Genomic DNA, 447,495 nt, shown 5'->3' on the forward strand with positions numbered 1-447,495 from the left:
GGGAGCCGCGGTGGGGGGGGGGCCCGTGGGGTGGAGTTGGAGATTTCGCGCGAAATCGCCAACCGCTCCCCATGGGAAGCGACGCTTTCGCGCGAAATCGCCGAACAGCCGCTCCGCGGAATCCGCCTAGTGCAGCTCGGTACGGACGAAGTCGCGGAACATCCGGGGCGGACGCCCGGTGAGGTCCTGGACGGTCGAGGTGGTGCGATCCTCGGCACCCGCCCGGATGTTCTCGTCCGCTGCCGCCAATGCGGCGGCGAAATCGGCGGGTAGCACTGTGGACAGCCGCTCGGCAAGCTCCGCCACGGTGACGTCGCGGTGCCGGACCGGTCGCCCGGTGACCTCCTCGACGATGACCGCCGCTTCGCCGTAGCTCAGCGCTTCCGGGCCGGTCAGCACGTGTTCGCCGGTCGCGCCGTCCGAGGTGAGCAGGTGCGCGGCGACGGCGGCGATGTCGGCCGCGTCGATCCAGCCGAGCCGCCCCGACCCGGTGGCGGTAACGATCTCGCCGCGTTCCCGGATGCCCTCGGCCACCGGATGCTGGCCGGTGAAGTTCTGCATGAACCAGGAAGGTCGCAGCACGGCGGAGTCCGGCATCGCCGCGACGCGGTCGCGGAGTTCGGCCAGGCCCGGTGCGTTCGGCACCACCACCGACGATCCGAGCAGCACGACACCGCCGAACCCGACACCGCTGCCCACTGCGCCCTCGAAGAACTCCGAACCAGGTCGTGTGGGCGAAAACCGGGTGGTGCAGTTTCGCACTCACGACCGTTGGGGGCCCGGCAGGGGCGGAGTTCGGGAGGGGGCGTTCCGCCCCTGCCGGGAGACCTCGCCGCGCCGTGCCGGGGGATTGACGGGCGGCGAGGTCGGCTTCGGGGATTCGGCGCTGGGAGCTCAGAAATCCCAGACCGTGGATGGGGAGTCGCGACGTCGATATTCCGTGACGCAGTCAGGACACTGGGTCGTGATGCTGGCGCTGCGCGGGGTCGCGGGATACGGCGTGGGCTGCGGGATCTTCACGTCGTTCCCGCACAGCGCGGCGACTTCCGTGCCAGCGGGCCACTTGCCGGGCTTGTCGGTGATGCCGTGCCGAACCTTCCCACCGGGCGGGACGACCCAGTACACGACCCCTTCCCGCCGAGCAGCCAACGAAGCAGCATCAAACTCCACCCACCAAGCCCTTGTGCTCATGAGCACCCCCGCCAGACGGTCTGCGTGCTGATTTGCGTCTTTCAGATGTCAAGTAATTTTGCTCGCCACATGCAAATTTGCAAGATCTCGTTCGTGTGATCGTCTGAAGTGGTCACTTCGCTTTAGGCTGATCGCATGGCGAACTCCCCACGAGCGCGAGCTCTGGCTGCGGAACTCCGCGCCGCTCGCAAGTCGCGGCGGCTGTCCCAAGGACAGATCGCCGATCAGATCGGATGGAGCATCGCCAAGGTCAGCCGAGTCGAGACTGCGAAGACTGGCATTACCGAAGCCGATGTCTCAGCCCTCCTCGCCGTGCTCGGGGTGCGCGGCAAGGATCGAGATCACCTGCTCAAAATGGCTCGGGAGCTGGATCAACCCGCATGGTGGGAACTGCACAGCGGACTGCCAGCGCAGATGCGCGCGCTGATCGATGCCGAGCAGCGGGCAAAGCGGATTACCTACGTGTCAACGAGCTATCTACCCGGCTTGCTGCAAACCCGCAGCTACTCGCGCGCGATCTTTGAAGTGGGCGAGCAAACCGAGCGAGAGATAGAAGAAGCCGTGGCGGTGCGGCAAAGTCGTCAAGGCGTACTGGACAAGCCGAATCCTGCAGAGTTGCTTTCATTCCTTGACGAAACCGTGCTCATGCGGCCGGTCGGGGGTCCGGCTGTCGCCGCCGATCAGCTGCGGTACGTGCTGAAAGCGGTTGAACAGGCCAATATCGTTGTACGTGTGCTCCCGTTGAGCCTCGGTGCGCACATGGGGTTGGACGGTGTGTTCTCGATCATCGAGTTCGTCCGAGGCACCCCGAATGTCTACGTGGAGGCGCCGAACGCCGGTCTCATGGTTTCAGTTCCGGCAGATGTAGATCCGTTCCGTCGTGCGGTGGATAGGCTGGCTCAAGTTGCTTTGGGCGAGGTCGAATCCGCACAGGTGATCGCTGAGCACGCGGAACGGATGGAAGGCGAAGCGGGATGACACCGCAGTTCACTCACTGGCGTAAGAGCAGCCGGAGCGGGAACCAGAGTGCATGCGTCGAGGTCGGCTCGGGCCGGGGTCTGATCGGCGTTCGGGACACGAAGGATCGCGACGGCGGCACGTTGGCGCTGTCGCGCGCGGCGTGGGTGCGGTTCGTCGGCGCCGTGAAGTCGGATCGCTTCGGCTCCTGAGCACCCGGATGGGTGGTGAGTGAAGGGCACCTTTGACCGAGTAAGCCGGTCAAAGGTGCCCTTCACCTCGAAAAATTCACCCCTGTCGGTCAAGCGGGGCGCGGGATCAGGTGTCGATCTCGGCGTGCGTGCGGTCGCCGACCTCGGCCGCCGCGACACCGCCGGTGGCTTCCGCCAGCCAGGCCCGGAAGTCGTCCACCCCGGATTCCGGGACGTTGACGCGCAACCGGACCAGGTCCTGGTAAGAGGTATCGACCACCTGGTAACCGGCCGAGCGCAGGTCGTTCTCCAGCTTCCCGGCCAACAGGTAGTCCACTGTGGTCGTCATGGTCCGGACCGGGCGCCGCTCGACCAGCCCGACCTGCTCCAAGGCCGCCGACACCGCGCCGCCATAGGCGCGCACCAAGCCGCCCGCGCCGAGCAGCACCCCGCCGAAATACCTGGTCACCACGGCCACGGTGTTGGTGATCTCGTTGCGACGCAGCACCTCCAGCATCGGCACGCCCGCGGTGCCCGCCGGCTCGCCGTCGTCGCTGGACTTCTGGATCTCGCCGGAATCGCCGAGGACGAACGCCGAGCAGTGGTGCCTCGCGTCGTGGTGCAGCCTGCGGCGTTGCTGGATGAACTCCCGTGCCTCCGCCTCGCTGGTGACGCGAGCGAGCGCGCAGCGGAAGCGGGACTTCTTCACCTCCAGCTCGTGCTCGCCCGGCTGCTTGATCGTGCGCATCGGTTCCCCTCGACAGGTGACGCCGATCACGTTCACGCGGCGTCGCTGTCCGCGATCCTCCCATTTCGGCGGTGGCGCAGGTCGGTGCAACGATCCGAGCACGGCGGGGCGGCGATTTCCGTTGTGGCGCGTGGCCACGTAACGTCCCCCCTCATGGAGCAATCATCGAGCCCGTTTGAACCAGGCGTGCGGGTCCGCGCCACGTTCGGCCGGTTCCGTGATCAGGTCGGCACGGTGGTGGAGGCTGCCACCGGACTCCCTGAAGTCTTCGACGGTCCCGTTCTGTGGGTGCGGTTCGACGGAGCCGAGGAACCCGGCCTGGTGGCCGGGCGGTTCCTGGAAGCTGCCTGAGCCGTTCGGGCTCAGTGCGCGGTTCCGGTCGGGGACAGCGCACCGACGGTGCACGGCTGAGAAGGCGTGGTCGTGAGTGAAATCCTGGTTCTCACCAGCAAGACCACTCACGACCACGCGACCACCAAGACCCGGGGCGTCAGCCCCACACCTCGGCGGCGGTCTCCACGACCAGCCGTAACTTCGCCACTTCCTGTTCGAAGGTCAGCGCGTTGCCGTCCTTGGTGGAGGCGAATCCGCACTGCGGCGACAGGCAGAGCTGGTCGAGGTCGACGTACTTGCTGGCTTCCTCGATCCGGCGCTTGAGGTCGTCCTTCGACTCCAGCTCACCGCGCTTGGTGGTGACCAGGCCGAGCACCACGACCTTGCCCTTCGGCACGAACCGCAGCGGGGCGAAGGTGCCGGAGCGCTCGTCGTCGAACTCCAGGAAGAAGCCGTTCACGTCGAGCTCGTTGAACAGCGCCTCGGCGACGAAGTCGTAGCCGCCCTCGGCGACCCACGAGGAGCGGAAGTTGCCCCGGCACATGTGGGTGGTGACCGACATCGTGTCCGGTCGTCCCCGCAGCGAGTCGTTGATCAGCTCGATGGTCTGCAGGTGGGCGTTCTCGGCGTCGTCGCCGCGCGCGGTCAGTTGCGCGCGCTGCTTCGGGTCGTTGAGGTAGGCCAGGCTCGTGTCGTCCAGCTGCAGGTAGTGGCAGCCGAGATCGGCCAGCGCGCGGACCTCGGCGCGGTACGCCGCGGCCAGGTCGGCGCGGAACTCGGCCAGGTCGGGGTAGACGGTCTCGTCGATGGCGGCCCGGCCGCCTCGGTAGTGCAGCATGCCCGGCGACGGGATGGTCAGCTTCGGCGTCGCGGTCTTGACGCGTTCGGAGAGGGCGGTGAACGCGTCGGCGAAGATCGTCTTGCTCAGCCCGATCCGGCCGTGCACCCGGAGGTCCGGGGTGACGAACTCGATGTCGCCGTCGGTGTTGTGGAACTGAACTTTGAGGTTGGCGTCCTCGACCTTGTCGACCCCGTCGAGCTGGTAGAGGAAGTCCATGTGCCAGGAACTGCGGCGGAATTCGCCGTCGGTGGCACTGCTGAGGCCGACTTCTTCCTGCATGGCCACGACTTCGGAGATGGCCTCGTCCTCTATCTTGCGCAGCTCGACGTCGTCGATGCGGCCCGTGGCGTGTTCATCACGGGCGTCGAGCAGACGTTGCGGGCGCAGCAGACTGCCGACGTGGTCGGCGCGAAACGGTGGTGCAACACGTGGGGTCATGCTCGCAACATAGTTTGCGAATGTGAGCATGCCTAGTCTTGATTTCAACTATCGGTGCGGCCATTCGTCGGCTCGTTCACCGCGTGTGACCAAGGACAATTCGGTACATCCGGTCGAGCAGATAAAATTGCCGGGGAAAACTGGCGTCGGGGATGACGGATGGAGACGATGCGGGTTCTCGTGATCGGGGCCGGAGTCGGGGGACTCGCCATCGCCAACGGATTGCTGGACAAGGGCCATGACGTGCGGGTTTTCGAGCACGCCGACGCCCTGCGCACCTCCGGCGCCGGGATCACGGTGTGGAGCAACGGCACCGCCGCGCTGCGTGAGTTGGGGATCGACATCGAGCAGATCGGCCGACCGCTGCACAGCCTCCGGTCGATGACCGAGACCGGACGACTGCTCTGGGAAGCCGATCTCGACGAGGTCACCGAGCGCCTGGGTTCACCGACCGTGCAGATCCCCCGCCGCACGCTGATCGCGCAGATGGCCGCCGCGCTGCCGCCGGGTGTGCTGCAATTCGGCCGCTGCTGCACCGGGGTGACCGAACACCCGGACCACGTGGTCGTCGAGTTCGCCGACGGCACCTCGGCCACCGGAGACGTGCTGATCGGCGCCGACGGGCAGCGGTCGGTGGTGCGCCGCGAGGTGCTCGGCGGCGCCCCCGCGAAACCCACCGGCTGGGCGAGCTGGCAGGGGTTGACCACCAGTGATCTCCCGATCGCGCAGGGTCATCAGACGCTCAACATCGCCGGTCGCTACGCGCACTGCGGGCTGATCCCGACCGGTGACGGCCTGCTGCACTGGTGGTTCGACATGCCGTGGAAGGACGGCGATCCGGTGCAGTCGGTCGCCGAGCTGCGGCGCGTCTTCCGGGGTTGGCCGGATCCGGTCGAGCACCTGTTGGCCTCGGTCACCGACGACGATCTCGGGTTCTTCCCGCACATCCGGCACAAGGTGCCGGTGGTGTGGGGCGGTCCGCGCAGCACGCTGCTTGGCGATGCGGTGCACGCGATGCCGCCCGCGGTGGCGCAGGCCGCCAACCAGACGTTGGAGGACGCCTGGCTGCTCACCCAATATCTGTCCGATGTGGACGGAAGTCCGGAGGTGCTGCTGCGGGCCTACGAGCAGGAACGACGGCCGCGCGCCCTGAAGGTCTCGCGCACCGCGGCGCTGACCTCGGCGCAGCGCAGCACACCGTTGCAGCGCCTGGCGATGTTCCCGAAGTGGCTGGCGACCCGCAGCCAGGTGGCGACCCTGCGCTCCGGCAGCAACGTCCTCCGTGGCTTCGCCCGACCCCCTCGCGTCCAGGTCGCGTGACCCGCTCGTTGTTCCGGTGAGAACCGGGGATTTCCACCCACGAGCACGACGAGGCCCGCCCGCAAGCCCCCTGGGGTGTGGCGGGGGCAGCGGGCGGGCCTATGCGGCTGGGCTCAGGCGCCGAAGACGTCCGGGTCGGGACCGATGCGCTGGCCGGTCTCCAGCGCGGTGATCGCCGCCACATCGTCTTCGGCCAGCTCGAAGTCGAAGACCTCGATGTTCTCCTTGATCCGCGACGGCGTCGCCGACTTCGGGATCGTCACGTTGCCGAGTTGGATGTGCCAGCGCAGCACGATCTGCGCCGCCGTCTTGCCGTACTTCTCGGCCAGCGCGGACAGCGCGGCGTCGTTCAACAGCCCCTTGTTGCGGCCCAACGGGCTCCACGCCTCGGTCGCGATGCCGTGCTCGGCGTGGAAGGCGCGCAGCTGCGGCTGGGGCAGGTTCGGGTGCAGTTCGATCTGGTTGACCGCGGGCACCACGTCGGTCTCCTCGAACAACCGGCGAAGGTGCGGGATCTGGAAGTTGGACACCCCGATGGCCTTGGCGCGGCCGTCGGCGTGCAACTCCTGGAATGCCCGCCAGGTCTCCACGTAGCGGTCCTTGGCCGGGATCGGCCAGTGGATCAGGTACAGGTCGACGTAGTCCAGCCCGAGCTTGCCGAGGCTCTCGTCGAACGCCTTCAGCGTGCTGTCGTAGCCCTGGTTGTCGTTCCCGAGCTTGGTGGTGATGAACAGTTCCGCACGCTTGATGCCGGACTCGGCGATGGCCTTGCCCACGCCCTCCTCGTTGCCGTAGACCGCGGCGGTGTCGATGCTGCGGTACCCGGCCCGCAGCGCCGCGCTCACCGGCTCGACGACTTCTTCGTTGGGGACCAGGAAGACGCCGTAACCCAGCTGCGGCATCGGTGCGCCGGTGTTCAGCGTGATGTTCGGAACCAGTGTCATGTGGGTGTTTTCCTCCGCCGATGTCGGATCTGGATGCCCGCGGGCGCCGTGCCGCGGGCCGATCGCGGCGGGCTGGCCCGCCGCTTGCGCTACCGCCACCGTATTCGGTGCGGCCCACCTCGGCTAGCTGATGTCGGCCGCCTCGGTGGGCTGTGTCGCGCGGTGCGAGACGACGATCTCGTCGCGCTGCGGTCGCCGGTCCAGCCAGCCGGAGACCAGCGCGAAGCCCAGGCCGACCAGCGCAAGCAGCGCGCCGACCCAGCTCGGCGCGGTCAGCCCGAACCCGGCCGCGAGCACCACGCCGCCGAGGTAGGCGCCCAGCGAGTTGGCGATGTTGAAGGTCGACTGGATGCTCGCCGAACCCAGCGCCGGGGCTTCCTTGGCCTGGTCGAGGATCCGCGCCTGGATGCTCGGGATGGCGGCGAACCCGGTGGCCCCGATCAGGAACACCGTGATCGGCGCCAGCACCATGCTGTGCGAGGTCGCCACGAACAGCAGCAGGCTGCCCGCCAGGGCGGCGAGGAAGATGTACAGGGTCTTCATCGGGGCCCGGTCGGCCAGCCGCCCACCGACCGCGGTGCCAACGGTCATCCCGACGCCGAACAGCGCCAGCAGCGCGGTGACCGCGGTCGGGGTGTAGCCGGTGACGTCGGTCAGCACCGGTTTGATGTAGCTGTAGAAGGAGAAGGTCGCGGCGAAGCCGAACACCACGATGGCGAAGGCCAGCCACACCTGCGGGCGGCGGAAGGCGCGCAGCTCGCCGCGCACGCTGACGTCGGCGGGCTTGGGCTGATTGGGCACCAGCGCCGCGACCGCGGCGAGCGCGATCACGCCGATCACCGCGACCAGGCCGAAGGCCCAGCGCCAGCCGAGCGCCTGGCCGAGCATGGTGCCGACCGGCACGCCGACGATGTTGGCGATGGTCAACCCGATGAACATCATCGAGATGGCCTGCGCCCGCTTGTCGGCAGCGACCAGGCTCGCGGCGACCACCGCGCCGATGCCGAAGAACACGCCGTGCGGCAGTCCGGCGACGAACCGGGCGGTGAGCAGCAGTTCGTGGGTGGGGGCGAACGCCGAGCACAGGTTGCCGACGGTGAACAGCACCAGCATGCCCAGCAGCATCGCCTTGCGCCGAGTCCGCATCCCCAACATGGTCAACAGCGGTGCGCCGATCACCACGCCCAGGGCGTAAAGCGAGATGTAGCCGCCCGCGTCCGGGATGGACACCTGCAGGTCGGTGGCGACATCGGGCAGCAGGCCCATCATCACGAACTCGGTCGTTCCAATCCCGAATGCGGCGATGGCCAGGGCCAACAGGGCAATGGGCAAGGAAGTCTCCCCTGAAACGAACGATTGGTCTGTTTCGGTTCTCGCGTCCTCGCAGACTGGGCGCGCAGCGGTGCCCGTCGCATTTCAGTGTTCGAGGAAGCGATTGCAGGAAGGCGGCTGTCAGTGGCGCTCCCCAGACGCCTTCAACAGTAGCTCGCGCGGCACTGTTCCTGAAACGATTATGAAGCGCGCCACGTCGGAGAACGCCCGTTCGGCCCAGCGGGCAAGGGAAACATCAAATCCACAGTGGACATACAGGGTGCATTGCGCACATCCGCCGGGCGGTTTCGTTGGGCACTCTGGCAAACGGCAACGGTGGAAACTTTCCGCAACTGACTACCGGCGATCAGTTGATCAGTGATAGCTCTCGGACTCGACCTACCCACGGGTGGATGGAGGGTCCGATGCGACAGGTGCGCTCGAACGGCCTCGCGGTCGTGCTGGCGGTGCTGGCACTGCTGGTGGCCGCGCCACCGGGGCTGGCCGCGCCGCCGCAACCGCACCACTTCATCACCAGGCCGGACCTCAGCCCGCCGGTCGTGCGCATCGAAACTCCAGCGAACGGGACCGAACCCGGCTACATCTTCCTGGCACCGCACGGCACCGCCACCCAGAGCGGCCCGATGATCATCGACGACACCGGCCAGCCGGTCTGGTTCCAGCCGGTCAGTGACGGCGCCGGACTGTTCACAATGGACTTCAAAGCCCAGACCTACCAGGGGAAACCGGTGCTCACCTGGTGGCAAGGCGCCCCGCAACCGGGTTACGGGCAGGGCGAGTACGTCATCTACGACCAGTCCTACCGCCAGGTGGCGAAGGTCGCGGCGGGCAACGGCCTGCGCGCCGACCTGCACGAGATGGTCATCACGCCGCGGGACACCGCGCTGCTCATCGCCTACCGCACGGTGCAGCTGGACCGGCCGGTCGTGGAAGGCGTGGTCCAGGAGATCGACATCGCCACCGGCGCGGTGCTTTTCGAGTGGCACAGCCTCGACCACATCGAGCTGGCGGAATCCACGGTGGCGCCGCCCGAGGATCCCGCCGCGCCCTACGACTACATCCACCTCAACGCGGTCACCGAAGACGCGGCGGGCAACCTGCTGATCTCGGCCCGGCACACCGACGCGCTGTACCAGCTGGACCGCGCGACCGGCGCGGTGCAGTGGCGGCTGGGCGGCAACCGCGGCGATTTCGCGGTCGCCCCCGAAGCGGTGTTCGCTCGCCAGCACGATGCGCGCTGGCTGCCCGACGGGACGATGAGCCTGTTCGACAACGCGGCCAGCGAGCCCGGCCCGGCGTCGCGGGCGCTGGTGCTCAGCGTCGACCAGCAGGCCCGCACCGTCGCACTGGTGCGGGCGGCCAGCCACCCCGGCGGCACCACCAGCGTCAGCCAGGGCAGCCACCGGGTGTTGCCGGGCGGCCACAGCTTCGTCGGCTGGGGAGCGCAGCCGCAGTTCACCGAGTTCGACCAGCGCGGAGCGGTGCTGCTGCACGGCTCGTTCGGTGACGGCATGCCGTCCTACCGGGCGTTCCGGCTGCCCTGGACCGGTGCGCCCACCGACCTGCCGGTGGCGGCGCTGAACGCGGGGACGGTGTACGCGAGCTGGAACGGCGCGACCGAGGTTCGCGGCTGGCGCATCCTGGCGGGCGCGGCGCCGGACCAGCTCCGCCCGATCACCGACGTCCCGAGATCCGGCTTCGAAACCGCCGTCCAACTACCGGCTGCCGAAGCCTTCGCGGCCGTTGAAGCACTCGACGCCGGTGGTCGGGTTCTCGCCCGCTCCGAACCCGTCCCGGCAGGCTGACCAGCGCCGACGGTCGATCGTCAGCGGGTGGGGTGGATACCCGGCGGGAGTTCGTGGCTGGCGGCGAGGCGGCGCAGCAGGCCCAGCAGTTGGGCGCGCTCGTCGGAGCCCAGGGCCTGGCAGAAGTCCGCTTCGTGTTCGACGACCATCGAATGGATCTTGCCCAGCAGTTCGCTGCCCTCGTCGGTGAGGTTCAGTTCGTAGACCCGGCGGTCCCGGCCGCTGCGGGTGCGGGTGACCAGGCCGCGCCCCTCCAAGCCGTCGACGAACGAGACGATCTTGCTGGGCAGCATCCCGAGGCGACCCGCCAGCGCCTGCTGGCTCAGTCCGGGCTGCGCGGCGATCATGCGCAGCATCCCCACCTGCGGCGGCGTCAGGTCGAGCGCACCGACGCGGGCACCGAACCGCATCGCCGCGTGCTTGCCCAGCTGGGTGAGCAGGAACGCGACGCCGGTCTCGGGGGTCTCCGCTGCCACGGGCGCACCATACCAACCGCGAATCGTTGCTGCCCTGAATGATTCACGCCCACGCCGTCGATCACGACTCGCTGTACGGCCGGGTGTTGCGGCGCAGGCTCGCGTGCGCCTCGATGTCCAGCCGCTCGACCATGTGCGGGTAGTGCAGCTCGAACGCCGGACGGCTCGACCGGATGCGCGGCAGCGCGGTGAAGTTGTGCCGCGGCGGCGGGCAGGACGTGGCCCACTCCAGCGAGTTCCCGTGCCCCCACGGATCGTCCACGGTGACCAGGGTGCCGAAGCGGTAACTGGTGAAGACGTTGTACAGGAACGGCAGCATCGAAGCGCCCAGGATGAACGCGCCGATGGTGGACACGATGTTCAGCGCGGTGAAGCCGTCCGAGGCCAGGTAGTCGGCGTAGCGGCGCGGCATCCCTTCGCCGCCAACCCAGTGCTGCACCAGGAACGTCAGGTGGAAGCCGACGAAGGTCAGCCAGAAGTGCAGCCTGCCCAGCCGGTCGTCCATCATCCGGCCGGTCATCTTCGGGAACCAGAAGTACACCCCGGCGAACACCGCGAACACGATGGTGCCGAACAGCACGTAGTGGAAGTGCGCCACCACGAAGTAGGTGTCGGTGACGTGGAAGTCCAGCGGCGGCGCCGCGAGCAGGATGCCGGTCAACCCGCCCAGCAGGAACGTCACCAGGAACCCCACCGAGAACAGCATCGGCGCCTCGAACGTCAGCTGACCGCGCCACATGGTGCCGATCCAGTTGAAGAACTTGATCCCGGTCGGTATCGCGATCAGGAACGTGGCGAAGGAGAAGAACGGCAGCAGCACCGCACCGGTGGCGAACATGTGGTGCGCCCACACCAGGACGCTGAGCCCGCCGATCATCAGCGTGGCGAACACCAGCCCGGTGTAGCCGAACAGCGGTTTGCGGCTGAACACCGGGAAGATCTCGGTGACGATGCCGAAGAACGGCAGCGCCACGATGTAGACCTCCGGGTGGCCGAAGAACCAGAACAGGTGCTGGTAGAGGATCAGCCCGCCGTTGGCCGGGTCGAACGCGTGCCCGCCCAGGTGCCGGTCGATCAGCAGCCCGAACAGCGCGGCGGTCAGGATCGGGAACGCCACCAGGATCAGCAGGCTGGTGACCAGGATGTTCCAGCAGAAGATCGGCATCCGCCACATCGTCATGCCCGGGCAGCGCAGGCAGACCAGGGTGGTGATCATGTTGACCGCGCCCAGGATCGTGCCCAGCCCGCTGACGATCAGCCCGGCCGCCCACAGGTCGCCGCCGGGACCCTGGCTGAAGAGCGTGCGGGACAGCGGCGCGTAGGCGGTCCAGCCGAAGTCGGCCGCGCCACTGGGCAGCAGGAATCCGCTGAGCACGATCAGCCCGCCGAAGAGGAACAGCCAGAAGGACAGCGCGTTCAGCCGGGGGAACGCCACGTCCGGAGCGCCGATCTGCAGCGGCAGCACCACGTTGGCGAAGCCGAACACGATCGGCGTGGCGAACAGCAGGAGCATGATCGTGCCGTGCATGGTGAACAGCTGGTTGTACTGCTCCTGGGAGAGGAACTGCAGGCCCGGCAGCGCCAGCTCGCCGCGGATCAGCAGCGCCATCGCGCCGCCGGTGATGAAGAACCCGAACGAGGCGATCAGGTAGAGGATGCCGATGTCCTTGGGATCCGTGGTGTGCAGCCACGGCATCAGGCGCTTCCCCTTGGGCGGCTGCCTCGTGGTGCGGGCCCGAGTCGGAACCTGCGTCGGCTCAACCTTGACGGTGGCCATCGCCACCTCCTGCGGTCGCGGGAGCATCCTTGCTGGCCGTAGCTCCGTCCAGTCTTGACCCGGCACCCAAGACCCGCAATCGGCCGCCCGGCGAAACCGATCAGGGCGAGGTGAAGGGCACCTTTCACCCAGTAACTTGGCGAAAGGTGCCCATCACTGCTCCCCCGAACGTGGCGAAAGCGGGGCTTCGCATTGTGGAAGGGTGCTGTCAGGTGGGGATGGTGGCCTGGTCGATCGCGCCCAGGGTCATCTGGTGCAGCAGCCGCGACATGGCATCGGCGTCCAGGTGGGCGCTGTAGGGCGTCGAGTTGATCAGGCCGAACACCGCGTGCGCGGTGGCGCGGGCGGTCGGGCGGGCCAGCTCCGGCCGGATCCGGCACAGCACGTCCACCCACACCTCCACGTAACTGCGCTGCAGCTCGCGGACCTTGTGCCGGTCCGCTTCGGTGAGGCTGTCCAGATCGCGCATCTGCACGGTGATCAACGCCGGATTGGCCAGCGCGAACTCGACGTGCCAGCGCACCAGCCGGTCCAGCGCGTCATGCGGGTCCGAGGCGGCGCCGACCCGGTCCTGGCCGCCACGCAGCAGCCGGTCGCTGATCCCGGTGAGCAACTCCGCGAGCATCGCGTCCTTGCTGCGGAAATGCCGGTAGAGCGCGGGTCCGGAGATGCCCACCGCGGCGCCGATGTCGTCGATGCCGACGCCGTGGAAGCCGAAGCGCGCGAACTTCTCCGCCGCGGCGGCCAGGATCTGCTCGCGGCGGGACGGCTTCGCTGCTCCGGTGGACATCGACGTCGATACTAGACGAAATACGTTAGTCATCGTTAACATCGGTCACGTTAACGGTGACTAACTCCGGTGGAAGGTGTGCCCCCATGGATGCGCCCGCCCTGCGCACGGCCGTGGACCCGGACTCGGCGGAGTTCGCCCGCAACACCGAGCAGCACGCGAAACTCGTCGACGACCTGAACGCCCAGCTCAGCCGCGCCCGGCTGGGCGGGCCGGAGAAGGCCCGCATCCGGCACGTCGAACGCGGCAAGCTGCTGCCCCGCGACCGGGTGGACGCGCTGCTCGACCGGGGCTCGCCGTTCCTGGAGCTCTCCCCGCTCGCCGCGCACGGCATGTACGACGACGAAGCGCCGTCGGCGGGCATCATCACCGGCATCGGCCGGGTGGCCGGGCGGGAATGCGTGGTGGTGGCCAACGACGCCACGGTCAAGGGCGGCACCTACTACCCGATCACCGTGAAGAAGCACCTGCGCGCCCAGGAAGTCGCGCTGCACAACAACCTGCCGTGCCTGTACCTGGTCGACTCCGGCGGCGCGTTCCTGCCCAGGCAGGACGAGGTGTTCCCGGACCGCGAGCACTTCGGGCGGATCTTCTACAACCAGGCCACGATGTCCGCCCGCGGCATCCCGCAGATCGCCGCCGTGCTCGGCTCGTGCACCGCGGGTGGCGCCTACGTCCCGGCGATGAGCGACGAGGCGGTGATCGTCCGCGACCAGGGCACCATCTTCCTGGGCGGTCCGCCGCTGGTGAAGGCCGCGACCGGGGCCGAGGTGAGCGCCGAGGAACTCGGCGGCGGCGAGCTGCACGCCCGCACCTCCGGCGTCACCGACCACCTGGCCGTCGACGACGCGGACGCGCTGCGGATCGTCCGCTCCATCGTCAGCACGCTCGGCCCCCGCGCGCCCCGGCCGTGGGAGGTCGCGCCGGTCGAGCCCCCGGCCGTCGACCCCGACCAGCTCTACGGCGCGGTGCCGACCGACAGCCGCACCCCGTACGACGTGCGCGAAGTGATCGCGCGGATCGTCGACGGCAGCCGGTTCGCCGAGTTCAAGCACGACTACGGCACGACCCTGGTGACCGGGTTCGCCCGGATCCACGGGCATCCGGTCGGGATCATCGCCAACAACGGGATCCTGTTCAGCGAGTCGGCGCTCAAGGGCGCGCACTTCATCGAGCTGTGCGACAAGCGGTCCATCCCGCTGGTGTTCCTGCAGAACATCTCCGGCTTCATGGTCGGCAAGGAGTACGAGGCGGGCGGCATCGCCAAGCACGGCGCGAAGATGGTCACCGCGGTGGCCTGCGCCCGAGTCCCCAAGTTCACCGTCGTCATCGGCGGCTCGTTCGGGGCGGGCAACTATTCGATGTGCGGCCGGGCGTACTCGCCGCGGTTGCTGTGGATGTGGCCGAACGCGCGGATCTCGGTGATGGGCGGCGAGCAGGCGGCCTCGGTGCTGGCGACGGTGCGCCGCGACCAGTTCGACGCCCGCGGCGAGCACTGGTCGGTCGAGGACGAAGAGGCGTTCAAGCAGCCGATCCGCGACCAGTACGAGCACCAGGGCCACCCGTACTACGCCACCGCTCGGCTGTGGGACGACGGGGTCATCGACCCGAGGCAGACCCGCACCGTCCTCGGCCTGGCCATCTCGGCAGCGGCGAACGCGCCCTTGGAACCGGTCTCCTACGGCGTCTTCCGGATGTGATGCGGATGTTGGTCAGGGTCGACAACCGCCTGCGAGGTGAAGGGATGACGATGCGGCACTTCGACACGGTCCTGGTGGCGAACCGGGGCGAGATCGCGGTGCGCGTGATCCGCACGCTGCGGCGGCTGGGCATCCGCTCCGTCGCGGTGTTCAGCGACGCCGATCGGGGTGCGCGGCACGTCGTCGAGGCCGATACGTCCGTCCACATCGGACCGAGCTCGGCGGCCGAGAGCTACCTCGACGGCAAGCGCATCCTGGACGCCGCGCGCACCACCGGTGCCCAGGCGATCCACCCCGGCTACGGATTCCTCGCCGAGAACGCGGGCTTCGCCGAGGCGTGCGCGCAGGCGGGCATCGTGTTCATCGGTCCGCCCGCCACCGCGATCGAGTCGATGGGCGACAAGATCCGCGCCAAGCAGACCGTGTCCGCGGCCGGGGTCCCGGTGGTGCCCGGCCGCGGCGAGCCGGACATGACCGACGGCGACCTCCGCGAGGCCGCCGTCGAGATCGGTTTCCCGGTCCTGCTGAAGCCCTCCGCGGGTGGTGGCGGCAAGGGCATGCGGCTGATCCACGACGAGTCCACTCTGGACGATCAGATCGCGTCGGCCCGCCGCGAAGCGCGGGCGGCCTTCGGCGACGACGCGCTGTTCGTCGAGCGGTTCGTCACCAACCCCCGGCACGTCGAGGTCCAGGTGCTGGCGGATTCGCACGGCAACGTCGTGCACCTCGGTGAACGCGAGTGCAGCCTGCAACGGCGGCACCAGAAGATCATCGAAGAGGCACCATCGCCGCTGCTCGACGCCACTACCAGGGCCGATATCGGGGCCGCCGCGGTCGAGGCGGCCCGCTCGGTCGGCTACACCGGAGCGGGCACGGTCGAGTTCATCGTCTCCGCGGACCGCCCGGGCGAGTTCTTCTTCATGGAGATGAACACCCGGCTGCAGGTCGAGCACCCGGTCACCGAGCTGGTCACCGCGGTCGCCGGGCAGCGCGGCGTCGACCTCGTCGAACAGCAGGTGCGAGTCGCCGCGGGCGAGCCGCTGCGGTGGGCGCAGCAGGACCTGGCGATCGACGGCCACGCCGTGGAGGCCCGCGTCTACGCCGAGGACCCGACCCGCAACTTCCTGCCGACCGGCGGCGATGTGCTGGCCGTGCACGAGCCCACCGGCCCCGGTGTGCGGGTGGACTCCGGGGTGCGCGCGGGCGGGCGCGTGGGATCGGACTACGACCCGATGCTGGCCAAGGTCATCGCCTGGGCCCCGACCCGAGCCGATGCGCTGCGCCGCCTGGACGCCGCGCTCGCCGACACCGCGGTGTTGGGCCTGCACACCAACGTCGCATTCCTGCGCGCGCTGCTGCGCCACGACGACGTGCTGGCGGGGCGCCTGGACACCGGGCTCGTCGAACGCGAGCTGGACTCGCTCATCGCCGAGAGCGGCGCGACCCCGGAAGACGTCTACGTCGCCGCGGCGCTGCAACGGCTGCTCGCCGCCGAGCCGACCGGCTCGGTCGTCGACCCGTGGGACGTGCCCGACGGCTGGCGGCTGGGCGAACCAGCCTGGAGCACCTGGCGCTTCGCGGGGACCGGCGGTGAGGTGCGCGTGAGCCTGCGCGGGCGCGCCCACGACGCCGCGGTTTCGGTTGAAACCGCAACCGCGACTGGAGCCGCAGCTCCGGTTGCGGCCCCGGTCCACCGGGCCTCGGTCGAAGCGCGCGGTGACGCGTTGACCGTCACCCACCAGGGCCGGACCCGCCGCTACCGCTACGCGCACGTCGATGGCACCACCTGGCTCGCCGCCGACGGCCACGCCTGGGCGCTCACCGAGCACCGGCTGCTCGCCGACCGGGGCGGCAGCACCGGCCGATCGGACGGCGTGGTGACCAGCCCGATGCCCGGCACCGTGCTGGTCGCCGACGTCGCACCCGGCCAAGAAGTCCACAGTGGACAAAGGTTGTTCGTCGTCGAGGCGATGAAGATGGAGCACACCGTCACCGCGCCCATCGACGGCGTCGTCGCAGAAGTGCACGCCAGGAAGGGGCAGTCGGTCGGGCTCGACCAGCCGCTGGCTGTCCTCGCCGCCCAACAGGAGGCCTAGCGATGGTGGATCACCGGCTCAGCGAAGAGCACGAAGCCCTGCGCGAGAGCGTGCAGACCTTCGCCCGCAAAGAAGTCGCCCCGGTCATCGGCGACTACTACGAACGCGCCGAATTCCCGTACCCGCTGGTGCAGGCGATGGGCCGGATGGGCCTGTTCGGGCTACCGGTCCCGGAGGAGCACGGCGGAATGGGCGGCGACTACTTCGCGCTGTGCCTGGCCCTGGAGGAGCTCGCGCGGGTCGACTCCTCGGTCGCCATCACCCTGGAAGCCGGTGTCTCGCTGGGCGTCATGCCGCTGTTCCGGTACGGCACCGACGAGCAGCGCCGCACCTGGCTGCCCCGGCTGGCCGCCGGCGAGATCCTCGGCGCGTTCGGCCTGACCGAGCCCGGCGGCGGCTCCGACGCGGGCGCCACCCGCACCACGGCGGTGCTCGACGAGGGGGGTACCTCCCACGCGAGCGGAGCCGAGAGTGGGGGACAGTGGGTGATCAACGGTTCGAAGGCGTTCATCACCAACTCCGGGACCGACCTCACCGGTTTCGTCACGGTCACCGCCGTCACCGGCCAGAAGTCCGACGGCGGCAAGGAGATCTCCACGATCATCGTGCCCTCCGGCACACCGGGCTTCACCGTCGCGAAGAAGTACTCGAAGGTCGGCTGGAACGCCTCCGACACCCACGAGCTGGCCTTCGACGATTGCCGGGTACCCGCCGCGAACCTGCTCGGCGAGCGCGGCCGGGGCTACGCGCAGTTCCTCGCCACGCTCACCGAAGGACGGGTGGCGATCGCCTCGATCGGCGTCGGGCTGGCCCAGGGCTGCGTGGACGAGTGCCTGCGCTACGTCGAGGAACGCGAGGCCTTCGGCCGCCGGATCGGCGAATACCAGGCGATTCAGTTCAAGCTCGCCGACATGGAGCTGCGGGCGCACACCGCGCGGCTGGCCTACTACGACGCGGCGTCGCGGATGCTGCGCGGCGAGCCGTACAAGAAGCAGGCCGCGATCGCCAAGCTCGCCTCGTCGAACGCGGCGATGGACAACGCCCGCGAAGCCACGCAGATCTTCGGCGGCTACGGGTTCATGAACGAGACCCCGGTCGGCCGCTTCTACCGGGACGCCAAGATCCTGGAGATCGGCGAAGGCACCAGCGAGGTGCAACGCATGCTCATCGCCCGCGAACTGGGCTTGAGAGCGTCCCTTTGAACTAGTTTTGCGTAGCGGACTGGGCAATTTCGCCCAGGAAGACCGAGAGCTGGATGCGCGAAGTCGGCGCCGGGCTTCAGGGCCTGACGCCGACTGGCGGTCATCGGTCGGGGGTTTTGTCGGGATCTCGGGGTCAGCGTCGGAATCGGTTCTGCGGCACGGTGATCTCGTCGGTCTGCTCGACGTCGGAGACCCCGGCGTGCGCGCCGCGTTCCCGAGTCGGCCGAGACGCCTGCTGCGCGTCCTGGTCGGGCCACACCGGCGGTTGGCCGCCGCTCGGCGCCGAATCCTCCTCCGAGAGGTGCAGCAACACCCAGTCGCGGGCCAGCGCCGCTGGCGACGTGCCCTGCTTGGCCGCGAGCTCCCGGAGGCGCTCGTTGGCCATCAGCGGCAGTCGCAGCTGGTAGACCTGGGAATTTCCGAAGCGGCGTCCGGCTCCGGTGGATTCGAGGTCTTCCTCCGGGGCCAGCGCAGCCAGGTACGACTCGAACTCGGGATCCGGTTCAGCCTCCTCTGCGGGCTTTTGCTGTCGGCCGGTCTTGGTTCGTCCTAGAGCCACGCGCACACGATAACGGTTGGGTTGCGACCCGCGAGTGGCTGTGAGCTCTATCACTGCCAGTAGCGATACGGGCGTCGTCCCAGCTGGGGATCCGACAACTGTGGTTGCGCTGAGTGACCAACCGGGCGAAAAAAATCCCCTGAACAGCGGAGGACCCCCGCGCCAGGGGGAGGAACGCGGGGGCCGGAGGGGATCTCCACAGGTGCTGACCGGGGGTGTGTCAGCGCCCCGATTGTGGCATGCGGTAGCCCCCTTTGGGGAGGTTTCGCCGCACGATTCGTGCGTCCGGCAGTTTCGCGGCGGGACCGGTCGGCGGTCTCGCTCGCTGGCCGGGAGTGCTATGCGGCCGAGTTGTCGCTGGCCCAGGCGGTGATGGTGTACCCGGCCTCGGTGATGGCCGTGCTCACGGCGTCCCGGCTGAGCTCCTGGTCGCTGGTCACCGACACCTGACCGCTTTCCACCGCGACCTGCACGTCGTTGACGCCCGGAAGGTCGGAAAGCTCCTCGGTGACCGATTTTGCACAGTGGCCGCAGGTCATACCACTGACGGTGAACGTCTGACTGATCATGCGAGTTCCCTTCTGGCAGGTTTTGGTCAGGACTTGATGCGGGTATCCCACAACCACGCCAAGCGTCCAGTGTGGACGATCGCATCGGGGGGTCGAGTGGCGGGTGTGACGAGGGCAATATCCGAAGTGGATCGAGGTACCCCAGCTGATTACTCTGAGTCGACGGCAAATCACTCTCTGGGGGGCTGCGGGTGTTGACAACCTGTGGATAGCCTGCGGCGAAACCTGAGGCCGGGGAGGCGTCATGTACGGGTCGCTGGACGTACGAAAGTTCTTGTGGCAACAGGAAGACGGGAACCCGCGGCAGTCCGCTGCGGTACCCATCCCGCGCGCTGGTGAGCCATCGCGGATCTCGTCGGAGCAGGTGCACCGGGCCAGGATGGCGGTCGCCCGCAGCGCGGAGAACGCCGAGGACTGCAAACTCCTGCTGGACATGTTGGGATTGGCGCCTGACGAGGACGGTCAGCCGCCGGTAACCCGCTGACCGGGTGCGTTGCCCGCCGCGCGCTGCCCAGCGGCGGCGGAAGCTTCGCACCGAGGTGAGCCCGCTGGGCACGGTGGCCGGATTCGCGGTAACTTCCGGTGGCATAGTTGATCATCCGTTCGTGGACCGCGTCGCTCGGGCGGGCGGATCACGGAAGACTGCCACGTGCCGGAGTCGCACCATGCCCCAGCAACATCGGGCCAAACTCACCCGCCGCGCCATCCTGGCCGCCGCGGCGGAGGAGTTCGACCTGATCGGCTACGAAGCCACCACGCTGAGTGCGATCCTGCGGCGCAGCGGCATCACCAAGGGCGCCTTCTACTTCCACTTCACGGCCAAGGAAGCGGTGGCCGAGGCGCTGGTCCGGCAGTACCTGCAAAGCCTCGCCGAGATGCGGCAACGATGGCTGGGCCGAGGTCTCGACCCGCTGTCGACGGTGATCGGGCTGACCGGCGAGGCCGCCCGCAAGCTGGAGCGCGACGTCGTCCTGCGGGCCGGGCTGCTGCTGGCCTGCCGCCGGATCGGCACGGCGACCGGAGACGGCTGGGACGAAGTGCTCGACGAACTGATGCACAAGTCAGCCGCGGAAGGCCAGCTGCGCGCCGGCGTCGACCCGGCTGAGGCGTCGCGGGTGGTCTTCGCGGCCCTGGTGGGTGCGCACCGCGTCGGCGCGGAGCCGATCGGGCTGGCCGAGCGCTTCGCCGAGGTCTGGCGCGTGGTACTCAGCGGGCTCGCCCGGGACGAGTGGCAGCCGACTCCGATCGGACGATCTTGAGTCGCGGATCACATTGTCATCTTCTGCCGCACTTCGCGGCTCGTACGCGCCTCGGCTGGCCTCGTCACCGTGCCGACGAGCCTCGAACGGTGTTGGCCAAGATCTGTGAATCGGCAGGTCAACCGGTTAGCATGGGCGCTGAGCATGCGCTTAGACGGGCGATGCCCAGCGGTGTGGCACGCTTTTCGACCCCGGCTTTGGGGGCCGTGAGGGTGTGTCGTAAGCTTTCATCACTGCCAACGGGGCGCTCTGAAAAGGGAAAGCCGGTTGGAGGCAAGGCCGGGTCGGTTTCGAATCGGCCAAGCCCCCATCGTCTAGCGGCCTAGGACGCCGCCCTTTCAAGGCGGTAGCGCGGGTTCGAATCCCGTTGGGGGTACGACAACTGAAGATCGAGCATGGCCCAGTGGCGCAGTTGGTTAGCGCGCCGCCCTGTCACGGCGGAGGTCGCGGGTTCGAGTCCCGTCTGGGTCGCCAAGGCGAACGGCAGGCACGCCGGACGCTATCGGCCAGGTAGCTCAGTTGGTACGAGCGTCCGCCTGAAAAGCGGAAGGTCGGCGGTTCGACCCCGCCCCTGGCCACCGCCACCCCTGACCTGCGGAAACGCTACCGGTCGGGGGTTTCGTCGTTTAGCACGGTGCTCAGAGACACTACAAGTGGAGTATCTGAGCATGGCGCTTTCCCGATCTTGGTCCAGCCTGATCACGGACTGGACCCGTGCCAAGAACCCGGTAGTGTTCCTCACCAGAAAGGTGCTCCTGAACTCGCTGCGATACGGCCCTCAGCAAGCCATATCCTTGCAGCTCAGAGCACCTTTCCCCTTGATCGACACCCATTACGCCGAAACGTCATGAATGCGGCGGGTTAGGTTGTTGAGATTATTGGCCTTTTGTTGGCAACCGGCGCCCGGCGCAGCGGCTGAGCTGCCCTGGCGTGGGGGCTTCAGCCCCTAGCGGCTCCCTAGGTTCATGTTGGGGAGGCGGTTCCAGTTCCTTCCGCGTGCGGGTGTTCGCGCCGTTCGGCCTGTGCCTGACGGAGCAGGACTTTCAGGGCGGCGGCGATGGGCAGGGCGATGACCGCGCCGAGGACGCCTGCCAGGGCAGTGCCGAGCAGGATCGCGAGGAACGCGCCGAGGGGGCTGAGTTCGACGGCTTTGGCGAAGACCCTGGGAGCGATCAGGTAGTTCTCAACCTGCTGGTAAATGATGAAGAAGATCAGTGTGATCACGCCGAGCGTGATGCTCTGGCTGAGCGCCACGAGGATTCCGGCCAATGATGCCAGGGTCGCGCCGACCTGGGGGACGGCGTCGAGCAAGGCGACGACGAGGGCGAGCAGCGCGGGATAGGGCACGCCCGCAATGAGGAAGAACAGGTAGGACGCGACTCCGGCACACGTGCACACCAGGGCCTGTCCGGTGACGTAGCCGCCTACACGTCCCATCGCTGTCCGGATGGCCTTCGCGCGGTCGGCGCGTCCGGCGGCGCGGTGGGCTGCGGCTTGAATCCGGGGCATGGCCAGGGAGAAATACACCATCAGCGCGCCGACGGTGCAGGCGGCGAGCACGCTGCCGAAGAAGGCACCGGCGGCGGCGAAACCGGCGGCCAGGGCGCTGCCTGCCACCCGCGCGAGGGTGGTGGCGGCGGTTTTCACCTGGTCGTGCACGCTCGGGTCAGCGAGCTGGCCCTGCACCGGGGTACCGGTGCCGAACTGCGCGCCAAGCCGGGAAAGCAGTTGCGGCACCTGGACCGCGAACTCGTTGAGCTGCCGCACCGCGGGAACGACCGCGAGCAGCGCGAGCCCTCCCACAATGAGCAGAACCGCGAGGATGATCGCGGCGACGGCCAGGCCACGCCGCCACCGGTGCCGGTGCAGCCAGGCCACCAGCGGTTCCACCCCGAGCGCGATAAAGAACCCGAGGAAGATCAACAAGAGCATCTCGCGGGCGGTGTACGCCAGCGCGGCCAGCGCGCCGACCAGCAGGTACACGCCCGCGATGCGGGCGTGGTCGAACAAGGACAAGCGAGGCGCAGGCTCCCGTGGCGGGCCCGACCTCCACGTGCTCTCCGTGACCTCAGGTGTCTGATTGATGCTCATGACCGACTCTTCATTGTGGTGCGGGCTCATCCGCGGGCGATGATCGCGACGAAGACGAGGCAGACGATGATGTTGATCAGCCAGCTGTGGGAGTTCATCCAGTCGCGCATCGCGGGCATGGCTGAGACGGCGCGTTTGTGGAACAGCAGGTAGCCCAGCAGCGGCAGGGCCGCGATCAGCACGGTCGCGGCGATGAACGGAATCGCTGCGGTGATGTCGGCGTTGTGGTATTCGAGGTTCATGCCGACGGTCAGCATGATCACGATGTCCGACGGCATCGCCAGGATGACCAGCAACCCGGTCTTTGCAGCGGTGGCTGGTGAGGCCCTCGTCAGTGTTCCGAGCCACTTCGGCGGCTCGGCGGCGGCTCGTCCCCGATAGTTCTTCAACGCCAAAAGCAGCAGAATGATGATCAGTGCGACCTGAATGACGGTGCTGAGCGTTCTCGCGCCGCCGGATTCGCCGTCGACCGCAACGGCGGTGCCGAGCAACGCCGCTACGCCCCGCGTGGCGATGACGCCCGCCGTCGTGGCCACGAGGACGCCGAGGAGGAACGCCACCGAGACTCGCACTGCCCTGGAGGTGGTGACGAACAGAATCGCCGACATGATCTGCGGACCGGCCATCATCGTGATGGCCAACGGCACAACTTGAAGGTTCACGGCTCGGTTCCCCTCGGCCCGTTCCGCGAGCGTCGCAGGAACGGCGCGCCTGTGCGCTCCGCGACGCTGCTACCTCGGCTACCTCGGAATGGGCCGCGCTTCCCGCCCGTGCGCGGCCAGGGCGTAGATCACGACCACGTCGAGCACGATGACCAGTGCTGACCAGACGGGGTAGGCGGTGAAGAACGCGAGGTTGGCCAGCACGCTCAGCCCCGCGAGGAGGATCCCCACGACGCGCGCCCACGTCCGGCCCGACATCACCCCGAAACCCGCTGCGGCGACGAGGATCCCCAGCAGCAGGTAGCTCCAGCCGACGCTCCGGAAATCAAATGCCACGACGGTGCCGGTCGGCGTCATGTACATGCCCGACCGCGCGAGCGCGGCGATACCAAAGACGATCTGAGTGACGCCGATTGCGATCATCATGATCCCGGCGAAAATCACCAAGCCCAGCCACCGGGTGCGCAACTGCCCGTGTGGCACCTCGTGGGAAGTCATGACGCCCTCTCTTGTTGTCGAGGGCGCGAGAATCTCCGCCGGGCGCGGGTCGTGCACCACGCCGTGTCCTGTCTGCGCCCTCAGCTCAGCCTCGTGACACCCCAAACCCGCCCATAGAGGCTTTAGTCCGATGCCATGAAGTTGGGAGCGTCAGATCAACTGTGTAGGGCCGTGGCCTACTTGTTGATGTCCACTCGCCTTCGGGTTCCTCACCGGCAAGCACCGCAAGGACCAGCCCATCGAACTGTCAACCGGCCGTGCCTCACTCCGACCGGCACAATTCGATCCCGCGATCGCTGACCGACATCGCCTTGCGGCGCCGCCCGCTCGCCGAACGCGTCGCAGCCTGAATGAGCTGATCTTGATCTACGTGCCGATGCGCCCCTGGCGCGGCCCGCACCTGACTTCGTGGGGATCGGACGCGTGGTGGATCAGGACGCTGACGGCTGGTGGAAGACCTGGCGCGTGTTGCCGGAACCGTTGCCGGTAAGGGTCTATCTCCCCTGGGTGTTTACCAGCCGTGATGTTCCGCTCCGGGTGCGGGTTGCAGGGCTGACCAGCCGCACCGTGCCCGGCGAGGTGCTCGGCTGGCAACAGACCTTAACCGGCGAGTGGTGGGCACTGACCCGTTTCGAGGTGAGCAACCGATCCGGCCGCGCTCATCTAACACTGACTCAGCTCGTCTCTGAGGGCGCCGTGCGGAAGCGCTGAGGGTCTCATTTTGGGTCTCGTTCGTCATCGTTCAATGCCGTTCACCGGCATCTGAGGAGGGCCGCCTGACCAGCGCATACGGCGAGGATCAACTCCGTCGAACACGCGGTCGTAGACCTGCAAAGCGGAAGGTCGGCGGTTCGACCCCGCCCCTGGCCACCGCTCAAGAGCTGCGAAAAGGTCTCCACCGAATTCGGTGGGGACCTTTTTGGTCTCAGTTTTGGTTGTAGTTGGCTTCCTGGAAGTAGATGTTGAGCCGGTCGGGACGTTCTATCGGAGAGCCCCGGTCAGGTGCGCGCGGTTGCGTGATCATCGGCTTGTCGATCGTCGTGCCGAGCCTCGTGGACCCGGAGGGGTAGATTCGCGGCATCATCATCGCCGCGGCCGCGATCCTGGCGTTCGTCTTCGCCAGCCGTGCCGCCAACGGCAATCCGCGGGCGCTGCTCCGGCTCCGCATCGGTGTGGTCATCCGCATCGCCGTCGTCGGCGTGCTTTTCTTGCTGCCACTGCCGCTCTGGATGATCGTCGAGCAAGCAGCCTGCGGAGTGCTGCTGCTCGCGGCAGCCATCATCGTCTTCCGCAAGAGCGTTGGCAGTTGAACCACCTCGTCCCAGGATCGGTCGGGGCTTGGCGGGTTTGGCTCGTGGCTGAGGATCCGGTTCTGACCGGAACAATCACACGCGAGCGGTGGCTGGCTGGGACATGGCAGGATCGAGGCATGTCGGACAACGACGAGCCCGACCTGGTTGGTGGCCCCAACGCGCTGTGCGTCACCTGTGGTGGGCTTCGAAAGCTCAGCGAACCCCGGCTCTACGTCGTGCTGGCGACGGAGGACCTGCAGACCGGCATGACGATGGCCGAATGGCGAACCTGCCCGCAGTGCGAGGGCAAAGGCCATCTGATCGGACTCCGCCCACCGATCTGAGCCTCGCTCGGCGCCGCACCACAGGTGGCGGCTCCCTTGCCGCTGGCATAGGGACGCCCCCGCGCTCAACCGGCCTGGGGGTTACCGGGAGTGCGGGGGCGCCAAGGTCCACCCCTGGGGGTCAGGTGGACGGCCCCCATGCTACTGCGTGGTATCCAAGATGTCTCTAGGGGCAGAGATCTTTTTTCTCGCGGACAGTTGCGAACCGCAAGAAGAACTGGGTCAGTGGTCCGATGGCGAGTGCGTAGAGCACGGTGCCGACGCCGACCGTGCCACCGAGCAGCCAACCGGTGGTGAGCACGCAGAGTTCGATCACGGTGCGGACCACCCGCACCGACCAGCCGGTACGGGCGTGCAGGCCGGTCATCAGGCCGTCCCTCGGTCCTGGTCCCAGCCGCGCACCGACGTACACGGCGGTGGCGATCCCGTTGAGCACGATGGCGGCGATCATCAGAGAGATCTGTCCCAGCAGTGCATCGACCGGCGGAGTCAGCGCCAGCGTGGCGTCCACCGCGACGGCGATGACGACCACGTTGGCGACCGTGCCGATGCCGGGGCGCTGTCGAAGCGGCAGCCAGGCCAGCAGGACCGCGACACCGGTCAGCGCGGTGATCGTCCCGAAGCTCCAGCCCAGTCGTTGCGCCAACCCCTGGTGCAGGACGTCCCACGGGTCGAGGCCCAGTTGGGCGCGCACCATGAAGCCCATGCTGGCGCCGTAGAGCACGAGGCCGCCGAGGAGTTGTCCGAGTCTGGGCAGCGGGCGGGTTCGGATCGAGAGCGGTGAGAGGTCCACGAGTGCTGAGATCGACGCCATGAAGCATTTCTAGGCCTGGATTGGACTTCAAGTCGAGTACCAATTTCGCTAAATTGGATTCATGGTGCTCACTCCGTCGGCACACGTCCACGCTCGGAAGCTCGTCGAGCTGCTCGGCTCCTGGAACGGCGCGGCACGACCGTCCTCCCGGTCGCTGTCCGCCGCGGTTCGGCAGCTGGTGTTGGACGGTCGACTGCCCCCAGGAACCCGGCTGCCCGCCGAACGAGAACTCGCCGATGCTCTCGGGGTCAGCCGAACCCTGGTCGCCCGGATGCTGGAAGGGCTCAGAGCGGAGGGCTTCGTGGCCAGTCGGCGCGGCGCCGGGTCGTGGGTGAAGCTGCCGGACGGCGAGCGCGGCAACGACGCGCACGGCGGTTGGTTCCCGACCGAGGACACCGAGATGCTGAACCTCGCCCACGCCACGCCCAACGGCCCACCGGAGCTGTGCGCGGCGACGGATCGGGCGCGATTGCGGTTCCCCGAGCAGCTGTCCGGCCACGGCTACCAGCCGCACGGACTGCGGGTGCTGCGCGAGCGCATCGCCGAGCGCTACACGAAGCGGGGCCTGCCGACCGGACCGGAGCAGATCCTCGTCACCAACGGTGCGCAGCACGGCTTCGCCCTCGTGCTGCGGATGCTGGTGTCGCCGGGTGAGCGAGTTCTCGTCGAGCACCCCACGTACCCGAACGCGATCGAGGCGATCCGCGGGCTCAACACGACCCCGGTGGCGGTGCCGATGGTCGACGGCGGTTGGGATCTGGAACTGCTCACCGCGAACCTGCGTCAGACGTCGCCGCGGCTGGCCTACCTCATCCCCGATTTTCACAACCCGACCGGCGTCCGGCTGGATGCCGACGGTCGGGCTCGGCTGGGGAGAGCCCTGGCGCGCACCTGCACCACGGCGGTCATCGACGAGACGCTCGTCGACATCGACCTCACCGACGACGAGCCGCCGCCACCGATGGCCGTGTTCACCGACCGGGCGATCCTCGTCGGGTCGGCCAGCAAGTCGTTCTGGGGTGGTCTGCGGTTGGGCTGGATCCGCGCGTCGGAGGAGTTCGTGCAGCGCGCGGTGGTCGGCCGCGCCGCGTTGGACCTGGGCAGCCCGATCCTGGACCAGCTCGTGCTGGCGGAGCTGCTCTGCGTGGCCGACCAGGTGCTGGCGCGTCGGCGGGCCGAGACGATCGAGCGTCGCGCCTGCCTCGTCGCGGCCCTGCGCGAGCACCTGCCGCACTGGAGCTTCCGCGTCCCGGATGGCGGCCTGTCGCTGTGGTGCGACATCGGGGCACCGGTGAGCAGCCGACTCGCGGTGGCCGCCGAGCAGCACGGCGTCCGGGTGGCGCCGGGCGCGCGCTTCTCGGTGCACGGGTCGCTGGAACGCTGGGTGCGACTGCCCTACACGCTGCCGGGCGACCAGTTGGTGGAAGCGATCCGCCGCCTTGCTGCGGCCGCGGCAGCGGTGCATGAAGCCCCTGGTCCCAGTCTCCTCACCGCACCGATCGCCTGAGCGGTCGACCGTCCGTCGGCACGGCCCCTCGTCGTGCCGACGGACGATTCGACCAAGGCGCCGCCCCGGTGCCGCGGGGCATTGCGGCACCGGGGCTCCGGGGAGCCCAGTCCTTGGCGTTCCGGCAGGTCACCGATGTCGCCTTGAACAGGCTGGTGGCGCCCCGATTCCGAGCCGGCCGGGCGCAGACGGCCGGGTCGGAGCTGGTGGGTGCGGATGTCGTCACCAGGGTTACCGCTGGAGCGGTTCGGCGCAGCGTCAGTCGGGCGACGCCGATGGTTCGAAGGCCAGGATGCCGGTCGTCGGCAAGGTTTCCGGATTGGCGGCGCCGACTGCCGCCCGATCGGACAGGTTCGGGCTGCTCGGCAGGATCACCAGCAGGCCGCGCAGTCCGTTGAGCCCGGTGGCCGTCGCGGCGGACAGCGATGTGGCCGGCGGCGAAGGATCCTGCGGTGCCGGGTTCGAACTGTTCAGCGGGGCGGCTTGCGAAGGCGCTGGCGCGTCCGGGGCGCGCGGCTGCGGGATGGTTCGGATGTTCGCCTTGGGGACCGCGGGCGGCTTCGGCAGCGGGGCGGCGCGGCCGAAGCCGAGTGGCTCGACGGCGCGTTGCCGGGCTGGTGGTGGCGTCGTCGATGGCACCGGCGGGGTGCTCTCGGGCTCGTCGACGATGGCCGCGGCCTGATCGGTTTCGTCGATCGGCGTCGGGACCTCGATCTGCGCCGGATCGGGCTGATCGACTTCGGGTGCCGGGGCCGGGTCGAGGACCAGCTGCTCGACCTCGATCTGCGGTTGGTCGATCTCGGGAAGCTCGGTGGCGGCGGCGATCGCCGTCCCGCCGAGCCATCCACCGACGCACAGGCCGCCGACGAAAGCGACCCGAGCCGCGAGCGCGCCGAGCCGCGACCGGGGTCCGCGCAGTGCGCAGATTCCCGTCACGGTCACCACCGCCTGTCGTCGGTCGGGTCCGCGCCGTCGGGCGCGGCATCAGCCTCGGGTTGCGCCGGGATGGTCGGCGCCGTCTGTGGCATTCAACCACCTGCGGTGGCGGTTTCGGGCCATCGACCGCGATGGGCACGGCGGTCGGTCCCGCATTCTCCACGCAATCGGGCGACGAGGAAAGATGCCGGAGCTCGTCGGACGGGTGAGGCGGTGGCCGGTGGCGGCGTGTCCGCTGTGGACGGACCGGTTGCCCGGCACAGTGTCCGGTGTGGATCAGGAACCTGAAATCCGGCTCAGCATCGGCGAACTCCAGCAGATCTGGGCTTCCTACGGGCACGATCTACTGCTGCACGACCCGGGCGGGCGAAGCGAATGCCTGGTCCGGCGCGGCGAGCTCATCGCGTCGGCGAGCGTCCTGGAGCCGGTCCTGGACCGGTACCGCCGGTGGGTCGACGACGTGCAGCACGACGATGACCTGCTGTTGGCCAGGTTGCGGTTGCGCGGCGCGGAGCGGGACCGGTGCGTCGATCTCGCGCGCGAAACCACCGGTGTCGCCGCAAACCACGTGCATTTCGGTTGTCCGGTCATGTTCGGCACACCGGTGATGTTCGGCACCGGAGCGGATCCGCAGGCCGCACGGGTAGTTCCGGAACCACCCGCGCAGCACTGGGATCCGCCGGTCGTGGTGGCGGTGCTGGACACCGGTTGCGATCGGCATCCCTGGTTCCGGGACCGGCCGTGGTTCGAGGCCCTGCCCGAGGTGCTGGACGCTGACGACGATGCCGGTCAGGACCGCCAGGCTGGCCACGGCACGTTCGTCTGCGGTGTGGTGCTGCAACACGCGCCGGGCGCGGTGATCCGCCCGCAGCGGGTGCTTTCGTCGCTCGGGTTCACCGACGACTACACCGTCGCGGCGGGATTGCGTTCGGCGCGGCGTGCCGCCGAGGCGCGCGGCGAACGCATCGATGTCGTCGTCCTGTCGGCCGGATGCCACACCGCCGACGACGAATGTCCGCCGATCCTGTGGGATGAACTGCGCAACTGGCCGGACGCCGTGGTCGTCGCCGCAGCCGGGAACCACGCGTTGAGCAGGCCGTTCTGGCCCGCTGCGGTGCCGTCGGTGGTCGCGGTGGCGGCGACCGGGAGCGACGGCGGCCTGGCCGGGTTCTCCAATTCCGGGCCGTGGGTCGATGCCGCCGCGCCGGGGGTGGACGTGACCAGCAGCTTCGTCCGGATGGGGGCGGACGGCGGGCGCAGTTTCGGTTGTGCGCGTTGGAGCGGAACGTCTTTCGCCGCGCCGCAGGTGGCCGCCGCCGCTGCGAATGCGTTGCGGTCGGGGCGGGGTCCGCGGGAAGCACGCGATCTTGTGAGTCGGCGTTACCCGTTCGAGCGGTAATCGGCGCGAAGTGAATCTGTGAGCACCCCTCGTTCCTCTTATTACGCGGGACGAAAAAAGATCGGAACGGGGAGGTGCGTGATCGTGCACGAGGTCGGGGAGGCCGAGGCCAGCGCGGTGCTGCTGCGCCGCGCGGCGTCCGGCGATCAGCAGGCGTGGCGGGAGCTGGTGGACCGCAATGCGTCGGTGGTGTGGGGAGTGTCGCGCGCGTTCACCACGAACACCGCTGATGCCGAGGACATCTACCAGGCGACTTGGTTGTTGCTGGCGGAGAACCTGGGACGGCTGCGAGAGCCGGAGTCGCTGTCCGGATGGTTGGTGACCACCGCGCGCCGGGAGTCGATGCGGTTGCGCCGGGCGCGGCAACGGGAATCGCCGGTCGGTTTGGACACCGGTGACTTCGGGCCGCCGGATCACGCCGAGAACCCGGAGCACAAGGTGCTGCGCGCGATGACGAGTTCGCGTCTGGCGCAGTCGTTCGCCCAGTTGCCGCAGCGCTGCCAGCAGTTGCTGCGAGTGCTCGCCGTCGCGCCGGAGGCGAGTTATTCCCAGGTCAGCCAGGCCTTGGGAGTGCCAAGGGGCACGATCGGTCCGAAGAAGAGCCGCTGTTTGGCGGAATTGCGGCGACGCATGCTCGCCGCCGAGGTGCCGGAGGAGGTGGCGGGATGAACCAGAGGATGCCAGCGGAACTGCGACGGTTGCGGGAACTTTTCCAGTCCTGCGATCCGATTCCCGAGCATGCCCTGACGGGCGCGTACGCGGCCGTGCGGCAGCGATCGGCGGACCGCGATTCGGAGGTGCTGAAGCTGGTCGGCGATTCGGCGGAGTCGATGGCCAGCGTGCGCGCGTCCGGACGGCCGGAGCCGCGGGTGCTGACGTTCGCGATGCCGGGCCGGGTGCTGGAGATGGATCTGATCCCGACCGTGGGCGGCCAGTACCGGGCGTCTGGAATGGTGCTGAACCGGGCCGGGCAGGCGCCACCCGTCGGTGAGGTCGTGCTCCGCCATCCGGGTGGGGAGTGCTCGGGTTCGTTGGACGAGCACGGTGCGTTCCGGGTGGCCGATGTGCCGCGCGGTCCGCTGAGCGTGGTGTTCCGGCCGGTTCGGTCGGCGCCCGCCGTCGCGGATTGGCTGGTCTGTTGAGCGCCGGGACGGCGGTGGCGCCGCCAGATGCGATCGAGGCCGCGCTGTGGTGGCGGGACAACGTCAGCGCGGCCCCGGAATCCGCCATGCGCAAGGCGGAGGAGCTGCTCGCGGGCACTGGCGACGTCGAGTTGCGGGTGCTGGCCCGGCACATCGCGGCGCTGGCCGCCGTGGAGCGGGGTCGGGTCAAGCAGGCGCACCGGCACGCCCGGCTCGGGTTGGCCGCCGCGCACCGGGCTGGGCAGCCGCAGCGGGCCGCGCAGCTGCGGCTCACGCTCGCGTGGATCGAGCTGGAACGCGGCGCGACCAGTGGCAGCTGGGCGCACTTGGTGGCTGCGGAGCCGCACCTGCCTGCGGCCGACCGGGCCCGGGAGGTTTGCCTGCGTGGTCTGCTGCACTGCCAGGCCGGCCAGCACCGCGAAGCGCGGGCGGAGTTGACCCGGGCGTTGCGGAGCCTGTCGGCCGACGACGATCGCCGCTGGATGGCGAACGCACTGCTGGGGCGCGGGCTGGCGAACCTGTACACCAACAGGTTGGTCGCCGCGGAGGCTGATTTGGCCGCTGCGGAAGGGGTTTTCGCCTCGGACGGCCGAGCGGCTCGGGCGGCGGCGTGTCGGCACAACCGGGGTTGCGTCGCGTTCCGGGCCGGGGACCTGCCGCTGGCGCTGCGGTTGTTCGAGGAGGCGCTGGCCGCCGGGTTGGACGTCAAGTCGAATCCGGAGGCGCTGGTGGACCGGGCGGAAGCGCTGGCGGCGGCCGGGTTGGCCGATGAAGCCCGCGCCGCTATGCAGCAGGCGGCAAACCGGTTGGCGGCCTGCGGCCGGGCTGGTCAGCTCGCCGAAACCAGGCTCGCGCTGGCCGACTGCGCGCTGCGCGACGGCGACCCGGCTGCCGCCGCAGAGGCCGCCAGCGGCGCTCGCCGGTTGTTCCGCGCCCAGCGCCGGCCTGCCTGGGCGGCGCTGGCGACGGCCACCGGGTGGCAGGCGAGGTTGCGCGGTGGACACTGCTCCCGCTACGCGCTCGCGGCGGCGCGGCGAGCCGCTGCGGCGTGCGAGGAGTTCGGCTGGATCGGACCTGCGGCCGAACTCCGGCTCACTGCGGGACGATGTGCGGCGCAAGCCGGAATGCGCACCTTGTCCCGCAAGTTCTTCGCGCTGTGCACGCCGCTGCGGGACGCGGCTGCGGCGGCTCCGCAGCACCGGGCCCTGGGCTGGTTGGCCGATGCCTTGTTGGCCGACCAGGACGCGGATCCGGACCGGCTGTTCGACGCGTGCCGGGGTGGTCTGCAGGCGGTGGACAGCCAAGCGGTCGGCATGGCGGCCTTCGAGCTGCGGGTGCATGCCTGCGGTTTGGCGGGCGAACTGGGCGATACCGCAGTGGGTGCCGCGCTGCGCACTGGTGATCCGCGGTTGGTGTTGCGCTGGACCGAGCGGTCGCGGGCCAGTGCACTGCACCGCCGGGCGCTGCGGCCACCAACGGATCCGAGGCTGAATTCGGCGTTGGTGCGGCTTCGCACCGCGGTGCTGGCGGCGCAGCGCAGCCGCGATCCGAAGCAGACCTTGACCACCATCGCGGAGTTGGAAGAGCAGGTCCGCCATCGCGCGGTGCTGGTGGAAGGCCGCACCAGCGGCCTGCGCACGCCGGGCGGGATCGACGAGGTCATCGCGGAACTCGGTGATTCGGTGCTGCTCAGCCTCTTCACCCATGACGGCCGGTTGTTCGCGGTGTCCATTGTGGATGGATATGTCGGGTTGCACGTGCTGGGTCCGGAGGTGAGTGCGGAAAGCCACGCGGCGCGGCTCCGGCACCTGCTCGCGCGGCAGGCGACGGGGACCGCACCGCGCGCGGCGCCCACCTTCGAGATGGGCGCGCGTCACGCGGCCGAGGAACTGCAAGCGCAGTTGCTGGCTCCGGTGCTTCCCGCATTGGAGCAGGGCCGCTCGCTGGTGGTGATCCCGACCGGGCGCCTGCATGCGCTGCCGTGGGCGGCACTGCCCGCGTGCCGTGGTCGCAGCGTGACCGCGAGTCCGTCGCTGCGGTGCTGGTTGCGGGGTGCGCTGGACGCCCGAGCCGCTGACCGGGCCGGTGCGTCGGTGTGGGTCGCGGGCCCCGGTCTGCGACACGCCGAGCGGGAGGTTCGGGGACTGCACGGGATCGCGGGCGGGCGACTGCTGGTCGGGGCGGACGCCACCACGGAACGAGTGCTATCCACAGTGGATGGAGCTGCGACGGTGCACATCGCCGCGCACGGCTGGTTCCGGGATGACCAGCCGCTGTTGTCCTGCGTGGATCTCGCCGACGGTCCGCTGTACGCGTACGACCTGGACCGGCTGCACCGCGGCCCCACCACTGTGGTGCTGTCGGCGTGCGATGTGGGCAGATCGGTGGTCAGCCGAGGCGATCAGGTCAGCGGGCTGGCGGCCACCCTGCTCGGTCGCGGCACCGCGACGGTGATCGCCAGCGTGGTGCCGGTACCGGACGAGCGAACGGCCAGCGTGATGGTGTCGCTGCACCGGGCGCTGCGCGAGGGTTGTCCCCCGGCGGCCGCACTCGCCACGGCGCAGGCGGAGCACGGCGAGACCGGATTCGTCTGCCTCGGATACGGGGGTGATCGATGAGCAGAGACACCCGGCTGAGAGACACCTGACTGCCGTAGCAGGCCCCGCGCGGCCCTGCGGGCGGCGCGGAACCCGCAACGAGATCTGCGAACCTGCCGCACGCGGAAAGCGGCCAGGAGCAACGTCTGAATGGGGACGTCCACGCGAGGCGCGAAGGCGATCGCAGCTGCGCGGCGTGCGCCCACCGGGCCGCACGCCCGTGCTGACCTGCTCGGCTGCGCTAGCGGAGCTTGTGCAGGCGGCGGATCGCTTCGTCGAGGACCTCGTCGCGCTTGCAGAAGGCGAAGCGCACCAGGTGCTTGGTGTCGTGGGGGTTGTCGCAGAAGACCTGCACCGGGATCGCGGCGAGCCCGATGCGCTCCGGCAGCGAGCGGCACAGCTCGGCACCATCTTCGAAGCCCAGCGGCCGGACGTCGGTGCAGATGAAGTAGGTGCCCTCGCTGGCCAGCACGCCGAAGCCGGCCTCGGCCAGTCCCTCGGCGAGGCGGTCCCGCTTGCGCTGGAGGTTCCGGCACAGCTGCTCGACCCAGTCGAGCTCGTTGCGCAGCGCGTGCGCGGCGGCGGGCTGGAACGGCGCACCGCCGACGAAGGTCATGAACTGCTTGGCGGCGCGCACGGCGGCGACCAGTTCGGCCGGACCGCAAGCCCATCCGATCTTCCAGCCGGTGGCGCTGAAGCTCTTGCCGATGCTGGAGATCGACAGGGTCCGCTCCGCCATGCCGGGCAGGGTGGCCAGCGGGTGGTGTTCACGACCGTCGAAGATCAGGTGCTCGTAGACCTCGTCGGTGATGGCGATCACGTCGTTGTCGCGGCAGACCTCGGCGATCGCGGCCAGCTCGGCGTCGGTGAACACGGTGCCGGTCGGGTTGTGCGGCGAGTTCAGCACCAGGGCGCGGGTCTGCGGGCCGACGGCGGCGCGCAGCGCGGCCAGGTCCAGCCCGAAGCGGTGGTCGGCGCCCTGTCGCAGCGGGACCGTCCGGCGCACCCCGCCAGCCATCGCGACGGCGACCGGGTAGGAGTCGTAGTAGGGCTCGATGAGCGCGACCTCGTCGCCGGGCTCGACCAGGGCGAGCATCGCGGCGGTCAGCGCCTCGGTCGCGCCGACGGTGACCAGCACCTCGTCCTCCGGGCGGTGCTCGATGCCGTAGCGCGCCCGGCGGTGCTCGGAGATCGCGGCGCGCAGGTCTGGTTCGCCAGCGCCCGGCGGGTACTGGTTCACGCCGCCCGCGATCGCCTCCTGCGCGACCCGGAGCATGCCCTCGGGGCCATCGGTGTCCGGGAAGCCCTGGCCGAGGTTGACCGCACCGGTCCGCCGGGCCAGCTCGGTGATCTCGGCGAAGATCGTGGACGTGAACGGCTGCAACCGGCTGGTGAGAGCAGGAGTACGCACGCCTGCGCAGCGTAGTCGAAATCGCGGGCTGGTTTTGCCTTGGCGGTCACCTGGTGGAACACCACTTCGACCGGGATCTCCGACCGGCGGGACCGTCGGCCGGGTGTGCTGGGCGTTGATCGGCAGCCGCTCGGTCCGGTATCGGCGCGGGTACTCGGTGAACGCTGCCACAATCGTGATGTGCAGCCGACAGCGGTTTCCGACAGTGACAAGCGCCGTGGCCTGCGGCGGATGAAGGCGGTGGCGGGCGGTTTCCTGCTGCTGGCCACCCTGATCTACGTGGTGGCCCGCTGGCAGGAGAACGACGGCGCCGCCTGGGCGGGATATGTGCGGGCCGCCGCCGAGGCGGGCATGGTCGGTGCGTTGGCGGACTGGTTCGCGGTCACCGCGCTGTTCCGGCGGCCGCTGGGGCTGCCGATCCCGCACACCGCGATCATCCCGACCCGCAAGGACGTGATCGGCCGCAGCCTGGGCGACTTCGTCGGCTCCAACTTCCTGTCCGAGCAGGTCGTGCGGGACAAGCTGCGCCGCGCGGCGATCAGCCGTCGGCTCGGCGGCTGGCTCGACGACGCCGACCACGCCGAGCGCGTCACCTCGGAGTTGGCCACCGCGGTCCGCGGGGCCGTGCAGGTGCTGCGGGACGAGGACGTGCAGGCCGTGCTGGAGCAGGCGGTGGTGCGCAAGGTGCTCGCCCAGCCGTGGGGACCGCCGCTGGGCCGGATCCTCGGCCAGGTCTTCGCCGACGGTTCGCACCACAAGCTGGTCGACCTGATCTGCGACCGGGCCTACGACTGGGTGCGGGACAACCACGACACCGTGCTGCGCGTGGTCAGCCAGCGCGCGCCGTCGTGGTCGCCGAAGTTCTTCGACGCCATCGTGGCGGACAAGATCTACGCCGAGGTGCTGTCCTTCGCCTGGGCGGTCAAGACCGACCCGGAGCACCAGATGCGCAAGGCCGTCGACCGGTTCCTGGTCGAGTTCGCGCACGACCTGCAGCACGATCCGAAGACGATGGCCAAGGCCGAGCAGATCCAGCAGCAGGTGCTGGAGCACCCGGAGGTGCAGAACCTGGTCTCCTCGGCGTGGGGCACCGCGAAGAAGATGCTGCTGGATGCCGCCGAGGACCCGTCCAGCGAACTGCGGGTGCGGGTGCGCGACGGGCTGCGTTCGCTGGGGCGCCGGTTGGTCGACGAACCCGAACTGCAGTCCAAGGTGGACGGTTGGCTGGAGGGTGCCACGGTGTACGTGGTGTCCAACTACCGCGACGAGCTGACCACCCTGATCACCGACACGGTGGAGCGCTGGGACGCCCAGGAGACGTCGCGCAAGATCGAGCTCCAGGTCGGCCGCGACTTGCAGTTCATCCGCATCAACGGCACGGTCGTCGGTGCCCTCGCCGGGCTGCTGATCTACACCGTGACCCAGCTGTTCATCTGAGCGCCTGCCGTTGACGTCCGCTGTGCGCCGACCCGGCGCGCGATTCGCTCAGGCGGTGGTGTGGCGCTCGCGCCAGGAGCGGGCCTTCTCGCGGTTCCCGCACACCCGCATCGAGCACCAGGTGCGGGAGCGGTTGCGGGAGCGGTCGTAGAACGCCCACAGGCAGTCTTCGGCCGGGCAGATCTTGATCCGATCCCAGTGCCCGGTGTGCACCAGGCGGGCCGCCGCGACCAGCACGCTGCCGAGCGCGTCGACCCCGGTCAGCGTCGGGATCCCGTTGTGCAACCGGACTTGCACCGGCCAGGCCGTTTCGAGTGCCGCCGGTGGTCGGACGCCGTAGGACACCGAGGTGCGCATGGTGTCGCGGATATCGCGCGCCGCATCAACGCCGGGTGCCTTGCCCAGGTCCTGATCGATGCACCACTGCTGCCACTGCCCGGGATCGGCCAGGATCTCGGTGCCCTTCTCGGCGTCGCAGGTGTTCAGGAAAGCCAGGACTAGCTCGATGTCGTGGTCGAAGTCGTGTTCGACCACCTCCAGGGACGACGGGCGGTCCACCTCCGGAGCGACAGCTCTGCTGTTCACGAACACCATCGTAAGCCAATAGGGGGTTGCGCCGAACTGATCTAACCTGCATAGTTCTGATACTGGTTACTAACCATTAAAACGGATTAGCGGGTTAAGGGGCTTGGTGATGAATCCGTTCCAGATGGATCCGCTCGAACCGGGTCGGACCGGTCGCGAGTTGACCGCGGCCGCCGCCAAGAGGGCGGAGATCGAGCAGGCCCTGCGGGAAGGGGGTCGGCTCCGGCCCGGCTGGCTCGACCGGTTCGCCAACTGGTGGGCCGGGGCGACCGAGGAACTGCGGCCGGGTGCGGCGCTGGACCCCGGTCCGGCCCCGCGAGGTTGCGTCAACTGACCACCGGGTGCTTGCTTCGCGGCGACCGAACTTCGCGCAACTCGGAACACGAGTCCGAGGACAGCCACTGAAACCAGCCATTGCGAGGAGTGACGATGACTGCGCTGCGACTGACGGCTTTCGCGATCGACTGCCCGGACCCGCGGGCGCTGGCCGAGTTCTACGGGCGACTGCTGGGCTGGGCGGTGGATGAGGCCGAGTCCGACGACGACTGGGTCGAGCTGGTGGATCCTGCCGGTGGCGCGCCGCTGGCCTTCCAGCGCGATTCGGGCTACCGGCCGCCGACCTGGCCCAGCCGCGAGGTGCCGCAGATGATGCACCTGGACATCCGGGTGTCGACCCTTGCCGAGGGGCACGAACGGGCGCTCGCGGCGGGCGCGACCCCGTTGCCGCAGCCCGCTGACCAGCGGGACGCGCGATTCCGGGTGTACGCCGATCCGGTCGGCCACCCCTTCTGCATGTGCGCCTGCCGGGAGTGATGCGCTTCGACCTGACGCGCGGTGTTCTTCCCCGATCGAGTGCAAGCAGGGTGCTTGCAATAGCTAGCACGCGTGGCTATCGTGGTTGGTGACCGGAAAGGTGCTCGCCCGATGGAGCGTGTGGACAAAGCCGTCAACAAGGCCGTGAACCAAGCGGTCAGCGACCTCGGGGGCTACATCCGGACGCAACGCAACAACGCCCAGATCTCGTTGCGGCAGCTGGCGAAACTCGCCGGTGTGTCGAACCCGTACCTGAGCCAGGTCGAACGCGGGTTGCGCAAGCCGAGCGCGGAGATCCTGCAGCAGATCGCCAAAGGTCTGCGGATCTCCGCCGAAGCGCTCTACGTGCAGGCCGGGATCTTGGAGCGCCGCGAGAGCGGGCCGGTGGTGGACGCGATCCTCGCCGACCCGGAGCTGAACGAGCGGCAGAAACAAGTGCTTCTGGACATCTACGCCTCGTTCCGGCGGGAGCAGGACACCGCGACCGGCGGGGACACCGAGCAATCCGAGGAGTAATCGCAATGTCGGCTTTCCCGAAGACCGAAGACATGACCAAGGTGCGCGAGCAGGCCGCGCACGCCCTGGGCGAGGCCGTCGAGCAGGCCCGCACCCCGCTGCTCGCCGCGCTCGGCGCTGGCGACGTCGCCGCCAAGACGCTGGCGGAAGCGGTCAGCAAGATCCGCACCGAGCTGGGTGAGCGTGCCGAGTCCGCGCGCCACGACCTGCCCGCCGACCTGGGCGAACTGCGCGACAAGTTCGACCCGGCCGAGCTGCGCAAGCGCATCGATGCCTACAGCGAGTCGGCCAAGCAGCTCTACGACTACCTGGCGGAGCGCGGCGAGGAGACGCTGCACCGGTTGCAGTCCCAGCCGCAGGTCAAGAAGGTCTGGGACCAGGTGGGCACCGCGCAGGGCAAGGTTGAGGAGACCGTCGACGAGGTCCGCGATTTGGCCGACGACGTGCTCGGCAAGGTCAGCCGCCCATTCACGACCGCGGAGAAGCCCGCCGAGAAGCCCGCCGAGAAGCCTGCTGAGGAGCCCGCCAAGGCCGAGGCGCCAGCAGCCGAGCCCGCCGCGAAGACCAGCACGGCAACCCGGACCGCGGCGCGCAAGACGACCGCCAAGTCGAGCGCCCCGAAGACCAACTCGAAGAAGCCTTCGACCAGCAAGCCCAACGAGAACTGACGCCAGACCGGTGCCCTCGCCTGCTGCGAGCACGTAGGGTGGGCGCGTGGGAATTTCCGGCGACATGGCGTTGTACCAGTGGATCCTGACGGTCATCTGGCTTGCAGGCATCCCGGTCGGTGTCTTCGCGTTCGTGCATGCGGCGTTGCAACGAGCTGACGCCTTCACCGCTGTGGACAAGCTGAACAAGCTGGCCTGGGTGGGCATCACCGGCGCTGCCGCGCTGCTGCTCATCGTCAGCTACCAGGGGCCGTACGGGATCATCTGGATCGCCGGGCTGGTCGCCGCCCTGGTCTACATCGTCGACGTCCGGCCCAGGTTGAAGGAAATCCAGCGACGGTCCTGGTAGTGGACGTCCGCTGGCGGGCACACGGTCGCGGCGCCCCGGTAACCCTGGTCGTGCCCGGGCTGGGCGCCACCGAGGGCGAAGCCCGCATTCCGGCATCCGGGCTGCGCGGGACTCGTGTCGTCCTCACATTGCCCGGTCACGGCGATGCCGCCGATGCGCCGCCGCACTACTGGAACTACGCCGCGGTCGCGGCGGATGTCCTCGCGGTGGCCGATGAAGTCGGGGCACGGCGCGCGGTCGGCGTTTCGCTCGGCGCGGGCGCGTTGACCCGCATCGCCGCCGATCATCCGGACCGGTTCGACCGGCTCGCACTGCTGCTGCCCGCCGCGTTGGACCGGTCTCGCGGGACGGCTGCGAGGAAGTCTTTCCAGCGGCTGGCCACCGCCGTCGCGGCTGGTGACGGCGGTGTGGCCGTGCGGGAGGTCCTGGCCGCGGAGGTTCCGGCTGGCATCGACGTCGGCGACTACGTCGACCGCCGCGCCGAGGCGTTGCTGCGGCTGGCGGATGCGCTCCGCGAACTGCCGGAGCAGGTCCCGGTGCCGGATGCCACGGCCCTCGCCGCGGTCCGGTCGGACGTGCTGGTCGTCGGCGCGACCGACGACCCGCTGCACCCGGTCGAGGCGGCGACGGCGACGGCCGTGGCGTTTTCCCGCGCCAGGTTGGAGATCCTGCCGTCGTCCGCGCCGATGCTCACGCACCGCCAGGAGTTGCGTCGGCTGCTGGTGGACTTCCTGAACTGAACCTGCTTTCGGTGCGTTCGAACCGGTTCGTATTGTCGAGGGCATGGGTGTTGATTGGTCGGTGGCGGCCGGAACTTTGGACGTGACCTCGGCGCTGGAGCGCCTCGAACTGCTCGCCGAACCCGTTGCGGCGGTGGTTCGCGAACTCGACGACGAGCGGATCGGGGTCACCGAGATCGACCCGGAACTGGCGGACACCGCCGCGTTCTGCGAGCGGTACGGCTCGCCGCTGGAGTTGTCGGCGAACTGCGTGGTGGTCGCGGGCAAGCGGGGCGGTGCGGTGCGCTACGCCGGGTGCGTGGTGCTGGCCACCACCCGCGCCGACGTCAACGGCGTGGTCAAGCGGCGGCTGGACGTGCGCAAGGCGTCGTTCGCGCCGATGGACGACGCGGTGCGGCTCAGCGGTATGGAATACGGCGGGATCACGCCGTTCGGGCTGCCAGCAGACTGGCCGATCCTGCTGGCCCCGGAGGTGGCCGAGGCCCCAGCCGTGGTCGTCGGCAGCGGGGTGCGCCGCAGCAAGATCATCACGCCGGGCGAGGTCCTGGCCTGGTTGCCCGGCGCCGAGGTCCTGGAGGGCCTGGGCCGCTGAGTCGCGGGTGCGGGCTCCAGCGGATTCACCCGGCTGGCGTCCGGTGAGTGGAGCTCTGGTCGGGTGGAAGTGCCGTTCACCCGGGGCTTTTCACCCCGCTCGCGATGGTCAGAAGACGACGGTGCGGCGGCCGTGCACCAGGACGCGGTCTTCGAGGTGCGCGCGCAGGCCGCGGGCCAGCACGATCTTCTCGATGTCCCGGCCCTTGCGGACCATGTCGGCGACGTCGTCGGTGTGGTCCACGCGGATCACGTCCTGCTCGACGATCGGCCCGGCATCCAGCTCCGCGGTCACGTAGTGGCAGGTCGCGCCGATCAGCTTCACGCCGCGCTCGTACGCCTGGTGGTACGGGCGGGCCCCGGCGAACGACGGCAGGAAGCTGTGGTGGATGTTCAGCGCCCGACCGGTCCACGCCTCGCACAGCTCGGGCGGCAGTACCTGCATGAAGCGGGCCAGCACGATCGCGTTCGGGTCCTGCTTCTCGACGAGCTCGCGGACCTGCTGGAACGCCGCGGCTTTCGCGTCCGGGCCGGTGCCGAAGGGCACGTGGTGGAACGGGATGCCGTGCGCCTCGGTGATCGGACCGAGATTCGGGTGGTTGCCGATGACCGCGCGCAGTTCGACGTCGAGCTCCCCGGACCCGATGCGGCCGAGCAGGTCGTGCAGGCAGTGGCTCTCCTTCGACACCAGGATCACCACGCGCCGCCGCTGCCCGGTGTCCGACACCCGCCAGTCGGTGCGGCTGCCCAGCTCATCGGCGACCGCGGCGAACCGGCGCCGCAGCTCGTCGATGCCGAACGGCAGCGAATCGGCGCGGACCTCCTGCCGGGTGAAGAACCATCCGGTGTTGGGGTCGGTGTGGTAACCGGCCTCGACGATCCAGCCGCCGTGCTCGGCGAGGAAGGTGCCGATGCGGGCGACGATCCCGGTGCGGTCCGGGCAACCCAGGCGGATGACGAAGCGGCGTTCCGAAGGACTCACAGTCGACCATTGTCCCAGGTAGCAAGGGCTGCGCAGCGCATCGCCCTCGCCTCGGCGCGGCCGACCAGCCCTGGTGGGTGGGCGATTTCGCGTGAAATCGCCCACCCACACGCAAGGTGGGGCCAGCCAGAACTGCTGTCAGCGACCGGAGACGAGGTTGGCGAGGGCGGTGTTGCCGGTGATCAGGGCGGTGCTCGGGCGGCCCCAGACCCGGCGGTACACCGCGTCGGCGGTCCCGGCCACCGTCGCGTCGACCTCCAACGCGGCATCGGTCGGCGCCCCGGCCACCGGCGGCTTGCCCGGTTGGTACTCGACCAACCACGCGCGACCCGCGTCCGGAGCGTGGTAGAGCACCTTCCCCGCCAGCTCCTGCTCCGCCCACTTGCCGGCCACCGGCATGATCACGGTGAGCATCTCGTCGATGCCGTCGGCGGCCAGCTCCGGATCGAAGATCAGGTCGTGCACGTGGTCCGGGCCGAGCCCGGCGAGCGCGTGCTCGGCGTCGAGGCGGTGGATCGCCGTCTCGTGCGCCATCCGCCGGGTCCAGCTCGCCGCCGTGCCATCGGGGAAGAACGACCACACCGGACGTGTCGGGTCCGATGTGGACAGTTTGTGCAGCAGGTTCGCCAGGCGGTCGTCCCACCAGGTCAGCGCATCGTCGAAGTCCGCGGGCGGGCGCTCCGGTCGCGGCCGTTCGGCGCCCGGTTCCAGCTCCAGGGCGAGCGCCACGCTGGCGTACACCCGAGCCAGGTGCTGCACCAGCCTTCGGACGTCCCATTCGGGACATGTCAATACCTTGGCGTCGGGACCGGCCTGGACCACGGCCCCGCGGAACGCCGCAGCCTGTGCGCGGAATGCGCGGTGGTGGAAGTCACTCTCCATGCCCCCACCGTAGGAGTTCTGGCCGTGATCAGATCAATGAAATTTCGGTGCGACCGCCGACCAGTCGACGGTGAGTTCCCCCAGCCGCCACCGCTGGCGTCGATCCAGCACCGGCCAGCCCAACTCGGCGAACAATTGCGCGGTGTGCGCCCACCGGGCGCGCGGCCCGAACGGCGCCATCGGCGCGGCTTTCGCCCAGCAGGCATCGAGTTCGGCGAGCAGCGCGTGCACCTTCTCGCCCGCTGCGTTGCGGTGGATCAGGGTCTTGGGCAGTCGCTCGGCGAGATCCGACGGCCGTTGCAGGTCGGCGGGCAGGCAGGCCAGCGTCAGCGTTCGCGGCCCGCTGCGGTCCAACGTCACCCAGCAGCAGCGCCGCCCGATCTCGTCGCAGGTCCCCTCCACCAGCAGCCCGTCCGGCGCCAGCCGGGAACACAGCTCATCCCAGGCCCGCCACGCCTCCGGCTCGGTGTACTGGCGCAGCACGTTCAACGCCCGCACCAGCGCGGGTCCGTCGAAATCGCGCACCCCGGCGGCCAGTCCGGCCAACTCGAACCCGCCGCGGCGGAACTCCAGCGCGGGCGGATCGGCGACGAGCTTCCCGGCCGCGACCCGGTCCGCGTCGATCTCCAGCCCGACCACCCGCGCGTCCGGCCGCAGCGGGCGCAGCCGCGCCGCCAGTTCCACCGTGGTCACCGGGGTCGCGCCGTAGCCGAGGTCGATGACCACCGGTTCCGCGGCGTCGCGCAGCGCGCGAGCCACCCACGGCGTGCCGACGATCCAGCGGTCGATGCGCCGCAGCCGGTTCGGGTTGGTGGTGCCGCGAGTGGGCATGCCCAGGGCGCGAGCCCGACCAGCGGCGAGCCGAGGCGCCCGTTTCCCGGGGCGTGTTCCCGACGTCATTTCGCGCAGGTGCCCCCGAAACCGCAGCGCAGGTGCCGTCGCGGTGCGCCGATCGTCGGCATCATCCCCGGCGGGCCAGCCACTCGGTGGTGAAGCGCTCCTCGTCGGCGAGCAGCTTCTGCACCCGGTCGGCGACCAGGTCCTCCAGCTTGCCGCCCAGGAACGGGACGTTCACCCGCACGCTGCCGGACACCACGAACTCGCTGATCGCGGACCCGGCGGGTTCGGCCAGGTCGCGCAGCCACATCGAGCCGGTGATCGAGCACGGCGCACCGGCGATCTCGGCGGCGATCTCACCGGTGTAGTGACCGTCCTCCTCCCGCCGCCACGACTCGCTGCGGTCGATCGTCAGGTCGCCGCCCACCACGGTGCGGGCCACCGACGGCAGCGAGTCGGCTGACACGCCGTGGCGCATCTGGAACCGCGCGCCATCCTCGGTCGCCACGTGCTGCACCAGCGCGGCGTGCGAGCCGCCGAGCTCCTGCAGCCGGTCGGTGAGGTAGTCGATGTCGATCAGCGCCTCGTACACCCGGGCGGCGGGCCACTCGGAGGTGCTTCGGTGCTCGATGCGGCGTGCCATGCAGCGGAGGTTACCTTTGGCAACCGTGAACCCATCCATGTCCGGTGCCGAAGAGGTGCGCGAAGACACTTCGTCGCCCGGCGCATCCGCAAACGGGTTGCCCAGCGAATCCGCTGTCGGCGACCTGCCGCTGGCTGGCTACACCACACTGCGGCTGGGCGGACCGGCGACCGGTCTGGTCCTCGCCCGCCAGCCCGACGAGCTGACGGCGGCGGTGCGGGCCGCCGATGCCGGTGGACACCGGCTGCTGGTGCTCGGCGGTGGTTCGAACGTGGTGGTCGCGGACCAGGGCTTCGCCGGTCACGTCGTGCGGATCGCCACCAAGGGCCGCCGCTACGACAGCGTCGGCGACGGGCTTGTCCAGCTCACCGCGGAGGCGGGCGAGGACTGGGACGAACTGGTGGCCGACACGGTCCGCCAAGGCCTGGGCGGGTTGGAATGCCTGTCCGGTATCCCCGGCCTGACCGGGGCCACTCCGGTGCAGAACGTCGGTGCCTACGGCGTCGAGGTGTCCGAGCTGCTGGTCTCGGTCGATCTGCTGGACCGCCGCAACGGGCGGGTGCGGACGATCCCGGCCGGTGACCTGGGGCTGACCTACCGCAACAGCGTGCTCAAGCACAGCGACGACGCGGTGGTGCTGCGGGCCCGGTTCCTGCTGCGCGACGGCGGTCTGTCCGCCCCGATCAAGTACGCCGAACTCGCCCGCACGCTGGACGCGGAACCGGGCACGCGGGTCGACGTGGCCAGCGCCCGCGAGGCGGTGCTGGCGCTGCGCCGCGGCAAGGGAATGGTGCTCGACGCGGGCGACCACGACACCTGGAGCGCGGGCTCGTTCTTCACCAATCCGGTCGTCGACCCCGCTGACCTGCCCGAAGTGCTGGCCCGCATCGCCGCCGAAGTCGGCTCGGACCAGCGGGTGCCGCAGTACCCGGCGGAGGGTGGCGGGACCAAGCTGTCCGCGGCGTGGCTCATCGAACGCGCCGGGTTCGCCAAGGGTCATCCCGGCCCTGGCGGGCGGGTGCGGCTGTCCACCAAGCACACCCTCGCGCTGACCAACCGCGGCGCCGCCACGACCCGCGACCTGCTAATTCTTGCGCGTGAAGTTCGGGACGGAGTACGCGTGGCCTTCGGCGTTTCGCTGGCACCGGAGCCGGTGTTGGTGGACTGTTCGCTGTAGCAGCCGAAGAGCCGAACGGCCGTAAGAGTGACTCTTCGTGACTGATGCGTAACCCTGAGTGTTAAATGGGGTAGGTGGAGGGGGCCACCATGCTGAGCATCAGGGAGCTAAGGGACCGGGCGGTGATACGCCCGATCAAGCGGGCAGTGGAGGACCAGCTACTGGATCTGCCCGGCGTGACCGGTGTGGACATCGGTGCGAAACACCGTGCCGGGCAGAGCACCGGCCAGCAAGTCATCGTCGTTTCGGTAGTCCGGAAGAAGCCGCGCGAGCAGCTGGTGCCGGGCACCTGCATCCCCGGTGATGTGTTCGGCATCCCGACCGACGTCATCGAGGAGCAGCCGGTGCTGCAGCACATCCACTGCGCCCGGGACGAACCGATGACGCCCAGGCAACGGCGCGGCGAGCGCACCGGTGTGGTGCGCGGCGGCAGCGGGATCGCGCCCTGCCGGGCCGTCTTCCTGGCACCGCCCACCGTGGCCGAGGCGGGCGAATACCGCCGGATCGGCACGCTCGGGGCAGTCGTCACCGGCACCGCGCCGACGGTGGTCCCGATGGGCCTGACCACCTTCGACGTGGGCTGCCTGGACGACGCGTGGGCGGTCGGTGATCGGATGCTCGATCCGGAGGGCGGCCGGGTGCACGCCGAGTTGGTGCGGGCGGCGCTGTCCGGGCGGGTCGACGCGGCCGCGGTCACGATCGCGCCGGGGTTGGAGACCTCGTGCACGGTCGACGGCATCGGGCCGGTCACCGGGCACGCCACGGCCTATCCGGGTGAGTTGGTCCGCAAGAACGGCTTCGGAACCGGGCTGACCCCCGGCGTCGTCGTCTCGGTCGACGCCACCGTGCGGATCGACCACGGCGAAGCCCTCGGCGTCCGGGTGCTGCGGGAGCAGATCCGCGTCGCCGCTGCGGAACTGCGGTTCTGCGGGCCGGGGGACGCCGGGGCTGCCGTGCTCGATCCGGGTGGCCGGATCATCGGCCTGCACGTCGCGGGCAGTCGAGGCGGTGCGGTCGGCTTCGCCAGCCCGATCGCCGACGTGCTGGCCGAACTCGACGTGGAACTGTGCACCGAGTCCCAGCGGATCGGGGTATGACCGGCCGACCGCCCGGGATCACTGCGTCCGGTGCATCCGGCCGGCGGAGTGCTGGTCGCGGGGCTTGACGACGACGTAGTCCACGTTGACGTGAGCCGGGCGGGTCACCACGAAGGTGATGATGTCCGCAACGTCGTCGCCGGTCAGCGGCGTGATGCCGTGGTACACCGCCGCCGCTCGGTCCTTGTCGCCGCCGAAGCGCACCTCGGAGAACTCGGTCTCCACCGCACCCGGCGCGATCTCGGTGAACCGCACCGGCTCGCCCAGGTGCTCGCCGCGCAGCGTGCGGTGCAACGCGCCCTGCGCGTGCTTGGCCGAGGTGTAGCCAGCGCCGTTGTCGTAGACCTCGGAGGCGGCCACCGAGGTCACCGTCACCACGTGCCCGTCGCCGGAGGCGATCAGCTTGGGCAGCAGCGCCTTGGTGACCCGCATCGTGCCGAGCACGTTGGTCTCCCACATCCAGCGCCAGTCGTCCTCCACGGCATCGGCGACCTTGGCCAGCCCCTTCGCGCCACCGGCGTTGTTGATCAGCACGTGGCATTGCGGCACCTGCGCGGCGAACGCCGCGACCGAATCCGGGTCGGTGATGTCCAACTGCAGCGCGGTGCCGCCGATCTCCTCGGCGAGTTCGGTCAGCCGGTCGAGCCGCCGGGCACCCAGCACCACGTGGAAACCCGCGGCGGCGAGTTGGCGCGCGGTGGCCGCGCCGATGCCGGAACTCGCCCCGGTGACCACGGCCCAGCGGCCTGCGGAACTTGTGCTCACGTCCTTTTCCTCCCGGAAGATGGTCAGTTGCACCGATGCCCATCCGACCACGTCCAACGAGTGGGACCTCCCCGCCGCCCGATCGATGTGACAGGACACACTAGGGCTACAAGACATCTTTTCCGGCCCCCGCACGTCTTAAACATGGGTCGCATTTCGGCGGACGTCCGGCCATTTTCCGGCGAAAAGGCCAGGCAAAAGGGATTGTTCCGCCGTAAGTTCTCAGAAGGGATCGAGGTCAGAAAGTGAGCGGTTCGAAGCTTCGGCTGCTGTGGGCTGCGCTGGCGGGAACGTTGGCGGCCGTGCTGCTGATTTCGGGCTGCGGCTCGCCCGCACCCGAAGCGCAGAAACCCGTCGCCCCGGTCGCCAAGGTGACCTTCGAACCCGGAGCCGGTGCGGGTGATGTCAATCCCGCCGCCCCGATCAAAGCCGATGTGGATCACGGCAAGTTCGACACGATCGCGTTGACCAACAGCGACGGCAAGCAGGTCGCCGGGGAGCTGTCACCGGACGGCAAGAGCTGGCACACCACCGCGGCGCTGGGCTACGGCAAGAGCTACACGTGGTCCGGTCAGGTCACCGGCGAGGACGGCAAGCAGGTGCCGGTCCAGGGGCAGTTCACCACGCTGAAGCCGCAGCGCACGATCCGCGCCACGATCAACCCGACCGACGACGCCGAGGTCGGCATCGCGATGCCGATCAGCGTGAAGTTCGACAAGCCCGTCAAGGACAAGGCGGCCATCCAGCGGGCGCTGAACGTGCAGACCTCGGTTCCGGTCGAGGGCGCCTGGGCTTGGCTGTCGGACCAGCAGGTCGACTGGCGGCCGAAGGAGTACTGGCCGGCGCGCACCCACGTCAGCGTCAACGCGACGCTCTACGGCGTGTCCTACGGCGACGGCTCCTACGGGTTGGCCGACCTGAGCACCGAGTTCGACATCGGCCGGTCGCAGATCGTGAAGGGCGCGGTGGGGACCCACCGGATGGTCGTGATCCGCGACGGCGTGCAGGTGGCCAGCTACGCGGCGAGCTACGGCGAGGAGTACGACCCCGGCCGCAACACCCCCAACGGCACCTACATCGTCATGGAGAAGAACCCGGTCGAGATCATGGACAACCCCAGGTACGGCTACCACGACGTGCGCAAGACCTGGGCGGCCCGGTTCTCCAACCACGGCGAGTTCATCCACGAGAACCAGGAGAACGTCGCGGCCCTCGGCAAGGTCAACAACTCGCACGGCTGCATCAACCTCAGCGCGGCGGACGCGAAGGCGTACTACGACAGCGCGCTGATCGGCGACCCGGTCGAGGTGACCGGTTCGGCCAGCAGCATGCCGCCGCAGTACGACGTCTACGACTGGCTGCTCAGCTGGGACCAGTGGGCCCAGAAGTCCGCGGTCTGATCACCTGTCCGGCTGCCCGGTTCGAAACCGGGCAGCCGAGCGGATGGGGGTCTCAGGCGCCCTCGGCGGCGAACGGGCCACCGGGCCCGAAGGCCAGGGCGGCGAAGCGTTCGCCGATGCGGCGGTGCGTGGCGGCGTCCGGGTGGAGCTGGTCGGGTAGCGGCAGTTCGGCGAAGTCCGCTTCGCCGTAGAGGTCGCGGCCGTCGAGGTAGTGCAGGTTCGGGTCGTCGACCGCTCGCTGCTTCACGATGCGGGCGAGCTCGTCCCGGATGACGCCCAGCGTCAGCTTCCCGGCGGCGCGCTCGGCGGGGTCGCCGGTAGCCCGGAACCGCACCTTCCCGGCTCGAAGAGCGCTGAGGTCAAAAGCACCGGGGCCCGGGGTGTCCTCGTGGATGGGGCAATGGATGGGTGCGACGACCAGCAGCGGGATCGTGGGGTGCCCCTCGCGGATCGTGTCGAGGAAGCCGTGCACCGCCGGGGTGAAGGCGCGCAGCCGCATCAGATCGGCGTTGACCAGGTTGATACCGATCTTGATGCTGATCAGGTCTGCGGGAGTGTCGCGCACGACGCGGGCGGTGAACGGATCGAGCAGGGCACTGCCGCTCAGCCCGAGGTTGATCAGCTCCGCCCCACCTCGGGCGGCGGCCAGTGCGGGCCAAGTGGTGGTCGGAGTCTCGGCGTTGGAGCCATGGCTGATCGAACTGCCGTGGTGCAGCCACACCTTTCGGTGCCCAGCCGGTACGGGCTCGACGAGGGCGTCGGTGCGCAGGGCGACCAGCTGGGTGATCTCGTTGTGCGGCAACCAGATCTCGACGTCCTTGACGCTGTCGGGCAGGTCGGCGAAGCGGACGGTGCCGACCGGGCCGGGCCGGGTCTCGGCGGAGCCGGTGGTCATGTCCACGGTCCGGACGTTTCCGCCGGGCACGCTCGCATGGTCCGCCAGGCGGCCGTCGACGAGCAGGTCGTACACGCCGTCCGGACGGGGCGGGGCGCCCTGGTAGGTCACCTTGGTGGGCAGTGCGTCCAGCTCGATGGCGGTGGCCCGGGTGCGCAAGACCAGCCGCACGCCCGACGGCTGGGCCTCCGCCATGGCCAACTGCCCGTCGGCGCACTGCGCGCGGGCCCACGCGGGCAGCCGGTGCGGCAGCACCCCGCGCTCGGTGTGCTCCAGGTCGAGCGCACCGCGCAGGAGGTCCGCGGTGATGGGCGTGCTGATCCAGTTCGCCGCCGGGCTGCCGGGGACGTCGTCGAGCCGGTCGTTCATGGTTGCATCCTGCCGGTCGGATGCCCGGTACACCCGTGATTTTTCGGCCCACGCCCCCGGCTCGTGGCCGACGACGACCGCAGGTTCTGGCTGGTCCGTTCGAGGTGTGAGTAGGGCCACCTGGCGCGGCCGGATCGGGCGGCTGCGCAGCACCGGGGCGGTAGCGTCGAGGGTTGGTCCCGACAGCAGTGTTAAGGAAGTGCGGCGGGAATGTTTCCGCCCCGCTGGATGTCGGGATTGACGTGCGTCCGAAAACCTCGGGCCGACCGGCTTGCGATGGGCAGCAGATGACCTCCAGAACGTTACGCATGCGGCCGCGCCGCGCCGCCGTCTTCTCGTTGCACACCTCACCGTTGGAACAGCCCGGCACCGGCGACGCCGGGGGCATGAACGTCTACATCGCGCAGACCGCCAAGCGGCTCGCCGAGTACGGCACCGAGGTCGAGATCTTCACCAGGGCCACCTCCTCGGACATCCCGCCGATCGCCGAGCTCGCCCCAGGAGTCCTGGTCCGGAACGTGGTCGCCGGACCCTTCGAAGGGCTCGACAAGAACGACCTGCCCTCGCAGCTGTGCGCCTTCGCCGCCGGAGCCCTGCGGGTCGAAGCCCGCCACGAGCCCGGCTACTACGACATCGTGCATTCGCACTACTGGTTGTCCGGGCAGGTCGGCTGGCTCGCGCGGGAACGCTGGGGCGTCCCGCTGGTGCACACCGCCCACACCCTCGCCAAGGTCAAGAACGCCAACCTCGCCGCAGGTGACTCCCCCGAGCCGCGGGTGCGGGTGCTCGGCGAGGAGCAGGTGGTCGCCGAGGCCGACATGCTGGTGGCCAACACCGAGTTCGAGGCCGCCGACCTGATCAACCGCTACGACGCCGATCCGGCGGCGGTCGCGACGATCCCGCCCGGTGTTGATCTCGACTGCTTCACCCCCGGCGAGCGCGCCGCCGCCCGCGCCGCGCTCGATCTGCCCTCCGACGCTCTCGTGCTCGCCTTCGTCGGTCGGATCCAGCCGCTGAAGGCCCCGGACGTGCTGCTGCGGGCGACCGCGGAGCTGCTCGCGCGGCGCCCGGAGATCCGCGACCGGTTGGTGGTGCTGGTGGTCGGCGGGCCTTCCGGCAGCGGACTGGAACGTCCCCAGGCGCTGCAAGAGCTCGCCGTGCGACTGGGCATCACCGATGTGGTGCGGTTCCTCCCGCCGCGCAGCGGTGCCTCGCTGGCCAGCGTCTATCGCGCCGCGGACGTCGTGGCGGTACCGAGCTACAACGAGTCCTTCGGGCTGGTCGCGCTCGAAGCCCAGGCCTGCGGCACGCCGGTGGTGGCCGCCGCGGTCGGCGGCCTGCCGGTCGCGGTCCGCGACGGGGTGTCCGGGCTGCTGGTGGACGGCCACGGCACCGAGCAGTGGGCGCAGGCGCTGGGATCGGTCGTGCTGGACCGGGCGTTGCGGGCTCGGCTGGCCTCGGGAACCACCACGCACGCCGCGCGCTTTTCTTGGGAACGCACCACCGGGGCACTGCTGGACGCCTATGCGCAGGCGAAGATGGCCTTCCACGCGCAACTGCGCATCCAGGAGGTAACCGCGTGAGCCTCGACGAGGTCATCAGGTCCGCACTGGACGCAGCCGGGCTGGCGCACGTCGACGAGGGCGAGGGGCGGTTCTTCGTCACACTGCCCGGAAGCAAGAAGCTGCAGACCAACTGCTGGCTCATCGTCGCCGAACACGCCCTGGTCGTCGAGGCCTTCGTGTGTCGGCAGCCGGACGAGGCGCACGAGCAGGTGTACCGGTTCCTGCTGCGCCGCAACGCCCGGCTCTACGGCGTGCACTACACGATCGATCGCAACGGCGACATCTACCTGGTCGGCCGGATCGGCCTGCACGCGGTGACCGCCGATGAGCTCGACCGGGTGCTCGGCCAAGTGCTGGAAGCCGCCGACGGCGACTTCAACACGCTGCTGGAGCTGGGGTTCGCCACCGCCATCCGGCGCGAGTGGGGCTGGCGCGAGTCGCGCGGCGAACCGCTGACCAACCTCCAGCCCTTCCAGCAACTCGTGCAGCGGGACGGCCCACTCCGACCGCTGAGCGACTGAGCACGCCTCGCCGCCATGGCGGTTTTCGGGCCGCGCGAGGACTCGGGCGCGGTGGGCGATTTCGCGCGAAATCGCCCAGCTCTGCCCGCATCGGTGCGTGGACACCCTGCGGAAAGGCACTCGTGCTACAGGCTGCTGCGCAATGCACGTCGGCGGCGCAGCAGCAGCCGGATCGCCGTGCCCGGCACGGCCAGCACCACGGCGAACGGGAGGACGGCCCCGAAGGCCGTCAGCAGGAAGGCGCCGACCGTGGAAAGCGCCCGCCAGCCGCCGAAGAGCCCGGCCAAGAAGCCGGTGTCGTCGTCGGCGACCGCGCCCGGGCGGTCCAGGCGGACCGTGACGGTGGCCAGCTCGACCTGACCGGTCAGCGCGGCGGCCCGCCGCTGCAGCGCCTCCAGTTCGGTTTCGCGCGACGTCAACTCGCTTTCGATCGACACGATCTCCTCGACGGTCGCGGCGCGTTCCATCAGCGTCCGCAACCGCTGCACGCTGGCGCGCTGGGAGTCGATCCGGCTCCGGGTGTCGACGAGCTGGTCGGTGACGTCCTGGGTCTGCTGGCTGCGCGAGGTGACCCGCCCCAGACCGGACAGCTCGCCCAGCACCTGGTCCAGCTTGGCGGCCGGGACCCGCACCGTCATCGTGGTGCCCGCGCTGCGGGCGTTCTCCTGTTCGAGGTATCCGCCGACGGCCTCGCTGCGCCGCCGCACCTCGGCACCGGCCTGCTCGACCTCGTTGACCTCGATTTCCAGCTCGGCCGTGCGGATCACCTCGCGCGGGCCGACCGTCGGGCTCGAAGTCGTGCCGGTCGTGGAGCTGTTGCGCTCCTGCGGCGCCATCGGCGTCGCGGCGTGCGAGTCGCCGATCGAGATCGCTGCCTTTTCGGCTCCCGAGGAACAGCCCCCGATCAGACCGATCGCGACCACCGCCGCGATCGGCCAACGTAATCGCCCCTTGCCCATGCCGTTCTCCTCTGCTGCGTCTTCGCGAACACGGCGAAGACGGAGGCCGACGATCTTCCGGTTGCACCGGGATCATGGTTGGAGTGGGACGACGAGGAGAGACCGCGCGGGGCGGCTTGGGAGAGAGGGGGAGTCACGAGCTCAAGCCGCCCCGCGTGGGGGTCCCGCCTGACGGGCCGGTGGGCGGGGGGCACCCTGGGCCCGGCGGGGCGCGGCCAGATGGGGGATCCGAACCGCGCTCGTGCTCTCCCGAGATCGGGGAGTGCGTGGGAGCCGATCAAGGAGAGCGTTGTCAACTTCGCAGAGTCCTGCAGCTGCCACAAGCCCGCCACATTACTCCATTAGTGTGATGTTTGGCGAGGAAAGTAACGCATTGGAATCAAACTGTCTTCGTTTCATCAACGGAAGTGATCATCACCACTTTCGTGTCACGGCATCGCGATGATCACATAACTGTCGGGTGACGCCGACAACCAAATCCGCGGGTCACTGCGCACGACGTGAAGGCGCATTCGGCCCGGGCGAACGCCTTTCCGATGCCCTCTCCGCAATGCGGAACTCCGCTTTCCGGTGGCGCTTTTCCGATGTGCGGTTCCGCCCAAATCGCGGGCGTTATGTCTGTTTTCGAATAGCCGGGTTTAGCAGCACCGACACCTCGTTGCGCGAGTGGTGGGGCGGAATAGCGGTCCCGGGGGCCTGCCGGGCGAGGAAACGCGGACGGCTCTATAGCCTGGGCTTTATGACTGCGACCCTGGTGCTGCTGCGGCACGGTGAGAGCACGTGGAACGCCGAGAACCTGTTCACCGGATGGGTGGACGTACCGCTGTCGGACAAGGGCGAGGTCGAGGCGAAGCGCGGCGGTGAACTGCTGCGCGAGTCCGGGATGCTGCCGGACGTGCTGCACACCTCGCTGCTGCGGCGAGCGATCGCCACCGCGAACATCGCCCTCGACGTCGCGGACCGGCACTGGATCCCGGTCCGGCGCGACTGGCGGCTCAACGAGCGCCACTACGGCGCGCTGCAGGGCAAGAACAAGAAGCAGACCCTCGAAGCCTACGGCGAGGAGCAGTTCATGCTCTGGCGCCGCTCGTACGACACCCCGCCACCGGAGATCGAGCTCGGCAGCGAGTTCAGCCAGGACGCCGACCCGCGCTACGCCGACCTCGGCGGCGAGATCCCGCGCACCGAGTGCCTGAAGGACGTGGTGGCCCGGCTGCTGCCGTACTGGGAGTCCGCGATCGTGCCGGACCTGCGGGCCGGTCGCACGGTGCTGGTCGCCGCGCACGGCAACTCGCTGCGCGCGCTGGTCAAGCACCTGGACGGGATCTCCGACAGCGACATCGCGGGCCTGAACATCCCCACCGGGATCCCGCTGTGCTACGACCTCGACGACGACCTCAAGCCCACCAACCCCGGCGGCACCTACCTCGACCCCGAGGCCGCCGCCACCGCCGCCGCAGCGGTCGCCAACCAAGGTCGCTGACACCCGATCGTTTCGAGGTGAAGGTCGGGGTGAGGGGCACCCGTGACCCAGTTACTTGGTCACGGGTGCCCCTCACCTGTCACTCAGGTGGGTTACGGGTGCCGGGGAGTCGCCCAGGTGGCGAACGGAGTGCGACGGCCGACCGGGCGGTACGTGAACTGGGTCCCAGCGCTGGGTGAAGCCAAGGTGAAGAAGCCCCCTTTTCGTGTCACGGGTATCACGGAACGCCCTCGTAGACTGGCCTTTCCCCACCCCGGCTTGCTTACGATGCAGATGTGACCGCATTGGGCTACACCGCCCTGATCATCGCCGCGCTTCTGGTAGGCGCGGTCGGCGGCTTCGTCATCGCCCGGGCATCCCGCAACGGCGCCAGGCCCCAAGGTCCCACCGTCGCCGAACTGCTCCAGCGGCTGGTGCACACCAGCTACAACGGCGTGGTGGTGCTCAACAAGTTCGGCGATGTGGTGCTGCACAACCCACGGGCCGACGAACTCGGCCTCATCCGCGACCACCAGGCCGACGCGCGCGCCCGCAAAGCCGCGGAGCAGGCGCTGGTCACCGGCGAACCGGTGCCCGTGGACCTCACCCCGCTCAACCGCGTCGCACCCCTGCGCGGCCGCGGCCCGGCCGCGGTGCTCGGCGAGGTCCGCCCGCTCGGCGACGGCTTCGCGGTCGTCGATGCCGCGGACGAGTCCGACTCGGTCCGGCTGGAAGCCACCCGCCGCGACTTCGTCGCCAACGTCAGCCACGAGCTCAAGACCCCGGTCGGGGCGCTCGCACTGCTCGCCGAAGCCGTGCTGGACGCCGCCGACGACGCCGAAGAGGTCCGGCGGTTCTCCACCAAGATCCTGCACGAGTCGACCCGGCTGGGGACGCTGGTCTCCGAGTTGATCGCGTTGTCCCGCTTGCAGGGCGCCGAGCGGCTGCCCGAGCTGACCACGGTCGACGTCGACGCGGTCGTGGAGGAGGCGCTCGGCCGGTGTCGGCTGGCCGCCGAGTCGGCCGGGATCGAGATCGCCGTCGACGAGCCCACCGGCTTCTTGCTGAACGGCGACCGAACCCTCCTGGTCACCGCGCTGACCAACCTGATCGACAACGCGGTGTCCTACTCGCCGCTGGGCAGCCCGGTGTCGATAAGCCGTCGGCTCTCCGGAGACTTCGTGGAGATCGCGGTCACCGACCGAGGCATCGGAATCGAGTCCCAATACCACGAACGGGTGTTCGAACGATTCTTCCGGGTGGATCCGGCGAGATCGCGGGCCACCGGTGGTACGGGGCTGGGGCTGGCCATCGTCAAACACGTCGCCGCCAACCACGGTGGCGAGGTCAAGTTGTGGAGCCGCACCGGGACCGGCTCCACCTTCACGCTTCGAGTCCCCAGGCACGGTACGACCGACGGCCAACCGGCCGCAGAGCCGGACCGGGCGGCTAAGCCCGCGCGGTCCATTACCGAGAGTGCGGACGGGGTCACAACCGTCGAAACGGGAGGAGTCCGGTGACCAGGGTGCTGATCGTGGAGGACGAGGAGTCCTTCGCCGACCCGCTTGCCTTCCTGCTGCGCAAGGAGGGCTTCACGGCGGCAGTCGCCGCCAACGGTCCGGAGGCGTTGGACGAGTTCGACCGAAACGGCGCGGACATCGTGCTGCTCGACCTGATGCTGCCGGGCATGAGCGGCACCGATGTGTGCAAGCAGCTGCGCCAACGCTCCTCGGTCCCGGTGATCATGGTGACCGCCCGGGACAGCGAGATCGACAAGGTGGTGGGCCTGGAGCTCGGCGCGGACGACTACGTCACCAAGCCGTACTCGGCGCGGGAGCTGATCGCGCGGGTGCGCGCGGTGCTGCGCCGCCGCGGCGAGGCCGAGGAACTGCAACCGCAGGTGCTGGCCGCCGGTCCGGTGCGGATGGACGTCGAGCGGCACGTGGTGACCGTTGACGGCGCGGACGTCAACCTGCCGCTGAAGGAGTTCGACCTGCTGGAGTACCTGCTGCGCAACGTCGGCCGGGTGCTCACCCGCGGTCAGCTCATCGACCGGGTGTGGGGCGCGGACTACGTCGGCGACACCAAGACGCTGGACGTGCACGTCAAGCGGCTGCGTTCGAAGGTCGAGCCCAACCCGGCGGATCCGCGCTACCTCATCACGGTCCGTGGCCTCGGGTACAAGTTCGAAGCATGATCCGAACGTGACGTGCAGCACTGCTGCGGCAGTGGGCCTGGTCTGCGGCATGCGCGGGGCGGTCGGGTAGCCCGTTTGCTGCCCCACCTCGCCCCCGATGACATGCGCAGCCGGTAATTTGTCGAACATGCGCCTAGGGGTGCTCGACGTCGGATCCAACACGGTCCACCTGCTGCTGGTGGACGCACATCGTGGTGCCCATCCGACCCCGATGACATCGGAGAAGACCGTGCTGCGGCTGGCCGAGCGGATCGGCGCGCACGGTGGCCGACTCGCCGAGGAGGACGCCGCGGAGCTGATCCGCACCGTCGCCGACGCGCAGGAATCGGCCGTCGCGGCTGGTTGCGAGGAGCTGATGGCCTTCGCCACGTCGGCGATCCGCGACGCGGACAACGCCGCCGAGGTGTTGGACCGGGTGCTCGCCGAGACCGGCATCGAACTGGAGGTGTTGCCCGGCGCGGACGAGGCCCGGTTCACCTTCCTCGCGGCCCGCCGCTGGTACGGCTGGTCGGCGGGCAACCTGCTGATGCTCGACATCGGCGGCGGTTCGCTGGAGCTCGCGGTGGGCATCGACGAGCAGCCCGACCTGGCGGTGTCGCTGCCGCTGGGCGCGGGGCGACTGGCCCGCACGATGCTGCACGACCCGCCGCGCCAGGACGAGGTGAAGAAGCTGCGCGAATGGCTGCAGGGTCAGCTGGCGCCCACCGCCAAGCGCTTCCGCAAGATGTCCAGGCCCGACCGGGCGGTGGCCAGCTCGAAGACGTTCCGGTCGCTGGCCCGGCTGACCGGCGCGGCACCGTCGTCGGCGGGACCGCGGGTGGCGCGCACCCTCACCGAGACCGGTCTGCGGCAGTTGCTGGCGTTCATCACCCGGATGTCGTCCGCCGACCTGGCCACCCTCGACGGGGTGAGCAGCGCCCGAGCGCACCAGCTGGTGGGCGGGGCGCTGGTGGCCGAGGCGACCATGCACGCGCTGGAACTGGAGGAGCTCGACATCTGCCCGTGGGCGCTGCGTGAAGGTGTCATCCTACGGCGGCTGGACCACACGAATGGAGACAGTCACACTGCCATTCAGGCTCGGGCCACGCTGGACCGCGCGGAGACGGGGCCCGCAGAAGGAACTGGACGGCAGACCCAGCACGGGGCACGGTGGGAGCGATGAGTCGGGAAAGCGGGGCCGATCAGCCCACCCAGCGCACCGTGGCGGAGTTGCTCGCCGAATACGGTGGCGGCAACACCCAGAAGGGTTCCCGGCGACGGCGCAGACGAGCCGAGGATCCCACCGAGACCGCACCGCAGGCGATCATCGACCGGGTGCTGTCGGACAGCGGTCAGATGCGCGCCGTGCAGCCCGACACCGAGCCACCGCAGCGCCGCAGCCACCGCCCGGCTCCGCAGCCCCCAACGCCGCAGCCCCCAGCGCCGCAGGCCCCGGTTGCTCCCCAACCGCCAGCCGCGCCGCCGCCTGCGCCGCAGGCCGCGATGGCACCGGCGCCGCCCGCGCCGGAACCAGCGGCGCCGGAACCACCCGCCGAGTCCGCCGCGCCAGCGGTCGGTAGCGCGAGCTACTGGGCGCAGCGTTTCTCCAGCGCGGGGCAGGACAAGCCGGTGGGCCCACCGGCCGGACCGCAAGGCGATGTCGAGGCGACGATCCAGCAGCCCGCGCTGCGCCGCCCGGCGCCGCAGCAGGACCTGCCGCCAGCACCGCCGCTCCCACCAGCCCCACCAGCCCCACCGAAGCGCACCCCGCCGGAGGGGGTCACCGAGCAGCTGCCGCGCGTGCCAGCCTCGTCGGAGCCCGGCCCGGCAGGCACCGCGATGCTGGCGTACCCGTCAGCGCTGGAGGCCGATGACGAGGTCGAACCCGACGACCCGTACGACTTCGAGTCCTTCGACGAGCCCGAGGTGGAGTACGCCGAGGACGACTACGACCCCGAGCTGCCCGCCGGGTTGGACGCCGAGGACTACCAACCCGAGGAGGACGAGGAGGACGAGCCCGCCTCCACCGGCAAGGAGTGGGGCAGGCTCGTGGTGCAGGGCGTCGTCGGCCTGGTCGGCGGTGGTGCGCTCTGGATCGGGTTCCAGTGGTTGTGGATCAACTACGCGGTGGCCGCCCTCGTCGCCGCGCTGGTGATCACCGGTTGTCTGGTGCTCATCGCGTGGAAGTTCTTGCGCACCAACGATCTGCAGACGATCCTGCTTTCGGTGTTGGTCGGCTTGTTCTGCACGGTGTCCCCAGCGGCGCTGGTGTTGATCAACCACTAGTTGGACTCCGCAACAACACCCACCGATCGTCGGTCATGCTTGGCAGGACATGACAGTGCAACCGCCACCGCGCGAGGACCCCACCGGACGTGTCCCGGTCGGGCTGTCCACCGCATCGGTGTGGCCGCAACCGGCGCCGACGGCCTTCGAGATGGCCGCCGACCTCGGCTTCGACGGCGTCGAGGTGATGGTCTGGGCGGACGCGGTCAGCCAGGACGTCGGCGCGCTGCACCGGCTGTCCGAGCAGCACAGCGTGCCGATCCTGGCGGTCCACGCGCCCTGCCTGCTGATCACGCAGCGGGTGTGGTCGCCGGAACCGGAGGAGCGGTTGCGGCGCGCCGTGGTGGTCGCCAGCGAGTTGGGCGCGTCGACCGTGGTGGTGCATCCGCCGTTTCGCTGGCAGCGCCGCTACGCCGAGCGGTTCGGCGAGCTGGTGGCGGAGCTGGAGGAGACCAGCGGGATCGCGGTCGCGGTGGAGAACATGTTCCCGCTGCGCCCGCCGAGCACGCTGAACCGGTTGCGCGGCGGCAAGACCAGCGGGCTGTCGGCGTTCAAACCGTCGCCGGATCCGACCGAGGTCGGCTTCCGCAACTACACCCTCGACCTGTCGCACGCCGCAGCCGCGCACATGGACGCCATCGAGCTGCTGAAGCGGATGAAGGACGGCCTGGCCCACGTGCACCTGGCGGACGGGACAGGAGCGCCGCGGGACGAGCACCTGGTGCCGGGGCAGGGCACCCAGCCCTGCGCGGAGGTGTGCGAGGCGCTGGCCGCCGACGGGTACCAGGGCGCGGTCGTGCTGGAGGTCAACACCCGCAAGGCGCGCGGCCCCCAGCAGCGCGCGGGTTTGCTGGCCGAAGCCCTGCTGTTCGCCCGGCTGCACCTGGAGCCGCTGCGCGCGACCTGACGCGGCTGGTCCGGCGGAGCTGGCGGGGTCGCCGCCACGGTTGGGCCGGTTCGGCGAACCGCGGGCGCCTGTTGGCTTGTGGCGCTGAGGTTTCCGCGAGGCGATCTTCCCGGGGATCAAGGCGGCAAACCGGTGGCCTAGTGATCAACTTCTCTGAAGGACACTAGAATCAGCGACCATGAACCCGTTGCGCGCATTGGCCGCCGAATGCTTCGGCCCGCTGGACCCCGAGTGACCGAGGTCCTGGATCCCTTCGCGGCGGCCACTACGGTGCGCTCGCTCGGCGACGGCAGCTTCGTCGCCAACCTCCATCCCGAATGGGCCGTCGGTGAACGCCCGCACGGTGGTTACCTGCTGGCGCTGCTGTCCCGGGCCCTCGGCGACGTCACCGGGCTCGCGCCGCTGTCGGTCAGCGCGCAGTTCCTCCGCCCGCCGCGGGTCGGACCGGTGCTGATCCGGACCGAACTGCTCAAGGCGGGCAAGACGGTGACGGCGGCCCGCGCGGTGTTGGAGCAGAGCGGGCAGACCTGCGTGGATGCCACGATCACGCTCGGCAAGGTGCCCGGGGCGGAACCCGAGTGGTCGGATCTGCCTGACATGCCGGTGAATCCGCCGTCGAACGCGATCGACCTCGCCGCCACCGAGGCCCGGAAGTACTTCGGGCTCTCGCGGGTCTGCGACATGCGGCTGGACGCCAACACCTCGGAGTTCCTCACCGGCGGTGTCGGCGAACCGCGGCTGCGGTTGTGGGTCAAGCCCAGGGAAGCCCAGCCGGACCTGCTGTTCGCGCTGGTCGCCGGGGATCTGACGCTGCCGGTGACGCTCAACCTCGGCCGGTTCGGCTGGGTGCCGACGGTGCAGCTCACCGCGCTGGTGCGGGCGCATCCGGCGAACGGCTGGCTGCGCTTGGTGGTGAACTGCCGCGCGCTGCACGGGCAGTGGTTCGACGAGGACGTCTTGGTGATCGACTCGGTCGGCCGCCTGGTCTGCCAAGCCCGCCAACTGGCCATCGCCCCCTGACACCGCACCTGCCCCGCTCCGGCGGTTCCAGCGAAGCGGTCACGGCTCGGGTGGTGTCCGTGGCTCGTGAGTGGTTGTTCCGGTACGAACCGGGATTCCCACTCACGAGCACGTACTGCCGAGCTCCGATCCGCGCGCCTTGTTATCGGAGGTGGGTGATGTTGAGGCCGCCTTCGGCGTGTTGTTGGCGCAGGCGCTTCTTGTCGAACTTGCCGACGCTGGTCTTGGGTGCTTCGGGGATGAACGCCCAGTACTCGGGCAGCTGCCACTTCGCGACGTCGCCCGCGATGAATTCGCGCAGCTCGGCCGCCTCCACCTGCTGGCCGTCGCGGAGCACCACGGCCACCAGCGGCCGCTCCGACCACTTCTCGTCCGGCACTCCGATGACCATCGCCTCGGCCACCGCCGGGTGACCCATCACCTTGTTCTCCAAGTCCACCGACGAGATCCACTCGCCGCCGGACTTGATCACGTCCTTGGCCCGGTCGGTCAGCTGCACGAAGCCGTCCGGCGTGATGTACCCGACGTCGCCGGTGCGCAGCCAGCCGTCGCGGAACTTCTCCGGATCGTCGTCGCCGTAGTACGCACCGGCGACCCACGGCCCGCGAACCTCCAGCTCACCGACGCTCGCGCCGTCCCACGGCAGCACCACGCCACCCTCGCCGACCAACCGGCCCTGCACCCCGGCGGGCAGCCTCCCCTGGCTGGCCCGGTAGGTCCAGCGCTGCTCGTCGGTGACGTCAACAGGCGCCCGGGCCACGCTGCCCAGCGGCGAGGTCTCGGTCATGCCCCAGGCGTGCAGCACCGAGATGCCGTGCTGTTCCTCGAAGGCCTTCATCAGCGATGGCGGACACGCCGCTCCACCGACCACGACCTCCCGCAGCGACGACACATCGCCGGAGTCGCCGTCCAGCTGCTGGAGCACGCCCTGCCAGATCGTCGGCACCGCCGCGGCCATCGTCGCGCGCTCCGCGCCGATCATCCGCACCAGCGGCTCCGGCTGCAGGAACCGGTCCGGCATGATCAGCGACGCGCCGACCACGAGCGCCGCGTACGGCAGGCCCCACGACATCGCGTGGAACATCGGCACCACGACCAGCGAACGATCCGACTGCGACAGGGCCATCCCGTCGGTCATGCACACCTGCATCGAGTGCAGGTAGACCGAGCGGTGCGAGTAGACGACGCCCTTCGGGTTGGCGGTGGTGCCGGAGGTGTAGCACATGGCCGCGGCCGAACGTTCGTCGATTTCGGGCCAGTCGAACTCTTCCGGCTGCCCGGCCAGCAGCTCCTCGTACCCGTGCACCTCGACCCCGGCGGGTGCTTCCAGCGCGCTCTTGTCGGCGCCCACCACGATCACGTGCCGCACCGTCGACAGCTCCGGCAGCAGCTTCTGGAACAGCGGCAGCAGCGTCGAGTCGACCAGCACCACCTGGTCCTCGGCGTGGTTGGCGACGTAGACGAGCTGGTCGGGGAACAGCCGGATGTTCAGGGTGTGCAGCACGGCGCCCATCGACGGCACCGCGAAGTAGGCCTCTAGGTGCTCGGCGTTGTTCCACATGAAGGTGCCGACCCGCTGGTCGCCGGTGATGCCCAGGCCGCGCAGCGCGTGCGCCAGCTGAGCGGTTCGGCGGCCGACCGCCGCGTAGCTGCGGCGCCGCGCCCCCTCACCGGTCCAGGTCACGACCTCCGCGGAGGCGCCGTGCGGACCGCTGCCCTGCTGGAGGATCCGCGCGATGGAGAGGGGGCCGTCCTGCATGGTGCTGAACATGATCAGAGCTCCTTTGGTCTGGTCAAAGATCGCTCGGCCGTGGCGGATGCTGTGATGGCAGCCACAGTAGCGGCTGAGATCAACCTCGTGGAGATCTCGCCGCGCACTTGACGCTCGCACCGAGTGCGCGGCGTGGTCTGGCACCCTGAGCGATATGACGACGATCGCCGTACTCGGAGCTGGAAAGATCGGAGAAGCCCTGCTGTCGGGGCTGCTGAAGGCAGGACGTGCCCCGGCGGATCTGCTGTTCACCGAGCGGTTTGCGACGCGTGCCGCCGAGCTGACCAAGACCTACGGCATCACCCACGTCGGCGTCGGCGACGCGGTGCGGCGCGCGGACGTCATCGTCGTCGCCGTCAAGCCCCAGGACATCGATCCGCTGCTGACCGAGATGGCGTCCGACCTGCCGACCGGCAAGCTCGTGGTGTCGCTGTGCGCGGGCCTGCCGACGAAGCTGTTCGAGCGCCGCCTGCCCGCGGGCACCGCGGTGGTCCGGGTCATGCCGAACACCCCGATGCTGGTCGGCGAGGCGATGAGCGCGGTCTCCGGTGGTGCGCACGCCGCGGACGCGCACCTGGAGCTCGTGGAAGAGCTGCTGGGCAGCGTCGGCAAGGTGGTGCGGGTTCCGGAGAGCCAGCAGGACGCGGTCACCGCGCTGTCCGGTTCCGGCCCGGCGTACTTCTTCTACCTGGTCGAAGCCATGATCGACGCGGGCATCCTGCTGGGCATCCCGCGTGCCACCGCCGCCGACCTGATCGTGCAGTCCGCGGTCGGCGCGGCGGCCATGCTCCGCGAGGGCGGCGGTCACCCGGTGATGCTGCGCGAGGCGGTCACCTCCCCGGCGGGCACCACCATCGCCGGTATCCGCGAGCTGGAGAAGCACGGCGTGCGAGCGGCGCTCATCGACGCGATCGAAGCGGCCCGCGACCGGTCGGTGGAGCTGGGCCAAGCCCACGAGAACGAAGAGCCCGAATAAGCAGCCCGCTGTCAACCCCAAGTCCTCCCCAACCGCCCCTCATGGCCGTGCAGTCCCTATCAGTCCCAAGTCCTCCGCAACCACACCTCAGGGGACCGTGACGCAAGCCAGCCACCAGAAACCCCGAAACGCGAGATTCGTGCCAGACGTCACCACCACTGAGAATCGCGGAGAGGCGGAACAGCCGGGCCGTTCGGCCATCGCAGGTATCCCAGCTGTCCCGCTACTCTCGATAGAGCACGTGCGTGAGGTTTCCGTCGGAGGGGAAGCCGACGGCGCGACACGTGCCGAAGGGCACGGTGAAGCATGTCTGCGAACTCCGAACCCAGCCAACAGGCACCGCCGACAATGGGCCAGGTGCGGTTTCTCACCGTCGCCGAGGTCGCCAAGCTGATGCGGGTGTCGAAGATGACGGTCTACCGGCTCGTCCACGCTGGTGAGCTCCCTGCGGCACGCGTGGGGCGATCGTTTCGAGTGGCGGAGAAGGACGTCCACGCATACCTGGAGAGCGCCTACTACAACGCGGGCTGACCCGCTCGCGGGCCGGTCGTCGCACTCGCCCGCGCGCGCCAGTGGCGCAACCTCGGACGCCGTCTCGGTCCGGGATCCCGGCTGGGGTCCCGCCCCCCGAGACGGCGCCTGAGAACCCGCGGGCGCAGCGGCTGGTGCCGCCGCCGAAGACGGGCGCCAGAACCAGCTGGCTGGGCACCTCGACCGGGTCGCGGCGCGGTGCGCCGCGGGCTGCTCGGAGGTGCCTGGTCGCGGCGAACCGGCGTTTCGAGGACCACGGCGAAAGGCCCCGACACCTGGGCAGGTAAAGTTTTGGGTCGGTCGTGCCAGGTGCGCGCGCACAAGCGGCTGCACCGGCACGGAAGACGTTCGAACCGCCGTCCAGAGTGAAGGAGTCCGCATGGGCTCGGTCATCAAGAAGCGCCGCAAGCGCATGTCCAAGAAGAAGCACCGCAAGTTGCTCCGCAAGACCCGCGTTCAGCGTCGCAAGTTGGGCAAGTGACCCACCGCCGCCGCCGACCGAGTTGGGTCGGCGGCGGTTGTTTTTGGCGGGCGGTGCGGACTCGTACCGCGCCGCCGCGCGCATCGAGCCTCGGACATCCAACCGACCCGGTCCGGTAACCCCGTCGTACGCCGGTGATCGGGCCATTCGGCGGTAGCATTTCAGTCGGCGACCGTGCCGAAGAGCGCAGGGAGACACATGGGGCCGAAGGTCGTGCTGGTGACGGGGGTCAGCCGCTTCCTCGGCGGGCACCTCGCCGCGCGACTGGCGGCCAACCCGCTGGTGGAGCGGATCCTCGGGGTGGACACGGTGCAACCCGGTCGCGATCTGCTGCGCCGGATGGGCCGCACCGAGTTCGTCCGCGCCGACATCCGCAACCCGCTGATCACCAAGGTGATCGCGAACGCCAAGGTCGACACGGTGGTGCACGCGGCGGTCAACTCCCATTCCGGGCCCGGTGGTCGGGTCACGATGAAGGAGATGAACGTCATCGGCACCATGCAGCTGCTGGCCGCCTGCCAGCAGTCGCCGCTGGTGCGCAAGGTGGTGGTCCGCTCGACCTGCGCGGTCTACGGGTCGAGTTCGCGGGACCCGGCGGTGTTCACCGAGGACATCGAGCCGAAGGACCTGCCGTCGTCCGGCTACGCCAAGGACGCGGTGGAGATCGAGGGCTACGTGCGCGGCTTCGGTCGGCGACGGCCCGAGGTGGACATCACCACGCTGCGGTTCAGCAACCTGATCGGCCCGCGCATCGACGCCATGCTCACCCGCTACTTCGCGCTGCCCGTGGTGCCGACCGTGCTGGGCTTCGACGCGCGGCTGCAACTGCTGCACTCCGAGGACGCGTTGGCGGTGCTGGAGCGGGCGACGCTGGCGGACAAGCCCGGTGTGTTCAACGTCGCTGGTGACGGAGTGCTGATGCTCTCGCAGGCCATCCGGCGGGCCGGTCGGATCGCGATGCCGCTGCCGAGCATGGCGGTGTCGCCGCTGACCCAGTTCTTCCGCAGCGCGCGGCTGGTGGACTTCTCGCCGGAGCAGCTGCGGTACCTCAACTTCGGCCGGGTGCTGGACACCACCAAGCTCCGCGAGGAGTTCGGGTTCACCCCGCGTTGGACCACCCAGCAGGCCTTCGACGACTTCGTGCGCGGCCGGGGGCTGAAACCGGTGGTCGACCCGGAGAACGTGCTGGCGTTGGAACGCAGCGCCGGGGACCTGCTGGCGAAACTGCGATGACGGAGGCGTCATGAGCGACGATCTGGTGTTCTGCGCTCGTGTAAGCCGACCGGGTGTGGGTGTCCCACAAGATGCGGAGGCGTCATGAGCGACAATCTGGTGTTCTGCGCTCGTGTAAGCCGACCGGGTGTGGGTGTCCCACAAGATGCGGAGGCGTGATGGCGGATGCGCAGGTGATCCCGCTGCGCGCGGCGGACCGGGAGCGCCCGGGCACGGCGGCGCCGCCGCTACCGGACGAACCGGTCTGGCAGGACACCGTCATGGACGTGCTGGCCTTCGCCCGGCGGCGGTTGCTCGGTGACTACAAGGTCGACGAGTTCGGTTTCGACGAGGAGCTGACCGACGAGGTCTTCCTCCGCATGCTGCGGCCGTTCTACGAGAAGTGGTTCCGGGTCGAGGTGATCGGCGGTCACCACGTGCCCGGCGAACGCGGTGCGCTCGTGGTCGCCAACCACTCCGGCACGCTGCCGTGGGATGCGCTGATGACCACGGTGGCGTTGCACGACCACCACCCGGCGCACCGGCACCTGCGGATGCTCGGCGCCGATCTGGTGTTCGAGATGCCGATGCTCGGCGCGCTGGCGCGCAAGGCCGGGCACACGCTGGCCTGCAACCCGGACGCGGAACGGCTGCTGACCAACGACGAGCTGGTCGGGGTGTGGCCGGAAGGCTTCAAGGGCATCGGCAAACCGTTCAAGGACCGGTACAAGCTGCAGCGCTTCGGGCGCGGCGGGTTCGTTTCGGCGGCGTTGCGCACCGGGGCGCCGATCGTGCCCTGCGCCATCGTGGGCGCCGAGGAGATCTACCCGAAGCTGGCCGACATCAAGCCGCTGGCGCGGTTGCTCGGGATCCCGTACTTCCCGGTCACGCCGTTCTTCCCGCACCTCGGGCCGTTGGGTGCGGTGCCGTTGCCGTCGAAGTGGTACATCGAGTTCGGGGAGCCGATCGAGACCTCGACCTACCCGGAGGGCGCCGCGGACGACCCGATGCTGGTGTTCGGGCTCAGCGACCAGGTCCGCGAGATCATCCAGCAGACCCTCTACCGGCTGCTCTCCCAACGCACCAACGTCTTCCTGGGGTAACCCCACCCGGTCCGGCGGCGACCGTTGCGCCGACACCGTCCAGTCCGAACTGGACAATCGGGTTTCCAGACTGCTGCTGGGCGGCGAGGTCTAGCCCGGTGCCACCCGGACTGCTGATCCGGTGGCTTCGGAGGTGCGCGAACTCCACCGGGCTGGCGAGGATGGATGCCGAGCTACCGCAGGGTGGTCCGGCCCAGGTGGTGGCGACCGGCGATGACCGGACGCGCGGGCGGGAGGGGTGCGCCCGGTCATCGAACGGGCCGGTGCGATGGACGGGGATGCCACCGCACCGGCCCGACTCGTCGGACGGCAACGCGGGGTCCAGCCCGCTTCGCCGCTCACGACTGTCGTGGTCGCCGAATACGGTCAGCTGCCCCTGTTCCTTACAGCTGAGGAGAATCCAATGACCTCACGGCTCAACCCGTACATCAACTTCGAAGGCAACGCCCGGCAAGCCATCGAGTTCTACAAGAGCGTCTTCGGCGGCAACCTGGCGATGAGCACCTACGGGGACTTCGGTTCGAAGGACGCGCCGGAGACCGACAAGATCATGCACGCCATGCTGGAGACCGACAGCGGCTTCGCGCTGATGGTCGCCGACCTCCCGCCCGGCATGGAATACAAGCCGGGCAACAACATCTCGGTGAGCCTCAGCGGAGACGACGACGCCGAGCTGCGCGGCTACTGGGAGAAGCTTTCCGAAGGAGGCGTGGTGTCGGTCCCGCTGGAGAAGCAGACGTGGGGCGACGTCTTCGGCATGTGCACCGACAAGTTCGGCATCACCTGGCTGGTCGACATCAGCGGCACGTGACGGATCGCCCGTTCTGCCCGCCACACCTGCGCGACGGGCAGAACGAGCGACCAGCGCCCGGCACGATCGTCGCGGCGCTTCGGGCACACCGAGCCGGTGTCGTTCACGACCTGTCGCGGCGGCGGTAGGCGAGGCCTGCTGCGACGGCTCCGGCGATGGCGCTGGCGCCGAGCATCGAGTTCAGGCCGATCCGGGCCGCCTTCCGGCCCGTTCGGAAGTCGCGGACCTCCCAACCCCTGGCTCGGGCGATGTCGCGCAGGCGCTGGTCCGGGTTCACCGCGACCGCCGTGCCGACCGCCGAGAGCATCGGGATGTCGTTGGCCGAGTCCGAGTACGCGGTGCAGCGGCGCAGGTCCAGGCCTTCGCTGGTGGCCAGTGCGCGGACCGCGTGCGCCTTCGCCCGGCCGTGCAGCATTTCGCCGACCAGCCGCCCGGTGTAGACGCCGTTCGCGCTCTCCGCGACGGTGCCCAGCGCGCCGGTGAGGCCGAGCCGCCGCGCGATGATCTGCGCCAGCTCCACCGGGGTCGCTGTCACCAGCCACACCCGCTGCCCCGCGTCCAGGTGCATCTGGGCCAGCGCTCGGGTGCCCGCCCAGATGCGGTCCGCCATCAGCTCGTCGTAGATCTCCTCGCTGAGCTCGACCAGTTCCGAGACCTTGCGCCCGGCCACGAACGACAGCGCCTGCTCCCGGCTGGCGTGCATGTCCTGCGAGCTCTCCCGGCCGCCGACCCGGAACTTCAGCTGCTGCCAGGCGAATCCGGCCAGGTCGGTGGCGGTGAGGAACTTGCGGGCGGCCAGGCCGCGGGCGAAGTGGAACAGCGAGGCGCCCATCATCATCGTGTTGTCGACGTCGAAGAACGCCGCGGCGGTGAGGTCGGGCGGGGTGGCCAGCGAGCCGTCCGGACCGGGTGCGGCGGCGACGGCGGCTTCGGCGGACGCGCGACCGGCCAGCTTCGCGCTGTCGATCTGGTCCGCGCCAGATGCGCGCATGCCGTGCTGATCCGCGCCATCGGCTGGGCCTTGACGTGTCGGCACCGCCGCGCCTCCCGGGTCCTCCGGTGTGATCGTGTGCGAAGTTTTCTGGTCTTACCGGTCCGGGGCGAACCGGCTGGAGCAGGGTTCTAGCTTAAGACCTGACTTCAACCACACTTGCGCACCTCCGCAGGCCCGGCAACGGACTAGCGGAGATCATCCGGCAGCAGTTGCGCCAACCGCCGGATCGCCCGGTGCTGCAGGGCCTTCACGGCGCCTTCGCCGCGCTGCATCGCGGCCGCGGTCTCGGTGACCGACAGCCCCTGCAGGAACCGCAATCGGATGCACTCCCGCTGGTCGGGGTTGAGCTGCCGGACGCAGCGCAGCAGCTCGCGGTGGGTGGCCTCGGTGAGCACGTGGTGTTCCGGCCCGAGGTGCACCCGGTGGACCGGCGAGTTGTCGGTGAGGTCCGAGGTGGGGATCTCCAACCGGTTCCGGCTGGACTTGATGTGGTCGAGGATGAGGTTCTTGGCGATGGTGATGAACCAGGCCGCCACATCGCGGCCCTGGTAGCTGATCGAGGCGATCCGGCGCAGCGCTCGCAGGAAGGTCTCGCTGGTGATGTCCTCGGCCAGGCAGTGGTCGCTGACCCGGAACAGCACGTAGCGGTAGACGATCTGGGCGTACTCGTCGTAGAGGTGTCCGAAGGCGTCGTTGTCACCCTGCTGTGCGGCGCTGACGTAGGCCCAGTTCTCGGCGCCTGGCCGGGGCATCGGCGTGGTGACCGGGGCGTCGACGTTGCGGAAGGGGGCGGGGGGTGCGAGCGTCTCCGGGCTGCTCATCTCTTGCGACCTCCTGCCGTCGTTGGCGGACCGGCCTGGTGCTGGTGGGACGCACTGACGCCGGTGTCATGTCGCGGTGTCCTGCGGGACACCCGCCTCCGACAGCCGCGTTGAGCGCGGGGGTGTCGCTCATTCGGGCCTCCAGACTCGGCCTGGGTGACGCCGGGGGCGTGGGCGTTGGAGCAGCATACGTGTTGTTACTCAGAAGTAGGTAGTACTTCACGGTGATGGTTTGGTTGCGCTACGTGTTCGACTGGGGATAATGCGCCATCCGGATAGGTGATTTTGGACACGTGACCAGTGCGATCGGTGATGCGTTCGCCGTCCCCGCCGCAGTGGTCCGCTGGGTAGGTTGGAAGCCGCGAATCGGCCCGAATTTCTCCTGGAGCGAAGGCATGCGCGAGGTGACCGTGATGACCCGCGAGGGTTGCCACTCATGTGCGGACGCGATCTCCGACGTGCGGCGGATCTGCGCCGAGCTCGGTGTGCCCTGGGCCGCCGAGGACGTGGACACCGACGCCGAGCTGCGCGCCGAGTACGGCGACCGGGTTCCGGTGATCTTGATCGATGGAGTCGAGCACGGCTACTGGAAGGTCGAGGAGGACCGTTTCCGCCGCGCCTTGGCGCACTGAGGTGCTGATCTTGTGCCCGGGACGTCGCTCGCGTGCCCCAGACCACGCGTTTTGGCACGTCGGGGGGCTATCGGCAATGATGGAGGACAGGTTTGCGCCTCCGGTGGAGCTTGACCCAGCGACTTTGTGCCTGCGTTCACAAATTGGTTAACGTGTACGGGTCGGGTCACCGGAATCTCGGTGTGAATCAGCGGATCAGGTGTGTCGGGTCGTCGGTTTTCCGGCGGCGCTCGCGGGCGACGCCGAGGCCGCCGAGAGGTAGACCGGTCGACGTCGGCTCCCCGTCCGCGCAGCGGTGTCGGGAATCCGACGACGACGGTTGCGCGCGACCGCGCCCAGTGGGTGCGGGTGCGCGGGCAGAAGTCAGCCAGGCAGAAGTTAGCCAGTGCAGTAGGCAGGGCGAGGGAGATCCAGCGTGACGGCCCACGGAGCGGACGTGCAGGACGGTGACGGGCAGGCCGAGGCCGAATCCCGGACCGAGCCCAAGCAGTCGCCAGCGGTCGAGGTGCCCGCGGCGCGGGAACGTGCCAGGGCGATCCCCGAAGCGGCCGTCGCCAGGTTGGCGGTCTACCTGCGCGCCCTGTCCGCGCTGGCCGAGCAGAACGTGGGCACGGTGTCCAGCGACGAACTCGCGGTCGCCGCCGGGGTCAACTCGGCCAAGCTGCGCAAGGACCTGTCCTACATCGGCTCCTACGGCACCCGCGGTGTCGGTTACGAGGTGTCGGTGCTCATCGGGCAGATCGAGCGCATCCTCGGGCTTACCCGCAAGCACAGCGTCGCGGTGGTCGGGATCGGTAACCTCGGCCACGCGCTGGCCAACTACGGCGGCTTCCCCAACCGCGGCTTCCCGGTGTCCGCGCTGTTCGACCTGGACCCGGACCTGATCGGCGTGCCGGTCGGCGGCATCCCGGTCAACCACATCGACGACATCGTCGAGGTCTGCGTCGAGCGAGAGGTCACCATCGGCGTCATCGCCACCCCGGTGCAGGGCGCCCAGGACGTCTGCGATCGCTTGGTTGCCGGTGGCGTTACGTGCATCCTGAACTTCGCGCCCGTCGTGCTGAAGGTTCCCGAAGACGTCGAGGTGCGCAAGGTCGACTTGGCGGTGGAGATGCAGATCCTGTCGTTCCACGTGGCCCGACGCCAGCAGGAGGCGGCCGCGCGGTCCGAAGTGGACGGAGCGGACGTCGGACCGCCGGGCCCCGGCGGTCAGGTGCCAGGTGACATCGAATCGGCGAACAGGATGGTGGAACGGCTGTGAACCTGCTCACCGTCGGGATTTCCCACCACAGCGCCCCGGTCCGAGTGCTGGAGCGGGTCGCGATCAGCACGGCGGACGTCCCCAAGATCCTCGACGAGCTGCTGCGGCGCGAGCACGTGTGCGAGGCGTTGGTCATCTCGACCTGCAACCGCGTCGAGGTGTACGTGGTCGCGGAGACCTTCCACGGCGGCCTGGACGACGTGACCTCGGTGCTGGCCAGGCACGCGGGTGCGGAGGTCGCCGAACTCGCCGATCACCTCTACGTCTTCTACGCGGGCGCCGCGGTGGAGCACCTGTTCTCGGTGTCCTCGGGCCTGGACTCGATGGTCATCGGCGAGGCGCAGATCCTCGGCCAGCTGCGGCAGGCCTACGGCACCGCTGACGAGGCCGGCACCGTCGGCAAGACGCTGCACGAACTCGCGCAGCAGGCCCTTCGGGTCGGCAAGCGGGTGCACGCCGAGACCGGCATCGACGGCGAAGGCGCGTCGGTGGTGTCCGAGGCGCTCGCCGACGCGGAGGTCGCGTTGGGCGGCCTGGCCGGGCGCAGCGCACTGGTGGTCGGCGCGGGCTCGATGGGTGGCCTGGCCGCCGCGCAGCTCAAACGCGTCGGCATCGGCGAAGTCGTGATCGCCAACCGCACTGCTGCTAACGGTGAGCGGCTGGCCGAATCGCTGCGCACCGACGGTGTCGTCGCCCGCGCCGTGGACCTGGCCGACCTCTCCGGCGCGATCGCCGCCGCTGATCTCGTGGTGACCTGCACCGGCGCGATCGGTGCCGTGGTGACCGAAGACGTGGTGGCCGCCGCGCTGACCGTTCGCGACGACCGGCCGCTGCTGTGCTGCGACCTGGGCCTGCCCCGGGATATCGCGGCCGAGGTGGCCGAACTGCCCGGCGTGACCGTCGTCGACCTGGAGAGCCTGCAGCAACGGCTGTCCGACAAGCAGGGCGGCAACGAGTCCGAGCGAGCCGCGCAGATCGTCACCGAAGAACTGCGCAACTACCTCGCCGCGCAGCGCTCGGCCGAGGTGACCCCGACCGTGACCGCGCTGCGCAAGCGGGCCGCCGAGGTGGTGGACGGCGAGCTGCTGCGGCTGGACTCCCGGCTGCCCGAGCTCGACGGCGACGTGCGCGACGAACTGGCGCGCACGGTCCGACGAGTGGTGGACAAGCTGCTGCACACGCCGACGGTCCGGGTCAAGCAACTGGCGTCGGTGCCCGGTGGCGCCGGGTACGCCGACGCGCTCCGAGAGCTTTTCGAACTCGATCCGCAGGCCACCGCGGTGCTCGGGATCCCGCAGGCCGACGACGGCCTGCCCGGTGGAGCCACCGTCGCCCGGGCTCGGCTGCGCGATCGAGCTGAACAGGACGGTGAGGACCGTTGAACAAGACCCTCCGCATCGGCACCCGCGGCAGCGCCCTGGCGATGGCGCAGAGCTCGCAGGTCGCCGAGGAGCTGGAGAAGGCTGGTTACCCGACCCAGCTGGTCACCGTGACGACCCACGGCGACCGCTCGATGGCACCGATCGCCGAGATCGGTGTCGGTGTGTTCACCTCGGCGCTGCGCGAAGCGCTGGCCACCGGTGAGGTGGACGTCGCGGTGCACTCCTACAAAGACCTGCCGACCGCACCGGACCCCCGGTTGTCGCTGGCCGCTGTCCCGGTCCGGGAGGACCCGAGGGACGCGCTGGTGGCACGGGATGGTCTGACGCTCGGTGAACTGCCCCCGGGGTCCGTTGTGGGCACCGGTTCGCCGCGCCGCGCCAGCCAGCTCCGGGCCCTGGGCCTCGGGCTGGAGGTGCGCGGCATCCGCGGCAATGTGGACACTCGCATGCGCAAGGTGACCGACGGTGAGCTGGACGCCGTCGTGCTCGCCCGAGCCGGGCTGGCCCGCGTGGGCCGGCTTGCGGTGATCACGGAAACGCTCGATCCACTGCAGATGCTGCCCGCGCCCGCTCAGGGCGCGCTCGCAGTGGAATGCCGCGTCGACGACGTGGACACCGAGCACCTGCTGCAGTCCGTTTTGGACGATCAGGCCAGCCGCGCCGCGGTGGCCGCCGAGCGCGCCATGTTGGCCGCGCTCGAAGCGGGCTGTAGCGCGCCCGTCGGCGCGCTGGCCGAAGTGGTGGATGACCTCGACGAGGACGGGCGCGTGGCGCTGCGACTGTCCCTGCGCGGGGTGGTAGCGACCGAAGACGATCGGTTGGTGCGCGCTTCCGCCACTGGTGAGACGACCGCCGCCGAGCAGCTGGGCCGGGAGTTGGCCGCCCAGCTGCTCGAAGCCAGGGCCGCTCTGCTCAGCGGCCCGGGCAGTAGTTGATGGGGAGTGCCCTGATGACCCGAGCACGCAAGACCCCCGGACGGATTGCTTTCGTGGGCTCCGGTCCCGGTGACGCAGGACTGCTCACCGTCCGGGGCCGGGATGTGATCACCCGGGCCGCCTTGCTGGTGACCGATCCGGACGTACCCGCCGACATCATCGGCCAGGCCGCTGACGGCGCCGAGGTACGCCCTGCTGTGGGCGACCCGGCGGATGTGGCCGGGGACCTGGTGAACGAGGCGTCGACCGGTCGCACGGTGGTGCGCCTGGTCGCCGGCGATCCGCTGACCGCCGACGCGGTGGTCCGCGAGGTGCGGGAGGTTGCGAAGACCGGTGCCGCCTTCGACGTCATCCCCGGTGTTGCCGCTGGCAGCGCGGTTCCGGCCTATGCCGGTATCGCGCTCGGCGCGGTGCACACCGAGGTGGACGTTCGCGGTGACGTCGACTGGGCGTCGCTGGCGACGGTGCCCGGTGCGCTGGTGCTGCACACCACCGGCAGCCACCTGGCCGAGGCCGCGTCACGGCTGGTCGAGCACGGCAGGCCCGCGCAGACCGCGGTCGCGGTGACCGCCTCCGGTACCACGGTCGCGCAGCGCACCATCGACACGACGCTGGCCTCGCTGGCCGCCGACGCGGGTGAGCTGCAGGGCCACCTGGTGGTGACCATCAGCGACATCGTGTCCGAGCGCGGCGAGCTCTCCTGGTGGGAGTCCCGCTCGCTGTACGGCTGGAAGGTGCTGGTACCGCGCACCAAGGAACAGGCCGGGGTGATGAGCGACCGGCTGTGGTCGCACGGCGCCGTCTCGCACGAGGTGCCGACGATCTCGGTCGAGCCGCCGCGCAGCCCCGCGCAGATGGAGCGCGCGGTCAAGGGCCTGGTCGACGGCCGCTACCAGTGGGTGGTGTTCACCTCGGCCAACGCGGTGCGCGCGGTGTGGGAGAAGTTCGGCGAATTCGGGCTGGACGCGCGGGCCTTCTCCGGTGTCAAGATCGCCTGCGTCGGCGAGGCCACCGCGGCGAAGGTGCGGTCCTTCGGCATCGTGCCGGAGCTGCTGCCTTCCGGTGACCAGTCCAGCGAGGGCCTGCTGAGCGAATTCCCGCCGCACGACGACATCCTCGACCCGGTCGACCGGGTGCTGCTGCCGCGTGCGGACATCGCCACCGAGACGCTGTCGGCCGGGCTGCGCGAGCGCGGCTGGGAGGTCGACGACGTCACGGCCTACCGCACGGTTCGGGCCGCGCCGCCGCCCGCGGAAACCCGCGAGATGATCAAGACCGGTGGGTTCGACGCGGTGTGCTTCACCTCGTCGTCCACGGTCCGCAACCTGGTCGGCATCGCGGGCAAGCCGCACGCCCGGACGTTGGTGGCCTGCATCGGCCCGAACACTGCGGAGACGGCGAAGGAGTTCGGCCTGCGGGTGGACGTGCAGCCGGAGGTCCCGCGCGTGGAGGACCTGGTGGACGCGCTCGCCGAGCACGCGGCCAGGCTGCGCGCCGAAGGTGCGCTACCGCCGCCGCGCAAGGCCAAGCGCGCCCGCCGCAGCTGACGTTCGGACTACTGGCTCGTGAGTGATCGTTTCGGTGCGAACCGGAATTCTCACTCACGAGCCGAGTTCGGCGCTTTCGAGAGCCCGCAGCGCGAACGTGGCCAGCCAGTGCGACACCACACGTCCACCAGCGGGTCCAGCGCCTGGGCGCCGAATGCGCGGCCACCGACGACCCTGCCGCCCAGTGTCCCCGCGCAGGCACAGTTGAGGTTCCGCTACCCGCACCGCAACGCAAAACCAGTACAAACACAGGCTTTCAGGTCGCGATGAAGTACCTGATCGCTGTGTTGCACAGCCAGACCGCGACGGCTGTCGGGATCTGGTTCTTGATCACCGCGTACTGGTCCTTGAGGTCGAGCTGGGCGGCGGGGACCAGGTTCCGAGCAGGCGGCGGGTGGCGGCCTGCGCGCAGACCCGGGCCGCCCCGAAGGTCTGGATCCAGCCGCGGAAGTCGGCGAAGTCGTCGCCGGGCACGCCCATGTCGACGATCACCGCCTGCGGGCAGCGTTCCCGCAGCTGCGCCAGGATCGGCGCCTGCCATTCGAACCGGTGCGAACTCCTGATCAGCACCACCACGTCCGCGTCGGGTCCGTACTCGTCGCGGTACTGGCCGAGTTCCGCCCGGACCATGCCGTCGCCGTTGTAGGTGCTGCCGTTCACGGCCACCACCTCCAGATCCACGCCCGCGTCCCGCAGCGGTTGCTCGACGCCCCAGGACGATTTGCCAGCGGCCGGTGAATGCGTCGGGTCCAGCCGGATGACCAGCGCCCGCCCGCCGCGCAGCCCCGGGTTTCCGTGCAGTACCGGGTCGCCGTGCACGACCACGACGTCGTCGGCGAGCTGCTGCCCCACCGAGTCGTCGTGCCCGGTGGCGGCGGGCTTCGGCCGGTTGCCGAGCCGGGAGATCCGCTCGTTGGCCTCGAACAGCCGCTGCTCGCTCAGCGTTCCGTTCCGCACCGCGCCGACCAGCGCGTCGACGGCCGCGGCGACGTCCTCCTGGTAGGCCCAGGCGCCGAGGCAGAGCGCGTCGGCACCCGTGGCGATGGCCCGCACCGCGGCCTCGGGAAGCCCCGCGACATCCCGGATTCCGTGCATCTCCAGGGCATCGGTGATGACCACGCCGTCGAATCCCAGCTCCGCCCGCAGGATTCCGGTGAGCACCGCGGCGCTGATGGTGGCGGGCACCTCGTCGATCTCGGTCAGCCGGACGTGCGAGACCATGATGCTGTCCACACCGGCGCTGATCGCCGATCGGAACGGATCGAGGTAGTGGTCGAGGAGTTCGGCCCGGGACAGCGGCACGACGGGGGTGCCCAGGTGCGCGTCCGTCCCGCTGAGGCCGTGTCCGGGGAAGTGCTTCGCGCAGGCGCTCACACCCGCGTCCTGCAGACCACCGACCCAGGCCGCCGCGTGCTCGCTGACCTGCGCGCGGTCCGCGCCGAAGCACCGGATCCCGTTCGGGCTCATCGGATTCACCGCGGTGTCCACCGCGGGCGCGAGATCCCAGTCGATCCCGGCCTCGACCAGCGACAGCCCGATCTGGTGGGCGGCCTGCCTGGTCCGCTGCGGATCGCCGAGCCGACCGAGTGCGTGGTTGCCCGGCACCGAAGTACCGCCGTAGTCCTCCAGGCGGTTGACGTCGCCGCCCTCCTCGTCGATCGCCAGCAGCACGTGGTCGCCGAGCGCGTGCAGCGACGCGGTCAGTTCACGCAGCTGCTCGCCGGCGCTGATGTCCTTGCCGAACAGGACGAATCCGCCCAGTCCGGCCTCGATGCGTTCCTTCGCCCAGCGCGTGACGTAGGTCCGGCCCAGCGCGGGGAAGAGCACGCCGTGAGCTAGTCGGGACAGGTCGTTCATGCGGGTCCTCCCAGAGCCTGCCTTAACTCGTTTGCTTTGCGGTGCGGGTAAGAAAAGCCCTCGCTGTTCGGTCATTCCTTCACCGCGCCGCCGGTCATCCCGCCGACCAGCCTGCGCTGGACGAAGAGGAAGAAGACCAGGACGGGCACGGAGAAGATCGACGAAGCGGCGATCATGGCGCCGTAGTCGACGCCCTCCTGGGTCTGGAACGAGACGAGCCAGACCGGCAGCGTGTAGTTGCCCTGCGACTTCATCAGCACGTAGGCGAACAGGTAGTCGTCCCATGCCGAGACGAAGGCGAAGATGGAGGTGGCCACCACACCCGGCATCAGCAGCGGCAACAGGATCTGCACGAAGGCGCGCAGGCGGCTGCAGCCGTCGACCATCGCGGCCTCCTCCAGTTCGACCGGCACGCCCGCGACGAAGCCGCGCAGCGTCCAGATCGTGAACGGCAGGACGAAGGTCAGGTAGGTGATGACCAGGCCGGGCAGGAAGTCCAGCGCGTTGACCGAGCGCAGCATCAGGTAGATCGGGATGATCATGGCCGACTGCGGGATCATCTGGACCAGCACCAGGACCACCAGGAAGAGCTTGCGCCCGCGGAAGTTGAAGCGGACCACGGCGATCGAGGCGCCCAGCGCGACCAGCATGGCGAGCGCCACCGTGGACAGCGACACCACCAGGGAATTGCGCGCGAAGGTCCAGAACTCCGGCTGGTCCAGCGCCCGCCGGAAGTTCTCGACGCTGGGCGGCCACGGCACGAACTGCGGCATCTCGCTGAGGATCCGCCCGGGAGCCTTGAAGGACGTGGCGAACATCCAGTAGACCGGGAAGATCATCACCGCGGCCACCAGCAGCGCGAGGACGTTCTTGGTGGTGCGGCGCGCTTTCGTCTGGCGCAACGTGCTCATGGGTTCTCCCCCTGGGCGGAGACCTTCTTCACGTACACGGCGGCGAAAACGGCGAGCAGGATGACGGTCAGCACCGCGATCGCCGCACCCGAGCCGTAGTCGTTCGCGTTGAACGCCGTGAGGTAGGCGTAAACGCCCAGGGTCGTGGTCTGCCCGGACGGGCCGCCCTGGGTGAGGACCCAGATCGGGGTGAACGAGTTCACCGACCAGATCACCTCCAGGATCGCCAGGACCGCCAGGATCGGCCGCATGATCGGGATGGTGATCCGGCGGAAGGTGGCGAAGGTGCCCGCGCCGTCCAGGCGGGCCGCCTCGTACAGCGACTCCGGGATCTGCCCCAGCGCGGCGAACATGGTCAGGGCGACGAACGGAAGCCCCTTCCACACCACCAGCAGGACGATCAGGCCGAGCGCCTGCGAGGGGTTGGCCAGCCAGTTGTGCGCGGAGAGGTCACCGAACACGCGCAGTTGGGTGAGCAGCCAGTTCACCACGCCGTACAGCGGCTGGAACATCCACTGCCACACCAGCGTCGCCGCCACCATCGGCATGGCCCACACCAGGACGAGGCAAGCCGAGGTGACCAGCCGCACCCACGGTGATACGCCCAGCAGCAGGTGGGCGATCAGGAAACCCAGCACCATCAGGGCCGCGACGCAGACCACCGTGAAGATGACCGTGCGCCCCAGCACCACCCAGAACTCGGCGTCGCCGAGCGCACGGGTGAAGTTCTCCAGCCCGGCGAAGTCCGCCTCCCCGGTGAACAACGACCGGGAACCGAAGTCCTGGAAGGACAGGATCGCCAGCCGCACCAGCGGGTAGCCGAGGACCACCAGGATCACCGCCACGGCTGGCGCGATCATCGCCAGGGGCAGACCCGAGGAGGACCGGGCCGCGCTCGTCCGCCGGGCCGGAGCCCGCAGCTGCTCCGCTGCGGGCGTTCGTTGCCGCTTCAGCATCATCACCGCCGCTTCACCGTGACCGCACGGGGTTCATCGGGCTCAGTCGCCCTGCTTGTTGAACACGTCGGTGGCGTGCTTGTCGTACTCGGCAGCCGACTGGGCGATGTCCGCGCCGCCGGCGATCTTCGAGAAGAACTGCTCGTTGTAGCGCTCGTTCTCCAACGTCGCCTCGCCCGGGCTGTTCGGCAGCGGGGAGCTGTGCTGGCTGGCCTGCGCGGCGACGGTGAGCTGCGCCGGGATGCCATCGGCGGGGATGAAGCCGGGGACGATCGGCAGCAGGTTCAGCTGTTGCGCCATCTTCTGCTGGAACGGCTTCGAGGTGATGATCCGCAGCCAGTCCTTGGCCAGCGCCTGGTCCGGGCTGTTGGTGGCGATGCCGATCGTGGAACCGGAGACGATGACCGGCAGCGTCGCGTCCGGGGTGAACCCGGGCATCGCGAAGAAACCGATCTTGTCGGCCAGCGCGGGGTTCTTCTCCAGGACGCTGGCCGGTTCCCAGGCCTTGACGTAGAGCATCGCGGCCTTGCCGTCGGCGAAGATCTGCGTCTGGTCCGGGTCGGTGGGGTCGACACCGACCGACGACGGGGTGGAGCAGGTGTTCTGGAAGTTCTTCCAGGCCTGCAGACCTTCGACGGATTTGGGGTCGCTCATCGTCGCGGTCCACTTGCCGCCGGAGGACGTCGCCACGTTCGCGCCCTTGCCGAAGAGGAACGGCACTCCGGCGAACCAGTACTCGCCGGGCATGTAGAAGCCGGAGAAGTTGGGCACCGCCGAGTTCTTCGCCGCGAGCAGTCGGCAGTCCGCTTCGAGCTCGTCGATGGTCTTCGGTGTTTCGGTGATACCGGCGGCCGCGAACAGATCCTTGTTGTACATCACGACTTTGGTGCCGCCGTACAACGGCGTCGCGTACAGCTTCCCGTCGTACTCCGACGGTTTGGCCAGCCCGGCCAGCCAGTTCGCCGAGTCCTCGAAGGAGTTCCGGTCGGCGGTGAGTTCGGCCAGCCCGCCCGAGTAGGTCTGCAGCGGGGTCTGGGTGTTGCCCATCTCGACGATGTCGGGTGGGTTGTTGGTGGCCAGCGCCGTGGTCAGCTTGGTGACGATGTTGTCCCACTGCTGGATCTCGACGTGCACCTGGACGCCGGGGTGCTGCTTGGCGAACTCGGCGTTGACGTCCTGGATGAGCGGGCTGTCGCCGGGGCCGCCGGTCATCATCCAGATCGTGAGCGTGTTGTCCGATTCGCCGCTGGAACCAGCGCCACCGCACCCGCTCAACGCGAGGGCCGCGACCGACAGTGCGGCGAGCGCGAAACGCGATCGTGTTCGGCTCATACCTTTCGCTCCTTCGGTTCGTCGATTGCGCAGCATTCGAGCTGGCTGAGGATCTGTTCTCGGTCGACGTCGATCGAGGCGAGATGTTCCGGACTGACCCCGAAGGACGTGTACAGGCGCGACAGCGAGGAGGCCATCGCCCCGAGCAGCCCGGCCGAATCGCCGAGGTCGGACTTCTTGATGACGCTGCGAACGCCGACCGTCGCGGCGACCTCGTCGCTGATGCGGTGCAGCGCTTCCGTGGTGAAGGAATCGGAGAAACCACCGGTGAGCACCACGGTCTGCGGTTCGTAGGCGAGCGCGACGATGGACACCAGGTGGTTCATCGCCTCGTCGACCTCGCGCAGCAGCGCACCGTACTTCTCGCGGTCGGCGAACAGCGACGAGGTGGATTCCACGGTGATGCCCCGATCCCGCGCGTACGCGGCGAGACCGGCTCCGGAGATGAGGTCCCGCAGCCGGTGCGCCCGGCCCGGAAGTCGCAACCGGCCGAACTCGCCGAGCAGTCCGCCCGCGCCGGTGAGGATCTGGCCGTTGATCGAGATGGCGACCCCCAGGCCGGTGCCCATGCTCAACAGCACCGCGGTCTCCGACTCGGGCAGCGAGCCGTACTGGCGCTCACCGAGCAGGGCCAGGTTCGAATCGTTGGCGATGATGGTCGGCACCCGCAGCAGCCGCGAGACCTCCTCGATGAAGGCGGTTCCCTGGATCTGCCCGAGGTTGTGCGAGCCGACCACGGTCCGGCTGTCGTCGGCGACGGCGCCGGGCAGGCCGATCGTCACCGCGTGCAGCGGGATGCCCGCACCGTGGTCGCGCACCAGCCCGCTGATGCGTTCGGAGACCCATCGGGCCAGCTCCTCGGCCGACAGCTGCCTCGGGGTGGCGTCCCGGCTGCGGATCAGCGGTCGGCCCAGCGCGTCGGAGACGAGGACGCGGCAGTGGGTGCCGCCGAGGTCCACGCCGCACACCACCGCGGAGCGGCCGTTGAACCCGACGGCCGTGGAGTTGCGCCCGCGGCCCTCGCGGAAGATGCGGCGGCGTTCGTGGACCAGTTGGCCGGACATGAGGTCGTCGACGATGCGGAACACCGTGGCCCTGCTCAGGCCGGTGTCACGGATCAGCTGCTGGCGATCCATCTCATGGCCGGACAGCAGCGCCGCCAGGACGGTGCTCCGGTTGGACAGGCGGGGAAGGGAAGTGTCGGCCACAATTACTCTCACAGTGAGAAGAATTGAATGCGCTGACTCTAATTGGTTCACCCGGTCTCCGGCCAGACCCCGCCATTACGTTCGGGTAAAGGCTGCGAGCCTGTCGTTGAACTCGTTTCGGGTGCCGGGAACCTCGGATTCCGCCTCGCCTTCGCCGATCCGCGACAAGCTCTGCGGTGATCGACGGCATCCGGCGCAGGCCGCCTCGCCCGCCCCAGCGGGTCGCGGCCGGGCACCGACCTGACGCCCTCGGCCCACCGGCTGCCCGGGGTCGTTAGGCTCGTGTTGTCACCGCGCCCAGCCCGCTTGGGGAGCCGCTGTTATGTATCCCTCGCACCGTCCGCGTCGTCTGCGGCGCAACGCCGCCATGCGCCGTCTGGTGTCCGAGACTTCCGTGGAGCCGCGGCACCTGGTGCTGCCGATGTTCGTTCGCGAGGGCGTGAGCGAGCCGGTACCGATTCCCTCGATGCCGGGCGTCGTGCAGCACAGCCGGGATTCCCTGCGCAAGGCCGCGGTCGATGCGGTCAGCGCCGGGATCGGCGGCCTGATGCTCTTCGGCGTGCCCGCGAAGCGGGACGCGGTGGGATCCGGCGCGATCGACCCCGACGGCATCCTCAACGTCGCGCTGCGCGACCTGTCCACCGAACTCGGTGACGACACCGTGCTGATGGCCGACCTGTGCCTGGACGAGTTCACCGACCACGGGCACTGCGGCGTGCTGGACGACGACGGCAACGTGGACAACGACCGCACCCTGCAGATCTACGGTGAGATGGCCGTGGTGCAGGCCCAATCCGGGGCGCACGTGGTAGGCCCCAGCGGCATGATGGACGGCCAGGTCGGCGTGATCCGCGATTCGCTGGACGCGACCGGCTTCGCCGACACCTCGATCGTCGCCTTCTCGGCGAAGTACGCCTCGGCGTTCTACGGCCCGTTCCGCGACGCGATCGACTCGCAGCTCAAGGGCGACCGCAAGACCTACCAGCAGGACCCGGCCAACGGACGAGAAGCGCTGCGCGAGGCCGACCTGGACCTGGCTGAGGGTGCCGACCTGGTGATGGTCAAACCGGCTATGTCCTATTTGGACGTGCTGCGCGACATCGCGGGAGTGGCCGACGTGCCGGTGGCCGCCTACCAGGTTTCCGGGGAGTACTCGATGATCGAGGCCGCGGTCGCCAGCGGCTGGCTGGACCGGCAGCGCGCCGTGCTGGAGACCCTGACCTCGATCCGACGGGCCGGCGCGGACATCGTCTTGACCTACTGGGCGGTCGAAGCCGCGCAGTGGCTGCAGGACGCGCGGGCATGACCGAATTGGGGCGGCAGGTGGACGCATTCGGTCGACCGGTACCGGAACAGGAGCCGACGGTGCCGCAGTCGTTGCTGCTGGCGCGGTGGCTTTGGATCGGTGCGGTGCTGATCGGCGTCGTGCAGGCCTTCATCCAGTTCGTCGACCGGCCGCGGCTGATCGCCGAGTTGCGCCAGCTGCAACCGCAGATGAGCCAGCAGGACCTGGACGCCGCGGCCAACAGCGGGATCATGTTCACGTTCCTGCTCAAAGCGATGATCCTGATGGTCTACCTGCTGCTGGCCAAGCGGATGCTGGAAGGCCGCAACTGGGCTCGCGTCGTGCTCACCGTCTTCGGCGGGTTCGGGGTGTTCAACGCGCTGATCACGGTGCTCATGGTGTCGGTCGTCGGCCCCGCGGTGGTCCGCGAGCTCAGCGGAGTGGCCATCACCGGCATGGACGCCGTGTTCGCGTTGCTCGTGATGGTCGTCGAGGTCGCCGCGATCGTGTTCATGTACCGCCCGGAGTCCAACCTGTTCTTCCGGGCGGCGCGGAACCGGCGCCGACCCGGTCACCCGCCGAGGCCGGTTGGTAACGGTTGGTCATAGTGCCTGGACAGCGGTACGGGGCGGTTCCTAATCTGGACATGTGACGCCTCCGCAGGTACCTGAGCGCGAACCGGCCGGTCCGTGGTGGCCGAACACGATCAACTACTCGTTCTGGGCGGGCATCGCCAGCGTGGTGGTGGGCTTCGCGATGCTGGCATCGGCGTACCTGCTGATCTCCGATGCCGACCTGCAGCTGGTGCTGCAGGAGACCGCGATCCAGGGCCAGCAGATCACCCTGGAACAGGCACGCGGCATCTACCTCGTGGTGCTGGCGGTGATGACCGCGATCGTCGCCGTCGTGGCCGCGTTGTGGATCATGTTCCTGTTCTTCATGCGCCGGGGGCGGAACTGGGCGCGCATCGTGATCACGGTCGTCGGCGCGCTGTGGTTCCTGCTCACCATCCCGTCGGTGGCCGGTGGTTCCACGGGCGGCAGCACCACCGCACTGCTCGCCGTGCTGCAACTGCTGGCGGTGGGGGCGACCTTGGTTTTCGCTTATCTCGCACCGTCGAACCAGTACTTCCAACTCGCTCGGCGTGGATGAGTCCGCCCGCTGCCGGTGCGGTCGAGGCGGCTTCTGAAGTTCTGCTACCCGCACCGCCACGCAAAACGAGCGCGAAGACGGTCTCAAGAGCCCACTCGCGGCGGTGCGGTTGTACTACGGTCGGCGGGTGACGTCGCCGCAAAACCCTTGGCAGCACGGCCCGAATCCGCACCAGTTCGCGCCGCAACCGGCTTTCGCCAGCGGCTATCCGCCACCGCCCGGCGGCCCGAAGCCACCGCCGCCCGGCACCGTGGCATTCGCGAGCCTGCTCGGCATCGTGGCGCCGATCCTCGCCGCGGTGTTGAGCCTCATCAGCTTCGTGATCATGTTCGTCCAGATCGGCGATGCCCTGGACGACGCGTGGGGTGTCGTCGCCTGGAACACCTTCTTCACCCTGTCGTCCGTGGTGCTCGCCGCGCTGTGGGTGGTGTTCGCGCTGCGGATGCGGGCCGGTCGCGGCTGGGCGCGGACCACGCTGGCGATCCTGGCGGCGCTCTGGCTGCTCTACGACCTCTATTCGATCGTCATGTTCTTCGTGAGCACCGGCGCTGATCTGAGCCTGATCGTCCGCTTCCCGACGCTGCTCATCGGCGTTGTGGAGATGTTGCTGGTACTGGTCGCGACGGTGCTCTTCCTGATCCTGGTGTTCCTGAAACCGTCGAACGACTACTTCAAGTTCATGCGGGGCCGATGACTTTCGCCAACCAAGTGGACAGCAGGTCAGCCCTGTTCATACTGTTTGCCCCGTGACTTCGCCACAAAATCCTTGGCAACAAGGTGGGTACCCGCCGGGCGGGACTCCTTCCGGCGGTTTTCCGCAGCAGTACCCGCAGGGTGGATACCAGCCGCACCCGCAGCAGAATCCGTTCGCGGCACCGCCGGTGTCGGCGCAGGAAATCGGTGTGCTGCCGCGGCCGATGACCGTCGAGGTCGCATTCTGGATCGCGGTGGTGATTCCGCTGATCGCGACGGTGCTCTCGGTGGTGAGCTACCTGATGCTGCAGGGCTACGTGAACGACTCGATGGTCAGTTCGGGCAGCGATTCGACGGACATCGACGAGCAGATCTCGTCCGTCGTGAACGGTGTCCTGCTGATCATGTTCATCGTGCTCACAGTCATCTACCTGATCCTGACCGCGTTGTGGATCCTGTTCGGCTTCAAGATGCGGGTCGGCCGGAACTGGGCGCGGATCACGCTCACGGTCTTCGCCTGCGTTTGGGCGCTTTCCGGTGTCATCGGCCTGATCCAGGGCGGCACCCTGACCACTTCCGGCTCGCTGGGCGACCTGGAGCTGCCCGGCTCGTACTACGCGATGTCCTACGCGCAGTCCGGACTGAGCCTGTTGGCGATGGCCGCGTTCGTCACACTGGTGTTCCTGAAACCGTCCAACTGGTACTTCCAGGCGGCGAACCGGCACTGATGGAATCCCCGCGACCGCTGCGCTACGCCATCGTCCTGTGGTGGGTGGTGGCGTTCGTCCTGGTGCTGCAGACGGCGTTGATGTGGGTCGGGCGCGCCGCCCTGCCGGGGCAGCTGATCGAGGAGCAGCGGGCGACGGCGGCCGACGCGGTCGCCCGCGCGGAGCAACTGCTGCTGGTGAACACCGGGTTCGCCGTCGCCCTCGCGGGCGCCTACCTGCTGCTGGGGGCGATGCTGTTCAAGCGGCGCCCCTGGGCGCGGATCCTGCTTTCGGTGTTCGCGGCGGTGCACCTGGTGATGCTGCTGGGCACCGGGGCGGTGTTCAGCACGAACCTGATCTTGTTGATCTTCGGGGTGGTCGCGGCGGTGCTCATGTGGCGACGGCCGAGCACGGAATGGCTGACGGGTGAGCATGACTGATCCGGTGCTGTACTCGGAGCGCGGCAGCAGCTGGTGGCCGGTGCTGTGGGGGCCGGTGTTCGCGCTGCTCGGGCTCGGCGTCGAGGCGTTGACGCCCGGCCCGGTGAACACGGTGATGTGGCTGCTGATCGGCGGTGCGCTGGCGGTCGTCGCGGCGACCTGGGTCTACGGCCGCCGCCGACTGGTCTCGGTGCGGCTCACCCCGACGGAACTGGTGCAGGGACGCGAAGAACTCGCGGTCAGCCGCATCACCGCGGTCACCGAGGTGGGAGCGCCGGTGGGGGCGCGGGTGCTGGGCGGCAGCTGGACGGTTCCCAAGGGCACCGGCGAGGTGCCGCTGCGAGTCGAGGCCGACGAAGTGGTCCTGGCCTGGGCGAAAGACCCCGAGGCGCTGACCAGAGCTCTGACCCGCCTGGTGGAGCGGTAACCACACCTTCGTGCCTACGAACACCTGATCGAATTAAGCGAGCTGGCTCAGCGTGGTGCGCTTGAATGATCCCCGCCGCCGGATGTTAGTGGCTCCGGACAGCAAAGTGCCCCGGGCGGCATGCCGAAGCAGAGGCGGACCCGGGGCGTCCGACGAAAAGAATACCACAACGTTCAGCTGAGCTAGCCGACAAGGGGTTTCATGAACGCGGCACTACCGGACTGGGTGCGCAATGCGCTTTCGGCGCCGAGATTCGAACGGTACCGGAAGGCCGCTGACGGGGACATCGATGTGGCCATCCGGCTTTACCAGTGGAACATCGACGTCTCGGCTGCCTTCTACCACTCGCTGCACTGGCTCGAAGTCGGGTTGCGAAACGCGCTGAACGAACGGCTGCGCGACATGTACGGCAGGCCGGACTGGTGGGCGGCGGCGCCGTTGGACAAGCACGATCGGCGGAAGATCGAGAACGTGTTCGATGACGCCATGCCGCGGCAGCGGACCGCGGATGACGTCGTCGCCAGACTCACGTTCGGATTCTGGGTCGCACTACTGCACAAACGAAATGACCGCAGGTTCTGGGTTCCGGTGCTGTACAAGGCGTTTCCGCACTACAAGGGGCCACGCGCCGGGTTGCACGACGACTTCTACAAGATGCGGAACTTCCGCAACAGGATCATGCATCACGAGCCGATCTTCTACCTCGACCTGGCGAACTACCGCCTCCGCGGTTATCGCCTGTTGGCGTATCTGTCACCCGATGCCGTCGAGCACGTTCAAGCAACTGATCGGCTGACCAGGGTCCTCGACCAGCGCAACGAGATCTGGCGATGATCCGGCCGGGTCCCGTGTGAGCAGGTTTGGCGTCGGATGGGTTGGACGTGCGGCTGGGTTGGGGTGTGCACGGGCCGTCGTGAGACGCTTCCGTGCGTGACGAATCCCGAACCGCGGCCTTCGGATGCGCTGGAGCTCACTGCCGACCCCGCAGGAGGAGTCGACTCGTCGACCGGTTCCGCCGGGTTGAACCAGCCTTGGCGAGCGGCCGTGGCCGGGATCGAGTTGGTCGTGGCGGTGGCGCTGCTGCTGGCGGCCTGGTGGTCGTGGCGGCACGGCACGGTGACGATCTTCCTGCCCGGTCCGCAGGGCGCGGTGGATGTCGTCACCAGGTCGATCGGGAGTTGGCTGGCGGGCGCGGTGGCTGCGGTGACCCTGGCCGGGTTGCTGCTGCTCGATGCGATCCGGCAGTTGATGTTGGCGTCCCGGGCCCGCCGCCGGGCGGCGAACGGGGCGTGACCAGCCGCTCGGCTGCGCCTGTCAGACTGGAGGGCGTGACAGCTTCTGCGAACCCCGCATCGAATTCCAACGACGATCCGGCGCCGCGGTCACGGCAGCTGTTCGAACGCGCTCTCGCGGTGACGCCGGGCGGCGTCAATTCGCCGGTCCGGGCGTTCCACTCGGTCGGCGGTACGCCGAGGTTCATGGTGCGCGGCGAAGGCGCCTACCTCTGGGACGCCGACGGCAACCGGTACGTGGACCTGGTTTCGTCGTGGGGCCCGATGATCAACGGGCACGCGCACCCGGAGGTGGTTCAGGCGGTTCGGGAGGCTGCCTCGCACGGCCTTTCCTTCGGCACCCCGGGCGTCGGCGAGATCGACCTCGCCCGCGAGATCATCGATCGCGTCGAGCCGGTCGAGCAGGTCAGGTTGGTCAACTCGGGCACCGAGGCGACGATGAGCGCGGTGCGGCTGGCCCGCGGCTTCACCGGTCGGCGCAAGATCGTCAAGTTCGCCGGGTGCTACCACGGCCACGTCGACGCGCTGCTGGCCAGCGCCGGGTCCGGCGTCGCGACCCTGGGCCTGCCGACTTCACCGGGGGTCACCGGCGCCCAGGCAGCGGACACCATCGTGCTGCCCTACAACGACCTCGACGCGGTGCGGCAGGTGTTCGCCGACCAGGGCGAGGAGATCGCGTGCGTGATCACCGAAGCCGCGGCGGGCAACATGGGCGCGGTCGCGCCGCTGCCCGGTTTCAACGCTGGGCTGCGGGAGATCACCAGCGCAGCCGGGGCATTGCTGATCATGGACGAGGTCATGACCGGTTTCCGGGCCTCCGCGGCAGGTTGGTTCGGTATCGACGGCGTCGCGGGTGATCTCTACACCTTCGGCAAGGTGATGTCCGGTGGGCTGCCCGCCGCCGCCTTCGGCGGTCGCGCCGACATCATGGACTACCTCGCCCCGTCCGGGCCGGTGTACCAGGCGGGCACGTTGTCCGGGAACCCGGTCGCGGTGGCCGCTGGACTGGCCAACCTGCGTGTCGCCGACGCCGACACCTACGCGGCGCTGGACCGCAACAGCGAGCGGCTCGGTGACCTGCTCGGCAAGGCGCTGACCGCCGAAGGCGTGCCGCACCAGATCGCGTTCGCGGCGAACCTGGTCAGCGTTTTCTTCAGCGAAACCCCGGTGCACAACTACGAGCACGCACAGGCCCAGCAGGTCTGGCGGTTCCCCGCGTTCTTCCACGAACTGCTCAAGCGCGGTGTCTACCCGCCCCCGAGCGCCTTCGAGTCCTGGTTCGTCAACGCGGCGATGGACGAGGCGGCATTCGAGACCATCGCCGAGGCGCTGCCGCACGCCGCTCGGGCCGCCGCCGCGGCGAAGCCCGCGGAGGCGGGCGCATGAGCGGCGAGAAGACCGTGGTGCACTTCCTGCGCCACGGTGAAGTGCACAACCCCGAGGGGATCCTCTACGGGCGGCTACCGGGCTACCGGTTGTCCGACCACGGCGAGCAGCAGGCCAAGGTCGTCGCCGAGTTCCTGGCCGGGCGTGACATCGCCCACGTCGTAGCTTCGCCACTGCAACGGGCGCAGCAGACCGCCATGCCGATCAGCGCGATGTGCCAGCTCGACGTCGCCACCGACGACCGGCTCATCGAGGCCGACAACCGCTTCGAAGGGCTGAAGGTCTCGGTCGGGGACGGTGCGCTGCGGTCGCCGAAGCACTGGCCGAAGTTGTGGAACCCGCTGCGGCCGTCGTGGGGCGAGCCGTACCTGGAGATCGCACACCGCATGCTGGGCGCGGCGCACCGGGCCCGCGTCGCGGCGGCCGGTCGCGAAGCGGTGTGCGTTTCGCACCAGCTGCCGATCTGGACGCTGCGCCGCTTCCTGGAGGGCAAGCCGATGTGGCACGACCCGCGTCGGCGGCAGTGCTCGTTGGCGTCGCTGACCAGCTTGGTGTTCCGCGACGAGGCGCTGGTGCGGATCGCCTACGTCGAACCCGCCGGGGGAACTGATCCGAAGGTGACGGGCGCATGAAACGGCTGTTGGTGCGATTGGGACTGGTCGCGGCGGCCTTGGCCCTGATCGGCGGGTGTGCCACCCAGGGCGACGACGCGGTCTCGCAGGGCGACGAGTTCACCTTCGTCTCGCCCGGTGGGCAGACCCGCCTGTTCTACCCGCAGCAGGAGCGTGGCCGGGTCTCCGGGCTGTCCGGCGAGAACCTGCTGGAACAGGGCGAGCAGATCGGATTGGACAATTTCCCCGGCCAGGTCGTGGTCCTGAACATCTGGGGCTCGTGGTGCGGACCGTGCCGAGCCGAGGCCGACGATCTGCAGGCGGTGCAGGACAAGACCGCGAGCCAGGGCGTGCAGGTGCTCGGCATCAACGTGCGGGACACCCGCTGGGCGGCGACCGACTTCCACCGCGACCGGAACCTGACCTACCCGTCGATCTTCGATCCGGCGGGACGATCCCTGCTGGCCCTGCGCCAGTTCCCGCGCGCCACCGTGCCAGCGACGATCGTGCTCGACCGGCAGCACCGCGTCGCGGCGATCTACCTGGAGCAGGTGCTGGAAAGCGATCTCCTCCCCGAGGTGCAGAAGGTCGCCGCCGAACCGCGTTGATCCGCGTCAGGAACGGCAGGCAGCGCATGCCGTCCTGACCTCGGGATCCGCCGGGGGCGATCGCCTGCGGCCGCGTTAGCCGCGCCGCATCACGCCTCCTCTGCTCAGCTGTGATGCTCACCTCCTGGCCGGTCAGCGGGGTGGCCGGTGGTCCCGAAAACGCGGGACCAAAGGCCCTGGCGGTCTTGCCGCACGCCTGGCCGGACGCGTTCACCAGGGACGATGTGGGCCGCTTCACCCAGCCCGGTGCATGGTCGTGGTCTTGACTTTCCTACCCTCGAAGCGTGAACCCCACCGAGCTCGCCGCGTCCGGTCCGCTGCTGTTCGCGGCGGCCGTCGCAGCGCTCGCCGGGGCGATCAGCTTCGCTTCGCCCTGCGTGGTGCCGCTGGTGCCCGGCTACCTGGCCTACCTGGCCGGGGTCGTCGGCGCCGAGTCCCCGCCGATCGACGTCGCGGAGGCGGAGCAGGGCCGCCGCGGACGTTGGCGGGTGGCCGGAGCAGCCCTGCTCTTCGTGGCGGGATTCAGCGTGGTGTTCGCTGCCGGTGCGCTCCTCCTCCTCGGGCTGTCGGACGTTCTGCTGGCCAACGAGCTGATCTTGCAGCGCATCGGCGGGGTCGTCACGGTTGCGATGGGACTGGTGTTCCTCGGCCTGGTGCCCGCCTTGCAACGTGATGTGCGGGTGCACAGCGTGCCTCGCGCCGGAGTGTGGGGAGCACCGCTGCTGGGCGCCGTTTTCGGCCTCGGGTGGACCCCGTGCCTCGGGCCGACGTTGGTCGGTGTCATTTCGGTAGCGGCGGGCACCGACGTCGACGCGGGCACCGCGGTCCGCGGTGTGCTGCTGGTCGTCGCCTACTGCTTCGGGCTCGGTGCGCCGTTCGTGCTGCTCGCCATCGGCGCGAGGTGGGCCGTCCGCAGCGCCGGGTGGCTGCGGCGGCGGGGCCGCGCCATCCAGATCACAGGTGGTGCGCTGCTGGTGGTGGTGGGCCTGCTGCTCGTCACCGGTTTGTGGGGAGAGCTGATCTCGATGCTTCGTGGCCCGATCGCCGGTTTCGAGACGCCGATCTGATGCGCAGCTACCTGATCACCACCTTGGCGTTCCTGCGCAACACCTGGCGCGGGTTGACTTCCATGCGCACCGCGCTGGTGCTGCTGTTCCTGCTCGCGCTGGCCGCGTTGCCCGGCGCGCTGATCCCGCAGCGCTCGCTGAACCAGTCCGAAGTGGACCGGTACTTCCGCGACTACCCGACGCTGGCGCCGATCCTCGACAAACTTGGCGCGTTCGAGGTCTTCAGCTCGGTCTGGTTCGCCTCCATCTACGTTCTGCTGTTCATCTCCCTGATCGGCTGTCTGCTGCCGCGCTGCTACGAGTACTACAAGCAGTGGCGCAGCAAGCCGGTGCGCACACCGCGCAACCTCGCCCGGCTGCCGCACCACGAGTCGGCCACGCTCGACGTCTCCGCCGACGAGGTGCTGGCCGCGGCCCGCAACCGGCTGCGCGGCTGGCGGATGGTCGAACGTGACGAAGCCGGCGGCACGCGTTCGATCAGCGCCGAGCGCGGATTCCTGCGCGAAATCGGCAACCTCGTCTTCCACTTCGCCCTGGTCGGTCTGCTCATCTGCGTAGCGGGCGGCAAGCTGTACGGCTACGAAGGCCAGGTCATCGTGCTGGCCGACGGCTCCGAGTTCTGCAACTCCGGGACCTACAACTACGACTCCTTCCGCGCTGGGCTGACCGTCGACGGCACCCAGCTCAGCCCGTTCTGCGTGCGCGTCAACGATTTCGACGTCAAGTACCTGCCGACCGGGCAGGTCGAGAGCTTCCGGGTCGACACGCAGTACCAGTCCGGCGACGACCTGCAGACCAACACGTGGCGCCCGTACCTGCTGCAGGTCAACCATCCGCTGCGCACGGCGGGTGACCGCATCTACCTCAGCGGCAACGGATACGCCCCGAAGTTCACGGTGACCTTCCCCGACGGCCAGCAGCGCACCGGAATCGTGCAGTGGCAGCCGGTTTCCACCCAGACGATGCTTTCCCAGGGCGCGACCAAGTTCGATCCGCCAGGGGTGCAGGACGAGACGCAGCGTCGCCAGAACCAACTGGCGATCACCGGCTTGTTCGCCCCCACCGCCGCCTTCGACGGGTCAGTGCTGAGCTCCGGTTTCCCGGACTTGTTGGACCCGACGGTGGCCGTGGACGTGCTGCGCGGCGATCTCGGGCTCGACTCCGGGCGCGGCCAGTCGATCTTCGGAGTGGACCAGTCGATGGTGGACCAGGGCAGGCTCAAGCGGGTTGCCCGCGAGAACCTGCGCCTTGGCCAGGAGATCACCCTCGACGACGGCACCAAGGTCCGCTTCGACGGCGCCGAACGCTGGGCCAACCTGCAGATCTCGCATGATCCGTTCCAGCCGTGGGTGCTCGGCTTCGCCATCGCGATCATCTTCGGCATCGGCACTTCGCTGATCATCAAACGCCGCCGGGTGTGGGTCCGGGTCGGGCCGAACCCGGAACCGGGCGAATCCGGTTCCGCGCGTACCGTTGTCGAAGTCGGCGGACTCGCCCGCACCGATCAGGCTGGCTATGGCGAGGAGTTCACCAAGCTGGCCGCTGACCTGCTGGGCACGGGTGTCGCCCACGCGCCGCAGTCCCGCGCGGTTGCCGGACCCGCGCGCGAAAGGAAGAGCTGATGTCGGTCAATGAGACGCTGTCGACCTACAGCGACATGGCGTACGCGACCTCCGTGGTCATCTACATCGCCGCGATGCTGCTGTACTTCGGCGAATTCGCCTACGGCAGGACCGGGCCGGTCGGCCACCGACGCGAGTCGGCGCTGGTCAACGCTGGCGGCGGGTCCACCGCGACCGGTGTGATCGGCCACGTGGCGACTCCGAAGAAGCGTCCGCTGGCCGAGCGGCTGGGCGGTATGGCCGTCTCCATGACCGTGCTCGGCGCGCTGGTGCACGCTGCCTCCCTCCTGCTGCGCGGTTTTGCCACCGGCCGGGTGCCGTGGGGCAACATGTACGAGTTCGGCTCGGCGATCTGCCTCGCCGCGGTGATCGCGTGGCTGATCGTGCTGTTCCGGCAGTTGCGCACCGAGCGGCGGGACACCACCGCGGCGCAGCTGCGCGGGCTCGGCGGCTTCCTGATGCTGCCGGTGGTGGTGCTGCTGTTCCTGTCCGGCACGGTGCTCTACGCCCAGGCCGCGCCGCTGCAGCCAGCCCTGCAGTCCTACTGGATCGTGATCCACGTGACCGCGGCGATCATCTCCAGCGGTGCCCTGCTGTTCGCCGGTGTCGCCAGCGTGCTGTACGTGGTGCGCTCCGGGTACGAGAACAACCCGCTGAAGATGGCCAAGTTCGGCTCCCGGCTGCCGACCAGCCAGGCGCTGGACCGGATCGCCTACCGCGCCACCGTGATCATCTTCCCGGTCTGGACGTTCGCCATCGTCGCGGGCGCGATCTGGGCGGAGGCGGCCTGGGGCCGCTTCTGGGGCTGGGACCCGAAGGAGACCTGCTCGTTCATCGCGTGGGTCGTCTACGCCGCTTACCTGCACGCCCGGGCCACCGCCGGTTGGCGGGGCGTTCGTGCCGCGTGGATCAACATCTTCGGTCTGGCAGTCATGATCTTCAACCTGTTCTTCATCAACATCGTTGTCGCCGGGCTTCACTCGTACGCTGGACTGTGAGCTCATGATCGGTGGTCGCCGGGGCACCGAGGTACCTCGATCGCAGCGGGCGCACTGCCCTGCGGACTGCCCGCCACCTGGGCAATCCGGGCTCGGCGAGCGGTGATCGGTGGCGGAGTCGACCAGCCACCCCCGGTGACTTGCGGGTATATCTGGGACTACCGTGCCTTGCTGGGGCGGGGAGATCTCGATTCGGTCCGGCAGGGCCCGACTCGATTGTTGGAGGGACGGCAACGGTGACCGGACAGTACGAAGAGTCCGAAGCACGGCAGGAGACTGGTGCTGCCGCGACGCAGGCCGATGGTGCGATCGCCGAGCCGCAAGCCATCGGCAACGGTGCGATGCAGCCCCCGGAAGGGCAGTACGTCGAGCCGGAGACGTCGCCGGGACAACCGCATCCGAGCACACCGCATCCGAGCACACCGCACCCGACACCGTCGTATGTGGACCCGTCGCTGGCCGAGCAGTCGGGGCCGCATTCCGGGCCGTATCCGGTCGGCGATGCGCCGCAGCCGTACTACCCGGGCGGTGCACCGACCGGTGCCGCAGTGCCACCGCAGTACGCCGACCCGAGCCGGTCCGGTCCGCAGCAGTTCCCGGCAGGGCCGTACTACGGCGATGCGACGGCATCCGGCCCGCACCACCAACCGAACGTTTCGGGGCCGCACGCGGTACCCGGAGCGCAGTCGGGGCCCTACTCGGTTTCCGGCGGGCCGTCCGGACCATTTCCACCAGTTTCCGGCGGGCCGTCCGGACCATTTCCACCAGCTTCCGGCGGGCCGTCCGGACCGTACCCGGCGCCAGGGGATCAACCGTTCCCCGGGCAGCAGCCGCCAGGGCAGCAGCCATACGGGCAGCAGTTTCAGCAGGGCGGGCCGCAACCGGGCCCGCAGCAGTCGTTTTCGTCATATCCCCAGGCTGCTCCATCCGCAGGCAGCGGGGATCGGCCATTCGGCCAGGACCTCTCGTCCGCTCAGCTACTCCGACAGAGCAAGAGGTCACCCCAAACCGGCTGGCGCAAGGCCGTCTACCTGGCCAGCGGCAAAACGGTGAACTTCGGCGAAGGACCAGCCGATCGGCTGCGCCGCGAGCTGATCACCAGGGTCAACCAACCGCTGCAGGGCTGCTACAAGATCGCGATGCTCAGCCTCAAGGGCGGTGTCGGCAAGACCACGACCACCGCGACGCTCGGCTCGACCTTCTCCTCGCTGCGCGGCGACCGGGTGATCGCCGTCGACGCGAACCCCGACCGCGGCACGCTGAGCCAGAAGATTCCGCTGGAGACCACCGCGACCGTCCGCCACCTGCTGCGGGACGCACACCGGATCCGCAAGTACAGCGACGTCCGCGCGTACACCTCGCAGGGGCCCAGCCGGCTGGAGATCCTCGCCAGCGAGCAGGACCCGGCCGTGTCGGAGGCGTTCAGCGAAGACGACTACCGGCGCACCGTCACGCTGCTGGAGCACTTCTACAACGTGGTGCTGACCGACTGCGGCACCGGTTTGATGCACTCCGCCATGAAAGGCGTGCTGGACCTGGCGGATTCGCTGGTCATCGTGTCGTCAAGCTCGATCGACGGGGCGCGCAGCGCTTCGGCCACATTGGACTGGCTGGATGCGCACGGGTACGGCGACCTGGTGGTCCGGTCCGTCGCGGTGATCAACTCGGTGCGCCCGGCGTCCGGCAAGGTCGACGTGGACAAGCTCGCGGCGCACTTCGCGGCGCGTTGCCGCGCGGTCTCGAAGATTCCGTTCGACCCGCACCTGGAGGAGGGTGCCGAGGTCGAGTTGGACCGGCTCGACGCGTCGACGCGCATGGCGCTGTTGGAACTCGCTGCGATCGTGGCCGACGACTTCCCGCACGCGCCGGGTCGCAACCGGCAGGCCTGATGCCGGTGTGGGCGCAACTCGCCCACACCGCCAGCGGTCAGTCTTCTTCCCTCGGGTGGGGTTTGCGCTGCTGCTCGTCGAGCCGACGCAGGAAATCCGGATCGTCATCCGGCGCGATCGGCGCCTGCCGGGGGCGCCGCCGAGCAGCCCGGCCCGCGTCGGGGCCGAACGCCTTCCACATCAGCACGACGATGGTGAGCGCACCGATCGCTGCCAGCACATAGATCATCGTGGCCACCTCCAACTCTCCCGCTTCGAGATTAGCCAATCCCAGCTGCGGATGTCGTAGTCGTAGGTGGCACTGCCGATGGCGGATCCAGGTGGCGCCTCGCTGGGTGGGCGAGGAGCCACCTGGATCGGCGGTCGTCCGCGGACCGCCAGCGATCTTCAGTTCTTCGTTCCTCGGTGGTGGGTGCCTCAGCGATCGAGCGGAGATGAGCAATCGTCGGGCCGCTCAACGCACCGTCGCGGCTTCTCAGGCGTCGTCTCGCCGGTCCAGGCGGCCCCCCGGTGGTGAAGGGGAGATCCTGGGGCGAGGCGGCGTCTGAGGTTCCGCTACCGGCATGCTGCGCGAGCCGTTCTGAGCACCCTGTTCAGCTGAGGTGAGCGGGCGGCTTCCTTCAGACCGTCCGGTTGACGTCGTTGGTCAGTTCGGCGAGCAGGGTGCGAACCTCGGACTCGCGGAAGCGGCGGTGGCCGCCGGGAGTCCGGATGGAGCCGATCCGGCCAGCGGTCGCCCACCGCGTCACGGTCTTGGGATCGACCCGGAAAAGCGCCGCGACCTCACCGGGGGTGAGGAGCTGCTCCTGACCGTTCTGGCGAGGTTGCTGGGTCGTCGCGGTCACAGGTGACCTCCACGTTGCGAGATGGTTATTCGGGCATTCCGGTCGCATCCTGGCACTTGGATGGTCAGGTACTCGAACATTTGGGTTTAGGTAAAGGGAAGGTAAGGGACGAAAACGGCGCTTCGGGCGAGGCGCGAGCCGTCCCCGTGGGCGCCCGGCCAGGCGTTCATCCGATTGCTCTACCCTGGATGACGTGCAGGAACAGCAAGGCTCCGAAACTGCGGGCGGGCGCTTGAGGTCGAGCCTCGCGCGGGACATCGCGCTCTATACCGCCGCCAGGCTGGCGATGGTGCTCGCGCTGACCGCAGTGCTGGAGCTGGTCACTGGGGCGCACGTGCCGATGCTGGTCGCGCTGGCGGTGTCGGTCGTGGTGGCGATGCCGTTGTCGCTGCTGGTGTTCGGTGGACTGCGCCGCCGGGTCGCCGCCGGAATGGCTGAGCGGTCGGCTGAGCGCCGATCCCGCCGCGAAGAGCTCCGCGCCCAGTTGCGCGGCGAGCGAGCCCCGGACGCCCGGTGAGCAGCAGCATCGACCGTTCCTGCGCGAGAACCCGAGGTTGGACCAGCGAGGCGGTCCGCATCATCGAGGCCGATGCGAATCGGAGCGCGGACACCCATCTGCTGCGCTATCCGCTGCCTGCGCAGTGGGGCATTGATCTTTATCTCAAGGATGAGTCAACACATCCGACTGGCTCGCTCAAGCACCGGCTGGCCCGATCGCTGTTCCTCTACGCGATCTGCAACGGTTGGGTGACGGAAAACACACCTGTCATCGAGGCTTCGTCGGGTTCCACGGCGGTTTCCGAGGCCTACTTCGCGCGTCTGCTGGGCCTGCCGTTCATCGCCGTGATGCCGCGCTCGACGAGCCGCGAGAAGGTGTCGCTGATCGAGTGGCAGGGCGGTCGCTGCCACTTCGTGGACGAGCCAGGTGCGATCTACGTCGAATCCCGTCGGCTGGCCGCCGAACTCGGCGGGCACTTCATGGACCAGTTCACCCATGCCGAGCGCGCCACCGACTGGCGGGGCAACAACAACATCGCCGAATCGATCTTCGAGCAGCTGGCGCTGGAACCGCACGTCGAGCCCACCTGGGTGGTGGTCGGCGCGGGCACCGGCGGTACCTGCGCGACGATCGGGCGCTACCTGCGCTACCGGCGGCACAGCACGAGGCTGGCCGTCGTGGACCCGGAGCACTCGGTGTTCTTCGACGCCTGGCGGGACGGCGACCCGACCCGCACCAGCGACTCCGGCTCGCTGATCGAGGGCATCGGGCGGCCGCGCGTGGAACCGTCGTTCATCGGGCAGGCGATCGACCGGATGATCAAGGTGCCGGACGCGGCGTCGATCGCCACCATCCGCTGCGTCGAACGGGTCCTGGGACGGCGCGTCGGAGGATCTACCGGGACGAACCTGTGGGGTGCGTTCGCCCTGGTGTCGGAGCTGATCCAGCAGGGATGCACCGGCAGCATCGTGACGTTGCTCTGCGACGGCGGGGAGCGCTACACGCACACCTACTACGACGACGACTGGGTCGCGCAGCGCGGCCTGGAGCTGAGCGCGCCACTGGCGGTTCTGGACCACTTCCACGCCACCGGTGAGTTCCGGGCAGACTAGGCGGCTCCCGGAGTCCGCACAGGGAGGTTGGTGTCCGTGAGGCGTCGCGGTTGGCTGCCCGCAGCAGTGCTGCTCGGGGTGGTGTCCGGTTGCACACCGGGCGACCAGGCCCCACCTGCTGCCGAGCCGTCGACGCAGTCCAGCTCGGCCGAGCAGTCCGCGCCGGAGTCCGCAGCACCGTCGATCATCCGGAACGTGCCTCCTGAACAGCGCAAGCAGCTCGCCGGGCTGTCAGCTGACCAGCTGTGCGGATTGGTCGAGCTGGATCAGTTGGGCGCGTTGGCCTTCCCGGTCGAACGCGGCCAACCGCGCGAGATCGGCTTCGATCCACCGGTGCGCGGGTGCAGCTTCGAGGCGCGCTCCGGCGGGCGTTCGGTGTTGATCGGCGCCCAACCGGCGGGGTTCGCGACGCTCGGCCGCGAGGAGGTGGATCTGGGCACCGTGCACGGCACCCAGACCCTGCACGCCGGCGACTGCACCGTTTACGCGGGTGCGGCGGGCGCGACGCTGCAGATTTCGGTGACGGTCGGCGAAGCGGACACCGATCAGTGCCAAACGGCGCAGCACGTCACGCAGTACGTCCTGGCCGCCTTGGTGGTGTGAGCCCTTCGGGCGGCTAGCCGAAGGTCAGGGCGAGACCGGTGATGATCGACCACGCCAGCATGGCGAAGCCGGTATCGCGCAGCGCCGGGATCAGCGCACGTCCCTGCCCGCCGCCCGCAACCGCGCGCAGCGGGACGATGAGCATCGGCAACGCGAGGAAGCCGAGCAGCGCCCAGGAGTTCCGCAACCCGATCAGGACCGTGATCAGGAACGGGATGAGCGTCAGGGCGACGTAGAGCGTGCGGGTGTCGCGGTCGCCGAGCATCACCGCGAGGGTCCGCTTGCCGGTTTCGCGATCGGATGGGATGTCGCGGAGGTTGTTGGCCACCAGGACCGCGCAGGACAGCGATCCGACTCCGACCGCGGCGCCGACGCCGAAACCGGAAAGCGTGTCGGACTGCACGTACATGGTGCCGAGCACCGCGATCAGGCCGAAGAAGATGAACACGGCGATCTCGCCCAGACCCGCGTAGCCGTACGGGTGGGAGCCGCCGGTGTAGTACCAGGCCCCGGCGATGCAGAGCGCGCCGATGGCCAGTAGCCACCAATGTCCACTGAGGACAACCACGACGAGGCCCGCTACCGCGGCCAGTCCGAAGCAGGTCCAGGCCGCCGTGCGTACCGCGGCTGGCTGGGCCGAACCCGAGCCGACCAGCCGGAACGGGCCAATCCGGTCGTTGTCGGTGCCGCGGATGCCATCGGAGTAGTCGTTGGCGAAGTTCACGCCGATGATCAACAGCAGTGAAACGGCCAAGGCGAGTACTGCGGTCAAGGGGTCGAACCCGTCCACCCCAGCCGCCGCGCCGGTTCCGGCGAGTACCGGTGCGATCGCGTTCGGGAACGTCCGAATGCGAGCGCCTTCGATCCATTGAGCGACAGTCGCCATGTGAGTAATCTTCGCGCACCGGTGCGGCCGGTCGGCGGGAGCCTCCCCGCAGGACTTGAACGGGTCGTCCGGGGGCGTTGGTGCCGCGATCGTCACTCGCGACCTCACGGGGTGCGGGACCGTCGCTGATCGGCTCTGAACGCAGTTGGCTGGCCGGGTTCGCAGGCTCAACAACCTGCGAGGCGAGTGGCCAAGGCGCGTCGGTCCGGTTTTCCCGGTCCACGCAGCGGCAACTCCGGGAGGAAGACGATCCGCTTCGGTGCCGCAGCCGCGTTCAGCCGCTCGCGCACCGCGTTCCGGAGAGCATCCGGAGACGGCGGTTCGGCCGGGTCGGTCGGCACGACTGCGGCGACCACCGCCTGCCCCCACTCGGGATCCGGTACGCCGAGCACGCACGCTTCGCGGACCCCCGCCTGTTCGGTGATGACCCGTTCGACCGACAGCGGGGCGACGTTGACACCGCCGGTGATGATCATGTCGTCGGTCCGGCCCAGCACCTCCAGCCGGTCACGCTGCCAGCAGCCCAGATCGCCGGTCTGGAACCACCCGTCGGTGAACGCCGCCGCTGTCGGCTGATGCCGGTAGCCCCTGGCCAACATCGGTCCGGCCAGTTGGATGGGACCGGTCGAGCCGTCGATGCGGACCTTCGCGATGTCCAACGGCTGCCCGTCGTAAACGCAGCCGCCCGACGTTTCGCTCATCCCGTACGTCGTGGTCACGCGGACGCCGCAGTCCCGTGCCCGCTGCCGCAGGGCCGGTGGGGTGGCGGCGCCGCCGAGCAGCACCGCGGCGAATTTCCGCAGCGCGGCCAGGCCGTCGCCGCCCGCGTTCAGCAGCCGGGACAGCTGAGTGGGCACCAGGGCTGTGTAGTGCGGGCCGTCGGCGGCGAGCACCTGCCGCGCTGCGGCGGCGAACCGGTCGGGGCGAAAACCGTCGGACGTGTCGACGGCATGCGGGCGGGTTCCGGCGAGCACGGCGCGGACCAGGACCTGGATGCCCGCGACGTGGTGCGCGGGCATCGCGAGCAGCCAGTTGCCGGGGCCGCCGAGGTGGCGGTGGGTGGCTTCGGCGGAAGCGCGCAGCGCCGATGCCGCGAGCAGCACGCCTTTCGGGGCGCCGGTGGAGCCGGATGTGGCGATGACCAGCGCCGTCGGGTCGTTGGTGGGGTCTTCATCGGCGGTCAGCGCAGTACCGCCGATGAGGGCGTCGATGAGTCGTTGGGACTCCACCGCCCTGTCCCCGGCGACCGGCAGCAGGGCGGGCCCGTCGCCGCCCAGCGCTCGCGTCAAGGCAGGTAGCACGGTCAACGCACCGGTTCCCGGAGGCACGGGAAGCGGCTGCAGGTCGCGGGCTTTCGGCATGCGGCCATTGTCGACGAGCACCGGCGCGGCGAAATCCGGTGCCCCGCCGACAGCTCCGAATTCGATCACCTGTTCTAGCGATCAAGTGTTCGATTTTGGGGGCCGATGAGATTGGTACGCGGCTGGAGAGGAGCGAAGAAATGATGGTCTTGATCGTGCTGATGTGCCCGGCCGACCTGCTGGTCGATCTCTTCGACAGGTGGTCGGCGGACGAACGTGGCCGGGACCGGTTCTGTGCCGGGGCAAGCGGTTCGAGGCCGCCTGAAACCGGTCCCGACCGTTCAGAAGTACCAGGGGAAGGCGGACCAGTCCGGGGTTCGCTTCTGCAGGAACGAATCGCGTCCTTCGAGGGCCTCGTCGGTCATGTAGGCGAGGCGGGTTGTCTCGCCCGCGAACAGCTGCTGGCCGACCAGCCCGTCGTCGATGGCGTTGAACGCGTACTTGAGCATGCGCTGAGCGGTCGGGGACTTGCCGTTGATCTCGCGAGACCACTGCAGTGCGGTGGTTTCCAACTCGTCGTGCGGGATGACCGCGTTGACCATGCCCATCTGGTGGGCCTGCTCGGCGGTGTAGGGCCGTCCCAGGAAGAAGATCTCGCGGGCGAACTTCTGGCCGACCTGGCGGGCGAGGTAGGCCGAGCCGAAGCCGCCGTCGAAACTGCCGACGTCGGCATCGGTCTGCTTGAAGCGGGCGTGCTCGGCGCTGGCGAGCGTGAGATCGCACACGACGTGCAGGCTGTGCCCGCCACCGGCGGCCCAACCGGGCACGACCGCGATGACGATCTTCGGCATGAACCGGATCAGCCGCTGCACCTCCAGGATGTGCAGCCGTCCGGCGCGGGCTGGATCGACGGTATCGGCGGTCTCCCCGTCGGCGTACTGGTACCCGGAACGACCACGAATCCGCTGATCGCCGCCGGAGCAGAAAGCCCAACCGCCGTCCTTGGTGGACGGGCCGTTGCCGGTGAGCAGCACGCAGCCGACATCGCTGGTCATGCGTGCGTGGTCCAGGGCGCGGTACAGCTCGTCGACGGTGTGCGGGCGGAACGCGTTGCGGACTTCCGGGCGGTCGAATGCGATGCGTACGGTGCCTTTCCCAGGGCCGTCCTCAACGCAGCGGTGATATGTGATGTCGGTGAAGTCGAAGCCCCTCACGGGCTCCCACGAAGCCGGATCGAACAGCTCAGAGACACGGGGATTCTGCACACCTGGGACAATAGGCGCAGCAAGTGCTTGGCGCGGGGGCCTCCCCGCAGCTGCCCGGCGCCTGCGGGGACGACGGCGAGGTGGACCATGGCCTCCTCGACCGGAGTCCGCCGAACGATGTTCAGAGGTGATCGGTTGAATCCGTCCACGGCGCAGGCTGAGGTCATCGTCGACGAGCTCGTCCGCAACGGGGTGCAGCAGGTGGTGCTCTCCCCGGGATCCCGCAACGCACCTCTGTCTTACGCATTGCACCGAGCCGCGTACGCAGAGCGGTTGCGGCTGCACGTTCGCATCGATGAGCGCAGCGCGGGATTCCTCGCGTTGGGGTTGGCGGCTCGGACGAAGTTGCCGGTAGCGGTGGTCTGCACGTCGGGCACCGCTGCGACGAATCTGCATCCGGCGGTCAGTGAGGCGTACCACTCCGGTGTCCCGTTGATCGTGCTGACCGCGGATCGTCCGCCGGAACTGCGCGCCGCAGGTGCCAATCAGACCATCGATCAGCACCGGCTGTTCGGTGCTGAGGTCCGGCTGTTCGACGAGCTGGCGGTCGCTGAGCACCGACCGGGGCAGAACGCCTACTGGCGAAGCCAGATGTGTCGCGCTTGGCACGCGGCGTCCAGCGGAACGCGGGGCGGCCCGGTGCACCTGAACCTCCCGTTCCGGGAACCGCTGGTGCCCACCGGGGACGATCAGTGGTGCGAGTCGCTGGCCGGACGCCCGGCCGGGGCCCGGTGGACGGCGGTCGCCGAGCACGGTTTCGCGCCGAGCGCATTATCCCGAGTGCACGCCCGACGCGGGCTCGTGCTGGTTGCCGACTGGGGCGCCGAGGGCGCCAGCGAATGGGGCGACCGGTATGGCTGGCCGGTGTTGTCGGAGTCCGGTGGTGTGGGACTTGGCGGCTCAGCGGCGATCAGCACTGGGATGTGGCTGCTGAACCTGCCCGAGTTCATGCAGAACCACCGCCCCGAACAGGTGCTGTGCGTCGGCCGTCCGACAGTGTTCCGGCAGGTGCAGCAACTGCTGGCGAACACCGATGTGGAAGTGCTGCTCGCACATGGCGGAGTGGATTGGCCAGCTCCGGCGCACAACCTGCGAGAGGTCGCGGAGACCTTCGGCGATGCGTCGAGACACACCGATCCCGACTGGCTCACCGGATGGCAGCAAGCCGACCAGAAGGCGTCCGCGGCCCTGCATGCGGCGCTCGACCTGGAGCGTTGGCCGAGTGGACCTGCCGTGGCGCGCGAGGTCGTCGATGCGCTGCCCGAGCGGGCGCTGCTGGTTTTGGGGTCGTCGAACCCGAGTCGGGATGTGGCTCTCGCCGCACGGCAACGGTCCGATGTGGTCGTGCACCGCAACCGGGGCGTTGCTGGCATCGACGGCACGGTGTCCACCGCGATCGGTGCGGCCGTCGCCCACGGCCGACCGGCTTACGCACTGTTGGGTGACCTGACTTTTCTGCACGACAGCAACGGATTGATTCTTGGCCCGTACGAACAGCGGCCGGATCTGACGATCGTGGTGCTCAACGACGATGGCGGTGGCATTTTCGCGCTGCTGGAACAGGGAAGTCCCGAGCACCGGGATGCCTTCGAGCGCGTCTTCGCCACGCCGCACGGCACCGACATCGGAAAGCTCTGCGCGGCGCACGGTGTCGAACACGTGCTGGTACGACAGCGTTCCGAGTTCACCGCTGCCCTGCGGTGGTGCCCTGGGCTGCGGGTCGTCGAGGTGCGGGCGGATCGAGCCGAGTTGCGGTCTGTCCACAAGCGGCTGCTGGCTGCCGTTCGTTCGGCGCTGCTCGGGTGATCGCCTTGATCAGTTGATCATCGCGATCACCTGATCGTGATCGCCCGTGTCGGGCTCGCCCTATCGGGTGGATTCGCGGATTTTCGCCGCATTCTGGGAAAAACCTGCCCTAGTAAAACATGCCTGGTAGATATGACCTTCCTTACTCTCCTACCGGACCATGACTCTCTAGGAGGTGGCAGGTGTTTCGACGAAACGGCCTGCGAGCGACGGCGGCAGCGTGCTGTGCAACGGCTTTGCTCGCCACACCGGCGCTGGCTGGCAGCGACGAGCCCGGGGCGCCGGGTGTGGGTGATGGCTACTTCCCGGGTTACGGCAACGGTGGGTATGACGTCTCGCACTACGACATCCAGGTGCGGTACCAACCTGTGGACGATCACTTGCAGGGCACCACGACGATCGTGGCGAAACCGACGCAGAACCTGACCGCGTTCAACCTGGACTTCGCACTGCCCACCAAATCGGTGCGGGTCAACGGCGCTCCCGCGCAGTTCGCGCAGGACGGTTCGGAGCTGACGGTGACCCCATCGGAGACGCTGCCGGAAGGGAGTCTGGCGACCTTCGTCGTCGAATACGAAGGCGTGCCTTCGACGGTCGAGGTCGATGGCCTGAAGCCGTGGATCCGCACCTCCGACGGTGCGCTCGCGGTCGGCCAGCCCGAGATCTCGGCCTGGTGGTTCCCCGGCAACGATCACCCCAGGGACAAGGCCACTTTCGACATCGCCGTCACGGTGCCCGACGGCACCGAGGTGGTTTCCAATGGCGTGAACACCAGGAACTCCAGCCTGGCGGGCTGGACCACCTGGAAGTGGCGCAACACCAAACCGACCGCCACCTACCTGGCGTTCATCGGCGTCGGGCAGTACGAGACCAGCACCAAGACCGGGGCGTTCGGGCAGCCGCTGGTCACCGCCTACTCCGAGAACCTCGGCGAATTCGAGGGAGCTGCGAAGGCCAGTGTCGAACGCACCCCGGAGATCGTGGAATTCCTGACCAGCCTGCTCGGGGAGTACCCGTTCGATGCGCAGGGTGGCCTGGTGTCCTCGGAAGGGCTGGAGTTCGCGTTGGAGAACCAGACCCGGCCGACCTACAGCCACCTGTTCTTCCGAGACGGGGCGAACACCTCGGTGGTGGTGCACGAGAACGCGCACCAGTGGTTCGGCGACTCCGTGTCGGTGGACAGCTGGCGCGACATCTGGCTCAACGAGGGCTTCGCCTCGTACGCGGAGTGGCTCTGGTCGGAGCAGCAGGGCACCGGTACCGCCCAGGAACTCTTCGACCACTACTACGCCGCCCACCCGGCGGACGACCCGTTCTGGCAGGTCCTGCCGGGCGATCCCGGTGCGCAGAACGTGTTCCACGACGCCGTGTACGACCGTGGCGCGATGACCTTGCACGCGCTGCGCAACGTGGTCGGTGACGCGGCACTGCTCGACATCGCCCGAACCTGGGCGGCGGAGAAGCGCTACGGCAACGGCACCATCGAAGAGTTCGTCGCGCTCGCCGAGCAGCGCTCCGGCAAGCAACTCGACGAACTGTTCAACACTTGGTTGTTCACCAAGGGCAAGCCTGCGGTCGGCGAAGCGACCGGGGTGCCTGCCAGCGCGCTGCACGTCGCGGCAGCACCACCGAAGGCGGTGGCGGAAATCGACCGGACGCACGCCCTGCTGCACGAGCACAAATGAGAGAAGCGCAGGTGGGGTAGGTCCCACCTGCGGGATCCCGGCATGCGCGTGTCCCGACGAAGATCAAGGGCACGCGTTCAGCGGATGCCTTCGAGGGCTTCACGGATCGGAAGCAGCTTCGCCTCCGCCTCCGCGACCTCCATGTCGGGATCGGAATCGGGGACGATTCCGCAACCGGCGAACAGCCGTGCCCTGCCGCCGCCACGCTCGACTTCACCGTCGGGCGTGGCGGTCGGTTCCACCTGAGCGCAGCGAAGCGCCACACCGAACTCGCCGTTGCCACCGCCGTCCAGCCAGCCGACCGGTCCCGCGTAGCGTCCCCGGTCCATCCCTTCCAACTCGGCGATCATCCGCACCGCGTCGTCGGTCGGTGTGCCGCCGACCGCGGCGGTGGGGTGCACCGCGGCGACCATGCGCAGAATCGTTGCGGGGCCGTTGTGCTCGTCAGCCGAGCTGAGCTTGCCCTCGACGTTCGTCGCCAGGTGCAGGACGTTGCGCAGCCGGAGGATCTCCGGCTCGTTCGGCACCGTGAGATCGCTGCAGAAGGGGCGCAGCCGAACGGCCAGCGACTCCGCGGCGTATGCGTGTTCGCTGCGGTTCTTCGCGGACGCCAGCAGTTCTTCGGCGAGCTGATCGGGGGTGTGTCCTTCGTGCGGCCAGACCGTGCCTGCGAGCACCCGGGAGCGCACCTCGTACCCCATGCGTTCCAGCAGCAGTTCGGGAGTGGCGCCGATGAGGCCGTCCACCGCGAACGTCCAGCAGGTCGGGTACCGGGCGGCGAGGTTGTGCAGCAAGAACCGGGCGTCGAGCGGTTCGCTGGTGTTGGCCAGCAGGTCGTGGGCGAGCACGATCTTGTCGAGGTCGCCGGGTTGCTGCATGCGGCGCACGGCCTCGGCCACGGCCTGGCGGTAGCCCGTCGTGGACAGCTGACCGTCGCTGTAGGAGACCGTGCCGGGCGGGCGGATCGATTCGGGGGGTTGCGACTCGGCGGAGCCGTCGCCAATCGTGGTGATCCAGCGCACCCCGTCGCGCTCTCCGATGACGACTTCGGGAACGATCAGCACGGAATGCCCGGGGTCGTCGGCGAAGGCCAAGCTGGCGAATGCCACCGGTCCGCAGCCGGGCAGGCCCACCGAATCGGCGACCTCGATCTGGTCACACAGGTCCAGCCACCAGGCATCGGCTTGGTGGAAGCGATCGGGGCCGGAAACGTCGAGGCGGGCCACGCAGCCCCAGCCGACGAGCCCGGCTTCCGCGCGGACCCAGCTCAGCGCCGCATTCGCGGGGAGCAGTTCCAGCAGGGGGCGGTCGTGCCGGGGGTCGGCTGGTTCGAGCCTGCGGGTCCGCGCCGTCAGCAGCCGGGGTGTAGTCGCCACTCCTGGAGGGTATGCGTCGTGCCCGCAGCGGTGGACGGGGCCGAAGGCGTGCGCCTCGCGGACAACGGGGTGCCTACAATCGGTCACCGTGGCGAGCGACGCGGTGGCACAGAACGCGGCCGACTCGGTGACCGGGGCCAGCACGGACGGTGACCAGCCGGTTGCGCATTCCCCCCGTGGACGAGGGCGATTGCGCGCCGCGCGGGGCGTGCTGGTGCTCGGTCTGCTGCTGACCGTGATGGGCCTGTCCATCATCGTGGCGTGCTTCATCAACGACCGAACCATCGAGGAGTCCAAGGGCGAAGCGGTGGCCGAAGTGGTGGACACCTCGCTGACCCGGACGGTGGTGCGCTTCAACACCGACGAGGGGCGTGTTTACATCCCGCCGAACGGCGTGCTGTACCCGGCTGACCTGCAGCCCGGCCAGCTGGTCCGGGTGGAGTACGACTCGCGGAATCCGGATCTGGTGCGGGTCGCCGGACGCAACATGGTTGTTTCGCTGCTGCCGGTGTCCAGTTCGCTCGCCGTGGTGTGGGCGGTGCTGCTGCCGGTTTACTGGTTGCTCCGCCGCCCGCTCGCACGTTGACCCGCCGATCAGGCTTCCCTAACCCGGTCGGGTGATGTGACACTGGATTCCCCGCCGGAAGGGGGCAGCGGTGGAGTCGCAAGACCGATGTGGACTCGCGGGCGGGTAAGCGCGCCACGGGTGCTTACCGGCCGCTGGCCCCGCCTCTGCGAGGTCGTCATGGATACGCCCAGAGCGCAGTCCAGTGCACCGGATGTGCAGCAGTGGGTGCTCGGTGCGCCTTCGATGTCTACTGTGGATCGATCGATTCCTGGTGGTGTGACCACTTCGGACCTTTCGCAGTATTGCCTGATGCTCGGCGATGATGCGCTGATCCTGTCGCACCGGTTGTCCGAGTGGGGCGTTCGCGCCCCGGAGCTGGAAGAGGCCGCCGCGCTCGGCGCCATCGCGTTGGATTTGTTGGAGCAGGCGCGAATCCTGCTGCACCGAGCCGGCGAAGTCGAGGGCGAGGGGCGTGACGAGGACAGCCTGGCGTACTTCCGAACGGCCGTTGATTTCCGCAACGTGCGACTGGTCGAGATCGACTGCGGTCCGGGCCAGGGCGGTGGTTTTCCGGCCACGGTCGCCCGCCTGCTGCTGTTCGCCGCTTGGCGGCTCGCGGTGTTCCAGCGGCTGGCCCGCAGCCGGGATGCGGTGCTGGCCACCTTGGCGGCGCGATCACTGGCTGTCCTGACGCGGCATCGTGATCACGCCGCCCAGTGGGTGATCCGGTTCGGCGACGGCAACGCCGATTCCGCGCGCCGCATGTCGGCCGGGTTCCAGCGGGTGTGGCCGCTGACCGGGGAGCTGTTCATCCCGCACCCGATCGAGGTGCGGATGGCCGACGCCGATTGCGGTGTCGATCCGGCGGAGGTGCGCATCGAGGTGAGCGGGGTGCTCGACGAGGTTTTCTCGGTGGCCAGGTTGCAGCGGCCGGACGCGACCGAGTTCGGCGCGTTCGTCCGGCCCGGTGGCCGGGATGGGGTGCACACCGGCGGGATGGAGTTCCTGCTCGCCGACATGCAGTACCTGGCCAGATCCGGGTCGTCGACGTGATCGACCGGGCGTGCCGGGAAAAGCCGCTGGACGCCCGATCAGATTGAGTACTTTCCCCCAAGAACTACGGGGTGGGCTGGGCGCAGAGTGATCTGGAGGCGCTCGGGAACTTCGGTCCGACCGGCATCGTCGGACCGGTGTCCGCGGGCGGGACACCGGTTTCGAAGGCCACTGGTTTCGAAGGCCACCAGTTTCGAAGGCCACTGGGGCGAAGTGGAAGGACACAACTCGACATGGACGGAATCTGGGTGCAGGTGCTGACCGCGTTGATCGCGGGCTCGTGCGGGGGCGGGATGATGCTGGCCGTCGGCGTCATCCGCAGACCGCGAACCGCTCCCCCACCGTCTTCGGCGCGGTTCAGCCCGTCCGCGCCGTTGGATCAGTGGCTGCACGAGGTGCAGCGGTGCGAGCAGGCGGTCTGCCGAGCGGCTCGTGCTGTCGACGCGGTGTCCTCCGCCCACGCCCGGGACTGGCTGCGGATGGTGGTTCGGCGAATGGATGCGGAGTTGCCGAACGTTCGGGCGCTGTCGGAGTTGGGGCGTGGTCTGGCGGGCGGTGGACCGGGGGACGATGCGGTGGTGCGTCGGGTGCGCAGCCAACTCGCCGACGCGGCGACCAGGTTCGGCATGGTCGCCGATCACGTGGTGGACACGGTCGTCGAGTTGGTCGCCGACCCCGATCTCAGTCGGGTGCACGAGCAGGTGACGGTGTTGCGCGAGCAGTTCCCGCTGTTGCGGCCGATGTCGGCGGTGCTCGGGCCGGAACCTGGTTCGACTCCGGCTCGCGCTCTGGTCCGGGCCGCCTGACGCCCCCAGGCACCTGTCTTTGATCTTGCTAGCCGGTCTTTGATCTTGCTAGCCGGTTAGCCCACTCCCGCAACCGGATTCCAAGGCCTGTCGCCGATGTGGTGGATCGGAATGCGTGATGTCGGGGATCGGCGAGTCGACACGGCATCTGGGGTTCCGCTGCCCCCGCCACGCGAAGCGGGTTCGAAGAGGCTCTCAGCTCCTTTCGGTGGCCTGCCGCCACCAATCGTGCACGTCGGCGGCGACGCCGGGCGCGGCCACCAGCAACCCGTCCAGCGGGAGGGCGGTCGGGTTGCCGCGACGATCGAGCACGGTCGCACCGGCCTCGGTGGCCAGCGCGAGGGCGCCCGCTACATCCCATTCCTGGTAGGAGTCCAGCACTGCGGCCACCGCGTGGCCGAGCGCGACTTGGGCGATGGCCAACGCGGGGGAACCCAGCAACCGGACGCCGACCTGGGCGCTGGCGGCGTTGGTGATGAACCGGTCCATGCCGCGCCACGGCCCGTTCTTGGTGAGCTCGGTGCACACGATGCCGCCGCGGGTTTCGAGTTGTTCGTGCAATCGCACCGGGGTGCCGTTGGCGCGCATACCGCGGCCGCGGGCGGCGGCGTAGATCTGCGTCCGGTAGGGGTCGGCGACCACGCCGACCACCGGTCCGTGCTCGTCGAGCATGGCCAGGCTGTAGGCGCACCACGGCAGGCCCGCGACGTAGTTGGCGGTGCCGTCGACCGGATCGACCGACCAGCGGAACTTCGCCGAACCTGCTCGGGCGGCCCAATGTTCGGCGATCGTGGTCGGGGCGGCGTCGAATTCCTCGCCGAACACCGGAAATCCGGGGAATTCGTCGGAGAGGACCCGTCGGGTGTGCCGTTCCAGGGTGCGACCGGTGTCGGTGACCCAGTCGAACGGTGATTCGGTTGGGGCGGGTTGCGCTCCCCGGCCCGCGGTTGCAGTGATCACGTCGGCGGCGTCGTTGGCGAGCCGGCCAGCGACCTCGAACGCCCGCGACACCAGGGCGGGGTCGATCTGCGCGGGCGGGGAAGGCAGGACCGTCATGCCGTCCCAGGTTCCGTGCGGTGGGTGACCGGCGCGCAACAGCCAGGTGACCGCTGGTGGAGGTACAGGTCACGATTGCGCGCTGCGGGGTGCCCGAGTTTTCGCCGGTCGACGAGTTGGTGCGCTCTTCGATTGGCGTTGGCGGTGGCGTCACATTGCGGTCGACTGTTCGCCGGAGGAGGGCGTCACGGTTGCCGCGTGCGCATCGCGATCGTGACCGAGAGCTTCCTGCCGCAGATCAACGGTGTGACGAACTCAGTGCTGCGCGTGCTGGAGCACTTGCGTCGTCGGGGCGACGCGGCGCTGGTCGTCGCGCCGGGTGCGGGTCCGCAGGAGTGCGAGGGCTTTCCGGTGATTCGGCTGCCCGCAGTGGACCTGCCGTTGGTTTCGTCGTTGCCGATCGGCTTCCCAACGCGGCGGTTGCTGCGCGGGATGCAGGAGTTCCAGCCGGATGTCGTGCATCTGGCGTCGCCGTTCATCGTCGGGGCGCGTGGATTGGCCGCCGCACGCCGGATCGGCGTGCCGACCGTCGCGGTGTACCAGACCGATGTCGCGGGTTTCGCCGAGTCCTACGGCCTGGGTTTGACCGCGCGAGCCGCGTGGAGCTGGATCCGGCGGCTGCACGGTGCGGCCGATCGGACGCTGGCCCCGTCGACGTGGGCGGTGGAGGCGTTGCGCGAGCACGGGATTCCGCGCGTGCACCGCTGGGGCCGGGGCGTGGACACCACCCGCTTTTCGCCGCAGCACCGCGATTGCGACCTGCATCGCGAATTGGCGCCGAAAGGCGAGCTGCTGGTCGGATATGTGGGTCGGTTGGCTCCGGAGAAGCGCATCGAGCGGTTGGCGGCGTTGGGTGAGATGCCGGGCGTGCGCCTGGTCGTGGTGGGTGATGGGCCGGAACGCGCGAGCCTGACCGAGGCGCTGCCGGGTGCGGTGTTCCTGGGGCAGCGAACCGGCGACGAGCTGGCGCGGATTTACGCGAGCCTCGACCTTTTCGTGCACACCGGCCCGCACGAGACGTTCTGCCAGGCGGTGCAGGAGGCGATGGCCTCGGGTGTCGCGGTCCTCGCCCCGGATGCGGGCGGCCCCCGCGATCTCGTCGAGCACAACCGCACCGGGTTCTTGCTGCCCGCGCATGATGACGCGGTGCACGCGGATGCGCTGCGCGCCGCTGTCACGGTGTTGCGCGATCCGGCGTTGCGCGAGCGGTTCGGTGAAGCGGCTCGCACAGCGGTCGCGGGGCGGACTTGGCCAGCGCTGTGCCAGCAGTTGATCGGCCACTACACCTCGGTGGCGGCGGGCGCCGAGCGGCTGGCGGCGTAACGTCGCCGGTCTCGATGCGGAACCGGAAGGCGAGTTTCGCGATGTGGATCCGGTGGGCGTGGTGCCGATCGCGCAGGTCCCGCCACGTACGCTGCGCGTGTGTCTCGGGCCGGTTTGGACAAGGATCCACGTGAGGTCGCCGCGATGTTCGACGGCGTCGCGCGCAGGTACGACCTGACCAACACGGTGCTGTCCTTCGGTCAGGACCGGCGGTGGCGGGAAGTGACCCGACGGGCCCTGGCTCCGAAGGCGGGCGAGCGGGTGCTCGACCTGGCGGCTGGCAGCGGGGTGTCGACGGTCGAGTTCGCCCGCTCCGGCGCCTGGTGCGTGGCCGCGGACTTCTCGTTGGGGATGCTTTCGGTCGGTCGGCACCGCGGGGTGCCGATGGTCGCGGCGGACGCGCTGCGGTTGCCCTTCGCCGACGGCGCGTTCGATGCGGTGACGATCTCGTTCGGGCTGCGGAACCTGGTCGACACGGCGGTGGGCCTGCGGGAGATGCTGCGGGTGGTGCGCCCCGGCGGTCGGCTGGTGGTGTGCGAGTTCTCCACCCCGACCTGGCAGCCGTTCCGGACGGTTTACCTGAACTACCTGATGCGGGCGCTACCGCCGATCGCCCGCGCGGTGTCGTCCAACCCAGCGGCCTACGTCTACCTCGCGGAATCCATCCGCGCCTGGCCGGACCAGCGCGAATTGGCGGAACTGATCGCCGAGGTCGGCTGGACCGATGTGGCCTGGCGCGACCTCACCAGCGGCGTGGTGGCGATCCACCGAGCGTTCAAACCCCGCCCTTGACCCACCTTCCGCAACGGTCAGCAGGCTGCGCTACGTCAACGACAGCAACGCGATCGTCGCAGCCGCGCACAGCAGCCCCAGGAGTTGTCGGCGGTTGATGCGTTCGTCCAGCAGCAGCAAGGCCAGGATCACCGGAATGGCCGGGTAGAGCGCCGCGAGCACCACGGCGACGGCCATCATCTGCTGCGTGGTCGCCAGCAGGTAGAGGATGATCGCAGCGGTGCCGATGGCTCCGGCCAGCAGTGCGGTCGCAGCGGGCTTCGCGGGCAGCCGCCGCACCCCGGCTGTTGCCGCGAGCAGCGTGCCGATGAACACGACCGAGGCGATTCGGCTGACGATGACCGGCCACCACCCGGTGCCAGCGGGAACCTGCCCCATTCCGATGAATTGCACGGCGAAACCGGTTCCGGCGATCAACGCGTCCGGCACACCGCGGCCTGCCGAAGCGCCCGGCGAAGTCCGTTTCCCGGCGGAAACCAACCAGATCGCGGGAATGCTGGCCACGATTCCGCCCAGCGCCAGCGGGGATGGTCGTTCGTCCAGCAGCGCGATGCCGAACGCAACGGGTAGCGTGACCGCCCCGACATCGCTGATCGGCACCACCACGCTCATCGGAGCGCGTCGCATGGCCTGGTAAAGGAAAGCCACGCCGATTCCGGTACCCAGACCGGAAATCGCGCCCCAACACACCGCTGGCACAGTGGCGGATCCCGTTGGGACGGCTAGCAGCAGCAGGCTGACCAGCGTTCCGCCGACCTGCGCGTACGCCGCTACGACGGTGCCCGCGTAGCGGCGTGATACGAGTCCGTTCACGAAGTGCGTCACGCCGAAGCACAGCGCTGAGCTCAACGCGAGGAGTTCCGGCACAGCTCGGCCCTCCGCACGATCGCCTCGGTTTCCGAACCTATCCCCGCGGTTCCCGCTGGTGCGCGCGTTCCGCGGCGCCGACCGGGCAGGTGAACCCGGACGTGGTGCAAGCAGGCCGGTCGCACATCCGGCAGATCCGCTCCGCCGATCCGATCTCGTCGTACAAGCCGGTCAGCAACTTCTCCAACCCGTCGGCCAGCGCACGGCGTTCGTCGTCGGCCAGCCGCTCGATGACCCGCAGCAGCGAATGCCCGCGAGCGTGCAGGACGTCCTCGGCGGCCTGCCGTCCCGCTTCGGTCGGATGCACGTGCGTCCACTTGCCGACGGTCTGCCGACGTTCCACCAGACCGCGGTCCTGCAGGGCATCGACCAGTCGGGTGCACGCGGTCTGGTGGATCCCGATCCGCTTCGCCAGTTCGGTGACGCTGAGCCCGGATTCGCCGCGCAGCACCACCAGCGCCGTGGCCTGGCTTGGGTTGAGCTGGGCGGCCCGAACGGCGCCGTGGACCATCTCGTCGGTGACTGCCAGCGCGGCGGCACCGAGCAAGTTCGCAAGCCGGTCTTCATGCATGACTCATGCATAACGCGCTGAAGTGCTTGAACGCAAGGGGTCAGGCGGAACCATCTCGCCGTGCGATTGGTGCGGTGCACCCAAGCCGAGCTCAGAGCCAGGTGGTTTCGGGGGCGAGCGGGGCGGCGGAGTGGCGGGTGTGGGCGAGCGCGGCCATGAACGCCTCCGATGCCGCCGCCAGCGGGCGGTGCGGGTCGCGGACCACCGCGATGCGGCGCCGGACCTCGGGATCGCCCAGCGCGCGGTGCTGCAGGCCCGCGAACTGGACCAGCGGTAGCACCAGGCCTGGCATCACCGCCACGCCGAGCCCGGCCGCGACCAGTCCCGCGACGGTGGTGATGTTGCGCGATTCGAGCACCACCGACGGGTTTGCCTTCGCCGCCGCGAAGGCGCGCTCGGCGTGCTGCCGGATGCTGCTGTTGGGGGCGAAGGCGATGTGCGGTTGGTCCGCCAGGTCCACCCAGTTGAGCTGACGGCGTTCGGAAAACCGGTGCTGTGGCGGGAAAACGCAGCAGAACCGGTCGGCGGCGATCGGCCGGACGTGCAGGTCGGGCAGCGGTTCGGGCACCACGGTGACGGCCAGATCGACCGCACCGGTGCGGATCCGCCACAGCACCTCGTCGGACATTCCATCCTCAATGGACAGTTCGACGTGCGGATGCGCGGCGCGGTAGGCGGAAACCACCGGCGGCAGCAGGATCGCCGCCAGCGACGGCAGGGCCGCGATCCGCACTCGGCCGCGGCTACCGGCCAGGAAGCCTTCGAAGTGGTTGATGCCCGCGTCGAAGGCCTCGACCATGCGCCGCGCCACCCGGCAGAACTCGTCGCCCTCGGGCGTGGTGACCAGGTTGCGCGTGGTGCGTTCGAACAGCGTGATGCCGAGTTTGCGTTCCACCTCGCGAACCGTGCGGCTCATCGAGGACTGCGCCAGGTGGAGCCGATCACCGGCGGTCGTGAAGCTCCCGGTGTCGTGCACGGCGAGCACCAGGCGTAACTGCTGAAGTGTCAGATCCATGCTCACAGCGCATTAATCTATCGATAACTTTTGCTTGACGCGCATGAGCGATGCAGATCACAGTACCTTCGTTCGATTCGGAGGTCCCGCATGCTCGCTGCGAGTGGATTCCTGACCGTCGGGGTTTTCCTCGCCCTGGTGCTGTCCCGCCGCGTTTCGGTGCTGTTCGCACTCACCCTGGTACCGATCGCGGCCGCGCTGGCCAGCGGTTTCGGCGGCCAACTCGGCTCGCTGATCGCCGACGGGCTGGTCACCGTCGCACCGGTGGCGATCATGATCACCTTCGCGGTGCTGTACTTCAGCCTGATGATCGACGCCGGGCTGTTCGACCCGGCGGTGGCCCGGGTGCTGCGCTGGGCCAAGGGCGATCCGCTGAAGATCACCGTCGGCACCGCGCTGCTGACGCTGCTGGTCGCGTTGGACGGCGACGGAGCCTCGACCTTCCTCATCACGGTGTCCGCGCTGTTGCCCATCTACCAGCGGCTCGGCATGCGGCGCATCGTGCTCGCCGGGGTGATCTGCCTGGGTGCCGGCGTGATGAACATGGTGCCGTGGGGCGGTCCGACGGCCCGTGCGATGGCCGCGTTGAAGCTGGACAGCAGCCAGTTGTTCATCCCGGTGCTGCCCGCGATGGTGGTCGGGATCCTCTGGGTGCTGGTCGCCGCCTACCTGATCGGCCGCGCGGAGCGCAAGCGGCTCGGCGTCATCGCGGTGACCGTCGAGGACCGCGCCCCGCTCACCGGCGCGGGCCGGGTGCGGTTCTGGATCAACGCGGTCCTCACCCTGGCGCTCGTGGGGTGCCTGCTCGCGCAGCTGGCGGACCTGGAAGTGCTGTTCCTGCTGGCGTTCCTGGTGGCGTTGCTGGTCAACCGGCCGTCCTGGCGGGGCCAGCAGGAGCTGCTGACCAAGCACGCCTACAACGTCGTGCTGGTCGCCGTGGTGATCTTCGCCGCTGGGGTGTTCACCGGCATCCTCACCGGCACCGGGATGATCAAGGCGATGGCCGAGAGCCTGGTCTCAGTCATCCCGGACTCGGCGGCCGGTTCGCTGCCGGTGGCCACCGCGATCACCAGCATGCCCTTCAGCCTGGTCTTCACCCCGGACGCCTACTACTACGGAGTGGTCCCGGTGCTGGCCGAGACCACCGCGGCGCTCGGCGGCGACCCGGCGGCCATCGGGCGGGCCGCCATCCTCGGCCAGATGACCACCGGCTTCCCGCTCAGCCCGCTGACCGCCTCGACGTTCATCCTGCTCGGGATGAGCGGCGTGGACCTCGGCGACCACCAGCGGTTCATCTTCAAGTGGGCGTTCGGCACCACGCTCGTGATGACCGTCGTCGCACTGGTCACGGGGGTGCTGTGATGCGCATCGGCAGCGGAGCGGGTTTCGCCGGGGACCGGATCGAACCGGCGGTGGACCTCGCGGCGCGGGCCGGGCTGGACGATCTGGTGCTGGAATGCCTGGCCGAACGCACCATCGCGCTCGGCCAGCAGCGGAGGCTGCGCGACCCGGCGCTCGGCTACGACCCGCGGCTGCGCACCCGCCTCGCGCGGCTGCTGCCGGTCACCACCGAGCACGGCGTCCGGATCGTGACGAACATGGGCGCGGCCAATCCCCTCGCCGCCGGGGCGGTCACCCGCGAGCTGCTGGTGGAACTGGGGCTCGGCGGGAGGATCGCGGTAGTCACCGGCGACGACGTGCTGGACCGGCTCGACTTGCGGCGCCCCGCGCTGGAGGACGGGATCGCGCTCGAAGACCACGGTGCGGTGGTCTCGGCGAACGCCTACCTGGGGGCGGACGCGCTGCTACCGGCACTGGACAGCGGGGCGGGTGTGGTGCTCACCGGCCGAGTCGCGGACCCGTCGTTGTTCGTGGCACCGCTGGCGCACCGGTTCGGCTGGCGGCTCGACGACTGGCCGCGGGTCGCGGCCGGGACGCTCGTCGGGCACCTCCTGGAGTGCGCCGGGCAGGTCACCGGCGGGTACTTCGCCGACCCGGGTAGCAAGGACGTGCCGAACCTCGCCGAGCTGGGCTTCCCGTTCGCGGAGGTGGAAGCCGACGGCGCCGCGGTCGTGGGCAAGCTCGCGGGCAGCGGAGGTGTCGTCTCCACCGCGACCGTGCGGGAGCAGCTGCTCTACGAGGTCACCGATCCCACCGGCTACCGCACGCCCGATGTGGTGCTGGACTTCCGCGCGGTGCGGGCGGAACAGGTCGGCGACGACCGGGTTCGGATCAGCGGCGCGACCGGGCGTGCGCGCCCGGCGGAGTTGAAGGTGAGCGTGGGCTACCGCGCCGGGTACCGGGCGGAGTGCGGGATCAGCTACGCCGGGTCGAATGCCGCGCGCCGGGCGCAGTTGGCCGCCGACGTCGTCACCACCAGGCTGAGCGGGACCAGGCTGGGCGAGACCGGGCTGCGCATCCGCGCGGACGTGCTCGGCGCGCTCGGGGATTCCGGTGAGCCGACGGACGAGTGCAGGCTGCGGGTGGCCGCGATGGCACCGGATCCGGAGACCGCCGACGTGGTGTGCCACGAAGTCGAGGCCCTCTACACCAACGGCCCCGCAGGCGGCGGTGGCGTCCGCACCGATGTTCGGGAAGTGATCGGGATCGTCTCGACGCTGCTGCCCCGAGCGGATGTCGAAACCGGCGTGACCGTGTTGGAGGCCGACGGTGCTGCTGCATGACATCGCCCACTGCCGGGCCGGGGACAAGGGCGACACCGCGACGCTGTCGCTGTTCCCGTACCGCGACGAGGATTTCGCCCTGCTGGTCCGGGAAGTCACCGCTGACCGGGTTCGCGAACACCTCGCCGACCACATCCGCGGCGAGGTGGTGCGCTACGCGCTGCCGAACCTCTGCGGCCTGCAGTTCGTCTGCGGCCAGGCCCTGGACGGCGGCGTGACGACGTCCCTGGCCCTCGACACCCACGGCAAAACCCTCAGCGCCCGCCTGCTGTCCCTACCTCTACCGGGTACACACGCTCAACGCTGTTGCGTTTGTTGCGAATAATGCGGATACTGCGAATATTGCAGTGGACTGGCCAGAGGGGGCACGTCATGCCGCCATTGATGATGGATCCGATTCAGCCCGATCAGGGGGATGTCTCAGTCGCGGACGAGGCGCTGCACCACATCCGTGACTACCTGGACCGGCGCAGCGACAACGGGGCCGTTCACCTCGTGGTGGATGACGAACATGGCCGGGAAGAGTTGGTTGTGCCGCGTGGCGCGGTCGAGTTGCTGGCTCGGATCCTGGCGCACATGGCTGCGGGCAAGGGCGTCTCGGTCGTTCCCACGAATGCTGATCTGACGACTCAGCAAGCAGCGGAGCTGCTGCACGTCTCCAGGCCGTTTTTGATCAACCTGCTGGAAGCGGGTGAGATCGAGTACCGCATGGTCGGCACGCACCGTCGAGTTCGCGCTGATTCACTGCTCGACTACATGCGCCGAGATGATCGGCGACGCCGTGCGGCAGCCGATGAACTCACTGCTCTCACGCAGGAAATGGGGCTTTACTAGGTGGCTCTTGTCGTTGTCTACGACGCCAATGTCCTGTATCCGAGCTTCTTGCGCGACCTGCTGGTGAGGATCGCTCAAGCAGGGCTTGTCGACGCGAAGTGGACACATCGGATACTTGACGAAGCGTTCGGTCGTCTTCAGCAGAACCGACCCGATCTGAATCCTATTTCACTCCGAAGGACGCGAGAGTTGATGATCGAGGCTGTTCGGGATTGCCTGGTGAGCGATTACGAGCGATTGCTAGACGCCGTCAGCCTTCCAGATCAGGGCGATCGGCACGTTCTGGCAGCTGCGATCAAGGCCCGTGCGCAGCTGATCATCACGAAGAACCTCAAGGATTTCCCGGTTGAGAACTTGGGGATCTGGGGTGTGGAAGCCAGACATCCCGATGAGTTCCTGATGGGCCTGCTCCAGCATGCCCGGCCTTGCGTGCACGGCGAGATCCAGCGGATAGCCGACTCCCTTCGGAAGCCCCCAGGAACGTTTCGGGACGTACTTGCTTTTCTTGAGCGCGATGGACTGTTCGAAACAGCAGCTGCGCTGCGACGCTAGCGTTTCCGCTGTGAAGCCGGACCGCCTCGCCGAAAGCTCCCGCGACCCGGCGTCCAGGATCAATGTCGTGCGGAGCATCGGGGGAACAAGGCTAGGGCTGCGACTGAGCGGCCGGACTCAGGTTGACCAGTGGAATCAGATAATCCGATGCAATGTGGGAGATAACGGCGACCGAAGTCGGTCGGAATTTCTCAGCCGTGCTCGACGAGGCCGAAGGCGGTGAGACGATCGTGGTGACTCGCGGCGGCGTGCGTGTCGCGATGATCTCTCCAGCGCTGCGTTCCAACGGGGCGGCGCGGCTGGCGGTGTTCAGGCGCTTGCGTGATGCGGATGTGGCAGATGACGACTTCGCCGCGCGAGTGACGGACGTTCGCAAAGCTGTTGACGACGATCTGGATGCCGACCCGTGGAGCGACTGATCCTCGACACCAGTCGTGCTGCGTGGTCGGAGGCGGTGCTGAGCTGCGTGGGATCTGGCCGTGCGGGGCGTTGGGGATCGCCGTCGGGCTGACCGTTTTGGTTGCTTTGCTCTGGTGGGGTCTTCGGCTGTGAGGGTGCTGTCGTTCGTCCGGATGGCTCAGTCGGGGGCGTTCACCTGCGGTGTTGGTCACTCGGGTGGCGTAGCTCAGGGGCTCGATCGCGCGGTTCGTCCGGCTTAGACTCGGGAGTTAGTGAACTCGTTCACAAGCGGGTTCCCGGGGTGGGTCTGCCGGGACAGGTGGGGCCGCGCCGTGCGATGCACGAGCTCAAGGAGTGTCATGACCAGCGCCACCAGCCGCCGCCGACCGGACGACGACGCCGATGTGATCGTCGTCGGAGCCGGACCGGCCGGATCGACGGCTGCGACGTACCTGGCCCGCGCGGGCCTCGACGTCCTGCTTCTGGAGAAGAGCAGCTTCCCCAGGGAGAAGGTCTGCGGCGACGGCATCACCCCGAGAGGCGTCAAGCAGCTCATCGACCTGGGCATCGACACCCGCGAGGAAGCCGGCTGGCTGCACAACCGCGGCCTGCGGGTCGTCGGCGGCGGGGTGCGCCTGGAGCTGGACTGGCCGAGCCTGGCCACCTTCCCGCCCTACGGCGTGGTCCGACCCCGCAACGACTTCGACGACCTGCTGGCCCGCAACGCGCAGCGCTCCGGCGCGCGGCTGCTGGAGCAGACCACGGTCTCCGGCGCGGTCACCGATGAGCGCACCGGCCGGATCACCGGCGTCGAAGGCAAGACCGGGCCGGACCGCACGCCGGTCCGCTACCGGGCGCCGCTGGTGCTGGCCTGCGACGGGGTTTCGGCGCGGCTGGCGCTGTCGGTGGGCATCGAGAAGCGCGACGACCGGCCGATGGGTGTCGCGGTGCGCCGGTACTACACCAGCCCGCGCACCAAGGACGACTTCCTGGAATCCCACCTGGAGCTGTGGGACCGCTCGAACCCCGACCAGCCGAACCTGCTGCCGGGCTACGGCTGGATCTTCGGGATGGGTGACGGGACCGTCAACGTCGGTCTCGGCATCCTGTCCACCTCCAAGGCCTACGGCAAGACCGACTACCGCCAGCTGCTGCGGTCCTGGCTCGACGGCACCCCGGAGGAGTGGGGGTTCCGGGAGCACAGCGCCACCGGTCGGATCGGCGGCGCGGCGCTGCCGATGGGTTTCAACCGGATGCCGCACTACCGCAACGGGCTGCTGCTGGTCGGTGACGCGGGCGGCATGGTCAACCCGTTCAACGGCGAGGGCATCGCCTACGCGATGGAGTCCGCGGCGCTGGCGGCGGAGTGCGTGGTGCACGCGCTGGCCCGCCCGGCTGGCCTGTCGCGGGAGCAGGCGCTGCGCCGGTACCCGACGGCTGTGCAGCAGGCACTCGGCGGCTACTTCCGGATGGGCAACATCTTCAGCAAGTTGATTGGCAATCCCGCCGTCATGCGGATGGCCACCAAGCACGGTCTACCGAGGACCACTCTGATGCGTTTCGTGTTGAAACTGTTGGCAAATCTCTACGACGAGAAGGATGGTGACGTGATGGACCGTGTGATCAGCACCACTACTCGGCTCACCCCTAGCGCCTGACGCCACGAGTCTGGTCAGATGTCCCGAGTGTTGTGCGAGAAGTCATAAAGTTAGGTTCGCCTCACTACGGAGTCGATACTTTCGACCGCATAGAGTGCGCAACCGAAGTCTGAGATGTGTTCTGCGTCTCGGCGGGGCCGTCGAAGGAGGGCAGCGGAGTGCTCGATCCCTACATCCCGCTGGTGCTGATGTTCGCGCTGGCGCTCGCGTTCGCGGTGTTCTCCGTGGCGATCGCGCCGCTGGTCGGCCCCCGCCGGTACAACAAGGCGAAGCTCGACGCCTACGAGTGCGGCATCGAGCCGTCACCGCAGCCGGTCATCGGCGGCGGTCGGATGCCGGTCGCCTACTACCTGACCGCGATGTTGTTCATCCTGTTCGACATCGAAATGGTCTTCCTCTACCCGTTCGCGGTCTCCGCGGACGCCCTCGGCCTCTTCGGCGTGGTCGAGATCGTGCTGTTCATCGCAACCGTCGGGTTCGCCTACGTCTACGTGTGGCGACGCGGCGGCCTGGACTGGAACTAGCCGCAGCGACGCGGGAAGGAGCCGTAGATGGGGCTTGAAGAGCAGTTGCCCAACGGCATCCTGTTGGCCAACGTGGAAAAGCTCGTCAACTGGACCCGGAAGACGTCGATGTGGCCCGCGACGTTCGGGCTGGCTTGCTGTGCGATCGAGATGATGACCGTCGGCGGTTCCCGCTACGACATCGCTCGCTTCGGCATGGAGCGGTTCTCCGCAACGCCGCGGCAGGCCGACCTGATGATCGTCGCCGGGCGGGTGACCAACAAGATGGCGCCGGTGCTGCGGCAGATCTACGACCAGATGCCCGAACCGCGCTGGGTGCTGGCGATGGGCGTGTGCGCCTCCAGCGGCGGCATGTTCAACAACTACGCGGTGGTGCAGGGCGTGGACCACGTCGTGCCGGTGGACATGTACCTGCCGGGCTGCCCGCCGCGGCCGGAGATGCTGCTGGACGCGATCCTCAAGCTGCACGCCAAGATCATGGACGAGCCGATCAACGCCAAGCGGGCGCAGCTGAAGCTGGAAAGCGGCGAGCGCACCTCGATGATCCCGTCCTCGCAGCGGTACGCGCCGAAGAACTGGGCGCAACGGCGCCGGGCGGAGAAGCAGCAGGCCAAGCAGCGCCGCGAAATGGGTTCCGATCCATCGCTGGGGGCGTTGGACGCAACGCCGAAGCGTCCCCGCGAACTCAAAGCGGGCAGGTGAGTTCGGTTGGCAGACGAAGAGTTCACGCAGCAGACCGCAGCGGTCGAGCCTGTCCGGCAGGAGCCCGCACCGGTTTCCGGTCGGGCCCGCAGGGGCATGTTCGGGGTGCGCGGCACCGGTGACACCTCCGGTTACGGTGGCCTGCGGCTACCGGCCTACGTGCCGCCCGCGGCGGACCGGCCCTACGGCGGTTGGTTCGACGAGGTGGCCGACAGCCTCTTCGCCGCACTGCAGGACAAGGGCCTGCCCGCCGACACCGTGCAGCAGGTGACCGTCGATCGCGACGAGATCACCTTCTACGTGCGCCGCGACCACCTGCTGGAGGTCTGCCGGACGCTGCGGGACGACCCGGCGCTGCGCTTCGAGCTGTGCAGCTCGGTGTCGGGTGTGGACTACGGGCCGGAGGTGCCGCAGCGGCTGCACTCGGTCTACCACCTGACATCGATGACGTACCGGCGGCGGATCCGGGTCGAAGTCGCGTTGGAGATCGACGATCCGCACGTGCCGTCGGTCGTCCCGGTCTACCCGACCGCGGACTTCCAGGAACGCGAGACCTGGGACATGTTCGGCATCGTCTACGACGGGCACCCGGCGCTGACCCGGATCCTGATGCCCGACGACTGGGACGGCCACCCGCAGCGCAAGGATTACCCGCTCGGCGGGATCCCGGTGGAGTACAAGGGCGCCGAGATCCCACCGCCCGACCAGCGCAGGGCGTACTCGTGATGCGCGCGCCACGAGGGACCGGGCAACGGCAGCACACCGTGGAGAGGTGCTGGAGATGACTACCGAATCACTGGCCGACACCGGCCTCGGCGACCCTTATGCGGCGTCTGGTACGGCCCCGGGGACGGCCCCGGGGACGGCAGAGTCGCGGGAGACCACCGAGGGCCGGATCTTCACCGTCACCGGTGGCGACTGGGACGAGTTCATCGACGAGACCGCCGGTGAGGAACGGGTCGTCATCAACCTCGGCCCGCAGCACCCGTCCACGCACGGCGTGCTGCGGCTGGTGCTGGAGTTGGAAGGCGAGACGGTCACCAAGGCCCGTTCGGTGATCGGCTACCTGCACACCGGCATCGAGAAGAACACCGAGTACCGCACCTGGACGCAGGGCGTCACGTTCGTCACGCGGATGGACTACCTGGCCCCGCTGCACAACGAGGCCGCCTACTGCATGGCGGTGGAGAAGCTGCTGGGCATCGAGGCGCCGAAGCGGGCCCAGACGTTCCGGGTGCTGCTGATGGAGCTCAACCGGATCTCCTCGCACCTGGTGTTCCTGGCCACCGGTGCGATGGAGCTGGGCGCCACCACCGGCATGACCTACGGCTTCCGCGAGCGCGAAGAAGTTCTGCACCTGCTGGAGTTCCTGACCGGGCTGCGGATGAACCACGCGTTCATCCGGCCCGGCGGCGTCGCCCAGGACCTGCCTGCGGACTACCGCGAGAAGATCCTGAACTTCATCAAGGTGATGGACAAGCGGCTGCCCGACTACGACAAGCTGTTCACCGGCCAGCCGATCTGGAAGCAGCGCCTCAAGGACGTCGGCTACCTGCCGCTGGACGGCTGCCTGCAGCTCGGCGTCACCGGCCCGCTGCTGCGCGCCGCCGGACTGCCATGGGACCTGCGCAAGATCCAGCCGTACTGCGGCTACGAGGAGTACGAATTCGAGGTACCCACCAGCAACGATGGCGACTGCTACGCCCGGTACCTGCTGCGGCTGGAGGAGATCCACCAGTCGTTGAAGATCATCCGGCAGTGCTTGGAGAAGTTCGAGCCCGGCCCGCACATGGTGGAGGACGCCAAGATCGCCTGGCCCGCGAAGCTGAGCATCGGCGCGGACGGCATGGGCAACTCGCTGGAGCACGTCCGCAAGATCATGGGGCAGTCGATGGAGTCGCTGATCCACCACTTCAAGCTGGTGACCGAGGGCTTCGACGTGCCGCCGGGCCAGGTGTACCTGCCGATCGAGTCGCCGCGCGGTGAGCTCGGCTACCACGTGGTCTCCGACGGAGGTACCCGGCCGATGCGGGTGCACGTGCGGGAACCCAGTTTCGTGAACCTGCAGGCGATGCCCGCGATGTGCGAAGGCGGACTGGTGGCCGACGTGATCGCGGCGGTCGCCTCCATCGACCCGGTGATGGGCGGGGTGGATCGATGACCGAGCAGTTCGAGTTCACCACGAACGAAGAGAAGATCGTGCCGGCAACCGCGGACACCTCGGTGTTCGGCGAGGACGTGCGCTCCGACGCGAAGCAGATCATCGCGCGGTACCCGGAGTCCCGGTCGGCGCTGCTACCGATGCTGCACCTCGTGCAGTCCGTGCAGGGGCACGTCAGCGCGGCGGGCATCGAGTTCTGCGCCGAGCAGTTGGCACTGTCCACTGCGGAGGTCAGCGCGGTCGCGACGTTCTACACCATGTACAAGCGCAAGCCCTGCGGCCAGCACCTGGTGAGCGTGTGCACCAACACGATGTGCGCGGCGCTCGGCGGTGACTCGATCTACCAGCAGCTCAGCGAACACCTCGGGGTCGGGCACAACGAGACGGCCGGTACGCCGGGCGAGACGGGCTCGATCACCCTGGAGCACGCCGAGTGCCTGGCGGCCTGCGACCTCGCCCCGGTGTTGCAGGTCAACTACGAGTACTACGACAACCAGTCGCCCGCGCAGGCGCTGGAACTCGTGAAGGCGTTGCAGCGCGGGGAGAAACCGGCACCGACGCGCGGTCCCGCGCTGTCCGACTTCCGCGGCGCCGAGCGCCAGCTGGCGGGCTTCTTCGACGACCTGGAGTCCACTGTGGCCGGACAGTCGGCGGCGATCGAGACGCTGCGCGGCGCGCAGCTGGCCCACGAACGCGGTTGGACCGCGCCGAGCATGCCCGACGACGCGGAACTGCCGCCGCTGCCGGAGAAGAAGTGAGGGTGGCCATGAGCGAACCGAGCACCAGCCCGGTGACCCCGGTATTGACCAAGCGGTGGCTGTCGCCGAACTCCTGGACGCTGCGCACCTACGAGCAGCTGGAGGGCTACACCGCGCTGCGCAAGGCCCTGAAAGCGCACCCCGACCAGCTCATCGAACTGGTCAAGGCGTCCGGGCTGCGCGGTCGCGGTGGTGCCGGGTTCCCGGCCGGGGTGAAGTGGAGCTTCATGCCCAAGGACCCGGTCAAGCCGCACTACCTGGTCATCAACGCCGACGAGGGCGAACCGGGAACCTGCAAGGACATCCCGCTGATGATGGCCGACCCGCACTCGCTGATCGAGGGCTGCATCATCGCCAGCTACGCGATGCGCGCCAACCACTGCATGATCTACGTGCGCGGTGAGGCGCTGCACCCGATCCGACGGGTGCACAACGCGGTTCGCGAGGCGTACCAGGCGGGTTACCTGGGCAAGAACATCCTCGACTCCGGTTTCGACCTGGACATCGTGGTGCACGCGGGCGCGGGCGCCTACATCTGCGGCGAGGAGACCGCGCTGCTGGACTCCCTGGAGGGCAAGCGGGGCCAGCCGCGGTTGAAGCCGCCGTTCCCGGCCGCCGCCGGACTCTACGCCTGCCCGACCACGGTGAACAACGTCGAGACGATCGCCTCGGTGCCCTTCATCGTCAACGGCGGCGCCGACTGGTTCCGCACGATGGGCCGCGAGAAGTCGCCCGGCCCGAAGATCTACTCGATCTCCGGGCACGTCGAGCGCCCCGGCCAGTACGAGGCGCCGCTGGGCACCACGCTGCGCCAACTGCTGGAACTGGCGGGCGGCATGAAGGACGGCATCCCGCTGAAGTTCTGGACTCCGGGCGGTTCGTCGACCCCGCTGTTCACCGCCGAGCACCTGGACGTGCCGCTGGACTTCGAGGGTGCGGCCGAAGCCGGGTCGATGCTTGGCACCACCGCGGTGATGGTGTTCAACGAGACCATTTCGGTGCCGTGGGCCGTGATGAAGTGGACCCAGTTCTACGAGCACGAGTCCTGCGGCAAGTGCACGCCCTGCCGGGAAGGCACCTACTGGTTGGCGCAGGTGCTGGAGCGGATGGTCGACGGGCACGGCACCGAGGAGGACATCGACACCCTCCTGGACGTCTGCGACAACATCTTCGGCCGCTCGTTCTGCGCCCTCGGCGACGGTGCGGTCAGCCCGATCACCAGCGGGATCAAGTACTTCCGCGAGGAGTTCCTCGCGCTGTGTGAAAGCAACAAGCCGGAATCCGCACTGGTAGGAGCGGCCCGATGACGGTGGCACCCAGCTCGAATGACGCTGCAGAGACCCGCCCTCTGCCTCCCGGTTACGTCCGCCTGACCATCGACGGTATCGAGGTGGACGCGCCCAAGGGCGAGCTGCTGATCCGCACCGCCGAGCGGATGGGCATCACCATCCCGCGGTTCTGCGACCACCCGCTGCTGGACCCGGCCGGGGCCTGTCGGCAGTGCCTGGTCGACGTCGAGATGGGCGGGCGGCCGATGCCCAAGCCGCAGGCGTCCTGCACCATGACCGTCGCCGACGGCATGGTGGTCCGGACCCAGCAGACCTCGCCGGTGGCGGACAAGGCGCAGCAGGGCGTGATGGAGCTGCTGCTGATCAACCACCCGCTGGACTGCCCGATCTGCGACAAGGGCGGCGAGTGCCCGCTGCAGAACCAGGCGTTGAAGCACGGCCGCGCGGAGTCGCGCTTCCACGACACCAAGCGGACGTTCGCCAAGCCGGTGCCGATCTCCTCCGAGGTGCTGCTGGACCGGGAGCGCTGCGTGCTGTGCCAGCGCTGCACCCGGTTCTCCAAGCAGATCGCCGGGGATCCGTTCATCGAGCTGCTGGAGCGCGGGGCGTTGCAGCAGATCGGCATCGGTGAGCAGAAGCCGTTCCAGAGCTACTTCTCCGGCAACACCATCCAGATCTGCCCGGTCGGTGCCTTGACCAGCGCGGCCTACCGGTTCCGCTCCCGGCCCTTCGACCTGGTGTCCACACCCGGCCAGTGCGAGCACTGCGCGTCCGGCTGCGAGATCCGCAACGACTGGCGGCGCGGCAAGGTGATGCGGCGACTGGCCGGGGACGACCCGGAGGTCAACGAGGAGTGGATCTGCGACAAGGGCCGGTTCGCGTTCCGCTACGCCACCGCGGGCGACCGGATCACCCGGCCGCTGATCAGGGAGAACGGCGAACTCCGCGCCGCATCGTGGACCGAGGCGCTGCAAGCGGCCGCCGATGGGCTCGCCGCCGCGCGTGACGCGGGCGGCGTCGGGGTGTTGCCCGGCGGTCGGTTGACCGTCGAAGACGCCTACGCGTACTCGAAGTTCGCGCGGGTCGCGTTGCGCACCAACGACATCGACTACCGGGCCCGGCCGCACTCCGACGAGGAACTGCGGTTCCTGGAGTCCACCGTGGTCGGTGTGACGCCCGGAACCGGGGTGACCTACCGGGACTTCGAGTCCGCGCCCGCGGTGCTGTGCGTGGCCTTCGAACCCGAAGAGGAATCGCCGATCGTCTTCCTGCGGCTGCGCAAGGCCGCCCGCCAGCACCAGACCAAGATCTTCCACCTCGGCGCGTGGTCGTCGCCGGGCGTGGCGAAGACCACGGTCATCGTGCACGACGGCGGACCGGTGCGGACCGGTTCGCTGGTGCCGTGCGTGCCCGGTGGCGAGGCCGCCGCGCTGCACAACCTTCCCCCCGATGTGGACGATGCGCTGCGGAAGTCGGGATCGGTGCTCGTCGTCGGTGAGCGCGCCGCGGAGATTCCGGGGCTGTACTCGGAGATCCTGCGCACCGCCAAGCGGACCGGAGCACGGGTCGCCTGGATTCCGCGGCGAGCCGGGGAACGCGGCGCGATCGAGGTCGGTGCCCTGCCGACGCTGCTGCCCGGCGGCCGCCCGGTGGCGGACTCGGCGGCCCGCGCCGAGCTGGAGCGGCAGTGGGGGCTGGAGCCCGGCGCGCTGCCGTCGGCTACCGGCCGCGACCTCACCGCGATCCTGTCCGCCGCGGCCACCGGGGAACTGGCCGGGCTGGTCGTCGGCGGCGTCGATCCGGGCGACCTGCCCGACCCGGCGCTGGCCGAACGGGCGCTGCGCCGCGCGGACTTCGTGGTCAGCCTGGAACTGCGCCCCAGCGCGGTCACCGAGCACGCCGACGTGGTGCTGCCCATCGCGCCGAGCGTGGAGAAGTCCGGTAGCTACCTGAACTGGGAAGGCCGTCGGCGCGAGTTCCGCACCACCATCGAAGGCACCGGCGCCCTGCCGGACGGCCGGGTGCTCGACACCCTCGCGGTGGAGCTGGACGCGGACCTGTTCACGCAGACCCCGGCCGCCGCAGCCGCCGAACTCGACCGGGTCGGACCGCACGTCGGCGGCCGGTTGCCCGCACCGGACCAACCGGTCGGGCAGGCGCCGAGACCTGGCCCGGGGCAGGCCGTGCTGGCGACCTGGCGGCAGCTGCTCGACAACGGGTCGATGCAGGCCGACGAGCCGAACCTGGCGGGCACCGCCCGGCGGATCGTCGCGGTGCTCTCGCCGGGCACCGCGCAGCGGATCGGGCTCGGTCCGGACCAGCCCATCGAGGTCCGCACCGCCAAGGGCGCGGTCGTGCTCGCCGCCGAACTCGCCGAGATGCCCGACGACGTCGTGTGGCTGCCCGCCGACTCCGGGGCGTCGAAGGTGCACCGGGCGCTGGGCGTCGGCCACGGCGGGCTGGTCGACATCGCCGCGACGACTCCGTTGCCGACTGCCGCCGGCAACGGCCAGGCACCCGCCGCTGACGGCGGTGCATCCCACCTCAACGGGGGAAGAGCATGACCACAACCGCCGAACTGATCGCCGACGATCCGCTCTGGCTGATCGTGCTGAAGGTCGTGGTGATCTTCGTCTTCCTGGTCGTCATGACGTTGCTGACGATCTGGGCGGAGCGCCGGGTGATCGGCAGGATGCAGCACCGGCCGGGCCCCAACCGGGCGGGCCCGTTCGGGATCCTGCAGTCGCTGGCCGATGGCCTGAAGCTGGCGTTCAAAGAGGACATCCGGCCGGTGCTGGCCGACAAGTGGGTGTTCTTCCTGGCCCCGGTGATCTCCGCGACCCCCGCGATGGTGTCGTTCTCGGTGATGCCGATCGGCCCCGAGGTCACCATCTTCGGCGAGCGCACCGCGCTGCAACTGGTCGACCTGCCGGTCGGCCTGCTGGTCGTGCTGGCCTGCGCCTCGATCGGCGTGTACGGCATCGTGCTGGCCGGGTGGGCCTCCGGTTCGCCCTACCCGCTGCTCGGCTCGCTGCGTTCGGCCGCGCAGGTCATCTCCTACGAGATCGCGATGGGCCTGTCGTTCGTCGCGGTGATCATGTACTCGGGCACGCTGTCCACCTCGGGCATCGTCGAAGCGCAGGCGGACGGCTGGTTCTTCCTGCTGCTGCCGTTCAGCTTCGCGGTCTACGTGGTGGCCATGGTCGGCGAGACCAACCGCGCCCCGTTCGACCTGCCGGAGGCGGAATCCGAACTGGTCGGCGGTTTCCACACCGAGTACTCGTCGCTGAAGTTCGCGCTGTTCTTCCTCGCCGAGTACATCAACATGGTCACCGTCTCGGCGCTGGCGACCACGCTGTTCCTCGGCGGCTGGCACGCCCCGTGGCCGCTGTCGCTGATCGGCGACGGAGTGCTCAACACCGGCTGGTGGCCCGCGCTGTGGTTCGTCGGCAAGACGGTGGCGTTCCTGTTCTTCTTCATCTGGCTGCGCGGCACGCTGCCCCGCCTGCGCTACGACCAGTTCATGAACCTCGGCTGGAAGTTCCTGGTCCCGCTGAGCCTGGTGTGGATCATCGCGGTGACCGTGATCCGCGCGCTGCGCAACGAGGAGACGGTCACCTCGCAGCAGTTCCTCATCGGCGGCGGCATCGTGATCGTGGTCCTGCTGGCGGCGACGTTCCTGATCCCGGACCGCAAACCGGGCAAGGACGCCGACGAGGTTCCGCTGGCCGGCAGCGGATACCCGATTCCACCGCTGGACCTGGAAGTCCCCAAGACCCCGCCGCGGCGCACCCCGGTGCGAAGCGGTGCCGCTGGCGAGGTCGCGGGTCCGGAAGGCGAGGAGGCGCCTCATGGGAATGTTTGATCCGATCAAGGGCTTCGGCGTCACCTTCGCCACGATGTTCCGGAAGGTCGTCACCGAGGAGTACCCCGAGGTCAAGAAGATCCCGGCGCCCCGGTTCCACGGCCGCCACCAGCTCAACCGGCACCCGGACGGGCTGGAGAAGTGCGTCGGCTGCGAGCTGTGCGCGTGGGCGTGCCCGGCGGACGCGATCTTCGTGGAGGGCGGGAACAACACCGAAGAAGCCCGCTACTCGCCCGGCGAGCGCTACGGCATGGACTACCAGATCAACTACCTGCGCTGCATCGGCTGCGGGTTGTGCATCGAGGCCTGCCCGACGCGGGCGCTGACGATGACCAACGAGTACGAGACCGCCGACGACAACCGCCAGGACCTGATCTACACCAAGGCGGACATGCTGGCGCCGCTGTTGCCAGGCATGGAGCAGCCACCGCACCCGATGCGACTTGGTGAGAACGAGCAGGACTACTACGTGCGCGGTCCCGAGTTGGCGCAAGACCTGCTTGCCGGGTCGAGCGCTGAAGCCTCGTCCGAGCAGCCGGTCGGGTCCGGGCAGGAGGAGGCCGGGAGATGACCATCGAAGCGGCGCAGTTCCTCGCGCAGGCGCAGGGCAGCACGGTGGGCACCGGTGAGACGGTGGCCTTCTGGGTGCTGGGTCCGCTGGCGCTGGTCGGTGCGCTGGGCATGGTCTTCGCGCGCAACGCGGTGCACTCCGCGCTATGGCTGGTGTTGACGATGCTCTGCCTCGGCGTGCTCTACATGGCGCAGAGCGCCCCGTTCCTGGGGTTCACCCAGATCATCGTCTACACCGGCGCGATCATGATGCTGTTCCTGTTCGTGCTGATGATGGTCGGCCGAGATTCCTCGGACTCCGTGGTGGAAGTGCTGCGCGGACAGCGGTTGTGGGCCGCTATCGGCGGCATCGGCCTGGCGGCCCTGCTGGTGTCCGGTCTGGCGCGGGCGCTCACCGCGGTGCAGACCGCCGCGCCGCTGGACCCGTGGACACCGGCCGGTGGCGGCGCGGGCGGACTCGGCCGGTTGATCTTCACCGACTACCTGTTCCCGTTCGAGCTGACCTCGGCGCTGCTGATCACCGCCGCGGTGGGCGCGATGGTGCTGGCCTACGGCGGCAAGGGCCGCGGCCCGCGGTTGAGCCAGAAGGAGCGGGCCAACGCCCGGTTCCGCGGCACCCGCCCATCGCCGCTGCCCGGTCCCGGTGTGTACGCCACCGCGAACTCGGTGGCCGTGCCCGCACTGCTGCCGGACGGTTCGGTGGCGCCGGAGTCGCTGTCCGAACTGTTGGAGAACCTGCCCGCGGACCAGTTCAGCGATGAGCGCCGGGCCGTCGCGGGCACCGAACCGGGGCCCGATCCGCATGCCCTCACCGGCGGCCAGCCCGAGCCGGTGCCCGAACCGAACAACCCGGACCTCCCACCGCACGCCAGCGGAAACGGTGTGCACCTGGGCGGCACGGGGCAGGAGTCCGAGCACGTCTCCTCCGAGGAGGTCCGGCAGTGACCCCCACGTACTACCTGCTGCTGTCGGCGTTGCTGTTCAGCATCGGCGCCGTCGGCGTGCTGGTGCGGCGCAACGCGATCGTGGTGTTCATGTGCGTCGAGCTGATGCTCAACGCGGTCAACCTGACGCTGGTCACCTTCGCCCGCATCGAGGGCTCGGTGCACGGGCAGGTCATGGCCTTCTTCGTGATGGTGGTCGCGGCGGCCGAGGTGGTGGTCGGCCTGGCCATCATCATGTCCATCTTCCGGACGCGTCGCTCGGCCTCGGTCGATGACGCCAACCTGCTGAAGTACTGAGAGGGCGCGTGGTGACGGCAATGATGACTACCGGGGCCTTCCTCGCGGCCGGGGACACCCCGGACGTGATCAGCGCGGCCGGCGGGATCCAGCAGAACGCTTGGCTGCTGGTCGCGTTCCCGGCGCTGGGCGCGCTGATCCTGCTCGTCGCCGGGCGCCGGGCCAACGGCTGGGGGCACATCCTCGGCTGCGCCACCGTGATCGCGTCCTTCGTGTACGGCGTGCTGCTGTTCAGCTCCATCGCCGGGATGCCCGAGGGCGGCCAGGTGCGGGAGCTGCAGCTGTTCTCCTGGATCCCGGTCAACGCCTTGCAGGTCGACTTCGGGCTCCGGCTGGACCCGCTGTCGATGGTGTTCGTGCTGCTGATCACCGGTGTGGGTTCGCTGATCCACATCTACTCGATCGGCTACATGGCGCACGACCAGGAGGGCCGCACCGGCCGGGACAACACCGAGCGGCGCCGGTTCTTCGGCTACCTCAACCTGTTCGTCGCCGCGATGCTGGTCCTGGTGCTGGGCAGCAGCTTCGTGACCCTGTACCTGGGTTGGGAAGGCGTCGGTCTGGCCTCGTACCTGCTGATCGGCTTCTGGCAGGGCCGACCGGCCGCGGCCGCGGCGGCGACCAAGGCGTTCGTGATGAACCGGGTCGGCGACATCGGGCTGGCGCTGGCGATCTTCCTGCTGTTCGCCAACCTCGGCACCACGCAGTACACCGAGGTCTTCGCCCGCGCCGGAGAGCTTTCCCCGGGCGTGCTGCTGGCCATCACGTTGTTGCTGCTGCTGGGTGCCTGCGGCAAGTCCGGTCAGGTGCCGCTGCAGGCGTGGTTGCCGGACGCCATGGAGGGCCCGACCCCGGTTTCCGCGCTCATCCACGCCGCGACGATGGTCACCGCGGGCGTGTACCTGGTCGCGCGGTCCAACCCGCTGTTCACCCTCTCGCCCGGTGGGCAGCTGGCGGTCACCATCGTCGGCGCGGTGACGCTGCTGGTCGGCTGCATCATCGGGTGCGCCTACGACGACATCAAGAAGGTGCTGGCGTACTCCACGGTCAGCCAGATCGGCTACATGATGCTGGCCGTCGGGCTCGGCCCGGCCGGGTACGCGCTGGGCATCATGCACCTGCTCACCCACGGTTTCTTCAAGGCCGGGCTGTTCCTCGGGGCCGGGTCGGTGATGCACGGCATGAACGACGAGGTCGACATGCGCAAGTTCGGCGGCCTCTACCGGTTCATGCCGATCACCTTCGCCACCTTCGGGCTGGGCTACCTGGCGCTGATCGGATTCCCGTTCCTGTCCGGGTACTACTCGAAGGACGCGATCATCGAGGCTGCCTTCGGCCAGGACGGCTGGCGCGGCTGGGTCTTCGGCGGCGCGGCCATGCTGGGCGCCGGGATCACCGCGTTCTACATGACGCGACTGGTGCTGATGACGTTCTTCGGCGCGAAGCGCTGGGAGAACCTGAAGGCCAGCAACGGCAAGGACTTCCACCCGCACGAGTCGCCCGCGGTGATGACCGCCCCGATGATCGTGCTGGCCGTCGGCTCGGTCGCGGCGGGCATGTTCTTCGCCGGTGGCGATCGGCTGGTCGGGTTCCTGGCGCCGTCGCTCGGCGAATTGCAGGAAGCCGAGCACACCGCGATCCCGCACGCGCTGATCCCGGTGCTGACCGTGGTGATCTCCGCGCTGGGCGCGCTGATCGCCTGGCTGGTGGTCGGGCGCAAGCCGGTGCCGGTGCAGCGCCCGGTGCGGGTGTCGCCGATCGTCCGCGCGGCGCGGGCGGATCTGGGCGGCAACGCGCTGAACAACGCGCTCGCGGTGCGGCCGACGTTCGGGCTGGCGCGCGGTCTGGTCACTGTGGACGACAAAGCCGTCGACGGCACGGTCAACGGCATCGTCGGGTTCCTCGGCTTCAGTTCCGGGCGGTTGCGCCGCTTGCAGACCGGTTTCGTCCGGTCCTACGCCCTGTCCATGCTCTTCGGCGGCATCCTGGTGATCGCCGCCCTGCTGGCCGTGGGGATCCCGACATGACCACCTCATCGCGCACCGGACCGTGCGTCCACTATGGAATTGCCTGTTCGGGTGAACTCCGGGAGGAGATCCGATGACACCCCCTGTGTCAACCTCAGTCGTCCCGAACCGCACCTCAGGGGAACGTGACGTAAACCAGCCACAAGAAACCACGAAACGGGAGATTGGGCTGGGTGCGACCACCACTGCAAATCGCGGAGAGGCGGAACAGTGACTCTGCTCGTCGCACTGATCCTGCTGCCGATCGTCGGGTCGGTGGTGGTGGCGTTGCTGCGCGGCAACGCGACGGCGGCCAAGTGGACTGCGCTCGGATTCTCCTTGGTGGAGCTGGTGATCGCGGTCGCCGCCTGGGTCGCCTACGACCCGGCCGGGCCGCGGCTGCAACTGACCAGCTCGGTGGAGTGGATCCCCGCCTTCGACATCCGGCTCTCGCTCGGTGTGGACGGCATCGCGCTGGTGATGATCGCGGTGATCGCGCTGCTGACCCCGCTGGTGCTGGGCTTCAGCTGGGGCGAGCGCCTGCCCGCCGGTCGCACCCACGGCGGCTTCTTCTCGCTGCTGCTGCTGGAGCAGGCCCTGACGGTGGCGGTGTTCGCCGCGACCGACGTGTTCCTGTTCTACGTGCTCTTCGAGATCATGCTGATCCCGATGTACTTCCTGATCGGCGGCTACGGCGGCGAGAAGCGCACCTACGCGGCGGTGAAGTTCTTCCTGTACTCCTTCCTCGGCGGCCTGATCATGCTGGCCTCGGCGATCGGCGCGTACGTCTACAGCGCGCAGGTCACCGGTCAGGGCACCTTCGACTGGGCCACCCTGGTGCGGGTGCTCGCCGACGCCCCGACCAGCGTGCAGGTGTGGCTGTTCCTCGGGTTCTTCACCGCGTTCGCCATCAAGGCCCCGCTGGTGCCGCTGCACACCTGGCTGCCCGATGCGGCGCAGCAGGCGCCGATCGGCGTCGCGGTGATCGTCGTCGGTGTGCTCGACAAGGTCGGCACCTTCGGTTTCCTGCGCTACAGCCTGCCGCTGACGCCGCAGGCCTCGCAGCTGCTCGCGCCGCTGGTGCTGGTGCTGGCGGTGATCGGGGTGATCTACGGCTCGCTGCAGGCGTTCGGGCAGAGCGACCTCAAGCGCTTCATCGCCTACGTGTCGATCGCGCACTTCGGCTTCATCGCGCTCGGCATCTTCGCGTTCACCTCGCAGGCGCAGGTCGGCGCGGTGTCGTACATGATCAACCACAGCATCGCGACCGGCATGCTGATCCTGGTCATCGGCATGGTGATCAGCCGCGGCGGCTCCACCCGGATCGCCGACTACGGCGGCATGGCGAAGGTGACGCCGCTGCTGGCTGGCACGCTGCTGATCGCCGGGCTGAGCACCCTGTCGCTGCCCGGCACGAACTCGTTCATCAGCGAGTTCCTGGTGCTCGTCGGCGCGTTCCAGACCCGGCCGGTGTACACCGCGCTGGCCACCGTCGGCATGGTCTTGGCGGCCGTCTACGTGCTGTGGCTGTACCAGCGGACGATGCAGGGCCCGGTGCGCGGCGACGCGCTGCTGGGCACCGCGGGCGGGCCGGGTGCGGTGACCGATCCGAATCGGGCGGGTGCGCATCGGCTGCGGGTGGCCGACCTGAGCACCCGCGAGATCGCGGTGCTGACCCCGCTGATCGTGCTGGTGCTCGCGTTGGGCTTCTACCCGAAGCCGGTGTTGGACGTGATCAACCCGTCGGTCGCGGCAACCATGAGCGAGGTCGGCGTCACCGACCCCGTGACCTCGCAGGGAGGTAACTGACAGTGCGTGTTCTGACGCAGCTGCCGTCCGTCGAGATCCCGCCGATCGACTACGCGGCCCTCGCACCGGTGCTGGTGATCCTCGGTGCGGCCTGCCTGGCGATCCTGGTCGAGGCGTTCCTGCCGCGGCACCAGCGGTGGTCGGTGCAGGTCGGGTTGAGCCTGTTGGCGATCGTGGTCGCCGGGGTGGCGCTGGCGATGTACGCCCGCGAGGGCGGCACCGGGGTGACCACGCTGTCCGACAGCCTGGCGATCGATCCGCCCACCCTGTTCCTGTGGGGCACCCTGCTCGCGCTCGGGCTGGCCGCGATCCTGCTGATCGCGGACCGCTCGGTGGAGCCGGGCGGCGCGTTCGTCGCCGAATCGCGGGCGACCGACGGGCCGGGTGCGATGAGCCGCGCGACCGCCGCCGTTGCCGGGATGCGCACCGAGGTCTTCCCGCTCGCCCTGTTCTCGCTCGGCGGGATGATGGTGTTCTGCGCGGCGAACGACCTGCTGACGATGTTCATCGCGCTGGAGGTGCTGAGCCTGCCGCTGTACCTGATGTGCGGGCTGGCCAAGCGGCGCCGCCTGCTGTCGCAGGAATCGGCGGTCAAGTACTTCCTGCTCGGTGCGTTCGCCTCGGCGTTCTTCCTGTACGGCCTCGCCCTGCTCTACGGCTACGCGGGCTCGGTGAAGCTGCAGGCCATCGCGGACGCCACCGCCGGTTCGGAGCGCTCGGACACGCTGCTGTTCGCCGGGCTCGGACTGCTGCTGGTCGGTCTGCTGTTCAAGGCCTCGGTCGGTCCGTTCCACACCTGGACCCCGGACGTCTACCAGGGTGCGCCGACCGCGGTCACCGGTTTCATGGCCGCCTGCACCAAGGTCGCCGCGTTCGGCGGGATCCTGCGGGTGCTGCAGGTCGCGTTCCAGGCGTCCAGCTGGGAGTGGCGCGGTGTGCTGTGGGCGATCGCGATCGCCTCGATGGTCATCGGCGTGGTGCTCGGCCTCACGCAGCGCGACATCAAGCGGATGATCGCCTACTCGTCCGTCGCGCACGCCGGGTTCATGCTGATCGGGTCGCTGGCGCTGACCGGCAAGGGCCTGTCCGGCACGCTTTTCTACCTGCTGGCTTACGGTTTCACCACGATCGCGGTGTTCGGCGTGATCAGCCTGGTGCGCCGGGCCGACGGTGAGGCAACTCACCTCTCGGACTGGGCCGGGTTGGCCAAGCGCTCTCCGCTGGTCGCCGGGGTGTTCACCTTCCTGTTGTTCGCCCTCGCCGGAATCCCGCTGACGAGCGGATTCGTCGGAAAGTTCGTGGTCTTCGAGGCCGCGTTGGCCGACGGCATGGGTCCGCTGGTGGTGGTCGCCCTGGTGGCCAGTGCGGTTGCCGCGTTCTTCTACCTCCGTGTCATCGTGCTGATGTACTTCAACGAACCGGCCGCCGACGGCCCCACTGTCAGCGTGCCGGGTGCGTTCACGACGGCGGCGATCACGCTCGGTGTGGTCGTCACGCTGTTGCTGGGCGTGCTGCCGACTTTGGCGCTGGACTGGGCGAACGTCGGCGGCTTCGTGTCGTAGAGTGCTCGCCCGTAGGGCGATTCGGGGGAGCGAAGGCGACGGTGACGTGAGCAGGCCAGCGGGTGACCCGATCAGTGAGCTGACCAGAGGCGGATCGGGCGGGATCTACATCGCCGACGAGGCGTTGGCGGACTCGGTGCGGCAGGGCATAGCTCGGGTGGAGGACTTGCTGCACGCTTCGGTGCAGAGCGAGTTCGAGTTCGCCACCCGCACCTCGCTGCACCTGGTGGAGGCCGGTGGCAAGCGGTTCCGACCGCTGTTCACGTTGCTGGCCGCCCAGTTCGGCGATGAGCCTGCGGCCGAAGAGGTGATCAAGTCCGCGGCTGTGATCGAGATGATCCACCTCGCCACGCTCTACCACGACGACGTGATGGACGAGGCGACCATGCGGCGCGGCGCGACCAGCGCCAACGCTCGCTGGGACAACTCGGTGGCGATCCTGACCGGTGATTTCCTGTTCGCCCAGGCGTCCCGGCTGATCGCCGACCTCGGCGCCGAGGCGGTCCGGCAGATGGCCGGGACCTTCGAGGCGTTGGTCACCGGGCAGATGCGGGAGACCGTCGGAGCCACCGCCGACGACGATGCCATCGAGTTCTACCTCAAGGTGATCTACGAGAAGACGGGTTCGCTGATCGCCACCGCGGGGAAGTTCGGCGCGTGGTTCTCCGGTGCCGTCACGCCGCACGTGCACGCGTTGGAGCGGATCGGCCGAATCCTCGGCACGGGCTTCCAGATCTCCGACGACATCATCGACATCGCGTCACCGGCCAACGAGTCGGGCAAGACGCCGGGCACCGATCTCCGGGAAGGCGTGCGGACGCTGCCCATGCTGTACGCGTTGGCCGATGCGGACACCGATGCGCGGCTGCGCGAACTGCTGACCCGACCGCTGGCCTCGGATGCCGAGGTCGACGAGGCGCTGGAACTGCTGCGCGCGTCGAGCGGCCTCGCGCGGACCCGCGCGACGCTGGACGAGTACGCCGACGACGCGCGCAAGGAACTCGCCTCGCTGCCGGACGTTCCGGCCCGCGAGGCGCTGTCGATGCTGTTCGACTACGTGGTGGCGCGGACTCGCTGAGGCGGCCCTCGCCAGGTTCTCGGTTGGTCCGGTGGGTTGTCGCATCCCGAAGCCGTCGTCGTCGTTGGACGACTGACAGATCCGACTGCGCTCGGGTGTGTTCGGAAAGTTGCGCAACCGCCACCCACATGTGTCACGAGCCGGTCAAGTTGGCCTTGTGCAGAGTCCTTCCGTGATAGGTATCCGGGGGAGAACTGGCGGTGCTGCTGGAGCCCTTGAGGAGGGACATCACTCGTGATCACCTGGCTGTTCACCCAGGTGTGGCTGTGGAGCCTCGCCTCGTTCGCGTTGGGTGTGCTGATCAACTGGCTGCTCTTCGTCCGGCCGCTGCGGCGCCGCCTCGCCGAGGTCACCGCGGCTTACCCGGACGAGTACGAGGACTACGACCACGCGGGCGAGTACGACGAAGGCCCCTTCGCCGACGCGCCGTTGGACCTGGTGCGCTCGGCGCCGCCGCGCTGGGAGCCCGCCGACGAACCGACGATCGGTGACTGGGAACGGCCGCCGCGCGCCTGGGCGGCCCAGGACCAGCGCCAGAACGGCCAGGACGACGCGGACAACACCTGGTTCCGGAAGTGGGATGACGAGGCCTCGCGTGGCGGGACCGGCGAGTCCGTGGACGTCGCCGTGACCGCGGTGCGACCGCGAGTTCAGCAGGCCGCAGCGGGACCGCAGGCTGGCCCGCCCGCGCCGCAGGCCGCCGCAGCGGTGCCGCAGGCTGGCCAGCCGATGCCGCAGGCTGGGCCCCCGGTGTCGCCGGTGGTGAATCAGCCGCCCGCGGCGGAGCAGTGGCCGAAGGCGGAACCATCCGAGCCGACGAAGTCAGCGCCTGCGAGGTCGGCGGAGGCGGTAGTCGCGGCCATCGCGGCGGAGGCCGCCGAGACCGCGAAGGCGCCGCAGGCGCCAGCGGAGCAGGCCACGGCGTCCGCGAAGGCGGCCCCCACGCCGCAGAGCCCGGCCGCGAAGGTGGCGCCAGCGCCGCAGTCCACACCTGAGAAGGCGCCGCAAAGCCCGCCTGCGAAGGCAGCGCCTGCACCGCAGCCGAAATCTGTGCAGCCTGCGGAGGCGGCGCCTGCGGCCCAGGCCAAATCCGCGGAGCCGGAGAAGGAGCAGAAGGCCCCGGAGGCGGCGGAGACCACCGAGCGGTCCGACGCCGGGGGGTCGCGGATCTCCGGGCTGCTGGACGGCGGGGACGACGCGACGGAATCGCGGTTGTCCGGGCAGCTGCGGTCGCTGTTCGAAGACGTCGAGACGCCCGGTGCGGGCGGGTCGGCGGAGACGCCGTACGTGCCACCGGTCGGCGCCGATGCGACGCAGGTGATCCCGAAGGTCGAAGGCGGTGGCGCGGAGCAGTCGGCACTGCCGCGGCGCACGCCCGGCGCCGGGCCGCGACCCGGCCGCGAGGTCGGCTCGGGGCCGATGATCAAGGGCCATTCGGCGTCCCGGCAGTACCACAGCCCGGACTCGCCGCAGTACGACGACATCGTCGCCGACGTGTGGTTCCGCACCGCCTCGGACGCGGAGATCGCCGGTTTCCAGCCCTGGAGCGGCCAGCGCACCACCTGAGGTGGTTTCAGCGCTTGGGGCGGGCGATTTCGCGCGAAATCGCCGCGTTCGCCACCCGCACCCAAAACGAGTACAGGCTTTCACTCCGGTTGCGGTTGGCGTTCCAGGAGTCGGGAGAGCACCACGGTGGACACCGTCCGGTTCACGAAGTCGACCGAGCGCAGCCGCTCCATCGCCTCTTCGAGGTGGTGGATGTCGGCCGCGCGCAGGTGCACGATCGCGTCGGCCTGCCCGGACACCGTGTAGGCCGCGACGACCTCCGGCAGCGGCTCCAGCCCGATGCGGATCCGGTGCGCCGGGACGTTGCCGTCGCAGTGCACCTCCACGAACGCTTCGGTGCCCCAGCCCAGCGCCTCGGGATCGACCACGGCGGTGAACCCTTGCAACACGCCAAGATCCAGCAGTTTGTCCACCCGCCGCTTCACCGCGGGCGCCGATAAGCCCACGTCGGCGCCGATCTCCGCGTAGCTCGCCCGCGCATCGGCCACCAGGTGCGAAATGATTCGTTGGTCCAACGCGTCCATACGCAACATTCTGCCGCAAAAAACGAACGTAGCGTTGTTGATAGCTGCTCAATCCAGCACATAGATTTCGATTCATGACGGTAACCGCTGGTCCGGCAGTAGAAACGCTCGTGTTGCCGAAGGCCACCACGCGGCGCTACGTGATGTGCGCACCCAAGTACTTCACCGTCGAGTACTCGATCAACCCGTGGATGGATCCGGGCACGCCGGTGGACGTCGACCTGGCGATGACCCAGTGGGAGGCCCTGAAGCGCACCTACGAACGGCTCGGGCACCGCGTCGAGGTCGTCGAACCGCAGCCGGGCCTGCCGGACATGGTGTTCGCGGCCAACTCGGCGACCGTGCTCGGCGGCCGGGTGCTGGGCGCCCGGTTCCGCGCGCCGCAGCGCGCCGCCGAGGCCGAGCACTTCCGGCGCTGGTTCACCACCCGCGGCTACCGGAACCTGGTCATGCCGTCGCGGATCAACGAGGCGGAGGGTGATTTCGCCTGGACCGGTGCGGTGCTGCTGGCGGGCAGCGGGTTCCGCACCGACCCGGAAGCCCACGCCGAGGCCCAAGAGGTGCTCGGGGTGCCGGTGGTGTCGCTGCGGCTGGTCGATCCGCGCTACTACCACCTGGACACCTCGCTGTTCGTGCTGACATGCGATGAGCGGGCGCAGATCGCCTACTACCCGCAGGCGTTCTCCGCCGGATCGCGCCGCGTGCTGGAGCGGATGTTCCCGGACGCCGTGATCGCCGACGCGGCGGACGCCGCCTGCCTGGGTCTCAACGGCGTGTCCGACGGTCGGCACGTGGTTCTGCCGATGGAGGCGACCGGGCTCGCGGCGCAGTTGGTCGACCGCGGCTACGAACCGATCCTGCTGGACATTTCCGAGCTCCGGAAATCCGGTGGCGGCCCGAAGTGCTGCACGCTCGAACTGCACGCATGACGGGTGACGGGGAGCACGAAGGGCGCTGATCGGCGCCCTTCGTCGCTGCGAGCCCCGACCGGGCGTGCGCCGCGGGCTGTCGGCCGCAGCGCTTGTCGCGCCACTGCGCAAGCCTTGGTGTGATTTTCAAGTAGTTGGCTTCAGCACATCCGTCCAGCGGAACTACGACTCGCGCCCAGTCGTTTTCTGGGTGACCTTCGAATTACGTGGAAAGGTGTCACGAGAGGCCGACCGATTCGCCAGTTAGGCCCGGTCGAGCCCTTGGGCGGAGGCAGGCACGGTGCACAGTCACGTCAACGGTTTGAAAACCGCGCTGCTGCTCGGTGGCATGAGCGCGTTGGTGCTGCTGGTCGGGTCGATCTTCGGTCGAACCGGCCTGGTCATCGCATTCGTCGTGGCGCTGGGCATGAACGGCTACGCGTACTTCAACTCGGCCAACCTGGCCCTGCGCGCGATGCGCGCCCGGCCGGTGTCGGAGGCCGAGCAGCCCGCGATGTACCGGATCGTGCGGGAACTGGCCACCTCGGCCCGGCAGCCGATGCCCGCGCTCTACATCAGCCCGACCCGGGCCCCCAACGCCTTCGCCACCGGGCGCAACCCGCGCAACGCCGCCGTGTGCTGCACGAGCGGGATCCTCGAACTGCTGGGCGAGCGCGAACTGCGCGCGGTGCTCGGGCACGAGCTCTCGCACGTCTACAACCGCGACATCCTGATTTCCAGCGTCGCCGGGGCGTTGGCCAGCGTGGTCACCTTCCTGGCCAACTTCGGGTTGTTCTTCGGCATGTTCGGCAGCCAGGACGACGACCGCCCGAGCCCGTTCGCGCTGCTGCTGGTCGCGCTGCTGGGCCCGATCGCGGCGGCCGTGGTGCAGATGGCCGTCAGCCGCTCCCGGGAATACCAGGCCGACGCGTCGAGCGCGCAGCTGACCGGCGACCCGCTCGCGCTGGCGTCCGCGCTGCGCAAGCTGGAGCTCGGCACCCAGCAGGCGCCGCTGGCACCGGATCCGCAGCTGGTGTCGCAGTCGCACCTGATGATCGCCAACCCGTTCCGCCCCGGCGAACGGCTGGCCAGGCTGTTCTCCACCCACCCGCCGATGCACGACCGGATCCGCCGCCTGGAGGGCATGGCGGGCCGCCAGCTTCCCCCGGCCTGATGACCGAGCGCGATTTCGCGAGAATCCGACGTCACCTGGCGCCGGAGCGGCGGGCGACGTCCATGACGTACTCGCCGTAGCCGGACTTGGCGAGCTTGCGGCCGAGCTCGTAGCAGGCATCGGCCGTGATGTAGCCCATCCGCAGCGCGATTTCCTCCAGGCAGGCGATCCGCACGCCCTGCCGGTGCTCCAAGACCTGCACGAACTGCGACGCCTCCACGAGCGAGTCGTGGGTGCCGGTGTCCAGCCAGGCGAAGCCCCGGCCGAGTTCGGTCAGCCGCGCGCGTCCCTGCGCCAGGTAGGTGAGGTTGACGTCGGTGATCTCCAATTCGCCGCGCGCCGACGGGGTGAGTCCCTTGGCGATGTCCACCACGTCGTTGTCGTAGAAGTACAGACCGGTGATGGCCATGTTGGACCGCGGCTGCTCCGGTTTCTCCACAATGGACACCAGGCGGCCGTCGTCGGCCAGCTCACCGACGCCGTAGCGCTGCGGATCGCGCACCGGGTAGCCGAACAGCGTGCAGCCGTCGAGGTCCCGCGCGCACTGCTGGAGGATCCGCGAGAAACCCTGCCCGTAGAAGATGTTGTCGCCGAGCACCAGCGCCACCGAGTCGTCGCCGACGAAGTCCGCGCCGATCACGAAGGCTTCGGCGAGCCCGTTCGGCTCGGGTTGTTCGGCATAGCTGATCCGGATGCCGAACTGGGAGCCGTCGCCGAGCAGCCGCTGGAACAGCGGGGTGTCGGCCGGTGTGGAGATGAGCAGCACATCCCGGATGCCGGCCAGCATCAGCACCGACACCGGGTAGTAGACCATCGGTTTGTCGTACACCGGCAACAACTGCTTCGACACGACCTGGGTCAGCGGGTGCAACCGCGTCCCGCTGCCGCCGGCCAGCACGATCCCCTTCACCCGGATACCTCCAGAGGTGGGTTACCGGAAATTTTCGAATTGGAGTGCTGCGTCGAAGTCGCTCGACTTCAGCAGTTGGATGACGGCCTGTAGGTCGTCCTTCTTCTTGCCGGAGACCCGCAGTTGCTCGCCCTGGATCTGGGCCTGCACGCCTTTGGGGCCTTCGTCGCGGATCTTCTTGGTGATCTTCTTCGCGATGTCCTGCGAGATGCCCTGCACCACCTTGCCGGTGGCCTTGTAGAGCTGGCCGGAGCTGGCTGGTTCGCCGAAGTCCAGCGCCTTCAGCGAAATCCCGCGCTTGATCAGCTTCTCCTTGAAGACGTCGACCGCGGCCTTGCAACGCTCCTCGGTCTCCGACTCCAGCACGACCGCGTTGTCCCCGGACCACTGGATCTTGGAGCCGGTACCGCGGAAGTCGAACCGGTTGGCGAGCTCCTTGGCCGCCTGGTTCAGCGCGTTGTCCACCTCTTGGTGGTCCACCTTGCTCACCACGTCGAAGGACGGGTTTGCCACGGGTCCTACCTCCTGTTGAGCCGAAACAGCGTGTACTTCGCGGACGACACGCTACCGGCCCCCGCTGGCGACCGGCCCCCGGTAGCTGGTAGGCGCGCAAAAAAACTCGGCCCGCGCTGTTGCCGTTTCGCGCCCGGCGAAGGACTGGTGCCGTGCGGGATCTCGACGTGCGGGCATGCCCTGACCGTTGAGCACGAGCCGCCGGAGTGCGGTGGGTTGACCACCCGGATTCGATGAACAGTATCGGTCTTTTCCTTTTCTTCAGCGGCATGCGGTCGAATCTCAATTCATTCAGCCGAAAACGTCGCCAGAGCGTTCTGGCAGCGTGATGGTGCGGGTCGACGCGTAGCCGCCGCCAGCCCAGCTGCGGGTATTGCTGGGGACCTTCGTCTCTTTCCTTCACCGCATGCGCGGTGGAAACTGGTGGGGGGAGTTGATTTGAACGAGAGCCCTGTCGCAGTCGGTCGCAACGGGTCGACAGAAAAGGGGGGAGGATGAAAGCTTTCGTGATGAAGAAGATCGGCCAGGTCGGTTTCATGGACAAGCCCATGCCGGGGCCGGCCCGGGTGACGCAATCGTGCGCACGACCAGCGCTCTCATCTGCACATCGGATTCGCACACCGTAAAAGGCGGTATCGGTCCCAGGGAGAACCTGACGCTCGGGCACGAAGGGGTCGGCGTGGTGCACGAGGTTGGTAGCGGAGTGGATGACTTCCACCCGGGTGACCGTGTCCTGGCCGGTGCTATCACTCCCGACTGGGGAAGTCGCGCCGCGCAGAACGGGCACCCGTCGCAGTCCGGTGGGCCGCTCGGCGGATTCAAGTTCGCGAACACCAAAGACGGCGTCTTCGCCGAGTATTTCCACGTCAACGACGCTGACGCCAACCTGGGGAAAATACCGGATGGTTTTTCCGACGAGTCGGCCGTTTATTGCGCGGACATGTTCTCCACCGGATTCATGGGCGCGGAGAAGGGGAACATTCCGAAAGGTCCTGATCACCTTCTAGACCAAGGACGCGTCGTGCTGGCGCCGGGGAAACGGAGAGCCATCCCATGCTTGATCCCGATCCGCCGTTTCGGCCCCTTCGTCGGCACGACGGCTACCTGCCGCTGGAGGACCTCGGTCTCGTCGGCGACGGCACGACGGCGGCGCTGGTCGGTCTCGATGGTTCCATCCCGTGGCTGTGCCTGCCCAGGTTCGACTCCGAACCGCTGTTCTGCGGTCTGTTGGATCACGCGAGAGGCGGGCATTTCACCGTCGCCCCGGACGATGCGGTGCAGGCCCGGCAGCGCTACGAGCCGGACACGGCGGTCTTGACGACCGAGCTGGCCAGTGCCGGGGGCCGGGTCCGCATCACGGACGCGCTGGCCCTGCGCTCGGGTGCTGATCTCACCGACGACACTCCCGCACAACGGGCCGAGCTGGTGCGTTCCGCTGTCGTCACCGACGGCGACGTCCGCCTGCGGGTGGAACTGCGGCCGCGCGGCGGAGTGCAGATGCGTTCCCTGTTCAGCGGGCTGGAGTTGCGGGTTGCCGGGCGGCCGGACCTGCGCCTGCACCTGCGTTCCAACCGTCCGTTGCCCGCCCTGGAGAGCACCTATGACCTGCACCAGGGGGAGCGCCTCGATCTGGTGCTGTCCTGGGGGCGGTTTCACCGCCACCACCGGTTCGACGCCGAGACGATGCTGACGGACACCGCTGACGCGTGGCGCCGTTGGATGGCGCATTTCCGCTACAGCGGTCCCGAGGAGTCCTTGGTTCGGCGTGCCGCCATCACTCTCAAACTCCTGCGCCAGCTCATTCTGAACGAGTCCTGGGACGAGGACGCGCAGACCTTGTGCGAACACCTCGACGGGGGCGGCAGCCTGGACGCGAGCCTGCTCGCGCTTCCGCTGCGCCAGATCGTCCCCGCTGACCACCCGCGCATGGTGGCCACCACGGACGCCATCGCCAAGCGGCTCTCCGCTGGCAACGGCCTGCTCCACCGCTACCTGCACGACCAGTCCACCGATGGCCTTCCCGGCGACGAAGGCGCCTTCGTGCTGTGCAGCTTCTGGCTGGTCGACAACCTGGCACGCCAAGGCCGCGTCGAAGAAGCCGAACAGCTCTACGCCTCGCTGTGCGCCAGGGCGAGCCCACTCGGACTGCTGTCGGAGCAGATCGACCCGTCGACCGGCGAATTCATCGGCAACTTCCCGCAGGCGTTCAGCCACATCGGCATCATCGTCAGCGGCGTGAACCTCGCGCGAGCGGAGGCGGGGATCCAATGATCGATCGCATTGCCATCTTCGGCGGCACCGGTGACCTCAGCGCGCGCTACCTGCTGCCTGGACTGGCCGCACTGCGCGCGGCAGGGCATCTCGGCGATCAGTTCCAGTTGACCTGCGCCGACCGCAGCCACTGGGAAAGCGAGCAGTTCCGATCCTGGGTTGCTACCCAACTCGAAAATTACGGCGGCGCCGCGTCGGCCGACGCCAGACACGCGGTCGCAGCCGCGGCGCGCTTTCAGCGGGCCGATGTCACCGACACCGGCGACGTCGCGTCGGTCATCGCCGGTGCTGAGCCCCTCGCCGTCTACCTCGCCCTTCCCCCGGCGCTATTCGGCCCAGCGGTTTCCGCGCTCGACCGCGCGGGCCTGCCAGCGGGTAGCCGAATCGTGTTGGAGAAACCGTTCGGCGACGACCTGGACAGCGCGGTGGAGCTGAACCGGCTGCTCGCCGACGTCGTGCCCGAGGACGCGGTTTTCCGGGTGGACCACTTCCTGGCCATGGCCACCGTCGAGAACGTGCTCGGCAGTCGACTCGCGAACCGCATGTTCGAGCCGCTCTGGAACAGCGAACACATCGCCGAGGTGGAGATCACCTGGGACGAATGCCTCGCGCTCGAAGGCAGGGCCGGGTACTACGACAGCGCTGGGGCGCTCAAGGACATGGTGCAAAACCACCTCCTGCAAGTGCTGTGCCTGGTAGCGATGGAGCCACCGAACAGCTTCGGCGAACGCGACCTGCGCGACCGGAAGGTCGATGTGCTGCGCTCGGTGCGGCCCCTCACCGACGCGGATGTCCGGCACCGCACCCGCCGGGCCCGTTACCTGGCCGGCCGGACCGATGGCCACGAGGTTCCCGCCTACGTCGACGAGCAAGGCGTGGACCCGGATCGCGGTACCGAGACCTTCGCCGAGGTCGAACTGGAACTCGACAGTCGGCGCTGGTCGGGAACGACTTTCCGGCTCCGCAGCGGAAAAGCGCTCAACCGGGACCACAAGGAGGTCACGGTGCGCTTCCGGCCCGTGCCCCACGTGCCTGCCGGTCACCGCGGCGAAGTGCTGCCCAACGTCCTCCGATTCGGACTTGAACCGGAGAGCCTGGCACTGGATCTGACCGGCACGGGCTCCCAGACACGCACGTTCGCGCCGCTCAGACTGACCGCCCAGATGATGCCACCCGACCTGCCGCCGTACGGTCGGCTGCTGCTCGACGTGCTCACCGGGAATCCCGCCCTGTCCATCCGGGGCGACGAGGCCGAAGCGGCTTGGCGCGTCCTGGCACCGGTAATGTCCGCTTGGTCGAGGAACCTCGTTCCCCTCCAGGAATACCCGGCAGGCTCGGCCGGACCGCCCTCGTGCCGCGCCACCGGAGCGGTTTGATCCTGGCCGCATCCGGTTGCAAGCTGTCGGCCGGAAAGTCGGCACACGTGAAGACACAGCACATGGGAAGACAGGGAGATCGACGCAAAAGGCCCCCGACCAAATCAGCGTTGGTCAGGAGGCCGTTTCTGGCTGAGTGCCGGGTGAAGGATTCGAACCTCCGAAGCTTGCGCGGCTGATTTACAGTCAGCTCCCTTTGGCCACTCGGGCAACCCGGCTTGCGTGAAAAGAATACATACCGACAGCGACCGGCTTCCGAAGGGGGTTGCGCGGTCGGGCTCAATCCTGCTCGGGGTGGAAGACGAGTGCGTTGGCCTGCGCGAGGCCGCGGTCGAGTTCGGCGCGGGCCGCATCGGGCAGTTCTTCGCGGAAGTTCGGCCCGGCGGCTTTGACCAGTACCATCAGCCGTTTCGCCAGACCGCGGGCCTGGGTGAGGCGGATCTCGTCGTCGGCCATGGTCCGCCGCGAATCCGCGATCAGCTTGCGGTAGCGGTCGCCGAGGTCGGCGTGCCCGTCCACGACATCCAATGCGCTCGCCAGATCCGCGAGTTCCGAGGTGCTGATCAGGACGAAATACGGATCGGCCACGGCTGGGCAGCCTACGCGACGCGCCAGGAGCGCACTTGGCGCATTGACGGCAGCATCGGCCAACAGCGGCAACGCCCGGCTAGCCTTGTGGTGTGGCCATTGATCGAGCAGGTCGTGCGAAGCGGCGGCAGGAGCTGCGTGCCGCGCCGCCGTCCGCCGCGCCGGGATCTGCCGAGCCGGGCGGGAGCGCCGCGGTGGCGTTGGGCATCGAGGGCCTGTTCAGCGCCGGAGCCAGGCACCAGCTCGAACAGCTGGCCTGGGTGGAGGTCGTCAAGGAGGACGACCGCGAGGCAGGCGGTCCCCTCGACCTCGATTCGGACGTAGTCCACCTAGAACGCAAACACCCGTAAGCGCCGTTCTCCGAACGGGTTTGGAGTGACTGGGGCGGATGAGGAGATCACGATCTCGCGGCTGACCAGCCCGTCCATCGGGTGACTTGGATCACGATCAAGGTGCCGGTCGGCGGATTGCGCTGGTACTGCGGGTACTTCGCCACCAGGGCCGCCAGCAGGTCCGGATGATCGCCCGCTTCGGCCAGCACCGCGTCGCCGTCGGCGCGCACCCACCACAGCCGCGACCAGTCGTCCTCGTAGTGGTCGACGAGCAGCGCGACCTGCGGATTCTCGGCGATGTTGCGCAGCCGCCTGAGGTTCGTGGTGCTCTTGGGCTTGTGGTCGATCGCGGTGCCGAGCACCGTCCCGCGCATCGCGAACACCACCGGCACCAGGTGCGGTCGCCCCACCTCGTCGGCGGTGGCCAGGTGCGCTGACCGCGCCTGCTCGAACCAGGTACGTGCCTGCTGTTGGCTGATGCGCATCGTTCGGTCCGATCCGTATGTTCGAAGGGTGCCTTCGAGCGCTCCATCCACTCAAGGGTCCGCCGCCGCCGTCGGTCCTGGCTACCGCGATCAGCTCTACTGGCTTCGTTACCAGGACTTCTTCCCGGGAGCGCTTCGGCTCACCGCGGACAACGCGCCCGCCGAGCAGTGGTGGCCGTGGCGCGGCATGTCGGTGCACGTCGACCGCGTCGCACGGCCGAACGCACCGACGAAGCTGATCGCACTGCACGGAGTCGGCACTTACGGCCGAATGCTCGCCCCCTACGGGCGACTGCCGTCGCTGGTGGACCTCGAATTCATCGCCCCCGACCTGCCCGGCTTCGGTCTCACCGGCGCCGGTCGGCGCGCGGTCACCTACCGGGACTGGCTGGCCTGCGTGCTGGACCTGATCGACGCCGAGCGGGCCCGCGACGACCGGCCGATCGTGCTGCTGGGCATCAGCACCGGCGGCCGACTGGCCTACGACGTCGCCGCGCGCGCCGACGGCGCGGTGGCCGGGGTGATCGCCACCTGCCTGGCCGATCCGCGCCGCGACGAGGTTCGGCGACGGCTGGCCGCCCGGCCGGAAATGGCGAAGTGGGTCGGGTTGCTGGCGCTGATCGCGAAACCGCTGGGCATGACCAGGGTGCCGGTGCACTGGTTGGCCAACATCGCCGCGGTGTCCAACCACGCCCAGTTCGCCAACCTCGTGTGGGCCGACACCATCGGCGGCGGCAGTTGGCTCACGCTCACCTTCGCCCGCAGCTGCCTGACCACTCCACCGGCGGTGCCTCCGGAGCGCTTCACCGGACCGCCGCTGCTGCTGGCGCACCCCGCGGAGGACCGGTGGACGCCACCGCTGCTGTCCCGGCAGTTCTTCGACCGGCTCGCCGCACCCGCGCGGTTCGCGCCGCTGCGCGGTGCCGGGCACCTGCCGGTGGAGGAGTCGGGGCTGGCCGACCTGGACCGGGCGATCCGGGATTTCCTGGACGAGTTCGGGTTGCAGCAGTAACAGTCCGTTCACGCCGGTTGCGTACCGTGTTGGTGCCAAGTCGTTGCTGCGGCGATCGTCACAAAATCCTGGGCAAGCCGCAGCAAGGCCAACCAGTCTTGGTGCTCGACGTGGTGGGTGCGGTTTCCGCAGGTCAACTCGCGGCGCTCGGCAAGGATGGCGTGCCGGACCACGCGCAGCAACGGGAATGAGTGCGTCCGGCATATGCAACGGGGGCCATTCGCCCCTGGCCAACCGCGCTGTCGTGCGTCACGATCGCCACGGCAACTGTGTGGCACGACCGTGCCACCGGGTGGGGAGGAGCGTGGATGATCGAGCGTCACCGCTCCCTCGGTCCGCATTCCGGCCTGGAGACCGCCCGCCCGCCGGTGCGCGCCGAGGTTGATCCGGTGCGGCGCCGGATGTTCACCGGCTTCTCGTTGGTGGTGCTCGCCGTCGGCGCGCTCGCCTCCGTGGCGACCTCGGCGTGGTTGCCGTTCCACTACAGCTCCAACCTGCTGTTCATCGGACCGCTGCTGGCCATGGGCTTCCTGCTGGCCGAGCAGCTGACCATCGACGTCGACGTGAAGCGGGTCGGCTGGACCATCTCGTTCACCGAGATCCCGCTGCTGATCGGCCTGCTGACGGCGCCGTTCGAGGTCGTGCTCGCGGCGAACCTGCTGGCCGGACTCGGCGCGCAGGTCGGCCGCCGCGCGGCGACCCACGTGGTCTACAACGCCGGTGTGCTGTGCCTGGAGATCGCGGTGCCGTTCGCGGTGGCAGGCGTGGTCAACCAGGCGCTCATCGGGGTCGCGCCCGACTGGTTCGGCCCGGTCATCGGCACCCTCACCTCGCCGCTGATCAGCTGCGGCTTCGCGCTCGCCGCGCTGCACGTGCTGGGCGGCGCGATGCGGGTTTCGGCCGGGGCGCGGCTCGCGGTGCGCACGCTGGCCGTCGGCCTGCTCAACACCTCGGTCGGTCTGATCGGCTACGAGGTCGCGATCAGCACGCTGTGGGGTTGGCTGCTGGTGGCGCTGGTCGGGGCCGCCGTGATCGGCCTGTACCGGGCCTACTCCGGTCTGCTGCGCGAGCAGCGCGACCTGGAGGCGCTCAGCGACGTCAGCCTCAGCGTGGCGCGCTCCGGGCAGATCGCGCCGCACGGGCGGTCCGACTCCGTCGCGGTCGAACCCGAGGACTCGGTCAGCGAGTGGGAGCCGGTCGCCGAGCGGATCCGGGAACAGCTCAACGCGACACGAGTGGTGCTGCGGTTGCGACTGGACCCCAGCGGTGAGGTCAGCACGCTGGTCGCGGGCGAGCCGCTGCCGGAGTCGGCGGAGCAGGCCGCGCCGTCGGCGCTGCGCGATGATCCGCTGCTGCAACTGCCGGGCAGCCACGTGCGTTCGTTCCGGACGCTGGAGGCGCCCGAAGAGGTGCGCCGGGCACTGCGCCAGCGCGGGGCGTACGAGGCGCTGGTCGTGCCGCTGCGCGGGGCGAGCCAGCTGCTCGGTGCCGCCGAAGTGCACGACCGGGTCAGCCGCTGGCGCGGCTTCGGTCGGGCCGACGTGCGACTGCTGCACACCCTGGCCAGCCACCTGGCGACCGCGATGGACAACCGCCGACTGCTCGCCCGGTTGCGCCACGACGCCTACCACGACCCGTTGACCGGGCTGCTCAACCGCACCGGATTCCGCGAGATGGCGGCCGAGGAGCTGCGCAACGGTCGCACCGCGGTCGTGCTGCGGGTGGATCTCGACGTGCTCACCACGGTCAGCGAGGCCCTCGGCTACACCTGGGGCGACCGGATGATCGTCGCCGCCGGGCAGCGGATGCGCGAAGAACTCGGCGATGCCCCGCTGGCCCGGCTGGAGGCGAACTCCTTCGCGGTGCTGCTGCTGGACCACAGCGAAGCGCAGGCGCACGAGTTCGCCCAGCACCTGCGCGAGGTGATCGCCAAGCCGTACCCGCTGGACCGGATCGTGGTGGAGGCGGCCGGTATCGCCGGGTACGCCTCGTCCGCCCCGGCGGACGGCGAATGCGAGACCGACATCGACACCCTGCTGCAGCGCGCCGACGTCGCGGTGCGCGCCGCCCGCAACGGCGAGGACGGCGTGCGCGGCTACGCCCCCGCGATGGGCCAGGTCTTCCTGCGCCGGTTCCAGCTGGTCACCCAGTTCCGGCAGGCGCTGGACTCCGGTCACGTCGAGGTGCACTACCAGCCGAAGGTCGCGCTGCCCGCCCGCCAGGTGGTCGGTGCCGAGGCACTGGTGCGCTGGTCGCACCCGGAGTTCGGGCGACTGGATCCGGACGAGTTCGTGCCGCTGGTCGAGGCGACCGGGCTGGTCGACGCGCTGACCTCGTTCGTCATGGAGTGCGCGCTGGTCAAGATCCGGCAGTGGCTCGACCGGGGCCTGCGGATGTCGGTGGCGGTGAACCTGTCGGTGCGCAACCTGGCCGACGAGACGTTCCCGGACCGGGTCGGCGAGGCCCTGCTGCGCCACGACATCCCGCCGGAGCTGCTCACCTTCGAGCTGACCGAGTCCAGCGTGATGGCCGATCAGGAGCGCGCCATGCCGGTGCTGCGCCGCCTGCACGCGATCGGCGTGGTGCTCGCGGTGGACGACTTCGGCACCGGGTACTCCTCGCTGGCCTACCTGCGCCAGCTGCCGGTGGACGAGGTGAAGATCGACAAGAGCTTCGTGCTCGGCATGGGCACCGATCTCGGCGACATGGCGGTGGTCCGCTCGATCGTCGAGCTCGGGCACTCGCTGGACCTGGTGGTGGTCGCCGAGGGCGTGGAGGACGACGCGGCGCGCGATCAGCTTGTCGAGATGGGCTGCGACGTCGCGCAGGGCTACCTGATCTCCCGGCCGCTTTCCGAGGAGCGGTTCGAGGCCTGGTTGCAGGCCCGCACCAAGCGCGATCGCGGAACCCGTTCCGAGACGGTGCTCACACTGCTGCACTGAACACGTACTTGGTCGTCGCACCTGCCGAAGATGGCCCGACTTGGGCCGAAAACCCGCTAGTGACCAGGCTTTTCGCCGCAGCGACCCCCCGGCTTGGGAGCGGCTCGGGCGGTTGTGTAAAGTTCTAATCGCTCCGCAAGGGCACGCCCCAATAGCTCAGTCGGCAGAGCGTCTCCATGGTAAGGAGAAGGTCTACGGTTCGATTCCGTATTGGGGCTCGAAAGGCAGCCGCGGTGCTCGGTAAACTGGGTGCTGTGGCTGTTCTGCGTGGGACGTCCTGCGTCTGCTGAGACGCCCGGTGCGTGCGCCGAAGGTCCCAGCATGGCGGTGTAGCTCAGTCGGTAGAGCAAGCGGCTCATAATCGCTGTGTCGCCGGTTCAAGTCCGGCCACCGCTACCAGTCACGGGTTCGCGCGGATCTCAAGCGAACCGTTCCGAGGCAAGACCGAGACAGAAAGGCACCCCCGTGGCCGCCACAGACGTCCGACCCAAGATCACGCTGGCGTGCGAGGAGTGCAAGCACCGCAACTACATCACCAACAAGAACCGGCGCAACAACCCGGACCGGTTGGAGATGAAGAAGTTCTGCCCGAACTGCGGTACGCACAAGCTGCACAAGGAAACCCGCTGACCAAGCGGCCTGACCCTGCTCGCGTTTCGCCGGGTCTCGGTCAGAGTGTCAGCTTGGGGCCGAGCCCCCAAACCCCCACGGTGGGGTAGCCGAGTTTCGTTGGCGCCTTCCGTGGGCGGCCTTCTCGGTCTGATCAATCCAGCCTTGCAGCCCGTCCCCGATCTTGGGAGGCGGGCTGAAGTGCGTTCGCGTCAACGCAGGGGTGGCCTCAGCAGCCCGGACATGCATGATGTCGGGGATCCCGGAGTCTAGGAGGCCTCTGAGGTTCCGCTGCCCGCACCGCCACGCAAACCAACCCGCGCACCCGCTAACTTGGTGAAGGGTGCCTCTCCTGGTCCGGTAGCCTGCTGGCGTGCCGCTTGACCAGTCATTCATCGGACGTGAGTACCCGCCCACCGCGCCGTACGAAGTCGGTCGGGAGAAGATCCGCGAGTTCGCCGCGGCGATCAAGGACGACTCGCCGCTGTACCGCGACCCGGAGGCCGCCAAGGCCGCGGGCTACCCGGAGGTCATCGCGCCGCCGACCTTCGCGGTGATCCTGTCCATGGCCGCGCACGATGCGATCGTCGACGACCCGCAGCTGGGCCTGGACTACAGCCGCGTGGTGCACGGCCAGCAGGAGTTCACCCACCACCGGCCGATCCGGGCCGGTGATCGGCTCGTCGCCGTGGCGCACGTGGATGACATCAAAGCCCGCGCGGGCAACGACTTCCTGACGGTGCGGGCGGAGATCGGCACCGTCGAGGGCGAACCGGTGTGCACCGCCAAAGCGATGCTGGTCGCCCGCGGCACAGCGGACGCCACGGAGGCGTCATGAGCGATAATTGCGTCAGCTTCGCTCGTGAGAGCCGACCGGGTGCGGGTGTCCCGCAAAGCACAGTGGCGTCATGAGCGATAATTGCGTCAGTTTCGCTCGTGAGAGCCGACCGGGTGCGGGTGTCCCGCAAAGCACGGAGGCGTCATGAGTGACGAGGGCCGACCGGTTCCGCAGGGTCGAGGAGGACGCGTGGCGGTGCGGATGTCCGAAGTCGCCGTCGGCGATCAGCTGCCGGGGCTGAGCGTTCCACTCACCCGCGCTGACCTGGTCCGCTATGCGGGCGCGTCCGGCGACTTCAACCCGATCCACTGGAACCAGCGGTTCGCCACCGAGGTCGGGCTGCCCGACGTGATCGCGCACGGCATGCTCACCATGGCCGTCGCCGGTCGGCTGGTCAGCGAGTGGACCGGCGACCCGGGGGCGATCCTGCACTACGGCGTGCGGTTCACCCGGCCCGTCGTGGTGCCCGACGACGACACCGGCGCGCTGGTCGAGGTGTCCGGCAAGGTCGCGGCGAAGAACGAAGATGGCACCGTCAAGGTCAACATCACGACCCGCAGCGCCGATCAAGGCGTCCTCGGCGGCGCCACCGCCACCGTCCGCCTCCCCGACTGACCTCCGAAGCACGAGCACAACCACTGCTCCCGACCGGCAGGTTCCTATTCGGGTGAGAGGTGAAGGGCACCTTTCGCCAACTTACTTGGTAAAAGGTGCCCTTCACCTCGACCTCATCGGGTGAACCCGTGGTGGGTTTGGGGTTTTGGGCGGGAGCGTCGGTGGGTGGTTGGGGCAGTCGTCGGATCAGGAGATAGTGCAGCGGCCCGCCTCCGTGGGGGACGGGCCGCTGGTGGTGCGTGCGTGGGCTACTTGGCTTCGCCGAGCAGGTCCGCCATCCGGGTCACGCCGGTGACCAGGTCTTCGTCGCCCAGGGCGTAGGAGAGCCGGAAGTAACCCGGGGTGCCGAAGGCCTCGCCCGGCACCACCGCCACCTCGGCTTGCTCCAGGATCAGCGCGGCCAGCTCAACGCTGGTCTGCGGGCGGACGCCGCGGATCTCCTTGCCCAGCAGTTCCTTCACCGACGGGTAGGCGTAGAACGCGCCCTGCGGCTCGGGGCAGCTGACACCGGGGATCGCCGAGAGCAGCTCGACGATCTTGCGGCGGCGCCGGTCGAACGCCGAGCGCATCTCCGCGACCGCGTCCAGCGAGCCGCTGACGGCCTCCAGCGCAGCCCGCTGCGCGACGTTGGCGACGTTGGAGGACAGGTGCGACTGCAGGTTCGCGGCGGCCTTGATGACATCCGACGGGCCGATCATCCAGCCCACCCGCCAGCCGGTCATCGCGTAGGTCTTGGCGACCCCGTTGAGCACCACGCAGGTGTCGGCGAGCTCCGGCACCACGACGGGCATCGACACGTGCCGGGCGTCGCCGTAGACCAGGTGCTCGTAGATCTCGTCGGTGATCACCCAGATGCCGTGCTCGACGGCCCACCGGCCGATCGCTTCGACCTGCTCGGGCGGGTAGATGGCGCCGGTCGGGTTGGACGGCGAGTTGAACAGCAGCACCTTGGTGCGCGGGGTCCGCGCGGCCTCCAGCTGCTCGACGGAGACCAGGTAGCCGGTCGACTCGTCGGCGGGCACCACCACCGGAACACCACCCGGCAGGGTGATGGCCTCGGGATAGGTGGTCCAGTACGGGGCGGGCAGCAGGACCTCGTCGCCCGGATCGATCAGCGTCTGGAACGCCTGGTAGACGGCCTGCTTGCCACCGTTGGTCACCAGCACCTGGCTGGGCTGCACGGTGTAGCCGGAATCGCGCAGGGTCTTCGTCGCGATGGCCTCGCGCAGCTCGGGCAGACCGGCCGCGGGGCTGTAGCGGTGGTTCTTCGGGTCCGAGCAGGCGGCGATGGCGGCAGCCACGATCGGCTGGGGCGTCGGGAAGTCCGGCTCACCGGCGCCGAACCCGATCACCGGCCGCCCGGCGGCCTTGAGGGCCTTCGCCTTGGCATCCACGGCCAGCGTGGCGGACTCGCTGATCCCGCCGATCCGCGCGGACACCCGCGCCTTAGTCTGTTGGTCTGTCTGAGGTGCGGCCATGACTGCAATCCTGGCAGATGCGGGGTGTCCCCCGACACGCTCCCCACCAGCGGTGGAGTTGTTCACGGCCGGACACGGGGGGTGCCGTTGGAGCAAGGTCGTCGACGTGCCGTACACTTTCGAACCTGGGATGCCCGAACACCCTGGAACTTTGTTCCCGGGCCGGTACCGGGCGTCCCCGAATGCGGTCGAGATCCAGGACCGCCAAAGGGGTGTAGCTCAATTGGCAGAGCAGCGGTCTCCAAAACCGCAGGTTGCAGGTTCAAGTCCTGTCGCCCCTGCGTCGATGCGACGGTGAGCGGAGGATGGGCGTGAGCGAGGACCGCGAGCAGGGGCAGGACGGAGCGCGCGACGACGCGAACCGTCCGTCCAGCGCCGCGGCGCGGCGCGAGCGCCGGGCCTCCCGTCCGACCGGCCGCAAGGGCCGGTCCGGCGAGTCGGGTTCTTCGGGATCCGGCTCGGCGCGCACAACTGAGTCGAAGGGTCGGCCGACCCCATCGCGGGACGGTCGGCAGGGTCGGGTTTCGCTGTTCCGGAAGATCGGACGCTTCCTGCGCGAGGTCGTCGCCGAACTGCGCAAGGTCATCTGGCCGACGCGCAAGGCACTGGCGACCTACACCCTCGTGGTGCTGGTGTTCGTCAGCGTCATGGTGGCGTTCGTGGCCGGTGTGGACGTGCTCTTCGCCAGGGGCGTGGGGTGGTTGTTCGGCTCCGGCTGAACAACTTCGGGCCCGCGCTAGGTGGTGCCGGCGGCGGAACGACGACCCGGCACGCAACGCACGAGAGGAAGCGAGACCGACTGTGACCTCCCACGAGGGTCAGGAATCCACCGGCCTCACCGACGAGCAGGTGCTGCCCGAGGCCGAGGCGACCGCGGACTCGGTCGACGTGGTCGATTCCGCGGACGGCGCCGACTCCGGCGAGGACACCGGTGCTGCCGAAGGGACCGAGGCGTCTGCCGAGGTCGACAGCGACGTCGAGACCGGCGAAGCCGATGAGACGGCCGCCGAGCCCGACCCGGTCGAGGAGCTCCGCGCCGCGCTGCGCCGCGCCCCCGGCGACTGGTACGTCGTGCACTCCTACGCGGGCTACGAGAACAAGGTCAAGACCAACCTCGAAACGCGGGCCCAGACGCTCGACGTCGAGGACTTCATCTTCCAGGTCGAGGTGCCGACCGAAGAGGTCACCGAGATCAAGAACGGCCAGCGCAAGCTGGTGCAGCGCAAGGTGCTGCCCGGCTACATCCTGGTGCGGATGGAACTCAACGACGCGTCCTGGAGCGCGGTGCGCAACACGCCGGGTGTCACCGGCTTCGTCGGCGCCACCTCCAAGCCGTCGCCGCTGACCATCGACGAGGTGCTGAAGTTCCTGGCGCCGCAGGTCGAGGAGAAGAAGGCCGAGGCGGGCAAGAAGACCGCCGCGCAGGCCGCTGCCAAGCCTGCGGTGGAGGTCGACTTCGAGGTCGGCGAGTCCGTCACCGTGATGGACGGGCCGTTCGCGACCTTGCCTGCGACGATCAACGAGGTCAACCCGGACGCCCAGAAGCTCAAGGTGCTGGTGTCGATCTTCGGCCGCGAAACACCGGTTGAGCTGTCGTTCAACCAGGTTTCCAAGATCTGACCGTCCTCCCCGGTGCGGGAGCGCGGCGGCTGCGCGTGGATCTGGCAGGACCGCGCGCAGGAGCGGGCGATGCCACCGTTTCGTGGTCTCGCCAGATTCGGCTCCACCGCCAGGTGGGGCCGGGCAACCGGATAGCGAAGACACAGGAAGCAAACATGCCGCCCAAGAAGAAGAAGCTGGCAGCGATCATCAAGCTGCAGATCCAGGCGGGCCAGGCCAACCCGGCCCCGCCGGTCGGCCCGGCGCTCGGTCAGCACGGCGTCAACATCATGGAGTTCTGCAAGGCCTACAACGCCGCCACGGAGAACCAGCGTGGCAACGTCGTGCCGGTCGAGATCTCCGTGTTCGAAGACCGCTCCTTCAGCTTCGCGCTGAAGACCCCCCCGGCCGCCAAGCTGCTGCTCAAGGCGGCGGGCGTGGCGAAGGGCAGCGGTGAGCCGCACAAGACCAAGGTCGGCAAGGTCTCCATGGACCAGGTCCGCGAGATCGCGCAGACCAAGATGGCCGATCTCAACGCCAACGACATCGACCAGGCCGCCAAGATCATCGCGGGTACCGCGAGGTCGATGGGCCTGACGGTCGAGGGCTGAAACCTTCGCCGCAAGGCGCGAAGCAAGCAGCGTGGGAGGGCTCCAGCGCAGCCCGACCAACCACAACTGATCCACCTGCGATAGGGACAGAAATGGCAAAGCGCAGCAAGGCATACCAGCAGGCGGCCGAGCTGATCGACAAGACGCGGCTGTACGCCCCGTCGGAAGCCGCCGAACTGGCCAAGAAGACCTCCAAGGCCAAGATGGACGCCACCGTCGAAGTGGCACTGCGGTTGGGCGTCGACCCCCGCAAGGCAGACCAGATGGTCCGCGGCACCGTGAACCTGCCGCACGGCACTGGTAAGACTGCCCGCGTCATCGTGTTCGCCGTCGGCGACAAGGCCGCTGAGGCCGAGGCCGCCGGGGCGGACGCGGTTGGTTCCGAGGACCTGATCGAGCGCATTCAGGGCGGCTGGCTCGATTTCGACGCGGCGATCGCCACCCCGGACCAGATGGCCAAGGTCGGCAAGATCGCGCGGGTGCTCGGCCCGCGCGGCCTGATGCCGAACCCGAAGACCGGCACCGTCACCCCGAACGTCACCAAGGCGGTCGCGGACATCAAGGGCGGTAAGATCAACTTCCGGGTCGACAAGCAGGCCAACCTGCACTTCATCATCGGCAAGGTGTCCTTCGACACCGAGAAGCTGGTGGAGAACTACGCGGCGGCGCTGGACGAGATCCTGCGTGCCAAGCCGTCGGCGTCGAAGGGCCGGTACCTGAAGAAGGTCACCTTCACCACGACGATGGGACCGGGCATCCCGGTGGACCCGGGCCTGACCCGCGGTCTGACGGCATCCGCCTGACGCACGCGAATTTCCGCCGAGAAAGGGCGGGCCGACCCCAGGGTCGCCCCGCCCTTTTCGCATGCCGAGCCCGCAATGCTCCGCCACGCAGAACGAGTTCCGCACAGGTATCAGCCGCAGCTGGGGGTTTGGAGCGCGTAGGCGCTGATCGTCCAGCCGCCGTCGGGCTGTCGGGTGAGTTTGAAGCTGCCGAGCGGAGGGCCGCCGGTGACTCGCATCCGGCAGCCGAGGACCTGGGCCTCCGGGCCGACTTCGGTCACCGCGTTCTGGTCGAAGTCGGGGTTCGCGTACGCGTTGGGGTCGGTGATCTGGTCGTGCACGCGCCGCGCCGCGGTGGCGCAATCCGGGGCTTGGTAGGCGGCGGCGAACCCGGATTTGCCCGCCGCGTCGAACAGGTCGCACGCCCGCTCCGGATCGGATCCGCGCAGCCAGTTGTAGACGCCGCGCACCGCTTGCTGCGGATTCGTCGACTTCACCGGTACCGAGTCGGGTGGGACGCCGCCGGTGCCGGTGCCCCCGCTGCCCGAGCCGCCGCTGCCGCCGAAGTAGTAGTCGATGGTGTAGTTGAGCAGCAGGAGCGCGAGCAGCAGGTAGATCAGCCGTCGGACCAGTTTGAAGCGCAGCAGGCCGACGGCCCGTTTCCACCAGGGCTTCTTCGGGGATGCGGCGGGGGGTGCCGCCGGTGGCGGTGCCACCACATCGCCGCCCTGGGCCTGCTGCCACTCCTGGAACTGCTGGAATTTCAGGAACTGCTGGTACTGGCGGAATTCCTCGTCGTCGCTGGGCTGCTGCGGGCGAGTCGCCGACGATGCGTCGACCACCTCGCCGCCCACGACCTCGGCATCGACGATCTCCGCCGGTCTGGTGGTCTCGGGCAGGTTCGCGCCGGGTTGCGGTCGGGGCGACTCGTTCTGATCAGCCACGCCCCACATGATGCCCGCCAGTGCCAGCTGGGTCACCACCGGTGATCCCGGCATTTTGGGCTGCCGCCGAACTCGTTCCGCGTGGCGGTGCGAGTGGGCAGCGGCAGGCGGGTCGGCCGTCCGCCGCTGCTCAAGTGGGGCGCCTGGGATGTGCTGCGGGATGTCGCGTATTCTGGTCGGAGTTCCACCCAAGACCGCTGGTCTTCTCCGTGCTCCGTGTGGGGTGGGGAGAACTAAGGTCCCGTGAGATGCGGGCGGCCCGCGCAGGAGGGACGAGGCTGCCCGTGCGCCCCGCGCGCTCGTGATCTTGACGCCCCGTGCTTGCTGCGCCGGGGCGTTTTGTCGTCTCAGGACCGACTGGATGCGGATCACAGTCGGAAATAGAGAGGAGGCGACATGGCGAAGCCCGACAAGGTTGATGCGGTCAACGAGATCGCCGGGCGATTCACCGATTCGACCGCTGCGCTCGTGACCGAGTACCGCGGGCTGTCCATGGCGCAGCTGTCTGAGCTGCGCCGCGCCCTCGGTGCGGGCACGACCTACCGTGTCGCGAAGAACACGCTGGTCAAGCGTGCTGCCGAGCAGTCGGGCGTCGAGGGACTCGACGACCTGTTCGTCGGCCCGACCGCGATCGCCTTCATCGAGGGCGAGCCGGTCGACGCGGCCAAGGCGCTGCGTGAGTTCGCCAAGGACAACAACGCCCTGGTGATCAAGGGCGGTTACATGGACGGCCGCGCGCTGTCCGTGTCCGAGGTCGAGAGCATCGCCGAGCTGGACTCCCGCGAGGTCACCCTCAGCAAGTTGGCCGGGGCCATGAAGGCCAAGCTGAGCCAGGCCGCCGCGCTGTTCGCCGCGCCGGCGACCCAGGTTGCCCGGTTGGCCGTCGCCCTGCAGGAGAAGAAGGGCGGCGACGCCGACGCCTGAGTCCTGAGTGGACTCGGTTGTCGATCGCAGAAACTCCCCACCCGGACACCGCCGGTGCCGGGCACTGAACGGAAAGGAACGCCGTCGTGGCGAAGCTGAGCAACGAAGAGCTGTTGGACGTCTTCAAGGAGATGACCCTCCTGGAGCTGTCGGAGTTCGTGAAGCAGTTCGAGGACACCTTCGACGTCACCGCCGCCGCCCCGGCCGCGGTCATGGCCGGCCCGGCCGTGGGCGCGGCTCCGGTCGTCGAGGAGCAGGACGAGTTCGACGTCATCCTCGAAGGCGCCGGTGAGAAGAAGATCCAGGTCATCAAGGTCGTTCGCGAGCTCGTCTCGGGTCTGGGCCTGAAGGAGGCCAAGGAGCTGGTCGAGGGCGCCCCGAAGCCGGTCCTGGAGAAGGTCGACAAGGAGAAGGCCAACGAGGCCAAGGCCAAGCTGGAGGAGTCCGGCGCTTCCGTCTCCCTGAAGTGAGCCTGCGGGGCATGCGGGTCTCCTCGCGCAGTTGATCTGAATGATCGATCTGCGCGGGCCGGAAAGCGCACCGCTTATCCGCGGTTCGCCACCCGCTCCGCTGCCCTGACTCACGGTGAAAAGGCGGGCACTCGCAGTCGCGGGTGTCCGCTTTTTGCTTTGCGGAAAAACTGAATCGCTTTTACCGGACAAATCTTGTTGATCTGCGAATCCGAGTGAACTGACGAGTAACCCGTCCGCGTCGGGCTCGTTGCACAGGTGTGACGCTGCTGGCCTTCGTTGTGCGCGCCACGTGTGTCAGGCTGCCTTTCCGGGGCGACCCGGTCGGGTGAAATCGAGGAACGCGGAGGTTCGGATGGGCGTCGAGGTGGTTGTCGACGGACTGTCGAAGTCCTTCGGCGCGCAGACCATCTGGCGGGACGTCACGCTGACACTTCCTCCCGGCGAGATCAGCGTGCTGCTGGGGCCCTCCGGCACCGGGAAGTCGGTGTTCCTGAAGTCGCTGGTCGGCCTGCTGAAGCCGGAGCAGGGCAAGGTGATCATCAACGGGGTGGACATCTGCACCTGTTCGGAACAAAAGCTCTACGAGATCCGCAAGCTCTTCGGCGTGCTGTTCCAGGACGGTGCGCTGTTCGGTTCGATGAACCTGTTCGACAACATCGCGTTTCCGCTTCGCGAGCACACCCGCAAGAGCGAGTCCCAGATCCGGGATGTGGTGCTGGAGAAGATGGAGATGGTCGGGCTCATCGGCGCGGAGGAGAAGCTGCCCGGCGAGATTTCCGGTGGTATGCGCAAACGCGCTGGGTTGGCCCGCGCGTTGGTGCTGGATCCGGAGATCATTTTGTTCGATGAGCCGGATTCCGGTCTCGACCCGGTGCGCACCGCATTGCTGAACCAGTTGATCGTCGATCTCAATGCGCAGATCGACGCGACTTTCTTGATCGTCACGCACGACATCAACACCGCGCGGACGGTGCCGGACAACATCGGCATGCTCTTCAGCCGCAACCTGGTGATGTTCGGGCCGCGCGAGGTGCTGCTGACCTCGACCGAGCCGGTGGTGGAGCAGTTCCTCAACGGGCGCCCCGAGGGCCCGATCGGGATGAGCGAGGAGAAGGACGCCGTGCAGGCCGCGGCCGAGCTGGCGCAACTGCGGGACGCCGATCTCGGCCTGCCGCAGCTCATGCCGCAGCTGGAGGTCTCGCCCGGGCTGCCGGTCCGAACCGCGGTGCGCCGCCGCAAGGATCGGGTGCTGCGGCAGCTGCGCACGCTGGACCCGGCCGCGCAGCAGGAGATCCTGAAGACGCTGACCCCGGACGAGCTGGCGCTCTACGGCTTCGCCGCACCGGCGACCGGATCGTGGCCGCAGCGAGCCGATCCGGTGCCCGCGCCGCCGAGCCGAGCCGCGAACGTTGCGCAGCAGGCGCGCCCATCGCCACGGCCTCGGCAGCCGGAACGGGCTCCGGAGCAGTGGGCTGGCGGGCCCGAGCCGCAGCCGGCCGATGAGCCGCGGCGCGGCTGGTTCGGTCGCAAGCGGGGTGAGCGGTGAGCGCTCCTTCCCATGCGCGGTTTCCGGGTGCGGGCGGGCTGCGCGAGACCGGTCGGCTGTTCGCCCTGGCGCTGGACGTGGTCCGGGCGATGCCCAGCCGACCGTTCCAGATCCGCGAGTTCATCCAGCAGTGCTGGTTCATCGCCAGCGTGACGATCCTGCCGACCGCGCTGGTGTCGATCCCCTTCGGCGCGGTGATCGCGCTCCAACTGGGCTCGCTGACCAGACAGATCGGCGCGCAGTCGTTCACCGGCGCGGCCAGCGTGCTGGCGATCATCCAGCAGGCCAGCCCGATCGTCACGGCGCTGCTGATCGCCGGAGCCGGTGGCTCGGCGATCTGCGCGGACCTGGGCTCCCGCAAGATCCGCGACGAGATCGACGCGATGGAGGTGCTGGGCGTTTCGCCGATCCAGCGGCTGGTGGTGCCCCGGGTGCTGGCCGCGATGCTGGTGGCGCTGCTGCTCAACGGCATGGTCAGCGTGGTCGGCGTGCTGGGCGGCTACACCTTCAACGTGATCATGCAGGGCGGCACGCCCGGCGCGTACATGGCGAGCTTCAACGCGTTGGCGCAGCTGCCGGACATCTGGATCAGCGAGCTGAAGGCGGTGATCTTCGGCTTCCTGGCCGGGGTGGTGGCGGCTTACCGGGGGTTGCACCCGCCGCCGGGACCGAAGGGCGTCGGGGACGCCGTGAACCAGTCGGTGGTGATCACCTTCCTGCTGCTGTTCGCGGTGAACTTCATCCTCACCACGCTCTACCTGCAGCTCGTGCCACCAAAGGGAATGTGACATGGCGACGATCTCGCAGCGCGCCAGGCGCGCGGCCCGGCGGCCGCTGGAACTGTTGGACGACCTGGGCGACCAGATGTCGTTCTACCTGCGGTCGCTGGCGTGGATTCCGCGGGCGATCACCCGCTACGCCAAGGAGACGCTGCGGTTGCTGGCCGAGGTGAGCTTCGGCAGCGGTGCGCTGGCGGTGATCGGCGGCACGGTCGGCGTGATGATCGGCCTGACCCTGTTCACCGGCACCGTCGTCGGGTTGCAGGGCTTCGCGGCGCTGGACCAGATCGGGACCTCGGCATTCGCCGGGTTCGTCTCGGCGTACTTCAACACCCGCGAGATCGCGCCGCTGGTGGCCGCGTTGGCGCTGTCGGCGACCGTCGGTTCGGGTTTCACCGCCCAGTTGGGTGCGATGCGGATCTCCGACGAGATCGACGCGCTGGAAGTGATGGGCGTGCCCAGCCTGCCGTACCTGGTGACCACCCGGGTGATCGCCGGGTTCATCGCGGTCATCCCGCTGTACGTGCTGGGGTTGCTGACGTCCTACATCGCGGCCCGTGCCGTGACGATCTACATCTACGGCCAGTCCGCGGGCACCTACGACCACTACTTCAACCTGTTCCTGCCGCCCGAGGACGTGTTGTGGTCCTTCGGGAAGGTGCTGGTCTTCAGCGTGGTGGTGATCATGACGCACTGCTACTACGGCTACCGCGCCACCGGCGGCCCGGCCGGGGTCGGCGTCGCGGTGGGCCGCGCGGTGCGGACCGCGATCGTGACGACCGCGCTGCTCGACTTCTTCCTCAGCCTCGCGATCTGGGGCACCACGACGACGGTTCGGATCACCGGATGAGCGCCCTGGGCAGAACACCGCGGAGGCGTCATGAGCGATAATTGCGTCAGCTTTGCTCATGAAAGCCGACCGGGTGCGGGTGTCCCGCAGAACACTGCGGAGGCGTCATGAGCGATAATCCTCAGCGCTCGCTCATGAAAGCCGACCGGGTGCGGGTGTCCCGCAGAACACTGCGGCGCCGTGTGCTCGGCATCGCGTTTCTGCTGTGCATCTCGCTTTTCATCAGCCTGACCGTGGCGATCTACGAGAAGGCCTTCGCCTCCAGCGTGGACGTGGTGCTGAAGGCGGCGTCGACCGGCAACCAGCTGCTGCCCGAGTCGGACGTCAAGGTGCGCGGCATGGTCGTCGGCCGGGTGGTGAGCGTCAAGTCCACAGGGGACGGTGCGGAGCTGCGGCTGGCGCTGGACCCCGAGCAGGCCGAGCAGCTGCCGTCGAACGTGTCGGCGCGGCTGCTGCCGCGCACCCTGTTCGGCGAGCGGTACGTGTCGCTGGAGGTGCCGGAGCACGCCGCTGCCACCCCGCTGGCCTCCGGTGACGTGATCGAGCAGGACCGCACCCGCGCGGGCATCGAGCTGGAACAGGTGCTGGCCGACACGATGCCGGTGCTGCAGGCGGTGCACCCGGACGACCTGGCGGTGACGCTGAACGCGCTGGACCAGGCCTTGGCGGGGCGCGGCAAGCCGCTCGGTGAGACGTTGTCGCAGCTGAACACCTACCTGGACGGGCTCAACCCGTCGGTCCCCGACCTGCGGAAGAACCTGCAGGAGCTGGTCGGCGTCGCGCAGACCTACGAGCAGGCCGCCCCGGATGTGCTGGAGGCGTTGGACAACTTCAGCACCACGGCCCGCACCCTGGTCGCGCAGCGGGCGAACCTGACCGCCCTGACCGGGCAGCTGACCAGCACCTCCGGCGATCTGACCACGTTCCTGCGGGACAACCGGAGCAACATCATCCAGCTCGGCGAGTCGCAGCGACCCACGCTGGACGTGCTGGCCAAGTACGCGCCCGAGTACCCGTGCTTCCTGCAGGAGATGGCGGAGTTCGTGCCGCGGATCCGGCAGGCCTTCGGCGCGGGGTCGGCCGAGCCGGGGCTGCACATCACCCTGAAGGTCGTCGCGCACCGGGGCAAGTACATCCCGAACCAGGACGAACCGGAGTTCGCCGACAAGCGCGGGCCGCGCTGCTACAACCTCACGCCGCAACCGGACCCGGTGCCGGAGTACCCGCCGGACGGGCCGTTCAAGGACGGCTCGGTGCCGCCGCCCGCGTCGCGACCGGCCGACGGCGGCCTGAACCCACCGGCGCCCGCCAGCACCTCGCCGCAGTCGGCGGCGTGGGTGAACTCCCCGGCGGAGCGGGATCTGGTGGCGATGCTGCTGGCGCCCGCGCTGGGGCGGGATCCCGGTGACGTGCCGGACTGGAGTTCGCTGCTGGTCGGGCCCGTGTTGCGCGGAGCGGAGGTGAGCTACCGGTGAACGGTCGCAGCATCGTCGCGCCGCTGGTGAAGTTCTTGACCTTCGTGCTGGTCACCGTGCTGGCCACCGGGTTGCTGGTGCTCACCATCGCCAACCAGGACCTGCGTTCCGCGGAGTCCTACACCGCCCGGTTCACCGATGTCACCAACGTCAACGAGGGCGACGACGTGCGGATCTCCGGGGTGAAGGTCGGCGAGGTGGAGAGCATCGAGCTGGTCGACCGGCGGTTCGCGGAGGTGCGGTTCAACGTCGCGGACCGGCGGCTGCCGAGCTCGGTGACCGCCGCGATCAAGTACCGGAACCTGGTCGGCCAGCGCTACATCGCGCTGGAGCAGGGCGCGGACGACACGGGCGGTTTCCTACCCGTTGGCGGCACCATCCCGCTGGAGCGCACCAAACCGGCGCTGGACCTGACCGTGCTGCTGGGCGGGTTCAAGCCGCTGTTCCAGGCGCTTTCGCCGGAGGACGTCAACAAGCTGTCCTACGAGATCATCCAGGTGTTGCAGGGCGAGGGCGGCACGGTGGAGAGCCTGCTGGCCCACACCGCCTCGCTGACCTCCACGATCGCCTCCCGGGACCAGGTGATCGGGCAGGTCATCGACAACCTCAACGGCGTGCTGGACACCGTGAACGCCCGCGACCAGCAGCTGTCCGAACTGATCGGCCAGCTGCAGCAGGTGGTGTCCGGGTTGTCCGCCGACCGCGAGGCGATCGGCGACGCGGTGACCGCGATGGACGGGCTGACCAACAGCACCGCCGGACTGCTGCTGGATGCGCGGCCGGGGTTGCAGCAGGACATCGTCGGCCTCGGCCAGCTCTCGCAGAACTTCAACGACAGCGAGGCGATCACCGAGCAGGTGCTGCGCAACATGCCCGGCAAGATCGAGACGATCGCGCGGACCGCCAGTCATGGTTCCTGGTTCAACTTCTACCTGTGCAAGGCGACCGGCACGGTAGGCGTCGGCGACGTGAACCTGCCGCTGCCGCTGGTGCCCGTGAACCAGCCGAGGTGCCAGCGATGAAAGCATTCTCCCAGCGCGACCCGCTCAAGATCGGCATCGCCGGTCTGCTGGTCCTGGTGCTGATCTTCCTGCTCGCGCTGAACTTCGAGCGCCTGCCGCTGATCGGCGGCACCACCTACACCGCGCAGTTCACCGAGGCCGCCGGGCTGCGGGCGGACAACGAGGTGCGCATCGCCGGGGTGAAGGTCGGCACCGTCTCCGATGTCGAGCTCGAAGGCGGCCACGTGCTGGTCAGCTTCCGGGTCGGTGACGCGTGGCTCGGCGACCACACCACCGCCGCGATCCGGATCAAGACGCTGCTCGGCCAGAAGTACCTGGCGCTGGATCCGCAGGGCAGCAAGGAGCTCTCGCCGTCCGAGCCGATCCCGCTGCAACGCACCATGTCGCCCTACGACGTCATCCAGGCGTTCAGCGACCTGTCGTCCACAGTGGACCAGGTCGACACCGGGCAGCTCGCGCAGAGCTTCCGCACCCTCTCCGACACCTTCGCCGACACACCCGGCGAGGTCAGCGGTGCCCTCGACGGGTTGTCCCGGCTGTCGGAGACGATCTCCTCGCGGGACGAGCAATTGGAACAGCTGCTGAACAACACCGCCCAGGTGTCGCAGACGGTGGCCGACCGCAACGCCGACTTCGAGAAGCTGCTCTCCGACGGCAACCTGCTGTTGCAGGAGATCCGGGCGCGGCGGGACTCGATCAGCGGACTGCTCGACGGCACCCGCGAGTTGTCCACGCAGCTCAGCGGTCTGGTCGACGACAACGCCAAGGACATCGGCCCGACCCTGCAACAGCTGGACCAGGTCACCAAGATGTTGCAGCGCAACCAGGACAACTTGAACCGCAGCCTGGAGATGTTCGCGCCGTTCACCCGGCTGTTCTCGAACGTGCTGGGCAACGGCCGCTGGTTCGACACCTACATCTGCGGTCTGCTGCCGCCTGCCGTCGGTCCGGTCAACCAGAAGGGCTGCCAGCCATGACCAGTGCGCGCCCCTCGCTCACCAGGGCACTGTCGATCGCGGCAGTCGTCCTGCTCGCCGCGACAGTCGGGGTGTGGTGGCTGTTCTTCGGCGCCGCCGAGCGGAAGGTCACCGCGTACTTCTCCGCCGCCGTGGGCATCTACCCCGGTGGTGACGTGCGGATCCTCGGGGTGCCGGTGGGCACCGTCGACGAGGTCGTCCCGCAGGGCCAGCTGGTGCGGGTCGTGATGAGCGTGGACCGCGATGTGGACGTGCCCGCCGACGCGGGCGCGGTGGCCGTCGCGCCGAGCGTGGTCAGCGACCGGTACGTGCAGCTCACCCCGGTCTACCGGGGCGGACCGAAGATGGCCGACGGTGCGGTGATCCCGAAGGAGCGCACCGCGACGCCGGTCGAGCTGGACCAGATCTACCGCAGCCTCAACGACCTCACCACGGCGTTGGGGCCGAACGGGGCGAACGCCGAAGGTGCGCTGACCGACCTGCTCAACACCGGGGCGGCGAACCTGGGCGGCAACGGGCAGGCCCTGTCGGAGACCATCCGCAACCTCGGCGAGGCCGGGACCACGTTGTCCGGCAACAGCGATCAGCTCTTCAGCACCGTCGACAACCTGCAGAAGTTCACCTCGATGCTGGCCGCCAACGACGACCAGGTGCGCCAGTTCAACACGCAGATGCAGCAGGTCAGTTCGTTCCTGGCCGGTGAGCGGCAGGACATGAGCGCCGCGATGGCGGAGTTGGCCGTCGCGCTGGGCAAGGTCGAGTCGTTCGTGCGGGACAACCGGGAGCTGCTGAAGTCCAATGTGGACCAGCTGAACGCGGTGGCGAACGTGCTGGTGCAGCAGAAGGCGGCGCTCAGCGAGTCGCTGAACAACGCGCCGCTGGCGTTGAGCAACCTCAACAACGCCTACAACGGTGCCTCCGGCACGCTGGACACCCGCGCGAACATCAACGAGCTCAACCAGCCGCCGCTGGTCTCGGTGTGCAAGCTGCTGCAGCAGCACAGCACGGCGCAGGTGCCGAAGGAGATCAGCGACGCGTGCGCGTCGTTGCAGCCGATCCTCGACGGTGTGGTCAAGCTGCCGACCCCGGCGGAGACCCTGAACGCCCTGCAGAACGGGCAGCTCCCGCCGCTGCCGCTCCCGCTGTCCAACACGGGCAGCACCCAATCCGCCGGAGGTGCCCGGTGATGCCGCGACGTGGACTGCCTGTCGCCCAGGGGACCGCGCGTCCCGGAACTTGGCGGGTCGTGGGGGTTGTCGTGCTGGCGCTGGCGCTGGTCGGTGGGTGCAGTTCTCGCGGGGTTTACGACATGCCGCTGCCCGGCGGGGCGGACCTCGGTGCTCACCCGTACCAGGTCGAGGTGCGGTTCGCCGATGTGCTCGACCTGGTGCCCAACGCCGGGGTCCGGGTCAACGACGTGCCGGTCGGTCGGGTGTCGACCATCGAGCTCGCGCCCGATTCGTGGCAGGCCGAGGTGACCGTGCAGGTCAACGGTGATGTGAAGCTCCCGGCCAACGCGACCGCCCGGCTGCGGCAGTCCAGCCTGCTCGGCGAGAAGTACGTGGAGCTCGCCGGTCCGCCCGAGTCGCAGCCCGCGGTCGGCCGACTTGCCGACGGTGCCGTCATCGGCATCGAGCGCACCAGCCGCAACCCCGAGGTGGAGGAGGTGCTCGGCGCGCTGTCCCTGCTGCTCAACGGCGGCGGCGTCGCCCAGCTGCACGACATCACCAAGGAGCTCAACGCCGCGTTGGAAGGCCGCGAATCGGACGTCCGCAGCCTGCTGTCCAATGTAGATGAACTGGTCGCCGGGCTGGACGCCCAGCGCGACGACATCACCCGCGCGCTGGACAGCATCAACCGGCTCAGCGCCCGGTTGAACGAACAGCGCGGCAGCATCGACACCGCGCTGCGCGACCTGGAGCCCGGTCTGCGGGTGCTGGGCGAGCAGCGCACCCAGCTGGTCACCATGTTGCAGTCGCTCGATGAGCTCTCCGGCGTCGCCACCGATGTGGTCAACCAGTCCCACGACGACCTGGTGCACGACCTCAACCAGCTCGCCCCGGCGCTGCACCAGCTGGCCGCGGCCGGAGACAGCCTGCCGAAGTCGCTGGAGGTGCTGGTCACCTTCCCGTTCCCGGACAACGCCGTGGACGGCATCGGCAACAGCGACTACACCAACCTCTACGCCAACGTGGACCTCGACCTCTCCCACCTGCTGGAGAACCTGGGCCGCAGCCGCCAGCCCCTGCTGCCGCTGCCGAGCCTGCCGAACTCGATCCCGCTGCCGTTGACGCCGCCGGAGCAGACCGCGCAACCAGCGAAACCACCAGCCGAACCGGGCGAGAAATCCGGCGGTCTGCTGGGCTCGCTGCTGGGAGGTTCCCGCTGATGCTGACCCGTCGAGTTCGCGTGCAGATCGTCGCGTTCATCGCGATCGCCCTGTTGGGCGTCAGCTACGCCGGAGCCCGATACGCGGGCCTGGACCGGCTGTTCGGCCCGCGCGGCTACGTGGTGACCCTGCAACTGGCCGACACCGGCGGCGTCTTCGACAACGCCGAGGTCACCTATCGCGGCGTACCGGTCGGCCGGGTCGGCACCATGCGGCTGACCGGCAACGGCGTGGAAGTGCCGCTGGACATCGAATCCAGCGCGCCGCAGATCCCAGGCGACGTGCAGGCCGTGGTGGCCAACCGTTCCGCGGTCGGTGAGCAGTACGTCGACCTGCGGCCGAACCGCGACGACGGCCCGTTCCTGCGGGACGGCTCGGTGATCACGCAGCGGTCCGCCACCACGCCGTTGCCGGTGCAGGACCTGATGATGAACCTGGACTCGTTCGCCAACTCGGTGCCGCAGGACTCGCTGCGCACCGTGGTCAGCGAGCTGGGCACCGCGTTCCGCGACAACGGCGGCCACCTGCAGACCATCCTGGACACCAGCCGCGAGTTCATCGCCGCAGCTCAGCAACACCTGCCGCAAACGGTGCAGCTGCTCGAAGACGGCAAGACCGTGCTGGCCACCCAGAACGATCAGGGCTCGGCGATCAAGTCCTTCAGCCAAGACCTGCGGCTGCTCTCCGAGTCGCTGGAGAGCTCCGATGGCGATCTGCGGACCGTGATCGAGCGCGCCCCGCCCGCCGCGCAGCAGGTCAGCGCATTCCTGCAGGAGAACACGCAGCTCGGCCCGCTGCTGGCGAACCTGACGACCACGTCGCGGATCCTGGCGACCCGCACCGACGGGTTGGAGCAGATCATGACGCTGTACCCGGCCGTCGTCACCGCGAGCAACACCGTGGTGCCCGGCGACGGCTCGGCGCACTTCGGGCTGGTGCTCGACGTGTTCGACCCGCTGCCCTGCACCAAGGGCTACGAGCAGACCGAGCACCGCGACGGCGCCGACCTCAGCCAGGTGCCGCTGAACACCAACGCGCACTGCGCGGAGCCCCCGGGCAGCGACACCTCGGTGCGCGGCGCGCAGAATGCACCCGGGCAGTAGGAGAGGAGACGCCAGACATGTCCCCTGAAGCCGCCAAGCGGCGTCGTCCTCCCATCGTGGCCCTGGTGCTGTGCGCGGTGAGCCTGGTGGCGAGCCTGTTCTTCGGGATCTCCTGGGCGCTGGTCGCAGGCGATTCGCTGATCGACCGCGGCGAGGCGCGGGACGCGGCGCTGCGCGACGGGCAGAGCGCGATCATCAACTTCAACACCCTGGACTACCGGGACGTGGATCGCGGCCTGCAACGCTGGGAGGACAACTCGACCGGCCCGCTGCGCGACGAGGTCCGGCAGGGTCGGCAGAACTACGCGACCCAGATCGGCCAGGCCAAGAGCACCACCACCGCCCGGATCCTGGACGCCGGGATCGTCGAACTCGACGAACACGCGGGCAAGGCCGAGATGATCGCGGTGGTGCAGGTCACGGTCACCATCGACGGACAGCAACCGGCCAACAAGCAGGACCGCTACCAGGCCGAACTCACGCGCGAAGGCGACAAGTGGAAGCTCAGCGGCCTCGGCACCGTGCCGGTCGGCTGACCCGCGAGACTCGCGAGCAATTCGAGGAGTGCAGCCAGTGCCAAGCAACCGCCGCCCCGGCCCGAACCGCCAAGTCCCACTCCGCCGCCCGAAGGTGGCGGGCCTGCGCAACCGCACCTCCTCCGGCGGCGAGCCCCAGCCGGAGGAGACGCCGGAGCTCGCCCCTGAGGAGCGCGCCGACGCGTCCCGCGACGTAGCGCCGAAGGCCCCTGTGGCGGAGCCGGAACGGGTGGCACCCGAGGTGGTGTCGGCTGCGCCCGCTGCGTCTGCCGACGTTGACGCCGATCGGGCCGGTACTGCTGATGCGGAGCCTGCTGAGGTGGGTGCCGAGCCGGAGTCCGCTGCGGCGCCGGGCTATGCGGCCGGTGGCGCAGCCGCGCAACCGAGCACCGAAGCCGCGGCGGCGTTCGGTCCGGCGGTGCCCGCGGCGTTCGTCGACCCGAAGTCCAGCGGCGGCGGGGCGCTGCGCGGCGTCGCCTGGGGGTTGTGGATCGCCACCGTCGTGTTCGCCGCGTTGGCTGTCTGGTTCGGCATCGAGTGGTACGCCGACCGCTACACCGGGTCCGCGGCCAACGAGGCGTTGGTATCGGCCGGGGCGACCAGCGAGGTCAACGGCCAGATCACCGATGCGGTGGAGAAGCTGTTCTCCTACGACTTCAACGACACGGCCAAGACCGAGACCGCCGCGCGGGACCTGCTCATCGGTCCCGCCGTGCAGCGGTACAACGAGCTGTTCGCGGTGGTCAAGCAGCAGGCCCCGGTGCAGCAGCTGATCGTCACCACGACGGTGAAGAACAGCGCGGTGACGCGGTTGCAGGGCGACCGCGCGGAACTGCTGCTGTTCGTCGACCAGCACGCGATGCGCGCCAACACCGGGGAAAGCAACACCGGCCCGGCCCAGATCTCGATCAGCGCCGAAAAGCACGGCGACCAGTGGAAGATCAGCCAGATCACCCTGCGCTGACCCTAGGCGAACAGGACTGCCGTCCCGGGCGCTGGTGGGCGCGTCACGGTCCGATGTGGACGTGGGCGGACCAGAAGCAGTGTTCTGCCGGGTACTGGGCGCGGAGTTGGCGGCTGGCGTTGTGCAGGGCGTAAGCCGCGTGATCGGTGTCGTACTCCGCGCCGCCGAACACCGCGTCGTAGACGTCGGCGTGCACCTGCACGGCGCTTTCCGCGTCGACCTCCCACAGGGTGCCGATGACGTGCGTGAACCCCGCGAAGCCGAGCGCACCGGGTAACGACACCGCTGCCGCGCACGGTGCGTCGGCGGCCGTCGCGCACTGGCCCAGGTAGCCGAACTCCGCTTCGTCCAGCGAAACCTGGCCCAGCTCGACCAGTCCCAACGGCCGCTGCGGGGACTCCCGGTCCAGCAGCAGGCCCGCCGCTGGCTGCGCCGGGAACTGCGAGCTCGGCTCGCACACGTGCAGCCACGGGTGCTGCGGCAACATCCGCAACACCTCCACCGCGCTGCTGCTCTCCAACGACACGATCTCCGCCGACGGCCAGTACTGCGCCAGGACCTGGTTCTGCGGCGGCAGTTCCCGCGCGACCGCTTCCGCCGAACCGGCCGCCACCAGCGCCGTGCCGCTGTCCGGGACCGGTCGCTGCGCCGCGCGGAGCAGACATCCCAGCGTCGGCGTGTACGACGACACGACACGATCCAATGTGGACTCACCGGTCTTCGCGGTCGCCGCGTGCACCGGCAGGAAGGCCAGCGCGCCGAGGGCGCTCCACCACATCCGCGGCCACCGGGCACCGGGTTCCGGCGTGCTCACGTAGCCCATCCGATCCAGGACCGGGCGCGCGATGCGGTGCCAGGTCCAGTCGAGGGCGTCGGCCAACGCATCGTGGTCGTCCTGCTGGGCGGCGATCAGCATCTCGGCGGCCTGCTCGGCAGCGGTTTCCGGCGCGACATCGGACAGCGGCACGGTCAGCGCCCGGCCCGCGATGACGATCAGCGCGTCCGACCGGTAGCGGCTGAGGTTCACCAGCACCACCGAGCCGTCGCGCGCCGCTGCTGCCAGGTCGGCGAAAGGCCTGACCAGCAGGTGGTTCGGCTGCACCGCACGAACTTCGGCGAGCAGCTCGTCCCAGGCCCGGGCCAGCCGCACCCGATCGTCGGGCTCGGCCAGCGCCGGTTCTTCCACCGGACGATCGAGCAGTCGGCGCAGCCGGACCATCTCGTCGGCGAGGTCCGGATGGGTGCGGTGCAGTTCGCCGAGCTCGCCACCGGTGGGCAGGAAATCCGCCAGGATCGCCGTCCGCCCGTACTCCAGCAGCTCCACGGCCCGCGCCGGCTCGCCATTTTCCAGCGCGCACGCCGCCGCGTCCGCCGCGATCAACGCCCAGCGCTGCTGCACGACCGGCGAGGCGACCACCCGCTTGCCGCGGGTGACCAGCGGCAGCAGCTCGACCGCCAGGCCGAACGATTCCGCCGCCTCCGACCACCGGTGCGCCTGCGCGGCGATCCGGCCGGCCAGGCCAGCCGCCCGAAGTCGCTGGTCGGCGGGTGCGTTGGGCTGCTGCGCGGCCTCGGCGAGCACCTTGCGCGCCCAGCGGAAGTACCGGCGGCGTCCGTTGCGCTGGTACAGGGTTTGCAGGGCGCGACCGAGGTGGATCGCCACGCTCGCGCGGCTGGGCGCCTCCGACGGCATCGCGATGAGTGCCTGGTCGAACAGCTCGATGGCCGCTTCGATGTCCCCGGTCCGCGCGGTCAACCGGAACCGGTGCGCCGAGACGATGCCGAGCTGGGTCCACGCGGTGTGCTCGGCGTCGGGCCCGTCGGCCTTCGCCGCTTCGCGCGCCAGCTCGGCCGCGCGGTCCAGGTCGGCGCTGTCACCGCTGTGCTCGAATCGGTTGATCAACGTGGTGATCAGCGAGTTCAACACCGCGCCGCGCTGCTGCGCGGCCGCCGCATCCGCCGCGGCCTGCCCGGCGGTGACCGCGGTGTCGAGCACCTTGGCCTCCGCGCCGTGCGAGAAATGCCTGCGCAGCAGGGTCGCGTAACCCACCAGGGCACTGGCGCGGTTCGGGTCGTCGGTGGACATCGCGCGCACCGCCGGGGCGATCGGCCGCAGCACGCGGCGCAACTGGCTCGCCTCGCCGGTGGCGTCCACGTGCTCGACGGTGGCCGCGGTGATGTTCCAGATCGCGGTGCCGAGCAGCGGATGCCCGCTGTCGAGCACCCCGAGCACTCCGATCAGTTCGCTGATCGCCGAGTTGAGGTCGGTCAGATCGCCGTTGCGCTGGAACCGCAGCCGCAGCGCACCCGCCAGGTGGCAGAACGCGGCGCGCCGGGGTTCGCCGTCGGCGAGCGCCGCGGCGCCGGACCCGAGGTGCTTGATGCCCTCGTCCAGATCGTCGACCGCGTCACCCCGTTCGTAGCGGCGCAGCAGTGCGGTACCGAGGTTGACCAGCAGTTCGGAGGTCGCCGCCTCGCCCGCCGGGGAGATCCGGGCGGCTTCGCGGAACACGTCGATCGACTCGGCGTCGGATTCCGGTGCTTCGGCCAGCCTGGCGTGCAGCTTCAGCGCGTTGGCCAGCCGGATCAGCGCCATCGCCCGCCGCTGGTCGCGGCGCGGGGTCTGCTCGACGGTTTCCCGCGCGACCTGCACGCCCTCCGCGGCCGTGGCGGCGCTGCCGGTCTTGGCCGCGAAGTCGGTGAGCGCCAGCGCGAGGTTGCACTGGTAGAGCATCCGATCGTGATCGCTGCGGTGCGCCGCCGAGGTCGCCGAGCGGTAGTAGGCGATCGCGTCTTCCAGATCGGCCAGCTCGCCGGAGCGCAGGTGGGTCAGTTGCGCGGCGCTGCCGAGGTTGTTGAGCACTGCCGCCCGCGCCGGGTGCGTCTCGGGCAGCACGCCCGCGGTGGCGCGGAAGACCTCGGTCACCCAGGGCAGTTCGTCGAAGTCGAGGGTCGTGACGATCTTGTTCATCGCCGCGATGGCGTCGGCGTAGCGCTGCTCGGCGCTGCGGCGGGGTTCGGGGGCCGTCGGTCCGGGGGTTTCCGACGGTGGTGCGGCGGCGTCAGATTCTGCGGAGAACCAACTGGAGCGGGAGTCGCCGCGGTCCTGTCCTCCAGTCCAACGTTGCAGCCCGCGGAATCGTTCACTCGCGCGGCTTGCATCGTCTGTCATCGGTCGTTACTCCTGTGGCGAGAGCTCACCCGGGGCACCAGCGTGGGGACGCGGTGGGTCGTATCACGCTACCGGCGCATGCGGTCGTCGAATAGCCCGCGTGTACTAGCTGAGATCGCCGCAGGTGGGCAACGCTGCCTACCTGCGGTGGCGATCGGTTGGGGCGTCGGGACGCAAAATACTCGTCCGTGCATAACAACGGTCGTTGTTAACACCATTGCTACCCGCGACCACATCCCGCGATGACCCAACAGCGCGTTTTGCTTTGCATTTCGAGTGGTGGCTGCCGAGCGCGCCGCTGTCGCGGCGGTCGTATCGCCGATATCGGACAGGTCGGTAAACAAGATCGAAACAAAACCAGAAGATCGAATTCGCGTCGCCGATGACTGCCGTGTTGACCGCCCTGTTGACGGTAAGTGCCGATGCGACTGCGCGGTGTGCATACCGTGGTTGGCCGCAATGGCTCCGTTCGGCCCAATCGTCTCGCCGAACATCGGTCGCGACCCCGGTTGTTGAGGTGCTCGTCACCTGTTCCGGGGGTCTCGGCGGGCCTGTCAAGCGCCGTTCGGCGGGGTGTTGGGCGAGTCGTTCCCGGGTCGCTTCGGTTACCCGAAAGTAGGCACCTGACCAGCGAAAACCATGCCGCTGATGGTCACGGCAGGTGATCGTGTCTTGCGCCACGAGGGTGATCGAAGCGTGATCTCTTGACTGCGAGCGCGCGCGGGTTCACTCTGGTCCTCAACACGGGGCTGGGCCGCCATCGGTGGGCCCCCTCGACAGCTGGCGTAGTTCCGGCTAGACTGCTACTTTGCGCTGCCCACTTTCCGTCTGCCCTGCACCGGGTCGTAGGATCGGCAGCGCCATTGCACCCTTGACAGCCGTGTTAGTGGATTGGGCCCGCCAGCTACTTTCACTGTCGCGGCTGTAGCCAGTTCAGAGTCCCGGAAGGACGCATCTTGGCAGTCTCCCGCGCGACCAAGGTCTCTGCAGCTTCCAACTACACGTCGGGGATCCCTGGGGCCCCCAAGCGGGTCTCGTTCGCGAACATCCGCGAGCCGTTGAACGTGCCGAACCTGCTAGACCTGCAGATCCAGTCCTTCGAATGGCTTGTCGGTAACGAGGCCTGGTTCCAGCGCCGGGTCGACGCCGGCGAGGAGAATCCGGTTGGCGGTCTTGAGGAGGTCCTCAGCGAGATCTCCCCGATCGAGGACTTCTCCGGATCGATGTCGCTGTCCTTCTCCGATCCACGCTTCGACGAGGTCAAGGCCTCCGTCGAGGAGTGCAAGGACAAGGACATGACCTATGCGGCCCCGCTGTTCGTCACCGCGGAGTTCACCAACCACACCACTGGCGAGATCAAGAGCCAGACGGTGTTCATGGGTGACTTCCCGATGATGTCGAACAAGGGGACCTTCATCATCAACGGCACCGAGCGGGTGGTGGTCTCCCAGCTGGTCCGTTCCCCCGGTGTTTACTTCGACCAGTCGGTCGACAAGACCACGGACAAGGACGTCTTCAGCGTCAAGATCATCCCCAGCCGCGGTGCGTGGCTGGAGTTCGACGTCGACAAGCGCGACACCGTCGGCGTCCGCATCGACCGCAAGCGTCGGCAGCCGGTCACCGTGCTGCTGAAGGCGCTGGGCTGGACGGCCGAGGCGATCCGCGAGCGGTTCGGCTTCTCCGAGACGTTGATGACGACCCTGGAGAAGGACCACACCGCCGGTACGGACGAAGCCCTGCTGGACATCTACCGGAAGCTGCGGCCGGGCGAACCGCCGACCAAGGAGAGCGCGCAGACGCTCCTGGAGAACCTGTTCTTCAAGGAGAAGCGCTACGACCTCGCTCGGGTCGGCCGCTACAAGGTCAACAAGAAGCTCGGCCTGGGCATGCCGTACGAGACCGGGGTGCTCACCGAGGAAGACATCGTCACCACGATCGAGTACCTGGTCCGGCTGCACGCGGCCGAGACCGACATGCCCGCCCGCGGCCAGGGCGAGGGCGCGACGGTCCCGGTCGAGGTCGACGACATCGACCACTTCGGCAACCGGCGCATCCGCACCGTGGGTGAGCTGATCCAGAACCAGGTCCGGGTCGGCCTGTCCCGCATGGAGCGGGTCGTCCGGGAGCGGATGACCACCCAGGACGTCGAGGCGATCACCCCGCAAACCCTGATCAACATCCGCCCGATCACGGCGGCGATCCGGGAGTTCTTCGGCACCTCGCAGCTCTCGCAGTTCATGGACCAGACCAACCCGATCGCGGGCCTGACGCACAAGCGGCGGCTCAACGCGCTCGGCCCGGGCGGTCTGTCCCGGGAGCGCGCGGGCATGGAGGTCCGCGACGTGCACCCGTCGCACTACGGCCGGATGTGCCCGATCGAGACGCCGGAAGGCCCGAACATCGGTCTGATCGGCTCGCTGGCCACCTTCGCGCGGATCAACCCGTTCGGCTTCATCGAGACGCCGTACCGCAAGGTCGTCGATGGCCGGGTCACCGACCAGATCGACTACCTGACCGCCGACGAGGAAGACCGCTACGTCAAGGCGCAGGCCAACGCGCCGATCGACGAGGACGGCAACTTCGTCGACGAGCGGGTGCTGGGTCGACGCAAGGGCGGCGAGGTCGAGCTGCTCGCGCCGACCGAGATCGACTACATGGACGTCTCGCCGCGGCAGATGGTCTCCGCCGCGACCGCGATGATCCCGTTCCTCGAACACGACGACGCCAACCGCGCCCTGATGGGTGCGAACATGCAGCGCCAGGCGGTGCCGCTGCTGCGCAGCGAATCGCCGCTGGTCGGCACCGGCATGGAGCTGCGCGCCGCGGTCGACGCCGGGGACGTGATCACCGCCGAGAAGGCCGGTGTGGTCGAGGAGCTGTGCGCCGACTACATCACGGTGATGGCCGATGACGGCACTCGCCGGTCGTACCGGATGCAGAAGTTCTCCCGGTCCAACCACGGCACCTGCATCAACCAGAAGCCGATCGTCAACGAAGGCGACCGGGTCGAGGCCGGGCAGGTCGTCGCGGACGGGCCGTGCACCGAAGACGGCGAGATGGCGTTGGGCAAGAACCTGCTCGTCGCGATCATGCCGTGGGAGGGGCACAACTACGAGGACGCGATCATCCTGTCCCAGCGCCTGGTCCAGGACGACGTGCTCACCTCGATCCACATCGAGGAGCACGAGGTCGACGCGCGCGACACCAAGCTCGGTGCCGAGGAGATCACCCGGGACATCCCGAACGTCTCCGACGACGTGCTGGCCGACCTCGACGAGCGCGGCATCATCCGGATCGGTGCCGAGGTGCAGGGCGGCGACATCCTGGTCGGCAAGGTCACCCCGAAGGGCGAGACCGAGCTGACCCCGGAGGAGCGGCTGCTGCGCGCGATCTTCGGCGAGAAGGCCCGCGAGGTCCGCGACACCTCGCTGAAGGTGCCGCACGGCGAGACCGGCAAGGTCATCGGCGTCCGCGTGTTCAACCGCGAGGACGACGACGAGCTGCCGCCGGGCGTCAACCAGCTGGTGCGGGTCTACGTCGCGCAGAAGCGCAAGATCCAGGACGGCGACAAGCTCGCCGGCCGGCACGGCAACAAGGGTGTGATCGGCAAGATCCTGCCCGCCGAGGACATGCCGTTCCTGTCCGACGGCACGCCGGTGGACATCATCCTGAACACCCACGGTGTGCCGCGACGGATGAACATCGGCCAGGTGCTGGAGACGCACCTCGGCTGGATCGCCTCGCAGGGCTGGTCCATCGACGGCGACGCCGACTGGGCCAAGCGGCTGCCCGACGACCTCTACGAAGTGGACCCGGGCACCAACACCGCCAGCCCCGTCTTCGACGGTGCGCGGGAGGAGGAGATCACCGGTCTGCTGGCCTCCACCAAGCCGAACCGCGATGGCGAGCGCATGGTGGGCCCCGACGGCAAGGCGCAGCTGTTCGACGGCCGCAGCGGGGAGCCGTACCCGTACCCGATCGCTGTCGGGTACATGTACATCCTCAAGCTGTCGCACCTGGTGGACGACAAGATCCACGCCCGTTCCACCGGGCCGTACTCGATGATCACCCAGCAGCCGCTGGGCGGTAAGGCGCAGTTCGGTGGTCAGCGCTTCGGTGAGATGGAGTGCTGGGCCATGCAGGCCTACGGCGCCGCGTACACGCTGCAGGAACTGTTGACGATCAAGTCCGACGACGTGGTCGGCCGCGTGAAGGTCTACGAGGCGATCGTTAAGGGCGAGAACATCCCCGAGCCGGGTATCCCGGAGTCGTTCAAGGTGCTGCTGAAGGAACTCCAGTCGCTGTGCCTGAACGTCGAGGTGCTCTCCAGCGATGGCGCGGCCATCGAGATGCGCGACAGCGAGGACGAGGACTTGGAGCGTGCCGCGGCCAACCTCGGCATCAACCTGTCCCGCAACGAGTCGGCGTCGGTCGACGACCTCGCGCACTGACCCTCGCCGCCGGTCTGCGGGAGCGATCTCGCGGACCGGCGAGCCGACCCAACCTGGCACCGCTGCCGCCACCACCCGGCAGTACCTTTCGATCAAGGGAGAAGACCCGACGTGCTTGACGTCAACTTCTTCGATGAACTCCGCATCGGTCTCGCCACGGCCGACGACATCCGCCAGTGGTCCTTCGGCGAGGTCAAGAAGCCAGAGACCATCAACTACCGCACCCTGAAGCCGGAGAAGGACGGGCTCTTCTGCGAGAAGATCTTCGGCCCGACCCGGGACTGGGAGTGCTACTGCGGTAAGTACAAGCGGGTTCGCTTCAAGGGCATCATCTGCGAGCGCTGTGGTGTCGAGGTCACCCGCGCCAAGGTTCGCCGTGAGCGGATGGGGCACATCGAGCTCGCCGCCGCGGTGACGCACATCTGGTACTTCAAGGGCGTCCCGTCCCGGCTGGGCTACCTGCTCGACCTGGCCCCGAAGGACCTCGAAAAGATCATCTACTTCGCCGCCTACGTGATCACCTCGGTGAACACCGAGCTGCGGCACAACGACCTGTCGACGCTGGAGAGCGAGATCAGCGTCGAGCGCAAGCGGGTCGCCGACCAGCGCGACGCCGACCTGGAGGCGCGAGCCCAGAAGCTCGAAGCCGACCTGGCCGCGTTGGAGGCCGAGGGCGCCAAGAGCGACCAGCGCCGCAAGGTCAAGGAAGGCGCCGAGCGCGAGATGAAGCAGCTGCGCGACCGGGCGCAGCGGGAGCTCGACAAGCTCGACGAGATCTGGGACACCTTCACCAAGCTGGAGCCCCGTCAGCTGATCGCCGACGAGCTCCTGTACCGCGAGCTCTACGACCGCTACGCCGAGTACTTCACCGGCGGCATGGGCGCGGAGGCCATCCAGTCGCTGCTGTCGACCTTCGACATCGGTGCCGAGGCCGAGCTGCTGCGCGAGACCATCCGCAGCGGCAAGGGCCAGAAGAAGCTGCGCGCGCTCAAGCGGCTCAAGGTCGTGGCGGCCTTCCAGGCCACCGGCAACGACCCGAGCGGCATGGTGCTCAACTGCGTGCCGGTCATCCCGCCGGACCTGCGGCCGATGGTGCAGCTCGACGGTGGCCGGTTCGCCACCTCCGACCTCAACGACCTGTACCGCCGGGTGATCAACCGCAACAACCGCCTCAAGCGACTGATCGACCTCGGAGCCCCCGAGATCATCGTCAACAACGAGAAGCGGATGCTGCAGGAGTCCGTGGACGCGCTGTTCGACAACGGCCGTCGCGGGCGTCCGGTCACCGGTCCGGGCAACCGGCCGCTGAAGTCGCTGTCCGACCTGCTCAAGGGCAAGCAGGGCCGGTTCCGCCAGAACCTGCTCGGCAAGCGCGTCGACTACTCCGGCCGTTCGGTCATCGTGGTCGGCCCGCAGCTGAAGCTGCACCAGTGCGGTCTGCCGAAGGAAATGGCGGTCGAGCTGTTCAAGCCGTTCGTCATGAAGCGGCTGGTCGACCTCAACCACGCGCAGAACATCAAGTCCGCGAAGCGGATGGTGGAGCGCCAGCGCCCGCAGGTGTGGGACGTGCTGGAAGAGGTCATCGCCGAGCACCCGGTGCTGCTCAACCGTGCTCCGACGCTGCACCGCCTCGGCATCCAGGCCTTCGAACCGCAGCTGGTGGAAGGCAAGGCGATCCAGCTGCACCCGCTGGTCTGCGAGGCGTTCAACGCGGACTTCGACGGTGACCAGATGGCGGTGCACCTGCCGCTGTCGGCCGAGGCCCAGGCCGAGGCGCGGATCCTGATGCTGTCCAGCAACAACATCCTCTCGCCCGCGTCCGGTCGGCCGCTGGCGATGCCGCGACTGGACATGGTCACCGGCCTGTACCACCTGACCCGTCTGGTGGACGGTGCCAAGGGCGAGGGGCTGGCGTTCTCGTCGGTCGGCGAGGCCATCATGTCCTTCGACCGCGGTGCGCTGGACCTGCAGGCCAAGATCAAGATCCGGCTGCGCGACGTGGTGCCGAACAGGACCCAGATGCCGGAGGGCTGGGAGCCCGGTCAGCCGTGGCTGGCCGAGACCACCCTGGGTCGGGTGTGGTTCAACGAACTGCTGCCCGAGGACTACCCGTTCGTCGACGACCTGCTGCCGAAGAAGAAGCAGGCCGCGATCGTCAACGACCTGGCCGAGCGGTACCCGATGGTCACCGTGGCGCAGACCCTGGACAAGCTCAAGGACGCCGGTTTCCACTGGGCGACCCGTTCCGGGGTGACCGTGTCGATCACCGACGTGGTGGTGCCACCGGCCAAGACCGAGATCCTGGACAACTACGAAGCCAAGGCGGACCAGGTCGAGAAGCGGTACCGCCGCGGTGCGCTGTCCTACCAGGAGCGCAACGCGGAGCTGGTCAAGGTCTGGACGGCCGCCAAGGACGAGGTCGCCGAGGCCATGGAGGCGAACTTCCCGGAGGACAACTCGATCAGCATGATCGTGAAGTCCGGGGCCGCTGGCAACATGACCCAGGTCGTCCAGCTGGCCGGGATGCGCGGTCTGGTGTCGAACCCGAAGGGTGAGTACATCCCGCGTCCGATCAAGGCGAACTTCCGCGAGGGCCTGTCGGTGCTGGAGTACTTCATCTCCAACCACGGTGCCCGCAAGGGTCTCGCCGACACCGCGCTGCGGACCGCCGACTCGGGTTACCTGACCCGTCGTCTGGTGGACGTCTCGCAGGACGTCATCGTCCGCGAGACCGACTGCGGCACCGAGCGCGGCATCCGGATGCCGATCGCGGAACTGCTGGACGATGGCAAGCTGTTGCGCGACGCGCACGTGGAGACCAGCGTCTACGCCCGCACCACGGCCGACGACGTCACCGACTCCGACGGCAACATCGTGCTGGCCCGCGGTTCGGACCTGGGTGACCCGGCGATCGAGAAGCTGCTCGCCGCCAACGTCACCAAGGTCAAGGTCCGCAGCGTGCTGACCTGCGAGTCGGGTGTCGGGGTCTGCGCGGTCTGCTACGGCCGCTCGATGGCCACCGGCAAGCTGGTGGACGTCGGCGAGGCCGTCGGCATCGTCGCCGCCCAGTCGATCGGTGAGCCGGGTACGCAGCTGACGATGCGCACCTTCCACCAGGGCGGTGTCGCCGGTGACGACATCACCACCGGTCTGCCGCGTGTCCAGGAGCTGTTCGAGGCGCGGGTCCCGAAGGGCAAGGCGCCGATCGCCGACACCTCGGGCCGGATCCGGATGGAGGACAACGACCGCTACTGGAAGATCACCATCATTCCGGACGACGGCGGCGAGGAGATCGTCTACGACAAGCTGTCCAAGCGGCAGCGGCTCGCGGCGATCTCGGTCGACGGCACCGAGCGGCAGATCGCCGACGGCGACCACGTCGAGGTCGGCCAGCAGTTGCTGGAAGGCGCGGTCGACCCGCACGAGGTGCTGCGCGTGATGGGCCCGCGCGAGGCCCAGCTGCACCTGGTGCGCGAAGTGCAGGAGGTGTACCGCTCGCAGGGTGTGGGCATCCACGACAAGCACGTCGAGGTGATCGTCCGGCAGATGCTGCGCCGGGTCATCGTCATCGACTCGGGTGCCACCGAGTTCCTGCCCGGTTCGCCGGTCGAGCGCTCGCAGTTCGAGGCAGAGAACCGCCGCGTCGTCGCCGAGGGCGGCGACCCGGCTTCCGGCCGTCCGGTGTTGATGGGCATCACCAAGGCGTCGCTGGCCACCGAGTCGTGGCTGTCGGCGGCCTCCTTCCAGGAGACGACCCGCATCCTCACCAACGCCGCGATCGAGGGCGCGAGTGACAAGCTGGTCGGCCTGAAGGAGAACGTGATCATCGGTAAGTTGATCCCGGCTGGTACGGGCATCAACCGGTACCGCAACATCCAGGTGCAGCCGACGGAGGAGGCGCGGGCCGCGGCATACGCGATCCCGTCCTACGACGACAGCTACTACACCCCGGATGTGTTCGGCACCGGCACCGGTGCGGCCGTCCCGCTGGACGACTACGACTTCGGTCGCGACTACCGCTGAAGTTGACCAAAGGGCCCCTGTCCGACTCCTCCGGACAGGGGCCCTTTTCCGTTCTCGTCAATACACGCCGACGATGCGGAGCACGATGATCCTCAATACGTGGTCAACGACTGCGTACTGGATGACGCCGTAATCGAATGTGGCTGAGTACTGGTCGTACCGCTTGTTGTACGTGCCGTGGGCTCTCGGATCTTCCTGAATCCGTTCAACAGCAGTTTTGAGGGCGACGCGGACCGCATCAGGCAACGCGTCCCATTCCCGTTCAGCTTCGGTGAGCCACCGAACTTCGTAGGTCGGCATCAGCGAGCACTCTTCTCCAGCACGTGGGAGAAGACCCAGTTCCCGTCGGGATCCCTGCGGTAGACGTGGTTGGTGCCGTCGGGTTGGGGGCGCCACGCTCCGGAGAAGACCGATTCGTCGCCGTTCTTGATGCGTTCGTGCACCTCGTTGACGTAGGGAGCTGGATTGGCGGCGAGGCATGCGACAGGCCACCAGCGGTCGACGACCTGCTGGACGCGGTTCAGGTCGAAGTCGTCGTCGGATTCCGCCATCGCCTGGTGGAATTCGCGCTCGAACTCGAAACCGCTCTCGGGATCCGTTTCGCTCAGGGTGCGACGGATGGCGGGACCGGTCCGGTCGACCACCACGTGCATCCGAGCGTAGTACCCCGCTGGAAAATCGTTGCTGGGCATGGTTTTCAACGTACCGAGCAGCGCCTCGGCCGGAAGTCCCCCGATCTGGTCATGCCTGCTTCTTCGGCGGCTGCTCGGATGATTTTCCGATTTGACGGTTGATCCACTCGCCGTCTTCCGAGTCGGGTTCGTCCGCGGCGGAGTGCGTCTCGTAGTACTCAGCTAGCTCCTCAAGACGAGCCCGAGGCATCGGGAGTTTAAAGATCGCGCATGCTTACCCCCGCACTCCGGTCGCGAGTTGCGCTCCGCATTGATCCGTTGAAAGCGGTAGTCGGCGATGTCGTTTTGTTTCGTGACGGGTGGTTGAGCGGCTAGCGTGTGCGGCGATGATCGGAGGTGGGGATGAACCAGCCTGGACAGCCGTTGGGTGTTCCGGTGGTCGAGTGGGCGCGGCGGCTCGGGTGGCGGGTTGCGTGGAACGTGCCCGACGAGGTGCTGGAGCAGTTGCCGGGTGCGCCTTTCCACCGGTACCGGCGCAAGTCCGTGCCGATCCTGTTGTCGGGGCTGTACCAGGCAATGCCCGCGATGGCGGTGCACATCGACTTCACCTCGAAGCACTCCAGCTCGACCGGTTCGCACTACTCGGCCAGCACGGAGATGTACGTGAGCACGTCGACCACCAACGAGAAGGTGTCGACCTGCGGCGCGGTGGTCCTGGAGTTGCCGTCGCCGGTTCCGGAGCTGGTGGTGGACGAGAAGCGCGACAAGATCGACGACGTCCTGGACCTGTTCAACTTCAACAGGTCCAGGGACGTCTTCCAGGGCGAGGCGGTGGACGTCGGACCGGCCGCGTTGCACTGCTACCACGTCTCGGGAGCCCCGCCGGAATTCGTGCGCTCGGTGGTGACCCTGGAGCGGACCCAGTGGCTCTACGGCGGAGGACTGGGCCCCGCACCCAACACCACCCTGGGCAAGGTCTACTTCCGGCTCTCGGGCCGCAAGGTCATCGTCTGGTGCGGCCGCAACTTCGAGGACACCGCAGTGCTAGACAGCCTCTTCGGCATCGCCCAAGAAATCCTGCGCTGGATTCCCCCGGCGGCCTACCAGGACCCAATCGCCGCCGAAGCAGACCGCCAACACACCCCACTACCCCAACTACAGGTCCCGTTCAGCTGATCTTTTCGAGGTGAAGGGCACCTTTGACCGGCTTACTCGGTCAAAGGTGCCCTTCACTCATCACCAGGTCGGGTGGTTTACCAGTTGAGGTTGCCGCTGATCGTTTCGTCTGGTGGGACTTCGGTGAAGCCGCCTTCCTGGGCTTGCTTCTCCAGGGCGTCCGCTGCCGAGCCGGTGCTGCTGGCGACGTTGTTGAGCACCGACATGCCGACTTCCTTCTTCCCGTAGCTCGGGTCGGCGGGTTGGCTGGTGCTGGTCTGTCCGGTGCGCGGATCCACGATGGGGTCGCCGTTGCTGTCGACCTTCGTGTGGGAGCCGTCCGCGTTGACCTTGGCGAGATCGCCGTCGCCGTCGACGGTGTAGCCGTCCTCCTTGGCCTTTTCGAGATTGCCCTTCGCGACCTGGTCGGCGATTCCCTTGCCATCGCCGAGTTCCTTCTTCGAACCGCCGAGGACCGTGCTGCCGATGTCGGCGAGGCTCTTGCCGCCGTCGCCGCCCGGCTTGCCGTCGGTGATCTGCTGGACGCTCTCGTAGATCCGGATCGCGTCGATGATCATCTTGATGATGGTGATCACCTTCATGATCTTGTCGATGATCGCCGTGATCTTCTGGATCTGCTGGGCGGCTCGGGCGCAGGTGATGCCCGCTTCGGCGGTGGTCACCGCGGTGGCCGCGGCGATCGAACCGCCGAAGGTCGGGCCAGCGGTTGCCGTTGCGGTGATCCAGGTGGTGATGGCCCAGGTCAGGAAGTCGGCGAGGATGCCCTTGATGACGCCCTCGGCCGCCTCCATCATGGTGCCGCTCATCTGCAGCAGTTGGGAGAGGTTGTTGGCCTGGCCGCCGGTCGCCTGCACGCCCTCGATGAACTTGGCCATCTTCTTGCGCAGCGCGTCGGCCGCCTCGCCGTCCCAGTCGACGAGTTCGGAGTCCAGGGTGTTCGTCAGGTTCTCGGCCAGCTGGTTGATTTCGCCCTGCACCCCGGCGAATGCCTCCGCACCTTTGGCCAGTGCCTCGCTGTCGCCGGTGACGAGTTGGATCGCGTCCCGCACCGGAGCCACGAAGTTGATTACGAACTCGACGCCGGTGCCGATGAGGAAGCTCATCGGGTCCAACGCGAAACTCGTCGCGCTGGACAGGTAGCTCTCGATGTCGCCCTTGAGCGCCTCGACATCGCCCTGCCCGGCGTGGTCGCTCGCGCTGACGATGTCCTTTACGAACGGCAACTTGCCGAACGCCGAGCCGTCGACCGGCGAAGCGGTCGGGTTGAGCGCGCTGTTCTCGCTGATCGCTTCCGCGTTGGTGGTCACCAGGAACCGCCTCCCCCACCGCTGCGGCTGTCGCCAGTGCCCTTGGCCAGGTCGCCGAACATCTTGATGAACATGTCGGCTATCGACTGGTCGGAGTCCTGGTATTCCTTGCCGCACGCGGTCAGGTCCGCGCCCGCTTTGCTCAGACCTTCGGCCATTTCGTCGAGGTGCTGCTCGAACTTCTCCAGCAGATCGCGGTAGGAGCTGTAGGTGGTGGCCAGGCCGAGCAGACCCCAGGAGACCTCGGGCACTTCGGCTGCCGCGGCCTTGTCCTTGATGGACTTCGCGTCGGCGTTCATGCGGTCGACGTTGCCGCCGCAACGCATGATCGCGTCGGCGGACGCTTTGTAGCCGGACATCGTCATCTCCCGCCGTCGAGGAAGGAATCCGGGAAGTCATCGTCGTCGGCCGGGTCGGCCTGCGGCTGATTGGTCGGCGCGCCGAACAGTTCGTCCTGGGTGCGCAGGACGCGTTCGCGGACATTGCTTTCCGGCACGTATTCCTGCACGATCTCGGCCTGCTTGCGAGCGGCCTCGGCGACCGCCTGCTGCAGGGTGCTCAGCACCGTGCTGGACAGTTGCGCGGGCGACTGGCGCAGCGCGTCCTGGGTGAACTGGATTCCGGTGACCCCGCCGGGGCTGGCGGTCACGGTCACCGAGCGGTCGGCGGAAGTGGCGGTGGCCTGCAGCTCGCTGATCTGCTCGCGCATTCGGCCGAAGTCGCCCATCCGCTCTTCGGCGCGGCGACCGGCTTCCTTCAGCGCCTCCAACTTGCGTTGCAGATCATCCAGATCCGCTGGCATGGCTCGCCTCCTCGGCGCAGTGCTGATTGGTTCTGATCGAGGATGATCGCTGATCAAGAGGCCTAATGGGGCCGGTACCGGAAAAATCGCAGAGTTGGCGCAACCTTTGACGACTCTCGCGTAATCGCTGGTCATCGCCAGTGGGCCGAACGAGTGATGTGCGAATTCCGTTCGAAATGCGCTGTGGAGTCCTCGATGGGCCATCGGGAATCCGGTTCGCGCAATCGGCCAGAACGTCGAATTGCCGGTCGTCTGCTTGGCGGTGCGCTGGTTGGAACGATCGCTGGAGCTCGCCGAAAGGCACTTCGGGCGGCGCGACAACGGAATTGGGCGACCGGCCGGTACGGGAGTTGCGGTACTCCCGGTGGATCTGGAAGTCTCGCACTGCGCAGCTACTGCGGAGTAATGCGGTCGGCGTCGACCAGGTCAGGACTGGGGCGGGCATGCCGTGTCGTCGAGGGGCCGACACGGCATGCCCCGGCCCGTGCTGGCGCACCTGCCGCCCCAAAGGGCTTGCGAGCAGCGAAATCTCGGGTTTCCGGTGTTGGTTTCGCAGCGGCGCAGCCGCTGCGCCCAACTGCTGGCCCGCGTGGTTGCGCCGCTGGTGAAACCGGTCCTAGCTTTCGAGCTCGGCGAGCGCCTTGCGGACCCGCTCGACCTCCGCTTCCAGTTCGGCGAGCTTCGCCTCGTGCTGCTCACGGGCCGCGCTCAGCACGCTTTCGATGGTGCTGGAGATGTCCTGGTGCAGCTCAGCGGCGGCCTTGGAAACCGCGGCCGCCGCAACCGGCAGGCTTTGCACGACGCGCTTGCCGGCGTGCATCAGATCGGCCTGCCACTCGCCGTCGGCGGTGCCGGTGACCGTCAGCGTGAGCTCGATCGTGCGGGTCTTCTTCGCGGTGCTCTGCTTGCGGGCTCGCGGCTTCTTCGGCGCTGCCTCGGCCGCCTCGTCGTCGGCGGTGGCCTCCGGCTGCTCGACCTGCGGGTCGGTCTGCTCGGTGTTGGTCTGTTCTTCGGTCAACTCTGTCTCCTGTGTGTCGCGGCGGGGGGAACCAGAATAGAACAGGTGTTCCCCAGTGGTGTGCGGACATGCTGCCCGATCGGGTCACCGCTGCAGAACGGTGACCAATGCTTCCAGCGCGGGGCGGAAGGCGTGCTCCGCGGGTGCGGCGTAGCCGATGACCACGCCGGGCGGGTGCTCGCCGGGCACGGTCCAGTACGGCCCGAGCACCTCTAGTTCCACCGAGTGCTTCCGCGCCCGAACCAGAACTTCTCGCTCCGTCGGTCCCTCCGGGTCGAGCTGCAGGGTGATGTGCAGTCCCGCCGAGATCCCGGCCGGGTAGGGCCGGTGGTTCGCGCGCATGCTGCCCAGCGCATCGCGGAGCAACTCCCGTCGCCTCCGGTACACCGCGCGCGATCGGCGGACGTGTTGATCGTAGGCGCCCGAGCGGATCAGCTCCGCCATGGCCAGCTGTTCGAACAGCGGGGCGTGCAGTCCGCTGTGCTCCTTGAGCGTGCGCACCGGCTCCACCAGTTGCGGCGGCAACGCCAGCCACGCGAGCCGCAGGGCAGGTGCGAGCGTCTTGCTGGCCGTGCCCGCGTAGGCGATGTGGTTGGGCGCCATGCCCTGCAGCGAGCCGATGGGCTGGCGGTCGAAGCGGAACTCACCGTCGTAGTCGTCCTCGATGATCAGCCGGTCCTCGGCCTTGGCGAGCTGGACGAGTTCCATCCGGCGCGCCGAGCTCATGGTGATGCCGAGCGGGAACTGGTGCGCCGGGGTGACGACCACGGCCCGGCTGTGCTGCTGCGCGACGTCGATGCCCTCGCAGTCCACCGGGACGCCCCGGACCGCCACGCCGAGCCTGGCGGGGATGTCGCGCAGGTGCGGCAGGGACGGGTCCTCGAAGTCGATCACATCCAGCCCCTGGTCGTGCAGGGCCTTGCTGAGCAGCGACAACGCTTGCGTGTAGCCGTTGCAGATGATGATCCGCTCCGGTGCGGTGGCCACCGCGCGCACCCGCGCGAGGTAGTCGGCGAGGGCCTCGCGCAGCGCCGGGTGACCCTGCGGATCGCCGTAGTCGAGGTCGCCGGGCGGGGTCGTCTGCAGGGCGCGGCGGCTGGCGGCCAGCCAGTCCCGGCGGGGGAACGAGCTGAGGTCCGGTCGGCCGGGCCGGAAGTCCCAGCGCGCCGCGGGGGTCTGCGGGCGGGGCGGGGCGGTCACCGGGTGCGGGCTCGCCAGCCGTTCGGCGACGGTGGTCGCAGCACCCTGGCGGGCCAGCAGGAAGCCCTCGGTGACCAGCTGGTTGTAGGCGCGGGTCACCGTGCCGCGGGCGACACCGAGGTCCTGCGCCAGTGCGCGGGTGGACGGGATCCGGCTGCCTGCTGGGAGGCGACCGTCGCGGATCGCGGTGCGCAGCGCCTCGGCCAGCTTGCGGCTGTCGGGTCGGCCCACCCAGTCCAGGTGCAGGTCCAACGAAGTGGACCATCCAACTGTCACAGCCATCGACCCTACCGCCGTCCCAGGTGCGCGTACCCGGACTTCGGGCCAGGTCGCGGCGCGGCGGCCGGCGCCGGATTCGGGCAAAATCGGGCAGTCTCGACCGGGCGAACCGAGCTGGCGGCTCCTGGCGGAAGCGGAGCCAACTGGACCAGCAAATCAGGTGAAAACTGGACCATTCCAGTGGTCCGGTTGCTCGTACGTTCGGGGGTATGAGTGGTATGCGCATCGACCTGCACAAGATCAGTTCGGCGGCCAGCAGCGCCATGTTCGCGCTTGAGCAGACCGTCGCCGAGGAGTCCGACCGGGTGGGGCTGGCCCCCGAACTCCGGGAGTTGGTCAAGATCCGGGCGTCCCAGCTCAACGGCTGCGCGTTCTGCCTGGACATGCACTCCAGGGACGCGCGGAAGCTGGGGCTGAGCGAGCAGCGGCTCGACCTGCTGGCCGCCTGGCGGGAGACGGACCTCTACTCCGAGCAGGAGCAGTCCGCCCTGGCGTTGACCGAGGCCATCACGAACCTGCCGGACGGAATTCCCGACGACGTCTGGGACGACGCCGCCGAGGCGTTCACCGAGGAGCAGCTCGGCGTCCTCGTGTGGGCCGCGACGGCGATCAACGCCTGGAACCGGCTCGGCGTCACCGCCCACCGCGGTTTCCCGCGACGCTGATCCGTTGCGCCGCGCGGCGGCTTTTCGGCCTGCCATCCCGTGATCAGCGACGATTCGCGAGTGGTGATCGCTTGTAGGAGCGGTCATTACTACTCGCGACGATCAGTGCTGCGGGGATGGTCCCGGCCGGAAAGCCGCGCGCGGCTGGGATCCGAGTTCGGCCGCTGACTCCCCGTGATCGTCGCGATGTGAGAAATCCGGACCGGCCTCGCGCGCTCGATTGGTACCGTTCCCGCCGCAGGACAAGATCGGGAGGAAAGCCGTGCGGCAATGCTGCCAGCGGTACGGCTGAGCACCGCATCCAAAGTGGACGGTGTGGTGGACCGGCTGGACGTCGCCGTGCGCGCATCACAACAGGTTTCGCTGAACAACGACGCCTACGGCATCCTGTGCCGACCGTTCGCCTGGATGATCGATCCGGTGGAGCAGCACGGCGTCGAGACGCTGCGGAAAGCGGTGGAGGCGATGTGGGAGGTCGCCGACAACGTGCGCGGGGTCGCCGAGGACTACCAGTCCGTCGATGACGACAACAGCTCGATGGTCGGCGGTATCGAGGGATGACCAATCCGCTCGTCTCGCAGCAGAAGCAGAATCCGGACGGGGCCGGGGCCGGGGCCGCTGACCGCGGGTACCGGTGACGCCGGATGGGGCACCGGGATCGGTATCGACACCCTCGGCGAGGGCTGGGTCGGGCAGGAAGCGCTCGCGATCGGTCTCCACACCGTGCTGACCACCGACAACATGCGGGATGCGCTGCTGTTGTCGGTGAATCATTCGGGGGACTCGGACTCCACCGGGATCGTGTGCGGCAACATTGCGGGGGCGCTGTACGGGACGCGGGCCATTCCGCCGGAGTGGCTGGCAACCCTGGAACTGCGCGAACTTGTCGAGACGTTGGCCAAGGACGCGCTGGCCGAGTTCAGCCCCGGACCGCCGACCGATCCGGATTGGACCCGGCGCTACCCAGCCTGGTGACCACGAGGGAGACATCGCGATGACCGACGCTCAACCGGGCTCGCCGCAGCTGACCTGGGCCGACCGATTCCGCGGCGCGATGCTCGGCGGAGCGGTCGGGGATGCGCTCGGCGCTGGCGTTCGCAACATGACCACCGCCGAGATCCAGCAGTGGTTCGGGCCGCGGGGCGTCATCGACTACCTGCCGGTCTACGGTCGGCGCGGCGCGGTGACCGATCTGACCCAGCTGACGGTGTTCACCCTCGAAGCCCTGTTACGCGCCAAGGCGATGGGTGAGAGCTCGGCGGTGCAGGCGGTCGAGGCGAACCACCTCGCCTGGCTGCACACCCAGGGCGTGCCGTGGGCCTACGCGATGTCCAAGTACGCACCGAGCGAGCCGACCGGCTGGCTGTTGCAGCGCCCGGAGCTGTACTCCACCCGAAATCCCGGCGGTGCCGCGCTTTTCGGCCTCGGCGACCTGGTGCACCGCCCGGCCTTCCCGGAGACCTACCAGTCCTCGTCCGAAGCACCCATCCCCACCGGCTTGAGCGACTGCATCGTGTGGGCCGCGCCGTTGGGACTGTGGAGTCCCGACCTCAGCATCGTCGATCTGGAGGCCAGAACGACCGCGGCGCTGTTGACCAAGGACAGCGGCACCGTCACCGCGACCGAACTGCACGCCGATGTGCTCGCCCAACTCCTGCTCGGACACGGGTTGTGGGCAGCCGTCGAAGCGTGGCAGGCGCACCGCGCCTTCACCAGCAGCGCTTCGCCGAACGGCGCGCTGCGCACCGCGCACGCGGCGATGTTCGCCACCAACGGCGGACGTCGGCCGAGCCCCGCCCAACTGGACATCGCGTTCGACACCCGCGGCGGACCCGGCGACCTGGGGATCGCATTGGCCGCGGTCGCCGCCACCAACAACTTCACCGACGCCGTGATCATGGCGGTCAACCACTCCAGCGACAGCGCCGTGACCGGAGCGCTGGCCGGGCACCTCGCCGGGGCGATCTACGGGCCGGGCGGGATTCCCGCGCAGTGGCTCGACGAACTCGAACTCACCGAGATCATCCAGACGCTCTGCCAGGACGCAACCGTTGCCTTCGCGCCCCCGGAACCGCCGCAGTGGATGCAGCGCTACGTGCCCAACGCCCGGCAGTTCGGCGGTTCGCGCGAACTCACCGGCGGCACGCCGAACACCGTCGAAGGCTCCGCGGAGCAGACCATGGTGCTGCCGGTCATCGACGCCGAACTGGCACCGGATCGCGTCGACGAAACCCCGCCGCACGGCGTCGGAGGCCCGACGTTCCCGGCGGCGCGCGCCGAAACCCCTTCGGAGCCGGTGGCTTTCGAGGTCACCGATCCGTCGAGCACCGGCCCCATCCCGGTGCCGGTGCTGCGGTCGGCCGAGACCACCGCGGTCTTCCCGGCGATCGACGCTTCGCCGGACCCGGACCAGCAGGCGGCGTTCGAGCCGGAATGGGCACGACCGGCCCCGCTACCGGTCGAGCCGGACTGGGTGCAGCCCGGGGATGCCGCTTCTGAGCCGGAGTTGGCAGTCCCGGAACCGCAGGTGTCGATGGCGCAGCCGCCGCTGGTGGAGCCGCCGCTGGTAGAGCCAGAGCCGGACGACATCGACGCCGAACCGGTCGCCGAAGAGACCGCCGAGGTGGCCGAAAATGCCGCTGCACCACAGGAGTTCGTCGTCGAGGAACCGGTATCGGCCGCGTTCCCGGACGAGCTCCTCGACATCGAGCCGCCGGTTGTGATCGCGGAAGCGGACGCCGACCCGCTTCCGCACTCGCGACCCCCGGTGCAGCCGATGCCGGAGCGCGAACCCGTCGACCTGGAGCCGCCGCCGCGTAGCCCGATCGACCTCGAACCGGCCGAGTTCGACCCGGCGCCGGAAGACGTCGCCGTCGAGTTCGACGACCCGGCCAGCACCGATGTCGAACGGTTGGAGCCCGGCGAAACCGACCAGCCGGACGTCGTCGTGCCGGAGATCACCGACAGCTTCCCGCCCGAAGACATCGCCGCGACCGAGCCGTCGAATGCCGACGAATGGCCCGGGACCAGCGCAGAACCGGCAGAGATCCCAGCAGCGGCCGAAGCGTTGGCAGCCGCGACCGAGCCGATGTCGTTGGAACCGGCCCCGGTGGTGCCGCCGATCGTCCGCGGCGAACACGCCAAGGCCGACGGGCCCGGCGACGGCGCCCCATCGCTGACTGAACGGGTGCTGGGCTGCTTCCTCGGCGGCGCTCTCGGCGACGCCCTCGGCGCGGACCTGGAGTTCATCAGCGCCGACGAGATCACCACGCGCTTCGGCCCCGACGGCCCGAGCGGCCTGCGCGAGGCCTACGGCGTGCGCGGGGCGATCACCGACGACACCCAGATGACGCTGTTCACCGCCGAAGGACTGGTCCGCGGCAGCGTCGCCCAGCGGATGCTCGGTGCCGACGACCCGCTGCCCGAGATCCAGTTGGCCTACCAGCGATGGCTGCACACCCAGGGCGTCGATTGGGAGGGCGCCGCCGGGCTGTTCCTCGCCGACTACCCGACGCCGGACGGTTGGCTGATCGAGGTGCCCGGCCTGTTCCGGACCCGCGCCCCCGGCAAGACCGTGTTCCGCGCGCTGACCCGCTTCGCCGACGGCTACCCGGCCGGTTCGTTCACCGAGCGGATCAACGACTCCAAGGGCTGCGGCGGCGTGATGCGGGCCGCCCCCGTCGCGCTGTACTCCACCGATCCGGCCGAGGTGTTCCGGCTCGCGGCGCGCACCGCCGCGCTGACCCACAGCCACCCCGCCGGTTACCACTCGGCTGGCGCGCTCGCGGTGATCGTCCAGCAGGCGTTGCTGGGCCGCAGCCTCGACGACGGGGTGTGGTTGGCCTTGCAGGTGCTGGAAACCTGGGAGGACCACGAGGAAACCAGCGCGATGCTGAAGACCGCCGTGGACCTCGCCGAGGCGGGCGTGCCGACGCCGCAGCAGATCGCCAGCACGCTCGGCGGCGGCTGGGTCGGTGAGGAGGCGCTGGCCATCGCGGTGTGCGCGGCGCTGGTCGGCGGTGCGGACGTCGAGCTCGCGCTGCGGATCGCCGTGCACCACGACGGGGACAGCGACTCGACCGGCGCGATCTGCGGCAACATCGTCGGCGCGCTGCTGGGCGTCGGTGCCCTGCCGGTCGACTGGCTGGCCGAGCTGGAACTGCGCGAGGTGGTCGAGCGGATGGCGCTGGACTGCGTCGCCGAGTTCGGCCGGGGGGCGTTCCAACCCGGGAAGTCCGCGATCGAGCCGCCGACCGACGAGGACTGGAACGAGCGCTACCCGGCCCGTCCACATTGGTCGGCCGCGCCGGAGCCCGCGCTGCGGGCCGCGGCCGACGAGCGCATCGCGGAGTTCCCGGCGCCCAAACCCGCGCCCCGGCGGATCAACGGCGTCGTCTACACCGAGACGTTCGAGGGGGAGAGCCAGTGATCCTCGGCGCGCCCATCGCCGGGACGGTCGGCGTGATCGACGGCGAGCAGCGGCGACCGCTGGCGCTGCGGGACGGCGCGGTGCAGGTCGACGGCAGCCCGGAATTGATCCCGTTCGACCAGGTGACCGCAGTGTTCGTCGAGCAGCAGGAGGACGCCCGCCCGGTGCCCCCGCAGTTCCCGGCGCCCGCCGCGTTCGGCCAGGTGCCCGACCGGTCGGTGCAGCTGCACGACCTGATCCGCGCGCTGCAGGACGCGGTAGCGGCCGCGCTGCCCAGCTGAACTGCACGGCGCTGGGCACCCGGATCGAGGTCACCGCGACGGTCATCACCGATGACGAGCACTCGTGGATCCCGGCGCAGGAGGTCCTCGACTCGTGGTGATCCGCGCCCGCCGCGCCGCGAGCACGGCCGCATCCGGCGCCCGGCAGCCGATCGGTCACCTGCGGTGGGTCGTGGCGCCGCCCGCGGTGTGATCGATCTCGCTTGGCGGGAAGGCCTTGTCAGCATGGGTAGAGTGTCGAGCAAGGATGACGTGAGCTCGCACGCGAAGAGGCGCGCCGGTAGCGCCCGGTGATCGAGCAGGTCAAGAGGGACCCCGTTTTGACCCTCTGAGAACGGGGCAGGTATCTTTGTTTATCGGACCCGACACCAATCGGGTCGATCCGCATGCCCGTGCGTGACCTGGCCGGTCGGCCGCGTCAGCGCCGGGGATGTGCGGAACTCCTCTCAGCAACCCACTGGGGTCGTTCCCATTGGGCGCATCGGCGCCGAAAGGCCGAGGAGCGGGCGACACGCCCGACCTCGTGGTGCGGGGGGAGTCCGAAAACACAGTGCCTGACAGGTGCTCGACGCCAGGGCACGCCGAAGCTCGAACGAGCGCCGCTTGGTCGAGTACCAGAAGACGCGAACGCTGACAGAAAGCCGGTCCATGCCCACCATCCAGCAGCTGGTCCGTAAGGGCCGCCAGGACAAGGTCGCGAAGACCAAGACCGCGGCGCTCAAGGGGAGCCCGCAGCGGCGTGGCGTGTGCACCCGCGTGTACACCACCACCCCGAAGAAGCCCAACTCGGCACTGCGCAAGGTCGCCCGTGTCAAGCTGACCAGCGGTATCGAGGTCACGGCCTACATCCCGGGTGAGGGCCACAACCTGCAGGAGCACTCGATCGTGCTCGTTCGTGGCGGCCGTGTGAAGGACCTCCCCGGCGTGCGCTACAAGATCATCCGCGGTTCCGCTGACACCCAGGGTGTGAAGAACCGCAAGCAGGCTCGCAGCCGCTACGGCGCGAAGAAGGAGAAGAGCTGATGCCCCGCAAGGGTCCGGCCCCGAAGCGGCCGCTGCACGCTGATCCCGTGTACGGCTCGCCACTGGTCACGCAGCTGGTGAACAAGGTCCTCGTGGACGGCAAGCGTTCGCTGGCCGAGCGGATCGTTTACGCGGCGTTGGAAGGCTGTCGGGAGAAGACCGGCACCGACCCGGTCGTCACGCTCAAGCGTGCCCTGGACAACGTGAAGCCCACCCTGGAGGTCCGCAGCCGCCGCGTCGGTGGCGCGACCTACCAGGTGCCGATCGAGGTGCGCGCGGGTCGCTCCACCACCCTCGCGCTGCGTTGGCTGGTCAGCTACTCGCGGCAGCGTCGCGAGAAGACCATGGTCGAGCGCTTGATGAACGAACTGCTGGACGCGAGCAACGGTCTCGGCGCGAGCGTCAAGAAGCGTGAAGACACGCACAAGATGGCGGAGTCCAACAAGGCCTTCGCGCACTACCGCTGGTGACGTCGGGGTTCGGCTCTTGCCCGCCTCGGCGCACCGATTCGACAGCTTGCACCTGTCTGTAGGACTTGCACCTGCTGTTAGGGAACGGGGAAGAAACTCGTGGCACGCGACGTGCTGACTGACCTGACCAAGGTCCGAAACATCGGCATCATGGCCCACATCGATGCGGGCAAGACCACCACGACCGAGCGGATCCTCTTCTACACCGGGATCACGTACAAGATCGGCGAGGTGCACGACGGCGCCGCGACGATGGACTGGATGGAAGAGGAGCAGAAGCGGGGTATCACCATCACCTCGGCTGCTACCACGACCTTCTGGGGCGACACCCAGATCAACATCATCGACACCCCTGGCCACGTCGACTTCACGGTCGAGGTGGAGCGGTCGCTGCGCGTCCTGGACGGCGCGGTCGCGGTGTTCGATGGCAAGGAAGGTGTCGAACCGCAGTCCGAGCAGGTCTGGCGTCAGGCGGACAAGTACGACGTGCCGCGCATCTGCTTCGTCAACAAGATGGACAAGCTGGGCGCGGACTTCTACTACACGGTCCGGACGATCGAAGATCGCCTCCACGCCCGGCCGCTGGTGCTGCAGCTGCCGATCGGCTCCGAGTCCGACTTCCAGGGCGTCGTCGACCTGGTCCGGATGAAGGCGCTGACCTGGCGCGGTGACGTCAAGAAGGGCGAGGACTACGAGGTCGAGGAAATCCCAGCCGATCTCGCCGACCGGGCCGCGGAGTACCGCGAGAAGCTGATCGAGGCGGTCGCGGAATCCGATGAAGAGCTGATGGAGGCCTACTTCGGCGGCGAGGAGCTGACCGAGGAGCAGATCAAGGCCGGTATCCGCAAGCTCACCATCAACCGCGAGGCCTTCCCGGTGCTGTGCGGTACCGCGTTCAAGAACAAGGGCGTGCAGCCCATGCTGGACGCGGTGGTGGACTACCTGCCCTCGCCGCTGGACGTCCCGCCGGTGCAGGGCCTGCTGCCCGACGGCGAGACCCCGGCCGAGCGCAAGCCCAGCGTCGACGAGCCGTTCGCCGCGCTGGTGTCCAAGATCGCCGTGCACCCGTTCTTCGGCAAGCTCACCTACGTCCGGGTCTACTCCGGCAAGGTGGCCGCGGGCACCCAGGTCATCAACTCGACCAAGGAGCGCAAGGAACGCATCGGGAAGATGTTCCAGATGCACTCCAACAAGGAGAACCCGGTCGACGAGATCCAGGCGGGCCACATCTACGCGGTGATCGGCCTGAAGGACACCACGACCGGTGACACCCTGTGCGACCCGGCGAACCCGATCGTGCTGGAGTCGATGACCTTCCCGGAGCCGGTCATCGAGGTGGCCATCGAGCCCAGGACGAAGGCCGACCAGGAGAAGCTGTCCACGGCCATCCAGAAGCTCGCCGAAGAGGACCCGACCTTCAAGGTCCACCTCGACGACGAGACCGGGCAGACCATCATCGGCGGCATGGGTGAGCTGCACCTCGAAGTCCTCGTCAACCGGATGAAGAGCGACTTCAAGGTCGAGGCGAACATCGGTAAGCCGCAGGTGGCCTACCGCGAGACGATCCGTCGGACGATCGACAAGTACGAGTACACGCACAAGAAGCAGACCGGTGGTTCCGGTCAGTTCGCGCGCGTGATCATCGGGCTCGCGCCGATCGAGCAGACGTCCGACAGCGCGACCTACGAGTTCGTGAACAAGGTCACCGGTGGGCGAATCCCGCGGGAGTACATCCCGTCGGTGGACCAGGGCGCGCAGGATGCCATGCAGTACGGCGTGCTGGCCGGCTATCCGCTGGTCGGTGTGCAGGTGACCTTGCTCGATGGCCAGTACCACGAGGTCGACTCCTCGGAAATGGCCTTCAAGGTCGCGGGTTCGATGGCGCTCAAGGAGGCCGCCGCCAAGGCGAGTCCGGTGCTGCTCGAACCGTTGATGGCGGTCGAGGTGACCACGCCCGAGGACTACATGGGCGATGTCATCGGCGACTTGAACTCCCGCCGTGGTCAGATCCAGGCCATGGAGGAGCGCAGCGGTACCCGCGTCGTCAAGGCTCTCGTGCCGCTGTCGGAGATGTTCGGGTATGTCGGCGACCTGCGGTCCAGGACCCAGGGACGAGCCAACTACTCGATGGTGTTCGACTCCTACGCCGAGGTTCCGGCGAACGTGGCTAAGGAGATCATCGCCAAGGCAACGGGCGAGTGACCTGCTGCTCGGTCTCGGGGCAACCCGAGACCGAGCACGAGGCAACGCCTCGCGAAGGCGACCGGGGAGCAATCCCCTCCAATTTGGCGATGGACGGGCCGCCCGCCAGGGCAGTGCTCTTTCGGGATCGGGGCCCGCTCGTCGCCTACCCGACAGGACTCCGCCTGGCACAACAAGTCGTACGGCGGAAAGTTAACAAGTCCAGGAGGACAATCCAGTGGCGAAGGCGAAGTTCGAGAGGGACAAGCCGCACGTCAACATCGGGACCATCGGTCACGTTGACCACGGCAAGACCACGCTCACGGCGGCCATCACCAAGGTGCTGCACGACAAGTACCCGGAGCTGAACCCGTTCACGCCGTTCGACGAGATCGACAAGGCACCGGAGGAAAAAGAGCGCGGTATCACGATCCAGATCGCGCACGTCGAGTACCAGACCGAGAAGCGTCACTACGCCCACGTTGACGCCCCCGGTCACGCCGACTACGTGAAGAACATGATCACCGGTGCCGCGCAGATGGACGGCGCGATCCTGGTGGTCGCGGCGACCGACGGCCCGATGCCGCAGACCCGCGAGCACGTGCTGCTGGCCCGCCAGGTCGGTGTGCCCTACATCCTGGTCGCGCTGAACAAGGCCGACATGGTCGACGACGAGGAAATCCTCGAACTCGTCGAGATGGAGGTCCGCGAGCTGCTGTCGGCCCAGGAGTTCCCGGGTGACGACGTGCCGGTCGTCCGCGTTTCGGCGCTGAAGGCGCTGGAGGGCGACGCCGAGTGGGGCGCCAAGATCATCGAGCTGATGGACGCCGTGGACGAGAACGTCCCGGAGCCGGTCCGCGAGATCGAGAAGCCGTTCCTGATGCCCATCGAGGACGTCTTCTCCATCACCGGCCGCGGCACCGTGGTCACCGGCCGCATCGAGCGCGGTGTGATCAAGGTGAACGAGGAGGTGGAGATGGTCGGCATCAAGGAGAAGGCCATCAAGACCACCGTCACCGGTGTCGAGATGTTCCGCAAGCTGCTCGACGAGGGCCAGGCGGGTGACAACGTCGGTCTGCTGATTCGCGGCGTCAAGCGCGAAGAGGTGGAGCGCGGCATGGTCGTCGTGAAGCCCGGCACCACCACCCCGCACACCGATTTCGAGGCGCAGGTCTACATCCTGTCCAAGGACGAGGGTGGTCGGCACACGCCGTTCTTCAACAACTACCGTCCGCAGTTCTACTTCCGGACCACCGACGTGACCGGTGTGGTGACCCTCCCGGAGGGCACCGAGATGGTCATGCCGGGCGACAACACCGAGATGTCGGTGCAGCTGATCCAGCCGATCGCGATGGACGAAGGTCTGCGCTTCGCGATCCGCGAGGGTGGCCGCACCGTCGGTGCCGGTCGCGTCACCAAGATCATCAAGTGACGTGGCGAGGGCCCGCCTCTGATCTTCAGGGGCGGGCCCTCTTCGCGTCCGGCCGATGCCCATCCCGGAAAAACCACCCCCGATTTGGGCTGGCTAAACGGGTATGTCATCCTGTATGGGTTGCTCGTTCAGGGCGGCCGGGTTTTGAACGGACCGAATTCGAGAAGTTCGAAGCTCCGGCCGCCTTGCTGCGAGGGCCTCGCGCCCTTGTTCTGGTTCGCCGACTGTTCGCAGACGGTGTTGACGCCGCCGGTTCGCCGGTAGCGGACCGAACAGGGCACTAGAAGGTGTACGGGCCGCAAGGCCCACCCCATCGGCGACGTTCGAGGGGACCGGTATGCGGTAGCCGGGCGACACGCCCGACCGCGGGTACCGGGCACCAGATACCTGAACAGGGGCGGACTGAGAGCTGTGGCGCCTCCCGGGAACCGGGGGCGGCACCAGGCTGAGGCCGCGTGGGGACCACCGCCCGCGAGGGTGCGGTGCACCCGCACCCAAGACGAAACCGCGGCACGAGACTAGAGGAACGGCAAGCCACTATGGCGGGACAGAAGATCCGCATCCGGCTCAAGGCCTACGACCACGAGGCGATCGACGCGTCCGCGCGCAAGATCGTCGAGACCGTGACGCGCACCGGCGCTCGGGTCGTTGGGCCGGTGCCGCTGCCCACGGAGAAGAACGTCTACTGCGTCATCCGCTCCCCGCACAAGTACAAGGACTCGCGGGAGCACTTCGAGATGCGGACGCACAAGCGGCTCATCGACATCCTCGAACCGACGCCGAAGACGGTCGACGCGCTGATGCGCATCGACCTGCCGGCCAGCGTCGACGTGAACATCCAGTAGGCACGGCGACGAGTTAGCTGGAGAGAACGAGACCAATGTCTGACAGGCAGATCAAGGGGATTCTGGGCACCAAGCTCGGCATGACCCAGGTCTTCGACGACCTGAACCGGGTGGTCCCGGTGACGGTCGTGCAGGCCGGGCCGAACGTGGTCACCCAGATTCGGACCCCCGAAAAGGACGGCTACTCGGCCGTGCAGCTGGCGTTCGGCGCCATCGACCCGCGCAAGGTGAACAAGCCGCGCGGCGGCCACTTCGCCAAGGCCGGCGTCACCCCGCGCCGCCACGTCGTGGAGCTGCGCACCGCGGATGCCGGTGAGTACGAGCTGGGCCAGGAGATCGGCGCGGACGTCTTCGAGGCGGGCGCGGTGGTCGACGTGGTCGGCACCAGCAAGGGCAAGGGCTTCGCGGGCACCATCAAGCGGCACGGCTTCCGCAGCCAGGGCGCCAGCCACGGTACCCAGGCGGTGCACCGCAAGCCGGGTTCCATCGGCGGCTGCGCGACCCCCGGTCGGGTGTTCAAGGGCATGCGGATGGCCGGTCGCATGGGCTCGGACCGCGTCACCACCCAGAACCTGAAGGTTCACAAGGTGGAGTCGGAGTCCGGCCTGCTGCTGATCAAGGGCGCCGTGCCCGGCCCGAAGGGCGGCCTGGTCCTGGTCAAGAGTCCCGCGAAGGGTGGTGCGTGATGAGCCTGACGCTCGACGTCCGAACCCCGGACGGCAAGACCGACGGCACCGTCGAGCTGCCCGCCGAGATCTTCGACGCGCAGGCGAACGTGGCGCTGATGCACCAGGTCGTGGTGGCCCAGCTGGCCGCCGCTCGACAGGGCACGCACGCCACCAAGACGCGCGGCATGGTCTCCGGCGGCGGCAAGAAGCCGTACCGGCAGAAGGGCACCGGCAACGCCCGGCAGGGCTCCATCAGGGCCCCGCAGTTCACCGGCGGTGGCGTGGTGCACGGGCCGCAGCCGCGGGACTACTCGCAGCGGACCCCGAAGAAGATGAAGGTCGCCGCGCTGCGCGGTGCCCTCTCCGACCGGGTTCGCGCCGGTCAGCTGCACGTGGTCACCGGCGTGGTCGGCGGCGAGCAGCCGTCCACCAAGCAGGCCAAGACCGCGCTGCGCAACTGGACCGAGGCGAAGAAGGTTCTGGTGGTGCTCAACCGCCACGAGGAGGAGAACTCGTGGCTGAGCCTGCGGAACCTGCAGAACGTGCACCTGATCGACCCGGGCCAGCTGAACACCTACGACGTGCTCAACAGCGATGACGTGGTGTTCACCAAGGCTGCGTTCGAGCGTTTCGTCGCAGGCCCCGTCAAGGGCCGGTCGGTCAAGGCCGCCGCGTCTTCTTCTGAGGAGGCGTCATGAGCGACACTCTGCGCCTTTGCGCTCATGTAAGCCGACCGGGTGCGGGTGTCCCGCAGAGCACTGAGGAGGCAGAGCAGTGAGCGCCGACCCGCGAGACATCATCCTTGCGCCGGTGATCTCCGAGAAGAGCTACGGGCTGCTGGAACAGAGCCAGTACACGTTCCTGGTGGACCCGCGCTCGAACAAGACCGAGATCAAGATCGCGATCGAGAAGATCTTCGACGTCAAGGTGACCAACGTCAACACGATCAACCGCCAGGGCAAGCGCAAGCGGAGCCGCACCGGCTTCGGCAAGCGCAAGAACACGAAGCGGGCGATCGTCACCCTTTCGCCGGAGAGCAAGCCGATCGAGATCTTCGGCGGACCGGCCGCCTGACGGTGCTGATTAGGACGAGGTTGCGTTAACAATGGGCATTCGCAAGTACAAGCCGACGACGCCGGGCCGTCGCGGCGCGAGCGTGTCCGACTTCGCCGAGATCACCCGGACGGAGCCGGAGAAGTCGTTGGTGCGTCCGCTGAACAAGAAGGCGGGCCGCAACGCTCAGGGCAAGATCACCACGCGGCACAAGGGTGGCGGTCACAAGCGGGCTTACCGAGTGATCGACTTCCGCCGCAACGACAAGGACGGTGTGCCGGCCAAGGTCGCGCACATCGAGTACGACCCGAACCGCAGTGCTCGGATCGCGCTCCTGCACTACGCCGATGGCGAGAAGCGCTACATCATCGCGCCGAACAACATCAAGCAGGGCGACCCGATCGAGAGCGGTGCGCGTGCGGACATCAAGCCGGGTAACAACCTGCCGCTGCGCAACATCCCGACCGGCACCGTGATCCACGCGATCGAGCTCCGCCCCGGTGGCGGCGCCAAGATCGCGCGGTCCGCCGGTGCCCGGGTCCAGCTGGTGGCCAAGGACGGCCCGTACGCCCAGCTGCGGATGCCCTCGGGCGAAATCCGCAACGTGGACGCGCGGTGCCGGGCCACCGTCGGCGAGGTCGGAAACTCCGAGCACGCCAACATCAACTGGGGCAAGGCGGGCCGGATGCGGTGGAAGGGCAAGCGCCCGACCGTCCGCGGTGTCGTGATGAACCCGGTTGACCACCCGCACGGTGGTGGTGAGGGCAAGACCTCGGGTGGTCGTCACCCGGTCAACCCGAAGGGCAAGCCGGAAGGCCGCACCCGCCGCAGCAAGCCCAGTGACAAGCTCATCGTCCGCCGTCGCCGTACCGGCAAGAAGCGCTGAGCAGGGAGGTAAGCAAACATGCCACGCAGCCTGAAGAAGGGCCCGTTCGTGGACGACCACCTGCTCAAGAAGGTGGACGCGCTCAACGAGTCGGGCAAGAAGACCGTGATCAAGACTTGGTCCCGCCGGTCCACGATCATCCCGGACATGCTGGGCCACACCTTCGCGGTGCACGACGGCCGCAAGCACGTCCCGGTGTTCGTCACCGAGTCGATGGTCGGGCACAAGCTGGGCGAATTCGCCCCGACCCGTACCTTCAAGGGCCACGTCAAGGAAGACCGGAAGTCGCGCCGCCGCTGAGCGGGTCTGTGACACGAACGAGTAAGAGCAAGGGGTAGCAGGATGACAGCCCGTTCCGACGACACTGCCGCGGAGGAAACCCCGCTCGCAGTGGCGCGGGCCCGGTTCGTCCGCGTGTCGCCGATGAAGGCGCGCCGCGTGGTCGAGCTCATCAAGGGCCGGAGTGCCAGCGATGCCCTGGCCGTGCTCCAGTTCGCGCCGCAGACCGCCAGCGGTCCGGTGTCGAAGGTGCTCGCCAGTGCGATCGCCAACGCGGAGAACAACCTTTCCCTCGACCCCGAGACGCTGTGGGTGCACCACGCGTACGTGGACGAGGGTCCGACGTTGAAGCGGTTCCGGCCGCGCGCGCAGGGCCGTGCGTACCGGATCCGGAAGCGGACCAGCCACATCACCGTCGAGGTCGAGTCGCGACCGAAGGCGGCCAGCAAGTCCCGAAAGAGCCAGAAGGGAAGTGCCCGGTAGTGGGTCAGAAGATCAACCCGCACGGCTTCCGACTCGGCATCACCACGGACTGGAAGTCTCGCTGGTACGCCGACAAGCAGTACTCGGAGTACGTCGCGGAGGACGTCAAGATCCGTCGGCAGCTGTCTCGCGGTATGGAGCGCGCGGGTATCTCCAAGGTGGAGATCGAACGCACCCGCGAGCGGGTCCGCGTGGACATCCACACCGCTCGGCCGGGCATCGTCATCGGCCGTCGCGGTGCCGAGGCGGACCGCATCCGCGGTTCGCTGGAGAAGCTGACCGGCAAGCAGGTCCAGCTCAACATCCTTGAGGTCAAGAACCCCGAGGCGGACGCCCAGCTGGTCGCGCAGGGCGTGGCCGAGCAGCTGTCCAACCGCGTGTCCTTCCGGCGCGCGATGCGCAAGGCCATCCAGTCGGCCATGCGTTCGCCGCAGGTCAAGGGCATCCGGGTGCAGTGCTCGGGTCGCCTGGGCGGTGCCGAGATGTCCCGCTCGGAGTTCTACCGCGAGGGTCGGGTTCCGCTGCACACGCTGCGCGCGGACATCGACTACGGCTTCTTCGAGGCCCGCACCACGTTCGGTCGCATCGGCGTCAAGGTGTGGATCTACAAGGGTGAGCTGGTCGGTGGCCTGAAGCAGAAGCAGCAGGAGTCCGAGGTTCGTCCGCCGCGCGGCGGCGGCGAGCGCGGTGAGCGCGGTGAGCGCGGCGGCCGATCGGAGCGCGGTGGCCGTCGCCGGGGTGCCGGTGGCGCGGACCGCGGTGCAGCGGAGAAGTCCGACCGGGCCGCCAAGGCCCCGGAGGGCGGGCAGCCGCAGGCCGCCGCGACCGAAGAGAAGACGGAGGGCTGAGACGTGCTCGTCCCACGCAGGGTGAAGTGGCGCAAGAGCCACGCGCCGAAGCGTAAGGGCTTCGCCAAGGGTGGCACCCGGATCAACTTCGGCGAGTACGGCATTCAGGCGATCGAGCACGGCTACGTGACCAACCGGCAGATCGAGTCGGCCCGTATCGCGATCACCCGGCACGTCAAGCGTGGCGGCAAGGTGTGGATCAACATCTTCCCGGACCGCCCGCTGACCAAGAAGCCGGCCGAAACCCGGCAGGGTTCCGGTAAGGGCTCGCCGGAGGCCTGGGTCGCCAACGTCAAGCCCGGACGCATCATGTTCGAGCTGACCTTCCCGAACGAGAAGACGGCGATCGAAGCGCTGACCCGTGCGGCGCACAAGCTCCCGATGAAGTGCAAGATCGTGTCCCGCGAGGGTGGTGACTTCTGATGGCAGCGGGTGTCACCGCAGCTGAGCTCCGCGAACTCAACGAGGAGGAGCTCGTCCAGCGGCTGAAGGAGGCGAAGGAGGAGCTGTTCAACCTTCGTTTCCAGATGGCCACCGGCCAACTTCAGAACAACCGGCGGCTGCGCACGGTCCGGCAGGACATCGCCCGGATCTACACGATCATGCGCGAGCGCGAACTGGGCCTGACGGTTACCCCCGAGGGCTCTGAGGAGGGCGCGGCATGAGCGAGAAAGGACAGGGCGTGGAGCGCAACCGCCGCAAGATCCGCGAGGGCTACGTCGTCTCGGACAAGATGGACAAGACGATCGTGGTCTCCCTCGAAGACCGCAAGAAGCACGCCCTCTACGGCAAGGTCATGCGGCAGACCACCAAGGTCAAGGCGCACGACGAGGCCAACACGGCCGGTGTCGGAGACCGGGTGCTGCTGATGGAGACTCGACCGCTGTCGGCCACCAAGCGCTGGCGGCTCGTCGAGGTCGTGGAGAAGGCCAAGTAAATACCGTTGTCGGGTCGGCTTCGCCGGAAAGCCCGAGAACGTGGTGTGCGGGCCGGTCGGTCGGCGGGGAACTTCCCAGTCCTCGGCCGGTTCGCGTGCCGGAAGTGACCGCGCGCGTCAGGTCGGAAATTTGGCGTGCCAGAGTGTGCCCGGGCTCGGTCCGGGTACTTAGGGTCAGGAGTCAGACGTGATCCAGCAGGAGTCGCGACTGCGAGTCGCCGACAACACCGGGGCCAAGGAGATCCTCACGATCCGGGTCCTCGGTGGGTCGGGTCGGCGCTACGCGAGCCTCGGGGACATCATCGTGGCGACCGTCAAGGAAGCCATCCCCGGTGCAGGAGTCAAGAAGGGCGATGTGGTCAAGGCCGTCATCGTCCGGCAGAAGAAGGAGAAGCGTCGGGCGGATGGTTCCTACATCCGGTTCGACGAGAACGCCGCGGTGCTGGTGAAGCCCGGTGGCGAGCCGCGGGGCACCCGTATCTTCGGGCCGGTCGCCCGCGAGCTGCGCGACAAGAAGTTCATGAAGATCATCTCGCTCGCGCCGGAGGTCTTGTGATGAAGATCAAAAAAGGTGACACGGTCGTCGTCATCTCCGGCAAGGACAAGGGCGCCAAGGGCAAGGTCATCAAGGCCATGCCCAAGGAGCAGCGCGTCCTGGTCGAGGGTGTGAACCGGATCAAGAAGCACACCAAGGTCTCCCGGACCGAGCGTGGTGCGCAGTCCGGCGGCATCGTGACCCAGGAGGCGCCCATCCACGTGAGCAACGTGATGGTCGTGGACTCCGATGGCAAGCCCACCCGCGTCGGCTACCGCATCGGTGAGGACGGCAAGAAGGTCCGCATCTCTCGTCGAAACGGTAAGGACATCTGATCATGACCACTGCTGAGAAGATCGTCCCGCGGCTGAAGACCCGTTACCGCGAGGAGATCCGCCAGGCGCTCCACGAGGAGTTCAAGTACGCCAACGTGATGCAGGTGCCCGGCGCGGTCAAGGTCGTGGTCAACATGGGTGTTGGCGACGCCGCTCGGGACAGCAAGCTGATCGAGGGCGCGGTCCGCGACCTGTCGATCATCACCGGGCAGAAGCCGGAGATCCGCCGGGCCCGCAAGTCCATCGCGCAGTTCAAGCTCCGCGAGGGCATGCCGATCGGTGCGCGGGTCACCCTGCGCGGCGACCGGATGTGGGAGTTCCTCGACCGCCTGGTCACCATCGCGCTGCCGCGCATCCGGGACTTCCGCGGTCTGTCGCCGAAGCAGTTCGACGGCAACGGCAACTACACCTTCGGCCTCAACGAGCAGACGATGTTCCACGAGATCAACCCGGATCACATCGACCGGCCGCGTGGCATGGACATCACCGTCGTTACCACGGCCACCAACGATGTGGAAGGTCGGGCGCTGCTGCGGCACCTCGGCTTCCCGTTCAAGGAGAACTGAGCGATGGCCAAGAAGGCGCTGGTTATCAAGGCGGCGCGCAAGCCGAAGTTCAAAGTTCGCGGCTACACCCGCTGCCAGCGCTGCGGGCGGCCGCGTGCGGTGTTCCGCAAGTTCGGGCTGTGCCGGGTGTGCTTCCGCGAGATGGCGCACGCGGGTGAGCTGCCCGGCGTGAGCAAGTCCTCCTGGTGAGTGCCCGCCTGCTGGGGCGATGCCGTTTACAGGTACCCTCAGCAGGCGCTACCAGGGCTGATGCCCACGCTCCGCGGCGAACGCCGTGCTTGCACGCGAATTCGACAAGGGACCTGCCTGCTCGGCAGGAAACCCCGAACTTCGTCCAGGCCAGGGCCCAGACGCACCACCTGTACTCAGGCGGTGCATGGTCGGGGCCCATCGGAACCAGACGAGAAAGGTTGAGCAGGTCATGACGATGACCGATCCGATCGCAGACATGTTGACACGTCTGCGCAACGGAAACTCGGCATACCACGACGAGGTCGTGATGCCGCACTCCAAGCTGAAGGCGAACATCGCCGAAATCCTCAAGCGGGAGGGCTACGTGTTCGGCTCCCGCATCGAAGAGGGTGACAAGGGCAAGGAGCTCGTCGTCGAGCTCAAGTACGGCCCGAACCGCGAGCGGAGCATCGCGGGCCTGCGCCGGGTCTCCAAGCCCGGTCTGCGGGTCTACGCCAAGTCCACCAACCTGCCGAAGGTGCTGGGTGGCCTGGGCGTCGCAATCATCTCGACCTCCGGTGGTCTGTTGACCGACCGGCAGGCCATGAAGAAGGGCGTGGGCGGGGAAGTCCTCGCCTACGTCTGGTAAGGGAGGAGGAGCGGCTATGTCGCGCATCGGAAAGCTGCCGATCACCGTCCCCTCCGGCGTCGAGGTGACCATCGACGGCCAAGCGGTGACCGTGAAGGGTCCCAAGGGCAGCCTCGTGCACCAGGTTGCCGAGCCGATCGCCGTCCAGCGGGACGACGACGGCGCGATCCTGGTGAAGCGCCCCGACGACGAGCGGGAGAGCCGGTCGTTGCACGGGCTCACCCGGACGTTGGTGAACAACATGGTGATCGGCGTCAGCCAGGGCTACCAGAAGGACCTGGAGATCCACGGCGTCGGTTACCGCGTGCTGCAGAAGGGGTCGAACCTGGAGTTCGCCCTCGGCTACAGCCACCCCATCGTGATCGAACCGCCGGAAGGCATCCAGTTCGCAGTCGAGGGTCCGACCAAGCTGTCGGTCAAGGGCATCGACAAGCAGCTTGTCGGCGAGATCGCGGCCAGGATTCGCAAGTTGCGCAAGCCCGACCCGTACAAGGGCAAGGGTGTCCGCTACGCAGGTGAGAACATCCGCCGCAAGGTCGGAAAGACGGGTAAGTGACCATGACCGAGACGACAGCTACCAAGCGCAAGCCGGTGGGCAAGGACATCTCGACCAAGCGTCGGCAAGCCCGGGCCAAGCGGCACACGCGCCTCCGCAAGAAGATCATCGGCACTGCCGAGCGCCCGCGCCTGGTCGTGACCCGGTCGCTGCGCAACATCGTCGCCCAGGTCGTCGACGACACCAAGGGGCACACCCTGGTCGCGGCCTCCACCCTGGAAAACGACCTCCGGGCCTTCGAGGGCGACAAGAAGGCCAAGGCCACCAAGGTCGGCGAGCTCGTCGCGGCCCGTGCCAAGAACGCCGGGATCGACAAGGTCGTGTTCGACCGCGGCGGCAACGCCTACCACGGTCGGGTGGCCGCGCTGGCCGACGCCGCCCGTGACGGCGGACTGGAGTTCTGACAAGTGGGTAAGACGGAGAACGGAAGGGACGCCTGATGCCTGGACGCACTCGGCGTGAGGGCGGGGAGTCCGGCGGCAAGGACCGCCGGGACCGCCGCGACGGCGGCCGTGGCGGGGCGGCCCAAGAGAAGACCCCGCAGTTCGAACGCGTCGTGACCATCAACCGGGTCGCGAAGGTCGTCAAGGGTGGTCGACGGTTCAGCTTCACTGCGCTGGTCGTCGTCGGTGACGGCGACGGCATGGTCGGTGTCGGTTACGGCAAGGCCAAGGAAGTTCCGGCGGCGATCGCCAAGGGCGTCGAGGAAGCGAAGAAGAACTTCTTCCGCGTTCCGCGCCTGGGCGGCACCATCACCCACCCGGTGCAGGGCGAGGACGCCGCGGGCGTCGTGCTGCTGCGTCCGGCCAGCGCCGGTACCGGTGTCATCGCCGGTGGCCCGGTGCGCGCGGTGCTGGAGTGCGCCGGTGTCCACGACGTGCTGAGCAAGTCGCTGGGCAGCGACAACCCGATCAACATCGTGCACGCCACGGTCGCCGCGCTGAAGATGCTGCAGCGCCCGGAGGAGGTCGCGGCTCGTCGCGGCCTGCCGCTGGAAGACGTCGCACCGGCGTTCATCCTGCGGGCCCGTGCCGCGGCCTCGGGGCAGGGGGTCTGATCGAGATGGCACAGCTGAAGATCACCCAGGTGCGTGGGCTGGTCGGCACCAAGCAGAACCAGCGCGACACGATGCGCACCCTCGGGCTGCGCAAGATCCGTCAGTCCGTGGTGCGTCCGGATGACTCCAACGTGCGCGGCATGATCAACGCCGTCCGTCACCTGGTGACGGTCGAGGAGGTCGACTGACATGGTCATCAAACTGCACGACCTGCGGCCGGCCCCCGGCGCCAAGCGCGACAAGGTCCGCGTCGGTCGCGGTGAGGGCTCCAAGGGCAAGACCGCTGGTCGCGGTACCAAGGGCACCAAGGCCCGCAAGAACGTCTCCCCTCGCTTCGAGGGTGGGCAGATGCCGATCCACATGCGGCTGCCCAAGCTGAAGGGCTTCAAGAACCGGTTCCGCACCGAGTACCAGGGCGTGAACGTCGGTCGGCTGGCCCGGGCGTTCCCGGAGGGCGGCACCGTCGGCATGGCCGAGCTGATCGCCGCTGGCCTGGTCAAGAAGAACGAGCTGGTGAAGATCCTCGGCGACGGGGACCTGGAGGGCATCAAGCTGGAGGTGACCGCGCACGCGTTCACCGGCAGCGCCCAGGAGAAGATCACCGCCGCAGGCGGTTCGGTCACCAAGCTGGACAGCTGACAAGCGCTTCAACCGAGGGCCGGTCGACCAGGTCGACCGGCCCTCACCTCTTCCCCGATCAGGTGAAGAGTGAAGGGCACCTTTTACCAAGTAAGTTGGTGAAAGGTGCCCTTCACCTGTACTCCGGCCGTTCGAAACGGCGGGGCGCCGGAGTGGTGGGTCCAATTGGAACTGGGCGCGAATCCGGTTGCGCCTGCGGTTTCAATCGGAACCGCGCAAGGATTCGGGCGATATTCACGGTTTCGATTGGGGACTGTGAAAACCGGCGTTCGCCGGTGGCGCAAGCGATGATCGGCGGCGAGACTTCGGTCGCCGTCCGTGGCTGCTCGCGGGCCTGCTAAAGTCGCCCCGGCAGTGCCGTCCTCGTTTCGGCGCTGCGCAAACTGCCGCATTCTTTCCCCGGCCGGTTCCGACCGGCTCGCGTACAGGAGGTTCGCGTGCTCGGCGCCTTCCGCTCGGCTCTGGCGACGCCGGACCTGCGCCGCAAGATCCTTTTCACCCTGGGCATGGTCGTGCTCTACCGGCTCGGCGCCACGATCCCCTCTCCGGGGGTGTCGTACCCGAACATCCAGCAGTGCATCGAGCAGATCCAGGGCAGCGGTTCGCAAAGCGTGTACTCGCTGCTCAACCTCTTCAGCGGCGGTGCGCTGCTGCAGCTGTCGGTGCTGTCGCTGGGCATCATGCCCTACATCACCGCGAGCATCATCATCCAGCTGCTGCAGGTGGTCATCCCGCGCTTCGAACAGCTGAAGAAGGAAGGCCAGTCCGGGCAGGCGAAGCTGACGCAGTACACCCGGTACCTGACCATCGCGCTGGCGATCCTGCAGGGCACCGGCATCGTGGCGCTGGCGGTGCGCGGGCAGCTGTTCCAGGGCTGCTCGGTGTCGGTCATCCCGGACGACTCGGTGCTGAACCTGATCACCATCGTGGTCGTGATGACCGCCGGTGCCGCGGTGCTGATGTGGATGGGCGAGCTGATCACCGAGCGCGGTGTCGGCAACGGCATGTCGCTGCTGATCTTCGTGTCCATCGCCTCGCGGATCCCCGCCGAGGGTGGCGCGATCCTCACCTCGCACGGGCCGCTGGTGTTCGCCGTGGTCTGCGCCTTCGCGATCGCCATCATCGCCACCGTGGTCTTCATCGAGCAGGCCCAGCGCCGGATCCCGGTGCAGTACGCCAAGCGCATGATCGGCCGCCGGATGTACGGCGGCACCTCCACCTACCTGCCGCTGAAGGTGAACCAGGCGGGTGTCATCCCGGTCATCTTCGGTTCCTCGCTGCTGTACCTGCCGCAGCTGATCGGCCAGCTGGCCGGTAACCAGGACACCTGGTGGGCCCGGTTCATCCAGACCTACATCGTCGATCCGTCCAGCTGGGTGCACATCCTGCTGTACATGTCGCTGATCGTCTTCTTCGCCTACTTCTACGTCTCGATCACCTTCAGCCCCGAAGAACGCGCCGACGACATGAAGAAGTTCGGCGGGTTCATCCCCGGCATCCGGCCCGGGCGGCCGACCGCCGAGTACCTGACCTTCGTGCTCTCCCGAATCACCCTGCCCGGTTCGCTGTACCTGGGCATCATCGCGATCCTGCCGAACTTCTTCCTCGGCATCACCGGTGGTCAGGGGCAGAACCAGAACTTCCCGTTCGGCGGTACCGCGGTGCTGATCATGGTCAACGTCGGCCTGGACACCGTGAAGCAGATCGAGAGCCAACTCACGCAACGCAAGTACGAGGGTTTCCTCCGGTAAGCTGAACTGTCCGGGCGCGATTTCGTCGCGCCCGGAAACCGCTGTTGCGGATGGTTCGGGGCGGGCGCACCGGGACCACCGCAGGTCGGACCGCAGTTGCCCGGAGGCAGCGGGGCAGGCGGAGCGCTCGCCAGCGATTGGCGCGCGATCGGATTGATTCGGAGGCAGACCCTTGGTGCGATTGGTTCTCGTCGGCCCGCCCGGTGCGGGCAAGGGCACCCAGGCAGCCTTGCTCAGCGAACAGCTCGGCGTCCCGCACATCTCCACCGGAGATCTGTTCCGCGCCAACATCGGCAACGCCACGCCGCTGGGTCAGAAGGCGAAGAGCTACATGGACGCCGGTGAGCTGGTTCCGGACGAGGTAACCAACGAGATGGTGCGCGACCGGCTCGCCGACGAGGACGCCGCCAAGGGCTTCCTGCTGGACGGGTACCCGCGCAATGCCGCGCAGGCCGAGGTGCTGGGCGAGATGCTCGCCGACCTGGGTGTGGAGCTCAGTGCCGTGCTGCAATTCGACGTGCCGGAGAACGAGCTGGTCAAGCGGATGCTGGCCCGCGGGCGATCGGACGACACCGAGGACGTGATCCGGCGTCGGCTCGCGGTCTACCACTCGGAGACCGAACCGCTGCTGGACTACTACCGGGACAAGATCATCAAGATCGACGCCGTCGGCTCGATCGAGGAGATCTCCGCCCGCGCGCTGGAAGCGCTGCGCGCCCGAGCCTGAGCTGGCCCGTCGGCGGTCCTCCGGCGGGAACCATTGCGAGCCCGAGAAAGAATCTTGAAGGTGAGTGCGTTGTTGCGTCGGGGGAAGGGCATCGAGCTCAAGTCGCGGGGCGAGATCGAGGCGATGCGCGCCGCTGGCTTGGTCGTGGCCCGCGCGCTCGCCGAGGTGACCGAGCACGCCGTGCCGGGGGCCAGCACCGGTGAGCTGGACGCGATCGCCGAGCAGGTGATCCGGGATGCCGGTGCGGTGCCGTCGTTCAAGGGCTACCACGGGTTCCCCGCGTCGATCTGCGCGTCGCTCAACGAGAAGGTGGTGCACGGGATCCCGTCGCGCGCCGAGGTGCTCGCCGACGGCGACCTGCTCTCGGTGGACTGCGGCGCGATCTTGGACGGCTGGCACGGCGATTCCGCGGTGACCCTGGCGATCGGCGAGGTCGGTCCGAAGGACCGCGCGCTGTCGGCGGCCACCGAGGCCGCGATGTGGGCCGGTATCGAGCAGATCCGGGCCGGTAACCGGCTGACCGACATTTCGCACGCCGTGGAGACCGCGGCCCGCTCGGCGGCGGACGCCGACGGGGTGGAGTACGGGATCATCGCGGAGTACGGCGGGCACGGCATCGGCACCCAGATGCACATGGAGCCGTTCCTGCCGAACCTCGGCAAGCCGGGCCGCGGGCCGCGGCTGCGGGTCGGCATGGCCATCGCGGTGGAGCCGATGCTCACCCTCGGCTCGGCGGAGACCGAGGAACTCGACGACGAGTGGACCGTCGTGACCGCTGACGGCTCCCGAGCCGCGCACTGGGAGCACACGGTCGCCATCGGCGAGGACGGCCCCTGGGTCCTCACCGCCCCCGAAGCCTGAAAACCTGTTTTCCCGTGCTCATCCCGGTGCGCATAGCGCATTCGAGTGAGGCGTGAAGGGCACCTTTTACCAAGTTAGTCGGTGAAAGGTGCCCTTCACCTCGTTCTCATCGGTTCACCTGGGGCGGCGGCAGGCGTAGATGCGGGCGGGTGGCACGTTGCGCCAGACCGCGGTTCTTGGCAGTACCTCGTCGAAGGTGTCGTGCAGGGCTTCGATGAACGCGTGGGTGGCTGGTCGCCACAGGGTGGTCAGGTAGGTGACCGTGGTGAACACGCCGCCCGGTGCCATGACCGAGGCGGCCTCCTTGAGGAGCTCTCGTTGCTTGTCCGGTGGCAGCAGGGTCCAGGGAATGCTGCTGATCACCGCATCGACCCGCTCGACGCCCGCCTGGTCGAGCAGTTTGCGCAGGTGGGTGGCGTCGCCTTCGATCACTTCCAGCCACGGCTTGGCGTGGTGCAGGTAGCGCACCATCTCGGGGTCGATCTCGACCGCCAGGTGCCTGGCGCCCTCGGTCAACCGCCGCTGGATCGGCTCGCTCAGCGCGCCGGTGCCCGGACCGAGCTCCAGCACGGTCGGTGTGCCGCAGCTGGGCACCACGGCGGCCACCGCGGCCCCGACGTGCCGGGAGGTGGGCAGCACCGCGCCCACCCTCGACGGCTGACGAAGTGCGCGAGTCAGGAAGGTCGAATACTCGCGCAGCTTCTTTCGCTCGATCACGGCTACTCCTGCCCGTCCGGCAAACGCGGTGACGATAGCTGGCTCGTCCATCGCAGCGTGCAACCGCCGCACGCAGGTCGCAGCGCGTGGTTGTGCGACTTCGGATCGTCACGTCGCGTGGCCGAGGTGGGTATGAGGTTGTTGTGCTGGTTGGTGTGCCAAGCCTGCGCCGTCGGCGTCCTGGCCGCCTCGGGGGAATCCCCGGCAAAGCCGGATTCCATCCCCTACGGGAACCGGGACCGAGGCGCTAGGCCAGCGGGCGGCGGCAGATGTAGTGCAGGATCGGCGGGAGGTTGCGCCAGGTGGTGTGGGTGAGGACCTCGTCGAAGGTCTGCGCCAGGCGGCCCCGGAAGCGCCGACCGCCCGGAGTCTGGTCCGCGGACAGGTAGGTGAGCGCGGTGAACGCGCCCTGCGGGGCGAGCGCATCGGCGGCCTGGCGCAGGATGTGATCCTGTGCGTCGGCGGGCAGCAGCGACCACGGGATGCTGCTGATGACCGCGTCGACGCGGTCGATGCCGTGCTTGTCCAGCAGCGCCTGCAGGTCACCGGCGTCGCCGTGCACGATCTCCATCCACGGCTTGTGGGCCTGCAGGTGCTCGACCATGCCCTTGCCGAGTTCGATGCCGATGTGCCGGGCGCCCTCGGGCAGGCGGCGGTGGATGCCGTCGCTCAACGACCCGGTACCGGGGCCGAGTTCGACCACCACTGGCGCACCGGTGGTGGGCACCACCTGGGCCACCGTCGCGGCCACCGCAGCCGAGGTCGGCGTCGCCGCGCCGACCATCTTCGGGTTGCGCACCGCGGTGTTGAAGAAGGTCCGGTACTCGTCCAGCCTGCTGGCCGCGTTCTGGGTGGCCTTGCCGAGCCACGGTGTGGGTTTCGGACCGCGCTGGTCCTGCTGGGGTATCACGCTTCTCCTCGGTTGTCCCACGGTCTGGGCCCTCGACCTCGGTGTCGAGCGTGTGATCGAAAGTAGTGAGACTCGGAGTACCCACGCAAGCCGCCGACGAGAGGTAACTGCGCAGCGTGACTTCAATGTTGCGCAACGTGTGCAATGCCGCGTTGAGCTGCCCCGATGTGGAGGGCCGATTCAGCGGCGCGTACAGTGGAATACCGGCGCACGAGTGGCGCCGGTTCGTTGTGCCTTGAGTATCCGTCTCCGAGTATCCGGGTCGGGGCAACGTTGGTGTTTCGAGCCGGGCCGCAGTGTGCCCGTCGCGGGTGCCGGGGCCTCCGGTGCAAGCGGCAGGGACTCAGGTCCGAAAACCGTCACCGTCACGAAACGCGGAGGACATGGGCAAGAAAGACGGGGCCATTGAGGTCGAGGGTCGGGTGATCGAACCGCTACCCAACGCGATGTTCCGCGTCGAGTTGGAGAACGGCCACAAGGTCCTCGCACACATCAGTGGCAAGATGCGCCAGCACTACATCCGCATCCTGCCAGAGGACCGGGTCGTGGTGGAGCTCTCGCCGTACGACCTTTCCCGTGGGCGCATCGTCTACCGCTACAAGTGACCTCCACGGTGTCCGGTTGAACCCGGACACGCGTCCGAGCAGGAGAGCACGACCGTGAAGGTCCAGCCGAGTGTGAAGCGAATCTGCGACAAGTGCCAGGTCATCCGCCGTCACGGGCGGGTGCTGGTGATCTGCGACAACGCCCGCCACAAGCAGCGGCAGGGCTGAGCGCGACGTCGCGACGAGCAAGTAGGAACTCCCACGACCTGTCGGCTCGCGAGTGAGCCGACTGACCCCCGGACCAGGCCGGGGCTCCGCAACCAGTTGCGGGGGCGGTGTGGGAGCAGACCTGGACAACAGAAGGAGAACCGGCCAGATGGCACGGGTCGTCGGCGTCGATCTTCCGCGCGAGAAGCGCATGGAGATCGCGCTCACCTACATCTATGGGATCGGCAAGACTCGGTCGAAGGAGATCCTCTCCGCGACCGGCATCTCGCCTGACGCCCGCCCGCGCGACCTCGATGACGACCAGCTCGCGAAGCTGCGTGAGTTCATCGAGAGCAGCTACCGGGTCGAGGGTGACCTCCGTCGCGAGGTCCAGGCCGACATCCGCCGGAAGATCGAGATCGGCTGCTACGCGGGGCTTCGGCACCGCCGGCACCTGCCGGTGCACGGGCAGCGGACCAAGACCAACGCCCGTACCCGCAAGGGGCCGAAGAAGACGGTCGCCGGCAAGAAGAAGGCCGGAAAGAAGTAAGCCTCGCTAGGAGTCAGCTAAACCATGCCACCCAAGTCTCGCGCTGGCGCCGTCAAGAAGGTGCGGCGCAAGGAAAAGAAGAATGTCGCGCACGGTCAGGCGCACATCAAGAGCACGTTCAACAACACCATCGTTTCGATCACCGACCCCACCGGTGCGGTGATCAGCTGGGCATCCGCCGGTCACGTCGGGTTCAAGGGCTCCCGCAAGTCCACCCCGTTCGCCGCGCAGATGGCCGCCGAGAACGCGGCCCGCAAGGCCGCCGAGCACGGCATGAAGAAGGTCGACGTCTTCGTCAAGGGTCCGGGTTCGGGCCGGGAGACGGCGATCCGATCGCTGCAGGCCGCCGGTCTTGAGGTCGGCACCATCCAGGACGTCACCCCGCAGCCGCACAACGGCTGCCGCCCGCCGAAGCGTCGTCGGGTCTGAGCCGCGGGAAGGAGTAAACAAAGATGGCTCGTTACACCGGTCCCGCGACCCGCAAGTCCCGCCGTCTGAAGGTTGACCTCGTCGGCGGTGACCAGGCGTTCGAGCGCCGGCCGTACCCGCCGGGGCAGCACGGCCGCGCGCGCATCAAGGAAACCGAGTACCTGCTGCAGCTCCAGGAGAAGCAGAAGGCGAAGTTCACCTACGGCGTGCTGGAGCGGCAGTTCAGCAACTACTACGAGGAAGCCAACCGGCGTCCCGGCAAGACGGGTGACAACCTGCTGCAGTTGCTGGAATCCCGGCTGGACAACGTCGTTTACCGCGCCGGTCTGGCCCGCACCCGCCGGATGGCGCGGCAGCTGGTCAGCCACGGCCACTTCACGGTCAACGGCAAGAAGGTGAACGTTCCCAGCTTCCAGGTTTCGAAGTGGGACATCATCGACGTCAAGCCGAAGTCGGTGCCCACCACGCCGTTCATCATCGCCAAGGAGACCGTCGGCGAGCGTCCGGTGCCTGCCTGGCTGCAGGTCGTGCCTTCGAACCTGCGGATCCTGGTGCACCAGCGTCCGGAGCGTGCGCAGATCGACACCCCGGTCACCGAGCAGCTCATCGTCGAGCTCTACTCGAAGTGACGCGCCGTCGCCAGCGGCCTGCCCGGCCGCTGGCGACTCGCACAGCGGTGGCGGTGCAGGAAATCCGCCACCGGGCCCGCGAAACGCGGGTACGCCATTCCATCGGCGTCAAATAGCGGGCGCCGTGAGGAAAGGAAAACGAAGTGCTCATCTCCCAGCGACCCACACTGTCCGAAGAGGTCGTGTCGGAAACCCGCTCCCGGTTCGTCATCGAGCCGCTGGAGCCGGGCTTCGGCTACACCCTCGGCAACTCGCTGCGTCGTACCCTGCTCTCCTCGATTCCGGGAGCGGCGGTCACCAGCCTGCGCATCGACGGTGTGCTGCACGAGTTCACCACTATTCCGGGTGTCAAGGAAGACGTCACCGACGTCATCCTGAACATCAAGGAGCTGGTCGTCAGCTCCGAGGAAGACGAGCCGGTGACGATGTACCTGCGCAAGCAGGGACCGGGTGAGGTCACCGCAGCCGACATCGTGCCGCCGGCCGGTGTCACGGTGCACAACCCGGATCTGCACATCGCCACCCTCAACGCCAAGGGCAAGCTGGAGATCGAGCTCGTCGTCGAGCGCGGTCGCGGCTACGTCCCCGCGATGCAGAACAAGCAGACCGGTGCCGAGATCGGCCGCATCCCGGTCGACTCGATCTACTCGCCGGTGCTGAAGGTGACCTACAAGGTCGAGGCCACCCGTGTCGAGCAGCGCACCGACTTCGACAAGCTGATCCTCGACGTGGAGAGCAAGCCGTCGATCACCCCGCGTGACGCGGTGGCCTCGGCGGGCCGCACTCTCGTCGAGCTGTTCGGGCTCGCCCGCGAGCTCAACGTCGACGCCGAAGGCATCGAGATCGGTCCGTCGCCGGCCGAAGCCGACACCATCGCGGCCTACGCGATGCCGATCGAGGACCTCGACCTGACGGTGCGCTCCTACAACTGCCTCAAGCGGGAGGGCATCCACACCGTCGGCGAGCTGGTGTCGCGCAGCGAGGCCGATCTGCTGGACATCCGCAACTTCGGTGCCAAGTCCATCGACGAGGTCAAGATGAAGCTGGCCGGGCTGGGGCTCGCCCTCAAGGACAGCCCGCCCGGATTCGACCCGTCCGCCGCGGCGGCCGAATACCCGTCCGAAGGTTGGTCCTCCGAGGAGACCACCGTCGGCGCGGTCGGACCCGTCGAGGACAACGGCTACGACGACGGTCAGGACTACGCGGAGACAGAGCAGCTGTAGAGCTGTGTTTGCGCGCCCGGGGTACCGGCGCGCCCTGAGAGGAGCAACCGATGCCCACCCCGACAAAGGGTCCGCGTCTCGGCGGGTCGCCCGCGCACGAGCGGCTCATTCTGGCCAACCTGGCCACCTCGCTGTTCGAGCACGGCCGGATCACCACGACCGAGGCGAAGGCGAAGCGGCTGCGGCCGATCGCCGAGCGGCTGATCACCAAGGCGAAGAAGGGCGACCTGCACAACCGTCGTGAGGTCATGAAGACCATCCGCGACAAGGACGTCGTGCACAAGCTCTTCGCCGAGATCGGCCCGTTCTTCGCCGAACGCAACGGCGGCTACACCCGCATCATCAAGACGATGCCGCGCAGGGGTGACAACGCGAAGATGGCCGTCATCGCACTCGTGACCGAGCAGACCGCCACCGCCGAGGCGGAGGCCGCTCGCGGCACGAAGTTCGCCAAGGACAAGCAGGAGACCTCGTCGGAGGTCACCGAGGCCCCGCAGGCCGAGGCGACCGAGGCACCGGCGGAGGCCGTCGAGGCCAACGCCGAGGACACTGCTGCCGAGGCGAAGGCGGCGGACACCGCCGAGGCCAAGGCCGAGGACGCCGAGAAGAAGGACGAGTCCTGATTCCTGGTTCTGCCACGAACGAGCCCGCCGCTCCCGCTGGGGAGGGCGGGCTCGTTCGCGTGCGCCTCGACCTGAGCTACGACGGCACGGATTTCTGCGGGTGGGCGCGGCAACCGGGCCAGCGGACCGTGCAGGGCCTGGTGGAAGACGCGTTGGCGAAGCAGCCGCCGGGACGATCGGTGCCCCGGTCGGTGGTGGTCGCTGGGCGGACGGATTCCGGCGTGCACGCTTCGGGGCAGGTCGTGCACTTCGACGTGGTGCCCCACGACCCGGCCGAGCGCGGGCGGATTTCCGTTGATGCGCAGGGGATCCCGGACCTGGCGCGGATGGTGCACCGGTGGAACCGCATCCTGCCGCCGGACGTGCGGGTGCTGGGCGCCCGGGTGGTGCCAGTCGAGTTCGACGCGCGGTTCTCGGCGCTGCGTCGGCACTACCGGTACCAGGTGTCGGACGCGCCGTGGGGCGTGGATCCGCTGCGGCGCCGGGACACGCTCGCCTGGAACCGCCCGCTGGACGTGGCCGCGCTCAACGCGGCGGCGCGAGGATTGTTGGGGCTCAACGACTTCGCGGCCTACTGCAAGCCGCGCGACGGCTCCACCACGGTTCGAGAGTTGCAGCGCTTCGAATGGGAGCGGGTGGCGGAGCACCTGATCGTCGCGCACGTGACCGCGGACGCCTTCTGCCACTCGATGGTCCGCAGCCTGGTCGGCACGCTCCTGATGGTCGGCGATGGCCGCCGAAGCCAGCCCTGGCCAGCGGAGGTCCTGGAATCCACCACCCGCACCACCGCGGTAGCGCCCGCCCACGGCCTGATCCTCGCGGCCATCGACTACCCCCCGGACGAAGAACTCGAAGCCAGAGCCGCCCAAACCCGAGCCCTGCGCACCCTCCCCTGACGGACCGCATCGCTCGCGGTTTCAACTGCGGACACCTCGGGCCCTGCCGGGTTCGGCTTCGAGATACGCCAGCACCGCCATCACCCGGCGGTTTTGATCGTCGGACGGCGGCAGTCCGAGCTTGGCGAAGATGTTGTTGGTGTGCTTGCCGATCGCCTTGTCGGTGACCAGCAGGCGCGCGGCGATCGCGGCGTTGGACATGCCCTCGGCCATCAGGGCGAGGACCTCGCGCTCCCTCGGCGTCAGTTCACCAAGCGGCTCGTCGCGCTCCTGGCGGATGAGCAACTGGTTGATCACCTCGGTGTCCATCGCCGTTCCCCCGGCCGCCACCCGGCGCACCGACTCTACGAACTGCTCGACCTCGCCGACGCGGTCCTTCAGCAGGTAACCCACCGCGCCCGCCCGGTCGGACAGCAGCTCGCGGGCGTAGAGCTGCTCCACGTACTCCGAGAGGATCAGCACCGGCAGCTACGTGCGGTTGTTCCCCGACCGCGTTCGCGCGCTGTACGTCGACGGCGCCGTCGACCACCTCGCCGATCCAGTCGAGAATGCCAAGGTCAACTACCAGACCATCGAGGACCAGTTCGCCCGGCTCGGCGCCTGGTGCGTGTCCTCCCGGGAATGCGCGCTGCACGGGCGGGATGTCGGTGCGCTCTGGCGCGGACTGGTCGCGGATGCGGACCGGTCACCGATCCCGGTGCGGGGCGAGGAGGTCGCCTACAGCGGCTTCGACCTGAAGATCGCCCCCATCCCCGATGTGATCAGTCCCGGTGCCGCGCCGAGCTTCCCGAACTGGCAGCGGTTCGCGTGGGCCGTCGACAAGGCGGTGGCCCGCGATGCGTCCGGCTTCGCCGACTACGTCGAACAGGCCACCGGGAGCCTGAAAGTACCTGCGATGGTGGGAAAGTCCGTGACCGAGTGCCCGGACGGAATGGGCGTCTACGACTACGCGGACTTCGAGAGGTTGAAGGCGATTGGTGAGCGGGTCTCGCCGAACTTCGCCGGAGAACGGTTCTTGCACCGGTTGCCCTGCGTCGGCTGGCCCACCCCGGTCCGAAACCCGCCGACACCGCTGCCAGCCGACCGGCTCCCACCGCTGCTCGGCGCTGGTACCTGGGTCGACCACGCGTACGTCGCGAACATCGTGGCGCATGTGCCGGGCTCGGCCACGGTCCGCTTCAACGGTTCGGGCCACGCCCTCTACCTGAGCGGCGACCCGTGCACCATCGCCCACGCCAACCGCTACCTGGAGTTCCGCCGCCTGCCTCCGCCGGGCACCACGTGCGAACCACCCGCTGCTGATTAGCGGTTCGCGTCGGCCGCGCTGCGTCGGTGCATGGGTGAGGGGCACCCGTGACCAAGTAACTGGGTCACGGGTGCCCCTCACCGCGAAACGTCGCGTGCGCCGATCAGTCGCCTCGGCGGATCGGGCCGAGGATTTCTTGTTCCTTCTTGTTCGTCACCAGGCGGATCATCGTCCAGGTCATGTTGCCGAGGGCGATCACCGAGTCGTCCTTGAGCTGGGTCAGCTGCTGGACCTGGTGGCCCCGCAGGCTCCAGATCCGCTGGGCGAGCTGGGCCTGGTTCAGCGGGAGGCGTTGCAGCAGCACGAGATCCGCGGTGTTCGCCGCCGTACCGCTGCTGACCTGCGGGTGCAGGTAAGGCAGCACGTACATGGTGGTCTGCCACGGCGCGCGCGGCGGGAACAGCTCCTGCGGCACGGCGCCGCCGTCGTGGATCACCAGCAGCGGAGTGTCCTCAGTGGACCGAGGCAGGTCGAACGGCGCCAGCCGGCGAATCTGCGCCAACGGCACCGCCTTGCCGTCCGGTGTCTGCCCGGCCGCCCGCTCCAGCATCTTCCACGCCGCCGGTCGTCCGGTGGCGACGATCACCCACGCGCCGGTGGCCATCGCGCGCAGCGCGAGCTGCCGGGCCAGGTACAGGCCGCCGAGGGTGACCATGCGGGTCGGGGCCGGGCGCAGCATCGAAGCGGCCTGCGCCTCGCCCTGCTGGTCGGAGCCGATGATCACACCGCCCCGGTCACCGGACGGGCTGATGGCGTCCAGGGTTTCCGGGGTGACCAGGAACTCCGGTGCCGCCCCCTGGCTGCCGGGCACATCGATCGTTCTGCTTCGGCTCATGCCGCACCTCCCAGCGGCAACGTCGCCGCGTAACCGGCCAGTTGCGAGCCGCGCAGCGGGGTCAGGGTCAACCCGAGGCGGTGGCTGATCGCCTTCAGCCGTTCATCGGCGGCGTTCAGCTCGGTGGGTGTGCGGGCGCTGACCCGCACCAGTCCGCGCAGCCCGACCTCGCCTTCCTCACCTGCCGGTGAGACGGACAGCGCGATGCTGGTGGACAGCGCGCGGATACCGGTGAGCGCGTTGAGGCTGTCGTTCATCTGGTGCGGCCAGTTGGTGATGGCGTAGCTGGAGTGCCCGACGCCCCCGGCCGTCACGCCGTCCCAGCGCTCCTTGAGGCCGACCGGGCGTTGCGAGCCGAGCACGTTGTGCAGTTCCGCCGAGGAGATCCCGGCCTGCAGCAGCTCGTCTGGGTCCAGCGGGCGGGTCGGCACACCGCGCCGCTCCAGCGCGTTGCGGACTCGGGACAGCGCCCCGATGAGTGCCCGCTGCGCGCCGAGGACGCCGCCGCCGCGCTCGCCGATCGCCTTCGCGCAGCGCTGCGGATCGAGGCGCACTGCGATCCAGGTGGTGCGCCGCGCGGCCGCGGGCAGTCGGCCGAGGACTTCCAGGTAGGAGTTCAGCGCGGGCGAATTCGACGGCAGCGCCGCACTTCCCGGGTAGCAGTGCCAGATGACCTGGACCGCGTCGAGCACCACACCGCGGTCTTCCAGACACGGAACGAGCACGCCCAGCGGCAGGTTCGGCGCGTTGTCGACCGGGTTCAGCAGCGACGGCGCCGGTTCGACCATAAGCACCGCCGTCCACTTGCCGTTGTGCCAGGCCATGCCGACCGGGTTGCGGTCGTGGTCTTGGGTTCGGGCGATCACCAGGTCTTCGACGACCAGGCGCAGCAGCGCGACCCGGTGGTTCTCGTCCGGGCCGATGATGCCGTCGCCGTCCTTGTCCTCAGCCGGTTCCATGGCGTCGACGTTGGCCGGGTGGGAAACCCGGGTGTGGTTGCGGCCGCGGTATTCGAGCACCAGCCCGAACCACTGCGTGAACCAGCGGCCACGGCGCCGAAGCAGCGCGATGATCAGCGCCAGCAACGCGACCCCTGCGCCGACCGGCAGCAGGATTTCGTTGATTATGAAGAGGATCAGGCCGATGGCGAGGCCGACCTCGATGAGCACGATGTTGGCCGCCGGGATGCCACCGAGCGTCACGCCGTTGATACGTCGCCGCCGCGCGCGGATCCGGGCGCGGGGCGGGCTGGCGGGCCCGGGAGCTGTCGGCTGGGCCGGATGTTGCGTGGTAACGGACATCCGTTCGGTCTCTCCCCCTCGCAGGTTCAGGTGCGGCACTCGGCGCGCCGGGACGCGTTCCTCGGGAAGCCGCGTGATGAGAATACTGACGGACTCGGTCGAACCGCACCCATTTGGTATCTCTCTGCGACTATCCTGCGAAACCGTACCTCGGACGGGAGAGCTGTAGGCGAAGAATGGCATCAACACCCACAACCAAGTCACAGGTTCAGGCGTATCGGTTCGTGCTGCGCCGCATGGAGTCGGCGCTGGTGCGAAAAGACGCGGTGATGCTCCACGATCCGATGGGTTCGCACAAGCGGGCCACGATCGCGGGTGCAGTGCTCGCTGCCGTCGGCATAGTCGGGTTCCTCGTTTGGGGCCTGTTCGGCGGCAGGGGCTCGGTACCGGATCCGGGGTCGATCGTCATCGCCAAGGAAAGCGGCAGTGTTTTTGTCGTCACTTCTGACGATCAGGCGCAAAAGCGACTGATCCCCATGCTCAACATGGCCTCGGCGAAATTGCTGGTCATGGCCCAGGGAGGTGGGCAGGGCGGCGGTCCGGTCGAGCCCACCACGGTGAAAGAGGCGGCGCTGGCGGACTTCCCGCGCGGTGCGCTGACCGGCATGGTCAACGCGCCGACCTTCCTGCCGAAGGCCAACAACGCCGCGGAGCCGTCCTGGGCGATCTGCGATGTCGGGCAGGTCCAGAACAGCCTCAACGACGCTCGGGTGGAGGCCGCGACGCAGGTGCAGACGACGGTGATCGGTGGTGACGGAAACCACGGCACCGAACTCGCGCCGAACCAGTCGCTGTACGTCGAGGACGAGACCTCCGGAAACCAGTACCTGATCTACCGGGTCCAGGACCTGCCGGGTCGCCCGCACACCCACACGGTCAAGTCGAGGGTGGACCAGACGCAGAGCAACGTGCTGGACATCTTCGGGCTCGACGGTGCGACGCCGCGGACGATCAGCACCAACATGCTCAACTCCATTCCGGAGGTCCCGATGCTGCAGGTGCCGGACGTCCCGGGTGATGGCACGCAGTTGGACTACATGTCCCGGTACCAGGCCGGCGATGTCGTCCGGCGCACCGTGCCCGGGCAGCCGGACCAGTTCTTCCTGCTGCTGCAGGGCGGCAAGCAGCAGATCAACGAGGGTGCGGCGGCGGTGCTGCACGGGGCGAGGAACGACAGCCAGGACATCCCGAACGCCACCGGCGCGGTCACCGACGCCCAAACCGCACCGTCGGAAGAACAGCTCAACCTCACCAACTTCCCGATGTCGGTGCCCAAGCCGGTGACCTTCCAACAGGCCGACACGTCCTGCCTGAGCTGGAAGAACGTCAACGGTGACCAGAACATCACGGTGACCCTGCACAAGGGCTCACCAACGGCGAAGGCACCGGTCAAACTGGCCCAGTTCGACGGTTCCGGGCCGAACGTCGACTACTTCTACATGCCGCCCGGCAAGGCCGCGGTGGTGCGTGGTTCCTCGAACGAAGCGGGGGCGAACAGCGGGCCGATCTTCCTGGTGTCCGACCAGGGCGTGCAGTACGGCGTCAAGGATGTCGCCACCGCGCAGGGCCTCGGCGTGATCGGTGGCGCCGGGGACATCAAGGCGGGCCCGTCCTGGCTGATGCGGACCCTGCCGAAGGGCGACTTCCTCGACCCCGCGAACGCCAGCCTGACCTACGACTCGGTCCCGGTGGCACCGGGCGGGGTGAACCGTCCGCCGCAGAACCAGCAGCAGCAACAGCAGTCCGGGGCCGCCCAGGCAGGTAACTAGCAGTCTGGTTTCGGCCGCGAGCACAGCCGAAACCGGTCACGATCGGGAACCGAACAGGTCGGCTCCAACGTCCGAGGAACAAGCGATCCGCCCGCAGCACATGGTGAAGCTGCGGGCGGATTGTCATAAGGGCCAGTCGGTCGGCTGGCGACTGCACAGCTTCGAAGACGAGCAATACGAGCGACCAACTCGGGAGGTGCCGGATGTCGGGGATCCGGATCGACATCGAATGGCTGGCGACGTACGCACGCGAAGTGCGCGCCGCTGGGGAGGAGATCACCACGGCGCAGCAGGGATTGGCGGCTGCGGAACTCGCCCCGGAGGCCTTCGGTGAACTCGGCCGCAAGGTGGGGGCAGCGGAGGCCTACCAGCGGGCCCGCGCGTTGCTGCTGGACCAGAACCGCCGCGCCGGTGAGACGTTGACGCGCGCCGGTGACGAACTGCGCGAGGTCGTGGACTTCCACGGCGTCGGCGACGACGACAGTGCCAGCGAGATGCGGAAGCAGGAGGCATGAGCATGGCGACCGAGCGCTCCGAGGTGGCCGAACACCTCGACTACCTGTCCCGCATCGCGGACGAGTTGCAGGTCGCGAACTCGATTCCCGCCGACCTCGCCGACTTGGTGGGACACCACGAGGATCTGCGCCAAGCCGCCCAGGTGTGGCGCCAGGGCGCGGAGACCGCGGAGCAGGCCGCGCTGGACGTGCACGGGCGGCTCGGCGGGATCGATTCGGCGTGGCAGGGTGCGGACGCCGATGCGTTCCTCGCGCACATCCGGGAAGTCGGCCTGGCGGGCAACGACCTGGTCGATTCGATGCGTGCGCTGGCGGATGCGTTGGAGCACACCGTCGACGCGGTGCAGACGCAGTTGGACGACCTGGGCGAGCTGGTCGTGGAGGCGGCGGACTCGGTGTCCTCAGCACTGCTGGCGCCCGTCGAGGGTGCCAACCGGGCGCGCAAGCACTTCGCGGATCTCGCCCAACCGGCTCTTGAGCTGGCCGAGTCCATTTCGGACGCTTATGCCGCGTTCGCGCGGTTCTGCGACGACCTGGAGGAGGGCCGGTCGACCGGATCGGTCCAGTTCGACCGCCGAATGCCCGCGCAGGCCTGGGACTTCCGCGCACCCGCTGCGGCAGCGCCCCCCGCTGCCGCCGAACCGGCGGGTGCCGAACCGGCGGGTGCGGCTCCGGCGAGTGCTGAATCGGCGGGTGCGGGTGCCGGTGGCGGTGCGTCGGGTGGCGCGTCCGGAGTTGGCGCCGCGAGTGCTTCCGGCGCACCTGGTGGAACCGCCGATACCGAATTGTCACCGGGCGGCACTTCGCGGGCGGTCGAGCCGTCGGCGCTGCCGCCTGCTGCCGCGGCCACCGGCGGCGCGATGGCCGGTGCCGCTGGCGGCGCGGCCGCTGGCGGGATGTACGGCGGCATGATGCCGATGGGCATGATGGGCGGGATGATGGGCGGCGCCCAGCAAGGCGGCGGTCAGGAGCGCAGGAACCCCTCGCGGTTCAAGGCCAAGCCGGAAGAGCTGTTCGGCACCCCGCCCGATGCGGCCCCGGCGGTCTTCGGCGCCAAACCGCAGGACCAGGCCCCGGAATCGGCCAAGCCCGTCAGCCCGCAGTCGGCCAACCCGCAGTCTGCCAACCCGCAGTCTGCCGGTCCACCGCTGAGCATCCCGTCGGTCCTGGAACCCGCGAAACCACGCCCCTCGATCGACGACGTCCTGCACCCGAAGCCAAAACCAGCAGGCGAGACCGCACCCCCGAAGCCGAGGACCGGCACTGCGTCGGTAGGTGATGCGCCACCGCCGAAGCCGAGGACCGGCACCGCGTCGGTGGGCGACGCCCCACCTCCGAAGCGGCGGGACTGACGGTCACGAGGCGACTGGCCCGCTTGCGGAGATCGCTGGGCGTCAGCGCGGAGTTCGGGGTGATACCAGGCCGGTTTCGTACGCCGTGATGACGAGTTGAGCTCGGTCGCGGGCGTGGAGCTTCGCGAGCAGTCGGCCGATGTGCGTCTTCACCGTCGGCATGCTCAGGTGCAGCTGGTCGGCGAGTTCGGTGTTGGACAGCCCACGCGCCACCAAGGTGAGGACCTCGCGTTCCCGACCGGTCAGCGCGTCCAGCGCGCGGGCCGGGGAACCGGTCGGCTCCGGTCGCCGGGCGAACTCCGCGATCAACCGCCGGGTCACCGACGGCGCCAGCAGTCCGTCGCCCGCCGCGACCACCCGGATCGCGGCCAGCAGCTCGCCGGGCGGAGTGTCCTTGAGCAGGAACCCGCTGGCCCCGGCGCGCAATGCCGCGGTAGGTGGCCGTGATCGCCACGCCGAGGGCGGCATCGACCAGGAACAACCGCTTGCGACCTGGATCAAGCACATTGCGACAGTAATAGCTGCGTCGGGGGTCGGTGCTCGCGGCGGTCGGCGCGATGGCGGTCATCGGCACCCTCGGCTGAACGCGAACCGGCCCGGTGTCCTAAGTGGACACCGGGCCGGTTTCGGAGCTGCTCAGCGGCCGCTGTTCTCGCGGGCTCTGGCCCGCACGTTGCGGACCGCGTTGACCAGGAACGCGGTGAAGATTATCGCCGCGATGCCCGCTCCAGCACCGCCCATCGCGATGATCAGCGCCGGGAAGTCCTGCTGCGGGATGACGTCGGCTTCCAGCCGCTTCGGTCGCGGTGGTGGCGCCACCTTGCCGTGCTCGGCCGGGACCACGTCGCTCAGCGCGGCCATCGGGTCGATCATGCCGAAGCCGACGATGTCGTTGCGCCCGTTGATGCCGCCCGGGTGCAGCGCCGTCGTCTTGATCCGGTCCATCACCTGCTGAGCCGAGAGTTCCGGGAACTTCTGCTTGATCAGCACCGCGAGCCCGGACACGTACGGCGCGGCGAAGCTGGTGCCCTGGATCGGGCCCATCTGACCGTCCTGGCCCTCGGCGATCTGGCTGGCCAGCCCGCTCCCACCGACACCCGGATCGAGTGCGATCAGGCCCTCACCAGGTGCGGCCACGTCCACCCATGGCCCCGGCACGGTGAACTCCGACGGCGCACCCTGCTGGTTCACCGAGGCCACGGTGAGCACCTGGTCGTCGAACCAGGCGGGCAGCACCGCGGTCGTCGGGTTGCCGGACGGGTTCTTCTGGCACGTCCCGCCGACGTTGCCAGCGGCGGCGACCACCACGATGCCCGCGTTGTAGGCCCGAAGAACCGCGTTGTGCAGCTGCTGGTTCCCGCGGTTGGCGAAGTTGCTGGCCTCCGCGATCGGCTGGCACGACGACTGCGAGATGTTGATGACGTCGACGTTTCGGTCCACCGCGATGTTGATGGCTTCCGCCATGGTCTCGGTGTTGCCGATCGTCGCGTTGGTCTGGTTGTCCTGGAAGAGACTCGAAGACTGCCGGATGGACAGGATCGCCGAATCCGGTGCGACGCCGACGTAGCCGATTTGCCCGGTCGGGTCCGCGTCGGCGCCGATGATGCCGGCCACGATGGTGCCGTGCCCGTCGCAGTCCTGGTCGCCGCGGCCGTCGGGGATGCTCGTCCCGCCGCCGAGCACGTTGCCCAGGCGCGGGTGCCGGTTGACGCCGGTGTCGATGACCGCGACCGTCTTGCCGGCGCCGGTGAGGGCCTGGTCATGTGCCTGCTCGTAGCCGAGCGTCAGCTGACTCCACGGCTTTTCCTCGATCAACCCGCCGCCGCGGTTTCCGTTCATGCAACCCTGCTTCTGCGGGAAGCCGAACGTCTGCAGGGAACTGTCGGCTTGTTGCGACGGATCCAGCGGTGGTGGGCCGACTGTCTGCGCGACCGCTGGTGCCGTCGGCCCACCCAGCGCGAGCGCGCCCACCGCGGTGAACAGCGCGAATCCGCGCATCACGCCGCGCGAGCGGGAGTGCCTAGAGCGCATCACGCCGCCCCTCTAGAAGAAGTTCAGGTTGAGGTCGCGGATCGTCATGTAGAGGTCCATCGCGGCCAGCGCCAGCGGCAGCACCAGGGCGATCAGGACCGCTTCCAGGATGTCCACCATGCGGCGCTGCACCGGCGAGAACCGGCGGTTCGGGAACACCACGCCGAAGATGATCGACAGGATGCCCAGCAGCAGCAGCGGCGGGAAGACCCAGGCCACCGCCAGCGGCATCTGCGCCACCTGCACCAGCAGTCCGATGGTGACGCCCAGCGACGAGAGCAGACCGCTGAGCAGCAGGGCGATCGCCTGGCTGCCGTTGGCGTAGTTGCGGCCGCGCAGCAGCAGCACCGCCGAGACGACGATGGCGAACACCGCACCCCAGATGCTGGCCGCGGCAGCGAGGATCGAGCCGAGCGCGGCGACCAGCCCGCAGCCGATGATCAGGCCGGTCATGTACTGGTGCGCCAGCCCGGTCTGCCGCTCGATCATCCGGTAGTCCGGGAACCCGGTGTCTTCCTTGAGGTCCTCGGCGCTGCCCGGCACGTGCGGCAGCGGCAGTTTGGCGAGCTGGATGGTGATGCGCGGCAGCAGCGAGATACCGGCCAGGCCGACGGCCGCGGCGCCCGCGGCGATGCCCGCGGTGTTGGCGGCGGGCACCAATGTCGCGACGATGAAGGCGATGGTGCCGAACGCCGCCGCGGTGGCCGCCGCGATGAAGGTCACGATGCCCGCGCCGATCACCATGATCGACACCGATGCGAAGATCAGCGTCATCGCGCTGGCCAGCAGCAGCTTCGGCTCAAGTGCGTTGCCGGGCACGATGTTGAAGCCCGCGACGAACGCCATCGGCAGTCCACCTGCGGCGGCGATCACCGTGCCCGTGGTGGGCGCCGCGTAGGCGCGGGTCACCATCGATCCGACGCCGGTCGCGAAGATCGCCACCACCGCCGCGGTGACGGCGGCCACGATCTGGTAGACGATCGGCTCGGCACCGTCCAGACCGGGGTGCAGCAGCCCGGCCGGTCCGGCCAGGCCCAGCGCGATGGCCGCGCCGATGAGCGCCAACGCGCCAGCGGCGTGCCCGACCTTCGCCGCGGTTTCCTTGGTCCACGGCCGATAGCTGCCCGGCTCGGCTTCCGCGAGCGCGTCGACGACGTCGTCGTACAGCGGCGGTGGCGGATCATCCGACCTGCGCCGCAGCTGCAGCATGTCGCCGTCCACGACGCCCTGCGAGGACAACGTCTGGCTCGGATCGAGGGGCTGGCTCTCCCCGAGCTTGGCCAGGCACCAGCCGCCGTGCCGCGAACCGCCGTCCGGGGTGATCTCGCGAGCCATATCCAGCAGCATCGGCAGCAGGTCCGCCACCGACACGTCCGCGGGAAGCGCCAGGTCGATACGAGTTGTAGGCGCCACCACCGTCACGCGGCTGAACACCGTGGTCCCGGTCGCCACTTGGGCCCCCTACTCCCTGAGGTTGATTGCCTTGCATTCATTTATGTCGCTGGGCTCGATCCAACCAAGGCCGATTTTTCTTCCGAAACCCACCCGCCCGGTCGAAGAGCGCCCCTAGTATGGCCACACCGACCGTCGACGGGTGACGGGTTTGGTGGAACTCGTGACAACTACTTCGTATCTGGTTGGTCACGCTGGACTCCCACCCCGCCGCCGGTGGTGCCGCAGCGGTACAGAATGCTGCCTGCGACATTCGAGAGCACAGTGTGGCAGGCGAATGCCCGCTACGACATGGAAAGGTTGTTGCGTCCGGTGAGCACGCTGCAGTTCAAGCGAACGCCACGCCTGGCCGCTCCCAGGCCACCGGGCGGGGAGGTGCACCTCGAACCACCGCCGGAGATTCCGCGGACGATTCCGGGCAACATCGTCCAGAAGGTCCTTCCCGGCCTCATGATCGTCGCGTCGCTGGGAATGATGGTCTTCATGTTCCAGCGGGCGAACAACAACCCGATGATGATGATGATGCCGATGATGATGCTCATCTCAACATTCGGGATGATGGCTGGTGGCGGCCGGGAAGGCAGCCAGAAGAAGGCCGAGATGAACGAGGACCGCAAGGACTACCTGCGGTACCTCGGGCAGATGCGCGACCGGGCGCGGGAGGCCGCCGACGAGCAGCGGCTCGCCCGGGAGTGGGTGCACCCCGACCCGCAGACCCTCTGGTCGCTGGCCGCCGGTAGTCGGCGGATGTGGGAGCGGCGGCCCAACGACAACGACTTCTGCCAGGTCCGGGTCGGCCGCGGTTCGCAGCGGCTGGAAACCCGCCTGGTGCCACCGCAAACCGGACCGGTCGACGAGCTGGAGCCGATCACCACGCTGGCGCTGCGCCGCTTCGTGCGGGCGCACTCGCTGGTGCCGGATCTGCCGATCGCGACGTCGCTGCGCGGCTTCGCCGCCGTCGGCCTGCAGGGCGAACGCGAACTGGTCCGCGGCCTGGCTCGGGCGATGGTCTGCCAACTCGCCACCTTCCACACCCCGGACGACGTGCTGATCGCGGTCGCCAGCAGCGGTCGCGCGCGCACCGAGTGGGAATGGGTGAAGTGGCTGCCGCACGCCCAGCACCCGACCGAAACCGACGGCATCGGCCAGATGCGGCTGATGGCCGGATCGCTGAGCTCCGTCGAGCAGATGCTGGCCGAGGAACTGGCCGAGCGTCCGCGCTTCCAGCGCAACGCGGCACCGCCGGACGGCCAGCCGCACATCGTGATCATCATCGACGACGCCGAGATCAGCCGCGAGGAGACGCTCTTCGTCGAAGGCGGCCTGGCCGGGGTCACCATGATCGACCTGTCCGACCTGCTCGGCCAGCTAACCGCGCGCCGCGGCATGCGGATGGTCGTCGAGGACGACCGCATCGGTGCTCGCGGCGGCAGCGGCGTCGAGTGGTTCGGCAAGCCCGACTCGCTGACCATCGAGGAAGCCACCTCGCTGGCCCGCCAACTGGCCCCGTACCGGGTGGTCGGTGGGGTTTCGGCGGACGCCGACACCGGCGGCTACGAGCCGCTGACCACACCGCTGAACTACGTCGAGCAGCTGGGGTTGGCCGGTGACGTGGTCACCTTCGACCTCAACGAGGCGTGGCGGGTCAAGCCCATCAGCGACCTGTACCGGGTCGCGATCGGTCCTGGTGAGCAAGGCGAGATCGTGCACCTGGACATCAAGGAGACTGCCTCCGGCGGGATGGGCCCGCACGGGCTGTGCATCGGTGCGACCGGTTCCGGTAAGTCGGAGTTCCTGCGCACCATCGTGCTCGGTCTGATGGCCACCCACTCGTCGTCGATGCTCAACTTCGTGGTCGTCGACTTCAAGGGTGGTGCCACGTTCAACGGGTTCGAGCCCGCGCCGCACGTGTCGGCGAGCATCTCGAACCTGGAGGGCGACGGCTCGCTGATCGACCGCATGCAGGACGCGCTGGCCGGTGAGATGAACCGCCGCCAGGAGGTCCTGAACAAGGCGGGCGCGAAGAACGTTTGGGACTACCGGAAGATGGGCGAGGCAGGCGACGAGCGCTGCCAGGAGCCGCTGCCCGCGCTGTTCGTGGTCATCGACGAGTTCTCCGAGCTGCTGTCCCAGCAGCCCGACTTCGCCGAGCTGTTCGTGATGATCGGTCGACTGGGCCGTTCGCTGCAAGTCCACCTGCTGCTGGCCTCCCAGCGGCTGGAAGAGGGCAAGCTGCGCGGCCTGGACTCGCACCTGTCGTACCGGATCGGTCTGAAGACCTTCAACGCGGCGGAATCCCGTGCGGCGATCGGTGTTCCCGACGCCGCCGACCTGCCCGCCACCGGTGGTCACGGCTACCTGAAGCACCCCAACGGCATGGACCGGTTCCGCGCCGCGTTCGTCTCCGGGCACCTGCACCAGACCAGCGGTCGGCGGCCGTCGCTGAAGGGCGGCGCGTCGCCGGTCACCGGTGACAAGATGCCGCGGTTGTTCATCCCGGACTTCGTCGAGAAGCCGCCGGAACCGGAGCAGCCGGTCGTCGCGGAGGTCAAGGAGGAGAAGGACGACCTCGCGCCGACCGACTTCCAGATCGTCATCGACAAGATCCGCGGCCAGGGGCCACCGGCGCACTCGGTGTGGCTGCCGCCGCTGGACACACCGCCCACTTTGGACACCCTGCTGCCGCCGCTGCAGCAGACCGACGACCGGGGTTACACGGCGGCCGGTTATGCGGGCAGCGGTCGGTTGCAGGTGCCGGTGGGCCTGATCGACGTGCCGTACCACCAGCGCCAGGACCCGATGATGCTGGACCTCAGCGGGCAGGCCGGGCACGGTGCGGTCGTCGGCGGTGTCGGGTCCGGCAAGTCCAACGCGATGCGCGCGATGATCGTTTCGATGGCGTTGACGCACACCCCGCAGGAAGTGCAGTTCTACTGCGTCGACCTCGGTGGTGGTTCGATGGCGGCGCTGCGCGGCCTGCCGCACCTCGGTGGCTTCGGCAGCCGTCGCGACCCCGACACCGTGCGGCGTACCGTCGCCGAGCTCAAAACGCTGCTGGCGGATCGCGAAGGCCGCTTCCAGCAGCTCGGTGTCGAGGGCATGAACGACTACCGCAACCGCAAGCGGCGCGGGGAGTTCGAGGACGACCCGTACGGCGACGTGTTCCTGATGATCGACGGCTGGCGGGCGTTCCGCGAGGAGTTCGAGGCGCTGGAACCGGACGTGCTGAACCTGGCCTCCAACGGTCTCGGTTTCGGCATCCACGTGTTCGTCTCGGCGGCCCGGTGGGCGGAGATCCGGCCAGCGCTGAAGGACCTGCTGCAGACTCGCATCGAGCTGCGGCTCGGTGACCCCAGCGAGTCGGAGATCGACCGCAAGGTCGCGGTGAAGGTACCGGCCGGTCGGCCGGGTCGCGGGATGCACGCGTCGAAGCTGCACTTCCTGACCGCGCTGCCCCGAGTGGACAGCGAGAACATCGGCGACCGGTTGGTTGCCGAGCTGGAGGCGGCCGAGGCCGAGCGCCGCCCACCGCGGATGGGTTGGGAGCTGTACAACGACGACGTGTCCGAGGGTGTCGCCGACCTGATCAACCGGGTCAAGAGCTCTTGGAAGGGGCGTCCGGCGCCGCAGGTCCGGCTGCTGCCGGAGCTGTTGCCGCACAACCAGTTGCCGCGTCCGGAGCAGCAGCCGAACCCGAAGCTGGTGCCGATCGGCATCAACGAGGACGGCCTGCACCCGGTGTACCTGGACCTCGCCGCCGAGCCGAACTTCTACGCCTTCGGCGAGCGCGAGTCGGGCAAGACGGCGCTGCTGCGCACCATCGTTCGCGGCATCACCGAGCGGTACACCAACAAGGAAGCGCTGATCCTGCTGGTCGACTACCGGCGCACCATGCTCGGGTTCCTGGACACGGGGCACCTGCTGGAGTACGCCGTCAGCGCCGACCAGCTCAAGGGCAACGTCAAGGACGTCGCTGCGGCGTTGAAGAAGCGGATGCCCGGCCCGGATGTCACCCAAGAGCAGTTGAAGAACCGCTCCTGGTGGAAGGGCCCGGAGCTGTTCGTCGTCGTCGACGACTACGACCTGGTGGCGCCGCAGGGCAACAACCCGCTCGCGCCGCTCGCGGAGTTCGTGCCGCAGGCCAGCGACGTGGGCCTGCACATCATCCTGGCCCGCAACTCCGGTGGTGCCGGTCGCGCGTTGTACGAGCCGATCATCGGCAAGATGCGCGAGACCTCGGCGCCGGGTCTGGCGATGAGCGCGAACAAGGATGACGGCCAACTGGTCGCCAACATCAAGTCGCGGCAGCTGCCGCCTGGTCGGGGCACCCTGGTCAGCCGCAGCCTGCGCGGCGGGCCGCAAATGATCCAGACGGCGTTCATCCAGCCGGAGTGATCTAGACCGGTCAACGCGAAAAGCCTCCCCCGCTCCGGCGAGGGAGGCTTTTTTCGGCTAGGCACGGGGACTGCTCTCGCCGACGCGTCGACGGTGGCCGAGCCCCGTGACATGCCGTGTCCTGGCAGGCAGCTTCGCCCGGTCGCTGCAATCGCCGCGGAGGCAGGCGTCTGATCCGGTATCTCCCGCTCGGTTGGCGGAGGTTGTTTCGTGAATGTTGTCCGGTACGGGACCGGTTTCTTGTACTCTCTGCGTTCGTGATCACACGCGTGCGTGACTGGCCGTGATCGCGAACATGGAGGGGGCTCCGTGACCACTGGGATGGAAGATTTCGCCGCGCAGGCAGGCGCCCTGGCCGGACAGGCCGCGGGCCTGCGCGCAGCGGTCGACAACGGCCAACTCGTCATGGATCCGGCAGCGGCCGAACGCGTCGCCAAGGTCTACGAGGAGAAGGCCGACAAGCTCAACAGCAAAGCTGGACGGCTTGATCAACTTGTTGTCCGTGACGCTTTCGGTGCCTGCCACATCGGGCGGCAGCTTGGGCAGAAATTCGAGGACAAGGTGAACGCACCGGATGTGGGCTTGGTCGCGATCCTGGACAAGATGGAGCAGATCTTGCGGGATATGGGTCAGGCCTACCGAGATTCGGCGCGGGTTATGCAGAGCACTGACGACGAGCACGCTCAAAATTTGGGACGGAACTTCTGATCTGATGGTGGGTATGCGTACAACACGAGTCGCCGTAGCAGGTGTGTTGGCCACAGCTGGCCTCGTTCTCGCGGGATGTGGAGGGACGGGTGGCAGTGGCGACCCGTCGGCAAGTTCGGAATCGCAGCCCGCTGGGCCGTCGCCGCTGGCGGCCGTTGATCCGTGCACCGTGGTTCCGCAGGACGACCTGCAAGCCTTCGGTGTGACTGGGCCAGGCGAGGCTGTTGATCAGGGTGTGGGCGAGCCTGGCTGCGACTTCGATGCTGGCGATTTCATCTTGACCATCTACAAGGCAGAGCAAGACGACTTGTCGTATTGGGAAGGTCAGAAGAGCAAGTTCAGCATCTTCGAGCGCAATCAAGTCGGACCTCGCGAGGGCATCAAGGCCGTAACCACGGGGTCGCAGGGCACCGGAATGTGCCGTCAGATCATCGAGGCTGGCGGTGGCTCTGTCTCGGTCGCGTTGAACTACGACTCCGACAAAGCCCCGAGCGACGAGACCACTTGCGCGAAGGCGATGGAGATCGCGCAGGTCGTCGAGCCGAAGTTGCCGCAATAGGAGTCGCAACAAGACCTGTCGAGGGGGAACGACATGGGCAACTGGTTCACCGATGGAGCCAAGGAGATCGGGGGCTCGGCCTCCGATCTCTGGGCTGGTGCGACCGGCGGCGAAACCAGAGCTGAACAGGAGCAACGGCTTCGCCAGCAGGCCGCGATGGCGGTGGGTGAGAAGCACCGGTCGGATCTCGCCCAACAGCAACAGGGTTTGCACATCCAGGGGCACGACCCGGCGTCGATCAACCAGCACGACAACTGGGGAGACTGGGATCAGGCGCGGCTCGCCAACGAGCTCAAGCCCTCGTTGCAGGTCGGGCGGATCAACGCATCCGGGCGGGCGTGGGAGAATCTTGGCAAGGAAATCGCCGAGCTCTTCGCCGACCTGGACGCCAGGGCCCGCGGCGCCGCTGAAAGCGGGATGCGGGGGCAGGCGGCGGAGGCCGGGTTTCGTGCGGCGGAGCCGTTGCAGAAGTGGGGGCTGGAGTTCGGCGACTCGGTGCGCGGTACCGGCCTGAAGATCCAGGAAGCCGGGGTCGCCGCCGAGCAGACGAAGGCGCAGCTGCAGCCGCCTGAGGACTACAACACCACCCGCACCGTGATGGCGACGATGGTCAGCCCGGTCGGCGGCATCATGGATGCCGGTGCGCAGATGCGGGAGCGCGAGGAAGCCAACAAGCAGGCTCGGCAGGTCGTGCAGAACGTCTACACCCCCGGCTACACCGCGGTGGACTCCAGCACACCGACGTTCCCGCCGCCGGTCGATCCGCTGAACCCGCAGCCACCGCCGGACGAGGGGCGCAACCAGCACAACATCACCGGCAAAACCAGCACCGAGACTTCGGGTAACGACCGGACCGGTAACACCGGCATCGCCGACCGTTCGATCCCGGATCCGAACAGCGACCGGGACGGCTACTCGCGGCCCCCGGCGCAAACCGGCTCGCAGTGGGCGAATCCGACGACGCCGCACCCCGGCGGTCTCCCGGGCACTCCGCCCGGCGTCCAACCGCCCAGCGGCGGTGCCGCCTTCGTCGGCACCCTGCCGCCAGGCGGTGGTGCTGCCGGAGGCACGGGTGCCGGTGGCCGTGGTGCTGGCGGCATGGGGGCCGGTGGTCGAGCCGGTGTCGGCGGGCCCGGCTTGGGCGCGGGTGGTCGTGCGGGTGTCGGCGGGTTGGGTGCTGGCGCCGGTGGGTTGGGCGCCGGGGCAGGTGCCGCTGGCGCGACGGCCGCGCGCGGTGGTGCCGGTGCCGGGATGGGGGCCGCCGGTGCGGGTCAGCGCGGTCAGGGCAGCGAGGACGAGGACCACGATCGGCCGAGTTGGCTCGAAGAGCAGGACGACGTCTGGCTCGACGACATGCCGCGGACGGCGCCGCCCGTCTTCGGTGAATGAATCCGGGGGGAAACGTGTCCGAGCGTTGGGTGCTGCCCCCGCTGTGGTTCGACCTGTGCTGGGAAATCGGAAGGTTCGACGAATATCCGTTCCCGATCGCGGTGCGGTCGCACGGCGCGACGCTCGAAGAACGCGCCGTGCTCCGGCAGCGGGCGCTGCCGGACATGGCCGCCGCGGGCCTGCTCGGCGGCGGCGGTCTCGCCCCGCGCTTCGCGCAGGTGCTCACCCAGCTCGCCAAACCGGGCCTGTGGATCGAGGGGCTCTGGATGCCCGACGACGCCACCGAGTCCCCCGCCCGGCTGCTGTCGGTGGCCACCGGAGAAGGCGCGGTGCTGCTCGTCCAGGAGCCGGGCGAAACCGAGCAGCACGGCGGTGATCTGCGCATTTCGGTGCACCCGCGGGCATCCGTGAGTGCGGCGGCGATCCAGGGCATGCCGTCGGCGCCACCCGGAAAACGGCCGCGCCTGGCGGTCCCGGTCGCTGATCTCGCGGCGCGGGGCAACGCCGAGGAGAACCTCGAAGAAGTCGACCTGATGCAGTCGGTCAGGCAGCCGAAGCGGCGGCCTCCGGCGGCGCAGACGTTGCGCGCGATCACCGAGGAAAAGCACTTGCGGGACGGCCAGTTCACCGCGAACCTCCGCGATCGGATGGGCCGTCCGCGGCGCTCCCAGGTCCTGAAGTGGTTCGACGCCTACGAACCGGACGGCCGCTACGGCCTGACCCAGCAACAACGTCCCGGCGTCGGCGCGGAACTGGTCCTCGCGCCGCTCGGCCCGGCAGAGCTCGGCGCCGCCCTGGACAACCGGATCGGCGAAGTCCGCGCCGGTTCGTCCCCCTGAGTGGGAACTGCGGTTCTCAGCGCCTGTCGTCGAACTCGTTCTGCGTGGGCGGTGCGGGTGGCCAGGCGATCGGCCCGACGTAGCCACTTCAGCGACAGATTCTTGCCGGAACGATCACTCACGACCCGCGTGGGGCAGAAGGCTACATCCGGTGATGGATGCTCGCGTTGATCGACCGATCAGGGGCAGACTGTTGGTGCGCTCGCACCCTTAGCCTCTAGGGTGCTCGGGGGGAGTCGGCGTGCCGAGGGGTCGGCCGCGTCGGACAACGTACGTCGTCGGAAAAGCGCTCCGGCGACGGTGAAGGAGTTCTGGGTGTCCCTGCACGTCTCGATCGACTTCGGCACGTCGAGCACATGCACGGTGGTGTCCGTCGGCGGCGCCGAGCCACAGGTGGTGGTCATCGACGGGCAGCCGCTGGTGCCCTCGGCGGTGTTCGCCGCGCCCGACGGCACGCTGTTCGTCGGGCACGAGGCCGAGCGGCAGGCCGCGGTCGACCCGGCTCGCTTCGAGCCGCATCCCAAGCGCCGCATCGACGAAGGTGAGCTGCTGCTGGGCAGCAGCGTGCTCAAGGTGGGCGACGTGATCCGCGCCGTGTTGCAGCGCGCGGTCGGCGAGGCCCGCCGCTTCGCCGGTGGCGCCGCGGTCGACCTGCTGGTCCTGACCCATCCGGCGGACTGGGGCACGGTGCGCAGCGCCGAGTTGCGCCAGGCCGCCGCCGGGCTGGGCAAGGAACTGGTCATGGTGCCGGAACCGGTTGCGGCGGCGGTGTTCCACTCCGCCGGGCACGGTCTGCCGGATGGCGGTGCGCTGGCCGTGCTGGACCTCGGCGGCGGCACGGTGGACGCCAGCGTGGTGCGCAAGCAGGGCTCCTCGTTCCAAGTGCTGGCCACCCGGGGTGAACCGAACTTCGGGGGCGCGGACATCGACCAGGCGCTGCTGGACCACATCGGCCGACTCGTCTCCGGCGCCGATCCGGAGGCGTGGCGCAAGCTCGTCGAGGGCCGCGACATGGCCGATCGCCGTCGTCGCCGGGTGCTGCGGCAGGACGTGCGCGGCGCCAAGGAAACCCTGTCCCGGCACACCTACACCGACGTGCCGATGCCGCCGCCGTTCTCCGATGCGCACGTCACCCGCGTCGATCTGGAGGCGCTGATCGCCCAACCGCTGGGCAAGGCCGCCGACCTGGTGCTGACCACGCTGCGCGAGGGCGGCGTGACCCGACCCCAGCTGGCCGGGGTGTTCCTGGTCGGCGGATCGAGCCGGATCCCGTTGGTGGCGCGACTGATCCACGAACGCACCGGGGTGGTACCGACCACTTTGGACCAGCCGGAAACCGTGGTGGCGCGGGGCGCCTTGCGCGCCGTGCGGCTGGATCCGGACCGCAGCGGCGGATTGGCGCCCGCCGGTGCTTGGGCCGGTGCGTCGACGGTGCGTTCCTACCCGGTGACCGCGGCGCCCTCCGGCGGCTATCCCACCGGTCCGAGCGTGACCGCCGGTGATTCGCTGAGCCGGGCTCGGACCGTCGTCATCGGCGGTAGCGACCGGACGAAGCCGGTCGAGCAGCAGGGCCGCCGCAAGAACCGCAAGCTGCCGTGGCTGATCGGGGCCGGGGTGGCGGTGGTGCTGGTCGCCGGAGTGATCGCGGCGCTGGTCTTCCTGCCCCTCGGGGGCGAGCCGGACGCCGAGCCCGCTGATCCGACCCGCCTGGTCGCGCAGTACGACTACGAGTTCTCCTATCCCGCCGACTGGAAGCAGATCGGCGGTGACCCGCAGAAGTGGCAGACGCTGATCGGCCCGCAGAACGACGCGCAGGGCGCATTGGTCGCCGTCGAAGAGGGAAAGCTCAACTTCGATACCGACACCGAACGCGATCGGGCGGTGCAGCAACTGCGCTCCGAGTACCAGAAACGCGTCGACGCGGGCGAACAATTCTCACTGTTCAACCCATCCACCAGTTTTGCCGGTCGGGACGTGGTGTACTACCGGGAACAACTGCCGGATGCGACGGTCGAGTGGTACGTGTTGCACCAAGGACAATTCCGGGTCAGCGTGGGCTGCAAGTACGGCTCGGTCGGCAAGGAAGACGTGGTGCGCGCCTGCGAACAGGTCATCGGTTCGATCAAGGTGCGCTGAACCGGCGGTGAATTCTCCGCTGCGGAATGGATTTCGCGCGCGGTTGTCGGGCAGAGAGGCATTGGCATGGCAGATCGAGCAGATTCCATCCGTAGATTCCGGGCCGCACTCGCCGATGCGGTCGGCCGCAGCCGCCGGGCCCGCGGCGAAGCGCACCAGCGCGCCGAGGATTTCCAAAGGCACACAAAGGAACTCGCCGAGAACAAGCCGTCCGAACCGGCCGCCGAGTCGCGGCAGCGGGAGATGGCGGTCGCCTATCGCACCCGGATGGGGCTGGAAGTCGAGGAGTTCTCGGCGGCGGAACCTAATGCGGTCCCGGACGCCGCGCGGAACGAGTCCGCGACCGGGAAATCGCAAGAGCAAACGCCTTCCGACGGCAGCGATCTCGACTTTTCGCAAGCGCGAATCATGCGGTGACCTGCGAGTTCCGTTCGAAACGTTTACATCAGCAACGGGTTGCGCGGAAATCCAGGACAACGTGGAACCGAACATGGCAATGTCTGCGTCGCAGGTTCATCCGAACTTGATGGCGAGTTTGAAGGGGGTCATCCAGAGATGGCTGGAATTGGTGCAGACACCGAGGCGATTCAGCAGGCGTCGGTTGACATCGACGAGGCGCGCAGTGCTGTCGAGTCCGCGCTCCAGCAGCTGAGCGGCCAGCTGGAGGGGCCGGTCGCGAACTGGAAGGGCGCGGCTGCGGACGTGTTCCGCAAGCTGATGGAGCAGTACGAGGACAGCGGCAAGAAGATCCTGCAGAAGCTCGACGAGCTGGGCCAGAACGTGCAGAGCTCCGGTGCGGACTACGCGCAGGTCCAGGAGGACCAGGCCCAGGAGATCTCCAAGATCACGAGCTTGCTCGAAGGCTGATCCCGGCAGCCGCCGATCGTAGTTACCGAATTCTTGACCATAGGTATTTCGAGGGGATAAGCAATGAGCGAGATTGCAGTCAACTTCGCCGAGCTGCAGCAGGCTTCCGACGACCTGCAGGCTGCGGCCCAGAAGATCCAGGGTGAGCTGGACGACCTGGAGGGCAAGATCCAGAAGCTGGTCTCCACCTGGGAGGGTGAGGCCGTGGCCGCCTACCAGGAGGCGCAGAAGACCTGGGACGAGGAGGCGGCTCGGATGCAGGAGACCGCCGCCAAGATGGGCATGGCCGTTGGCGCTGCCAACGAGTCCTTCCAGGCCGGTGAGAAGAAGAACGCCGGCCGTTTCGGTGGCTGAGTCCACCCGCTGAAAGCCGACTGCGGCCCCGGCGATCGCCGGGGCCGCCGCGCTGTCCGGGGTCGTGCGGGTACCGCCGGCGGGCATTCGCTATCCTGATTCCGGCGAGGTGCCAGGTCACAAACCTGCGAGCAGGTACTGCGGACCCGTTTTGACCGGCCCGGAAGCCACCAAGTACCCTGATTCTTTGTTGTGCGGTGCGCGGCTGCAGTTCGCGCCAGTGGATCGAATCGGCCCAGTTGCCGATCGCGGTCCCGGCGGCGGTGCTGGCGGACGTGCCGGTTCCCAGGGGAGTTCCTGCGGGGACCGACCGGCGGGCTCCGCACTGACGATCCCGACGCGAACGACGAGGTAGATCCGTGCGCACGTACAGCCCGAAGCCCGGCGAGGTGACTCGCGCCTGGCATGTGATCGACGCCGAGGATGTGGTGCTCGGCCGGTTGGCGACTCAGGCCGCAACGCTGCTGCGCGGCAAGCACAAGCCGATTTACGCGCCGCACATCGACACCGGCGACTTCGTCGTCATCGTCAACGCCGAGAAGGTGGCCCTCACCGGTAACAAGCGCGAGCAGGCGTTCCACTACCGGCACAGTGGCTACCCCGGTGGTCTGCGCAAGCAGTCCTTCGGAGAGGTGCTGCAGAAGCACCCCGAGCGGCTGCTCGAAAAGGCGATCAAGGGCATGTTGCCGAAGAACAAGCTCGGCCGCGCCATGGGCAAGAAGCTCAAGGTCTACGCCGGTCCGGAGCACCCGCACCAGGCCCAGAACCCGCAGCCGTTCGAGATCAACGCGAAGGTCGAGAAGTGACTGACGAACTTCAGCAGGAAGAGCAAGTGAACACCCCGGCTCCGGAGCAGACCGCCGAGGAGACCCCTGAGGCGGCTGCCGAAGAGCCTGAGGCGGTTGCCGAAGAGACTGTCGAGGCAGTTGCGGAAGAGACCGTCGAGGCAGTTGCGGAAGAGACCGTCGAGGCGGCTGCCCCCGCCCCGATCCCGGTGCCGACCGGCCGCCCGGTGCAGACCGTGGGTCGCCGCAAGGAAGCCGTCGTCCGGGTCCGGCTGGTGCCGGGCAGCGGTGGCTTCAAGCTCAACGGCAAGAGCCTTGAGCAGTACTTCCCGAACAAGGTGCACCAGCAGCTCATCAAGGAGCCGCTGGTCACCGTCGAGCGCGTGGAGAGCTTCGACGTGCTGGCCACGCTGCGCGGCGGCGGCCCCTCCGGGCAGGCCGGTGCGCTGCGCATGGCGATCGCCCGTGCGCTGGTGGCCTACGACGCCGACGACCGTCCGGCGCTGAAGAAGGCGGGCATGCTCACCCGTGACTCGCGGGAGAAGGAGCGCAAGAAGTACGGCCTCAAGAAGGCCCGCAAGGCGCCGCAGTACAGCAAGCGCTGACCCGAACTCCATCCGATCTGCGGGAGCAGTCACTCGTCCACTGCGGACGGGACTGCTCCCGCTGTCGTATGCACCGGCTGGTCCCGGACTTGTCCCCAACTCGGGTCCGCGTAGGTTGTCCGGTGGCAGGTGGTCATCTCGCGGGCGCGGGCTGACCGGCTGCAACGCTTCGAGGACAAGCACTCATCGCGGCGCGTCCGCGGCGTTTTCCGCTTCACACCAGGAGGATGTGCTGCTGATGGCTCGGTTGTTCGGCACCGACGGGGTGCGCGGGTTGGCCAACGCCGATCTGCCGCCCGAGTTGGCGATGTCGGTGGCCGCTGCGGCGGCACGGGTGCTCCACGACCGGGACGATTCGCAGCGCCGGGTTGCGCTGGTGGGCCGCGATCCGCGGGCCAGCGGCGAGATGTTGGAGGCGGCCGTCACAGCTGGCCTGACCTCGGCTGGTGCCGACGTGCTGCGGGTCGGCGTGCTGCCCACCCCGGCGGTGGCGCACCTGGTCGGAGAGCTGGGCGCGGACCTCGGGGTGATGATCTCCGCATCGCACAACCCGATGCCGGACAACGGGGTCAAGCTGTTCGCGGCGGGCGGCCACAAGCTGCCGGACGCCGTGGAGGACGAGATCGAGGCGCGTCTGAACGAGCAGGTCGACCGGCCCACCGGGGCCGGTGTCGGCCGGGTTCGCGATGTTCCCGACGCCGCGCGGCGTTACGTCGATCACCTCCTGGCGGCGGCGCCGCAGTCGCTGCGCGGGCTGAAGGTCGTGCTGGACTGCGCCAACGGCGCGGCGGCCGCTGCCGCACCCGAGGCCTATCGCCAGGCCGGTGCCGAGGTGATCGCGATCAACGCCGAGCCGGACGGCATCAACATCAACGACGGCGTCGGCTCGACGCACCTCGACGTGTTGCAGGCGGTGGTGGTCGAGCGCGGCGCGGATCTCGGGATCGCGCACGACGGCGACGCCGACCGCTGCCTCGCGGTGGATGCCAGCGGGGCCGTGGTGGACGGCGACCAGATCATGGCGATCCTCGCGGTGGCCATGCACGACAGCGGCGAGCTCACCGAGAACACGCTGGTCGCGACCGTGATGAGCAATCTCGGCCTGCACCTGGCGATGCGCGAGCACGGTGTCGAGCTGCGCACCACGGCGGTCGGCGACCGGTACGTGCTGGAAGAACTGCGTTCCGGCGGCTTCGCGCTCGGCGGCGAGCAGTCCGGTCACGTCGTGCTGCCCGGTCACGCCACCACCGGTGACGGCCTGCTCACCGCGCTGCGGCTGATGGGCCGGATGGCGGAGACCGGCACGCCGCTGGCGTCGTTGGCCAAGGTCATGCGCCGGTTGCCGCAGGTGCTGATCAACGTGCGGGTGGCGGACAAGGCCGCGGTGGTCGTGGCGCCCGAGGTGGTTGCGGCCGTGGCCGCGGCCGAATCGGAACTCGGCGAGAGCGGCCGGATCCTGCTGCGGCCCTCCGGCACCGAACAGCTGGTTCGGGTGATGGTCGAGGCGGAGAGTGAGGAGCACGCACAGGCCATCGCCGATCGGGTGGCTGAAATCGTTGGCACGATTCGGTGATCTTTGTGATTTCTATCGCTCAAAAGGTCACGATCTGTGAGACCCTGCTCACATGGGTGCCATCGTTGTCGCCATTGTCGTGGGTCTCGTCGCTGTCGGGCTCGTCGTCGCTCTTGTGATCTTCTCCGCGCTCGCGCTGGCCGGCCTCAAGGTCGTCAACGCCGCGCACGAGAGTCGATCCTGGTTCGTCAACCGCCGACGTCGAAGCTGAGCGTGCGAGATGCGCGGACGATTCCTCGGTGACCTGCTGGTGGTGCTGATCCTGCCCTTGGTGGTCATGATCCTGGGTGCCTTCGTGCTGGCCGTCGTCCTGGCGCAGGGCTGGGGCCTGCACACGGTTTTCGGCTGACCGGGGGACCTGACTGGTCCCCTGCTCCGGTTGAGCCGTTGTGGGTGCGTGAGCGCGGCGTTACCTGGCATGATCCAGATCATGGGTGCTGTGGAATTGTTGATCATCCTGGTCCCGCTCCTGCTCATCGGCGGAGCCGTGCTCACGATCGTGCTCGTCGTGCGGAGCAGTCGGAAGCGGTCGAACTACGCGCCTCCAGCGCCGTACGGCTATCCGCCGCAGCCGGGAAACCCGCAGCAGTTCCAGCAGTCGCCGCAGCAGCAGTACCCGCCGCAGCAGGGCTACGGCCAGCCGCCGCAGGGGCCGTACCCGCCGCAGTGATCGCGCAACCCTTCGCGGATGCAAGTACCTCGCCGGATCTGCTATTTCGCAGGGCGGAACCTGTCAAGATAAGGAACCAGATGGTCTTGACAGGCGTCGGAACGGTTACCGACGCGACCGTCCCGGTTGCGGGCGGTTCGGCGACGAGGAGGGGGAGCGGTGTCCGGGTTCGGGGCAAATGCCGGTGAATTCGTCTCCACAGCGGGAAGTGTCCGGGGGGCTGCGGACCCGGTCCGGGACGACCACAGCAAGAAGATCGGCGACCTGGGCATGGGTCAGGCCGACTTCGGCAAGGCGCACGGGGAGAATTTCCAGCCTTACCAGGAGGCGATGACGAAGATCTCCAAGTGCGTGGCCAGCATGGCCGACGCGATGGACGACTTCGCCGAGCGGTTGGAGAAGACCGGCTCCGGCTACGACTGGTCGGATGCCGAGGCGGCCGACACCGTCGGCAAGTCTGGGGGTAACTGATGTCGGACGAGAAGCCGAGTTGGGAAGAAGTAAAGAAGCTCCTCGACGACCCGAGCGTTTCGGACGACAAGAAGCGCCAGTTGGCGCTCGCCTATGCCGCCGATGATCAGGATGAGATCTGGGGCAACGGCATCGCCGACGAGGTCGAACCGTACCTCGACAAGTACGACGACGGCTTCTGGCGAGTTGAGGGCGAACGGGCGTCGACCTGGGACACCGAGGACAACCTCAAAGAGTCCTTCAACGACGCCAAGGGCGACGCCGACAAGGCCAACAAGGAGAAGGCCGAGCACGACAAGGCCGTCACCGACGGCAAGAACGCCTTGGAAGACAGCAAGCGGAAGGCCGAGAACGGCGAGAACGGCGGCGCGGGCGCGAAGTCCGGCGACGAGTTGCTCGACGCGGGTAAGCCGGGGCTGCTGTTCTTCGAGACCTGGGTGCCGCTGTACGAGAAGATCGAGCACGACTACAACGACAAGAGCAAGGTGCCCAAGGTCGACAAGATCAAGGAGCGCTACGACGAGCAGCGCCAGCTGAACTTCGACAAGTTCGCGAAGAACATCGACGACCTCAAAGGCGCCGAGAAGGGCATGCGCGAGTCGTTGCAGACCATGTCCGACAAGCTCGGTGGTCTGTGGAAGAGCTGGACCGGTGGTGCCTCGGACGCCTCGCAGGACTTCTTCTCCTCGGCGTTCACCCCGACCGCGCAGGAGCGGGTCATCACCACCGTCAGCGACGCGGCGTCGATGACGCAGGACACCGTCAAGGCGGTTGCCGAGTTCGTGCGCAGCAAGGCGTCCGCGGTGCTCGAACTCGACAAGTACGCCGAGAAGCTCGGTGAAAAGCCGCAGCAGGACTGGGACACCACGATCCAGGTCGCCAACGGCACCGACGACGACACCACGCTGCGCACCGCCTGCAAGATCTGGAACGTCGAGATCGACGAGGACTGCGGCGACCTCAGCGACGAGGCGAAGCAGAAGATCCAGGACGAGTGCCGCAAGGGCGTCCGCGAGTGCTTCGCCAAGACGGTGGAAGACCAGTGCAAGGGCTTCACCGAGCTCTGCGACAAGACCAAGAAGGACATCAACGACGCCTGGCAGAAGCTCAACACTGAGCTGGGCAAGGCAGAGGAGAACCCCTTCAAGAACCCCGGCGGCAAGGACGAGGGCGGGGACAAGAAGGGTGGCGGCGACAAGAGCGGCAACCAGCAGGGTGGCGGTCAAGGCGGCGGCTCGGGCGGCGGCGGTGGCGGCGGAACCGGTGGTGGTGGCAGTGGCGGCGGTGGCGGTGGCGGCGAGATGCCGAAGCCGCCGGAAATGCCCGAGATGCCGAAACCTCCGGAAATGCCGGAAATGCCGCCGGGCATGCCGCAGCCGGGCGAGGGCGGTGTCGGCGGGGCGCCTGGCGACCAGGAGCGGGTGACCCTCGGCGAGGGCAAGGACGCGGTCACCATCCAGGAGCCCAGTCCCGACGGCAAGACGCAGGTCGAGGTCATGGGCCCGGACGGCCAGATGAAGACCTACGAGGTCGACTTCGGCCCCGAGGGCGGCGCCCCCGGCCAGCCGATGCCCGGTCAGCCCATGCCTGGTCAACCGGGGCAGCCGATGCCCGGTCAGGGCGGCATGCAGACGATGCCCGCGCCGGGGCAGATGCCAGGTGGCATCGCGGCGCCCGGTGGCCAGCCGCCGATCCCGGTGCAGCCAGGTGAGGACGGCAAGGCCGTGATCCACGAGGGCGACCGCACCATCACGCTGGAGCGGACGCCGGACGGCAACATCAAGGTCAACGTGGACAACGGCGGCGGCCAGTCGCCGTTGAACCAGACGATCGACTTCGGCGAGGACCAGCGCCAGCAGCCGCAGCCGCCGAACCTCGGACAGTCGGAGCCCCTGCCGCCGTCCGAAGGGGGTCGACCGGGTGAGTACCGCGAGGCGTTCCGAGCCGAACCGGCGCCGGGCGTCTCGGCTCCGCAGTTCAGCGCGATGCCCGCGCCGGACCTGGGCACTCCGATGGGCGCGGTGCCCGCAGCGGATCTGGGCACCACGACGCCCGCCTTCGACCGCGGGGTGGGAACCATGCCCGCCTTCGACACCAGCGGCGGCGCTCCCGCGGAGCCCGGGTCGGTTGCCCCGGCCGCAGGCGCCCCGGCGCCCACCGCACCGCAGTCGGCGGGATCCGGCTCGTTCAGCCCGATGGGCGAGGGCGTGCAGAACTCGTTCGGCAGCGCCTCCGGGCAGTTGCTCGGCCTCGGCGGCGACCACCCGGGCAACCCCGGCTCGGTGCCGGGTGCACCCGGCCAGCCGGACGGGTCGACCGGGATGGCCTCGCTGCAGGACGCGGCGTCCGGCAGCCCGCAGGGCGCTACCGGGATGTCCTCCTTGGGCGACCCCGGTGGCCAGGCCGGTTCGGGCAGTTCATCCGGTTCGAGCGGCCAGTCCGGTCAGAGCTCCGCGATGGGCGGCGGCATGATGGGCGGCATGGGCGCGATGGGCGGTCAAGGCGGCGGCCAGCAGGGCGGCGAGCAGGAGCGCACCAACTCCAGCCCGTGGCGAACCCAGGGCCAGCTGTTCGACGACGGGGTCGACGCGTCGGGCGTCCGATTCCGTTCGGTGCTGGGTGAGGACCGGGAGCGGTGAGGCATGCCAGACGAGGCGATGAAGAGGTGGGCCGGTGACCGCCGTCAGTGACAACGCCAAGGCCTTCCGGAACCACATGGAAGGCATGGTCCGGGACAACGCGGCCAGCAGGCGTGTGATCGAGCAGAGCTGGCAGGACTCCGCCAAGGCGGCGGACAAGAGCGCCAAGGACCTCTCCGAGAAGGGGCAGAAGCTCGTCGAGCGCATCCGCGAGCGCGCCGCGAACATGCGCAAGGCCGAGGAGAGCGCCAAGCTCCAGGAAATCGCCGTCGGCGAGGAACCGGAGACCGAGGACGTCGATCCGGAGGTCGAGCGCTTCTCCCAGCAGCTGTACTCCCAGCAGCAGAGCAAGGTCGCGGCGGAGGAACCGGCCGCGACCACGGCCCAGTCGGCGCAACCGGATCGGCAGCCGCCGAGCGGGCGGGTCGGTCAGCACGCCGTGCCGGAACCGGCCCGCGCCGCGGAGCAGAACAGCGGCTGGAGCGTCCAAGCCGGTCGGTTCGGCCGCCGCAACCAGCAGCCGACACCGCCACCGGCGGCGGCACCGCAGCCGCCACCGCCGCCCAAACCGGCACCGCGGCGGCGGGCGGTGGTCGACGATGACGACGACTACGAGAACCAGAGCTGGTTGCGTTGACGAAACCGGTGGGGTGCGGAATTCCTCGCGCCCCACCGGTTTTCAGCGTTCATCGCGGAACTCGGCCAGCGCCTTCGACAACAACCCGGAGCACCGCGGGTTCGGTGGCGTCACTGGTAGAACTGCACCGGCGCGGTCGGTGCCGCGGTCTTGCCCTTGAGCGCGGCACGAACCGGTGGCAGCAGGCCGAAAACGGCGACGATGATCGCGAGCACGCACACGGTGAGGTGCGAACCGCTGGCCGCGGAGTAGGAAACGCCCTCGTTGGCCGCCGAGACCTGCGCGGTCGCGATGCGCAGCCCCACGGTCAGCACGCCGAACCCGCCGGTGATCACGGCGATGAGCCAGGCGATCGGCAGCCGGAGGAAGAACAGCACGGCGCAGGCGGCCATGCCGACCCCGGCCAGCACGCCGAGTGCGCTGGTGGCCCAGAACAGACCATCGGTGAGGCCCGCGTTGGTTTCGCGCTCGATCCCGCCCATGGTGCCGATGGCGTTGTCGATGAAGCCGATCCCCATGATCAGCGAGATGATCGCGGCGACCGCGCTGACCGCTCCCGCGATGTAGGCGAGCAGCGGTTTCGGCCCGCCCTGCGGCGCGCCGTAGGGCTGTTGCGGATAGCCCTGCTGCGGATACCCGGGCTGCTGCTGGAATCCCTGCGGCGGATATCCCGATTGCGGCGGATACCCGGGTTGTGGGGGCACGGGTTGTTGGGGATAGCCCGGCTGCGCCGGGTAGCCGGGTGGTGGACCCGGCTGCTGGGGTTGACCGTAGGGCGGCTGCGGCGACGTCATAGCTGCCGATTGTGGCCTACCGGATCAACCCCGTGGGCGACCTTCCCGCCAGGCACCGGTCGAGGCGGACTTCGCGTGCAACGCCAGTGGGCGGAGCCGCTCGTGGGTGAAATCCCGGTTCGCACCGGAACAACCACTCGCGAGTCCGGGACGAGGGCATGTCGAGCGTGCGGTCATGCTGCGGCGAGCTCGCCGCGGGTGTGCTCGTGGTCGATGCGGCTGCCGCCGATGTCGCTGCTCAGCAGCGCCTCGCCGTGCCGGTCGCCGGTCAGCGTGCGGAGGAAGAACGCGGTGAGCAGCGCCTTGGTCACCCGCTGCGTCGCGTACTCGGGCTTGCCGTGCAGCACCAGCTGAGTCCAGTGCCGTCCCTCGGTGAAGCCCAGGTGGCTCGCCTTCGGCACGGTCCGCAGCTGCACCGGACCGCCCCACGCACGGGCGATCGGCTCGGCGTTGGCCACCGGTGGAGCCAGCAGGTCGTTGCCCGCGGCGAGATGCAGACCGGGGACCGCGACCTGGCTCGCGGCGTCGAACGCCGAGGGCATGGTCTCGGCCGCCGCCAGCGTCGCCACCGCACGGATCCGGTCGTCCCCGGCCGCCGCGAGCACCGCGCAGCCGCCACCCATGGCGTGACCGGCGACGCCGAGCCGCGACGGGTCGACGCTGATCTCGCCGTCGCCGAGCCGGACTCCGACGCAGATGTCCAGCGCGGTCCGCAGATCCGTGCCGAACAGCCGGTGCGATGCGAACACGCCGCGCTGCGTGGCGGGCGCGGCGACCACGATGCCCCAAGAAGCGAGGTGTCGGAGCAGGCCGAGATAGCGCCGCGGCGGCTGCAACCACCCGTGCCCGAACGCGACCGCGGGCAGCCCGAGGCCGCTGCGCGGGGTGCAGACGATGCCGGGCAGGCCGACGAGGGCCAGGTCACCGTGCAGCACGTCGTGCGGTCCGCGCCGGGACAGCTCGTTGAACGCGTTCTTCGCGGAAGGGGCCTTCTTGGCAGTGCGCGCCATGGTCAGCAACGGTAGCGGACCTGCTCGTGCGCGCGCGGTAGCCGTTGGGGCGGAGTTTCCGATCCGACCAACGCCGACAGGTTCAGACCATGTGGAGTAGCTACGCTGTTCCGGGTGTGCGGCATCGTGGGTTACGTAGGACATCGCCAGGCGCTCGACGTGGTGCTGGGCGGACTTCGGCGACTTGAGTACCGGGGTTACGACTCGGCGGGGGTCGCGCTGCTCGACGGCGCGGGCAGCCTCGCGGTGCAGCGCGCCGCCGGTGCGCTGTCCAACTTGGAGAAGCGGCTCGCCGAGTCCGATGGCGACGAGTTCCTCGGTCACAGCGGCATGGGGCACACCCGGTGGGCGACGCACGGGGCGCCGACCGACCGCAACGCCCACCCGCACCGCGACGCCAGCGGGCAGGTCGCGGTGGTGCACAACGGCATCATCGAGAACTTCGCCGCGCTGCGCGCCGAACTGGAGGCGGCGGGCATCGAGATGGCCAGCGACACCGACACCGAAACCGCGGCGCACCTGGTCGCCGCCGCCTACACCAGCGGTCCGACCGCCGGTGATCTGACCGCCAGCGTGTGCGCGGTGGCCCGCCGCCTGGAAGGTGCCTTCACGCTCGTCGTCACGCACGCCGCCGAGCCCGGCAAGATCGTTGCCGCCCGGCGGTCGTCTCCGCTGGTCGTCGGGGTCGGCGAGGGCGAGCACTTCGTCGCCTCGGACGTCGCCGCGTTCATCGAGCACACCCGCAACGCCGTGGAACTAGGCCAGGACCAGGTGGTCACCATCACCCGGGACGGCTACCGGGTGACCGACTTCAACGCCGAGGACGTCGAGGCCAAGCCGTTCAGCGTCGACTGGGACCTGTCGGCGGCGGAGAAGGGCGGCCACGACTACTTCATGCTCAAGGAGATCGACGAGCAGCCCGAAGCGCTGGAGAACACGCTGCGCGGCCACTTCGCCGACGGTGGCATCGTGCTCGACGAGCTCCGGATCACCGAGCAGGACCTGCGTGATGTCGACAAGGTCTTCGTGGTCGCCTGCGGCACCGCGTACCACTCCGGGTTGCTCGCCAAGTACGCCATCGAGCACTGGTGCCGGGTGCCGGTGGAGGTGGAGCTGGCCAGCGAGTTCCGGTACCGCGACCCGGTGCTGGGGCGGGACACGCTGGTGGTGGCGATCTCGCAGTCCGGCGAGACCGCCGACACCCTGGAAGCGGTGCGGCACGCGCGCACCCAGCGGGCGCGGGTGCTGGCGATCTGCAACACCAACGGCGCGCAGATCCCGCGCGAATCCGATGCGGTGCTCTACACCCACGCCGGACCGGAGATCGGAGTCGCGGCGACCAAGACGTTCCTGGCCCAGATCGCGGCGAACTACCTGGTCGGACTGGCCCTGGCGCAGGCGCGCGGCACGAAGTACTCCGACGAGGTGGCGCGGGAGTTCGCGGAGCTGGCCGCGATGCCCGAGGCGGTCCGCCAGACGTTGTCCACAGTGGAGCAGGTGCGGCGGCTGGGTCGGGAGATGGCCGATGCCAAGGCGGTGCTGTTCCTCGGGCGGCACGTCGGGTACCCGGTGGCGCTGGAGGGCGCGCTCAAGCTCAAGGAACTCGCCTACATGCACGCCGAGGGCTTCGCCGCCGGTGAGCTCAAGCACGGGCCGATCGCGCTGATCGAGGACGACCTGCCGGTGGTCGTGGTCATGCCTTCGCCCACCGGGCGGGCGCTGCTGCACGCCAAGATGGTCTCCAACATCCGCGAGATCCAGGCCCGCGGCGCGCGGACCATCGTCATCGCCGAGGAGGGCGACGAAGAGGTCCGCCCGTTCGCCGATGAGCTGGTCACCATCCCGGCGGTGCCGACCCTGCTGCAGCCGCTGGTGTCCACGGTCCCGTTGCAGGTGCTGGCAGCGGAGATCGCCCGAGCCCGCGGCTACGACGTCGACAAACCCCGAAACCTCGCCAAATCCGTCACCGTCGAGTGAATTTTCCCAGGTGAGGGGCACCTGTGACCAAGTAACTGGGTCACGGGTGCCCCTCACTCGTACTCCAGACGGGGGAAGGTGACGGTTCGTCGGGCTGCCGCCTGCGGGCGCGTCGGGCCCGGCGCGGGATGGCGCCGATCACCGGTGCGGCGCGGCGGGCAGACTGTGCGGAACAAACCGGCCAGGTTCTGGGTGCCTGTTCGTGGTCTTTGCGGCGGCGCAGCCGCTTGCGCCGCCGCGGGTTCTCAGACTCTGGCCACTGGCGTTCGCTGGGAGGCCTGCCTCGACGTGGTGTATCGGACATACATGATGTTGGGGATCGGCGGAGCGAGACGGCGTCTGGGGTTCCGCCACCCGCACCGCGAAGCAAAGCCAATTCGAAGAAAGCTCCGAGGGAGGACGCGATGCACGGAGTTTGGACGCCGGAGCAGATCCGCGGCGCTGAGCAGCGGTTGTTCGCCCGGACCCCCGAACCGACCGTGATGCGCCGCGCCGCGTACGCCGTCTCGGTCCACACCGCGCGGGTGCTCGCCGAATTCACCGGCGGCGTGGCCGGTCGCCGCGTCGCGCTGCTCGTCGGGGCGGGCAACAACGGCGGCGACGCGCTGTGGGCGGGGGCGTTCCTCCGGCGCCGCGGAGTCGGCGTCACGGCGGTGCTGCTCGCCCCGGACAAGGCGCACCCCGCAGGCCTCGCCGCGTTGCGCCGCGCCGGGGGGCGTGCGGTACCGGCCGAAGGGCCGAGCCCGGACACCGCGGGGATCGGGGCCGAGGCCGCGGACGCGGTGGAGCGCGCCGACGCGGTGATCGACGGGATCGTGGGTCTGTCGGCGCGCGGCGCGCTGCGGCCGACGGCGGCGGAACTGGTGCGCCGGGTGACCGTGCCGATCATCGCCGTCGACCTGCCCAGCGGCGTCGATCCGGTCACCGGCGTGGTCGAGGGCCCGGCGGTGCTGGCGGATCTCACGGTGACCTTCGGCGGGCGCAAGCCGTGCCACGTGTTGGGCGCGGGCGCCGTGCACTCCGGCGATGTCGAGGTGATCGACATCGGGTTGGCGGGCGACCTCCCCGATCCCGAGCTCTACCTGCTGCAAGCCGCCGAGATCGGCGCCGGCTGGCCGGTGCCCGGGCCGACCGACGACAAGTACACCCAAGGTGTGGTCGGTGTGGCCGCCGGATCGGCGACCTACCCCGGTGCGGCGGTGCTCGCCAGCGGCGCTGCCGTGCAGGCGACCGCCGGGATGGTGCGGTACGCGGGTCCGGCCGCCGACGTGGTGCGATCGCGCTGGCCGGAGGTGGTGGCGACCGGCTCGGTCACCGATGCGGGGCGGGTGCAGGCGTGGGCGGTGGGGCCGGGGATCGGTCTCGGTGCCAGCGGGCGCGAGGTGCTGCAGCACGTGCTGGAATCCGGTCGACCGGTGTGCGCGGATGCCGACTCGATCACGCTGCTCGCGGGCGACGCGACGCTGTGGGATGCGCGGGACCCGGACGCGCCGCTGGTGCTGACACCGCATTCGGGCGAGTTCGCTCGGCTGTACCGCCAGGAGCTCGGTGCGGACCGGGTCGCCGCGGCGCGGGAGGTCGCCGCCCGCTTCGACGCCGTGGTGCTGCTCAAGGGCAACACCACCATCGTCGCCGCGCCGGACGGTCGGGTGCTCGTCAACGACGCCCGGCACGCCTGGCCGGCCACGGCAGGCTCCGGCGATGTGCTCACCGGCCTGATCGGCGCACTCCTGGCCAGCGGGCTGGATCCGTGGCTGGCCTGCGGATACGCCGCTCACGTTCACGCCATGGCCGCCGAACTCGCCGCGCGTGGCGGGCTCGGTCCCACCGCGGCCGAGTTGGGTGCTCCGATCGGAGCGTCCGCCCTGCTCGCGGCGGTCCCGGCCGCCATCCGAGCGGTTCGCGAAGCGGCGCTGCCCGGACGGGACAACTTCGCGAGAAATTGACATCACCCGGGTGACCCGGATTGATGACCCGGATTGGTAACGGAGCGTCGCGGTTCTCGCACTCCGGGGATGGGCGATTTCTCGCGGAATCGGCGCGGCAGCGTCGTCGCGGAGCGTGCGCATGGGGTTGGACCGGTGCGGTTCGGTCGGGTGACCTGGGCTGGAGCGAAAGGGGGCCGGGGTGATGTGGGAACATGGCCCTGCCATGAGTGACCAGCCCACGCATCGCGCCGACCTGCGCATCGACGTCGGTGCGATCCGCCACAACGTGCGGGTGCTCTCGGCGCGTGCCCGCGGTTCGGGCGCCCGCACGATGGTCATCGTGAAGGCCGACGGCTACGGGCACGGTGCGTTGACGGTCGCCCGTGCGGCACTCGATTCGGGTGCGGATTGCCTGGGTGTCGCCTCGCTCGACGAAGCCCTGCGATTGCGCGCCCGGGGCGTCGACGCCCCGCTGCTGTGCTGGCTGCACGCCGAAGGCGACGACTTCGCCCCAGCTGTCGCGGCGGGCATCGAACTGTCCGCGTCTTCGCAGGCCAGCCTGCACCGGATGGCCGCTGCGGCGAAGCAGCAGGACCGCGTCGTCCGGGTGCACCTCAAGATCGACACCGGGCTGTGCCGCAACGGCTGTCCGGCCGAGCTGTGGCCCGCGCTGGTGGAGGCCGCCGCGAAGGCCGAGGCCGACGGGCACGTCGAGGTCGTGGCGGTGTGGTCGCACCTGGCGTGCGCCGACGAGCTGGACCACCCCTCGATCGACCGGCAAGCCGAGCGCTTCCACCGGGCCTACCAGCAGGCGCGGACGGCCGGGCTGAACCCGATCCGGCACCTCGCCAACTCGGCGGCCGTGCTGACCCGTCCCGATCTGCACTTCGAGCTGGTGCGGCCGGGCATCGCGGTCTACGGCCTGGATCCCGTTCCGCAGCACGGGGATCACGACCTGCGACCGGCGATGACGTTCCGCTCCTCGGTGGCGTTGACCAAGCGCGTCGGGGCGGGCGAAAGCGTCTCCTACGGCCATACCTGGACGGCTAAGCGGTCCACCAACCTCGCGTTGGTGCCGGTGGGTTACGCCGACGGCGTGCCGCGCACCCTCTCCGGTCGGATGTCGGTGTGGCTGGCCGGACAGCGGCGGCCGGTGGTCGGCCGGGTGTGCATGGACCAGCTGGTGGTGGACTGCGGCGACGACCGGATCGGCGAAGGCGACGAGGTGTTGCTGTTCGGGCCGGGCGACCGGGGCGAACCGACGGCCGCGGAGTGGGCCGAGGAAATCGGCACGATCCACTACGAGATCGTCACCGGCATGTACCGCCCGCGGGTGACGCGTACCGTCGTAGGTGCGGAGGCGTCATGAGCGACAAATTCGTCCCGTGCGCTCGGGAGAGCCGCCCGGCTCCGATTCTCGTGGAGACGTCGTGAAACCGGTTTGGCAGGCGTTGGCCTGGACCAGCGGGGTGCTGGGTGCCGCGATCACCGGCGCCGCGGTCGGCGTCGCCGCGCACAGTTCGCGGGTCGCCGCGCAGCGCAAGGTCGACGACCCGTACGCCGACGAACCGTTCGGCAGGCTCCGGCCGGACCGGCAGTCCACTGTGGCCGCCGACGACGGGGTTCCGCTGTCGGTGCAGGAGATCCAGCCCGCTGATGGCGGCGAGCCGGAGCTGACCGTGGTGCTGGTGCACGGTTTCGCGCTGGACTCCCGCTGCTGGCACTTCCAACGCCGCGACCTGCCGGGGCTGACCGATCCGAAGGTTCGGCTGGTGGTCTTCGACCAGCGCAGCCACGGTCGTTCCGGTCATTCCTCCAAGCGCAACAGCACGATCGAGCAGCTCGGTCGAGATCTGGACGCGGTGCTGCGCGCGATGGCGCGCAAGGGACCGATCGCGCTCATCGGGCATTCGATGGGTGGGATGGCGATCATGGCGCTCGCCGAGCAGCGCCCGGCGCTGTTCCGCGACCGGGTCCGCGCGGTCGCGCTGATCAGCACCTCCGCCGGTGCGGTCGGCGCGTCGGGGTTGCCCCGGCCTTGGCTGTCGCGCGCCAATCCGGTGCCGCGTGGGCTCGCGCTGCTCTCGGACCTCCAGCCCGACCTGGTGGAACGCACCCGCAAGATCGGTGATCGGTTGACCTGGAACCTGGTTCGCAACCTGTCGTTCGGGGACCGGGAGATCTCGCCGTCGGTGGTGGATCTGATGGCCGACATGATCGGTGCCACCACCGTCGAGGTGGTCACCGATTTCCTGGAGACGATCAACTTGCACGACCGCAAGACCGCGCTGGCCGCGCTGCGGTCCTGCGAGGTGCTGGTGCTCAGCGGCGACGCCGACCGGGTCACCCCGTTCTCGCCGCATGCCGAGGTGCTCGCCGCGGAACTGCCGAACGCGACGTTGGTCCGGGCCGAAGGCGCTGGACATCCGGTGATGCTGGAGCAGCCCGAGCTGGTCACCGAGCAGCTGAGCGCGCTGCTGCGCCGCGCGGTCGGGGAGAAGACCGGGGAGGTGACCGGAAGTTGAGCTCCGCACTGCAGACCGTCGAACTGCCGCAGGAGTCCGACACGCTCGATTTCGGCCGACGGCTGGGGGCCGTGCTGCGCGCGGGTGACCTCGTGCTGCTGGACGGGCCGCTCGGCGCGGGCAAGACCGTGCTGGCGCGCGGGATCGCGGCGGGCATGGGGGTTACCGGGGCGGTGACGTCGCCGACGTTCGTGATCGCTCGGGTGCACCGGCCGGAATCCGGTGACGGCCCGGCGCTGGTGCACGTCGACGCCTACCGGCTGGCCGGGTTGGACGAGATCGACGACCTGGACCTGGACACCGATCTGACGGACGCCGCGGTCGTCGTGGAATGGGGCGAGGGCCTCGCCGAGCGGCTCGCCGATGCCTATCTGCTGCTGCGGATCCGCCGTCGGGAAGACGACGTCCGCGAGATCACCGTGCAGCCGTACGGCGAAACCTGGGGTGCGCGGCTCGTCGAAGCCCTCGCCCGGTGACGGACTTCCTGGCCGGGATCCCCGGTCCGGTCGCGCTGGTGGCCGCGGTCGCGTTGTTGTTCGCCGAATCCGGCCTGCTGATCGGGGTTTTCCTGCCGGGTTCGGGCACGGTCCTGGCGCTCGGTTGGCTGGCCGGGCACGGGGTCGTGGAGGTGTGGGTGGCTGCGGTGGGCGCTTTCCTCGCGACGGCTTCCGGTTGCCAGCACGGTTATTTCCGCGGTCGACATGATGGTTTGCTGCGGCGGCACCTGGTCAAGCGGCTGGGTGAGCAGCGGTTCGCCCGCTTGGAGTCCGCATTGGACGGACGAGCCGAGGTGACCGTGGTGGTGTCGCAGTGCTTCGCCGTGGTGCGGACGCTGGTCCCCCGGCTCGCCGGTCGCTGCGAGATGACTCACCTGCGGTTCACGATCTGCAACGTCCCGGTGGCCGCCGCGTGGGCGACCACGTTGGTGCTGCTGGGCGCTTGGTCGGGCGCCGCGTACGAGCGGGTGCAGACCGTCGTGGGGCTCGCGGGACTGCCGCTGCTCACCATCGCCGCGCTGATCGCGCTGGCCGTGTGGTGGATCCGCCGCAAGCGGCTCCGCCAGCCGTCGTGAGCGTCCCGATGTTCAGGGCTCGATGCGGGTGGCGGTGCCGGTGACGCGGATCCGATCATCAGGTGCGGAAACCCCGACGTCGAGGATGCTGGGACGGCCCAGGTCATCGCCCTGGTGGATGCGGAAGGTCGCCGGTGCGGTGATCAGGCCGAGGTGCTTGAGGTAGCCGCCGAACGCGGCGGCTGCGGCGCCGGTCGCCGGGTCCTCCACCACGCCGCCCGGCGGAAACGGGTTGCGGGCGTGGAACACGTCGGGACCCGCGCGCCAGATCAGCTGCAGCGTCGTCCAGTCCTGTTCGGACATCAGCTTGGCCAACCGGTCGAAATCGTAGGACAGCGCGGCCAACGTGTCTCTTGTGGACAGTCCTAGGACGAGGTGGTGCGCGCCGCCGTAGGCGACTCGGGGCGGCAGGTCCGGGTCGAGGTCGGCAGCGGTCCAGCGGAGCGCGGCGAGAGCCTCGTCGACGGCGCCCGGTTCGGCGGCCGCGATCGAGGTCGCAACGCTGGTCAGGGTCGCGGTGTGCCGTCCGGAGTCGTCGACCTGGGTGTCCACGGTGACCAGTCCGGCCTGGGTGCGCAGTTCGATCTGGCCGGTTCCGTCGCGTTCGGCCAGGGCGACGGCCGTCGCAATGGTGGCGTGCCCGCAGAAGGGCACCTCGGCCTTCGGGCTGAAGTAACGGATGTCGTACTCGCGGTTGCCGCGGTTGAACACGAACGCGGTCTCGGAATACCCGACATCGGCGGCGATCCGCAGCATGTCGGAATCGCTCGACCCCGCTGGATCGAGCACCACTCCGGCGGGATTCCCGCCGCGCGGATCACTGCTGAACGCCACCAACCGCTGCACGTCGATACCCACCGGGACACCCACCGGCCAACTCCTCTCCGTTTGCGGACACCGTCCCCAACCTTCTCGAAGCGGCACTCATTCCCGCCGGTCGGGACCGAGCGAAGGTGTCAGGCGGTGTTGCTGACGCTCAGTTCGGCGGACAGGTCGTGGGCCAGGCGTTGCATCAGCGGGATGACCTCGTCGGTGGAGATCCGGGTCATCCGACCCTCCGGGCCGCTGATGGAGATCGCCGCGCCCGCAGGCGCGCCCGGCACCGCCACGGCGTAGCAGCGCACGCCGACCTCCTGCTCGCCGTCGTCCAGCGCATAGCCCTGCTGCCGGACCCGGCCGAGTTCCTCCTGCATCGTCTCGACGGTGGTGATGGTGCGTTCGGTCTGCGGCCGCATCCCGGCACGGGTGAGCATCTGCGCCACCGCATCCGAGGGCAGGTTCGCCATGACGGCCTTGCCGACCGCCGTGGCATGTGCGTCAACCCGCCTGCCGACCTCGGTGAACATCCGCATGGAGTGCTGCGAGGGAACCTGCGCGACGTAGACGATCTGCTCCCCGTCGAGCACCGCCATGTTGGAGGTCTCGCCGGTGGCCTCGGTGAGCTCGGCCAGGTAGGGCCGGGCCCACGAGCCGAGCGCCCGGCTGGCGGTCTCGCCGAGGCGGATCAGCCGAGGCCCGAGCGCGTAGCGCCGGGACGGTTGTTGGCGGGCGTAGCCGCTGCTCACCAGGGTGCGGATGATCCGGTGGATGGTCGGTAGCGGCAAGCCGGATTTCTCGGCGAGCTCGGACAGCGCGACTTCACCACCCGCATCGGCCATCAGCTCTAGGAGTTCGAAGGTGCGCTCGACCGACTGCACCCCTCCGCGTTGGTTCGCCCGCTGCGGGCCAGTGGTCATCGCAGAACTCCTTCTCACACCCTTGGCTTGAGCCGAAGTCTAGTCCGTGGCGGGTGCGCCAGCTCATGTTGCTTCGAACGCTATACGGAAACTAACATCCACGATGCAGAATACATAACGGGCGTACCGCTAGCGGAGCGGGCGTCGCGCGCCGTCGGGTGCGCGGCGGCTCGCCACGCGGCAAGGTGGGCCATCAGCCACCGTCTGAACCCGGCAGCAGAAAGAGGTGGACCTCTCATGTCCGATTCGGCAGCAGGAGTGCAGGTGCTTGGCCGCGCCGTTGAGCGCGGCGACGAAATCCTCACCAAGGAGGCGCTGGAATTCGTCGCCGGCCTGCAGCGCGCCTTCGGCGCACGGCGCGACGAACTGCTGGCCCGCCGCGCGCAGCGCCGCGCGGAGGCCGCCCGCAAGGGGCGACTGGACTTCCTCGACGAGACCCGGCACATCCGCGAGGGCGAGTGGCGGGTGGTCGAGCCGCCCGCCGACATCGCCGACCGCCGCGTCGAGATCACCGGCCCGACCGACCGCAAGATGGCGATCAACGCGCTGAACTCCGGTGCGCGCATCTGGCTGGCCGACTTGGAAGATGCCAACACCCCGCACTGGCACAACGTGGTCTCCGGCCAGGTCAACCTCCGCGACCTGGTGCGCAAGCAGATCGAGCTGACCACGCCCGAAGGCAAGCACTACAAGCTGCGCGACGACATCAAGCACGCCGTCCCGCTGGTCCGCCCGCGCGGCTGGCACCTCAACGAGAAGCACCTGCTCGTCGACGGTGAGCAGACCGTCGGTGCGCTGGTCGACTTCGGCCTGCACTTCTTCCACAACGCCCAGGAGCTGGTCAGCCGCGGCAGCGGGCCGTACTTCTACCTGCCCAAGATGGAAAGCCACCTCGAAGCGCGGCTGTGGAACGACGTGTTCACCGACGCCCAGCAGGAGCTCGGCATTCCGCACGGCACGGTGCGCGCCACGGTGCTGATCGAGACCTACCCGGCCGCGTTCGAGATGGAGGAGATCCTCTACGAACTGCGCGACCACTCCGCGGGCCTCAACGCCGGTCGCTGGGACTACCTGTTCAGCGTGATCAAGACCTTCCGCGACTCCGACCAGTACATCCTGCCGGACCGCAACTCCGTCACCATGACCGCGCCGTTCATGCGCGCCTACACCGAACTGCTGGTGCGCACCTGCCACAAGCGCGGTGCGTTCGCCATCGGTGGCATGGCCGCGTTCATCCCGACCAAGGACCCGGCCACCAACGAGGCGGCGATGGCCAAGGTGCACGACGACAAGAGGCGCGAGGCCGGTGACGGCTTCGACGGCTCCTGGGTCGCCCACCCCGGTCTGGTGCGGATCTGCTTCGAGGAGTTCGACGCGGTGCTGGGCGACAAGCCCAACCAGATCGACCGCACCCGCGACGAGGTCTCGGTGACCGCCGACCAGCTGCTCGCGGTGGCCGACACGCCTGGTGAGAAGACCATCGAGGGCCTGCGCGCCGCGGTCGACGTCGGCGTCCGCTACATCGCTTCGTGGCTGGGCGGCAACGGCGCGGCCGCGATCCACAACCTCATGGAGGACGCCGCGACCGCCGAGATCTCGCGGTCGCAGATCTGGCAGTGGCTGCACAACGACGTGGTGCTGGCCGGTGGCGAGCGGGTTACCGGAGATCTGGTCCGCGAGGTGCTGGCGGACACCGAGAAGCAGTTGCGGGCCGAAGACGGTTTCCCGGCCGACGACCTGGGCCGGGCGATCGAGCTGTTCGAGCAGGTGGCGGTGGCCGACGAGTTCGTCGACTTCCTGACGCTGCCCGCCTACGAGCAGATCGACTGACCAACCGGTGCGCCTGCCGGGTTCGCCCCGGCAGGCGTGCGGGCCTTTCGAAGGGAGCGCAAGTGGCCAGAACTTCGCTGGAATCCGCCGAGATCGCCCGGCGGCTCGCCCGTCTGTCCGCAGTGGACGAACACATCGCCCGGGTGTACCCGGGGGCGAGGGCGGCTCGGCAGCCGGTGCACACCTGCTACGTGCCAGCGAACAAGGTCGACGCCGAAACGGTGCGGCAGTGGGGGCGGGAGGCGCTGGCCGCGCTCGACCGGGACGCGGCCCGGCCCGCGGACTTCGTCGAAATCCTCGGGCTGGACGCCCAGATCGCGCAGGCCGTGCACCCGCGGGTGCGGGCGAAGCTGGGCAGCGCTGCGGTCGAGGACCTGCGCATCGACTTCGAAGACGGCTACGGCGCTCCCGGCGACGACGTCGAGGACGCCGACGCCGAGCGCACCGCCGGGGTGATCGCCGGGTGGCTGCGCGACGGTGCGGAACCGGCGAACTTCGGCCTGCGGGTCAAATCCTTCGACACCCCCGAGTTGCGGGACCGTTCGGTGCGCACGCTCGACGTCTTCCTCACCGCGCTGTTGCAGCAGTGGGGCAGCCTGCCCGGCGGGTTCGTGCTCACCTTCCCGAAGGTCGTCGACGTCGCGCAGGTCGAGGTGTTCGTCGAGTTGCTGGAGCTCTTCGAGCAGCAGTTGGGCTTGCCGGAGCGGTCGTTGCGCTTCGAGATCCAGGTGGAGACCACCCAGTCCATCGTGGATTCGCGAGGGCGGTTCGCGCTGCCGCTGTTCCTGCGGGCCGGCGGTGGCCGGGTCACCGGGCTGCACTTCGGCACCTACGACTACACCGCCAGCTGCGGGCTGACCGCCGCGCACCAGCACCTCGCGCACCGCGCCTGCGATTTCGCGCGGCACGCGATGCAGGTGTCGGCGGCCGGAACCGGGGTGTTCCTGTCGGACGGTTCGACGAACGTGCTCCCGGTCGGCGATCAGGTGCACCTCGGCTGGCGAACCCACTACGAGCTGACCCGCCGCTCGCTGGAGCACGGCTTCTACCAGGGTTGGGACATGCACCCGGCGCAGCTGGTGACCAGGTACGCGGCGGTGTTCGCGGCCTTTCGCGACTCGGCCCCGGCCGAAGCCGCGCGGCTGTCGGCGTACGTGTCGGCCACCGGCGGCGCGGTGCTGGACGAGCCCGCGACCGCGCGGGCGCTGGCGGCGTCCTTCGTGCGGGCGCTGGACAACGGCGGCACCGACGCCGACGAGGTCAAGCAGCTGACCGGCCTGTCCGAGGCGGAGCTCCGCAAGCTCGGCCGCCTCTGACCACGTTCGAGTGAACGGTGAAGGGCACCTTTGACCGGCATAGTCGGTCAAAGGTGCCCTTCACCTGTGCGAATTGGCTCGATCGGGTGGTGTGGGCGTCCGCATGAGGTCCGAAGAAGGTTCACGGGGATCGCCAGGGTTCTCGCATGGTGGGCGGCCCACTGGACAAGGTCCGTTCGGCATGAGCAGATGTGCATGAATCCGCTGGTGAAGGAGTGTGGTGATGAAGATCAGGGGTGCGGTGCTGCAGGAGTGCGGTCGGCCGGGGCCGTGGCAGCAGTCCCAACCGCTAGCCGTCACCGAGCTCGACCTCGACGAGCCGGGGCCTGGTGAGCTGCTGGTGCGGTTGGAGGCGGCCGGGGTCTGCCACTCCGATCTGTCCGTTGTGGACGGAAATCGGCCGAGACCGGTGCCGATGCTGCTCGGGCACGAGGCCTGCGGCCGGATCACCAAGGTGGGTGCCGGGGTCGCGGATCTCGCCGAGGGGCAGCGGGTGGTGCTGTACTTCGTGCCCCGGTGCGAAGAATGCGACGCGTGCCGCGCGGGCGGGCGTCAGCTGTGCTCACCGGGCTGGGCGGCCAACGGCGCGGGCACGCTGCTCTCCGGTGCGCGCCGCCTGCACTGGGACGACCGGGAGGTGCACCACCACTGCGGCGTTTCCGGATTCGCCACGCACGCGGTGGTGGACCGCCACTCCGTGGTGCCGATCGCCGACGACGTGCCGCCGGAGATCGGCGCGCTGCTCGGCTGCGCGGTGCTGACCGGTGGCGGTGCGGTGAAGAACGCGGCCCGGCTCGAACCGGGCGAGGACGTCACGGTGGTCGGCGTCGGTGGGGTCGGCATGGCGGCGGTGCTCGTCGCGCTCGCCCGCGGCGCCGGGAGCGTGACGGTCATCGATCCGTTGCCGGGCAAGCGGTCTCGCGGTCTTGAGCTCGGTGCGGCGAAGGCGTTGACGCCGGACGAGGCAACCGAGTCGGGGCACAAGACGTCGGTGGTCGTCGAGGCGAGCGGCAACGCGAAGGCGTTCGAGACGGCCGTCTCGGTGACGGCACCCGGCGGGCGGACCGTGTCGGTCGGCTTGGCCTCGCCGGAGGCGCGCAGCAGCATCTCGCCGTTGGCGCTGGTGAGCGAGACGCGCACCATCATCGGGTCGTTCCTCGGATCCGGTCTGCCCGCGCAGGACATCCCGGAGTACGCGGACCTGTGGCGGGCGGGCAGGCTGCCGATCGACCAGCTGGTGTCGGGCAAGATCGACCTGGACGAGATCAACTACGCGATGGACGAACTCTCCGCTGGCCGAGCCATGCGCCAGGTCATCCGCTTCTGACCCCGGGTGTGGGCGATTTCGCGAGAAATCGCCGCTACCCGTGGGGCGAGGGTGGTGATTTCGCGAGAAATCGCCCCTTCTCCTGCGACGGCGGGTCCCCGGTGCCGGGGAACCGTACGCGCGGTGCGGTGGGAGCGGCTAACGTCGGGTTTCGGCGCCGCCGCAGAGGGGATGATCATGGGAGAACAGTCCGATCGCGCGGACATCCTGGAGACGCTGGCCGAACGGCTGGGCAAGCACCAGGTCTTCGGCGAACCCGTCCAGCAGGGCGACACCACGCTGGTGCCGGTGGCCAGCATCCGGGTCGGCGGCGGTCGTCGGGGCCGTCCGGGTGACGATGGTCGCGGCCTCGGCGTGGTCTCCCGCCCGGTCGGTGCGTTCTCGATCTCCGCCGACGGCGAGGTCGGCTGGCACCCGGCGGTCAACGTCAACCGAATCGTCTGGGGCGGCCAACTCGCGCTCGCCACCGCGCTCATCGCCTTCGCAATCGCCTTCCGCCGCAAGCGCTGAAGATCGTTCTTCGAGGTGAAGGGCACCTTTTACCAAATAAGTTGGTGACAGGTGCCCTTCACCTCGCACTGATGGGATGATCGCGGGCTTCGCTGGGTGCGTGGTCAGGTGCCGATGGTTTCCGGGTTCATGCCGGACCAGGCGATCAGGCGGGCCGAGACCTCTTCGACGGTCGGACGTGCCGACGGATCCGGGGCGAGACATGCGTCGACCGTCCGGGACAACGCGGCTGGCAACCGCCGATGGGTGCGCAGCGGTGCCGCGGTGTTGTCCCGCTGCGGGTAGTAGCGGGTGCCGCCCGCGCTGCGTTCCCGGTGCGACACATCTGCCCACGGCGTGGTGCCGGACAGGGCCTCGTACAACGTGATGCCGAGCCCCCAGGTGTCGACCGCCGGGGTCATCTCACCGCCGTTGGCCTGCTCCGGCGAGAGGTAGTCGAAGGTCCCGGCCGAGCTTTGCTCGCCGATGCGGCAGGCCAAGCTCAGGTCGAGCAGCACCGCGCGGCCACCGATCTCGACCACATTGGACGGTTTCACGTCGAGGTGCACCCAGCCGCGACGATGCAGGTAGACCAGCACCGAACACAGCTGGATGCCCAACACCGCGGTGTCGATCGGCCGCAGCCGACCGAGCTGCTCGATCAGGTAGCTCAGCGTGTGACCAGGCAGCGTCTCGGTGATCACCGCCGGGCGCACCGGTTGTTCGGTCTGCACGATCTCGTAGCCGCGCACCAGATGCGGATGCGTGAACTGGGTCAGCAGCACACCTTCGTTGCGCAGCCAGCCCACCGCACGCTCGTCCGCGGCACGTTCCGGCCGGACCGTCTTGGCGATGCAGCGGCAGGCGCGCTGCTCGCTCCACACGTCGTAGACGTCGAGCCGACTGCCGCGGCGCAGGTGGTCGACGACCCGGTATCCGGGTGCCAACGATTCACCTGGTTTCAGCGGCGGTCCCGGAGGTCCCCAGTCCTGGTCCGGTTCGCCGTAGTAGTAGGAGCTCAACGAGTCGATCAACACCGAACAGAGCCGATTTGCGCGCGATCAGCTGTGGCTGCGACGCCGGTAGTAGCCGCCGCTGCTGCTGCGCGAGCGGTGCCGACGGTAGCCGTGGCCGCTGCTGCTGTCGTGTCGGCGGCGGTGTCCGCTGCTGGAATGCCGACGGCGGTGGCCACTGCTGGAGTGCCCGTGCGAGTGGTGCTTCGCTGGCGACACCATCTTGAACAACTTCGAAAGGTCCATCGGCCACGCTCCCGGATCGGTCCGTACCCCGCGCGGTTACGCGGTGCACTGATCATTGTCCCCAGATTCGGACGCGCGGTCGAGGAATTTTGCACCTTTTCTGCCTTAGTCCGATCCGCTGCGGGTCGTGAGTGGTAATACTGGCGGGCACCAGCGGCACCACTCACGACCGATCAATGCCTGGTCACAGCGGTTGTTGGACGGCCGCGGCGGCATCGACGACGCCGTAGCCGTACAGCGGGGTGAAGACCCCGCGAAGTTCCAGCACGGGCGTGCGGGCGCTGCGCATCAGTGCTTGCTCCACGCCGTCGGCGTTGCGGCCCTGTGCACCGAGTAACGCCGCGACGCCCGCCACTTGCGGAGCGGCCATCGAAGTTCCGGCGAACGCGTCGTAGTCGCCCTGTCCGCATTCGGGTGAACCGACACCGCGCGGGACCGTCGACCAGACATCGGCGTCGCAGCCCTGCAGGGACGAACCGCCGGGCGCGGCAACCACCTTGGTGTCCAGCTTGATGCCGAGGTTGGAGTAAACGGAGTGCAGTTCGTCGGGATCCGTCGCGACGACGCACAGCGCGCCCGCCTCCCACGACGGGGTGTCGCACAGCGGCGCGGTTTCGTTGCCCGCCGAGGCCACCACGACGACCCCCCGCTCGCGCGCGTAGGCGATGGCGTCCTTCGTCTCGGCGGTCAGCCCGAGCAGCGTCAGCACTTGCGTTCCGGGTGTCGCGCCGAGGCTGAGGTTCACCACGTTCGCACCGTGGTCGGCCGCGTAGCGGATCCCCGCGCCGATGTCGGCCATGGTGCCGGAACCGTTCTCCAGCGCCTTGATCGGCATGATCCGCGCGCTCGGTGCGACCCCGGCGATGCCGATGCCGTTGCCCGCGACCGCCGCCGCGATGCCCGCGACGTGCGTGCCGTGGCTGTCAGATGGCTGGCCGACGCCGTCGACGCCACGCCAGTCACCGTTGCCGCACGGTGCCGGTTGCGTGCCGCAGCCGACGAAGGTCGCCCCCGGCACCAGTTTTGATGCCAGGTCCGGGTGTCCCAGGTCGACGCCGGTGTCCACCACCGCGATGATCTGGCCCGCCCCGGTGCTCGTCGCCCAGGCCTCGGGGGCGCGGATCTGCGTGAGCCCCCACTGCTTGGCACTGAGCGGGTCGTCGGCGGTCTGTCCGCTCGCGGCCGCCTGGGTCGCGAGAACCGACAAGCCGACCAATCCAGCGGTGATCAGGGCCCGCATCCGCATTGCGTCTCCCAACATTGGAACAAGATTCGACGACCTAACGAGTTCGGGTCGAATTCGGTGCCCTGGCAACGCGAAAAGCGGCCGTTCGCTGAGGCAAGTTCGGACGCCCGGCCCAATACCCGTGTCGGGTATGCGGTTTTCGGGCGAGAAATCCCGCGCCGATGCGGGCTGGCCGTTGTTGCGAGAACGGGCGTCGATCAGCCGCTGAAGCCCAGGCGGGCGCTGAGGTCGTCGGCCGCCGCGCGGCAGGTCCGGCCGAGTTCGTGCAGGGCCGCGTCGGGCAACCGGTATTCCGGGCCGGTGATGTTGAGCGCCGCGACGCAGCGCGCGCCCGGTCCGAAAACCGGTGCGGCGACACCGCACATCCCGGTTTCGAGTTCGGATCGGGCGATGGCCCAGCCGCGGCGGCGGACCTCGTCGATCTCGTCGCCGAGCGCATCCGGGTCGGTGATGGTGCGTTCGGTGAGCGCTTCCAGGGGGTTCGGCCGCTGCGGCGCGGCGAAGGCGAGGAACACCTTGCCGTCGGAGGTGGCGTGCAGCGGATAGCGGCGACCGATCCACTGCCGTGCGCCGATCACGTGCCGACCGGGCGACTCGGCGATGTCCACGGCCTGGTCACCATCCAGTGTGGACAGTGCGACGGTCTCGCCGACCTTCGCGACCAGCGCGGTCATGATCTCGCGGGCCTCGGTGACCAGATCGTGGTCGAGGAAGCCGAGCATGCCGAGGCGGCGCAGTTCCGGGCCGACCCGGTAGCGCTCGCTGCCGGTGGTCCGCTCCAGGAAGCCGCGCAGTGCGAGCGTGCCCGCGAGTCGGGATGCGTTGCTGTGGTGCACCTGCAGCGCCTCGGCGAGCTCGCCGACGGACAGTTCCCGGTGGTCGCGGTCGAAGGCCTGCAGCAGTTGCAGCGCGCGGTCCACCGTCTCTAGCGGCTTCATGGCTCGATTATGCGTAGCTTGATCGGCTCATTGACAGGTGGATCGTGCGATATCAGCATGGTGGTGCTATTTGCGCACAACCGAGGAGTCGAGATGATCGACTGCGACGTGCACAACGGCTGGAGCTCCGCCCGCGAGCTGCTGCCGTACCTGGACCGAAACTTCCGCGACTACCTGGACCGCGGCGAACTCCCGGGCGGCAAGGACTCGTTCCCGCATGCGCACCGCCCCTGGCTGCATCCCGAGGGCTACATCCGCTACGACACGGTCCCACCGGATGGCGGCGCGCCCGGTGCCGACTACGAGTTCATGCGCGAGCAACTGCTCGACCGCTACGACATCGACTACGCGATCCTGCTCGGTGAGGAATCCGTCGAGGTGTCCACGCTCGCCAACCCGTACTACGCGAGCGCGCTGGCCCGCGCCTACAACGACTGGGTGCTGGACACCTGGGCCCGCTACGACGAGCGGTTCCGGGTCTCCATCGTCATCGCGCCGCAGGATCCGCACGGCGCCGCCGCGGAGATCCGACGGCTGGGCGACCATCCGCAGGTGGTGCAGGCGCTGGTGACGTCCGGATCGCAGCGTCCCTACGGCGATCCCTGCTACCACCCGATCTGGGCGGCCGCCTCGGAAATGGCGCTGCCGATCGCGGCGCACCTGGGCGGTACCAGCGGCGTCAACGCCAACCCGACCGGCACCGGTCCGCCGACGTTCTACTGGGAAGCGCACGCCATGCTCTGCGAATCCGGCATGGGACACGTCGCCAGCGTGCTCGCGCACGGCATCCCCGAGAAATATCCGGGCACCGGCTTCGTGCTGGTCGAGTGCGGAGTGGCGTGGCTGCCCGCGGTGCTGTGGCGGCTCGACGCCGACTACCAGGCGCTGCGCAAGGAAACCCCATGGCTCAAGCGGCTGCCCAGCGAGTACGCCCGGGAGTTCGTCCGGGCCACCACCCAACCGCTGGAACGGCCGAAGAACCCGGACGCGCTGTGGACCGCGCTGGCCGACATCGGTGCCCAGGACATGCTGATGTTCTCGTCGGACTACCCGCACTGGGATTTCGACGACCCGTACCGGACCTCCTTCCCCGCCGAATGGCGGGACGCCGTCCTGGACGGCAACGCGCGGCGGCTCTACCGGCTCCCGGCCCGGAAGGAGGCCGCGAGTGCGAACGCGTGAACCGGATGCGGCCGGTCGGGTGGTGGTCTGCCGATCGGATGAGCTGGGTGACGGCGACCGGTTGCTGTTCCGGGTGGGGCGGCGGCAGATCGGGCTGTTCCGTTCCGGCGGGCGGTTCTTCGCGCTGCACGGCACCTGTCCGCACGCTGGCGGCGCGTTGTGCGAGGGACCGTTGACCGGCACCGCGCTGCCCACCGACTCCTACACCTACGACTACGGCGAGGACGGCCAGGTCCTGCGATGTGCCTGGCACGGTTGGGAATTCGACATCACCACCGGTCGGTCGCTGGTCGATCCGCTGATGCGGGCCAGGACCTATCCGGTGCACGTCGTGGACGGTGCGGTCGTGGTCGAGCTGCGGCGGCGGGCGTAACGGCCATCCGAGGCGCCATTCATGATCTCGGGGATCGGCGGAGTCGAGGCGGCTTCTGCGGTTCCGCTACCCGCACCGCTACGCAAACCACTTCTGAAACAGTCTTCTGGAGGGGAAACAGATGCGCACGGTCGGCTTCACGCAGATGTCCGAGGGAACCCGCGAGGACTACCTCTTGCTGGCAGAGCTGGAAAAGCGGCAGATGGGCGAACTGCCGGACCGGCTGCTGACGGCGCTGGGGGCGCTGGAGAACAGCTTCGACGGCTACCAGGTCTCCCGCTACGAGCACAGCCTGCAGGCAGCGACGCGGGCGCACCGGGACGGCCGCGACGAGGAGTACGTGGTCGCGACGCTGCTGCACGACCTGGGCGATGACCTGGCGCCGGAGAACCACAGTGAGTTCGCGGCGGTGATCCTGCGGCCGTACGTGCGCGACGAGGTGCACTGGATCATTCAGCACCACGGTGTCTTCCAGATGTACTACTACGCGCACCACTACGGCGGCGACCGCAACGCCCGCGACCGCTACCGGGACAACCCGCACTACCAGGCGTGCGTCGACTTCTGCGAGCGCTACGACCAGTCCAGCTTCGACCCGGACTACGACACGCTCCCGCTGGAGTTCTTCGAACCCATGGTGCGACGGGTGTTCGCGAAGTCGAAGTGGTCGTGAGTGGCAAAGCCGGTTCTTACCGGCTTTCGCACTCACGACCCCGCGGCTGCTGACCGGCGAGGATCACTTGGTGGCATCGGAGCCCTGGGCGGACGCGCGGTGCTGCGGCACCTCGCCCGGGGCCGTGCCGACCACCGCGACCGTGTCGCCGCCGACCGTCGGCTCCGATTCGCGCCGCTGCTTGCGCATCGCGTTGAACAGCAGGTTCAGCAGCAGGGCGGCGAGGCAGCCGGTGCTGATGCCGGAGTCCAGCACGGTCCGCATCGCGGCCGGGAAGTGCTCGTAGAACTGCGGCGCGACGACCGGGATCATGCCGATGCCCAGCGAGCCCGCCACGATCAGCGAGTTGAACGGATCGCCCAGGTCGGACTTGCCGAGCGTGCGGATACCACTGGTGGCCACCGAACCGAACAGCACCAACGCGGCCCCGCCGAGCACCGGCTGCGGGACCAGCGACACGACCGCACCGACCACCGGGAACAGGCCCAGCAGCACCAGCACACCGCCTGCGGTGGCGACCACGAAACGGCTGCGGACCCGGGTCAGCGCCACCAGACCGATGTTCTGCGCGAACGCGCTGCAAGTGAAACCGCCGAACACGGCGCTGAGCGCACTTCCGGCGCCATCGGCGCGCAGCCCGGCCGCGATGGTCTTCTCATCGACCGGCCGGTCCACGATCTCGCCGAGCGCGATCATGTCGGCGGTGCTCTCCATCATCGCCACCAGCATCACGATGCAGATCGAGATGGTCGCGGTGAGGCTGAAGGTCGGCGTGCCCAGTTCGAACGGTGTCGGCACGTTGAAAACCGGGGCGGACTCGAACGTGGTGGTGTCGATCAAGCCGACCGGCCAGGCGATCAGGGTGCCCACCACCAGGCCGATGAGCAGCGCGATCCGGTTCCAGAAACCCTTGAGGAACCGGTTGAACAGCAGCACCAGCGCGAAGGTCAGCGCGCCGAGCGCGATCTTCTCCGGCGCGGCGTAGTCGGGGGCCTCCGGGTTCTGCCCGGCGATCCACTTGATGCCGACCGGCATCAGCGACAACCCGATGAGCGTGATGACGGTGCCGTTGACCACCGGCGGGAAGAACCGCACCAGCCGGGAGAAGTAGGGAGCGGCCACGAAGGCCAGCATCCCGGCGATCAGCACCGAGCCGTAGATCACCGACAGCGGGTTGTGCTGGCCCTGTTGCGCGACGATGGCCAGCATCGGCGCCACCGAACCGAACGTGACGCCGTTGACGAACGGCAGCCGCGCGCCGATCTTCCACACCCCCAGCGACTGGAGCATGGTGGCCAGGCCCGCGGTCAACAGGCTCGCCCCGATCAGCAGGGTCATCTGCAGCGGCGGCAGGCCGATCGCCTCGCCGACGATCAGCGGTGGCGCCACCACACCGGCGTACATCGCGGCGATGTGCTGGACGCCGAAGGCGAGCATCCGGGTGGGTGGCAGCACCTCGTCCACCGGATGCACATCGGCGGGTGCACCGTCGCGGTTGCTGCGGTTGCGACGGACCTTGAATGGGGCCATGGGGACTCCTGGGCCGCAGGGCTTGGTCGGTTCAAGTCACTACCAACGCCGGGTTTTTCGCGTGTTTCCTGGTATTTCCGGGAAATTAACCTTCAGTCCACAGTGGAGAGGTGTCTGCCGCCCGAAGCGAGCAACTCAGAACTCGGGAAGGCTGTACCAGGCCTGGGGTGCCGCTTCGACGTCGTCGCGGGTGATGACGCCTTCGATCAGGCCGTACGGGCGGTCCGCGGCGAAGAACACCTCGTTGTTGTTCGCCAACCCGCAGTAGGAGAGGTCGACCAGGAAGTGGTGCTTGTTCGGCAGCGACAGCCGCACCTCGGCCACCTCCGGGTGCTTCGCCAGCACGGCCCTGCCCATCTCGTACAGGCTCTGCTGCAGGGCCAGGCTGTGCGTGGTGGCGAAGGCCTCCAGCATCGTCGCCCGGATCGACTCGAAGCTCTTGCGCCAGTCCACATCGGTGCGCAGGTAGCGCCAGCGGGCGGTGACCGCGGTGGCCAGGATCCGGTCGTTGGTCTCGGCCAGCGTGGTGTACTCGTCCTTGGGGTAGCCCCAGAATTCCGAACCGGTGGACTTCAGCACCACCAGGTCCTTCAGCCCCGACACCACGTGCGCCCGGTCGCCGTCGATGGTGACGGCGGTGGTGCGCTTCTCATCGCTGGTCCGCGAGAACGAGTGGTCGTGGCCGGTGCCGCCGACCGGGATCCGCTCCCAGCTGTACTCGTCGATGAGGATCCGCGCGCCCTCGACCGGTTCCTGGGTGGCGACGAAGTGCCGTCCCAGCCGCAGCGCGAAGTCCTCGATCTCGCCGATCGGTGCTCGTTTGGCGAAGGCGTAGACGGTGTTCTTCTGCGTGTCGGTCGGCAGCACGTTGGTGTTGTCGCCGGTCAGGTGCGCCCCCTGGAACTCGCCGCGCAGCGAGGTGCTGACGTTGAGGTCCTTGATGGTGTGCCGCGGGCTGTCCCGGTTCACCGAGACGATGCGGACCTCGGCCTTGCCGTACTGGTTGGGGCCCATGACGATGCCCATCGGATGATCAGCTCCCTCGGTACGTGGAATAGGCGAACGGGCTCAGCAGCAGCGGAACGTGGTAGTGCTGCGCCGGGTCGGTGATCCGGAAGGTGATCTGCACCTGCGGGTAGAAGCTCGCGACACCGTGGCGGTCGAAGTACCCGCCGGTGTCGAAGGTGAGCCGGTAGTCCCCGGCGCCGAGCCGAGCCGGGCCGAGCTCCTTGATCCGGCCGTCGTCGTCGGTCCGGCCCTCGGCCAGCGCCGTCCAGTCGGCGAGCGGGTCCGCCGCGGTCTCCAGCCGGACGGCGACTCCGGCGGCGGGCGTGCCGCGCGCGGCGTCGAGCACGTGCGTGGTGATGGCACTCATCCTTCGATCACCTTCGCCAATCTCAGACGCGCGATCTTGCGGAGTTCGTCGGCGACGATCCGCAGCTCGGCCGTCGGCTCGTTGTCGAGTCGGGAATGCAGCACGTCCAGCAGTTGCGCGCCGCTGCGGCCGCTGGCGCAGACCAGGTACACGTGCCCGAACCGGCGTTCGTAGGCCTCGTTGCCCTCGCGCAGCGCGCGGGCCAACTCGGCATCGCCCGCGTCCACTCCGGACTGCTCGCCGCGCGACCACTGCGCGGCGGTGTTCCCGCCCTGCGCGCGCTCACCGATGCGCGGGTGCGCGGCGAGTGCGGTGTGGATCTCCTCGGCGGTCAGTTCCGGTGCGGCGTCGTCGGCGGCCTGGTAGACCGCGTTGACGTCGGGGAACGGGCGCCGGTCGGCGATGTCGGCGGCCCAGCGCGGCACGTCGAGGCAGGCGAGCAGTCGTTGGACGAGTTCTGGGCGGGGTAGCTCGTTGAGCCGATCCGGTTCGGTGGCTGGTGTTGACATCGGAAATCCCCACAGGATGCGCGGCCCCGAAGCAGGGGTTCGGGGGTGGCGGACGAGAGTCCGAGCATGCCTGAGCTGTGCCGCGGTTGCCGGTCACGAGCTCCGGTGCGGCAAAAGCTACGACCGCACTCCGCCGGATGTCAACACTTTGTTGAAAAATCCTGGTGACGCCAAGGTATGATGGTCCGTAGATGATCTTGTGTGGCGGCCGGTGCGGGTGGCGGAGATGCCGATTTCGCGCGAAATCGGCAAGTCCTGGACAGCTACGTCGAAACGAGCTCCGGGCCTAGTCGCCGGTCGGCCTCAGGTCCGGTCTGCTTGTTCGCGGTTGAGGTAGTTGTAGACCGTGAAGCGGCTGACGCCGAGCGCCTTGGCGACCGTTTCGACCGACTTGCGCAGGGTGAACGCGCCGCGCTCCTCCAGGAGCCGGACGGCGCGCTGCTTGTCCGCGCGCGGCAGGTCCGGCAGGCGTCCGCCGAGTTCTCCCTCGACCACCCGGATCATCCGGTCGAGGGCACTGGTCAGCTCTTCGCCGGGCAGCCGCACGGCGATCGCCGGGGCGCCCTCCCAGTACAGGACGATGTCGCCGGGCTCGCGCTCGTCGGTCGGCACTGCGGTGCCGCCGATGTGCTCCAGCAGCGGGGCGATCGCGTTGGCGAGCGGATGCACGCTGACCAGCCTAAACCTGACCGTCGTCGGCTTCGCCGACGGTCACCTGCAGGGTGATCCGGTGCGCCCCGGCGGTCAACGCGGTGTCCAGCACGGCGGCCAGCGCGGGCAGCACCGCGTCGCGCTCGCCGCTGACCGACGTGCCCAGCGGGCCGAACTCGGGCTCCAGGCCGGCGGCGCGCAGGTAGTCGCGGGCGGCCACGGCGTGCGCCGGTGGCTCGCCTTCCCCTTCGAAGGGCTCGGTGGTGAACTCGGCTCGCAAGATCATTGGTGTGACCTCCCGCTCGCACGGTATCCGCCGAGGCGCCGACGGTGGTTGCGGGTGCGTTCGCGGGTGCTTCTGCGCTGGTCGCAACGCTGCTTGTGACCGGTGGGTAACTACGAAGGGGCGTTGACCGGTGGCTCGGTTGGAGCTAGTCTATCGTTGTATGAAATAAGATTTCCGCGATATGGAAATCATCTGATGTGGAAATCAAGGACTTTCCTCTGAGGGGGGTGCCGATGGATCCGAACCGATACGACGTCAACCTCTCGATCCTGTTCACCGAACTGGATCTGCTGGAGCGACCCGCTGCGGCCAAGGCCGCCGGGTTCGACGAGGTGGAGTTCTGGTGGCCGTTCCCGGTCGCGGTGCCCGCTGACCGAGACGTGGACCGGTTCGTGCGGGCCATCTCCGACGCGGGGGTGTCCCTGGTCGGCTTGAACTTCTTCGCCGGGGACATGCCAGCAGGGGATCGCGGCGTGCTGTCGAATCCGGACCGGGCGGGCGAATTCTCCGACAACGTCGACGTCGCGGTCGGTATCGGTGAGCGCCTCGGCTGCCGCGCGTTCAACGCCCTGTACGGCAACCGGATCGACGGCGTCGACCCGGCCGCGCAGGACCGGGTGGCCACCGAGAACCTGGTGCGCGCGGCGAAGGGAGTCGCCCGCATCGACGGCATCGTGCTGATCGAACCGGTCAGCGGCATGCCCGCGTACCCGCTGAAGACCGCCGCCGACGCGCTCGCGGTGATCGACCGGGTGCACAACGAGGGCGGCGTGGACAACCTGCGCCTGCTCTACGACCTGTACCACCTGACCGTCAACGGCGACGACCCCGATGTGGTGCTCGACCGCCACGCCCGAACCATCGGGCACGTGCAGATCGCCGACGCACCCGGCCGCAACGAGCCGGGCACCGGCGAGATCGACTTCGAGCACTACTTCGAAAAGCTCGACGCGGTGGGCTACACCGGCCGCATCGGACTGGAGTACAAGCCCAGCGGCGCCAGCGCGGACAGCTTCGGCTGGATCAAGCGCGGCTGAGCGGCGCGGCGGTACCACGGGTGGTGAAAGCGGCTGCGCCGCTTGCGAGAACCAGCGGCCGTGAGTGGTTTCGGTGGCGATAGCGACCGTTCGGCGCTCACGACCCGGCACAACCACGGAGGTAGGACAACCATGAGCAAGGTCGGATTCATCGGACTGGGCATCATGGGCGGCCCGATGGCTGCCAATCTGGTCAAGGCTGGCCACGAGGTCATCGGCTGCGACCGCAGCCAGCCCAGGGTCGACCAGCTGCTCGCCGACGGCGGGAAGGCGGCGGCGAGCGTGGCCGACGCGGTCCGCGACGCCGAGATCATCATCACCATGCTGCCGGACTCGCCGGACGTCGAAGGCGTTGTGCTCGGCGAAGACGGCGTGCTGGCCAACGCGCGGCAAGGCGCGCTGCTCATCGACTGCAGCACGATCCGCCCAGACGTCTCGCGGCGGGTCGCCGAAGCCGCCGCCGAGAAGGGCGTGCGGGCGCTGGACGCACCGGTCAGCGGTGGTGAGCCGAAGGCGATCGACGGCACCCTGTCGATCATGGTCGGCGGCGAGGCGGACGTCTTCGCGGCGGCTGCCGAGGTCCTCGACGCGGTCGGCGGCACGGTCGTCCACGTTGGACCTGCCGGGGCCGGGCAGACCGTCAAGGCGGCCAACCAGCTCATCGTCGCGGGCAACATCGGGCTGCTCGCGGAAGCGCTGATCTTCCTGGAAGCGCACGGGGTCGACACCGAGGCCGGGCTGAAGGTGCTCGGCGGCGGACTCGCGGGCAGCACCGTGCTGGACGCCAAGGGCGAGAAGATGCGCAACCGCGAGTTCGCGCCCGGTTTCCGAATCGAGTTGCACCACAAGGACATGGGGATCGTGCAGGCCGCCGCACGCGAAGCGGGCGTGACGATTCCGCTCGGCGCCCTGGTCAGCCAGCTCGTCGCCGCAGCCCAGGCGCAGGGCGACGGAAAGCTCGACCACTCCGCGCTGTTCAAGCAGATCGCCCAGCTCAACGGCCGCGACTGAGTCCTGCGGTGCTCGCGCGGGGCTTCCCTCGCCTCCGGCCCCGCGCGAGCACCGCTACCTCGAACGTCACCCATGGCATGCGCGACTTCGCGCACCGTCACCCGGGTGAATGCACATTTCTGTCGCGAAATCGCCCGCGCCTCGTAGCGCGGCCAGGCAGCAAGACGGTCACGGGTTAGCGGTTCAGCGCCGCCAAGCAACCAAAACCGCCAACCCGCTCCCAACTTGGTGCGCGCTGACGCGCGTCACCCGAGAGAAAGTCTTACACCATGCCCAAAGTTCCTGTCATGCAGGCCGTCGTCGAAGTGCTGAAGTCCGAAGGCGTCGACATCACCTTCGGTTGCCCGGGCGCGGCGATCCTCCCGCTGTACGCGGCCATGGAGAACAGCGGCATCAAACACCTGATCGTCCGCCACGAAGAGGGCGCGACCCACATGGCCGACGGCTGGGCCCGCACCAACGGCAAGGTCGGGGTGGCCATCGGCACCTCCGGACCGGCGGGCACGAACATGATCACCGGGCTGTACACCGCGCAGGCCGACTCGATCCCGATCATCTGCATCACCGGCCAAGCGGTGTCCTCCAAACTGCACCAGGAGGCCTTCCAGGCGGTCGACATCGTCGACATCGCGAAGCCGGTCACCAAGTGGGCGGTGCAGGTCAAGGAGGCCGCGCAGGCGCCGTGGATCTTCCGCGAGGCGTTCCGCACCGCCCGCTCCGGTCGCCCCGGCCCGGTGCTCATCGATCTGCCGCTGGACGTGCAGAAGCAGGAGATCGAGTGGGACTCCACATTGGACGCTCCGCTGCCGGTGCAGCGGGTGGAACCGCACCTGCCGAGGGTGCAGCGCGCGCTCGACATGCTGCTGGCCGCGCAGCGTCCGCTGATCCTGGCCGGTGGCGGCGTGATCCTGGGCGACGCCCACGAGCAGCTGCGCGAGATCGCCGAACTGCTCGGCATCCCGGTGCAGGTCACGCTGATGGGCAAGGGTTCGTTCCCGGAGGACCACGAGCTGTTCGCGGGCATGACCGGAATCCAGACCAGCCAGCGCTACGGCAACCAGTCGTTCCTGGAATCCGACCTGGTCCTGGCGCTGGGCGCCCGCTTCGGCGATCGGCACACCGGGGCGCTGGAGGTCTACCGGGGTGAGCGCAAGTTCATCCACGTGGACATCGAGCCGACCCAGATCGGCAAGGTCTTCGGGCCCGATCTGGGCATCGTCTCCGACACCCGGCTGTTCCTGGACGCGCTGCTGGACGCCGCCCGCGAGCGCGCGACGACCGGGGACCACTCGGCGTGGGTCGCCAGGGTCGGAGTGCTGAAGCAGACGCTGACCAGGCCGGACGACTACGAGACCGTCCCGATCAAGGCGCCCCGGGTGTACCGGGAGATCAATGCGATCTTCCCGCCGGAGACCTACTTCGTCACCGCCATCGGCCTGTACCAGATCTGGGGCGGGCAGTTCCAGACCGCGCACCGGCCGCGGCACTACCAGGTGTGCGGCCAGGCCGGTCCGCTCGGCTGGGAGGTCCCGGCCGCGATCGGCGTGAAGTCGGCCGAACCGGGCGCCGAGGTGGTCGCGGTGGTCGGCGACTACTCGTTCCAGTTCCTGGTCGAGGAACTGGCGGTGGCCGCCCAGTACGACGTGCCGTTCGTGATCATCATGCTGAACAACGAGTACCTGGGCCTGATCCGGCAGGCCGAGGGCGACGGCTTCAGCATGAACACCGAGGTCGACATCCACTACGACGAGTTCGGTACGGACAACGTCAAGATCATGGAGGCCTACGGCTGCGCGGGCCGCCGCGTGCACGAGCCCGGCGATCTCGGCGAGACCATCGAGTGGGCCCGCAAGGAGGCCGTCGCCACCAGCCGCCCGGTCCTGGTCGAGGTGATGATCGAACGCGAGGCCAACACGGCGCGCGGCGCGAGCATCGACGCGATGATCGAGCCGGAAGAGGTGCCGAACGCGTAAAACTGTTTCAGGTGTGGTTTGTGTAGCGGTGCGGGTAGCGGAACCTCAGACGCCGCCTCGACTCCGGGATCCCCGACATCATGAATGCCAATTCACCACGTCGGGGCTGTCCTCGCGAGGCGACGTCTGAGAACCCGCGGCGGTGCGAGCTGAGTCCCACACCGCAAGCGGCTACCGCCGCTTATAAAACAGACCCAGCGGTCTGAACTCGTCCGCCTGAGGCGAACACGCAGTTGAACGGACTCGGGGTGCGGTCGGCGGCCGACGCGCAGGGAACCGCGTTGGTCAGCCCCGTCACGATCCCGCACCCCTCGGGCAGGGCTTGAGAGCGGCCCTGCCGGGGGTGCGCTCGCCGGAACCGTGCGGTGGTGCTCCGGCGAGCGCACCCCGCACTTCCCCTGAACGGGGTCGTCGGGTGGAATACCCGACGACCCTTGGTGTCCTCCGCCGAGTACGTGCCGGGCGGCTCGGCGGAGGACACCGCCCTAGCGATCTCGGGAGTTCGTTTTGACTGGTCCAGTCCTCATCGCGCCGGACAAGTTCAAGGGCTCGCTGAGCGCACCGGAAGTCGCCGAGGCGGTGGCGGCCGGACTGCGCCGGGTCCGGGCCGACGTCGAGGTCCGGCTCGCGCCGGTGGCCGACGGCGGGGACGGCACCGTGCAGGCAGCGCTGGCCAGCGGATACGTGTCGATCCCGGTGCGGGTCGCCGGTCCGATCGGCGACCCGGTCGACACCGAGATCGCGGTCAGCGGCGACACCGCCGTCGTCGAGCTGGCCTCGGCCTCCGGGCTGGCGCTGCTCGATCCCGACGAACTCGCCCCGCTGACCGCTTCCAGCGAGGGCACCGGCGACGCGATCCTGGCGGCGCTGGACGCCGGTGCCCGCACCGTGGTGCTCGGTGTCGGTGGCAGTGCCTGCACCGATGGCGGCGCCGGTATGCTCGCCGCCCTGGGGGTGCGGGTGCTGGACGCCGCGGGAAACCCGTTGCCCCCAGGCGGCGGCCCGCTCGCCCAGGTGTCTACAGTGGACCTTTCCGGGCTGGATCCCCGACTGGCCGAGACGAACGTGGTCTTAGCGTCCGATGTGGACAATCCACTGCTCGGCGAGTACGGCGCGGCGCACGTCTACGGCCCGCAGAAGGGCGCCGACGAGCAGCAGGTGCGGTTCCTGGACGAGGCGCTGGGGCGCTGGGCGCGCGCGGTGTTGGCCGGGGGCGGACGTGACGTGGCTGATCAACCGGGTGCCGGTGCGGCCGGTGGGGTCGGTTACGGGGCGCTGGCGGTGCTCGGCGCGCGGATGCGTCCCGGTGTCGACGTCATCCTGGAACTGGTCGACTTCGAGCAGCAGCTCGCCGGAGCAAGCCTGGTCATCATCGGCGAGGGCTCGATCGACGAGCAGACGCTGCGCGGCAAGGGCCCGGCAGGCGTCGCGGCGCGCGCCGTCGCGGCGGGCGTGCCGGTGGTGGCGGTCGCGGGCCGCTGCCAGCTCTCGGCCGAGCGGCTGCGCGAGGCGGGCATCGAGGGCGCGTACGCGCTCACCGACATCGAGCCCGACCCGCGGCGCTGCATGACCGAAGCGGCAACGCTGCTGGTGGACCTCGGCGAACGACTCGGCAAGGACTGGCTCTGACGCGGGCGGTGCGTCGTCAGGTGTTGAAGAGCAGGCGGAGGGCTGCCGCTCGGTTGTGGCGGACGTGGCGGGCCGCCTCCGCCGCGGCCTCGTCCGCCTCGCCCGAGGCGATCGCGTCGTAGAGGTGGTTGTGCTCCTCGCACAGCGCCTCCGGATCGTCCACCTGGCGGAACAGCCAATGCAGACGGCCCTGCAGGGGATCCAGCATCCCGGCGAGCAGGTGGTGGTCGGCCAGCCGCACGATCTCGTCGTGGAAGTCCGCGTTGGCCTGCCCCACCGCGCGCAGGTCGTCGCTCCGCAACGCCTTGTCCGCGCGGGTGAGGTGCCGTTGCAGGCCGCGCAGGCCGCGTGCGTCGGCCTTGGTCGCCGCGAGTCGGCAGGCCAGGGTTTCCAGCGCTTCCCGCACGTCGAAGAGCTCCTCGACGTCGCGCCGGTCCAGGCGGCGCACGATGACGCCGCGCCGCGCCACGTCCTCGACGAACCCCTCGACCCGCAGCGTCCGCAGGGCTTCGCGCACCGGTACCCGCGACACCGCCAGCTCGGCGGCCAGCTCGCGCTCGACGATCCGATCGCCCGGCGCGAATCGGCCGTCGATGATGCGGTTGCGGACCTCCTCGCAGACCTGGTCGCGCAGCGGCCGGTCGCGGGAGCCCAACGGCACCGGCTGGGCCACGTCCGCTCCTTCCCCTCGATTCGATCCAGCGTAGTCGGGTCAGCGGTGCCCACCGTCCTGCCCATCGGTGCGGGAAGCGGCGATTTCGCGCGAAATCGCCGCCCCACCGGCACGCTTCCTGGCGCGTTGCGCGTCAGGGGCCGACTGGCGACGGTCGGTCGGGTTGCGCGAAGGGGTAGCGGCGGCGGAAGTCGGCCGCCGCGTCTTCGAACGTCACGAACCGGACCCCGTCCAGCGCCTGCCAGTACCCGATGAGCCGCTCCAGCATCAGCAGCACCTGCGGGCGGCCGGAGACGTCCGGGTGCAGGGTGACCGGGAAGACGCCGTAGTCGAACTCGCGGTACACCCAGTCGAACTGGTCCCGCCACAACTGCTCGATGTCGCGCGGGCTGACGAAACCGTGCGAGTTCGCCGCGTGCTTGTTGAACATCATCGGCGGCAGGTCGTCGACGTACCAGTTGCCGCAGAACTCCACGAGATCGACCTCGTGGCCGTGCCGCAGCGGTTTCATCCAGGACTCGGCCGACCCGGCGAAATCGATCTTCGTCCAGGAGTCACCGACCCGCGCGTAGAACGGGTGGAAGTCGTTGTAGTTCTGGCTGTGGTCGTAGCTGAAGCCGTGCTCCATCAGCAGCGCGGCGGTGTGCTCGGACATCTCCCACCACGGCGCGACGTACCCGCGCGGCCGTCGCCCGCTGGCCTGCTCCACCAGTTCGATGCACTTCAGCAGCACATCGCGTTCCTGCTGCTCGGTCATCTGCACCGGGTTCTCGTGCGAGTAGCCGTGCGCGCCGATCTCATGCCCGGCGTCGACCACCGCGCGCACCTGGTCCGGGAAGGTTTCGATGGAGTGGCCGGGGATGAACCACGTCGTCGGGATCTCGTGGCGTTCGAAGAGCTTCAGCAGTCGAGGTGCGCCGACCTCACCGGCGAACACGCCCCGCTGGATGTCGTTGGGCGAGTCCTCGCCGCCGTAGGAGCCGAGCCACCCGGCGACGGCATCGACGTCCACCCCGAGGCAGATCTGGATGTCCTTGCTCATGCATTCCTCCGATCACTGCGTTCATCACCCAGGTGACGTGCCAGCGCGAGATGTACCCGCACCCGGGCGGACGTCAACTTCTCGCGAAATCGCACCCTGGCCGGGCCAGCCGGGCCTGGACCTGGCTGGCGGCGGTTTCGATGGCCGTGATGTCCGGCGCGGGCCAGTCGCGTTCGGTGCGGCTGTGCGCGGAGAGCCAACCGATCATGGCACCGTCGACCACGACCGGGGCGAGCATCTGGGCCCGCACGCCGTAGGTCTCGACCAACGCCCGCGGCGGCTGCGGGTCGGCCCGGAAGTGCGGTTGCACCAGGGTGCGCCGATGTTGTTCCAACCACCGCACGGTGTTCAGCTGCCGCTGGTCCAGACCCGGATCGTGTTGGATCTGCGGCACCCCGGGCCCGGTGTCCTCCGCGGCCGCCGAGTCGACGCCGAGCCGCTGGGACGGCAGGTCCAGCCGCATCGTGGTCCGGTCGGCGCCGGTCGCGGTGCGCAGCGAGGCGCAGATCCGCTTCAGCGCCGCCCGCGTCGAGCCGGACAGCAGCACGCTGCCGCGATCGAGCGCGACGCCGGAGCCGAGCACGTCCAGCGCCTTCCACAACGTCACCGAAACGCTGTCCAGCACCGGAATTCCGAGCCTGCCTTCCAGTTCGGCGGCGACGAACGCGCCGCGCAGGTTCGTGCACACCAGCGCCACGGCATGCGAATCCGGAGCGGCCGCCTCGATCATCTCGGCCAGGCGCTGTTCGGAGACCGCGCCGAAGGCGAGGTTGTCGGTGATCTCCAGGCGCTGGTCGGCGACGACCTCGATGCCTTCGGCGGCGTAGGTTTCGGCGATCTTCGCGGTGACCTCGCCGGTGTACGGCGTGACCAGGCCGAGCCGCGTCACGCCGAAGACGTCGTAGGCATCGCGCAGCGCCAGGGTCGACGTCGTCGCCGGAACACCGCACGCCCGCGAGATCGCCTCGCTGACCTGGCGTTCGTGGTCGAACCCGAGCCACGACCCGGAAACCCCGTTCCACACCACCACGTCCACCGCGGCGTCCCGGAGCAACTCGGCCGCGGCCGACATCCGAGGCAGCGCGAACTGGTCGTTCGCCTGCTGCGACAACGAAATCGCGGTGACCGGCAACCGGCTGAAGTGGACGGTCACCTCGTCGGTGCCCGACAGCAACCGGTAGGTCACGGGCTCCAGCACGGTGTTGGACGACGGTGTCAACATCCCGATGCGTAGCATTGACGATCCCTTTCAGAGCCTGTCTTCGTCCTTGTTTTTGAAGCGGCGTAGCCGCCGCGGGTTCTCAGACTCTGCCCACTGGCGTTCTCTGGGAGGCCTGCCTCGACTTGGTGTATTCGGAATACATGATGTCGGGGATCGGCGGAGCGAGACGGCGTCTGAGGGCCTGTCTTCGAACTCGTTTTGCTTCGCGGTGCGGGTGGCAGACCTGGCGATTTCGCGCGAAAACGCCACCCGCCCCGCATGGGAGACGGCGATTTCGCGCGAAATCGCCCACCTCACCCGAGGCGGACGGCCCGACACGACCACTTCAAAAACAGGCACCGAGGTTCCGCTACCCGCACCGCCACGCGGAACGAGTTCGGGCACAGTCATTCAGGCGGGTAGGCGTTTGGTGTAGTCGAGGGAGAGTACTGCGACGGTCATGAGCAGACCGGCGCCGACGAAGTACAGCAGTGCCCAGGTGTAGCTGTCGGTGGCGCCGACGATGAAGCCGACCAGCATCGGGGTGAGGATTCCGGCGATGTTGCCGCTGAGGTTCATCGCGCCGCCCAGCGCCCCGGCGTCCTCCCGGCCGCCGAGCAGCGCCGGAACGCTCCACATGAGACCGACCCAGCGCAGGAAGAACAGCACCGCCGACAGCAGCACCACGGCCGCGATCGGTCCTGGCACCACGGTCACGCCGAGCAACCCGAGCACCACCGCCACCCCGGCCAGTCCCAGCAGGGTGCGCATCACGACGTTCGCGCCGCGCCCGCGCGCCCGCCACGCGTCGGCGAGCCAGCCGCCGACCAGTTCGCCGACGAACCCGGTGCCGAAGATGACGAACGTGGACCAGCCGATGGTCGCGATGTCGAAGCCCTTGGTCTCGGCCAGGTACAGCGGACCCCAGGTCAGCAGGCCGTAGAACACGCCGTTGAAGCCCAGCCACGCGGCGCACATCGCCCAGAACGAGCGGAACTTCAGGTAGCGGCGCAGGCCGCGCCGTCCGCCGGGGCGACCGGCCGCGCTGTCTTCGGCGGCGTGCGAGGTCTCGATGTCGGTCGCCTCGGCTTCGCCCACGTGCGGGTGCTGCCGCGGGGTGTCCCGGACGTACCACCAGGCCAGCAGACCCATCAGCACGGTGACCACCCCGGCCACCACGAACGCCGGGCGCCAGCCGCCGGTCATCGCGATCAGCCAGGAGATCGCGACGCCGCCGACACCGGCACCCAGCGGCGCACCGGCGTCGAGGAGCACCGCGCCGCGACCGCGTTCGCGCAGCGGCATCCAGATCGCGTTGAGCTTGCCACCGGCAGGCATCACCGGTGCCTCGGTGGCGCCGAGCAGCGCGCGCAGCCCGAGCAGCGCACCCGGGCCGGGGGCGGTCGCGGTCAGCGCGGTGGCCGCGCCCCAGGCTATGCAGGAGCTGCCGACCATCTTGCGCGCTCCGAAGCGGTCGATGAGCCAACCGCTGGGCAGCTGCATCAGGGCGTAGGTCCAGAAGAACGCGGCCAGCAGCACGCCGGTGAGTTCGTCGGAGAGGCCGAACTCCTCCTTGATCAGCGGCAACGCCACCGAGATGGAGCCGCGGTCGACGTAGTTGATCGTCACGATCGCCAACAGCAGCAGGAAGATCTTCCAGCGGATTCGAGTGGGTCTGGTGCCGGTGCGCGTCGTAGTTCCCGGTGCTTGCGTCAAGTCGGGCCTCCAGCGTCGAAGGATCAGCTGGGCTATTTGGGATGCGGTATACCAAACTCGTTGCCGGAACACCTGTCAAGACCTGGGAAAATACGAAAATATGACCGATGTGAAGACGAAGTTTCAAACCCGCTGGCCGCACTGCGCTGAACCGATGCCGCGTGCCACCCCTCTTGACGGAGTCGCAGCGCATCGAAGAGTATTTCGGAAAACGGTAAGTATACTTCACGATGCGGAAGAAAATGATGGTTGTGGTCCTGAGCGCCGATACTGGCTCCAGCCAGTACCAACACTCACGACCCACCTCGAATCGCAGCGATGAGGAGTAGTGCGTTGTCCGAACCAGCCACCGGTGCGTTCGACGTCGTGTTCCGCGCGCGACGGCTCATCGGCCCGAACGGCGAGACCGCGGGCAGCGTCGGCGTCCGCGACGGTCGCATCGCCGCCGTCCAACCGCTGGGCGCCCAGCTCGCCGCCGCCCGCACCATCGAGCTCGCCGCCGACGAGGTCTTGCTGCCGGGTCTGGTCGACACCCACGTGCACGTCAACGACCCCGGCCGCACCGAGTGGGAGGGCTTCGACACGGCCACCCGAGCGGCGGCGGCGGGCGGCGTGACGACCATCCTCGACATGCCGCTCAACAGCCTGCCGCCGACGATCGACACCGGTGCGCTGGAGGTCAAGCGCAAGACGGCGCGCGACAAAGCACACGTCGACGTCGGTTTCTGGGGCGGCGCCGTGCAGGGCAACCGGACCGAGCTGCGCGGGCTGCACGAGGCCGGTGTGTTCGGCTTCAAGTGCTTCCTGCTGCACTCCGGGGTCGACGAGTTCCCGCCGCTGAACCCGGCCGAACTGGCCGAGGCGCTGCGCGAACTGGCCCGCTACGACGCGCTGATGATCGTGCACGCCGAGGACTCCGACACCATCGAGCAAGCACCGGCAGCGCACGGCGAAACCTACGGCGATTTCCTGAACTCCCGGCCGCGCGGCGCCGAGAACCTCGCGATAGCGCAGGTCATCGAGCTGGCCAGGCGGATCGGGGCGCGGGTGCACATCCTGCACCTGTCCTCGTCGGAGGCCCTGCCGATGATCGCCTCGGCGCGGGCCGACGGCGTCCGGCTCACCGTCGAGACCTGCCCGCACTACCTGAGCTTCAGCGCCGAGGAGATTCCCGACGGCGCCACCCAGTTCAAGTGCTGCCCGCCGATCCGCGAGGCCCGCAACCGGGAACTGCTGTGGCGGGGCCTGGCCGACGGGATCATCGACTGCGTCGTCAGCGACCACTCGCCGTGCACGCCCGAGCTCAAGCGCTTCGACATCGGCGACTTCGGGGTGGCCTGGGGCGGCGTGTCCAGCCTGCAGCTGGGCCTGTCGGCGGTGTGGACGCAGGCCAGGGTGCGCGGCCACGGCATCGCCGACGTCGTGCGGTGGATGGCCAGCGGACCGGCCGAGCTCGCCGGGCTGCGCCGCAAGGGCGCCATCGAGGTCGGCCACGACGCCGACTTCTGCGTCTTCGCACCGGACGAGGCCTTCGTTGTGGACGTGGGCAAGCTGCACCACCGCAATCCGGTCTCGCCGTACCACGGACGTCCGCTGTCCGGCCTGGTGCGCCAAACCTGGCTGCGCGGAACGCAGATCGTCGGATCCGACGCGGAAACGACCGGGCCGCAAGGAAAATTGCTCAGTCGCCAACTGGCGGCGTCGTGAGTGGCAATTCTTCATCCGCTCGCGGCGCCGACCGGGTGTCCCGCAAGGCACCGGAGACGCCCTGAGCGGTGGTGCTAGCCGGTCTTGGTCCGGCGGACGAGGTTGACCGCGCTGGCCAGGGACACGCCCGGCAGTTGCTCGCGGAGCTCGCGGACCGCCGCTACCGGGCCCCGGCGTGGTGCTCCCCACGTAACCCGGGTGACCAGGGCTGACGTACGCTGAGTAATCGTGCTCGTCATTGCGCTGGACACCTCGACCCCTGCGGTCACGGCCGGGCTGGTCGCCCTGGACGACGGTCACCCGCGCGCGCTCGCGGAGCGCGTGACGATCAATCCGCGTGCGCACGGCGAACTCCTGATGCCGCACCTGCTGGACGTGCTGACCGAGGCCGGGCACGAGCTCGCCGACGCCGATGCGATCGTCGTCGGCGCGGGCCCCGGCCCGTTCACCGGCCTGCGCGTCGGCATGGCCACCGCCGCCGCGCTCGGCCAGGCCTGCGGCCGCCCGGTGCACCCGGTGTGCAGCCTGGATGCGATCGCCGCGCAGGCCACGGCCGACGGCGACCTGCTGGTGGCCACCGACGCGCGCCGCAAGGAGGTCTACTGGGCCGCCTACGACGCCGCGCGTACCCGGACCGACGGGCCGCACGTGCGGCGCCCGGCGGAGGTCCCGACGCACGGGTTCACCGCCGCGGCTGGCGAAATGGCCGATGCGTTGGACCTCGACGTCGTCGGGCCGCGCTACCCGACACCGGTCGGGCTGGTGCGGGCGGCCGCCGGAGCGTTGCGCGCCGAGCCGGCGCCGCTGGTGCCGCTCTACCTGCGGCGGCCGGACGCCGCAGCGCCGGGCGAGCGGAAGTCCGTACTGACCAGGGGTGGGAAGTGACCGACCGCGCGACTGCCGCGCTGCGGGTGCTGAAGCTGCGCCGCAGCGACCTGAAACGCTGCGCCGAGTTGGAGCGGGTGCTCTTCTCCGGCGACGACCCGTGGTCGTGGGCCGCGTTCGCCGCCGAGCTGGATCAGGGCCACTACTACGTCGGCGCCTATGCCGACGAGGAGCTGATCGGTTACGCCGGGCTGGCCGTCGTCGGCAGCCCGCCGCGCGCCGAGGCCGAGGTGCACACCATCGGCGTCGACCCGGCGCACCAGGGGCGCGGCGTGGGCAACGCGCTGCTGCGGGCGCTGCTGGCCAGGGCCGACGAGCAGCGGGCGACGACTTTCCTGGAAGTGCGCACCGACAACGACACCGCGATCGAGATGTACCGGAAGCACGGCTTCGAGATCATCGGGTTGCGCAAGCGCTATTACCAGCCGTCCGGAGCGGATGCGCACACCATGCGACGGCCCGCCCCGGCCGAAACCGCGGAGGTAGCGGGATGACTGCGGACCGGGTGGTGCTCGGCATCGAGAGCTCCTGCGATGAGACCGGCGTCGGTCTGGTCCGGCTGGCCGCTGACGGCACCGTCGAGCTGCTGGCCGACGCGGTGGCCTCCAGCGTCGACGAGCACGCCCGCTTCGGCGGTGTGGTGCCGGAGATCGCCAGCCGCGCGCACCTGGCGGCGATGGCCCCGACGATGCGCCGCGCGTTGGCCGAATCCGGTCTCGAACTGTCCGATGTGGACGCCATTGCGGTCACCGCGGGACCGGGGCTGGCCGGTGCGCTGATGGTCGGGGTCGCGGGGGCCAAGGCCTACTCGGCCGCGCTGGACGTGCCGCTGTTCGGCGTCAACCACCTCGGCGGGCACGTCGCGGTGGACACCCTGGAGCACGGGCCGCTGCCGCCGCGCTGCCTCGCGCTGCTGGTATCCGGTGGGCACACGCAGTTGCTGCTGGTGGAGGGCATCGGGGAGCAGATCACCGAGATCGGCTCCACCATCGACGACGCCGCGGGCGAGGCCTACGACAAGGTCGCCCGCATCCTCGACCTGCCCTACCCCGGCGGTCCGCCCATCGACAAGCAGGCCAAGCTCGGCAACCCGAAGGCCATCGCGTTCCCGCGCGGGCTCACCGGACCCCGCGACGCCAAGTACGACTTCTCCTTCTCCGGGCTGAAGACCGCGGTCGCGCGCTGGGTCGAGACCGAGCAGCGCGCGGGGCGGGAGATCCCGGTGGCGGACGTCTGCGCGTCTTTCCAGGAGGCGGTCGCCGACGTGCTGACGGCGAAGGCGGTGCGCGCGGCGCAGGACCTGGAAGTGGACACGCTGGTGATCTCCGGTGGGGTGGCGGCGAATTCCCGGCTGTCGGAGCTGGCTGCCCAGCGGTGCGCGGCGGCCGGGATCACCCTGCGGGTCCCGCGACCCCGGCTGTGCACCGACAACGGCGCGATGATCGCGGCGCTCGGCGCTCACGTGCTCGCCGCGGGCGCCAAGCCGTCACCGCTGGACATGCCAGCCAACCCGGGATTGCCGGTCAGCACCATCGTCGTCCAGTAGCCCACTCGATCTAGTGATGGGTGAGGGGCACCCGTGACCCAGTTACTTGGTCACGGGTGCCCCTCACCTTCTCAGTACCGCCGGTCGATGGTCGTGTTGTTGGTGGCGTACCAGTGGATGTAGCCGTGTTCGAAGTCGTTGCGGCGACCGCCGGAGACCGCGAACTCACCTGATGTCGGGTAGCCCAGGTACGAGCGTTCCCAACCGAGCGCGGCCCAGTGCTCCCGGATGCGCCCGTACACCTCGTGGGCGCCGGTGCTCGGGGTCCAGTAGATCGAGCCCGCCTTGGTGAAGTGGTTGTAGTGCCCGACCCCGTCCGGCGTGATCAGCTCGTCGGTCGTCGGATACCCGAGCGGGCCGAGTTCCCAGCCCAGCTGCGACCAGGTCACCCGGATCGCGCCCCACACCGCGTGCGAGCCGGTGTCCGGGCTCCAGTAGATCGATGCCGGGAACTCGGCGGGCACTCCGACGAAGTGGTTGTACCGACCGACACCGTCCGGTGTGGACAGTTCGTCGGTGGTCGGCGGGCCGAACTTGCCGTGCGCACCGAGCTGCAAGTACTTCGCGAGGTTCCCGCCGTAGACGTAGTGCACACCGGTCTGCGCGGTCCAGTACAGCCGCCCGCGCTCGTGGTCGCGGTAGCGGATGCCGCCTTCGGCGATCTCCGGGCCGGTGGGCGCCCCGAGCAGGCTGCGCAACTGTGGTTCGGCGTCGTAGCGCTGGTCGATCGGAGTGGTGTAGCGGGCGGTGAGCGTCAGGTCGCTGCTGCCCATGGTCAGCACCCGCGACCGGTCGGTGACGCCGTCGGTCCAGCCCGCGAAGCTCGACACGCCGTCGGTGGCGGTCGCCGCCGCGACCACGTCCAGGGTGGCTCCCTCGGTGACCATCGCGGAGCTCCGCCCGCCCTCGGATGGGATCTGCAGCACCGCTGGCGCGTTGCTGGTCAAGGTGAGCAGGTGCTCGCGCGGCATTGCCAGGTAGGTTTCGCTGCTCCGCACCCCGGCGCTGTCGGTGGTGGTGGCGGTGATCTCCATCCGGGAGTCGGGGTGGTCGGTGAACGGGACCTCGAAGGTCTCGCCGGTGCCGCCCACTCCCGGATGCCGGTGGCAGGTCGCTTCTTCCGGGCAGTGCACCTCGGCGCTGGTCCAGCTCACCGGCGTCGTGCCGTCCTCGGCATCGGTCGCCTGCGCGGACAGCGACACGGTCTCGCCGACGGCGAAGGTGCGCTCGCCCGGTGTCGTCAGCGCCAGTTGAGGTGAGTTGTTCGCCGGTGCGACCACTACTTCAGCGCTGCCCGAGGCACCCAGCGGGTCGGTGACGGTCAGCCGTGCCGTGAAGCGGTCGCCGGTCGAGTAGGTGTGGCTGGTGCGCGCGCCGGTGCCAGTCGCGCCGTCGCCGAAGTCCCAGTGGTAGGTCAGCGGATCGCCGTCGAAGTCCTGCGATCCGGAGCCGTCGAAGGTGACCGTGCGGGTCGCCGGATCGGTGGTGATCTCGGCCTGCGCGACCGGCGCGGAGTTGCCCTGCGGATAGCTCAGCCGCCGCAGCGCGCCGGAGTAGATGTCGGCCATGACGACGTCGCCGTTGGGTGCGGCCGCGAACTTCACCGGACCGCCGATGTCGCTGCCGAACGGCGGGCTTTCCGGTGCCCGCACCAGCTTTCCCTGCTCGTCGAAGCGCAGCGTCCACAGCTTCTTGGTGGTGTAGTCGCCGAAGAAGTACGCGCCACGGTAGGACTCCGGGTAGCTCTCGCCCTGGTAGACGATGCCGCCGGTGACGCTGTTGCCCTGGTCGACGCCGCCACCGTGGTGGTATTCCCACAGCGGTGGCGTGTTCACCACCGATGCGCACTCGGGCAGGTCGGTGTAGCCGGGGGTCGGGTGGTTTCCTTCCCAGCAGGGCCATTTGTAGTTCTGGCCGGGCCGCACGAGGTCGACTTCTTCCCAGGTGTTGTAGCCGACGTCGCCGACGATCGGAGTGCCGGTGCTGGGGTCCAGCGCCAGCCGGAACGGGCTGCGGAATCCGCTGGCGTACACCCGGCTGCGCCACGACGACGGATTCGACGCCTGGTAATGCGGATTGCTCGCCACGCCTCGGCCATCGGCGGTGACGTGCAGGATCTTGCCGTTGGGTGCGTCGAGGTTCATCGCTTGCAAGGCATTGCGGTCGGTGCGGGTGAAGTCGGCGAGGTCGCCGACGGACACCCAGAGCGTGCCGTCATCGGCCGCGACGATCCCGGTCATGCCGTGCACCGCGTTGGTACTGCGGAATTCGAAGAGCACCTGTTCGTCGGTGAGGCCGGTGGGCTCCGCGGCACCGGTGACCGTCCAGCGCGCGAGGCGCAGCGGGTAGTCGCCGGTGCCGCCGGGTAATGAGCGGATCAGGTAGATGTGCCGGGAGGTTTCGTAGTCCGGGGCCACCGCGATGCCGGTCAGCCCGAAGTCCTGGGTGGGGTTGGCGGGCAGAGTCGCGATGGTTCGGGCCCGACCGTCGGTGGACACCCACGCCACGGTGCCCTTCTTGCCGGTGCTCAGCACGGTGTCGTCCGGCAGGTAGGCGAAGTCGGTCAGGTCGAAGGCCGCCTGACCGCTGGGTTGATCGCGCAGCACGAACCCGGACGGCACGGCCTCCGCCCGCTGCGCTGGCAAGGCCAACAACAGACCGATGGACAACAACGCCACGCAGCAAGCACCAAGCCAACTGCGCACTCTTCGAGCGATCACGATGACCACACCCCTATTCAGCAAGGATGTGCTGATATCGCCCGAACTTCCGCCCCGGTTGCCTCGATCCGCCAACCTTCGCGCCCAGTAACAACCGATCACCAACAGTGATCAAGTCGGGGTGAGGGGCACCTGTGACCAAGTAACTGGGTCACAGGTGCCCCTCACTCTTCACCTGTTGGTGGTCAGCGGCGCCACCAGAAGGCTTTGGTGGTGGCGAGGAATTCGCGGCGGGCCCCGCGCGCGGCGACCCGGCGCAGGCCGTCGGCCGCCGCGTCGTGGCCGACGCCGTGGGCGTCGATGCCCGCCCGGCGGCACAGCGCCACGGCGCGACGCAGGTGGAACCGGGTGGTCACCACGGTGACCTCGCGCAGCCCGAAGTCCCCGGCCGCGCGGCGGCAGGACGACCAAGTGTCCACACCGGACTCATCGAGCACGATCGCGGAAGCCGGAATTCCGTGGGAAACGAGATGATGCCGCATCACGACGGGCTCGCTGTGCCCGCGCGACTCGGGGCTGCCGCTGACGATGATCCGCCGGATCTTGCCCGCCTCGAACAACGCGCGCGCCACGTCCAGCCGTCCCCGCAGGATCATGCTCGGCTTGCCGTCCCAGCGCACGCCCGCACCGAGCACCAACGCGACGTCGGTCGCGGGCACGTCCAGCACGGTCCGGATGCGGCGGGCGCTGCGCACCAGAGCCCACCCCGACGGCAGTGCCGCGAGCACCCCGAACCCGACCAGCGCCGCGAGCACCACCCATAGTCCGCGCACCAGGCAAGTGTGCCATCACCTGCGGCGGCAGCGGTTCACCGCCCGTTGCGCTCGCGGGTGAGGACTTGCGCAGGAACCCTCGGTGCGGCAACGAGATCGAGGGCCGCCGCGCAGTTGGTGGTGATACCGCCCATCACCACATCACCGGCAATCGTTCGGGCATCCGCTTGATGAATCCGGTCCGCCACACCAGCTGTTCGAACGGAACCGCGAGCCGGAACTCCGGCAGCCGGTCCAGCAGCACGCCCAACGCCACCTCGGCATGCGCGCGGCCCAGCGCCGATGCCGGGCAGAAGTGCTGGCCGCCGCCGAACGAAAGGTGCGGGTTGGGGCGGCGGGTGAGGTCGAGCCGGTGCGGATCCGGGAACACCGCGGGGTCGTAGTTGGCGCCTTCGACGAGCACCAGCACCAGTTCTCCGGCCCGCACCAGGACGTCACCGAGCTCGACGTCCGCGGTCGCCATCCGAGGCAGACCGTCCCCAATGGACAGCGTGTAGCGCAGCAGTTCGTCCACCCCGCTGCCCAGCTGGTCCGGGCGCGCCCGCAGTTCCCGCATCGCGTCGGGCTGGCGCAGCAGTGCCAGGACGGCATGCAGCAAGAAGGCCGAGGTGCTGATCGCCCCCGCTCCGAACAGCGACAACCCGATGGTCGCCAGGTTCTCGTCGGTGAGCCCGGCCGATTCCGGCTCGGCCGCCCGCAACGCGGCGAACCGGCCGAGCAGACCGGGGTCGTCCGGCGTCGCCGCCCGCAGTTTGGCCCGCAGGTACTCGTGGTCCTTGTGCCAGTTGGCCCGGAATCCCTCGCACGGTCGCGGGCTGGTGATGAAGGCGATGTCCACACCGGACATCAGCCGTCGCCAATCCCGTTCGGGCAACCCGAGGATCCGGCACAGCAACTGCGCGGAGAACGGTTCGGTGAAGCCGTGGTGCAGGTCCACCGGCGGGCCCTCGGTGATTAGTGCGTCCAGGAGTTCGGTGGCCCGGCGGCGCATCCAGTCGGTCAGCTCGCCGCGCGGGGAGACGGCCTTGAGGACCACGCCGTGCAGTCCCGCGCTGTTGATGTTCGCCATGTTGCTGACGACTTCGGGCGGGATGGTCATCGCATATTGTCGCGGAACCGTCGCGGACGCGGTTTCCGCCAAGCTGAATCGGTGGTCTTCAAGCACTTTTCGACACAACTCGTGGTTGCTTACCAGCCAGGCTTCGGCACCGGCGATGGTGCGAACTCGGGTGATGGGTGTGTCGCGCAGCATTTCGAATTCGAGTGGCAGCAGATCGTCGCGTCGGGAAAACGGGAAATCCAAGAGTAGGAAAGAGATGGTCACGGGGAGTTCCTTTCGGCGGTTTCCCGGATCGGTTCCAGCGGAAGCTCGCTGGATGCGGCCGACCTCGGTTGCGGAATGGCCAGTGGGCGGACCACCGCACAAGCCTGGTTCCGAGCTGCTTGAATGGACGCCGCGCCGGAATAGAGAACTCCGGTCAATGGCATGAGGAGGTGGTAGCAGGAAACCGAGGAACGCACCCCGAGAACTGCGGGTGTGTCGATGAAGAATGGCAGTTCGGCGAGTAGGTAGGCCATCCCGGCGCGACGCTGATCATCGGTGATGCGAGCGTCGGCGGCGAGTCGTCCGCGCAACACGTTCAACACCATGTCTTCGCAGGTCCGATGCATTAGCGGGTCGGTGCTAGCGGCATGTTCGAGCCGCGCGTGCAGGGTCCGGTAAACAGAGTTGGAGCGGAATTCGGAAAGCGCGGAGATACGTATTCTGCGGTCTCCTGTTTTGGAGTTCTCCAGGGCTCGGCGTATGCGTCTTCGAACGCCCTGGAGTTCTTTGTTGGCGCGTTTTCGGGCACGTTCCGGGGGGTATCCCAAGGATTGGATAGTGGTGTCCACATGCAGATCCGCATATATGATGTCGATGGCGGAGAAGGACCGGGCAAGCCAAGACATCAGGTCGGTCAGGCGGGCCGCGCTGAAGTAGCTGTTTCCCGGACTCACTCCGACGAGCGCGTGATCGCCCTGATCCCACAGCGTTTGGCAGCGGTCGGTGAAAGGAAGAGATTCAAATTCCCGATCGAGCCCGGTGGGCGCCGATTCGTGCACGGTTGACCATCCTCTCGTGCCGAGATGAAAGAAGCATCCCAGCGCGCGGATTGGCGGCGCGATTTGGAACGAGTTGTTTGACCTGTTGGGGGTGTATTTCCAGTAAATGCGGTGACGGCCGCGGCGGCGGGTGGGCGTGCGCGGTGACGATGCGCGATCAACACCGCCACGCCCACCGACACCATCCGGCAACGGGTCGTTGCCGCGGAACTCGTCAGGCGCCGTCTCGCGGGGACAACCGGACACGGGCACAACCGGACACGGGGTCGGCGGTCCCGCGGCGAGCCGGCACCTGAACGTCCGCTACCCGCAACGCGGGCTAAACGGGGTTGAGCACCGGGCTGCCGTCCTCGACGACGAACGACTGCGCGGTCTCGGCCGCAGCGCCCTGCTCCGACACGTACGGCAGCACGCGGTAGTCGGCGCGCAATTCGGTCTCGGTGAACGTGGTGCGCACGTAACCACGCCGGTTGGCGTGGAACTTCACGTGCGGGTTCTCCGCGAGCACGTCCTCGTTGCCGTCGTCGTTGCCGTCCCCGCCACTGGTGACCGAGGTGGTGATGAACTCGGTGCCGACGGCGGGTGATTCCGGATCGTCGTGGGTGCGCTTGATCTCCGCGGCCCAGTGCCGGTGCACGTCGCCGGTGAGCACGACGCCGTTGCGGACCGCGCTGTCGGCCATCGCGCCGGCGATGCGGTCGCGGTTGGCCACGTAGCCGTCCCAGGCGTCCATGTTGTAGCCCTCTTCGGCGCCGGGCGTCAGGTCGATCTTGGAGAAGAACACCTGCTGGCCCAGCACGTCCCAGCGCGCGGTGGTGCTGTTGAACCCGTCGATGATCCACTGCTCCTGCTCGGCGCCGGTCAGCGACCGGTTCGGGTCCTCGCGGTCGGTGCAGCCGGACTGCACCCCGTCGCCGCAGGCCTGATCGCTGCGGTACTGGCGGGTGTCGAGCATGTGGAAGTTGACCAGCGAACCCCAGCGGATCCGGCGGTAGAGCTGCAGATCGATGCCGGAGGGCTTGGCGCCGCTGCGCAACGGCATGTTCTCGTAGTACGCCTGGAAAGCCGCGCCGCGGCGGTCCAGGAAACCTTCGTCGGGCTGCTCCGGGGTCTCGTCGGCCCAGTTGTTCTCGGTCTCGTGGTCGTCCCACACCACCAGCCACGGCGCGCTCGCGTGCGCGAGCTGCAGGTCGGGGTCGGTCTTGTACTGCCCGTGCCGCTGCCGGTAGTTGGCCAGCGTCCGGGTCTCCGGGCCCAGCACCTCGCGCACGTCGCTGTCCTTGGCGGCGTACTCGTACTGGTAGTCGCCGAGGTGCAGGATCAGGTGCGGGTTGTCCTCGGCCATCCGGCGGTAGGCGGTGAAGTAGCCCTCGCCGAAGTGCGAGCAGGATGTGAAGCACATGGTCAGCTCGCCGAGCGCGTCGGGCGCGGGCGCGGTGCGGGTGCGGCCGACCGGGGAGATCGAACCTTCGGCGCGGAAGCGGTAGAAGTACTCCGCACCCGGCTGCAGCCCGGCGAGTTCGACGTGCACGCTGTGCCCCAGGTCCGGCGCGGCTTCCGACTCACCGCTTTGCACGATCGTGCTGAACTGCTCATCTTCGGCGACCTCCCACTGCACCGGCACGACCCTGTCGGGCATGCCGCCGAGACCGTCGTCGGCGGTCGGCTCCGGCGCCAGCCGGGTCCACAGCACGACCCCGTCCGGCAGCGGATCACCGGAGGCGACGCCGAGGGTGAACGGCTCGGCGAGGCGGCGGCCGGTGCCCGCGCCGGGCAGGGACAGCGCGTTGGCCAATGCGGATCCACCGAGTGCGGTCGCACCCAACGCGGCGGCCCCGCCGAGCAGCACGGCGCGGCGACTGACCCGGCTGGGTAATGGGCTGGGGGAATCGGGCATCTCAAGTCCTCCAAGCGTCTTGCGGACTCTTCCGGGACTCGACCGTGTCGCGATCGAATGCCAGAAAATACCGACATGAGCGGAGGATCTGGTGAATTCCCGGCGAAATGGGGCAAGCGAACCAGCTCGCAACGTCCATTCAGCACAGTCACCGCTGGCTCGATCAGCTCATCGTCCGATCATGCTCCGCCTCGTCCGAGCGAGAGGCACGAGATCGCGAGAAGGTTGTGCGGATCGTTCTAGTCGGCCGGGCGAAACGGCTCGGGCAGTTGATCGCCGACGACCTCGTCCAGGCGCCACCGAATGCGGAGCGCGATTCCCGGCCTGGCGCAACGCTGAGCGATTTCGTGGTTGATCAGCGGCAGTGATCTTCGGTGCGCCGCCGGTGTCATTGGGCGTCGAGGGCTTGGCGGGTTGCTGTGATCACCTTGCCGAGCGTTTCGTTGAGCTGTTCCAGTTCGGCGACCGGCATGCCGAGCAGTTCGACGACGCGGTACGGGATCTTCTCGGCCTCCGCGCGCAGCTGCCGCCCCTTGCCGGTCAACTCGACCGCGAGCAGCCGCTCGTCGGCGGCGCTGCGCCGCCGATCCAGGTAGCCGATCGCCTCCAGCCGCTTGAGCAGCGGGGACAGCGTGGCCGGGTCGGCCTGCAGAGCGCCGCAGAGGTCCTTCACCGATCTCGGCGACTGCTCCCAGAGCGCGAGCATCACGAGGTACTGCGGGTGCGTCAGGCCCAGCGGCGCCAGCAGTGGCCGGTAGAGGGAGATGACGTTGCGCGAGGCGACGGACAGCGCGAAGCACACCTGGCGATCGAGGGCGAGCGGGTCCTCGCCGAGGTCGATCGAGGCCATCGGTTCTTCCTTCCAGCCGAGGTGCCGACCATCACGCTAATGATTAGCGTGCTAAGCATTAGTATATCGGTGTTCTTCTCGGTGCCTTCGGTGGAGGAGGGGACGTGGCCGACGCACAACGAATCCGGCCCAACCCGGCGCAGTGGATCTGGTACGCCTTCGGCGGGCGACTGCCGCAGCGCTGCCGGGAGTGGGTCCTGCACGACATCACCTGCCGCACCTGGGTGCTGCGGCACCTCGCCCGCAGCCTGGTCCAGATCTCGCCGGGACTGCTGTTCCTGCTGCTGCCGGGGCCGCTGTGGATCCCGGTGATGGCGGTGCTGGGCGGGAGCATCCTGGCGCTCTGGTACTCGCTGTCGTACCTGGAGCACACCAGCGAATACCGGCTGATCAAGCACGGCTACCCGATGGGCACCGGCCGGGCGCTGCGCGAAGAGGCGCAGGCCGCCAAGCGTGCCGAACGGGCGCAGCGGTACGCCGAGCTCTACCGCCACCAGCCGGAGCAGTGAGTCACCGGCGGTGGCGGCGGCGTCACTTCGGACGCCAGCTCGACCGGGTCGGAGGGGCGGAGGGGCCGGGGGGTCGCGCTGGTCGGGGGCGGCGCTCCCACGGCCGGTTCGCGGGTTTCGAGAGGGCGGGCATGCCTGGCAACCTAAGGCACCGAACCGCTTTGGCGTAAACCACCTCGCGGCATTTGGTGACATTTCCCGCATGCCGATCTACCTGCGAAGATCACGCACTGCTGATCGTCTGTGACAACATCCCAGGTGGCGGCGCCACCAGGCCAATTCGCTACTATCGGTAACCGCCGAGATCGGCGTAGTGAGGACTCGTCATGGCTACCGCCGCACCCGGCCCTGGTCGGCACATTCGTTCGTCGCGCAACCGCGGATCGAAGACCGGCGAAGGGTGATCCCGGCTCGTATCCGGCTGGGCGAGCTGATGGGATGAGCCGCGTCGGGGGCGGGCTCCCACGTCGCGGAACCGGGCCGGGCGGCGATCCGACATTCGGGGGATGCGGGTGGTTGTTGAGCGTTGGCACTCTCATGGGTAGAGTGCTAGCAGAACGGCGCCGGAGCGCCCCGGCACCCGCGACGGCGGGGAGCCACGGAGCCGTCTTTTCCCAGACAACGCTTCGAAGGCCCCAGAAGGTGGAGGTCACACCGTGGCGAGCATCAAGCCGCTTGAGGACAAGATCGTGGTCCAGGCGAGCGAGGCCGAGACGACGACTGCGTCCGGCATCGTGATCCCGGACACCGCCAAGGAAAAGCCCCAGGAGGGCAAGGTTCTGGCCGTCGGCCCGGGTCGCGTCGACGACAAGGGCAACCGCATCCCGGTGGATGTCAAGGAAGGCGACGTCGTCATCTACTCGAAGTACGGCGGCACCGAGGTCAAGTACAACGGCGAGGAGTACCTGATCCTCTCCGCCCGCGACGTGCTGGCCGTCGTCAACTGACGTCGCACCACGCGACCGATGCCGCCCCGGCGGTCCCCAACCGCGGGACCTCCGGGGCGGTCGCACGTTCGGGCCCAAGCGCCCCAGAAGATCAGGCATCCATGAAGGGCTGTTGGAACCATGGCTAAGCAGATCACCTTCGACGAGCGGGCGCGCCGCGCGCTGGAAAGCGGCGTCAACCAACTCGCCGACGCGGTGAAGATCACCCTCGGGCCACGTGGCCGCCACGTCGTGCTGGACAAGCAGTTCGGCGGACCGCAGGTCACCAACGACGGCGTGACCATCGCCCGCGAGATCGAGCTGAGCGACCCGTTCGAGAACCTGGGCGCCCAGCTCGCCAAGAACGTCGCGACGAAGACCAACGACGTCGCCGGCGACGGCACCACCACCGCTACCGTGCTCGCCCAGGCGCTGGTCAGGGAGGGCCTGCGCAACCTGGCCGCGGGAGCCAACCCGGCGTCGCTGAACAAGGGCGTCCAGGCGGCCACCGACGCCGTGGTGGAGGCCCTCAAGGCCAAGGCCACCCCGGTCAAGGGCCGCGACAACATCGCCCAGATCGCCACCGTCTCCTCGCGGGACGAGGCCATCGGCGCGCTGGTCGGCGAGGCGATGGAGAAGGTCGGCGAGGACGGCGTGATCAGCATCGAGGAGTCCTCGACGCTGGCCACCGAGCTGGAGATCACCGAGGGCGTCCAGTTCGACAAGGGCTTCATCTCCCCGCACTTCGTCACCGACGCGGAGCGGCAGGAGGCGGTGCTGGAAGAGGGCCAGATCCTGCTGCACCGGGAGAAGATCTCCAACCTGCAGGAACTGCTGCCGCTGCTGGAGAAGATCGCGCAGAACGGCAAGCCGCTGCTGATCGTGGCCGAGGACGTCGAGGGCGAGGCGCTGTCCACCCTGGCGGTCAACGCGATCCGCAAGACGCTGAAGGTCGTCGCGGTCAAGGCCCCGTACTTCGGCGACCGCCGCAAGGCGTTCCTGGACGACCTCGCGGCCGCCACCGGCGCCCAGGTGATCGCCCCCGAGGTCGGGCTCAAGCTCTCCGAGGCCGGTCCGGAGGTGCTCGGGGCCGCTCGCCGGATCACCGTGACCAAGGACACCACGACCATCGTGGATGGCCGCGGCAAGGCCGACGACGTCAAGGACCGCGCTGAGCAGATCCGCAAGGAGATCGAGGCCACCGACTCCGACTGGGACCGCGAGAAGCTGCAGGAGCGGCTGGCCAAGCTGGCCGGTGGCGTCGCGGTGATCAAGGTCGGAGCGGCCACCGAGACGGAGCTCAAGGAGCGCAAGTCGCGCATCGAGGACGCGGTCGCCGCCGCCAAGGCAGCGGCCGAGGAGGGCAGCGTCCCCGGTGGCGGATCCAGCCTGATCCACGCGGCCAAGGCGCTGGCGGACGGCCTCGGCCTCACCGGTGACGAGGCGACCGGCGTGCAGCTGGTGCGCCGCGCGCTGGACGCGCCGCTGTTCTGGATCGCCAGCAACGCCGGTCAGGAAGGCGCCGTCGTGGTGTCCAAGGTCCGCGAGCTGGACTGGGGCGCGGGCTACAACGCAGCGACCGACGAGTACGGCGACCTGGTCCAGGCGGGCATCGTGGACCCGCTGAAGGTGACGCGCTCCGCGGTCGCCAACGCGGCCTCGATCGCCCGCATGGTGATCACCACCGAGAGCGCGATCGTGGACAAGCCGGAGGAGCAGCCGGAGGCCGCCGGGCACGGACACGGCCACGGGCACGGCCACTGAGCCTCGGCTGACGCCGCTGGCGGGAGCACGAAAAGATCGGGGCGGCACCCCTTGTTCGGGTGCCGCCCCGATCTTTTTCGTCCTACCCGGAGCCGAATGACGCCCCTCGTAGCCATTCGACTCCGGCGGCCGACCGCGGCTGGAGCCGCAGCAGCCGACACAAGCGCATCAGCTGGCCGCAACCGCCAACTGCTGCCTCTTGCGCGCCTTGATGATCACCTCGCGCTCCGATTCCGACAGCCCGCCCCAGATGCCGTAGGGCTCCTGCACCGCGAGCGCGTGCGTCCGGCACTGCGCGATTACCGGACAGTGCTGGCACACCTCTTTGGCCTTCGACTCGCGCCGGGCCCGCGCCGGGCCCCGCTCGCCGTCTGGATGAAAGAAGTACGCGCTGTCCATACCTCGGCATGAGCCCCGTATCTGCCAGTCCCAGATATCCGCGTTCGGTCCTGGAAGACGTCGAGTGTCTGCCATTGCGACAACCACCTCCTACCGGTGGATCCCCTCCCCGCTGCGGCGGGCCGCCGCAGCCTCGCATGATCCAACCGTAAAACCGCGCCAAAACTTGTTCAACCCTTATTGGGCAAAAGCTGTTCATCGTTGGAGTGATCTTTTGTTTCGAAGATCGACACCGTGACCGGCTTGCTCTCCACGGGCCAGATCCGGAACATGTCCCGCGTGACGACGCGGCCGGAACCTGTGCGCGGACAGGACAGCCCCAAATCGATCGACGAACCGGGGCCGGTCGACAACCCCGACGGCGCCGCGTCGGACGACCAGCCGCGGCTCAGCGTCGCGGCGGTGGCCCGACGACTCGGCGTCGCGCCCGCCACGCTGCGCACCTGGGATCGCCGGTACGGGCTCGGTCCAAGCGATCACACCAGCGGCCGACACCGCCGATACGGCCCGGACGACATCGCGCGGCTGGAACAGATGCAGCGCGCGCTGCTGCGCGGCGCGTCACCGGCAGAAGCCGCCCGCTACGCCCGCGCCGTCGCCGCTCCGCTGCCGCAGCGGTATCCCGACGCGGCCGAACCACCGCAGCCCGACGGCTCCGGCGACGGGCCGATGATGTTGTCCGGTGTCCTCGACGGCGCGGGCGACCTCGGGTTCGTCGGCGGCACCAACACCGGTGGGCGCGGGCTCAAGGTCGCCGGGGCCGGTCCGCGCACCCGCGGCCTGGGGCGGGCGGCGCTCGCCCTGGACTCCTGGTCGGTGCAGCGGTTGCTGATCGAGTCGATGGACACCGACGGCGTTGTCGAGACGTGGCGGAGCATGCTGCAGCCGGTGCTGCGCGCGGTCAGCGAACGACGCCAGCGGTCCGGCTCCGGCATCGAGGTCCTGCAGCTGTTGATCGACTGCGCCTCCACCGCGCTGCGGTCGGTGATCGCGAACGCACCGGCACCGGTCAATCCGCGTCCGGTGGTGCTCGCGCCGGTGCCGGGTGAGGCGCAGGAACTCGAACTCGTGGCGCTCGCGGCGGCGTTGGCGGCCAACCGCGTCGGGCACCGGTTGTTCGGCGCCGCGCTGCCGCGCGAGGGGCTGGCGGCGGCGGTGCGCCGCTCCGCGCCCGCTGCCGTGGTGTTGTGGTCCGACCAATCGCACTACGCCTCGCCGCGGGTGCTGGAGGACATCCCGATCACCCGGCAGCGCGCGCGAGCGTTCGTCGCGGGCGCCGGATGGGCGCAGGAAGCGCTGCCCGCGCACGTGGAGCTGCTCGGCTCGTTGGAAACCGCTGTGACGCGTGTTTCCGAGACCGTCCTGGGCTGAGTTGAGGCCGTGTGTCCTAAGTCACACTTGGAAAATGCGGGTAGAGTGACAACGTTCGTGCGGACGGGCGAAGATGCGGTTGCACCTGGGTGCAATCGGGTGAATACCGCAGGTATGGCGGGTGCTTGGCTACCGCGCCGGGTAGTGGCCGACCCTGCTGCTCCGTTCCGGTGAACCCGACCCTGGCGGGGGCGGCGCGAAATTTCTTGACGGATTAAGCACCGGATCGTGTCAAGGTTTGGGCGCCTGCGTCCGATAGGGGAGGTGGAACGTCACTCGCCTGCAGGAAGGAGTTCCCGTGACGACGGTCCTGATCTGCGATGACCGACGTAGCGTCCGGGAAGGGCTCACTCGTGTGATGTCTGCTGTCCCCGGAGTGAGTCGAATTGATTGTGTTGCGCACGGTGACGAGCTGCTGGCCCGCTTCTCGCGGCAGGCCGTGGACGTCGTGCTGGTCGGTACCCAGCGCGCGGTGCCCAACGGTGTGGAGGCCACTCGGCGGCTTGTCTCGGCTCATCCGCAAGCGAACGTGATCGTGTTCGGTGCGCCGGACGACGCGGCGAGTATCGCCGCGGCGATCGCTGGTGGAGCCCGCGGCTACCTCCGCTGGGATGCGTCCCGGCCGGAGTTGGTGGCGGCCCTGGCGCACACGCTGGCGAGCACCTCGGTGCCCGCGCCCCGGCAGCCGTCGGACCCCGGCGTGCAGCTGACCGAGCGCGAGCTACAGGTGCTGCGCGGCATGAGTCAAGGCAAGAGCAACGGGCAGATCGGCCGGGAGCTCTACCTCTCGGAGGACACGGTCAAGACCCACGCGCGCCGGCTGTTCCGCAAGCTCGGCGTGCGCGACCGTGCGCAGGCGGTGGCGCACGGATTCCGCCGCGGCCTCGTCGCTTGATCGCGGCGTTCCGGCGGCGGAGATACCGAGCCGCCGGTGCACGGCGAGGGCGTTGGCTGCTCGCGAGCTGACGTAGTGAAAGCGGCTGTGGCTCGCGCCACTTCGGCGTGGTCCCGATTCGGACCCGAAACGCCGACGTGGCGCGAGCCACAGCACTGCTGATCGGTCGAACCGGTCTCGACCGGCTGCCGCGGCGAACCGGTGAATGCTTGCCGTCCGCCTCGCCGCGCCGGTCGTGTGAAGATCGTCTCCGATCTCGCGCACGATCCACCAAGATCCCGGTGGCCTGGACAAACGCCTCCGGACCCAGCGTCTGGTAGATGTGAATGTGTGACGATGACGGCCCTCGACCCCCACTCCCTGTTCAACGATCGCCCCTTGCCCGGTACGGTGAGCTCGGCGCGGCGTGCGGGGCACGCGGTTTCCGCCGGGCAAATCCGAATCGCTTGAACGCGTAACACCAGGGCTGCTGTCTGCGATGACCAACGTGGGGGACGGGCTGGACGCTCTTGTAGGCGCCGCCGTCGACGGCGATCGTCAGTCGATCGAGCGCTTGCTGGCCGAAATCCGTCCCTTGGTGGTGCGGTACTGCCGCGCCAGAGTCGGACGAAACGAGAGGTCGTTCGCTTCGGCGGATGACGTGGCCCAGGAAGTGTGCCTCGCGGTGCTGACCGCGCTGCCCTCTTACAAGGACCAGGGTCGTCCGTTCCTGGCGTTCGTGTACGGCATCGCCGCGCACAAAGTGGCTGATGCGCACCGTGCGTTGGCCCGCAATCGTTCCGAACCGGTCGCGGACGTTCCGGACACCCCGGAATCCGAGGCTGGACCAGAACAGCGGGCGATGCAGGGTGAGCTTTCGGGCAGGATGGCGCAACTGCTTCGCGTCCTTCCGGCAAAGCAGCGGGAGATCCTGCTGCTCCGGGTGGTCGTTGGGTTGTCGGCGGAGGAAACCGCCGAAGCGGTCGGTTCGACGCCGGGCGCGGTACGCGTGGCACAACACCGCGCGTTGGCCCGGTTGCGAAAGACGCTGTCCGCGGAGGAGGTGGTCTGAATGGCTGAGCGGAAGGGGCCCGAGGGGGAGCAGGCGGGACACGACCCTGTCGAGTCCGGCCAGCAGGAGGACCGTTCGAACAATGCGGACGAGCGGGACTCAGCTCCCGCAGCGGGGTCTGCGGACGAGGGAACGGAACTGAGCGACAACCACCGGGATTCCGACTCGGCCGAGTCTGAAACCACCGAAACCGACGCCGCATCCGCTGAGTCGGGCGGCGCCGACGTGCTTGCTTTCCGGCAGCGCCCGGACGACGACATCAACGACGAACTCGTCGACTTCGACGATTTCGGCGAAGACCCGATCGACCTGACCGCCCTGCAGTCCGACGACGCGTTGCTCGACGCGCTCGGCGGCACCAACCCCGATGTGGCCGCGTCGACCGCTGACGATCGCCCCAGCCTGGAGGCATTGCTGATCGCCTGGCGGCAGGACATCGACGCCGCGCCGATCGGCGATCTCGTCGATGTGGACGCCGCCGCCGCGGCGATCGCGGCGGGGATCCGCCCGCGCCGTCGGCTCAAGCGGCGACACCTGGTGCCGGTGGCCACTGCGGCCGCGGTGCTGATGATCACGTTCACCGGGGTCGGCGTGGCAGCTCGCGACGCGCAGCCCGGCGACATGCTGTGGGGCGTGGCGCAGGTGCTCTACACCGACCACACCCGCGCGGTGCAGGCGGCGAGCCTGGCGCGCGAGGACCTCAACACCGCCGAGGGCGCGATCGACCGGGGCAACCGGACCGTCGCCGAGGCCGCGCTGCGCTCCGCGCAGGAGCAGATGCGCGGAGTCGACGACGAGCACGGGCTGGCCGATCTGCGGGCCGCGCACGCCTCGCTGACCGCCCGGATGGACCAGGACGACCAGCCGCAGACTTCGCAGCAGCCCTACCCGACGCCGACGCCTTCGCCTTCGCCGCCGCCCTCGGAATCGACGGTTCCCCCGACGGAGAGCTCTTCGGTGCCACCGAGTTCGTCGGCGCCGACCGAGACCAGCACGTCGCCGAGCGAGACCAGCGGCAGCTCGGAAAACCCGTCCAGCGGCTGGGGTTCCGACCTATTCCCGCACAGCAGCAGCAATCCCTGATCAAGATTTTCCGAACGGCGCATTGCAGAAGAGGGGTTCCCGAGCCGGGAACCCCTCTTCTGCTGTTCGCCCGAAAAAGCTGGTCAGCGGGTGCTTTCTCGCTCCGTCACGCCGTCCGCGTAGCCGCGGCAGTACTCCCAGGTGACGTAATCGCTCGGATTCGGGTCGAAGGCCGGCTCGTGCGGCCGCATCCGACCGTCGTGCAGCAGCTGTTCGAGGCTGGCTCGCAGCAGTTCCCAGTCGTGGTAGTGGCATTCACCGCAGTCCGCGCAGTCCACCACGATGCCGCGGATCCCACGGGGTTCCAGCAGCGCCTGGTAGACGGCGAGGTCGGTCAGGTCGGCGAGCAGTTCGGCCCGTTCCTCGTCGCCGATCGGTCGTCCGTCGTCGGCGTCGTGATCACCGAGTGCCATGCTCGGATCTTCCGGGTCGCCCGCGAACGGGTCTGGTGGCATCGGATCGTGCGGCACGGCCCGCACGGTACCGGCTTCGCCCACCGCATGGGGCTGTCGGGGCGGGTTTGGTGGGTCCGGGTGTCCTGGCCGGTGGTGTGGCGCACGCCTGCGCAGACGGGGCAATCGGGCCCTGACCTGTGGTCTCTATTATTGGGGGAATCCCCGCAGCCGATGCCACGTTGCAAGACGTGATCGCCTACAACAGCCGAGCCGCATCCGCGGCGGGTTTGTGGAACACAGCGTGAAGGAAGGCACATCCCTCGCCATGACCAGCGAACTCACCGCACCCGGCCTCCCCTCGAAGTTCGCGACGCTGGGTCTGACCTTCGATGACGTGCTCCTGCTGCCCGACGAGTCCGATGTCATCCCCAGCGGGGTCGACACGTCCACCCGGCTTTCCCGCAACATTCGACTGCGGGTGCCGCTGCTGTCGGCGGCGATGGACACCGTCACCGAGGCGCGGATGGCGATCGCGATGGCTCGTCAGGGCGGCGTCGGCATCCTGCAGCGCAACCTGTCGGTCGAGGAGCAGGCCGCGCAGGCCGAGGTGGTCAAGCGCTCCGAGGCGGGGATGGTCACCGACCCCGTGACGTGCTCGCCGGACGACACCCTCGCCGAGGTGGACGCGCTGTGCGCCCGCTTCCGCATCTCCGGTGTTCCGGTGACCGACCCGGACGGCACGCTGGTCGGCATCATCACCAACCGCGACATGCGCTTCGAAGTGGACTTCACCCGCCGGGTGCGTGAGGTGATGACCGCCGCGCCGCTGATCACCGCGCAGGTCGGCGTCACCGCCGAAGCCGCGCTCGGGCTGCTGCGCCGGAACAAGATCGAGAAGCTGCCGATCGTGGACGGCGCGGGCAAGCTGCGCGGGCTGATCACCGTCAAGGACTTCGTCAAGACCGAGCAGTACCCCAACGCCACCAAGGACCCGGACGGCCGACTGCTGTGCGGCGCGGCGGTCGGGGTCGGCGCTGACTCGCACGAGCGCGCCATGGCGCTGGTCGACGCGGGTGTCGACGTGCTCGTCGTGGACACCGCGCACGGGCACTCCCGCGCCGTGCTGGACACCGTCGCGACGTTGAAGAAGGAACTCGGCAACTCCGTCGACGTCATCGGCGGCAACGTGGCGACCCGGGCGGGCGCGCAGGCGCTGGTCGATGCCGGGGCCGACGCGGTGAAGGTCGGTGTCGGACCGGGCTCGATCTGCACCACCCGGGTGGTCGCCGGGGTGGGTGTGCCGCAGATCAGCGCGATCTACGAGGCGAGCATGGCCTGCCGTCCGGCGGACGTGCCGCTGATCGGCGACGGCGGGATCCAGTACTCCGGGGACATCCCGAAGGCGATCGCGGCCGGTGCCAGCAGCGTCATGCTGGGCAGCCTGCTGGCCGGGACCGCCGAGTCGCCGGGTCAGGTCGTGCTGGTCAACGGCAAGCAGTTCAAGGTCTACCGGGGCATGGGCTCGCTCGGTGCGATGCGGTCGCGGGGCCAGACCAAGTCGTACTCCAAGGACCGCTACTTCCAGGACGACGTGCTGTCCGAGGACAAGCTGGTGCCGGAGGGCATCGAGGGGCGGGTGCCCTTCCGCGGGCCGCTGTCGCAGGTCGTGGACCAGCTGACCGGTGGCTTGCGTTCCGGCATGGGCTACACCGGTTCCAGCACCATCGCGGAGCTGCAGGAGGCGAAGCTGGTGCGGATCACCGCGGCCGGGCTCAAGGAGAGCCACCCGCACGACATCACCATGACCGTCGAGGCCCCGAACTACACCACCCACTGATCACCACCGACCGGTCGGGCCCGCTGGAGTGATCACGGTCGCCTGGGGACGCCCCCGTTGCACGTCACGCGGATGCCGCAGAGACAATGTTTCGTTGGACAGCGGTGCGGGGCGAGGAGGGACCGACGGTGCGGGATCAGGTTGAGATCGGCATGGGCCGGACGGCCATGCGCGGCTACGACTTGGATGATGTGGAGATCGTGCCGTCCCGGCGGACCCGGTCGTCGAAGGACGTGTCACTGTCCTGGCAGATCGATGCCTACCGGTTCGACATCCCGTTGGTGACGCATCCGACCGACGCGGTCGTCTCGCCCGCGACCGCGATCCGCATCGGCGAGCTCGGTGGCCTGGGCGTGCTCAACGCCGAGGGTCTGTGGGCGCGGCACGAGAACGTCGAGGAGAAGCTGTTCGAGGTGGTGCGCACCGCCGAGGAGAGCAGCGATCCGGAGGCGGCGATCCGGCTCCTGCAGCAGTTGCACGCCGCGCCGATCCGGCTCGACCTGCTCGGGACCGCCCTGAAGCAGATCAAGGACTCCGGTGTCACGGTGGCGGCCCGGGTCAGCCCGCAGCACGCCGAGGAGCTGACCCCTGATCTGCTCGCGGCCGGTGTCGAGATGCTGGTGGTGCAGGGCACCATCGTCTCCGCCGAGCACGTGGCCCGCGATGGCGAGCCGTTGAACTTGAAGCGGTTCATCGCCGAGCTCGACGTGCCGGTGATCGCCGGTGGGGTCGGTGACTACCGAACCGCGATGCACCTGATGCGCACCGGCGCGGCCGGTGTGATCGTCGGCTTCGGCCAGTCCCGCGCGGCGACCACCACCCAGGTGCTGGGCATCGGGGTGCCGATGGCCACCGCGATCGCTGATGCGGCCGCGGCCCGTCGCGACTACCTGGACGAGACCGGCGGTCGCTACGTGCACGTGATCGCCGACGGTGGCCTTTCGTACTCCGGGGACATCGCCAAGGCGATCGCCTGCGGTGCGGACGCAGTGATGCTCGGTGAGGCTCTGACCGAGTCGGCCGAGTCACCTGCGCAGGGCTACTACTGGACTTCCGCGGCCGCGCACCCGAGCCTGCCGCGCAGCGAGATCGTCGGGTTCGCGGGTTCCGGCGCGGACCTGGATCAGTTGCTGTTCGGCCCGAGCAGCGACCCGTACGGCACCCTGAACCTCTTCGGCGGGCTGCGCCGCGCGATGGCGAAGACCGGCTACCGGGACCTCAAGGAGTTCCAGAAGGTCGGCCTCATGCTCCGCAGCAGCTGACCCGAACCCCGCGCCGATTCTCCGTTCGAGTGAAGGGTGAAGGGCACCTTTCACCAACTTACTTGGGAGAAGGTGCCCTTCACCTCGGTCTGGCTACTGGCGAGTAGTTACGTCTACGCTGTCGCGCATGGTTGGACGTGACAGCGACACCGATTTCGACGTGGTCGTCATCGGTTCCGGGTTCGGCGGCAGCGTGGCCGCACTGCGCCTGACCGAGAAGGGCTACCGCGTCGCGGTGCTCGAAGCCGGTCGCCGATTCTCCGACGACGAGCTGCCGAAGACCTCTTGGGACCTGCGGAAGTTCCTCTGGGCGCCGCAGCTCGGCTGCTACGGGATCCAGCGCATCCACCTGCTGCGCAACTGCCTGATCCTCGCCGGGGCGGGCGTCGGCGGTGGCTCGCTGAACTACGCCAACACGCTCTACCAGCCGCTGCAGCCGTTCTACCGCGACCCGCAATGGGCGCACATCACCGACTGGGAAACCGAACTCGCCCCGCACTACGACCAGGCGACCCGGATGCTCGGCGTCGTCGAGAACCCGACCCAGACCCCGTCGGACGTGGTCATCAAGCAGGTCGCCGAGCAGATGGGTGTCGGCGAGACCTACCACAAGACGCCGGTCGGGGTGTACTTCGGCAAGCCGGGGCAGACCGACGCCGACCCCTTCTTCGGCGGCGCCGGTCCGGCGCGCACCGGCTGCACCGAATGTGGTGCCTGCATGACCGGTTGTCGCGTCGGCGCGAAGAACACGCTGGTGAAGAACTACCTCTACCTGGCCGAGGTGGGCGGGGCCGAGGTATTCCCGATGACCACGGTGACCAGGCTCGCGCCGGGCTCCGACGGCCGGTGGCGCATCGCGACCGCGCGCACCGGGGCGAAACTGGCCCGGCAGCCCCGGATCTTCCGCGCCGACCACGTCGTGGTCGCGGCCGGTACCTGGGGCACCCAGAACCTGCTGCACCGCTGCCGGGAGCGCGGCGACCTGCCGCGGCTGTCCCAGCGGCTCGGGCAGCTCACCCGCACCAACTCCGAGGCGATCATCGGCTCGCAGCTGCTGCGCCCGGACCCGGCCCGCGACTTCTCCACCGGCGTGGCCATCACCTCGTCGTTCCACCCGGACGCCGACACCCACATCGAGCCGGTGCGCTACACCAAGGGCGCCAACGCGATGGGGTTGTTGCAGACCTTGGCGACCAAGGGCGGCGGTTCGCAGTCGCGCTGGAAGCAGTGGTGGCGGCACGCGCGGCAGCATCCGCTGCGGACGTTGCGCATGCTGTCGGTCAAGAACTGGAGCGAGCGAACGGTGATCCTGCTGGTCATGCAGAGCCTGGACAACTCGCTGACCACCCGGCTCAGGCGGCGCTCCGGCAAGTCCCTGCTGACCTCGCAGCAGGGGCACGGCGCGCCCAACCCGACGTTCATCCCGGCCGGTGAGCGGGCCAACGAGCTGGCCGCGGAGCAGATCGGCGGAATCGCCGGTGGCACCTGGGGCGAGTTGTTCGACATCCCGCTGACCGCGCACTTCCTCGGCGGCTGCCCGATCGGGGAGAACGCCGAGCACGGCGTCATCGATCCGTACCACCGGGCGTTCGGCTACCCGACGATGTCCATCGTGGACGGCTCGGCGGTCACCGCGAACCTCGGCGTGAACCCGTCGCTGACGATCATAGCCCAGGCGGAGCGGGCGCTCTCGATGTGGCCAAACAAGGGCGAGGCGGATCCCCGGCCGGACCAGGGCGCCGCCTACCGCCGGATCGAGCCGGTCGCGCCGAAGTCCCCAGCGGTTCCGGCCACTGCCCCGGCGGCGCTTCGCCCCGCTGGCGAGTCGGCCCGGGAGCGAGTGGACTAGGCGGCTGGTCGGCATTGGCGGAGTTCGCGCCCTCCGCGCGCCAGGGTCGGTGCCGTTGTGGCCTCGGTTACCTGGGACAATAGGTGCCACCGCTCTCGCCAGGAGGTTTCGCCGACGTGTCCGGTACCGCAAGCAACAGGGACGCCGATCGCCATGGGCAGGGGCCTGTTCTCGTTGTCGACTACGGCGCCCAGTACGCCCAGCTGATCGCGCGGCGGGTGCGGGAGGCGCAGGTCTACTCCGAAGTCGTCCCGCACGACACCTCCGTCGAGGAGATCGCGCGCCGCAACCCGGCCGCCATCGTGCTCTCCGGTGGTCCCGCCAGCGTCTACGCCGACGGTGCGCCCCAGGTGGACGCGGCGCTGTTCAACGCCGGTATTCCGGTCTTCGGCATCTGCTACGGCTTCCAGGCGATGACCGCCGCGCTCGGCGGCACCGTGGAGCACACCGGCACCCGCGAGTACGGCCGCACCGAGTTGGACATCAGCGGTGACGGTGGCCTGATGCACGCGGACTTGCCCGGCCACCACCCGGTGTGGATGAGCCACGGGGACTCGGTGAGCAAGGCCCCGGAGGGCTTCGCGGTCACCGCCGCGACCAACGACACCCCGGTCGCCGCCTTCGAGAACGTCGAACGCCAGCTGGCCGGGGTGCAGTACCACCCCGAGGTGGTGCACTCGCCGCACGGCCAGGAGGTGCTGCGGCGATTCCTGCACGAGATCGCCGGTGTCCGCCCGCAGTGGACCACGTCGTCCATTGTGGACGAGACGGTGACCGCGATCCGCGAGCAGGTCGGTGACCGGCGGGCGATCTGCGGGCTGTCCGGCGGAGTGGACTCGGCAGTGGCCGCCGCGCTGGTGCACCGCGCCATCGGCGAGCAGCTGACCTGCGTGTTCGTCGACCACGGCCTGTTGCGCGCCGGTGAGCGGTCCCAGGTGGAGCGCGACTTCGTGGCGGCCACCGGGGTTCGGTTGGTGACCATCGACGCGGTGGACCGGTTCCTCGGCGCGCTCAGCGGTGTCACCGATCCCGAGGAGAAGCGCAAGATCATCGGCCGGGAGTTCATCCGGGTCTTCGAGCAGGCCGCCCGCGACCTGCAGGCCGAGGCCGGTGCGGCCGGTGAGCAGATCGACTTCCTGGTGCAGGGCACGCTCTACCCCGACGTGGTGGAGTCCGGCGGTGGTTCCGGGGCGGCGAACATCAAGAGCCACCACAACGTCGGCGGGCTGCCGGACGACCTGCAGTTCGATCTGGTCGAGCCGCTGCGCGCGCTGTTCAAGGACGAGGTGCGGCGGGTCGGGCTGGAGTTGGGCCTGCCGGAGACGATCGTGCACCGGCAGCCGTTCCCCGGGCCGGGGTTGGGCATCCGGATCATCGGCGAGGTGACCGCGGACCGGCTCGCGACGCTGCGCGCGGCCGACTCGATCGCCCGCGAGGAGCTGACCGCTGCAGGCCTGGACCGCGACATCTGGCAGTGCCCGGTGGTGCTGCTGGCCGACGTCCGCTCGGTCGGGGTCCAGGGCGACGGCCGCACCTACGGGCACCCGGTGGTGCTGCGCCCGGTGTCCAGCGAAGACGCGATGACCGCGGACTGGACCCGGTTGCCGTACGACGTGTTGGAGCGGATTTCCACCCGCATCACCAACGAGGTCACCGAAGTCAACCGGGTCACGCTCGACGTCACGTCCAAGCCCCCGGGCACCATCGAATGGGAGTGAATCACCGGCGGCGCGAGCGCGAAAGCGCGTTGCAGCAAACCACACTTCGTTGCACCACAAGTAGACGAGGATGAGGTGAGGGGCACCTGTGACCCGGTTACTTGGTCACGGGTGCCCCTCACTCCTCACCTGAATGGGGTCGTGAGTGCCTAAACCGGCTGGAACTGGCTTTCGCACTCACGACTGCTCGACGCGCACCCAGTCCACCAGGTAGCGGACGTCGCCCGCGGCGATCTTGTCCACTGTGGACTGCGGTAGGCCGAAGTACGGTTCGGTGACGCCGTTGACGGCGTTCGGGTAGACGCCGCCGAGGGCGAAGTTCAGGATCATGAACTGCGGATCGTCGAACACCCAGGTCCAGCCGTTGGACTGCATCTCCTGCTTGGTGATGCGGTAGGTCTCGGTGTCGTCGACGAAGAAGGTGAATCCCTCTGGCGTCCAGTCCACCCGGTACACGTGCCAGTCGGCCGGATCCTTGCCCTCGAAGTTCTGGCGCGCGGCGATCGGGGTGTCGCCGTTGTACTCCGGGCCGTGCATCGCCACGCTGGTCCACGGCTCGCCGACGTGCTCCATCACGTCGACCTCGCCGCACTGCGGCCACGGCTTGCCCGCGTCGATGTTCGCACCCAGCGACCAGAACGCCGGCCACAGGCCGGATCCCGTTGCGTTCTCCGGGAGTTTGAGGCGCGCCGAATAGCTGCCGTAGGTGAACTCGACCTTGTCCTGGGTCTTGACCCGGCCGGAGACGAAGTCGTAGGTCTGCCCGTCCGGGGCCTGGTGGCCGGGGGCGTACCGGGGGTGCAGGGCGAGAGCCCCGTTGCTCGCCCCGGTTGCCGGGTCCGGGTCGAGGTAGATGGTCTCCGGAGAGTCGATGTAGGCCTGCTGTTCCTGGTTGACGGTGCCGAAGTTCTCGCCGGTGACCTCGACCGTCCACTTGGAACGGTCCAGTTCGGCGCCGGAGAAGTCGTCGAAGAACACCTCGGCGCGGGGTTCGCGGGGTGCGGCGCCCGCTTCGAGGAGCGGGAGCGTGGTCAACAACGCGAACGCGGTGCCGATTGCCAACAATCGTCGGGGTGCCATGACAGCTCCTTCGGGGTTGGTGAGAGCACGTAGCGGATCGATCAAGTATCAGCACGCCGACGCGCCCAGTCCGGCCCTGGCGCGTTTTCGAAATCCCAGTTAACCCTGTGAAAGATCCCAGTTAATGTGCAGCGTGCGGCATCGGGTTCGGCTGGCGCCGGGAGGCGCGCCAAAGCCGCCGGACCCGGCAGCGGTTGCTGGCACGGGATCCGGCGGCTGGGGTGGTCAGTGGTCGCGGCGGGTGCGCAACGACGTGATCAGCATGCCGATGCCGATCCCGACCGCGGCCACCGCGAGCAACCATTGCACGTTGCCGCCGAAGCCGAGCAGCACGCCGCCCGCGATGGCGATCGAGAGCAGACCGGCGATCAGCGTGACCATGTCCGGGCCGTCCCGGTTGGGGCGGCGGGTGATTTCCTCGTCAGCCACGGACGACCTCCACGTCTCCAGTGCCGACCACCAAGTCGAGCACGATGCGCCCACCGCCGGGACCATCCGCCCCCTCGTCGACGACTGAACGGTGCACCGATGGCCCGTCCGCCGAAACGTTCAAGCACTGCACGGAGCCAACCCCCGAGAAGCACCGCGCCTGCAGGTCCGCATCGGGCGGCACGAGCACGGTGATCTCGCCCATCCCGACATTCGCGCCGGTGCGCAGTTCCTGACCGTCGGCTATCCGCAGGTCCCGCAGATCGAGCAGGATGGCGCCCGCCGACTTCTCGTAGTGCGGCGCGATGCCTCGCACCGAAGTGGGCCGGATCTCCTCGGTACCCACGTCCCCGCTGAACCCGTTCGGCAGCGTCCCCGCCGCTATGGCCAACGTGCCGACCGCGATCGCGGCCCAGATCAACCCTCGTCCGGCGTGCAGGAAAGCGCCGACGACCATGCCCAGGCCGAGCACGCCCAGCGCGACGGCCAGCGCGATGCCCAGATTCGCGCCCAGCGTGCTGGCCAGCCCCCCGAAGAACGCGGCCACCGCCAGGGTCGTGAAGGTGATCCAGCGACGTTGCGGGCGCTGCGGTTGGTGTTCTTCGGGGTCGTCCGGCTCGGGCAGGTCCCAGGAGAACGGCGCGGCGCCGAGCGGATCCCAGGTGGGTGGCGTTTGCCCGGACGAGTCGTCGGACGAGGTGTTGCCGGGGTAGACCCAGGTGTTCTCGCCCACCGGAGTCGCCGCCGGTTGGCTGCCGGTCGGCGTCGCGGGGACCATCGCCGCGCGGTTGTCGCCGTAGTTGACGTGCACCGCGTAGAGTGCGCCGAGTCCGAGTGCCAATCCGATGATGGCTGGTGAGGCCGTCAGCAGGAGCACGCCGGGTATCAGGAGCAGCACGAGCACAACGGCCACCTTGGCGGAGGTCGGCTCGGTCGAGCCGGGCACCGGGTCGCCCTCCTTCGGGAACAGCAGCCAGCCGAGCAGGTAGAGCACCAGACCGGCACCGCCGTACACGATGGCGACGGCGAAGATGACCCGCACCAGGATCGGATCGATGCCGTACCGCAGGCCGATGCCCGCTGACACTCCCCCCAACTTGGCACCGCTGCGCGGTCGCACCGGGCGGGTCGCCCAGAAGTCGCGCAGGGTGTCCTCGATACCGGCGACGCCGGATCGCTTCGTGCTGATCATGCCTACCACTATCGGATTCCGACACCTCCGATCGCATCAGGGACGCCCCTGAGGCGGCCCGGAAAGTCAGGGACGGTCCCTGATGCCCGTGCCCGCGCGATCGTGTGACCATCAATGCTGTGACGGCCCGGTACAAGCGGAAACGGACTCGTGTGACAGCACCCGAATCGACGCACCCGCCGCAGCGCCGACCGGATTCCGCGTTCCCGCCGCTGCGCCGACGCCGCACCGGACGGCTGCTCGCCGGGGTGGCCGGTGGCGTGGCCGACCACCTCGGTCTGCCGGTGCTCTGGGTGCGGGGTGCCTTCGCGATACTCGCCGCGTGCGCCGGGGCGGGCATCCTGGCATATGCGCTGCTCTGGGTTTTCGTGCCGCAGGGCCGGGGCACGGAACGCCCGGTGTCGGTCAAGGAGCGCCAGCAGGGTTTCGGCATGATCCTGCTCGGCGTCGGGGCGCTGGTGGCGGTCGGCTCGCTGGTGTCCATGTCGGCGTGGATTGCCGCTCCCCTGGTGGTGGTGCTGGTCGGCGCCGCGGTGGTCTGGCGGGAAGCCGACGAATCGCAGCGCCGCCGCTGGCGGCAAGGCGCGCGATCCGGGGTGGTCGGTGTGCTGCTCGGCGACGGCGGGCGGGCGGCGTTGGTGCGCATCCTCGCCGGGGCGGCGCTGGTGGTCGTGGGCATCGTGGTCTTCCTGGCCAGAAGTGCCTCGATCGACGAGGTCAGCTTCGCGCTGCTGGCCGTCGCCGTCTCGCTGGTCGGTGTCGCGGTGCTGACCGTGCCGTGGTGGGTGCGCCTGGTGCGGGATCTCAACGTCGAGCGGGCCAGCCGGATCCGCTCGCAGGAGCGCGCCGAGATCGCCGCGCACCTGCACGACTCGGTGCTGCAGACCCTCGCGTTGATCCAGAAGCAGGCGGACTCCGAGCGCGAGGTGCGTCGACTGGCGCGGGGACAGGAACGCGAGCTGCGGAACTGGCTCTACGGTCCGGACGGCTACGGTTCCGAGCGCCGCTCGGCGGCCGACGACGGGCCCGCCGCCACGTTCTCGGCCGAGCTGAGCCGGATCTGCGGTGCGGTGGAGGACGCCTTCGCGGTCAAGGTGCAGCAGGTGGTGGTGGGTGACTGCGATGTCGACGAACGGCTGATCGCGCAGCTCGCGGCGGCCCGCGAGGCGGTCGTCAACGCCGCCAAGCACGCCGGTGTCGTGGAGGTCAGCGTCTACGCGGAGGTGGAGGCCGAACAGGTCTCGGTGTACGTCCGGGACCGCGGCGCCGGGTTCGACCCGGACACCGTGCCCGACGATCGGCACGGCTTGGCCGACTCGATCCGGGGCCGCATGCAGCGGCACGGCGGGCGGGTCAAGGTGCGCACCTCGCCCGGCTCGGGCACCGAGGTGCAGATGGAAATGCCCAGGGCCGCGGCGTGAACTCACGTACGCTACCGGGCGAACCCAGCGATGGAGGATGTTGATCGTGACCGGTGAAGCGACTGCCGACGTCAGCGAATCCCGGCCGGTCCGGGTGTTCCTGGTCGACGACCACGCGTTGTTCCGCGCCGGGGTGCGCGCCGAGCTCGCCGCGACGGCCGACCAGGTCGAGGTGGTCGGCGAGGCCGGATCGGTGGCCGAGGCGGTCGCCGGGATCGGCCACTACCAGCCCGAGGTGGTGCTGCTGGACGTGCACATGCCCGACGGCGGTGGTGCCGAGGTGCTGCGGCAGGTCCGCAGCCAGCCGACCGACGTGGTGTTCCTGGCGCTGTCGGTGTCGGACGCTGCCGAGGACGTCATCGCGGTGATCCGGGGCGGCGCGCGCGGGTACGTCACCAAGACCATTTCCGGGCGGGAGCTCGCGGACGCGATCGAGCGGGTGCGGGCCGGCGACGCGGTTTTCTCGCCTCGGCTGGCGGGTTTCGTGCTGGACGCCTTCTCGGAGGGCCCGAACTCGGCGCCGGTCGGTGACCCGGAACTCGACCTGCTGACCCCTCGGGAACGCGAGGTGCTGCGGCTGCTGGCGCGCGGCTACGCGTACAAGGAGATCGCCTCGGAGCTGTTCATCTCGGTGAAGACGGTGGAGACGCACGTGTCCAGCGTGCTGCGCAAGACGCAGCTGTCGAACCGCTACGAACTCTCCCGCTGGGCCACCGACCGCCGCCTGGTCTGATCCGGCGGTCCGCCCCGCCTGCGCGGCGCGGACCGCCGGTCGGTCACTTCATCGGGTTGCTGCTGGCCAGTTCGGCGTAGAGCTGGGAACCGCGCATCAGGGCGAGGCGGAACCGGGCCCACCGGCTGAGCGGTCCGATCGGCGGGAGCTCCGAAGTCCGGGGCGCCAGCTTGACGCTGCCGCTCGCGGCGTCCCCGGTGCGGGGTTGATCCGACATCTCGTCCTCCTGGTCCATTGCGCGAACGTCAGTTGTGACAGCGGTTTTCGAAGCGGGCGTGCGACGGGTCAGGGCGACGCCGAGCAGCACGATCGCCATGCCCAGCAGGATTCGCAGCCCCAGTTCTTCGCCGAGCAGCAGCCAGCCGAGCAGCACCGACACGATGGGCATCAGGTAAGCCACGGTGGATGCGGTCGTCGCCCCCTCGTCGTTGATGATCCGGTAGTTCAGCGCGAAGGCGATCCCGGTGCCGAAGATGCCCAGCGCCGCGATGGCGAGCAGCCCGAGTGGCGCCCAGCGAACCGGCTGCAGGCCGTCCAGCGGCAGCGCCACCAACGCGAAACCGGTGGCGGCGATCATTTGCATCGCGGCCAGGGTCAGCGGCGCGAGGCCGTGGCCACCGGTCAGATTCCGTCCGATGTAGACATATCCGATGCCGTAGCTGACCGCGGCACCCAAGCAGGCGAGCACACCCCAGCTGAGCAGGCCACCGCCCTGCCACGGCGCGAAGATCAGCAGCACGCCGAGGAATCCCAGCAGCAGCCCGGCGATCCGCGCGGGCGGCATCGCCTCGCGGCCCGCGAACAGCCCGAACAACACCGTCCAAAGCGGCGTCGTCGCGTTGAGCACGCCGGTCAGGCCGGAGTCCACGGTCTGCTCGCCGAGGCCGAACAACACCCACGGCAAGGCGCTGCCGAACAGCGCGGCAACCGCGACGTGCCGCCACAGCCTGCGGTCGCGGCTCATCCGCAGGCCGCGCAACGCGCACAGCGCCAGCAGGACCAGGGCGCCCAGCACGATGCGCAGCAGTGCGATCTGGGTCGCCGAAAGCGCGCTCAGGCCGAGCTTGATCAGCAGGAAGCTGGTACCCCACAGCAGTGCCAGCACGCCCAGCCGGACGTAATTGGTCGGGTTGTTCATGTCCTCTCCGGTCTTGTGGGACACCTGGCCTTCGAGGTGTCGGTGTCGGTCCGCCGGGACGGTAGGCCGTCGGTGCTTCGGTGCCTGCCGAACCGATCTCCGCCTCCCACGTTGCGCCAATCAAGGCGTAAGGACAAGTGAAATAAACTCAATCAACATTTCAGATCTGCTGTATCGTGGGGTCATGCTGGACGTACGCCGAATGCAGGTGCTGCGCGCCGTGGTCACCAGCGGCTCGGTCAGCGCGGCGGCGGTCAACCTCGGGTACACCCCGTCCGCGATCAGCCAACAGCTGTCCACGCTGGAGAAGGAGGCGGGCACGCCGCTGCTGGAGAAGGTCGGGCGCGGGCTCAGACCGACCCCGGCCGGCACGCTGCTGGCCGAGCGCGCCGGGCGGATCGCCGAACTGCTCAGCAACACCGAGGTGGAGCTCGCCGACATCCGGGCCGGGCGCACCGGCCTGCTGCGGGTGCGGTTCTTCCACACCGCCAGCGTCGGGCTGATTCCGCCCGCGGTCGCCAAGTTCCGCGCCGAGCACCCCGAGGTGCAGCTGGACCTGCGGATGCAGGAGGCCGGGCTGGTCGACGAAGTCGCCGCGGGCGAGGCCGATCTCGCGATCATCGTGGTGGGCCGCACCGCACCCGAGCGGCGCGGCGTGCGGTTCGTGCACCTCGCCGACGATCCGTACCGGGTGGTGCTGCCGAAATCGCATCCGGTGGCCGCCCAGGAATGCGTCGACCTCGTCCAGCTGGCCGGTGATTCCTGGGTTAACAGCGCCCTGACCAGCGACGACGTCTGCTCCCAGCTGCTGCGGGACGCCTACGCCAGCGCCGGATTCACGCCCAAGGTGGTCCTGGAGACCGATGGCAGCTATTCCGCGCAGGGTTTCGTGGCCGCCGAACTCGGCATCGCACTGGTCCCGCGCCTCGGTCTCGACGTCGTGCACCCCGACGTGGTGGTGCGGTCGGTGCGGCATCCGGAGCCGGTGCGCCGCCTGTACGTCGCGGTGCGCGAGACGGTGGCCGACCGCCCGGCCACCCGATCCCTGCTGAGCACCCTCTTGGAGATCGCGCGCGCGTGAGCAGGGCTTTCGCCGGAACAACCGGGCGGAAGCGCCGCTCACCCAGCACCTGCCGCGCTCACGACCGCGATGGGTCAGCCGTGGCTGTCGGTGTTGATCAGGGGCTTGCCGTCCCGGGTGGTGACCATGCCCAGCACGTGCTGCTCGGTGATCTTGGCGTGGTCCTTGGTGAACTGCAGCGTCACGACGACGTTGGTGCCGTACTGCACCGGCTCCCCGATGATCTTGACGTCGTCGATCGACTTCCAGAACGCCTCGTAGTTGTCCTTGCCCTGCGACTGCAGGGACGGGCCCAGCAGGTTCCACGCCTGGTCCAACCGCCTGGGCACCAACGAGTAGTAATCGCGCACCACCTCCAGGATCTCGGCCTGGGACGGCTGCTTCGCGGTCGTCGGCGTGCTGGTCTTGGTCGGTGTGGCCGAAGGCTTCGACTCGGCCGACGTGGTCGGCGGGTTCGACGGCACGTCGGTCGGCGCTGCTGGCTCCGACGGAGCGGGGGTCGGATCTGGTTGGCCCTGCGATTGCCCGTCGCCGAAGGCGTTCGCGGTGAGGACCCCGACCAGCACCGCCGCCGCGATCGCCACCACCCACAGCACCACCTGGCGGTAGTTGCGGCGCGGCGCCTCGGCCGATACGGCGTCGCCGACCCGGGTGGGCGGGTTGGCCGCCGGGGGCGGACCCATCCGAGTACCGGCCGCTGGTGTGCGCGGCGGTGCCGCCGGAGGCCGCTGCCAGCCGACGTTCGGCGAGGCGTTCGGGATCGGCCGTCCGTCGAGCACGGCCTGCAGCAGTTCGCGGGCCTGCGCCATGGTCGGCCGGTCGACCGGATCCGGCCGCAGCAGCTGCATCAGCGCAGGGGCCATCGGACCGGCCTGGCGCGGCGGCTCGATCTGCCCGCGCGCCACCCGGTGCAGCAGGCTGATCGCGTTCTCATCCAGCCCGAACGGCGGCCCGCCCTCGATCGCCGCGTACAGCGTCGAGCCCAGCGAGAACACGTCGGAGGCCGGTGCGGGATCCCGCCCCAGCGCCACCTCCGGCGCCAGGTAGGCGGGCGTACCGGCGAGGATCCCGCTCTTGGTGACCGCGACGTCCCCGATGGCCCGGGAGATGCCGAAGTCGGTGATCTTGGCGATGTCGTTGTCGCCGAGCAGGATGTTGCCCGGCTTGAGGTCGCGGTGCACGATGCCGGCCATGTGCGCCGCGGCGAGCGCGCTGGCCACCTGCACACCGATCCGGGCCACCTGCAACGGCGGCAGCACGCCCTGTTCGTCGATGACCGACGCCAGGCTCTGCGACGGCAGGTATTCCATGACCAGCACTGGCTGGCCCTCGTCCTCGGCGACGTCGAACACGACGATCGCGTTCTGGTGCTGCAGTCGGGCGGCGATGCGGCCTTCGCGCATCGCCCGCTGACGGGCTTCCTCGGTCTCTTCAGGGGTGTAGCCGGGCTGCAGCAGCAACTGCTTGACTGCGACCGTGCGGTGCAGGCGCTCGTCCACCGCCTGCCACACCACCCCCATGGCGCCGCTGCCGATCTGCTGCTGCAAGCGGTACCGGCCCGCGATCAAACGACCTTCGGCGCTCACCGGTGTCTCCTGGTACTGGCTGTGCCTAGTTGGACAGTACTGACCGGACCCCCGTGGCCAGCTTTCACCCGACGGTGTGCAACGTTACTGGGCGTCTCGTACCCGGCCACACACCGGGGCCACCGAGCTCCGAGAACGCCAGCGGCCGGGGCGCCCACCTCGCGGTGAACGCCCCGGCCAACACGCCTCGGCAATCGGGTAAGACCCTCAGCCGCCCGCGCTGCCGGTCGCGGTAGAGGTGGGCTCGTCCTCGGAGGAGGTCGGTTCGTCCTCGTCGGAAGTCGGTGGACTCGTCGTCGTCGGCGGCCGAGTCGTACTCGTCGGCCTCGACGTGGAGGTCGGCGAGTTGGTCCTGGTCGTCGTCGGAGCGTTCCGGGTGCTCGTCGGTTCAACCTCGCTCGTCGGCTCGACCGGGACCTGCGGCGCCTGCTCCTGCGTGGTGCCCGTGTTGCCGGTGTTGGTCGGCGGGCCAGGGGTGTTCATCAGCGCCGAGGTCACCAGCACCGCGATCACCGCGACCGCCACCAGCGCGATGCCGGAGATCACCACCGGCCGCTTGCTCCTGCGCGGCTTCTCGTAGATCGCCGCATCGCCGCGGGTGTCGGAGCCCATGTACGAGGTCGCGTCCTCGTAGGCCTGCTCCGAGTACGGGTCCTCTTCGTAGTAGGCGACGGTGGTGCCGTCCGAACCGACGACGCTGGTCGGGGCCATGTCCGGCTGGCTGGATTCCGGGGCCAGCGCGGGCGGGATCGGCGCCGCCATGGTCGGGATCGAGGTCACCGAACCGCCCTCGGCCACCGACTGCAGCATGTCGCGGACCTGCGCCATGTCCGGCCGGTCCTCGACCCGGTTGGCCATCATCGCCATCAGCGGCTGCGACATCGGCCCGGCCTGCTGCGGCGGCTCGATCTTCCCGGCCGCCACCGCGTGCAAAAGCGCGAGGGTGTTCTCGTTGAGCCCGAACGGCGGACGGCCCTCGATCGCCGCGTACAGCGTGGCGCCGAGCGAGAACACGTCGGAGGCGGGCGTCGGCTCCTGGCCCATCGCCACGTCAGGCGAGAGGTAGGCGGGCGTACCGGCGAGCATCCCGGTCTTGGTGACCTGGACGTCGCCCTGCGCCCGGGAGATCCCGAAGTCGGTGATCTTCACCTGGCCGTTGTCGCCGAGCAGGATGTTGCCCGGCTTGATGTCGCGGTGCACGACACCGGCGGCGTGCGCCGCACCGAGCGCCGAGGCGACCTGCGCACCGATCCGCGCCACCTCGCGCGGCGGCAGCGGTCCGTGCTCGGACATCATCCCGGCCAGGCTCTGCGACGGCAGGTATTCCATGACCAGGACCGGCTGACCCTCGTCCTCAGCCACGTCGTAGACCGAGATGGCATTCGGGTGCTGGAGTCGAGCCGCGATTCGGCCCTCCCGCATTGCCCGCTGCCGCGCTTCCTCGGCCTCACCCGGATCCAATCCGGGCTGCAGCAACAGTTGCTTGACCGCGACCGTGCGGTGCAGGCGTTCGTCGACACACTCCCACACCACGCCCATCGCGCCACTGCCGATGCGTCGCTGCACTCGGTAGCGTCCGGCGACCAGGCGACCTTCGTCGCTCACCGACGTCTCCCCGTACTGCTATCGATGTCCAGCGGGCACCGCAAGATCCCGGGGAAAGGTGATCCCGGGTACGGCCCCACCGAACAACGGCGGATTTGGCGGACCGGCTCCGGCCCCCCGACATGTACACGTGCTCAATGCGATTCGGGTCAGATCACTCGAACCGAACCGCGATTAGGGAGCCTAGCCGACGCCGTGTCGGCGTAGGCCCGAAGTCGAAAAGATCCGTACAACCCAATTCGACGTTACGCCGACGGCCGGTTCCGTCTGCCGAACGGGATCGATTCCACAGCCGTTTCCGCTGGTGGCGTTGGTGCTACTGGGCGATCGGCGGGGACCGCCGGAGCAGCGAACCGGTTGCGGAGAGCAACGATATCGACGGGGCCCGGTTCGTCCCGGTACTCGCCGCGGGCATTCGGCGGGAGCGTGTCGTTGCCGCATTGTTGTGAGAGCCCGTTCTTGGTCTCCCATCCTTGGTCGTGATTGCGGAAGCGCGTTCCCGCGCGTACGCACTCACGACCAGCGGTGCGCAGGCGTGGGCGCGGGAGAACAGCCCCGCTGGGAACTCACCCCGGCGTGATGTGCCGGGCACTGAGCAATTCCGCACCGACGATCTGCGGATGGGTGTCGGACTCGATGGTCAACAACTGGCGCAGCACCACTCGGTGCCCGTCCGGATAGCCGGCCTCGACCTCCGCCAGCACCTGCCGGTCCGAGACGGCCCGCATCGACGGTTGCACCGACTCGACCGCGTCCCACGCTTCGGTCAGCTGCGCCTGCTGTCCGGCGAGCAGTTCGGGCGCCATCAGGGAGGCTGCGGCGGTCGGGTCCTGCGCCAAGTCCCGGTAGAACTCGCTGACCACGTTGATCGCCGATTCATCGCTACCGGCCGACGGGTTCGCGGTGCTGCGCTCCGCGGCCTCCGGTTCCTCGGTGGTGCTGGCCGGGTCGACCGCTGTGGCGAAGCCGCCGTTGTCGGCGAACGGCCAGCGGGCGTCCCGCACCAGGTCCGGTCGCAGCGCCAGCGCCCCCGCGATCGGTGTGGCGGGCGCCGTCGGGCGTGGTGCGTCGGCGGGCCGCGCGATGATCGCGGCGCTGGTGACCGCGGCGCCCAGGAGCAGCAGGGCCCCGACCGCCCCGAAGGCGATCCGGGTGCCCAGCGGTGGTGCGCCGTCCACCGGCTCGGGCGTCTTGAGCAGCTGGTCGGCGAGTCGTTCGTGCTCGGGCGACATCGGCTGGCGCTTGATCAGCTCGGCCACGGTGACCGAGCCCGAAGCGCCGCGGTCGCGGCGTCGGATGGTCGAAGGATGCTCCACGGCGGCCCGTCCTAGTGCGTACGCCTGTTCGGTTGAAGGCTTGCCTGACGTGACTGTGCTGCCGAGTTCATCGGGTTTTCGCACGACGTCTTCGCGAACTCGTACCCCGCCAGCGCGCGGATCGAGAGGCCTTGCTGCGCAGTTCACTGGAAGAGATGGCACGCGATGACACGAATGGAGCAGTGGATCACCATGCGTGATCAGGAAATCTGCTCGTCCGAGGCGATCAACGGATCGCGGTCCAACGTGTACCGCAACTCGCGGCGCTGGGTCTGCACCGAGCCGTCCGACCTGGTCAGCCGCAGGGTGTGCACCGTGCTGGTCGGGGTCACGTAGACGCCGACCACCTCGACCGACGCGGCGTGCGCGTACCTGGCGGCGAACGATTCGTAGCCCTCGGCCCGCAACAGCCCGGTGGTCAACGCGTAGGCGCCGGGCAGATCGCCGCGCCCGATCGCGGCGTAGTACTCGTCGCCGCGCCGTTTGATCGCCTCGGTATCGGTGAGCGCCAGCAGGTACGGGGCCTCGGTGGTGCTCGCCGGGGCGGGTGGCGTGGCGCTGGCTGTTGCCGAACCCGGTACCCCGGGGACCGCGCCACCGATCGTGTTCGGCCGGTTCGGGCCCGGTACGGTCAACGGCGGCAGCAGCTGCACCGAACCGGTCACCCGCACCGCCTCCGGCCGGGTCGGATCGCCGGTCAGGTAGTACGGATCGGGCTGCGGCAACGGCGGGTAGTCCCCGCCGCGCGGCATGCTCGGCAGGTCCAGGCCTTCGATCCGCGTCGAGCTGTCGGCCAGGAACGCGGTGACGAGCACCAGCCCGCCCAGCGCCGCGGCCGACGAGGCGATCGCGAACCACGCCGCCTGCCGCCAGGTGCGCGGCGGGGTCACCGAGGCCGGGACCATGCCCAGGTCGAACTTGTGCAGGCCGCCGACCGGCATCGTGTCGACCAGCGGATCGGGCACCAGCCCCGCGGCCAGCGCGTGCGATCCGCTCGCGCGGGGTCGGGTCGTCGGCGTCCAGGCGACCGCCGACTCGGTCTTGCGGTGTCGACCGCGCGGTGGCGGTTCAGCGCTGGGCGGCCAGTCGAGTTGGCCGCTCCAGCCGAGGGTTCTGCCGCTGTGCATCGGAGTCTCGACTTTCTGCGACTCGCGGGGAGTTCACGACGTGTCGACTACGTGGAATGCCTCGGCGAGCCGACCGGCCATGCCGTGCCGGTCGGCCATTCGTGCCAGATGCCGCCGGATCATGCCCTCAAGATCGTCGAGATGCGCGGTCTGGGACCGATGCGCGGCCAACGCGGCCAGCTTCGCCTCGAAGTAATCGGTGACGTCGACGGCGCAGTTGATCCGCTCTTCGGGTGATCCCGACATCCAGAGCTCGTTGACCGTCCACGGCTGCAGGCCTTGCTCCAGCAGTTCGGGGTAGGCGAAGCCGTTGCGCGCGTCCGGGTAGATCGCGGCCAGAGTCGCCTCGCCGACCGCGCGGTGGTCCGGATGCGCCGTCGGGAGGTGGGTCCAGTTGATCTCCGGGGAATGGCTGATGACGCGGTCCGGGCGGACCGTGCGGATCATCTTGGTGATGTCCCGCCGCAGTTGCAGGCTCGCCGTGACCTGCCCGTCCCGGTGGCCGAGGAACCGCACGTCGGTGACGCCGACGGCGGCAGCGGCGGCGCGCTGCTCTTCCTCCCGGACGCGGGGCATGTCCTCCCGCGGCATGTCGTCGAAGCCGCCCGCCCCGCCCGAAGTGCACACGCAGTAGGCGACCTGCACACCTGCGGCGATCCAGGAGGCGACGGTGCCCGCGGCACCGAAATCGACGTCATCGGGGTGCGCGGTGATCACCAGGGCACGCCGGACGGCTGTGGACGCTTCCGGCGGAGTGGTCATGGTCACAGCCTAGGGTGCGCACCCGGCAACTCCAGAACGGGGTCGAATCAACACGCACTGTGATCGATTTGCACTGGTTGGACGATCAGATCGCGCCGAATGGTCCAATTTTGGGCAGGTTCACGCCACTGCGCGCACAGGTCGCCGGGCGGACGGCCACGCCATCCGCACCGGCACGCGGAAACGAGTTCCAGGCGCTCAGAACTGACCGTTGCGGAACTTGCTCTGGGTGGACTGCAGGGCCTTGAGCGAGGCGATGCCGCCACCACCGCCGAGCAGCATCGCGAAGATGTCCGCGCCCGCTGAGTCGCCGGTGCTGATCAGGAAGGCCAGCAGGGTCACGCCCAAGCCGACTCCGGCGATCGGGAACCGCTTGCGGGCGAAATCAACTGCTGGCTGGCCGCCCGCGCGCTTCTTCGCCGCCGACGTCAGCATCGCGAGGTAACCCGCGTGTCCGGCAGCGGCGAGCACCGCGGCCAGCGTGATGAGGAAGGCCACTAGACCGAGAACCATGACCACAGTCTGCCTCGTCCGGGCGCTGCCCGGTATGGGTGTTATCCCTGATGTCCCACCGCGACCGCGATGTTGCCGTCAGCGCGCGGAACAGGCCGCGCCTCCGGCAGGTGCGGCCGAGGTGGAAAAGGTTGTGTTCGGCCCCTGGATCGAGGCCGGACTCACGCCTAGGTTCTCAGGCTATGAGCGATTCCTCGGCCGAGTCGGTCGGTACGAACTCCGCGCGATCCGGCGCCGACGGCCCGGATCTGGCTGGCAAGCGCGCCCTCGTCACCGGTGCGGCCAGCGGGATCGGTGCGGCAGTGGCCCGCCGACTGGCGGCGGTCGGGGCCGAGGTCATCGCGGTGGATCGGTCGGCCGACGCGGTCGAGGCGGTCGCCGCCGAGATCGGCGCCGAGGCCCGGGTGGTCGACCTCACCGATCTCGACGCCGCCGCGGAACTCGGCGACCGGGTGGACATCGTGGTCAACAACGCCGGTCTCCAGCACGTCGCCCCGATCCACCAGTTCCCGACCGGCACCTTCAGCACGATGTTGCGGGTGATGGTGGAGGCGCCGTTCCGGATCGTGCGAGCCGCGCTGCCCGGCATGTACACCCGAGGTTGGGGGCGGGTCATCAACATCTCTTCGGTGCACGGCCTGCGCGCTTCGCCGTACAAGAGCGCCTACGTGACCGCCAAGCACGCGATCGAGGGCCTGTCCAAGACGATCGCCCTGGAAGGCGCGGGCCACGGGGTGACGTCCAACTGCGTCTGCCCGGGCTTCGTGCGCACCCCGCTGGTGGAACGCCAGGTCGCCGAACAGGCCGAACTGCACCGGGTGCCCGAAGGTCAGGTGGTCGAGGACGTCCTGCTGGCCCGCACGCCGATCAAACGCCTGGTGGAACCGGCCGAGGTCGCGGAGCTGGCGGTGTGGTTGTGCGGTCCCGGCACCACTTCGATCACCGGGGCGTCGTTCCCGATGGACGGCGGCTGGACGGCGAACTGAACCCTCGCCGTCGCCGGAGACCCGGCAAGGCGGCGCGGGCCAGATCGGTGGGCGGTTCCCGGCCGTCGTTGGTCAGAGCCCGTGCACGTGCCGCACGGGCCACCTGGGCGGAGCATTCGCCCAGGTGGGTGCGGTCGGGTTTGGGAGCCTGCCCTCGATCTCGTTTCCGAAGCGGCGCCGATCGTCCCGGCTCCTACGGCCGTTGCCCCGCCAGGCAGAACGAGTTCAACGGCAGGCCCCTGGTGCTTGCTGTTGGGCTGGGGCGCCCGACAACGCGTTCGCGACGTGCGCCTTCTCAGCGCCCGAGGCGGCCGCGGCCGAGGCGCAGCAGGATCATCGCGAGTTCGCGGCCTTCCGGACCGAGCTCGCGGTAGCGCGCGAGCACGTCCATCTCGCGGTTGTAGACGATGCGAGGTCCGCCAGCGGCCATCCGGGCCTGTCCGACCTGGCGGGAGACCTCTGCGCGGCGCTTGACCAGGCGCAGGATCTCGGCGTCCAGGTAGTCGATCTCTTCGCGGAAGTTGGTGATGGCCTCCGCAGCGGCCAGCTCCGTCGAGGAGGTCTCGGACTTCGGCTGGTCACCGTCCACAGTGGCGTTCATCGGGCGTCGTCCTCCGGCTCCAGCCCCGTCCCCGGCCCGGAACGCGCGAACGCCCCGAGTCCGAGGACCCCGGGGCGTCGTAGTGGTATTGAGCTCACGCAGCTACGGGCGCCGGAGTCCCGGGCCCGTAGTAAAACTCGTAGGTCTGCGTTCGCACTGGCCCAGTCTGCCACATCGCGCATCGGCCCGGCCATGAGGTGGAGCGCACTTCCCGAGTGGTGGAACCGAGAGCCCGCGGGGAACCCGGTTTCGCGGAACCATCGATCACTAGTTCGAGTTAATCGCTTGCCAGTCCGCCGGACCAGCGAGGATCTTGGCAGCATGACGATCAGTTCTCTTGACGACCGGTACGACTGCCAACCGCGACCGGCGGGTGCTCCGGAGCCTGCCTCCTGGACTGCCGACGAGCGCTGCGGATCACGATGCCGATGGCCGTGGCAGCACCTGCGCACGTCAGCGCCAACGCCGTCCAGCCGTAACCGATCGCCCGGGCGGTCTCGCCGAGCGCCACCGAGGCGGCGACGTGCACGGCCGCCCACAGCGTGGCGCCGATCGCCGCCAGCACGAGGAAGCGGCGGAACGGCAGTCGCAGCGTGCCCACCACGGCAGGCACCACCGCGTGCACCACCGCGACGAAACGGGTCGTGATCAGTGCCCGTCCCCCGGAGTCGAGCACGACCGCCTCGGCCGCCTGCCAGCGGCGCGCGCCGATCTTCCGCCCTGCCCAGGTGTTGCGCAGTCCCGGGCCGATCAGCCGACCCAGCCAATAACCACCGGTCTGCCCGATCAGGTTGCCCAGCAGCGCCGCCAGGAACACCACCGGCGCCCACCGGACGCCGAGCACCGTGGTGATCAGCAGCAGCGTCGCCTCACCTGGGATCAACAAGCCGATGAAGAGGGAGGTTTCCAATGACAGCAGGACCAGCACCAGCAGCACGCACAACCACGGGTTCAACGTCGCAGCCCAGGCGACGAACTCCCGGATCGCGACGTCGATCTGGTTGATCAGATCCATGGGCAGCTCATTCCGTGGCGGGTGCGGGGAAGTCGGTATTCACCGTCCCGGCCCGCAGCGCGCGGCGTATCGGGGTAAGTCCCTAGCCGACCCCGGACGTCGACGTCCGGGCACGGTCAGGGGGACTGCGAAACCGTTTGGTGGAGATTGCGGGATTGATTGCGGGGATTGATTTCGGGGATGGGAGTGCGGTGCACGCGACCGCACGTTCGCGCCCGGCAGGTTCGCGTCGGGCAGGGCATGTCCGCGTCGGGTGCTGGTGGCGGGTTTCCGGTGTCTTGGCGACTCGTGCCGCTGCGGGTATTCAGCTGCTGTCTCACGAGGACAATCCAGGTGCGGTGCCTCGGACGCGATGTCGGGCAGCTGGCGGCCGAAGCGGTGTCCGAAGGTCCGTTGCGCGGCTTGCCTCGCAAGGCGATCTCGGACCCGGAACCCACCGGGATTCGGGTTCTGTCCGGGCTCGCCGGTAACGTGGAACAGCGATGAGCACCCCACTAAACCTCCAGTGGCACAGCGATCTGCACGGATCGCCGCAATCGGCCGGATCCGGTCGCTCCGCACGGCCCGACCAGGATCCGGAGGCGCTGCTCACCGGCCTGAATCCGCAGCAGCGCGATGCCGTGGTGCACACCGGCTCGCCGCTGCTGGTCGTGGCGGGTGCGGGGTCGGGCAAGACGCGGGTGCTGACCAATCGCATCGCCCACCTGCTCGCATGTGGTGTGCATCCGGGCCAGATCATGGCGATCACCTTCACCAACAAGGCCGCGGCCGAGATGAAGGAACGCGTGGTCGATCTGGTGGGGCGCCGCGCCAACGTGATGTGGGTGTCGACGTTCCACTCGATGTGCGTTCGGGTGCTGCGCCGCGAGGCCAAGACGTTGGGGCTGTCGTCGAACTTCTCGATCTACGACGCCGACGATTCCCGGCGGCTGATCACCATGATCGCGCGGGAGCAGGACCTGGATTCCAAGCGCTACCCGGCACGCAGCCTCGCGGTGCACATCTCGAACCTGAAGAACGAGCTGCTGACCCCCGAGGCCGCCGCCGAGCAGATCGGCAACGACATGGAGCGCAAGGTCGCCGAGGTCTACGCCGCGTACCAGCGTCGGCTCGTCGACTCCAACGCGATGGACTTCGACGACCTGATCATGCGCACGGTCGAGCTGCTGCAGGACCACCCCGCGGTCGCGGAGTACTACCGGCGGCGCTTCCGGCACGTGCTGGTCGACGAGTACCAGGACACCAACCACGCGCAGTACTCGTTGGTGCGCGAGCTGGTCGGCACCGAGGGGTCCGACAGCGGCATCGAGCCGGGTGAGCTGTGCGTGGTCGGCGACGCCGACCAGTCGATCTACGCCTTCCGGGGCGCCACGATCCGCAACATCGAGGAGTTCGAGCGCGACTACCCGCAGGCCCGGACGATCCTGCTGGAGCAGAACTACCGCTCCACGCAGACGATCCTGTCCGCGGCCAACGCGGTGATCCGGCGCAACCCGAACCGCCGCGACAAGCGGTTGTGGAGCGATGCCGGAGACGGCGAACCGATCGTCGGCTACGTGGCGGACAACGAGCACGACGAGTCGGCGTTCGTGGCGGGCGAGATCGACCGGCTGGTCGACGAGGGCGCCGCGACGTTCAACGACATCGCGGTGTTCTACCGGACGAACAACCAGTCCCGGGTGTTCGAGGAGGTGTTCATCCGGCTCGGGTTGCCGTACCGGGTCGTCGGCGGGGTCCGCTTCTACGAGCGTCGAGAGGTGCGGGATGCGCTGGCCTACCTGCGGGTGCTGGACAACCCGGACGACACGGTGAGCTTGCGCCGCATCCTCAACGTGCCCAAGCGCGGCATCGGGGACCGGGCGGAGGCCGTGGTCGCCGTGCACGCCGAGCAGGAGCGGATCACGTTCGCGGCGGCGCTGCGGCAGGCGGCGGCCGGAGAGGTCGCGCTGCTCAACACCCGGTCGCGGAAGGCCATCGCGGGTTTCGTGGCGCTGCTCGACGAACTGCAGGAGGTGGCGGCGCAGGCCGATGTCGCCGAGATCCTGGAAACGGTGCTGGAGCGCACCGGTTACCGGGCGGAGTTGGAGGCCAGCGACGACCCGCAGGACGCCACGCGGGTGGAGAACCTGACCGAACTGGTCACGGTCGCGCGGGAATTCACCGAGACCCGCGCGGGCGCCGCCCCGGCCGACGAGTCCGCCGCTGATGTCGACCCGTCGGCGGAGGCCGTGGTCTCGGCGGTGGTACCGGCTGCCGAGGACGCGGAGGAGACATCGCTGGGGCTACCCGCCGACGATTCGCTGTCGGCGTTCCTGGAGCGCGTCTCGCTGGTGGCGGATGCGGATTCGCTGCCCGAGGCCGGTGATGGGGTCGTCACCCTGATGACCCTGCACACCGCGAAGGGCCTGGAGTTCCCGGTGGTGTTCTGCACCGGTTGGGAGGATGGGGTCTTCCCGCACCTGCGCGCGCTGGGCGAACCGGCCGAGCTGGCCGAGGAACGGCGGTTGGCGTACGTGGGCATCACCCGCGCCCGGCAGCGGCTGTACCTGTCGCGGGCGTTGCTGCGGTCGGCGTGGGGCCAGCCGATGGCGAACCCGGCCTCCCGGTTCCTCACCGAGATCCCGGACGAACTGGTGCAGTGGCGGCGGATCGAGCCGGAGCGCGCCGCCCCGCAGGTGCGCAGCACGTGGGGCAGCCGAGGCGGGTTCGACCGCACCGGGTCGGATTCGGCGCAGGCCCAGGTCGCGGCCCGTGGCATGCGCAGCACGGGTGTGCAGGGCTGGAAGGACACCGTCTCGATCAAACTTGAGGCTGGCGACCGGGTCACCCACGACAAGTACGGGCTGGGCACCGTGCTGTCCACCGAGGGTGACGGACCGCGTGCCACCGCGACGATCGATTTCGGCAGTTCCGGCACGGTCCGGCTGATGCTGATCGGCAGCGTCCCCCTGACCAAGCTCTGAACCAGCGCCCAAAGCCCAGTCCTCCAACTCGCTAGCCCGGCTGCCCGGGTCGAGGTGCCTGTCCGCGAAGCGGCTGCGTGGAACTCGGCTGCTGCGGGTGGGGCGATTTCGCGCGCAACCCATCCGCAGCGGCAGCAGAACGAGTTCAAGAAAAGGGCTGAGCGGCTCGTGGCGAAGGAACAGGGGTGGTTCCACGCGGGTTGCCGTGCCTGCAGACGCCGTTCTGTGCGCACTGCCCGAGACCGCTCAGCTAGTGCCGGTCGGCGGGCGCCAGCCGTCGGCTATCAGCGCCTGAACCGGCCCGAACAACGGGTCGGGTAGTGCGTCCCACTCGTGCCAGCTCCAGCCTTCGACCTTGTCCGGCTCCCGCACCGTCGGCTCGCCGGTCGCGACGACGAGGTGGTGCAGCGTAACGAAGTGCAGGCCTTCGGCGGCGAAAACGTCGCTGGTCCAACCGATCGGCGTGACTGCGGTGGCGACCAGCCCGGTCTCCTCCGCCAGCTCACGCGCGGTGGCATCCGCGGGCGATTCCCCGGCGTCGACCTTGCCACCGGGAAACGACCACTGCCCGGCACCGTGGGCCCCCAACCGCCGTCCGAGCAGCACCTGCCCGTCGCGCACCACGACCGCACTGGTCCCGACGAACGGCCCCCGCAAAAGCTGATCATCGCTAGCGTCCACGAGAGCAATCGTCGCAGAGACAACCCGCCGACGGTGAACGAGAAACTCCCAGTCCAAAGAGGACTGATCAGGAATTCGTCGCGTCCGGTGAACCCGGCGTGCACGGCCTCGCCCAGGTCCCGTCCGGACGCGGGTGCTTGGGCTCGTAGAGCCCGATCTCGGCGCCGCTGGGCAGGCGGAACGCGGTGAGCAGTCCCCAACCCTCGTCACTGACCGGGCGAGTGACCTCGACCCCCTCGGCCCGCAACTGGCCGACGGTGGCCGCGACGTCATCGCACATCAGGTAGAGCTCGCAGGCAGCATCCCCATCGGTGGGATGGGTGGCCAGTTCAGCGGGCGGCAACCCGAAGATCAACCAGCCACCTCCCGCGTCCACAGACCCGAACCCGAGCACATCCCGGAAGAAAGCCCGATCCCGCTCCGCATCCCGGCTGAACAACAACAAATGCGCCCCGTTGATCATCGCCACCACCTCCAACAAGGGGTGAAGGGCACCTTCCACCAACTTACTTGGTAGAAGGTGCCCTTCACCCCGCCCGCATCGGGTGAATCAGAAGCGGTAGCGGAGCATTCTGCCCAGACGGCGAATCGAGGTGAGGTGTCCGGATGCGCGCAGTGCCGCCCGCACCGGTGTCGGGTACCGGTCCAGCTCCGGCGCATCGGTGAACGACCACTCGGTGACCAGCCGCAGGCCAGGTACGGCGGATTCCAACGATCGCGGATCGTCGATGCCCCACTCCAGGTGCGCCCCGGCCCGCACCACCACGGGGTTGAACCGGTTGGACCCTCGAACGCCGAGGCTGCTGAAGGCGTCGAAAAGCAGTTCCCCGCTGGGGAAGTGCTCGGTGATCCGCCGCAGCAGCGCGAAACCGTCCGATTCGGACAGATACATGGTGAGGCCTTCGGCGACCATCAGGACTGGCCGATCACCGGGGATGTCGTCGAGCAAACCGGGTGCGGTCACCGAGGAGCCGATGGTGTGGCGGTGCGGGAGTTCCGGGAAGAGGCGTTTGCGCAGCTCGACGACATCCGGCTGGTCGATGTCGTACCACTCGACGCTCGCCGGTGGGTCGACGCGCTCGAAACGGCTGTCGAGCCCGCAGCCGAGGTGCAGCACGGTCATGTCGGGTCGGAGCGCGTCCTCGACCCAGCGATCCAGCGCATTGGCGCGGATTGCCACCGAACCGGCGTTGCGTGCGCTTATCTTGAATTTGCTGAAGTCGTAGTCGATGCGCTGCACCGCCTCATCGGCCCAGCGGTCGCCGAGCATCGGATCGGCCGAGCGGTTGTCCAGCGCGCGCAGGTAGAGCGTGGCGAGCATGGTCGCCTGCGCGCCGGTGAGTTCGACCTTCTCCTGCGATTGCTTCGCGAAGCTGTAGCGCAGCAGGCGCAAGGCGTTGCGCACCGGCGGGATCGCGTGCATCACCTTCGCGATCGCCCGGTTCGCCGGCTCCAACTTCGCCACCCCTGGCAGGTCCAGCAGGGGGAGTTCCTGTCGCAGCCGGAGTCCGGGAACGTGGAGTTCAACGGTGTGCGGATCGCCGATGCCCCAGTGGAAGCGGGCTCCGGTCCGCTGCAAGAACCAGGAGAAGCGGGCGGCCGGGACGGTCCACGGCAGCGCCGCGTCGAACATCATCTCGCCGACCTCGAACCGCTCGACCAACCGCCGCAGCAGATCCAGGCCGTCGGCCTCGGTCAGGTACATCACCAGTCCCTCGGCGACGACCAGCGTCGGCCGACCCATCGGGATCTCCTCCAGCCAGTCCCGCTCGGTTACCGATGTCGCGATCGTGCGGTAGTTCTCCGGCTGCTCGGGGTAGAGCCGATTCCGCAGTTCGATCACGTCGGGCATGTCGACGTCGTACCAGTGCACCCCGGCGGGGACCTTGAGCCGGAACGCCCGGCTGTCCAGGCCGCAGGCCAGGTGCAGCACCACCGCGTCGGGGTGCTCGGCGAGGTATTCGGCCACCCAGTCGTCGAGCTGCTTGGCCCGCATCGTCACCGTGATCAAGTCGCCGGAGCCGAGGTGCAGGCTGCGGAAGTTGAAGTCGATGCGGTCGAGTAGTTGATTCGCTGTTTCGTCCCCGAGCACGGGGTCGGGCCTGCGACTGTCCAGGGCCCTGGCGTAAAGCGGGCCGAGCAGGGTCTGCTGGGCACCGGTCAACCGGATCTGTTCGGTCACGCCACGCACGTTACAGTGGTTTCACGAAATCGTGAAATAAAGAAATCGTATAAAATCTATCGGGTGATCGACACGGCTGGCGAGGATCGGGACATGACGCAACGCAGCAGCGACGAGCGGTCCGGCGATGCGGACGCGGTGCTGCGGTTCGTCGAGCAGTTCGCACTCGACCTGACCGCCGCCGGTTTCCCGCGGATGGCGGCGCGGGTGTTCGCGAGCTTGCTGGTCGCCGAGGAGGGCCGCCGCACCGCCGGTGAGCTCGCCGAGGTTCTCGACGTGAGCGCGGCGGCGGTCTCCGGTGCGGTCCGCTACCTGGCGCAGGTGAAGCTGGTGGTGCGCGAACGCAGCCCGGGTGAGCGGCGCGATCACTACCGGGTGATCGACGATCTCTGGTACGCCAGCATCATGAACCGCGATGCCGACCTGCTCGACTGGGAACGGACCCTCGCCGAGGGTGTGACGGCGGTCGGCGCGGACTCGCGGGCGGGGATGCGCCTCGACGAGACGCGGCAGTTCTTCGAGTTCCTGCGCGGCGCGATCCCGGAACTGATGGCCCGCTGGCGCCAACAGCGCCGCCAGTCATCGGAAGCTGGGTGAGCGGAGCTTTCGCCCGGAACAACCGGGTCGAAGCTCCGCTCACCGGAACCTCCGCGCTAGCCGGAACCTTTGCGCTAAACCGGGGAGATGCCGCGGGCCTGCATCCAGGGCAGCGGGTTGATCTTCTTGCCGCTGGTGTTCCACACCTCGAAGTGCAGGTGCGTACCGGTGGAGAAGCCGCGGTTGCCCATGGTGGCGATCTGGTCGCCAGCTTTGACCTTGTCGCCCTCGTCGACCGTGATGGTGTTGACGTGGCCGTAGACGGTGATCGTGCCGTCGGTGTGCTGCACCCGGACCCACAGGCCGAAGCCGCTGGCCGGGCCCGCCTCGATCACGACTCCGTCGGCGACGGAATAGATCGGCGTGCCCTTGGCGTTGGCGATGTCGATGCCGTAGTGCGTGGTGCCCCAGCGCCCACCGAAACCGGAGGTGAAGTTGCCGAGAGCGGGAAGGACGAACTTCGGCGCTCTCGCCGCTTGCTCGGCGGCGATGCGAGCGGCGTCGCGTTCCTGGGTGATCCGCTCGCTCTTGGCGAGTTTCTCCATCTCTGCACCAGCGTCGGAGGCCTTCGCGACGGGGAGCATCGCAGGTGCCGGGGCGCTGCCGCCCATGCCGGTGTAGGAGGGAGTGGCCATCGCGTTGCCGAGTGATGCCGAGGCGTCCGATGGGTTGAAGTCGTCGTGGTCCGGGGCGGCGCTGCCCTCACCGGCGGCCATCGACTGACCGGCGGCCGCGAAGGCGCCGGCGGCGACGGCGGCGACGACCACCCGTCCGCGCCAGACCGATGCGGATGAGGAGCCCCGGGTGTTGCTTGGATTGCTGGAGGGGTCGTCGGGGGACGCCTCCGCATAACCCGGGGAGTGTGCTGCGCCGCCGGGGGAGCGGTGTCGAGCCAATGCCTGCCCTTCCGTCTCGGGGAGCCGGATCACGTTTCCCGGGCGGGGATCCCGGGGGCCGATCGGGGAACCGGCCGAAGGTTGTCCTTCGTGATCAGACCGTGACAACGGACCGGGGGACAGTAACGAAGCTGATCCCTTAGGGGCAAATCCCGGTAAGTGACATCTCGGATACGGCGCGTGTTCGGCGGGGCCCGGTTGTCAGGCGTGTGTGGATACTGGGAGTGGTCGTCGCGCAACGAAACTGCCTGCGGCTTCGTGATCGACGAGATGCGGACCGATTGGCCGATGGCGGGCCGGGAGATGCCTCGATCCAGATACCTCCCAGTAGCAGAATGTGATACGAGTCACACTCTAAGAGCGGCTTGATGGGCATCCGCAAGTGCTCCGTTCGGGCGTCGTGGGTCAGGGATGTCCCGGAGGGCGCGCGCCGGTGGCGGTGCGCGGACTCGGGGTTGCTAGCGTCAGCGCGGTGACTGCGCGGCCCGACCTCCCGTCCGACGGTTCGTCGGCTCCGGCCACGAATAGGCTGGCCTCCGATCTCCCGATGCGACTGCGAGTTGCGATCGTGGTCGCCGTCGGCGGGGCCCTGCTCATCGGCCTCGGGCCACTGCTCGGACTCGTCGCCCCAAGCGCCCCTGCGGCCTTCCCGGCCTGGCCCCTGCTGCTGGTGCTCGCCCTGCTCGCGCCCGCGGCGTCGCTCGTCTTCGCCCGCCTCGGGCGGCTCGGCGCAGCAGCGGCCCTGCTCGTCGGCCCGGCAGTGCTCGCGCCCGGACGCCTGGTGCTCGACCTGCAGTTCGCCGTCGACGCCGGGCTGGCCTCTCGACCCGAGCTGCTCCGCACCGAAAGCCTCGACACCTTCGCGCCGTCGATCGGCGTTTGGCTGCTGATGGCCGGACACGTCGCGGTGATCGTCGCTGGCATCCTCGCGGTGCAAGGCGTCGAACGTGGCGATGAGGGGGCCGGATCGCACCGGCAGGGCCTGCTCGCGCTCGTGCTGTGCGCCAGCGTGCTCGCCGCCGTCGGTGTCCTGATGGCGCCGTTCGGCTCGAACGATCCCTACCTGTTGCCGGATCCGGCCCTCGACGGACCGCTGGCGGTGCTGATCGGCAGCGTCCTGCTCGCCATCGGCGCGCCCAGCGCGGCCGGGTTCGTGGCGGGCTCCACCGACCCGGACTTCGCCCGCGGTGGACTGCTCGGCGTGGCCGCCGCGTTGGCCGGTGTCGCCGTGCCGCCGCTGGTCTCCGCCGCGGTGCTCGACGACATCCAGTTCGCCTGGGGTCCCGTGCTGGGGCTGGTCGCGGCCGTCGCGTTGGCCGTCCTGGCCGTGCCCGCCGGGCGTGCCGAATCCGCCGAACCCGAAGAGCTGCGCCTACCCGCCTTGACTCGGCTGATCACTCTGTCGGCCGTGTTCGCGCTGGTGGCGGGCGTGCTGGCGGTGCTCGCGGCGGCACTGCCGCAGGTGGAGATGCCCTCCGGTCTGCGCGACCCGTCGCCGTATCCCGCGCGGATGCTGTGGCCAGCCGGGATCTTGCTGGTGGCGCTCGGCATCGGCCTGCTGGTGCCGCGTGCGGCGCTTCGGCTGCGCCCGATGCTGACGGTGGTGTGGGCGCTGATCCCGTTCGCCGCTGCCGGTGTGCTCGACGCGGTCTTCACCGCGGTGCAGGCAGCCGACGCGCATGCCGGGATCGGTGCCTGGGCAGCCGGGATCGCGGTGCTGTTCGCCGCGCTCGCGGCCACCACCGCGGCCATCGCCGGGGCGGTGGAACGCGACGACGTCGACCTCACCGAGATCGCGATGCACCGGCTGGTGCTGTTCCCGTCGCTGGTCGCGCTGCTGCTCGGCGCCGGGGCGTTCAGCGTTCCGGTGGTGACCGCCCCCGACTACACCGCGCCCGGCGTGTTCAACGCCTTCGGCACGACATCCTGGGGACTGGTGATCGCGCTGGTCACCGTGGTGGGCGCGGCCGTGGTGGCGCCGATGTGCCGCCCCGCTCGGGCGGCCGCGCTGCTGTGCGGGGCCGCGCTGGTCGTGGCGGTCCGGGTGCTCGAATTCCCGCTGACCGCCGAACGGCTCCCGGATTCGACTCCCGGCCTGGGGCTGTGGTTCGGTGCGGCCTGCGTGGTCGTGCTGCTCGGCACCGCGCTCGCGGCCGCGCGCAGCCCGCGCACCGCGTGATCCAGCAGCGGATGCTGGCCCGGTAGCCAGCTGATCAGGAAGAACGGGCTGCTGCGGGGAGAGTCGCCGACATCGCCGCACCGGGTTCGAAGCCGAGTTCGTGCAAATCACTCGATCTGAGGCCTTGCCCCGACGCGGCTGGCCGTCGAGAATCCCAGGAACACCGTCACGGTGCGCTGTTCCGTTCGTCACCACGAACGTCGATATCGACCTGCCAGAGCAGGCGAATCTCCGTGCTGGACGGTTCGACCAGGCCTAACGCCTTATCTCAGGTGAGGCAGTTCACCAGGTGCGCCGCCCTATGCCTCATCGCCGGTCGATATCGTCACCGGAGTCCGTCACCGACGTCGCAGGAGAGTCGAGTGGACCTGTACGAGTACCAGGCGAAGGAGCTCTTCGCCTCCCACGGAGTGCCGACGCTGCCCGGCGCCGTGGCGACCGACCCGCAAGGGGCCAAGGCAGCCGCCGCAGAACTCGGCGGGCCCGTCGTGATCAAGGCTCAGGTCAAGACCGGGGGCCGCGGCAAGGCCGGCGGCGTGAAGCTGGCCAAGACCCCCGATGAGGCCGAGGCCAAGGCCGAGGAGATCCTCGGCCTGGACATCAAGGGCCACATCACCCGCAAGGTGCTGGTAACCACCGCCTCCGAAATCGCCGCGGAGTACTACTTCTCGTTCCTGCTCGACCGCGCCAACCGCAACTTCCTCGCGATGGCCTCGGTCGAGGGCGGGATGGAGATCGAAGAGGTCGCGGCGACCAAGCCCGAGGCGCTGGCCAAGATCGCGATCGACCCGATCGAGGGCGTCGACCAGGACAAGGCGCGGGAGATCGTCGCCGCCGCCAACTTCCCGGCCGATGTCGCCGACCAGGTCGCCGACGTGATCGTCCAGCTGTGGGAGACCTTCGTCGCCGAGGACGCCACGCTGGTCGAGATCAACCCGCTGGTCAAGGACCCGCAGGGCAAGATCGTCGCGCTGGACGGCAAGGTCACCCTGGACGAGAACGCCGCGTTCCGCCAGGCCGGTCAGGCCGAGCTGGTGGACAAGGCCGCGGAGGACCCGCTGGAGGCCAAGGCCAAGGAGAAGGGCCTCAACTACGTCAAGCTGGACGGCGAGGTCGGCATCATCGGCAACGGCGCCGGGCTGGTCATGTCCACTCTGGACGTGGTGGCGTACGCCGGTGAGCGGCATGGCGGTGTGAAACCGGCGAACTTCCTGGACATCGGCGGCGGCGCCTCGGCCGAGGTGATGGCCGCGGGCCTGGACGTCATCCTCGGCGACCCGGCCGTGAAGTCGGTGTTCGTCAACGTCTTCGGCGGTATCACGGCCTGCGACGCGGTTGCCAACGGCATCGTGCAGGCGCTGAAGATCCTGGGCGACGAGGCCACCAAGCCGCTGGTCGTCCGACTCGACGGCAACAACGTCGAGGAGGGCCGCCGCATCCTGGCCGAGGCCAACAACCCGGTCGTGACGATGGCGGACACCATGGACGGTGCGGCCGACAAGGCCGCCGAGCTGGCTGCGGGGGCATGAGGCCATGGCTATTTTCCTCAACGAGAACAGCAAGGTCATCGTTCAGGGCATCACCGGCTCTGAAGGCACCAAGCACACCGCCCGGATGCTGCGCTCCGGCACCAACATCGTCGGTGGTGTCAACGCCCGCAAGGCCGGGCAGACGGTCGAGATCGAGGGCAAGCAGCTCATGGTCTTCGGCAGCGTCAAGGAGGCCATGAAGGAGACCGGCGCCGACGTGTCGGTCGTCTTCGTGCCGCCGAAATTCGCCAAGGACGCCGTGATCGAGGCCATCGACGCCGAGATCGGCCTGGCCGTGGTGATCACCGAGGGCATCCCGGTGCACGACTCGGCCTACTTCTGGGCGCACGCCAAGGCCACCGGCAACAGGACCCGGATCATCGGGCCGAACTGCCCGGGCATCATCTCGCCCGGCAGGTCCAACGCGGGCATCATCCCGGCCGACATCACCGAGCAGGGCAAGATCGGTCTGGTGTCCAAGTCGGGCACGCTGACCTACCAGATGATGTACGAGCTGCGGGACATCGGGTTCTCCAGCTGCGTCGGCATCGGCGGTGACCCGGTCATCGGCACCACCCACATCGACGCGCTGCAGGCCTTCGAGGAAGACCCGGACACCGAGGCGATCGTCATGATCGGCGAGATCGGTGGGGACGCCGAAGAGCGGGCGGCCGAGTACATCAAGGCCAACATCACCAAGCCGGTGGTGGGCTACGTGGCCGGTTTCACCGCTCCGGAGGGCAAGACCATGGGCCACGCCGGTGCCATCGTCTCCGGCTCCTCCGGCACCGCTGCGGCGAAGAAGGAGGCCCTGGAGGCCGCCGGGGTCAAGGTCGGCAAGACGCCGAGCGAGACCGCCAACCTGATGCGCGAGATCGTCAAGGGCTGAGCCCGATCTCGACACGTCCTTTTCGGGGCCGGACGCCTTCGGGAGTCCGGCCCCGGTGGCTGTTCGCCGGAAAAACGTGCCCTGCGGTCCGCCGGTGCACCGGCGCCGGTTGATTGGATAGCGTCAGGACGCTCCGTCCGCGCGCCACGAGTGTTCTTCGAGGAGTCTGTCCAGCTATGTCAGCGCCCTACCCCAAGCCGCCGCCACCACCGGTCGCTCCGGAGCCCGTTCGTGCGGGGCTCGGGTTGAAAGAAATCCTCGTCCTGGTGGCTGCTGGCGCTGGCCTGATCGGCTACCTGATCGGCTTCTTCGACGCGATCGCCGGGGTAGCCATCGGCAGCATCACCGGGTTCGCGCTCGTCGTGGCCACGGCGCTGGCGGGGCTGCGGTTCGTGCCGAAGACGCCGAACGCGTTGTTCGCGGCGGCCCCGCTGTCCGCCTACGCGACGCTCTCGCTGCTGCAGGACCTCGTCGGCGGCAACTCGGGCGGGATCGTCGTGGTGCTCCTGCTGCTGGCGCTCGTGCAGCTGGCCGCCGTGGTCGGGGTGTTGTTGATCGAGGGCGGGATCATCAACGCGCCGTCGCAGCCAGCGCAACCCGCCAAGCAGGCGCAACCGGCGTTCGGGGCGCCCGGTCCGTTCCAGCCGGGCAAGCCCGGCGGTCCTGGCGGCCCCGGCGGCTGGAGCCCAGCGGGCCAGCCGGGTCAGGCCGGTCAGCCAGGCCAACCGGGTCAACCAGGCCATCCGGGGCAGCCCGGTCATCAGGGGCAGCCCGGTCAACCTGGTCAGTTCGGCCACCCGGGCGGCGGTTGGGGTCCGCCGTCCGGTGCCCAGCCGCGGCAGCCCGGTGGGCGGAACCCGTCCTCGGACGGCTTCCCTGACTCGGACCAGCCCGGTCAACCCGCGCAGCAGCAGCCAGGTCAACCCGCGCCGCAACCGAGCCAACCCGGCCAACCTGCGCCGCAACAGGGCCAGCCAGGTCAGCCCGCGCCGCAACCGAAGCAACCCGGCCAGTCCGCGCCGCAGTCCGGCAAACCGGGCCAAGGCGGTGGACCGCAGGGCACCCAGCAGATGCCGCACCCCGGCACCAACCCGCCCAGCTTCTGATCAGCGAGTTCCGGTCGTCGAGGCGAGTGCCCCTCGCACCCAGGTCGGGCCGGTAGTCGATCAGCTCCGGAGGGCTGTGGACCTCGAATCCGCAGCCGAGCGCGGCCAGCCGGAACGCCAGCCAGCCCAGCGTGTCGGTGTGACTGCGCTATCGGGAGCTGTGCTCATCGATCGGCCCCAACTCGCCGTGACCGTCGCCGAACTCGGCGGCCCCCGTGCTGCGCGTGACCCCGTGGATCGTCGCGCGCGACACCAGTGGGTGAGAATCCCCGTTCGCATCGCAACGATCGCTCACGGCACTCGGCCATCGTCGGACGGATCCCGGCCGACGCGTTCTCCCGGGTGGACAGCGGTTGTCGCTCGATGGGCGGAGGCAGCGGCGTGTTGTGAGCCTTTCGGTGTAATGCCGGTGCGACATTCGGCGGCGTGTCCGTGCTCGACTCGATCCCCCACGCCATCGCCGAAACACCGCACGAGCGCCGGCTCGGGATCCGCTGGTGGTTGCTCGTCGCGGCGGTCGGCGCCGTCCTGCTCATCGGCTACCTCGCCACGGCGGGCCTGATCGCGCTGGTGATGGCCACTGCCACGAGCGCGCACTTCGACCCGATCGTGGTCCTGCTGGCGGCCCTGCCCGGATGGCTCGCGCTGCATCAAACGCCGCTGACGATCACGGGCGCGCCGCTGAGCGTGCTGCCACTGCTGCCGACCGTGCTCGTGATGCTGTTGATCGCCGTGGCGTCCGGATGGGTCGCCCGGCGGTCCCGGCTGCGGCGCCCTGACCAGGCGTGGCCGGTGATCACGGCGATGGGACTGGTGCACGCCTTCATCGGCACCAGCATCGCGGTGGCCATGGGCGGACCGGTCAGCGCGGTCCCGGTGGATGCCTTCCTGAGCTGCGGGTTGACCGCCACGATCGCCGCGACGGCAGGTGTGGCGAACCGGTGCGGGCTGATCTACCTGGTTTGGGAACGGGTCGAGGCCGAGGTCTGGTCGGGAATGCGGATCGGGCTGCTCGCGGTGGCCGCGCTGGTCGGGGCCGGCGGCGTGGTGCTGCTGTGCGCGATATGCGTGTCGGCCCCGGAGATGGCCGCCGCGCTCGAACGATCAGGGGCGGCCGGCGATGCGATCGGGGCCACCCTGCTGTCGATCCTGTACCTGCCGAACGCGGTGCTGGCCGGTTGGTCTTTCGCCACCGGGACCGGCCTGTCGATCGGTCGGTTGACGGCCCAGCCGCTGCACGCCACACCCGGCCCGGTGCCCGACCTGCCGCTGCTCGCGGTCCTGCCGACGCACGACTCGGCGGCCTGGTGGGCCACGTCGTTGGCGCTCCCGCTCGTCGTCGGCGCTCTCGTCGGGACCGCCTGCCGCCGAGTCCCCGGCGCACTGTCGCGCAGGCTGCTCGCCGTCGGTGTCGCCGCTGTCGTCGCCGCGGTCGGCACGCTGGTGCTCGCCTGCATCGCCGGAGGCGACCTGGGCAACGGCCCGATCGGCCCGGTGACGCTGCATCCGGTGGTGCTGGCCGCGGCAACGCTGTGCTGGCTCGCCATTCCGGGGGCGGGTGTCACCTGGCTCGCCGGGCCGGACATCGGCGACGAGCCCGCCGACACCACTGACGCCGACTCGGCGGACGAAACGGCCGCGAGCGACCCGGGAGGCGAGAGCGCGGACGCATCCGGCGACGCCGACGGCTCCGGTGACGCCGCAGCTGACGCCGCAGCTGACGCCGTCGAACTGGACGACTTCGCGCCGGAGATTCCGCATGCCCGCGAGGCGGCGGACGCGGATCCGCCCGAGCACAAGCCCACCGAGATCGACCCGACCGAGTTCGACGGCGACCCCACCGAGGCCGACCAGAGGTGAGGGCTGCGCCACTCGCCCGGCCCCTGCCGACATCGGCGCCGCAATCAGCGCTTACGCTGCTGCGAGAGATCGTGCCGAGGCATGTCAGGAGCGAACGCTGAACCCGAGTACGACCAACCAGCCGAGCACCGCCGCGCACTCCCGGCCCAACCGGTTCGCCGCGAGCAGCCCAGCGCGGGTGGTCGTGTTGGTGTCCGGCTCCGGCACTCTGTTGCAGGCCCTGCTCGACGTGACCGGTTCGCCGGACTACCCGGTGCGCGTGGTCGCGGTTGGCGCCGATCGCGATGACATCGAAGGACTCGCCCGCGCCGAGCGCGCTGGGGTGCCGACCTTCGTGTGCCGGGTCGCCGACCATCCCAGCCGCGCCGACTGGGATCGGGCGCTGACCGAGGCCTGCGCGGAGCACGAGCCGGACCTGGTGGTCTCCGCTGGTTTCATGAAGCTCGTCGGCGCCGATTTCCTGGCCCACTTCGACGGCCGGTACCTCAACAGCCATCCAGCACTGCTGCCGTCGTTCCCCGGCATGCACGGGGTGCGGGACGCACTGGAGTATGGGGTGCGGGTCACCGGCTGCACCTTGTTCGTGGTGGACGCTGGCGTGGACACCGGGCCGATCCTCGCGCAGCAGGCCGTCGAGGTGCGGCCGGATGACGACGAGGCGAGTCTCCACGAGCGGATCAAGGCCGTCGAGCGGCGGCTGCTGGTCGACACCCTGGAACAGCTGGCGTTGCACGGTTGGACCGTGCAGGGACGGAAGGTGAGTATCCCGTGACCTCGAACTCGCAGGAGCGGCGAGGCGTTCGCCGCGCGCTGATCGGCGTGTCGGACAAGTCGGGTCTGCTGGAGCTGGCCACCGGCCTGCACGCCGCCGGGGTGGAGATCGTGTCCACCGGCGGCACGGCCCGCACGATCGCGGCGGCGGGCGTGCCGGTCACCCCGGTCGAGGAACTAACCGGGTTCCCGGAGGCGCTCGACGGCCGGGTCAAGACGCTGCACCCGAGGGTGCACGCCGGGCTGCTCGCCGACTTGCGCCGCCCGGAGCACGCCGACCAGCTGCGCGAGCTGGACATCGCGCCGTTCGAGCTGCTGGTGGTGAACCTGTACCCGTTCGTGCAGACGGTGGCGTCGGGCGCCGGTGCGGACGAGGTGATCGAGCAGATCGACATCGGCGGTCCGGCGATGGTCCGGGCGTCGGCGAAGAACCACGCGAACGTCGCGGTGGTGGTCGACCCCAGCCGGTACGAGTGGGTGTTGGAGCAGGTCCGCGAGGGCGGCTTCACGCTGGCCGACCGGACCGAGCTGGCCGCGGCCGCGTTCCGGCACACCGCGTCGTACGACGTCGCGGTGGCGTCCTGGATGAGTCGGGTGCCGACCGGCGACGACTCGGTGTTCCCCGGCTGGATCGGCGAGACCTGGGAGCGCCGCAGCGCCCTGCGCTACGGCGAGAACCCGCACCAGCCCGCCGCGTTGTACGTCTCCGGTGGCGAGGCGACCGGGCTGGCTGCCGCAGCGCAGTTGCACGGCAAGGAGATGTCCTACAACAACTACGTCGACGCCGACGCGGCCTGGCGCGCCGCGCACGACCACAGCGAGCCGTGCGCAGCGATCATCAAGCACGCCAACCCGTGCGGCATCGCGGTGGCCGACGACATCGCCACCGCGCACCGCAAGGCGCACGAGTGCGACTCGGTGAGCGCCTACGGCGGCGTGATCGCGACGAACCGCGAGGTGTCGGCGGCGATGGCCGAGCAGGTCGCCGAGATCTTCACCGAGGTGATCGTGGCGCCGGGCTACGCCGACGGTGCGGTGGACGTGCTGAGCCGGAAGAAGAACATCCGGATCCTGACCGCGCAGCCGCCCAAGAGCGGTCGGATCGAGATGCGGGCGATTTCCGGGGGCATGCTGGTGCAGGGTTCCGACGCGATCGACGCCGAGGGCGACGATCCGGCGAACTGGACCTTGGCCACCGGCTCGCCGGTGGACGAAGACACCCTGGCGGACCTGGAGTTCGCCTGGCGCGCCTGCCGCGCGGTGAAGTCCAACGCGATCCTGCTGGCCAACAACGGGGCGACCGTCGGCGTGGGCATGGGGCAGGTGAACCGGGTCGACTCGGCGCGGCTGGCGGTGTCGCGGGCGGGCGACCGGGCGAAGGGTTCGGTGGCCGCGTCGGATGCGTTCTTCCCGTTCGCGGACGGTCCGCAGGTGCTGTTGGACGCCGGGGTGCGCGCGATCGTGCAGCCCGGTGGTTCGGTCCGGGACGCCGAGGTGATCGCCGCGGCGGAGGCCGCCGGTGTGCCGGTCTACTTCACCGGCACGCGCCACTTCGCGCACTGACGATCACGGGTGGGGCTTTGGGTGTTGCCCCAGCCCAAAGCCTCATCCGTCTTGGTATTCGCCGATACTCGGCGAACGCGCTGTCAATCCCGTCGCCGCTGGTGTTGTCGGCCAGTCGAAGTTCGTCGAGGTAGGCAGCCCACTCGTCTGCGTTCCGCCGCAGCCGGTCGTAGGCGGCCAGGACTGCTGCTTGTTCGGCGTCGTCAAACTCGGTTGTCTCGGGCAATGGTCACCTATCGGTAGACGTCGGCTCGGTAGGCGATTCGGACGACTTCGACGACCACTGTGTCGTCTTGAATCGCGTACACCACGCGGTACGAACTCCGGTGAGTCGAATGCAAGCCTTTGAACTCCGCGAACAGGGGTTTGCCGAGCTGGTGCGGGTTTTCAGCCAGTGGTCCGAAGATGAACTCCACGCAGGCGGTCGCGACTTTTTCCGGGAGGCGGGCAAGGTCGCGCTCGGCCCGTGCGGTGATCTTGATCGGGTAGGTCACTGCAGGTAACGCCTCTTGATCTCTTCGGCGTCAACGAAGCGCCCTGCGGCTGCGTCGGCCATGCCTTCTCGGATGGCCTCTGCTTCGCCGGAGGTCGTCAGGAGGTCCAGGGTTTCTTCGAGCGATGACAGGTCTTCAGGTGAGATGAGGACTGCGGCGGGACGGCCATGCCGGGTGATGGCCACTCGATCATGGGTGCTCTCGACCTGCGCGACCACCTCGGACAACCGGTCGCGAGCTTCTCCCAATGGAATCGTCGTCATGGGGAAATTCTAGCCAAAAGTTTGGCGATGGTATGTCATCGAACTGATGTTCACCCAATCTGGTCAGCGCTCTTGACGCGGGCCGCTGTGCAGGGTTTACTTGAGTTGTTCGAACTGAGGTTCGAGTTCGGAAGTGGTCGGTGTCGGGGTCGGCCCACTACCGATGGAGCTGGCGCTGTGTTCGGGTGCAGGCGCAGCGCTGGCTCCTCCGCTGTCTTCCCCACAGCGGCTGAATGGGTGCCCGCACCGGGGTCGGGCACCCATGCGGTCACGATGTGGGGAGGCAGCGATGTCCGCGACGGCGTCCTTGACGGCGCTTGGCGCGTCCACGGTTGACGGGGTGTCCGTGGGTGCGCCGGTCGTCGAGGCGGGCGGCGTTCCCGGGGCGGGCCGGGTGCTGCCCACGCGGACAGAACTCGCCGCCGTGCTGCCATGGCCAGGCCTGCGCCGTGGCAGCACGGTGGCGGTGCACGGATCGGTCTCGCTGCTGTTCGCGCTGTTGTCCGAGGCGACGGCGAACGGGTCGTGGGCGGTCGTGGTGGGACTGTCCGGCCTCAGCCTGGTCGCGGCAGCCGAAGCAGGGGTGGAGCTCGCCAGGCTCGCGCTGGTTCCGCGGCCGGGCGGCGATCCGGTGGGCGTGATCGCCGCGCTGCTCGACGGGGTGGACCTGGTGGCGGTCGGTGGCACCGGACGGGTGGCCGACTCGGATGCCCGGCGGCTCTCCGCGCGGGCGCGCAATCGGGGTTCGGTGCTGCTGCCGTTCGGTCCGTGGTCGGGGGCCGAGGTACAACTGCGCTGCGTCGATGCCAGTTGGCGAGGTCTTGGGCAGGGCCATGGCCACCTGCGGGAACGGGCCGTCACAGTGCGTGCGGGCGGGCGCGGTGCGGCGTCCCGGCCGCGTTCGTGCCGACTGCTGCTCCCCACGCGTGACGGTGCGATCGGGATTCCGGTGGACGAGCCGGGCGAGTCCGCCCGGCCCCAGCTGCGCCCGGTGGCGGGGTGAGCGCGATGAGCACGCTGCCGCCTCGTCGACTTGTCGTCTGGTGCCCGGACTGGCCGGTGGTCGCCGCCGTCCGCGTTGCCGACCTCGGGCCGCTGGTGCCTGCCGCGGTGTTCGCGGCGAACCGGGTGGTGGCCTGCTCGACAACGGCGCGTGACAGCGGGGTGCGCCGTGGCATGCGGCGTCGCGAGGCGCAGGGTCGTTGTCCGGAACTGGTGGTCTGCGAACACGATCCGGCCCGGGACGCGCGGCTGTTCGAACCGGTCGTGACGGCGGTCGAAGAACTGATCCCGGGGGTGGAGATCGTGCGCCCCGGCCTGGTGTCCGTTCCGGCTCGGGGGCCCGCCCGCTACTTCGGTTCCGAGGAGGCCGTGGCCGAGCGCCTGGTGGATCAGATCGATGCGCAGGTTGGCGTCGAGTGCCAGATCGGCATCGCGGACGGGCTGTTCGCGGCGGTCCTGGCCGCTCGGCGCGGCAAGCTCGTCGCGCCGGGGCGCAGCCGGGATTTTCTCGCTCCGCTGCTGATCGAGGAGATCGACCAGTTGGCCGACCAGCTCACCGAGCAGCGTGCCGCTGATCAGGCGGAGCTGGTGGATCTGCTGCGGCGGCTGGGGATTCGCACGCTGGGCGAGTTCGCCGCGCTGTCCGCGTCGGATGTCGCGACCAGGTTCGGGCGGGCCGCGCTGCTGGCGCACCGCGCGGCCGGCGGCCGGGAAGAACGACCGGTCCAGCGGCGGCAGCCGCCACCGGACTTGGTGGTGGTCGAGAATCTCGACCCACCGGTGGATCGGGTGGACCGGGCCGCGTTCGTGGCCAAGATCCTGGCTGATCAACTGCACGCCAGGCTGGGCGACCTCGGGCTGGCGTGCACCAGGCTGGGGATCTCGGCCCGCACCGAGCACGGCGAGGAGTTGCACCGGGTGTGGCGGTGCGCGGCGCCGTTGACGCCGGTGGCCACCGCGGATCGGGTGCGCTGGCAGCTCGACGGGTGGTTGAACGGCCGCAGCGGGTCGCAGCGCCCGACGGCCGGGGTGAGCGTGCTGAGCCTGCGGCCGGAAGAGGTCGTCGGGGCGGGCGGGCTGCAGCTCGACCTGCTCAGTGCCGCGACCGGAGAAGCCGATGCCCGTGCTGGGCGTGCGTTCGCGCGGGTGCAGGGAATGCTCGGGCCGGAGGGAGTCCTGACCGGGGTGCTCGGCGGCGGCCGGGATCCGCGCGATCAGGTGCGGTTCGTGCCGTGGGGCGACGAACGGCGTCCAGCGCTGCTCACCGACCGGCCGTGGCCGGGGCGGATCCCGTCGCCGTCGCCATCGGTGGTGCCGGATTCGCCGTGGCCCGCGGTGGTGCTCGACGCCGAAGGGCGACCGGTGGGCGTGACCGACCGGCATCGGCTCACCGCCGCGCCGAGCCGCGTCGAGGTGTCGGGCGGGCGGTCGCGAGCGGTGTCCAGGTGGGCCGGGCCGTGGCCGGTGGCCGAGCGCTGGTGGGTGGAACTGCTGGCGGCCGGTGCCGGGCAGACGGCTCCGGCCGCGCAGGTGCCGCCGCGGCAGGTGGTGCGGATCCAGGTCGTGCTCGAAGCGGATTCGGGGCCCGGTGCGGCCGACCTCGATGCGGGCGAGGTGGCGCTGTTGCTGGTGCACGAAGCGGCTCGGTGGTGGGTGCAGGGCGCCTATCGATAGTGACGAACACTCGTTCGAGTGGAGTGCCGGTTATTCGGTGGCGACGGTGATTCGAACAGGAGTTCACTGGTTTCATGAGTTGGTTCAACCCTCCCCAGACCTGGTCGGACCTGGAGAAAGCGCTCTCCGGTCGACCCCCTTCGACCGATGTGCGCGGTCGCCGCGATGAACGACATCCCGGCGACGGGAACGACAGTCCAGCGTGGACTCGGCGGCGCGGCAAGTACCAGGCGGATATCGTCCCCGCGACTCCGGCGGTGCCCTACGCGGAACTGCATGCGCACTCCAACTTCAGCTTCCTCGACGGTGCGAGCCACCCCGAGGAGCTGGTGGCGGAGGCGGCGCGGCTCGGCTTGGAGGCGATCGCGCTCACCGACCACGACGGGCTGTACGGGGTGGTGCGCTTCGCCGAGGCAGCGGCCGAGCACGGGATGCGCACCGTGTTCGGCGCCGAGCTGAGCCTGGGGCTTTCGGCGCCGCAGAACGGGATCGCGGACCCCGAAGGTCGCCACCTGCTGGTGCTGGCCCGCGATCCGGCCGGTTACGCGAGGTTGTGCCGGGCGATCAGCGAGGCCCAGTTGGAGGGCGGGGAAAAGGGCCGCCCGGTGTACGACCTGGAGAAGCTCGCCGGGGCAGCGGGCGGGCACTGGCAGGTGCTCACCGGGTGCCGCAAGGGCGCTGTGCCGATGGCGCTCGCGGAGCGCGGTCCGGCGGCAGCCGCCGCGGAGCTGGACCGGCTGATCGCGCTGTTCGGTCAGGACCACGTCACGGTGGAGTTGACCGACCACGGGTTGCCTGCCGATTCGGCGCGCAACGACGTCCTGGCCGAGCTCGCCGACCGTGCCGGACTGTCCACAGTGGTCACCACCGGTGCGCACCTCGCCCGACCGGAACGCGCTCGGTTGGCCGCGACGGTGGCGGCGATCCGGGCGCGCCGCAGCCTGGACGACATGGACGGCTGGCTGCCCGCCTGGGCGGGCAACTACCTCCGCTCCGGCGCGGAGCTGGCCGAGATGTTCGCCCGCTACCCGGGGGCCGTGCAGCGGGCCGCCGAACTCGGCCGGGAGTTCGCCTTCGACCTGCGACTGGTCGCGCCGAAGCTGCCCCCGTTCGACGTGCCGCAGGGGCGCACCGAGGCGAGTTGGTTGCGCGAGAAGACCTACCAGGGCGCGCTTGAGCGGTACGGCCTGCCGCAGCAGAACCCGGCGGCCTACCAGCAGATCGAGCACGAGCTGGCGGTGATCGAGCACCAGGAGTTCCCCGGCTACTTCCTGGTGGTGTTCGACATCGTGGAGTTCTGCCGCAAGCACCGGATCCTGTGCCAGGGCCGGGGTTCGGCGGCGAATTCGGCGGTGTGCTTCGCGCTGCGGATCACCAACGCCGATCCGGTGCGCTACGAGCTGCTCTTCGAGAGGTTCCTGGCGCCGGAGCGGGACGGGCCACCCGACATCGACCTGGACATCGAGTCGGACCGCCGCGAGGAGGTGATCCAGTACGTCTACCGCAAGTACGGCCGCATGCATGCCGCGCAGGTCGCGAACGTGATCAGCTACCGGCCGCGATCAGCGGTGCGCGACGTCGCGCGGGCCCTCGGCTACTCACCCGGTCAGCAGGACGCCTGGAGCAAGGAGATCGAGCACTGGGGGCCGCTGCCCGAGGACTCCGAGATCCCCGAGCCGGTGCGGGAACTGGCCGACGAGTTGATGGGGTTTCCACGGCACCTGGGCATCCACTCCGGCGGGATGGTGATCTGCCACCAGCCGGTCAGCGAGGTCTGCCCGGTGGAGTGGGCGAGGATGCCCGGTCGCACGGTCCTGCAGTGGGACAAGGACGACTGCGCGGTGGCCGGACTGGTCAAGTTCGACCTGTTGGGCCTCGGCATGCTCTCGGCGTTGCACTACGCGATTGACATGGCTCGTGAGCACCATGGGATCGAGGTCGACATCGGCGAGCTCGACCTGACCGACGACGCGGTGTACGAAATGCTGCGGCGGGCCGATGCGGTCGGGGTGTTCCAGGTGGAGAGCCGCGCGCAACTGGCCACGCTGCCGAGGTTGAAGCCGCGGAAGTTCTACGACCTCGTGGTGGAGGTGGCGCTGATCCGGCCGGGCCCGATCCAGGGTGGCTCGGTGCACCCGTACATCCGACGCCGCAACGGGCTGGAGGAGTGGGACTTCGAGCACCCGGCGATGGCCGGTGCGTTGGCGAAGACCCTCGGTGTTCCGCTGTTCCAGGAGCAGCTGATGCAGTTGGCGGTCGATGTCGCGGGGTTCTCCCCGGCCGAGGCCGACCAGCTGCGGCGGGCGATGGGGGCCAAGCGCTCCGCGGAGCGGATGCAGCGGCTTCGCGGACGGCTGTTCGAGGGAATGGCGGCCAAGGACATCACCGGGGAGCTGGCGGAACGGATCTACCTGCGGATGCTGGCCTTCGCGAACTACGGATTCCCGGAAAGCCACGCCCTGAGCTTCGCGCAACTGGTGTTCGCCAGCGCCTGGTTCAAGCACTACTACCCGGCGGTGTTCTGCGCGGCGCTGCTGAAGGCCCAACCGATGGGTTTCTATTCGCCGCAGTCGCTGGTCGCGGACGCCCGGCGGCACGGAGTGCGGGTGCGCGGACCGGATGTCAACGCGAGCCGAGCCCAAGCCGATCTGGAGCTGGATGCCGACAGCAAGGGCGGGCAGGCGGTGCGTTTGGGGCTGGCTTCCGTGCGCAAACTCGGTGACAGCGTTGCCGACCGGTTGGTCTCGGAACGCGCGGAAAACGGTCCGTACGTCGACATGGCCGATGTGGCGCGCCGAGCTCGGCTGAACGCTGCGCAGATGGAGGCGTTGGCAACGGCTGGCGCGTTCGGCTGCTTCGACCTGTCCCGGCGGGAGGCGTTGTGGAACGCCGCCGCCGCTGCCGGTGACCGGCCGGATCGGTTACCGGGCACCACCGCGTCGGCCCCCGCCCCGGTATTGCCCGGGATGGACGGCGTGGAGATGGCCGCTGCGGACGTGTGGGCCACCGGGGTATCACCGGACAGTTTCCCGTTGCAGTTCGTGCGATCCAGGTTGGACGAACTGGGTGCTCTTCCGGCGTCGCGTCTGTCCGAAGTGGAGCACGGTGCTCGGGTGCTGGTGGGCGGTGCGGTGACGCATCGGCAGCGACCGGCCACCGCGGGCGGGATCACGTTCCTGAATCTGGAGGACGAGACCGGCATGGTCAACATCATGTGTTCACCGGGCTTGTGGGCGCGCTACCGAAAAGTCGGGCGGAACAGCGCAGCGTTGCTGGTCCGCGGAATCGTGGAACGAGCAGAGGGGGTGATCAACCTCAGAGCGGACCGGCTGCAGAAGCTGGATGTGCGCATCCCCTCAACCTCCCGTGACTTCCACTAGCTGGGCGCAGCCTCGCGTCTCGTGCGCGATGCGATCACCGAACTTGGCGTCGCCCCCGCCTGACCGGCAGTGCAAGAACACTCCTCCCTCCCAGGGTGTTGTCGAACTGCCCACGCAGGCATTGGGGACGCCAAGCGCCCGGACACGACGTGCGTGCCGGCATGCCGTGTCCGGGCCTGCCCGGTGGCGATCGCATGCTGCGGAGCACGTATCGGAGCGCTCGGCGGCTTCCGACTGAACGGCTGTCCTTGTTCTTGTTTGGAGCGGCGCAGCTGGCCAACGCTCGCAACCGGCCCAATGCTCGTAACCGGCAGCGCTACGGGTTATCGGGCGCACCGAACCCGGCCAGCCAGCACGCTGCGCGTTGGACCGGGCGAGAGTTAGCGTGATGTCGGTGGACAGGGTCGGTCCGGAATCACGCGCGACCGCTTCCCGTCGTGCGTTCCTGCTGGGGATCGGTGGGCTTGCCGTCTCCGGCCCGGTGCTTGCTGGCTGCTCAGCGCCCCGCGAGGCGCAGACCGGCTGGTTGTTCGGCGAGTACCGGCCGGGGTGCACCGACATCGGCTACGACGAGGTGGGCCTGACGCCGGTCGTCTTCCCGCACTGCGTCGCCGAGTTGTCCTGGTGGAAGTGGGATCCGCAGTCGTGGGAACGGGTGTGGGTGTACCGGTGTCACGTGGCTCCGGCGAGGCTGCGGGAGCGTGTCGTGTTGGCCTTCGACGGGGTGCTGTCGACTGCGGAGGTGTTCGTCAACGGTCGATCGATCGGGCGGCAGATCGGTGGCTATCTGCCGTTCGACTTCGAGATCACCGATGCACTGGTTCGGGACGACAACGTGCTGGCCGTGGTCGTGGACTCCCGGTGGGGCATCAACGTCCCACCGGATCGGCCCCGGCCGTGGCGGCCGCGGTCGATCGATTTCTACCAACCCGGTGGGATTCCCCGGCAGGTGCGGATCCGCCGTCGTCCGTCGCTGTTCATCGCCGACGTGCACGCGGCGCCGATGGACGTGCTGCGGTCGTCCAGCGCTGCGCGAGTGGAGATCTCCGGACAGCTCGATGCGCGGGAGGCGATGGGGCCGGTCTCGGTTACCGCTGAGCTCGTGGACGGTGCCCGGGTGGTGGCGGAGGCGGCAACACAGCTCACCGTGGACGGTGCGGGCCGTTCGCCGTTCGCGCTCACCTTGCGAGATCTCGGGGAGATCCGGCTGTGGGATGTCGATGCGCCGAACCTGTACGAAGTCCGGGTTTCGGTCGTCGCCGATGGTCGGCGGGGCGACGAGACGCGCACCAGGATCGGCTTCCGGGACGCTCGATTCGAGTTGGACGGCTGCTACCTGAACGGGCGGCGTGTGCAGCTGTTCGGTCTGAACCGGCACGAGTGGTACCCGTACGCCGGGGCTGCCATGCCGGATCGGGTGCATCGACGGGACGCCGAGATCCTCAAGGACGACCTGAACTGCGTGCTGGTGCGCTGTTCGCACTACCCGCAGTCCGAGGCCTTCCTGGACGCGTGCGACGAGTTGGGGTTGTTGGTGTGGGAGGAGGCACCGGGTTGGGACTACATCGGTGACGCGGACTGGCGCGCCCGGGCGCTGAGCAATGTCGAGCGCATGGTGCGGCGGGACCGCAACCATCCGTCGATCATCGTCTGGGGAACCCGCCTCAACGAGACCGAGGACGACGTGCAGCTGTATTCGCAGACTCGTGCGATCGCCGATCGGCTGGATGGGACGCGTGCCACGACCGGCGCGGTGAACAGTTCCATCGTGGGCAACGGCCCGGTCATCCCGACCGAGTACCGGGACCCGTTCGTCACCACCGCACTGGTGCAGGACGTCTTCGCCTTCAACGACTACCTGGCACCGCGCGGCCGCGAGCTGCCGTCTCTCCGGGAGCCGCGCACCGACCTTCCGTACCTGGTCAGCGAGGCTGTGGGCGTGTTGGTCGGGCCGCGCGCGTTCCGCCGCACGGACAGCGTCCAGGTGCAGGCCCGGCAGGCGCTGCTGCACGCGGCGGTGCACGACAAGGCGATGTCCGATCCGCGTTACTGCGGTCTGCTCGGCTGGTGCGCGTTCGACTACCCGTCCGGGCACGGCAACGCCAGCCACGGGGTCAAGTGGCCGGGGGTGTTCGACCTGTTCCGGGAACCCAAACTGGGGGCCGGTTTCTACCGCGCCCAGGTGGACCCGGCGCGGCGCGTGGTGATCGAGCCCGCGTTCTACTGGGGCGCGGACACGGTGCCGGGCACCGCGGAGATCTGGTCGAATTGCGAGAGCTTGGCGGTGTTCGTCGATGGCCGCCCGGTCGCACCGCCCGCGGTACAGCGGAGGCGCTTTCCGCACCTGCGGTATCCGCCGTTCGTCGTCGAGCTACCGGAAGTCGCCGGGGATCTGCGGATCGAGGGGCGGATCGGTGGGGTGGTCGTGCTTTCCCGGTCGTTCTCGTCGGATCGCACGCTCGACCGGCTGGCGGTGGTCGCTGACGACACCGAATTGACCGCGAACGGGGCCGATGCGACGCGCGTCGTTGCCGCCGTCGTTGATCGCTACGGCAACCGGCGTGGGTTCGCGGGTGGAACGGTGTCGTGGTCGGTGGCTGGTCCGGGGGTGCTGGTCGGCGACAACCCGCTCAACCTCGGCGACAGCGGCGGCGTCGGTGCCGTCTGGTTGCGAACCCGCGAACCGGGCTCGATCATCCTCACGGCCACCCATTCCGACTTCGGAACCCGACCGGTCACGATCACCGCCCGCTGACCACGGGGTGGCGTGACTTCGCGAGAACGGCGCCGTCGCCTTGGTGAACGAACTGCGACTTCGCCTCCGCCGGTGCGCGGCGTAGTCGCAACCCAGCGGTGCAGCAGCGGTTTGGTGTTGGGTGCAGTGTTGGGATTTCCGCGCCTGTGGAGCGGTCAAGCGGTGCCGCAGCGGCGGATGGCCAGCAGGGCGTAGGTGCGGGCCGCCCGCTCCAGGTCGGCGACCGGAACGTGCTCGTCGTGCGCGTGGGCGTAGCGGACATCGCCCGGTCCGTACTGCAACGTCGGGATCCCGGCGGCCGCGTAAAGCCGCAGGTCAGTGCCGTAGGGGGCGCCAACCACCGGGAGCTGCGCGGCTCCGGCCGAAGTGACGGCGTCGCGGGTTTCGTCGAGCAGCGGGTGCCCCTCGGGCAGCCGTCCGCTGGCGAACATCCCGCCGGGCCAGCTGACCCGCACCGGGTGTCGCGAAAGCCACGGATCCGCGGCGCAGGCCTGAGCGATGGCGGTGGTGAATTCGGCCTTGGCGTCGGCGATCGATTCGCCGAGCCGGACCCCGTAGCGACCTTCGGCGATCGCGAGGTCGGGCACCGTGCTGGCCCAGTCGCCGACCCTCGCCATGCCGACCGACAGCGGATACGGCACTTCCAGGTGAGCGACGAGCGGATCGGGGTCGGCGTTGCGGCGGGCCTCCAACTCGCGCAACACCGGCAACAGTTCGGCGAGCTTGTCCAGTGCGCTCACGCCCCGGTAGCGGGTTGAGCCATGGGTTCCCTGACCTGGTATTTCGATTCGGAAGGTGAGCGATCCACCGTTGGCGGCCACGATCGTCGCCGAGCTGGGTTCGGCCAGGACGCAGGCGGCACCGCGATGTCCGCGCCGCAGCGTTGCGAACGCGCCGAGCCCGCCGTCCTCCTCGCCGACCACGGTGTGCACCGCCACCGGTCGGCCGAGCCCGATCCCGGCCGTGCGGAGCGCTTGCAGCGCCCCGAACACGGCCGCCAAGCCGCCCTTCATGTCGCAGGTGCCGCGCCCGGCGGCAACCCCGCTTTCGACGCGCAACGCGTACGGGTCGCGGTTCGGCCAGCGGTCGAGATCGCCGGGCGGCACGACGTCGGTGTGCCCGCAGAACACCAATGCGGGCTCCGAGCCGTCGCCGCGTACCCCGACGCAGCCGTAGGCGGTGTCGCGATCGGCTTCCTGACCGGGGAAGTCGTCGAGCTCGGCGAGCTCTCGTACGTCGATGCGCCAGTGGTCCACCTGGTGGCCGAGTGCGGCCAGCCTGTCGGCGCACCACTGCTGGGCGTCGTGTTCGCCGGTGGTGCCGCCGACGCTGGGGATCGCGACGAGTTCCCGCAGGTCGTCCAGGATCCCGTGCACATCCACCGCGTCGAGTGCGCGACGTTCGAGGTCGGAGAGGGTTTGCGCGCCGTTCACGTTTCGAGTGTGTCGCATGCTTCCAACGGCCCGGCACGCGCCCACTACCATCTCCGCGTGGCCGAAGGCGACAAGACCGAGCGGGAATTCGAGATCGGCAAGGACGGGCTGGGCGGCATCGTCGTGGGCATGGACGGCAGCCCGGCGAGCTTCCACGCAGCTGCGTGGGCGGCTGGCCTGGCACGGCGCGAACGTGCCCGCCTGGTGCTGGTCTACGTGGAGGCGGTGGGCGGCGTCGCCTACTGGTCGCCGATGGGCGTCGCAGTGGCAAGTGAGGCCGCGGAGAGTTTGGTGGAGGAGTTGAAGAAGGAAGTCGTGTCGCACCTGAAGTGGGTGGACATCGACTGGGATTTCGTGCACCACCGCGGCGATCCGGCGGTCGGTTTGGAGCAGGTCGCCGAGCAGTACCGAGCGGATCTGATCGTGGTCGGCCGGTCCCGTCGCCGCGGCGGTCTGCTCGGCACGGTGCCCGCCACTTTGGTGGTGGAGGCGGTCCGGCCCGTGGTCGTCGTGCCGTGACAACTCACGAGTCCGGAGTCAGGACGAGGTAGGCGAAGCCGAGGACACCCCGGTATTCGCGCAACCACCGGGTGCGGTGTTCGTGGACGAGGGCGCGCACTTCGGCGTGCTCGGCCGCGGTCGGGTTCTGCAGCAGCCACTTCTCCAGGGCCGCGCACCAGCGTGATTCGAAGCTGTCCCACTCGTCGGTGTTGGCCGTGGCGAGCCGCAGCATGCGGTATCCGCACTTCTCGGTGAGTTCGACCAGTTCGGCGAGGGACATGTCCACGCCGAGGTCGTTGGGCGGCTGGGCTGCGGCTCTGAAGCCGTCGCCGAACAGCAGCCGACCACCGCGCCGCAGCCGGGGCCGAATCGCTTCGAGCGCCTGCCGGGTGCCGCCCCACGCGTGGCTGCTGCCGATCGCCAGGACGATGTCCGCGGTTTCGGTTCGGTTCGTGATGTCGTCCTGAACGAGTCGTACGCGCGCACCGACGCCTCGTGCGGCTGCGTTGCGGCGGCTTCGTGACAGTTCCTCGGCGGTGCTGTCGATCCCGATGCCGGTGGCGGTCGGTTCCGCTTCGAGCAGCCGCAGCAGCAGTTCCGCCCAGCCGCAGCCGAGATCGACTACTTCGGCGGCGGCCAGTGGCGCCAGGGCGGCGATCAGTTCTTCGGCACGGGCGTCCGACAGCGGCGCGTTGAAGTCCAGATCGGCGTGTGCCAGCACGGTCGGATTCATCCGAGGCAGGTTGGCAGAGTCATTCGCCGGACGCCACGGATTTTCGTGCCCGGCGATGGGAACGGCTATTAATGCTCAGCGGTGCGACAGGATGTTGAGCACGGTTCCGCTGGGGTCGCGGCAGAAGAAGCGGCGGACGCCCCACGGCTCGTCGGTCAACGGGTGCACGATCTCCCGGCCTTGCCGCTTGACCTGTTCATACGCGGCGTCGACGTCGTCGACCTCGACGGAGATGTCGGGGTGCACCGGTGCCGTAGCGTCCTCGCTGATGATGCTGATCTGCCGCTGCGGATCGTCCGGTGCGCTCACGGTGACGATCCAACCGAGGTCCATCACGACCCGGAAGCCGAGTACGTCGACGTAGAAGTCGCGGGCCGTCGCGAGGTCGTCGGCGTGGATGTTCGGTACGACTCGTCGCACATGCATGGGTGCCTCCGATCGGGTGTCGGCCTCGCATGCCACCCTAGGGGCATGGCGAGCGTGGTCGGCGAGGACTTCCAGGATGCGGTGCTGCCGGACCAGGAGTGGGAGGGGCGGACCTTCGAGCACTGCGACTTCACAGATGCTGACCTGACCGGCCTGCGCACCCGCAACTGCGTGTTCGCCGACTGCGTGTTCGTCGGGGCCGATCTCAACGAATCGCAGCACGTCGCCACCGCCTTCCGGTCCTGCAAGTTCGAGCGCACCGTGTTCGGCAAGTCCACTTTGGATGGTTGCAGCCTGCTGGGGTCGAGCTTCGTGGACTGCCGACTTCGAGCGTGGAAGCTGAGCGAGACGGATCTGACGCTGGTCGGCATGGGGCGGGCGGACTTGCGCGCGCTGGACCTGCGCGGAATCCGGTTCCGCGAAGCCAATCTCAGCGATTGCGACCTGCGCCGGTGCGATCTGCGCGAGGCCGACTTCACCGGGGCCCGAATGCTGAACACCCGTTTGGACGAGGCTGATCTGCGGGACGCCCGGCTGGACGCCGACGGGCTGCTCCACGCGAACCTCAAGGGAGCCCGAATCGACACGATGACGGCCCTCGCGTTCGCCGCAGCCCACGGCATCCGCGTCGACTGACCTTGGCCAACTCCCAGGTCCCCGCAGCCCCGGATTTCCGGAACCCCGCACTTCGAGCTACATCGAGCTTTTAGTCGTGGTCCCCGCAGGTGGGGTGTGCCGCCGCGCTGCGAGCGGTGTGGAGGGGCGGTTTTGCCAATACCTGGCCGTTGCTTGAGCGCGCTGGTTCTGCGGTCAGTCGTGGTGTCTGCCCATTGGTCGAGTTGGCGATTTCGCGAAAGCGCCGGTTCTCATGGGGAGGGCGGCGATTTCGCGCGAAATCGTCTTTCATCTCGCCCTGATCCGGTGACGAAAGGGGTGAGGGGCACCCTTGGCCAAGTTGGTTGGTCAAGGGCGCCCCTCACCTTTGGTGCGGGTTGGGTTACTCCATGGGTGGGCGGTCGTTGGCCGGTAGTTCGGCCAGGGTGCCGTCGGCGAGCAGTTCGCTGATCGTCGTGGGCAGCACGAACGCCGTGCCGCCGCCGGGCTGCTCGAACCACGGAACCGCCGTGCCGCGCAGGGCCTGGATCGGCCGCTGCACGCGGTAGGCGGAGTACGCGCGGTTCGACCACTGCGGCGGTAGCGAGCGTTGCTTGTACGGCGTGCGCATCGCGTACGTCACGTTGCCGTTCGGCTCGCCGAAGCGGTCCAGTTCGGTGCCCGGCTGCAGCATCACGACCCGCCGCTCCCGGTACAGCGTCAGCGGCGGTTCGCCGCTGAGCGGCTGGATCTGCGAACCGCCCTGCGGCTGACCGCCAGGCTGGCCACCCGGCGGCGGACCAGCCGGTTGACCACCGGGCTGGCCGCCCTGCGGCGGACGCGGCGGTCCCGGCGGCGGACCCTGCCGGTGCGGACCGGCCATGCCCGGCCCACCGGGCCCCGGCCGCCGCTCCGCGCCACCGACCGGCCCCTGCGCGGGCCCGCCCGGCGGCACCGGCGCTCCGCTTTCGCGGCGCGGCTGGCGCTTCGGCAACGGTGGCGGCGCGCCCGGCCCGCCCACGGCGGGACCGCCGACGGGCGGCTGCGCGGGCTGGCCGACCGGTGGCGACGGCGGCGCTGCCGGTGGCGGCGCGGGCCGGTCGAGTCGTGGTGCGGGCTGGAACCGGGTCGGCTCTTCCACGGGCTTGGCCGCGGGCGGCGCGGTTTCCTGGATCGGCGCTTCCGGCGCGGCGGTCGGCTCCTGGTTGGCGGTGAACAGCGGGTTCCCGCCGCTCGGCTCCGGTTCCGGCGCGGGCCGCTGCGGCAGCTCCGCAGGTTCCGGCGCCGCCGGGGGCGCCGGGAGCGCAGCGGGTGGCGCCGGTGCGGGTGCGACCGGTGCGGGTGCCGACCGGCTCATCAGCAGGCTGCCAAGCAGGTATGCGGCCGCGTGGTCGACGCGGGCGAACCGGACGTCCTCGCCACCTTCGGCGCCACCGGTGACGATCCAGTCCGGCCCTTCCTGGACCAGGCAGTGGGCATCCGCGCTGTGGCTGCCCACCCGGTAGGCATCGCTGTCCACCTGGTAGTCGGTGAGCCGATCGTGCAGCTGGGTCAGCACTTCCGAGGTGTCCGGTGCGTCGACGTCGTCGAGCACGTGCCGGGATCCGCCAGCCTGCTCCAGCTCGTCGTCGACCGCATCGGGCTGCGCGACGACGTCCGGTTCTGGGATCGGTTCCGGGGCGACCGGCTCGGCATATGCCGGTTCGGTGAAGTCCTGCGGCTGCTCGTCGAGGTCCTCGGCGGGCTGTTCGAGCAGTTCGCTGACGGCCGCATCGCGGGTGGCGTCGTCGACCTCGACCAGCTCGAAGCCGCGGCTGCGGATGTGCTCGACGAGTTCGGTTTCCGGTGGCACGCCGTACTGCGTGAGGTAGAAGGAGACCGCGCCCGGCCACAGCCAGGCGCCGTCGGTGTGCCAGGTGCCGGGCACCGACGCGGCGCGATCCGGGTCGAGCTGGTCCTCCTCGTCCTCACGGGCGGACAGCACGACCGGGGCGTTCTCCAGGTACTGGCGGAGCGGGTCGATCTCCTCGGCCGAGATCGGCTGGCGGTCGGCGACCACCGGGCGTCCCTGCTCGTCGTAGTCGTCGAAGACGTTGGCCACCTGGAAACCGTCGGCCGAGTCCGGGATCCCGGACTCGGCGTTCCCCGGCTCCGGGATCGGCGTTTCGGCGACCGCGGGTTCGGCGCTCGGGGGTTCGACAGCCGGGAGTTGGTCTGCCGGGCGCTCGGCCTCGACCGCCTGGGAGGGTGCCGTGCCGTCGAAGCGTTCCCGCATCCAGTCCGGGATGTTCTCCTCGGCACGCGGGTAGCGGCGCAGTTCGTCGACGTACGCGGCGCGGGGCAGCGGGCGCTGCCAGTGGGGTTCGGAATCGAAGTTGATATCGATTCGATAGCTGGATGGCCGCTCCACGACGTAGAGGGCGCTGAGCCAGGTACCCACATCGGGCCGGTACATGCCTTCGCGCAGGCGCTCGAAGATGTCCTGCAGTTCGGTCGGCGGCTCCCAGGGGCGGGAACTGCCGTCCTGCGCGGCGACCTCACCCAGCAGGTCGTGGTACTCACCGGTGGCGCGGTACTCCACCGTGATCTCCTGCCAGTCCTCGGGAGCGCCCTGTAACAGCAGAACCCCGATCCTGCGGGCGATCTGCTCCTGCTCTTCCGGACTGATCGCTGTCGGACGCGACATGGGTGACATCCTCCCCCTCTCGACGAGGCAACCCGACTCCACCCCGCCAAGACGCTACTCGACGCGGGCACGGCCATGTGCGATGTGTGTGAGTTCAGTGCCGTTGATCCAGGACACGTGCTCGCTTTCAAGATCCTCATCACGCCGTGCGGTGATCTCGTCACGGAAGCCTGCCCGCTGGCGGGCTGAATGGCCATCACACCACCAGGTGGATTGGATCAGCGGCGCGTCGGCGGCGGCGGGTGGTCGGCGAAAACCAGTAGCGGTACGGATGTGCCAGAAGACAGAATCTGGGCGTGCTTCGTCCCTATCGACTGCTCGGGGCGGTTCCGCATGCGTCCAGCCTGATGACCTTCAGCCTGCTCGGTCGCCTGCACATGCCCGCGTTCGCGATGGCGTTGGTCTTCCTGATGGTCGACTGGACCGGTTCCTACGCCATCGGCGGCCTCATCGGGGCGACGGTGACCAGCGGGCAGGCCATCGCCGGACCGTCGCGGGGGCGAGCGGCCGACCGCAGTTCCACGCCGAAGCTGCTGGTGCTGACCGGTCTCGGTTCGGGGCTCGGGATGGCGGCGATGGTGGCGGTGACGCGCTGGGTGGATCCGGCGCTGTGGTGGCTGATCCTGCCGGTGGCGATGCTCACCGGGCTGTCGCATCCGCCGATCATGCAGGTGTGCCGGGCGATCTGGCCTCGGCTGACCAGTGGTCCGGCGCGTGAGGCTGCTTTCGCGGTGGAGGCGACGCTGCAGGAGCTGCTGTTCGTGGTGGCGCCGATGCTGGCCGCGTTCGCGGTGGCCTTCTGGGGCCCGGTCGTCGCGATGTTGTGCTGTGCCGGGTGGGCGACTTTCGGGGCAGCGCTGTTCGCCTGGGCGCTGTGGCGTGCGGGGTTGCGGGAGGCGCCGCGTGCGGAGGAGGGCAGCGCCAGCGAGTCCGGGTCGCTTTTCCGGGTGCCGGGTTTCGTGTCGCTGCTCGCGTTCTTCACGCTGCTGGTGGGCGGGGTGATTTCGGTGGACCTGCTGCTCGTCGGTTGGGCGCGGGAGCGGGGCACGCCGGAGTTGGCGGGCCTGCTGGCGATGGTGTGGGCGATCGGTTCGCTGATCGGCGGCCTGGTGTCGGGCGGCTTCACGGGGCGGCCTCGGCTCCTGCTGCGCGCATCGCTGACGGCGCTCGGTCTGGTCGCGCTGGTGCCCGCGCTGCCGCCGATCGCTGATCCGGGCTCGCCGTGGTTGGTCGGCGCGATCTTGCTCATCGGCGGTTCCGCGGTGGCGCCGACGTTGGCCGCCAGCAACGGGCGGCTGGCGGATGTGGCGCCTGCGCATCGGCGCAGCGAGGCGTTCGGCTGGGTGGCCAGCGCGGGGATGCTCGGCGCGGCCATCGCCTCCCCGCTCACGGGCTGGATGCTCGACGTCTCCGGCCCGGCCGCGGGAGCCGCCGCGGCGGCGGTGCTGGCCTTGGTGTCCGTTGGATTTGTCGTAGATCACATTGCTCGGGCATCGCGGGCGCCGCGGGAGAAGAAGCAGACTGCGATTACGTGACTGTTTCCCGGGCGCAGCGACGACGTAACCGACCGAAGGCCAGCGAGCGCGCCCTCGGCCTGATCGGCGCTGCCGCCATCGGCGTGCTGCTCGCCATCCAGGCCCGCATCAACGGCACGCTCGGGGCCCGGATGGACGATGCGCTCGCCGCTGGGGTGATCTCGTTCGCGGGCGGTTTCATCGTGCTGTTCGGGTGCACCTTCGCGATCCCCCGGGCCCGGCGAGGCTGCCGGAATCTCAGCGCTGAGCTGCGCAAACCAGGTGGGCTGCGGCCGTGGCAATGCCTCGGTGGGGTGTGCGGCGGGTATCTGGTGTTCAGCCAGGCAATGGCGGCCACCGCGCTCGGCGTCGCGATGTTCACCGTCGCGGTGGTGGCCGGGCAGGTGACCAGCGGGCTGATCGTCGACCGGCTCGGGTTGGGGCCTGCCGCGCCGCAGCACGTGACCCCGGCCCGGTTGTTCGGGGCCGGGTTGGCCGTGCTGGCGGTGGTGATCGCGGTGTCCACGCAGCTGGGCGGCGCGCAGACGAGTTGGCTGGTGTTGCTGCCCGCGCTGGCCGGGCTGGGGCTCGGCTGGCAGGCGGCGGTCAACGGCCGGATGCGGCAGGCGGCCGATTCGGCGGTTTTCGCGGCGTTTTTCAACTTCGGCGTCGGGATGGCCGCCCTGGCGTTGGCCTTCGCGGTCGAGGCCGTGCTGCGCGGCCTGCCGCAGCTCCCGGCCGAGGCGTGGCTGTACACCGGCGGTTTCCTGGGGATTTTCGTGATCGGCGGATCGGTGGCGCTGGTGCGCTACACCGGGGTGCTGGTGCTGAGCCTGGGCATGATCGCCGGGCAACTGGTCGGTGCCCTGCTGCTCGATCTGCTCGCACCGGTGGTCGGGGCGGGCGTCTCGATGTCCACGGTGCTCGGTGTGCTGCTCACGTTGGTGGCGGTCGGTGTGGCCGCTATGCCGGACCGGGCGGGACGGGATGCGCATCGTCTGCCACGATGAACAGCCGTGAGCGCGACGATTCTCGACGGCAAGGCCACCAAGGACGCGATCTTCGACGAGCTGCGACCGCGGGTCGCCCGGCTCGCCGAGCGGGGACGCACACCCGGATTGGCCACAGTGCTGGTGGGCGACGATCCCGGTTCGCAGTCCTACGTGCGCGCCAAGCACAACGATTGCGCCAAGGTCGGCATCAACTCGATCCGCCGGGACCTGCCCGCTGACGTCAGCCAGGCTGATGTCGAGGCGGTGCTCGACGAGCTCAACGCCGACCCGGCCTGCACCGCTTACATCGTGCAGCTGCCGCTGCCAGCGCACCTCGATGCCGGGCCGCTGCTGGAGCGCATCGCGCCGGAGAAGGACGCCGACGGGCTGCACCCGATCAGCCTCGGTCGGCTGGTGCTGGGCGAGCAGGCGCCGCTGCCGTGCACCCCGCGCGGCATCATCGAACTGCTGCGCCGCCACGACGTGCCGTTGAACGCCGCGCGGGTCGCGGTGGTCGGCCGCGGAATCACGGTGGGGCGGCCGATCGGTCTGCTGCTGACGCGGCGCAGCGAGAACGCCACTGTCACGCTCTGCCACACCGGCACCAAGGATCTCGCCGCCGAGGTCAGCCGCGCCGATATCGTCATCGCGGCGGCCGGGAAGCCGCACCTGATCACGGCGGACATGGTCAAGCCGGGTGCGGCGGTGCTCGACGTCGGTGTGACCCGCACCGATGCCGGGCTGGCTGGCGATGTGCACCCGGACGTCGTGCAGGTCGCCGGGTTCCTGTCGCCGAACCCCGGCGGGGTCGGGCCGATGACCCGTGCGATGTTGCTCAGCAACGTCGTCGAGGCCGCGGAGCGCGGCGTCGGCTGATGGTTTCGCGTGAAACCGCCCGGTTTTCGGCCCACAACCAGGGGAGGAACGGCATGAGCGATCGGTTCTTCGGCAGGTCGCGACTGTCGGTGCACGTGCCGTTCGGCCTGGTGCTGCTGGTCGGGCTGGTGGGGCTGCTGCTGGTGGCCATGCAGCACTGGCGGAAGGGTTCGGTGCTGCTCGGCGGCGCGCTGCTGATCGCGGCGGTGTTGCGCGCGGTGATCCCGCCGGAGCGGGCGGGCCTGCTGGCGATCCGCAGCCGGGCGGTGGACATCGTGCTCTACGGCGGGTTCGGGCTGGTGATCGTCGCGGTCGCGATGACCATCCGGGGCGGTCTGCTCGGCTGAGGCGACCGCAGGCGTGCCCGTGGTGCGGCTGCTCCCGGCTTCGTTTCGACGAATTGCCTTGGCAAGATAACTGATCCGGTCCTTGGGTGGGCGTTCATCTGCGGTTCGCTCGGCCTGCACGGGGTATTCGTGAGAACCGGCGAACGTGTGCCTCGTGCGGGTTCTGATTGTCGGCGGCGGTGTGCTCGGCACCATGCACGCGCTGCGGGCCCTGGAACGGGGTCACGGCGTGGTGCATCTGGAACGAGAAGCGGAGGCTCGCGGCGCTTCGGTCCGCAACTTCGGCCTGATCTGGGTGAGCGGCCGGGAGCCCGGCCCGGACCTCGAACTCGCGCTGCGCGCTCGCCGCGACTGGGAGCGCCTCGCCGCTGATGTGCCCGCGCTCGGTTTTCGGGGCAACGGCTCGCTGACCGTGCTGCGCACACCCGCCGAGGTGCGGGTCGCCGAAGATTTCGTCGCCTGCCCGGACGCCGCCGAGCGCGGCACGAAACTGCTGGACGCCGCTGAGGCGAGGGCGTTGAACCCGGCGCTGCGCGGCGAGATGCGCGCCGCGCTGTGGTGCGAGCGGGACGCCGCCGTCGAGCCGAGGACCGCGCAGCCCGCGCTGCGCGCGCATCTCGCCAGGACCGGCCGCTACACCTGGCTGCCCGGCCGCGAGGTGCGGGACGTCGGCGAAGGCTGGGTGCGCGACGACACCGGCGAACGCCACGGCGCCGACCTCGTGATCCTCTGCCCCGGCGCGGCCCTCGGAGGCCTGGTCGGGGAACTCCGGCCGAACCTGCTGGTGCGGCGGGTTCGGTTGCAGATGATGCAGACCGATTCGCTCGACGAACCCCTGCCGACCTCCGTGGCCGACGCCGACAGCATGCGCTACTACCCGGGCTACCGGGGCGCGTCGCTGGACGAGCTCAACGCGTCCGAACCGCAGCCGGAAGTGGCCGCGGAAAACGGCATGCAGCTGCTGATGGTGCAGCGGATCCACAATGGACTGACCATCGGCGACACGCACGAGTACGCCGAGCCGTTCGCCTTCGACGTGCACGAGGACCCGTACGAGCACCTCAAGCAGCGCACCGAGGAACTGCTCGGCCGCCCGCTGCCGCGCATCATCCGCCGCTGGGCCGGGGTCTACGCGCAGACCGAGGACAAGTCGCGGATCGTGCACCGCGAACAGGTGCTGCCCGGCGTTTGGCTGGTGACCGGTCCCGGCGGACGCGGCATGACCGGCTCCCCGGCGATCGCCACCGACACCTGGCAGGAACTGGGCGCATGATCAGGCTGGTAGTGCTGGACATGGCGGGCACCACGGTGGCCGATGACGGCCTGGTCGAGCAGGCCTTCATCCAGGCGGTCGGGGAGGTGGGCATCGCCGAATCCGCGGTCGCGGGCATGCTCGACCACGTCCGCCGGACCATGGGCGAATCGAAGATCACCGTCTTCCGGCACCTGCTGGGCGGTGACGAAGACCTTGCGCAGCAAGCGAATCGGGCATTCGAGCAGGCGTATGCGGCCCGGGTCGCCGACGGCGACTGCCGGGAGATCGACGGCGCCGAGGCGGCCATCCGGCAACTGCGCGGCGCGGCCGTCAAAGTCGCCCTGACGACCGGTTTCGCCGAGCGCACCCAGACGCAGATCCTCGATGCGCTGGGCTGGGGCGGGCTGGCCGACCTCACCCTGACCCCGGGGCAGGCCGGTCGCGGCCGTCCCCACCCCGACATGGTGCTCACCGCGTTGCTGCGGCTGGGCATCGACGACGTGCGGGAGATCGCCACCGTCGGCGACACCGCCTACGACGTGCGGTCCGGTCGCAGCGCCGGGGCGTCGATCGTCGCCGGGGTGCTCACCGGCGCGCACGGGCGCGCGGCGCTCGCCGAGGCCGGTGCCACCCACATCCTCGAATCCGTCCGGGAACTCCCGGAACTCGTGCTGTCCGCGAAGGAAGATCTGTGAACACAACAGCGATCGCGCCGACCGCAACGGCCTGGCGCGAAGTCGGCGACGCGACGGGGGGACGAGCAGTGCCAGTGATCTCCTTCGACCGGGTCAGCAAATCGTTCGGCAGCGTCCAAGCCCTCGACGAGGTGTCGCTCGACGTGTCTGCCGGTGAGGTCACCGTGCTGCTCGGGCTGTCCGGATCGGGCAAGTCCACGCTGCTGCGGCACGTGGACGGGCTGCAGCGCGCCACTTCCGGCACCGTCCGAGTGCTCGGCAACGACGTCGGTGAACTGCGCGGATCCGCGCTGCGGGCGTTGCGCCGCCGCGTCGGGTTCGTGTTCCAGCAGTTCCACCTCGTCGGCTCGCTGACGGTGTTGGAGAACGTGTGCACCGGGGCGCTCGGCGGTCTGCGCGGCCCGCGGCTCGGTCTGCTCTCCTACCCGAAGCGGGTCCGCCACGCCGCCATGGACCAGTTGGAGCGGGTCGGCCTCACCGCCCAGGCGTTGCAGCGCGCCAGCACCCTCTCCGGTGGCCAGCAGCAGCGCGTCGCGGTTGCGCGGGCGCTGCTGCAGAAACCCGAGATCCTGCTCGCCGACGAACCGGTCGCGTCGCTGGACCCGGACTCGGCCGCGCAGGTGATGAACCTGATCGCGGAGATCGCTCGGGAGGACGGGCTCACCGTGCTGTGCAGCCTGCACCAGGTCGACCTCGCGTTGAGCTGGGGACATCGGATCGTCGGGCTGCGTTCGGGGCAGGTCGTGCTGGACACGCCGGTCGACGGGCTGAGCCGGGACGCGGCGATGGCGATCTACTCCAAGGTCGGATCCGAACTCGCGACGACGGGGTGAATTCCGTGACCACCACAGTAGAAGCGCCCCGCTCACGGCGGGTGGGGTCGGCGCCGCGGCGCCGCACGCTCGCTCGTCCCCACCCCGAAGGGACGGTTGCCGCGCTGGTCGTGCTCGCCCTGCTCGGCGCCGCCTGCTGGGCCTTCAGCCAGCTGCGGGTGAACGCGGCGACCATTGTGGACGGTCTGGGCAACGCGGTGGACTTCGCGTCCCGCACGCTGCCGCTGGACTTCCCGCCGATCGGTGAACTGCTGGCGCTCAGCGGGCAGACCCTGGCGATCGTGGTGTGCGCGACGCTGATCGCAACGCTGCTCAGCGTGCCGGTGGCGGTGCTCGCGGCCCGCACCACCGCATTGGGTGGCACCAGCCGGTTCGCGGCGCGCGTGCTGATCGTCGTGGCGCGTGCCGTACCGGATGTCGTGTTGGCGATCGTGTTCTTCCGGATGTTCGGATTCGGCGGGCTGACCGGTGTGCTGGCCATGGGCCTGCATTCCACCGGCATGATCGGCAAGCTGTACGCCGACGCCATCGAGCAGGTCGACGAGGGGCCGCGCACCGCGATCCGCGCGGCTGGCGGTTCCCGGTTGCAGCAACTGGTCAGCGGCGTGCTGCCGCAGGTGGTGCCGTCGTTCGTGGCGACCTCGCTGCACCGGTTGGACATCAACCTGCGGGTGTCGGTGGTGCTCGGTTTCGTCGGCGTCGGTGGTCTGGGCCAGGCGATCGCCGATTCGCTGCGCACGCTCGACTACCAGCGCGGGATGGCGTTGGCGTTGGTGGTGTTCGCGCTGTGCGTGCTGGTCGAGATCGTGTCCGGGTCGATCCGGCAGGCGTTGCTGGGGGTGCGTGCGCAACGCCCCGGTGGGCGCGCGGCGCGCCGCGGCGCGGTCCCGGCGCGGGTGCCGCTCGCGAGTGGTGGTTCCGGTTCGCGCCGCAACGATGGCTCACGACCCCGGATCAGTCCATCGTGGACCGTCGGCCGGGTGCGGCGGCTCGGTTACTGGCTGCTGACCGCGCTGATCGTGGCCGCCTCGATCTGGGGCGCGGACATCTCGTTCGCGCAGTTCGAGCGGGCCGTCAGCGGCTTCGGGCCGACGCTGGCGCTGTTCTGGCCGCCGGAAACCGGTGGCATCTTCGGCGAACTGCTCAGCGAGCTGCTCGTGACCATCCAGATCGCGCTGGCCGCGACGCTGATCGGCGCGGTGCTCGCGCTGCCGATCGGTGCGCTGGCCGCCGCCAACGTCGCGCCCAGCCCGGCGGTGGCGAAGTTCTTCCGCGGCGTGGTGCTCGCCGTTCGCGGCGTGCCGGAACTGGTGCTGGCCATCGTGTTCGTGGTGATCACCGGGCTCGGCGCGGTCGCGGGGGCGTTGGCACTGGGCGTCGGATCGGTGGGGTTGCTCGGAAAACTCGTCGCCGACTCGCTGGAGGAGGTGGACCGCGGCCGGGAACAGGCGCTGCGCGCCACCGGGGCGAACCGGCTGCAGGTGTTCTTCGCGGCCACGGTGCCGCAGGCCGCTCCGGCCTTCGTCTCGCACGTGCTGTACCAGCTGGACACCAACCTGCGGTCGGCCACGCTGCTGGGTCTGGTCGGCGCGGGCGGCATCGGCTACTACCTGCTCAACGCCTCCCGAGTCCTGGAGTTCGGCGTGGTCACGACGGTTCTGCTGCTCACCTTCGGCACGGTGCTGCTCGTCGAACTGCTGGCCCTGTGGCTGCGCGGAGTGCTGCGCCCATCAGGTTCGTGAGGGCCTCGACCCGCGCACGTCATTCCCACCAGAACGACCAGGTGCGGCGGCCCCGGATCTCCTGGGCGTAGGCCGCGATGCTGCCGGTCTCCTGCAGGATCCGGTCCGGGCAGAACGTCCAGTGCTCCGCCGCGACCGCCGCGGCGTGGTCGGCGGTCTGCGGCGGTGCCGCCACGCTCAGGTCCAGGCGGTCCGGGCCGAGCCGCAGCAGCCGCGCGCCGAACCGCTCCTCCCAGCTGCGCGCCATCGCCGAGAGCCCGGCGGTCCGCGACACGTGGTTGGCGGCGCCGGACCAGCCCAGCGCGGTCAGCACGTCCGCACCGCGACGCACCGGGATCAGCGCCAGCCGCGTCTCGGTGTCGATGAACCGCGGCAGTTGCTGGTTGGCCAGGATGTCGGGATCCGCCAGCAGATTCCCGGCCCGCGCCGGTCCCGGGCAGGTGTAGTCGAACGGGGCCAGCACTTCCAGGCTGTACGCGGGACCGAGGTCGTCGTCGACCTGCACCAGGCCGTCCCAGATCCGGGTCATCACGTCGGTGACCCGCCACCGGTCGATGTGTTCCAGCGGCTCCGGCGGCACGACGCCGACCGTGCAGCGTTCCCCGTAGACCTCGTCGCTGTCGCACAGCAGCAACGGCCACAGCCCGCTGCGCCGGTGTTCGGCGCGCAGCGCGGCGACCAGCTGCGGCGCCGGGGCCTCGTCGCTGATCCAGCACAGCGGGGCGGGATTGTCGGAGAGTGTTGTCTGTTCGGTCAGGATCTCGCCGGGCGGTAGTGGGGCGGAAACCCCTGCACCGGTGCCGAAAACCGCGGACAGGTCGGCAGTTGCCCCCGCTTGCCGGTCGTCTCGCAACACTTCACCGCCTCCTAGCCAAGCCCCTCGTCGCGGACCACCTTAGGGATCGGGGTGTGGCACCAGGTGGTCGGGCTGGCCGTCACGTCTCGGTGTCCTCCGCCGAAAGTCCTGGGACCAGTACGATTCTGCCGGTCTGGGAGCCGGAGACGTGCAGGTCGAGCGCGCGAGCCGCGGATTCCAATGGCAGTCGCCGGGCGATCAGCGGCCGCAACTGTCCACTGGCGACCATTCGGAGCAGCATCGCCAAGTCTGTTCGGAACTCGGCGTTGGACCTGACGTAGTACATGCGGGCGCGGCGCCCGCCGGTGCTGCCGAACAGCCGGAGCAGTTCCCACCGGGCGAGTCGGCCGACCATCCGGAGGTACGGACGCCACCACGGTCCGGTGTCGCGCAGCGTCGCGGCGCTGCCGTAGGCGACCAGCGTGCCGCCAGGTGCGAGCAACCGCCAGGACGCGTCCAGGCTCTCCGGGCCGAGCGGGTCGAAGACGGCGTCCACGCCGCCCGGCGCGAGCTCGGCCACCCGGCTGGGGACGTCTTCGGTGCGGTGGTCGATCAGTTCGACCCCGAGGTCCCGCAGCGCGTCGTGCCGATGGGCGGAAGCCGTTCCGATCACCCGGACACCGGCGGCGGCCGCGAGCGGCGCGAGCAGGGTGCCCACCCCGCCGCCGATGCCGTGCACCAGAATCGTCTGTCCACTTCGAACTTTCGCGGCGCGGTGCAGCAACTGCCATGCGGTGACGCCATTGAGCACCACCGCGACCGCCGTCGCGGCATCCACCTCATCGGGTACCGGCACCAGGTCGCGATCGCGGATTTCGACGTACTCGGCCCACGCGCCGGTGACCGGCATCGCCGCGACGCGCTGCCCGACCCGCCACGAGGTCACCTCGGAGCCGACTTCGACGATCTCGCCGACCAGGTCGTAGCCGGGCACGAACGGGGCCTTCGGTTGTCCCGGGTAGCGGCCGTGCAGCATTTGGACCTCGGCGAAGGCCACCCCGGCGGCTTCGGTGCGGATCAGCACCCCGTGCGGTTTCGGGGTGGACAGCGCGTTGCGGCGGGATGTGACGACCTCGGTCCCACCCAGGCCGGTGAAGACGATTTCGGTGCCGGTGGTCGGCGTTCCCATGACAGCTCCGTTATAACTTGTCGTGTTAGTTACAGCTTCTAACATAACTATGAACCTGTTACGGTTGAGTCGTCAAGGGGAGGGAACCGGGCATGCCAGCAGCGCCGCGCAGTCCTCGCGAGCGGTTCCGGGAGCAGACCCGGAGCGAGGCCAAGCAGGTCGCGCTCGAACAGCTCGCCGAGTCGGGGTCGGCAGGCGTGTCGCTGAACGCGATCGCGAAGCGGATGGGGATCACCGGCCCCGCGCTGTACCGCTACTTCGCGAACCGGGACGCGCTGCTGACCGAACTGGTCGTGGACGCCTACCGCGACCTCGGCGACGAGTTGGAAGACGCGGCGCGCACGCATCGGCACCAGGCCCCCGCGACCAGGTTCCGGGAACTGGCGGCACGATTCCGGTCCTGGGGACTGCGGCAGCCGCATCGGTACCTGCTGCTGTTCGGCACCCCGGTGCCCGGATTCCGAGCTCCGGAACTCACCTTCGGCCTCGCCGACCGGGCGATCCGGCCGATCCTCGAAGCGCTCGCCGAGCTGGCCCCGGACGAGTTGCCCGCACAGCGCTGCGCGCTGGAGCAGCAATTGGCACAGTGGCGCGAACTGCGCGGCGCCCCGCTGCTGCCACCGGCCGTCCTGCAGCGCGGCCTACAGGCGTGGTCGCGGCTGCACGGGATGGTCAGCCTGGAGGTCCAGGGGCAGTTCGTCGGGATGGGCATCGACCCGGCGCCGCTTTTCGACGCCGAGGTGGAGTCGGTCATCGACCAGCCTTGGAAATGACGACGGCCGGTCGCGCGCCAGCACCGCGGATCGCCTCGGATCGGGGGCGCTGCGACCGGCCGGTATTGCCCGAGGGTCAGTCGCCCTCGCGGGGACGGGGCGTCTCGATCACGCAATCGCTGCCCGGGAACACCAGTCCCTCGTGCCCGTCCTTGAACCGGACCTTGTACGGCGGAGCGCCGTCCGGGCCGCGGACTTCCAGGATCTCGGCGAGCTGGTCGGCCTCGTCCACGTGCCTGCTGTGCACGTGCAGTTGATCTCCCACGGCTGCTTTCATCACCCATCACCTCCGCGGTCCCAGACTAGGTGACCGAGGCCACACTGCGCATCGGGTGACGCGCGGAGGCGCGGGCGCGAGCGATTTCTCGCGAAATCGGCATCTCGCACGAGGGGCGTGCGCCGATTTCGCGCGAAATCGCCTAGCTGCCGATCTGCGAGCAGGTAGTGGTCACCTGCTGGTACTTCTCCAGTTGGGCGGAGGCCCACTCCGTGCTGGACTCCAGGGTGATTTCACCGGAGGCGACCTGCTGCACCGACTGCTGCACGTCGAGCAGGTTCTGCCGCAGGGTCTCGTCGGCGGTCTGCTCGGCCAGTTGACGTAGTTCCTCAGCCTTCGCCTGCGCATCGGCCTGCGCCTGCTGCGGGTCGGCGAAGTTGGGCATGAAGTTCGCGACGTTGATCGCCTGCGCGCACGCCGATACCGCCTCAAGGTCCTGCTGCGCCTGCTGCATCTGCTCGTTGGCGTCCTGCAGGCCCTGCTGGGCTTCCTGGATCTCGCCGCACGCGGCTAGGCCGACCAGCAGCGGCAAGGACAGCGCCGCCACCACGAACCGCTTTCGAGCTCGCATCTTCCCTCCGGGGCTAAAAGCGGCACCGTAGTGATGCCGCCCTTGTACCCTATCGGCCCCCGATCGTGCGATGGGCGAAATGTCTCATCCGGCGGCACGACGTCCATCAGATGGCCGATTTCGCCTGCACAGCCCAGGTCGCGTCAGGACGGGGTGATCCAGGACATGACCTCGGGTGGCAGGTCGAGCTGGGCGAGCCAGGGGGCTGCGCCGATCCGGTAGAGCACCACCGAGCTCAGCGCCACGGCGGCGATCGTCAGGCCCGGGCCGATCAGGACCATCTCGACCTTGCCGCCGGTCTTCATCCGCAGCAGCTTCGGCGGGGCCACCGGGAACCAGGTCTTGCCGCCCAGCGGCACCGGCCAGAGCATCGGGCAGCCCTGCTCGGTGATCGCATCGCCGATGAAGTGCGCGATGCAGCCGATCATCACCGCCATGCCGAACGCCGCCGCGTCGGTGGGCTGGTCACCGGCCCAGGCCCAGCAGGCGATGGTGAGCAACAGCGAGGCCACGGTGATCAGCAGCGCGTCCCTGCTGGAGGACCAGGTGTGCAGCAGGCCGCGAACCGCGAGACCGGCGAAGAAGAACATCAGCACGCCGAGCGCGGCGCCCTCGCTGGTCTGCACGATGGCCGTGGTGATCAGCCCGGCCAGCACCGCGAACACGACGGTGTGGGTGAAGCCGCGGTGCGTGCCGTCCCGGTTGCTGTCCCGCTTGGTGCGGGTCAACCGGTACAGGAAGCCGCTGAAGCCGCTGATCCCGGCCGATGCGCCGCGCGAAACGGCACCGAAGGTGCTGGCCACCGTCGACTTGGGGTGGTCGATGTCGGGCAACAGCGCCGCCCCTGCGGACAACGTGGCCCCGACCACCCAGGTCTTCGGGGATAATTGCCCTATCGCGTGCGTGTCGGCCAAGGCGGTCACAGCCGCCCAAGCGGCCAACCCGCTCATCGCGTGCGTCGGTCCGGTTGCCACGGCCCCCTCCAAGATCACTCGTTCGGGTGTCGAGCCTAGAAGAAGATCACGACACCGGGCCGCCATCGGAGAAGTGGCGCATCGCGCCGTTCCAAGGGTGGTGGCAGGAGAAGGGGGGAGGGCACAATCGAGGTCGATAGCAGTACGCTTGTACCGCTTGCATTCTCGTGAGAGGAGCACCCCGCCACATGGGCAAGATCAAGGTCCAGGGCACCATCGCCGAGCTCGACGGCGACGAGATGACCCGGATCATCTGGTCCTTCATCAAGGACAAGCTGATCCATCCGTATCTGGACATCAACCTCGATTACTACGACCTCGGCATCGAGCATCGGGACGCCACCGACGACCAGGTCACCGTCGACGCGGCGAACGCCATCGCCAAGCACGGCGTGGGCGTGAAATGCGCCACCATCACTCCGGACGAGGCCCGGGTGGAGGAGTTCGGCCTGAAGAAGATGTGGCGCAGCCCCAACGGGACCATCCGCAACATCCTCGGCGGCGTCATCTTCCGCGAGCCGATCGTCATCTCGAACATCCCGCGCTACGTGCCGACCTGGACCAAGCCGATCGTCATCGGCCGTCACGCGCACGGTGACCAGTACAAGGCCACCGACTTCAAGGTCCCCGGGCCGGGCACCGTCACCGTCACCTACACCCCGGACGACGGCGGCGAGCCGATCGAGTTCGAGGTCGCCAAGTTCGGTGCCGACGGCGGCGTCTCGATGGCGATGTACAACTACCGCCGCTCCATCGAGGAGTTCGCGCGCGCGTCCCTCCGCTACGGCCTGGAGCGCGGCTACCCGGTCTACATGTCGACCAAGAACACGATCCTCAAGGCCTACGACGGCATGTTCAAGGACGTGTTCCAGGAGATCTTCGAAAACGAGTACCAAGCCGAGTTCGACGCCAAGGGCATCACCTACGAGCACCGGCTGATCGACGATATGGTCGCCAGCGCCCTGAAGTGGGAGGGCGGCTACGTCTGGGCCTGCAAGAACTACGACGGTGACGTGCAGTCCGACACCGTGGCGCAGGGCTTCGGCTCGCTGGGCCTGATGACGTCGGTGCTGATGACCGCCGACGGCAAGGTGGAGGCGGAGGCCGCGCACGGCACGGTCACCCGGCACTTCCGCCAGCACCAGCAGGGCAAGCCCACCTCGACCAACCCGATCGCCTCGATCTTCGCCTGGACCCGTGGTCTGCAGCACCGCGGCAAGCTGGACTCGACGCCCGAGGTCATCGGCTTCGCCGACAAGCTGGAGAAGGTCGTCATCGAGACCGTCGAGAGCGGGCGAATGACCAAGGACCTGGCGCTGCTGGTCGGTGGCGACCAGGGTTTTCAGACCACCGAGGAATTCCTCGCGACCCTGGACGAGAACCTGCAGAAGAAGATGGCCAACAGCTGATCTTCGACGCACACCGCGAACGCCGCTCCCGTTTTCCGAGGGAGCGGCGTTTCGTTTCCCCGCGCTTTCAGGGACGAGATTCAACCGGGCTACCGCGCGCACATGGCGGCCGGGCGGGCGACACCCGAGGCGTTGAACCGGGCGCGCCGACGAGTGCCTGGGCTTTCGCGGTCGCGGCGTGCCACGTTATAGCTGGGATGTCGCGTCTGACCGGGAGGTATGTCGTGATCCCGCTGCCCCGCACAGTGCTGCTCGCCGGTGCCGGTCTGATCGGAGTCGTCTACCTGATCAGCACCAGCCAGGCCGGTAGCAGCCCCGGCGACCCCAAGCCGTGCACGTTCCAGGTGACCGCCGACGTCCTCAACGTCCGCGCCGGGCCCACCGCCGCCGAGAGCTGGGTGGATTCCTTGCAGCGGGGCGAGGAGATCACCGCGACGCCGAACGTGGTCGGCGGTTTCCGCGCGCTCGGCGACGCGCGTTGGGCGGCAGCCGAGTTCTTGGCACCCGTGCCGGGCAGCACCTGCGATCCGTGACGGAACCGGCGCCCGCCGAACATCGTTGGACTCCTGGAAGGTGTTCACGAGAACCGGGGGCCGAGATGCCGTACCAGTACAAGGTCGTGGAGCTCAGGGAGAAGTGGCTCGGCGGCAAGATGTCCGGCGAGAAGCTGGAGCGCGTCCTCAACGACCACGCCGCCCATGGCTGGCAGCTGAAGGCGATCACCGGAGCGGACGTCAAGGGCCGCCTCGGCCCCGGCGGTGTGGAAGGGCTGTTGGTGACCTTCGAACGGCCGGTCTGAAACCGGGGTGGGTGCCGGTCGTGATCGGGGCTCAGCTAGGCTGATTTCCGCACGCGGTCGAGCCGCTCCGCGCGATTAGCTCAGTGGGAGAGCGCTACCTTGACACGGTAGAGGTCACTGGTTCAATCCCAGTATCGCGCACCAGTTTTCCCAGCTCATCGTTGCCGTCGGCGTGGTTTCGGTGTTGTCGGGCACCTTGTGGGGCAAGTGGTCCACCTGGCGGTGTCGATCGCAATCCGATGTCCACTATGGACGCCATGATTCGTCGACTTGCGATCTAGGTGTTTTCTGGAAAAGATCTTCGCTGCTCCGCTGGCCTCGTTGAAAATCGAATGTCCATAAAGGAATGATCGTGTTTTTAGTCGATCTTTTCCTGGAAATGCCATCCCACTCTTTGCGGTGATCCGGTGCGAGATTCTCCAGAAAAGCTGGTAGAGATCTTATTTGGGCGATCTGAGACTTGATCGCCAATTTCGGAAAGTTCTTCGTAGAGAGGGGTAGTCATGACCCGCGCTCGCTGGATGTTGGGTACCGTCGGAGCACTGGCGACTCTTGCCCTAGTCCCGGCTCTTCCTGCCTCGGCGCAATCCGAAGCCGGAATTTTCACGGAGATCACCAACACGGCTGACGGCTCCCGGTGGGCCCTGCACGGCGACAACGTGATCAAAACGATCAGCGGACCGTCCAGTGCGCTGAACGACAGCGACCAGTGGATCGTCTCCCGCCAGTCCGATGGCGCGGTGACCATCCGGAACCAGGCGACGCGCGAGTGCGCGGAGTCCCAGCCCTGGTTTGACGGGGCGGTCTACGCCGCGCCGTGCGAGCAGCGCAGCGACCGCCAGATGTGGTTCCTCAACTGGCGCGAGGACGGCTACGTCATCACCCCCAAGGCCGCCCCCGACATGGCGGTTTCCATTGAAGAGATGGGTGCTTACGACAGTTGGCTGACGCTCAAGCCGCGTCAGGCGCCGTCCGACACTGCGCAGGACGACCTGGCGAGCGTTTTCCGGCTCGGCGCGTGAGCTGACCCGGACGTCGCCTGAAGCGGCACGGGCCCGCTGATCTGACGTTCCCGCGTCGGATCAGCGGGCTTTTCGCGAGTGCGCGATTAATGGACAAATCGATGTGAAATTCCTGCGGAATTGTTCGGATTCGGCACACTGTCGGGTCAATCGGGCCTACTCGGAGTTGAAGTGCCGCTCGTTTTGGTCGCCGATTCGGGCCGCCGTCGAGCGGTCGTGGTAGTTCGCCGGGTGGATCGGAGCACCGCTGGGTCGCGGGTGGTAGCGATTACCGATTCGGGGGAATCCGATCGGTGATCATTTCCCTTTCGTTTCGAGAGATCGTTCTCGGTGCGGTAAGTAGAACACGGTTTCTTGTTTCTTCGGCCAGAACGGAGGATGACGCGAAATGACCGATATTCGGTTGCTAGGCCGTGCCGTGGTGGGTATGGCATTCGCTGCGGCGGTGCTGGTTCCAGGGGGCGCTTCGGCCGCATCCGACAACGCGGAGCCGAGCACCATCACGCTGACGGTGACGGAACTCCGGAACTCTCGAACCGTGACCCTGAACTGCGACCCCGCAGGCGGAAACCATCCACGTGCGACCACCGCATGCGACGAGCTGCGCGGGGTCGACGGCGACGCGCAGCGGTTGGAGCTGAACAAGTCCAAGATCTGCACCAAGGAGAGCCGCCAGGTGCGGGCGTCCGGCGCGGGCGCGTGGCGCGGTCAGCAGGTGAACTTCGAAGTCTCGGCGGCCAACCCCTGCGAGCTCAAGGCCCGAACCGGCTCCGTGTTCGACTTCTGAGCATTCGACCAGCCCGAACGGCGCCGTAGCAGCGAACCCGATTTCCCGACAACTGCCGCGAGCGCGTCCCGCACGATGCGTCGGGGAGCGCAGCACTCGTTCCCCGACGCATGGTGCGGAACCTCAGCCGCCGGCCATCGCGCCGACGATCAGGTACGGCTCCTTGCCGGTGGCCACCTCATCCGGCAGCGGCGCATCCGGGGATTCGTGGGAGAGGTCCTGTTCGCAGGCGAAGAACCTGATGAACGCCCGGCGGCGTTTGGTGTCCTGGTCGCGGACCGTGCCGCGCAACATCGGGAACCGGGCTTCGAGCGCGTCGAGGACCGCGCGCTGGGTCGGCGGACCGTCGAGGTCCAGCACGACCTCGCGGTCCGCGATCTTGGCCAGCGTCCGCAGGTGGTTGGGGAGCGCGACCCGGATCATGGCAGCGTCTGCACCTCCACGGACAGCACCGCGGGCAGATCCCGGACGATCGGCCGCCAACTGTCCCCGGCATCGGGCGAGACGTACACCTGACCGCCGGTGGTGCCGAAGTAGATGCCGCAGTCCTCCAGCGAATCCACCGCCATCGCGTCCCGCAGCACGTTGACGTAGCAGTTGCTCTGCGGCAGGCCGTTGGTCAGCGGCTCCCACTCGTTGCCGCCGGTCCGACTGCGGTACACGCGCAGCTTGCCGTCCAGCGGGAAGTGCTGCTCGTCGCTTTTGATCGGCACGACGTAGACCGTGTCCGGCTCGTGGGCGTGCACGTCGATCGGGAAGCCGAAGTCGGTCGGTAGGTTGCCGCTGATCTCATACCAGGAATCGCCCGCGTCGTCGCTGCGCATCACGTCCCAGTGCTTCTGCATGAACAGCACGTCCGGGCGTTCGCGGTGCAGGGCGATGCGGTGCACGCAGTGGCCGACCTCGGCGTCCTCGTCGGGCAGGCCTTGGGAGCGCAGGCCGCGGTTGATCGGCTGCCAGCTCTTGCCACCGTCGTCGGTGCGGAAGGCGCCCGCTGCCGAGATCGCGATGTAGATCCGGTTCGGGTCGTTCGGCGCCTGGATGATCGTGTGCAGGCACAATCCGCCAGCGCCCGGCTGCCAACCGGCTGCGGAGCCGTGTTCGCGCAGCGCGGGCAGTTCGTGCCAGGTCTGGCCGCCGTCGGTGGTGTGGAACAGCGCGGCGTCCTCGACCCCGGCGTACACCGCGTCCGGATCGGTCAGGGACGGTTCGAGGTGCCAGACCCGCTCGAATTCCCAGGGGTGCGGAGTGCCGTCGTACCACTGGTGCGTGCCGGGCGTGCCGTCGTAGGAGAACTTGTTGCCCACCGGCTCCCAGGTCTGGCCGCCGTCATCGGAACGTTGGATCAGCTGCCCGAACCAGCCGAGCGACTGCGAGGCGTACAGCCGGTTCGGGTCGGCGGGTGAGGCCTTGAGGTGGTAGAGCTGCCAGCCGGGGAAGTGCGGACCGCTGACGTCCCACTTCTCGCGTTTGCCGTCGGCGGTCAGGATGAACGCGCCCTTGCGGGTGCCGACGAGGACTCGGACACGGCTCATGACTGCTCCCTGGGGGTCCGCCGCGGAAATTACTGCCCGTTACCGGTCAATGTAGGGCTGGTTGTCTGGACTGTCTTCTCCGATCTTGCGCAATCGGGGACGCCAGCGGCGGCAGCGCGACCAGCACCGGTGCGGTCCACTCGGCGGCCACGTCGAGGTGCACGTCGCGGTGGTGCCAGGGCGCTCGCGCGGACACCCGCACCGGCCGCGGCGACCCGCCGACCACGTTCCAGGCGGGCACCAGCTGCGCCGGTGCTTCCGCCCGCGCGGCGAATGCCGTGGACAGCAGCCAGTAGTTGCCCGGCGGGATGCCGGTCAACGCGAAGTCGCCGGTTTCGTCCAGCAGCGATCCGCTGATCGGGATCCCGCGCGGGGCGCGGCGCGGGAACAGTCCGACGTAGACCGCCGCGGTGTCGCGCAGCGCGGCCAGCGCCGCCGCACTCAGGTGGACCGTTCCGGTGACGATGCCGCCTCGTGCGACCGAGCCCGGGATGTGCACGGGTTTCGGCGGCGCGTCCGCGAGCGAGTCGGGGAGTCGGCGGAACGCGGTCGGGCACACCCCGACGTCGGCGGTGAACCGCCTGGTGAACGTGCCGACCGAGGTGAAGCCGACCGCGAAGCAGATGTCGATGATCCGGTCGTCGTCGGCGAGCAGCAGCTGCTTGGCGCGTTGGAAGCGGTGCGCGGCGAGGAACTGCCCCGGTGGCATGCCGAGCTGCCGTTCGAACGATCGGGCCAAGTGGAAGGGGCTGTAACCGACGTGGTCGGCGACATCGGTCAGTTTGATCCGCTCCGCGGAGTGGGCCGTGATGAACCGGGCGGCCTCGGTTGCGACATCTGGCATAGCCGCAGCCCCCAATCGGATTCAGTCCACCACTCCACTCGGCCGTTGGGCAACGACGGTAGCGCCGGTAACCGACAATCCCGGTCGTGAGTGCGAAAGCGTGCCCCAGCCCGCTTTCGCACTCACTCCCCAAGCTGCCGACGTCGTCGGCGTACCAGGAGGTTTCACATCGTGACCGGTCGAAAGTCCGTCGCCGCACCCCGAATCACCTCGTCGTTCGTCCTGCTCGCGTTGCTCGCGACAGGCTGCGCAACCGCGCAGGGCGTCGAAGGGGCGAAACCTGCTGAGCCAGCCCCGAACCTGTCCGATCTGAAGCGGTCGATCGTCGCGTACCACGACTCGGGCCGGTGGGACGCCGACATCACCCGCGCCAACCAGCAGGGCCAGGACTACCTGGCCCGACGCCTCCACCAGGGGGTATCGAAACCGGCCATCGTGCTCGACATCGACGAGACCAGCCTGTCCACCTACGGCTACGAGGTCGCGCACGACTTCGGCTACGACGCGACGGCTTTCGACGACTACGTGCTGGCGCGGGAGGCCACCGGGATCGCCTCGACGGTCGATCTGGTGCGCTTCGCCGATGCGCACGGCGTCGCGGTCTTCTTCGTCACCGGCCGCCGGGAAAGCCAGCAGATGCGCGACGCCAGCGCGCAGGACCTCCGCGAAGAGGGCTACCCCGAACCCGACGGGCTGTACCTGCGACCGGCCGACGACCACGACCCGTCGGTGGTGCCGTACAAGAGCGGTGCCCGCGCGAGCATCGAGCAGCAGGGCTACCAGATCGTCCTGAACATCGGCGACCAGGACTCCGACCTGGACGGCGGGCACGCTGAGCGTGCCGTGCGGCTCCCCAACCCGATGTACGAGGTCGGCTGACCGCGCATCCGCCCGGCAAGGGACTCGCCGGGCGGTAAGGTCCTCGCGTGCGACACGAGACCGCGGTGGTGATCGCGGCGGCACCGGCCGAGGTGTGGGCGGTGCTCGCCGACGTCCCGAACTGGCCTGAGTGGACACCCACCGTGCGGTCGGTCGCCGCGCTGGACGGCGACCTGCGGACCGGCCACCGGTACCGGGTCGAGCAGCCCGGCATGGCGGCCGCGGTCTGGGAGGTGGTCGAGCTGGAGCCGGGCACGTCGTTCGGCTGGGCCACCCGATTCGCTGGCGCGCGCATGGTCGCCGGGCACTGGATCAGGGCCGTCGACGCAGGCGCCGAGGTGACGTTGCGGATCGACTTCACCGGTGGGTTCGCCGGACTGCTGGCGCCGCTGGTCGGAGGCCGCATCCGCCGCTTCGTCGACACCGAAGCCGCGGCCCTGAAGCAGACCTGCGAGGCGCCGCGGCAGTGACCCGCGCGTGGTCACCGCGGCCGTTCACCGGCGGTCCCGCAGGTAGGTCCGCGAGAGATCGCGGTGGGGCATCCGGTCCGGGATGTTCGGCGAGGCCGGGATTTCCGCGCATGAGGACGTGCTACCCGACCGCGCTGGGGGCGTGTGGCGGCTGGGTCTCGCGAAGACGCGGGGAGGCAGCCCCGATCGAGTTCCCGCGCTGGGGCGCCGTGCGCGCGGGAACTCGATCTCTTCGGGGGTACCCGGTGCCGGGGCGCGGTCCGGCGCCGGGGTCGGGGCGGGGCCTCGGGCAGCGGATCGCGATGGTCCGCTGTGCGTGGGGGTCAGGCGGAGGCGGCCAGCCAGGCCGAGCGGCCCGCGTGGGTCGGCAGCCAGCAGCCCTTGGTCTGGGCGCCGACCTCCGGAGCCGGATCGGCGAGCGAGAGCAGATCCTTGATCACTTCGCATGCCGGGCCGGTTGTCCGCCACAACACCTTGCTCGGGAACAGGACATCCGGTTCGTCGCCGGGAATCCGCGCCGCATCGGCATCGTGCTCGCCGAAGAGCTGCAGGATGTCGAAAACCCCGCGATGCACCCGGATCCCGACCACGGCGACCAGGCCACCGTTGGCGTCGCGCGGATGCGCGAACTGGAAGTCGCGGGCCACCAGAGCTTGCAGGCCGTTGGTTATCTCGTTCATGGCGCCACCGATATTCCTCGTAAGGGCTTCAACCATGGCTCCGCGCGGGGCCGTCGGCCCGGCTCGTCAGACGATCAGGTCGTCGAACTCGCCGTCCTTGGCTCCATGCAGAAAAGCGGCTATTTCGTCCCTGCTGTAGACCAGTGCTGGACCCTCGGGGTAGCGCGAGTTTCTGACGGCGATCCCGCCGTCGACCAATGGTGCCAATTCAACGCAGTTGCCAACCGCTCCGCTGTGGCGGCTCTTGCGCCACACCACGTTGGGAAGCTGCTGCGCGGGCATACCGTTCTGGATGTTCGTCATCCGAACCCCACCCTTCCCCGACTAACGCTGCACGATCACTTGCACGTGCAGTTGATCGTGCATAAAGCTATCAGGTGCAGATGCACGATTGAATGCACGTGCATCTCATTGAGATCTTGATCACACGATTGGGGGAACGCTGTTAACTGGGAACGGCGTGGCGGCACCGCGTGGCGGCACCGCCGTCAGGCGCGCAGACACGCCAGCACCTGCGGTTTTTCCAGGTGTTGGAGGGGTTTTCGCCAATCCGGGCGGGATGGCGCTCAGCTGTCGCGGAGCGCGGCCTTCAGCGTCTTGCGGGTCTGCTCCGGCGTCTGCGCGTCGACCGCGAGCCGGTGGCTGACCTTGCTGTAAACCTCGACCTCATCAGGCTTGTCCAGGTACAGCGCACCGCAGAGGTGCTCCAGGTAGACGATGTCCGGCAACTCCGGCTCGGCGAAGCGCAGGATCGTGAACGCGCCCTCCGCGCCCGACCGGCCGAGCTCGAACGGCAGGATCTGCAGCGAAACCGTGGACATGGTGGTCGCTTCGATCAGGAACTCGATCTGCTCGCGGATCACCGCCCTGCCACCGATCGGCCGGTGCAGCACCGACTCGTCGATCACCGCCCACAACCGCGGCGCTTTCGCCTGGCTGAACAGCTTCTGGCGCTGCATGCGCAGCCGGACCCGCCGGTCCAGTTCGTCGTCCGGGAACTCCGGGCGCCCCTGCGTGGCGACCGCGCGGGCGTACTTCTCGGTCTGCAGCAGGCCGGGCACGAACTGGATCTCGTAGGTCTGGATGCGGGAAGCGGATTCCTCCAGCCCGACGTAGTCCTGGAACCACGAGGGCATCAGGTCGTTGAAGCGGTGCCACCAACCCGGCTCGTTGGACCGGCGCACCAGGTCCAAGAAGGCCTCGCGCTCGGTCTCGTCGGCCACGCTGTAGAGCGTCAGCAGGTCCTCGACATCGCGTTCCTTGAAGCCGACCCGGCCGAGTTCCAGTCTGCTGATCTTCGACCCGGATCCGCGGATGGCGTATCCGGCGTCCTCACGAGAGATCCCACTGGCCTCGCGCAATCTGCGCAGTTGGCTGCCCAGCACGAGACGGCGGGCGGTGGGGCCGCTTCCCGTGGCACTGTCCGGAGCCACGCGGGACCTCCTGTGGATGGACGCTACGACCCACTGTCGCGATCCAGTGGTTGAACGTTACGGGAGGGCATCCTAGTGGAATCCGGCCACAGGTCGAGTGCCTTACCCGGATTGGCGGTACCTGCCCGCCCGTACACTCCTAGCACGTGATCACCTACCCTGGGTGTGTCGGGGGCGACAAGGGTTGGGGAGTGGCATGACACGAACCGGCGAAGGACGCGCGGGCGTGCCGGGAGGCATCGACTCCACGCGCCCGAGCAGTGCTCGGGTCTACGACGCGATCCTTGGTGGCAAGGACAACTACGCGGCAGACCGCGTCCTGCGCGACGATCTCGCCGCGGTCACGCCGAAACCTGGCGCGTTGGCTGCCGAGAGCCGGACCTTCCTGCTGCGGGTCACCAGATACCTGGCCAGTACGGCGGAGATCGACCAGTTCCTGGACTGCGGATCAGGCTTGCCCACGCTGGAGAACACCCACGAGGTGGCGCAGCGGGTCAACCCGGATGCCACCGTCGTCTACGTCGACAACGATCCGACGGCCATCGTGCACGGACGCGCCCTGCTCGCGGAGAACGACAGCACGCACTTCGTCGCCGCGGACATCACCGAGCCGGAGAAGCTGCTCGCCGACCCGAGCGTCGCCAGAGGACTGGAGTGGTCCCGGCCGATCGCGCTGTACGTGCTCAACACCTTGCACCACATCGCCGGTGAGCACCGCATCGCGGACCTGATGGCCCGCTACGTCAACACCTTGCCGTCCGGTTCGTACCTGGCGCTGAGCCACTTCTGCCGCCCCGGTGCCGAGGATCCCGAAGCCGCTGAACTGGCCGACAAGATGGAAGCGGCGTACCTCGGTTCGATGGGCACCGGCTGGTTCCGGTCCCGCGACGAGATCGCCAGCTACTTCGGCGGGCTCGACCTGCTCGAACCGGGCCTGGTGCCGGTCGCGGACTGGTGGCCCGACGGGCCGCGCAGTGCACCGCTGGAACCGTTCTACCGCGTGCTGGTCGGTGGTGTCGCCCGCAAGCCCTAGCGGCCGGAAACCCTTCAGTATTCCTGGGTTTCGACCTTGATGGGATGGTCGTGCCAGGTCGCGATGACCGTCGAACCGTGTTGGTCAGCGGTGAATTCCACCCGCAGCCAGCCTTCCTGGCGATCCCAGGTCTGCACCGTGTAGCCGGAGCGCGGGGTGGCCGAGATCAGCGCCGCGCCGTCGGTCCGCACTGAGAGCACGACCTTGCCGCCCTTCAGTTCGTAGGTGCGCACGTCTCCTGCGTCGTCTGCCGACGGAGGTGGCTTCGGGGTGGACTGGGGCTGTTCGGGAGTCGCCGGGTCCACTGTGGTCGGTCGCGGCGGGACCACCGGCGGTGGCGGTGCCGCATCGGTGGTCGCCGGTGCCGACTCCGCCGGTGCGGTGGCGACCGGGCGGACCACCGGAACCGCATCGGACTCGTCGAACATCGCGCCGCGGATCACATCGCGCACGCCGAGCCAGGAAAGCGTGATACCGGCGGTGGTCGCGGCCAACCACACGCCGACGTAGGTGACAGCTCGTTTGATGCGCACGGGAGCGTCATCCTTCACCGCCGCGCCGCCGCCGCGCAACCGGCCCCCGGGGATCAGCCGCGCCGCACACCTGGCGGCGGTTCACCCACCGACCGGAAGGCGAAGAACTCTCACGCTGCCCGTATCGTCCCCGCCATGGCTGTGGTTCTGGTTGTCGAGGACGATCCGGTTGTGCGGGCGGCGATGATCCGCGACCTGACCGCACGCGATTGGGTGGTGCGCAGCGTCGGGACCGCGCTGGCGTCGCTGCGGGAAGTAGCCGAGCACCCACCGGATGTCATCATCCTCGATCTCGGGTTGCCCGACCTCGACGGCGGCGAGACGTTGAAGATGATCCGCGGCGTCTCCAACGTGCCGACCATCGTGGCCACCGCTCGCGACGACGAGAGCGAGATCGTTCGCCTGCTGCGCGCGGGCGCGGACGACTACGTCGTCAAGCCGTTCTCCAGCGAACACCTCAACGCCCGCATCGAAGCGGTGCTGCGGCGGGCCCGCGGCGCGCAGCCCGCCCAACTGGTCGAGGTCGGCGGACTGCGCATCGACACCGACAGCAGGGTGGCGGTGCTGGACGGTGCCGAGCTGGAGCTGACCCGGCGCGAGTTCGACCTGCTCGCCTACCTCGCCGCCCGACCGGGCCGGGTGGTGCCGCGCCGCGAGCTGCTCGCCCAGGTCTGGCGGCAGTCCTACGGCGACGACCAGACCATCGACGTCCACCTGTCCTGGCTGCGGCGCAAACTCGGTGAAAGCGCCGCCGATCCCCGCTACCTGCACACCGTGCGCGGTGTCGGCGTCAAGCTCGTGGAACCGGAATGAGACGCACGATCGTCCTGGTGGCGCTGGCGGTGACCTCGATGGTCGCGCTGGCCTTCCTGATCCCGCTCGGGCTGATGATCAAGGAGATGGCCCGCGACCAGGCGATGTCCGATGCCGAGCGGCAGGCCGTGGCGCTGGCGCCGGTGCTCGCCACCACGACCGATCACGCGCTGGTCGGGAAAGCGATCGCCAGCACCCACGCGGGGCAGGCCGGATGGCTCGCGGTGTACCTGCCCGACGGCGGGGTGGTCGGCGAAACCCGGGTCGGGGCCGGTGAGGTGCACCTGGCGATGGCCGAGGTGCGCACCTCCACCGTCGAAGTACCAGGCGGTTCGGCGTTCGTGCAGCCGATCGCGCTGGACGGCGGTCGCACTGCGCTCGCGGAGGTGTTCGTGCCCGCCGCGGAACAGACCCGCGGTGTGCTGCGGTCCTGGCTGGTGCTCGGTGCCGTCGGACTGATCCTGGTCATCGGATCGCTGCTGGTAGCCGATCGGCTCGCCGCCCGCGTGGTGCGCGCGACGATCCGGCTCGCGGACGCCTCCTCGGCACTCGGCGCGGGCGACCTCAGCGTCCGCGTGCACCCCAGCGGGCCGCCCGAGCTGGTGGAAGCCGGTCAGGCGTTCAACACCATGGCCGACCGGGTCCGCCAACTGCTGGCCGCCGAACGGGAGATGGCGGCGGATCTCTCGCATCGGCTGCGCACCCCGCTCACCGCGTTGCGGCTCAACGCCGAAGCGCTGGGCTACGACCAGGCCGCCGAGCAGACCAGGTTGGCCATCGACCGGCTGGAGCGGGAGGTGGACCTGGTGATCACCAGCGCCCGGCGGTCCGGCCCAGGCGAGGAGGCTGAGTGCGACGCCGCGGCGCTGCTGCGGCAGCGGCTGGAGTTCTGGTCGGCGCTGGCCGAGGACCAGCAGCGGGCGTGGTCCCTGCGCGGAGCGGAAGGCGAGGTCTATGTCCCGGTGCCGAGCGCGGAACTCGCCGCCTCGGTGGATGCCGTGGTGGGCAACGTCTTCCGGCACACCCCGGAGCAGACCGAGTTCGTGGTGTCGTTGCAGCGCAACGACGGTGTGGTGGGTGTGATCGTGGAGGACGCCGGGCCAGGTGTGGCGGAGCGCTCCGGTGCGGTGCAGCGCGGGCGCAGCAGCGCCGGATCGACCGGTCTGGGCCTGGACATCGCCCGCCGGGTCGCCGAATCCACCGGCGGTCGGCTCGCGGTGGACCGCTCCAGCCTCGGCGGCGCACGGGTGTGCATGTGGCTGTGGCAACGCCCGGCGGGGCCGAGGTCCATCCGCCGCCGCGACCGTCGGCGCCGGACCCGCGAGGCCTTCTGGCTGGCCTGACCGCCACGCGGGGGCTCCGGCCGTCGGGTTGGGTGGTTACCCTTTCTGGCGTGCTGACTGTGTCGACCGTGAACGTCAACGGCCTGCGCGCCGCCGCCAAGAAGGGCTTCGTGGAGTGGCTCGCCGCCACCGAAGCCGACGTGATCTGCCTGCAGGAGACCCGCGCGGAACCCGACCAACTCGCACCCGAGGTCCGTGAGCCCGCAGGCTGGCACGCAGTGCTCGCCCCGAGCGCGGCGAAGGGGCGCGCCGGGGTGGCGATCTACAGCCGCGTCGAACCGTCGGCGGTGCGCACCGGCTTCGGCTCCGCGGAGTTCGACGAGAGCGGCCGGTACGCGGAGATCGACCTGCCCGGAGTCGTGATCGCGAGCCTGTACCTGCCCAGCGGCGATGTCGGCACTTCGCGCCAGGACGAGAAGGAACGCTTCATGAAGGAGTTCCTGACATATCTCGGTGAACTCCGCGAGCGCGCCGCGGCGGAGGGCCGGGAGGTGCTGGTGTGCGGCGACTGGAACATCGCGCACCAGGAGATCGACCTGAAGAACTGGAAGGCGAACCGGAAGGAAGCGGGCTTCCTGCCAGAAGAGCGGGCCTGGCTCAGCGAGGTCTTCGCAAGCGGCTACGCGGACGTGGTCCGCCGCCTGCACCCGGAAGGCCCCGGCCCGTACTCCTGGTGGTCCTACCGAGGCAAAGCCTTCGACAACGACTCGGGCTGGCGCATCGACCTAATTGTCAGTTCGCCCGGCCTGGCGGAGCTTTGCGCGGAAGCCTTCGTGGAGAAGGCCCCGAGCTACGACCAGCGCTGGTCGGATCACGCACCGGTGACGGCTGTGTTCGACTACTGACCCCATCCGGTCAGCGCCCGCTGGCACTGCTCGGCGTCGGCCATCCAGCCGATCGACAGAGCTGATGGGCTGGGCTGATGGGCTGGCGAATCGACCTTGTTGTCAGTTCGCTCGGCCTGCCGGAGCGAGCCACCGACGCATGGGCGGAGAAGGCGCCGACTTACGACCTCCGCTGGTCCGGTCGTCGCCAAGTCACTGTGACGTACCGACTCCGATCAGGCAGAATCCAGATAGGAGGTGGCGACCATGCACGCGATCGTCGCGGAGAAGCGGCATGAGATCGAGGAGCTGTGCCGATCGCTGTCGGTGCGCCGTCTTGATCTTTTCGGCTCCGCTGTGGGGGACACGTTCGACGTCGAGACCAGCGATGTTGATGTGCTCGTCGAGTTCGACACGGGTCCGGGCTTCGACTACTTCGGCAGCTACTTCGGTCTGAAGGAAGGGCTTGAACGAATCCTGGATCGTCCAGTCGACATCGTGAGTGTGTCCAGCATCCGCAATCCGTATTTCAAGCGACAGGTCCTGGACACCAGGGAACTCCTCTATGCCGCCTGACCCCCGGACGTACCTTTGGGATGCCGTCGCCGCTGCTGATCTGCTTCGCGGGTTCCACAGCGGAAAGACTTTTGCTGATTACCAGGCTGACGCGATGCTGAGGTCTGCTGTTGAACGCCAGTTCGAGATCATCGGTGAGGCGTTGAACCAACTTTCCAAGGCTGACGCGAAACTCGCCGCGCAAATCCCGGAGCTCGGGAGAATCGTCGCTTTCCGTAACATTCTGATTCACGGATACGCGACGGTTGACGACGCTCTGGTCTGGCAAGTTCTCACTGAGAAACTCCCTGAACTGGATCGAGTTCTTCGATTTCTGCTTGACGAGTAGTTGTGGGCAGCCCTTGGGGGTTTGGCGAGATGGATCAGTGGCACCGTGATCGGTGCGCTCTGCGCTGACGTTGGCCTCGGTCGGGTCAGCGCTTGGTGTAGGTCAGATGCATGATGCCGCTGGTGAAGACCTGGGTGTTGGTGAGGTCGTACTGCTGGGGTGCGAATTCGCCGTCGAAGAGCGGGATTCCCGCCCCGGCGACCACCGGGTAGCTCTTGATGATCAGTTCGTCGATCTCGGGGCGAAGCGCTGCCGCCAGTTTGGCGCCACCGACCAGCCAGATCTTCTTGCCCGCTTCGGCTTTGAGTTCGCGGATCTTCTCGATCGGATCGGTCGCGACGAGTTGCACGCCGGGGTCCGGGCTTTCGGTCATAGTTCCGGAGAAGACGTAGTGCCGCAGATGGGAGTACGCGTTGGAAATACCTGCCCGCAGCCCGAGTTCGTAGGAATTGCGCCCTTCGACGACGGTGTCGAAGTGTTTGTGCTCGGCATCAGTGATCCCGAGCGCTTCGTGGACGTGCGTCGGGATGATCTCCGGGAACTCGGCCAACAGCGACGGCAGGTAGTCTGCGTCGGGCACCATGAGTCCGCTGGTGCTCGGGTCTGATCCGTCGGGCGCGGCGATGTAGCCGTCGATCGTCGCGGCAACGCAGTAGGTGAGCTTGCGCAAGAAATCTCCTCGTAGCCGTGTTGGTCTACCGCTTGGTGTAGGTCAGATGCATTACGCCGCTGGTGAAGACCTGCATGCGCGCCTCCCGATGACCACTCTGCCTGTAGTGCTTCAAATGTAGTACTATGTCCGTAGTGGTTGCAAGCTCCTTTTTGAGGAGGGCTGATGGTGCAGAACCCCGCCAGGCGAACGGCACTGGTCGACGCGGCCATCGAAGTGCTGGCGCGCGACGGCGCGCGCGGCCTGACCTTCCGCGCCGTCGACGCCGAGGCCGGAGTGCCGAAGGGGACCGCGTCGAACTACTTCGCCAACCGGGACGAACTGCTCAACCAGGTCGGTGCGCACATCCACCAGCGGTTGACCCTCGACCCCGCCCGGCTGGAATCGGCCCAGCTGCCACCGTCACCAGAACTGCTCACCGAACTGATGCGGGCGCTGTTCCAGCACATCTCGGACGACCGGACCGGCTGGCTGGCGCTGCTGGAACTCCGCCTGGAGGCGACCCGGCGCCCGGAACTCCAAGCGGCACTCACCGAAACCCTGCGCGCGAACCTGAACATGAACATCGAAGGCCGCCGCGAGTCGGGAATCCCCGGCGACGACATGACGACCGTGCTGCTCTACTACGCGATGACCGGCCTCATCGTGGAACACCTGACGGTGCCCGAAGTCCTGGCCCCCTTCGACATCGACGACCTGATCGCCAACTTCGTGAACCGCTCCCTGGCCACCTGACGATCAAGCGGTCAGCAGCCGCGACAGTTCGGCGCGCTCGGCGTTGTCCCGCAACATGTTCCGCGCCCGGACGATGTGATCGGTCGCGGCGATCTCGATCTCGAAGGCGTCCACCGACTGGCGCGCGTCGAGGTGCCGGGTCGACCAGTCGGCCACCTGCGACCAGGAATACAGGGCCCACCCCTCGTTGGACAGCGGGGCCGGGAATCCGCCCGGACCTCGACGGGCGGTCGCCAGCAACCGGACGCTCTCGTAGCTTCGCCCCAGCCGGTCCGCGATGGTGCGCAGCGGCACCAGGTCGTCGGTCTGCACCCCTTCGACGCGGAATCCTGCTCGTTCGCAGTCCTGGATCGCGGTGACGAGCGCATGCGCAAGAGTCGAGGACTCCCGGGTGAAGTCGAGCAATGCGATGCCGTTGCGAATTTCTACGACGGCGTCGTCGCAACCGGCTTCGAACAGCGCATCGTGTCCCTCTTCGTCCGGGGTCTGATCAAGGATCAGTGTGAACTCGTGGCTGCTCATGAGCACTCCTGGTGTCGGTCACGGAACTTGTTGATCTTCGCGGCGTCGTTTTCCGGCACTCTTGGTGCGCACCAGACGGATATCCGTCCTTTGCACTGCACGCAGATGATGACGCCCCAGCGATGCCCCTTGTGTCGTTCCCGGACTATGAAGCCGTCCGCCTCGGCGCGTTTGATCGCGTCGGCGATCGGTTTCTTGGGGTGTCGTCCACTGCTGATCATGTAACCAGTGTGCCGAGCCCCGTTGTGAGTATACAACACACGATCGTGGAACAAAGGTCAGCGGGCGATCAGTTCGTTCAGCGGCGTGTCGGGGTCGGCGAGGATCGTCGGGTCGACCGTGGTTCCCGAGGTGATCAGGGTTTTGATCTGGTCGGTCACGTCCCAGATGTTGACGTTCATGCCCGCCAGCACTCGACCTTCGGCCAGCCAGAACGCGATGAACTCGCGGGCCGCCACATCGCCGCGGAACACCACCTGGTCGTAGCCGCCCGGCTCGACGTGGCCGAGGTATTCCATGCCCAGGTCGTACTGGTCGGTGAAGAAGTACGGCAGTTCCGCGTACTTGCTGTCGCGCCCCAGCATCGCCGCCGCCGCGGTGTTCGGCTGGTTGAGCGCGTTCGCCCAGTGCTCCACCCGGATCTGCTTGCCCAGCAACGGGTGGAACGCGTTGGCGACATCACCGGCTGCGACGATGTTGGGGTCGCAGGTGCGCAGCGACGCGTCGACGAGGATGCCGTTTTCCACCCGCAGCCCGGCCTGTTGGGCGAGTGCGACCTCCGGGTCCACACCGACCGCGATCAGCACCGCATCGGCCGGGATCTCGGTACCGTCGCGCAACCGGACCCCGGTCGCCCTGCCGTCGGCGGTGACGATCTCGCTGACCAGGGCGCCGAAGCGGAAGTCGACGCCGTGCTCCCGGTGCAGCGCGGCGAAAACCTCGGCCACCTCCGGACCCAGCACCCGCAGCAGCGGCAGTTCGGTGGTCTCGACGACGGTCACCGCCACGCCCGCCTCGCGCGCCGCCGCGGTGACCTCCAGACCGATCCAGCCCGCGCCGACCACCACGAGCCGCTCGATGTCGGTCAAGGTCTGCTTGATCCGGTCGCAGTCCTCGACCCGGCGCAGGTACAGAACGCCGTCCGCGTTGATGCCCGGGACCGGCAGCGAACGGGGGTTGGCACCGGTGGTGAGCATCAGCTTGTCGAAGTCGAGTCGGCTGTTGTCGGAGAGCTCGACCTGCCGCAAAGCCCGGTCGATCCGCCGCACCGACACCCCCAGTTGCAGATCGACCCGGTTTTCCACGTACCAGGCCTCGTCGTGCACGTACGCGCTGTCGAATCCGGCGTTGCCCATGAGATAGCCCTTGGACAGCGGTGGTCGCTCGTACGGGCGATGCGGCTCGTCCCCGAGGAGCGCGATGCGCCCGTCGAACCCCAGATCGCGCAGCGCCTGCGCGCCCTTGGCGCCGGCCATCCCGGCGCCGACGATCAGGAAGGTCTCCGAATCACCCACGACCCCGCCTCACTCCCGGCGACAACCCCATCGCCCAGAGCGTCCTGCGGCCTCCCGGCCCAGGCAAATCGGACGAGGTGAAGGGCACCTTTCGCCAAGTAACTTGGTGAAAGGTGCCCTTCACCTACCACTCGTACGGGTGGCGATCAGCTCACTGCGTCGAGGGCGTCGATCAGGCCCGCTCCGTAGAAGCCCGCACCGCGGTTGCCGCCAGCGCAGACCGCGTCGGGCTTGCCGTCGCCATCCGGGTCGTAGTGCTCGGGGCAGGCCAGCGCATCGGCCTCGTTGGTCAGCGCGCCGATCACCTGCTGGGCACTCCAGTCCGGGTGCGTGCTGCGCAGCAGCGCGACCACGCCCGCCGCGTGCGGCCCGGCCATCGAGGTGCCCTGCATCCAGCCCCAGCCGCCACCGGGCACCGAGGACAGCACCCGGCCGTTGCCCGACGGCGTCGGCGGGATCTGCCGGGCATCGCCACCCGGTGCGGTGACCGTGACGGTTCCCAGCCCGTAGTTGGAGTAGTACGACTTCACCGCCTGCACGCCAACCGCGGAAACCGAGACCACACCGGGCAGTTCACCAGGCAGGATGTGGCAGTCGTGTCCGGTCTGGCGGTCCTGGAGCGGGCCACCGTTGTTCGGGCTGTTGGTGTCGCGGATCGGCTTGGACAGGTCCCAGTTGCTGTTGCCCGCCGACACCACGGTCGCGACGTCCTTGCCCGCGGCGTACGCGACGGCGCGGCGCACCGCCTCGGCACCGGCCTTCTGGTCCGGGTCGCTGTCGCACCACAGGTACCAGGGGTCGACGAAGTACGAGTTGTTGGTGACGTCGAAGCCGTGCTCAGCCGCCCAGATGAAGCCGCAGACCGCGTACTCCGGGTAGATGAAGCCGTTGTCGTCGATGACCCGCACCGACGCCAGCGCGACGTTCGGGGCGACCCCGGCCACGCCGATGCCGTTGCGCGCGGCGGCGATGGTGCCCGCGACGTGCGTGCCGTGGTCCTGCGTCGGGTCCTGCGGCTGCCAGGCTTCCTGCCTGGTGTCCGGAACTCCCTCGTTCACGCAGCTCACCGACTTGGAAACGTCCAGGTTCGGCTGCAGGTCGGGGTGCGTCGGGTCGATGCCGTAGTCCAGCACGCCGACCGTGATGTCCTTGCTGCCCTGCGAGATCGCGCTCGCCTGGTCGGCCTTGATCTGCGGCAGGTCCCACTGCTCGGGCTCCAGCGGTTCCTGACCCGCCGCGGCAGCCAGCGCGGTGGTCTCGACCTTGCCTTCCAACGCCTCCAGCCGCTGCGATTGAGCGGGCGGTAACTGCTCGGCGAGATTGCGGCTGGCCCCGGCCTGCTCCACGGCGGGTTGCGTGCGCACCGCGGCGGCGAATCCGGGGTCGGTCGAGGTCGCGATGACCACCCCGATCTGCGGCCAGCTCTGCACCACGGTGCCGCCGACGCCGCGCACCGACTCCTCGGTCTGCTGCAGACCGTCCCCCGTCGGGCCCAGCACGACGAAGTGCGCTGGTACGGCGGTGGCGGCAGGCGCGGGTTCGGCGGCGCTGACAACGCTGGCGGGTACCAGCAGCGCCAACGCGAGCGCCGAACCGGCGATGCGCACCGCGCGGCCGCGTGTTCTAGTGCCTGACACGTGTCCCTCCCATGGAGACAAAGTGCAAATCACCCAGTGTTAGTCGTCGGATTTTGCGCCTGAACCGGTGATCGCGGGTAGGGCGAAACGGAGTAATTCAAATGGTGGGAGTGAGGTGCGCAGCACGTTGATGGTGGCTGGGCAGCACGCCTTTTGCGACTTAGAGTCGTTAGGTGTCGGTTGCAGATCTGAACCTCGCCCCGCCGGAGCCCACCCCGAGCGCATCGGCGATGCGCCGCGCGCTGCGCCGCGCCACCGACGGTGTCTCGCTGGACGCCGCCGAAGCTGCGGTGCTGCTGCACGCTCGCGGCGATGACCTGGAGAAACTGCTTACCGCGGCGGGTCGTGCCCGGGATGCGCACCTGGTTGCCGAGGGCCACGAAGGGATGGTCACCTACAGCCGGAACGTGTTCATTCCGCTCACCCGGTTGTGCCGGGATCGCTGCCACTACTGCACTTTCGCGACCGTGCCGCACCGCGTGCCGTCCGCGTACCTGGAACGCGACGAGGTGTTGGAGATCGCCCGGCAGGGCGCGGCGGCGGGCTGCAAGGAAGCTCTGTTCACGTTGGGCGACCGACCGGAAGAACGGTGGCCCGCCGCCACGGAGTGGCTGGAGGCCCGCGGTTATTCCTCCACAGTGGACTACGTGCGGTCCTGCGCGATCGCGGTCCTGGAGGAGACCGGGCTGCTGCCGCACCTCAACCCCGGCGTGCTCAGCTGGTCGGAGCTGACCAGGCTCAAGCCGGTCGCGGCGAGCATGGGCATGATGCTGGAGACCACCGCCGAGCGGCTGTGGAGCGAGAAGGGCGGTCCGCACTTCGGCAGCCCGGACAAGCAGCCCGCCGTCCGGTTGCGGGTGCTGGCCGATGCCGGTCGCGTCGCGGTGCCGTTCACCAGCGGAATCCTCATCGGAATAGGCGAAACCCGCACCGAGCGCGCCGAATCGCTGCTCGCGCTGCGCAGCGTCGCCCGCCAGTACGGGCACATCCAGGAAATCATCGTGCAGAACTTCCGGGCCAAACCGGACACCGCGATGCGCGGCATGCCCGACGCGGACCTGCACGACCTGGCCGCCACGATCGCGGTGGCACGGCTGCTGATGCCTTCCGGGGTGAGCGTGCAGGCTCCGCCGAACCTGGTGGGCGACGAGCACCTGCTGATGCTGCGCGCCGGAATCGACGACTGGGGCGGCGTTTCGCCGGTGACCCCGGACCACGTGAACCCGGAAAAGCCCTGGCCGCAGCTCGACGAACTCACCGCGAAGACCCGCGAAGGCGGGTTCGGCCTGCACGAACGCCTGACCGCCTACCCGCGCTACGTGCGCGCGGGGTTGGCCGGGGACAGCACGCAGTGGCTGGACCTGCGGGTGGCCGCGCACGTCGCCGCGCTGTCGGATCCGGACGGATTGGCCCGCCCGGACGCCGAAATCGTCGGCCGCGAATGGCAGGAGCCGGACGGCGGCTTCGAATCCATCGGCCGCACCGATCTGCACCGCAGCATCGACACCACCGGACGCACCGAAGATCGTCGCGGCGATTTCGACACCGTCTACGGAGACTGGGACGAACTGCGCAACCAACTGCCCGCCGACGCCGCGCCGCAGCGGCTGGACGCCGACGTGCGCGACGGTCTCCGGATCGCCGAAACAGACCCCGCCGCGCTGCTCGACGAAACCAACACCTCGGCCGCGATGGCCTTGATGACCTGCGACGGAGCCGCCTTGGACGCGCTCGCCGGGATCGCCGACGGGCTGCGCCGGGAGGTGGTGGGCGACGACATCACCTACGTGGTCAACCGCAACATCAACTTCTCCAACGTCTGCTACGTCGGCTGCCGGTTCTGCGCCTTCGCGCAGCGCGAACGGGACGCGGACGCCTACCGGCTCTCGCCCGAGGAGGTCGCCGATCGCGCCGAGGAGGCTTGGCGGGCCGGGGCCACCGAGGTGTGCATGCAGGGCGGCATCGACCCGAGACTGCCGGTGTCCGGCTACGCCGAGCTGGTGCGCGCGGTCAAGCGGCGGGTGCCCGAGATGCACGTCCACGCGTTCAGCCCGATGGAGATCGTCAGCGCCGCGGCGAAGGCCGGGGTGTCCATCGCGGACTGGCTGGCGGAGCTCAAGGAAGCCGGTCTGGGCAGCATTCCCGGCACCGCGGCGGAGATCCTCGACGACGAGGTGCGCTGGGTGCTGACCAAGGGCAAGCTGCCCGCTGCCGAGTGGATCGAGGTGATCAGCACCGCGCACCGGCTGGGCATCCCGTCCTCGTCGACGATGATGTACGGCCACGTCGACACCCCGGAGCACTGGCTCGGCCACCTGCGGACCCTGGCGGGCGTCCAGGACACCGCGGCCGAACACGGCAACGCCGGGTTCACCGAGTTCGTCCCGCTGCCGTTCGTGCACCGCAACGCACCGATCTACCTCGCCGGACTCGCACGTCCGGGACCGACTCACCGGGACAACCGCGCGGTGCACGCGATGGCGCGGATCCTGCTGCACGGCCGCATCGACAACGTCCAGTGCTCCTGGGTGAAGCTCGGCGACGAGGGCACCTCCGAGGTGTTGAACGGTGGTGCCAACGACGTCGGCGGAACGCTGATGGAGGAGACCATCAGCCGGATGGCCGGATCGGAGCACGGCTCGGCCCGCACGGTCGAGGAACTGCACGACCTGGCCGGTCGAGCGGGCCGTTCGGCCCGGCAGCGCAGTACCACTTACGGGCGAGTGGGTCGGGTGCAGCTCGGAATCAGCCCGACGTAGCCTGATCGAGTGTGGCGTAAATCATACGGACTTTTCGCGCCGGGATCGGCCCTCCCGTCGATCCCGGGCGCTGGCCTGCGCGATCAGTTGATCAGCAGACCCGCTGAAAGCCGTTGCGGGCAGGAAAATATGATCATTTAGTCGTGGCCGGTTTACGCAAAGCGACCACGTCCGTAACGGGTGGTCGGTACGGTCCGCCACCGGACTCAAACGAGTAAGTGACCCGAAAGGGTCAACTTCCGTAGGGAGGCAATGCTCGTGCGTAGCCGAATATCTCGCGTGATCACGCGAGTCTCCGCGTTGGGCGCCGCGGTCACCGCTGTGCTCTTGGCGACCGCGAGCGGCGCCAGCGCCGCCGGGTCGACCCTCCTCGCGGAGGCCAGCCCGCTGGACAAGATCAGCACGCCGGTCGGTCTAACGGCCGTCGGGCTCGGGCTGGCGGGCATGGTCGCGGGAGTGTTCCGGAAGAAGAAGGTGCAGCCGGAGAACCAGCGCAAGAGCTGAGTCGGCAGACGCGAACCGGTGAGGTCACTCCGGCCGTTCGTCGCGGCACTTGCGAGAATCAACACGTGAGCAGCGACAACCCCGCATCCCAGAACGGCGACCAGCCCGCGGCCCGGCCGCGCGTGCTGTCCGGCATCCAGCCAACCGCCGACTCGTTCCACCTCGGCAACTACCTGGGCGCCCTGCAGGAGTGGGTCGCCATGCAGGCCGACCACGACGCCTTCTACTGCGTCGTCGACCTGCACGCCATCACCGTTGCGCAGGACCCGGAGCTGCTGCGCCAGCGCACCAGGCTCTCGGCCGCCCAGCTGCTGGCCATCGGCATCGACCCCGACCGCTCGACGTTGTTCGTGCAGAGCCACGTCCCCGAGCACGCCCAGCTCAGCTGGGTGCTGGAGTGCCTGACCGGGTTCGGCGAGGCCGGTCGGATGACCCAGTTCAAGGACAAGTCCGCCCGCCAGGAGGCCGACCACGTCAGCGTCGGGCTGTTCACCTACCCGGTGCTGCAGGCCGCGGACATCCTGCTCTACCAGGCCGATGCGGTCCCGGTGGGCGAGGACCAGCGCCAGCACCTGGAGCTCACCCGCAACCTGGCGCAACGGTTCAACTCCCGCTACGGCAACACCTTCACGGTGCCCGCGGCGCACATCCCCAAGGCGACCGCCAAGATCTACGACCTCCAGGACCCGACCTCGAAGATGAGCAAGTCGGTGCCAGCCGGGGTGGTCGAGCTGTTGGAGGAACCCAAGCGTTCGGCGAAGAAGATCCGTTCCGCGGTCACCGACCTGGAGCGCGAGATCCGCTACGACGTCGAGAACAAGCCGGGCATCAGCAACCTGCTGGTGATCTACTCCGCGCTGACCGGCAAGACCATCGCTGAGCTGGAAGCGGCCTTCCAGGGCCGGGGGTACGGCGATCTGAAGAAGGAACTCGGCGAGGTCGTGGTCGAGTTCGTCACCCCGTTCCAGGAGAAGGTCCGCGCCTACCTCGACGACCCGGCCGAGCTGGACAAGGTCCTGCACCGTGGTGCCGAGCGGGCCCGGGCCGTTTCGGCGGAAACGCTGCGCACGGTCTTCGATCGAGTGGGCTTCCTGCCGTCGATGGGCTGAGCTGATCAACTACGGGTAGCCTGCCACCGTTCGGGGGAAGCCGTTGCGGCGGGAGGTGCACCGTGGCCGGTCAGCAGCAGGACGCGAAGCCGAGCCGGTTGACCCTGTTGCGCCGCCAGCACGAATGGCTGGACCGGCTCATCCGCGCGTTCCAGCGCTACCAGAGCCGGTACGGCGACTACTACGCCGCCGCGATCACCTACTTCAGCGTGCTCGCGATGGTCCCGCTGCTGATGATCGCCTTCGCGGCGGCCGGTTTGGTGCTGCGCGGCGACCCTGCGCTACTGGGTCAGTTGCGGACCTCGATCACCTCGGCGGTGCCGAGCCCGGCGATGAGCGACATGCTCAACCGCGTCGTCGACCAGGCGATCAGCCAGGCCGGAACGGTCGGGGTGATCGGTCTGCTCGCGGCCCTGTACTCCGGGCTCGGTTGGATGACGAACCTGCGAGAAGCGCTGACCGCGCAGTGGACCCAGGAGGCCGCCGAGCAGTCGATGCTCCGGCGGATGGCCTCCGACCTGGTGTCGCTGATCGGGCTCGGGGTGGCGATAGCGGTCTCGTTCGGCATCAGCGCCCTCGGCGGCGGGGTCGGGCAGCGGCTGTTCGAACTGGTCGGGATCGAGCACACCCCGGCGGCGGGAATCCTGCTGCGGGTGCTGTCGATCGTGCTGTCGCTGGCGGCGAGCTGGTTGGTGTTCCTGTGGGTGCTGGCGCGCCTGCCGCGCAAGCCCGTGACGCTGCGCAGCGCGGTGTGGGGGGCGCTGTTCGCGGCGATCGGGTTCGAGGTCCTCAAGCAGATCGCGGTGATCTACCTGAACTCCGTGACCAGCTCACCGGCGGGTGCGGCCTTCGGCCCGATCCTCGGTCTGCTGGTGTTCGCCAATCTGACCTCGCGGTTCATCCTGTTCGTCACCGCGTGGACCGCGTCGGCGCGGGAGAACCTGGAGCTGGTGCCACCGCAGCCGCCCGGCCCGGCGATCATCCGCCCGGTCATCGAGGTGCGAAACCGGGTCGGGGTGCGCGCCTCGGCGGGCCTGGTCGGCCTCGGCGCGGTAGCCGGCTGGGCCTGGCGCCGCAAGCGCTGAACGCCGACCGAGCGGATCGGCGTACCGCCGGGTGAGCGGGAGTCCGGCCCGGTTGTGCCGGGTGAAAGCGCCGCTCATCCGGCCGCCGGTCGGTGCACAACGCGGCCGTCACGACCGGTCGAGCAGGCCGATCGCGCGGTAGAGGGATTCCAGGTACCGGCGGGCCTCGGCGACGTCCAGCGGTTCCGGCCGCAGCAGGCGGAAGAGCATCCCGCCGACCATCATGTCGATCAACACGTCCCGGTCCGCATCGGCGGCGATCGTCCCGTCGGCCTGGGCGCGTTCCAGCAGCGCGCGGACCAGGCGCCGCCGGGGCGCGACGTAGCTCGCCCAATAGGACTCCAGCAGCTCCGGATGGCTGACGCTGGAACCGAAGACGCGGGCCACCATCGCGCGCAGCCGCGGATTGGCGACTGCTTCGGCGAGTCCGGGCAGCGCCCGCTGGACGAGCTCGGTCACCGGCAGGTCGAGGTAGTCCGCTGCCGACGGTTCGGGGATCTCATCGCGGGCGAACTCGATCGCGGCGGCGATCACCGCTTCCTTCGAGTCCCACCGCCGGTACACGGTGAGCTTCCCGACCCCGGCGCGTTTGGCGATCTGCTCGATGCTGGTGCCTTCGACCCCGCCTTCGACGAACAGGTCCAGCGCGGCCTGCAGGATCGCCTTGTCGGCCGCGGGATCGCGTGGTCGCCCGCGTCGAGATGTCATGCCGTCCGGCCGCCGCTGAGCAGCTTTTCGAGCCATTGCGCCAGTGCGGGCTGGCTGGTCCCCCGCCAGGCGAGATGCGCATCCGGCCGGATCAGCCAGCTCTCCCGCCACGGCCGGTCCGGAATCAGGTGGACGACGTGTTCGCCAAGCGGCGCAAGGGTTTCCAAGCTCGTCGTGGCCGGTGCGAGCAGTGCCCACTTGCCGCCGAGTTCGGTGTGCAAGCGGGTCGGTCGACCGTGCTCGTCCCGGCAGTCCAGATCGGGCACCCGGTCGCCGGGGCGGGGTCGCGAGCCCTTCCCGGAGCCCAGCGGACCCTTGCGGTAGGTGACCCACAGCTGCGATGCGAGCCAGGTGACCCGCCGCTGCACGACCTGGAGGTTCACCAGCGGGGTGATGAGTCGATCGCGCAGGATCCGGGCCACCGCGCCGTCGGCGAGCATCAACTTGGTGCTTGCCGTGGTGTTGCGCAGGACGTCCTCGGCCAGCGCTCGGCGCTCCGCCTGGTAGGTGTTCAGCAGTGCCGCGTGGGCGTGGCCTTGCGCCACCAAGGCGAGTTTCCAGGCCAGGTTCTCGGCGTCGCCGATGCCGGTGTTCATGCCCTGGCCGCCGAACGGGCTGTGGATGTGCGCGGCATCGCCGACCAGCAGGATGCGTCCGTCCCGGTAGCGGTCGGCGAGTCGGCGGTGGATGCGGAAGGTCGATGTCCAGGCCACGTCGCGGATCTTCGCGTCGGTCTGGCCGGTGCGTTCGGGCAGCAGCTGCTGGAGCTGGTCGATGACATCCGGTTGTTCCCCATCGGTCGGTCGGACGTCGGCCATCAGCCGCCAGGTGTCGTTCTCGGCGCTGCGCATCGGCATCGCGAAGAACAACCCGTCCCGGTGGAACCAACCGGACGAACCGGTGCGGTCCAGCTCCCAGTCCGCGCGCACATCGGCGAGCAACCACTGGTCGACGAGCGGGACGCCGGGGAAACCGATCCCGCTGAGCTTGCGGACCGTGGAGTGCGCGCCGTCGCAGCCCACCAGGTAGTCCGCGCTCAACTCGCCGTCCTGGAGCGTCGCGGTGACGCCGTCGGGCCGCTGCGCCAGGCCGGTGAGTTCCCGGCCCCACTCGACCGTGCCGCCGAGTTCGGTGAGCCGCTTTCGCAGCACCGCCTCGATCTCGGCCTGCGACACCAGCAGCGCCACGAGCTGCTTGCCCTCGATCTTGCCGAAGCTCACCGTTGCCAACCGCTTGTTGGCGACGTAGTAGCTGATCCGGATGGCGTGCTGCGCGCGGTCCCGCAGATCGCCGAGGGCGCCCAGTCGGTTCAGCACCTCGACACCGCGACCGTGCAGGATGTTCGCCCGCGAGGTGGTCGCCGGTCCGGCTGCCTGGTCGATCACGCGCACCGGTACGCCGAGCCCCCGGAGTCCGCAGGCCAGCGCCAGCCCGGCAGGTCCGGCACCCACCACCAGGACACTCGTCGAGTCCATGGCTACTCCATTTGTTAACGATACTGGTCCGTTAACAAATTGAACCACGCCGAGCACCGCGTTGGGTATTGGATTCGATCAGGGGTGGTCTTTTTTGTCCTGCTCGCGACGCGCGGCAGCGGCCAGCTTCGCGCGGTGTTGCCGACGCGCCAGGACGCTGATCACGGCGGCCGCGGCCACTGCGAGCAGGGCCAGCGGGCCGCCGACCGTGCCGAACATCGACGAGCTCTCCGGTTGTCCGGCTTCGGGCGAGTTCGCCTGCGGCTGCGGCGAGCTGTCGACGGTGGGCGGCCGCGGCGACGTGGTGACCAGCTCGCCGACCGGTGCGGCGCTGAGTCCGGAGCCGCTGAGCCCGAACCCGCTGAGTCCGAATCCGTAGTCCAGCAGCCGCATGGCCTGCGCGGACAACCGGATCGGCTGGTTCTCACCGCGCATCAGCACCGCGACCAGCCGGTGCCCGTCGCGTTCCGCGGCACCGATGAACGTGTGCCGCGCGTCGTCGGTGAACCCGGTCTTGCCGCCCAGCCCGCCCGGATAGCCGAGCAGGACCTGGTTGTCGCTCCAGACCTCCAGCGGCGGGCCGCCGGGCGCACCGGGCAGCACGGTGTTGCGGGTCCCGATGATCGCGGCGAACGCCGGTTCGTGCATCGCCGCGCGGAAGATCGCCGCCAGGTCGTACGCCGAGGTGCTCATGCCCGGACCGTCCAAGCCGGACGGTGTCGCGGTGCGGGTGTCCAGCGCGCCGAGCTCGGTGGCCAGCGCGTTCATCTTGTCGATCGCGACGCCCATCCCACCCATCTTCATGGCGAGCGCGTGCGCGGCGTCGTTGCCGGACTGCATGATCAGGCCGGTCAGCACCTGCTGCACGCTGTAGGTGACGCCCGGGCTCAGGCCGACCCGGCTGCCTTCCTGGTTGGCGTCGTCCTGGGTGGCCACGATCGTGTCATCCAGGCGCAGCTCGCGGAGCGCGGTGAGCGCGGTGAGCACCTTGATCGTGGACGCCGGACGGTGCCGGGCGTGCGGATCCTTCGCCGCGAGCACCGCGCCGCTGTCGAGGTCGGCCAGCACCCAGCTGGCGGCGGTCACCTCGCCGGGCGGCTGCGGCAGTCCCGGCGCGCTGATCACCCCGCACTCAGCCATCCGGTCACCGCCAACAGGGGTCTCCGGGACCGGCACCGGCCCGGGAACCGGTGCGCCCGGCGCGGGCACCTCGGAGGTGTCCACCGCGGGCGGCGGAGCGGCGTTCGGGCAGACCGGGGGTGGCTGGGCCGCGGCGGTGCCGCCGGTCGTCAGCGCGAACCCGGCGACGAATGCGCAAACAGCCGCGCGAAAAGTGATTTTCGTGCGGAGCAGGGCGGCGGAACCGCGGGCACTCGGAAGCACACGCAGCAGGCTAGCCAATCTCGCAGCGCAGCGGGGGTGGGACGGCTACCCGGACAGGTGGGTGACCCAGGTCGCAGCGGATACTGCAGTCGTGACAGTTTCCCGTCGAGTTGCGTTGTTCTTGCTGGCCTTCGGCGTGTGGTCGTACCTGCTGTGGCCCACCTTCGTGCGCAACATCTGGCACAGCGACCGGTCCTGGGCAGCCGGTTCGCCCACGCCCTACCTGCTCGTCCACCTGGTGATCGCGGTCGTCTCGCTGGTCCTGGGCACGATCATCGGCGTGATCGGCTGGCGGGCCTACCGAGCCACCCGCCGCTGATCCGGTGCGTCACCCGCCGGGGCGAGCCGACGCGGAGTTGACGTTCACCGGGGTGGCTGCGCTTTTCGCGCGAAATTGCGCACCACGGTGCGACAACGGCGCCCACCCCCGAGGGATGGGCGCCGTTGGTGTCGGGTTTGCTCAGCGGCGGCGGAACATCAGGGCTCGTTTGACCTCTTGGATCGCCTTGGTGACCTGGATGCCGCGCGGGCAGGCGTCCGTGCAGTTGAAGGTCGTGCGGCAGCGCCACACCCCGTCGACGTCGTTGAGGATGTCCAGCCGCTCCTCGGCGCCCTCGTCCCGGCTGTCGAAGATGAACCGGTGCGCGTTGACGATCGCCGCCGGGCCGAAGTAGTTGCCGTCCGCCCAGTACACCGGGCACGACGTGGTGCACGCCGCGCACAGGATGCACTTGGTGGTGTCGTCGAACCGCGCCCGCTCGGCGACCGACTGGATGCGTTCCCGGGTCGGCTCGTTGCCGGTGGTCATCAGGTACGGCTTGACCGCCCGGTACGCCTCGAAGAACGGCTCCATGTTGACCACCAGGTCCTTCTCGACCGGCAGGCCCTTGATGGGTTCGATGGTCAGCGTGGCTTCGCCGCCCTTGGTCAGCAGGTCCTTCATCAGCACCTTGCAGGCCAGCCGGTTGACCCCGTTGATCCGCATCGCGTCGGAACCGCAGACGCCGTGCGCGCAGGACCGGCGGAAGGTCAGCGAACCGTCGACGTACCACTTGATGTAGTGCAGCAGGTTCAGCACGCGGTCTGACGGCAGCGCCGGGATGCGGTAGGACTCCCAGTGCAGTTCCTCGTCGGCCTCCGGGTTGTAGCGGAGGATCTTGACCGTCACCATCGTGGCGCCGTCGGGGATGGGCGGCGCGTCCTCGGGAAGAGCAGTCGTGTCGTTGTTCGTGGTAGCGGCGGTCATCAGTACTTACGCTCCATCGGCTGGTACCGGGTGACGACGACGGGCTTGTAGTCCAGGCGGATGTCGGCTTGGAATCCGGTCAACCCGAGCGGTGCGTCCGGGTCTTCGTGCTCGGGCAACACCTTGTACTGCATGCTGTGCCGCATGAAGTTGACGTCGTCCCGAGCGGTGTAGTCCTCGCGGGCGTGCCCACCGCGCGACTCCTTGCGGGCCAGCGCGGCGTTGACCAGCGACTCGGCCAGGTCGAGCAGGAAGCCCAGCTCGATGGCCTCCAGCAGGTCGGAGTTGTACCGCTTGCCCTTGTCGTGCACGGAGATCCGGCCGTAGCGCTCCTTGAGCGCCTGCACGTCCGACAGCGCCGTCTTGAGGGTCTCCTCGGTGCGGTACACCGAAGCGTTGGCGTCCATCGTCTGCTGCAGCTCGGTGCGGATCGTGGCGACCCGCTCGCCGCCGTGCGCGGTGCGCAGGTGGTCGACCATGCCCTGCACGAGCTTGGTCGGCTCGTCGGGGATTTCGACGTGGTGGTGGCTGTGCGCGTACTCCGCCGCCGCGATACCGGCCCGGCGCCCGAACACGTTGATGTCCAGCAGCGAGTTGGTGCCCAGCCGGTTCGAGCCGTGCACCGAGACGCACGCGCATTCACCGGCCGCGTACAGGCCCGGGATGGTGTGGTCGTTGTCCCGCAGCACCTCACCGACGATGTTGGTCGGGATGCCACCCATCGCGTAGTGCGCGGTCGGGTAGACCGGCACCGGCTCCTTGGTGGGTTCCACGCCCAGGTAGGTGCGGGAGAACTCCATGATGTCCGGGAGCTTCGCCTCCAGCAGATCTTCACCGAGGTGGGTGACGTCGAGCAGCACGTAGTCCTTGTTCGGACCCGCACCGCGACCTTCGAGCACCTCCAGGGCCATCGACCGGGCGACGATGTCGCGCGGTGCCAGGTCCTTGATCGTCGGTGCGTAGCGCTCCATGAACCGCTCGCCGTCGGCGTTGCGCAGGATGCCGCCTTCGCCGCGGACACCCTCGGTGATCAGGATGCCCAGCCCGGCCAGTCCGGTCGGGTGGAACTGGTAGAACTCCATGTCCTCCAGCGGCAGGCCCTTGCGGTAGATGATGCCCATCCCGTCGCCGGTGAGGGTGTGCGCGTTCGACGTGGTCTTGAAGACCTTGCCGAAGCCCCCGGTGGCGAAGATGACCGACTTGGCCTGGAAGATGTGGATCTCGCCGGTGGCCAGCTCGTAGGCGATCGCGCCGGAGCAGACCTGGCCGTCCGGGGTGTCGCTGAGCATGATGTCCAGCACGTAGAACTCGTTGTAGAACTCCACGCCGTGCTTGACGCAGTTCTGGTACAGGGTCTGCAGGATCATGTGGCCGGTGCGGTCCGCGGCGTAGCAGGCGCGGCGCACCGGGGCCTTGCCGTGGTCGCGGGTGTGGCCGCCGAACCGGCGCTGGTCGATCTTGCCTTCCGGGGTCCGGTTGAACGGCAGCCCCATCCGCTCCAGGTCCAGGACCGCGTCGATGGCTTCCTTCGCCATGATCTCGGCGGCGTCCTGGTCGACCAGGTAGTCACCGCCCTTGATGGTGTCGAAGGTGTGCCATTCCCAGTTGTCCTCTTCGACGTTGGCCAACGCCGCGCACATGCCGCCCTGGGCGGCCCCGGTGTGCGAACGGGTGGGGTAGAGCTTGGTCAGCACGGCGGTCCGGGCGCGCTGCCCGGATTCGATCGCGGCGCGCATCCCGGCGCCACCTGCGCCGACGATGACCACGTCGTACTTGTGGAATTGCATGGTCGCCTCCTCGGGCTGTGGCGGGACCCGCGGTTCGGGCGTCGATCTCGCCACGCTGTGGTCGTCTGCGGCGCTAGCCGATGTTCGGGTCGAAGGTGAAGATCACGAAGCTGCCCAGACCCACGGTCAGCACGACGGAGACGTACAGCAGCATCTTCAGCCAGAAGCGTGTGCCGTCTTTGCGGGAGTAGTCGTTGATGACGGTACGGAGCCCGTTACCGCCGTGCAGACCGGCCAGCCAGAGCATGGTGAGGTCCCAGAACTGCCAGAACGGGGACGCCCAGCGACCGGCGACGAAGGCGAAGTTGATCCGGTGCACGCCGCCGTCCAGGAACAGCATGATCAGCAGGTGGCCCAGCACCAGGAACAGCAGGACGACACCGGACAGCCGCATGAACAACCAGCTGTAGAGCTCGAAGTTGTTGCGGCGCGCGGCGGGACGGGACGGGGTGCGCGGTTTCTGCACGGAAAGCGGTGCGTCGGTGACGCTCATCTCAACCCCCGAAAACTTCCGTGACCGCGCGGCTGATCAGACTGATCGCCGCCGGGATGATCAACACCAGCCAGAGCACCACGACCGTCCACAGCATGGGCTTCTGGTACTTGGTGCCGTTGGCCCAGAAGTCGACCAGCATGACCCGGATGCCGTTGAACGCGTGGAACAGCACAGCCGCCAGCAGCCCAAGCTCGAACAGGATCATCAGCGGCTGCTTGTAGGTGTCGATGACCGTGTCGTATGCGTTGGGGGAAACCCGGACCAAGGCGGTGTCCAGGACGTGTACGAACAAGAAGAAGAAGGTGAGCACGCCCGTGATTCGGTGGGCGACCCACGACCACATGCCCAGATCGCCGCGGTAGAGGCGTCCCTTCGCGCGCGGTGCGGTGGCGCGCTTCGGTGCCTCGGCCGCGGAGGCGGTGGTGCTGGCCATGTTGGAAGGCCTCCAACCTCGCTGGTGGACTGACGGCCCCGTTCGGGAACAGGGGCGACCGGCCCCGAGTTGCAGTTGGTCCCAATCGGCATTGGGTGCACGCCCGTCACCGGCCACGAACTGGGGCCTTGACGTCTCGGATGCTAGACCCGACTAATCGCCCGGGCCTACTCGCCTGCGCTGTCTGTGATCGACCAGACAAGCCCCCTGCACCGGTTGATCGATGTAGAAATCATTTCGTGACACGCGAGCAATGCACAAGCAGCAACGTCAAGACTTAATTTCGAGAGCCACGTCACCGAATGGCGTGCGCCGTGCACTGGAAGAACAATTCACCGAAGGCGACATCTTCGTGTGGAGTTCTTCCGGCGTCGCGACTTCCGGTCGGCCGGGAGCGCGGCCGGGGGTGCGGCGGGAGGAGACAGGAAAGGGGAACGGCATGGGGCGAACGCCGATATGGGGAAGGCGCTCGGGTGCCGGACGATCGCGCCGCAACGGCGCGACAGTGGTCGCTGTCCTGCTCACCGGCGCACTGGCGCTGGCCGGGTGCGCCAAGGACAGCGGGGGCGGTGCGACCAACAACGCCCAGGGGCAGGGCTGCCAGCTCAGCGCTCCGCCAGCCGGGGCCGCTGCCCCGACCACCCCGGCCACCCAGCAGCAACAGCCGCCGAACGCGAGCACGATGCGGGTCGGGCTGGCCTTCGACATCGGTGGGCGCGGAGATGCCTCGTTCAACGACGCCTCGGTGGCCGGTGTGGACCGGGCCAAGGCGGAGATGGGCTTGGCCGAGACCAAGGAGCTCGACGCCGGGTCCGGTGAGCCGGAGGACGCCAAGCAGACCCGGCTGCGGCAGCTGGCGCGGGAGGGCTTCAACCCGGTGATCGCGGTCGGCTACGCCTACGCAGACGCGCTCAAGATCGTCGCGCCGGAGTTCCCCGGCACCCGCTTCGCGATCATCGACGAGGACCTGCAGGGCATTCCCAACGTCACACCGCTGGTGTTCGCCGAGGAGCAGGGCTCGTTCCTGGTCGGTGTGATCGCCGCGCACCGGTCGAAGAACTGCCACCTCGGCTTCGTCGGCGGCGTGGAGACCCCGTTGATCCAGAAGTTCGAGGCCGGGTTCGTGGCGGGCGCCGAGGCGGCCGCGCCGGACATCAAGATCGAGCGCAGGTACCTGACACCGGCCGGTGACTTCAGCGGTTTCCAGGACCCGAACAAGGGCGCGGAGGTCGCGACCGGCCAGCTGGAGGCGGGTGCCGATGTCATCTACCACGCAGCGGGTGCGTCCGGTAAGGGCGTGTTCGCCTCGGTGCAGTCGGCGAACGCGCAGGCGATCGGGGTCGACTCCGACCAGTACAACCAGCCGACCGTGGCCGAGTACAAGGACGTGATCATCAGCTCGATGCTCAAGCGGGTTGACCTCGCGGTGTTCGACTACATCGCCGCGGTCGCGCGCAACGACCTGAGCACGGTGCCGAAGAAGTTCGACCTGTCCATCGACGGGGTCGGCTACTCCACCTCGGGCGGCAAGATCAACGACCTGGTCCCGACGGTGGACGCCTACAAGGCGGCCATCGCCCGCAACGAGATCCAGGTCTCCGACAAGCCGTGACAATCCGAGTGAAGGGCACCTTTGACCGGCTAACTCGGTCAAAGGTGCCCTTCACTCATCACTCGATCAAGTGGCGGTTTCGCGCCAAGATCGTCACATTTGGACGGAAACCGTCCATTGTTGAGCGCCCATCTGGTTCGCTTCCAGCGCAAACCTCCCACGGAGCCCCATGAACACCTCCACTGCGCCGGATTCCGGCGGTCCACCCGGCGCTGCCGGGACCCGGGCCGTCGAGCTGACCGGCATCACCAAGACCTTCCCCGGCGTGGTCGCCAATTCCGACGTGAACCTCTCGGTGCGCTCCGGTGAGGTGCACGCGCTGTGCGGCGAGAACGGTGCCGGCAAGTCCACCCTGATGAAGATCCTGTACGGGATGCAGGCTCCGGACTCCGGGACCATCCGGGTGCGCGGCGACCAGGTGCGCTTGCGCACCCCGGCGGATGCGATCCGGGTCGGCATCGGCATGGTGCACCAGCACTTCATGCTCGCCGACAACCTCACCGTGCTGGAGAACATCGTGCTCGGCGCGGAAGGCGCGCACGGCATCGGCGCGCGGGCCCGGCGGCAGGTGCTCGCGCTCGCCGAGCAGGCCGGTTTCGAACTGCGCCCGGACGTGCTGGTCGAACGGCTGGGTGTGGCCGACCGGCAGCGGGTGGAGATCCTCAAGGTGCTCTACCGGGGCGCGCAGATCATCATCCTCGACGAGCCCACCGCGGTGCTGGTCCCGCAGGAGGTGGACGAGCTGTTCGTGACCCTGCGCACCATGCGCGAGCGGGGCTTCACGTTCCTGTTCATCTCGCACAAGCTCGACGAGGTGCGGGCGATCGCCGACACCATCACCGTCCTGCGGCGCGGCACCACGGTCGGCACCGTGGCCGCCACCAAGGTCACCAGTCGTCGATTGGCCGAGATGATGGTCGGCAGCGAGCTGCCGGTGCCCGAACACGGTGTGTCCACTGTGACCGATCGCGAGGTGCTGTCGGTCTCCGGACTGTCCGCATCGGAGCAGGATCGGACGGTGCTTGCGGACATCGACCTGACCGTGCACGAGGGCGAGGTGGTCGGCATCGCCGGAGTGGAAGGCAACGGGCAGACCGAACTCGTCGAAGCGATCATGGGCATGCGCCCGGTGGACGCCGGTCGGATCGTGCTCGGCGAGCGCGACCTGACCGGCCTGCCCACCCTGGCCCGCCGAGAAGCGGGCATCGGCTACGTGCCCGAGGACCGGCACCGGCAGGGTTTGCTGTTGGACGAATCGTTGTGGCTCAACCGGATTCTCGGTCACCAGACCCGCCGCCCGGTGGCCCGCGGGCGATGGCTGGACCGGCAGGGCGCGAAGGCCGACACCCAGCGGATCGTCGAGCAGTTCGACGTCCGCACGCCCAGCATCGAGGTGGACGCGGCCGCGCTTTCCGGCGGCAACCAGCAGAAGCTGGTGGTCGGTCGGGAGCTGTCCGGGGATCCGGCGCTGCTGATCGCGGCGCACCCGACGCGGGGCGTGGACGTCGGGGCGCAGGCGGGCATCTGGGACCACCTGCGCGCCGCCCGCGCGGCGGGCCTGGCGGTCCTGCTGATCTCGGCCGATCTCGACGAGCTGATCGGCTTGTCGGACACCATCCGGGTGATGTTCGGCGGCCGGTTGGTCGCGGCGGCCGATCCGCGCTCGGTGACCCCGCAGGAGCTCGGCGCGGCGATGACCGGTGCCCAGGAGGCGGGATGAGCGACAACCTCTTTCCCGCTCATGCAGCCGACCGGGTGCGGGTGTCCCGCGAGATACGGGTGCGGGTGTCCCGCGAGATACAGGAGGCGGGATGAACACCTGGCGGGCCCGGTTGTTGCCGCCTGCGCTGGCGATCGTCTTCTCGGCGGTGCTGTGCAGCGTGGTGCTGGTGATCTCCGGTGCGAATCCGATCGCGACGCTGGCGGAGATGGTCGCGCAGGTCGGTCGCGGCACCACCGCGGTGGACATCATCAACACCGCGGGCGCGTACTACCTGGTGGCGATCGCGGCGGCGATCGGGTTCCAGATGAACCTGCTCAACATCGGCATCGAGGGCCAGTACCGGCTGGCCGCGTGCGTGGCGGCGATCGTCGGCGGCGCGATCAGCCTGCCCTTCGGGCTGCAGGTCGTGGTGATCGTCGCGGTGGGTGCCGCCGTCGGCGCCGCGTGGTGCGGCATCGCCGCGGTGCTCAAGGTGTACCGAGGGGTGTCCGAGGTGATCTCCACGATCATGCTCAACACCCTGGCCATCGGCGTGGTCGCCTACCTGGTCGCGACCTTCGGCGAGCTGCGCGGCAACACCCAGGGCACCCGGATCATCCCGGAGAGCGGCCAGGTGTCGGGAATTTCGCTGGGCAGCGCGGGCACCGTCTTCGGGTTGGTGCTGCTCGCCGTCGCGGTCGGCATCGGCTACGCGATGCTGATCGACCGGACCCGGTACGGCTTCGAACTGCGCGCCTCCGGCCTGTCGCCGACCGCGGCGACGGCTGGTGGGGTCAACTCCAAGCGCATGATCATGTCCGCGATGCTGCTCTCCGGCGCCATCGCCGGGCTGGCGGGCTTGCCGGAGATCCTCGGCCGGGACCACACCGTCACGCTCAACTTCCCGACCGGCTACGGCTTCGCGGGATTGGCCATCGCACTGCTGGGCCGCAACCACCCGATCGGCGTGGCATTCGGCGCGCTGCTGTGGTCCTTCCTGGACAAGAGTTCGTTGACGCTGGACAACATCGGGGTGCCCAAGGAGATCGTGACGATCCTGCAGGGCACCATCGTGCTGTCGGTGGTCGTCGCGTACGAGTTGGTGCGCCGCCGCGAACTCGCCGCTGAGCAGCGGCGGGTCGGGCGTGCGCTGGGCACCGCGGCCACCCCGGCCGCCGCCGGAACCGGAGGTGAGCGGGCATGACACCCCCTGCGTCAACCTCAGTCCTCCCGAACCGCACCTCAGGGGAACGTGACGCAAACCAGCCACAAGAAACCATGAAACGGGAGATTGGGCTGGGCGCGACCACAACTGTGAAATGCGGAGAGGCGGACCAGTCATGACCGCGGTCGCGACCGAACCGGCGCCGACGGAGCGCAAGACCAGCCGCCCCGGCCATCGGATGCCCGGCTGGGCCCGTGTCCTGCTGTGGGTCCTGGTCGGCTTCGTGGCGGTGTCGATCACCTCCTACGAGACCGGCGTGCTCCAGCTGACGTCCTCGGGCACGGTGCAGGCCGCGGTGCGGCTGGGCATCCCGATCCTGCTGTGCGCGCTCGGCGGGTTGTGGGCCGAGCGCGCCGGGATCATCAACATCGGCCTGGAAGGCATGATGATCCTGGGCACCTGGGGCGGGGCCTGGGCGGGTTACCAGTGGGGACCGCTGGCCGGGCTGGTCGCGGCCGCGGTGTTCGGCGGCCTCGGCGGCCTGGTGCACGCGGTGGCCACCGTCAGCTTCGGGGTCAACCACATCGTGTCCGGGGTGGCCATCAACCTGCTCGGGGCGGGTACCGCGAAGTACCTCTCGACGCTGCTGTTCGAGCCGATCTCCCAGAACCCCCGGGAGTCACCACCGGTGCCGAAGTTCGACACCTACTCGATGCAGCCGATGGGCGGCTGGCTGCAGCAGTTGGAAGACCTGCAGCGGTTCGGGATCTCGGATCTCGCGGGCATCATCGGCGGCCTGATCACCGAGGTGTCGCCGCTGACCATGCTGGCCTACCTGCTGGTGCCGGTGAGCTACCTGGTGCTGTGGCGCTCGCCGTTCGGGCTGCGCCTGCGCTCCTGCGGGGAGAACCCGGTCGCGGCGGAATCGCTGGGCGTCAACGTCTACCGCTACAAGTACCTCGCGGTGATCATCTCCGGGGCGCTCGCCGGACTCGGCGGTGCGGCGCTGATCCTCAATCCGGGGCAGGCGGGTTACCTGGAGAACCAGACGAACAACCGGGGCTACATCGGCCTGGCGGCGATGATCTTCGGCAACTGGCGGCCGGGCGGGCTGCTCGGCGGTGCGGCGCTGTTCGGGTACTCCGACGGCTTGCAGCTGCGCAGCGGCGAGACCAGCGTGCACGCGCTGTTCTACGCGGCGACGTTGGTGCTGGTGGCAGTGGTGGTCCTGCAGCTGTGGCGGCGCAACTGGTTCGCCTCCGGCATCGCCCTGGTGTTCGCGGCGGTGATGTACTCGGTGTACTGGTTCACCGACGAACTGCCGGACGAGCTCACCGCCTACACACCGCACCTCGTGACGCTGGTGGTCCTCGCCGCGGCATCGCAACGACTACGACCACCCGCGGCCGACGGACTGCAGTACCGCAGGGGCGAGGATTGAATTTGTTCTCCGGCACCAAAACAACTTCGGAGTCAACTGACCAGTGGCATCCACGGTGGACTGGACGGCCCTGCGGGCCGCGGCGGTGCGGGCCGCGGCGCTGGCGTACTGCCCGTACTCGAACCTGCGGGTGGGAGCTGCGGCGCTGTGCGATGACGGCCGGACGGTCGTCGGCTGCAACGTGGAGAACGGTTCCTTCGGACTGACGCTGTGCGCGGAGTGCACGATGGCGGGCCAACTGCGGCTGACCGGTGGCGGCCGGTTCGTCGCGGTGGCCTGCCGCAGCGCGGCGGGCGAACTGCTGATGCCCTGCGGGCGCTGCCGCCAACTGCTCCAAGAACTCGGCGGTCCGGACTGCCTCGTCGACACCCCGCGCGGCGTCCTCCCGATGCGTGAAGTCCTCCCCGACGCCTTCGAATTCTGATCGTCTGACCTGGCGTTTTGCCAAGATCACACTTTCGGGGTGTATCTGGTGGAGGGGCTCGGTCCTCTTTATTGGCGGGAAGTTCCGGCGAGGTGTGGAGGCGGCGATGATTCATTCCGCGATTGATGTGATCCGGGTGAAGCGCGATGGTGGGGAGCTCGGCGACGAGCAGATCGACTGGGTGATCGGGGCCTACACCCGGGGTGAGGTCGCCGAGGAGCAGATGGCGGCGTTGGCGATGGCGATTCTGCTGCGCGGCATGACCCCGGCGGAGACGGCGCGCTGGACGGCGGCGATGGTCGCTTCGGGGGAGACGTTGGTCCTCGACGGAATCCGAAAACCCACTGTGGACAAGCATTCCACCGGCGGCGTCGGCGACAAGATCACCTTGCCGTTGACGCCACTGGTGGCAGCCTGCGGTGCGGCGGTACCGCAGCTGTCCGGACGCGGGCTCGGCCATACCGGCGGCACATTGGACAAGCTGGAGTCGATACCCGGCTGGCGGGCACGATTGTCCACTGTGGAAATTCGCGACCAGCTGGATGAGGTCGGTGCGGTGGTGTGCGCGGCGACCGAAGGGCTGGCTCCGGCCGACCGCAAGCTCTACGCCCTGCGCGACGTGACCGGCACGGTCGAGTCGATCCCGCTGATCGCCAGTTCGATCATGAGCAAGAAGATCGCCGAAGGTGTGCAGTCCCTGGTGCTGGACGTCAAGTGCGGCTCAGGTGCCTTCATGAAGGACCTGGACCAGGCGCGGCGGCTGGCCACCGCGCTGGTGGACATCGGGACCGCCAACGGACTGCGCACGAGTGCCGTGATCAGCGACATGTCGGTGCCGCTTGGCCGAGCGGTCGGCAACGCGCTGGAAGTGGCGGAGGCCGTGGCGGTGCTGCGTGGTGGCGGGCCACCGGACGTGGTGGAACTGACGCTGGCGCTGGCCCGCGAAATGCTCGGCCACGCGGGTCTGTCCGATGTGGATCCGGCAGTCGTGTTGGCAGACGGCCGGGCGTACCAGACGTGGTGCCGGATGATCGCGGCCCAGGGCGGTGATCCCGAAGCCGAGCTGCCCCGCGCCGAGCACGTCGAGGTCGTCACCGCACCGGAAACCGGGACGTTGGCGAAGCTCGACGCGTACGCGGTCGGTGTGGCGGCCTGGCGGTTGGGCGCCGGACGGGCCCGCAAGGAGGACGACGTGCAACACGCCGCGGGCGTGCTCTGCCTGGCGAAACCCGGTGATCAGGTGACCGCCGGTGCGCCGCTGCTCGAACTGCACACCGATCGGCCGGAAACGATTGGAGGTGCGCGAGAAGCGTTGGCGGGCGCATACGCGATCAGCGGTGCCGACCGAGGGTCGACACCGCTGATACTGGATCGGGTGGTCGCAGACCACGCGCCAGCCGGGCTGTCCTGACCGGCCCGGCCGACGCGGTTTGGATCAGGCGCTCTCGGCTGCGAAGTCGTCGCCGTCGTCGGCGGTCAGCGCCTTGTCCGTGTCGCGCTTCGCGCTCTTCGACCGGCCACGGCGCTGCTGCCGGGGCAGGGTGGTGGGCGGCGGCGGCGCGGAAGGTGCGCTGCCGCCGAGGATCAGCTCCGCGAAGGTGGCCATCGCCTCGTCGAGCTGACCGGCGTGCCGCCGCTCGCTTTCCTCGTTGGCCTCGCGGACCAGGGCGCCCAGCGCGTCGCTGTCGGGACGCGAGGACAGCGAGCCGGACAGTTGCGACAGGTTCTTCGACAGCGTGCTGCCGAGTTCGCCGAGGCCCGTCTTGACGCCGTCTTCGACGGTGTTCAGGCGAGTGCTGACGCCGTGCTCGACGGTGTCGATCCGGGTGTTGACGTTGTCCTCGACCTTGGTGAGGTGACCGGACACCTGGTCCAGCCGGTTGGTGAGCTGCTCCAGCCGCTCGGCAAGCTTGTCCAGCCGGTCGGTCGGGTCCACGGCGGGCCGTGCGGCGAGCTGGTCGAGCTTGCCGTCCAGCTGGTCGCGGCTGCCGGACACCGCTTCGGTGAGAGCGTGCTGCACGCTGCCGGTGGAGTCGGTGACCGCGCGCTGCAACGCTTCGCGGGTGCCGTCGAGGTGCTCGTGCACGCCTTCGTCGATCTCGGCGAAGCGGCCGCGCAGGCTGGTCTCCAGCGAGTCGATGCGCTCGCGCACCGGGCCGTGCACCGTCGCGGGCAGTGCCTCCAGTCGGCCGTCCTGCTTGTCGAGGTGCAGGCCGAGTTCGTCGAGGCGCTTGTGGATGTGGCCGAGTTTGTCCTCCAGGCCGTCCATCCGGCCGGAGACGCCGTCCATCCGGCCCGCGACCCCGTCCAGCCGCCCGTCGAGCTGCGCGAACGGCTTGGCGAGCTTGTCCACCAGGCTGTCGACCGCGCCCTTCAGGTCGACCAGCGCGCCGTCGTGCGCTTCGAGCTTCGCCAGTGCCTCGTCGAGTCGCTCGGCGAGGACGCTGACTTCGGTGCGGTCCGGCAGCTCGGACAATCGTTTCCGCACCGAGCCCAGGGACTCCAGCGGGGACAGCCGGGCGTGGATTTCGTCCAGCGCATCGAAGATCTGCTGCTGTTCGCTCTCGCGGATCTCAGCCGCACGCGTGAGCATGTTGCGCATGCGGTCGAACGACATGTTCTCGGTCACGGCTAGGGGCGTCCTTCGTCGAGGGGAGGTGAGGACTCAAGGAGCGTAGCCACTCGGTTCTCACGTTCCCAACCACCCCCCGATACATTGCGTGATTACGAATCCGCTCTTGACCCCGTTCGGTTGCGCGATATTCGACTGAATGGTCCAGTCGAATCACCGCCAAATGCCCTAAGAGTTGCAGTTGCATCCATCTGGGTGAGTTTTGTCGAACGGCCGTCCTGTTGAACGTCGCCGGAATGCACCGCGTATGCAGGGTTTTTTCCGGCTTGCCGTTGGTAGCTGTGCGTGAGGTGGTCATCCGCGCCCTGTAACGTAGGCGCATGTCGACTCCGGTGAATCTGGGCACCATCCGGCTGGCACCGAAGGTGCTGTTGCACGACCATCTCGATGGCGGGTTGCGACCGCAGACGGTCATCGACCTCGCACGAGCTGCCGGATATCGGGACCTGCCCCACGAAGACGCCGATGAGCTGGGCAGGTGGTTCCTCGCAGCGGCGGACTCGGGGTCGTTGGAGCGCTACCTGGAGACCTTCTCGCACACCGTGGCGGTGATGCAGACCGAGGAGGCGCTCGCGAGGGTCGCCGCCGAGTGCGTCGAGGACCTGGCCGCCGACGGTGTGGTTTACGCGGAGGTTCGATACGCCCCGGAACTCTTCCAGGAACAGGGGCTGACCCTCGACCAGGTCGTGCAAGCGGTGCAGGACGGATTTCGAGATGGGCAGCGCCGCGCCGCGGCGAGTGGAAAACGTATCCGAATCGGTACCTTGTTGTGCGCGATGCGGCAGAACGCGAGGTCGGCGGAAATCGCGAACCTCGCCGTTCGGTACCGCGATGCCGAGGTCGTGGGTTTCGACATCGCGGGTCCAGAAGCTGGATTTCCCCCCACCCGCAACTTGGACGCCTTTGAATACCTCCGCCAGCAGAATGCGCATTTCACCATTCACGCTGGTGAGGCGTTCGGATTGCCGTCCATTTGGGAGGCCATCCAGTACTGCGGCGCGGAACGCCTGGGGCACGGGGTGCGCATCGTCGACGACATCAAGGTCGACGAGGACGGCTCGGTGCACCTGGGCCGGTTGGCGTCCTACGTGCGGGACAGGCGGATTCCGCTGGAGATGTGCCCGTCGTCGAACCTGCAGACCGGCGCCGCCAAGTCGATCGTCGAGCATCCGATCGGCCTGCTGGCGAAGCTGCGGTTCCGGGTCACGGTGAACACCGACAACCGGCTGATGAGCCACTGCTCGATGTCTGGTGAGTTCGCCGCGCTGCACGAGGCGTTCGGCTACGGCTGGACGGACCTGCAGTGGTTCACGGTGAACGCGATGAAGTCGGCGTTCATCGGCTTCGACGAGCGGCTGGAGATCATCAACGACGTGATCAAGCCCGGCTACACGGCACTCCTGGAGTGAATCTGCGGCAACCCGCCGCGGAACGGCTGCGATTGCCGTGGTGGCGATGAACAATGCCAAACCTGAACGCAATTCACGACCCGCGCGAGCGCCATGACGATGCGGAATTCTGGAGGGACCGGTGGCACGGGGCGGCGAACCAACGTTGATCACATCCGTGCAGCGCGCGTTTCGACTGATGGAGGCGGTGGGTGAACATCCGGGCGGCACCACGGCGAAGAACCTCGCCAGGCGCACCGGAATCGCGTTGCCGACCGCGTACCACCTGCTGCGCACCCTGGTGCACGAAGGCTATCTGCGGAAGCTCGACGACGGCGCGTTCATCATCGGGGCGCAGGTCGCCGGACTGCACTTCGCCGCGCAGGGCCAAGGTCTGCGCAGCCGGATCCGCGCCGTCATGGCGACTCTGCGCGAGGACCTGAACGCGGCCAGCTACCTCGCCCGCTACCGCGAAGGAGAGGTCGAGGTAGCCGAGATCGTCGACAGCCCGCGCACCCCGAGGGTGGACACCTGGGCCGATTTCCGGCAGGCGGCGCACGCCACCGCGATCGGCAAGTGCCTGCTGTCCGGGCTGAGCAGGTCGGAGCGAGCCGACCACCTCACCCGCTACCCGCCTGCTGATCTCACCCCGCGCACGATCACCCGGATCCACGACCTGGTCAACGGGTCGCTGCCCCCGGTGGTCACCGACTCCGAGGAGTACTCGCTGGGCACCGCGTGCCTGGCCGCTCCGGTCATCGCCACCGACGGCCCGGTCACCTTGGCGATCTCGTTCCCGGCGCGCAAGCTGGCCGCCACCAAGGCGTACGCCATGCCGTTGCGCTCGGCCGCCGGGGAGATCTCCCGAACTCTCGCGCTGGCGGGCGTTTTTCCCACTACTGGGTGATTTTCGGCGGATTCGCAGCTCTCCGTCGAGGACTAATCACTATCTGAAATATTTCGTCTTGTCGGGCCTCCGGGCGCCCGCGAGCATCGTTTCAGTGGGGGCGTACTCGGTGAGGGGCGGCCACCGCTTGACTCGCGGCAACGCCTCTCACCGGTGCAACGGCACCGAGGGGAACGATGTTCGCGGTCGACGATCGAACACTGCTCGATGCCGTTCGCACCGGCTCAACCGACGCATTCGCCGAGCTGTACCTGCGGCATCGCGCTGCCGCGCACACCATGGCCAAGCAGGTCGCCAGCACTCCGACCGATGCGGAGGACCTAGTCGCCGAGGCGTTCGCCAAGATCCTGGACGTGCTTCGCCGCGGCGGCGGCCCGGCCGCCGCGTTCCGCGCCTACCTGCTCACCACGGTTCGCAACCTGGCGATGGCGGCCAACAGCCGGGACCGCCGGTTGCAACTGGTCGACGAACTCGAAGCCGTCTACCGGCCCGAGTGCTACGTGCCGTTCACCGATCCCGCACTGGTCGAGTTGGAGCGCGAGTTGGTTGCGAAGGCCTTCGCCAGGTTGCCGCGACGTTGGCGGCACGTGCTCTGGTACCTGGAGATCGAGAGCCGGTCGACGGCGGAAATCGGCCAGCACTTCGGCATCAGCCGCAACAGCGCCGCAGCGCTCGCCTACCGCGCGCGAAAAGGACTGCGCGAGGCCTATTTTCAGGTGTCGCGGGGTGAGCCATCCCGCCGTCGGCTGGCCGCTCCAGGGCAACTGCTCAGCAAGGCCGCCTGAGCGGGCTCGCGCCGAAAGGCACTGTGGCTCCGAAACTTTCGTCCCGGCGAGCACAGGGCTCCTGGTGTGTTTCGGCGCGGTGTTCGTGCCGATTTCGCGCGAGATCGGCACTTCTTGAGAGGGATGGGTGCCGATTTCGCGCGAGATCGCCTTCGGTTGAGCGCCGCGCGGCCGGTTCGAAGACAAGCCCTTCTACGTGACAGGTCCGCAAACGTCGTCTCATCGGAAAATCCCGATGCCGTGCGGGTGGAATGCGCGAGCTCCGGACCGCACCAGGCGCGGGATCACCCGGTGCGAAGAGGCCGGGAACGGCGTCAGTGCGTTCGGAGTCGTTCTTCGAGCGCTTCCACCAGCTTGCGCCAGGCCGCGACCTCGGCGTCGAACGGCTCGCTCGGCGGCAGCCGGTTCGGGCTCGGGCGCAGCACGAAGGAAACCAGCCAGCCGAGCCGTTCCGAAGGCTGCAACGCCTGCTCGACGCTTTCGTCGCCAGCCCAGGAGGCCGCGTCCATGAGCAGTTCCTCGGCGAGGTCCAGCTGCGTGGCGTCCACTTCGGACGGACCGGCGCCGAGGTCGGCGTCCAGGCCGGTCAGCACGTAGGTGTTCTCCGGGTCGACCTCGATCTGCAGCTCACCGGCGGTGGCCTTCTCCCGGACCTGCGGCCAGGTCGCGACTCGGGCCAGGTCGGTGTCCTCGACCGCGTTGTCGTCGGCCAGGAAGCGGGCCAGCGCGCGGGGCGTGGGGAAGACGTCGATCTTGCCGTCGGTGCCGAGGAAGACCGGGTCGTCGTCGAGGTAGCAGCGCAGCGAGTAGTGCTCGCCGATGCTGGTGATGATCCGGATCGGGTCGATGCCGACCTCGCCCCAGAAGCCGATCTCCTCGTCCTCTTCGGACGCCTCGGCGCGCTGGTAGGTGGTCACGGTGTCGTCGTCGACGACGGTCACGATGCCGCCCGCATCGAGGACGGCATCGGCCGCGTCGGCGAGGGCGCTGCCGCGCTCGTCGCCTTCCAGCGCCTCGGCGAGTTCGGTCTCGGCGGTGGCGACCGCGTCCGCCGGAACGTCCGGGGTGGTGACCACGCCGTCGATGGCGTCCAGCAGTTCGTCCCAGCGCTCGACGACGACCTCGCACAGGTCGGTCCAGCGGCGCTGCCCGTCCTTGCCGGAGAACGCCAGGGTGCCCTGGTCGAGCATGGCGAACCCGGTGGCGGCGTCCAGCACCTCGTGCACCGCGTCCAGCTCGCAGACGTCGGCCAGCGACCGGGCGATCTCGACGATGTCGGCCAGTTCGTTGATGGTCCAGGTGTCCAGTGGTTCGGCCACCAACTCGGGGACACCCACGAGGTCGTACTGGTGGTCCTCGTCGGGGCTGAGCTCGACCGCGGACAGGGCGGGCACCACGTGCCAGGCCGGGTGGTCGTCGAGGTCGTGCTCCTCCGAGGTGCGCACGAACGCGGCCAGGCGCGCGGCATCGGGGAACGCGTAGAGGTCGTCCTCGTGCCCGAGGAAGGCCTCCCATTCCTCGCCGTCCTCGCGCCAGCGCGGTGCCCACAGGGTGACGACGTCGCCCTGTGGCAGCCCGAGCTCGATGGGGACGATGTCCTGCGCCATCTCTCTACCTCCGGTCACCGAACCAGACCTCGCGGAAGCCTACGGGTTGCCCGTTCGCAGCGTGTTCCCCGGTCCGGCTGTCACCGTATCGAGTCAGTCGAATGCAACGGTCTACGGAACAGTTCGTAACAATCCTCCGCCGGACCTGCGGCAACGGTCCAATCGACGTTGCGCTGTTCGGCGCAGCGATGGTCGGCACCCGGCGGGTGGTGTCCCGGTTGGCGGTACCGAATTGGCGAGTTCCGGACGATCATGATCGGAATGGATGTCACGGAGCTGTGGACGAAGATCGTGCGCTGGCTGACGGTGCACGCGCCGGTCACCGCAGCCGCCCTGCGTCCCCCGGAGCCCTCGCCCGAGCTCGCCGAGTTGGAAGCGGAGTTCGCCGTCGAGTTACCGGCTGAGCTGCGCGAACTGTGGACGTGCTGCGGTGGCACGGACACCAACGTGCTCGCGGATGTCCTGCCGCCGTTCTACACGCCCTACAGCGCTGCGGAGGCGCTGCGGGCCTGGCGGGATCACCGCAAGAACTGGACGGCGCAGTGGGATCGACCGGCCTGCGATTACTACGCGGGTTCGCCGGGCTCCAGCTTCCACCCGGCGTGGATCCCGATCGCCGGTGACGGCTTCGCCGATGAACTGGTGGTGGATCTGCGGCCGGGCCCGTTGCACGGCTGCGTGCTGGAGTGGGAACAGGAGGCGGCGCAGGTCCTGCGGCCGGAGTGGAAGGGTGTCACGTCGATGCTCGCGGACGTCTACCGCTCGTTGAGCGAGGGCGTTCCCGCGGGCCACAGCTATCCGACGATCACCGAAGACGGCCGCCTGGACTGGCAGATCCGCTGACCCGACTCGCCTGCACGACCGGAACCATGCCGCCTTCGTGTCACCTACTAGTTTGCGACACCTACTAGTTGGTGTTACGTTGTCGGCGTGGCGAACAAGACGATCGCGGCCAGGCAGACGCAGTGGTTGCGCGGCGTGCTGGACCTCGCGGTGTTGGCCCTGCTCGCTGAGGGCGGCGAGGGCTACGGCTACACGTTGTTGCAGCGACTCGCCGAGGCTGGCTTGCCGGACATGAAAGCGGGAACGCTGTATCCGCTGCTCAACCGGCTTGCGGCGGACGGGTTGCTGCACGCCGAGTGGCGGGCCGGTGAAGGCGGACCGGGGCGCAAGTTCTTCGCGCTGACCGACGAGGGGCACGCCGTGCTGGCAGAACAAGGTCCGAAGTGGATCGAGTTCGCGAAGAACTCGATCTCGGTGGTGGAACGAGGGGTGCGGGAATGATGGTGCTGGACAAGAAGTATCACGACGAACTGCTGCTCGCGCTGCGGATGCACGAGATCTCCGGCGAGCGGGTCGGCGAGGTGCTCGCCGAGGTCGAGGCGCACGTCGCCGAGACCGGCGAAGATCCCGTCGAGGCGTTCGGTCAGCCGCGCGAGTACGCCAGGAAGGTCGCGGCGCAGCTCGACCGCAACACCGGAAAGCGGTCCACATTGGACATCGTGGTGAGCGGTCTGGTGATGATAGCGCTGACCATCCTCGGGTCGGACTGGCTGCTCGACGGCCTGTTCGAGGAGACCCCGGTGCTTCCGTACACGCTCAAGGACGCGGTCGCGCTGTCGGCTGTGCTCGTGTTCGGCGTTCTCGGGGCGCTCCTGCTCGGCCGTGGCGTCACAGCCGGGGCCAGGAATGAGATCTACGTGTTCGCGGGTATCGGGTCCTTCGTGCTGATGATCGTGGCGCAGCCGGTGATCGGCTGGACCGTCGACGACGTGTCGCCGTTGTACGAACTGCCGCGCTGGCTGGCGATAGGTCTGGGGGCGGTGCTGATGGCTGGTGCCATCGGCATGCTGGTCCACGCGTACCGCCGCGGACGAGTGGTTTACCCGAAGACCAAGTGACCTCGGTACGTGAGTGCGAAAGCCGGTACCACCCGGTTTTCGCACACACGACTGCCGATCAGGTGCCGACCGGGTGCCAGACGGTTTTGATCTCGGTGAAGGCGCGGAGGCGCTGGAGGTCGGGTTCGCGGGTCCAGTCCGGCTCGCCGCGCACCGGCAGTACCCGCTTGACGGTGTCAGCCGCCGTCTGCGCCAGTTCGGCGCGCAGCGCTTCCGGCGCGCCGGTCGGGTCCAGCGCGTTGACGTCGGCGTGGGCGGCCAGCCACGGCGCGAGCTCGGCGGCTCGACCGGTCAGGATGTTGACCACGCCGCCGGGTACGTCCGAAGTGGCCAGCACCTCGGCGAAGGTCACGGCGGGCAACGGCCGATCCGCACTGGCGAGGACCACGCAGGTGTTCCCGGCCGCGATCACCGGGGCCACCACGCTGATCAGCCCGAGCAGCGCGGAGTCCTGCGGCGCGAGCACGCCGACCACCCCGGTCGGCTCCGGAACGCTGAACGAGAAGTAGGGGCCCGCGACGGGGTTCGCTGCGCCGAGCACCATCGAGATCTTGTCCGTCCAGCCCGCGAACCAAACCACCCGGTCGACTGCGGCGTCCACAGTAGATCGTGCTTGCTTGCGGGACACGCCTTCCGCGGCGACGATCTCGGCGGCGAACTGCTCGCGCCGTCCCTCCAGGACCTCGGCGATGCGGAACAACACCTGGCCGCGGTTGTAGGCCGTCGCGCCGGACCACCCGCCGAAGGCCTTGCGAGCCGCGGCGACCGCGTCGCGGACGTCCTTGCGGGAGGCGTGCGCGGCGTTGGCGAGGAACGCGCCGTGCGGGTCGTGCACCGGGTACACCCGGCCCGACTCGGAACGCGGGAACGCGCCACCGATGTAGAGCTTGTAGGTCTTGGCCACGGCCAGCCGCTCCGGGGTGTCAGACATCGAGGTACGCCTCCAAACCAGCCCGCCCGCCTTCGCGGCCGAAACCGGATTCCTGGTAGCCGCCGAACGGTGCGGTCGGATCGAACCGGTTGAAGGTGTTCGCCCACACCACCCCGGCCCGCAGCCGCTGCGCCGCCCACAGGATCCGCGACCCCTTCTCGGTCCAGATCCCGGCGGACAGGCCGTACGGGGTGTTGTTGGCCTTGGCGATGGCCTCCGCCGGGGTGCGGAAGGTGAGCACCGACAGCACCGGCCCGAAGATCTCCTCGCGCGCGATCCGCATCGACTGCTGGACGCCGGAGAACACCGTGGGGGAGAAGAAGAATCCGCGCTCCGGCAGCGGGCACGGGCTGGTCCAGCGCCGGGCGCCCTCGGCGTCACCGCTGGCGGCCAGCTCGGTGATCTTGGCGAGCTGTTCGGCCGAGTTGATCGCGCCGACGTCGGTGTTCTTGTCCAGCGGGTCGCCGACGCGCAGCGTCCGCACCCGGATCCGCAGCTTCTCCAGCAGTTCCTCGGCGATCGACTCCTGCACCAGCAGCCGCGAACCGGCGCAGCAGACGTGGCCCTGGTTGAAGAAGATCCCGTTCACGATGCCTTCGACGGCCTGGTCGAGCGGGGCGTCGTCGAAGACGATGTTCGCGGCCTTGCCGCCGAGTTCCAGCGTCAGCTTCTTGCCCGATCCGGCGACGCTGCGCTGGATCTGCTTGCCGACCTCGGTGGATCCGGTGAACGCGACCTTGTCGACACCGGGGTGCGCGACCAGCGCCGCACCGATGTCACCGGCTCCCGGCAGGATGTTGACCACGCCCGGCGGCAGCCCGGCCTGCTGGCAGATCTCGGCGAACACCAGGGCGGTCAGCGGTGTGGTCTCGGCGGGTTTGAGCACCACGGTGTTGCCGCAGGCCAGCGCCGGGGCGATCTTCCAGGCCAGCATGAGCAGCGGGAAGTTCCACGGGATGACCTGCCCGGCGACCCCGATCGGCCGCGGGTCGGGCCCGTAGCCCGCGTAGCCGAGCTTGTCGGCCCATCCGGCGTGGTGGAAGAAGTGCGCCGCCGCGGTCGGCAGGTCGGCGTCCCGCGATTCCTTGATCGGTTTGCCGTTGTCCAGCGACTCCAACACCGCCAGCTCGCGGGCGCGTTCCTGGATCAACCGGGCGATGCGGAACAGGTACTTCGCGCGTTCCCGGCCGGGCATCGTCGACCAGGTCTGCGCGAAGGCCCGTCGCGCCGCCCGCACCGCGTTGTCCACATCGGACTCCGACGCGCTGGAGACCTCGGCGAGCAGTTCCTCGGTGGCCGGGTTGATGCTCTTGAGCGGTTCGCCGCCGCCGTCGACGAACTCGCCGTCGACGAACATCCGGTAGCTGGGTTTGAGGTTGGCGGCCTCCCGCGATTCGGGGGCGGGCGCGTACTCCCACGGGCTTTCGATCATCAGTCCACCGCCACGTAGTCGGGGCCGCTGTAGTGGCCGTCGAGCTGGGTGCGCCGCTGCATCAACAGGTCACCCAGCAGGCTGGACGCGCCGAAGCGGAACAGTTCCGGGGTCAGCCACTCCGGACCGGCGACCTCGTGCACGGCCACCAGGTAGCGGATCGCGTCCTTGGTGTTGCGGATGCCACCAGCGGGTTTGACGCCGCGCAGTTCGCCGGTGGCGTCCCGCCAGTCGCGGACTGCCTGGAGCATCAGGTGCGTCACGGGCAGGGTCGCCGCAGGCGAGACCTTGCCGGTGGAGGTCTTGATGAAATCGCCGCCCGCCAACAGCCCCAGCCAGGACGCACGGCGCACGTTGTCGTAGGTGGCGAGTTCGCCGGTTTCCAAGATGACCTTGAGGTGCGCGTCGCCGCAGGCCGCCTTGACCGCCTGGATCTCCTCGAAGACCTGCCCGTAGCGGCCGGACAGGAAGGCGCCGCGGTCGATCACCATGTCGATCTCGTGGGCGCCCGCTGCCACCGCGAACTCCACGTCGGCGAGTTTCACCGCCAGCGCCGAGCGCCCGGACGGGAACGCGGTGGCCACCGAGGCGACCCGGATGCCCGTGCCGTCGAGGGCCCGCACCGCGGTGGCGGCCATGTCGGAGTACACGCAGACCGCCGCGACCTGCGGGGTGTCCGGCCAGTCCGGATCGGGGTGTTGGGCCTTGGTGCACAGCGTGCGGACCTTGCCCTCGGTGTCGGCGCCTTCCAGGGTGGTCAGGTCGATCATCGAGATCGCGGTGTCGATCGCCCAGCGCTTCGCGGTCTTCTTGATGCTGCGCGTCGCCAGGCCAGCGGCCCGCTGTTCCAGCCCTACCTGGTCGACTCCGGGCAGCCCGTGCAGGAACCGGCGCAACGACCGGTCATCCCGGACCGCATCGGCGAGCTCCGACGATATCGGCGACTGTGCCATAACCCAGGAGTCTAAGCGCCGAGCCCCGAGTACCGCCGAGACTGGAATGATCGCGCCAGATCCCGCAGCCGTCCGACGTCTCGTCGCGATGCGGACCTTGCCGCCTGCGGTGGGCGGTTCTGCGGATTACTGCTCGCCCGCGCTGGGCGCAAGAGGCTCTGCGGTGCACCTTGTTTTGGCATCGACCAGCGCGGACCCGACGCTGTAATCTTCAGGATTCACGCCGGGGAAGTACGTGGAGAAATGTATTCTCCACTCGGGGCTGTCGATGTAGGTCTTGAGCCACTTCGAGATGGCTGCGCATTCTTCGGGGTGGCCCTTGGGGATCGCGATCCCGTAGTAGCCGTCTGATCCGAATTCGGAATTGAGGAGCTTGAATTCGGGATCGGCCTGGACGAATCCTTCCAGGATGATCTTGTCCGTTATTACCGCGGACACCTCGCGGTTGCTCAGCATGTCGTTGCAGTCTTTGAAGCTCGGCACCGTCCGGGGCTCCTGGCCCAGTTCGCTCTTGATCAGGTCAACCGAGGTCGTTCCGGCGGCCGTGCAAACGTCGGCGCCGTGAAATGAATGCACGTCGTCGGAGCCTTGGTAGTCCGAGCGAACCATGATTCCTGTGTTCGAGCGCAGGTAAGGTCCGATCATGTCGACAAACTCCCTTCGGGGATCTGTCATCGAATAGCTGGCGATGACCATCTGAGCCTGGTTCTCCAGCAAGAAGGATTCGCGGGTCTGGGATGTGATGTTTATAAGTCTCGCTTGCCGCTGCTGGAACTGCGCGGCGACACTCCGCGCGAGTTGGACTTCAAAACCCTCGGGGTTCGTGGGGTCCTTCGAGTAGCTGGCAAGACCAGGTTGATCCACTTTGACGCCGATATTGACGTAGCGTGCGTCTTCGTCGAACAAGCCGGATGAACTAGAGCATCCCGCAGTCAGCAGGAGTACAAAAATGCACCAAGAAAGTCGGGTGATCATGAGTCCTCTCAGTTGTGCAGTTCGGCGCTGTCGACGTAGACCTGCATCCGGCATCCCTTGTTTGCTCGCATCGTTATTACCCCGCGAATGTCGAGAGCACCGTGCACGGCTATGGTCGTTTTCTCGTGTGAGTCCAATTTGATCGGGCTGGGCTGGCTGTCGAGCGTGAGTTCGATGCCCGTTTCGGGATCCGTGCGGCAATCCTGCATGCCATTGCTCGAAGGCGCATTCGTTATTCCGAAGCTGATGGTTAGCTCGCGGCGGGGTTGGGGAGCTATTAGGGAAACCGGGGTGCTCTGGTCTTTCAGCAGTTCGGACGTGACTCGCTCGTCGGTTCCCGAGGTCGGTTCGCCGATTTTCACGCTGTGCGTCACGTTCAAAGAGCGATTGTGTTCGTAGCTGACGTACCCCAGTGTGCCGAGCGCGACCAGAACGAGTGCCGAAGCCAATGCGACCCAGACCGAAGTTCGGCTGTTGGTGGGGTTTGCGATCAGTGCGATTACGCCGACCACGAGGCTCAGGATGGTGGCGATTTCCGGGCCATCCTGGACGAAGAAGAGCCATGCGGCGAAACCGAAGGCGCACAGGAATATCAGGAATGTCCAGATGAACCCTTTTGGTATTGATTCTCTTATTTTTGCCAAGCGAGACATGTTGCCGGGCCCCCATGTGCCTTCAGTCGAAGTTCATCGACGAGCGGCGGTCGCCGACCGGACCGGCTCCGGTTCAGCACCCCGGAATGTTCCACCGCATCCGCAGCTCGTCGAGCGTTGCTGCATGGTTTGCGAACGAATGTGATCACGGTCTGGTTCCGGTTGTCAGCGCGATGCGATGAGCGGTAAGAAGCTGTCGACCAACGGTCGACTCGCATCTGTTCAGCCTAACGAGACGGTGCGTTTGCCGAGAAACGAAGGTCTGTGCGGACCAGTTGCATGAGTCTCCGAGGGTCGGGCGGGCTCGGAAAGTCCTCGGACACTCCGGCTTTTGCTCCGAATGCGGCCAAATGACTGATCATCAGCGGTTAGGCTCGTGATCGCTCAATGGGGTCGCATGAGGAGAATCTGTGATCAAACGCGCGTTGCTCGTCGCGGCGACGGCCGCACTTCTGCTTCCGTCGATCGCCGGTGCGACGGCGCTGGCGGAGCCCGCCCTCGACTGGACGCCGTGCGGTGATCTGCAGGGCGAATGCACCACCGTGCAGGTGCCGATCGACTGGAACAACCCCGACGGCGGGACGACGAACATCGCCATCGGTCGGCTGCCCGCCACCGACCCGCAGAACCGCATCGGTGTGCTGTTCGTGGCCCCCGGCGGTCCGGGTGGCTCCGGCATCGACAGCTACATCCTCGGCGCGAACAAGTTGCAGGACGGCGAACTGCGCAAGCGGTTCGACATCGTCAGCTGGGATCAGCGCGGAGTGAAGCGCAGCAACGAGGTCCGGTGCAGCGCTGAGCTGTTGGCCCAGGCCCCGAGCGATTATCCGGCCAACGAGCAGGAGTACCAGGAACTGCTCGCCTACAACGCGGAGCTGGGCGAGGACTGCCGCAAGAACACCGGGCCGGTGTTCGACTTCGTCGACACGACCAGCGTCGTTCGCGACCTGGACGCGATCCGCGCCGCGCTCGGCGAGGAACAGCTCAGCTTCTACGGCGCGTCGTACGGAACGCAGGTCGGCCAGCAGTACGCCGAGCTGTTCCCGAACCGGGTTCGCGCGATGACCATCGACTCGAACATGGACCACAGCATCACCTCCGGCAGCCGCTACATCGAGACGGCCAGCGAGGACCTGGAGGGCTCGTTCAACGCCTTCGCCGACTGGTGCGAGCGGACCGCGAACTGCTCGCTGCACGGCCAGGACGTCCGCGCGGTGTGGGACGACGTGCACGCCAAGGCCGAGGCCGGCACGCTGACGGATCCGGCAACCGGCACCGCGCTGAGCGCGAGCTCGTTGCGCAGCGAACTGATGAACGCCATGTACAGCCCCGAGGCGAGCTGGTACCCCCTCGCCGACCGCTTGAAGGCACTCGCCGAAGGCAACCCGGCGGTCACCGCGCAGGCGGCGCCCGCGGAGCTGGCGCAGAACTCCTACCAGGCGATCTGGTGCGACGACTGGAGTTGGAAGGTTCGCGACGTCGCGGAGTTGCAGCGCTACCGGGACAAGGCCGAGAAGGTCGCGCCGCACACCAAGCTTTCGGCGTTCTGGAGCGACGTGACCTCGTGCCTCGGTTGGCCCGCCGAGGTCAGCAACCCGCAGCACGAACTGTCGATCAACGGTGCCCCGACGATCCTGATCGTCAAGGGCAAGTACGACGTCGCGACCCCGGCCGCCTGGAACCTCGCGGTGGCCGACCAGATCGACAACTCGGTGCTGCTCAACTACGACGGCATCGGCCACGGCCAGTACTACCGCAGCGACTGCGTCAGCGAGCAGGTCGACCGGTACCTGCTCACCCTGGAAACCCCGGCCCCCGACACGCACTGCGAAGCCATCTGGCCAACGGAGCCGCCACCCCCGGCCGCCACAGCGACACCCACGGGCCCAGCACCCCGCCCACTCCACGCGCTCTGACCGACGCCATCGAGGTGAGGGGCACCCGTGACCAAGTAACTGGGTCACGGGTGCCCCTCACCTCGTACCAGTGACGCGGAGGCGTCGAGGGTGTAGGTCCTGGAGCAGCGTTGGGTGATGAGTGAAGGGCACCTTTGCCCGGCATAGTCGGTCAAAGGTGCCCTTCACTCGGAAAAATCACCTCCCCGTGCGCGCAGAGTCGGAGTCTCTGCTTGTTGTGGGTATTCTGGATATGTAGCATCTGGGTTGTGCGTATGTCTGAGGGTGTGGAGTGGGGTTTGCACAGCTGTGTGCTGCTTGGTTGGTTGAGTCCGGAGGCGGTTGCCGGGCGTCGGTTGGCCGAGTACCACGAGTTGCCGCCCGCATACCTCAACAAGCAGCTTCAGGCTCTTGTGCGGGCCGGGATCGTCACGTCGGTGTCCGGTCCGAAGGGCGGCTTCCAGTTGGCCCGCCGCCCGGACCGGATCACGCTGTTGGACGTCGTCGTAGCCATCGAGGGCACCGAGAAAGCCTTCCGCTGCACGGAGATTCGTCAGCAGGGGCGGAATGTGCTGTCACCGGAGCACTATCGGCAGCCGTGTTCGATCGCGGTTGCCATGCGCAAGGCCGAACTGGCCTGGCGTCGTGAATTGGCCGCGCAGACCGTCGCGGAGATGATGGCGTCGGTGCAGCGGCACAGCCCCGACACTCCAGAGCGCGTGCGCCGGTGGTTCGACACCGAGCGGTCCTGATCCCTTCGTCCCCCAGCTGGGCAGCAGGGGCAGAATAAGGAGAAGATTCTGGATGTTTGATGTCCTGATTATCGGCGGTGGCTTCGCGGGTGTGTGGGCTGCCGCAGCAGCGGCACGCCTGCGAGACGACAGCGCCACGCCGCTTTCCATCGCACTCGTCGCGCCCACTGACGACCTGGTCATCCGACCCCGGCTCTACCAGGAACATCCGGAACAGATGCGGGTGCCGCTGGAGCGGATCCTTCGGCCGGTCGGCGTGCACCGCATACCGGCCACCTGCACCGAGATCGACACCGCGCGGCACTCGGTGACGATCGCCGACCGGAACGGAAAGCCGCGAACCATCGGCTACCGACGGCTCGTGCTGGCGACCGGAAGTGAGCTGCACCGGCCCGAGCTGCCCGGCATCGAGCACGCCTACGACGTGGACACCTTCACCGGCTCGGTCGCCCTGGATTCCCACCTGCGGCGGTTGCCGACGGAGGACGGGCCCGACCGGTTCACCGCGGTGGTGGTCGGCGCCGGTTTCACCGGCGTGGAGGTCGCTACCGAACTGGTGGACCGGCTGCGGCTGCGCGCAAGCGAATGCGGTGCCGAGCAGGAGGTCCGGGTCGTGCTGCTCGACCGCGCTGACGTCGTCGGCCCCGACCTCGGGCCCGGTCCGCGACCGGTCATCGCGGCGGCCCTGGATTCGCTCGGCGTGGAGGTCAGGTTGACCGTGACGCCGACCGCCATCAGTCCCGAAGGCGTGCGACTCGCCGACGGCACGGAGCTGTCCGCCCGGACCGTCGTGTGGACCGCTGGGATCCGGGCCAGCACGCTCACCGAACAAGTTCCAGGCCAACGCGATCAGCTGGGCCGCATCCACGTGGACGGACACCTGCGGGTACCGGAGGCACCAGACGTCTACGTGGCTGGCGACACCGCTGCGGCAGTCGCCGAAGAAGGCCACCTGGTGATGCCGAGCTGCCAGCACGCGATTCCGCTCGGCAAGTACGCAGGCCACAATGCGGCGGCCGACCTGCTCGGCCGCCCGGCCGCGGTGTTCACGCCGAACCCCTACGCCACGTGCCTCGACCTCGGAGGAGTTGGCGCGGTCACCACCCTCGGCTGGGAACGAACCATCCACACCACCGGTGCCGTGGCCAAGCAGCGCAAGCGCCGGATCAACGAGCAATGGATCTACCCACCGGTGGACGACGCCGCCGAGATCATCCGTCAAGCAGATTTCAAGGTGTCGGTCCGCGGATAGCAGCCCAACCACACGTACAGGTGATGAGTGAAGGGCACCTTTGACCGGCTATGTCGGTCAATGGTGCCCTTCACTCGGAAAGTTTGGTGAGGAAGGTGGTCCATTGGGGGTGGGTGAAGGTGAGGGTGGCGCCGGTGCGGTCCTTCGTGTCGCGGACTCCGACCACCTCGGCCGTCACCGCCACCTCGACGCAGTACGAGTTGTTCGCGCTGCGGGCGGATTTGCGCCACTCTGCTCCGTTCAGGGCGCGTTGGCAGTCGAGATTCATGTTCTCGACTGTAGTCGGGCGTTATCGGCTGGTGAAGGTCTTCCTGATCAGCGCCAATGAATCTTCCCTGTTCAGCGCGTTCTTCGTGACTTCAGCGTGGGCAAGGCCGTATTCGCGCGTGGTCAATGAATCGGTGATGAGTTGGGTCGACGTGACCGTCTCTTGCCAGAGCAGGGTCGGGAGCCGCCCGCTGGGAAAACCCATCAAGGAGAACGCCGATCCACCCATCGCCGGGTGTGCCGTGGTATCGAACGGCACTACTCGAAGTTCGAGCGAGTCCGGGTACTGGTCGATCAACGTTGCGAGGTGCTTGAGCTGTGCAGCGTGCACTTCCTTGCCGCCAACCTGCTGCCGGAGTGCAGCCTCGCCCATGACCGCCAAGATCTGAAGCGGCTCGTCACCGACGACTCGTTGTTGTCGGGTGATCCTGCACTGAACACGGCGATCCACCTCCGCGAGACGGAGGTTCGGTGCGCCGGATTCGATGATCGCGCGGGCGTAATCCTCGGTCTGCAGCAGCCCGTTGATGAGATCTGCGCAGTACGTTCGCAGGCTCTCTGCGCCGTGCTCGAAACCGAAGAAGCGCAGCAGGTCTTCGCTGAACAGGGCGGAGTACTTGTTCCACCAGCCTCGGTGTGCGGCTTGTTCCCGTAGTGCCCGGAGTTCGTCGGCCTCGTCGGCGTCGAACTCGTAGATCGCCATCAGTTCGTCCAAGCGATCAGCCGACAGGTTCTTCTTCCCGTGCTCGACATCGGACAGGTACGCCGCGGCGATGCCGATCTTCTTCGCGGCGGCTGCTCCGCTGAGCCCGAGCGCATCCCGCTTTTCCCGGATCCGCAAGCCAATGGCCCATGCCGCGACGGTTGGGGAGACCGGTGCCATGTTGCTCCTTCCGTGTGGTCCGTACGCACGAGATCAAACCTGATTGGCTGACGCCGTTAGGTAATTACCTGCCGATGCTCTACGTTAAATGTCAGGCAGTAACGATAGCAATACGGGCTGTTACTGCTTGGCGGTGGCTCCGGCTTCGCCCCCCTCCCCGACACAAAGCCGGGGCCACCGTCTTCGACTCTCCTTGGGAGGCAACGTGTTCGAGTCGTTTCAGCAGCAGCGCGTGATCGCCTACTGGCGGCCGTTCGAGGGCCTCCGCCACGGCTTGTGCCCGGATCGACCGCCATATCCAGGGCAGGAACGCGAGACCCTGTGCGGGCTGACCTTGACCGTCGGCATCCCCACGGAGGTCGAATGGCTCGCGCCAACCTGCGAACCATGCTGGGACGACGCCCGATCCCGCCGCGACGCGGCGGCCCGAGCGGGCGGCGCGTCGTGAATCTTCCCGGCCTGTCCCAGGATCCGCCTGCTTATCAGCTCACCCGGCACAAGGCCGGGCGCGGTCGACCCCACCTGGCAGCATCCCCTTCTCCGGCCCGGTGAACTCGCGGTCGGCGAAGCGGCACAGGTGCGCGAACCACTCCTCGGGATCCATCGGGATGGGGTTTCGCCGCCCGGGCGTCTGGTCGGGGAGGAACAGGTCACCTTCGATCGCCGAGTCGGCATAGCTGGACAGGATCTGCGTTCCGCCGGAGACCGGGCGCTCCTCGCTCAAGTTCCAGATCTGGATGCCCCCACCGAGGCCGGTGAAGAGGTAGTCGTCGGAGAACCCGATGATGTCGTTGATCTCGGTGTTGATCTCGGCCTTAACGGTCAAGGAGTCCAGGTCGATCACCTTCGCAGGGCTGGCGGCCCATTCGACGGAGGCAACCGAGCCGTCCGCCGACACGACCGGGTGGATCACGGTTCCTTTTGCGCTGAACAGGAAATCGCCCAAGAGCTTGCCCGCACGGACGTCCCACACCGCCAGCCGTCCACCCGACATCACGAGCACCTGCTCGGGATGTCCTGGCCGAGCAGCCAGCGCCGGGGTGTCCGGCAGCCCACCCCGCGCGTGGGACTCCTCCAGGACGAGCGGCGGAGAGGTCTGCGTGCCCGTTCCGAGGTCCCAGACGGACACCACCCCCCAAGCCCCGACCACCAGTCCGCCGTTCGGTCCCGGGACCATCGAAACATCGTGGTAGTCCTCCAGTTCGGAAACGTCGTGCCCGGGCGGGACGGGGAGTTGCAGTTCGTGCTCCAGCACCAGTCCGGCGGTGCGGTACGTGCGCACCCGCGGGCCGATCGCCAGCGCGATCCGCTCGCCCGTGGCGTCGAAGGACAGCCGCACGCCGGTGGTGTCCAACGACAACCCCGGGATGATCGTCGATGCCAGGACCGCGCCGGACTCGTCCTGCACGACGAGTTCCAGACCCGCTGGATCCCCGTTGTCGCGGAGGGCGACCCACCGCTTCTTGTCAGCTGATGCGACGTGACTGCCGTAGTCGTCGATCTCGGCTGTGGTCGGGACGTTTCGCACCTCCATCACACCGTTGCGGCTTGCGATGGCGGTCAGCTGGTGCTCGTCGCGCGCCATGACCACCAGTTCCCGGAACGACGCGTCCAACACCGTGGTGTACATCCGATGCCAGGTCGGCCAGTGGATGATCTGCTGGGGTTCGTTGGACGATGCGTTCAGCAGGAGGTACTGGCCGGTGAGGTCGGTGCTGACGTCGGAGCACGGCACGTCCGGCAGCCCGCCGGTGGTCCGGCCGGTGAGCGGGTCCACGGCGTGCAAACCGGTGGCATCGCACTGCACCAGCAGCGTTCCGCCGCCCACGAGAAAATTGATGTCGGGATCCGCGCCGGTCGGATAGGTGTGGATGCGCGCACCGGTGGCGAGATCTCGCACCACGACGGGGAACTGGTTCTCGCCGTTGGCCAGGACGTGGCTTTCCTTGGTGATCAGGTACCTCCCGTCAGGGGAGGGGTGGATCTCCTGGACCGGGTCCTCGCTGGGAATTCCCTCGAACGTCACCAGGCTGGGAAGTTCCCGCATGGTCGCCAAGTCCCAGACCCGCACCGGCTGCCGGTCGTCGACCGGCTTGGCACTGTCGACTGGCTTGGCACTGAGGAACCTGCTGTTCCAGCTGAAGTTGACGAAGCTCACGTCGTCCCGCTCAAGGAGCGTGATCGGTTGGTCCGGATTCGTCAGCTCCAGCAGGCGCAGCCCGTTGCCCTCGCCCTGCGGGTTCACCGCGAGGAATCGGCCGTCCGGACTCAGCTTCACCTGGGCGGGCGGGGCGTTGGCCGGGTCCACCACCGGCAGTTCGCGATGCCGCGGGTTCGGTCCGTCGAGGTCCCACCACACCACGGGGCTCTTCGCCCTGTCCTCGGGGTAGATGACCAGCACCCGGCCGTCAGCGCTGGCGAGGACCGACCAAACACCGGGGTCCGGCATCAGGTCGGGCGGGATGACCCGGTCCACGGCGTGCCAGTACACGCGCTGCTGGAACAGGGCGCCGTAGGCATCGGGGCTGTCGGGTTTTTCCCGGTGGGCAGCCAGGGCCAGCTGCAGCGCTTGGCGCGGATCCACCCCGGCGGCGCGTTCGGCGGCCTGGGCGAGGAGGGCCGCGTTGGTCGTGTGCAGCTGGTTGCTCGTCCGCACGGCGTAGGTGGTGACCGCAGCGGTCAGACCGGCGGCGACCAGCGTCAGCGCGAGGGATATCGCCGTGATGGTGCGCCAGCGGCGTTGGGTGCTGCGTTGGACGGTCTCGCTGTGGCGGATGAAAGTCCGCTGGCCTTCGGGGATGTCCTCGGGACGGGCTCGGAGCCAGTCGGTGGCTTCGACGAGCGGGGCGCCGGTGAGCTCGCCGCCGGAGTGTCGCAGGTCGGTGAGTTTCGCCTGCCAGGTCAGGAAGTCCGCGTCCTCGGCGAGCCAGTCGCGCAAGGTCGGCCAGTGGTCGATCAAAGCCTGGTGCGGGAGTTCCACGCGCTCGTCGCGGACGACCACGAGCCGTTTCGCGGCGAGTTCCTGGGCCATTTCGCGCAGGTCGTCGAGGTCTTCGAGATTGGCGCTGCGCCGGGCGTGGCCGCCTTCGCCGTCGGGGCGGGTGAGCCGGGTGAGCAGCCGTCGGGCCTGCTGCCGTGCGCCGGGGCGGAGGCTGTCGAGGACTTCGTCAGCTCGTCTGCTCAACGCGCCGGGGACCCGGCCGAGGTCCTGGTACGCCTCGTGGGTGAGCCAAACCCCTTGGCGGCGTTGCCAGAGCTGCTCCAGCACCTCGGCGAGCAGGGACAGCGTGCCGTGGCTGGGCGGGCAGTCGTGCAGGATCGCGTCGAGCAGCCCGACTTCCAGGGCGAGACCGGCGGATTCCGCGGGGTGCTCGATGGCTTCCCGCAGCTGCTCGGTCCGCATCGGTTTGACCAGCCAGACCGACTGGTTGAGCTGCTCGGCCGTGTCGGGTGTGATCAGGTCGTCCAGCGAGCGGGAGCGCAGCGTCAGCACGACGCGCAGCGGCGCGGGTTGGCCGGGGCGTCGCGGTTGTTCGGTGATGCGCTCGATGACGTTCGCCAGCTCGGCGCGCGCCCGTTCCGGATCGGCGACGACCTGTTCCTCGAACTGGTCGAGGAACAGCACCGCACCGTCCGCAACCACCTCGTCGAGGGATTCGACGACCGTCGCGCCCTCGCGCTTGAGCCGGGGCAGCAGACCAGCCCGGACCAGCGAGGACTTGCCGCTGCCGGAGGGTCCCGCGATGGCCACCATGTCCTGCCGCCGCAACAGGTCCAGCAATTCGGTGATCTCGGCCTCGCGCCCGTGGAACCGATCGGCGTCGGCTTCCTGGAACGGCTTCAACCCGAGGTAGGGGTTGCGGTCCGAGTCGACCCACTCGCGCAGGAACGCCATCGGCACCAGGTGCGCCGTGCTGTCGCCGGAGCGCGTCACCACCATGCCGACGACGCCGCGCAGCCGCTCGTCCCACACCGGTGCGCCGCTGAACCCGGGCACGATCCGCTGGTGGTGCGGATCCACCGCCATCTGCACCCGACCGGCGCCCTGGTAACCGGCGATCCGGCCCTCGACCCAGACTCCGTCGGGGTCGGCAGCGGTGAACCCGAGGACCCGGAAGCGGTGGTCCAGCACGTCGTTGTCCAACCGCACCGGGGCCGGGCGGGCGGCTGGCGGTGGGTCGAGGAGCCGCAGGATCGCGACGTCGCTGTCCTCGTCGGCCGCTACCAGCTCGACCGCGTGACCACCGGAACCCAGCAGCGGGAAGTCCGCGGTGATGCCGTCGAACCCGGCCACGACGTGCGCACACGTCGCGACCAGCTGCCCCGGCAGCACGAAACCGGTCCCCAACGGCGAAGACCCGGCCACCAGCCGCACCGCCGAACCGGCTAGCGGCTCCGCCGCGGTCACATCCGGACGTTCGGTCACATCCACCTCACCTGCAGGGCGGTTCTGTGCTCACGCCAGCAGGCAGCGACGCCAGCTCCTGCGGCGTGAACCCGCGATCGGAGATCCGGCACAGATCGCGGAACCACGTCTCGGGATCGAGCGGGATCCGTTCGTGGTAGCCGGGGCGCCGGTCGGGTAGGTAGGCGTTGCCTTCGACGGTCTGGGCCTCGTAGTTGGTGTCGAGCTCCGCTGTGGCCATCTTCCGGTTCTTGTCCCAGTCCCAGATCTGGATGTCCGCGCCCATGCCTTCTTCCGCGAAGAGATAGGTCCCGGATATCCCGATGAGCTGCGAGGTCTGCGCGGGCAAAGACCGCAGCACGCGTTCTGATCCCAGATCAACCACCGCGATCGAGCCGCGGTCCTCATCCGCTACCGCTGCGACGGCTCCGTCCGTGGACACGACGAACTGGCTGCCGGGGACGGAGTAGGTCGACAACCGCTTGCCGGTGTGGAGGTCCCAGACGGACAGGCCCGAATCGGATTGGGACACAACCTGTTCCGGGTGCCGCGGGCGCAGCTCGATTTGCGGTCCGCCGGTCAATGCCAGCCAAGCCACTGGTGCGACGGTGGGCAACGCCGGGCGCGTCTGCACCCCGGTTCGAATGTCCCAGGACGACAGCATGCCCAGATTGCTGACGAGGACTGGGCCGCCCGGAACGGCCCGGACAGACGCGTCTCCGCTGGACTCCTCGTCCGCACGCCGCTCCAGTGGAACCGGCAGGACCACATCCCTTTCGAGCATCAGATCGTCGGTGCGGTAGATGAACATCCTCGCGCCTACGACCACGAGGACTCGCTCGCCAGTGGAGTCGAACGCCACGGCCTGCGGATAGGCCGGAGCATTCGTCCTGCGAACGGCCACTCCGCGGGAGTCCAACAGCACGATCTCGCCCTGGTCCTCGGCCAATCCGCTGGGTGCGTAGCCGTAGGCGGCCCAGAACTTCCCGTCGGGGCTCTGCGCCATCAGGTCGTTGCGGACTCGCTGGACTTCGGCTCGCTCGCCACCGGGAATCGAGCTCACCTGCACGGCGCCGTTGCGCACCGAGATCGAGCTCAGCGAGCCGTCCTGGTTCGGCACGAGGAGCGGGGGGATCGTGCCGTCCCAAGACCTCGGTGCTACCGACTCGGAGAGGTTCGCCTCGGCCCCCGTTCTCCACTGCACCGCCGTGCTGATCCCGACCCCGTTCGGGTTGTCGTTGAACAGCAAGAACTGTCGGCTGGCGTCCAGGAACAGGTTGCAGTCCCCAGTCCTGGTGTAGGTCAGCGCACCGGTGAAGGAGTCGCGGATGTCGAGTCCGCTGGCGGTGCAGGTCGCCACCTGCAAGCCTCCGTCGAGCAGTTCGATGTCGGAGCTCTCGGTCTGCTCGGATCTGCGAATTTCGCTGCCGGTAGCCAGGTCTCGGGCGAACGCCGTGTGGCCAGACGCACCGCTGTCCGTTGTGCCGCTCGACTGGATCACCACCAGCGACCGCCCGTCCGGCGACGGGTACAACGCGTCGAAAGAAGTTATACCGCCGTATTCGTATTCTGCGGGCTCCGGGATTGACCGAATGTCGCGCAGGTCCCAGAGCAAGACGGTTCGCGCCGGGGCCGCGTAAGGTGCCAGCGCCAGGAACCTGCCGTTGGCACTGAATGAAATCTTGTCGAGGGAAGACTCCAGTGGTGGGTGCAGGACCATCGGCTCGCCGACCGAAGTGAGATCCCACAGCAGCACGCCCTCATCGGGGAGGTACTGGGCCAGCCGCCGCCCGTCCTGGGTCAATGCGAACCGCGCCCCCTCCGACGTCGGTATCAGGCGGTGGGAAGTGTTGGCGGTCAACAGATCCCACCACACGACGACCTGGTCAGCGGGGTTCTCCGGCACGAAGACCACCACCTGCCCGTTCGCGCTGGCCAGCATTTCCCCCACGCCGCGCAGCGGCGGCTCGGTGAGCACGCGATCCACTCCCCGCCAGTACAACCGCTGTTGCAGCAGTGCGCCGAGAGCTTCGACGCTTTCGGGCTCTTCCCGCCACGCGGCGAGCGCGAATTGGAGAGCCTCGGACGGATTCGCCTCGGTGGCGTTGTCGGAGGCTTCCGAGAGATCCGCGGCGTTGATCATCCGGATCTGCGCGTGCAGGTCGCCGTTGCTCTCGATGGCCACCCCGGCAAGCACTGCGGCCACCAGCATCAACGTGACGGATACCGCCGTGATGGTGCGCCAGCGGGTTCGGTCCCGGCGCTGGGTCGCGGTGCTCCGGCGGATGAATTGCCGCTGGACGTCGGGGATGTCCTGGGGGCGTTGGTGCAGCCAGGCCTCGGCTTCGGCCAACGGGACATCGCGGAGCAGGCCGCCGGAGTCGTGCAGATCGATGAGCTTCGCCTGCCAGGCAAGGAAATCCGCGTCTTCGGTGAGCCATTCGCGCAGCGTCGGCCACTGGTCGATGAGGGCCTGGTGGGTCAGGTTGACGCGCTGTTCGTGGACCACGAGCAGGCGTTTGGCGGCGAGATCGTGCGCTGTTTCCCGGAGCTCCGGTTCGAGGTCGGTGAGCTGGGCGCTGCGGCGGGCATAGCCGCCTTCACCGTCGTGCCGGGTCAACCGGGTCAGCAGTCGTCGAGCGCCTTCGCGCTGGCGGGGCTTCAGCGACCGCAGCGCTTCGTCGGCGGCATTGCGCAACGCGCCAGGTACCCGGCCCATGCGCTCGTAGGCTTCGTGCGTCAGCCAACCGCCGTGCCGGTGCTGCCAAAGCTGGTCCAGGACCAGCGAAACCAGCGGCAACGTGCTCGGCTCGTCCGCCGTGTCGTCCAGGATCCGTTGCACCAGGCCGGATTCGAAGGCCAGACCACCCACCGAAGCGGCCGGTTCCTCGATGGCCGCGGCCAGCTGTTCGCGGGACATCGGTTCGAGGAACCACACCGCTCGGTTCAGCTCCGCGACGGTTTCCCGGCTGATCAGGTCGTCCAACGACCGCGACCGCAGCGTCAACACCGCGCGCAGTGGCGCCGGTTCGCCCGGCCTGCGCGGCTGGGCCGCTACCGCCCTGCCGACGGCCGCGAGCTTTTCCCGCGCGGCAGCCGGATTCGCGATGACGGCCTCCTCGAACTGGTCCAGGACCAGCACGGTTCCGGGCGTCGTCGGGATGTCGTCGGTCAGGCCGAGATCGACGACATCCGCTCCCGCCTGCTTGAGCCGGGGGAGCAAGCCCGCCCGGACCAGCGAGGATTTGCCGCTACCGGACGGTCCCGCGACGGCGACGATGTCCTGCCGCGCTGCCAACTGGAACAGGTGGGCGATGTCCGCATCGCGGCCGTGGAACAGTTCCGCGTCTTCCTCCCGGAACGGACGCAAGCCCCGGTAGGGGTTGCGCGCCGGAGCCGTCCACGCATCGCCGAGCGCCGTCGTGGGCACCAGGTGCGCCGTGGTGCCGCTGCGGGCCGTGGTGGTGACGACCATGCCGACCACACCGGCCAGCTCCTCGTCCCAGACCGGGGCACCGCTGAAGCCCGGTTCGATGCGCCAGTGGTCCGGATCGACCGCCATCTGGATCCGGCCCGCGCCCTGCGCACCGAGCAACCGGCCGGTCACCCAGATGCCGTCCGGCAGGTCGTGCGGGAAGCCGAAGGTGCGGAAGCGGTGGTCGCGGACCGCGCCGGTGATCCGGGCCGGGACGGGCAGCGCACCCGGCGGCGGATCGGTCAACCGCAGGATCGCGACGTCCAGCTCGCCGTTCTGCTCCAGCACTTCAACGGGGTGATCGGCGCTGCCCAGCAACGGGAAGTCGGCCACCGGTTCGCTCGCGCCCTCCAGCACGTGCGCGCAGGTGGCGATCACCTCGGGAGCGATCAGGAAACCCGCGCCGAGCACGTGCGGTCCGTCGCGCAGCCGGACCACCGCCGGGTCGAGCGGGTCGGCAGCCAACCCGCCCATCAGCTCGGGGTGACGCCGTTCCACTCGATGCTGACGTTGAAGTTGGCCTCTCCGGCCGACTTGGCCACCGCGAGGTTGGCCTCGCCGGTGACCTTGATGCCGAACTGCACGTTGATCTTGGACGGCGGCTGCTCCATCGCGCGCAGCTCGCCGAGCACCGCCTCGGCGGCCGATCGGATGCTGGCCATCGCCTTCTGCACGGTCTCGGAGGCCTGCACGACCTTCCCGCCACCGCCAGCCGGTATCGCACCTTGGCCGTCGGCCGCTTCGATCAGCAGTTCGCCGCCGTCTTGCAGCGGCATCTTGACCAGCTGTGGCATGTCTCGGCGCTCCCCGGTGCTGGCGGCTGCGGACATGATCGAAGTTAGCCCAAGATCGGCGGCCCTAGGTGCGGTTCCGACAACTCCGCGTACGGCGCTCGTTCGGGTGACGCCCGTCCGTGTCTTGAGTCGCTCGGGGCGGGGTAGTCCCGGATCGGCATGCAGATGGAATTCGCGCGTTTTCCACTCGGAGGTGGTCCGTGATGAAGGCAGTCGTGTACCAGGAACCGTTCTCGGTCGCTATCAACGAAGTGGATCGGCCGACGGTCCAGCACCCCAACGACGTGATCGTGCGCATCACCTCGACCGCCATCTGCGGCTCCGACCTGCACATGTACGAAGGCCGGACGGCAGCCGAGCCGGGCATCGTGTTCGGGCACGAGAACCTCGGCATCATCGAGGAAATCGGCTCCGGCGTGGTCAGCCTCAACCGCGGTGAGCGGGTGGTGATGCCGTTCAACGTGGCCTGCGGCTTCTGCAAGAACTGCATGGCGGGCGACACCGGGTTCTGCCTGACCGTCAACCCCGGCTTCGCCGGAGGTGCCTACGGCTACGTGGCGATGGGGCCGTATCCCGGCGGGCAGGCCGAATACCTTCGGGTGCCGTTCGCGGACTTCAACTGCCTGAAGTTACCGGCCGACGGCAGCCATGAGGCCGATTTCGTGCTGCTGGCCGACATCTTCCCGACCGGCTACCACGCCTGCGAGCTCGCGCGGGTCTCGCCGGGCGAGAGCGTTGCCGTCTACGGTGCCGGACCGGTCGGGCTGATGGCCGCGTACTCGGCTCTGCTGCGCGGTGCGGCACGGGTGTTCAGCGTCGACCGGGTGCCGGAGCGGTTGGCCAAGGCGGAGGAGATCGGTGCGACGCCGATCGACTTCTCCAAGGGCGACCCGGTCGAGATGATCAAGGAGCAAACCGAGGGCGAAGGCACCGACAAGGGCATCGACGCGGTCGGTTACCAGGCGAAGGTCCGCGACGGCTCGAAGGAAGAACCCGCCGTCGTGCTGAACTCGCTGATCGAGACGGTGCGACCGACCGGGCGGTTGGGCGTGCCCGGCCTGTACGTGCCCACCGACCCCGGCGGTCCGGACACCAACGCCAAGATGGGGATGCTGCTGGTCGAGATCGGGCGGATGTTCGAGAAGGGCCAGGTCGTCGGCACCGGTCA

General features: G+C 68.8%; 439 protein-coding genes, 8 tRNA genes and 3 pseudogenes (1 of these 450 only partly in view). 296 read left to right on the forward strand and 154 right to left on the reverse strand.

What is annotated here, in order from left to right; translation table 11 throughout:
* Nucleotides 1-126 precede the first annotated feature (126 nt).
* Together ACTWQN_RS04385 and ACTWQN_RS04390 are read right to left on the reverse strand one after the other, a co-directional pair.
* Entirely contained in the window at nucleotides 127-699 is a 573-nt protein-coding gene (locus ACTWQN_RS04385) for a Rossmann-fold NAD(P)-binding domain-containing protein (RefSeq protein WP_443202026.1), read from the reverse strand.
* Nucleotides 700-894: 195 nt separating this feature from the next.
* A complete protein-coding gene (locus ACTWQN_RS04390) occupies nucleotides 895-1,149 on the reverse strand; it encodes an HC3 family zinc finger protein (RefSeq protein ID WP_443202027.1) in 255 nt (84 codons plus the stop codon).
* A gap of 177 nt (nucleotides 1,150-1,326) precedes the next feature.
* On the opposite strand from ACTWQN_RS04390, the gene ACTWQN_RS04395 reads away from it, so the two are divergent.
* Both ACTWQN_RS04395 and ACTWQN_RS04400 read left to right on the forward strand, forming a co-directional pair.
* A complete protein-coding gene (locus ACTWQN_RS04395; RefSeq protein WP_443202028.1) occupies nucleotides 1,327-2,169 on the forward strand; it encodes a helix-turn-helix domain-containing protein in 843 nt (280 codons plus the stop codon).
* Complete coding sequence (locus ACTWQN_RS04400) at nucleotides 2,166-2,360, forward strand: DUF397 domain-containing protein (RefSeq protein WP_443202029.1); 195 nt, start codon at nucleotides 2,166-2,168, stop codon at nucleotides 2,358-2,360. Before ACTWQN_RS04395 ends, ACTWQN_RS04400 begins: the two co-directional genes overlap by 4 nt.
* A 106-nt stretch (nucleotides 2,361-2,466) precedes the next feature.
* Here ACTWQN_RS04400 and ACTWQN_RS04405 read toward each other — a convergent pair whose 3' ends face one another.
* Complete coding sequence (locus ACTWQN_RS04405) at nucleotides 2,467-3,087, reverse strand: YigZ family protein (RefSeq protein WP_443202030.1); 621 nt, start codon at nucleotides 3,085-3,087, stop codon at nucleotides 2,467-2,469.
* 153 nt (nucleotides 3,088-3,240) lie between these two features.
* Here ACTWQN_RS04405 and ACTWQN_RS04410 point away from each other — a divergent pair, with 153 nt between their 5' ends.
* Nucleotides 3,241-3,438, forward strand: coding sequence for a hypothetical protein (locus ACTWQN_RS04410; RefSeq protein ID WP_242188568.1), 198 nt, complete (start codon nucleotides 3,241-3,243; stop codon nucleotides 3,436-3,438).
* A gap of 139 nt (nucleotides 3,439-3,577) precedes the next feature.
* Here ACTWQN_RS04410 and ACTWQN_RS04415 read toward each other — a convergent pair whose 3' ends face one another.
* On the reverse strand, nucleotides 3,578-4,699 hold the full coding sequence (locus ACTWQN_RS04415; protein ID WP_443202031.1) for a 5-methyltetrahydropteroyltriglutamate--homocysteine S-methyltransferase: 1,122 nt from the start codon (nucleotides 4,697-4,699) through the stop codon (nucleotides 3,578-3,580).
* A 168-nt stretch (nucleotides 4,700-4,867) separates the two neighbouring features.
* Here ACTWQN_RS04415 and ACTWQN_RS04420 point away from each other — a divergent pair, with 168 nt between their 5' ends.
* Nucleotides 4,868-6,019, forward strand: a complete 1,152-nt coding sequence (locus ACTWQN_RS04420) for an FAD-dependent monooxygenase (protein ID WP_443202032.1) — start codon at nucleotides 4,868-4,870, stop codon at nucleotides 6,017-6,019.
* 113 nt (nucleotides 6,020-6,132) lie between these two features.
* Here the strand turns inward: ACTWQN_RS04420 and ACTWQN_RS04425 are convergent, their stop codons facing one another.
* Both ACTWQN_RS04425 and ACTWQN_RS04430 read right to left on the reverse strand, forming a co-directional pair.
* A complete protein-coding gene (locus ACTWQN_RS04425; protein ID WP_443202033.1) occupies nucleotides 6,133-6,963 on the reverse strand; it encodes an aldo/keto reductase in 831 nt (276 codons plus the stop codon).
* A 123-nt stretch (nucleotides 6,964-7,086) separates the two neighbouring features.
* Entirely contained in the window at nucleotides 7,087-8,295 is a 1,209-nt protein-coding gene (locus ACTWQN_RS04430) for an MFS transporter (RefSeq protein ID WP_443202034.1), read from the reverse strand.
* Nucleotides 8,296-8,699: 404 nt separating this feature from the next.
* Here ACTWQN_RS04430 and ACTWQN_RS04435 point away from each other — a divergent pair, with 404 nt between their 5' ends.
* Nucleotides 8,700-10,100 carry an arylsulfotransferase family protein gene (locus tag ACTWQN_RS04435; RefSeq protein ID WP_443202035.1) on the forward strand — a complete coding sequence of 467 codons (1,401 nt, stop codon included), beginning with the start codon at nucleotides 8,700-8,702 and terminating at the stop codon, nucleotides 10,098-10,100.
* Nucleotides 10,101-10,120: 20 nt separating this feature from the next.
* On the opposite strand, the gene ACTWQN_RS04440 is transcribed toward ACTWQN_RS04435, so the two are convergent.
* From ACTWQN_RS04440 to ACTWQN_RS04450, 3 genes are all read right to left on the reverse strand, one after another.
* Complete coding sequence (locus ACTWQN_RS04440) at nucleotides 10,121-10,576, reverse strand: MarR family winged helix-turn-helix transcriptional regulator (protein ID WP_443202036.1); 456 nt, start codon at nucleotides 10,574-10,576, stop codon at nucleotides 10,121-10,123.
* Nucleotides 10,577-10,637: 61 nt separating this feature from the next.
* Nucleotides 10,638-12,353 carry an aa3-type cytochrome oxidase subunit I gene (gene ctaD, locus ACTWQN_RS04445; RefSeq protein WP_443202037.1) on the reverse strand — a complete coding sequence of 572 codons (1,716 nt, stop codon included), beginning with the start codon at nucleotides 12,351-12,353 and terminating at the stop codon, nucleotides 10,638-10,640.
* A gap of 208 nt (nucleotides 12,354-12,561) precedes the next feature.
* The gene (locus ACTWQN_RS04450; protein ID WP_443202038.1) at nucleotides 12,562-13,143 is read right to left on the reverse strand and encodes an SACE_7040 family transcriptional regulator; all 582 of its coding nucleotides are present in this window, start codon (nucleotides 13,141-13,143) and stop codon (nucleotides 12,562-12,564) included.
* A gap of 86 nt (nucleotides 13,144-13,229) precedes the next feature.
* Between ACTWQN_RS04450 and ACTWQN_RS04455 the strand changes: the two genes are divergently transcribed.
* The 3 genes from ACTWQN_RS04455 to ACTWQN_RS04465 are packed head-to-tail and all read left to right on the forward strand — an operon-like array spanning nucleotide 13,230 to nucleotide 18,141.
* Nucleotides 13,230-14,843, forward strand: a complete 1,614-nt coding sequence (locus ACTWQN_RS04455; protein WP_443202039.1) for a carboxyl transferase domain-containing protein — start codon at nucleotides 13,230-13,232, stop codon at nucleotides 14,841-14,843.
* Between the two features lie 44 nt (nucleotides 14,844-14,887).
* Nucleotides 14,888-16,939: an acetyl/propionyl/methylcrotonyl-CoA carboxylase subunit alpha gene (locus ACTWQN_RS04460; protein ID WP_443202040.1), complete on the forward strand. Its 2,052-nt coding sequence runs from the start codon at nucleotides 14,888-14,890 to the stop codon at nucleotides 16,937-16,939.
* Between the two features lie 2 nt (nucleotides 16,940-16,941).
* Nucleotides 16,942-18,141: an acyl-CoA dehydrogenase family protein gene (locus tag ACTWQN_RS04465; RefSeq protein WP_443202041.1), complete on the forward strand. Its 1,200-nt coding sequence runs from the start codon at nucleotides 16,942-16,944 to the stop codon at nucleotides 18,139-18,141.
* A gap of 133 nt (nucleotides 18,142-18,274) precedes the next feature.
* Here the strand turns inward: ACTWQN_RS04465 and ACTWQN_RS04470 are convergent, their stop codons facing one another.
* Both ACTWQN_RS04470 and ACTWQN_RS04475 read right to left on the reverse strand, forming a co-directional pair.
* Entirely contained in the window at nucleotides 18,275-18,700 is a 426-nt protein-coding gene (locus tag ACTWQN_RS04470; protein ID WP_443202042.1) for a hypothetical protein, read from the reverse strand.
* Between the two features lie 338 nt (nucleotides 18,701-19,038).
* Nucleotides 19,039-19,269 carry a heavy-metal-associated domain-containing protein gene (locus tag ACTWQN_RS04475; protein WP_443202043.1) on the reverse strand — a complete coding sequence of 77 codons (231 nt, stop codon included), beginning with the start codon at nucleotides 19,267-19,269 and terminating at the stop codon, nucleotides 19,039-19,041.
* 244 nt (nucleotides 19,270-19,513) lie between these two features.
* On the opposite strand from ACTWQN_RS04475, the gene ACTWQN_RS04480 reads away from it, so the two are divergent.
* From ACTWQN_RS04480 to ACTWQN_RS04500, 5 genes are all read left to right on the forward strand, one after another.
* The gene (locus ACTWQN_RS04480; protein WP_443202044.1) at nucleotides 19,514-19,753 is read left to right on the forward strand and encodes a hypothetical protein; all 240 of its coding nucleotides are present in this window, start codon (nucleotides 19,514-19,516) and stop codon (nucleotides 19,751-19,753) included.
* 181 nt (nucleotides 19,754-19,934) lie between these two features.
* The gene (locus ACTWQN_RS04485) at nucleotides 19,935-20,528 is read left to right on the forward strand and encodes a ScbR family autoregulator-binding transcription factor (RefSeq protein ID WP_443202045.1); all 594 of its coding nucleotides are present in this window, start codon (nucleotides 19,935-19,937) and stop codon (nucleotides 20,526-20,528) included.
* 303 nt (nucleotides 20,529-20,831) lie between these two features.
* Nucleotides 20,832-20,904 (forward strand) — tRNA-Glu (locus ACTWQN_RS04490).
* A 21-nt stretch (nucleotides 20,905-20,925) separates the two neighbouring features.
* Nucleotides 20,926-21,002, forward strand: a tRNA-Asp gene (locus tag ACTWQN_RS04495).
* A 30-nt stretch (nucleotides 21,003-21,032) separates the two neighbouring features.
* Nucleotides 21,033-21,106 (forward strand) — tRNA-Phe (locus ACTWQN_RS04500).
* Between the two features lie 385 nt (nucleotides 21,107-21,491).
* Here the strand turns inward: ACTWQN_RS04500 and ACTWQN_RS04505 are convergent.
* From ACTWQN_RS04505 to ACTWQN_RS04515, 3 genes are all read right to left on the reverse strand, one after another.
* Entirely contained in the window at nucleotides 21,492-22,511 is a 1,020-nt protein-coding gene (locus ACTWQN_RS04505; RefSeq protein ID WP_443202046.1) for an AI-2E family transporter, read from the reverse strand.
* Nucleotides 22,512-22,645: 134 nt separating this feature from the next.
* Nucleotides 22,646-23,266, reverse strand: a complete 621-nt coding sequence (locus tag ACTWQN_RS04510; protein ID WP_443202487.1) for a GAP family protein — start codon at nucleotides 23,264-23,266, stop codon at nucleotides 22,646-22,648.
* 93 nt (nucleotides 23,267-23,359) lie between these two features.
* On the reverse strand, nucleotides 23,360-23,839 hold the full coding sequence (locus ACTWQN_RS04515) for a DUF7144 family membrane protein (protein ID WP_443202047.1): 480 nt from the start codon (nucleotides 23,837-23,839) through the stop codon (nucleotides 23,360-23,362).
* Between the two features lie 363 nt (nucleotides 23,840-24,202).
* On the opposite strand from ACTWQN_RS04515, the gene ACTWQN_RS04520 reads away from it, so the two are divergent.
* Nucleotides 24,203-24,490, forward strand: a complete 288-nt coding sequence (locus ACTWQN_RS04520; protein ID WP_443202048.1) for a hypothetical protein — start codon at nucleotides 24,203-24,205, stop codon at nucleotides 24,488-24,490.
* Between the two features lie 214 nt (nucleotides 24,491-24,704).
* On the opposite strand, the gene ACTWQN_RS04525 is transcribed toward ACTWQN_RS04520, so the two are convergent.
* Nucleotides 24,705-25,061 (reverse strand): hypothetical protein, encoded by a 357-nt coding sequence (locus tag ACTWQN_RS04525; RefSeq protein WP_443202049.1) that lies wholly within the window; start codon nucleotides 25,059-25,061, stop codon nucleotides 24,705-24,707.
* A 147-nt stretch (nucleotides 25,062-25,208) separates the two neighbouring features.
* Between ACTWQN_RS04525 and ACTWQN_RS04530 the strand changes: the two genes are divergently transcribed.
* The gene (locus ACTWQN_RS04530) at nucleotides 25,209-25,415 is read left to right on the forward strand and encodes a hypothetical protein (protein ID WP_443202050.1); all 207 of its coding nucleotides are present in this window, start codon (nucleotides 25,209-25,211) and stop codon (nucleotides 25,413-25,415) included.
* Nucleotides 25,416-25,581: 166 nt separating this feature from the next.
* Here the strand turns inward: ACTWQN_RS04530 and yczE are convergent, their stop codons facing one another.
* Nucleotides 25,582-26,229, reverse strand: coding sequence for a membrane protein YczE (yczE, locus tag ACTWQN_RS04535; protein ID WP_443202051.1), 648 nt, complete (start codon nucleotides 26,227-26,229; stop codon nucleotides 25,582-25,584).
* Nucleotides 26,230-26,290: 61 nt separating this feature from the next.
* Between yczE and yczR the strand changes: the two genes are divergently transcribed.
* Complete coding sequence (yczR, locus tag ACTWQN_RS04540) at nucleotides 26,291-27,736, forward strand: MocR-like transcription factor YczR (RefSeq protein ID WP_443202052.1); 1,446 nt, start codon at nucleotides 26,291-26,293, stop codon at nucleotides 27,734-27,736.
* A gap of 258 nt (nucleotides 27,737-27,994) precedes the next feature.
* Here the strand turns inward: yczR and ACTWQN_RS04545 are convergent, their stop codons facing one another.
* Nucleotides 27,995-28,672, reverse strand: a complete 678-nt coding sequence (locus ACTWQN_RS04545; RefSeq protein ID WP_443202053.1) for a hypothetical protein — start codon at nucleotides 28,670-28,672, stop codon at nucleotides 27,995-27,997.
* A gap of 271 nt (nucleotides 28,673-28,943) precedes the next feature.
* Here ACTWQN_RS04545 and ACTWQN_RS04550 point away from each other — a divergent pair, with 271 nt between their 5' ends.
* The 4 genes from ACTWQN_RS04550 (at nucleotide 28,944) to ACTWQN_RS04565 (ending at nucleotide 33,831) form a co-directional block, all read left to right on the forward strand.
* Entirely contained in the window at nucleotides 28,944-30,071 is a 1,128-nt protein-coding gene (locus ACTWQN_RS04550; protein ID WP_443202054.1) for a S8 family peptidase, read from the forward strand.
* 78 nt (nucleotides 30,072-30,149) lie between these two features.
* Nucleotides 30,150-30,740, forward strand: coding sequence for an RNA polymerase sigma factor (locus ACTWQN_RS04555; RefSeq protein WP_443202055.1), 591 nt, complete (start codon nucleotides 30,150-30,152; stop codon nucleotides 30,738-30,740).
* Nucleotides 30,737-31,213, forward strand: coding sequence for a hypothetical protein (locus ACTWQN_RS04560; protein ID WP_443202056.1), 477 nt, complete (start codon nucleotides 30,737-30,739; stop codon nucleotides 31,211-31,213). The genes ACTWQN_RS04555 and ACTWQN_RS04560 overlap by 4 nt, the downstream gene beginning before the upstream one ends.
* Nucleotides 31,210-33,831, forward strand: coding sequence for a CHAT domain-containing protein (locus ACTWQN_RS04565; protein WP_443202057.1), 2,622 nt, complete (start codon nucleotides 31,210-31,212; stop codon nucleotides 33,829-33,831). The genes ACTWQN_RS04560 and ACTWQN_RS04565 overlap by 4 nt, the downstream gene beginning before the upstream one ends.
* 220 nt (nucleotides 33,832-34,051) lie before the next feature.
* Here ACTWQN_RS04565 and ACTWQN_RS04570 read toward each other — a convergent pair whose 3' ends face one another.
* Nucleotides 34,052-35,221, reverse strand: coding sequence for a pyridoxal phosphate-dependent aminotransferase (locus tag ACTWQN_RS04570; protein ID WP_443202058.1), 1,170 nt, complete (start codon nucleotides 35,219-35,221; stop codon nucleotides 34,052-34,054).
* A 231-nt stretch (nucleotides 35,222-35,452) separates the two neighbouring features.
* Between ACTWQN_RS04570 and ACTWQN_RS04575 the strand changes: the two genes are divergently transcribed.
* A complete protein-coding gene (locus tag ACTWQN_RS04575) occupies nucleotides 35,453-36,658 on the forward strand; it encodes a DUF445 domain-containing protein (RefSeq protein ID WP_443202488.1) in 1,206 nt (401 codons plus the stop codon).
* Nucleotides 36,659-36,706: 48 nt separating this feature from the next.
* Here ACTWQN_RS04575 and ACTWQN_RS04580 read toward each other — a convergent pair whose 3' ends face one another.
* Nucleotides 36,707-37,252, reverse strand: a complete 546-nt coding sequence (locus ACTWQN_RS04580) for a CGNR zinc finger domain-containing protein (protein WP_443202059.1) — start codon at nucleotides 37,250-37,252, stop codon at nucleotides 36,707-36,709.
* Between the two features lie 100 nt (nucleotides 37,253-37,352).
* Here ACTWQN_RS04580 and ACTWQN_RS04585 point away from each other — a divergent pair, with 100 nt between their 5' ends.
* The 7 genes from ACTWQN_RS04585 to ACTWQN_RS04615 all read left to right on the forward strand — a co-directional run bounded on the left by ACTWQN_RS04585 (nucleotide 37,353) and on the right by ACTWQN_RS04615 (nucleotide 40,921).
* Nucleotides 37,353-37,577: a hypothetical protein gene (locus tag ACTWQN_RS04585; protein ID WP_443202060.1), complete on the forward strand. Its 225-nt coding sequence runs from the start codon at nucleotides 37,353-37,355 to the stop codon at nucleotides 37,575-37,577.
* A gap of 95 nt (nucleotides 37,578-37,672) precedes the next feature.
* Nucleotides 37,673-38,056, forward strand: coding sequence for a VOC family protein (locus ACTWQN_RS04590; protein ID WP_443202061.1), 384 nt, complete (start codon nucleotides 37,673-37,675; stop codon nucleotides 38,054-38,056).
* A gap of 111 nt (nucleotides 38,057-38,167) precedes the next feature.
* Entirely contained in the window at nucleotides 38,168-38,572 is a 405-nt protein-coding gene (locus tag ACTWQN_RS04595) for a helix-turn-helix domain-containing protein (protein ID WP_443202062.1), read from the forward strand.
* Nucleotides 38,573-38,577: 5 nt separating this feature from the next.
* Nucleotides 38,578-39,240 (forward strand): hypothetical protein, encoded by a 663-nt coding sequence (locus tag ACTWQN_RS04600; RefSeq protein ID WP_443202063.1) that lies wholly within the window; start codon nucleotides 38,578-38,580, stop codon nucleotides 39,238-39,240.
* 64 nt (nucleotides 39,241-39,304) lie between these two features.
* Nucleotides 39,305-39,589 carry a DUF2516 family protein gene (locus ACTWQN_RS04605; RefSeq protein ID WP_443202489.1) on the forward strand — a complete coding sequence of 95 codons (285 nt, stop codon included), beginning with the start codon at nucleotides 39,305-39,307 and terminating at the stop codon, nucleotides 39,587-39,589.
* Nucleotides 39,589-40,329: an alpha/beta fold hydrolase gene (locus ACTWQN_RS04610; protein ID WP_443202064.1), complete on the forward strand. Its 741-nt coding sequence runs from the start codon at nucleotides 39,589-39,591 to the stop codon at nucleotides 40,327-40,329. The genes ACTWQN_RS04605 and ACTWQN_RS04610 overlap by 1 nt, the downstream gene beginning before the upstream one ends.
* A 43-nt stretch (nucleotides 40,330-40,372) precedes the next feature.
* Nucleotides 40,373-40,921, forward strand: a complete 549-nt coding sequence (locus ACTWQN_RS04615) for a YbaK/EbsC family protein (RefSeq protein WP_443202065.1) — start codon at nucleotides 40,373-40,375, stop codon at nucleotides 40,919-40,921.
* Nucleotides 40,922-41,029: 108 nt separating this feature from the next.
* Here the strand turns inward: ACTWQN_RS04615 and purU are convergent, their stop codons facing one another.
* The 4 genes from purU to ACTWQN_RS04635 form a co-directional block, all read right to left on the reverse strand.
* Complete coding sequence (gene purU / locus ACTWQN_RS04620; protein WP_443202066.1) at nucleotides 41,030-41,902, reverse strand: formyltetrahydrofolate deformylase; 873 nt, start codon at nucleotides 41,900-41,902, stop codon at nucleotides 41,030-41,032.
* A gap of 138 nt (nucleotides 41,903-42,040) precedes the next feature.
* The gene (locus tag ACTWQN_RS04625; RefSeq protein ID WP_443202067.1) at nucleotides 42,041-42,784 is read right to left on the reverse strand and encodes a maleylpyruvate isomerase family mycothiol-dependent enzyme; all 744 of its coding nucleotides are present in this window, start codon (nucleotides 42,782-42,784) and stop codon (nucleotides 42,041-42,043) included.
* 33 nt (nucleotides 42,785-42,817) lie between these two features.
* Nucleotides 42,818-43,684: a class I SAM-dependent methyltransferase gene (locus ACTWQN_RS04630; RefSeq protein WP_443202068.1), complete on the reverse strand. Its 867-nt coding sequence runs from the start codon at nucleotides 43,682-43,684 to the stop codon at nucleotides 42,818-42,820.
* A 61-nt stretch (nucleotides 43,685-43,745) separates the two neighbouring features.
* A complete protein-coding gene (locus ACTWQN_RS04635) occupies nucleotides 43,746-44,264 on the reverse strand; it encodes a DUF2505 domain-containing protein (RefSeq protein ID WP_443202069.1) in 519 nt (172 codons plus the stop codon).
* Between the two features lie 37 nt (nucleotides 44,265-44,301).
* Here ACTWQN_RS04635 and ACTWQN_RS04640 point away from each other — a divergent pair, with 37 nt between their 5' ends.
* Both ACTWQN_RS04640 and ACTWQN_RS04645 read left to right on the forward strand, forming a co-directional pair.
* Nucleotides 44,302-45,441 (forward strand): UDP-N-acetylmuramate dehydrogenase, encoded by a 1,140-nt coding sequence (locus ACTWQN_RS04640; protein ID WP_443202490.1) that lies wholly within the window; start codon nucleotides 44,302-44,304, stop codon nucleotides 45,439-45,441.
* A gap of 89 nt (nucleotides 45,442-45,530) precedes the next feature.
* On the forward strand, nucleotides 45,531-46,538 hold the full coding sequence (locus tag ACTWQN_RS04645) for a chymotrypsin family serine protease (RefSeq protein WP_443202070.1): 1,008 nt from the start codon (nucleotides 45,531-45,533) through the stop codon (nucleotides 46,536-46,538).
* A gap of 18 nt (nucleotides 46,539-46,556) precedes the next feature.
* Here the strand turns inward: ACTWQN_RS04645 and ACTWQN_RS04650 are convergent, their stop codons facing one another.
* Complete coding sequence (locus ACTWQN_RS04650; RefSeq protein WP_443202071.1) at nucleotides 46,557-47,303, reverse strand: SDR family NAD(P)-dependent oxidoreductase; 747 nt, start codon at nucleotides 47,301-47,303, stop codon at nucleotides 46,557-46,559.
* Nucleotides 47,304-47,548: 245 nt separating this feature from the next.
* On the opposite strand from ACTWQN_RS04650, the gene ACTWQN_RS04655 reads away from it, so the two are divergent.
* Nucleotides 47,549-48,703, forward strand: coding sequence for a L,D-transpeptidase (locus tag ACTWQN_RS04655; RefSeq protein WP_443202072.1), 1,155 nt, complete (start codon nucleotides 47,549-47,551; stop codon nucleotides 48,701-48,703).
* A 52-nt stretch (nucleotides 48,704-48,755) separates the two neighbouring features.
* Here the strand turns inward: ACTWQN_RS04655 and ACTWQN_RS04660 are convergent, their stop codons facing one another.
* Nucleotides 48,756-49,967, reverse strand: a complete 1,212-nt coding sequence (locus ACTWQN_RS04660) for a GDSL-type esterase/lipase family protein (RefSeq protein ID WP_443202073.1) — start codon at nucleotides 49,965-49,967, stop codon at nucleotides 48,756-48,758.
* Between the two features lie 287 nt (nucleotides 49,968-50,254).
* On the opposite strand from ACTWQN_RS04660, the gene mshA reads away from it, so the two are divergent.
* Both mshA and ACTWQN_RS04670 read left to right on the forward strand, forming a co-directional pair.
* Nucleotides 50,255-51,550 carry a D-inositol-3-phosphate glycosyltransferase gene (mshA, locus tag ACTWQN_RS04665; RefSeq protein WP_443202074.1) on the forward strand — a complete coding sequence of 432 codons (1,296 nt, stop codon included), beginning with the start codon at nucleotides 50,255-50,257 and terminating at the stop codon, nucleotides 51,548-51,550.
* Nucleotides 51,547-52,053 (forward strand): type III secretion system chaperone family protein, encoded by a 507-nt coding sequence (locus ACTWQN_RS04670; RefSeq protein ID WP_443202075.1) that lies wholly within the window; start codon nucleotides 51,547-51,549, stop codon nucleotides 52,051-52,053. Before mshA ends, ACTWQN_RS04670 begins: the two co-directional genes overlap by 4 nt.
* Before the next feature lie 125 nt (nucleotides 52,054-52,178).
* On the opposite strand, the gene ACTWQN_RS04675 is transcribed toward ACTWQN_RS04670, so the two are convergent.
* Nucleotides 52,179-53,012 carry a DUF4349 domain-containing protein gene (locus ACTWQN_RS04675; protein WP_443202076.1) on the reverse strand — a complete coding sequence of 278 codons (834 nt, stop codon included), beginning with the start codon at nucleotides 53,010-53,012 and terminating at the stop codon, nucleotides 52,179-52,181.
* 739 nt (nucleotides 53,013-53,751) lie between these two features.
* Here ACTWQN_RS04675 and ACTWQN_RS04680 point away from each other — a divergent pair.
* The 7 genes from ACTWQN_RS04680 to ACTWQN_RS04710 all read left to right on the forward strand — a co-directional run bounded on the left by ACTWQN_RS04680 (nucleotide 53,752) and on the right by ACTWQN_RS04710 (nucleotide 60,863).
* Entirely contained in the window at nucleotides 53,752-54,495 is a 744-nt protein-coding gene (locus tag ACTWQN_RS04680; protein ID WP_443202077.1) for a phosphoglyceromutase, read from the forward strand.
* Nucleotides 54,496-54,770: 275 nt separating this feature from the next.
* The gene (locus ACTWQN_RS04685) at nucleotides 54,771-55,994 is read left to right on the forward strand and encodes a sensor histidine kinase (RefSeq protein WP_443202078.1); all 1,224 of its coding nucleotides are present in this window, start codon (nucleotides 54,771-54,773) and stop codon (nucleotides 55,992-55,994) included.
* Nucleotides 55,991-56,671, forward strand: coding sequence for a response regulator (locus ACTWQN_RS04690; RefSeq protein ID WP_443202079.1), 681 nt, complete (start codon nucleotides 55,991-55,993; stop codon nucleotides 56,669-56,671). The genes ACTWQN_RS04685 and ACTWQN_RS04690 overlap by 4 nt, the downstream gene beginning before the upstream one ends.
* A gap of 127 nt (nucleotides 56,672-56,798) precedes the next feature.
* Nucleotides 56,799-57,833, forward strand: coding sequence for a Ppx/GppA family phosphatase (locus tag ACTWQN_RS04695; RefSeq protein WP_443202080.1), 1,035 nt, complete (start codon nucleotides 56,799-56,801; stop codon nucleotides 57,831-57,833).
* The gene (locus ACTWQN_RS04700) at nucleotides 57,830-58,936 is read left to right on the forward strand and encodes an Rv0497 family membrane protein (protein WP_443202081.1); all 1,107 of its coding nucleotides are present in this window, start codon (nucleotides 57,830-57,832) and stop codon (nucleotides 58,934-58,936) included. The genes ACTWQN_RS04695 and ACTWQN_RS04700 overlap by 4 nt, the downstream gene beginning before the upstream one ends.
* Nucleotides 58,937-58,985: 49 nt before the next feature.
* Nucleotides 58,986-59,843, forward strand: coding sequence for a sugar phosphate isomerase/epimerase family protein (locus tag ACTWQN_RS04705; protein WP_443202082.1), 858 nt, complete (start codon nucleotides 58,986-58,988; stop codon nucleotides 59,841-59,843).
* 231 nt (nucleotides 59,844-60,074) lie between these two features.
* Complete coding sequence (locus tag ACTWQN_RS04710; RefSeq protein ID WP_443202083.1) at nucleotides 60,075-60,863, forward strand: thioesterase family protein; 789 nt, start codon at nucleotides 60,075-60,077, stop codon at nucleotides 60,861-60,863.
* A gap of 142 nt (nucleotides 60,864-61,005) precedes the next feature.
* On the opposite strand, the gene ACTWQN_RS04715 is transcribed toward ACTWQN_RS04710, so the two are convergent.
* Entirely contained in the window at nucleotides 61,006-62,634 is a 1,629-nt protein-coding gene (locus ACTWQN_RS04715) for a long-chain fatty acid--CoA ligase (protein ID WP_443202084.1), read from the reverse strand.
* Between the two features lie 154 nt (nucleotides 62,635-62,788).
* Here ACTWQN_RS04715 and proC point away from each other — a divergent pair, with 154 nt between their 5' ends.
* The 6 genes from proC (at nucleotide 62,789) to ACTWQN_RS04745 (ending at nucleotide 67,748) form a co-directional block, all read left to right on the forward strand.
* Nucleotides 62,789-63,610: a pyrroline-5-carboxylate reductase gene (proC, locus tag ACTWQN_RS04720; protein ID WP_443202085.1), complete on the forward strand. Its 822-nt coding sequence runs from the start codon at nucleotides 62,789-62,791 to the stop codon at nucleotides 63,608-63,610.
* A gap of 306 nt (nucleotides 63,611-63,916) precedes the next feature.
* Entirely contained in the window at nucleotides 63,917-64,141 is a 225-nt protein-coding gene (locus ACTWQN_RS04725) for a helix-turn-helix domain-containing protein (RefSeq protein WP_242181092.1), read from the forward strand.
* A gap of 379 nt (nucleotides 64,142-64,520) precedes the next feature.
* Entirely contained in the window at nucleotides 64,521-64,622 is a 102-nt protein-coding gene (locus ACTWQN_RS04730; RefSeq protein ID WP_010241351.1) for a 30S ribosomal protein bS22, read from the forward strand.
* Between the two features lie 198 nt (nucleotides 64,623-64,820).
* Nucleotides 64,821-65,855 carry an NAD-dependent epimerase/dehydratase family protein gene (locus ACTWQN_RS04735; protein WP_443202086.1) on the forward strand — a complete coding sequence of 345 codons (1,035 nt, stop codon included), beginning with the start codon at nucleotides 64,821-64,823 and terminating at the stop codon, nucleotides 65,853-65,855.
* Nucleotides 65,856-66,013: 158 nt separating this feature from the next.
* Entirely contained in the window at nucleotides 66,014-66,937 is a 924-nt protein-coding gene (locus ACTWQN_RS04740; protein WP_443202087.1) for a lysophospholipid acyltransferase family protein, read from the forward strand.
* Nucleotides 66,938-67,340: 403 nt separating this feature from the next.
* Nucleotides 67,341-67,748: a VOC family protein gene (locus ACTWQN_RS04745; RefSeq protein WP_443202088.1), complete on the forward strand. Its 408-nt coding sequence runs from the start codon at nucleotides 67,341-67,343 to the stop codon at nucleotides 67,746-67,748.
* 103 nt (nucleotides 67,749-67,851) lie between these two features.
* On the opposite strand, the gene ACTWQN_RS04750 is transcribed toward ACTWQN_RS04745, so the two are convergent.
* Both ACTWQN_RS04750 and ACTWQN_RS04755 read right to left on the reverse strand, forming a co-directional pair.
* Entirely contained in the window at nucleotides 67,852-68,739 is an 888-nt protein-coding gene (locus ACTWQN_RS04750; protein ID WP_443202491.1) for an HAD family hydrolase, read from the reverse strand.
* A 188-nt stretch (nucleotides 68,740-68,927) separates the two neighbouring features.
* Nucleotides 68,928-69,494, reverse strand: coding sequence for a sigma-70 family RNA polymerase sigma factor (locus tag ACTWQN_RS04755; protein WP_443202492.1), 567 nt, complete (start codon nucleotides 69,492-69,494; stop codon nucleotides 68,928-68,930).
* A 464-nt stretch (nucleotides 69,495-69,958) separates the two neighbouring features.
* Here ACTWQN_RS04755 and ACTWQN_RS04760 point away from each other — a divergent pair, with 464 nt between their 5' ends.
* The 5 genes from ACTWQN_RS04760 (at nucleotide 69,959) to ACTWQN_RS04780 (ending at nucleotide 75,320) form a co-directional block, all read left to right on the forward strand.
* Nucleotides 69,959-70,195, forward strand: coding sequence for a glutaredoxin family protein (locus ACTWQN_RS04760; RefSeq protein WP_443202493.1), 237 nt, complete (start codon nucleotides 69,959-69,961; stop codon nucleotides 70,193-70,195).
* A 415-nt stretch (nucleotides 70,196-70,610) separates the two neighbouring features.
* The gene (locus ACTWQN_RS04765; RefSeq protein WP_443202089.1) at nucleotides 70,611-71,456 is read left to right on the forward strand and encodes a redox-sensing transcriptional repressor Rex; all 846 of its coding nucleotides are present in this window, start codon (nucleotides 70,611-70,613) and stop codon (nucleotides 71,454-71,456) included.
* Nucleotides 71,453-72,838, forward strand: coding sequence for a glutamyl-tRNA reductase (locus ACTWQN_RS04770; RefSeq protein WP_443202090.1), 1,386 nt, complete (start codon nucleotides 71,453-71,455; stop codon nucleotides 72,836-72,838). The genes ACTWQN_RS04765 and ACTWQN_RS04770 overlap by 4 nt, the downstream gene beginning before the upstream one ends.
* Nucleotides 72,835-73,773: a hydroxymethylbilane synthase gene (gene hemC, locus ACTWQN_RS04775; RefSeq protein WP_443202091.1), complete on the forward strand. Its 939-nt coding sequence runs from the start codon at nucleotides 72,835-72,837 to the stop codon at nucleotides 73,771-73,773. The genes ACTWQN_RS04770 and hemC overlap by 4 nt, the downstream gene beginning before the upstream one ends.
* 14 nt (nucleotides 73,774-73,787) lie before the next feature.
* Nucleotides 73,788-75,320, forward strand: a complete 1,533-nt coding sequence (locus ACTWQN_RS04780; protein ID WP_443202092.1) for a bifunctional uroporphyrinogen-III C-methyltransferase/uroporphyrinogen-III synthase — start codon at nucleotides 73,788-73,790, stop codon at nucleotides 75,318-75,320.
* A 256-nt stretch (nucleotides 75,321-75,576) separates the two neighbouring features.
* Here the strand turns inward: ACTWQN_RS04780 and ACTWQN_RS04785 are convergent, their stop codons facing one another.
* From ACTWQN_RS04785 to ACTWQN_RS04810, 6 genes are all read right to left on the reverse strand, one after another.
* Complete coding sequence (locus ACTWQN_RS04785) at nucleotides 75,577-75,654, reverse strand: hypothetical protein (protein ID WP_443202494.1); 78 nt, start codon at nucleotides 75,652-75,654, stop codon at nucleotides 75,577-75,579.
* Nucleotides 75,651-77,177: a glycoside hydrolase family 3 protein gene (locus tag ACTWQN_RS04790; protein ID WP_443202093.1), complete on the reverse strand. Its 1,527-nt coding sequence runs from the start codon at nucleotides 77,175-77,177 to the stop codon at nucleotides 75,651-75,653. The genes ACTWQN_RS04785 and ACTWQN_RS04790 overlap by 4 nt, the downstream gene beginning before the upstream one ends.
* A 71-nt stretch (nucleotides 77,178-77,248) precedes the next feature.
* A complete protein-coding gene (locus tag ACTWQN_RS04795; RefSeq protein ID WP_443202094.1) occupies nucleotides 77,249-78,088 on the reverse strand; it encodes a carbohydrate ABC transporter permease in 840 nt (279 codons plus the stop codon).
* The gene (locus tag ACTWQN_RS04800) at nucleotides 78,085-79,047 is read right to left on the reverse strand and encodes a carbohydrate ABC transporter permease (RefSeq protein ID WP_443202495.1); all 963 of its coding nucleotides are present in this window, start codon (nucleotides 79,045-79,047) and stop codon (nucleotides 78,085-78,087) included. The genes ACTWQN_RS04795 and ACTWQN_RS04800 overlap by 4 nt, the downstream gene beginning before the upstream one ends.
* A 39-nt stretch (nucleotides 79,048-79,086) precedes the next feature.
* Nucleotides 79,087-80,376 (reverse strand): extracellular solute-binding protein, encoded by a 1,290-nt coding sequence (locus ACTWQN_RS04805; protein WP_443202095.1) that lies wholly within the window; start codon nucleotides 80,374-80,376, stop codon nucleotides 79,087-79,089.
* Nucleotides 80,373-81,584, reverse strand: a complete 1,212-nt coding sequence (locus tag ACTWQN_RS04810) for an ROK family transcriptional regulator (protein WP_443202096.1) — start codon at nucleotides 81,582-81,584, stop codon at nucleotides 80,373-80,375. Before ACTWQN_RS04810 ends, ACTWQN_RS04805 begins: the two co-directional genes overlap by 4 nt.
* A 322-nt stretch (nucleotides 81,585-81,906) precedes the next feature.
* On the opposite strand from ACTWQN_RS04810, the gene hemB reads away from it, so the two are divergent.
* The 16 genes from hemB (at nucleotide 81,907) to ACTWQN_RS04890 (ending at nucleotide 95,761) form a co-directional block, all read left to right on the forward strand.
* On the forward strand, nucleotides 81,907-82,890 hold the full coding sequence (hemB, locus tag ACTWQN_RS04815) for a porphobilinogen synthase (protein ID WP_443202097.1): 984 nt from the start codon (nucleotides 81,907-81,909) through the stop codon (nucleotides 82,888-82,890).
* The gene (locus tag ACTWQN_RS04820) at nucleotides 82,887-83,477 is read left to right on the forward strand and encodes a hypothetical protein (protein WP_443202098.1); all 591 of its coding nucleotides are present in this window, start codon (nucleotides 82,887-82,889) and stop codon (nucleotides 83,475-83,477) included. Before hemB ends, ACTWQN_RS04820 begins: the two co-directional genes overlap by 4 nt.
* A 40-nt stretch (nucleotides 83,478-83,517) precedes the next feature.
* Nucleotides 83,518-84,021 (forward strand): hypothetical protein, encoded by a 504-nt coding sequence (locus ACTWQN_RS04825; protein WP_443202099.1) that lies wholly within the window; start codon nucleotides 83,518-83,520, stop codon nucleotides 84,019-84,021.
* Between the two features lie 127 nt (nucleotides 84,022-84,148).
* Nucleotides 84,149-84,715 carry a hypothetical protein gene (locus tag ACTWQN_RS04830; RefSeq protein WP_443202100.1) on the forward strand — a complete coding sequence of 189 codons (567 nt, stop codon included), beginning with the start codon at nucleotides 84,149-84,151 and terminating at the stop codon, nucleotides 84,713-84,715.
* Between the two features lie 52 nt (nucleotides 84,716-84,767).
* Complete coding sequence (locus ACTWQN_RS04835) at nucleotides 84,768-85,442, forward strand: hypothetical protein (protein WP_443202101.1); 675 nt, start codon at nucleotides 84,768-84,770, stop codon at nucleotides 85,440-85,442.
* Complete coding sequence (locus tag ACTWQN_RS04840) at nucleotides 85,442-85,861, forward strand: hypothetical protein (protein WP_443202102.1); 420 nt, start codon at nucleotides 85,442-85,444, stop codon at nucleotides 85,859-85,861. Before ACTWQN_RS04835 ends, ACTWQN_RS04840 begins: the two co-directional genes overlap by 1 nt.
* On the forward strand, nucleotides 85,854-86,288 hold the full coding sequence (gene mce1N / locus ACTWQN_RS04845) for a transport-regulating membrane protein Mce1N (RefSeq protein ID WP_443202103.1): 435 nt from the start codon (nucleotides 85,854-85,856) through the stop codon (nucleotides 86,286-86,288). The genes ACTWQN_RS04840 and mce1N overlap by 8 nt, the downstream gene beginning before the upstream one ends.
* Nucleotides 86,289-86,489: 201 nt before the next feature.
* A complete protein-coding gene (locus ACTWQN_RS04850; RefSeq protein WP_443202104.1) occupies nucleotides 86,490-87,122 on the forward strand; it encodes a hypothetical protein in 633 nt (210 codons plus the stop codon).
* Nucleotides 87,123-87,218: 96 nt separating this feature from the next.
* Nucleotides 87,219-87,581, forward strand: coding sequence for a hypothetical protein (locus tag ACTWQN_RS04855; protein ID WP_443202105.1), 363 nt, complete (start codon nucleotides 87,219-87,221; stop codon nucleotides 87,579-87,581).
* A 35-nt stretch (nucleotides 87,582-87,616) separates the two neighbouring features.
* Nucleotides 87,617-88,966 carry a glutamate-1-semialdehyde 2,1-aminomutase gene (gene hemL, locus ACTWQN_RS04860; RefSeq protein WP_443202106.1) on the forward strand — a complete coding sequence of 450 codons (1,350 nt, stop codon included), beginning with the start codon at nucleotides 87,617-87,619 and terminating at the stop codon, nucleotides 88,964-88,966.
* Entirely contained in the window at nucleotides 88,963-89,598 is a 636-nt protein-coding gene (locus ACTWQN_RS04865; RefSeq protein WP_443202107.1) for a histidine phosphatase family protein, read from the forward strand. The genes hemL and ACTWQN_RS04865 overlap by 4 nt, the downstream gene beginning before the upstream one ends.
* Nucleotides 89,595-90,185, forward strand: a complete 591-nt coding sequence (locus ACTWQN_RS04870; protein ID WP_443202108.1) for a TlpA disulfide reductase family protein — start codon at nucleotides 89,595-89,597, stop codon at nucleotides 90,183-90,185. Before ACTWQN_RS04865 ends, ACTWQN_RS04870 begins: the two co-directional genes overlap by 4 nt.
* A gap of 284 nt (nucleotides 90,186-90,469) precedes the next feature.
* On the forward strand, nucleotides 90,470-91,252 hold the full coding sequence (locus ACTWQN_RS04875) for a cytochrome c biogenesis CcdA family protein (RefSeq protein WP_443202109.1): 783 nt from the start codon (nucleotides 90,470-90,472) through the stop codon (nucleotides 91,250-91,252).
* Nucleotides 91,252-92,874: a cytochrome c biogenesis protein ResB gene (gene resB / locus ACTWQN_RS04880; RefSeq protein ID WP_443202110.1), complete on the forward strand. Its 1,623-nt coding sequence runs from the start codon at nucleotides 91,252-91,254 to the stop codon at nucleotides 92,872-92,874. Before ACTWQN_RS04875 ends, resB begins: the two co-directional genes overlap by 1 nt.
* Nucleotides 92,874-93,872: a c-type cytochrome biogenesis protein CcsB gene (gene ccsB / locus ACTWQN_RS04885; RefSeq protein ID WP_443202111.1), complete on the forward strand. Its 999-nt coding sequence runs from the start codon at nucleotides 92,874-92,876 to the stop codon at nucleotides 93,870-93,872. The genes resB and ccsB overlap by 1 nt, the downstream gene beginning before the upstream one ends.
* A 236-nt stretch (nucleotides 93,873-94,108) precedes the next feature.
* Nucleotides 94,109-95,761 (forward strand): AAA family ATPase, encoded by a 1,653-nt coding sequence (locus ACTWQN_RS04890; protein WP_443202112.1) that lies wholly within the window; start codon nucleotides 94,109-94,111, stop codon nucleotides 95,759-95,761.
* 37 nt (nucleotides 95,762-95,798) lie between these two features.
* Here the strand turns inward: ACTWQN_RS04890 and ACTWQN_RS04895 are convergent, their stop codons facing one another.
* Both ACTWQN_RS04895 and ACTWQN_RS04900 read right to left on the reverse strand, forming a co-directional pair.
* Nucleotides 95,799-95,990 (reverse strand): hypothetical protein, encoded by a 192-nt coding sequence (locus ACTWQN_RS04895; RefSeq protein WP_443202113.1) that lies wholly within the window; start codon nucleotides 95,988-95,990, stop codon nucleotides 95,799-95,801.
* Between the two features lie 391 nt (nucleotides 95,991-96,381).
* The gene (locus tag ACTWQN_RS04900) at nucleotides 96,382-96,606 is read right to left on the reverse strand and encodes a BldC family transcriptional regulator (RefSeq protein WP_443202114.1); all 225 of its coding nucleotides are present in this window, start codon (nucleotides 96,604-96,606) and stop codon (nucleotides 96,382-96,384) included.
* 193 nt (nucleotides 96,607-96,799) lie between these two features.
* Here ACTWQN_RS04900 and ACTWQN_RS04905 point away from each other — a divergent pair, with 193 nt between their 5' ends.
* From ACTWQN_RS04905 to ACTWQN_RS04915, 3 genes are read left to right on the forward strand one after another with little or no spacing between them, the layout of a single operon-like run.
* Nucleotides 96,800-97,123 (forward strand): DUF4229 domain-containing protein, encoded by a 324-nt coding sequence (locus ACTWQN_RS04905; protein ID WP_443202115.1) that lies wholly within the window; start codon nucleotides 96,800-96,802, stop codon nucleotides 97,121-97,123.
* The gene (gene cds1, locus ACTWQN_RS04910; protein WP_443202116.1) at nucleotides 97,120-98,217 is read left to right on the forward strand and encodes an L-cysteine desulfhydrase Cds1; all 1,098 of its coding nucleotides are present in this window, start codon (nucleotides 97,120-97,122) and stop codon (nucleotides 98,215-98,217) included. The genes ACTWQN_RS04905 and cds1 overlap by 4 nt, the downstream gene beginning before the upstream one ends.
* Before the next feature lie 30 nt (nucleotides 98,218-98,247).
* Complete coding sequence (locus ACTWQN_RS04915) at nucleotides 98,248-98,820, forward strand: DUF3558 family protein (protein WP_443202117.1); 573 nt, start codon at nucleotides 98,248-98,250, stop codon at nucleotides 98,818-98,820.
* Between the two features lie 13 nt (nucleotides 98,821-98,833).
* Here ACTWQN_RS04915 and ACTWQN_RS04920 read toward each other — a convergent pair whose 3' ends face one another.
* From ACTWQN_RS04920 to ACTWQN_RS04930, 3 genes are all read right to left on the reverse strand, one after another.
* Nucleotides 98,834-99,706: a 1,4-dihydroxy-2-naphthoate polyprenyltransferase gene (locus tag ACTWQN_RS04920; RefSeq protein ID WP_443202118.1), complete on the reverse strand. Its 873-nt coding sequence runs from the start codon at nucleotides 99,704-99,706 to the stop codon at nucleotides 98,834-98,836.
* Nucleotides 99,707-99,873: 167 nt separating this feature from the next.
* On the reverse strand, nucleotides 99,874-101,067 hold the full coding sequence (menE, locus tag ACTWQN_RS04925) for an o-succinylbenzoate--CoA ligase (RefSeq protein WP_443202496.1): 1,194 nt from the start codon (nucleotides 101,065-101,067) through the stop codon (nucleotides 99,874-99,876).
* 281 nt (nucleotides 101,068-101,348) lie between these two features.
* Nucleotides 101,349-102,272, reverse strand: coding sequence for a 1,4-dihydroxy-2-naphthoyl-CoA synthase (locus ACTWQN_RS04930; protein ID WP_443202119.1), 924 nt, complete (start codon nucleotides 102,270-102,272; stop codon nucleotides 101,349-101,351).
* 135 nt (nucleotides 102,273-102,407) lie between these two features.
* On the opposite strand from ACTWQN_RS04930, the gene menD reads away from it, so the two are divergent.
* Both menD and ACTWQN_RS04940 read left to right on the forward strand, forming a co-directional pair.
* The gene (menD, locus tag ACTWQN_RS04935; RefSeq protein ID WP_443202120.1) at nucleotides 102,408-104,078 is read left to right on the forward strand and encodes a 2-succinyl-5-enolpyruvyl-6-hydroxy-3-cyclohexene-1-carboxylic-acid synthase; all 1,671 of its coding nucleotides are present in this window, start codon (nucleotides 102,408-102,410) and stop codon (nucleotides 104,076-104,078) included.
* A 182-nt stretch (nucleotides 104,079-104,260) separates the two neighbouring features.
* Complete coding sequence (locus ACTWQN_RS04940; RefSeq protein ID WP_443202121.1) at nucleotides 104,261-105,763, forward strand: M1 family metallopeptidase; 1,503 nt, start codon at nucleotides 104,261-104,263, stop codon at nucleotides 105,761-105,763.
* Between the two features lie 77 nt (nucleotides 105,764-105,840).
* Here ACTWQN_RS04940 and ACTWQN_RS04945 read toward each other — a convergent pair whose 3' ends face one another.
* On the reverse strand, nucleotides 105,841-107,139 hold the full coding sequence (locus ACTWQN_RS04945) for an isochorismate synthase (protein WP_443202122.1): 1,299 nt from the start codon (nucleotides 107,137-107,139) through the stop codon (nucleotides 105,841-105,843).
* Between the two features lie 88 nt (nucleotides 107,140-107,227).
* Here ACTWQN_RS04945 and ACTWQN_RS04950 point away from each other — a divergent pair, with 88 nt between their 5' ends.
* From ACTWQN_RS04950 to ACTWQN_RS04960, 3 genes are all read left to right on the forward strand, one after another.
* Nucleotides 107,228-107,725 carry a DUF3592 domain-containing protein gene (locus tag ACTWQN_RS04950; RefSeq protein ID WP_443202123.1) on the forward strand — a complete coding sequence of 166 codons (498 nt, stop codon included), beginning with the start codon at nucleotides 107,228-107,230 and terminating at the stop codon, nucleotides 107,723-107,725.
* A 159-nt stretch (nucleotides 107,726-107,884) separates the two neighbouring features.
* Nucleotides 107,885-108,760, forward strand: coding sequence for a 1,2-phenylacetyl-CoA epoxidase subunit PaaC (gene paaC / locus ACTWQN_RS04955; protein WP_443202124.1), 876 nt, complete (start codon nucleotides 107,885-107,887; stop codon nucleotides 108,758-108,760).
* A 233-nt stretch (nucleotides 108,761-108,993) separates the two neighbouring features.
* A complete protein-coding gene (locus ACTWQN_RS04960) occupies nucleotides 108,994-109,566 on the forward strand; it encodes a hypothetical protein (protein WP_443202125.1) in 573 nt (190 codons plus the stop codon).
* 195 nt (nucleotides 109,567-109,761) lie between these two features.
* Here the strand turns inward: ACTWQN_RS04960 and ACTWQN_RS04965 are convergent, their stop codons facing one another.
* Nucleotides 109,762-110,622 (reverse strand): inositol monophosphatase family protein, encoded by an 861-nt coding sequence (locus ACTWQN_RS04965; RefSeq protein ID WP_443202126.1) that lies wholly within the window; start codon nucleotides 110,620-110,622, stop codon nucleotides 109,762-109,764.
* Nucleotides 110,623-110,820: 198 nt separating this feature from the next.
* Here ACTWQN_RS04965 and ACTWQN_RS04970 point away from each other — a divergent pair, with 198 nt between their 5' ends.
* Nucleotides 110,821-111,945 (forward strand): glycosyltransferase family 4 protein, encoded by a 1,125-nt coding sequence (locus tag ACTWQN_RS04970; RefSeq protein WP_443202127.1) that lies wholly within the window; start codon nucleotides 110,821-110,823, stop codon nucleotides 111,943-111,945.
* 99 nt (nucleotides 111,946-112,044) lie between these two features.
* Nucleotides 112,045-112,737: a demethylmenaquinone methyltransferase gene (locus ACTWQN_RS04975; RefSeq protein ID WP_443202128.1), complete on the forward strand. Its 693-nt coding sequence runs from the start codon at nucleotides 112,045-112,047 to the stop codon at nucleotides 112,735-112,737.
* Nucleotides 112,738-112,767: 30 nt separating this feature from the next.
* Here ACTWQN_RS04975 and ACTWQN_RS04980 read toward each other — a convergent pair whose 3' ends face one another.
* The 3 genes from ACTWQN_RS04980 to ACTWQN_RS04990 form a co-directional block, all read right to left on the reverse strand.
* Complete coding sequence (locus tag ACTWQN_RS04980; protein ID WP_443202129.1) at nucleotides 112,768-113,604, reverse strand: EamA family transporter; 837 nt, start codon at nucleotides 113,602-113,604, stop codon at nucleotides 112,768-112,770.
* A gap of 37 nt (nucleotides 113,605-113,641) precedes the next feature.
* On the reverse strand, nucleotides 113,642-114,175 hold the full coding sequence (locus ACTWQN_RS04985; protein ID WP_443202130.1) for a MarR family winged helix-turn-helix transcriptional regulator: 534 nt from the start codon (nucleotides 114,173-114,175) through the stop codon (nucleotides 113,642-113,644).
* 91 nt (nucleotides 114,176-114,266) lie between these two features.
* The gene (locus ACTWQN_RS04990; protein WP_443202131.1) at nucleotides 114,267-115,190 is read right to left on the reverse strand and encodes a LysR family transcriptional regulator; all 924 of its coding nucleotides are present in this window, start codon (nucleotides 115,188-115,190) and stop codon (nucleotides 114,267-114,269) included.
* 90 nt (nucleotides 115,191-115,280) lie between these two features.
* On the opposite strand from ACTWQN_RS04990, the gene ACTWQN_RS04995 reads away from it, so the two are divergent.
* The 23 genes from ACTWQN_RS04995 (at nucleotide 115,281) to ACTWQN_RS05105 (ending at nucleotide 140,448) form a co-directional block, all read left to right on the forward strand.
* Nucleotides 115,281-116,552, forward strand: coding sequence for a CitMHS family transporter (locus ACTWQN_RS04995; protein WP_443202132.1), 1,272 nt, complete (start codon nucleotides 115,281-115,283; stop codon nucleotides 116,550-116,552).
* Nucleotides 116,552-117,874, forward strand: a complete 1,323-nt coding sequence (locus tag ACTWQN_RS05000; RefSeq protein ID WP_443202133.1) for an acyclic terpene utilization AtuA family protein — start codon at nucleotides 116,552-116,554, stop codon at nucleotides 117,872-117,874. Before ACTWQN_RS04995 ends, ACTWQN_RS05000 begins: the two co-directional genes overlap by 1 nt.
* Nucleotides 117,861-118,199 (forward strand): AtuA-related protein, encoded by a 339-nt coding sequence (locus tag ACTWQN_RS05005; RefSeq protein WP_443202134.1) that lies wholly within the window; start codon nucleotides 117,861-117,863, stop codon nucleotides 118,197-118,199. Before ACTWQN_RS05000 ends, ACTWQN_RS05005 begins: the two co-directional genes overlap by 14 nt.
* Before the next feature lie 47 nt (nucleotides 118,200-118,246).
* Entirely contained in the window at nucleotides 118,247-118,708 is a 462-nt protein-coding gene (locus ACTWQN_RS05010) for a helix-turn-helix domain-containing protein (protein WP_443202135.1), read from the forward strand.
* Nucleotides 118,709-119,260 carry a VapC50 family PIN domain-containing toxin gene (locus tag ACTWQN_RS05015; protein WP_443202136.1) on the forward strand — a complete coding sequence of 184 codons (552 nt, stop codon included), beginning with the start codon at nucleotides 118,709-118,711 and terminating at the stop codon, nucleotides 119,258-119,260.
* 152 nt (nucleotides 119,261-119,412) lie between these two features.
* On the forward strand, nucleotides 119,413-119,679 hold the full coding sequence (locus ACTWQN_RS05020; protein WP_443202137.1) for a type II toxin-antitoxin system Phd/YefM family antitoxin: 267 nt from the start codon (nucleotides 119,413-119,415) through the stop codon (nucleotides 119,677-119,679).
* A gap of 339 nt (nucleotides 119,680-120,018) precedes the next feature.
* Nucleotides 120,019-121,317, forward strand: coding sequence for a geranylgeranyl reductase family protein (locus ACTWQN_RS05025; RefSeq protein WP_443202138.1), 1,299 nt, complete (start codon nucleotides 120,019-120,021; stop codon nucleotides 121,315-121,317).
* 158 nt (nucleotides 121,318-121,475) lie between these two features.
* Nucleotides 121,476-121,841, forward strand: a complete 366-nt coding sequence (locus ACTWQN_RS05030; RefSeq protein WP_443202139.1) for an NADH-quinone oxidoreductase subunit A — start codon at nucleotides 121,476-121,478, stop codon at nucleotides 121,839-121,841.
* Between the two features lie 27 nt (nucleotides 121,842-121,868).
* Nucleotides 121,869-122,543: a NuoB/complex I 20 kDa subunit family protein gene (locus tag ACTWQN_RS05035; protein WP_443202140.1), complete on the forward strand. Its 675-nt coding sequence runs from the start codon at nucleotides 121,869-121,871 to the stop codon at nucleotides 122,541-122,543.
* Between the two features lie 6 nt (nucleotides 122,544-122,549).
* Nucleotides 122,550-123,269: an NADH-quinone oxidoreductase subunit C gene (locus ACTWQN_RS05040; RefSeq protein ID WP_443202141.1), complete on the forward strand. Its 720-nt coding sequence runs from the start codon at nucleotides 122,550-122,552 to the stop codon at nucleotides 123,267-123,269.
* A gap of 55 nt (nucleotides 123,270-123,324) precedes the next feature.
* On the forward strand, nucleotides 123,325-124,704 hold the full coding sequence (locus ACTWQN_RS05045) for an NADH-quinone oxidoreductase subunit D (RefSeq protein ID WP_443202142.1): 1,380 nt from the start codon (nucleotides 123,325-123,327) through the stop codon (nucleotides 124,702-124,704).
* Complete coding sequence (gene nuoE, locus ACTWQN_RS05050; RefSeq protein ID WP_443202143.1) at nucleotides 124,701-125,462, forward strand: NADH-quinone oxidoreductase subunit NuoE; 762 nt, start codon at nucleotides 124,701-124,703, stop codon at nucleotides 125,460-125,462. Before ACTWQN_RS05045 ends, nuoE begins: the two co-directional genes overlap by 4 nt.
* 8 nt (nucleotides 125,463-125,470) lie before the next feature.
* Nucleotides 125,471-126,769: an NADH-quinone oxidoreductase subunit NuoF gene (gene nuoF / locus ACTWQN_RS05055; protein ID WP_443202144.1), complete on the forward strand. Its 1,299-nt coding sequence runs from the start codon at nucleotides 125,471-125,473 to the stop codon at nucleotides 126,767-126,769.
* Nucleotides 126,766-129,315 (forward strand): NADH-quinone oxidoreductase subunit G, encoded by a 2,550-nt coding sequence (locus ACTWQN_RS05060; RefSeq protein ID WP_443202145.1) that lies wholly within the window; start codon nucleotides 126,766-126,768, stop codon nucleotides 129,313-129,315. The genes nuoF and ACTWQN_RS05060 overlap by 4 nt, the downstream gene beginning before the upstream one ends.
* A complete protein-coding gene (gene nuoH, locus ACTWQN_RS05065; protein WP_443202146.1) occupies nucleotides 129,312-130,616 on the forward strand; it encodes an NADH-quinone oxidoreductase subunit NuoH in 1,305 nt (434 codons plus the stop codon). Before ACTWQN_RS05060 ends, nuoH begins: the two co-directional genes overlap by 4 nt.
* The gene (gene nuoI / locus ACTWQN_RS05070; protein WP_443202147.1) at nucleotides 130,603-131,187 is read left to right on the forward strand and encodes an NADH-quinone oxidoreductase subunit NuoI; all 585 of its coding nucleotides are present in this window, start codon (nucleotides 130,603-130,605) and stop codon (nucleotides 131,185-131,187) included. Before nuoH ends, nuoI begins: the two co-directional genes overlap by 14 nt.
* Nucleotides 131,184-132,131 (forward strand): NADH-quinone oxidoreductase subunit J, encoded by a 948-nt coding sequence (locus ACTWQN_RS05075; protein ID WP_443202148.1) that lies wholly within the window; start codon nucleotides 131,184-131,186, stop codon nucleotides 132,129-132,131. The genes nuoI and ACTWQN_RS05075 overlap by 4 nt, the downstream gene beginning before the upstream one ends.
* The gene (gene nuoK / locus ACTWQN_RS05080; RefSeq protein WP_200068963.1) at nucleotides 132,128-132,427 is read left to right on the forward strand and encodes an NADH-quinone oxidoreductase subunit NuoK; all 300 of its coding nucleotides are present in this window, start codon (nucleotides 132,128-132,130) and stop codon (nucleotides 132,425-132,427) included. Before ACTWQN_RS05075 ends, nuoK begins: the two co-directional genes overlap by 4 nt.
* A 20-nt stretch (nucleotides 132,428-132,447) precedes the next feature.
* Nucleotides 132,448-134,454: an NADH-quinone oxidoreductase subunit L gene (nuoL, locus tag ACTWQN_RS05085; RefSeq protein WP_443202149.1), complete on the forward strand. Its 2,007-nt coding sequence runs from the start codon at nucleotides 132,448-132,450 to the stop codon at nucleotides 134,452-134,454.
* Nucleotides 134,455-134,664: 210 nt separating this feature from the next.
* A complete protein-coding gene (locus ACTWQN_RS05090) occupies nucleotides 134,665-136,242 on the forward strand; it encodes an NADH-quinone oxidoreductase subunit M (protein ID WP_443202150.1) in 1,578 nt (525 codons plus the stop codon).
* Nucleotides 136,243-136,262: 20 nt separating this feature from the next.
* Nucleotides 136,263-137,804: an NADH-quinone oxidoreductase subunit NuoN gene (gene nuoN, locus ACTWQN_RS05095; RefSeq protein WP_443202497.1), complete on the forward strand. Its 1,542-nt coding sequence runs from the start codon at nucleotides 136,263-136,265 to the stop codon at nucleotides 137,802-137,804.
* 46 nt (nucleotides 137,805-137,850) lie between these two features.
* Nucleotides 137,851-138,882, forward strand: a complete 1,032-nt coding sequence (locus ACTWQN_RS05100) for a polyprenyl synthetase family protein (protein ID WP_443202151.1) — start codon at nucleotides 137,851-137,853, stop codon at nucleotides 138,880-138,882.
* A gap of 234 nt (nucleotides 138,883-139,116) precedes the next feature.
* Nucleotides 139,117-140,448 carry a sunset domain-containing protein gene (locus ACTWQN_RS05105; RefSeq protein ID WP_443202152.1) on the forward strand — a complete coding sequence of 444 codons (1,332 nt, stop codon included), beginning with the start codon at nucleotides 139,117-139,119 and terminating at the stop codon, nucleotides 140,446-140,448.
* Between the two features lie 80 nt (nucleotides 140,449-140,528).
* On the opposite strand, the gene ACTWQN_RS05110 is transcribed toward ACTWQN_RS05105, so the two are convergent.
* The gene (locus ACTWQN_RS05110; protein WP_443202153.1) at nucleotides 140,529-140,972 is read right to left on the reverse strand and encodes an Lrp/AsnC family transcriptional regulator; all 444 of its coding nucleotides are present in this window, start codon (nucleotides 140,970-140,972) and stop codon (nucleotides 140,529-140,531) included.
* A gap of 74 nt (nucleotides 140,973-141,046) precedes the next feature.
* Here ACTWQN_RS05110 and ddaH point away from each other — a divergent pair, with 74 nt between their 5' ends.
* Together ddaH and htpX are read left to right on the forward strand one after the other, a co-directional pair.
* On the forward strand, nucleotides 141,047-141,901 hold the full coding sequence (ddaH, locus tag ACTWQN_RS05115; RefSeq protein ID WP_443202154.1) for a dimethylargininase: 855 nt from the start codon (nucleotides 141,047-141,049) through the stop codon (nucleotides 141,899-141,901).
* A 280-nt stretch (nucleotides 141,902-142,181) separates the two neighbouring features.
* Nucleotides 142,182-143,054, forward strand: coding sequence for a zinc metalloprotease HtpX (gene htpX / locus ACTWQN_RS05120; RefSeq protein WP_443202155.1), 873 nt, complete (start codon nucleotides 142,182-142,184; stop codon nucleotides 143,052-143,054).
* 31 nt (nucleotides 143,055-143,085) lie between these two features.
* On the opposite strand, the gene rfbA is transcribed toward htpX, so the two are convergent.
* Nucleotides 143,086-143,964 (reverse strand): glucose-1-phosphate thymidylyltransferase RfbA, encoded by an 879-nt coding sequence (gene rfbA, locus ACTWQN_RS05125; RefSeq protein ID WP_443202156.1) that lies wholly within the window; start codon nucleotides 143,962-143,964, stop codon nucleotides 143,086-143,088.
* A 21-nt stretch (nucleotides 143,965-143,985) separates the two neighbouring features.
* Nucleotides 143,986-144,477: a YajQ family cyclic di-GMP-binding protein gene (locus tag ACTWQN_RS05130; protein WP_443202157.1), complete on the reverse strand. Its 492-nt coding sequence runs from the start codon at nucleotides 144,475-144,477 to the stop codon at nucleotides 143,986-143,988.
* Nucleotides 144,478-144,928: 451 nt separating this feature from the next.
* On the opposite strand from ACTWQN_RS05130, the pseudogene ACTWQN_RS05135 reads away from it, so the two are divergent.
* The 3 genes and pseudogenes from ACTWQN_RS05135 to ACTWQN_RS05145 form a co-directional block, all read left to right on the forward strand.
* Nucleotides 144,929-145,366, forward strand: a pseudogene (locus tag ACTWQN_RS05135) (alcohol dehydrogenase catalytic domain-containing protein); the annotation flags it as partial.
* Between the two features lie 164 nt (nucleotides 145,367-145,530).
* On the forward strand, nucleotides 145,531-146,748 hold the full coding sequence (locus ACTWQN_RS05140; protein ID WP_443202158.1) for a glycoside hydrolase family 15 protein: 1,218 nt from the start codon (nucleotides 145,531-145,533) through the stop codon (nucleotides 146,746-146,748).
* Nucleotides 146,745-148,124, forward strand: a complete 1,380-nt coding sequence (locus ACTWQN_RS05145) for a glucose-6-phosphate dehydrogenase (protein ID WP_443202159.1) — start codon at nucleotides 146,745-146,747, stop codon at nucleotides 148,122-148,124. The genes ACTWQN_RS05140 and ACTWQN_RS05145 overlap by 4 nt, the downstream gene beginning before the upstream one ends.
* 137 nt (nucleotides 148,125-148,261) lie before the next feature.
* Here the strand turns inward: ACTWQN_RS05145 and ACTWQN_RS05150 are convergent.
* Nucleotides 148,262-148,342: transfer RNA gene (locus ACTWQN_RS05150), tRNA-Tyr, on the reverse strand.
* A 61-nt stretch (nucleotides 148,343-148,403) separates the two neighbouring features.
* Nucleotides 148,404-148,712 carry a hypothetical protein gene (locus ACTWQN_RS05155; protein ID WP_443202160.1) on the reverse strand — a complete coding sequence of 103 codons (309 nt, stop codon included), beginning with the start codon at nucleotides 148,710-148,712 and terminating at the stop codon, nucleotides 148,404-148,406.
* A gap of 92 nt (nucleotides 148,713-148,804) precedes the next feature.
* Here ACTWQN_RS05155 and ACTWQN_RS05160 point away from each other — a divergent pair, with 92 nt between their 5' ends.
* Nucleotides 148,805-149,062, forward strand: a complete 258-nt coding sequence (locus ACTWQN_RS05160) for a hypothetical protein (RefSeq protein WP_443202161.1) — start codon at nucleotides 148,805-148,807, stop codon at nucleotides 149,060-149,062.
* Between the two features lie 47 nt (nucleotides 149,063-149,109).
* Here the strand turns inward: ACTWQN_RS05160 and ACTWQN_RS05165 are convergent, their stop codons facing one another.
* On the reverse strand, nucleotides 149,110-149,529 hold the full coding sequence (locus tag ACTWQN_RS05165; protein ID WP_443202162.1) for a TIGR03668 family PPOX class F420-dependent oxidoreductase: 420 nt from the start codon (nucleotides 149,527-149,529) through the stop codon (nucleotides 149,110-149,112).
* A gap of 28 nt (nucleotides 149,530-149,557) precedes the next feature.
* Here ACTWQN_RS05165 and ACTWQN_RS05170 point away from each other — a divergent pair, with 28 nt between their 5' ends.
* The 8 genes from ACTWQN_RS05170 to ACTWQN_RS05205 all read left to right on the forward strand — a co-directional run bounded on the left by ACTWQN_RS05170 (nucleotide 149,558) and on the right by ACTWQN_RS05205 (nucleotide 155,545).
* A complete protein-coding gene (locus ACTWQN_RS05170) occupies nucleotides 149,558-150,541 on the forward strand; it encodes an alpha/beta hydrolase (protein ID WP_443202163.1) in 984 nt (327 codons plus the stop codon).
* 17 nt (nucleotides 150,542-150,558) lie between these two features.
* Nucleotides 150,559-150,732 (forward strand): hypothetical protein, encoded by a 174-nt coding sequence (locus tag ACTWQN_RS05175; protein ID WP_443202164.1) that lies wholly within the window; start codon nucleotides 150,559-150,561, stop codon nucleotides 150,730-150,732.
* Between the two features lie 117 nt (nucleotides 150,733-150,849).
* The gene (locus tag ACTWQN_RS05180) at nucleotides 150,850-153,483 is read left to right on the forward strand and encodes a putative bifunctional diguanylate cyclase/phosphodiesterase (RefSeq protein ID WP_443202165.1); all 2,634 of its coding nucleotides are present in this window, start codon (nucleotides 150,850-150,852) and stop codon (nucleotides 153,481-153,483) included.
* Nucleotides 153,484-153,628: 145 nt separating this feature from the next.
* Nucleotides 153,629-153,701: transfer RNA gene (locus ACTWQN_RS05185), tRNA-Thr, on the forward strand.
* Nucleotides 153,702-153,806: 105 nt separating this feature from the next.
* A tRNA-Met gene (locus ACTWQN_RS05190) sits at nucleotides 153,807-153,882 on the forward strand.
* A gap of 66 nt (nucleotides 153,883-153,948) precedes the next feature.
* On the forward strand, nucleotides 153,949-154,113 hold the full coding sequence (gene rpmG, locus ACTWQN_RS05195; RefSeq protein ID WP_179718271.1) for a 50S ribosomal protein L33: 165 nt from the start codon (nucleotides 153,949-153,951) through the stop codon (nucleotides 154,111-154,113).
* A 352-nt stretch (nucleotides 154,114-154,465) separates the two neighbouring features.
* Nucleotides 154,466-154,930 (forward strand): MaoC family dehydratase N-terminal domain-containing protein, encoded by a 465-nt coding sequence (locus ACTWQN_RS05200; protein ID WP_443202166.1) that lies wholly within the window; start codon nucleotides 154,466-154,468, stop codon nucleotides 154,928-154,930.
* Nucleotides 154,931-155,074: 144 nt separating this feature from the next.
* On the forward strand, nucleotides 155,075-155,545 hold the full coding sequence (locus ACTWQN_RS05205; protein WP_443202167.1) for a MaoC family dehydratase: 471 nt from the start codon (nucleotides 155,075-155,077) through the stop codon (nucleotides 155,543-155,545).
* Between the two features lie 248 nt (nucleotides 155,546-155,793).
* Here the strand turns inward: ACTWQN_RS05205 and ACTWQN_RS05210 are convergent, their stop codons facing one another.
* On the reverse strand, nucleotides 155,794-157,023 hold the full coding sequence (locus ACTWQN_RS05210) for a pyridoxal phosphate-dependent aminotransferase (protein ID WP_443202168.1): 1,230 nt from the start codon (nucleotides 157,021-157,023) through the stop codon (nucleotides 155,794-155,796).
* Nucleotides 157,024-157,231: 208 nt separating this feature from the next.
* Between ACTWQN_RS05210 and ACTWQN_RS05215 the strand changes: the two genes are divergently transcribed.
* The 5 genes from ACTWQN_RS05215 to rplA all read left to right on the forward strand — a co-directional run bounded on the left by ACTWQN_RS05215 (nucleotide 157,232) and on the right by rplA (nucleotide 160,036).
* A tRNA-Trp gene (locus ACTWQN_RS05215) sits at nucleotides 157,232-157,304 on the forward strand.
* A 30-nt stretch (nucleotides 157,305-157,334) separates the two neighbouring features.
* Entirely contained in the window at nucleotides 157,335-157,742 is a 408-nt protein-coding gene (gene secE, locus ACTWQN_RS05220; protein ID WP_443202169.1) for a preprotein translocase subunit SecE, read from the forward strand.
* Between the two features lie 82 nt (nucleotides 157,743-157,824).
* Complete coding sequence (gene nusG, locus ACTWQN_RS05225; protein WP_443202170.1) at nucleotides 157,825-158,643, forward strand: transcription termination/antitermination protein NusG; 819 nt, start codon at nucleotides 157,825-157,827, stop codon at nucleotides 158,641-158,643.
* Between the two features lie 155 nt (nucleotides 158,644-158,798).
* On the forward strand, nucleotides 158,799-159,233 hold the full coding sequence (gene rplK / locus ACTWQN_RS05230) for a 50S ribosomal protein L11 (RefSeq protein ID WP_010315507.1): 435 nt from the start codon (nucleotides 158,799-158,801) through the stop codon (nucleotides 159,231-159,233).
* A gap of 92 nt (nucleotides 159,234-159,325) precedes the next feature.
* Nucleotides 159,326-160,036 (forward strand): 50S ribosomal protein L1, encoded by a 711-nt coding sequence (gene rplA / locus ACTWQN_RS05235; RefSeq protein WP_443202171.1) that lies wholly within the window; start codon nucleotides 159,326-159,328, stop codon nucleotides 160,034-160,036.
* A 110-nt stretch (nucleotides 160,037-160,146) separates the two neighbouring features.
* On the opposite strand, the gene ACTWQN_RS05240 is transcribed toward rplA, so the two are convergent.
* A complete protein-coding gene (locus ACTWQN_RS05240; protein WP_443202172.1) occupies nucleotides 160,147-160,995 on the reverse strand; it encodes a hypothetical protein in 849 nt (282 codons plus the stop codon).
* Nucleotides 160,996-161,355: 360 nt separating this feature from the next.
* On the opposite strand from ACTWQN_RS05240, the gene rplJ reads away from it, so the two are divergent.
* From rplJ to ACTWQN_RS05305, 13 genes are all read left to right on the forward strand, one after another.
* Nucleotides 161,356-161,883 (forward strand): 50S ribosomal protein L10, encoded by a 528-nt coding sequence (rplJ, locus tag ACTWQN_RS05245; protein ID WP_443202173.1) that lies wholly within the window; start codon nucleotides 161,356-161,358, stop codon nucleotides 161,881-161,883.
* An 86-nt stretch (nucleotides 161,884-161,969) separates the two neighbouring features.
* Nucleotides 161,970-162,353 carry a 50S ribosomal protein L7/L12 gene (gene rplL / locus ACTWQN_RS05250; RefSeq protein ID WP_443202174.1) on the forward strand — a complete coding sequence of 128 codons (384 nt, stop codon included), beginning with the start codon at nucleotides 161,970-161,972 and terminating at the stop codon, nucleotides 162,351-162,353.
* 355 nt (nucleotides 162,354-162,708) lie between these two features.
* On the forward strand, nucleotides 162,709-163,902 hold the full coding sequence (locus ACTWQN_RS05255; RefSeq protein ID WP_443202175.1) for an ABC transporter ATP-binding protein: 1,194 nt from the start codon (nucleotides 162,709-162,711) through the stop codon (nucleotides 163,900-163,902).
* A complete protein-coding gene (locus ACTWQN_RS05260) occupies nucleotides 163,899-164,690 on the forward strand; it encodes an MlaE family ABC transporter permease (RefSeq protein ID WP_443202176.1) in 792 nt (263 codons plus the stop codon). Before ACTWQN_RS05255 ends, ACTWQN_RS05260 begins: the two co-directional genes overlap by 4 nt.
* Before the next feature lies 1 nt (nucleotide 164,691).
* Nucleotides 164,692-165,531 (forward strand): MlaE family ABC transporter permease, encoded by an 840-nt coding sequence (locus ACTWQN_RS05265; protein WP_443202177.1) that lies wholly within the window; start codon nucleotides 164,692-164,694, stop codon nucleotides 165,529-165,531.
* A gap of 107 nt (nucleotides 165,532-165,638) precedes the next feature.
* Nucleotides 165,639-167,006, forward strand: coding sequence for an MCE family protein (locus tag ACTWQN_RS05270; protein ID WP_443202178.1), 1,368 nt, complete (start codon nucleotides 165,639-165,641; stop codon nucleotides 167,004-167,006).
* Nucleotides 167,003-168,028, forward strand: a complete 1,026-nt coding sequence (locus ACTWQN_RS05275) for an MCE family protein (protein WP_443202179.1) — start codon at nucleotides 167,003-167,005, stop codon at nucleotides 168,026-168,028. The genes ACTWQN_RS05270 and ACTWQN_RS05275 overlap by 4 nt, the downstream gene beginning before the upstream one ends.
* The gene (locus tag ACTWQN_RS05280; RefSeq protein WP_443202180.1) at nucleotides 168,025-169,005 is read left to right on the forward strand and encodes an MCE family protein; all 981 of its coding nucleotides are present in this window, start codon (nucleotides 168,025-168,027) and stop codon (nucleotides 169,003-169,005) included. Before ACTWQN_RS05275 ends, ACTWQN_RS05280 begins: the two co-directional genes overlap by 4 nt.
* A complete protein-coding gene (locus ACTWQN_RS05285) occupies nucleotides 169,002-170,192 on the forward strand; it encodes an MCE family protein (RefSeq protein ID WP_443202181.1) in 1,191 nt (396 codons plus the stop codon). Before ACTWQN_RS05280 ends, ACTWQN_RS05285 begins: the two co-directional genes overlap by 4 nt.
* Nucleotides 170,192-171,394, forward strand: a complete 1,203-nt coding sequence (locus tag ACTWQN_RS05290) for an MCE family protein (protein ID WP_443202182.1) — start codon at nucleotides 170,192-170,194, stop codon at nucleotides 171,392-171,394. The genes ACTWQN_RS05285 and ACTWQN_RS05290 overlap by 1 nt, the downstream gene beginning before the upstream one ends.
* Nucleotides 171,394-172,497: an MlaD family protein gene (locus tag ACTWQN_RS05295; RefSeq protein WP_443202183.1), complete on the forward strand. Its 1,104-nt coding sequence runs from the start codon at nucleotides 171,394-171,396 to the stop codon at nucleotides 172,495-172,497. The genes ACTWQN_RS05290 and ACTWQN_RS05295 overlap by 1 nt, the downstream gene beginning before the upstream one ends.
* A 17-nt stretch (nucleotides 172,498-172,514) precedes the next feature.
* Complete coding sequence (locus ACTWQN_RS05300) at nucleotides 172,515-173,033, forward strand: Rv1363c family protein (protein ID WP_443202184.1); 519 nt, start codon at nucleotides 172,515-172,517, stop codon at nucleotides 173,031-173,033.
* A 37-nt stretch (nucleotides 173,034-173,070) separates the two neighbouring features.
* Entirely contained in the window at nucleotides 173,071-173,997 is a 927-nt protein-coding gene (locus ACTWQN_RS05305; RefSeq protein WP_443202185.1) for a hypothetical protein, read from the forward strand.
* A gap of 43 nt (nucleotides 173,998-174,040) precedes the next feature.
* Here ACTWQN_RS05305 and ACTWQN_RS05310 read toward each other — a convergent pair whose 3' ends face one another.
* On the reverse strand, nucleotides 174,041-177,169 hold the full coding sequence (locus ACTWQN_RS05310) for a CHAT domain-containing protein (protein ID WP_443202186.1): 3,129 nt from the start codon (nucleotides 177,167-177,169) through the stop codon (nucleotides 174,041-174,043).
* A 956-nt stretch (nucleotides 177,170-178,125) separates the two neighbouring features.
* Here ACTWQN_RS05310 and rpoB point away from each other — a divergent pair.
* Together rpoB and ACTWQN_RS05320 are read left to right on the forward strand one after the other, a co-directional pair.
* Nucleotides 178,126-181,620 carry a DNA-directed RNA polymerase subunit beta gene (rpoB, locus tag ACTWQN_RS05315; protein WP_443202187.1) on the forward strand — a complete coding sequence of 1,165 codons (3,495 nt, stop codon included), beginning with the start codon at nucleotides 178,126-178,128 and terminating at the stop codon, nucleotides 181,618-181,620.
* Between the two features lie 111 nt (nucleotides 181,621-181,731).
* A complete protein-coding gene (locus ACTWQN_RS05320; RefSeq protein WP_443202188.1) occupies nucleotides 181,732-185,643 on the forward strand; it encodes a DNA-directed RNA polymerase subunit beta' in 3,912 nt (1,303 codons plus the stop codon).
* Between the two features lie 57 nt (nucleotides 185,644-185,700).
* Here the strand turns inward: ACTWQN_RS05320 and ACTWQN_RS05325 are convergent, their stop codons facing one another.
* A complete protein-coding gene (locus ACTWQN_RS05325; RefSeq protein WP_443202189.1) occupies nucleotides 185,701-185,943 on the reverse strand; it encodes a type II toxin-antitoxin system RelE family toxin in 243 nt (80 codons plus the stop codon).
* Entirely contained in the window at nucleotides 185,943-186,335 is a 393-nt protein-coding gene (locus tag ACTWQN_RS05330) for a DUF6247 family protein (RefSeq protein WP_443202190.1), read from the reverse strand. Before ACTWQN_RS05330 ends, ACTWQN_RS05325 begins: the two co-directional genes overlap by 1 nt.
* A gap of 342 nt (nucleotides 186,336-186,677) precedes the next feature.
* Here ACTWQN_RS05330 and ACTWQN_RS05335 point away from each other — a divergent pair, with 342 nt between their 5' ends.
* A complete protein-coding gene (locus ACTWQN_RS05335) occupies nucleotides 186,678-187,451 on the forward strand; it encodes a hypothetical protein (protein WP_443202191.1) in 774 nt (257 codons plus the stop codon).
* 77 nt (nucleotides 187,452-187,528) lie between these two features.
* Here the strand turns inward: ACTWQN_RS05335 and ACTWQN_RS05340 are convergent, their stop codons facing one another.
* From ACTWQN_RS05340 to pdxR, 5 genes are all read right to left on the reverse strand, one after another.
* Nucleotides 187,529-188,758: a WXG100 family type VII secretion target gene (locus ACTWQN_RS05340; RefSeq protein ID WP_443202192.1), complete on the reverse strand. Its 1,230-nt coding sequence runs from the start codon at nucleotides 188,756-188,758 to the stop codon at nucleotides 187,529-187,531.
* Complete coding sequence (locus tag ACTWQN_RS05345) at nucleotides 188,755-189,117, reverse strand: hypothetical protein (protein ID WP_443202193.1); 363 nt, start codon at nucleotides 189,115-189,117, stop codon at nucleotides 188,755-188,757. The genes ACTWQN_RS05340 and ACTWQN_RS05345 overlap by 4 nt, the downstream gene beginning before the upstream one ends.
* A 2-nt stretch (nucleotides 189,118-189,119) precedes the next feature.
* The gene (locus ACTWQN_RS05350; protein ID WP_443202194.1) at nucleotides 189,120-189,560 is read right to left on the reverse strand and encodes a YbaB/EbfC family nucleoid-associated protein; all 441 of its coding nucleotides are present in this window, start codon (nucleotides 189,558-189,560) and stop codon (nucleotides 189,120-189,122) included.
* 616 nt (nucleotides 189,561-190,176) lie between these two features.
* Nucleotides 190,177-190,578, reverse strand: coding sequence for a DUF6319 family protein (locus ACTWQN_RS05355; protein ID WP_443202195.1), 402 nt, complete (start codon nucleotides 190,576-190,578; stop codon nucleotides 190,177-190,179).
* 84 nt (nucleotides 190,579-190,662) lie between these two features.
* On the reverse strand, nucleotides 190,663-192,054 hold the full coding sequence (gene pdxR, locus ACTWQN_RS05360; RefSeq protein WP_443202498.1) for a MocR-like pyridoxine biosynthesis transcription factor PdxR: 1,392 nt from the start codon (nucleotides 192,052-192,054) through the stop codon (nucleotides 190,663-190,665).
* A gap of 212 nt (nucleotides 192,055-192,266) precedes the next feature.
* Here pdxR and ACTWQN_RS05365 point away from each other — a divergent pair, with 212 nt between their 5' ends.
* The 33 genes from ACTWQN_RS05365 to map all read left to right on the forward strand — a co-directional run bounded on the left by ACTWQN_RS05365 (nucleotide 192,267) and on the right by map (nucleotide 216,384).
* Complete coding sequence (locus tag ACTWQN_RS05365; RefSeq protein ID WP_443202196.1) at nucleotides 192,267-192,722, forward strand: carboxymuconolactone decarboxylase family protein; 456 nt, start codon at nucleotides 192,267-192,269, stop codon at nucleotides 192,720-192,722.
* A gap of 270 nt (nucleotides 192,723-192,992) precedes the next feature.
* The gene (locus ACTWQN_RS05370) at nucleotides 192,993-193,283 is read left to right on the forward strand and encodes a type VII secretion target (RefSeq protein ID WP_443202197.1); all 291 of its coding nucleotides are present in this window, start codon (nucleotides 192,993-192,995) and stop codon (nucleotides 193,281-193,283) included.
* A 102-nt stretch (nucleotides 193,284-193,385) separates the two neighbouring features.
* A complete protein-coding gene (locus ACTWQN_RS05375; protein WP_443202499.1) occupies nucleotides 193,386-193,697 on the forward strand; it encodes an ADP-ribosylglycohydrolase family protein in 312 nt (103 codons plus the stop codon).
* A 19-nt stretch (nucleotides 193,698-193,716) separates the two neighbouring features.
* Nucleotides 193,717-197,151 (forward strand): ADP-ribosylglycohydrolase family protein, encoded by a 3,435-nt coding sequence (locus ACTWQN_RS05380; RefSeq protein WP_443202198.1) that lies wholly within the window; start codon nucleotides 193,717-193,719, stop codon nucleotides 197,149-197,151.
* Nucleotides 197,148-197,432: a hypothetical protein gene (locus ACTWQN_RS05385; RefSeq protein ID WP_443202199.1), complete on the forward strand. Its 285-nt coding sequence runs from the start codon at nucleotides 197,148-197,150 to the stop codon at nucleotides 197,430-197,432. The genes ACTWQN_RS05380 and ACTWQN_RS05385 overlap by 4 nt, the downstream gene beginning before the upstream one ends.
* A gap of 648 nt (nucleotides 197,433-198,080) precedes the next feature.
* Nucleotides 198,081-198,455 (forward strand): 30S ribosomal protein S12, encoded by a 375-nt coding sequence (gene rpsL, locus ACTWQN_RS05390; protein ID WP_009948619.1) that lies wholly within the window; start codon nucleotides 198,081-198,083, stop codon nucleotides 198,453-198,455.
* Complete coding sequence (gene rpsG, locus ACTWQN_RS05395; protein WP_150067111.1) at nucleotides 198,455-198,925, forward strand: 30S ribosomal protein S7; 471 nt, start codon at nucleotides 198,455-198,457, stop codon at nucleotides 198,923-198,925. Before rpsL ends, rpsG begins: the two co-directional genes overlap by 1 nt.
* A gap of 99 nt (nucleotides 198,926-199,024) precedes the next feature.
* Nucleotides 199,025-201,127, forward strand: coding sequence for an elongation factor G (fusA, locus tag ACTWQN_RS05400; protein WP_443202200.1), 2,103 nt, complete (start codon nucleotides 199,025-199,027; stop codon nucleotides 201,125-201,127).
* Nucleotides 201,128-201,344: 217 nt separating this feature from the next.
* Nucleotides 201,345-202,538, forward strand: coding sequence for an elongation factor Tu (gene tuf, locus ACTWQN_RS05405; RefSeq protein WP_443202201.1), 1,194 nt, complete (start codon nucleotides 201,345-201,347; stop codon nucleotides 202,536-202,538).
* A 539-nt stretch (nucleotides 202,539-203,077) separates the two neighbouring features.
* Entirely contained in the window at nucleotides 203,078-203,383 is a 306-nt protein-coding gene (gene rpsJ, locus ACTWQN_RS05410) for a 30S ribosomal protein S10 (RefSeq protein ID WP_009948626.1), read from the forward strand.
* 35 nt (nucleotides 203,384-203,418) lie between these two features.
* Nucleotides 203,419-204,069 (forward strand): 50S ribosomal protein L3, encoded by a 651-nt coding sequence (gene rplC, locus ACTWQN_RS05415; RefSeq protein ID WP_443202202.1) that lies wholly within the window; start codon nucleotides 203,419-203,421, stop codon nucleotides 204,067-204,069.
* A complete protein-coding gene (gene rplD, locus ACTWQN_RS05420) occupies nucleotides 204,069-204,749 on the forward strand; it encodes a 50S ribosomal protein L4 (protein ID WP_443202203.1) in 681 nt (226 codons plus the stop codon). The genes rplC and rplD overlap by 1 nt, the downstream gene beginning before the upstream one ends.
* Before the next feature lie 76 nt (nucleotides 204,750-204,825).
* Complete coding sequence (gene rplW, locus ACTWQN_RS05425; RefSeq protein ID WP_443202204.1) at nucleotides 204,826-205,125, forward strand: 50S ribosomal protein L23; 300 nt, start codon at nucleotides 204,826-204,828, stop codon at nucleotides 205,123-205,125.
* A 31-nt stretch (nucleotides 205,126-205,156) separates the two neighbouring features.
* Nucleotides 205,157-205,990: a 50S ribosomal protein L2 gene (rplB, locus tag ACTWQN_RS05430; protein WP_443202205.1), complete on the forward strand. Its 834-nt coding sequence runs from the start codon at nucleotides 205,157-205,159 to the stop codon at nucleotides 205,988-205,990.
* 18 nt (nucleotides 205,991-206,008) lie between these two features.
* Entirely contained in the window at nucleotides 206,009-206,290 is a 282-nt protein-coding gene (gene rpsS, locus ACTWQN_RS05435; RefSeq protein ID WP_242181255.1) for a 30S ribosomal protein S19, read from the forward strand.
* 42 nt (nucleotides 206,291-206,332) lie between these two features.
* A complete protein-coding gene (gene rplV / locus ACTWQN_RS05440) occupies nucleotides 206,333-206,752 on the forward strand; it encodes a 50S ribosomal protein L22 (RefSeq protein ID WP_443202206.1) in 420 nt (139 codons plus the stop codon).
* On the forward strand, nucleotides 206,752-207,600 hold the full coding sequence (rpsC, locus tag ACTWQN_RS05445) for a 30S ribosomal protein S3 (protein WP_443202207.1): 849 nt from the start codon (nucleotides 206,752-206,754) through the stop codon (nucleotides 207,598-207,600). The genes rplV and rpsC overlap by 1 nt, the downstream gene beginning before the upstream one ends.
* Before the next feature lie 3 nt (nucleotides 207,601-207,603).
* Nucleotides 207,604-208,023 carry a 50S ribosomal protein L16 gene (gene rplP, locus ACTWQN_RS05450; protein ID WP_443202208.1) on the forward strand — a complete coding sequence of 140 codons (420 nt, stop codon included), beginning with the start codon at nucleotides 207,604-207,606 and terminating at the stop codon, nucleotides 208,021-208,023.
* A complete protein-coding gene (rpmC, locus tag ACTWQN_RS05455; RefSeq protein ID WP_443202209.1) occupies nucleotides 208,023-208,265 on the forward strand; it encodes a 50S ribosomal protein L29 in 243 nt (80 codons plus the stop codon). The genes rplP and rpmC overlap by 1 nt, the downstream gene beginning before the upstream one ends.
* Entirely contained in the window at nucleotides 208,262-208,537 is a 276-nt protein-coding gene (rpsQ, locus tag ACTWQN_RS05460) for a 30S ribosomal protein S17 (RefSeq protein WP_443202210.1), read from the forward strand. The genes rpmC and rpsQ overlap by 4 nt, the downstream gene beginning before the upstream one ends.
* A 187-nt stretch (nucleotides 208,538-208,724) precedes the next feature.
* The gene (rplN, locus tag ACTWQN_RS05465) at nucleotides 208,725-209,093 is read left to right on the forward strand and encodes a 50S ribosomal protein L14 (RefSeq protein WP_242181261.1); all 369 of its coding nucleotides are present in this window, start codon (nucleotides 208,725-208,727) and stop codon (nucleotides 209,091-209,093) included.
* Nucleotides 209,093-209,407, forward strand: coding sequence for a 50S ribosomal protein L24 (gene rplX, locus ACTWQN_RS05470; RefSeq protein ID WP_242181262.1), 315 nt, complete (start codon nucleotides 209,093-209,095; stop codon nucleotides 209,405-209,407). Before rplN ends, rplX begins: the two co-directional genes overlap by 1 nt.
* A gap of 2 nt (nucleotides 209,408-209,409) precedes the next feature.
* Nucleotides 209,410-209,973 (forward strand): 50S ribosomal protein L5, encoded by a 564-nt coding sequence (rplE, locus tag ACTWQN_RS05475; protein ID WP_443202211.1) that lies wholly within the window; start codon nucleotides 209,410-209,412, stop codon nucleotides 209,971-209,973.
* A 3-nt stretch (nucleotides 209,974-209,976) separates the two neighbouring features.
* Nucleotides 209,977-210,162: a type Z 30S ribosomal protein S14 gene (locus tag ACTWQN_RS05480; RefSeq protein ID WP_242181264.1), complete on the forward strand. Its 186-nt coding sequence runs from the start codon at nucleotides 209,977-209,979 to the stop codon at nucleotides 210,160-210,162.
* A gap of 232 nt (nucleotides 210,163-210,394) precedes the next feature.
* Nucleotides 210,395-210,793: a 30S ribosomal protein S8 gene (gene rpsH / locus ACTWQN_RS05485; RefSeq protein WP_443202212.1), complete on the forward strand. Its 399-nt coding sequence runs from the start codon at nucleotides 210,395-210,397 to the stop codon at nucleotides 210,791-210,793.
* 16 nt (nucleotides 210,794-210,809) lie between these two features.
* The gene (rplF, locus tag ACTWQN_RS05490) at nucleotides 210,810-211,349 is read left to right on the forward strand and encodes a 50S ribosomal protein L6 (protein ID WP_443202213.1); all 540 of its coding nucleotides are present in this window, start codon (nucleotides 210,810-210,812) and stop codon (nucleotides 211,347-211,349) included.
* Between the two features lie 2 nt (nucleotides 211,350-211,351).
* Entirely contained in the window at nucleotides 211,352-211,753 is a 402-nt protein-coding gene (gene rplR, locus ACTWQN_RS05495) for a 50S ribosomal protein L18 (protein ID WP_443202214.1), read from the forward strand.
* Nucleotides 211,754-211,788: 35 nt separating this feature from the next.
* Nucleotides 211,789-212,406 carry a 30S ribosomal protein S5 gene (gene rpsE, locus ACTWQN_RS05500; RefSeq protein ID WP_443202215.1) on the forward strand — a complete coding sequence of 206 codons (618 nt, stop codon included), beginning with the start codon at nucleotides 211,789-211,791 and terminating at the stop codon, nucleotides 212,404-212,406.
* A gap of 5 nt (nucleotides 212,407-212,411) precedes the next feature.
* Nucleotides 212,412-212,594, forward strand: coding sequence for a 50S ribosomal protein L30 (rpmD, locus tag ACTWQN_RS05505; protein ID WP_132493029.1), 183 nt, complete (start codon nucleotides 212,412-212,414; stop codon nucleotides 212,592-212,594).
* A gap of 1 nt (nucleotide 212,595) precedes the next feature.
* Nucleotides 212,596-213,045 (forward strand): 50S ribosomal protein L15, encoded by a 450-nt coding sequence (rplO, locus tag ACTWQN_RS05510; protein WP_443202216.1) that lies wholly within the window; start codon nucleotides 212,596-212,598, stop codon nucleotides 213,043-213,045.
* Between the two features lie 437 nt (nucleotides 213,046-213,482).
* A complete protein-coding gene (gene secY, locus ACTWQN_RS05515) occupies nucleotides 213,483-214,796 on the forward strand; it encodes a preprotein translocase subunit SecY (RefSeq protein WP_443202217.1) in 1,314 nt (437 codons plus the stop codon).
* A 172-nt stretch (nucleotides 214,797-214,968) separates the two neighbouring features.
* Nucleotides 214,969-215,523 carry an adenylate kinase gene (locus ACTWQN_RS05520; RefSeq protein WP_443202218.1) on the forward strand — a complete coding sequence of 185 codons (555 nt, stop codon included), beginning with the start codon at nucleotides 214,969-214,971 and terminating at the stop codon, nucleotides 215,521-215,523.
* Between the two features lie 69 nt (nucleotides 215,524-215,592).
* Nucleotides 215,593-216,384, forward strand: a complete 792-nt coding sequence (map, locus tag ACTWQN_RS05525) for a type I methionyl aminopeptidase (protein WP_443202500.1) — start codon at nucleotides 215,593-215,595, stop codon at nucleotides 216,382-216,384.
* 114 nt (nucleotides 216,385-216,498) lie between these two features.
* Here map and ACTWQN_RS05530 read toward each other — a convergent pair whose 3' ends face one another.
* Complete coding sequence (locus ACTWQN_RS05530; protein ID WP_443202219.1) at nucleotides 216,499-217,101, reverse strand: class I SAM-dependent methyltransferase; 603 nt, start codon at nucleotides 217,099-217,101, stop codon at nucleotides 216,499-216,501.
* Nucleotides 217,102-217,348: 247 nt separating this feature from the next.
* On the reverse strand, nucleotides 217,349-218,011 hold the full coding sequence (locus tag ACTWQN_RS05535) for a class I SAM-dependent methyltransferase (RefSeq protein ID WP_443202220.1): 663 nt from the start codon (nucleotides 218,009-218,011) through the stop codon (nucleotides 217,349-217,351).
* 383 nt (nucleotides 218,012-218,394) lie between these two features.
* On the opposite strand from ACTWQN_RS05535, the gene infA reads away from it, so the two are divergent.
* The 8 genes from infA (at nucleotide 218,395) to truA (ending at nucleotide 223,113) form a co-directional block, all read left to right on the forward strand.
* Nucleotides 218,395-218,616: a translation initiation factor IF-1 gene (gene infA, locus ACTWQN_RS05540; RefSeq protein WP_009948665.1), complete on the forward strand. Its 222-nt coding sequence runs from the start codon at nucleotides 218,395-218,397 to the stop codon at nucleotides 218,614-218,616.
* 54 nt (nucleotides 218,617-218,670) lie between these two features.
* Nucleotides 218,671-218,784 (forward strand): 50S ribosomal protein L36, encoded by a 114-nt coding sequence (gene rpmJ, locus ACTWQN_RS05545; RefSeq protein ID WP_010315372.1) that lies wholly within the window; start codon nucleotides 218,671-218,673, stop codon nucleotides 218,782-218,784.
* 148 nt (nucleotides 218,785-218,932) lie between these two features.
* Nucleotides 218,933-219,313, forward strand: a complete 381-nt coding sequence (gene rpsM / locus ACTWQN_RS05550; RefSeq protein WP_184726242.1) for a 30S ribosomal protein S13 — start codon at nucleotides 218,933-218,935, stop codon at nucleotides 219,311-219,313.
* A 24-nt stretch (nucleotides 219,314-219,337) separates the two neighbouring features.
* Nucleotides 219,338-219,742 carry a 30S ribosomal protein S11 gene (gene rpsK / locus ACTWQN_RS05555; RefSeq protein WP_009948668.1) on the forward strand — a complete coding sequence of 135 codons (405 nt, stop codon included), beginning with the start codon at nucleotides 219,338-219,340 and terminating at the stop codon, nucleotides 219,740-219,742.
* A gap of 23 nt (nucleotides 219,743-219,765) precedes the next feature.
* Nucleotides 219,766-220,371: a 30S ribosomal protein S4 gene (rpsD, locus tag ACTWQN_RS05560; RefSeq protein WP_443202221.1), complete on the forward strand. Its 606-nt coding sequence runs from the start codon at nucleotides 219,766-219,768 to the stop codon at nucleotides 220,369-220,371.
* Between the two features lie 143 nt (nucleotides 220,372-220,514).
* Entirely contained in the window at nucleotides 220,515-221,594 is a 1,080-nt protein-coding gene (locus tag ACTWQN_RS05565; RefSeq protein ID WP_443202222.1) for a DNA-directed RNA polymerase subunit alpha, read from the forward strand.
* A gap of 50 nt (nucleotides 221,595-221,644) precedes the next feature.
* Complete coding sequence (gene rplQ, locus ACTWQN_RS05570; protein ID WP_443202223.1) at nucleotides 221,645-222,217, forward strand: 50S ribosomal protein L17; 573 nt, start codon at nucleotides 221,645-221,647, stop codon at nucleotides 222,215-222,217.
* A gap of 59 nt (nucleotides 222,218-222,276) precedes the next feature.
* The gene (truA, locus tag ACTWQN_RS05575) at nucleotides 222,277-223,113 is read left to right on the forward strand and encodes a tRNA pseudouridine(38-40) synthase TruA (RefSeq protein WP_443202224.1); all 837 of its coding nucleotides are present in this window, start codon (nucleotides 222,277-222,279) and stop codon (nucleotides 223,111-223,113) included.
* A gap of 21 nt (nucleotides 223,114-223,134) precedes the next feature.
* Here truA and ACTWQN_RS05580 read toward each other — a convergent pair.
* Nucleotides 223,135-223,581 (reverse strand): annotated as a pseudogene (locus tag ACTWQN_RS05580) (LuxR C-terminal-related transcriptional regulator); the annotation flags it as partial.
* A gap of 4 nt (nucleotides 223,582-223,585) precedes the next feature.
* Between ACTWQN_RS05580 and ACTWQN_RS05585 the strand changes: the two are divergent.
* Nucleotides 223,586-224,419, forward strand: coding sequence for an alpha/beta hydrolase (locus tag ACTWQN_RS05585; protein WP_443202225.1), 834 nt, complete (start codon nucleotides 223,586-223,588; stop codon nucleotides 224,417-224,419).
* Nucleotides 224,420-224,522: 103 nt separating this feature from the next.
* Here the strand turns inward: ACTWQN_RS05585 and ACTWQN_RS05590 are convergent, their stop codons facing one another.
* Together ACTWQN_RS05590 and eccE are read right to left on the reverse strand one after the other, a co-directional pair.
* Entirely contained in the window at nucleotides 224,523-225,254 is a 732-nt protein-coding gene (locus ACTWQN_RS05590) for a hypothetical protein (RefSeq protein ID WP_443202226.1), read from the reverse strand.
* Entirely contained in the window at nucleotides 225,251-226,555 is a 1,305-nt protein-coding gene (gene eccE, locus ACTWQN_RS05595) for a type VII secretion protein EccE (RefSeq protein WP_443202227.1), read from the reverse strand. The genes ACTWQN_RS05590 and eccE overlap by 4 nt, the downstream gene beginning before the upstream one ends.
* 176 nt (nucleotides 226,556-226,731) lie before the next feature.
* Here eccE and eccB point away from each other — a divergent pair, with 176 nt between their 5' ends.
* From eccB to ACTWQN_RS05610, 3 genes are all read left to right on the forward strand, one after another.
* Nucleotides 226,732-228,324 (forward strand): type VII secretion protein EccB, encoded by a 1,593-nt coding sequence (gene eccB / locus ACTWQN_RS05600; protein ID WP_443202228.1) that lies wholly within the window; start codon nucleotides 226,732-226,734, stop codon nucleotides 228,322-228,324.
* Between the two features lie 203 nt (nucleotides 228,325-228,527).
* Nucleotides 228,528-228,839, forward strand: coding sequence for a hypothetical protein (locus ACTWQN_RS05605; RefSeq protein ID WP_443202229.1), 312 nt, complete (start codon nucleotides 228,528-228,530; stop codon nucleotides 228,837-228,839).
* Nucleotides 228,836-230,191: a WXG100 family type VII secretion target gene (locus tag ACTWQN_RS05610; protein WP_443202230.1), complete on the forward strand. Its 1,356-nt coding sequence runs from the start codon at nucleotides 228,836-228,838 to the stop codon at nucleotides 230,189-230,191. Before ACTWQN_RS05605 ends, ACTWQN_RS05610 begins: the two co-directional genes overlap by 4 nt.
* Nucleotides 230,192-230,233: 42 nt before the next feature.
* On the opposite strand, the pseudogene ACTWQN_RS05615 reads toward ACTWQN_RS05610, so the two are convergent.
* The 3 genes and pseudogenes from ACTWQN_RS05615 to eccD all read right to left on the reverse strand — a co-directional run.
* Nucleotides 230,234-230,623 (reverse strand): annotated as a pseudogene (locus tag ACTWQN_RS05615) (LuxR C-terminal-related transcriptional regulator); the annotation flags it as partial.
* 204 nt (nucleotides 230,624-230,827) lie between these two features.
* Nucleotides 230,828-232,222, reverse strand: a complete 1,395-nt coding sequence (gene mycP / locus ACTWQN_RS05620; protein ID WP_443202231.1) for a type VII secretion-associated serine protease mycosin — start codon at nucleotides 232,220-232,222, stop codon at nucleotides 230,828-230,830.
* Nucleotides 232,223-232,234: 12 nt separating this feature from the next.
* Nucleotides 232,235-233,674 carry a type VII secretion integral membrane protein EccD gene (gene eccD / locus ACTWQN_RS05625; RefSeq protein ID WP_443202232.1) on the reverse strand — a complete coding sequence of 480 codons (1,440 nt, stop codon included), beginning with the start codon at nucleotides 233,672-233,674 and terminating at the stop codon, nucleotides 232,235-232,237.
* Nucleotides 233,675-233,986: 312 nt separating this feature from the next.
* Here eccD and eccCa point away from each other — a divergent pair, with 312 nt between their 5' ends.
* The 18 genes from eccCa (at nucleotide 233,987) to ACTWQN_RS05715 (ending at nucleotide 252,301) form a co-directional block, all read left to right on the forward strand.
* Nucleotides 233,987-238,069, forward strand: coding sequence for a type VII secretion protein EccCa (gene eccCa, locus ACTWQN_RS05630; protein WP_443202233.1), 4,083 nt, complete (start codon nucleotides 233,987-233,989; stop codon nucleotides 238,067-238,069).
* 309 nt (nucleotides 238,070-238,378) lie between these two features.
* Nucleotides 238,379-238,777: a hypothetical protein gene (locus tag ACTWQN_RS05635; RefSeq protein WP_443202234.1), complete on the forward strand. Its 399-nt coding sequence runs from the start codon at nucleotides 238,379-238,381 to the stop codon at nucleotides 238,775-238,777.
* Nucleotides 238,778-238,790: 13 nt separating this feature from the next.
* On the forward strand, nucleotides 238,791-239,336 hold the full coding sequence (locus ACTWQN_RS05640; RefSeq protein ID WP_443202235.1) for a DUF3558 family protein: 546 nt from the start codon (nucleotides 238,791-238,793) through the stop codon (nucleotides 239,334-239,336).
* A gap of 33 nt (nucleotides 239,337-239,369) precedes the next feature.
* Nucleotides 239,370-240,725, forward strand: coding sequence for a hypothetical protein (locus ACTWQN_RS05645; protein WP_443202236.1), 1,356 nt, complete (start codon nucleotides 239,370-239,372; stop codon nucleotides 240,723-240,725).
* Between the two features lie 14 nt (nucleotides 240,726-240,739).
* On the forward strand, nucleotides 240,740-241,564 hold the full coding sequence (locus ACTWQN_RS05650) for an ESX secretion-associated protein EspG (RefSeq protein WP_443202237.1): 825 nt from the start codon (nucleotides 240,740-240,742) through the stop codon (nucleotides 241,562-241,564).
* A gap of 315 nt (nucleotides 241,565-241,879) precedes the next feature.
* Nucleotides 241,880-243,700: a type VII secretion-associated protein gene (locus ACTWQN_RS05655; protein ID WP_443202238.1), complete on the forward strand. Its 1,821-nt coding sequence runs from the start codon at nucleotides 241,880-241,882 to the stop codon at nucleotides 243,698-243,700.
* Between the two features lie 66 nt (nucleotides 243,701-243,766).
* Nucleotides 243,767-244,117 carry a hypothetical protein gene (locus tag ACTWQN_RS05660; protein WP_443202239.1) on the forward strand — a complete coding sequence of 117 codons (351 nt, stop codon included), beginning with the start codon at nucleotides 243,767-243,769 and terminating at the stop codon, nucleotides 244,115-244,117.
* A 138-nt stretch (nucleotides 244,118-244,255) separates the two neighbouring features.
* Nucleotides 244,256-244,567, forward strand: coding sequence for a WXG100 family type VII secretion target (locus ACTWQN_RS05665; RefSeq protein WP_443202240.1), 312 nt, complete (start codon nucleotides 244,256-244,258; stop codon nucleotides 244,565-244,567).
* Nucleotides 244,568-244,630: 63 nt separating this feature from the next.
* Nucleotides 244,631-244,921 carry a WXG100 family type VII secretion target gene (locus ACTWQN_RS05670; protein ID WP_443202241.1) on the forward strand — a complete coding sequence of 97 codons (291 nt, stop codon included), beginning with the start codon at nucleotides 244,631-244,633 and terminating at the stop codon, nucleotides 244,919-244,921.
* A gap of 359 nt (nucleotides 244,922-245,280) precedes the next feature.
* Nucleotides 245,281-245,727 carry a 50S ribosomal protein L13 gene (gene rplM / locus ACTWQN_RS05675; protein WP_443202242.1) on the forward strand — a complete coding sequence of 149 codons (447 nt, stop codon included), beginning with the start codon at nucleotides 245,281-245,283 and terminating at the stop codon, nucleotides 245,725-245,727.
* 182 nt (nucleotides 245,728-245,909) lie between these two features.
* Nucleotides 245,910-246,311 (forward strand): 30S ribosomal protein S9, encoded by a 402-nt coding sequence (gene rpsI, locus ACTWQN_RS05680; RefSeq protein ID WP_443202501.1) that lies wholly within the window; start codon nucleotides 245,910-245,912, stop codon nucleotides 246,309-246,311.
* A 238-nt stretch (nucleotides 246,312-246,549) separates the two neighbouring features.
* Nucleotides 246,550-247,884, forward strand: coding sequence for a phosphoglucosamine mutase (glmM, locus tag ACTWQN_RS05685; protein ID WP_443202243.1), 1,335 nt, complete (start codon nucleotides 246,550-246,552; stop codon nucleotides 247,882-247,884).
* A gap of 52 nt (nucleotides 247,885-247,936) precedes the next feature.
* Nucleotides 247,937-248,095, forward strand: coding sequence for a hypothetical protein (locus ACTWQN_RS05690; protein WP_443202244.1), 159 nt, complete (start codon nucleotides 247,937-247,939; stop codon nucleotides 248,093-248,095).
* 9 nt (nucleotides 248,096-248,104) lie between these two features.
* Nucleotides 248,105-248,233 carry a hypothetical protein gene (locus ACTWQN_RS05695; RefSeq protein ID WP_443202245.1) on the forward strand — a complete coding sequence of 43 codons (129 nt, stop codon included), beginning with the start codon at nucleotides 248,105-248,107 and terminating at the stop codon, nucleotides 248,231-248,233.
* 81 nt (nucleotides 248,234-248,314) lie between these two features.
* Nucleotides 248,315-248,554, forward strand: coding sequence for a hypothetical protein (locus ACTWQN_RS05700; protein ID WP_443202246.1), 240 nt, complete (start codon nucleotides 248,315-248,317; stop codon nucleotides 248,552-248,554).
* 159 nt (nucleotides 248,555-248,713) lie between these two features.
* Entirely contained in the window at nucleotides 248,714-249,025 is a 312-nt protein-coding gene (locus ACTWQN_RS05705) for a hypothetical protein (protein ID WP_443202247.1), read from the forward strand.
* Nucleotides 249,025-251,664, forward strand: coding sequence for a WXG100 family type VII secretion target (locus ACTWQN_RS05710; RefSeq protein WP_443202248.1), 2,640 nt, complete (start codon nucleotides 249,025-249,027; stop codon nucleotides 251,662-251,664). Before ACTWQN_RS05705 ends, ACTWQN_RS05710 begins: the two co-directional genes overlap by 1 nt.
* 34 nt (nucleotides 251,665-251,698) lie before the next feature.
* A complete protein-coding gene (locus ACTWQN_RS05715; RefSeq protein WP_443202249.1) occupies nucleotides 251,699-252,301 on the forward strand; it encodes a hypothetical protein in 603 nt (200 codons plus the stop codon).
* A gap of 110 nt (nucleotides 252,302-252,411) precedes the next feature.
* On the opposite strand, the gene ACTWQN_RS05720 is transcribed toward ACTWQN_RS05715, so the two are convergent.
* Both ACTWQN_RS05720 and ACTWQN_RS05725 read right to left on the reverse strand, forming a co-directional pair.
* Nucleotides 252,412-253,095, reverse strand: coding sequence for a hypothetical protein (locus ACTWQN_RS05720; RefSeq protein ID WP_443202250.1), 684 nt, complete (start codon nucleotides 253,093-253,095; stop codon nucleotides 252,412-252,414).
* 173 nt (nucleotides 253,096-253,268) lie between these two features.
* Nucleotides 253,269-254,105 (reverse strand): dienelactone hydrolase family protein, encoded by an 837-nt coding sequence (locus ACTWQN_RS05725; protein ID WP_443202251.1) that lies wholly within the window; start codon nucleotides 254,103-254,105, stop codon nucleotides 253,269-253,271.
* A gap of 114 nt (nucleotides 254,106-254,219) precedes the next feature.
* On the opposite strand from ACTWQN_RS05725, the gene glmS reads away from it, so the two are divergent.
* The 6 genes from glmS to ACTWQN_RS05755 all read left to right on the forward strand — a co-directional run bounded on the left by glmS (nucleotide 254,220) and on the right by ACTWQN_RS05755 (nucleotide 261,607).
* Nucleotides 254,220-256,082 carry a glutamine--fructose-6-phosphate transaminase (isomerizing) gene (gene glmS / locus ACTWQN_RS05730; protein WP_443202252.1) on the forward strand — a complete coding sequence of 621 codons (1,863 nt, stop codon included), beginning with the start codon at nucleotides 254,220-254,222 and terminating at the stop codon, nucleotides 256,080-256,082.
* A 404-nt stretch (nucleotides 256,083-256,486) separates the two neighbouring features.
* Nucleotides 256,487-258,028 carry an NAD(P)H-hydrate dehydratase gene (locus ACTWQN_RS05735; RefSeq protein ID WP_443202253.1) on the forward strand — a complete coding sequence of 514 codons (1,542 nt, stop codon included), beginning with the start codon at nucleotides 256,487-256,489 and terminating at the stop codon, nucleotides 258,026-258,028.
* A gap of 205 nt (nucleotides 258,029-258,233) precedes the next feature.
* On the forward strand, nucleotides 258,234-259,379 hold the full coding sequence (alr, locus tag ACTWQN_RS05740) for an alanine racemase (RefSeq protein WP_443202254.1): 1,146 nt from the start codon (nucleotides 258,234-258,236) through the stop codon (nucleotides 259,377-259,379).
* 61 nt (nucleotides 259,380-259,440) lie between these two features.
* Nucleotides 259,441-260,535: an alpha/beta fold hydrolase gene (locus tag ACTWQN_RS05745; protein ID WP_443202255.1), complete on the forward strand. Its 1,095-nt coding sequence runs from the start codon at nucleotides 259,441-259,443 to the stop codon at nucleotides 260,533-260,535.
* Nucleotides 260,532-261,011: a tRNA (adenosine(37)-N6)-threonylcarbamoyltransferase complex ATPase subunit type 1 TsaE gene (gene tsaE / locus ACTWQN_RS05750; protein ID WP_443202256.1), complete on the forward strand. Its 480-nt coding sequence runs from the start codon at nucleotides 260,532-260,534 to the stop codon at nucleotides 261,009-261,011. The genes ACTWQN_RS05745 and tsaE overlap by 4 nt, the downstream gene beginning before the upstream one ends.
* Nucleotides 261,008-261,607, forward strand: a complete 600-nt coding sequence (locus ACTWQN_RS05755) for a DedA family protein (RefSeq protein WP_443202257.1) — start codon at nucleotides 261,008-261,010, stop codon at nucleotides 261,605-261,607. The genes tsaE and ACTWQN_RS05755 overlap by 4 nt, the downstream gene beginning before the upstream one ends.
* A 12-nt stretch (nucleotides 261,608-261,619) precedes the next feature.
* Here the strand turns inward: ACTWQN_RS05755 and ACTWQN_RS05760 are convergent, their stop codons facing one another.
* Nucleotides 261,620-262,477: a PhzF family phenazine biosynthesis protein gene (locus ACTWQN_RS05760; RefSeq protein ID WP_443202258.1), complete on the reverse strand. Its 858-nt coding sequence runs from the start codon at nucleotides 262,475-262,477 to the stop codon at nucleotides 261,620-261,622.
* Nucleotides 262,478-262,563: 86 nt separating this feature from the next.
* Complete coding sequence (locus ACTWQN_RS05765; RefSeq protein ID WP_443202259.1) at nucleotides 262,564-263,343, reverse strand: IclR family transcriptional regulator; 780 nt, start codon at nucleotides 263,341-263,343, stop codon at nucleotides 262,564-262,566.
* Nucleotides 263,344-263,580: 237 nt separating this feature from the next.
* On the opposite strand from ACTWQN_RS05765, the gene aceB reads away from it, so the two are divergent.
* The 4 genes from aceB (at nucleotide 263,581) to ACTWQN_RS05785 (ending at nucleotide 268,326) form a co-directional block, all read left to right on the forward strand.
* On the forward strand, nucleotides 263,581-265,173 hold the full coding sequence (aceB, locus tag ACTWQN_RS05770; RefSeq protein WP_443202260.1) for a malate synthase A: 1,593 nt from the start codon (nucleotides 263,581-263,583) through the stop codon (nucleotides 265,171-265,173).
* A 62-nt stretch (nucleotides 265,174-265,235) separates the two neighbouring features.
* Nucleotides 265,236-266,489: a DUF6986 family protein gene (locus ACTWQN_RS05775; RefSeq protein WP_443202261.1), complete on the forward strand. Its 1,254-nt coding sequence runs from the start codon at nucleotides 265,236-265,238 to the stop codon at nucleotides 266,487-266,489.
* Between the two features lie 223 nt (nucleotides 266,490-266,712).
* On the forward strand, nucleotides 266,713-267,816 hold the full coding sequence (locus tag ACTWQN_RS05780; RefSeq protein ID WP_443202262.1) for an alcohol dehydrogenase catalytic domain-containing protein: 1,104 nt from the start codon (nucleotides 266,713-266,715) through the stop codon (nucleotides 267,814-267,816).
* Nucleotides 267,817-267,993: 177 nt separating this feature from the next.
* Entirely contained in the window at nucleotides 267,994-268,326 is a 333-nt protein-coding gene (locus ACTWQN_RS05785; RefSeq protein ID WP_443202263.1) for a hypothetical protein, read from the forward strand.
* A 104-nt stretch (nucleotides 268,327-268,430) separates the two neighbouring features.
* Here the strand turns inward: ACTWQN_RS05785 and ACTWQN_RS05790 are convergent, their stop codons facing one another.
* The 4 genes from ACTWQN_RS05790 to ACTWQN_RS05805 form a co-directional block, all read right to left on the reverse strand.
* A complete protein-coding gene (locus ACTWQN_RS05790; RefSeq protein WP_443202264.1) occupies nucleotides 268,431-269,342 on the reverse strand; it encodes a serine/threonine-protein kinase in 912 nt (303 codons plus the stop codon).
* A gap of 24 nt (nucleotides 269,343-269,366) precedes the next feature.
* Nucleotides 269,367-269,564: a hypothetical protein gene (locus tag ACTWQN_RS05795; protein WP_443202265.1), complete on the reverse strand. Its 198-nt coding sequence runs from the start codon at nucleotides 269,562-269,564 to the stop codon at nucleotides 269,367-269,369.
* A 184-nt stretch (nucleotides 269,565-269,748) separates the two neighbouring features.
* Complete coding sequence (locus ACTWQN_RS05800; RefSeq protein ID WP_443202266.1) at nucleotides 269,749-270,825, reverse strand: S8 family serine peptidase; 1,077 nt, start codon at nucleotides 270,823-270,825, stop codon at nucleotides 269,749-269,751.
* Between the two features lie 182 nt (nucleotides 270,826-271,007).
* Complete coding sequence (locus ACTWQN_RS05805; RefSeq protein ID WP_443202267.1) at nucleotides 271,008-271,748, reverse strand: IclR family transcriptional regulator; 741 nt, start codon at nucleotides 271,746-271,748, stop codon at nucleotides 271,008-271,010.
* Nucleotides 271,749-271,841: 93 nt separating this feature from the next.
* On the opposite strand from ACTWQN_RS05805, the gene ACTWQN_RS05810 reads away from it, so the two are divergent.
* The 3 genes from ACTWQN_RS05810 (at nucleotide 271,842) to ACTWQN_RS05820 (ending at nucleotide 273,976) form a co-directional block, all read left to right on the forward strand.
* Nucleotides 271,842-272,930 carry an amidohydrolase family protein gene (locus ACTWQN_RS05810; protein WP_443202268.1) on the forward strand — a complete coding sequence of 363 codons (1,089 nt, stop codon included), beginning with the start codon at nucleotides 271,842-271,844 and terminating at the stop codon, nucleotides 272,928-272,930.
* On the forward strand, nucleotides 272,917-273,303 hold the full coding sequence (locus ACTWQN_RS05815) for a Rieske (2Fe-2S) protein (RefSeq protein WP_443202269.1): 387 nt from the start codon (nucleotides 272,917-272,919) through the stop codon (nucleotides 273,301-273,303). The genes ACTWQN_RS05810 and ACTWQN_RS05815 overlap by 14 nt, the downstream gene beginning before the upstream one ends.
* Before the next feature lie 121 nt (nucleotides 273,304-273,424).
* Nucleotides 273,425-273,976: an HD domain-containing protein gene (locus tag ACTWQN_RS05820; protein ID WP_443202270.1), complete on the forward strand. Its 552-nt coding sequence runs from the start codon at nucleotides 273,425-273,427 to the stop codon at nucleotides 273,974-273,976.
* A 63-nt stretch (nucleotides 273,977-274,039) separates the two neighbouring features.
* Here ACTWQN_RS05820 and ACTWQN_RS05825 read toward each other — a convergent pair whose 3' ends face one another.
* From ACTWQN_RS05825 to ACTWQN_RS05850, 6 genes are all read right to left on the reverse strand, one after another.
* On the reverse strand, nucleotides 274,040-275,506 hold the full coding sequence (locus ACTWQN_RS05825; RefSeq protein ID WP_443202271.1) for a nucleobase:cation symporter-2 family protein: 1,467 nt from the start codon (nucleotides 275,504-275,506) through the stop codon (nucleotides 274,040-274,042).
* 135 nt (nucleotides 275,507-275,641) lie between these two features.
* Nucleotides 275,642-276,532: a factor-independent urate hydroxylase gene (pucL, locus tag ACTWQN_RS05830; protein WP_443202272.1), complete on the reverse strand. Its 891-nt coding sequence runs from the start codon at nucleotides 276,530-276,532 to the stop codon at nucleotides 275,642-275,644.
* A 7-nt stretch (nucleotides 276,533-276,539) separates the two neighbouring features.
* Nucleotides 276,540-276,881, reverse strand: coding sequence for a hydroxyisourate hydrolase (gene uraH, locus ACTWQN_RS05835; protein WP_443202273.1), 342 nt, complete (start codon nucleotides 276,879-276,881; stop codon nucleotides 276,540-276,542).
* Entirely contained in the window at nucleotides 276,878-277,390 is a 513-nt protein-coding gene (gene uraD / locus ACTWQN_RS05840; RefSeq protein ID WP_443202274.1) for a 2-oxo-4-hydroxy-4-carboxy-5-ureidoimidazoline decarboxylase, read from the reverse strand. Before uraD ends, uraH begins: the two co-directional genes overlap by 4 nt.
* A 303-nt stretch (nucleotides 277,391-277,693) precedes the next feature.
* Nucleotides 277,694-278,059, reverse strand: coding sequence for a helix-turn-helix domain-containing protein (locus ACTWQN_RS05845; RefSeq protein ID WP_443202275.1), 366 nt, complete (start codon nucleotides 278,057-278,059; stop codon nucleotides 277,694-277,696).
* A gap of 10 nt (nucleotides 278,060-278,069) precedes the next feature.
* Nucleotides 278,070-278,327 carry a thiamine-binding protein gene (locus ACTWQN_RS05850; RefSeq protein WP_443202276.1) on the reverse strand — a complete coding sequence of 86 codons (258 nt, stop codon included), beginning with the start codon at nucleotides 278,325-278,327 and terminating at the stop codon, nucleotides 278,070-278,072.
* Between the two features lie 233 nt (nucleotides 278,328-278,560).
* On the opposite strand from ACTWQN_RS05850, the gene ACTWQN_RS05855 reads away from it, so the two are divergent.
* The 4 genes from ACTWQN_RS05855 to ACTWQN_RS05870 all read left to right on the forward strand — a co-directional run bounded on the left by ACTWQN_RS05855 (nucleotide 278,561) and on the right by ACTWQN_RS05870 (nucleotide 283,977).
* Nucleotides 278,561-279,364, forward strand: a complete 804-nt coding sequence (locus tag ACTWQN_RS05855) for a hydroxypyruvate isomerase family protein (protein ID WP_443202277.1) — start codon at nucleotides 278,561-278,563, stop codon at nucleotides 279,362-279,364.
* A 60-nt stretch (nucleotides 279,365-279,424) separates the two neighbouring features.
* Nucleotides 279,425-280,375 (forward strand): 2-hydroxy-3-oxopropionate reductase, encoded by a 951-nt coding sequence (locus tag ACTWQN_RS05860; RefSeq protein WP_443202278.1) that lies wholly within the window; start codon nucleotides 279,425-279,427, stop codon nucleotides 280,373-280,375.
* Between the two features lie 269 nt (nucleotides 280,376-280,644).
* The gene (gcl, locus tag ACTWQN_RS05865; RefSeq protein ID WP_443202279.1) at nucleotides 280,645-282,348 is read left to right on the forward strand and encodes a glyoxylate carboligase; all 1,704 of its coding nucleotides are present in this window, start codon (nucleotides 280,645-280,647) and stop codon (nucleotides 282,346-282,348) included.
* A gap of 507 nt (nucleotides 282,349-282,855) precedes the next feature.
* Nucleotides 282,856-283,977, forward strand: coding sequence for a glycerate kinase (locus tag ACTWQN_RS05870; protein ID WP_443202280.1), 1,122 nt, complete (start codon nucleotides 282,856-282,858; stop codon nucleotides 283,975-283,977).
* Nucleotides 283,978-283,993: 16 nt separating this feature from the next.
* On the opposite strand, the gene ACTWQN_RS05875 is transcribed toward ACTWQN_RS05870, so the two are convergent.
* From ACTWQN_RS05875 to ACTWQN_RS05890, 4 genes are all read right to left on the reverse strand, one after another.
* Nucleotides 283,994-284,650 carry a GntR family transcriptional regulator gene (locus tag ACTWQN_RS05875; RefSeq protein WP_443202281.1) on the reverse strand — a complete coding sequence of 219 codons (657 nt, stop codon included), beginning with the start codon at nucleotides 284,648-284,650 and terminating at the stop codon, nucleotides 283,994-283,996.
* Between the two features lie 133 nt (nucleotides 284,651-284,783).
* Entirely contained in the window at nucleotides 284,784-285,692 is a 909-nt protein-coding gene (locus ACTWQN_RS05880; RefSeq protein WP_443202282.1) for a polysaccharide deacetylase family protein, read from the reverse strand.
* Between the two features lie 73 nt (nucleotides 285,693-285,765).
* On the reverse strand, nucleotides 285,766-286,914 hold the full coding sequence (locus ACTWQN_RS05885) for an aspartate racemase/maleate isomerase family protein (RefSeq protein ID WP_443202283.1): 1,149 nt from the start codon (nucleotides 286,912-286,914) through the stop codon (nucleotides 285,766-285,768).
* Nucleotides 286,915-287,304: 390 nt separating this feature from the next.
* A complete protein-coding gene (locus tag ACTWQN_RS05890; RefSeq protein WP_443202284.1) occupies nucleotides 287,305-288,609 on the reverse strand; it encodes an MFS transporter in 1,305 nt (434 codons plus the stop codon).
* 333 nt (nucleotides 288,610-288,942) lie between these two features.
* Between ACTWQN_RS05890 and allB the strand changes: the two genes are divergently transcribed.
* Nucleotides 288,943-290,316: an allantoinase AllB gene (gene allB, locus ACTWQN_RS05895; protein ID WP_443202285.1), complete on the forward strand. Its 1,374-nt coding sequence runs from the start codon at nucleotides 288,943-288,945 to the stop codon at nucleotides 290,314-290,316.
* A gap of 74 nt (nucleotides 290,317-290,390) precedes the next feature.
* Here the strand turns inward: allB and ACTWQN_RS05900 are convergent, their stop codons facing one another.
* Nucleotides 290,391-290,555 (reverse strand): hypothetical protein, encoded by a 165-nt coding sequence (locus tag ACTWQN_RS05900; protein WP_443202286.1) that lies wholly within the window; start codon nucleotides 290,553-290,555, stop codon nucleotides 290,391-290,393.
* Here ACTWQN_RS05900 and tsaB point away from each other — a divergent pair.
* The 3 genes from tsaB to tsaD are packed head-to-tail and all read left to right on the forward strand — an operon-like array spanning nucleotide 290,545 to nucleotide 292,747.
* On the forward strand, nucleotides 290,545-291,201 hold the full coding sequence (gene tsaB / locus ACTWQN_RS05905; RefSeq protein WP_443202287.1) for a tRNA (adenosine(37)-N6)-threonylcarbamoyltransferase complex dimerization subunit type 1 TsaB: 657 nt from the start codon (nucleotides 290,545-290,547) through the stop codon (nucleotides 291,199-291,201). The genes ACTWQN_RS05900 and tsaB overlap by 11 nt on opposite strands.
* Nucleotides 291,202-291,221: 20 nt before the next feature.
* Nucleotides 291,222-291,695 carry a ribosomal protein S18-alanine N-acetyltransferase gene (gene rimI, locus ACTWQN_RS05910; protein WP_443202502.1) on the forward strand — a complete coding sequence of 158 codons (474 nt, stop codon included), beginning with the start codon at nucleotides 291,222-291,224 and terminating at the stop codon, nucleotides 291,693-291,695.
* The gene (tsaD, locus tag ACTWQN_RS05915; RefSeq protein ID WP_443202288.1) at nucleotides 291,692-292,747 is read left to right on the forward strand and encodes a tRNA (adenosine(37)-N6)-threonylcarbamoyltransferase complex transferase subunit TsaD; all 1,056 of its coding nucleotides are present in this window, start codon (nucleotides 291,692-291,694) and stop codon (nucleotides 292,745-292,747) included. Before rimI ends, tsaD begins: the two co-directional genes overlap by 4 nt.
* Nucleotides 292,748-292,818: 71 nt before the next feature.
* Here the strand turns inward: tsaD and ACTWQN_RS05920 are convergent, their stop codons facing one another.
* The 3 genes from ACTWQN_RS05920 to ACTWQN_RS05930 all read right to left on the reverse strand — a co-directional run bounded on the left by ACTWQN_RS05920 (nucleotide 292,819) and on the right by ACTWQN_RS05930 (nucleotide 297,339).
* Entirely contained in the window at nucleotides 292,819-295,425 is a 2,607-nt protein-coding gene (locus tag ACTWQN_RS05920) for a PQQ-dependent sugar dehydrogenase (protein WP_443202289.1), read from the reverse strand.
* Between the two features lie 227 nt (nucleotides 295,426-295,652).
* Nucleotides 295,653-296,240: a SanA/YdcF family protein gene (locus ACTWQN_RS05925; protein ID WP_443202290.1), complete on the reverse strand. Its 588-nt coding sequence runs from the start codon at nucleotides 296,238-296,240 to the stop codon at nucleotides 295,653-295,655.
* A gap of 133 nt (nucleotides 296,241-296,373) precedes the next feature.
* Nucleotides 296,374-297,339 carry a cytochrome P450 gene (locus ACTWQN_RS05930; protein WP_443202291.1) on the reverse strand — a complete coding sequence of 322 codons (966 nt, stop codon included), beginning with the start codon at nucleotides 297,337-297,339 and terminating at the stop codon, nucleotides 296,374-296,376.
* A gap of 51 nt (nucleotides 297,340-297,390) precedes the next feature.
* On the opposite strand from ACTWQN_RS05930, the gene ACTWQN_RS05935 reads away from it, so the two are divergent.
* Nucleotides 297,391-297,549: a hypothetical protein gene (locus ACTWQN_RS05935; RefSeq protein ID WP_443202292.1), complete on the forward strand. Its 159-nt coding sequence runs from the start codon at nucleotides 297,391-297,393 to the stop codon at nucleotides 297,547-297,549.
* Nucleotides 297,550-297,560: 11 nt separating this feature from the next.
* Here ACTWQN_RS05935 and ACTWQN_RS05940 read toward each other — a convergent pair whose 3' ends face one another.
* From ACTWQN_RS05940 to ACTWQN_RS05950, 3 genes are all read right to left on the reverse strand, one after another.
* Entirely contained in the window at nucleotides 297,561-298,589 is a 1,029-nt protein-coding gene (locus ACTWQN_RS05940; RefSeq protein WP_443202293.1) for a tRNA-dependent cyclodipeptide synthase, read from the reverse strand.
* Between the two features lie 73 nt (nucleotides 298,590-298,662).
* A complete protein-coding gene (locus ACTWQN_RS05945) occupies nucleotides 298,663-300,240 on the reverse strand; it encodes an alkaline phosphatase D family protein (protein ID WP_443202294.1) in 1,578 nt (525 codons plus the stop codon).
* Nucleotides 300,241-300,628: 388 nt separating this feature from the next.
* Nucleotides 300,629-301,090: a MarR family winged helix-turn-helix transcriptional regulator gene (locus ACTWQN_RS05950; RefSeq protein ID WP_443202295.1), complete on the reverse strand. Its 462-nt coding sequence runs from the start codon at nucleotides 301,088-301,090 to the stop codon at nucleotides 300,629-300,631.
* A gap of 104 nt (nucleotides 301,091-301,194) precedes the next feature.
* Between ACTWQN_RS05950 and ACTWQN_RS05955 the strand changes: the two genes are divergently transcribed.
* The 3 genes from ACTWQN_RS05955 (at nucleotide 301,195) to groL (ending at nucleotide 304,289) form a co-directional block, all read left to right on the forward strand.
* Nucleotides 301,195-301,599 (forward strand): DUF5313 family protein, encoded by a 405-nt coding sequence (locus ACTWQN_RS05955; RefSeq protein WP_443202296.1) that lies wholly within the window; start codon nucleotides 301,195-301,197, stop codon nucleotides 301,597-301,599.
* Nucleotides 301,600-302,255: 656 nt separating this feature from the next.
* Nucleotides 302,256-302,546, forward strand: a complete 291-nt coding sequence (gene groES, locus ACTWQN_RS05960) for a co-chaperone GroES (RefSeq protein ID WP_010316109.1) — start codon at nucleotides 302,256-302,258, stop codon at nucleotides 302,544-302,546.
* 120 nt (nucleotides 302,547-302,666) lie between these two features.
* Nucleotides 302,667-304,289: a chaperonin GroEL gene (gene groL, locus ACTWQN_RS05965; RefSeq protein WP_443202297.1), complete on the forward strand. Its 1,623-nt coding sequence runs from the start codon at nucleotides 302,667-302,669 to the stop codon at nucleotides 304,287-304,289.
* 168 nt (nucleotides 304,290-304,457) lie between these two features.
* On the opposite strand, the gene ACTWQN_RS05970 is transcribed toward groL, so the two are convergent.
* Nucleotides 304,458-304,763, reverse strand: coding sequence for a WhiB family transcriptional regulator (locus tag ACTWQN_RS05970; RefSeq protein WP_184726286.1), 306 nt, complete (start codon nucleotides 304,761-304,763; stop codon nucleotides 304,458-304,460).
* A 159-nt stretch (nucleotides 304,764-304,922) separates the two neighbouring features.
* On the opposite strand from ACTWQN_RS05970, the gene ACTWQN_RS05975 reads away from it, so the two are divergent.
* The 4 genes from ACTWQN_RS05975 (at nucleotide 304,923) to ACTWQN_RS05990 (ending at nucleotide 309,088) form a co-directional block, all read left to right on the forward strand.
* Entirely contained in the window at nucleotides 304,923-306,059 is a 1,137-nt protein-coding gene (locus ACTWQN_RS05975) for a MerR family transcriptional regulator (protein WP_443202298.1), read from the forward strand.
* A 298-nt stretch (nucleotides 306,060-306,357) separates the two neighbouring features.
* Nucleotides 306,358-306,954, forward strand: a complete 597-nt coding sequence (locus ACTWQN_RS05980; protein WP_029536209.1) for a response regulator transcription factor — start codon at nucleotides 306,358-306,360, stop codon at nucleotides 306,952-306,954.
* A 478-nt stretch (nucleotides 306,955-307,432) separates the two neighbouring features.
* On the forward strand, nucleotides 307,433-308,005 hold the full coding sequence (locus tag ACTWQN_RS05985; protein ID WP_443202299.1) for a sigma-70 family RNA polymerase sigma factor: 573 nt from the start codon (nucleotides 307,433-307,435) through the stop codon (nucleotides 308,003-308,005).
* Entirely contained in the window at nucleotides 308,006-309,088 is a 1,083-nt protein-coding gene (locus tag ACTWQN_RS05990; protein ID WP_443202300.1) for an anti-sigma-D factor RsdA, read from the forward strand.
* Nucleotides 309,089-309,171: 83 nt separating this feature from the next.
* On the opposite strand, the gene ACTWQN_RS05995 is transcribed toward ACTWQN_RS05990, so the two are convergent.
* On the reverse strand, nucleotides 309,172-309,543 hold the full coding sequence (locus ACTWQN_RS05995) for a DUF5319 domain-containing protein (protein ID WP_443202503.1): 372 nt from the start codon (nucleotides 309,541-309,543) through the stop codon (nucleotides 309,172-309,174).
* A gap of 265 nt (nucleotides 309,544-309,808) precedes the next feature.
* Between ACTWQN_RS05995 and guaB the strand changes: the two genes are divergently transcribed.
* From guaB to guaA, 4 genes are all read left to right on the forward strand, one after another.
* A complete protein-coding gene (gene guaB, locus ACTWQN_RS06000) occupies nucleotides 309,809-311,320 on the forward strand; it encodes an IMP dehydrogenase (RefSeq protein ID WP_443202504.1) in 1,512 nt (503 codons plus the stop codon).
* Between the two features lie 128 nt (nucleotides 311,321-311,448).
* Complete coding sequence (locus ACTWQN_RS06005) at nucleotides 311,449-312,582, forward strand: GuaB3 family IMP dehydrogenase-related protein (protein WP_443202301.1); 1,134 nt, start codon at nucleotides 311,449-311,451, stop codon at nucleotides 312,580-312,582.
* 127 nt (nucleotides 312,583-312,709) lie between these two features.
* Complete coding sequence (locus tag ACTWQN_RS06010) at nucleotides 312,710-314,431, forward strand: GMC oxidoreductase (RefSeq protein WP_443202302.1); 1,722 nt, start codon at nucleotides 312,710-312,712, stop codon at nucleotides 314,429-314,431.
* Nucleotides 314,432-314,547: 116 nt separating this feature from the next.
* On the forward strand, nucleotides 314,548-316,149 hold the full coding sequence (guaA, locus tag ACTWQN_RS06015; protein ID WP_443202303.1) for a glutamine-hydrolyzing GMP synthase: 1,602 nt from the start codon (nucleotides 314,548-314,550) through the stop codon (nucleotides 316,147-316,149).
* 177 nt (nucleotides 316,150-316,326) lie between these two features.
* Here guaA and ACTWQN_RS06020 read toward each other — a convergent pair whose 3' ends face one another.
* The 3 genes from ACTWQN_RS06020 to ACTWQN_RS06030 form a co-directional block, all read right to left on the reverse strand.
* The gene (locus ACTWQN_RS06020) at nucleotides 316,327-317,229 is read right to left on the reverse strand and encodes a glycoside hydrolase family 16 protein (protein WP_443202304.1); all 903 of its coding nucleotides are present in this window, start codon (nucleotides 317,227-317,229) and stop codon (nucleotides 316,327-316,329) included.
* A 225-nt stretch (nucleotides 317,230-317,454) separates the two neighbouring features.
* Complete coding sequence (locus ACTWQN_RS06025; RefSeq protein ID WP_443202305.1) at nucleotides 317,455-317,658, reverse strand: hypothetical protein; 204 nt, start codon at nucleotides 317,656-317,658, stop codon at nucleotides 317,455-317,457.
* Complete coding sequence (locus ACTWQN_RS06030) at nucleotides 317,651-318,850, reverse strand: PspC domain-containing protein (protein ID WP_443202306.1); 1,200 nt, start codon at nucleotides 318,848-318,850, stop codon at nucleotides 317,651-317,653. Before ACTWQN_RS06030 ends, ACTWQN_RS06025 begins: the two co-directional genes overlap by 8 nt.
* A 152-nt stretch (nucleotides 318,851-319,002) precedes the next feature.
* On the opposite strand from ACTWQN_RS06030, the gene ACTWQN_RS06035 reads away from it, so the two are divergent.
* Together ACTWQN_RS06035 and ACTWQN_RS06040 are read left to right on the forward strand one after the other, a co-directional pair.
* Nucleotides 319,003-320,271: an ATP-binding protein gene (locus tag ACTWQN_RS06035; RefSeq protein ID WP_443202307.1), complete on the forward strand. Its 1,269-nt coding sequence runs from the start codon at nucleotides 319,003-319,005 to the stop codon at nucleotides 320,269-320,271.
* Nucleotides 320,272-320,308: 37 nt separating this feature from the next.
* Nucleotides 320,309-321,004, forward strand: coding sequence for a response regulator (locus tag ACTWQN_RS06040; RefSeq protein ID WP_443202308.1), 696 nt, complete (start codon nucleotides 320,309-320,311; stop codon nucleotides 321,002-321,004).
* A gap of 43 nt (nucleotides 321,005-321,047) precedes the next feature.
* On the opposite strand, the gene ACTWQN_RS06045 is transcribed toward ACTWQN_RS06040, so the two are convergent.
* Nucleotides 321,048-322,142 (reverse strand): DMT family transporter, encoded by a 1,095-nt coding sequence (locus ACTWQN_RS06045; protein ID WP_443202309.1) that lies wholly within the window; start codon nucleotides 322,140-322,142, stop codon nucleotides 321,048-321,050.
* A gap of 184 nt (nucleotides 322,143-322,326) precedes the next feature.
* Between ACTWQN_RS06045 and ACTWQN_RS06050 the strand changes: the two genes are divergently transcribed.
* A complete protein-coding gene (locus ACTWQN_RS06050; protein ID WP_443202310.1) occupies nucleotides 322,327-323,223 on the forward strand; it encodes a LysR family transcriptional regulator in 897 nt (298 codons plus the stop codon).
* Between the two features lie 74 nt (nucleotides 323,224-323,297).
* On the opposite strand, the gene ACTWQN_RS06055 is transcribed toward ACTWQN_RS06050, so the two are convergent.
* The 6 genes from ACTWQN_RS06055 to ACTWQN_RS06080 form a co-directional block, all read right to left on the reverse strand.
* Nucleotides 323,298-324,809, reverse strand: coding sequence for a serine/threonine-protein kinase (locus ACTWQN_RS06055; protein WP_443202311.1), 1,512 nt, complete (start codon nucleotides 324,807-324,809; stop codon nucleotides 323,298-323,300).
* 207 nt (nucleotides 324,810-325,016) lie between these two features.
* Complete coding sequence (locus ACTWQN_RS06060; protein ID WP_443202312.1) at nucleotides 325,017-326,414, reverse strand: serine/threonine-protein kinase; 1,398 nt, start codon at nucleotides 326,412-326,414, stop codon at nucleotides 325,017-325,019.
* Nucleotides 326,415-326,980: 566 nt separating this feature from the next.
* Nucleotides 326,981-327,730 carry a hypothetical protein gene (locus ACTWQN_RS06065; RefSeq protein ID WP_443202313.1) on the reverse strand — a complete coding sequence of 250 codons (750 nt, stop codon included), beginning with the start codon at nucleotides 327,728-327,730 and terminating at the stop codon, nucleotides 326,981-326,983.
* A gap of 200 nt (nucleotides 327,731-327,930) precedes the next feature.
* Nucleotides 327,931-328,857 carry a hypothetical protein gene (locus ACTWQN_RS06070; RefSeq protein ID WP_443202314.1) on the reverse strand — a complete coding sequence of 309 codons (927 nt, stop codon included), beginning with the start codon at nucleotides 328,855-328,857 and terminating at the stop codon, nucleotides 327,931-327,933.
* Nucleotides 328,858-328,890: 33 nt separating this feature from the next.
* Nucleotides 328,891-329,619 carry a PIG-L deacetylase family protein gene (locus ACTWQN_RS06075; protein ID WP_443202315.1) on the reverse strand — a complete coding sequence of 243 codons (729 nt, stop codon included), beginning with the start codon at nucleotides 329,617-329,619 and terminating at the stop codon, nucleotides 328,891-328,893.
* Nucleotides 329,620-329,817: 198 nt separating this feature from the next.
* Nucleotides 329,818-330,132 carry a hypothetical protein gene (locus ACTWQN_RS06080; RefSeq protein WP_443202316.1) on the reverse strand — a complete coding sequence of 105 codons (315 nt, stop codon included), beginning with the start codon at nucleotides 330,130-330,132 and terminating at the stop codon, nucleotides 329,818-329,820.
* Nucleotides 330,133-330,314: 182 nt separating this feature from the next.
* On the opposite strand from ACTWQN_RS06080, the gene ACTWQN_RS06085 reads away from it, so the two are divergent.
* Complete coding sequence (locus tag ACTWQN_RS06085) at nucleotides 330,315-331,118, forward strand: 3-hydroxybutyrate dehydrogenase (protein ID WP_443202317.1); 804 nt, start codon at nucleotides 330,315-330,317, stop codon at nucleotides 331,116-331,118.
* Nucleotides 331,119-331,413: 295 nt separating this feature from the next.
* Here ACTWQN_RS06085 and ACTWQN_RS06090 read toward each other — a convergent pair whose 3' ends face one another.
* Nucleotides 331,414-331,719: a chorismate mutase gene (locus ACTWQN_RS06090; protein WP_443202318.1), complete on the reverse strand. Its 306-nt coding sequence runs from the start codon at nucleotides 331,717-331,719 to the stop codon at nucleotides 331,414-331,416.
* Between the two features lie 328 nt (nucleotides 331,720-332,047).
* Nucleotides 332,048-332,734, reverse strand: a complete 687-nt coding sequence (locus tag ACTWQN_RS06095) for a DedA family protein (protein WP_443202319.1) — start codon at nucleotides 332,732-332,734, stop codon at nucleotides 332,048-332,050.
* A 482-nt stretch (nucleotides 332,735-333,216) separates the two neighbouring features.
* Here ACTWQN_RS06095 and ACTWQN_RS06100 point away from each other — a divergent pair, with 482 nt between their 5' ends.
* Nucleotides 333,217-335,697 carry a UvrD-helicase domain-containing protein gene (locus ACTWQN_RS06100; RefSeq protein WP_443202320.1) on the forward strand — a complete coding sequence of 827 codons (2,481 nt, stop codon included), beginning with the start codon at nucleotides 333,217-333,219 and terminating at the stop codon, nucleotides 335,695-335,697.
* Nucleotides 335,698-335,943: 246 nt separating this feature from the next.
* Here the strand turns inward: ACTWQN_RS06100 and ACTWQN_RS06105 are convergent, their stop codons facing one another.
* The 3 genes from ACTWQN_RS06105 to ACTWQN_RS06115 all read right to left on the reverse strand — a co-directional run bounded on the left by ACTWQN_RS06105 (nucleotide 335,944) and on the right by ACTWQN_RS06115 (nucleotide 338,560).
* Entirely contained in the window at nucleotides 335,944-336,378 is a 435-nt protein-coding gene (locus ACTWQN_RS06105; RefSeq protein WP_443202321.1) for a nucleotide triphosphate diphosphatase NUDT15, read from the reverse strand.
* A 67-nt stretch (nucleotides 336,379-336,445) separates the two neighbouring features.
* A complete protein-coding gene (locus ACTWQN_RS06110; RefSeq protein WP_443202505.1) occupies nucleotides 336,446-336,850 on the reverse strand; it encodes a VOC family protein in 405 nt (134 codons plus the stop codon).
* Nucleotides 336,851-336,928: 78 nt separating this feature from the next.
* Nucleotides 336,929-338,560, reverse strand: a complete 1,632-nt coding sequence (locus ACTWQN_RS06115; RefSeq protein WP_443202322.1) for a class I SAM-dependent methyltransferase — start codon at nucleotides 338,558-338,560, stop codon at nucleotides 336,929-336,931.
* A 63-nt stretch (nucleotides 338,561-338,623) separates the two neighbouring features.
* On the opposite strand from ACTWQN_RS06115, the gene ACTWQN_RS06120 reads away from it, so the two are divergent.
* The gene (locus ACTWQN_RS06120; RefSeq protein WP_443202323.1) at nucleotides 338,624-339,157 is read left to right on the forward strand and encodes a GbsR/MarR family transcriptional regulator; all 534 of its coding nucleotides are present in this window, start codon (nucleotides 338,624-338,626) and stop codon (nucleotides 339,155-339,157) included.
* A gap of 74 nt (nucleotides 339,158-339,231) precedes the next feature.
* Here the strand turns inward: ACTWQN_RS06120 and ACTWQN_RS06125 are convergent, their stop codons facing one another.
* Nucleotides 339,232-339,924 carry a M23 family metallopeptidase gene (locus tag ACTWQN_RS06125; RefSeq protein WP_443202324.1) on the reverse strand — a complete coding sequence of 231 codons (693 nt, stop codon included), beginning with the start codon at nucleotides 339,922-339,924 and terminating at the stop codon, nucleotides 339,232-339,234.
* Between the two features lie 676 nt (nucleotides 339,925-340,600).
* On the opposite strand from ACTWQN_RS06125, the gene ACTWQN_RS06130 reads away from it, so the two are divergent.
* The 7 genes from ACTWQN_RS06130 to purH all read left to right on the forward strand — a co-directional run bounded on the left by ACTWQN_RS06130 (nucleotide 340,601) and on the right by purH (nucleotide 349,950).
* The gene (locus tag ACTWQN_RS06130; protein WP_443202325.1) at nucleotides 340,601-342,232 is read left to right on the forward strand and encodes a hypothetical protein; all 1,632 of its coding nucleotides are present in this window, start codon (nucleotides 340,601-340,603) and stop codon (nucleotides 342,230-342,232) included.
* A gap of 362 nt (nucleotides 342,233-342,594) precedes the next feature.
* Entirely contained in the window at nucleotides 342,595-343,761 is a 1,167-nt protein-coding gene (sucC, locus tag ACTWQN_RS06135) for an ADP-forming succinate--CoA ligase subunit beta (RefSeq protein WP_443202326.1), read from the forward strand.
* A gap of 4 nt (nucleotides 343,762-343,765) precedes the next feature.
* Entirely contained in the window at nucleotides 343,766-344,650 is an 885-nt protein-coding gene (gene sucD, locus ACTWQN_RS06140) for a succinate--CoA ligase subunit alpha (protein WP_443202327.1), read from the forward strand.
* A gap of 176 nt (nucleotides 344,651-344,826) precedes the next feature.
* A complete protein-coding gene (locus tag ACTWQN_RS06145; RefSeq protein ID WP_443202328.1) occupies nucleotides 344,827-345,756 on the forward strand; it encodes a DUF5336 domain-containing protein in 930 nt (309 codons plus the stop codon).
* A gap of 426 nt (nucleotides 345,757-346,182) precedes the next feature.
* Nucleotides 346,183-347,616 carry a cell division protein PerM gene (locus tag ACTWQN_RS06150; RefSeq protein ID WP_443202329.1) on the forward strand — a complete coding sequence of 478 codons (1,434 nt, stop codon included), beginning with the start codon at nucleotides 346,183-346,185 and terminating at the stop codon, nucleotides 347,614-347,616.
* A 178-nt stretch (nucleotides 347,617-347,794) separates the two neighbouring features.
* A complete protein-coding gene (gene purN / locus ACTWQN_RS06155; RefSeq protein WP_443202330.1) occupies nucleotides 347,795-348,388 on the forward strand; it encodes a phosphoribosylglycinamide formyltransferase in 594 nt (197 codons plus the stop codon).
* Nucleotides 348,385-349,950, forward strand: coding sequence for a bifunctional phosphoribosylaminoimidazolecarboxamide formyltransferase/IMP cyclohydrolase (gene purH / locus ACTWQN_RS06160; RefSeq protein WP_443202331.1), 1,566 nt, complete (start codon nucleotides 348,385-348,387; stop codon nucleotides 349,948-349,950). Before purN ends, purH begins: the two co-directional genes overlap by 4 nt.
* Before the next feature lie 233 nt (nucleotides 349,951-350,183).
* Here the strand turns inward: purH and ACTWQN_RS06165 are convergent, their stop codons facing one another.
* Nucleotides 350,184-350,444: a type II toxin-antitoxin system RelE family toxin gene (locus tag ACTWQN_RS06165; protein WP_443202332.1), complete on the reverse strand. Its 261-nt coding sequence runs from the start codon at nucleotides 350,442-350,444 to the stop codon at nucleotides 350,184-350,186.
* Entirely contained in the window at nucleotides 350,441-350,707 is a 267-nt protein-coding gene (locus tag ACTWQN_RS06170; RefSeq protein ID WP_443202333.1) for a type II toxin-antitoxin system Phd/YefM family antitoxin, read from the reverse strand. Before ACTWQN_RS06170 ends, ACTWQN_RS06165 begins: the two co-directional genes overlap by 4 nt.
* Nucleotides 350,708-350,996: 289 nt before the next feature.
* Here ACTWQN_RS06170 and imuA' point away from each other — a divergent pair, with 289 nt between their 5' ends.
* The 4 genes from imuA' to ACTWQN_RS06190 all read left to right on the forward strand — a co-directional run bounded on the left by imuA' (nucleotide 350,997) and on the right by ACTWQN_RS06190 (nucleotide 359,518).
* On the forward strand, nucleotides 350,997-351,710 hold the full coding sequence (imuA', locus tag ACTWQN_RS06175; RefSeq protein ID WP_443202334.1) for a DnaE2-dependent mutagenesis accessory factor ImuA': 714 nt from the start codon (nucleotides 350,997-350,999) through the stop codon (nucleotides 351,708-351,710).
* A gap of 5 nt (nucleotides 351,711-351,715) precedes the next feature.
* Nucleotides 351,716-353,383, forward strand: a complete 1,668-nt coding sequence (locus ACTWQN_RS06180) for a DNA polymerase Y family protein (RefSeq protein ID WP_443202335.1) — start codon at nucleotides 351,716-351,718, stop codon at nucleotides 353,381-353,383.
* 74 nt (nucleotides 353,384-353,457) lie between these two features.
* Nucleotides 353,458-356,763, forward strand: a complete 3,306-nt coding sequence (locus tag ACTWQN_RS06185; RefSeq protein ID WP_443202336.1) for an error-prone DNA polymerase — start codon at nucleotides 353,458-353,460, stop codon at nucleotides 356,761-356,763.
* A 394-nt stretch (nucleotides 356,764-357,157) separates the two neighbouring features.
* Nucleotides 357,158-359,518, forward strand: a complete 2,361-nt coding sequence (locus tag ACTWQN_RS06190; protein ID WP_443202337.1) for a glycoside hydrolase family 2 protein — start codon at nucleotides 357,158-357,160, stop codon at nucleotides 359,516-359,518.
* A 155-nt stretch (nucleotides 359,519-359,673) separates the two neighbouring features.
* Here ACTWQN_RS06190 and ACTWQN_RS06195 read toward each other — a convergent pair whose 3' ends face one another.
* Nucleotides 359,674-360,951, reverse strand: a complete 1,278-nt coding sequence (locus ACTWQN_RS06195) for an ArgE/DapE family deacylase (RefSeq protein WP_443202338.1) — start codon at nucleotides 360,949-360,951, stop codon at nucleotides 359,674-359,676.
* Nucleotides 360,952-361,008: 57 nt separating this feature from the next.
* Between ACTWQN_RS06195 and ACTWQN_RS06200 the strand changes: the two genes are divergently transcribed.
* The gene (locus ACTWQN_RS06200) at nucleotides 361,009-361,470 is read left to right on the forward strand and encodes a universal stress protein (protein ID WP_029536194.1); all 462 of its coding nucleotides are present in this window, start codon (nucleotides 361,009-361,011) and stop codon (nucleotides 361,468-361,470) included.
* Between the two features lie 4 nt (nucleotides 361,471-361,474).
* On the opposite strand, the gene ACTWQN_RS06205 is transcribed toward ACTWQN_RS06200, so the two are convergent.
* Both ACTWQN_RS06205 and ACTWQN_RS06210 read right to left on the reverse strand, forming a co-directional pair.
* Nucleotides 361,475-362,185 (reverse strand): methyltransferase, encoded by a 711-nt coding sequence (locus ACTWQN_RS06205; protein WP_443202339.1) that lies wholly within the window; start codon nucleotides 362,183-362,185, stop codon nucleotides 361,475-361,477.
* A 75-nt stretch (nucleotides 362,186-362,260) separates the two neighbouring features.
* Nucleotides 362,261-362,611: a VOC family protein gene (locus ACTWQN_RS06210; protein WP_443202340.1), complete on the reverse strand. Its 351-nt coding sequence runs from the start codon at nucleotides 362,609-362,611 to the stop codon at nucleotides 362,261-362,263.
* Between the two features lie 45 nt (nucleotides 362,612-362,656).
* Here ACTWQN_RS06210 and ACTWQN_RS06215 point away from each other — a divergent pair, with 45 nt between their 5' ends.
* Nucleotides 362,657-363,247 (forward strand): pentapeptide repeat-containing protein, encoded by a 591-nt coding sequence (locus tag ACTWQN_RS06215; protein WP_443202341.1) that lies wholly within the window; start codon nucleotides 362,657-362,659, stop codon nucleotides 363,245-363,247.
* Nucleotides 363,248-363,608: 361 nt separating this feature from the next.
* Here the strand turns inward: ACTWQN_RS06215 and ACTWQN_RS06220 are convergent, their stop codons facing one another.
* Nucleotides 363,609-365,891, reverse strand: a complete 2,283-nt coding sequence (locus ACTWQN_RS06220) for a TNT domain-containing protein (protein WP_443202342.1) — start codon at nucleotides 365,889-365,891, stop codon at nucleotides 363,609-363,611.
* Nucleotides 365,892-366,187: 296 nt separating this feature from the next.
* Between ACTWQN_RS06220 and ACTWQN_RS06225 the strand changes: the two genes are divergently transcribed.
* The 8 genes from ACTWQN_RS06225 to phnE all read left to right on the forward strand — a co-directional run bounded on the left by ACTWQN_RS06225 (nucleotide 366,188) and on the right by phnE (nucleotide 374,145).
* The gene (locus ACTWQN_RS06225) at nucleotides 366,188-367,426 is read left to right on the forward strand and encodes an MFS transporter (RefSeq protein ID WP_443202343.1); all 1,239 of its coding nucleotides are present in this window, start codon (nucleotides 366,188-366,190) and stop codon (nucleotides 367,424-367,426) included.
* Nucleotides 367,423-368,415 carry a DMT family transporter gene (locus ACTWQN_RS06230; protein ID WP_443202344.1) on the forward strand — a complete coding sequence of 331 codons (993 nt, stop codon included), beginning with the start codon at nucleotides 367,423-367,425 and terminating at the stop codon, nucleotides 368,413-368,415. The genes ACTWQN_RS06225 and ACTWQN_RS06230 overlap by 4 nt, the downstream gene beginning before the upstream one ends.
* Nucleotides 368,416-368,421: 6 nt before the next feature.
* The gene (locus ACTWQN_RS06235) at nucleotides 368,422-369,273 is read left to right on the forward strand and encodes a bifunctional methylenetetrahydrofolate dehydrogenase/methenyltetrahydrofolate cyclohydrolase (protein ID WP_443202345.1); all 852 of its coding nucleotides are present in this window, start codon (nucleotides 368,422-368,424) and stop codon (nucleotides 369,271-369,273) included.
* Between the two features lie 53 nt (nucleotides 369,274-369,326).
* Nucleotides 369,327-369,620, forward strand: coding sequence for a DUF3017 domain-containing protein (locus ACTWQN_RS06240; RefSeq protein ID WP_443202346.1), 294 nt, complete (start codon nucleotides 369,327-369,329; stop codon nucleotides 369,618-369,620).
* Between the two features lie 154 nt (nucleotides 369,621-369,774).
* Entirely contained in the window at nucleotides 369,775-370,893 is a 1,119-nt protein-coding gene (locus ACTWQN_RS06245) for a TIGR03364 family FAD-dependent oxidoreductase (protein WP_443202347.1), read from the forward strand.
* Nucleotides 370,890-371,570, forward strand: coding sequence for a phosphonatase-like hydrolase (locus tag ACTWQN_RS06250; RefSeq protein WP_443202348.1), 681 nt, complete (start codon nucleotides 370,890-370,892; stop codon nucleotides 371,568-371,570). The genes ACTWQN_RS06245 and ACTWQN_RS06250 overlap by 4 nt, the downstream gene beginning before the upstream one ends.
* Nucleotides 371,567-372,403 carry a phosphonate ABC transporter ATP-binding protein gene (gene phnC / locus ACTWQN_RS06255; protein WP_443202349.1) on the forward strand — a complete coding sequence of 279 codons (837 nt, stop codon included), beginning with the start codon at nucleotides 371,567-371,569 and terminating at the stop codon, nucleotides 372,401-372,403. Before ACTWQN_RS06250 ends, phnC begins: the two co-directional genes overlap by 4 nt.
* A gap of 5 nt (nucleotides 372,404-372,408) precedes the next feature.
* Nucleotides 372,409-374,145 (forward strand): phosphonate ABC transporter, permease protein PhnE, encoded by a 1,737-nt coding sequence (phnE, locus tag ACTWQN_RS06260; protein ID WP_443202350.1) that lies wholly within the window; start codon nucleotides 372,409-372,411, stop codon nucleotides 374,143-374,145.
* 19 nt (nucleotides 374,146-374,164) lie between these two features.
* Here phnE and ACTWQN_RS06265 read toward each other — a convergent pair whose 3' ends face one another.
* Both ACTWQN_RS06265 and ACTWQN_RS06270 read right to left on the reverse strand, forming a co-directional pair.
* Complete coding sequence (locus tag ACTWQN_RS06265) at nucleotides 374,165-375,001, reverse strand: DUF4253 domain-containing protein (RefSeq protein WP_443202351.1); 837 nt, start codon at nucleotides 374,999-375,001, stop codon at nucleotides 374,165-374,167.
* Between the two features lie 79 nt (nucleotides 375,002-375,080).
* Complete coding sequence (locus tag ACTWQN_RS06270) at nucleotides 375,081-376,130, reverse strand: medium chain dehydrogenase/reductase family protein (protein ID WP_443202352.1); 1,050 nt, start codon at nucleotides 376,128-376,130, stop codon at nucleotides 375,081-375,083.
* A 92-nt stretch (nucleotides 376,131-376,222) separates the two neighbouring features.
* On the opposite strand from ACTWQN_RS06270, the gene ACTWQN_RS06275 reads away from it, so the two are divergent.
* Nucleotides 376,223-376,903, forward strand: a complete 681-nt coding sequence (locus tag ACTWQN_RS06275) for a TetR/AcrR family transcriptional regulator (protein WP_443202353.1) — start codon at nucleotides 376,223-376,225, stop codon at nucleotides 376,901-376,903.
* Nucleotides 376,904-376,979: 76 nt separating this feature from the next.
* Here the strand turns inward: ACTWQN_RS06275 and ACTWQN_RS06280 are convergent, their stop codons facing one another.
* The 3 genes from ACTWQN_RS06280 to ACTWQN_RS06290 form a co-directional block, all read right to left on the reverse strand.
* Complete coding sequence (locus ACTWQN_RS06280) at nucleotides 376,980-377,180, reverse strand: DUF1918 domain-containing protein (protein ID WP_443202354.1); 201 nt, start codon at nucleotides 377,178-377,180, stop codon at nucleotides 376,980-376,982.
* Between the two features lie 142 nt (nucleotides 377,181-377,322).
* Nucleotides 377,323-377,751, reverse strand: a complete 429-nt coding sequence (locus tag ACTWQN_RS06285; RefSeq protein WP_443202355.1) for a DUF8711 family protein — start codon at nucleotides 377,749-377,751, stop codon at nucleotides 377,323-377,325.
* Nucleotides 377,752-377,894: 143 nt separating this feature from the next.
* A complete protein-coding gene (locus ACTWQN_RS06290) occupies nucleotides 377,895-378,725 on the reverse strand; it encodes a metal-dependent hydrolase (RefSeq protein WP_443202356.1) in 831 nt (276 codons plus the stop codon).
* A gap of 188 nt (nucleotides 378,726-378,913) precedes the next feature.
* On the opposite strand from ACTWQN_RS06290, the gene ACTWQN_RS06295 reads away from it, so the two are divergent.
* The 6 genes from ACTWQN_RS06295 (at nucleotide 378,914) to ACTWQN_RS06320 (ending at nucleotide 382,742) form a co-directional block, all read left to right on the forward strand.
* The gene (locus ACTWQN_RS06295; protein ID WP_443202357.1) at nucleotides 378,914-380,134 is read left to right on the forward strand and encodes an NADP-dependent isocitrate dehydrogenase; all 1,221 of its coding nucleotides are present in this window, start codon (nucleotides 378,914-378,916) and stop codon (nucleotides 380,132-380,134) included.
* 224 nt (nucleotides 380,135-380,358) lie between these two features.
* Nucleotides 380,359-380,667 (forward strand): SH3 domain-containing protein, encoded by a 309-nt coding sequence (locus tag ACTWQN_RS06300; RefSeq protein WP_443202358.1) that lies wholly within the window; start codon nucleotides 380,359-380,361, stop codon nucleotides 380,665-380,667.
* Between the two features lie 65 nt (nucleotides 380,668-380,732).
* On the forward strand, nucleotides 380,733-380,933 hold the full coding sequence (locus ACTWQN_RS06305; RefSeq protein WP_443202359.1) for a DUF4177 domain-containing protein: 201 nt from the start codon (nucleotides 380,733-380,735) through the stop codon (nucleotides 380,931-380,933).
* A gap of 69 nt (nucleotides 380,934-381,002) precedes the next feature.
* Nucleotides 381,003-381,077: transfer RNA gene (locus tag ACTWQN_RS06310), tRNA-Val, on the forward strand.
* Nucleotides 381,078-381,436: 359 nt separating this feature from the next.
* Nucleotides 381,437-381,955 (forward strand): ricin-type beta-trefoil lectin domain protein, encoded by a 519-nt coding sequence (locus ACTWQN_RS06315; RefSeq protein ID WP_443202360.1) that lies wholly within the window; start codon nucleotides 381,437-381,439, stop codon nucleotides 381,953-381,955.
* A gap of 427 nt (nucleotides 381,956-382,382) precedes the next feature.
* Nucleotides 382,383-382,742: an SSI family serine proteinase inhibitor gene (locus ACTWQN_RS06320; protein ID WP_443202361.1), complete on the forward strand. Its 360-nt coding sequence runs from the start codon at nucleotides 382,383-382,385 to the stop codon at nucleotides 382,740-382,742.
* A 123-nt stretch (nucleotides 382,743-382,865) separates the two neighbouring features.
* Here the strand turns inward: ACTWQN_RS06320 and ACTWQN_RS06325 are convergent, their stop codons facing one another.
* Genes ACTWQN_RS06325 through ACTWQN_RS06335 form a run of 3 tightly spaced genes read right to left on the reverse strand, consistent with a single transcriptional unit; the run spans nucleotide 382,866 to nucleotide 385,121 of the window.
* Nucleotides 382,866-383,165 (reverse strand): MoaD/ThiS family protein, encoded by a 300-nt coding sequence (locus ACTWQN_RS06325; RefSeq protein ID WP_443202362.1) that lies wholly within the window; start codon nucleotides 383,163-383,165, stop codon nucleotides 382,866-382,868.
* Nucleotides 383,162-384,277 carry a WD40/YVTN/BNR-like repeat-containing protein gene (locus ACTWQN_RS06330; RefSeq protein ID WP_443202363.1) on the reverse strand — a complete coding sequence of 372 codons (1,116 nt, stop codon included), beginning with the start codon at nucleotides 384,275-384,277 and terminating at the stop codon, nucleotides 383,162-383,164. The genes ACTWQN_RS06325 and ACTWQN_RS06330 overlap by 4 nt, the downstream gene beginning before the upstream one ends.
* A gap of 46 nt (nucleotides 384,278-384,323) precedes the next feature.
* Nucleotides 384,324-385,121, reverse strand: coding sequence for a helix-turn-helix transcriptional regulator (locus ACTWQN_RS06335; RefSeq protein ID WP_443202364.1), 798 nt, complete (start codon nucleotides 385,119-385,121; stop codon nucleotides 384,324-384,326).
* 171 nt (nucleotides 385,122-385,292) lie between these two features.
* Between ACTWQN_RS06335 and ACTWQN_RS06340 the strand changes: the two genes are divergently transcribed.
* Nucleotides 385,293-386,000, forward strand: coding sequence for an HAD family acid phosphatase (locus ACTWQN_RS06340; protein WP_443202365.1), 708 nt, complete (start codon nucleotides 385,293-385,295; stop codon nucleotides 385,998-386,000).
* A 47-nt stretch (nucleotides 386,001-386,047) separates the two neighbouring features.
* Nucleotides 386,048-386,470: an SRPBCC family protein gene (locus ACTWQN_RS06345; RefSeq protein ID WP_443202366.1), complete on the forward strand. Its 423-nt coding sequence runs from the start codon at nucleotides 386,048-386,050 to the stop codon at nucleotides 386,468-386,470.
* Nucleotides 386,471-386,793: 323 nt separating this feature from the next.
* Here the strand turns inward: ACTWQN_RS06345 and ACTWQN_RS06350 are convergent, their stop codons facing one another.
* The 3 genes from ACTWQN_RS06350 to ACTWQN_RS06360 all read right to left on the reverse strand — a co-directional run bounded on the left by ACTWQN_RS06350 (nucleotide 386,794) and on the right by ACTWQN_RS06360 (nucleotide 388,583).
* On the reverse strand, nucleotides 386,794-387,150 hold the full coding sequence (locus tag ACTWQN_RS06350) for a hypothetical protein (RefSeq protein ID WP_443202367.1): 357 nt from the start codon (nucleotides 387,148-387,150) through the stop codon (nucleotides 386,794-386,796).
* 66 nt (nucleotides 387,151-387,216) lie between these two features.
* A complete protein-coding gene (locus ACTWQN_RS06355) occupies nucleotides 387,217-387,453 on the reverse strand; it encodes a DUF397 domain-containing protein (RefSeq protein ID WP_029536187.1) in 237 nt (78 codons plus the stop codon).
* Nucleotides 387,454-387,716: 263 nt separating this feature from the next.
* A complete protein-coding gene (locus ACTWQN_RS06360; protein ID WP_443202368.1) occupies nucleotides 387,717-388,583 on the reverse strand; it encodes a Sco1979 family transcriptional regulator in 867 nt (288 codons plus the stop codon).
* 196 nt (nucleotides 388,584-388,779) lie between these two features.
* Between ACTWQN_RS06360 and ACTWQN_RS06365 the strand changes: the two genes are divergently transcribed.
* Nucleotides 388,780-389,616, forward strand: coding sequence for an SAM-dependent methyltransferase (locus ACTWQN_RS06365; protein WP_443202369.1), 837 nt, complete (start codon nucleotides 388,780-388,782; stop codon nucleotides 389,614-389,616).
* Between the two features lie 14 nt (nucleotides 389,617-389,630).
* On the opposite strand, the gene ACTWQN_RS06370 is transcribed toward ACTWQN_RS06365, so the two are convergent.
* Nucleotides 389,631-390,149, reverse strand: coding sequence for a hypothetical protein (locus ACTWQN_RS06370; protein WP_443202370.1), 519 nt, complete (start codon nucleotides 390,147-390,149; stop codon nucleotides 389,631-389,633).
* Nucleotides 390,150-390,284: 135 nt separating this feature from the next.
* Here ACTWQN_RS06370 and ACTWQN_RS06375 point away from each other — a divergent pair, with 135 nt between their 5' ends.
* From ACTWQN_RS06375 to ACTWQN_RS06395, 5 genes are all read left to right on the forward strand, one after another.
* Nucleotides 390,285-390,962, forward strand: a complete 678-nt coding sequence (locus ACTWQN_RS06375) for a response regulator transcription factor (RefSeq protein WP_443202371.1) — start codon at nucleotides 390,285-390,287, stop codon at nucleotides 390,960-390,962.
* Nucleotides 390,959-392,305, forward strand: a complete 1,347-nt coding sequence (locus ACTWQN_RS06380; protein ID WP_443202372.1) for an ATP-binding protein — start codon at nucleotides 390,959-390,961, stop codon at nucleotides 392,303-392,305. The genes ACTWQN_RS06375 and ACTWQN_RS06380 overlap by 4 nt, the downstream gene beginning before the upstream one ends.
* Before the next feature lie 50 nt (nucleotides 392,306-392,355).
* Nucleotides 392,356-393,150 (forward strand): exodeoxyribonuclease III, encoded by a 795-nt coding sequence (locus tag ACTWQN_RS06385; RefSeq protein WP_443202373.1) that lies wholly within the window; start codon nucleotides 392,356-392,358, stop codon nucleotides 393,148-393,150.
* Nucleotides 393,151-393,396: 246 nt separating this feature from the next.
* Entirely contained in the window at nucleotides 393,397-393,705 is a 309-nt protein-coding gene (locus ACTWQN_RS06390; RefSeq protein ID WP_443202374.1) for a nucleotidyltransferase family protein, read from the forward strand.
* The gene (locus ACTWQN_RS06395) at nucleotides 393,695-394,033 is read left to right on the forward strand and encodes a HepT-like ribonuclease domain-containing protein (protein ID WP_443202375.1); all 339 of its coding nucleotides are present in this window, start codon (nucleotides 393,695-393,697) and stop codon (nucleotides 394,031-394,033) included. Before ACTWQN_RS06390 ends, ACTWQN_RS06395 begins: the two co-directional genes overlap by 11 nt.
* 85 nt (nucleotides 394,034-394,118) lie before the next feature.
* On the opposite strand, the gene ACTWQN_RS06400 is transcribed toward ACTWQN_RS06395, so the two are convergent.
* Complete coding sequence (locus tag ACTWQN_RS06400; RefSeq protein ID WP_443202376.1) at nucleotides 394,119-394,703, reverse strand: dihydrofolate reductase family protein; 585 nt, start codon at nucleotides 394,701-394,703, stop codon at nucleotides 394,119-394,121.
* A 165-nt stretch (nucleotides 394,704-394,868) separates the two neighbouring features.
* On the opposite strand from ACTWQN_RS06400, the gene ACTWQN_RS06405 reads away from it, so the two are divergent.
* The gene (locus tag ACTWQN_RS06405) at nucleotides 394,869-395,438 is read left to right on the forward strand and encodes a TetR/AcrR family transcriptional regulator (protein WP_443202377.1); all 570 of its coding nucleotides are present in this window, start codon (nucleotides 394,869-394,871) and stop codon (nucleotides 395,436-395,438) included.
* 3 nt (nucleotides 395,439-395,441) lie between these two features.
* Here ACTWQN_RS06405 and ACTWQN_RS06410 read toward each other — a convergent pair whose 3' ends face one another.
* From ACTWQN_RS06410 to ACTWQN_RS06425, 4 genes are all read right to left on the reverse strand, one after another.
* A complete protein-coding gene (locus tag ACTWQN_RS06410) occupies nucleotides 395,442-395,960 on the reverse strand; it encodes a hypothetical protein (RefSeq protein ID WP_443202378.1) in 519 nt (172 codons plus the stop codon).
* Nucleotides 395,957-396,181 (reverse strand): hypothetical protein, encoded by a 225-nt coding sequence (locus tag ACTWQN_RS06415; protein WP_443202379.1) that lies wholly within the window; start codon nucleotides 396,179-396,181, stop codon nucleotides 395,957-395,959. The genes ACTWQN_RS06410 and ACTWQN_RS06415 overlap by 4 nt, the downstream gene beginning before the upstream one ends.
* A 57-nt stretch (nucleotides 396,182-396,238) precedes the next feature.
* Entirely contained in the window at nucleotides 396,239-397,474 is a 1,236-nt protein-coding gene (locus ACTWQN_RS06420; RefSeq protein ID WP_443202380.1) for an NAD(P)/FAD-dependent oxidoreductase, read from the reverse strand.
* A gap of 146 nt (nucleotides 397,475-397,620) precedes the next feature.
* Nucleotides 397,621-399,111: a S8 family peptidase gene (locus ACTWQN_RS06425; RefSeq protein ID WP_443202381.1), complete on the reverse strand. Its 1,491-nt coding sequence runs from the start codon at nucleotides 399,109-399,111 to the stop codon at nucleotides 397,621-397,623.
* A gap of 173 nt (nucleotides 399,112-399,284) precedes the next feature.
* Between ACTWQN_RS06425 and ACTWQN_RS06430 the strand changes: the two genes are divergently transcribed.
* The 4 genes from ACTWQN_RS06430 to yhjD all read left to right on the forward strand — a co-directional run bounded on the left by ACTWQN_RS06430 (nucleotide 399,285) and on the right by yhjD (nucleotide 404,568).
* Nucleotides 399,285-401,870 carry a bifunctional FO biosynthesis protein CofGH gene (locus ACTWQN_RS06430; RefSeq protein WP_443202382.1) on the forward strand — a complete coding sequence of 862 codons (2,586 nt, stop codon included), beginning with the start codon at nucleotides 399,285-399,287 and terminating at the stop codon, nucleotides 401,868-401,870.
* Between the two features lie 279 nt (nucleotides 401,871-402,149).
* Nucleotides 402,150-402,374, forward strand: a complete 225-nt coding sequence (locus tag ACTWQN_RS06435; RefSeq protein WP_443202383.1) for a hypothetical protein — start codon at nucleotides 402,150-402,152, stop codon at nucleotides 402,372-402,374.
* A 65-nt stretch (nucleotides 402,375-402,439) separates the two neighbouring features.
* Complete coding sequence (trpS, locus tag ACTWQN_RS06440; RefSeq protein WP_443202384.1) at nucleotides 402,440-403,483, forward strand: tryptophan--tRNA ligase; 1,044 nt, start codon at nucleotides 402,440-402,442, stop codon at nucleotides 403,481-403,483.
* Nucleotides 403,484-403,545: 62 nt separating this feature from the next.
* Entirely contained in the window at nucleotides 403,546-404,568 is a 1,023-nt protein-coding gene (yhjD, locus tag ACTWQN_RS06445; protein WP_443202385.1) for an inner membrane protein YhjD, read from the forward strand.
* 108 nt (nucleotides 404,569-404,676) lie between these two features.
* Here yhjD and ACTWQN_RS06450 read toward each other — a convergent pair whose 3' ends face one another.
* The 3 genes from ACTWQN_RS06450 to ACTWQN_RS06460 form a co-directional block, all read right to left on the reverse strand.
* A complete protein-coding gene (locus tag ACTWQN_RS06450) occupies nucleotides 404,677-405,276 on the reverse strand; it encodes a TetR/AcrR family transcriptional regulator (protein ID WP_443202386.1) in 600 nt (199 codons plus the stop codon).
* Nucleotides 405,273-406,751, reverse strand: coding sequence for an FAD-dependent monooxygenase (locus ACTWQN_RS06455; RefSeq protein ID WP_443202387.1), 1,479 nt, complete (start codon nucleotides 406,749-406,751; stop codon nucleotides 405,273-405,275). Before ACTWQN_RS06455 ends, ACTWQN_RS06450 begins: the two co-directional genes overlap by 4 nt.
* Before the next feature lie 78 nt (nucleotides 406,752-406,829).
* Nucleotides 406,830-408,134, reverse strand: coding sequence for a D-alanyl-D-alanine carboxypeptidase family protein (locus tag ACTWQN_RS06460; RefSeq protein ID WP_443202388.1), 1,305 nt, complete (start codon nucleotides 408,132-408,134; stop codon nucleotides 406,830-406,832).
* A gap of 91 nt (nucleotides 408,135-408,225) precedes the next feature.
* Between ACTWQN_RS06460 and ACTWQN_RS06465 the strand changes: the two genes are divergently transcribed.
* Nucleotides 408,226-408,453, forward strand: a complete 228-nt coding sequence (locus ACTWQN_RS06465) for an SCO4848 family membrane protein (protein ID WP_443202389.1) — start codon at nucleotides 408,226-408,228, stop codon at nucleotides 408,451-408,453.
* 141 nt (nucleotides 408,454-408,594) lie between these two features.
* Here ACTWQN_RS06465 and ACTWQN_RS06470 read toward each other — a convergent pair whose 3' ends face one another.
* The 4 genes from ACTWQN_RS06470 to sdhC form a co-directional block, all read right to left on the reverse strand.
* Nucleotides 408,595-409,380: a succinate dehydrogenase iron-sulfur subunit gene (locus ACTWQN_RS06470; protein ID WP_443202390.1), complete on the reverse strand. Its 786-nt coding sequence runs from the start codon at nucleotides 409,378-409,380 to the stop codon at nucleotides 408,595-408,597.
* Nucleotides 409,380-411,167: a succinate dehydrogenase flavoprotein subunit gene (sdhA, locus tag ACTWQN_RS06475; RefSeq protein WP_443202391.1), complete on the reverse strand. Its 1,788-nt coding sequence runs from the start codon at nucleotides 411,165-411,167 to the stop codon at nucleotides 409,380-409,382. The genes ACTWQN_RS06470 and sdhA overlap by 1 nt, the downstream gene beginning before the upstream one ends.
* A 73-nt stretch (nucleotides 411,168-411,240) precedes the next feature.
* Nucleotides 411,241-411,660 carry a succinate dehydrogenase hydrophobic membrane anchor subunit gene (locus ACTWQN_RS06480; protein WP_443202392.1) on the reverse strand — a complete coding sequence of 140 codons (420 nt, stop codon included), beginning with the start codon at nucleotides 411,658-411,660 and terminating at the stop codon, nucleotides 411,241-411,243.
* A 1-nt stretch (nucleotide 411,661) separates the two neighbouring features.
* A complete protein-coding gene (gene sdhC / locus ACTWQN_RS06485) occupies nucleotides 411,662-412,096 on the reverse strand; it encodes a succinate dehydrogenase, cytochrome b556 subunit (RefSeq protein ID WP_443202393.1) in 435 nt (144 codons plus the stop codon).
* Nucleotides 412,097-412,535: 439 nt separating this feature from the next.
* Between sdhC and ACTWQN_RS06490 the strand changes: the two genes are divergently transcribed.
* The 6 genes from ACTWQN_RS06490 to ACTWQN_RS06515 all read left to right on the forward strand — a co-directional run bounded on the left by ACTWQN_RS06490 (nucleotide 412,536) and on the right by ACTWQN_RS06515 (nucleotide 419,851).
* On the forward strand, nucleotides 412,536-413,708 hold the full coding sequence (locus tag ACTWQN_RS06490; RefSeq protein WP_443202394.1) for a BMP family lipoprotein: 1,173 nt from the start codon (nucleotides 412,536-412,538) through the stop codon (nucleotides 413,706-413,708).
* 169 nt (nucleotides 413,709-413,877) lie between these two features.
* A complete protein-coding gene (locus ACTWQN_RS06495; protein ID WP_443202395.1) occupies nucleotides 413,878-415,428 on the forward strand; it encodes an ABC transporter ATP-binding protein in 1,551 nt (516 codons plus the stop codon).
* 91 nt (nucleotides 415,429-415,519) lie between these two features.
* Nucleotides 415,520-416,614 carry an ABC transporter permease gene (locus tag ACTWQN_RS06500; protein ID WP_443202396.1) on the forward strand — a complete coding sequence of 365 codons (1,095 nt, stop codon included), beginning with the start codon at nucleotides 415,520-415,522 and terminating at the stop codon, nucleotides 416,612-416,614.
* Between the two features lie 136 nt (nucleotides 416,615-416,750).
* Nucleotides 416,751-418,016, forward strand: coding sequence for an ABC transporter permease (locus ACTWQN_RS06505; RefSeq protein ID WP_443202397.1), 1,266 nt, complete (start codon nucleotides 416,751-416,753; stop codon nucleotides 418,014-418,016).
* Nucleotides 418,017-418,059: 43 nt separating this feature from the next.
* Nucleotides 418,060-418,440 carry a cytidine deaminase gene (locus ACTWQN_RS06510; protein WP_443202398.1) on the forward strand — a complete coding sequence of 127 codons (381 nt, stop codon included), beginning with the start codon at nucleotides 418,060-418,062 and terminating at the stop codon, nucleotides 418,438-418,440.
* 106 nt (nucleotides 418,441-418,546) lie between these two features.
* Complete coding sequence (locus ACTWQN_RS06515; RefSeq protein WP_443202399.1) at nucleotides 418,547-419,851, forward strand: thymidine phosphorylase; 1,305 nt, start codon at nucleotides 418,547-418,549, stop codon at nucleotides 419,849-419,851.
* Nucleotides 419,852-419,875: 24 nt separating this feature from the next.
* On the opposite strand, the gene ACTWQN_RS06520 is transcribed toward ACTWQN_RS06515, so the two are convergent.
* Entirely contained in the window at nucleotides 419,876-421,069 is a 1,194-nt protein-coding gene (locus tag ACTWQN_RS06520) for a hypothetical protein (protein WP_443202400.1), read from the reverse strand.
* Between the two features lie 323 nt (nucleotides 421,070-421,392).
* Here ACTWQN_RS06520 and ACTWQN_RS06525 point away from each other — a divergent pair, with 323 nt between their 5' ends.
* From ACTWQN_RS06525 to ACTWQN_RS06535, 3 genes are all read left to right on the forward strand, one after another.
* Nucleotides 421,393-422,481 (forward strand): adenosine deaminase, encoded by a 1,089-nt coding sequence (locus ACTWQN_RS06525; RefSeq protein WP_443202401.1) that lies wholly within the window; start codon nucleotides 421,393-421,395, stop codon nucleotides 422,479-422,481.
* 157 nt (nucleotides 422,482-422,638) lie between these two features.
* A complete protein-coding gene (locus tag ACTWQN_RS06530) occupies nucleotides 422,639-423,367 on the forward strand; it encodes an IclR family transcriptional regulator (RefSeq protein ID WP_443202506.1) in 729 nt (242 codons plus the stop codon).
* A 176-nt stretch (nucleotides 423,368-423,543) separates the two neighbouring features.
* Nucleotides 423,544-424,152, forward strand: coding sequence for an RNA polymerase sigma factor (locus tag ACTWQN_RS06535; RefSeq protein ID WP_443202402.1), 609 nt, complete (start codon nucleotides 423,544-423,546; stop codon nucleotides 424,150-424,152).
* A gap of 314 nt (nucleotides 424,153-424,466) precedes the next feature.
* On the opposite strand, the gene ACTWQN_RS06540 is transcribed toward ACTWQN_RS06535, so the two are convergent.
* Nucleotides 424,467-425,759, reverse strand: coding sequence for a SatS C-terminal domain-containing protein (locus ACTWQN_RS06540; protein ID WP_443202507.1), 1,293 nt, complete (start codon nucleotides 425,757-425,759; stop codon nucleotides 424,467-424,469).
* Nucleotides 425,760-426,020: 261 nt separating this feature from the next.
* Here ACTWQN_RS06540 and ACTWQN_RS06545 point away from each other — a divergent pair, with 261 nt between their 5' ends.
* The 3 genes from ACTWQN_RS06545 to ACTWQN_RS06555 all read left to right on the forward strand — a co-directional run bounded on the left by ACTWQN_RS06545 (nucleotide 426,021) and on the right by ACTWQN_RS06555 (nucleotide 427,660).
* Nucleotides 426,021-426,602: an SMI1/KNR4 family protein gene (locus ACTWQN_RS06545; RefSeq protein WP_443202403.1), complete on the forward strand. Its 582-nt coding sequence runs from the start codon at nucleotides 426,021-426,023 to the stop codon at nucleotides 426,600-426,602.
* 87 nt (nucleotides 426,603-426,689) lie between these two features.
* Nucleotides 426,690-427,043, forward strand: a complete 354-nt coding sequence (locus ACTWQN_RS06550) for a PadR family transcriptional regulator (protein WP_443202404.1) — start codon at nucleotides 426,690-426,692, stop codon at nucleotides 427,041-427,043.
* Nucleotides 427,040-427,660, forward strand: coding sequence for an HAAS signaling domain-containing protein (locus tag ACTWQN_RS06555; RefSeq protein ID WP_443202405.1), 621 nt, complete (start codon nucleotides 427,040-427,042; stop codon nucleotides 427,658-427,660). The genes ACTWQN_RS06550 and ACTWQN_RS06555 overlap by 4 nt, the downstream gene beginning before the upstream one ends.
* Before the next feature lie 58 nt (nucleotides 427,661-427,718).
* Here ACTWQN_RS06555 and ACTWQN_RS06560 read toward each other — a convergent pair whose 3' ends face one another.
* From ACTWQN_RS06560 to ACTWQN_RS06580, 5 genes are all read right to left on the reverse strand, one after another.
* Nucleotides 427,719-428,591 (reverse strand): aldehyde dehydrogenase family protein, encoded by an 873-nt coding sequence (locus ACTWQN_RS06560; protein WP_443202406.1) that lies wholly within the window; start codon nucleotides 428,589-428,591, stop codon nucleotides 427,719-427,721.
* Entirely contained in the window at nucleotides 428,584-430,023 is a 1,440-nt protein-coding gene (locus ACTWQN_RS06565; RefSeq protein ID WP_443202407.1) for an aldehyde dehydrogenase family protein, read from the reverse strand. Before ACTWQN_RS06565 ends, ACTWQN_RS06560 begins: the two co-directional genes overlap by 8 nt.
* Complete coding sequence (deoC, locus tag ACTWQN_RS06570) at nucleotides 430,023-430,976, reverse strand: deoxyribose-phosphate aldolase (protein WP_443202408.1); 954 nt, start codon at nucleotides 430,974-430,976, stop codon at nucleotides 430,023-430,025. Before deoC ends, ACTWQN_RS06565 begins: the two co-directional genes overlap by 1 nt.
* Nucleotides 430,977-431,102: 126 nt before the next feature.
* Complete coding sequence (locus ACTWQN_RS06575) at nucleotides 431,103-431,882, reverse strand: transporter substrate-binding domain-containing protein (RefSeq protein WP_443202409.1); 780 nt, start codon at nucleotides 431,880-431,882, stop codon at nucleotides 431,103-431,105.
* Nucleotides 431,883-431,959: 77 nt separating this feature from the next.
* Nucleotides 431,960-432,595 carry a hypothetical protein gene (locus tag ACTWQN_RS06580; RefSeq protein WP_443202410.1) on the reverse strand — a complete coding sequence of 212 codons (636 nt, stop codon included), beginning with the start codon at nucleotides 432,593-432,595 and terminating at the stop codon, nucleotides 431,960-431,962.
* A 419-nt stretch (nucleotides 432,596-433,014) separates the two neighbouring features.
* On the opposite strand from ACTWQN_RS06580, the gene ACTWQN_RS06585 reads away from it, so the two are divergent.
* The 3 genes from ACTWQN_RS06585 (at nucleotide 433,015) to ACTWQN_RS06595 (ending at nucleotide 436,503) form a co-directional block, all read left to right on the forward strand.
* The gene (locus ACTWQN_RS06585) at nucleotides 433,015-434,520 is read left to right on the forward strand and encodes an alpha/beta hydrolase (protein WP_443202411.1); all 1,506 of its coding nucleotides are present in this window, start codon (nucleotides 433,015-433,017) and stop codon (nucleotides 434,518-434,520) included.
* 254 nt (nucleotides 434,521-434,774) lie between these two features.
* Nucleotides 434,775-435,251, forward strand: coding sequence for an RrF2 family transcriptional regulator (locus ACTWQN_RS06590; protein ID WP_443202508.1), 477 nt, complete (start codon nucleotides 434,775-434,777; stop codon nucleotides 435,249-435,251).
* A gap of 52 nt (nucleotides 435,252-435,303) precedes the next feature.
* On the forward strand, nucleotides 435,304-436,503 hold the full coding sequence (locus ACTWQN_RS06595) for an NAD(P)/FAD-dependent oxidoreductase (protein ID WP_443202412.1): 1,200 nt from the start codon (nucleotides 435,304-435,306) through the stop codon (nucleotides 436,501-436,503).
* Between the two features lie 70 nt (nucleotides 436,504-436,573).
* Here ACTWQN_RS06595 and ACTWQN_RS06600 read toward each other — a convergent pair whose 3' ends face one another.
* Complete coding sequence (locus tag ACTWQN_RS06600; RefSeq protein ID WP_443202413.1) at nucleotides 436,574-436,771, reverse strand: DUF397 domain-containing protein; 198 nt, start codon at nucleotides 436,769-436,771, stop codon at nucleotides 436,574-436,576.
* Nucleotides 436,772-436,792: 21 nt separating this feature from the next.
* Nucleotides 436,793-437,653, reverse strand: coding sequence for a DUF5753 domain-containing protein (locus ACTWQN_RS06605; RefSeq protein ID WP_443202414.1), 861 nt, complete (start codon nucleotides 437,651-437,653; stop codon nucleotides 436,793-436,795).
* A gap of 205 nt (nucleotides 437,654-437,858) precedes the next feature.
* On the opposite strand from ACTWQN_RS06605, the gene ACTWQN_RS06610 reads away from it, so the two are divergent.
* Nucleotides 437,859-438,101 (forward strand): HC3 family zinc finger protein, encoded by a 243-nt coding sequence (locus tag ACTWQN_RS06610; RefSeq protein ID WP_443202415.1) that lies wholly within the window; start codon nucleotides 437,859-437,861, stop codon nucleotides 438,099-438,101.
* A 39-nt stretch (nucleotides 438,102-438,140) separates the two neighbouring features.
* On the opposite strand, the gene ACTWQN_RS06615 is transcribed toward ACTWQN_RS06610, so the two are convergent.
* From ACTWQN_RS06615 to ACTWQN_RS06625, 3 genes are read right to left on the reverse strand one after another with little or no spacing between them, the layout of a single operon-like run.
* The gene (locus tag ACTWQN_RS06615; protein WP_443202416.1) at nucleotides 438,141-442,079 is read right to left on the reverse strand and encodes an nSTAND1 domain-containing NTPase; all 3,939 of its coding nucleotides are present in this window, start codon (nucleotides 442,077-442,079) and stop codon (nucleotides 438,141-438,143) included.
* Between the two features lie 7 nt (nucleotides 442,080-442,086).
* Nucleotides 442,087-446,007, reverse strand: coding sequence for an nSTAND1 domain-containing NTPase (locus ACTWQN_RS06620; protein WP_443202417.1), 3,921 nt, complete (start codon nucleotides 446,005-446,007; stop codon nucleotides 442,087-442,089).
* Nucleotides 446,007-446,327, reverse strand: a complete 321-nt coding sequence (locus ACTWQN_RS06625) for a CU044_2847 family protein (RefSeq protein WP_443202418.1) — start codon at nucleotides 446,325-446,327, stop codon at nucleotides 446,007-446,009. Before ACTWQN_RS06625 ends, ACTWQN_RS06620 begins: the two co-directional genes overlap by 1 nt.
* A gap of 203 nt (nucleotides 446,328-446,530) precedes the next feature.
* Between ACTWQN_RS06625 and ACTWQN_RS06630 the strand changes: the two genes are divergently transcribed.
* Nucleotides 446,531-447,495, forward strand: the 5' portion of a protein-coding gene (locus ACTWQN_RS06630; RefSeq protein WP_443202419.1) for a glutathione-independent formaldehyde dehydrogenase. 169 nt of this gene lie beyond the right edge of the window; 965 of the gene's 1,134 nt are visible here — the first part of the coding sequence; its start codon is at nucleotides 446,531-446,533; the stop codon falls past the right edge of the window.

This window comes from Saccharopolyspora antiqui (assembly GCF_052246905.1).
In the GTDB taxonomy this organism is placed as follows: Bacteria; Actinomycetota; Actinomycetes; order Mycobacteriales; family Pseudonocardiaceae; genus Saccharopolyspora.

What these genes read in the sequence shown, in the direction of transcription:
- ACTWQN_RS05855 (WP_443202277.1), top strand. Translation starts at nt 278,561, where the DNA reads ATGGATCCGAACCGATACGACGTCAACCTCTCGATCCTGTTCACCGAA.
- ACTWQN_RS06040 (WP_443202308.1), top strand. Translation starts at nt 320,309, where the DNA reads ATGTTGATCGTGACCGGTGAAGCGACTGCCGACGTCAGCGAATCCCGG.
- ACTWQN_RS05290 (WP_443202182.1), top strand. Translation starts at nt 170,192, where the DNA reads ATGCCGCGACGTGGACTGCCTGTCGCCCAGGGGACCGCGCGTCCCGGA.
- ACTWQN_RS05345 (WP_443202193.1), bottom strand. Translation starts at nt 189,117, where the DNA reads ATGTCCGGCTACAAAGCGTCCGCCGACGCGATCATGCGTTGCGGCGGC.
- ACTWQN_RS04895 (WP_443202113.1), bottom strand. Translation starts at nt 95,990, where the DNA reads ATGATCTATGTGCTGGCAGCGATCGGTGCGCTCACCATCGTCGTGCTG.
- ACTWQN_RS04745 (WP_443202088.1), top strand. Translation starts at nt 67,341, where the DNA reads ATGACCTCACGGCTCAACCCGTACATCAACTTCGAAGGCAACGCCCGG.
- pucL (WP_443202272.1), bottom strand. Translation starts at nt 276,532, where the DNA reads ATGGGCATCGTCATGGGCCCCAACCAGTACGGCAAGGCCGAGGTCCGC.
- rpsL (WP_009948619.1), top strand. Translation starts at nt 198,081, where the DNA reads ATGCCCACCATCCAGCAGCTGGTCCGTAAGGGCCGCCAGGACAAGGTC.
- ACTWQN_RS05210 (WP_443202168.1), bottom strand. Translation starts at nt 157,023, where the DNA reads ATGGCCGCACCTCAGACAGACCAACAGACTAAGGCGCGGGTGTCCGCG.
- ACTWQN_RS04625 (WP_443202067.1), bottom strand. Translation starts at nt 42,784, where the DNA reads ATGGAGAGTGACTTCCACCACCGCGCATTCCGCGCACAGGCTGCGGCG.
- rpmD (WP_132493029.1), top strand. Translation starts at nt 212,412, where the DNA reads ATGGCACAGCTGAAGATCACCCAGGTGCGTGGGCTGGTCGGCACCAAG.
- ACTWQN_RS04920 (WP_443202118.1), bottom strand. Translation starts at nt 99,706, where the DNA reads ATGGCGACTGTCGCTCAATGGATCGAAGGCGCTCGCATTCGGACGTTC.
- guaB (WP_443202504.1), top strand. Translation starts at nt 309,809, where the DNA reads ATGACCAGCGAACTCACCGCACCCGGCCTCCCCTCGAAGTTCGCGACG.
- ctaD (WP_443202037.1), bottom strand. Translation starts at nt 12,353, where the DNA reads ATGGCCACCGTCAAGGTTGAGCCGACGCAGGTTCCGACTCGGGCCCGC.
- ACTWQN_RS04725 (WP_242181092.1), top strand. Translation starts at nt 63,917, where the DNA reads ATGTCTGCGAACTCCGAACCCAGCCAACAGGCACCGCCGACAATGGGC.
- ACTWQN_RS06045 (WP_443202309.1), bottom strand. Translation starts at nt 322,142, where the DNA reads ATGAACAACCCGACCAATTACGTCCGGCTGGGCGTGCTGGCACTGCTG.
- ACTWQN_RS05785 (WP_443202263.1), top strand. Translation starts at nt 267,994, where the DNA reads ATGGGAGAACAGTCCGATCGCGCGGACATCCTGGAGACGCTGGCCGAA.
- ACTWQN_RS04820 (WP_443202098.1), top strand. Translation starts at nt 82,887, where the DNA reads ATGACCGAATTGGGGCGGCAGGTGGACGCATTCGGTCGACCGGTACCG.
- ACTWQN_RS04530 (WP_443202050.1), top strand. Translation starts at nt 25,209, where the DNA reads ATGTCGGACAACGACGAGCCCGACCTGGTTGGTGGCCCCAACGCGCTG.
- ACTWQN_RS05075 (WP_443202148.1), top strand. Translation starts at nt 131,184, where the DNA reads ATGACCATCGAAGCGGCGCAGTTCCTCGCGCAGGCGCAGGGCAGCACG.
- ACTWQN_RS06220 (WP_443202342.1), bottom strand. Translation starts at nt 365,891, where the DNA reads ATGTCGCGTCCGACAGCGATCAGTCCGGAAGAGCAGGAGCAGATCGCC.
- ACTWQN_RS06070 (WP_443202314.1), bottom strand. Translation starts at nt 328,857, where the DNA reads ATGCACAGCGGCAGAACCCTCGGCTGGAGCGGCCAACTCGACTGGCCG.
- ACTWQN_RS05310 (WP_443202186.1), bottom strand. Translation starts at nt 177,169, where the DNA reads ATGACAGACGATGCAAGCCGCGCGAGTGAACGATTCCGCGGGCTGCAA.
- ACTWQN_RS06280 (WP_443202354.1), bottom strand. Translation starts at nt 377,180, where the DNA reads ATGAAAGCAGCCGTGGGAGATCAACTGCACGTGCACAGCAGGCACGTG.
- ACTWQN_RS04800 (WP_443202495.1), bottom strand. Translation starts at nt 79,047, where the DNA reads ATGATGCTGAAGCGGCAACGAACGCCCGCAGCGGAGCAGCTGCGGGCT.
- nuoH (WP_443202146.1), top strand. Translation starts at nt 129,312, where the DNA reads ATGACCACAACCGCCGAACTGATCGCCGACGATCCGCTCTGGCTGATC.
- ACTWQN_RS05035 (WP_443202140.1), top strand. Translation starts at nt 121,869, where the DNA reads ATGGGGCTTGAAGAGCAGTTGCCCAACGGCATCCTGTTGGCCAACGTG.
- ACTWQN_RS04995 (WP_443202132.1), top strand. Translation starts at nt 115,281, where the DNA reads ATGCTCGCTGCGAGTGGATTCCTGACCGTCGGGGTTTTCCTCGCCCTG.
- ACTWQN_RS05110 (WP_443202153.1), bottom strand. Translation starts at nt 140,972, where the DNA reads ATGGACGCGTTGGACCAACGAATCATTTCGCACCTGGTGGCCGATGCG.
- ACTWQN_RS04425 (WP_443202033.1), bottom strand. Translation starts at nt 6,963, where the DNA reads ATGACACTGGTTCCGAACATCACGCTGAACACCGGCGCACCGATGCCG.
- infA (WP_009948665.1), top strand. Translation starts at nt 218,395, where the DNA reads ATGGGCAAGAAAGACGGGGCCATTGAGGTCGAGGGTCGGGTGATCGAA.
- ACTWQN_RS06180 (WP_443202335.1), top strand. Translation starts at nt 351,716, where the DNA reads ATGAGCACGCTGCCGCCTCGTCGACTTGTCGTCTGGTGCCCGGACTGG.
- ACTWQN_RS05330 (WP_443202190.1), bottom strand. Translation starts at nt 186,335, where the DNA reads ATGCCCAGCAACGATTTTCCAGCGGGGTACTACGCTCGGATGCACGTG.
- ACTWQN_RS06210 (WP_443202340.1), bottom strand. Translation starts at nt 362,611, where the DNA reads ATGCATGTGCGACGAGTCGTACCGAACATCCACGCCGACGACCTCGCG.
- ACTWQN_RS04560 (WP_443202056.1), top strand. Translation starts at nt 30,737, where the DNA reads ATGAACCAGAGGATGCCAGCGGAACTGCGACGGTTGCGGGAACTTTTC.
- ACTWQN_RS05060 (WP_443202145.1), top strand. Translation starts at nt 126,766, where the DNA reads ATGACGGTGGCACCCAGCTCGAATGACGCTGCAGAGACCCGCCCTCTG.
- mycP (WP_443202231.1), bottom strand. Translation starts at nt 232,222, where the DNA reads ATGCGCTCTAGGCACTCCCGCTCGCGCGGCGTGATGCGCGGATTCGCG.
- ACTWQN_RS06600 (WP_443202413.1), bottom strand. Translation starts at nt 436,771, where the DNA reads ATGAATCTCGACTGCCAACGCGCCCTGAACGGAGCAGAGTGGCGCAAA.
- ACTWQN_RS04985 (WP_443202130.1), bottom strand. Translation starts at nt 114,175, where the DNA reads ATGCATGAAGACCGGCTTGCGAACTTGCTCGGTGCCGCCGCGCTGGCA.
- ACTWQN_RS06075 (WP_443202315.1), bottom strand. Translation starts at nt 329,619, where the DNA reads ATGACCACTCCGCCGGAAGCGTCCACAGCCGTCCGGCGTGCCCTGGTG.
- ACTWQN_RS04415 (WP_443202031.1), bottom strand. Translation starts at nt 4,699, where the DNA reads ATGACCCCACGTGTTGCACCACCGTTTCGCGCCGACCACGTCGGCAGT.
- ACTWQN_RS06590 (WP_443202508.1), top strand. Translation starts at nt 434,775, where the DNA reads ATGTCTGAGGGTGTGGAGTGGGGTTTGCACAGCTGTGTGCTGCTTGGT.
- rpsM (WP_184726242.1), top strand. Translation starts at nt 218,933, where the DNA reads ATGGCACGGGTCGTCGGCGTCGATCTTCCGCGCGAGAAGCGCATGGAG.
- rplB (WP_443202205.1), top strand. Translation starts at nt 205,157, where the DNA reads ATGGGCATTCGCAAGTACAAGCCGACGACGCCGGGCCGTCGCGGCGCG.
- ACTWQN_RS06595 (WP_443202412.1), top strand. Translation starts at nt 435,304, where the DNA reads ATGTTTGATGTCCTGATTATCGGCGGTGGCTTCGCGGGTGTGTGGGCT.
- rplA (WP_443202171.1), top strand. Translation starts at nt 159,326, where the DNA reads ATGGCAAAGCGCAGCAAGGCATACCAGCAGGCGGCCGAGCTGATCGAC.
- ACTWQN_RS04580 (WP_443202059.1), bottom strand. Translation starts at nt 37,252, where the DNA reads ATGGTGTTCGTGAACAGCAGAGCTGTCGCTCCGGAGGTGGACCGCCCG.
- ACTWQN_RS06090 (WP_443202318.1), bottom strand. Translation starts at nt 331,719, where the DNA reads ATGAACGCCACTGTGGACGGTGACCAGCCGAAGTCCGAGACCTCCTCG.
- sdhC (WP_443202393.1), bottom strand. Translation starts at nt 412,096, where the DNA reads ATGGCCAGCACCACCGCCTCCGCGGCCGAGGCACCGAAGCGCGCCACC.
- ACTWQN_RS05945 (WP_443202294.1), bottom strand. Translation starts at nt 300,240, where the DNA reads ATGCCCGATTCCCCCAGCCCATTACCCAGCCGGGTCAGTCGCCGCGCC.
- ACTWQN_RS06295 (WP_443202357.1), top strand. Translation starts at nt 378,914, where the DNA reads ATGGGCAAGATCAAGGTCCAGGGCACCATCGCCGAGCTCGACGGCGAC.
- rpsQ (WP_443202210.1), top strand. Translation starts at nt 208,262, where the DNA reads ATGAGCGAGAAAGGACAGGGCGTGGAGCGCAACCGCCGCAAGATCCGC.
- proC (WP_443202085.1), top strand. Translation starts at nt 62,789, where the DNA reads ATGACGACGATCGCCGTACTCGGAGCTGGAAAGATCGGAGAAGCCCTG.
- ACTWQN_RS06085 (WP_443202317.1), top strand. Translation starts at nt 330,315, where the DNA reads ATGAGCGATTCCTCGGCCGAGTCGGTCGGTACGAACTCCGCGCGATCC.
- ACTWQN_RS05020 (WP_443202137.1), top strand. Translation starts at nt 119,413, where the DNA reads ATGTGGGAGATAACGGCGACCGAAGTCGGTCGGAATTTCTCAGCCGTG.
- rpsK (WP_009948668.1), top strand. Translation starts at nt 219,338, where the DNA reads ATGCCACCCAAGTCTCGCGCTGGCGCCGTCAAGAAGGTGCGGCGCAAG.
- ccsB (WP_443202111.1), top strand. Translation starts at nt 92,874, where the DNA reads ATGTCGGTCAATGAGACGCTGTCGACCTACAGCGACATGGCGTACGCG.
- ACTWQN_RS06620 (WP_443202417.1), bottom strand. Translation starts at nt 446,007, where the DNA reads ATGGGCGGGTTGGCTGCCGACCCGCTCGACCCGGCGGTGGTCCGGCTG.
- ACTWQN_RS06410 (WP_443202378.1), bottom strand. Translation starts at nt 395,960, where the DNA reads ATGAGCAGCCACGAGTTCACACTGATCCTTGATCAGACCCCGGACGAA.
- groL (WP_443202297.1), top strand. Translation starts at nt 302,667, where the DNA reads ATGGCTAAGCAGATCACCTTCGACGAGCGGGCGCGCCGCGCGCTGGAA.
- ACTWQN_RS06355 (WP_029536187.1), bottom strand. Translation starts at nt 387,453, where the DNA reads ATGACGAACATCCAGAACGGTATGCCCGCGCAGCAGCTTCCCAACGTG.
- ACTWQN_RS04755 (WP_443202492.1), bottom strand. Translation starts at nt 69,494, where the DNA reads ATGCCCCGGCCAGGCGCCGAGAACTGGGCCTACGTCAGCGCCGCACAG.
- rpsH (WP_443202212.1), top strand. Translation starts at nt 210,395, where the DNA reads ATGACGATGACCGATCCGATCGCAGACATGTTGACACGTCTGCGCAAC.
- ACTWQN_RS04615 (WP_443202065.1), top strand. Translation starts at nt 40,373, where the DNA reads ATGGGTGTTGATTGGTCGGTGGCGGCCGGAACTTTGGACGTGACCTCG.
- ACTWQN_RS05270 (WP_443202178.1), top strand. Translation starts at nt 165,639, where the DNA reads ATGAGCGATAATCCTCAGCGCTCGCTCATGAAAGCCGACCGGGTGCGG.
- yczE (WP_443202051.1), bottom strand. Translation starts at nt 26,229, where the DNA reads ATGGCGTCGATCTCAGCACTCGTGGACCTCTCACCGCTCTCGATCCGA.
- ACTWQN_RS04715 (WP_443202084.1), bottom strand. Translation starts at nt 62,634, where the DNA reads ATGTTCAGCACCATGCAGGACGGCCCCCTCTCCATCGCGCGGATCCTC.
- rplD (WP_443202203.1), top strand. Translation starts at nt 204,069, where the DNA reads ATGAGCCTGACGCTCGACGTCCGAACCCCGGACGGCAAGACCGACGGC.
- rpsE (WP_443202215.1), top strand. Translation starts at nt 211,789, where the DNA reads ATGCCTGGACGCACTCGGCGTGAGGGCGGGGAGTCCGGCGGCAAGGAC.
- rplE (WP_443202211.1), top strand. Translation starts at nt 209,410, where the DNA reads ATGACCACTGCTGAGAAGATCGTCCCGCGGCTGAAGACCCGTTACCGC.
- ACTWQN_RS06270 (WP_443202352.1), bottom strand. Translation starts at nt 376,130, where the DNA reads ATGGGAACGCCGACCACCGGCACCGAAATCGTCTTCACCGGCCTGGGT.
- uraD (WP_443202274.1), bottom strand. Translation starts at nt 277,390, where the DNA reads ATGTCAACACCAGCCACCGAACCGGATCGGCTCAACGAGCTACCCCGC.
- ACTWQN_RS06515 (WP_443202399.1), top strand. Translation starts at nt 418,547, where the DNA reads ATGATTCATTCCGCGATTGATGTGATCCGGGTGAAGCGCGATGGTGGG.
- nuoL (WP_443202149.1), top strand. Translation starts at nt 132,448, where the DNA reads ATGATGACTACCGGGGCCTTCCTCGCGGCCGGGGACACCCCGGACGTG.
- ACTWQN_RS04780 (WP_443202092.1), top strand. Translation starts at nt 73,788, where the DNA reads ATGACCCGAGCACGCAAGACCCCCGGACGGATTGCTTTCGTGGGCTCC.
- tsaD (WP_443202288.1), top strand. Translation starts at nt 291,692, where the DNA reads ATGACTGCGGACCGGGTGGTGCTCGGCATCGAGAGCTCCTGCGATGAG.
- ACTWQN_RS05950 (WP_443202295.1), bottom strand. Translation starts at nt 301,090, where the DNA reads ATGGCCTCGATCGACCTCGGCGAGGACCCGCTCGCCCTCGATCGCCAG.
- ACTWQN_RS05720 (WP_443202250.1), bottom strand. Translation starts at nt 253,095, where the DNA reads ATGACGTCGCCGCAGCCGCCCTACGGTCAACCCCAGCAGCCGGGTCCA.
- hemB (WP_443202097.1), top strand. Translation starts at nt 81,907, where the DNA reads ATGTATCCCTCGCACCGTCCGCGTCGTCTGCGGCGCAACGCCGCCATG.
- ACTWQN_RS06030 (WP_443202306.1), bottom strand. Translation starts at nt 318,850, where the DNA reads ATGATCAGCACGAAGCGATCCGGCGTCGCCGGTATCGAGGACACCCTG.
- ACTWQN_RS05335 (WP_443202191.1), top strand. Translation starts at nt 186,678, where the DNA reads ATGAACCAGCCTGGACAGCCGTTGGGTGTTCCGGTGGTCGAGTGGGCG.
- ACTWQN_RS06170 (WP_443202333.1), bottom strand. Translation starts at nt 350,707, where the DNA reads ATGACGACGATTCCATTGGGAGAAGCTCGCGACCGGTTGTCCGAGGTG.
- ACTWQN_RS06390 (WP_443202374.1), top strand. Translation starts at nt 393,397, where the DNA reads ATGCACGCGATCGTCGCGGAGAAGCGGCATGAGATCGAGGAGCTGTGC.
- ACTWQN_RS05985 (WP_443202299.1), top strand. Translation starts at nt 307,433, where the DNA reads ATGACCAACGTGGGGGACGGGCTGGACGCTCTTGTAGGCGCCGCCGTC.
- ACTWQN_RS05665 (WP_443202240.1), top strand. Translation starts at nt 244,256, where the DNA reads ATGGCTGGAATTGGTGCAGACACCGAGGCGATTCAGCAGGCGTCGGTT.
- mce1N (WP_443202103.1), top strand. Translation starts at nt 85,854, where the DNA reads ATGACTGATCCGGTGCTGTACTCGGAGCGCGGCAGCAGCTGGTGGCCG.
- ACTWQN_RS06325 (WP_443202362.1), bottom strand. Translation starts at nt 383,165, where the DNA reads ATGATCCGGGTCGCGCTCCCCAACCACCTGCGGACGCTGGCCAAGATC.
- ddaH (WP_443202154.1), top strand. Translation starts at nt 141,047, where the DNA reads ATGACGGTAACCGCTGGTCCGGCAGTAGAAACGCTCGTGTTGCCGAAG.
- ACTWQN_RS04730 (WP_010241351.1), top strand. Translation starts at nt 64,521, where the DNA reads ATGGGCTCGGTCATCAAGAAGCGCCGCAAGCGCATGTCCAAGAAGAAG.
- ACTWQN_RS06330 (WP_443202363.1), bottom strand. Translation starts at nt 384,277, where the DNA reads ATGAGCCGTGTCCGAGTCCTCGTCGGCACCCGCAAGGGCGCGTTCATC.
- ACTWQN_RS04600 (WP_443202063.1), top strand. Translation starts at nt 38,578, where the DNA reads ATGTCGGCTTTCCCGAAGACCGAAGACATGACCAAGGTGCGCGAGCAG.
- ACTWQN_RS04465 (WP_443202041.1), top strand. Translation starts at nt 16,942, where the DNA reads ATGGTGGATCACCGGCTCAGCGAAGAGCACGAAGCCCTGCGCGAGAGC.
- yczR (WP_443202052.1), top strand. Translation starts at nt 26,291, where the DNA reads ATGGTGCTCACTCCGTCGGCACACGTCCACGCTCGGAAGCTCGTCGAG.
- ACTWQN_RS06535 (WP_443202402.1), top strand. Translation starts at nt 423,544, where the DNA reads ATGTTCGCGGTCGACGATCGAACACTGCTCGATGCCGTTCGCACCGGC.
- ACTWQN_RS05180 (WP_443202165.1), top strand. Translation starts at nt 150,850, where the DNA reads ATGATCGAGCGTCACCGCTCCCTCGGTCCGCATTCCGGCCTGGAGACC.
- ACTWQN_RS04680 (WP_443202077.1), top strand. Translation starts at nt 53,752, where the DNA reads ATGACTGCGACCCTGGTGCTGCTGCGGCACGGTGAGAGCACGTGGAAC.
- ACTWQN_RS05350 (WP_443202194.1), bottom strand. Translation starts at nt 189,560, where the DNA reads ATGCCAGCGGATCTGGATGATCTGCAACGCAAGTTGGAGGCGCTGAAG.
- rplV (WP_443202206.1), top strand. Translation starts at nt 206,333, where the DNA reads ATGACAGCCCGTTCCGACGACACTGCCGCGGAGGAAACCCCGCTCGCA.
- ACTWQN_RS04595 (WP_443202062.1), top strand. Translation starts at nt 38,168, where the DNA reads ATGGAGCGTGTGGACAAAGCCGTCAACAAGGCCGTGAACCAAGCGGTC.
- ACTWQN_RS05590 (WP_443202226.1), bottom strand. Translation starts at nt 225,254, where the DNA reads ATGAGCCGAAGCAGAACGATCGATGTGCCCGGCAGCCAGGGGGCGGCA.
- rplF (WP_443202213.1), top strand. Translation starts at nt 210,810, where the DNA reads ATGTCGCGCATCGGAAAGCTGCCGATCACCGTCCCCTCCGGCGTCGAG.
- ACTWQN_RS06505 (WP_443202397.1), top strand. Translation starts at nt 416,751, where the DNA reads ATGACCGCGGTCGCGACCGAACCGGCGCCGACGGAGCGCAAGACCAGC.
- ACTWQN_RS05990 (WP_443202300.1), top strand. Translation starts at nt 308,006, where the DNA reads ATGGCTGAGCGGAAGGGGCCCGAGGGGGAGCAGGCGGGACACGACCCT.
- ACTWQN_RS05610 (WP_443202230.1), top strand. Translation starts at nt 228,836, where the DNA reads ATGAGCATGGCGACCGAGCGCTCCGAGGTGGCCGAACACCTCGACTAC.
- ACTWQN_RS04645 (WP_443202070.1), top strand. Translation starts at nt 45,531, where the DNA reads ATGCTGAGCATCAGGGAGCTAAGGGACCGGGCGGTGATACGCCCGATC.
- sucD (WP_443202327.1), top strand. Translation starts at nt 343,766, where the DNA reads ATGGCTATTTTCCTCAACGAGAACAGCAAGGTCATCGTTCAGGGCATC.
- ACTWQN_RS06010 (WP_443202302.1), top strand. Translation starts at nt 312,710, where the DNA reads ATGGTTGGACGTGACAGCGACACCGATTTCGACGTGGTCGTCATCGGT.
- ACTWQN_RS06625 (WP_443202418.1), bottom strand. Translation starts at nt 446,327, where the DNA reads ATGCCACAGCTGGTCAAGATGCCGCTGCAAGACGGCGGCGAACTGCTG.
- ACTWQN_RS05820 (WP_443202270.1), top strand. Translation starts at nt 273,425, where the DNA reads ATGCGCACGGTCGGCTTCACGCAGATGTCCGAGGGAACCCGCGAGGAC.
- ACTWQN_RS04630 (WP_443202068.1), bottom strand. Translation starts at nt 43,684, where the DNA reads ATGACGTCGGGAACACGCCCCGGGAAACGGGCGCCTCGGCTCGCCGCT.
- ACTWQN_RS05885 (WP_443202283.1), bottom strand. Translation starts at nt 286,914, where the DNA reads ATGTTGACACCGTCGTCCAACACCGTGCTGGAGCCCGTGACCTACCGG.
- ACTWQN_RS04635 (WP_443202069.1), bottom strand. Translation starts at nt 44,264, where the DNA reads ATGGCACGCCGCATCGAGCACCGAAGCACCTCCGAGTGGCCCGCCGCC.
- paaC (WP_443202124.1), top strand. Translation starts at nt 107,885, where the DNA reads ATGGATACGCCCAGAGCGCAGTCCAGTGCACCGGATGTGCAGCAGTGG.
- eccE (WP_443202227.1), bottom strand. Translation starts at nt 226,555, where the DNA reads ATGTCCGTTACCACGCAACATCCGGCCCAGCCGACAGCTCCCGGGCCC.
- ACTWQN_RS06525 (WP_443202401.1), top strand. Translation starts at nt 421,393, where the DNA reads ATGTCGACTCCGGTGAATCTGGGCACCATCCGGCTGGCACCGAAGGTG.
- ACTWQN_RS05640 (WP_443202235.1), top strand. Translation starts at nt 238,791, where the DNA reads ATGCGTACAACACGAGTCGCCGTAGCAGGTGTGTTGGCCACAGCTGGC.
- nuoE (WP_443202143.1), top strand. Translation starts at nt 124,701, where the DNA reads ATGACCGAGCAGTTCGAGTTCACCACGAACGAAGAGAAGATCGTGCCG.
- ACTWQN_RS06415 (WP_443202379.1), bottom strand. Translation starts at nt 396,181, where the DNA reads ATGATCAGCAGTGGACGACACCCCAAGAAACCGATCGCCGACGCGATC.
- ACTWQN_RS05850 (WP_443202276.1), bottom strand. Translation starts at nt 278,327, where the DNA reads ATGATCTTGCGAGCCGAGTTCACCACCGAGCCCTTCGAAGGGGAAGGC.
- ACTWQN_RS05810 (WP_443202268.1), top strand. Translation starts at nt 271,842, where the DNA reads ATGATCGACTGCGACGTGCACAACGGCTGGAGCTCCGCCCGCGAGCTG.
- rpsG (WP_150067111.1), top strand. Translation starts at nt 198,455, where the DNA reads ATGCCCCGCAAGGGTCCGGCCCCGAAGCGGCCGCTGCACGCTGATCCC.
- ACTWQN_RS05295 (WP_443202183.1), top strand. Translation starts at nt 171,394, where the DNA reads ATGCTGACCCGTCGAGTTCGCGTGCAGATCGTCGCGTTCATCGCGATC.
- ACTWQN_RS06470 (WP_443202390.1), bottom strand. Translation starts at nt 409,380, where the DNA reads ATGACCGCCGCTACCACGAACAACGACACGACTGCTCTTCCCGAGGAC.
- ACTWQN_RS06335 (WP_443202364.1), bottom strand. Translation starts at nt 385,121, where the DNA reads ATGCCAGATGTCGCAACCGAGGCCGCCCGGTTCATCACGGCCCACTCC.
- ACTWQN_RS05285 (WP_443202181.1), top strand. Translation starts at nt 169,002, where the DNA reads ATGACCAGTGCGCGCCCCTCGCTCACCAGGGCACTGTCGATCGCGGCA.
- ACTWQN_RS05690 (WP_443202244.1), top strand. Translation starts at nt 247,937, where the DNA reads ATGGGTGCCATCGTTGTCGCCATTGTCGTGGGTCTCGTCGCTGTCGGG.
- ACTWQN_RS06395 (WP_443202375.1), top strand. Translation starts at nt 393,695, where the DNA reads ATGCCGCCTGACCCCCGGACGTACCTTTGGGATGCCGTCGCCGCTGCT.
- ACTWQN_RS06215 (WP_443202341.1), top strand. Translation starts at nt 362,657, where the DNA reads ATGGCGAGCGTGGTCGGCGAGGACTTCCAGGATGCGGTGCTGCCGGAC.
- ACTWQN_RS05795 (WP_443202265.1), bottom strand. Translation starts at nt 269,564, where the DNA reads ATGGACCTTTCGAAGTTGTTCAAGATGGTGTCGCCAGCGAAGCACCAC.
- ACTWQN_RS04675 (WP_443202076.1), bottom strand. Translation starts at nt 53,012, where the DNA reads ATGGGCAAGGGGCGATTACGTTGGCCGATCGCGGCGGTGGTCGCGATC.
- ACTWQN_RS06375 (WP_443202371.1), top strand. Translation starts at nt 390,285, where the DNA reads ATGGCTGTGGTTCTGGTTGTCGAGGACGATCCGGTTGTGCGGGCGGCG.
- ACTWQN_RS04460 (WP_443202040.1), top strand. Translation starts at nt 14,888, where the DNA reads ATGACGATGCGGCACTTCGACACGGTCCTGGTGGCGAACCGGGGCGAG.
- ACTWQN_RS06500 (WP_443202396.1), top strand. Translation starts at nt 415,520, where the DNA reads ATGAACACCTGGCGGGCCCGGTTGTTGCCGCCTGCGCTGGCGATCGTC.
- ACTWQN_RS06095 (WP_443202319.1), bottom strand. Translation starts at nt 332,734, where the DNA reads ATGGATCTGATCAACCAGATCGACGTCGCGATCCGGGAGTTCGTCGCC.
- ACTWQN_RS05880 (WP_443202282.1), bottom strand. Translation starts at nt 285,692, where the DNA reads ATGAGCAAGGACATCCAGATCTGCCTCGGGGTGGACGTCGATGCCGTC.
- ACTWQN_RS04660 (WP_443202073.1), bottom strand. Translation starts at nt 49,967, where the DNA reads ATGAACGACCGGCTCGACGACGTCCCCGGCAGCCCGGCGGCGAACTGG.
- ACTWQN_RS04480 (WP_443202044.1), top strand. Translation starts at nt 19,514, where the DNA reads ATGTACGGGTCGCTGGACGTACGAAAGTTCTTGTGGCAACAGGAAGAC.
- ACTWQN_RS04575 (WP_443202488.1), top strand. Translation starts at nt 35,453, where the DNA reads ATGAAGGCGGTGGCGGGCGGTTTCCTGCTGCTGGCCACCCTGATCTAC.
- ACTWQN_RS05725 (WP_443202251.1), bottom strand. Translation starts at nt 254,105, where the DNA reads ATGGCGCGCACTGCCAAGAAGGCCCCTTCCGCGAAGAACGCGTTCAAC.
- glmM (WP_443202243.1), top strand. Translation starts at nt 246,550, where the DNA reads ATGGCTCGGTTGTTCGGCACCGACGGGGTGCGCGGGTTGGCCAACGCC.
- ACTWQN_RS05930 (WP_443202291.1), bottom strand. Translation starts at nt 297,339, where the DNA reads ATGACCATCCCGCCCGAAGTCGTCAGCAACATGGCGAACATCAACAGC.
- ACTWQN_RS05700 (WP_443202246.1), top strand. Translation starts at nt 248,315, where the DNA reads ATGGGTGCTGTGGAATTGTTGATCATCCTGGTCCCGCTCCTGCTCATC.
- ACTWQN_RS06145 (WP_443202328.1), top strand. Translation starts at nt 344,827, where the DNA reads ATGTCAGCGCCCTACCCCAAGCCGCCGCCACCACCGGTCGCTCCGGAG.
- rpsD (WP_443202221.1), top strand. Translation starts at nt 219,766, where the DNA reads ATGGCTCGTTACACCGGTCCCGCGACCCGCAAGTCCCGCCGTCTGAAG.
- ACTWQN_RS04525 (WP_443202049.1), bottom strand. Translation starts at nt 25,061, where the DNA reads ATGATGGCTGCCGCGAGCAGCAGCACTCCGCAGGCTGCTTGCTCGACG.
- ACTWQN_RS05970 (WP_184726286.1), bottom strand. Translation starts at nt 304,763, where the DNA reads ATGGCAGACACTCGACGTCTTCCAGGACCGAACGCGGATATCTGGGAC.
- rplJ (WP_443202173.1), top strand. Translation starts at nt 161,356, where the DNA reads ATGGCGAAGCCCGACAAGGTTGATGCGGTCAACGAGATCGCCGGGCGA.
- ACTWQN_RS05370 (WP_443202197.1), top strand. Translation starts at nt 192,993, where the DNA reads ATGCTGCCAGCGGTACGGCTGAGCACCGCATCCAAAGTGGACGGTGTG.
- ACTWQN_RS04640 (WP_443202490.1), top strand. Translation starts at nt 44,302, where the DNA reads ATGTCCGGTGCCGAAGAGGTGCGCGAAGACACTTCGTCGCCCGGCGCA.
- ACTWQN_RS05670 (WP_443202241.1), top strand. Translation starts at nt 244,631, where the DNA reads ATGAGCGAGATTGCAGTCAACTTCGCCGAGCTGCAGCAGGCTTCCGAC.
- ACTWQN_RS05605 (WP_443202229.1), top strand. Translation starts at nt 228,528, where the DNA reads ATGTCGGGGATCCGGATCGACATCGAATGGCTGGCGACGTACGCACGC.
- nuoF (WP_443202144.1), top strand. Translation starts at nt 125,471, where the DNA reads ATGAGCGAACCGAGCACCAGCCCGGTGACCCCGGTATTGACCAAGCGG.
- eccB (WP_443202228.1), top strand. Translation starts at nt 226,732, where the DNA reads ATGGCATCAACACCCACAACCAAGTCACAGGTTCAGGCGTATCGGTTC.
- ACTWQN_RS05205 (WP_443202167.1), top strand. Translation starts at nt 155,075, where the DNA reads ATGAGTGACGAGGGCCGACCGGTTCCGCAGGGTCGAGGAGGACGCGTG.
- ACTWQN_RS06555 (WP_443202405.1), top strand. Translation starts at nt 427,040, where the DNA reads ATGATGGTGCTGGACAAGAAGTATCACGACGAACTGCTGCTCGCGCTG.
- aceB (WP_443202260.1), top strand. Translation starts at nt 263,581, where the DNA reads ATGTCCGATTCGGCAGCAGGAGTGCAGGTGCTTGGCCGCGCCGTTGAG.
- ACTWQN_RS06495 (WP_443202395.1), top strand. Translation starts at nt 413,878, where the DNA reads ATGAACACCTCCACTGCGCCGGATTCCGGCGGTCCACCCGGCGCTGCC.
- ACTWQN_RS04395 (WP_443202028.1), top strand. Translation starts at nt 1,327, where the DNA reads ATGGCGAACTCCCCACGAGCGCGAGCTCTGGCTGCGGAACTCCGCGCC.
- ACTWQN_RS05025 (WP_443202138.1), top strand. Translation starts at nt 120,019, where the DNA reads ATGACCAGCGCCACCAGCCGCCGCCGACCGGACGACGACGCCGATGTG.
- ACTWQN_RS06020 (WP_443202304.1), bottom strand. Translation starts at nt 317,229, where the DNA reads ATGGCACCCCGACGATTGTTGGCAATCGGCACCGCGTTCGCGTTGTTG.
- ACTWQN_RS04695 (WP_443202080.1), top strand. Translation starts at nt 56,799, where the DNA reads ATGCGCCTAGGGGTGCTCGACGTCGGATCCAACACGGTCCACCTGCTG.
- ACTWQN_RS06365 (WP_443202369.1), top strand. Translation starts at nt 388,780, where the DNA reads ATGACACGAACCGGCGAAGGACGCGCGGGCGTGCCGGGAGGCATCGAC.
- ACTWQN_RS04840 (WP_443202102.1), top strand. Translation starts at nt 85,442, where the DNA reads ATGGAATCCCCGCGACCGCTGCGCTACGCCATCGTCCTGTGGTGGGTG.
- ACTWQN_RS04450 (WP_443202038.1), bottom strand. Translation starts at nt 13,143, where the DNA reads ATGTCCACCGGAGCAGCGAAGCCGTCCCGCCGCGAGCAGATCCTGGCC.
- ACTWQN_RS04605 (WP_443202489.1), top strand. Translation starts at nt 39,305, where the DNA reads ATGGCGTTGTACCAGTGGATCCTGACGGTCATCTGGCTTGCAGGCATC.
- ACTWQN_RS04585 (WP_443202060.1), top strand. Translation starts at nt 37,353, where the DNA reads ATGAATCCGTTCCAGATGGATCCGCTCGAACCGGGTCGGACCGGTCGC.
- ACTWQN_RS05800 (WP_443202266.1), bottom strand. Translation starts at nt 270,825, where the DNA reads ATGTTGGGAGACGCAATGCGGATGCGGGCCCTGATCACCGCTGGATTG.
- ACTWQN_RS04475 (WP_443202043.1), bottom strand. Translation starts at nt 19,269, where the DNA reads ATGATCAGTCAGACGTTCACCGTCAGTGGTATGACCTGCGGCCACTGT.
- ACTWQN_RS06480 (WP_443202392.1), bottom strand. Translation starts at nt 411,660, where the DNA reads ATGAGCGTCACCGACGCACCGCTTTCCGTGCAGAAACCGCGCACCCCG.
- nuoI (WP_443202147.1), top strand. Translation starts at nt 130,603, where the DNA reads ATGGGAATGTTTGATCCGATCAAGGGCTTCGGCGTCACCTTCGCCACG.
- ACTWQN_RS04700 (WP_443202081.1), top strand. Translation starts at nt 57,830, where the DNA reads ATGAGTCGGGAAAGCGGGGCCGATCAGCCCACCCAGCGCACCGTGGCG.
- sdhA (WP_443202391.1), bottom strand. Translation starts at nt 411,167, where the DNA reads ATGCAATTCCACAAGTACGACGTGGTCATCGTCGGCGCAGGTGGCGCC.
- rpsS (WP_242181255.1), top strand. Translation starts at nt 206,009, where the DNA reads ATGCCACGCAGCCTGAAGAAGGGCCCGTTCGTGGACGACCACCTGCTC.
- ACTWQN_RS04590 (WP_443202061.1), top strand. Translation starts at nt 37,673, where the DNA reads ATGACTGCGCTGCGACTGACGGCTTTCGCGATCGACTGCCCGGACCCG.
- ACTWQN_RS06320 (WP_443202361.1), top strand. Translation starts at nt 382,383, where the DNA reads ATGGCATTCGCTGCGGCGGTGCTGGTTCCAGGGGGCGCTTCGGCCGCA.
- ACTWQN_RS06350 (WP_443202367.1), bottom strand. Translation starts at nt 387,150, where the DNA reads ATGAACGAGATAACCAACGGCCTGCAAGCTCTGGTGGCCCGCGACTTC.
- ACTWQN_RS05365 (WP_443202196.1), top strand. Translation starts at nt 192,267, where the DNA reads ATGAGTGGTATGCGCATCGACCTGCACAAGATCAGTTCGGCGGCCAGC.
- ACTWQN_RS04760 (WP_443202493.1), top strand. Translation starts at nt 69,959, where the DNA reads ATGCGCGAGGTGACCGTGATGACCCGCGAGGGTTGCCACTCATGTGCG.
- ACTWQN_RS06100 (WP_443202320.1), top strand. Translation starts at nt 333,217, where the DNA reads ATGAGCACCCCACTAAACCTCCAGTGGCACAGCGATCTGCACGGATCG.
- ACTWQN_RS06050 (WP_443202310.1), top strand. Translation starts at nt 322,327, where the DNA reads ATGCTGGACGTACGCCGAATGCAGGTGCTGCGCGCCGTGGTCACCAGC.
- ACTWQN_RS06455 (WP_443202387.1), bottom strand. Translation starts at nt 406,751, where the DNA reads ATGGACTCGACGAGTGTCCTGGTGGTGGGTGCCGGACCTGCCGGGCTG.
- ACTWQN_RS04435 (WP_443202035.1), top strand. Translation starts at nt 8,700, where the DNA reads ATGCGACAGGTGCGCTCGAACGGCCTCGCGGTCGTGCTGGCGGTGCTG.
- ACTWQN_RS05480 (WP_242181264.1), top strand. Translation starts at nt 209,977, where the DNA reads ATGGCCAAGAAGGCGCTGGTTATCAAGGCGGCGCGCAAGCCGAAGTTC.
- ACTWQN_RS06315 (WP_443202360.1), top strand. Translation starts at nt 381,437, where the DNA reads ATGACCCGCGCTCGCTGGATGTTGGGTACCGTCGGAGCACTGGCGACT.
- deoC (WP_443202408.1), bottom strand. Translation starts at nt 430,976, where the DNA reads ATGGCACAGTCGCCGATATCGTCGGAGCTCGCCGATGCGGTCCGGGAT.
- ACTWQN_RS05765 (WP_443202259.1), bottom strand. Translation starts at nt 263,343, where the DNA reads ATGACCACTGGCCCGCAGCGGGCGAACCAACGCGGAGGGGTGCAGTCG.
- ACTWQN_RS05145 (WP_443202159.1), top strand. Translation starts at nt 146,745, where the DNA reads ATGATCGATCGCATTGCCATCTTCGGCGGCACCGGTGACCTCAGCGCG.
- ACTWQN_RS04750 (WP_443202491.1), bottom strand. Translation starts at nt 68,739, where the DNA reads ATGCGCGCATCTGGCGCGGACCAGATCGACAGCGCGAAGCTGGCCGGT.
- ACTWQN_RS04805 (WP_443202095.1), bottom strand. Translation starts at nt 80,376, where the DNA reads ATGAGCCGAACACGATCGCGTTTCGCGCTCGCCGCACTGTCGGTCGCG.
- ACTWQN_RS06250 (WP_443202348.1), top strand. Translation starts at nt 370,890, where the DNA reads ATGATCAGGCTGGTAGTGCTGGACATGGCGGGCACCACGGTGGCCGAT.
- ACTWQN_RS04705 (WP_443202082.1), top strand. Translation starts at nt 58,986, where the DNA reads ATGACAGTGCAACCGCCACCGCGCGAGGACCCCACCGGACGTGTCCCG.
- ACTWQN_RS05265 (WP_443202177.1), top strand. Translation starts at nt 164,692, where the DNA reads ATGGCGACGATCTCGCAGCGCGCCAGGCGCGCGGCCCGGCGGCCGCTG.
- uraH (WP_443202273.1), bottom strand. Translation starts at nt 276,881, where the DNA reads ATGAGTGCCATCACCACGCACGTGCTCGACGCCGCGCGCGGCACGCCC.
- ACTWQN_RS04965 (WP_443202126.1), bottom strand. Translation starts at nt 110,622, where the DNA reads ATGACGGTCCTGCCTTCCCCGCCCGCGCAGATCGACCCCGCCCTGGTG.
- rplR (WP_443202214.1), top strand. Translation starts at nt 211,352, where the DNA reads ATGACCGAGACGACAGCTACCAAGCGCAAGCCGGTGGGCAAGGACATC.
- ACTWQN_RS05900 (WP_443202286.1), bottom strand. Translation starts at nt 290,555, where the DNA reads ATGACGAGCACGATTACTCAGCGTACGTCAGCCCTGGTCACCCGGGTT.
- ACTWQN_RS04735 (WP_443202086.1), top strand. Translation starts at nt 64,821, where the DNA reads ATGGGGCCGAAGGTCGTGCTGGTGACGGGGGTCAGCCGCTTCCTCGGC.
- ACTWQN_RS05325 (WP_443202189.1), bottom strand. Translation starts at nt 185,943, where the DNA reads ATGCCGACCTACGAAGTTCGGTGGCTCACCGAAGCTGAACGGGAATGG.
- ACTWQN_RS06490 (WP_443202394.1), top strand. Translation starts at nt 412,536, where the DNA reads ATGGGGCGAACGCCGATATGGGGAAGGCGCTCGGGTGCCGGACGATCG.
- ACTWQN_RS06405 (WP_443202377.1), top strand. Translation starts at nt 394,869, where the DNA reads ATGGTGCAGAACCCCGCCAGGCGAACGGCACTGGTCGACGCGGCCATC.
- ACTWQN_RS06540 (WP_443202507.1), bottom strand. Translation starts at nt 425,759, where the DNA reads ATGGCGCAGGACATCGTCCCCATCGAGCTCGGGCTGCCACAGGGCGAC.
- gcl (WP_443202279.1), top strand. Translation starts at nt 280,645, where the DNA reads ATGCCCAAAGTTCCTGTCATGCAGGCCGTCGTCGAAGTGCTGAAGTCC.
- ACTWQN_RS05140 (WP_443202158.1), top strand. Translation starts at nt 145,531, where the DNA reads ATGCTTGATCCCGATCCGCCGTTTCGGCCCCTTCGTCGGCACGACGGC.
- ACTWQN_RS04400 (WP_443202029.1), top strand. Translation starts at nt 2,166, where the DNA reads ATGACACCGCAGTTCACTCACTGGCGTAAGAGCAGCCGGAGCGGGAAC.
- rplX (WP_242181262.1), top strand. Translation starts at nt 209,093, where the DNA reads ATGAAGATCAAAAAAGGTGACACGGTCGTCGTCATCTCCGGCAAGGAC.
- rplO (WP_443202216.1), top strand. Translation starts at nt 212,596, where the DNA reads ATGGTCATCAAACTGCACGACCTGCGGCCGGCCCCCGGCGCCAAGCGC.
- imuA' (WP_443202334.1), top strand. Translation starts at nt 350,997, where the DNA reads ATGTCCGCGACGGCGTCCTTGACGGCGCTTGGCGCGTCCACGGTTGAC.
- ACTWQN_RS04990 (WP_443202131.1), bottom strand. Translation starts at nt 115,190, where the DNA reads ATGGATCTGACACTTCAGCAGTTACGCCTGGTGCTCGCCGTGCACGAC.
- ACTWQN_RS06380 (WP_443202372.1), top strand. Translation starts at nt 390,959, where the DNA reads ATGAGACGCACGATCGTCCTGGTGGCGCTGGCGGTGACCTCGATGGTC.
- ACTWQN_RS06130 (WP_443202325.1), top strand. Translation starts at nt 340,601, where the DNA reads ATGCGACTGCGAGTTGCGATCGTGGTCGCCGTCGGCGGGGCCCTGCTC.
- ACTWQN_RS05710 (WP_443202248.1), top strand. Translation starts at nt 249,025, where the DNA reads ATGTCGGACGAGAAGCCGAGTTGGGAAGAAGTAAAGAAGCTCCTCGAC.
- ACTWQN_RS05000 (WP_443202133.1), top strand. Translation starts at nt 116,552, where the DNA reads ATGCGCATCGGCAGCGGAGCGGGTTTCGCCGGGGACCGGATCGAACCG.
- ACTWQN_RS06080 (WP_443202316.1), bottom strand. Translation starts at nt 330,132, where the DNA reads ATGGTTCTCGGTCTAGTGGCCTTCCTCATCACGCTGGCCGCGGTGCTC.
- ACTWQN_RS04740 (WP_443202087.1), top strand. Translation starts at nt 66,014, where the DNA reads ATGGCGGATGCGCAGGTGATCCCGCTGCGCGCGGCGGACCGGGAGCGC.
- ACTWQN_RS04795 (WP_443202094.1), bottom strand. Translation starts at nt 78,088, where the DNA reads ATGAGCACGTTGCGCCAGACGAAAGCGCGCCGCACCACCAAGAACGTC.
- ACTWQN_RS04455 (WP_443202039.1), top strand. Translation starts at nt 13,230, where the DNA reads ATGGATGCGCCCGCCCTGCGCACGGCCGTGGACCCGGACTCGGCGGAG.
- ACTWQN_RS06545 (WP_443202403.1), top strand. Translation starts at nt 426,021, where the DNA reads ATGGATGTCACGGAGCTGTGGACGAAGATCGTGCGCTGGCTGACGGTG.
- ACTWQN_RS06605 (WP_443202414.1), bottom strand. Translation starts at nt 437,653, where the DNA reads ATGGCACCGGTCTCCCCAACCGTCGCGGCATGGGCCATTGGCTTGCGG.
- ACTWQN_RS06560 (WP_443202406.1), bottom strand. Translation starts at nt 428,591, where the DNA reads ATGTCTGACACCCCGGAGCGGCTGGCCGTGGCCAAGACCTACAAGCTC.
- ACTWQN_RS05995 (WP_443202503.1), bottom strand. Translation starts at nt 309,543, where the DNA reads ATGCCACCAGACCCGTTCGCGGGCGACCCGGAAGATCCGAGCATGGCA.
- ACTWQN_RS05805 (WP_443202267.1), bottom strand. Translation starts at nt 271,748, where the DNA reads ATGAAGCCGCTAGAGACGGTGGACCGCGCGCTGCAACTGCTGCAGGCC.
- ACTWQN_RS06305 (WP_443202359.1), top strand. Translation starts at nt 380,733, where the DNA reads ATGCCGTACCAGTACAAGGTCGTGGAGCTCAGGGAGAAGTGGCTCGGC.
- ACTWQN_RS05300 (WP_443202184.1), top strand. Translation starts at nt 172,515, where the DNA reads ATGTCCCCTGAAGCCGCCAAGCGGCGTCGTCCTCCCATCGTGGCCCTG.
- ACTWQN_RS05380 (WP_443202198.1), top strand. Translation starts at nt 193,717, where the DNA reads ATGACCGACGCTCAACCGGGCTCGCCGCAGCTGACCTGGGCCGACCGA.
- ACTWQN_RS06450 (WP_443202386.1), bottom strand. Translation starts at nt 405,276, where the DNA reads ATGACATCTCGACGCGGGCGACCACGCGATCCCGCGGCCGACAAGGCG.
- ACTWQN_RS05735 (WP_443202253.1), top strand. Translation starts at nt 256,487, where the DNA reads ATGCACGGAGTTTGGACGCCGGAGCAGATCCGCGGCGCTGAGCAGCGG.
- ACTWQN_RS06205 (WP_443202339.1), bottom strand. Translation starts at nt 362,185, where the DNA reads ATGAATCCGACCGTGCTGGCACACGCCGATCTGGACTTCAACGCGCCG.
- ACTWQN_RS05165 (WP_443202162.1), bottom strand. Translation starts at nt 149,529, where the DNA reads ATGCGCATCAGCCAACAGCAGGCACGTACCTGGTTCGAGCAGGCGCGG.
- ACTWQN_RS04410 (WP_242188568.1), top strand. Translation starts at nt 3,241, where the DNA reads ATGGAGCAATCATCGAGCCCGTTTGAACCAGGCGTGCGGGTCCGCGCC.
- ACTWQN_RS05280 (WP_443202180.1), top strand. Translation starts at nt 168,025, where the DNA reads ATGAAAGCATTCTCCCAGCGCGACCCGCTCAAGATCGGCATCGCCGGT.
- rpsJ (WP_009948626.1), top strand. Translation starts at nt 203,078, where the DNA reads ATGGCGGGACAGAAGATCCGCATCCGGCTCAAGGCCTACGACCACGAG.
- ACTWQN_RS06285 (WP_443202355.1), bottom strand. Translation starts at nt 377,751, where the DNA reads ATGCGAGCTCGAAAGCGGTTCGTGGTGGCGGCGCTGTCCTTGCCGCTG.
- ACTWQN_RS04420 (WP_443202032.1), top strand. Translation starts at nt 4,868, where the DNA reads ATGCGGGTTCTCGTGATCGGGGCCGGAGTCGGGGGACTCGCCATCGCC.
- ACTWQN_RS05780 (WP_443202262.1), top strand. Translation starts at nt 266,713, where the DNA reads ATGAAGATCAGGGGTGCGGTGCTGCAGGAGTGCGGTCGGCCGGGGCCG.
- rplQ (WP_443202223.1), top strand. Translation starts at nt 221,645, where the DNA reads ATGCCCACCCCGACAAAGGGTCCGCGTCTCGGCGGGTCGCCCGCGCAC.
- ACTWQN_RS05825 (WP_443202271.1), bottom strand. Translation starts at nt 275,506, where the DNA reads ATGGCCCCATTCAAGGTCCGTCGCAACCGCAGCAACCGCGACGGTGCA.
- ACTWQN_RS05010 (WP_443202135.1), top strand. Translation starts at nt 118,247, where the DNA reads ATGCCGCCATTGATGATGGATCCGATTCAGCCCGATCAGGGGGATGTC.
- ACTWQN_RS04870 (WP_443202108.1), top strand. Translation starts at nt 89,595, where the DNA reads ATGAAACGGCTGTTGGTGCGATTGGGACTGGTCGCGGCGGCCTTGGCC.
- ACTWQN_RS06240 (WP_443202346.1), top strand. Translation starts at nt 369,327, where the DNA reads ATGAGCGATCGGTTCTTCGGCAGGTCGCGACTGTCGGTGCACGTGCCG.
- ACTWQN_RS04865 (WP_443202107.1), top strand. Translation starts at nt 88,963, where the DNA reads ATGAGCGGCGAGAAGACCGTGGTGCACTTCCTGCGCCACGGTGAAGTG.
- ACTWQN_RS04960 (WP_443202125.1), top strand. Translation starts at nt 108,994, where the DNA reads ATGGACGGAATCTGGGTGCAGGTGCTGACCGCGTTGATCGCGGGCTCG.
- ACTWQN_RS05660 (WP_443202239.1), top strand. Translation starts at nt 243,767, where the DNA reads ATGGCAGATCGAGCAGATTCCATCCGTAGATTCCGGGCCGCACTCGCC.
- rpmC (WP_443202209.1), top strand. Translation starts at nt 208,023, where the DNA reads ATGGCAGCGGGTGTCACCGCAGCTGAGCTCCGCGAACTCAACGAGGAG.
- ACTWQN_RS06185 (WP_443202336.1), top strand. Translation starts at nt 353,458, where the DNA reads ATGAGTTGGTTCAACCCTCCCCAGACCTGGTCGGACCTGGAGAAAGCG.
- ACTWQN_RS04790 (WP_443202093.1), bottom strand. Translation starts at nt 77,177, where the DNA reads ATGAACGACCTGTCCCGACTAGCTCACGGCGTGCTCTTCCCCGCGCTG.
- alr (WP_443202254.1), top strand. Translation starts at nt 258,234, where the DNA reads ATGAGTGACCAGCCCACGCATCGCGCCGACCTGCGCATCGACGTCGGT.
- resB (WP_443202110.1), top strand. Translation starts at nt 91,252, where the DNA reads ATGCGCAGCTACCTGATCACCACCTTGGCGTTCCTGCGCAACACCTGG.
- rplK (WP_010315507.1), top strand. Translation starts at nt 158,799, where the DNA reads ATGCCGCCCAAGAAGAAGAAGCTGGCAGCGATCATCAAGCTGCAGATC.
- ACTWQN_RS04485 (WP_443202045.1), top strand. Translation starts at nt 19,935, where the DNA reads ATGCCCCAGCAACATCGGGCCAAACTCACCCGCCGCGCCATCCTGGCC.
- ACTWQN_RS05255 (WP_443202175.1), top strand. Translation starts at nt 162,709, where the DNA reads ATGGGCGTCGAGGTGGTTGTCGACGGACTGTCGAAGTCCTTCGGCGCG.
- mshA (WP_443202074.1), top strand. Translation starts at nt 50,255, where the DNA reads ATGACCTCCAGAACGTTACGCATGCGGCCGCGCCGCGCCGCCGTCTTC.
- ACTWQN_RS05695 (WP_443202245.1), top strand. Translation starts at nt 248,105, where the DNA reads ATGCGCGGACGATTCCTCGGTGACCTGCTGGTGGTGCTGATCCTGCCC.
- rplC (WP_443202202.1), top strand. Translation starts at nt 203,419, where the DNA reads ATGTCTGACAGGCAGATCAAGGGGATTCTGGGCACCAAGCTCGGCATG.
- ACTWQN_RS04405 (WP_443202030.1), bottom strand. Translation starts at nt 3,087, where the DNA reads ATGCGCACGATCAAGCAGCCGGGCGAGCACGAGCTGGAGGTGAAGAAG.
- ACTWQN_RS04850 (WP_443202104.1), top strand. Translation starts at nt 86,490, where the DNA reads ATGAACGCGGCACTACCGGACTGGGTGCGCAATGCGCTTTCGGCGCCG.
- ACTWQN_RS05045 (WP_443202142.1), top strand. Translation starts at nt 123,325, where the DNA reads ATGACTACCGAATCACTGGCCGACACCGGCCTCGGCGACCCTTATGCG.
- ACTWQN_RS05645 (WP_443202236.1), top strand. Translation starts at nt 239,370, where the DNA reads ATGGGCAACTGGTTCACCGATGGAGCCAAGGAGATCGGGGGCTCGGCC.
- menE (WP_443202496.1), bottom strand. Translation starts at nt 101,067, where the DNA reads ATGCCGAAAGCCCGCGACCTGCAGCCGCTTCCCGTGCCTCCGGGAACC.
- ACTWQN_RS06565 (WP_443202407.1), bottom strand. Translation starts at nt 430,023, where the DNA reads ATGATCGAAAGCCCGTGGGAGTACGCGCCCGCCCCCGAATCGCGGGAG.
- ACTWQN_RS06275 (WP_443202353.1), top strand. Translation starts at nt 376,223, where the DNA reads ATGCCAGCAGCGCCGCGCAGTCCTCGCGAGCGGTTCCGGGAGCAGACC.